This is a genomic window from Sphingomonas sp. Leaf37 (genome assembly GCF_920939475.1).
Lineage (GTDB): Bacteria > Pseudomonadota > Alphaproteobacteria > Sphingomonadales > Sphingomonadaceae > Sphingomonas.
Window position 1 is genome coordinate 115,344 of sequence record NZ_CAKLAX010000002.1, and the last position, 446,103, is coordinate 561,446.

Genomic DNA, 446,103 nt, shown 5'->3' on the forward strand with positions numbered 1-446,103 from the left:
CCACCGCGGTCGCCAGCATCTCGATGTGGCCGATCTCTTCGGTGGCGGTATTGAGCAGCATGTCGCGATATTTCGTCGTCGGCGCGCGATTCCCCCACGCCTGGAAAAAATACTGCATACAAACCCGTATCTCCCCCTCCACGCCGCCGATCGCCTGTTGCAGCATGCGCGCGAATTGCGGATCCGGCTTTTCGACGGTGACGGGGTACTGCAGTCGCTTGTCGTGATAATACATGACGGGCGTCTCCTGTATGATCGTGAGGATCGACGCCGGCAGAGTGCCGACCCCATGCTAACTGTTCCAGGGGACAAAGGGTTTGTTGCGAATGGATAACAAATGCGAGTAATCGTAATAACTTACATCACGAACCTGCCGCAGGATCGGTGACGTGACCATTTCGAAAGGTAAATCGCACCCATCAACGTCCGGCGGTTACGGAGCTTTCATTCACGCAAAGCATTAGCCTTGCGTAACGATGGGAAGACCTTTGCGTGGCGGCTGCGACGAACGATGCGAACCCGACAGGCTGGATGGGGCTTCCGCCTTGGGCGATCCTGTTTCCCGCGGTAGGCATTCCGGCGGTGCTGCTATCGATTTACGGCATGGGGACCGCCGGCACAGGTGTCGCGGCGATCATCCTGATCGGTTCGGTCGTCGCCGCGGTCCATCATGCTGAGGTCGTCGCCCACCGCGTCGGTGAACCGTTCGGTACGCTGGTGCTGGCGGTCGCAGTGACGGTGATCGAGGTGTCGCTGATTGTGTCTTTGATGCTGTCGGGGTCGGATGATGTCGCCGCGCTGGCCCGTGATACGGTATTCGCCGCAATAATGATCATCCTCAACTTCATCATCGGCATCTGCCTGCTGACCGGCGGGCTGAAGCATGGCGAGCAACGTTTCACGTTGCGCGGGATCAGCGCCGCGCTGGCGACGCTTGCGGCGCTGGTGGTGTTGTCACTGATCCTGCCGAATTACACGACCAGCGCCGCGGGGCCGACCTACGCGCCATCGCAGCTGATCTTCGTCGCGATCGTCAGCCTGGTCCTATATGGCACATTCGTGTTGGTGCAGACGGTACGCCACCGCGATTACTTCCTGCCGGCCGGCGATATCGAGCCTGAGGCGCATGCGCCGCCGCCGACCGACCGGACGGCATGGGTCGCGTTCGGCATTCTGTTGGTCGCGCTGGTCGTCGTTGTGATGCTCGCCAAGGGGTTGTCGTCGCAGGTCGAGGATGCGATCTTAGCCGCGGGACTACCGCACGCGATCGTCGGCGTCGTCATTGCCGCGCTGGTACTTGCGCCGGAAAGCCTCGCCGCGGTCAATGCGGCGCGGCGCGACCGGTTGCAAACGAGCCTCAATCTAGCGCTGGGATCTGCGCTGGCGACGATCGGCCTGACGATTCCTGCGGTCGCGATTGTCAGCCTGATGCTCGGCTTGCCACTGGCCCTTGGCATCGGGGCGAAGGGGATGACGTTGCTGGCGCTGTCGTTGTTCGTGACGACCATTTCGCTCGGTACCGGGCGAACGACGGTATTGCAGGGCGTCGTTCACCTCGTGATCTTCGCTGCCTATCTATTCACGACAGTGATTCCCTGAGCGTTCGGCCGGCGCGGCTTTCCAAGCCGATCCGGCGTTCGGCTGCGTCTGACCCAAACGCGTGGTGCGGGTGGGAACATTGCGGCCGTCCGCGCTTCTCTTCGATGCTGGGCCGCCGGACTGCATGCGTCACAAAAAGCCGGGGATGAACCGCTTCACCCGCGTGGCATAGGCGACATAGTGGGCGCCAAACGTTGTATGGAGCAGCCGTTCCTCGCTGCGGATCCGTAGCCACGTTCCCAGAGCGTAGACGGGCAGCGCTATCCCCAGCCGCGCCGGATGCCCCAGCGCCACCGCAATCGCGATCACCACCATGCCGAGCGCGGTGTAAATCGGATGACGGACCCATGCGAACGGCCCGTGTGTAACCAGTCGATGATCCTGCCGCATCCGGGCAACCAGGCTCCAGTCATCGCCCAATGCCACTGTCGACCAGACGAATAGGGCAAGCGCGCCGCCTGTCAGTATCGCGGTGATCGCGGCGGCAATTAGCGCGGGTGCTTCCAGCGGATCGAGCTTAACGCTGGTACCGCTGCCGGTGACGGCGACGAACGCGAGCGCCTGCACCGCAATGCCGATCATCGATGGCAGGTCGCGCCCGGCGTCGCGCCTCGGGTCGCGATCGGAACGTCGTTGCCAGCGCACCGCGACCAGCGCGACCACGAACAGGAGCAACCCGGTCGCCAGCACGGCCAGACCCGGCAGGCCCGCCACGCCAGTCATCGTGGACGCTGTATGCCGGCGAGCCACAGTCCAGCGGTGATCTGCGCCGCTGCATAGAGCCTGCGCCGGCCCGGCCGATCGACGAACGGCGCGACCGCCTTCTCCGCACCCAATGCGTCGTCTTTCCACAGGTCGACATGCCGCCGTGGCTGAACCAGCCCGACCAGACCGTCGCCGACCATGAAGATTGCTGCCATCTCGGCGATCCGTCCGGTCCAATTGGTGCCCGGCGCGCTCATTGTGCGCTGGCTCGTCTGGCGGCCTGTGCGGCCCGCCATGCCTGCGTCTCCTCGACCGCGACGTTGCGACGCAGAATCTTCGCATCCGGATCGACGATGAAATGGGTGCCCGTCGCGACTGTTAGCGTGCCGTGGCCCTTGATCATCGGCAATAGCTCCGTCCGGCCCGCGACCTGCACCTCCACCGGCATGGGGAAGGCACCGCCGCCGGGCACGTTCCACCCGAGGGTCACTGTGTCGCCTATGCGGCTCGCAAGCAGTTCGGGCAGCGCCGCCTGCCGCAGATATACGTCGAAGAACCACCCATAATCCTTGCCGGTTACCTGCCGCACGAAGGCTTCGTATTCGGCACTCGAACCGAACCGCGGAACGAAATTGCCTGGACGCGGATCGGCTCGGCCGTAGACCGCGAGCGTCGTCACCTTCCAGAAGGCGTCGTCGCCGATCAGGTTGCGCAGGGCGTGCAGCATCCACGATCCCTTGACGTAGATGTCTTGCCCGGCGCCGCCCTTCTCCGCTTCATAGACCTCTTCCTCGGTGATGACGCGGCCCTGCACGATTGGTTTAAGGTTCATGATCGTGGCGCGCTGGCTCTGCATCATCGTTGCATAGCGGGCGCGGCCCTCGCGCCATTCGCCATAAGCGGGCTGCATGTAGCTGCCATAGCCCTCGTGCAGCCAGTAATCGTCCCAGTTCGCTGCGGTCAGCTGGTTAGCGAACCATTCGTGGGTGAATTCGTGCTGGAACAGCCAGTCGAACCCCTCGACCGCCTTGGCATATTCGTTGCCGTAGGCGTTGATCGTCTGGTGTTCCATGCCCTTGTGCGGAGTTTGCACCACGCCAACCTTCTCGTCGCCGAAGGGATAGGGGCCGACCTTCGCCTCGAAGAAGTCGAGTGTGGGCGCGAATTCGGCGAACAGCTTCTCCGCTTGCTCCCGTTCGCCAGGTAAATACCAGTAATACATTGGAATGCTGTTGCCGAAGCGGCTTTTGTAGGTACCGCTGATCTCTTCATACGGGCCGACGTTGAGTGCGATGGCATATGTGTTCGGATTGCGCGTGCGCCAGTTCCAGCGCGTGCGGCCGTCCGGCAACGTGTCGATGCCGACCAGCTTGCCGTTCGAGGGAGCCTTCAACCCTTTGGGTACGGTGATGTGCAGATCGACGACGCCGGGCTCGCCGGTCGGGAAGTCGAGGCACGGCCAGAACAGGTCGCAGCCATAGCCCTCTGCAGTGGTGGCGAACCATGTCTTGCCATCGGGCGTCTTCGACCAGACCATGCCGTCGTCCCACGGTGCGCGAACCGCAACGTGCGGAGTGCCGCCATAGGTGATGCGTGCGGTGACCTTACCGCCGGTGGCTATGGTGCGGGGCAGCTGGATGGTGAGTCGCCCTTCGGGGTTGGACCAAGCCGCCGGTTTCAGCGCGACGCCATCGATCGCGATGGCGGCGACGGGTAGGTTCTTGTCAATATCTATCAGCAGGCGGTCGACCGCGCTTTTCGCAGTGAAGCTGAGGGTGGCGACGCCGTTGAGCGTCTCGGTGTCCGGCAGCACCTCGAAGCTGAGATCGGCGCTGTCGAAGCGGAGCGCGAGCTGTTCTGCCGGGCGGATACCACCCGACGTCTTGGTTAGTTCAGTGATCGCGGGTTCGCCCTTCTTTGGAAGGGGCGTCGCGGCGAGTAGGGCGAGGGCCGGTAAAGTCAGGAATAATCGCATAGTCTTCTTCCTAGGTCCCCGTTGCTTTAGCGGGGGAGGGAGGGAGACCACCACGGAGCGGCGGTGGAGGGGACTTTCTTGCAAGCCACGCCATTCGCGGCTTACCTCGCTCGTCACGGCTTTGCCGTGCCACTTCCCCCTTGCAGAGGAGGATTTGGCCTCTTCTCTTTCCCTTGGGCTGTTTTCCACGCCTGGAACGCATCCACTGCGTCATCCTGTTTCAGGATACGCGACATGGGATCGACGACGACATGTGCCCCTTCGGCAACGGTAATCGTCGCCAACCCACTCGTCATCGGCACCTTCTGAACCACGTCGTTGATCGCGACTTCGACTGGCAGCGGGAAGGGCTTGCCGTTGGGGGCGGTCCATTTGAGCGTCAGTTGCGTCGCGTTGCGGTTGACCGTCAGCTTGGGCAGCGCCGTCTGATACAGGTAGACGTCGAAGAACCACTGCCAGTCCTGCCCCGTCACCTGATTGACTATGGCGATGAACTCCGGCGTTGTGCGGAATTGCGGCATGAAATTGCCCGGCGCTGGATCGGGGCGGCCATAGACTTCGCGGCGCAGAATTTCGGCGAACGCCTTGTCGCCCAATGCATTGCGTAGCGTGTGCAACGTCCACGATCCCTTGGTGTAAATATCGCCGCCGCGCCCGGGGGAGCGTTCGTAAACGTCCTCGGCGCTCTGCGGCTTGCCGGTGACCAGCGGCGACTGGTTCTGGATGCCCGTCCGGCTCGCCAGCATCATCGCGGTGTAGCGGCCGTCGCCCTCGCGCCAGCGGCCATACAGCGGCTGCATATAAGCGGTGAAGCCTTCGTGCAGCCAGAAATCGTCCCAGTTGCTGGCCGTGAGCTGGTTGGCGAACCATTCATGGCCGAATTCGTGCTGGAACAGCCAGTCGAAGCCTTCCGGCGCCTTGGCATATTCGTTGCCATAGGCGTTGATCGTCTGGTGCTCCATGCCCTTGTGCGGGGTTTCGACCACGCCGACCTTCTCGTCCGCCCACGGATAGGGGCCGACGACGCTTTCGTAGAAATCGAGCGTCGGCGCGAATTCGGCGAACAGCTTTTCCGCCTTCTCCTTCTCGCCGGGCAGATACCAGTAGAACATCGGAATTTCGTTGCCGAACCTGCTCTTGTAGGTGCCGCTGATCTCCTCGTACGGGCCGACGTTAAGCGCAATGCCATACAAGTTGGGGCGCTTGACCTCCCAATTCCACGTGCTGCGTCCGTCGTCGAAGCGGTCCACCCCAAGCAATTTGCCGTTCGACGGCGCCTTAAGCCCCGCGGGAACGGTGATGTGCAGCGTGATCTTCTCGGGCTCGTAAGTCGGATAGTCGATGCACGGCCAGATCAGGTCGCATCCCTCCATCTGTACCGCCGTTGCGACCCAGGGCTGGCCATCGGGTGTCTTCGACCAGACGAAGCCGCCGTCCCATGGCGCGCGTGGGGCGGTGTGTGGGCGGCCGCCGTAAACTATTTTTACCGAGAGCTTGCTGTCCTTCGCCACCTTTTTCGCCAGCGTGATCGTCATCCGGCCTTCGGGATTGGCGAAGCCCGCGTCGACGCCGTCGACCTGCACCGAGGTCACGGTGTAGTTCCTGTCGAGATCGACGACGATCCTGTTCGTCTTTTCGAGCGCGGTGAAGGCCAGCGTTGCGGTGCCGTTGATCACCTCGCGCACCGGATCGACCTCGATCTGCAGATCCGCGGTGTCGAGCGTCAGCTTCTTTTGCAGCGGATCGAGCGGCCCGCCGGACAGCGACGTCTGCGCCGTGATCGGCGGCTGGCCCTTCTCCGCGGCGATCCCCGCCGTCGATAGCAGCAGCAAGGCAGCGAAGGGCAGGCGAAGCGACATCGTATACTCCCGGTTGGACGTTAACGGTTTCGACTCTCTCATCCCCGATGACAAGTCCTGCCGCGCCTGCCTCGCGACGATTGATGGATGCGGACCGATCCCCATATAGTGCATCAAAGCCGCCCCGTTCGAAGCGGCACCGGAGTATCCATGACCACATTCCCCGTTCTGCCGTTGCGCGATATCGTCGTCTTCCCGCACATGATCGTGCCGTTGTTCGTCGGACGCGACAAATCGGTCGCCGCGCTGGAAGCGGCGATGGGCGCCGACAAGGAGATCTTCCTCGTCGCGCAGCTCGACCCGGCCGAGGACGATCCCGGCCGCGAGGATTTGTACGAGGTCGGCGTCACCGCCACCGTGCTGCAATTGCTGAAGCTGCCCGACGGCACGGTTCGCGTGCTGGTCGAGGGCAAGGCGCGCGGCCGGCTGGGCGAGCTGTCGGAGGCCGACAATTACCTGCAATCCACCGTCGATATGTTCGAGGAGCAGGAGGCCGAGGGTATCGAGGTCGAGGCGCTGATGCGTTCGGCGGTCGAGCAGTTCGAAACCTATGCCAAGCTGAACAAGAAGCTGCCGTCAGAGACGGCGCAGCAACTCGCCGAGATCGAGAAGGCATCGAAACTCGCCGACGCGATCATGGCGAACGTACAGGTCAAGGTCGCCGACAAGCAGGCGCTGCTGGTCGAGCCCGATCCGGTCAAGCGGCTGGAAATGGCGTATGCGCTGATGGAAGGCGAACTCGGCGTCCTGCACGTCGAGAAGAAGATCAAGAGCCGCGTCAAACGCCAGATGGAGAAGACGCAGCGCGAATATTACCTCAACGAACAGCTGAAGGCGATCCAGCGCGAACTCGGCAACAGCGACGACGAGAGCGACGGCGACGAGATCGCCGAGCTGACGCAGAAGATCGCGACGCTCAAGCTGTCGAAGGAAGCCCGCACCAAGGCGACGTCGGAGCTGAAGAAGCTGAAGACGATGGCGCCGATGAGCGCCGAGGCGACGGTGGTGCGCAACTACCTCGACGTGCTGCTCGGCCTGCCATGGGGCAAGAAGTCCAAGATCAAGAAGGACATCGCCGCCGCACAGGCGGTGCTGGACGAGGATCATTACGCGCTTGAGAAGGTGAAGGACCGGATCGTCGAATATCTCGGCGTGCAGGCGCGCACCAACAAGCTGAAGGGGCCGATTCTGTGCCTCGTCGGCCCTCCCGGCGTCGGCAAGACCTCGCTCGGCAAGTCGATCGCCAAGGCGACGGGGCGCGAGTTCATCCGCCAGTCGCTGGGCGGCGTGCGCGACGAGGCCGAGATCCGCGGTCATCGCCGCACCTATATCGGCTCGCTGCCGGGCAAGATCGTGACCAACCTGAAGAAGGCCGGCACGTCCAACCCGCTGTTCCTGCTCGACGAGATCGACAAGCTCGGCCAGGATTTCCGCGGCGATCCGGCATCGGCGCTGCTCGAAGTGCTCGACCCGGAACAGAACGGCAAGTTCAACGATCATTACCTCGAGATCGACATCGACCTCAGCGACGTGATGTTCGTCTGCACCGCGAACACGCTCAACCTGCCGCAGCCGCTGCTCGACCGGATGGAGATCATCCGGTTGGAGGGCTATACCGAGGACGAGAAGGTCGAGATCGCCAAGGGCCATCTGATCGAGAAGCAGATCGAGGCGCACGGGCTGAAGGCGGGCGAGTTCACGCTCACCGACGAGGGCCTGCGTGCGCTGATTCAGATGTACACCCGCGAGGCCGGCGTGCGTACGCTGGAGCGCGAGATCGCGCGGCTGGCGCGCAAGGCATTGCGCCAGATCCTCGAAGGCAAGACGACCAGCGTCACGATCACGCCCGACAACCTCCACGAGTTCGCCGGCGTGCAGAAGTACCGCCACGGCTTGGGCGAAACCGAGCATCAGATCGGTGCGGTCACCGGCCTCGCTTGGACCGAGGTCGGCGGCGAATTGCTGACGATCGAGAGCGTGACGGTGCCGGGCAAGGGCGGGATCAAGACGACCGGCAAGCTCGGCGACGTGATGAAGGAATCGGTGCAGGCCGCCTTCAGCTTCGTGCAGGCGCGCAGCCCCAGTTATGGCATCAAGCCGTCGCTGTTTCACCGTAAGGACATACACATCCATCTGCCCGAGGGTGCGGTGCCCAAGGATGGTCCGTCGGCCGGCATCGGCCTGGTCGTGTCGATCGTCTCGACGCTGACCGGCGTGTCGGTGAAGAAGGACGTGGCGATGACCGGCGAGGTGACGCTGCGTGGCCGCGTGCTGCCGATCGGCGGACTCAAGGAAAAGCTGCTGGCGGCGTTGCGCGGCGGCATCACCACGGTGCTGATCCCGCAGGAGAACGAGAAGGATCTCGCCGACATCCCGCAGAACATCAAGGACGGGCTGACCATCGTACCGGTGAGCCATGTCGACGAGGTGCTGAAGCTCGCGCTGACCGAGCCGCTGGAGGCGATCGACTGGACCGATGCCGACGAACTCGCGGCGCTGCCGCCATCGGGGGTTGCGCCTGTGGGCGGCGAACTGCATCACTGAGGAAGGCCGTTTGGGGCCGCGTGTTAACGATTTGGAACCGCCGTGCCTGCGATGGCGCGGCGGTTGCCATTGACTCCGCCGGTCAGGACAGCCTTACTCGCTGTTATGGCTTGGTAACGATTCTTCCGAAGTATACGAAGGGGGCAGTATTTCCATGAACAAGCAAGAGCTGATCGCGACGGTCGCGGACACCTCGGGTCTCGCCAAGGGCGATGCCATCAAGGCGGTAGAGGCGGTGTTCGACGCTATCTCGGCCAGCCTGAAGAAGGGTGACGAGGTCCGGCTGGTCGGGTTCGGCACCTTTTCGGTGTCCAAGCGCAAGGCATCCACCGGCCGCAACCCGCGCACCGGCGAACCGATGACGATCAAGGCATCGTCGCAGCCGAAGTTCAAGGCCGGCAAGGGCCTGAAGGATTCGGTCAACTAAACCCGACAATCCGGGCTGGACAGGCGAAGCGGTGCCCCGTAAAGGCCCGCTTCCCGACGGCATCTCCAGCAATGGAGCCGAGGATCGGGGGCGCGTAGCTCAGCGGTAGAGCACACCCTTCACACGGGTGGGGTCACAGGTTCAATCCCTGTCGCGCCCACCATGACAGCCCGCCAGGTCGCATGACCGGCGGGCTTTCTGGTTTTTAGAGCGAATGTGCCTTGTTCGTACCCGGGGAAGGCGGCGGCCCGGTTCCACCGACAATGAATCCGCGGCGCGTCACCGATCGCATTCCCACGCGTAAACGGCGCATTGCCCGTTCATGTCCGCTTTCGTCGTTTCGCAGCGGGAACAATCCGTGTTGACCGGAATTAAGCCTTTCACATGCAGTGAAAAGGGAGAGTGACCATGGTGGAATATACGACCGATAGCGCCGGCAACCGCGTCGTCGTCGAGCGTCGCGGCGGCGCGGGCCGTGTGATCGGCATCGTCGCGCTGGTAGCCGCGGTGATCGTGGCACTATTGTTCTTCACCGGTTTCTGGAGCGCGGACGTCAAGAAGGGCGCATTGCCCGACGTCGACATCAGCGCGAAGGGCGGCGCCCTGCCGGACGTCGACCTCGATTCGAAGAAGGTCGTCGTCGGCACCAAGGAAACCACCGTCGAGGTGCCCAAGGTGAAGACGGAGAAGGAGACCGTATCGGTCCCCGTCGTCGGCGTGGCGGACAACGGCGAGAAGTAATCCCCGGATTTCGGGTCGATGGGATAGGGGCGTCCTTCGCGAGAAGGGCGCCCCTTTCTTTATGCCTTGCTCGTTCGGCGCACGCAGACGGCCGGGGCAGCCGGGATTGGCGGCGTGTTTCCGCGAGCCTCCCGGTTCGACGCTTGCCTCCCCCTCCGTCACGGCTTCGCCGCGCCACCTCCCCCTTGCGGGGGAGGAATGGGATGGCACTCGTCTTGTGACGTTTCTTGTTGGTCCTCCGTCGCTTTAGCGGGGAGGGCGCGCGCCGCGGCCGTCGGGGCGGGGGCGTCGGGGCAGGTCGTTTGGTTCGACGCTTGCCTCCCCCTCCGTCACGGCTTCGCCGCGCCGCCTACCCCTTGCGGGGGAGGAATGGGCTGGCGTTCGTCCTTGTGACGTTTCTTGTTGGTCCTCTGTCGCTTTAGCGGGGAGGGGGCGCGCCGCCGCCGTCGGGGCGGGGGCGTCGGGGCAGGTCATTTCGTTCGACGCTTGCCTCCCCCTCCGTCACGGCTTCGCCGTGCCACCTCCCTCTTGCGGGGGAGGAATGGGATGGCGTTCGTCTTGTGACGTTTCTTGTTGGTCCTCCGTCGCTTTAGCGGGGAGGGCGCGCGCCGCCGCCGTCGGGGCGGGGGCGTCGGGGCAGGTCGTTTGGTTCGACGCTTGCCTCCCCCTCCGTCACGGCTTCGCCGTGCCACCTCCCCCTTGCGGGGGAGGAATGGGATGCGTGACCTTCCCTTGTGTTCGTCCCTCGCTTTGGTGGGGGAAGGGGGGGCCGCCGGCGTCGGTGGTGGTGGAGGGGGCGTTTTCGTACGCTGTCCGTTCGATGATTGCTCCCGGTCACGGCGCGGGTCCGTAGGCTGTCACAAAACCGTCCCACCTCCGTAACGATACCGTCTCCAAAACCTCACGCAGGAGTCACGGTACGCTCCTAACCGCCGCTGCAGGGATCGGCAGAGGGGGAGCCTTGGCCGGTCGCGGGCAGCGATGCCTGAATGGCGACAACGAATTACGACCGGGAGCTTTCGATCATGGTGAGCAACACGCGCATCGGCCAATTCCTCATGGCCTCCACGGCCTGCCTCGCGCTGGCCGGTTGCGGCGGCGCAGACAGTGTCGCATCGCCGGGCGCAGGCAGCGTTACGATCGTACAGCCGATCGTAACGCCGACGCCGACCGCACCGACACCGACCCCCAGCGCGATCACTGCGGCGCAGTTCGCCGCCGCGACGACGGTCAATTCGATCACGATCACACCCGACGAACAGCTCGCGATCGTCAATGCCGGCACCAACAACAATGTCAGCGGCATCGGTTCGACGATCAACGGCGTCTATCCGGTCGCGGCCGCATCGCTGACGACGGCAACCGATCCGTCGTCGATCAACAGCTTCTTCACGAGCACCAACTTCGTCGGCGCGCTGAACGGTCCGAGCGACACCAGCTTCCAGGGCTGGACCTGCAATTCGACCTCGGCCGAATTCGGCGGTTCGGGCGCGCGCTGCACCGCGGTGCCGAACGTCGGCGCGCGTGTCGCCGCGTCGGTCTGCCCGACCGGCACGACCGCCAGCGATGTCGTCGGCGGCTTTCAGGGCTGTCTGATCCCGCAGAACATCACCACCAACCTGACGCTGCCGAAGATCGCCGGCGTCTATTATCGCCTGCGCGGCCAGACTGAAGTCGGCACCGACCTCGGCACCACCGGCGCGGCCGGCGTGACGCTGACGATCGAGCCGGGCGTCGTTGTCGCCGCCGATTCGTCGGAGCCGACCAACGACCTGCTGCTGGTCAACCGCGGGTCGAAGATCAACGCGGTGGGCAATCGCGACAATCCGATCGTCTTCACCTCGCAGCAGAACCTCGCCAGCAACGGCGTGTCGGACGCGACGCAGGGCCAGTGGGGCGGGATCATCCTGCTCGGCCGTGCACCGGTCGGCGTCTGCGCTGCGGGCACCGGCCCGAACAACGCAGCGGGCAGCTCGACCACCTGCCAGCAGGCCATCGAGGGCGTCACTGGCCGCTTCTACGGCGGGCCGACGGCGGCGGATTCGAGCGGGCAGATGTCCTACGTCCAGATCCGCTATTCGGGCATCGCGATCAGCGATGGCAACGAATTGCAGGGCCTGACGCTGGGCGGCACCGGTTCGGGCACCGTGCTCGATCACATCCAGAGCCACAATTCGGCGGATGACGGCATCGAGATCTTCGGCGGCAACACCAACATCAAGTACATCGCCGTGACCGGCGCCGACGACGACGGGTTCGACATCGACAACGGCTATCGCGGTTTCATGCAGTTCATGATCGCGGCGCAGCGGACGCTGGGCGCGACGCCGGACAGCTTCTCGACCGAAATCGACTCGAACAATGCCGAGGATCTGCTGCCGCGCACGTTCTCGACCTACGCCAACTTCACCTTCATCCAGACCGCGCTGGCGCCCGCCGCGATCCGCCAGCGTGGCGGTTCGGACATGCGCTTCGTCAACGGTGTGGTGAAGTCGGTGAACACCGTGGCCTGCGTCAACCTGATCGCCGGCGAACAGACCAGCGGCGGCCGCTCGACCGTCCGCCCGGCGGACTCCGCGCTGCAGGACTTCGGCCCGCCGTCGTTCAACTCGGTCTACTTCGCCTGCCAGGGCCGCTGATGACGGGGGGCGACCTGCCCCCTCTCACGGCATCGGGTCCGGGGTGGCGGCGACGCCGCCCCGGATACCTTTATAATAGCTTCTTGATCCGGGATTGACGGTCATGCCGCAGCGGCTCGCTTTCGCCACCCTTCTTCTGATGTCCTCCACCCTCGTGGCGCCAGCCGTCCTTGCGCAGGCCGGTGGCACCGCCGCGCCGGCACCGGCCAGCCCGCCGCCCGCGCAGACCTCGACACCCGCGACGTCCAGCCCCGGCGGTGCGACCGATCCGCAAGCGGCGGCCCCGACCTCGACCGATCAGCAGGCCGAGGCGCCGGTGGAAGTCTCGGCTCCCGGCGCGGAGGGTCTCGAGGACATCGTCGTCGTCGGGCGCAACATTCCCAACGCGGTGCGCTCCACGGCGCAGATCGTCTCCGTCCTGTCGACCGCCGACATCGCGCGCACGGGCGAAGGCGACATCGCCGGCGCACTGACCCGCGTCACCGGCCTGTCGGTGGTCGGCGGCGGCTTCGTCTACGTCCGCGGCCTCGGCGATCGCTATTCGTCGTCGCTGCTCAACGGATCGCCGTTGCCGAGCCCGGAGCCGCTGCGCCGGTCGGTGCCGCTCGACATCTTCCCGACCACGATCGTCGGATCGGCGCTGGTGCAGAAGACGTATTCGGTGAACTACCCCGGCGAGTTCGGCGGCGGCGTCATCAACCTGACGACCAAGGCGATCCCGGACAAGAACTTCGTGTCGATCGGCGGCACCATCTCGGCGGATGACGCGACGACCAGCGAGCTCGGCTACACCTATGCCGGCGGCGATGCCGACTGGATCGGCTTCGACGACGGCACGCGCAAGGTGCCGTCGTTCATCAGGAACGCACCGACCGGCACCGGCATCATCCCCGCCGCGCAGGTCGCGCAGCTGTCCAACGCCTCGACGACGTTGCTCCAGCGCAACAACCAGCTGCCGGCGAACTGGTCGGGCGAGATCAGCGGCGGTTCGGTTTACGATCTCGGTTCGTCGCGGCTCGGCGTGATCGCCTCGGTCAGCGCCAGCAACACCTTCCGCACCCGCTCGGCGATCCAGCAGGACACGGTGTCGGCGGACGGCACGCTGCGCAACGATTACCGGACGCTGCTGACCGACAACCGTATCGTCGCGAACGCGCTGATCGGCGTCGGGCTGGAGTTCGGCGAGAACACGCTGCGCTGGACCAACGTCTATATCCACGACACGCTGAAGCAGGGCCGCGGTTCGGCGGCGACGCTGTACAACAACGCCAGCGGCCTGCGTTTCCAGCAGAACACCAACTGGTTCGAACGCCAGCTGATCGAAAGCCAGCTGGTCGGCGAATTCAAGCTGACCGACGCGCTGAAGGTGGACGTCCGCGGCGCCTACGCCAATTCGAAGCGCAACGCGCCGTACGAGCGGCAGTTCGACTATCTGTGTTCGGCCACGACGTCGAACGGTCTGCCGATCACCAGTGATGGCGGACAGCAGGCGGAAGGCTTCCAGTGCAACGGTGCCTATCAGGTGTCGCAGCGCTTCACGCCCTTCGCCTCGATCGTGTTCAGCGAGTTGAACGAAGACCTGTTCACCGGTCAGGCGGACGCATCGTACAAGATCGACGGCGACCGTCCGATCACGTTGTCCGCCGGCTATTTCTATCAGGGGACCGACCGTTCGTCCTCGCGCCTCCAGTTCAATTACCAGACGTCGGCGGGCGGCGGCACCGCGCCGGGCTATCCGTACAATCTGCTGCGCCCCGATTACTTGCTCAGCCCGGACGTGCTCAACAACGCCTGCCCGTTGCAGGGGACCGGCGCGTGCACGATCCAGTTGCAGTTCAGCACGCCGCTTGGCGCCTATGCCTATGACGCGTCGCTCGACGTGCATGCCGGTTATGCGCAGGCGGAAGCGGAGGCGTTCGATGGCCTGCGCGCGGTGATCGGCCTGCGTTACGAGACCGGCACCGAAAAGGTGACGCCGGTGCAGACCGCGACGACGCGCCTGAAGAACGATTATTGGCTGCCTGCCGCGACGCTGACCTGGAATTTCGCGGCCGATATGCAGCTGCGTGCCAGCGCGGCCAAGACGATCTCGCGTCCGCAGTTCCGCGAGCTGGCGCCGCAGCAGTTCCGCGATCCGGATTCGGATCGCCTGTTCTTCGGCAACCCGCTGTTGCAGGACAGCGAGCTGTATAATCTCGAAGCGCGCTACGAATGGTTCTTCAAGCGCGACCAGCGCTTTACGCTTGCCGGCTTCTACAAGCGGATCGACAATCCGATCGAACAGGTCGGCTTCTACACCGGCGCCGACGACCGCTTGCAGACGGGCTTCACCAACCTGCCGAAGGCGACGCTGTACGGCGGTGAGGTCGAGTTGCAGAAGTATTTCCCGCTGGCCGACGTCCTCGGTGGCGATTTCTTTTCGACCCGCCGCGCGCTGTTCGTCGCGAACTACACCTATACAAAGTCGAGCATCACCGCCGACGGATCATGCGTGCCGAACGTGCTCAACCAGACGCTGGGTGGCTGCCGCACCGGTTTCGGCCCGGCGGCGCTCCAGTTCCGGGATGGCGCGCCGTTGACCGGCCAGTCGGACCATCTGGTCAACGTACAGATCGGGCTGGAGGACACCGCTTCGCTGTCGCAGATCACGATGCTGTTCAACTACGCCAGCGATCGCGTGACCAATCGCGGCCCGTCGAACCTGTCGGGCGTGGGTTTCCAGCCGGACGTCGTCGAGCATCCCGGCATTCGCCTCGACCTCGTCGCGCGTCAGGGCGTCGAATTGATGGGCGGCAAGTTCGAGATCAAGGCCGAGGCGCGCAACCTGACCCGGACGAAGTATCGCGAGAGCCAGACGTTCCCGAATGGCAACGAGGTGTTCATCAACAAGTACAATCTGGGCCGGGTGTTCAGCCTAGGGGTGAGCGCTACGTTCTGATTTCGGCGTATTCCTGCCTTGCGACGCGGGGAGAGGGACTGCGCCCGCAGGGCGTCGGGGAGGGGGTGTTCCGCCATCGGGTTCGTCGTTTACCTCCCCCTCCGTCAGCGCTGGCGCGCTGCCACCTCCCCCTCGCGGGGGAGGAGTTGGGGGGGGGCTCACCCCCATGGCAGCTCTCGATACCATTTTGTGATCACGTACTTGACGCCCGCGCGCACCTTCATCCCCTGATGCAAGGTCGCAGCGTTCAGTGATCCGTCCGCCCGCCGGTTGTTCCACGCCACCAGCTTGCCGGTTTCGGGCTGGACAATCTTGTCCACCGCCTTGAAGCGCGTCGCGCCGCCTGCTTCCGGCGCGTTCAGATAGACCATCACCGTCCACGTGCGATTGCCTGCCGTCGAGCAATAGGTGGCATAGTCCGCCCCGTGCGGCTCGAAGTAATCGGTATGGCCCTTGAACTCCTGACCCACGGCATAGCGTTGCCCCTGCAACGGCTCGCCGTGCGCGGGGTCGAGCCCGGTGAACATCGCCAGCCGGCGCTCCACCGCCTGCACGACGGGATCGCCCGCGAACAGGTCGCCCGTCTCGCTCGTCCGAAATGCCGAATCGCCGTTGGGGTCGGCGATCGTCGAGGGCCTGCGCACGGCATCGATTCGCTCGATCAGCGCCGCGCACAGGTCCGGGCCGATGAAACCGCGCGCGACGAACAGGTCGAGCTTCGGGCTCGGCACCTTCTGGACGCCGGCCTGCGCCATCAGATGTGCGACGATCGGTCCGGCATCGAGGCCGCTGCCGAGGGGAAGGGAGGGATCCATAAGGCCCGTCCTACCGCTGTCCCGATGCCCGAGGGAAGCCGTCGATGTCCGCCCCGATCATCTCACCCCTTTGACGCAAAAGCGTAACATGGCATGCGTAGGCGCAAAGGTGCGGGACGGGACTGACACATGCGCTTGAAACTCGACGCGCGCACGCGGCGTATCCTGCGCCGCCTGCCCGTCGTGAACGTCTATTCGCTGGCCGAGCTGCTCCTGATCGCGGGGCTGGCGACGCAGAGCGCGCGGTTGCTGTGGACGCTGGTCACGCCGGTGTCGCCGCTGGGCGACTGGCGTCCGGCGGAGATCAGCGTACCGGGGCGCCCCTATGACGTGCTGGCGGGGTTCGATCCCTTCTTCCGGCTCGGCGCGCAGGCTCAGGGGCCCGCCACCGTCACCTCGCTCCAGCTCACGCTGTTCGGCATCCGGGTCGACGAAGCCTCGGGCCGCGGTTCGGCGATCGTCGCGGGGGCCGACAATGTCCAGAAGAGCGTCGGCGTCGGCGAGGAAATCCAGCCCGGCGTGCGTCTGAAGGCGGTCGCCTTCGACCATATCACGATCGATCGCGGCGGTACGTCGGAAGACCTGTTCCTGGTACAGTCCGACGCACCCCAGCCGGGGCAAGCGCCGGTGCCGGCGCCCGGCGCACCCCCGGTCGTCGGCCAGCCCGCCGTGCCGCCGATCGCCGCCAACCAGATCCGCAACGAAATCGGCTTCATCCCGCGCATCGACGGCGGTCGCATCTCGGGCCTCGTCGTCCGGCCGCAGGGCACCGGCAACCTGTTTCGTACCGCCGGCCTGCGCGAAGGCGATGTCGTCACCGCGATCGGCGGTCGGCCCGTTACCGGCCCGCAGGACCTCGACCGCGTCACCGCCGATTTCGCGGGTGGCGGCAACATTCCCATAACCGTAGAGCGCGGCACGCAGACGCTGGCGCTCGCCATCACGATCGCAGCCCCGAAATGACCCATAATCCATGAAGACGCTGTTTCCCGCCCTGTTGCTGTCGACCGCCGCTCTGGCGTTGCCGATGGCGGCGATCGCCCAGACGACGCTCAACGTCCGCGATGCCGACATCCGCGCCTTCATCGCCGATGCCGCGCGGGTAACGGGCCGCACCTTCATCATCGATTCGCGCGTGCAGGGGAAGGTGACCGTCGTCACGGACCGGCCGCTCAGCCGGTCGGAATATTTCGAGGCGTTTCTGTCGACGATGCGTGCCAACGGCCTGGTCGCGGTGCCGACCGGCAATGGTGCGTTCCGCATCCAGCCGATCGACAATGCCGCCTCGCAGCCCAGCCGTGTCGGATCGGCGGGGGCGAGCCGCAACAGCTTCGTCACCGAAATCGTGCGTTTGCGCGCGATCGACGCGACGCAGGCGATCGAGACGGTGCGCCCGCTGGTCAGCGCCCAAGGCTCGGTCAGTGCCAATCGCGGATCGAACGCACTCGTCATCGTCGATTTCGCCGACAACATCCGCCGTATCCGCGAGGTGCTGCGCCGCGTCGATGCCGACAACGCCTCGACCCGCGTCGTCGCGCTGAAGAATGCGAGCGCCAAGGAGATCGCGGCTGCGTTGCAGGGCCTTACCACCGGCGCACCGGGCGGGCAGGGCGGTGGCGGCCCCGGCGGTGTCGGCACCACCGTCACCGCAGTCGACAGCAGCAATTCCGTCATCATCCGCGGCGATGCGGCCAGCGTATCCCGCCTCGTCAGCGTCGCGCAGGACCTCGATCAGAAGGCGAAGAACGGCACCGAAATCCGCGTCGTCTTCCTCGAGAATGCCGACGCCGCGCAATTGCTGCCCGTGCTCCAGCAACTCGTCGGGCAACAGCCGGACGCGGTGCAGGACGTCCAGCTGTCGCGCACCCAGACCGGCTTCGGCAGCAGCACCGGCGGCGGAGCGAACAACCAGCAGCAGCGGCAGGCGCCGCAAGCGCCCGTCCAGCAGAGCGGCGGCGGCGGCGCCAGTGGTACGGGCCAGCCGGCGATCACGACGCAGGGCGGGCGCACCGCGGCCGTCGTCACCCGTTTTCAGGGCGCCAACGCGATCGTCATCGCCGCCCCCGCAGACGTTCAGCGGCAACTCTCCGATGTCGTCCGCCAGCTCGATACCCGTCGCGAACAGGTTTTGATCGAGGGAATCGTCGCCGAAGTCTCCGACGCGACGGTCAACCGGCTCGGCGCGCAATTCATCCTCGCCAACCCGTCGGGCGGGGCGTTCGCGGCCTCGACCTTCTCGAACAGCGCGCCGAACATCCTTCAGATCGCCGGCGCGATCGGCGCGCGTGAACTCGGCCGCAACACCACGACGACGATCGCCAACGGCGTCACCACGACGGTGACGACCAACAATGCGTCGGACCAGCTGACCCAGTCGGCGATCAGCTCGATCATCGGGTCCTCGGGCGGGTTCGGCGGCTTCGGTGGCCAGATCGGCGACTTCATCTTCGGCGCGATCATCAATGCGGTGAAAAGCGACACGACGTCGAACCTGCTCCAGGTCCCGCATCTGGTGACGGTCGACAATCAGGAGGCGCATAGCCTGGTCGGACAGGAAATCCCGATCACCACCGGGCAGGCGCTGTCGAACAACTTCGACAACACCTTCCGCACCACCCAGCGCGAGAACGTCGGTATCGAACTGACGGCGCGGCCGCAGGTCAATTCGTCCGGCACGGTGAAGCTCAATCTGCGCCTGGAGGTCAGCTCGATCGCCGGGCCGGTGTCGAGCGACAACAGCGACCTGATCCTCAACAAGCGCGAGATCGAGACGACGCTGACCGTCGACGAGGGCCAGATCGCGGTGATGGGCGGCCTGCTCAGCGACGAGGAGCGTCGCACGATCGAGAAGATTCCGCTGCTCGGCGATATCCCGATCCTCGGCAACTTGTTCAAGTCGAAGGCGAAATCGCGCAACAAGACCAATTTGATGATCTTTATTCGCCCGACGATCCTGCGCAGCGCCGCCGACAGCCGCAAGCTGGCGGAACAGCGTTACGGCTACATCCGCCTGCAACAGGGGCTGCAATCGCCCAACGAAGAGCCGTCGATCGACCAGCTGGTCCGCGATTACATGGGTGCCGCTCCGCCGATTCCGTCGGCACCGATCCCCGGCAACATCGAGGACCCGCGCATTGCCGTGCCGATCCAGACGAACACGACGAAGGTCATTCGCCCGAGGGACCGGTGAGGAACGCTCCTTCGTCATCCCGGTGGACGGCGGGACCCATGGCGGGGATGAACGCAGCGATGGCCCGCGCCACCAGCCACGCGCGTCCGTGGGTCCCGGCTTTCGCCGGGATGACGGTTGTTGGGGAGGGCGGGGCATGATCATCCGCCACGGCTCCGAGACCGACACCGAAACGCTGCTGATCGAAACTCCGGCTGCACCCGTACCGGAACCGTTGCCGATGCTCGCCATACCCTATGCCTTCGCGCGGAAGCACGGCGTCGTGGTCCAGCATACCGACACCGATACGCATCTGACGGTGGCGATGCGTGCCGGCGCCGACCCCAAGGCGTTGCTGGAAATCCGCCGCTACCTCGCCCGTCCGTTCGACATCGCGATCGTCGAGGCGCCGGCATTCGACCGCCTGCTCTCCGATAATTATGCGATGGACGGGCAGGCCAATGCGCTTGCCGCCGTCGGGATGGGCGACGAACTCGACAGCCTGGCCGAAGGGCTGCCGACCGCCGAGGATTTGCTCGATACCGCCGACGACGCGCCAGCGATCCGCCTCATCAACGGCATCATCGCCGACGCAGCGCGCAACGGCGTGTCGGACATCCATATCGAACCGTACGAGACCGGCCTCATCGTCCGCATGCGCATCGACGGCGTCCTGCGCGAAACGCTGCGCATGCCGCCGCATGTCGCGCCGGTGGTGGTGAGCCGCATCAAGGTCATGGCCCGCCTCGACATCGCCGAGCGCCGCGTGCCGCAGGATGGCCGCATGGGCTTGACCCTCGGCGGCAAGCTGCTCGACGTCCGTGTCTCGACGCTGCCCAGCCGGGCGGGCGAGCGGGTCGTGCTGCGTATCCTCGACAAGGACAATGCCGGGATCGACCTCGACGCATTGGGGATGGACGCGGGCATGTACGCGCTGCTGCGGGGCGCGCTCGCCGAGCCCAACGGCATCCTGCTCGTCACCGGTCCGACCGGATCGGGCAAGACGACGTCGCTCTACGGCGCGCTTCGCCTGCTGAACGACGGCAGCCGCAACATCCTGACCGTTGAAGACCCGGTCGAGTACGCCGTCGAGGGCGTCGGCCAGACGCAGGTCAATCCGAAGGTCGGCCTGACCTTTGCAGCCGGTCTCCGGGCGATCCTGCGCCAGGACCCCGACGTCGTCATGGTCGGCGAAATCCGCGACCGCGAGACGGCGGAGATCGCGGTGCAGGCGTCGTTGACCGGTCACCTCGTGCTGTCGACGGTTCACACCAACGATGCGATCGGGGCGATCACCCGCATGCGCGACATGAAGGTCGAGCCGTTCCTGCTCGCCTCGACGTTGCGCGCGGTGATCGCCCAGCGGCTGGTTCGCCGCCTGTGCCAGACCTGCCGCCGCGCGGTGCCCTCGGAGAGTGGCGGCGGGCTGCTCGGCATCGAACCCGGTGTTGAGGTGTATGAGGCGGTGGGGTGCAGCGAGTGCAACCATACCGGCTTCAAGGGGCGGATCGGCGTGTTCGAGGCGGTGCGGGTGGACGACACGATCCGTCGCTTCATCAACGATGGTGCCGACGAGACGGCGATCGCCGCGCATGCTTTCGCGCGGACGCCGAACCTCGCGCAGGCGGCGGAAACGCTGGTGCGTAAAGGGCTGACGACGCCGGAAGAAGCGATCCGCGTGAGCCGCCGCGATGCGACCGATCCGGTGGTGGACGAGGTGCCGGATGTGTAGTCAACCTCACCCTTCGCCGCCTCTCCCGACGGGAGAGGGAAGGGTGAGGGTGACGCGGTTCATCCATGGCTGACTTCGACTATCTCGCCATCGATACCCGCGGGCAGGAGCAGCGCGGGCATGTCGCCGCCGCGACGATCGACGCCGCGCGCGCGAACCTCGACAAGCGCAAGCTCTACGTCGTCCGCCTCGACCCCGGCTCGCCGCCGGCCGCGACCAGCCGTCCGCTGTTCGGCATCAAGCTTGGTCGCGCCAAGATGAGCAACAAGCAGCTCACGCTGTTCACCCGCCAGCTCGCCACGCTCAACCGTGTCTCGCCGCTGGAGGAATCGCTCCGTACCATCACTCGCCAGACCGAACAGGACAGCGTCCGCGCGATCGTCAGCCAGGTCCACGCTGGCGTCGTCGAAGGGCGTCGCCTCGCCGATTCGATGGCGCGCGAGCCGAAGAGCTTCCCACCGCTGTACCGCGCGATGGTTTCGGCGGGCGAGAGCTCGGGCAGCCTGCCGACGATCCTCGACCGCCTCGCCGCGCTGCTTGAGCGGCAGGCGGAAATCCGTGGCAAGCTGATCACCGCGCTCGCCTATCCGACGATCCTCGCGGTCGTAGCATTGGGCGTTGTCACCGCGCTGATGATGTTCGTCGTGCCGCAGGTGGTCGAGCAGTTCGACACCGTCGGACAGGAATTGCCGCTGCTCACCCGCGTCGTGATCGGCTTGTCCGATCTGCTCGTCGGATATTGGTGGGTGATGGTGCTGGTGATCGCGTTGGCCGGGGCAGGGGGCTGGTACGCACTCCGTGACCCCGCCCTCCGCCTGTCGTTCGATACCGCGCTGCTGCGCATGCCGTTGCTCGGGCGGCTGTTCCGCGATCTCCACGCCGCGCGTATGTCGCGCACGCTCAGCACGATGATCGCCAGCCGACTGCCCTTGCTGGAAGGGCTCGCGCTGACTGCCAGCACGATCCACAATCGTCGCCTGCGCGCCGCGTCGGACGAGATCGTCGAGGCGATCCGCGGCGGCGGCAGTCTGTCCGCGGCGATGCGCCGTACCAACGTCTTCCCGCCGCTGCTCACCTATCTGGCGGCGAGCGGAGAGGCGGCGGGCAGGCTCGACGAGATGCTGGAACGCGCCGCGGATTATCTCGAACGCGAATTCGACCGCTTCACCGCGACCGCTTTGTCGCTGCTTGAACCCGCAATCATCGTCGTGATGGGCGGCATCGTCGCCACCATCGTGCTATCGATCCTGCTCCCCATCCTCCAGCTCAACACGCTGGCAGGCCAGTAAGGACCTTCATGCGTAAACAGCCTCAGAAACGCCGGAAGAACGAGGAGGGCTTTACCCTCGTCGAGCTGATGGTCGTCATCGTCATCATCGGCCTGCTCGCCGCGATCGTCACGTTCAACGTGCTGCCCGCCGGCGACAAGGGCAAGATCACCAAGGCGAAGTCGGACATCAGCACCATCGAGGGTGCGCTGGAGATGTACCGCCTCCAGATGAACAGCTATCCGACCACGTCGCAGGGATTGCAGGCGCTCGTCACCGCGCCCGCCGGCGTCAATGCGGCGGAATATCAGCGCGGCGGCTATATCAAGAAGCTGCCGCCCGACCCCTGGGGCCGCGCCTATCTCTACGCCTCGCCCGGTCAGCACGGCGAGGCCGATGTCTGGAGCCTCGGCGCCGACGGCAAGGATGGCGGCGAAGGCGTCAACGCCGATATCACCAGCTGGGAATAGCCATGCGTCCCCGCCGCAACGGATTTACGCTGATCGAGCTGATGGTGGTCGTCACCATCATCGGCCTCGCGGCGGCCGTGGCGGTGTGGAACATGCCGGATCCGCGCGGCCGGGTGGCAGACGAAGCCGCCCGCTTCGCCTTGCGCGCCCGTGCCGCGCACGATGCCGCGATCGTCGAGGCACGCCCGGTCAGCGTCTGGGTGACCGCGGGCGGCTATGGTTTCGATCGTCGCGCCGCGGGACAGTGGACCGCGATGGCCGAGAAGCCGCTGCGCGTGGAGCGATGGACCGAGGGCACGCAGGCCGTCACCGGCGAGGCCAGCGGCCGCCTGCGCATCGTCTTCGACCCCACCGGCCTGGCGGATCGGGAAGCGCAGGTGACGCTGACCCGCAGCGGCGCGCGCGCAGTGATCGACATGGCCGCCGACGGCACGGTCCGGGTGGCGAGCTGATGACAGTGTTCTCCCGTGTTCCTGCGGGTCCAGGAATCCAGACCCGGGCAGGCCGACCCGTGTTGTCCGGGAATCCGGGGTCCCGGGTCCGCAGGAGCACAAGCGGCTTCACCCTCATCGAGATCATGGTCGCGCTCGCGGTGTTCAGCCTCGCCGTACTCGCACTGCTCCGCCTCGAGACGGCTACGATCCGCGGCGCGACGACGCTGGACGATAGTCTGATCGCCGGCCTCGTCGCGAGGAACGTCGCCAACGACGCCATCACCGAGGCGCAGCCTCCCGTCGCCGGCCGCACCGCAGGCAGCGAGGTCAACGGCGGCCGCGCCTGGAACTGGGTGCGCAACGTGCGCGCCACCGGCAACGCCAGCATCGTCCGCATCGACGTGGCGGTGACCAATCCCGCCGGGCAGATCGTCGGCAGGACCGTGGCCATCCGTCCTGCGGACACGCCGCAGTGAGATCGCGTCCGGGAACACGGGCGTCGCGTGCAGCCCGACATGGCGAATGCGGCTTCACCCTCGTCGAGGTCATGATCGCGCTGATGATCTTCGGCATGCTTGCCGCTGCGGGCGTGGCGATCCTGACCTTCAGCGTCCGAGCACAGACCGCCACCGGTAAACGCTTCGACGACATTTCCGCGCTCAATCGCACGACCGCGCTCCTGTCCGGAGATCTCGGGCAAGCGATCGACCGCCCGGCCCGCGACGAGGGCGGCACCGTCCTTCCCGCCTTTACAGGCGAACCCGACGGGCGGATGCGCTTCGTCCGTACCGGCTGGGCGAACGTCGACGCTGCGCCCCGCGCCAGCGCACAAAAGGTCGCCTACGTCATTCAGGATGCCGCGCTGATCCGCATCGCCTATCCGATGATCGACGGCGCCGCACCGCTCGCGCCCGTCACGTTGCTGGAGAAGGTCGTCAGTGTTTCCGCCCGCTACCGCTACAAGGGTGCGTGGAGCGATCGCTGGGACGGCACGCAGGGGGCGGCCCTGCCGCAGGCTGCGGAGGTCGTGCTCCACCGCACCGACGGCAGCGCCTATCGCCTGATGCTGCTGGTCGGCTCGGGTTACAGCCCGGCGCCACCACCCGGTCAGCCCGGCCCGCAGCCCACTGCCACGGCGACGCCCGATGCCGCCTGAGCGCGAACGCGGCGCCGCGCTGCTCACCGTCCTATTGCTGGTGGCGATGATCGCCGTCCTCGCCGGCACGGCGCTCGAGCGCCTGCGCCTCACCACCCGCCTCGCTGGCAATGCGCTGGGCGGCGAGCAGGCCCGCGACTACGCCCGTGCGGCCGAAGCGCTCGCCACCAGCAAGGTGACGGACATGCTCGGCACCAGCCGCGACCGCGTCACGCTGGCCGGCGGCTGGAGCAACCGGCCCTACGGCCTGCCGCTACCGAGCGGCGGCCTTGCCGTGGCGCGCGTTACCGATGGCGGGAATTGCTTCAATCTCAATAGCCTCGTCAGCCGTCAGGCGCCGAATGTCTACACGTCGACGCAAAGCGTCATGCAGCGGTTGCAGTTCGTCCGCCTGATGCGCCTGACCGGTATCCCCGCACAGGTCGCGGAGCGCATCGCCCCCGCGGCTGCCGACTGGATCGACACCGATCAGGACCAGCAGGGCGGCGGCGCGGAGGACCCGACCTATCTCGCAAAGGCGACGCCCTATCGTACGGCCGGGGTGCTGATGTCAGACCCAAGCGAATTGCGCGCCGTCGACGGCGTGACGCCGGAGATCTACGCCATGCTGCGCCCATGGGTCTGTACGCTGCCGATCGCCGAAACGTCGTCGATCAACATCAACACGCTGACACCCGAACAGGCGCCGCTGGTCGCGATGCTGTTCGCCGATACGCTGTCGGTCGAGGCTGCGCGCGGCATGATCCTGCGCCGACCGCCGCAGGGCTATGGCAGCACCAGCGCCTTCCTCAACGCCGCCGGCAACGGTGCGACACCCGAAGGCGGCGCCGGTCTTGCGATCACCTCGAAATGGTTCGCGCTCGGAATCGACGTCACCAACGGTGCCAGCCGATTGCAGGAAAGAGCATTGATCGACGCAAGCCGGCTTCCCGCGCGGCTCGTGGCGCGGCAATGGGGCGACGAATCATGACGACGCTCCTGTTCCTGCCCTCCGCCACCCAAGGCTATCGCTGGCTGCGCACCGGCGATGGTGATGGCGGCGGCGCGATCAACGAAGGCGAAGGGCTGCCCGCGCTCGCCGACGAGGCGATCGTCGCCGTCGCCCCCGCCGACGCGGTGACGCTGCACTGGGCCGATCTGCCGGTACGTTCGCCTGCGCAGGCGCTTGCCGCCGCCCGCCTGCTGGTGGCGGATGCCAGCGCGACGCCGATCGGCGAACTGCACGTGGCGGTCGGGGACGAAGGGAAGGGCGAACGCCCGATCGCCGTGGTCGGTATGGGTGCGATGGCCGGCTGGCTCGCCGAACTTGCCGTGCACGGGATCGATCCGGTCGCCATGATTCCCGCCGCGCTGCTGCTGCCCCGTCCCGACGAAGGCTATATCCGCGGCATGATCGCCGGCGAGGCGCTGGTCCGCAGCCGCTCTACCGGCTTCACCGACGAGGCCCGGCTGACCGACTTCATCATCGGCGATTCTCCCGTCCTGGTGCCCGACCGTGCGGCGCTCGACGAAGCGGTCGCCAGCGCGGCCACGACCCCGCCGCTCGACCTGCGTCAGGGGCCGTTCGCGCGGCGTCGCCGTATCGGCATCGACTGGGCGTTGATCCGCCGGCTCGCCCTGCTCGGCGCCGCAATCCTCGCGGTGACGTTGGCGATCGACCTCGTCCGCATCGCGAAATACAGCTTCGGTGCCGACGCGCTGGAGGCGCGGGCCGAGGCGCTCGGCCGCACCGGTCTGGCACGGGGCGAGACGGTGACCGACGTCGACCGCCAGCTCGACGAGCGTCTGTCGGGGGTCCGCGGTCCCGGCCTAGGCTTCAGCACGACGGTCGCGGCCGTCTATGCTGCGGTGCGATCGACGCCCGGCACCGAACTGACCAGCCTCGATTTCCAGTCGAACGGCGCCTTGCGGATCGGCGTCGGCGCGGCGCGCGAATCGCTGCCGACCGACCTCAAGCGCACGCTGGAGGTGGCGGGCTTCACCGTCACCGCCGGCACGTTCCAGTCCGCCAACGGAAGGGTTACGGGCGAGATGACGGTGGACCGACCATGACCAGCATCCGCATCTGGTTCGCCGGTCGGGCCTTGCGCGAACGCCGCCTGATCCTCGTCATGCTCGCCCTGCTGGCGGTGACGATCGTCTGGGGCGGCCTCATCCTGCCTGTCCGCGACGGCCTGTCGAGCGCGCGTGAGCGCCATGCCGACGCGGTCGTCCGCCTAGGTGCGACGCAGGCGGAGGTCGACCTGATCCGCGCCGCAGGTCGCCGCGTGCCGCTGACCGGCAGCCTTGCCGACACCCTGCGCCTGCGCGCCGAGGCTGCCGGCTTTGCGTTGGCCAGTGTCGAGGACAGCGCCGGCGGCCGTGTCCATGCCACCATCGCGGCCGGCAGGCCCGCCGCGCTCGGCCGCTGGTTCGGCAGCCTCGAAGCCAACGGCATCCTGGTCGAATCGGCGGCCTGGCGCGACAATGCGGATGGCAGCGTCGCCGCCGATTTCGTCGTTCGAGCACGCGCGGCATGAGGCGCATCCGTCTCGCCACCGGACCCGCCGCGCTGTTCGGCGGGCTGATGCTCGCGGCCTTGTTCCTGTTCCTGCCGATGCGGCTGGTGCTCGGCTGGGCCGGACTGGGCGATCAGGGGTTCAGTGCCCGCACCGTGTCGGGCAGCATCTGGGCCGGCCGGCTCAACGAAGCCCGCTTCGGCGACTTGGCCCTCGGCTCGCTCAACGCCAGCGTCTCGCCCTTCGCCCTGCTGATCGGCCGCGCGCGCATCACACTCGACGGCGATCCTGGCCTGTTGCACGGCGCGATCACCGTGAGCCGGCACGGGCAGGGTGTCGATGACATGACCGCGACGCTACCGACCGGGCGTGCCTTCGCGCCGCTGCCGGTGACGGAGCTCGCGCTCGAAAACGTCACCGTTCACTTCAACGATGATACCTGCGAGCAGGCAGAGGGGCGCGTTCGCGCGAGACTGGTCGGCGAGGCGGCGGGCATCGCACTGCCGGCCGAACTCTCCGGAATCGCGCGTTGCGATGGTGGAGCATTGCTGCTGCCGCTCGCCAGCCAAGCCGGCGCCGAAAGCATCGAGTTGCGGATTACCGGCGGCGGCCGTTACACCGCCGCGCTCCGCATCGCGCCCGCCGACCCCGCCGCCGCGCAGCGCCTCGCAGGTGCGGGCTTCGTCGCCGGCGAGGGCGGTTACCGCCTGTCGATCGAGGGACGGTTCTAGCCGAGTGCGGCGGACATGCCCCGACGCGGTCGCCGGTCAGCATCCGCTGCGGCTCTCGCGGAGGGGGATGGGCGTCGCTGCGGACGGACGAGGCCAGTATCGCGCGCATCATCCACCAAAAACGCATTCGCCTGTCTTGACGCACCGCCACCACCCCCGCTAGGGGGCCAGCCTTCGCGGCGACCGTAGTTCAATTGGTTAGAGCGTCGGCTTGTGATGCCGGAAGTTGCGGGTTCAAGTCCCGTCGGTCGCCCCATTATCTCACCCGATGCAGCGCAGACGCCATCGGGGCTAGCCAAAGCGGCAGCGAAATAATATTGCCGTCGCTCGCAAGAATCATCCAAGCGGAGCAGGCCATGACCTCGGTGTGGGATCTTCCCGATTTCGACAGCCATGAAGGCGTCCATACCTTCACCGACCGTGCATCCGGCCTGCGCGCGATCATCGCCGTCCACTCCACCCATCTCGGTCCGGCAGCCGGCGGCGCGCGATTCTGGCATTACGCATCGGGCGATCAGGCGGTCACCGACGCGTTGCGCCTGTCGCGTGGGATGAGCTTCAAGAACGCGATGGCCGGTCTCGCGCTCGGCGGCGGCAAGGGTGTCATCCTGGCCGACGAGCCGGGGGCCGTCATCTCCGACGATCGGCTGAAGGCATTCGGCCGCGCCGTCGAATCGCTCGGCGGCACTTACGTCACCGCCGAAGACGTCGGCATGTCCGAAGCGCGGATGAAGATGATCGCCGGCGAGACGAAATACGTCAGCGGCCTTCCCGTCGAAAGCGGCGCGGCCGGCGGCGATCCCGGGCCCTACACCGCGCACGGCGTCTATCTGGGGGTCAAGGCGGCGGCGAAGCGCGGCCTCGGCACCGGTGATATGAAGGGCGTCCACGTCGCGATCCAGGGCGTCGGCTCGGTCGGCGGCGGGCTTGCCAGACTGCTGGCGAAGGATGGCGCCCGCTTGACCCTCGCCGATGTCGATGCGGACCGCGCGAAGACGCTGGCGGCGGAGCTGGGCGCGGATACCGTCGCCGCGGGCGCGATCCTCGGCGTCGAGGCGGACATCTTCAGCCCCAATGCGCTCGGCGCGATCCTTACCGAAGCGACGATCCCGACGCTGGTGGCGAAGGTCGTCGCCGGCGGTGCCAACAACCAGCTGGCGACACGCGAGGATTACGATCGCCTTCATGCGCGCGGCATCCTCTACGCGCCGGATTACGTCATCAACGCCGGGGGCATCATCAACGTCGGCCTCGAATATCTCGGGCAGGGCGACGAGGCGGAGGTGATGGCGCGCATCGCCAAGATCCCCGCACGCCTCGACGAGGTGTGGGACGAGAGCGAGCGTACCGGCCGCCCCGCTGCGGAAGTGGCCGACACGATCGCTCGTCGACTCATCGGCCGCGGGTAAGGGGCCGCCGTTTCCCCGTCCGGCCGGCCAGGCGGGCGGATAGTATCAGGTGACGGCGCGCGCAAAGCTTCGTATGGCGGAACCAGCCGTGCCGACCCTTCATGCCCTCGCCAACCCTGCGCGTTTCCTCAAGCTCGCCCGTGCCTGTACGCCGGCGTTGCTGGTCGTCGGCTGGGTGATGCTCGCGATCGGTTGCTGGGCCGGGTTGACGCAGACGCCGCCCGACTATCTTCAGGGCGAAAGCGTCCGCATCCTCTACATTCACGTGCCCGCCGCCTGGCTCGGCATGGGCGGATGGAGCGGCATAGCGATCAGCAGCATCGCCTTCCTCGTCTGGCGCCACCCGCTCAGCCAACTCGCCGCGCGCGCCATCGCGCTGCCGGGCGCGATTTTCGCCGCGGTGTGCCTCGTCACCGGGTCGATCTGGGGCCGGCCGACGTGGGGGACGTGGTGGCAGTGGGATGGGCGCCTGACCTCGATGTTGCTGCTGTTCTTCGTCTATTGCGGCTACATGGCGCTGGCCCGCGCCGATGCGGAACGCGGCGGCGACGGACGCATCCCCGCGCTCTACGGCATCGCCGGCACCGTGCTGTTGCCGATCATCCGCTATTCGGTGATCTGGTGGAACACGCTCCATCAGGGCCCCTCGATCGGGCTGACGAAGTCGAGCATCGCCGGCAGCATCCTGTGGCCGCTCGGCTTCACCATGACCGGCTTCACCCTGTTGTTCGCCGCGATCGTCCTGATGCGGATGCGCACTGCGCTCGCGCGTACCAAGGCGGAGGCGCGCATGCGCCGGATGGCGCGCGCATGAACGCGTGGCCGTTCATCACCGCGGCCTATGCAATCGCGATCGGCGCGGCCGTATTGCTGACGCTTGCCAGCTATATCGCGATGAGGCGCGCCGAGAGATGAAGGCGAAGCACCAACGGCTGACGCTGGCGCTACTCGGCGTTGCGGCGGTGGTCGCGGCAGCCCTGCTCGCCATGTCGGCGATGAAGGATCAGGCGGCCTTTTTTTACGCGCCGTCGGACGTTCAGCGGCAAGGGCTCCCTCTCGGCCGGGCGGTGCGGCTCGGCGGTATGGTTCAGGCGGGATCGATCACGCGCGCGCGGGACGGCGTCACGGTTCACTTCGTCGTCGGCGATGGCAGGGCGACCACGCCGGTCACCTTCGCCGGCATAACCCCCGACCTGTTCCGCGAACGCTCCGGCGTCGTTGCGGAAGGGCAGTTCAACCGCGACGGTAGCTTCACCGCAACCAACCTGCTCGCCAAGCACGACGAAAAGTACATGCCGCCCGAACTGGCCGGCAAGATGCACGAAACGAAGACGCTGGAGCGATGACGGCGGAGATCGGCCTCGCCGCCTTGTGGCTCGCCGCGGCGCTGGCGGCGCTGCAACTCGTCATGGCCGCACTCGGCCTCGCCCGCGGGCAGCCCGAGCCGGTCGCCGCCGTCCGCCCGATCGCCATCGTGCAGGGTGCGCTTGCCGCGATCACGATGATCGCCCTGATCGCGCTGTTTCTCGCCAGCGACATGTCGGTCAAACTTGTCGTCGAGAACAGCCATTCGGCCAAGCCGTGGATCTACAAATTCGCCGGCGCGTGGGGAAACCACGAGGGCTCGATGCTGCTCTGGGTCACGATCCTCGGCCTTGCCGGTGGCGCAGTCGCGATCCTCGAACGGCGCCTGCCCGAACGCACGCTGATCGCCACGCTGGGTGCGCAGGCGGGCATCGCGCTGGGTTTTTACGCGTTCCTGCTATTCGCCTCCAATCCCTTCGCCCGCATCAGCCACGCGCCGCCGAACGGCCTCGGCCTCAACCCGCTGCTGCAAGATCCCGGTCTCGCCTTCCACCCGCCGACGCTTTACATAGGCTACGTCGGCATTTCGGTCGCTTTTTCCTTCGCGGTCGGCGCACTCATCACGCGCGACGTCGGCCCGGCGTTCGCCCGGGCGATGCGGCCGTGGGTGCTGGCCTCGTGGGTTTTCCTGACGCTCGGCATTACCGCCGGATCCTACTGGGCCTATTACGAACTTGGCTGGGGCGGCTGGTGGTTCTGGGACCCGGTCGAGAACGCGTCGCTGATGCCGTGGCTCGCGGCGACGGCATTGCTCCATTCGGTAACGGTGCTCGCCACCCGCGATGGGTTGCGCGCCTGGACGGTGATGCTGGCAGTGGTCGCGTTCTCCATGTCGATGATCGGCACCTTCCTCGTCCGTTCCGGCATCCTCACCAGCGTCCACGCCTTTGCCGTCGATCCCGAACGTGGCGCCTTCATCCTAGCGCTGTTGCTCATCTACATCGGTGGAGCGCTCGCGCTGTTCGCCGCACGGATCGGTACGGTGCGCGCCGGTAACACCTTCGAATTCGTTAGCCGGGAAGGGGGTCTGGTGATCAACAACCTGCTGTTGTCCGTCATCCTCGGCATCGTCCTGATCGGCACGCTCTATCCGCTCGTCGCCGCCAGCTTCGGTGTGCAATTGTCGGTTGGACCACCCTTCTTCAACAAGGCCGCCGGCCCGATCGCGCTGGCGCTGGTCGTGGCGATGGCGGTCGGCCCACTGCTGCGGTGGCGACGCGACGATGCAGGCGCCTTGCTGGACCGACTGATCTGGCCGATCGCGGCGACGGGGTTCACCGGCGCGGCGCTCGTCGTCCTCGCTCCCCCCGGCGTATTGCCGCTGCTGGGCATCTCGCTGGCCGCGGGGCTGGCAGTGGCCAGCATCCTGCCGCTGATCGGCCGCAATCTGTTGCGCACGCCGCTGTTTACCTGGGGCATGGTCGTCGCCCACCTCGGTATCGCGGTCAGTCTCGTCGGCATGGCCTGTGACAGCGCCTATACCGCCGAAACGTTGATCGCAGCCCGGGTCGGTCAGCCGGTACGCGTCGGTCCCTATGTCGTGAGGCTTGCCGGCATCAAGCCGGTCGTCGGCGACAATTGGTCCGCGCTCGAAGCCCGCCTGACCGCGACCCGCGACGACGATACGATCGTGCTTCGCCCGCAGTCCCGCTTCTTTACCGATCCCGTGACGGCAACCAGCGAAAGCGCCATCGCGACCGAATGGGACGGCCAGCTGTATACGGTGCTGGGGCAGGCCGACGAACAGGGCCGTTGGCAATTGCGCCTGTGGTGGAAGCCGTTCGTCACGCTGATCTGGCTCGGCGGCGTGCTGATCGCCCTGGGTGGTGCGCTGTCGCTGATCGGTCGCTGGCGCCGCGAACGCCGCGTTGTCGTACAGGAGCGATATGCATGAGGCGCTGGCTGCTCTGGACGCCGCTGGCGCTTTTCGGCCTGTTGTTCGCGGTCGTCGCCGGCGGCCTGATCAAGCCCGCCGACCGCACCGTCCGGTCGGCGATGATCGGCAAGCCGTTGCCCGATTTCGCGCTGCCCCCTATCGCGCCCGGCAAGCCGGGCCTCTCCACTGCCGTGTTCCGGCAGGGCCAGCCGCGCCTGCTCAATATCTTCGCCAGCTGGTGCATTCCCTGCGCTGCGGAATCGCCGCAATTGCTGCGGCTGAAGGCGATGGGCGTACCGGTGGATGCCATCGCCATCCGCGACACCGCCCCCGCATTGCGCGGGTTCCTCAACCGCAACGGTGACCCTTTCGATCGGATCGGGGACGATCGCCAAAGCGCCGTGCAACTCGCGCTCGGCTCGTCGGGCGTTCCCGAGAGTTTCGTGATCGACGGCAAGGGCCGCATCGTCCACCAGCACGTCGGCGACATCAGGGCTAGCGATGTCGCCGCCATCGCCGCTGCCGTGAAGAACGCCCGGTGAGGGCGTGGCTCCTCTCTCTTGTGCTGATCGCGGCACCGGCGCTGGCCGATCCGTCGACGCCGCCGGCCGCGCTCGCCTATACCCAGTTGCGCGATCCGGCGCAGGAGGCGCAGGCGCGCGAACTGATGGCGACATTGCGCTGCATCGTGTGTCAGGGCCAGTCGATAGCCGACAGCGACGCCAGCATGGCCGGCGACATGCGCGCGCTCGTCCGCGGCCGCATCGCTGCGGGAGAGAAGCCCGATGCGATCCGGCGGTGGCTGGTCGAACGCTATGGCGATTACGTCACCTACGATCCGCCGTTCGGTGCCGCGACCTGGCCGCTATGGCTTGCGCCAGTCGCCTTGCTGGCGCTGGGAGCCGTCATCGCGCGTTCCAGCTTTCGTCGCAGGCAGCGCTGATGGGCTGGGTCGCGCTGATCGCAATCGCCGCCGCGAGCGGGATCGCGTTGCTGCTGCTGCGCGTCGACCGATTGTTATGGGCGATGATCGGTGCGGCGTTGATGCTGGGGGCTGCGGGCTATGCGTGGCAGGGATCGCCAAACCTCGCCTCCAGTCCGGCGCGAGCCGCCGTAATCGGGCAGGCCGACGATGCCGCGCTGATCGATCTGCGCGAGCGTATGCTCGGGCGGTTCACCGCAGAGGCCGCCTATCTGACCGCTGCCGACGCAATGGCGCGTGCGGGTGATCGTCGGTCGGCGGTGCGTGCAATCCTGGGCGGGCTCAATCGCTATCCGCACAGCGTAATGCTGTGGACCGCGCTGGGCACGACGATGGCCGCGCATGACGGCAACACGCCATCGCCGCCGGCGATATTCGCTTTTCGGCAGGCGATCCGCGTTGCGCCTCAACATCCGGCACCACATTTCTTCCTAGGGTTGGCCTATGTCAGAGCCAACGACTACGGCCGCGCCCGGGGGGAGTGGGCGAGGGCGTTGGCGCTTTCGCCCGCCGGAGCACCGTACCGCCGGGACATCGCGGTACGGGTCATGCTCATCGATCAACTGCTCGCCGAGCAGCAGCGTACCGGCGGCTGACGGCGCTTCCCCCGGCCTGACGAGGGAAGGCCACCGCTCGTTCTACTTGCCGCGACCGGTCTGTTCCTGCAGCGCGTCGATCCGCTTCGATGCATCGGCCTTGCTCAGCGTGTCGTCGAAGGCCTCGCCAGCCTCCTCGCTCAGGGTCTTGAGGTAGCTGGCCTGCGCACCCGTCATGGCCTCGTCGCCGGTGGTCCAGTCATCCGGGTCCTTCTCCGCATTGGAAGTCGGATGGGTTTTCGGGTTTTCGATTTCGGACATGGTTGAAGCCTCTCTCAGTTCGAGGCTCCAACCATCCTGTTCCACCTTCGTTCCGTTTTAGCCGTTCCATGCCTCGAACGGCAGGTCGAGCGCCTCGGCCACCGCCTGATGCCGGATTTTGCCCTGCGACACGTTCAGTCCGTTGGCGAGATGCGCGTCCGCCTTCATCGCCGCCTCGGCACCCAGATTGGCCAGCTTGAGCGCGAACGGCAGCGTCGCATTGTTGAGCGCGAACGCCGATGTGCGGGCGACCGCGCCGGGCATGTTCGCCACGCAATAATGGATGACGCCATCGACTTCGAACACCGGATCCTCATGCGTCGTCGCGTGGCTAGTCTCGAAACAGCCGCCCTGATCGATTGCGATATCGACCAGCACCGCGCCGCGCTTCATCGTCTTCACCATCTCGCGTGTCACCAGCTTCGGTGCCGCGGCGCCGGGAACCAGCACCGCGCCGATGACGAGGTGCGCGTTCTTTACGGCCGCGGCGATCGCCGCCTTGCTGGCATAAGCCGTCTTGATCTGGCTGGAAAAGAACATATCCAGTTCGGCGAGGCGATCGTTCGAGATATCGTAGATCGTCACGTCGGCACGCATGCCGACCGCCATCTGCGCCGCGTTGACGCCCGATACGCCGCCGCCGAGGATCGCGACCTTCGCCGGTGCGACGCCCGGTACGCCGCCGAGCAGGACGCCGCGCCCACCCTGTTCCTTTTCGAGGTAATGCGCACCGACCTGCACCGACATGCGGCCGGCGACTTCGCTCATCGGCTTCAGCAGCGGCAGGCCACCGCGGGCCGCCGTGACCGTCTCATAAGCGATGCAGGTGGCGCCCGACTTCATCAGTCCCTCCGCCTGCGGCTTGTCGGCGGCGAGATGCAGATAGGTGAACAGCAGGTGCCGCGGTTCCAGCAATGCAATCTCGCTGGCCTGCGGTTCCTTGACCTTTACGATCATGTCGGCGGCGGCGAACACCGCGGCGGGATCGGCCAGGATCGTCGCGCCGGCGTCGATATAATCCTGATCCTCGAAGTCGATGCCGGAGCCGGCCTTGGTCTCGACGACGACCTCGTGGCCGGCGGAGACCAGTTCGGCGACCGACGGGGGGGTCAGGCCGACGCGATATTCGTGGTTCTTGATTTCCTTGGGAACGCCGATGCGCATGGTTATCTCCTCTTCTGCCGACCGCCATACAGAAGGTCGTGCGGGAGAAGGTCGCAATCTCGTCCGGTCAGCGTCACTTCGGCAGGATATCATCGCGTCGTAAACCGATGTAACGCAATCTACATGCTCGACGCCATCGATCGCCGTATCCTGTCCCAGCTGATCGCCAATTCCGATCTAACCAGCGCGGAACTGGGCGACGCGGTCGGACTGTCGCCGAGTGCGGCGCACCGCCGTGTCGGATCGCTGCGGGAGCGCGGCTTTATCGCCGGATATCGCGCGGTGCTCAGCAAGGCGGCACGGGGCAATCCCAGCGTCGTGCTGGTCAATGTGACGCTGCGCGACCAGCGAGAGGAGACGATGGCGACGTTCGAGCGAGAGATCGCGGAAATCCCTGAAATCCGCGACTGCTTCCTCATGAGCGGCGAGGCGGACTATATGCTGCACGTCGAGGTGCGCCGCGACGACACCTTCGAGCGCATCCACCGTGAAACCCTGTCGCGTCTGCCGGGTGTCACGCGTCTCGCGTCGCACTTCGTGATCCGCGAGGTCTTTCGCCGTCCCTGAGCGGCACGGCTTGCGCCGGCCTGCCGTTGCTCCGTCCATTCAGCCCATGCTAAGGCGCATCGTTATGGAACAGGTTGGGAACACTACCGGTCTTCGCATCGTGTCGGATCGGTCTTACCGCTCGTGAGCACGCCTGTACCCGCCGCCGTCCCCAACGCGCGCAGCGACGAGGGTGATCACGGTCATCACGCGGACGGGATGCTCAAGCTTGCAGTCGGCGCGATCGGCATCGTCTTCGGCGACATCGGCACCAGCCCGCTCTACGCCTTTCGCGAAACCTTCGCCGGGCATCATCAGCTGACGCTCGACCCGCTGCACATCATGGGTGTGCTCAGCCTGATGTTCTGGTCGATGATGATCGTGGTGACGATCAAATATGTCGCGATCATCATGCGTGCGGACAACAAGGGAGAGGGCGGCAGCCTCGCGCTGCTGGCGCTGGTCTCCGGTCGAACCAAGAGCAAGCGCTGGTCCGCCGGCATCATCCTGCTCGGCGTGTTTGCGACGTCGTTGTTCTATGGCGATTCGATGATCACTCCGGCGGTGACCGTGCTCGGTGCGGTCGAGGGGCTGGCGATCGCGGCGCCGGCGTTTTCGGGGCTCGTGCTGCCGATCGTCATCGCGATCCTGATCGCCCTGTTCTGGGTGCAGAAGAGCGGCACCGCGCGGATCGGCCTTGTCTTCGGACCGATCATGCTGGTCTATTTCGCGGTGATCGCGGTGCTCGGCCTGATCAGCGTCGCCCAGACGCCGGAGGTGCTCAAGGCCTTTTCGCCGCATTATGCCGCGGAGTTCTTCCTGATCGATCCGCTGCGGGCATTCCTGGCACTCGGATCGGTTGTGCTGGCCGTCACCGGCGCAGAGGCGCTGTATGCCGACATGGGGCATTTCGGTCGCAAACCGATCGGGCTGTCGTGGCTGGTGTTCGTCCTCCCCGCGTTGATGTGCAACTATATGGGGCAGGGTGCCTTGCTGTTCCGCGAGGGGCAGGAGGCGTTGAAAAGCCCGTTCTACATGCTCGCGCCGGATAGCCTGCAGTTGCCGCTGGTGATCCTTGCCACCATGGCGGCGATCATCGCCAGTCAGGCGGTGATATCCGGCGCCTTCTCGGTGACGCAGCAGGCGATCCAGCTCGGCTTCATGCCGCGCTTGCGCATCGAACACACGAGTGCGGCGACTGCCGGTCAGATCTACATCCCGTTGGTCAACTGGATGTTGATGGTGATGGTGATCCTGCTGGTGTTGTTCTTCCGGACCTCGTCGAACCTCACCTCGGCGTACGGGATCGCCGTGACCGGCGCGATGTTCATCGACACCTGCCTGCTCGGCGTCGCGCTCACCCGGCTCTGGAACTGGCCGCTCTATGCCGCCGCGCCGCTTCTTTCGCTCTTCTTCCTCGTCGACGGTGCCTATCTGTCGGCGAACCTTACCAAGGTGCCGGATGGCGGCTGGTTCCCGCTGATGATCGGCCTCATCGTCTTCACCTTCCTGACCACCTGGTCGAAGGGGCGGCAACTGATGATGGACCGGCTGCGGGAGGCCGCCATGCCGATCAAGGTGTTCATCACGTCCGCCGCGAATTCAGCCAGTCGCGTGCCGGGGACGGCGGTGTTCATGACATCGACCGCAGATGGCGTACCGCACGCGCTGCTCCACAACCTGAAGCACAACAAGGTGCTGCACGAGCGCGTCATCCTGTTGACCGTAAAGATCGTCGCGCAGCCGTATTGGCCCGAAGCGGAGCGGGCGACCGATGACGCCATGGGCGAGGGCTTCTACCGCCTCATCCTGCGATACGGCTTCATGGAGGAGGTCGACGTGCCGGCGGCGCTGAAGCGCGTTCACGAATGCGGCGCCGACTTCAAGATGATGGACACCAGCTTCTTCCTGTCGCGGCAGACGCTGCTGCCGTCGGAGCGGCCCGGCATGATGTTGTGGCGCGAAAAGCTGTTCGCCTGGATGCTGCGCAACGCGGAAAGTGCCATGGAATTTTTCCGCCTGCCGACCAATCGCGTCGTCGAGCTTGGTAGCCAGGTCGAGATTTGACGACCGAGAACGGCCCGGCGCCCATCATCGTGACCGCCCTGTTCGGCCGTCGCGATCAGGGCTGGTTCGACGCGCAGCGCGCGGCGCACTTCCCGCCGGAACGCAATGTGCTGTCGGCGCATCTGACGTTATTCCACCACCTGCCGCCCTCCGCCGAGGGCGAGCTGAAGCATCGCCTGTCCGAGCTGACCCGCGGCGTGCGGGCGCCCAGAGCACGCGTCGGCGGGCTGATGTCGCTCGGCCGCGGCGTCGCCTATCGAATTGAGTCGCCCGAGCTGATCGCGATCCGTCGCGATCTCGCCGAGGCGTTCACGGGCATGCTGACCCCGCAGGACGCCGGCGGATGGCGTCCGCACGTCACCATCCAGAACAAGGTGCAGCCGAACATCGCAAAGCTGCTGATGGCTGCGCTGACCCGCGATTTCAAACCATGGGATGCCGAAATCGCCGGTCTTGCGACCTGGTGGTATCGCGGCGGACCATGGGAGGCGCTTTCCCGGCACATGTTCGCTTGACGGACGCCGCATCCCCCACTTATAGGCGCGCCCTCACACGGCGGGGCGGAGTAGCTCAGCTGGTTAGAGCACGGGAATCATAATCCTGGGGTCGGGGGTTCAAGTCCCTCCTCCGCTACCATTTCGGTAGTGCCGCCGTCGTGACCGCCACCTGCGATACGAACGATTTGTAAACCTTCCCTGTGCGACGATCGGGTCTGGTCCCGGTCGAGGCATCGCGATGTCGTATAACTTCCCCAACGAGCGCCGCAGGGTCGAGCGTCGCATCGCACCCTCCGCCGCCTATGCGGGACCGGAGCGGCGGCTGGCGGAACGTCGTGCGACCGAGGTGAAGCTGGTTCGCAAACCCGAACCGATGCATCGCGGCGTATTGTGGTCTGCCGTGCTGATGGTCCTCGTAGTGGCCGACAGCGTCTTTCTGGAGGGCGCATACCGACATATCGTCGTGAGTTGGTTCGGCGATACCGCAGCGGCCGTGCGGAACTGGTCGGAGCACGTCTGGGACTGGGGCCATTAAGCGCGTCGACTTACGTCAAACACCTTCCATGGATCGTTCATAACCAGAAGCGAATCGGTCCGGGCGAGGGCCAGCAGGGTAAGGCCGTGCGCCCGTGCGTGATCGACCGCAAGACTGGTGGGAGCGGATATGCCGACGAGCAACGGTGTGCCCGACACCAGTGCCTTGTCGACCATTTCGAAGCTGATCCGGGACGTCACCAGCGTGAAAGCCGCGGGTGCACCCATATTGCGCGCCTGATCGCCGATCAGCTTGTCCAGCGCATTGTGCCGGCCGACGTCCTCGAACAGCGCGACGATGCCGCCCGCTGTGGAACAGGCGGCGGCGGCGTGGGCGGCGCCGGTGGCGGCGTTGAGGTGCTGATGCGCGCGGAGCGAGCCCAGTGCGGAGAAGACCGCGCCAGCGTCGACCGTAGGGCGAGGCGGGCGTCCGGTGACGGGCCGAATGAGTTGTTCCAGACTGGCGATGCCGCAAAGCCCGCAGGCGGTGTCGCTGGTGCGGTGGCGTACGCGGTCGTGGATGCGGGCACGGCAATTGTCGGCCAGTGCGATCCGGACGATCCAGCCGGCCGGTGATTCGAAGGGATCGATATCGATCACATCGGCCGGTACGTCCGCCAGCCGCTCGGTCAGCATAAAGCCGATGGCGAACGCGGTCAGGTCCGTGGGCGTCATCATCATCACCGCATAGCCCAGCCCATCGACCTCGATCGCGACGGGGGCCTCGATCGCGATGTCGCGCGTTCCCGGGGCGCAGACACCATCGGGACGCAGGATACCGATGGGCTCGTTCCGAAACGACGTCACAGTGTCATCATGTCCGTGGGCGTGTTGACGTTCGCCAGTGGCCCCGACGCAGCGATCGGCAACGCGCCGATGCCGTTCGCCCAACCACGGACCGATCGCCGTGCCGATGTCGCGATGTAGCTCAGCGCCTGCGCGCCCAGTGTGGACGGCCAATGACCGAGAATGGGAGCGTCGGTACAATAGCTGGGCGCTCGACGTAGCAGCGATTCGAGGAGATCGGCGGGGAGCCGGGGCATGTCGCAACCCACGGTCAACACCGTGCCGAAGCCGTGCGTGGCGGCGTGATCGAGCGCGCCGGCGATGCCGCCAAGCGGCCCCAGATCGGGAGACGGCAGATCGGGAATACCGCCCGCCCGGCCGATCACGACGACGGCATCGACGTGGGGGGCGAGCCCTTCGCGGACGTGATCGAGCAGAGGGCGGCCGTCCAGCAGCGCACATGCCTTGTCACTGCCGAACCGGCTCGATCGTCCGCCGGCCAGGATCGCGCCGAGGACGAGGTCGCGGATCAGGCTGCCCTCTCCAGCCGGACCGGCACCGATTTCGCTGCCGGAACATGGCTTTGCTCGGCCTTGTGCTTAACAGATATGAGGATGTTGCATTCCGGATAATAGCCACCGACGCAACCGCGTGGAATGTCGTAGGGGACGACCATCAGCTTTGGCACGCGGCGCTCCGTCGTTTCGTCGGCGTCGCCGACCATGTCGACGAGATCGTGCGGCGCCAGTCCCATTTCCGCCATATCGGCACGGTTCATCAGGACGACGTCGCGCGTGCCCTTTATGCCGCGGAAGCGATCGTGATAGCCGTACACCGTGGTGTTGAACTGGTCGTTGGAGCGCAGGGTCATCAAGCGGAACCGGCCGGGAGCTTCGGCGAAGCCCGTGGCGTTCAATGCGGTGGGTATGTTGAATTCGGCGCGCCCGCTTTCGGTCAGCCATTGGCGATGCGCGGCGGGCACGCCCTTCCAGAAGCCGCCCGGTGTCCACATCCGATCGTTGAAGCGGTCGAACTTGTCGGGATAGGTCGCCTCGATCGCGTCGCGGACCAGATCGTAATTCCCGACCCACGCGTTCCAGTCGACCTTCGGATTGGGGGCGAGCGTCGCCGTTGCGATGCCGGCGACGATCGCCGGTTCGGACAGCAGCGTTTCCGCCGCCGGGGTCGCCCGGCCGCGCGAGCCGTAGATGCGGCTGAAGCTGTCCTCCATCGTCACCGCCTGCGCACCCCCGGCCTGTTCGTCGGTTTCGATCCGGCCGAGGCAGGGGAGCAGGTAACAGTTCCTGCCCGGCAACAGGTGTGTACGATTGAGCTTGGTTGCGATGCTGACCGTCAGGTCGAGCCGCTGCCATGCGGGCTCGATCGCGGCGGTATCGGGCACCGCGCGCGCGAGATTGCCGCCAAGACCGAGGAACGCCTGCGCGCTGCCGTCGATGATGTGCTCGCACGCATCGACCGTGTCCCAGCCCTTCTCGCGCGGCGGTTCGAAATCGTAGAGTTCCTTCAGCCGGTCCAGCGGGGCCAGTTCCGGCTTTTCGGTGATGCCGACCGTGCGCTGGCCCTGCACGTTGCTGTGCCCGCGGACGGGGCCGAAGCCCGCGCCGGGCTTGCCGACGTTGCCGCGCAACAGCATCAGGTTCACCAGCGTGTGGAGATTATCGATGCCGTGGACGTGCTGGGTCAGGCCCATGCCATAGACGCAGATCACCCGTTTCGATCGGGCGTAGACCGCGCCGGCGGCCTCGATATCCTGCCGCGACAGGCCGCTTTCATGTTCGATCGTCGACCAGTCGGTGGCGCGGGCCATGTCGGCGAACGCATCGAAGCCCGTCGTGTGTTCGGCGATGAAGGCGTGATCGAGGATCGCCGGGGCGTTGATCCGTTGGCATTGGTCGTCCGCCTCGATGACATATTTGCAGATGCCGAGGATCGCGGCGATGTCGCCGCCGGCCTTCACCTGGTGATATTGGCTGGCGATCGGCGTCGATTTGCCGGTCGCCATCTCGATCGGGTTCTGCGGATCGGTGAAGCGTTCGAGACCGCGTTCCTTCAGCGGATTGAACACGACGATCTCGACCCCGCGTTTGGCGCAGGAGCGCAGGGGATGGAGGAAGCGCGGGCTGTTGGTGCCGGGATTCTGACCGAAATAGAAGATCGCGTCGCAGACGTCATAGTCGGACAGGTGGATCGTACCGACGGGCGAGCCGATCGCGGATTTCAGCCCGACGGAGGTCGTCTCGTGGCACATGTTGGAGGAATCGGGCAGGTTCTGGCTACCGTACATGCGCGCCATCAGCGCCCACATGTAGCTGGTTTCGAGGCTCGCGCGGCCGGACGCATAGAAGACGACCTTCTTCGGATCGTAGCGCTTCAGATGGGCGCCGATGTCCGCGAATGCCTCCGCCCAGCTGACTGCGACGTATTTGTCGGTAGCGCCATCGTATTTCATCGGATGGGTGAGGCGGCCGGCCTGTTCGAGGTCGAAATCCTTCCAGCCGCGCAATTCGGCGATGGTGTGCCTGGCGAAGAATTCAGGCGTGGTGCGGTAGCTGGTGAGTTCCCATGCCGTCGCCTTGGCCCCGTTCTCGCAGAATTCGGCAACATGGGGGTGCGCGGGCTTACCCCAGGCGCAAGACACGCACATGAAGCCGCCGGGCTTGTTCTGGCGGGTGAGTTCGCGGGCGGTTTCGGGCCCGTTCTTTTCGCGCAGGCCGATCTCCGCGAGGGACTTCATCGAACCCCAGCCACCCGCGGCGCCGGTGTACGGATCGGTGTTGATGGTGTCGTCGCTCAACGGATATCCCCTTCGCTTCGCCGGTGTAACGCGTTGGAACAGGCTTGGATGCACTTCGGCCGCGCGAGTCGTGCGACGCGGAAGTTGCCGAAGTTGACGGTACGTCGCCGTCGCAAACGGCCCCCGCACGCGACCGGAGGGACTGCGGCCATCGGTGCGGACATACGGAGCATGCTTGCATCATACCGGTTCGGCGCCGTGTAGGACAGGCGTTCGCACCGGTGGACCGCCGGTCGCGATGCGGGCGGTTCAAATCTGCCCTGCGATACCCTAGATCAGGGTCCGAATCTTCCCTTCCCGACAGGCACCCGTTCCATGACGACTCATACCACGCGCATGCTCATCCTCGGCTCCGGTCCGGCGGGGCTGTCGGCGGCGATCTATGGCGCGCGTGCGGGCATGGCGCCGATCGTGGTGCAGGGCATCCAGCCGGGCGGACAGCTGACCACGACGACCGACGTCGAGAATTATCCGGGCTTCGCCGACGTGATCCAAGGCCCGTGGCTGATGGAGCAGATGCAGAAGCAGGCGGAGCATGTCGGCACACGGCTGATGTGGGACACGATCGTCGAGGTCGACCTGTCGCGTCGACCGTTCCGCCTGATCGGCGACGGTGGCGACGTGTACGAGGGCGAGGTGCTGGTGATCGCGACCGGCGCGCAGGCCAAGTGGCTGGGGCTGGAGAGCGAAGAGGCGATGAAGGGCAAGGGCGTCAGCGCCTGCGCGACCTGTGACGGATTCTTCTATCGCGGCAAGAAGGTAGCGGTGATCGGCGGCGGCAACACCGCGGTCGAGGAGGCGCTGTACCTGACCAACCACAGCGATGACGTGACGCTGATCCACCGCCGCGACAGCCTGCGTGCCGAGCGGATTTTGCAGGAGCGGTTGCATGCGCATCCCAACGTCACGGTGCTGTGGAACAAGGAAGTGCGCGAATTCGTGGATGGCGGCGGCAATGCCGGGCTGGTGGCGTTGACGCTGGAGGATACCGTCACCGGCGAACATTCGCAGCTGGATGTCGAGGGCGGCTTCGTCGCGATCGGGCATCATCCGGCGACCGAGCTGTTCCGCGGGCATCTGGCGCTGGACGACGACGGCTATATCGCGGTCGAGACGGGATCGACACGCACCAGCGTGGCCGGCGTGTTCGCGTGCGGCGACGTGGCCGACAAGGTGTACCGGCAGGCGGTGACCGCAGCAGGCACCGGATGCATGGCGGCACTGGATGCCGAGCGGTTCCTGGCGGCGGCGGAATTCGAGGAGATGGCCGAGGCGGCGGAATAGGATCTAGCGGGACAGTACGGCGAGGACGGCATCGGACAATGCGTGCCGGTCCGACTCGCGGGCGAAGCTGTGCGATGCCGTGTCGATCCGTTGCGCGGGCATATCACCGGCGGCGGCGGCATAGGCCTGCGCCGTCGCATCTGCGGTGGCGAGAATCACATGCGCCGCATCGTCCCACGCTTCGATGGCGTGAACGACTTCGTCAGCAAGGACCTGCGGACGTTTCGCAGAGATTTTGCGTAAACCACTGACAGCCTTGATGATATTGATCCGGCCGGTGACCAGCTTGCGCCATGCAGCGGGGCTGGTCAGGCGCTGGCGGTAGGTCGCGCGTATCGCGGCGGCGGGGGGCAGGTCGTCGGCATCGTCTACCGTCCAGGGGTTGGCGAGGATCAGGCGGTCGATCCCGGCAGCGCGACCGAAGAGGGCTAGCGTGCTGGCAGCGTCGCAATTCCCGAAGCTGACGAGTGTGTCGACCTGCCAGGCATGGCTGCGGAAGGCGCATGCGGCGGCTATCAAATCCGGACTGGCGCCGAGGAAGCCGGCGTTCTCGCCGGTCGAGTCGCCGATACCGCGACGGTCGTAACGGAATACCGGATAGCCCGCCGCCGCGACTTGCTGCGCCAGCAGCGCCATGCCGCGATGCGCGCCACAGCGGATTTCGTTGCCGCCGGAGACGATCAGCAGGCCGGTCTTGCCGGGCGCGACATCGACCGTGCCGATCAGGGTTTCGCCCTCGCAGGGAAAGGCGATCAGGCTTCGCATGCTGCCACCCAAGCGGCGATATCATCGGCAAGGACTTGCGCCAGAACCGGATCGTTGCCGGGTTCGCTCCTGCGCCAAAGCGGTGCGGCGTGGATCTTGCGGTCTGCCGCGGCGGGGTCGCCGGCGAGGCGGACGACGCGGTGCGGGATGTCCGGCTGGTCGAACACACTGGCGGCGGACAGCGACGACAGCAGGTCGGCCGACAGGCAGTTCCCGGCAATCTCCGCCGTGTCGGCACCGTACATCATGGCGTCGCGATCGCCGATATGGCCCGCGGCGCGCCAGATGCGGTGGAGGTCGCGGAGCAGGCTCTGGCCATCTTGCGGCGCGAAATGCCAGCGGCCGCTGTGCAGGGCACAATAGTCAAGCAGGGCGCCGCTGCGGATGCCAAGCGCATAGGTGCGGCGGCCGTCATCGAGGCAGCGGTCGGTCACCGCCTCCAGCGCCTCCGCCATGCGCAGGATCGTCAGATCGGCGAGCGGCGTCATGCTCTCGCCCTGTCCGGGCACATCGGGCAGCAGGCTGGCGATGCCGCGTTCCGCCAGCGCGCGCAGCAGTGTGACGGTAAAGGTGCGGGTGCGGTTCGCTTCCTCGAACAGCGGCAGCGCGGCGACGAGCACCGGGCCGCTATCGGGGCCGAAGCGGAGCAGCGCCTCGCGGCCGCCGGGCCAGTCGTAGTGATCGATGCGCGGCGCCATGCCGCAGGCTAGACGAGCGCCTTACCGGCGGCAAACTCCGTCAGCGCGCCGAACGTTTCCAGCATGTCGCCGTCGACCTCGTCATCCTCGATCAGGATGCCGAGGCGATCCTCGATCTCGGTCAGGACCCCCGCCACGGCCATCGAATCGAGTTCGGGCAATGCGCCGAATAGCGGCGTCGTCGGCTCGAAGGCGGCAACCCGCTCTGCCGAGAGCCCCAGGACATCGGCCAACACGGCGCGGACGGTCGTTTCGACGGTGTGATAGCCTTCGGGGAGCAATGCGGCGGCCCTGATCGGTTGCGGTTCGGGACCCGTTAGAGGCTGGGGCTGCATTCGGCAACGGGGTGGCGCTATGAGAGGGGATGCTGTCGCCCGATCCCGACCCTTGCCCCATCGATCATGTCTTGCGGGGACGGGGCGACGATCCGGCGCTGATCGAGCGCCACCGGACGTGGAGCTTCGCCGAACTGGAGGGGGCGGTCGCAAGCGTTGCCGGGTGGCTGATGGCATGCGGGCTGGATACCGGCGACCGGGTGGCGTCGTGGTTGCCGAAGACGGCGCTCGCCTGCGTCATGCCGCTGGCGGCGGCGCGGGCAGGGCTGGTACATGTGCCGGTCAATCCGGGGCTGAGACGAGCGCAGGTGGCGCATATTCTTGGCGACAGCGGCGCGCGGGTGCTGGTGACACAGCGCGCACGAGCGGCGACGCTGGAAGACGGCGACGTGCCGGACGAATGCCGCGTGGTCGACGACGATTTGGTGGTCATGAGTGGTACGGGGCCCGGCTCCTCGCGGCACGATCCGCATGCGCTGGCGGCGATCCTGTACACCTCGGGATCGACGGGGCGACCAAAGGGCGTGATGTTGAGCCACGCCAACCTGTGGCTGGGTGCGGTGTCGGTGGCGCATTATCTGCGCATCTCGGCCGACGACCGGGTGCTGGGCGTGCTGCCGCTGTCGTTCGATTACGGGCAGAATCAGCTGCTTTCCACATGGTATGCCGGAGGAGCCGTGGCACCGATCGACTATCTGACGGCCCGCGATGTGGTGAAGGCGGTGGAGCGAGTCGGCGCGACGACGCTCGCGGGCGTGCCGCCCCTCTGGGTCCAATTGCTGGAGGCGGAGTGGCCTGCGGACACGGCGATGCGGCTGCGGCGGCTGACCAATTCCGGGGGTGCGTTGACGGAGCGGCTGGTGCGCGGACTTCGCAAGCGCTTTCCCGAGGCGGAGGTGGTGGCGATGTATGGACTGACCGAGGCATTCCGGTCGACGTGGCTCGACCCGGCGCTGATCGACGCGCATCCCGATGCGATGGGGCGAGCGATCCCCTTTGCCGAGGTGATGGCGGTAAAGACCGACGGGTCGCGAGCGATCGGAGAGCCGGGTGAACTGGTGCATGCCGGTTCGCTGGTGGCGCAGGGCTATTGGCGCGATACGGAGCGTACCGCGCTGCGGTTTCGGCCGGCGCCCGTCTGGGCGAAGAGCGGTGGCATGGCAGTGTGGTCCGGAGACACCGTCATCGAGGGAGCGGACGGCCTGTTCCGATTCGTCGGGCGGGATGACGAGATGATCAAGAGCGCGGGCAACCGGATCAGTCCGGTCGAGGTGGAGGAAGCGGTGCTGGCAGGCGAGGAAGCGCGGGAGGCGGTGGCGATCGGCGTTCCGGATGCGCGGCTGGGGCAGGCGATCATAGTGGTGCTGACCGGCGAGCGCGATCGCGAAGATGCCTTGCGAACCCGGTTGCGGAGTTTGTTGCCGAGCTTCATGCAGCCCGCGCGTTACGAGTGGCGCGATGCCTTGCCGCGGAACGCCAATGGCAAGCTGGATCGCGCGGCGATCCGGGCGGAGGTGGTGGCATGAAGCCGATGGGACCGTTGCCGGCGGAATTCGCCGAACAATCGGGCATGCTGACGATCGCCGGCACCCGTGCGGAGGACTGGGCGACCGCCACCCCGGCCTTCGTTTACGACGTCGGTATCATCGCGGCGCGGGTCGAGCGTTTCCGGGCGGCGTTTCCCGGTATCGATCTACATTATGCGATCAAGGCCAATCCTTTGCCGGCATTGCTGGAGCGGGTGGCGCCAATGGTCGACGGTCTGGACGTCGCCTCTGGGGGCGAACTGGAGACGGCGCTGGCGGTTATGTCAGCGCGTTCGATCAGCTTTGCCGGACCGGGTAAACGCGATGCGGAGTTGATCGGCGCGATCCGCGCGGGGGCCACGCTGAACGTCGAATCGGAGGGAGAAGCGGAGCGGGCGCTGCGGCTCGGCGAGGAACTGGGCGTGACGCCGCGGCTGGCGGTGCGGGTCAATCCCGATGTCGAGCTACGCGGATCAGGCATGAAGATGGGCGGACGGCCGTCGCCGTTCGGCGTCGACGCGGTGCGCGTCGCAGCGCTCGTCCGCCGGATTGTCGATGCTGGCGCGGACTGGCGCGGCTTTCATATCTACGCCGGCAGTCAGGCGCTGGATGCGGGTGCGATCATCGAGACGCAGGCGGCGACGCTGGCGCTTGCCGCACGGCTTGGCGACGAGGCCGGCCTCTTGCCGCCGTTCGTCAATCTGGGCGGAGGGTTCGGCGTCCCGTATTTCTCCGGCGACGTGCCACTCGATGTCGAACGGGTCGGCGTCGCACTGGCAGCGGCGGTGGCGGATTGTGACCTGACGGCGGCGGGCACACGCTATGGAATCGAGCTGGGACGGTGGCTGGTCGCCGAGGCGGGTGTCTATCTGACGCGAATCGTCGATCGCAAGGAGAGCCAGGGCGAAACGTTTCTCGTCACCGACGGCGGCCTGAACCATCAACTGGCGGCGTCGGGCAACTTCGGCACGGTGGTGCGACGGAATTATCCGCTGGCATTGGTGCATGAGATGGGTGGTGCTGCGGCAGAGACGGTATCGGTGGTAGGGCCGCTCTGCACGCCGCTCGACCGGCTGGGGGACCGGATCGGATTGCCGCGTGCCGAAGCCGGGGACCTGATCGCCGTATTTCTGGCTGGCGCCTATGGCGCCTCGGCAAGCCCCACCGCATTTCTGGGGCACCCGCCCGCGACGGAGATCGTGGCGGGCTGATCAGTCGATCGTTAGCTCCGCTGTCAGCGTTTGCGCAGGCAGGTTCGCCGACGTGTCCTGCACGGTCACTGTCGTGCCCCGCGGCAGGTTGCCGAGGTGATAGGTGGTTTCGATACCCGTGGCGCTCTCGCCCGGCCGGCAGGCGCCTGCCGTAACCGCCGGACCGCACAAGGCACGATTGGTGGATTGCGACATCGCCTGCGCGCCATCGATACGTAACACGCGGGCGCGGCCGATGCCCTTCGCTCGCACGATCACCGTGATCGGACCGCGGTGGCGCCGAGTCGTCGCGCGCTGGTCAGGGCCGATCCGTTCGGACTGATCGATCGATGTGACGGCGACGATCTGAAGTTCGGTCAGCGGCGGCGCGGATTGCGCGATAGCGGGCGCGGCGAGCACGAGCGTGGCGAATGGCAGGAAACGGATCATCGCACAGTTGTAACGTATCGTGGTTGCGGGGAAAGCCCGGCCGATCGCGCCTGGCCTTCAAGCGTTCCTAACGCTATCTTCACCTCTCCGGCGGCATAGCGCCCTGGAAGCCCGTATCACGTCAGGACGTGGCGGGCGGCCAGGAGAAGACCCAATGCGTTCCGGTGTTTCCGTCCGTGTCCTGCTTGCCGTCGGCGCCGCCGCGTCGGCGCTGTCCGGCTGTTCGAGCGGCAGCGGCGGCCCGCAATTGCCGCCGGCATCCTATGTCGCGAGCAAGGAGCAGCCGGGCGAGGAATATGTCATCGGCCCGCTCGACCAACTCAACGTCTTCGTCTGGCGCAATCCGGAACTGTCGGCGAAGGTGCAGGTGCGTCCCGATGGCCGCATCACGACCCCGCTGATCAACGACATGCCGGCGGTGGGCAAGACGCCGTCGATGCTGGCCGCCGACATGAAGAAGGCGCTGGGCCAGTATGTCAAGGATCCGATCGTCTCCGTGATCGTCGAGAATTTCTCGGGCACCTACAGCCAGCAGGTCCGGGTGATCGGCGCGACCGACAAGCCTGCCTCGATCCCGTTCCGAGCGAACATGACGTTGCTGGACGCGATGATCGCGGTCGGCGGCCTCAACCAATATGCCGCCGGCAACAAGGCCAAGCTGATTCGTCACGACCGTGACACCGGCGAGCAGCACGAGTACAAGCTGGCGATCGCCGACCTGCTGAAGAAGGGCGATTCGAGTGCCAACGTCGGCCTGCAGCCCGGCGATGTCATCATCATTCCCGAATCGATGTTTTGAGGCGTTAGCGGATGAACGGCCTCTATGACGAAGCGCGGCTGGCGCTGCATGCGATCTGGACGCGGCGCTGGCTGGCGCTGGCGGTGGCGTGGGGTGTGTGCGTCGCCGGCTGGTTCGTCGTGAGCCAGATGCCGAGCCGGTATGAATCGCGTGCCCGCGTCTTCGTGCAGATGCAGTCGATCCTGCCCGCATCAATGGATGCGCCGGCCCAGACGCAGCAGAAGGACGTGGACACGATCCGCCAGACACTGATCAGCGCGGTCAATCTGGAAAAGGTCGTGCGTGGTACCGATCTGGCGCAGACGGTGTCGAGCGACCGCGACATCGCCGATCGGGTCGCCGGGCTCGCCACCGCGATCAAGGTGGAGAGCCAGCAGGACAATCTGTTCCAGATCACCACGACTGCGTCCTCGCCGAAGCTGGCGCGGGCGATCACGCAGAAGCTGATCGACATCTTCGTCGAACAGAACCTGGGTCGTGATCGTAGCCAGACGTCGCAGAGCCTCGAATTCCTCAACAAGCAACTCGAGCAGTTGCAAAAGCAACTGTCGGATGCCGACGCGAAGCGGTCCGATTTCCAGACCCGCTATCTCGGCTCGCTGCCCGGGACGGGCAGCGTCAGCGATCGCATGGGCGCATCACGCAGTCAGATGGCGCAGGTCGACGGCGACCTTGCCGCCGCGCAATCGAGCCTTGCGGCGGTGCAGGGGCAGATGGCGGGCACGCCTGCCACGATCCCGGGCATGGGCGGCGTCGCTGCCGGCCCGGCACGCGCCGCGCTGAACGCGATTCAAGGCCAGCTCGCGGACGCGCGGGCGCGTGGCTATACGGATCAGCATCCCGACGTGATCGCGCTCAAGCGGCAATTGTCCTCGGCGCAGGCTGCGGCACGCGGCGAACCGATGGGCGGGGGGACGGCGGGAACGCCGAATCCGCTGTACCTGTCGCTGCAGTCGATGGTCGCCGACAAGCAGTCTGCAGTGGCGGCGTTGCGGATGCGCAAGGCACAGTTGCAGGGCGATCTCGACCAGCTGAATGCCAAACTGTCGGGTGATCCCGAGGTCGCGGCAGAGCAAGGCCAGATCGATCGCGACTATCAGGTGCTGAAGGATCAATACGACCAGCTGCTGACCCAGCGCCAGCAGATCGCGTTGCGCGGACAGGCGCAGACACAGACCGATAACGTGAAATTTTCCGTTATCGACCCGCCGACGATGCCGCGCGCGCCGACGGCGCCGAACCGCATGCTGCTGCTGACCGGCGTGCTGATCGCCGGACTGGGCGCAGGCGTGGGTGCCGCGTTCGCGCTGGGCCAGTTGCGCGCGACATTCGCGACGGGGCCACGGCTTGAAAAGGCCACCGGCATGCCGGTGATCGGATCGATCGGCGAAGTGGTGACGCGGGTCCAGGCGGATCAGCGTGCCAAGCGCCTGAAGCTGTTCCTGGGCAGTGCCGCGGGGCTGGCGGCGGCCTATGTGCTGCTGGTCGGTGTCGAGGTGCTCCAGCGCGGCATGGCGGCGTGAGCGCGGGTAAGGACGATATGATGCACAAGCCCATCCGTCGCGAATCGCTGCTCGAGCGTGCGGCGCAGACCTATGACTTCGGCTCGCAGCTGAGAGCGCGAGCGCCGCAGCATGCGCCGGTGCCGGTTGCGGCCCCGGTCGCGGCCCCTGTCGCGGACGTGATGGAGATGGATGCGACGTTCCTTGCCATCCCGCCGGAATTGCGGGCGCCGGTGGGACAGGAGCTGCCAGAATCCTTCTACGACACGCCCGAACTGAGCGATATCGCCACGATCGACCGCGGCATGCTGGCCGAGGCGGGCATGATCGTGCCGGGCGCACCCGTTGGGCCGCTGGCCGAGGAATTCCGGCTGATCAAACGCCAACTGCTCATCACGCGGGAACGGGTGGCGCAAACCGGGCAGGTCGACAAGGCACGGACCGCGCTGGTCTGTTCGGCACGACCGGGCGACGGCAAGACGTTCTGCGCGGTCAATCTGGCGCTGTCGATGGCGGCGGAACGGGATACCGAAGTGCTGTTGGTCGATGCCGATTTCGCCAAGCCAGACGTGCTGGCACGATTGGGCATGGCGGAACAGCCGGGGTTGCTCGATGCGCTGGCGGACGGCCGGGTCGATGTCGAGAGCCTGGTGATCCGGACCGATGTCGGTGGACTGTCGATCCTGCCGGCGGGGACGAAGACCGCAACGGATACCGAATTGCTCGCGTCGGCGCGGACCCGCGCCGTGCTGGCGCGGCTGCTCGAGGCCAACCCGCGCCGCATCGTGATCTTCGACTCGCCGCCGGCGCTCGCGGCGTCCCCGGCCGCCGTACTGGCGATGCTGGTGGGGCAGGTGATGCTGGTGGTGCGGGCCGATCGCACGCCGGAAAACGAACTGCGCGAGGCGGTGCAGCGGCTGGATGGCTGTGACGAGATCGCGCTCGTGCTCAATGCCGTATCGTTCGTGCCGGGGGGGCACCGTTACGGCACTTATTATGGCCAGGAGTCAGGCAAGTGATGCGGGTTCTTTACGCGGGCGTCGCGCTGGGGGCGCTGATCGCCGGCACCGGCGCCGAGGCGCAGAGCCGCCGGGTGCAGGTGACGCCGTATATCGAGGTCGGGCAGGTGCTCGACGCCGATCTGAACAGCGGCGATGTGCTGACCTATTCGACGATCGCGGCGGGGATCGACGTAGCAGCCAGCACCGCGCGGGTTACCGGGCAGCTGTCGTATCGCTACGAACGGCGCATCTCGTGGGACGACGACATCGGCGATGACGACATCCACACCGGTCTGGCACGCGTTTCGGCGCAGGTGGCGCGCGGCCTGACGCTGGAAGCAGGCGGCATCGCGACGCGGACACGCTCCGACATCCGCGGCGCCGCACCGGGCGTGCTAGTCGGCAACGTCGACAACATCAGCCAGGTCTATGCGGTGTACGGCGGACCCAGCTACGCCACCAATGCGGGTCCGGTCGCGATCGCGGCAAGCTATCAGGCAGGCTATACCAAGGTCGAAAGCCCCAGCTTCACGGCAGTGCCGGCCGGGCAGCCGCGGCTGGATTATTACGACGATTCGTTCGGGCAGGTCGCAGGGTTGAGTCTGGGCGTGCAGCCGGGCCAGATCCTGCCGATCGGTCTGACCGCCAGCGGCGGATGGGAGCGCGAGGATTCGGGCCAGCTCGACGGACGGTATGAAGGCTGGCGGGCGCGCGGCGACGTGCTGGCGCCGGTGTCCGCCAACGTCGCGCTGACTGCGGGCGTCGGCTATGAACGGATCGAGACGAGCAGCCGGTCTGCGCTGACCGATGCCACCGGCGTGCCGGTGGTCGACCGCGATGGCCGGTTCGTTACCAACGAAGCCTCGCCGCGGCAGATCGCCTATCGCACCGACGGCGTCTATTATGATGCGGGCGTGATCTGGCGGCCAAACCGCCGCACCTCGGCGGAGGCACATGTCGGCAAGCGCTATGGTTCGGTGAGCTATACCGGGCTGCTGACCTATCAGGCATCGGAGCATATCGGCTTTTCGGCGGATGTGTACGACAGCGTGACGACGTTCGGTCGGCAGTTGCGCACCGGGTTGTCGAACTTGCCCACCAGCTTCCTGTCGGCGCGCGATGCGTTCACGCAGCAGTTCAACGGCTGCGTCTTCTCGACCAGCGGCGCGACCCCGGGCGGGTGCCTGAACGACGTGTTCCAGTCGATCTCCACCGCCAGCTATCGCGCCCGCGGTGCGGATGCGGTCATGTCGGTGACACGCGGCCGGTCGATCTATGGCGGCGGCGTCGGCTATGCGAATCGCAAGCTGTTCAACCGTGAGAGCGTGCCCGGTGTGACGCTCTACGGCATCGAGGACGAGAGCTATTATGGCCAGCTGTTCTTCAATCGGACGCTGACGCCCGTGTCGACGATCGATGTCAACGCCTTCGTCAACTATTACGAATCGGGCGTCGCCCAATCGTTCGGCGTCTGGTCATACGGCACGACCGCCAGCTACGGGCACAGCTTCGGTCGGCTCACCACCTCGGCAAGCGCAGGCGTTTACGCGTTCGATACCGCCGATGTGGATACCACGTGGTCGGCGCAGGCTTTGCTCGCCGCGCGCTACTCGTTCTAAGGGCTGACGGATGTACGACGAGCATTTCGGACTGACGGGGCGGCCGTTCCAGCTGACGCCGGACGCGCGTTTCTGGTATGAGACGGCAACGCATCGCAAGGCGATGGCCTATCTGGGCTATGGCCTTGCGCAAGGCGAGGGCTTCGTCGTCGTCACCGGCGACATCGGCGCAGGCAAGACGACGCTGGTCGGGCACCTGACCGGCATGCTCGATCCCGCCGCGCTCAACGTCATCACCATCGTATCGACCGCGATCCCCGCCGACGACCTGCTGCGCATCGTCGCGACCGGGCTGGGTGTCGATCCGATGGGTCTCGCCAAGGCACAATTGCTCACCGCGATCGAACGCGGGCTGCATGCGGTGGCGCGATCAGGCCGGCGCACGCTGCTGATCGTCGACGAGGCGCAGGCGCTGCCCGTCGATGCACTCGAAGAATTGCGGATGCTGTCCAACTTCCAGGCGGGGGGACATGCGCTGTTGCAGATCCTGCTGCTGGGGCAGCCCGAATTTCGCGAGCGGCTGCACGGCTCCGACCGGCTGGAGCAACTGCGCCAGCGCGTAATCGCGATTCACCATCTCGATCCGATGGAGCCGGGCGAGGTCGCCGATTACATCGCGCACCGCCTGTCGGTGGTCGGCTGGCAGGGGCGTCCGGACTTTGCCGACGATGCCTTCTCGGCGATGTATCAAGGGTCGGGCGGCGTGCCCCGCCGGCTCAACCAGCTTGCCGGACGCGTGATGCTGCATGCCGCGATCGAGGGGCTGGAGATGATCGACGCGCGGGTCGTGCGGAACGTGCTTCGCGATCTGCATGCCGACCTGCCGATGCTGGTTGCCGAGACGGGGGCCAGAGCCGAACCCGCACCGCAAGTCGCTCCCGAACCCGAGGACGCTGCACCCGAATCGACGGTGCGACGCTTCGTGCCGCGGACAGTGCAATGGCTCGAACCTGTCGTGGAGCTCGAGCCCGAGCCCGAACCCGAAACCGCCACGGGGGGCATCGTCGTCGATGACGCGGCCGAACCGGTTGCGGAGCCGCTGCCCTCCACCCTGACCGAGGAGCGGATTGCGGCGCTGGAGACGCGCGTCGCCGAACAGGAAGCCGCGCTACGCCGGGTGCTGACGTTGCTGGTCGACTGGGTCGAGGCGGATCGCGGCGAGGTCGAGGCGGCTGCGGCAGCGGTGGTCGCCGGCGCGTCCGAGATCACCGACGACCACATCCCCATCCGCGCTCCCGCCGCGTGGGATCATGCCGCGTAGCGCCGTGCTCAACGGCCTGTCGGTCGATGTCGAGGAATGGTTTCAGGTCGGCGCATTCGAACGCGTGATCGCGAAGCGGGACTGGGACACGATCGCCAGTCGCGTGGAGGCGAACACCGGTGCGGTGCTCGACCTGTTCGCCGAAACGGGGGTGAAGGCGACGTTCTTCACGCTGGGCTGGGTTGCGCAACGGCATCCGCGGCTGATCCGGCGCATCGCCGATGCGGGGCATGAGGTCGCGAGCCACGGCTGGGATCATCAGCGCGTCTTTACGATGGATGCGGGCGCCTTTCGCGCCGATCTGATCCGTGCGCGTGCGGCGCTGGAGGATGCCAGCGGGCAGGCGGTGACCGGCTATCGCGCCCCGAGTTTCTCGATCGACACTCGCAACCTGTGGGCATTCAACGAACTGGCCGAGGCGGGCTATGCCTATTCATCAAGTGTCGCGCCGGTGGTTCACGACCATTACGGCTGGCGCGACGCGCCGCGTTATGCGTTTCGGCCATTGAAGGATTCACCGATGATCGAACTGCCGGTCACGGTGGCGAAGATCGGCGCGAAGCATCTGGCGACGGGTGGCGGATTCTTTCGTCTGCTGCCGTCAGCGCTGACCGACTTCGCCGTGCGACAGGTGAATGGTGAGGGGCATGCGGGTATCTTCTATTTTCACCCGTGGGAGGTAGATCCGGACCAGCCGCGCGTCAAAAACGCGCCTTTGCGATCGAAAGTGCGGCATTATTCCCGTTTGGGCGCGATGGCGGGCAAGTTGCGCGGGCTGATTGCGCGGCACGATTGGGGACGGGTCGATACCGTGGTGGCGCGTGAAGCGGCATCGCTAGCGTGATCCCGCTGCTGGAAACGCCGCTCGGCGTACGCGAGGCCAACCTGTCCGACATCGGCGAGAGCGGTACGATCGACGCGTTCGTGCGCGACACGGCGGGCGCGACGCCATTCCATCTCACCGCGTGGAGCCGTGCGGTCGAGCGTGGCTGTCGGCAGCGCGCACGCTATCTGGTCGCCGAGCGTGCCGATGGCGGTATCGCCGGCGTCCTGCCGCTGACCGAGATGCGATCGCCCCTGTTCGGCAAGGCGCTGGTCTCGACCGGCTTCGGCGTCGACGGCGGTGTGCTGGGGGAGGGCGTCGACGCGCTTGGCTCCGGCGCATGGGAACTGGCGCAGCGGATCGGCTGTCCCGGCGTCGAACTGCGTGGCGGGCCTGCGCCCGGTGGCTGGGACACCGACGACACATCCTATCTCGGCTTCGTCCGCGACCTGTCCGCGACGGAAGAAGGCGAATTGCTGGCGATCCCGCGCAAGCAGCGCGCCGAGGTGCGGCGTTCGCTCGGCCTCGATCTGGAGGTCGTCACCGGCGGCGAGGCGCTGCTGGCGGAGCATTATCGCGTCTACGCCGAATCGGTGCGCAATCTTGGCACGCCGGTGTTTCCCGCCGCGCTGTTTCGCAGCGTCATGGCGGCGATGGAAGCCGACGTGCTGACCGTGCGCCACCAGGGCGGCGCGGTCGCAAGCGTGCTCAGCGTCTATTTCCAGGGAACGGTGTTTCCTTACTGGGGCGGCGGTACGGCAGCGGCGCGGACGTTGCGCGCCAATGACCGCATGTACTTCGCCCTGATGAACCATGCGCGCGGGCGCGGTTGCGCCCGGTTCGATTTCGGGCGGTCGAAAACCGGCACCGGCGCGGCGGCGTTCAAGAAGAACTGGGGCTTTACTCCGACCCCTCGCAGCTATGCCAAGCGTAGCGAAGGCGAGGCACGCGAGGTCAATCCGCTCAATCCGAAATATGCGCTGATGGTACGGACGTGGCAGCGATTGCCGTTGCCGGTCGCCAATATCGTGGGGCCGTGGATTTCGCGCGGGCTGGGGTGATGGAGCTGCTGTTCCTCGCCCATCGCGCGCCATTCCCGCCCGATCGCGGCGACAAGATCCGCAGCTATCACGTGCTGCGCTATCTGGCATCGCGAGCGAAGGTCCATCTGGTAGCGTTCGGCGAGACGGAGGCGGACTTCGACGTGCCGCCCGTACTGGCGGAGCGGCTGGCGAGCGTCGCGATCGTCCGGCGCGACAAGGCGCAGGCGGTGGCTGCGCTGGAAGCGCTGGCGACGCGCAGGCCGGTATCGCTGACGGCGTTCGGATCGAAGGCGATGCGCGATGCGGTGGCGCGGGTGCGCGCCGATGCGGTCTATTGTTTCTCGGGCCAGATGGCGCAGTATCTGCCGACGGACGTCCCTACGGTGATGGATTTCGTCGATGTCGATTCGGCCAAATTCGCCGGCTTTGGCGAGAGCGGATCGCTGCCGATGCGGTGGATGATGCGGCGTGAGGCGAGGATGCTGGGGGCGTTCGAGCGGCAGGTCGCGGGCAACGTCCGGGCCAGCGTGTTCGTGAGCGAGGCGGAGGCCGCGCTGTTTCGCAGCGGTGGTGGTCGGGGGCGGATCGAGGCGGTCGAAAACGGCATCGATGCCGCGGCGTTCGATCCTGCCCGCGCTCTGCCTTCCATGAGGACGGGAGAGGATAAAACGCCGCTGATCGTCTTCACTGGCCAGATGGATTACCGCCCCAACATCGAAGCGGTGACGTGGTTTGCCGCCGACGTCCTGCCGCTGCTACGCACTGGATTTCCGACGCTCCAATTCGCCATCGTCGGTCGTGCGCCGACGGCCGCCGTGCAGGCGCTCGCCGGCGATGGTGTGATCGTGACCGGTGCGGTCGACGACGTGCGGCCATGGCTAGCGGCGGCCGATGTCTGCGTCGCTCCGCTCAAGCTGGCGCGAGGTATCCAGAACAAGGTGCTGGAAGCGATGGCGATGGCGCGGCCGGTGGTCGCGTCGGTAGCTGCGGCCGAGGGGATCGATCATGGCGGCACGTTGCAGGTCGCGGACGACGCGGCCGATCATGCGGCGCAGATCGCCGGATTGCTGAGCGACCCGCATGCCGCCGCTGCGCTCGGCGCCAGCGCACGGGAGCGGGTGCTGGCGCGCTACGACTGGGACGCCCGGCTGGCACCGCTGGACGCGCTGCTGGGGCTGGCCGCATGATCGTCGCGCTGGCATCCGGACGCGACGCCGTGCCGGTCGGTGTATGGCGGCGGCACGGGATTGCGCTGGCGCTCGCCGTGGCTGCGATCCTGCTGCTGTTTCGGGAGGATGTCGCGCATCTCGGGTCGATCTGGTGGACCAGCACGACCTTCGGGCATTGCCTGTTCATCGGACCCGTGATCGGCTGGCTGGTGTGGCAGCGACGGCGCGAACTGGCGGCGTTGACGCCGGCGGCGTGGTGGCCCGGGCTGGCGCTGATCGCCACAGGCGGCGCCGGCTGGCTGATGGGGCAGGCCGGGTCGGTCAGCTTCGCGCGGCAATTCGGCCTGATCGTGATGTTGCAGGGCGCGACCGTGACCCTGCCTGGTCCGCAAGTGGCACGGGGGCTGTTGTTCCCGCTTGGCTATGCAGTGTTTCTCGTTCCGTTCGGCGAGGAGCTGGAGCCGCCGCTGCAGGCCGTCACCGTCAGGATCGTGATGCCGTTGCTGCATCTGGTCGGCGTGCCGGCGGAATCGAACGGCGTGCTGATCCACGCGGGCCGGTATTATTTCGAGGTGGCGGAGGCGTGTTCTGGCGCGAAATTCGTCATCGCGATGCTGGCATTCGGCATGCTCGTCGCCAACGTGTGCTTCGTATCATGGCGTCGTCGGGCATGGTTCATGGTCGCCGCGATCGTCGTACCGGTGCTCGCCAACGGCCTGCGGGCGTTCGGGACGATCTATGCCGCACACCTGACCAGCGTGGAGGCGGCGACGGGGTTCGACCATGTCGTCTATGGCTGGGTGTTCTTCGGACTGGTGATGGCGGCGGTGCTGGGCATCGGCTGGCGCTGGTTCGATCGCGCGCCGGATGCGGCGATGTTCGATCCCGCCGACCTGCCCGTACCGCGACGGGGCCTGTTGGCATTACCGCTCGCGACATTGCTGGCGGTCGGCGTGGCGGGGCTGTGGCCGGCATGGAGCGCCGCCATCGCGCATCGGGCGACGCCGTTGCCGGCGCATATCGACCTGCCGCAGGTCGCGGGGTGGAGCCGCATCGCACTCAGCCGGGCGGCACCGTGGCAGCCGTATTATCCCGGCGCCGATCACAGCCTGTTCGGCCGCTATGCGCGGACCGACGGCGCGGCGGTCGATCTGGCGATCGCGGTGTTCGGCAGCCAGGGCGAAGGCCACAAGATCGGCGCGTTCGGCACCGGCGTGATCCGCGAGGAGGACCGCTGGGTGCGCATCGCGGATACCGGCCCGATCGCAGGCGGATCGACGTTGCGGATGACGGCGCCGGGCCCGGTGGAGCGCGTCGTCGCGACATGGTACGTCGTCGGCGACAGGGTAACGGCGGACGAACGCGTGGTGAAGATCGAAACGATGAAGGCGAAGCTGCTCGGCGGCCCGCAACGCGCGGTGGCGATCCATGTGTCGGCAGAGGTGGTGCCGGGGCGTGATGCACGCGCGGATATCGCGGCGCTGGCGGCGGCACTCGGCCCGATCGGCGTGCTGGGCGACACCGCGGCCGGGCTGCGCTGATGTGCGGCATCGCCGGCATCTTCCATCCGGGTACGCCGAAGCCGGTCGACCCCGCGCGTATCGCGGCGATGATCGGCGCGCAGGCGCATCGCGGTCCTGACGGGGAGGGGATCTGGACTGCACCCGGCGTCGGGCTGGGGCATCGGCGCCTGTCGATCATCGATCTGGAGGGATCGCCGCAGCCGATGCAATCGGGCGCGCTGACGGTGACCTACAATGGCGAGATCTACAATTTCGCCGAGCTGCGCACCGCGTTGGCGCAGAAGGGCGCACGCTTTCAGACGCGGGGCGATACCGAGGTGCTGCTGCACGGCTGGCGCGCGTGGGGGCCGGCGCTGCTCGATCGGCTGAACGGGATGTTCGCCTTTGCGATCCACGATGCCGATGCGGGGACGTTGTTCCTGGCGCGCGACCGGATGGGGGTGAAGCCGCTCCATTACGTCGAACTGTCCGATGGCAGCATCGCCTTCGCCTCCGAGCTGAAGGGGTTGCTTGCGCATCCCTTGCTGCGGCGGGTGCCGGACGTGACCGCAGTCGAGGATTATCTGGCGTTCGGCTACGTCCCCGACGACGCCTGTCTGGTCGCGGGCGTGAAGAAGCTGCCGGCGGGGACGTTCCTGCACGTGCAACGCTGGCAGGGGATGCCGCGGCCGAAGCGCTGGTGGGACGTGAGCTTCGCCGATCGGGCGAGCGGATCGGCCGGCGTGCTGGGCGAGGAGCTGCTCTCGCGGATGCGCGACGGGGTACGCAGCCGGATGGTGGCGGATGTGCCGCTGGGCGCGTTCCTGTCGGGTGGTGTCGACAGTTCAGCGGTCGTCGCGCTGATGGCCGAGGCGAGCAAGGCGGCGGTGAAAACCTGCACGATCGGCTTCGACGAGGCGGGGCATGACGAGCGTGTCCATGCGGCGGCGGTCGCGCAGCGCTTCGCGACGGATCATCATGTGCAGGTCGTACGCTCGGACGATTTCGCGCTGATCGATACGCTGGTCCATCATTTCGACGAACCATTCGCCGATGGCAGTGCGCTCGCGACCTATCAGGTGGCGGCGCTGGCACGGAAAAGCGTTACCGTGGCGCTGTCGGGCGATGGCGCGGACGAGGCACTGGCCGGGTATCGCCGCTACAAGTTCCAGGCGGCGGAAGAGCGGGTGCGCGGGTTTCTGCCGCCGGCCTGGCGGAAGGCGGCGTTCGGGACGCTGGGCCGATATTATCCCAAGGCCGACTGGGCACCGCGACCGTTGCGGGCGAAGGCGACGCTGCTGGCGCTCGGCGCGGATGGCGACGAAGCCTATGCGCGCGCGGTCGGCGTGACCGCGCCCGGGCTGCGCGCGCGGTTGCTGAGCGCGGAGGCGCGGGCGGCGCTGCAGGGGCATCGTGCGGAGGATCGTTATGTCGCTGCGATGCGGGCGGCACCGGCGCGCGATGCGATCGACCGCGCGCAATATGCCGACATCAAGATCTGGCTGCCGGGCGACATCCTGACCAAGGTCGATCGCACCAGCATGGCGGTGGGGCTGGAGGCGCGCGAGCCCTTGCTCGACCATCGGCTGATCGAATTCTGCGCGACCCTGCCGGCGGGCATGCGGCTGCGGCGTGGCGAGGGGAAGTGGCTGATGAAGCGCAGCCTCGAGCCTTATCTGCCGAAGGATATCCTGTACCGGCCGAAGATGGGGTTCGTTACCCCGATCAGTGCGTGGTTCCGCGGGGCGCTGGCGGCGGAGGCAGAGGGGCTGTGCCGATCACGAACGCTGGTGGAGAGCGGCTGGCTCGACATGAAGACCGTCGCCTCGTTGGCGGAAGAGCATCGCAGCGGGCGAGCGGACCACGGGCGGACGTTATGGCAGTTGCTGATGCTGGAGCGGAGCGCCAAGCGGCTGTTCGGGTGACCTCGCCCGCCGCCATTCAGCGTCGTGGTTACCATATCCGCTAACGTCCAATGCCGGACATTCAGGGCTGCGTGTTCGTTCCTTCGTCCGCGGATCTATTGGCGACTTCATCGAAATGCTCGCCGTCTGCGAAGCCGCCGTTCAGATCGTAGAGATACAAGGTCACGGGACAACGCTGCTGATTGGCCCAAGCTATTGCCTCCTGCACGGAAACAGCCTCCAGCGCATTATAGTCCACGGTTAGTGACGGATCGCTTTGCGGGGCTTGGTCAGCGTCATTGCAACTGTTGTCGTGTTCTACCGCTTCAACAACCGCATTGACCTCGCGCCAGCGATAGGGACGGGTGCGCTTGTCTATGACGTTCCACAGCATGGTTGGTTGTACCGCCCTACCGGCTGGCTGCAACGTCCGCGTTCCACCCAATTACACACGCTCACACCGCCGGCGATCGTTGGCCCCGCCATTCGGTGCGGTAACGGGTGAGTGTGATGCGACCGGCGTTCTACCGCAACTTGGCGATCGACAGCCCGTCGGCCTTGGCGCGGTCTTTGGTCGATTCCTCGCTGCGGGTGAGGGCCTTGGCGATCGCCTTCAGCGCCATGCCCTTTTTCGCCAGCGTGTGGAGCTTCTGGATCTCGTCCTGCGTCCACGGTTGGCGGTGGCGTTCGAAGCCTTCTCCCTTGGCCATCAGAACACCGCCATCGAGGCGTGGAGCGTGAGCGCGGCAAGCGCGACGGTTGAGGCCAGGTACAGCATGAAGCGAGGCCCTACCCGGTTCACCGTCGCCTGTACCAGCGAATGTAGCACCCGCAGAGCGACATAGACCCAGGCAATGGCCGCGTTGACGCCATTGCCGGTGCCACTGAGCGCGATCACGGTGCAGATCGCGTAGAACAGCGTCGGCTGTTCCATCAGGTGATTGTGGTTGTGCGCGATCCACTGGATATGGGGCGGCAGTCCGCGGTCGGCGTCGGCGGGCTTGCTGCCGACCAGCTTGCCAAGATCGATGCCGGCTGCCTTCATCGCCGGCAGGCGGGTGGCCATCATCCAGACGAGCATCACCAAGGTCCAGGCGACGAGCGCGACCATGGGCCGCAGGATTTCGCTGTGCATGATCTGGGTTCCCCTCCCGTTTTCCCGTTTTCGGAAGGGTGCATTAGTGATTGAGTGCGTGCAACTCATTCCTCCCCCGCCAGGGGGAGGTGGCAGCGCAGCTGACGGAGGGGGAGGTAAGCCGCATCCCCCGTCATAAAATTCGTCGCTTACCTCCCCCTCCGTCACGGCTTTGCCGCGCCACCTCCCCCTGGCGGGGGGAGGAATGAGGAAGACAAACGGGGCGGAGTGTCCTCCGCCCCGCATCATGCGCTTACTTGTCGAACAGCTTGCTCCAGCGGTGGACCGGGCGGTCCTTCCACAGGCCGCGGTGATAGGCGTCGGATGCCAGCAGCGGCATGACCGAGCCGGCCTCGGCAAAGACCATCTGTTCGATGCCGGTGTTGACCTTGCCCCAGCTTGCCGCCTCTTGCAGCGTCGAGGACGAGCAGGCGCCGTCGCGGACGTCGGCGACGGTGATCTGCACCGCGTATTTGTGGACCTGCACGTCGTCGTGGCCGAGGATTTCGGCGCAGACGACGGTGTCCTGGATGAAGTTCTTCGGCACGCCGCCGCCGATCATCAACAGGCCGGTCACGCCCGCCTCGATCTTGATCTGCGTGAGTTCGCGGAAGTCGGCGACCGCGTCGATCATCAGATACGGACGACCCGCCTTGGCGGCATCGACCTGATGCTTGACGAGGCCGAAGCCGGCCGAGCTGTCGACGAACGCCGGGCAGAAGATCGGCACGTCATGCTCATAGGCGAGCTTGACGAGGCTGTTCTCCTTCTTGCCGTGCTCGACGAGATACTTGCCCATCTCACGGATGAATTCGCGGCTGGAATAGGCGCGCGGCTCGAGCGATTCGGCGATCTCGAAGATCGTGTGGTCGACGTTCTGGAGCGCTTCCTCGTCGATGTAGGTGTCGTAGATGCGGTCGATGTAGAGCGAGCGTAGCGTGTCATCGTCGGGGATTTCCAACGCCTGGAAGTGCTTGTGGCCGAGGCCTTCGAAGAAATCCATATCAACGATGGTAGCGCCGGTCGCGACGATGCCGTCGACCATGTTGTTGCGCACGAGGTCGGCATACAGGTCCATGCAGCCGCCGGCCGAGGTCGATCCGGCGATGACGAGGAAGATCGAGCAATCCTTGTCGGCCAGCATCTGGTTGTAGATGTTGGTCGCGCGGCCGAGGTCGCGGCTGGTGAAGCTCATGTCGGCCATCGCATCGACGATCGGGCGCGCGTCGAAGCTCTTGATGTCGATGTGCTTGACCTGCTTCGACAGCAGTTCGGCCTTGCGATTGTCGTTGATCGGCGCGTTCGCACCGGCAGTCTTGTTCAGGGTATCGGTCATGGTTCGCCTTTGGCTATCCAGAACCCGTCGTCATTCACTTACTTGGGGACGCGGAAACCCAAAGCCTCCCCTCCCGCCGCAGCGGAAGGGGGGAAGATCGTTCGTTAGTCGGCGGGCGTTACAGCTTGACGACGTTGGTCGCGCGCTGGTCCTGCCGGTCGTCCTCGATATAGACCGAGAGCATCGGTTCGTCATCGGCGATGACGTTCTCGCTGATGCCGAAGCCGTTGAACTGCGTGCGCATCGCCGAGCCATAGGCGCCGAGCATACCGATCTCGAAATAATCGCCGGTGTTCGTGTCCGCGGGCAGCGGGAACGGGCCGGCCATATAGTCGAGGTCGTCGCAGGTCGGGCCCCAGAAGGCGAAGTCCATGTCGCGCGCGTCGCTGTCGGGTTCGCGGAGCAGCTGCACCGGATACTTCCAGCCGATATGCGCGGCATCGAACAGCGTGCCATAGGCGCCGTCGTTGATGTACAGCTCGTTACCGCGGCGACGCTCAACGCGCACCACGACCGAGGCATATTCCGCGCACAGCGAGCGGCCCGGCTCGGCCCACAACTCGGCCGAATAGCTGATCGGCAGGCTCTCGAACGCGCGGTGGATCGTCTCGAAGAAACGCTCCAGCGGCGGCGGGGTCATGCCGGGATAGCTCGACGGGAAGCCGCCGCCGACGTCGATGACGTCCACGGTCACCGCCGCCTCGACGATCGCAGCGCGGGCGCGCTCCATCGCGTTGGAATACGCGTCGGGCGACATCGTCTGGCTACCGACGTGGAAGCAGATGCCGAGGGCGTCGGCGACCTGACGGGTCGCCATCAGCAGTTCTTTGGTCTCGCCGGGGCCGACGCCAAACTTCGAGCCGAGGCTGAGCTTGGCATATTCCGACGACACGCGCAGCCGCACGCACAGCGTCAGGTCGGTCGCGCCACGGGTGGCGACGACGATCTTGTCGAGCTCTTCCATGCTGTCGAGCGAGAAGGTCTTCACGTCATGGACGAAATACGCCTCGGCGATCGCCTCTTCCGACTTGACCGGGTGCATGAAGCAGCAGGTGGCATTCGGCAGCGTCGCCTTGACCAGACGCACTTCGGCGATTGATGCGGTATCGTAATGCGTGATGCCGTTGTCCCAGAGGATCTGGAGCAGATCCGGGCTGGGGTTCGCCTTCACCGCGTACATCGAGCGGCCCGGAAACTTCTCGACGAAGAATCGGGCTGCCCGTGCCGCGGCGTGCGGACGAACGAGCGTGACCGGGTCCACCGGGCGCGCCTTGGCGATGTCGATGCCCCCGCGAACAGATGCGGTACGGGCGGTCGAGAGGGGCGCTAACCCCAGCGCGCTATCGTGCTTGGCCAATTCAAGGGACCTCCAATTGCCTTTCGGCATACGGTGACAAAAGCTGCCTTGCGGTTGGAAGTCCCATGGGGCAGCGGAAGCGCGATCTATGGTCGTCCGACCCCCATGTAAAGTGGGTTGGTGCACGAAAGGACAGATAGTGACGATTTTGCGACAGCCGACGCGAGCGGGGGTGCGGGATGCCGCCGAAAAGATCGCCCGCATCCTGCCGCCGACGCCGCTTTATACGCGTGAAATCAAAGGTGTAGACGTCGCGTTCAAGGCCGAATCGTTGCAGCCAATTGGCGCGTTCAAGATTCGCGGCGCGTGGCATCGACTGACCGCATTGGACGAGGATGCGCGACGTCGCGGGGTGGTGGCGTTCTCGTCGGGGAATCATGCGCAGGGGGTCGCCTGGGCGGCGAAACGGCTGGGGATCGCGGCAACGATCGTGATGCCCGCAGATGCGCCGCGCGCAAAGCTGGAGGGGACGCTGGCGCTGGACGCGGAGGTGGTCCGCTACGACCGCGCGACCGAAAGCCGCGAGGCGATCGCCGGGCGGCTGGCGGAGGCGCGGGGCGCGACGTTGGTGCCGAGCTTCGACGACGCGTGGATCATCGAGGGTCAGGGGAGCGCGGGCATCGAAGCGGAAGCGCAGATGGTGGCGCTCGGGCTTGGGCCAGTGGTGCGGGCGGTGGTGCCGTGCGGCGGCGGGGGGCTGTCGGCGGGTATCGCGCTGGGACTCAAGGATGCGGCGATCACCGTGGTCGAGCCCGAAGGCTGGGACGACATGCGCCGTTCGCTGGAGGCATCTTGGATCGAGCCGGTCGGGCCGAACCCACCGCCGACCGCGTGCGATTCATTGCAGACGACGCGGGTGTCGCCGCTGACGTTCGACGTGCTGTCGCGGCGCGACGCGACCGGCGTGGCGGTGAGCGAGGCAGAGATTGCAAAGGCGCAGCGCTGGGCAGCGGAGCATCTGCGGCTGGTGATCGAACCCGGCGGCGCGGTCGGGCTGGCTGCGGTACTGGCGGGGAAAGTGGTGGTGGAGCCGGGGCTGCTGGTGGTGCTGTCGGGGGGGAACGTCGACATCGATGCTTATGCGCGGGCGATCGGCTGAGCGGACGTTACCCTGCCATTATGGCGGGGCTGTTAAAGAATGCTGCTCCCCTCCCTGCAACAGAGGGGCTGATGGTAGGTTGCTGCTTGGCGATATGGACGGGACGCGCTTGGTCTGAACCGTATCGCCCGGCTTCCACCCACCCCTGACCCTCCCTTGCAGGGAGGGGGGGAGGTTGCGTTTGATAGCGGGTGGCTCGACTTACCGGGGCAATCGCGGCACAATCTCCGCATGACTGGCCCCCTTGGATCGATCGCCAATGCCGCACCCGCCATTGCCATGCTGGGTTGCTTCGCCTGTCTGATCGGGGGCGGTGCGCTACTCGCGCGGGGCGGGGACCGAAAGAAGGCGGTGCTGTTGCTGGTGATGGCTGCGGTGCTGCTGGGCAACGTGGTCATCTGGCAGATGTAGCCATTCTTTATTCCTCACCCGCCAGGGGGAGGGGGACCGTTCGGCGTCAGCCGAATGGTGGAGGGGGAGGTAAGCGATGTCCTCTGTTATCGAATACGTCGCTTACCTCCGCCTCCGTCACCGCTTCGCGGTGCCACCTCCCCCTCGCGGGGGAGGAATGGGCGACTGAGGTCAGCGGATCGGCGAATTCGGGTCGAGCCGCATATCCAGATACTTGTCCACCGAACGCATCAATTCCGGCGTCTCGTTCTCGAAGAAGTGGTTCGCCTTCGGGATCGTGTCGTGATGGATGGTGATGTGCTTCTGCGTGCGCAGCTTGTCGACCAGCTTCTGCGTCGCTCCGGGGGTCGCGACCTCGTCAGATTCGCCCTGGATGATGATGCCCGATGACGGGCAGGGGGCGAGGAAGCTGAAGTCGTACATATTCGCCGGCGGCGCCACCGAGATGAAACCGCGGATCTCCGGGCGGCGCATCAGCAGCTGCATGCCGATCCACGCACCGAAGCTGACGCCGGCGATCCAGGTGGTCGACGCCTCAGGGTGGAAGCTCTGCACCCAGTCGAGCGCGCTCGCCGCGTCGGACAACTCGCCGACGCCGTTATCGAACGTTCCCTGGCTCTTGCCGACGCCGCGGAAGTTGAAGCGCAGCGTTGCGAATCCGCGGCGCTGGAACGTCTTGTAGAGCTCCTGCACCAGCCGGTTGTTCATCGTGCCGCCCGCGCTCGGGTGCGGGTGAAGGATCATCGCGACGGGGGCGCGGGGACGGGGAGCCGGGGCGAAACGCCCTTCGAGACGGCCTTCGGGACCGGGGAAAATGACTTCGGGCATGAGTCTCGCCACGTAAGAAGGGGCGCGCTGGTGGAGCGCAGAATGTTGCGCGCTATATAGGGGTGACGCTCCCTTGCGCAATTGGAACGAATCCTGCCGAACCGTATCTATCTGGATCATGCCGCGACAACCCCGATGACCGCCGCGGCGCGCGACGCCATGGCGCGCGGGCTGACGCTGTGGGCGAATCCGTCGTCGCCGCATGCGGAGGGGCGCGCGGCTCGGGCGGCGCTGGAGACGGCGCGCCGGGATATCGCGACGGCCTATGGCTGGCGGGGCGAGACGTTGCTGACCGGCGGGGCGAGCGAGTCGCTGGCCATAGCGCTGGGTCGGACGACGTTGCAGCGGCGGCTCGTCACGGCGGTGGAGCACGATGCGGTGATGCGCGCGGGCGCGGGCGCAGATGTCGTGCCGGTCGGCGCGGACGGCATCGTCGATCTGGATGCACTCGCGGCAATGCTGACGGCTGACCCGGCGCTGGTCTGTGTGCAATGGGCGAACAGCGAGACGGGTGTGCTTCAGCCGATCGCCGGAATAGCCGCGGTGGTGCACGATGCGGGTGGCAAGCTGCTCGTGGATGCAGCGCAGATGCCGGCGTCGGCGGAACTGGCGGAGATCGCCGATCTGGTCGCAGTGTCGGCGCACAAGCGCGGCGGGCCGCCGGGGGTGGGCGCGCTGCTGGTCCGCGATCTGGCGCTGCTGCATCCGAGCGGCGGGCAGGAGCGAGGCTATCGGCCGGGTACGGAGAATCTGCCGGGGGTGCTCGGTTATGCGGCGGCAGTGGCCGAGGCGGAGCCGGATCATTTCGCGCTGCGCGCAAGGCTGGACGATGCGATCGTGCGATCGGGGGGCGAGATCGTCGCGGCGGACAGCCCGCGGCATCCGGCGATCGGATCGTATCGATTGCGGGGAAGCGCGGCAGCGGCGCAGCTGATCCTGCTCGACAGCGCCGGCTTTGCCGTCTCGGCGGGCAGCGCCTGTTCGAGCGGCAGCATGAAGCCGAGCCATGTGCTCGCCGCGATGGGCTGGGACCAGGCCGCCGGGCGTGAAGTGATCCGCGTGAGCTTCGGCTGGACGACGACCGAGGGGGAGGTCGACGCGTTCATCGCCGCATGGCGTCATATGGCCCGAACGACCCGGCGCGCAGCGTGATCTATCTCGATTATCAGGCGACGACGCCACTCGCGCCCGAGGCGTTGGCCGCGATGCTGCCGTGGTTCGAGACGCAGCATGCCAATCCCCATTCGGCGCATCGGCCGGGGCGGGGGGCAAAGGCCGCGGTCGAGGTCGCGCGGGAGCAGGTGGCCGCGCTCATGCCGAAGGGCGGGCGCGTGGTATTCACGAGCGGCGCTACGGAGGCGCTGAACTGGGCGATCAAGGGCATCGGTCGTGCGACCGTCATAGCCGCGGCGACGGAGCATGCGGCGGTGCTGGATACCCTGGCGTCTCGCGAGTTCGGAGAGCGCGGGATCATTGGCGTCGATCGTGACGGCATGGCTGATCCGGCGCTGCTCGATGTGATGTTTACGCCGCGCCGAGAGGCGCAACTCGCTGCCGTGATGCTGGTGAACAACGAAATCGGCGTCATCCAGCCCGTCGCCACGCTGGCACAGGCGGCCCATGAGGCCGGCGCGCTGTTCCTGTGTGACGCGGTGCAGGGGTTCGGACGCGTCGCTATTCCGGCCGACGTCGACCTGATCGCGATGTCGGCTCACAAGATCCACGGACCCAAAGGCATCGGCGCACTGTGGATCCGCGACGGCGTGACGCTCGATCCGCTGCTGCATGGCGGCGATCAGGAGGGCGGACGGTCGGGAACGCTGTCGCCGGCCCTGTGCGCCGGCTTCGGCGTGGCGGCGCGTTTGATGGCGGAACGGGGCGAGGCCGATGCGGCGCATGTCGAACGGCTGTGGGCGCTTGCGGTCGGGCGGCTGCGCGGCTGGACGATCAACGGATCGGTCGAACTCCGCTATCACGGCAACCTCAACGTGCGGCGAGACGGGCTGGATGTGGCGCGGCTGATGTCGGATTGTCGCGACATCGCCTTTTCCGCGGGGTCGGCGTGCGCCAGCGGGTCGGGGCGGTCGAGCCATGTGTTGCGCGCGATCGGGCTGAGCGAGGCGCAGGCGCGCTCCAGCATCCGGCTGGGCTTCGGGCGGTATACCACCGAGGATGAGCTTCGCACCGGGCTGGATGCGATCGTCGCGGCGGCCGATCGGCAGCGGTCGTGATCCGGGTACGCTTCGTCGCCGCAGATGGCAGCGCGAGAGAGGCGGCGGGGGTCGAGGGCGCACGCCTGCTCGATGTCGCGCAGGCGGATGGCCAGCCGCTGGAGGGGACATGCGACGGCGATCTCGCCTGCGCGACATGCCATGTCGTCGTCGCTGCGGAGGATTTCGCGCGACTGCCGCCAGCCATCGAGGAGGAGGAGGATCTGCTCGACCTCGTTCCCTCGGCCACGCGCACGAGCCGGCTGGCGTGCCAGATCAGGCTGACGCCGATGCTGGACGGGCTGACGGTGCAGGTGCCCTCGATCTGACCGGCACGCTGCGGCAGCGAACCTGACATTTCGACAACGGCGAATTCAGGAACCGTGCATGGCGGCGGCGCGATGGTGCGTCATGCCCGGCTGGCCGGGTGCGTGAAAGGAGTATCCATCATGAAGCTGATTGCATTGTTCAGCGCCGCAGCGCTCGCCGCGGGAACGCTCATGACCCCGGCACCCGCCGAGGCGCAGCGGCACGGCTACGAGCGCGGCTACGACCGTGGAGATCATCGCGGTTATGATCGCCGCTGGAACCGGGGGCCGGACCGACGCTGGGATCGTGGCCGGCATCGCGGCTACGACCGCGGGCGGGGCTATGGCTATGGACGTGGCGGCTACGGTCGTGGTCGTACCGTATGTCGGGTTCAGCGTGGCTATTACGGGCCGGTGCGGCGCTGCTTCCGCGTCTATCGTTGATCTGATGGCTTGATCCCGCCGCCCGACCCCGCCATATGCGCCGCGGGAGTCGGGCGGACGTGGTCGTCGCCAACCCGGTCAGGTCCGGAAGGAAGCAGCCGCAACGATTTCGCCGCGGGTCGTCCCGGCTCCCACCGCAAGCCGCTGCTTGCGCGGCCAGCGGCGCCAAGCGCCGTCTGACGTCATGGCTCTGCCATGACGCGCCAAGTACCCCGCACCCCACCAAGCCCTTCGACACCAGCGCCCCCGCATCCTATATGCGTCGCGATGGCCGATTCCTTCGATCTGGGCGAACCGCCGCAACCCGCGGCAGCGACCCCGTACCGCGTGCTTGCGCGTAAATACCGTCCCCAGACCTTTTCCGAGCTGATCGGGCAGGACGCGATGGTCACCACGCTGGGCAATGCGATCAAGCGCGACCGGCTGGCGCATGCGTTCCTGATGACCGGCGTCCGGGGAGTCGGCAAGACGTCGACCGCGCGGTTGATCGCCAAGGCGCTGAACTGCGTCGGACCAGACGGGCAGGGCGGCCCGACGATCGATCCCTGCGGCGTCTGCGAGCCCTGCCGCGCGATCGCCGAGGGGCGGCACATCGACGTGATCGAGATGGACGCCGCGAGCCACACCGGCGTCGACGACGTGCGCGAGATCATCGACGCGGCGCGCTACGCCGCGGTGTCGGCGCGCTACAAGATCTATATCGTGGACGAGGTCCACATGCTGTCCAAGAACGCCTTCAATGCGTTGTTGAAGACGCTGGAGGAGCCGCCTGCCCACGTGAAGTTCCTGTTCGCCACCACCGAGGTGAACAAGGTGCCGATCACGGTGCTGTCGCGCTGCCAGCGGTTCGACCTGCGGCGAATCTCGGCCGAACAGCTTGCCGCCCATTTTGCCTTCGTCTGCCGCGAAGAGCAGGTCGAAGCGGAGCCGGAGGCGTTGATGCTGATCGCGCGTGCGGCGGAAGGATCGGCGCGCGACGGATTGTCGATCCTGGATCAGGGCATAGCACATGCGGGACTCGAAGGCGGAGGCGTGACGGCCGACGCCGTCCGGCAGATGCTGGGCTTGTCCGACCGCGGCGCGGTGCGCGACCTGTTGGGACTGGTGCTGGCGGGTGATGCCGCCCCGGCGCTCGCCAGCTTGCGACGGCAATATGATTACGGGGTCGATCCGCAGTCGGTGCTGCGGTCGATGCTGGAGACGGTGCACGGCATCACGCTCGCCAAGGTCGGCACCGCCGAAGACCCGGCGCAGCCGGCGGAGGAGCGCGCGGCGCGTTCGGAATGGGCGGCAAAACTGTCGTTCCCGGCGCTGCACCGGCTTTGGCAATTGTTCCTGAAAGGGCACGACGAGGTCGCCAGGGCAGCCCTGCCGATCGAGGCGGCCGAGATGGCGTTGCTGCGTGCGATTCACGCCTCGACACTCCCGGATCCCGGTGAACTGGCGAAGCAGATCGCGAGCGGCAAGCTGGGCGCGATGTCCGCGCCGGCGGCTGCGCCCGCTCCCGCGCCGGCGACCCCGGTCGCGGCGGACAAGCCGGGGACGCCCACCGACTTCGCCGCGCTGGTGACGCTGCTGGAAGACAAGGGGTATCATGCGGTCGCGGCGCAATTGAGCAACGGCGCACGCGTCGTCCGCTACGAGGCTCCCGAGCTGATCCTGAGCGGATCGCGGCCGATGTCGGCGGATACGCTGCGCGATGTCGCCGATGCGCTGAAGAAAGCGACCGGCTCGGTATGGAAGATCGCCTTGGAGGATGCGCCCGGTGCGCCTACCTTGCGCGAGCAGGCCAAGGCCGATGAAGAGGCGACGCGTCAGGCGATCCTAGATACGCCGCTGGTGAAGGCGGCGTTCGCGGCTTTCCCGGAAGCGGAATTGGAAGCCTGGCCCGGCAAACGGAGTATCGCATGAAGAATCTCGATGAAATCCTCGCGATGGCGCAGAACGTCCAGAGCGAGTTGCAGAAGGCACAGGACCAGCTCGACACGATCGAGGTCGAGGGCGTGTCCGGCGGCGGCCTCGTCAAGGTGAAGGCGAGCGCCAAGGGCCGCATCATTAACATCGCGATCGACGATTCGCTGATCGAGGTATCGGAAAAGCAGATGCTCGAGGATCTGCTGGCCGCGGCGTTCAACGACGCGCGGACCAAGGCGGATGCGGTGTCGGGCGCCGAGATGTCCAAGATGACCAGCGGATTGCCGCTGCCGCCGGGTTTCAAGCTGCCGTTCTGATATGTGGCGTCCCTCTTCCGCGAGGGTGAGATGGTCGCCGAGCTGACGGAGAGGGGTAGGCGAAGAAGCTCCCCTCGATCATTCGGCTGGCGCCAAATGATCTCTATCCCCCTCGCGGTGGAGGAGCTTGGAATGGTGCCGCCTTATCGCTCCCCCCCGCGAGGGGGAGGCGGCGCGGCGTAGCCGTGACGGAGGGGGAGGTGAGCACTGGGTGCGCGGTCTGGGGAAACCTCGACCCCGACCAAACTCACCTCAAACAGCCGTCCAACCCACCCCGCCGCACCACGCCGACGTAGCGCGCCAGCGTGTTGCCGTGGCGGCGGACGAAGCCGCGGGGGTCGATCGCCGCGCGTTTCTTGGGCAGTGGCAGGACGGCGGCGATGCGACCGGCTTCCGTCGGCGACAATCGCGATGCGTCGTGGTTGAAATACCGGATCGCCGCAGCGTCCGCGCCATACGTGCCGATGCCGGTCTCGGCGATGTTGAGATACACCTCCATGATCCGCCGCTTGCTCCACAGCGTCTCGATCAAGACGGTAAAATAGGCCTCGAACGCCTTGCGGACATAACCACCGCCCTGAAACAGAAAGGCGTTCTTCGCCGTCTGCTGGCTGATCGTGGATCCGCCGCGGATACGGCCGCCCTTTGCATTGCGATAGGCGGCGCCGGCGATCGCGCGAAAGTCGAAGCCATGATGTTCGCAGAATCGTGAATCCTCACCCGCGATCGCGGCGCGCGCCATGTCGGGGTCCATGTCCGACAGCGGCATCCAGCGTTTGGTGACGCTGCGACCGCCGGCGAGATCGCCCGCCATCGTCCATGTGAATGGCACCGGCACGAAGCGGTAGAGGCCGACCCACAACATGCTGATGCCGACGAAGATCAGGCCGGCCTTGAACAGGGTGCGGAGGATGCGGATCATCGCCGGCTTCTAGGGGGCGGCAGCGGTCGGCAGCAAGCCCAGGATCGCTTCGGCGGCGTCGATGCCGGTGCGACAGGCACCGTGCGCAGTGGAGAAGTCGGTCGAGGAGCAGGCTTCGCCGGCAAAGAACAGGCGATCGTCCACCGGTGTGGCGAGCGCTGCGCGTGCGCCTGCATGCCCGATCCGGGCGTGGCTGTAGCTGCCATGGATGAACGGTGTCGTGCGCCAATGGGTAGCCGCCAGCGGGGTCAGGCGATCGCGCCAGCCGCTGCCGAGCAGGCCGATCAGTTCTTCCTTCGCAAAGTCGGTAGCTGCGTTGGCGTCCGGCATCGCTTCGGCACAGGCGCCTCCGAAGAAGCTTTCGATGATCGGCAAGCCGAAAGGGGAGAGGCGGTGACTCGCCGTGCAGGAAGCGTGCGGATTTCCCACGAGGTGAGCGTTCGCCGGCCATGCCGGATCGTCCACCGCGAAGAATACCTTGTCCGCAAGGCCGAGCGGAAGGGCGGCAGCTGCATCCTGTTTGGCGGGGAGCGGCGGGTCGAACGCGATTGCGGCATATGCCGTGGTCGGAATGGCGAGAATGATGCGATCGGCTTCGATCGTGCCGGTGAGGGTCTCGATGCGAAGCGTGTGCCCGGAGTGATCGATGCGGGTCACGGGCGTGTTCAGACGTATCGGGACGCCGACGGCATGGTGGAGGATGAGGGTCCCATAGCCGGCGGGCAACGCCCAGTTGTCGTCCGTCGCGGCATCCTCATACGCGGCCCAGTCGTGCAACGAGACCTGATCGAGCGGCGCGCCATTGGCGTAACCGGAGATGGCTTCGATCATCGGACGCCATGGATCGTCTGCGGCGACGAAAGCGGAGAGTGGCTGGTCGGGGCCATCCAGCGCGGCGAGCGCGGCGTCATGCCAGCGCTGATACGCCGCAGTGGAGGCCCGCTTCTCGTCGGGTGGGAAATGCAGGTCGTTCCACTGGACACCCCAATTGGGGCATGATCGATCGATCACGAAGCCGTCGCGTTCGGCAATGGCGGTCCACGGATTGCGATCGGCGGAGTGCAGCCAGCCACAGCCGAGATCGATGGTCGGCTCCCAGGGCCGAACATCTTTCGTCGCCCCGGACATGTTGTCAGGTCGACCGGTCCCCAAGGGGGCCGCTCGAGCCTCCTGCTCTTCCGCCGACCGTGACGCAGACTCCGGGCCATGCGCGGGTTTGCCGCAAATATTGAACAGGCTCTGGAGCCTGACACTATACGCCCGTCCGCCGAGCCGGTCCCCCGCCTCGACCAGAAGCACATCCTCACCGGCATCCTGCAAACGGCGCGCCGCAGCGATCCCGGCCGCACCGCCGCCGATGACGACGGTGCCGACCATCTTACGCCGCCGCGAGTAGCCGCTTTTCGCCGGCGATACGCATCATCGCCTTTTGCAGCTTCTCGAACGCCCGCACTTCGATCTGGCGGACGCGCTCGCGTGACACGCCATACACCTGGCTCAGCTCCTCGAGCGTCTTTGGATCGTCGGTCAGCCGGCGCTCGGTAAGGATATGCTTCTCGCGATCGTTGAGATCATCCATGGCCGACACCAACATGCCGTGGCGGACATCCGCCTCCTGCGCTTCGGCGACGACGGTGTCCTGCAACGGCGCGTCGTCCTGCAGCCAATCCTGCCACTGGCCCTCGCCATCCTCGCGCATCGAGACGTTGAGCGAGGTGTCGCCGCCCATCGCCATGCGACGGTTCATCGACACGACGTCGCTTTCGGCAACACCCAGATCGGTGGCGATCTTGGTGATATGCTCAGGCTTCAAATCGCCGTCCTCGAACGCGTCGAGCTTCGACTTCATCCGGCGCAGGTTGAAGAACAACTTCTTCTGCGCCGCGGTGGTCCCCATTTTCACGAGGCTCCACGACCGCAGGATATATTCCTGTATCGAGGCGCGGATCCACCACATCGCATAGGTGGCGAGGCGGAAGCCACGATCGGGCTCGAATTTCTTGACGCCCTGCATCAGGCCGATGTTGCCCTCGCTGATCAGCTCGGACGTCGGCAGGCCGTATCCGCGATACCCCATCGCGATCTTCGCCACGAGGCGAAGGTGCGACGTGACGAGCTGCGCCGCCGCATCGGTGTCGCCATGCTCCTGAAAGCGCTTGGCGAGCATGAATTCCTGCTCGGGAGCAAGAATGGGAAATTTCTTGATCTCGGACAGGTAGCGGTTGAGGCTCTGCTCCCCGCCGAGGGCAGGAATCGTCGCGGGGACGTTGCTGCGGGCTGCCATGATCTGATCTCCCTTTCTGCGGAGGCGTATCGTCCCGCACTGCGGCGACGAACGGCTCGAACCTATACGTGAAGCTCGCTGAACAGTTCCTGCATGTCAGCAGGCATATCGCTATCGAACGCCAAAGCGGTGCTTTTCACCGGATGAATGAACCCCAGATGCGCGGCATGCAAGGCCTGCCGACGGAAACCCAGGGTTTCGAGTAGCGCTTTTTGAGCACCCTTTGTTCTACCATAAACCGGGTCGCCCAGCAAGGCATGACCGATCGAGGCCATATGAACACGCACCTGATGGGTCCGCCCCGTCTCCAGCCGGCATTCCACCAATGCCGCATCGCACAGCGTCTGCATCGTGCGGAAATGCGTCACCGCACGTTTGCCGCCCTGCACGATCGCGATCTTCTTGCGATTGGTGGCGGAGCGCGCGAGCGGCGCATCGACCTTGCCTTCGGACGGGCGGGGCAAGCCCCCGACGATCGCGCGATAGCGGCGGTCGATGCTGTGATCGTGGAACTGGCGAGCCAGCCCCTCGTGCGCGCGGTCCGTCTTGGCGGCCACCATCAGCCCCGACGTGTCCTTGTCGATGCGATGGACGATACCGGGGCGCGCGACGCCGCCGATGCCCGACAGGCTGCCGTCGCAATGGTGGAGCAACGCGTTGACGAGCGTACCGTCCAGATTGCCGGCGGCGGGATGTACGACGAGGCCGGCAGGCTTGTCGATGACGATCAGATGTTCGTCCTCATAGGCGACGACCAGCGGGATATCCTGCGCCTCGTTGTGCGGCAAAGTCGGCAGCGGGACGGTGACCGACAGGCGATCGCCGGCCGCGGCGCGCTTGGCGGGATCGCGCACCATCTGGCCGTCGCGCGTCACCGCGCCGCTGGCGATCAGCACCTTCAGTCGTTCGCGCGACAATGTCGGCACCGCATCGGCCAGCGCGCGGTCGAGCCGCCAGCCGTCGGCCGTGGTGGCGATGGTCGCCTCGATGATGGAAACCCCCCGGTCCATGTCCTACGGATGTGGGCATGACGGTGACGATTGCAAGCGACCTGATCGATCGAATCCTGCACGACGCGGCAACCTCGCCGATGGTGGAGATATGCGGGCTGCTGTTCGGGAGCGAGGGGGCAGTCACGGCGGCGCAATCGTGCCGAAACGTCGCCGCCGATCCGTCGCGATGGTTCGAGATCGATCCCGTGGCGCTGATCGCGGCACACCGGCGTGCCCGGGAAGGCGGGCCGCGCTTACTCGGACATTATCATTCGCATCCCGGCGGCGTGCCGATGCCGTCGCCGCGCGATGCCGCGCACGCGGTCGCCGATGGTACTTTATGGCTGATCGCAGGGTCGGGCGAGGTGCGATGCTGGCGTGCGGTGGACGACGGGACGGTCGAGGGGCGGTTCGATCCGGTGACGATGATCCCGGCGCCCTGACCCGGCGCCATAACAAGGGAAACGATCGGGGCAGCCGTGTTCGCTTGCCACCGCGAGTCGCGTCCGCCACAGAAGCGACAGGATTCAGGGGATCAGAATGTCCGTCAGCCCGGTCGATTTCGCCAGTTTGTTGTGCTCGCGGTTATGTCATGACCTGCTGTCGCCGGTCGGCGCGCTCAACAACGGGCTGGAACTGCTCGGTGACGAGAACGATCCCGAGATGCGCGCGCGCGTGTTCCAGCTGCTCAGCGAAAGCGCGCGGGCGTCGGCGAACAAGCTAAAGTTCTTCCGCCTGGCGTTCGGCGCCGCGGGCGGCTTCGGCGAGCAGGTCGACAGCCGCGAGGCGAAGACGGCGATCGAGGGGCTGCTGGTCGACAACAAACGGACGACGTTCAACTGGTGGGTCGAGGCGGAAACCCTGCCGAAAACCGCGCTGAAGGTGATGCTGAACCTGACGCTGATCGCCAGCGAGGCACTGGTGCGCGGCGGCACGCTGGATGTCGGCGGCGAGGAGAATGGCGGGCAGCTGGAAATCGTCGTCAAGATCGAGGGGCCACGCATCATCCTGGACGGCGAACTGCGCAACACGCTGACGCACGGCGAGCAGGAGGGCGGCGTCACGCCAAGGGCGGCGGCGGCGTATCTGGTGCATACGCTGGTCGCGGAGGCTGGCGGTGCGGTGCAGGTGAGCGAGCCGGCGGCGGACGTGATGATCCTCGGAGCGGTGTTCAACGCCGGATAGGATACGTCTCGCGAGGCGAGGGCGGGACGGGAGTAAACGTCCCTTTAACCCCTCATCGGCCATGACCCGCCGGTAATCTCCGGGGGCCCATGGACGACCTGTTACAGGAATTCATTGCCGAGACTCGCGAAACGCTGGAGGCGCTTTCGGGAGAGATCGTGGCGTGGGAAGCCGATCCCACCGATCGTGCCCGGCTGGATGCCATCTTCCGTTTCGTCCATACCGTGAAGGGTAGCTGCGGTTTCCTGGACCTGCCTCGCCTCGCGCGGCTGAGCCACGCTGCGGAGGACGTGCTGGCGGCGGTGCGCGACGGGAAGCGTGTACCCGGCAGGACGCTGGTCGATGCGGTACTCGCGATCGTCGACCGGATCGGCGAGATCGTCGAGGCGATCGACTCGGGCGCGGCGCTGGATGATTCGAGCGAAGATCTGCTGATTGCGGCGCTGGCCGAGGATGCGCAGCCGCTGGCTCCTTCACAACCGGCCAGTCATCCCCGCGCCAACAGCCGGTCGGTACGGCTGAACGTCGACCTGCTCGACCGGATGATGAGCGGCATGTCGGAGATGGTGCTGGCCCGCAACGAGCTGGCACGACGACTGCGGGACGAACAGGTCGATCCGCTGGTCGAGGCGGCGCTGGAGCGGCTGTCGCTGACGGTGGCGGAGATGCGCGACACGGTAACGCGGACGCGCATGCAGAAGATCGACGCGCTGTTTTCCGCGTTGCCGCGCATGGTGCGCGATACGGCGGGCGAACTGGGCAAGCAGGTGGCGCTGAGCATCGACGGATCGGACGTCGAGCTGGACCGCGAGATGATCGAGCTGATGCGCGATCCGCTGGTCCACATCATCCGCAACGCGGTCGACCACGGGATAGAGGCGCCGGCGGATCGCAGGGCGGCCGGCAAGCGCGAGGCGGGCCATCTGCTGGTCTCTGCACGCCAGTCGGGCAACCAGATCCTCGTGGAGATCGCCGACGACGGTCGCGGGATCGACGTCGATCGCCTGGTCGCGAAGGCGCGCGCGCAAAAGCTGTATACCGACGCCGAACTGGCGGCGATGGACGCCGCGGCCAGGCTGGACCTGATCTTCCATGCCGGATTGTCCAGCCGCGATACGGTGACGGCGATATCGGGCCGCGGCGTCGGCATGGACGTGGTCCGGTCGAACATCGAACACATCGGCGGCCGCATCCACCTGACCAATCAGGCGGGCAAGGGGCTGACCATCGTCATCTACGTGCCGCTGACCTTGTCCATCATGTCGACGATCGTCGTCGGCGTCGGCGGGCAGCGGTTCGCCATCGCCCGCCAGTCGGTCGACGAAATCCTGCGCGTTCGTGGCGAGGCGGTGCGGATCGACATCGTCGGCGACGCGGAGGTCGCGACGGTACGCGGTCGGCGCCTGCCGCTGGTGTCGCTGGGTCGATTGCTGGGGATCAACGCTGGCGGCGAGGGGGTCGGCGAACGGACGCTGGCGATCGTCTCGACGCGCGAGGGCGAATATGCGCTCGGTATCGATCATGTGATCGACACCGAGGAACTCGTGGTCAAGCCGGCCGCGCCCGCCGTGATGGCGACCGGCGTCTACGCCGGCCAGACCCTGCCCGATTCCGGATTGCCGATGCTGCTGCTCGATGGATCGGGGATCGCGACGGTCGCGGGCCTGCGCTTCCATCGCAGTGTGGTGGTGGAAGACGAGACGGTCGAGGCGGAGCGGGCGAGCGTGCCGGCCCTGTTGTTCGAGGATCTTGACGGGCAACGCCGGGTGCTGCCGCTGGCGGCGATCGACCGCGTCGAACCGGTGGCGACGGATGCGATCCGTCACACCGCGGGTCAGCTGCGACTTGCGATCGGGGGCAGCCTGGTGCCGCTGTATGCCGCCGCCGCGATCGGCGACCGGCTGGAAGTGCCGGTGCTTCGCCTGACCGATGGACAGACGGAGATCGCCTATGCGATCCACGAACCCATCGAGATCGTGCAACTGCCGGCGGAGATCGCCCCGGCACGCGTATCCGGTCCGATCGCGGGCGTGGTGATCATCGATAACGAACAGGTCGAACTGCTCGACGCACATGCCCTGTTCGCCGGTGAGGCGGGGCAGGCTTCACGCGAGCGCGTGTGCCTGTTGCAGACGGACTCCGGCGGCTGGATGGAGACGTTCCTGCGTCCCATGCTGGAGGCGTCGGGCTATCGCTGTGTGACGCAGATGCCGGCATCTGCGCCCGCCGACATCGCCCTGGTGATGGACGATGCCCGCGTTGCGGACGACATCACGTGCAAGGTCGTCCGGTTGCGCAGCGCCATCACCGGCGATGTGGCCAGCATCTATCGATACGATCGACCCGCGCTGCTCGATGCGCTGGCGCAAGCTACGGGAGGTCGCTGATGGATCTGTTCCTGATCGCGCATTTCGCCGGACGCGGCGTCGCCATCGATACGACGCAGGTCGATTCGGTCGTCGACATCGCAGAGGTCGTTCAGGTGCCGCGTACCGAAACGGCGATTCGCGGGCTCGTCGCCTTGCGCAGCCGGGTGGTGACGGTGATCGACACCGGCACCGCGCTGGGACTGGAGCCTACCCCCGAATCGGCCCGGCGGGCGGTGATCACCCGTGTCGACGGGCACCATTACGCGATCCTGGTCGATTCGCTGGAGGACGTCGCACTGTTCGAACGTCAGCCGCTGTCATCCGGTCTTGCGCTCGATCGTGGCTGGCAGGCTGTCGGCACCGGTCTGATCGAACGCGATGGCGAACCGATGCTGATCGTCGATCTTGCGGCACTGGTGCCGCAGCAGGCGGCCGCCGCTTAACGCGACGCTTACCCTTCGCTGCCATAGTCCGAACGGCGATTATCCGCTGGTAAAAAGGCCATCCCATGAAGACCTGCCTCGTTGTCGATGATTCCAAGGTGATCCGCAAGGTTGCCCGCCATATCCTGGAGACGCTGGACTTCACGGTTTCCGAAGCCTGTGACGGGCGTGAGGCGCTCGACGCCTGTCTGGCATCGGCGCCCGACGTCATCCTGCTCGACTGGAACATGCCGGTGATGAGCGGAATGGATTTCCTGCGAGCGCTCCGCGATTCGAACATCCCGTCGCGGCCCAAGGTGGTGTTCTGCACGACCGAGAACGGCATGGCATACATCCGTGCCGCGATCGAGGCGGGGGCCGACGAATATGTGATGAAGCCTTTCGACCGCGACACGCTGGAATCAAAACTCCAGATCGTCGGCATGGCCTGAGGCGGAGGAGCCGGTCGTGGCGTTCGCCGTGCAACCACTGTTTCCCGATCCGGTCGCATTGCCGGATGTGGGACTCCAGCGCGTCCTGATCGTCGATGATTCGGCGGTTGCGCGTGCGGTGATGGAGCGGCTGATCGCTGCTACCGGTCGGTTCACGGTGGCGGCCAGCGTCAGCACGGCACGGGCAGCATTGGCGTTTCTGGAGCGGGAGCGCGTGGCGTTGGTGCTGCTGGACGTTCAGATGCCCGGTGTCGACGGACTGACTGCGTTGCCCGATCTGATCGTTGCGGGGCAGGGCGCCAAGATCGTGATCGTATCCGGCCAGGCGAGCGAAGGTGCGACAACGACCGTACAGGCGCTGGCACTGGGCGCGGCCGACACGCTGTTCAAACCGGCCAATGGCGAACGGATGACCCGTTTCGGCGAAGCGCTGATCGACAAGCTGGACAACCTCGCCGACGCTCGTCCGGCGCGGCACATCGCAGAGGCTCCGGCCGAATCCGCGTTGCCGCCGCTGCAGCGCACCTTTTCCGGCCGCGACGAATATGACGTCGTGGCGATCGGCGCGTCTACCGGCGGCATCCACGCGCTCAGCCAGTTTCTGCGGGCCTTGCCAGCGGATTTCGTGCTGCCGATCCTGATCACGCAACATCTGCCGGCATCGTTCATGCCGTACTTCGCGGCGCAGCTTGCGGTGCTCAGCGGGCGACCGTGCGATGTCGCGATCGATCGGCTGCGGCTGCGGCCCGGACGTATCGCCGTGGCGCCCGGTGATGCCCACATGCGCTGTGTGGCGCTGGCGGACGGATCGTCGGCGATCCGGCTGGCTACCGATGCGAGCGCCAGCGGCTGCATGCCATCGGTCGATCCGATGTTCGCATCGATGGCGTCGGTGTTCGGCAAGCGCATGCTCGCAGTCGTGCTGAGCGGTATGGGACGCGATGGTGCCGAGGGTGCCCGCCGGGTGCACGAGGCGGGGGGATGCGTCGTGGTGCAGGATCAGGCAAGCTCGGTCGTGTGGGGCATGCCCGGATCGGTGGCGGAGGCGGGATACGCCCATGCCGTGCTGCCCCCCGATGCGATCGGACGGCTTGCCGCGGCGCGGCAGCGGCCATGAACGCTGCATCCTTGCATTCGTCCGTGCAAAGCCAGTCCGTGTCCCAGGTCGCGTTGAACGTCTTCAGCGCGTTGCTGGAAGCGCGCACCGGGCAGCAGATCGCCGCATACCGGTCGTGGCGGATCGATACCGCGCTCAAACCGCTGCTGCGGGATCGTGGGCTCGCGACGCTGGACCAGCTGGTCACGTTATTGCTGGAGGGGCATGATGCCGCCGTGGGCGACCAGATCGTCGACGCTCTGGTGAATCAGGAAACCTCGTTCTTTCGTGATGCGCCGGTATTCGATCTGATCGTGGAGGCGGTCGCCGCCGTCGAAGCGGAGGGGCGTCGGGCACGGATATGGTGTGCGGGCTGTTCGACGGGGCAGGAGCCGTTGTCGCTCGCGATGCTGTTCGCCGAGCGCGCGGAGGGGGGCAAGGCGATGCCGGAGATCGTTGCCACCGATGTGTCGGACGCGGCGACCGCGCGCGCGCGCGCCGGCCGGTACACCCAGTTCGAAATCCAGCGTGGCTTGCCGATCCGCCGCATGATGCGGTGGTTCGACGCCGACGGCAACGACTGGGTCGCCAAGCCCGAACTGGGCAAGCTGATCGCCGTGCGCCGCCACAATCTTGTGGCCGAACGGCCACCGGCGGGGCAGTTCGACGTGATCTTGTGCCGCAACGTCCTGCTGTATCTCTCGGCGCAGATGAAGTCGGACGTATTCGCCCGTTTCGCCGGCGCGATGCGGGGCGGGGGTACGCTGGTGCTGGGCGCGGGGGAGACCGTGATCGGGCAGACGCGGATGTTCGAGCCAAGCCGGCGTCTACGCGGTTTCTACGAACGGGTCCCGGTGCCTGCCGCCGAGCGCGCCGTCGCCTGACGCCTCTTACGCGGCTGCGCCTGCTCGGCTAGGACGGGCGCATGACCTTTCTCGACACGCCCTCGCCGAACTTCGACGAGCGGCTGCTGCCGATCAGCATGATCGTGCTGCACTATACCGGTATGCAGGATGGCCCGTCGGCATTGGCGCGGCTGCGCGATCCGGAGGCCAAGGTCTCGGCGCATTATCTGGTGGAGGAGGACGGCACCGTCTGCCGGCTGGTCGACGAGAGCAAGCGTGCCTGGCACGCCGGACGGTCGCATTGGCGTGAGACGACCGACGTCAATTCCGCCAGCATCGGCATCGAGATCGTCAATCCCGGTCACGAATGGGGCTATCGCCCCTTCACCGATGAACAGATCGACGCGCTGGTGCCGCTGGTCGCCGCGATCAAGAAACGCCACGGTATTACCCGCGGCAACATCGTCGGCCATTCGGATATCGCGCCGACCCGCAAGCGCGATCCGGGCGAGCTGTTCCCCTGGTCGCGGCTCGCCCGATTGCGGCTCGCGCTACCGCGGCCGACGCGTAACCTGATGGACCCGATGTGGACGCAGGGCGGCTTCCTGCTGGCGCTGGAGCGGTTCGGCTATGACGTCGCCGATGCGATGGCGGCGATCGTGGCGTTCCAGCGCCGCTTCCGCCCCGAACTGATCGACGGCGAGATCGATGCCGAATGCCGGATGATCCTGCTCGCGTTGCTGCTTCCCAAGCCGCAAGGCGATGAGTAAGGGGATCGTGTCAGAGGGTCGGGCGGCCGCGGGTGCTTTCGAGCGCGCGAGGAAAGTCCGGGCTCCGCGAAACGACGGTGCCGGGTAACGCCCGGCGGGGGCGACCCCAGGGACAGTGCCACAGAGAGCAGACGGCCGGCCTTCGGGACGGTCACGGTGAAAGGGTGCGGTAAGAGCGCACCGCGCGCCTGGTAACAGGGGCGGCACGGCAAACCCCACCGGGAGCAAAACCGAATAGGGACGGCATATGGGCTTCGTTTCAGCTCGTCGTCCGGGTTGGTTGCTTGAGGCGGCGCGCAAGCGTCGTCCTAGAGGAATGGTCGCCTAATTTCCGCAAGGAAAGGGACAGAACCCGGCTTACAGACCCTCTGGCGTTTCCCCTGCTTACCGGCCAGACTTGCGCGGTTCGCGGGGGATGGATCGACGATGAAGACGGTGATGGCGGCGCTTGCGCTGACGGGTACGCTTGCCGGAATGGCGGGCGCGCAGCAGGCCGGAACGCGAACCGTGCAGCAGGATTTCGAGGCGGCGGCGGCGCTGTCCGCCGGGCCCGATCGGCCTGCCGCGCTGGCGGCGTGGGAAGCGCTGGAAAAGCGTGTCGCCACCAGGCCGCGCAGCCACGCGATCGTCCTCGTCCGGAAGAGCGCGGCGTTGCTGGCGCTGGACCGCAGGGACGAAGCGGTCGCCGCGGCGCGGGCGGGCCTTGCCGGCTTGCCCGCCGCCGAGGCCGCCCTGCGCGAAGACCGGTTCAAGGCGCATCTCAACCTCGCAACGATCTTCCAGTACGCTATCGATTATGCCGGCGCGGTCGTGGCGTTTCAGTCGGCGGAGCAGGAAGCGCAAACGCCCGGGGAGAAATTGGGGGCGTTACGGGGGCTGATCCAGACCGCAACCTTCACCGATCCGGCGGCTGCCGCGGCGGCGGCGGCGCGCGCCGATGCGCTGATCGCGACGGTGAAGGTCGACGCTGCGCTGGCGGCCGACTTCGCCTCCGCCAAGGCGGTGCTGGCGCTCAACCGCGGCGACCTGCCGCGAGCGACTGCGGAGTCGATGACCGCGGTGAAGATGCTCGGGGGTCTGACGAGCAAGACCGATACGCGCGATGTCGCGGCGCGATCGAATGCGGCCATCGCCCTGCTGCTGTCGGGCCGCAAGGAGAGCGCGCGCCGCTACATGGCGATGACCGGCGCGGGACGGGTACCGAGCGGCAGTTTCGACATGGGCGCAGCGATGACCCCGCCGGATTGCGGCGGCGAGGCCGGGTTGAAGCCGGCCGACATGGCGGTCGTGCAGTTTTCCGTCGCCGACGATGGCACGGTGCTGGTCGCCGCGCCGATCTATGCCGCGGGCGGGGGCCGGGTCGCGCTGGCATTCGCACAAGCGGCCAGTCGCTGGTCGTGGTCGGCGGAGCAGGTGAAGGCGATGCCGCCCTTCCTGCGCTACAATGCGCGGGTCGAACTGCGCTGCAACATGGCATTCGAGCGGCCATCCGTCAGCGACGGCCTGATGGCCGATCTGATCGCATGGTCTGCCGCGCGCGGTGCGCCGATCGCCGACGAGCCGGACAATCCCGCCCAGGCACTGCCAGCGCAACGTGCGGCGCTGGCGGCTGCGAAGACGCGGGGCGATCCGGGGGCCTCGCTCCCCGCGCTCGTCGCGTTGATACGATCCCCGGTGGTTTCGGGCGAGGAGACGGCGGCATTGGCCCGGACCGCACTCGCGATCGCGCAGGCAGGCAAAGCGCCCGCCACCGCACAACTGGCGCTCGATCTGGACGCCCGTCTCAGCGGCAGCGCCGATGTGTGGAAGCGCGGGGAATATCGGCGTCTCGTCATGCCGCTGCTGACGCAGGCACCCTATGCGGCCGATCCGCAGGCCCGGGCGGCGATACGACTGCTGCTGGCGGATGCGGAGCGGAGCACGTCGGGCAAGACGGCATCCGCGTTGCTTGACGATGTTGCCGGCGATGCCGCCCTGGCGACGAACGATCCGCTGAAGGTGGGTGCGCTGATCCGGCTGGCGTCGATCGCGCAACAGCGCGGCGACGAGGCGGAAGCCCGGGCCGCGTTTGCCCGGTCGGGGTTGAGCGCCGGTCAATGTGCGCTCATCGACAAACCTCCGCGGATATTGCGTACCGGCGGTACGTTCCCGCAGGAGGCGCTGTCCTGGGGCTTCGAGGGCTGGGCCGAGACGCAATTCGACATCGGCGCGGATGGCAAGGTCGTAAATTCCCGCGCAATCCTGTCCTATCCGCCGTTCATCTTCACGCAGGCGGGGGCGGAGACGGCGAGCACGTCGCTGTTTTCCAGAACGTACCGTCCCGATGGCGGGCTGGCGTGCGGCGCCAGCACGCGGCGGGTGATGTTCAGGATCCCCGACTGACGCGCCGCCGGTTGCGCGCCGCTGCCGAACGCTTATGTGGACGGCGATGGCGCGCATCCCGTCCCGATCGAACGACTGGGGTTTTCCCCGCTGGCGGGGCTACGGCTCCAGCCGCGAGGCGACCACCGTGCGGCTGTGCGACCGCCATGGCTGTGAGGAACCCGGCCGTTGCCCCGCCCCTAAGTCGCCGAACAGTCCCGATCGCTGGTATTTCTGCGAAACGCACGCCGCCGAATACAATCGCGGCTGGAATTATTTCGAGGGCCTGTCGGCGGAAGAGGCCAGTCAGCGCGAAGCGTCCGAAAGCCGGACCGCGTCGGGCTACGCCAACGCAAGCCATTATGCCTGGGGCGGATCGGGCGACGGCAGCCGCTCTCGCGACGAGATGCGCGCGCTGGAGGTGCTGGGGCTGGAGAGCGATGCCGACTTCGACGCGGTGAAGACGGCCTGGCGTCGCATGGCGAAGGAGAACCATCCGGACGTACGCCCCGGCGACGCGGATGCCGCGGTCCGGTTCCAGACGGTGCAGGCGGCCTATGATGTGTTGCGCACTGCAGAGGAACGCCGCGAGTGGCGACCGAGCTGAAGCGCATCCGCAGCGACTGGCAGGGTGCCATTCTGGTCTGCGGAAAATGTTCGAAGAAGATCGACGGCGGCTTCGGCAAGAAGGGACGTACGTCCCTTTCCAGGCTGTTGCGCAAGATCCTGGGGCTGAAGTCGGGACGCAAGGCGTCGCTCGGGGTGGTCGAGACGCGCTGTCTGGGCGTGTGTCCACGCGGCGCCGTGGTTTTGGTCGACAGCCGTCAGCCCGCCGAATGGCTGGTTGTGCCGCGCGGCGCGGATGTGGTCGAACTGGCGGCGCGGCTGCAGCGGGCAAGCCAACCGGTCACCAACGGGTTGTAGGCTCCTCGCGGTGCCACGAGGGCGGACAACGTCGCGTCAGGCGTAGCGCGCCGCAGTCTCGCGGATCAGCGCGATCATGTTCGGTATTCCCTGCGTCCTGTTCGAACTCAGCGCCGTCTTCAGGTCGAACGGGGCCAGCTCACCCTCGATATCCGTTGCCGAGATCGCGCCCGGTTCCCGATCCTGTACGGTCAGCAACACCAGAGCGATGATGCCCTTGGTGATCGCCGCGTTGCTATCCGCGAGGAAGTGCAGGCTGCCGTCGTCCGCGCGGGTCGGATAGACCCAGACCGAAGCCGAGCAGCCGCGGACCAGCGTCGCATCGGTCTTCAGCGCGTCGGGCATCGGTTCCAGTTGCCGTCCCAGATCGATCAACAACCGATAGCGATCGTCGGGTTCGAGAAAGTCGTATTCGTCGCGGACGTCGGCGATGCTGGTCATGGCCGTCGCGGTACAGGCGGGGGCGGGACGGGGCAACCGTCACGCCGCCCGCCAGCCCATCCCGAACGACCTACAGGTCGACACCCGCCGCGATCGCCTCCAGCTTCTTGATGCGTTCCTTCAGGTCGGCGATCTCGATCCGCGAGCCGGCATTGGCGACGTGCGGGACCGGATCCTGTATCTGGTCGAGTTGCTGGTGCTTCAGCGCGAGCCAGCTGCGCCAGCCGGACAGGCCTGCGGTAGTGACCATCGCGACGGCGGCAAGCGACGATAGCGATACGGTCAGGTAGACGTTGGGATCGTACATGGACTGCCTCCTTTCGGCAGGATCAGTTGACGGGCAAACGGTTCGGTGTGGTGCGATCGTCGCGCAGCGCGTCGATTTCCTGCGCCAGATCGACACCGCGATCGGTGACGATGCGTTCGAGGACGCGGACGCGTTCCTCCAGCCGTTCGGTCTGGGCGGCATATTGCGCCGCCTTTTCCGCGACCTTGTTCGCCTCGATCTCCATCCGGCGCTCCTGCAACCGGAACCAGGGGCGCAGGAACACGCCGCCGAAGATCGCAAGCAGCCCGCAGCAGATGCCGAGGATCGGGATCATAATCGGGTTCATCGTCGTGCCTCTCAGTTGGTCTTGTGCCGCAGCTGTTCGATCTCGCGATCCAGCTGGTGGCTGCTGTCGGTAACGATGCGCTCGACGTTGCCGAGGCGATCCTTGATCGAGCCGAGTTCGGCGCGCAGCTGCGCGTTTTCCTGGCTGAGCAGCTTCACCCGCTCCATCGCCTCTTCGTTCTTGCGAGGGTAGACCGCCTGGCCCCAAGCACCGTCCAGCGGATAGCCGTTCTTGACGCGGAGCCAGGTGGTCAGGACCCAGCCGCCGACGCTGCCCAGACCGACCAGAGCCACGACGGGGACGAAAGCTTCGAAGGGAAACATCGCATGCGATCCTTTAACTGACGCGGAGCTGTTCGATCTCGCGATCCAGCCGGTGCGAGCGATCGGTGACGATGCTCTCGATCGTCGCCAGCCGCTCCTGCAACCGGTCGATCTGGCCGACGCGACGGGCGTTTTCGGCATCGAGCAGTTCGATGTCGTGACGCGCCGCCAGATCGGGGGCGGTGATCGCCTGCTTCACCTTGCGGCGGCCGTACCACTGGATCGCCAGCGTGATCAGCGAGCCGAAGATCATCGAGAAGACGTATTCGGGTTCCATCGTGCTGGTCCTTTACCGGTCGCGGAGGGCTTCGATCTCGCGAGCGGTGCGCCCGGCGGGATCGGTGGCGATGCGTTCGAGGACGGCGATCCGCTCCTCCAGATGGCTGACCTGTCCGGTCAGGCGATCGTTCTCGTTGCTCAGCGCCAGCATCTCGCGCTCGCCGTCCGGATCACGCTTGAGCGTTTTCCCCCAGTCGTCGCTCGGCGCGTAGCCGTGGCGGGCACGGATCCAGTTGTTGATGATCCAGCCGACCGTCGAGATCAGGACGAGGGCGATGACGAAAGAGGGTCCATCCCAGTTCATCGTAAGGGTCCTTACCGGTCGCGGAGGGCTTCGATCTCGCGAGCGGTGCGCTCGGCGGGATCGGTGGCGATGCGTTCGAGGACGGCGATGCGTTCCTCCAGACGGCCGACCTGCCCGGTCAGCTTGTCGTTTTCGTTGGTGAGCAGCATGATTTTGCGCTCCGCCGCGATGTCGTCATTGCCGTTCATGCCGCGCCGGCTGCGGCGGCTGCATCCCTTGTTGTCGTCGAGCGGGTAGCCATGCTTGGCTTTGACCCACACGGTGAAGGCGTGGCGAGCGGAGACCGCCCCGACGATGCCGACCGGCACCATCCAACCCATGTCCATCGTCTTTCTCCCTGAAACCCGGCGAGCTCGGCTCAGCGCAGGCTGTCGATTTCCTCGGCCAGCCGGGTGTTGCGGCTGGTATAATGCAGCTCGATGTCGGCGAGCCGGCGATCGATGTCGCGGAACTTGCTGCGCACTTCGGCGGTGGAACGCTTCGGGTTCGATCGCATGCCCTGCCAGAACTTGGCGTCCTCCGGCGTGTCGTACAAACCGTTGGGCTTGGCTTCGGCGACCCAGGCGATGATGAAATAGGCGAGGACGATCCACCATTGCTGCGCGATCACCGTCATGGCGGCGACACCCAGCCGGACCCAGAGCACTTCGACCCCGGTGTAATCGGCGATCCCGGCGCACACGCCCTTCCACTTGCCGTCCTGCGGATCGAGGTAGAATTTGGTACGGGCGGACATCTCAATTCCTCCGGTCGAGCTGATAGGTGGTGGGCTGAGCCGTCAGGCTCGGCTTGAAGTCGGGGTTGTCGGCGGCGACGATCCGCTCGACGGTATTGACGCGTTCCTCGAGGCGGCGGGCGAGATTGAACATCTCGTCGAGCAGCTTCTCGTCCTCGTCGGTGATCTTGGGCGCCTGCTTCCACTTCGTGACGTAGTGGAAGATCAGCCAGGGCAGGCCGATCAGCGCGAGGAAGATCGCCAGAACTCCTTCGAAGTTCATGTCAGCCCTCCCCGCCGGTGCCGCGACCCAGACGCGCCTTCAGCGCGGCCAGTTCGGCGTCGACCTTATCGCCCTGCCGCAACTCGGCGATCTCTTCCTCCAGCGTCTTCGGCACGCCCAGTCCCAGCGCCTCGGCGCGGCCTTCGGCATCGTCGACGCGGCGCTCGAGGATGTCGAAGCGGCTGAACGCCTCGGTCGTCTTCGGGCCCGAATACATCTCGCGCAGGCGATAGCGGTTGTTGGCGCTTTCCAGCCGGTTCTGCACGTTGGACTGCTTCGAACGGGCTTCGGTCAGCTTCTTCTGGAGCTTTGCGATATCCTCTTCCGACGCGCGCAGCGCATCGTCGAGCACGCCGACCTCGATCCGCAGCTGTTCGGCCATGTCGGCCGCCTTCTGCTTCTCGCCCAGCGCCGCTTTGGCCAGGTCCTCGCGGTCCTTGCTCAGCGCCAGTTCGGCCTTTTCCATCCAGTTCGCCTGGAGCTGGTCCAGCTTGTTGATGTGCCGGCGCATTTCCTTCTGATCGGCGATCGTGCGGGCGGCACTGGCGCGGACCTCGACCAGCGTTTCCTCCATCTCGAGGATGATCATCCGGATCATCTTCGCCGGGTCTTCCGCCTTTTCCAGCAGATCGGCGAAGTTGGCTGCGACGATGTCGCGGGTGCGGGAGAAAATGCCCATCGGTGTCGATACTCCTCAAACAATGGCCGGGGCGGGCGAGGGAAATCGGCCGCCCCGGTTTGGGGCTGCTTACGCCGTCAGGCGGGCGGCCTTCACGGTGGCCGTCTGGCTGCCGCCCGTCGCCGGTCCGACTGCTCCGGCGACGCAGGTCGCGCTGAACAGGATGGTGCAGACGAGGGTAGCGAGCTTGCGGCCGATCTCGGAATTGAACATGGAAACCTCCTGAATTCTGAACCCTGAGAACCTTGGGTGACCACCGTGCGGCGGTATGCCAGTAGCATTGCAGGGCGCGTGCCAATTTTGAAATTGGCTAAAAACCGTGGTTTCTGGTGTGTTATTCGCATGAACCACGGATGAACGCTTGCGTAACGTTGGTGTTTTACGCCAGATGTTGGCGATGGAAAGAGCGGCACAGGTCATCGGCCAGTCGGGGGCGTTTCTCGATGCCTTGGAACGGGCCAGTCGCGCGGCGGCGCTCGATCGCCCGGTGCTGGTGATCGGCGAGCGGGGTACAGGCAAGGAGCTGGTCGCTGAGCGCCTCCACCGCCTGTCGCCGCGCTGGGATCAGCCGCTCGTCATCATGAACTGCGCGGCCTTGCCCGAATCGCTGATCGAAGCGGAACTGTTCGGGCACGAGGCGGGTGCCTTCACCGGCGCGACCAAGGCGCGGACGGGCCGGTTCGAGGAGGCGCACGGCGGCACGCTGTTCCTCGACGAACTCGGCACCCTGTCGATGGCGGCGCAGGACCGGCTGCTCCGTGCGGTGGAATATGGCGAGGTGACGCGGATCGGATCGTCGCGGCCGTTGCGCGTCGACGTCCGTATCGTCGCGGCGACCAACGAACATCTGCCCGACAAGGTCGACGCGCATGAATTCCGCGCCGACCTGCTCGATCGTCTGTCATTCGAGGTGGTGACGTTGCCCCCGTTGCGGGCGCGATCGGGCGACATTGCGGTGTTGGCGGATCATTTCGGACGGCGGATGGCATCGGAAATCGGCTGGGATCGCTGGCCGGGTTTCGGCCCTCGGGCGCTGGACCAGTTGCTGACGCATCGTTGGCCGGGCAACGTGCGCGAATTGCGCAATGTCGTCGAGCGGGCGGTCTATCGCTGGGACGGTGACGGTCCGGTCGATGCGATCGAGATCGATCCCTTCGCCTCGCCGTTCCGGCCGACGGGCGGGGCGGGGGGCGGACCGGCCAGACCGAAAGCGGATGCATCGCCCTCGAGCGCCGCGTCCCCGCCGCAACAGCCGGAGGACGACCCCGTCGTCGCGTGCGACACCGGTCCGTCCGACTTCAAATCACGGGTGGCACGGTTCGAACGCGAATTGCTGGCCCGCGCCCTGGCCGAGCATCGCTTCAACCAGCGTTCGACAGCCGAGGCGCTGGGCCTCAGCTACGACCAGTTGCGTCATGCCCTGCGTCGGCATGACCTCATCAATGCCGGTAGCTCATGACGCTTGCGTAACGTGTGGGGAGCGTTAGGCGACGTGTCGCGTTAACGCGGGGACGACATCGTCCCACCTTCATTTAGGAGCCTATTCCATGGCATTCGAACTCCCGCCGCTGCCGTACGCCTATGACGCGCTGGAGCCGGTCATCTCCAAGGAGACGATGACGTTCCACCACGACAAGCATCACGCAGCCTATACCAACAAGCTTAACGAAGGCGTCGCCGCCGATCCCAAGCTGGAAGGCAAGTCGATCGAGGATATCCTCGGCATGATCTCGACGCTGCCGCCGCTGGTCCGCAACAACGGTGGCGGGTTCTGGAACCACGATTTCTTCTGGAAGATCATGGGGCCGAAGGGGTCGACCCAGCCGTCGGGCGCGCTGAAGGATGCGATCGACGCATACGGCGGCCTCGACAAGCTTAAGGACGACTTCAACACCAAGGGCGCGGGTCAGTTCGGCTCGGGCTGGGCATGGGTCATCAAGGATTCGAGCGGCGCGCTGAAGGTCACCTCGACGCCGAACCAGGACAATCCCCTGATGGACGACGCCAAGGAGCCGGGTACGCCGATCCTGGGTAACGACGTGTGGGAGCACGCCTATTACCTGACGTACATGAACGATCGCCCCGGCTATCTGAAGGCGTGGTGGGACGTCGTGAACTGGGACGAAGCCGGCAAGCGTTTCGACGCCGCCTGAAACTGTCGTATTCCTCCCTCGCTTCAGCGGGGGAGGACTATCGTCCGGTCACTCGACCGGCACGTCCGCCGCGACCTCATCCCCCGTGCTCAATCCGTGCCGCAACAGCATGGGAATGTTGGCGAATGCGAACAGCAGGGTCAGCGGGATCGCGCCCCACAGCTTGAACCCGACCCAGAAATCCCAGTTCGTCGTCCGCCACACCGTCTCGTTGAGCGCAGCCATGAACAGGAAGAACAGCGCCCAGTTGCGCGTCAGCTTGCGCCAGCCGTCTGCGGTCAGGCCCGGATACGCGGTGCCGAGCAACCCTTGCAGCAGAGGTCGCCCGGTCAGCAATCCAAACCCCAGCACGGCGGCGAACATGCCATAGACGAAGCTCGGCTTCATCTGAATGAACCTGGGGTCGTGAAAATACACCGTCAGCCCCCCGAACACAACAACGAACCCCCCCGATATCCAAAGCATCGGCGATATGTGGCCGAGCCGCGTCTTGGATACGATCATCGCCGCGACCGTCGCGATGACGAAGGTGGTCGTCGCGACGATCACCTTGGCGATCACCAGCGCGCCCGCGCGGTCCAAGTCTGAAAGGAAGCCGGTGCTCGCCCCGACCAGCCGCATCGCAAGCGTGGCAGGAAACAGGAAATTGACCGCAAAGAACACGAGCAGCGGGCCGTATTCCACGCCCATCCGCAAACCGGGGGAGGGCGCGCGCGACGCCGTCACTTCCGCCCTCCCGCCTCGACGCCCGCGATGATCCGCGCCACCTCGTTCGCATCGAACGGCCGCAGGTCGGTCATGCCTTCGCCGACCCCGATAGCATGGATGGGCAACCCGTATTTCTCCGCCGCCGCGACCAGGACGCCGCCGCGCGCGGTGCCGTCGAGCTTGGTCATCACGAGGCCGGTGACACCCGCCACCTCCTTGAACACCTCGATCTGCGACAGCGCATTCTGGCCGGTAGTCGCATCCAGCACCAGCACCACGTCATGCGGGCTGGCGGGGTTGATCCGCCCGAGCACGCGGCGGATCTTGGCGAGTTCGTCCATCAGTTCGCGCTTGTTCTGCAAGCGGCCGGCGGTGTCGACGATCAGCACGTCGATGCCGGTCTCGGTCGCCTTCTTGACCGCGTCCCACACCACGCCGGCGGCATCGCCGCCCTCCGGCCCGGTGACGATCGGCACGCCGACGCGGTCTGCCCAGGTCCGCAACTGGCCGATCGCCGCGGCGCGGAACGTGTCGCCCGCCGCCAGCATGACGCCATAGTCCTGCTCCATCAGCAGATGCGCCAGCTTGGCGATCGTCGTCGTCTTGCCCGACCCGTTGACGCCGATCACCAGGATCACCTGCGGTCGCGGAAAGGCGTTGACCTCTAGAGGGGTTGCGACGCGTTCCAGAGCCTTCTCGACCTCTTCGGCGACGACCAGCCGGATGCCGAGTTCCTCCATGTTTCGCTCGAACGTTCCCTCGGCCAGTCGGGTACGGATCTTGCCGGCGGTGTCGGGGCCGAGGTCGGACGCGATCAGCGCTTCCTCGATCTCGTCGAGCGTCTCTTCGTCGAGCCGCGCACCACCAAGGCCGGCAAGGTTGCCGACGAGACGGTCGGAGGTCTTCTTGAAGCCGCCGAGCAGCCGTTCGTGCCAGGTGGGGATGGTGCTCATACCGATGTTCCGATGAGATGAGTGTCTGTCGCAGCCGTGACGCGGACCCTGACGATGTCGCCCGGTTCCGCGGGCGAGGGGAGGCGCACCTCCGCGAAAGTGCCGGCATGACCGCGGTCGCCGGGCCGTTCCAGCAGCACATCGTGCAAGCTCCCGACCTGCTTCGCCAGCCACGTCGCCCTACGGGCCGCCGCCGCCTCGCGCAGCCGCTCCGCCCGCGCCCGGATCGTGCCGGCATCGACCTGCGGCATCCGTGCCGCCGGCGTACCCGCCCGCGCCGAATAGGGAAAGATATGCGCGTGGACGATATCCGCATCGGCGATCAGCGCCAGCGTGTCCGCCGCCATCGCATCGTCCTCGGTCGGAAAACCCGCGATCAGGTCTGCGCCGATCGCGATCTCCGGCCGCGCCGCCTGCAACCGCTGCACCGCCTCGACCGCCTGCGCCCGGCTGTGTCGCCGCTTCATCCGCTTCAGGATGATGTCGTTGCCCGCCTGGAACGACAGATGCAGATGCGGCATCACCCGCGCCTCGCCGGTCACGATCTCGAACAGCCGCTCGTCGATCTCGATCGAATCGAGCGACGACAGCCGCAGCCGTCGCAACGCCGGCACATGGCGCAGGATGCGTTCGACCAGCAGCCCCAGCGTCGGCGCGCCCGGCAGGTCATGGCCATAACTGGTCAGGTCGACGCCGGTCAGCACCACCTCGGCATGGCCCGCATCGACCAGCCCCGCGATCCGGTCGACCACCGCGCCCGCCGGCACCGACCGGCTCGGCCCGCGTCCGAACGGGATCGCGCAAAACGTACAGCGATGGTCGCAGCCGTTCTGCACCTCGACGAACGCGCGCGCATGCCCGCCGAAACTCGCGGCCAGATGCGGTGCCGTCTCGCGCAACTGCATGATGTCGCCGACGACGACCGCCTCTGCGCTCGCCCATACGGCAGGGGACAGCTTCTCGCCGTTGCCGATCACCCGGTCGACCTCGGGCATCGCCGCAAAGCCCTGCGGATCGATCTGCGCGGCGCAGCCGGTGACAACCAGCTCCGCCCCCGGCCGATCGCGCCGCGCCCGCCGGATCGCGCTGCGGGTCGCCTTCACCGCGGCATTGGTCACCGCACAGGAATTGACCACGACGGTGTCCCGCCCCGCGATCAGCGTGCGGATCGTTTCGCTCTCGGCGATGTTGAGACGGCAGCCGAGGGAAATCACCTCTGGCGCGGGAGCATGCATGAAGCGCGATCTAATCGACGGAAACCGCCAAGTCCATGACATGGCGGCGGAGGTGCTCGACTTCTGGTTCGCGATGACCACTGAGCAGCATTTCGACAAGGACGATGCGCTCGACCGGACGATCACCGACCGCTTCGCAGACCTTCGCAACGGCATCCTGCGCGGCCGGGCAGAGGGCTGGCGTGATGATCCCGACGCATTGCTGGCGGCGATCATCGTCCTCGACCAGTTTTCCCGCAACATCCATCGCGGCGCGCCCGACGCCTTCGCCGCCGACGGCCTCGCGCTGGAGCTGACGCGGTCCGCAATCGAACGCGGCTGGGACGAACGCTACCCGCCCGACCGCCGCGTCTTCCTCTACATGCCGCTGATGCACGCCGAGGACATGGCGATGCAGGACCTGTCCGTCGCCAAATTCGAAGCCCTAGGCATCCCCGAAAACCTCGCCTTCGCCCGCGACCACCGCGAAGTCATCGCCGACCACGGCCGCTTCCCGAGCCGCAACGCGGCGCTGGGTCGCACGTGCACGGCGGCGGAAGAGGCGTATCTCGCCCGACCGGATGCCGGTTTGGTAAGGCAGGGCCGATAAGGCGTTCGCCCAGAGGTGCAGTGATAAGAAGGCGTATTCGGGCAGAGGCGCAGAGAATAAGTGAGCAATGACCTACCCCCCCCGTCTCCCCGACGAAGGTCCGGACCCATGGACCCCCTACGGTTGCGGTAATCCCTATCCTCGACCCGATCGAGGCCATGGGTCCCGGCGGTCGCCGGGATGACGGCGGATACGCGGCGACGGAGCAACGCACCTTAAGCGCACCCCCTCGGCGACCTCTGCGCCTCTGCGCGCAAACTCTTCATCTTCTCTTCTCTCCGCGTCTCCGCGTGAACAACGCTTCTCCAAACCCGAACCTTGCCTTTCCCCCCGAACCAAGGTAAGCACCGCACACGTTCCACCACGGAATGCGATCGATGGCGCGCCCACGGGTGCACGCTGGCCGGCGAGGTTTCGCCCGCCGGCGTCTTTTGCGTTGCGGGTATGATGAGGGTCTTGAGGCGATGTTCGACAGTCTGAGCGACCGGCTTGGCGGCGTATTCGACCGCCTTCGCGGCCGTGGCGCGCTGACCGAAGCCGACGTGCGGACGGCGATGCGCGAAGTGCGCGTCGCGCTGCTGGAGGCGGACGTGGCGCTGCCGGTGGCACGCAGCTTCGTCGACAAGGTCACCGAACAGGCGGTCGGCCAGAACGTCCTGCGCTCGGTCACGCCGGGGCAACAGGTCGTCAAGATCGTCAACGACGCGCTGGTGGAAATGCTCGGCGCCGACGAATCCGAACTCGAACTGTCGGTCACGCCGCCGGCCGTCGTAATGATGGTCGGCCTGCAAGGCTCGGGCAAGACGACGACGACCGCAAAGATCGCCAGGCGGCTGACCTCGGGTGTCGGCGGCCGCGAGCGCAAGAAGGTGCTGATGGCGTCGCTCGACGTCAATCGCCCCAACGCGCAGGAACAGCTCGCCACGCTGGGGACGCAGATCGACGTCGCGACGCTGCCGATCGTCGCCGGCCAGCAGCCGGTCGAAATCGCCCGCCGCGCGCTCCAGGCCGCGAAGCTCCAGGGCTATGACGTCCTGATGCTCGACACCGCCGGTCGTCTCCACGTCGATCAGGCGCTGATGGACGAGATGAAGGCGGTGGCCGAGATCGCGGTGCCGCAGGAAATCCTGCTCGTCGTCGATGCGCTGACCGGGCAGGACGCGGTCAACGTCGCGCAGAACTTCTCCGATCAGGTGCCGCTGACCGGCGTCGTGCTGACCCGCATGGACGGCGATGCCCGCGGCGGCGCGGCGCTGTCGATGCGTGCGGTCACCGGCAAGCCGATCAAGTTTGCCGGTGTGGGCGAAAAGCTCGACGCGCTCGAAGCCTTCCACCCCAGCCGCGTCGCCGGCCGCATCCTCGGCATGGGCGACGTCGTCAGCCTCGTCGAGCGCGCGGCGGAATCGATCCAGCAGGAAGACGCCGAGCGGATGACCGCGCGGCTCGCCAAGGGTCAGTTCGACATGAACGACCTGCGCAGCCAGCTCGCTCAGATGCGCCGCATGGGCGGCCTTGGCGCGCTCGCCGGCATGATGCCCGGCATGAAGAAGGCGCAAGGCGCGCTCGCCACCGCAGGCGGCGACAAGATGCTGATTCACATGGACGCGATGATCGGTTCAATGACCGTGAAGGAGCGTGCCAAGCCCGAACTCATCAACGCCAAGCGCAAGATCCGCATCGCCAAAGGCTCCGGCACCACGGTGCAGGAGGTCAACAAGGTCCTGAAGATGCATCAGGAAATGTCCACCGCCATGAAGAAGATCAAGAAGATGGGCGGGCTGAAGGGCATGATGGCGATGCTGGGGAAGGGCGGCATGGGCGGTCTCGGCAACGCCCTCGGCGGTGCGGGGCTCGGCGACATGATGGACAAGGCCGGTGGTGGGCTGCCCAAGGGTCTGCCCGGCCTCGGCGGCGGTCAGGACGGCATGCCCAAGCTGCCGCCCGGCTTCGAAAATCTTCTCAAGAAAAAGTAATCATTCAACTCAACTGATTTAGAACGAAGGAATATCACATGGCTCTCAGCATTCGTCTGTCGCGTGGCGGCTCCAAGAAGCGTCCCTATTACCGCATCGTCGTTGCCGATGCGCGCAGCCCCCGCGACGGCAAATTCATCGAGAAGATCGGCAACTACAACCCGCTGCTCGCCAAGGATTCGGAAAGCCGCGTCGTGCTCGATGCCGAGCGTGCGAAGTATTGGCTGTCGAACGGCGCGCAGCCGACCGACCGCGTCGCCCGCTTCCTCGACGTCGCCGGCGTCCGTGAGCGCGCGGCTCGCACCAACCCGAACAAGGGCAAGCCGGGCGAGAAGGCCACCGAGCGCGCCGAAGAGCGGGCCGAGAAGCTGAAGGCGCAGGAAGAGGCCGCTGCGGCCGCCGCCGCCGCTCCGGCTGCCGCTGAGGAGGCTCCGGCCGACGACGCCACCACCGAGACGACCGAGGCGTAAGCATCGGAACCGGCCATGATGCGTTGACCTCCTCGTTCTTAAGGAGTTGACGCATCATGGCCATCGAACCCGATCCCCGCACCGCGCCCGACGATCTCGCGGACGGTGCCACCAGCGACGCCATTAACGAAGGCGTTTCAAACACCGAGCCCGCGGAAGGTGACGACGATGCCCCAACAGGAGGCGACGGATCGCCCGAACAAGCCGGCGGCTGAACCCAGCGTCACGCTGGCCGTGGTGATCGGTGCGCATGGCATCCACGGCCAAGTGCGGCTGAAGGTCTTCGCCGAGGATTTCGGCAGCTACAAGAGCTTCAACCAAGGCGCACTGACGCTGAAGGCGTCGCAGGCCGGCAACAACGGCACGATTGCGCGTTTCGCCGAGATAGCCGACCGCAACGCCGCCGAGGCGATGCGCGGCACCGAACTCACCGTCCCACGGTCGGCGTTGCCACTGCTCGGCGAGGGCGAATATTACCACGCCGATCTGATGGGGTTACCGGTGGTATCTACCACGGCGGAAGAGCTTGGCCGCGTGGTGCTGATCGAGAATTTCGGCGCCGGTGACGTGCTTGAGATCGAGCGGCCGAACGGCAAGCGTTTCATGATCCCGATGAACGCCGACGCGGTGCCCGAATGGAGCGCCGAACGGCTAGTGGTGAACGCCGACTTCGTCGAGTGACGTGAGGTACTCCCAACTTGCCACCCCGAGAAAGCCGGGATCCATGGAGGCACCTGGGGCGTGTAACGCGGATCATCGCCGACCGTGCGTATCCATGTCCATGGGTTCCGGCGTTCGCCGTGATGACGGAAAGGGGCGCACCTTACCGCCGGATCGGCCGCCGCTCGCTCAGCAGGTTCCGGATCGTCGTCGCCGCGACGCCGGCTTCGCCCATCGCGTGGCTGATCTGGTCTAGCCCCTTCACCACATCTCCCGCCGCGAACAGGCCCGGCACGGTGGTCCGCTGGTGATCGTCCACTTCCAGACACCCCTCGTCGCTCGCCCGCGCACCCGCCGCGACCGCCAGATGCGAGCGGATGCGTGATCCCAGCGCCGGGTAGACGCTGTGGAACCGCATCCGCCCGCGCGCCGTATCCAGAGCCAGCAGGTCGCCTTCGATTGCCCAGCCGCCGCATGGTCCCTGCACCCGCACGATGCCGGCCTCGTCCAGCTTGGCGGCGCAGGCGTCATCCAGTAGATGCTCCGCCTCGGGCGAGATGAGTGTCACGTCCCGCGTATAGCCGCGCAGGAACAGCGCCTCGCGCGTCCCGTGATCGCCAGTGCCGACCACCCCTACGCGCTTGTCGGTCACCTCGTATCCGTCGCAGATCGGGCAATAGCGGATCATTCCGCGCTCCAGCGCCGGATCGTGCACCTCGGGAAGGATGTTCGGCCGATGGTTGACCACACCGGTCGCCAGCAGCACCGTCCGCGCCGCATAGCTGCCGGTGTCGGTGACGATGCGGAAATCCTCTCCGTCGCGCTCGATCGCCGTGACCCGCTTTTCCTCACGACGCGCACCATACTTCTCCGCCTGCGCCAGCATCAGTCCCAGCAGCGCCTTGCCGCCGATCCCCTCGGGATAGCCGGCATGATTGTGCGTGCACGGGATCATCGCCGCCCGGCTCAATCCGCTGTCGAACAACCGGATCGACAGGTGGAAACGCGCCAGGTAGATCGCCGCGGTCAGCCCCGCCGGCCCCGCGCCGACGATGATGCAATCGTCCATCAGCCTTGCACCCGATCAAGCATGTATATACATCCCGTGTATACGGAGATACGTCATGGGTAACGAATATCGCGCTAAGGTGTTCAAGTCAGGTAATTCCGTCGCGCTGCGGCTACCGAAAGCGCTTGGCATCGCCGATGGCGCCGAGATGGTCCTGCGCGAGGAGGCGGGAAAGTTCACGTTCGAACCCGCGCCGGTCGAGCGCAAGAGAATCGACCTGACCGGGATCTACGGTTCCTGTCCGGGTTTGAAGCCTCTCTCACGCGATGAGCGGATGATGGAGCCACGGGAACTGGACTGGGAGGGGAAGCTCCTGCGTCGTGACTGAGCCGCGTTACCTGCTCGATTCGAACATCTGTATCTACGTGTTGGAAGGTCTTTCGGACGTCGCCCGGGCGCGTGTCGAGGCGTGCGCCCCCGGTGAGATCGCCGCGTCCTCCATCACGTATGCGGAGGTCTTGCGGGGGGTCGACCCCTCGAATGCGCGAGCTATGGCGGCGACGAAGGCGTTCTTCACAGTGTGCAGGGTGCTGCCATTCGGAGATGCGGCGGCTGAAGTCTATCCGCGTGTTCCGTTCAGGCGCGGGCGCTTCGACCGGCTGATCGGTGCGCACGCCATTGCTCTGGGCCTGATCGTCGTCACCAATAACGAAAGCGACTTCGACGACATCCCCGGCCTGTCCGTCGAGAACTGGACCCGATGACCTTCACTGCCACCATCCTGACGCTCTACCCCGAGATGTTTCCCGGCCCGCTCGGCGCGTCGCTCGCCGGACGTGCGCTGCGGGAGGGCGGCTGGGCGTGCGACCCCGTGCAGATCCGCGACTTCGCCACCGACCGGCACCGCTCGGTCGACGACACGCCTGCGGGTGGCGGCGCCGGCATGGTGCTGCGCGCCGACGTGCTCGCCGCCGCCGTCGACAGCGTCGCCGACGACCGCCCGATCCTCGCGATGACGCCGCGCGGTCGGCCGCTCACCCAGGCCCGAGTCCGCGAGATCGCCGCCGGCCCCGGCGCGATCGTCCTCTGTGGCCGGTTTGAGGGGTTCGACGAGCGCATCTTCGAAGGGCGCGATATCGAGGAGGTGTCGATCGGCGACTACATCCTGTCCGGCGGAGAGATGGGGGCGCTCGTCCTGCTCGATGCTTGCATTCGGTTGCTGCCCGGCGTAATGGGCGCGGCTTCAAGCGGTGTGGACGAGAGCTTCGAAACGGGGCTGCTCGAATATCCGCAATATACCCGACCATATGAATGGGAAGGGCGCACGATCCCCGAAGTGCTGCGATCGGGGGATCATGCGAGGATCGCGGCCTGGCGCAAGTCGATGGCCGAGACCGATACACGGCTACGGAGGCCGGACCTGTGGGAGCGCCATGACGGCGCTCGGGTCAAGCCTCCCTCTGGCGCGCGGCGAACGAAGGACTGAAGTTTATGAACATCATCCAGCAGCTCGAAGCCGAGCAGATCGAAAAGCTGACCGCCAAGCGCGCGATCCCCGAATTCCGTCCCGGCGATACGCTGAAGGTCGGCGTGAAGGTCGTCGAAGGCGAGCGCACCCGCGTCCAGAACTACGAAGGCGTGTGCATCGCGCGTTCGAACAAGGGCATGGGCTCGTCGTTCACCGTTCGCAAGATCAGCTTCGGCGAGGGCGTCGAGCGCGTCTTCCCGCTGTACTCGCCGAACATCGATTCGATCGACGTGGTCCGCAAGGGCGCCGTCCGTCGCGCCAAGCTGTACTATCTGCGTGGTCGCACCGGTAAGTCGGCGCGTATCGCCGAGCGCCGCGACACGCGTCCGGCCAAGGGCACCGTCGCCGCGGAGTAATCCCGGCCGGTCTTCGGATACAAGGAAGGGCGCGGAGGATGACCTCCGCGCCCTTTTTGATGTGGTCGCGGATCAGGTATTGGCAGCGCTGGTCCGGATATTGCCGTTGACACCCGCCGGGAAGAAGCCACCGGACGTGACTGCTGCGCGGTTCTGGTACACCACGTTCAGCACCTGCGGCGCGGTTCGGCCAAGCGCCAAACCATTGGTGTCCGCCGGCACGAAGTTGGCGGTCGTCGCATTGCCGATGTCCTGATCGGTGTCACCAGCGCCATCCAGCGTATCGCGCGTGTCGCTGATTTTGGTGATGTTGCCGTAGATCGCCGATCGCGTCAGCCCCTTCGACCACAATGTGCTGCGGATCGCGGCGTCATGGTAGCATTCAGTGGCGAGAATACCGGCCGATGCTTCCAGAAACGTCTTGTTCGTGATCAGCCGTGCCGAGCCGCGATAGGCTGTGACCCCGACATCGGTCAGCAGATAAGCGCCGACGAGGAAGTTCTCGTCATTGGCATAGGGATCGAACGTCTCGGTTGCGCCGATCACGCCTGCAGCGCGCGCTGCCGCCGTAAACGCACCGGTGGCATCTCCCGCGATGTTGATGGCGGGCTGTGCCACCGCGGCGCTGCCCAGCGACGTGCGGAGGAAACGGATATGCGCGGTTTCGTCAAAAGCGATTTCGCGCGCATAATCTGCGACGACGGGATCGGTGAAGTTCACTTGACGACCGCCGGTAACCGCGCCTTGCGTGCCGGCGCCCGTGGTCAGGTCGGCGCGGACCGGCTGTCCGAACGCCGCCTGGTTGTAATAGGCACCTTCGAGATATTCGAGGCTAAGCGCGAAGTTGAGGATGTCCACATCGACGTTTGCGGACGGGGTGGGGGTAGGGGTTGGCGTAGGGAACGGCGTTGATTGCTCGTCGTCGTCGTCACAGGCGGACAACAACGTCAGGCCGCCTGCCATCGCGGCAGCGCCGCCACACAAGCGGATGAAACGGCGTCGGGCGGCGCGGGCGTGGCCGGCGCTTTCCATCATGTCGAGGATCGTGGTCTGGTCGGTCATAACGGGTCTCTCCCTGGTTCGGTATCGTCAGGCGGCGGTCGTGCGGAGCGTGCCGTTGACGCCGTTGGGGAAGAAGCCGCCCGACGAAGCGGACGTGCCGGCGGTCAGATAGACGATGTTGAGCACCTGCGCGGGCGTCCGGCTGAAGGCGATGCCGTTGGCGTCGGTCGGCGCGATGTTGCTGACTTGGACGTTGACGGTGGTGCCGCCGGTATTAACGTAAGGCACGGTTTGCGTGGCAACGCCCTGGTCGAGATCCGCAGGGCCATCGAGCGTGTCACGGGCGTTGGAGATCGACTCCGAAGCCGTGCGCAGGGTCGATGCACCGATACCCTTGGCGTAAAGCGCGTTGCGGATCAGCCCGGCATGGAACGCCTCCACCGCCAGAATGCCGGCGGCGGCATCTAGGTAGGTGTTGTTGGTGATCAGCGGCGATGCGCCCTTGTAGGCGGTAACGCCGACATCCTCAAAGATGAACGCGCCGAGCAGGAAATTCTCGTCGTTGGCATAGGGATCGAAGGTCGCTCCGGCGCCGATCAGACCGGCAGCGCGGGCGGCATTCGAAAAGGCGGTGTTGGGGCCGACGCCGATGTCGATCGCCGGCTGTGCGACGGCGCTGGTGCCGAGCGCGTTGCGCAGGAAGGCGACATGCGCCACCTCGTCCGCTGCGATCTCCCGTGCATATTGGCGTACGACGGGATCGGTGAAGGTCACCTGACGCCCGCCATTGACGGATCCCTGCGTGCCGCTGCCGGTGAGCAGGTTGGAGGCAAGGCCGGTGCCGTTGGCCGCGTAAGCGTAGAATTGCGCTTCGAGATATTCGAGGTTCAGCGCGAAGTTGAGGATATCCGCATCCGACGGCGCGGTCTGCGCAGCGGCGTCCAGTGGAATGGAAAGCGTCGCACCGATAGCGGCGGCACCGATCGCGGTCTTGAAAAAAGCCCGACGGTCTTCACGGCGCCGGACGCGCGCGTCCATCGTATGGATCAGCTGATCTGACTCCATCATCGTTCGTAACCTCCCTGACATTCGGCAAGGGTCCAACAGGCGTGGCGGCCCTGATCCCTGAGAACGTTACGTTCATCACGATGAAAGGATGCCCGATACAGCAAATAAATGACGTATTTATAGGATGTTACGGGTATGATGCTACGAAGTTGTTGATGTGTGTTCGGGATTGTCAAAGCAGCTGACGCGCATTGCCGCGGCGACGGCAATGTGCTGTCTTCGCCGCGACGAACCGGACCGGAGAAGGCGGCGCATGATATTCAGGGTGATGACGCTTTTCGCCGCGGCCGCGTTGACGGTCGCGCCGGCAGCCGCGGAATCGGCGCGGGACGTCCTGACCCAGGCATCGTTCTCGGCTCGCAGCAAACCGGCGGCGTTGCAAAGCATCGGCGAGGCGGAACGACTGGCGGCTTCGGTGCTGGCCCACGCACCCGGCGATCGGGAGGCGCTGTTGATGCAGGCCACGGCTCGCAGCTATCGCGCCAAGATGAATGGCAGCAGGGCCGATGCGATCGCGGCTCGCAAGATGTTCGAGGCGCTCGCGGCAAAGGCGCCGCTCGATCCCGAGCCGCAGCTGGGCCTTGGCGCCTGGCACATGGGTGCGGTGTTCAAGCTGGGGGGCATGATCGGTCGTGCGGCTCTGGGCGCACAGAAGAGTGTCGGCCTCGCTGCGCTGGACCGCGCTGTGGCGGGTGGGGGCAACCGGGCGATCTACGCCGGCGTGGCGGCGCTGTTGCGGCTGGAACAGGATGCAGGCGATCCGAAGGGGCGCGCGCTTGCCGAATTTGCGAGCCGGGCGGGTGCGCCTACAGCTTTCGATCGCGTGATGCGTCGTGCCGCCGCTGCGATACTGGCCTCGATCCAATCCGGCAATGCGGGCGCGACCCGAACGCTGGCGGCACGCTTGCTGCCCTTCGGGCAGATCGACGACTAAATGGTGGTGATGCTGGATCGGCAGGCGGCAGAACGACTTGCCGTGAAGGTGCTGACACGTCATTTCGATGGACAGTCGATCGATTGCCGTATGAATTGACGTAAAGCTATCGGGATGATGCGGGAGTGACGGACATGCCTGACTGTCGACGGAAAGCCGTTCATGCCGTTGCCATGATGGCCATGGCCTTCATGCCGCTGTTGGCAGAGGCGCAACGCAGGCCCGTGCCCGCGACGATCAAGAAGCGCGTCGTTACGAGTTCCGGCGACGCCGAGATGCTGTTCGCATCGGATGTGGCGAACACGCGGGCGACGCTGGCGGGCCTGTGTGAAAAGATCGGCTGGAGCGTCCGCTGGAAGGGCAGCATGCGCGACACGTTACGCTGCGATGTACCCACCAGCGAAACCACCATCGTCCAGATGGCGGGCGCCAATGCGGGCGACCTGCGTTACCTGATAGCGACCGGTACGGCGGTGCCGGTGCGCAAGGAGGTCGTCTTTCTGCTCGCTGCGAAGCGCGGTGGTACGGTGGTACGGGCACAGGCGGCCCGGTTCTTTCCGGCCGTATCGGGTGTGACGCCGGTGCGAAAAGCGATCGAAGACGAGAATACGTTCAACGGGCTGATCAATATACTGGCGCTGGCAGGCGGTCGGTTCGCACCAGGCACCCGGTTCGAGCGCATCGCATATCTGGGCTTCCGCACCGATCAGGTCAGCGATGCGACCGGAGATGGAACCCGCAAGACAAGAGGCCTCGTCGTCGGCGACGTCGATGCCGGCAGCCCGGCGGCGCTGGCGCAGATGCGTGTCGGCGATGTCATCCACGCCATCAATGGCAAGACCTTCGGCGACTATGAAGGGGCAACGAAGCTGATGGCAAAGCTGCGACCGGGGGACCCGGTGCACCTGACGGTTCAACGTGATGCCGCACCGATCACGGTAGATCTCGTCGCGATGGACGTGCCCGGCATACGGTAGGTTGGCAGAACAAGGCCGGCAGCATCTGCCCGACCTTCATTCTGCCAATGGCGTATCGACTGCGAATAATACGCTGATCGGCAGAAGCCCGGTGGCTCCTGCCGATCGATGCTCACTGGTCGAGGAACGAGCGCATTTTGCGGCTGCGGCTCGGGTGCTTGAGCTTGCGCAGCGCCTTCGCCTCGATCTGACGAATGCGTTCGCGTGTCACGCTGAACTGCTGGCCGACCTCTTCGAGCGTATGATCAGTGTTCATGCCGATGCCGAAGCGCATGCGCAGCACGCGTTCCTCACGCGGCGTCAGCGAGGCGAGGACGCGGGTGACCGTTTCCTTCAGGTTCGCCTGAATCGCCGCATCCACCGGAATGACCGCATTCTTGTCCTCAATGAAGTCGCCGAGATGCGAATCCTCCTCGTCGCCGATCGGCGTTTCGAGGGAGATCGGCTCCTTGGCGATCTTCATCACCTTGCGGACCTTCTCGAGCGGCATCGAGAGGCGCTCCGCCATCTCTTCCGGCGTCGGCTCGCGGCCCTGCTCGTGGAGGAACTGGCGGCTGGTGCGGACCAGCTTGTTGATCGTCTCGATCATATGAACCGGGATGCGGATGGTCCGCGCCTGATCCGCGATCGAGCGGGTGATCGCCTGCCGAATCCACCACGTCGCGTACGTGCTGAACTTGTAGCCACGGCGATATTCGAACTTATCGACCGCCTTCATCAGGCCGATATTGCCCTCCTGGATCAGATCCAGGAACTGAAGGCCGCGGTTCGTGTACTTCTTGGCGATCGAAATCACGAGGCGCAGGTTCGCCTCGACCATCTCCTTCTTGGCGATACGCGCCTCGCGCTCCGCCTTCTGCACCATGTTGACGATGCGGCGGAACTCGGGGAGCGCCATGCCGGTCTGTTGCGAAATCTCGCTGATCTCGCCGCGGATGCGGTCGACCGCCTCGCCCTCGTTGGTGGCGAATGCAACCCACTTCTTGTCGAGCTTGCCGACCGTCTGCAGCCACGTATCGTCCAGCTCGTGGCCGACGTAGCGGTCGAGGAAGTCCTTGCGGCTCACCTTGTGACGCTCGGCGAGGCGCAGCATCTGTCCGCCCAGCGCGGTCAGGCGCCGGTTGTAGGCATACAGCTGATCGACCAGATATTCGATCTTGGCGTTGTGGAACTGGACGCTCTCGACCTCGGCGGTCAGCTCCTCGCGCAGCTTGTGATACTTGCGCTCGTCGCCAGTCGACAGCTCACCACCAGCGGTCATCGCATCGAGACGCACCTGCTGGATCTTGCTGAACTTCTTGTAGAGCGCGGTGATGTTGGCGAACCGCTCCAGCGCCTGAGGCTTGAGCGTTTCCTCCATCTGCGCGAGGCTGAGGGTATTGTCCTCGTCCTCGTCGTCGGACGGACGCGGCGCGCGCGGCTCACCGGATTCGTCGTCCTCGTCGGCCGACGCCTCTTCGGGCTCGGGCTCGTCCTTGAAGCTGGCGCCGGCGGTCTTTTCGCTGATCTCGCCCGATTCGTCGTCCTCGGCACCCTCGACCTGCTCGGGCGAGGGACCCTTGGACAGCATGGCGTCGAGATCGAGGATCTCGCGCAGCTGCATCGTGCCTTCGTTGAGCTGGGTCGACCAGTCGATGATGGCGTTGAAGGTGATCGGCGATTCGCACAGGCCGAGGATCATCGTGTCCCGGCCGGCCTCGATCCGCTTGGCGATCGCGATCTCGCCCTCGCGCGACAGCAGCTCGACGGCTCCCATCTCGCGCAGGTACATGCGGACCGGATCGTCGGTACGATCGACGGTTTCCTTCTTCTTGGTCTCTAGCGCAGGCGCGGCGGTGCCGTCGCCGTCGACCTCGACGACCTCCGGCTCGTCGTCCTCGGCTTGCTCCTTCTCGTCGCCGTCATCGCCCGCTTCGTCGTTCTCGACGATGTTGACGCCCATCTCGTTGAGCGCGGACATGATGTCCTCGAGCTGGTCGGACGACATCTGGTCCTGCGGCAGCGCCTCGTTGAGCTGGTCGTAGGTGATGTACCCACGCTTCTTGGCGCGGGCGACCAGCTTCTTGATATCGGCATCATTGAGGTCGATCAGCGGCGCGTCGGTCACGTCACCACCCTCATCGCCACCGTTACCGTTAACTTTCGCCATCAATTGCCCTCGGATCCCAACGCTCGGGCGTCTTCGTTCGACTGCACCAAATTTGCAAGTCGAAGCTCCAACGCCTGTTTCTCTTTCACCAATGCCACCTGCCGTTCGAACGCCTCGTGGGTGAAGTGCGTCTGCATCGAAGCGGTCGCCTCCATCAGCGCCAGATCGACCTCGGGACGCGCCACCATGATGGCGATCGCTTCGTCTAGGTCGGCTCGGGCGCGGTCCGGATCACCGCCGCTTTGCGTGAACGAATAGGGCATCGTATCGGCTCTCAGCAGTTCGCTCGCGACTGAATCAAAACCGCTTCGTGCCAATATGGTGCGCAGGGCCGCGCTATCAAGCGCCTGATCCTCCAGCGCGACGTCGACCACCGCCTCAAACAGCCGGCCGAGCGGCCCGCCCACCAGCTTGAGGCTGCCGAGCACCTCCATATGCCGGGCGATTTCCACGGGATGGCGGATCAGTCCGGCCAGTACCGCTTTGGCGAGTACGCGGTCGATGCCGAAGGCGTGGAACGCCTTTACGTCCTCGGTCGGCGGCGCGATCGGCTGTTTCCACTGCCCGTCGCTGCCGCGCTTGCCCTGCGGCCGAGGGGCGTTGGGGGTGAAGACGCGGCGCTTCGGCGCGAAATGTTCGTAGAAGCGGTTCTTGAAGTCGTTCTCATATTCGCGCCGGACCGAGGCATCGGCGATCGTCGCGGCGAGCTCTGCCAGGCGCTGCTTCAGGCCGGCGCGCTGTTCGGGTGTATCGAGCGGGCCGGCGGCGACCTCGCTTTGCCAGAGGCGATCAACCAGCGGCTGCGGCTGCTGGAGCAGCGCTTCCATCGCCTGCGCGCCCCCGGCCTTGACCAGATCGTCGGGGTCCTGACCCTGTGGGAGGGTGATGAACGACAGACTTCGACCGTTGCCGAGCAATGGCATCGCGCGCGCCGCCGCCCGCAACGCCGCCTTCTGCCCGGCGCTGTCGCCGTCGAAGCAAAGGATCGGCACGTCGACCATCCGCCACAGCCGCTCCAGCTGCGCTTCGGTCAGTGCGGTGCCGAGCGGCGCGACGGCTTCGTGAATGCCCGCCTGCGACAAAGCGATGACGTCCATATAGCCCTCGACCACCAGCACGCGGGCGGCCTTGCGTGCGGCCGGGGCGGCGCGGTCGAGATTGTAGAGCGTGCGGCCCTTGTCGAAGAGCGGCGTATCGGGGGAGTTAAGATATTTCGGTTCGCCCTCACCAATGACGCGGCCACCGAAGGCGATCGTCCGCCCGCGCGCGTCTCGGATCGGGATCATCAGCCGGCCGCGGAACCGGTCGTACGGGTCCTTCCCCTCGACCTGGATCAGCAGCCCGCATTCGACCAGCGCGGGGTCGCCATAGTCCTTCAGCGCGGTCTTCAGCTTGCCGCGGCTGTCGGGGGAAAAGCCCATGCCGAAGGTGCGCGCGGTGTCGGGGGAGATGCCGCGTTTCGCGAGCACGGCGCGGGCCTCGCTGCCGCCGATGCCGCCCAGTTGTTCGGTGAACCAGGTCGCGGCGTCGGCCATCGCATCGTGCAGGCCCTTGGCACGCTCGGCCTTGGCGGCGGAGGCGCGGTCCTGCGCCGGCATCTCGAGCCCGGCGGCCTGCGCGAGCTCCTTGACCGCATCAATGAACGGCAGGCCGCGCTGGTCCGTCATCCACTTGATCGCGTCACCGTGCGCGGAGCAGCCGAAGCAATGGTAGAAGCCCTTGTCGTCGTTGACGTAGAACGACGGAGTCTTCTCGTTGTGGAACGGGCAACACCCGCGCATCTCGCGCCCGGCCTTTTGCAGCTTGGTCGTCTTGCCGATCAGCGCCGACAGCGAGGTGCGGGCGCGGAGCTCGTCAAGGAACTGCGGAGACAGGCTCATGCGGCTGATTCTACCATGAACGAAGCGGGGCCGCGCGGCAAATCTCGACCTTCGAAGCCGCGGAAGTTGCCAAACTTGCCACTACGTCGGGTTCGGAAACACCTTCCCGGCGGGTGACCTGCCCGGACGGGGTGCGTGAACGATCGACGATGGGAAAGAGCGTAGGCAACAAGCGTACCCACTTTGTTCCGTGTAGGACAGGGGTTCCTCGTAGGACAGGGCTTCCCTTTCCTCAGGAGAGGGACGCCTTCACCAGCCCGCTCGCCTTGCTCATGTCGAGGTTGGCCGCATGCCGCGCCTTCAGCTCCGCCATCACGCGACCCATGTCCTTCATCCCCGATGCGCCGAGTTCCACCTTGATCGCCTCGATCGCGGCGACCGTATCGGCCTCGCTCATCTGCGCCGGCAGGAAGCGTTCGATCACCGCGACCTCCGCCTTCTCGGCATCGGCAAGCTCCTGACGCCCGCCCGTCTCGTACATCGTGATCGATTCGCGGCGCTGCTTGACCATCTTCTGCAACACCTCGACCACCACCGCATCGTCGTCGGCGGGCGCGGTACCGGTGCGCAGTTCGATGTCGCGGTTCTTGATCGCGGCCTGGATCAGACTGATCGCGTTGCGCGCTTCCTTGTCGCCGGCCTTCATGGCGGTGACCTGTGCGGCCTTGATGTCGTCGCGAATCATGGGGAAGCTCTCGAAGATGACGGTGAAGCGGACGACCCTAGCGAAGGAACGGCTGCCCGTGAACCGGTTGACCTGAGGGGGGCAGGGGTCTAGCGGCCACCGCTTAGCGACATAGACGAAACCAACCGGAGTGCCCGCCAAGCCATGGCCGACGCCAAGCCCATTGCCATGCCCGCCAAACCTGAGGGTGCGACCGGCGTTCTGGTCCTCGCGAGCGGCGAGGTGGCCTGGGGCCGCGGCTTCGGCGCGGAAGGCGCGGCGGTCGGCGAGGTGTGCTTCCACACCGCGATGACCGGCTATCAGGAGATCATGACCGACCCGTCGTTCGCGGGGCAGATCATCACCTTCACCTTCCCGCACATCGGCAACGTCGGCGCGAACCCGGACGATATCGAGGCGGATGCGCCGCATGCGCTGGGCATGATCGTGCGCGAGGACGTGACCGCGGCGTCGAATTTCCGCGCGGTCGAGCGGCTGGATGGATGGATGCAGCGCCATGCGCGCATCGGCCTGTCGGGGATCGACACGCGGGCGCTGACGCGGCGCATCCGTAGTGGCGGCGCGCCGAACGGCGTGGTGGCGCATGCGGCGGATGGGGTGTTCGACCTCGACGCGCTGCTGGCGATGGCGCGGGCGTGGCCAGGCCTAGAGGGAATGGACCTCGCCAAGAGCGTGTCGACCGAGACGCATTACGCCTGGGGCGAGACACGCGAGGGCGGCCCGTGGCGGCTGGGCTTCGGCTATGGTGGGGACGAAGGCGGCGAGCGACCGCACGTCGTCGCGATTGATTACGGCAGCAAGCACAACATCTTCCGCAACCTTGTTCAGGCCGGTGCGAAGGTGACGGTGCTGCCCGCAGAGGCGACGTTCGACGAGGTCATGGCGCAGAACCCGGACGGCATCTTCCTGTCCAACGGCCCAGGCGACCCTGCTGCGACGGGCGAATATGCGGTGCCGGTGATCCGGCAATTGCTCGATACGGGAAAGCCGCTGTTCGGCATCTGCCTCGGCCACCAGTTGCTGGGGCTGGCGGTGGGCGCGACCACGACCAAGATGTTCCAGGGCCATCGCGGCGCCAACCACCCGGTCAAGCGGCTGAGCGATGGCGCGGTCGAGATCACCAGTATGAATCACGGCTTTGCGGTCGAGCGGGACAGCCTGCCGGCGAACGTGCGCGAGACGCATGTGTCACTGTTCGACGGGTCGAACGCCGGGCTGGAACTGACGGATCGGCCGGCGTTCAGCGTGCAGTATCACCCTGAAGCGTCGCCAGGGCCGCAGGATAGCCTGTATCTGTTCGAGCGGTTTGTCGGGTCGCTTAGCCGGTCGGCATCATGAGTGCGTTGCTCGCACTTGCTGTGCAGGCTGCGACGCTCCCTCATTCCTCATCACGTCGCCAGATGAGCCAGGCACGCCTGAATGCGATGGCCGATGCGTGCCACGCACCGCGAAAGTGGGTCGAACTGAGAGGCCGGGAAGTCGTGTTCAAGGCTAATCCGGATGCAGAATATAAGAAGATCGAGTGCATGCTCAGGAAGATCAGCGCGGTGGTCGACATGCCGAACATCGGCTTCGTCGGCAACGAACAGATTTCGGAAGACAAGTAATGCCAAAACGCACCGACATCTCCTCCATCCTCGTGATCGGCGCGGGGCCGATTGTTATCGGTCAGGCGTGCGAGTTCGATTATTCGGGCACGCAGGCGATCAAGGCTTTGAAGGAAGAGGGCTATCGCATCGTCCTCGTCAACTCCAATCCCGCCACGATCATGACCGATCCCGAGCTGGCCGACGCGACCTATGTCGAGCCGATCACGCCCGCGATCGTCGCCAAGATCATCGAGAAGGAGCGCCCCGACGCGGTGCTGCCGACGATGGGCGGGCAGACCGCGCTCAACACTGCGCTGGCGCTGTTCCACGACGGCACGCTGGAGAAGTACGGCGTGACGATGATCGGTGCGAATGCCGAGGCGATCGACAAGGCGGAGGATCGACTGAAGTTCAAGGATGCGATGACCAGGATCGGGCTGGAAAGCGCCCGGTCGGCGATCGCGCATACGATCGAGGAGGCGATGGCGGGGCTGGAGATCACCGGCCTGCCCGCGATCATCCGGCCGAGCTTCACGATGGGCGGCTCGGGCGGCGGCATCGTCTACAACCGCTCCGAGTTCGTCGACATGGTCCGCAAGGGCCTCGACGCGTCGCCGACCACCGAGGTGCTGATCGAAGAGTCGCTGCTCGGGTGGAAAGAATACGAGATGGAGGTCGTGCGGGATCGCAAAGATAACTGCATCATCATCTGCTCGATCGAGAACGTCGATCCGATGGGCGTCCACACCGGCGATTCGATTACCGTCGCGCCGGCGCTGACGCTGACCGACAAGGAATATCAGATCATGCGCAATGCATCGATCGCGGTACTCCGGGAAATCGGCGTCGAAACAGGCGGTTCCAACGTCCAGTTCGCGGTCAATCCGAAGGACGGGCGACTGGTCGTCATCGAGATGAACCCGCGCGTGTCGCGTTCGTCGGCGCTGGCGTCAAAGGCGACCGGCTTCCCGATCGCCAAGGTCGCCGCCAAGCTGGCGGTCGGCTATACGCTCGACGAGATCGAGAACGACATCACCGGCGCGACGCCCGCGAGCTTCGAACCGACGATCGATTACGTCGTCACCAAGATCCCGCGCTTCGCGTTCGAAAAGTTCAAGGGCGCGGAATCGGTGCTCGGGACGGCGATGAAGAGCGTCGGCGAAGTCATGGCGATCGGCCGCAATATCCACGAGAGCATGCAGAAGGCGTTGCGCGGGCTGGAGACCGGCCTGTCGGGCTTCAACGCGGTCGAGCGGCTGGTCGGCGCGCCACGTGCGGAGATCGAAGCCGCGCTTGCAGTGGCGACACCCGACCGGCTGCTGGTCGCGGCGCAGGCATTGCGCGAGGGTTTCACCGTCGCCGAAATCCACACCATAGCCAAGTTCGATCCGTGGTTCCTTGAGCGGCTGGCGGAGATCGTCAGCGCCGAGGAAGAGGTCTGCAGGAACGGCCTACCGATCGAGGCGGTCGGGCTGCGGCGGCTGAAGTCGATGGGTTTCAGCGACAAGCGGCTTGCCTATCTGGCGCTGAAATCGGCCAATCTGCGCGGCATGGAACGCGGCATCGCGCGCGGATCGGGGCTGATCCACGAAGCGGTCGTCGCGATGACCGGAGGCGTCACCGAGGAGGAAGTGCGCGCGCTGCGCCACCGTCACGGCGTGCGGCCGGTGTTCAAGCGCATCGACACCTGCGCGGCGGAATTCGACGCCAAGACGCCGTATATGTATTCGACTTATGAGGCGCCCTCGTTCGGCGAACCCGAGGACGAGAGCATGCCGTCCGACCGCCGCAAGGTGGTGATCCTGGGCGGCGGCCCGAACCGGATCGGGCAGGGGATCGAGTTCGATTATTGCTGCTGTCATGCGTGCTTCGCGCTGGCGGACGCAGGGTACGAAACGATCATGATCAACTGCAATCCGGAGACTGTGAGCACCGACTACGACACGTCCGACCGCCTGTATTTCGAGCCGCTAACCGCGGAGGACGTGCTGGAGATCCTGCACGTCGAGCAGTCGCGCGGCGAGCTGGTCGGCGTGATCGTGCAGTTCGGCGGGCAGACGCCGCTCAACCTCGCGCGCGCGCTGGAGAAGGCGGGCATCCCGATCCTGGGAACCTCGCCCGACGCGATCGATCTGGCCGAGGATCGCGAGCGGTTCGCGGCGCTGGTCAACAAGCTGCGGCTGAAGCAGCCGGCGAACGGCCTCGCGCGCAGCCGCGACGAGGCGGTCGCGGCGGCGGAGCGCATCGGGTATCCGGTGCTGATGCGGCCGAGCTACGTGCTCGGCGGGCGGGCGATGGAGATCGTCGATTCGCTTCAGCAGCTCGACGATTACATCCAGACCGCGGTGCAGGTGTCGGGCGATTCGCCGGTGCTGATCGACCAATATCTGCGCGACGCGATCGAGGTCGACGTCGATGCGATCTGTGACGGCGAGGATGTCGTCGTCGCTGGCCTGTTGCAGCATATCGAGGAAGCCGGAGTCCACTCCGGCGACAGCGCCTGTTCGATCCCGCCCTATTCGCTGACGCCAGAGACGATTGCCGAAATCGAGCGCCAGACCGTGGCGCTGGCGCATGCACTATCGGTCAAGGGCCTGATGAACATCCAGTTCGCGGTGAAGGACGGCGAGGTCTATCTCATCGAGGTCAATCCGCGCGCGTCGCGCACCGTGCCGTTCGTCGCCAAGGCGATCGGCGTTCCCATCGCCAAGATCGCGAGCCGCGTGATGGCGGGCGAGATGCTGCGCGACCTGCCGAAGATCGATCGCCACATCGATTATTATGCGGTGAAGGAAGCGGTGTTCCCGTTCAATCGCTTCCCCGGCATCGATCCGGTGCTGTCACCGGAAATGAAGAGTACCGGCGAAGTGATGGGGATCGATCCCGATTTCACTACCGCCTTCGCCAAGTCGCAGTTGGGTGCGGGTACCGTGCTGCCGACAGGGGGCACCGCCTTCGTCAGCGTCAAGGACGGCGACAAACCGCATATCGTGCCGGCGGTGAAGTCGCTGCTGGAGCGCGGGTTCAAGGTGCTGGCGACCGGCGGGACGGCGGACTACCTCGCGCTCGCCGGTCTGGGGGTCGAGAAGGTCAATAAGGTGGCGCAGGGGCGGCCGCATATCCTCGACCGGATCATGGACGGCGAGGTGACCTTGATCTTCAACACGACCGAAGGCTGGCAGAGCCTGAAGGATTCGAAGCCGATCCGTCAGGCGGCGCTGGCGCAGAAGATCCCGTACTTCACCACGGCACCTGCCAGTGTGCAGGCGGCGGCGGCGATCGGAGTGACGCATCTTGAAGTCCGGCCCTTGCAATCCTATTATTCGCAGTCGCACAACTAATCCCGACATAATGGAATGTGTGCGGGCGCGTCGGTGAAAGGCGCGCACGGGTCAGAGTGAATTGGGGACGTAGATATGGCGACCGTCGAAAAGATGCCGATGCTCCAGGAGGGCTATGAGACGCTCACCGCGGACCTGAAGCGTCTGAAAGCGGAGCGTCCCCTGATCGTGGATGCGATCGAGGAAGCGCGCGCGCACGGCGATCTGTCGGAAAACGCCGAATATCATGCTGCGAAGGAGCAGCAGGGCCAGAACGAGGCGACGATCAGCGATATCGAGGACAAATTGTCCCGTGCACAGATCATCGATCCGCTGGAGCTGTCGGGTGACAAGGTGGTGTTCGGGGCTACCGTGACGCTGCTCGACGACGACGACAAGCCGGTGAAGTACCAGATCGTCGGCCAGACCGAGGCGAATGCCAAGACCGGCCGGATTTCGTACAATTCGCCGCTGGGCCGGGCGCTCATTGGGCGCAAGGTCGATGAAGAGGTCGAGGTGTCGGTGCCCGCGGGTGACCGGTATTACGTCGTGTCGAAAATCGAGTTTATTTGATCGCCAAGGGGTGAGGGGGAAGCGCCACCATCGGTCGGCACTTCATCGAGCTTCACCTTCTGTCATCCCGGCGAACGCCGGGACCCACGGCTTCGCACCGCCGCTGATGATGCTTGCCGTGTTGAGTTCACCGCATCCATGGGTCCCTGCGTTCGCCGGGATGACGGGGAGGGGGCGCTAACTTGTGGCTGAACTAGCGCACCTTAACGTCATCCCCGCGAAGGCGGGGTTCCATAGTCGATACTTGGGCGATCTAACTTAGCCGCCGTGATTATGGGTTCCCGCCCTCGCGGGAATAACGCAGTTGCGCGAGGGCAATAAGCACCTCAAGCTGGTGGCGTGAGCAATTCCGGCTCGAGCAGACGGTGCAGGTGAACGACCACGAACTTCATCTCGGCGTCGTCAACGGTACGCTGCGCATTCGCACGCCAAGCCTTTTCGGCGCTGGCATAGTCCGCAAAGATGCCGACGACCTCCAGCTTCGACGGGTCGGCGAATTCGAGGGTGCGGGGATCGGTAACGCGACCGCCAAAGACGAGGTGGAGCTTGCTCATGCGAGTGTCCCGGGTGTGAGGTTCAGGCAGCGGCACTAGCGTGTTGCGCTGCAGTATTGAACCCCCGACGGCAGCGGAACCGGCGCTGATCGCCGATCCCGCCGGGTGGTCAGCCCTTGTTGGCCGCGGTCTTGGCGGCGGCGGAGCCGGCGCTGGTCGCTGCTTTGGCGATGCCCTGGAACAGCGACTTGACCTGATCCTTTGCTGCATCCTTGGACAGGCCGGCGTTCTGCAATTCGCTCGTGCCGGTCTCCCGTGCCGCCTGGAACGCGCTGCGCGCGCGTTCGCCGAGGCTGCGGCCGACGGGGGCGAGCAGTTCCTTTTCCTTTGCCGAACGCGGGATCAGCGCGCCGGCGAGTGCACCGATGGCGAGGCCGCCTGCGACGATGGCGAGCGGGTTGGATTCGATCGCGTCGGCGGCGCGATGCGCCGCGTCGCTCGCGGCATGCTTGGCGTCGTCGATGCGGTCCGGAGTATGCAGATTGGACATCGGGTTCATCCTTGTGGGAGTTGGTCTTGCGGGCCGAGGCCGGGTTCGTGATCGCGATAACCCGGTTTTTGCGGCTTGGGTTTGCGGCGGAACATGCTGGCAATCCGGTGGCGGGCCAGGAACAGGCCCGCCACCGCGGTGGCGCCGGCTACCGCTCCGGGATTGCGCACTGCGGCGTTCAGGCTGGCTTGAGCCGCCGCGCCACCCTTGTCGGTGACGTCTCGGGCCGCCTGCAACGCCAGCGTCCTGGGGTTGAGCTTCACCTGCAGCTTGCCGAGTGTGGCGGACAGGCGCTCGCGCGCCGCGGCGGCCTCCTGCTCGGCGTCGGCGAGGCGGGTCGCGGGATCGGCGGTGCTCATTGCGGCTTCCCCGGTGTCAGACGTCCCTTGCCGATGATCGCCAGTACGCCGGCGATCGCCAGCGTGCCGATCACCACCGCGGCGGTGGCGAGGCCGGGCCCGATCAGCGTCGCGAGGCTGAGGATCAACCCGACCAGCAGCGCGATCAGCGCCGCCAGTGCGAGCACGCCCGCAACGGCGAAGAAGACCGCCGCATTCTTGTACGCGCTCGCCCGCTCGCCGACCCGCGCCTTGACCAGCGCGACCTCGGCGCCGGCCAGCCCACGGGCATCCTCGACGAGCTGGGATACTAGGGTGCCGATGCCCTCGTCCTCCGCCACCTGTTCGATCACCGCCATGGGACCGGTCAGGCCTTGTTGCCGTCGATGCCGGACTGAACGATGCGGGCGACCGCGAAGCCAAGCGCTGCGGCCACACCGACGGCGACGCCCGGGCTCTTGCGAACGAATTCGCGCGCCTCGTCGAGCAGTTCCTCGACGTCCTTGCCCTTGATCTGTTCGGAGAAGCTGGAGACCGCGCCTGCCGCCGAACGGGCATATTCGCCATATTGCGCGCCGAGCTTCTCGTCGACCTGACCGGCAGCGTCGTTGATCATCTGCGACAGCTGATCGAGACCACCCACCGCACGTTCCTTGCCGGTATCGGCCAGGGTGCGGATCTTGTCGGTCGCCTGCGCACCGTATTTGGACGAATAGTCCTTTACAGTCTGCTTCGCCTGTTCGGTCTTGCTGCCGCCCGATGCCGGATCGAAATCGACGCCTGCATCCTTCAGTGGCTCTGCGGGCGTGAATTCCGTGCTGGCGGGGGGTGGCGTGATGTCGCCGTCGTTGATCGGTTTCAGGTCGTTATCGGCCATGACGCGCCCTTTGCTTGTTGTTCGACACCCTCAACCCCGTCGTTGCGAGTGCGGTTCCCTGATCGTTCGGGAGATTGCCGCACCGCGTCCGGCAGGGTAGAGGCCGCCGCGTACCGCCCGAGACGTAGGAGCATCGTTACGTGACCGCAATCATCGACATCCATGGCCGCCAGATCCTCGACAGCCGAGGCAATCCTACCGTGGAAGTCGACGTGTTGCTGGAAGACGGCAGCTTCGGTCGGGCCGCCGTGCCGTCGGGCGCGTCGACCGGCGCGCACGAGGCGGTCGAGAAGCGCGACGGCGACAAGAGCCGCTGGGGCGGCAAGGGCGTCGACAACGCGATCGACGCGGTGAACGGCGAACTGGTCGAGGCGCTGATCGGTCTGGATGCCGAGGATCAGGCGGACCTCGACCGCACGATGATCGAACTGGACGGGACGGGGAACAAGGGTCGGCTGGGCGCCAATGCGATCCTGGGCGTCAGCCTCGCCGCCGCCAAGGCCGCAGCCGAAGCGCGTGGCATGCCGCTGTACAAGTATGTCGGCGGCGTGTCGGCGCATGTGCTGCCGGTGCCGATGATGAACATCATCAACGGCGGCGAACATGCCGACAATCCGATCGATTTCCAGGAATTCATGATCGTCCCCGTGGGCGCCGAGAACATCGTCGAGGCGGTGCGCTGCGGTTCGGAGATCTTCCACACGCTCAAGAAGGCGCTGCACGACAAGGGGCTGGCGACCGGCGTCGGCGACGAGGGCGGTTTCGCGCCGAACATCGCGTCGACCGAGGAAGCGCTCGGCTTCATCATGCAGAGCATCGAGAAGGCGGGCTATACGCCCGGCGGCGACGTCATGCTGGCGCTGGATTGCGCTGCGACCGAATTCTACAAGGACGGCCGCTACGACATTTCGGGTGAGGGCAAGGTGCTGGAAAGCGGCGCGATGGCGGAATATCTCGCCGACCTCACGCGCCGGTATCCAATCTTCTCGATCGAGGACGGCATGAGCGAGGACGATTGGGAGGGCTGGAAGGCGCTGACCGATCTGATCGGCGACAAGGTGCAGCTCGTCGGCGACGACCTGTTCGTCACCAATCCCAAGCGCCTCAAGCGCGGCATCGACGGCGGCTACGCCAACTCGCTGCTGGTGAAGGTCAACCAGATCGGCACGCTGACCGAGACGCTGGAGGCGGTCAACATGGCGCAGCGCAACCGCTATACCGCGGTGATGAGCCACCGCTCGGGCGAAACCGAGGATGCGACGATCGCCGATCTCGCGGTCGCGACCAATTGCGGACAGATCAAGACCGGCAGCCTCGCGCGCAGCGACCGGCTCGCCAAGTACAACCAGCTGATCCGTATCGAGGAAGAGCTCGGCGATGCGGCACGTTATGCCGGGCGCAGCGTTCTCAAGGCTTGATCGCAGGCGTGTTGCGAGCGAGGATGTAGCCTATGGCGCGGACAGTCCGGAAATCGGCGTTTCGAAGGGTGATGCGGCGCGCCGCATTGCCCGCGCTCGGGCTGACGATCATGGCGTTCTTCGGCGCCTATGCGGTGCTGGGGCCGAACGGCATCCTCGCGTACGGCGACTACAAAAAGCAGCTGGCACGGCGAGAGAAGCAATTCACGGTGTTGGACCAGAAGCGGGCGGTGCTGAAGAACCGCGTGGCGCTGCTCGATCCGGATCATGCCAACCCGGATATGGTGGACGAGATGGTGCGCAAGGAATTGAACGTGGCGCATCCCGATGAGGTGATCGTTCCGCTCAGGTGACGGTGGAGGCACCGCCCTCCCGTCTTCTCACGGTCGTCCGTCCGCCGGGTTGGGGGCGCCGTTCATCTCGCCCCCTGTCACCAATGCATGGCGCGGCCTGTCACTCCTTGAAGTGGGGCGGTCCCAGATCCGTATCGCCGCTCTTCGTCGAGCCTTCGCCGCCGGTTATCGGGTAGCCGTCGCCTGCCGCCGCATCGCTGGCGAAGTCCTCGCCGGGATTGCCGCCGCCGGCACTGCTACCGCTGCCGTGTACCGCACCGGTCTTCGGGTCGAACGAGGCGCGCCGGCCGTTTTCCGGGGGCAGGGCAGGGTCGCGCGGCGGGCCTGCGTCGGTCGGCTTCGCGGCGACCGTGCCACTGGGGAACTGGCGACCGAGTTCGGCTTCCCGACCCTTGTTGTAGTCGAGCCCGTAAAAGCCATCCTCGCTGTCGAACGGATTGCCTCGACGATCGCGACCGGGATCGACCTTTGGCGTGTCAGACATGGTAACCTCCTGATGTGACAGGCGGCCAACGCGCGGTGGGTGCCATCGTGTTCCGTCCGGCAGAGCGTTCGTCGATCGAGCGGCCCGGCCCTTTTTCCCGACGTTCGTCGCGGATCTTTGCTACTGACCGGTATGAAAACCATTGACGCCGGCGAACTCGCGTTATATACCAAGCAGTATAGAAGGTGACGGACGAAACCGCGCGTAACCTTCGATCATCCAGACGCATGCCGGTCGGCGGCAGCAAAACGGACGCAACACTTCGCTGCTACCAGGCAGCGGCGGAGCGATGGGATGGTTCGCGGATCGTAACGGGAGTGACGCCATGGCCTTTCTTGCTTTCGCCGAGCCCGGCAACGCCGGCTATGCGCGCGTGACCGCGATGTCGTCTGCTCCGTTTCCCCGATCGATCGTCGTGGATCGGGACGCCCCTGTAATCGTCGCGGAAGAGCGGCCAATGCTGACGGAACTCGAACGGTCGGTCATCGGGATCGCCCGCCATGACGGTCTGGCGACGTTGCGCCAGCCGGGGCGGGTATCGCGTTGGCTTGGGCTGGTGTTCGGCGTGCGGATCAGCCCCCAGCTCGCCGATCCGAAGCTGGAGGCGCTGCGCCGTATCGCGGTGCTAAGCTGGAAGCGAGGATATTCGATCGCATCGGCGGAGGTGAAGGCGTTCCTGGCATCGGGCTATTCGCCGGCATTCTACGAGATGGTCGTCGATACGATCGCATCGGCACGACAGTCGGAGGCGAGGCGCGGTCGTCGCTAGAAGCGGTTCGTCATTTGCTCGATCGCGAACAGCGATTCGATGACATCGGCGGGCATGACCGGCTTTTCGTGATGGACGATCGATCGATACGCCTCATCGACCGTGCATGCATCGTAGCCGGTCGCGAACAGGAACGGTATCGCCCTCGCCAGCAGTAGCTCGGCGACGGGATAGCTCATCGTACCGTGCAGATTGATGTCCAGCACCGCGCCGTCGATCCGGGCGGTCGACCGGATCAGCGACAATGCGTCGGCGACGCTGCCGACCGGCCCGACCACCGTCGCACCGGCATCGCGTAGCGCCAGCGCCAGATCGTCCGCAACGAGATATTCATCTTCGACGATGAGGATGCGGCGGTCGCGCAGGTCGATCGTCATCGTAGCGCCTGCCGGCCAACCGTCGTCAGTCGCAGCAACCCCGCGCCGGCCCGCGATGGCGGCGCCAAGCGGCCCGGCCTGCCCGCATGCGCGTCGCCAGCGACCGACATCCATTGAAGGCAGGTTGCGGAAATCGTGGCCATAATCGCATTGGTATCGCGCGCTTTGGCCAAAGCTGCAATCGGTCCGATGCCAACTTTTATCCGCTGCCTTGCACCGTCTCGACATTCTCGACACGCTCACAAGACCGGCTATTTGTCAGGCAAATTGACGAGGGTCGTTCGGCCGGGTAATCATCATCACCGGACGCGCATGGACGCGAAGGGGAGAGATGGATGAAGACGACCCTGACATGGCTGTTGGGTGCCGGGCTGGCGGCACTGGCGCCGGCCGGACTGTCGGCGCAGGCCGCAGCACCGGCTGCGACGACCACGCCCGACACCGTATCGATCCGCGGCGATCAACCCGGCCCCAAATACGACAAGCGCCTGTTCGGACAGTTCGCCGAGCATCTGGGCACCGGCATCTATGGCGGTATCTGGGTCGGACCGAACAGCAAGATTCCCAACGTCCGGGGCTATCGCACCGATGTCATCGACGCACTGAAGGCGATCCGCGTCCCTGTGGTCCGCTGGCCCGGCGGCTGTTTCGCGGACGAATACCATTGGCGGGAGGGGATCGGCGCGCGAGCGAAGCGCCCGGTCAAGATCAATACGCATTGGGGCGGGGTGACCGAGGACAATGCCGTCGGCACGCATGAGTTCATGGACTATTCCGAGATGCTGGGCGCGGAGGCCTATGTATCCGGCAACGTGGGGTCCGCGCCACCGCGCGAGATGGCGGAGTGGGTCGAGTATATGACCTCGCCGACCGGATCGAGCCTGGCCAGGGAACGCGCGGCCAACGGGCGCAAGCAGCCGTGGAAGTTGCCGATGTTCGGGATCGGCAACGAACTGTGGGGCTGCGGCGGCAACATGCTGCCCGAATATGCGGCGGACGAAACGCGGCGCTATGCGACGTTCGTCAAGACGCCGGACGGTGTGCCGGTGATGAAGGTGGCGAGCGGCGCCAATGCCGAGGATTACAACTGGACCGAAGTGATGATGAAGAAGGCGGGCACCGTCTTCCAAGGCATCGGCGTCCATTATTACACCGTGCCGGGCAGCTGGGCGAAAAAGGGCCCCGCGACCGGTTTCGACGAGGACGCGTGGGCGCGTACGCTCGTCAAGACGATGAAAATGGACGAGCTGATCCAGGGCCATTCCCGGATCATGGACAAATACGATCCCGGGAAGAAGGTCGCGCTGCTCGTCGACGAATGGGGGACGTGGTACGACCAGGAACCGGGATCGCACCCCGGTTTCCTGTATCAGCAGAACAGCCTACGCGATGCCGTGGTGACGAGCCTGAACCTCGACATCTTTGCGAAATATGCGGATCGCGTGCGTGGTGCGAATATCGCACAGATGGTCAACGTATTGCAGGCGATGCTGCTGACCGATGGCAAACGTATGGTGAAGACGCCGACCTATTGGGTGTTCGACATGTACAAGGACTATCAGGACGGTACCGTGTTGCCTGCCGAGGTAAGTTCGCACCTGTACAAGCATGGTGAATGGACGCTGCGTTCGGTCAGCTCCAGCGCGGTACGTGGCATCGACGGCGTGGTCCACGTCGGCCTCACCAACGTCGATCCGAACCAGTCGACGACTGTCACGGTGCAACTGGCCGGGATCGCCGGCGGCGCGGTGACCGGCCGTATCCTGACCGCACCCACGATCGATGCGCATAACACCTTCGATGCGCCCGATGCGGTAAGGCCGGTGGCGTTCACCGGTGCGACGCTTGCGAACGGCACGGTGTCGGTCACGCTGCCGCCCAAATCGGTGGTGATGCTGGACATTCGCTAGCTGGGGGCACCCTTGCGCCTCACCTTCCACCGCCGCAGACAGTGGGGGCGAGGCGCAAGCGTCAGCGCGTGAGCGCAATATCCAATTTGGTCTCGACCATCGCGCGAATGTCGACCCGTGCCCGCAGGCGTGCGGCGAGCAGTGCCGTGCCGCTGATCTTGCGCTGGACGAACAGGGTGTCGGCGGGCGGCAGGTGCCAGGTGGCACGGTCGCGCGCCATCTCCATGCCCTGCTCCCGCACGACGCCGACGAAGGCCCGGTCGCCGAAGTCGAACGGGCCGGGGCGGTTGAGTTCGCCAAGGATGACGTCGATCATCGTATCAATCAGCGGCCCGTGCCGGGCGGCGGCGGCAGCGCCGAGGAAGCCCGCGGCGATCGCCGCAGCACGTACCGCATCGCGGCTGCCGGACAGCCCGGCGGCGAGCAGCGCACGATAATTGGCGACGGTTGCCGCCGGGATCGAACGTGTCGCGCCGAAATCGAGCAGCACGATCCGTCCGGTATCGGCCTGCCACCGATAATTGGCGAAGTTGGGATCCGTCTGCATCAACTCCCAGTCGAGCAACTCGCGCAACACCAGCGCGATCAGGCTGGCCATCACGCGGTCGCGGAGCGGCGGCTCGGCGGTCTCCAGCGCCTCGATCGGGGTGCCGGCGACGAAGTCCATCGCAAGGACGCGCGGGGTGGTGAGATCGGAATGCAGGGCGGGGACGACGAACGCGGGATCGCCGGCGAGCGCGGCGCGGTAGCGGGCCAGCATGTCGCCTTCGCGCACATAATCCGCTTCCTCGTGAAGCTGACGCTTTGCCTCGCCGAGCAGCGGCGCGATGTCGAGCTCCTTCGGCAACAGGCCGGAGACGCGGAGCAGCGTGGCGACATTGTCGACATCGGCGTCGATGCTCTCCTTCACCCCGGGATATTGCACCTTGATCGCCAATTCGCTCCCATCGGGCAGGTTGGCTCGATGCACCTGACCGATCGATGCAGCCGCGATGGGATGCGCCTGGAAATGGGCGAAGCGCCGCCGCCAGTCGCGCCCCCATTCGCGCGCCAGTACGGTATCGAGCTGTTGCGGCGGCATATGATGAGCGTTGTTGCGCAGCCGCGCGAGGATGGTGGCCAACTCTGGCGGCAGCATGTCGCCCGCGTCCATCGAGATCATCTGGCCGAGCTTCATCGCCGCACCGCGGAGATGGGAGAGCTGATCGGCGACGCGGGTCGCGTTGGCCGGCGTCAGCAGCATGTCGCCCAGCCGGGGACGTTCGCCCGCCGCGAGCCGTCGCGCGCCCTCGGCGACGACGCCGCCGCCGACCCCGGCGGCGAGCCGTCCGAACGCGCCGAGCCGCGACAGCCGGCCGCTAGGCACCGCGCGGCCTCTGGAGGGGCTGCTGTCGTCCGTCATTCGGATGTCCTTGAAACGGCCGGGCGAACGGCGCGGCAGTGGGTAAACGCACCGCCGGGCCGTCCGTGTCCGTCAGGGGATCAGCCGATCAGCACGCAACCGGGCGAACAGATCGAAGAACGCATCGTCGGTCGGTCGATAGGACGTGAAGCCTAGCCGCCGGCTCTTCGACATATCCGTCACGACCTCGATGGGGCGGCCGAGATCGGCGTCTGTGTGCCAGGGCGATGCGAGTCGCGACATGTCGGGTTCGACCAGATCGTGACGCCCGGCGATCCGGCGCCAGCGGTCGGCGTCGCCCGCCATCGCGGTTTCGAGCGGCTGGATCGTGCCGTCAAACGGGGCTGGTTCGACGCCGAACCATTCGGCGATGCGACCCCACATCCAGCTCCAGCGGAAAACGTCGCCGTTGACAATGTTGAACGCCTCGTTGCGCGCGGCGGGTGTGGTCACTGCCCACAGCAGGTGCGCGGCCAGCTGTCCGGCATCGGTCATGTCGGTCAGGCCGTTCCATTGCGCTGCCGACCCCGGGAAGCGGAACGGTCGCCCCGTTTCCCGGCACAGGGTGGCATAGACGGCGAGCGTCGTACCCATGTTCATCGCATTGCCGACTGCCTTGCCGATCACCGTGTGCGGGCGATGGACGCTCCACGAAAATCCATCGCGCCGAGCAGCGGCGAACACCTCGTCCTCCTGTGCATAATAGAAGTTCTCCACGTCCAGCCGGCCTTGTTCCTCGCGGAATGGGGTCTGGGGCAGCGTGCCCTTGCCATAAGCCTCGAACGGCCCGAGGTAATGCTTCAGACCGGTGACGAGTGCGACGTGACGCGGCGCACCTCCCGGACGCAGGCCATCGAGCAGGTTGCGGACCATCGTCGCATTGACGCGGATATTCTCCGCCTCGCTGTCCTGTCGCAGCCACGTGGTGATGAAGACCGCATCCGGGCGGATATCGGCCAGCGCCGCCGCGGTGCCGGCGGCGTCGAGTAGGTCGGCCGCGACCGGCGTGACGCCGGGTTGCGCGACGGGGCGACGGGCAAGGCCGTGGACGGTCCATCCTTCGCGGTTCAACAATTCTGCCGTCGCGCTGCCGACGATGCCGCTCGCGCCGACCACCAATGCGGTACCTGCCATAAAGTCGTGTCCTTATCCTGTTCGGTCAACGAGCTAGGCAGTGCGCGGCGCATCTTCTAGACGGCACCGTTTGGGATCATAGGCACCAGAAGGTACCCAGCGATGCAACCGGGTAGCGACGACGACGAATGGCGCGAGGATTGTGCACCGCGGCGCGTGCTGGAGCTGTTCGCGACGAAATGGACGAGCATGATATTGCACACGTTGCATGCCCGGCATGATGGCGCCGCGCGCACCGGCGTGCTGCTGCGCAGTCTGCCCGGCATATCCAAGAAGATGCTAACGCAGACCCTGCGCGAGATGGAGGGCAGCGGGCTGGTGTCGCGCCACGTGCAGGGGACGATCCCGCCAGCGGTGGAATATCGCCTGACCGATCTCGGTCGCCGCTTCGTCACCCCGGTCGAGATGCTGTACGCGTGGGGACGCGAGAATGCCGACGCCCTCGACGCGCTCGGGGTGAGGCCACGGTCCCGTCGAGCTGCCCCGCCGGCATCCTGATCCCTGCATACGTATGCCCTCGGCCGTGCGGTTGACGGCCTCCCGCCTCCCGCCCAGAGCCGCGTCAAACGACGACGGGAGAGACGACGATGCGAGCCAACCTGCTGCTGGCGATGACTGCGCTGGCGACGATGACGGTGCCGGCAGCCGCAACGGCACAGACCGCCGCCGCCGTTACCGTCCGGACCGATGGCGCCGAAGCGCGGCAGGGCGATGCGATCGTTCGCGTGGTCGCGCTGACCGATGCCATCCTCCGCATCCGGATTGGCCGCGACGGTGCGATGCCCGAGGATGCGAGCTGGGCGGTCGACAAGGCGACGCGCGTGCAAAAGGTCGCCGTCACCCCCGCCGCGGATGGATTTACGACCAAGACGATGCGGGTGCGGTTCTTTGCCGACGGGCGGCTGCGTGTCGAGGATCTGGCGGGGAACGTCATCTCGGAAGATGCCACTCCGGCGACGTTCGACGGCACCGCATTCACGCTGAAAAAGACGATGCCGCAGGCCGAACATTATTTCGGCATGGGCGACAAGACCGGCGGGCTGGACCGACGTGGCAAGAGCTTCGTCCACTGGAACACCGATGCGTTCGGCTTCACGAGCGCGGAGGATCCGATCTACAAATCGATCCCGTTCTTCATCGGAGTCGGCGGGGCAGGCGGCAGCTATGGCGTGTTCCTCGACAACACATGGCGGACCTGGTTCGACTTTGGCCACCGCAACGCGAACGAACTGAGCTTCGGCGGGCCTGACGGACCGGTGGACTATTATCTGATCGCCGGACCGACGACGGCGGAGGTTGTGCGCCGCTACACCGACCTGACCGGCAAGGCGCCGCTGACGCCGCAATGGGCGCTGGGGTATCAGCAGTCGCGCTACAGCTACATGACCGCCGACGAATTGCGCGGTGTCGCGGCCAGGCTGCGGCAGGAACGCGTGCCGACCGACGTGCTGTGGCTGGACATCGACTGGCAGGATCGCAACCGGCCGTTCACCGTCGATACCAAGGCGTTTCCCGATATGAAGGGGATGATCGGCGACCTGAAGCAGCAGGGTTTCAAGGTGGTGACGATCACCGATATGCACATCGCCAGGGCGGAAGGGCAGGGCTACGCTCCGTATGACGAGGGCACGAAGCGTGACGAATTCGTCCGCCGCGCCGACCATTCGGTATACGTCGCCCCCGTTTGGCCCGGACCCTCGGTGTTCCCCGATTTCACGCAGGCGAAGACGCGCGACTGGTTCGGCGCCCTGTTCGGCGATCAGGTGAAGATGGGCGTCGCCGGGGCGTGGAACGACATGAACGAACCGGCGATCTTCGAAACGCCGACCAAGACGATGCCCGACGACGTCGTGCACCGCATCGTCAGCGACGATTTCGCCCGCCGCACCGCGACGCATGCCGAAATCCACAACGTCTATGGCATGGAAAACACCCGCGCGACCTTCGAGGGTCTGCGCAAGCTGTCACCGAACGAGCGGCCGTTCGTCATGACTCGCGCCAGCTACGCCGGCGGACAGCGCTATTCGGTGACGTGGACCGGCGACAATCTCGCGACCTGGGATCATCTGAAGCTATCGATCCAGCAGATCATCAATCTCGGCCTGTCCGGCTTTTCCTACGGCGCGGCGGACGTCAGCGGTTTTGCGGGCGGGCCGGGCGAGGACTTGCTGACGCGCTGGTTCCAGATCGGCGCCTTCTATCCCGTCTTCCGCAACCACAGTGCCAAGGGCACACCCCGGGTGGAGCCGTGGGTCGGTTCGCCCGAACATCTCGCGATCCGGCGGCGGTTCGTCGAGGAACGCTATCGCCTGATGCCGTACCTGTATGCGCTGGCGGAGCAGAACGCACGCACCGGCGACCCGATCCTGCGCCCGGTGTTCTACGATTATCCGTCGGCGATGCGCATGTCGTGCGACCAGTCGTGGACCTTCACGCTCGGCCGCTCGCTACTGGTTGCGCCTGCGCCCAACCCCGACCAGCCGCGCGCCTATGACGTCTGCCTGCCGGCGGGCGGCTGGTACGATTACTGGACGGGCCAGCGCGCCGGCGTGCCGCAGCAGCAGACGGGACCGGGGCAGATCCAGTCGGCGACGCAGGCGACCGGGCAGGCGACAGTATCGGGCGACCGGGTGACGGTGACCCCGACGATCGCAACGCTGCCGGTGTTCGTACGCGCAGGGACGATCCTGCCCCGCCAGCCGCTGGTACAGAGCACGGCGCAGGTGCCGGACGGCCCGTTGCAACTCGATGTCTATCTGGGCGAGGATTGCCGCGGCGACCTGTACGCCGACGACGGTCATTCCATGGGCTATACCCGTGGGCAGTTCCTGCGTCAGGCGATCTCATGTCAGGTCGGCGACGCCGGCATGACGCTGCGCTTCGCGGCGCGGCAGGGGCGTTATGCGCCGTGGTGGAAGCAGCTGCGCGTGGTGGTCCACGGCTGGACGGGCGAAGGCGCGGTATCGGCAGCGCGGCGAACGGTTGCGGCGCAACGCGATGCGACCGCCAATACTCTCAGCTTCACCTTGCCCGACCAGCGCACGGCGGCCGATATCACCATCGCCCGCCGCTGATTCGTAGAAGGCCCGTCGCCGACCTGACCGGCGCTCCGTCATCGACAGGTCGCGATGACCGGCTGGCGTTATGATGCACAGCCTGGTCGGCGGCTGATTGTATGCCGGAACGCGTCTGCCCCGGCAGCATCGCGAACCGCTATCCCAGCCGCTCTGCATGCCAGCGCAGATGATCGGCCATGAACGTCGCGATGAAATAATAACTGTGGTCGTAGCCGGGCTGGATGCGCAGCGTCAGGTCGATCCCCGCGGTCCCGCAGGCATCCGCCAGCAGTGACGGCTGCAACTGGCTATCCAGGAACTGGTCTGCATCGCCCTGATCCACCAGCAGCGATGGCACGCTTGCGCCGTCCCGGATCAGCGCGACCGCATCATGCGCCCGCCACGCCGCCTGGTCCTCGCCCAGATAGCCGCCCAGCGCCTTGTGTCCCCACGGCACTTGTGACGGCGCCACGATCGGTGCGAAGGCGGACACCGCGCGAAAGCGATCCGCGAGCGTTAGTCCGATCGTCAGCGCACCGTGTCCGCCCATCGAATGACCCATGATCGACTGACGGTTCATGTCTGCCGGGAAATGTCGGGCGATCAGTGCGGGCAGCTCCTCGGTCACGTACGACCACATACGGAAATGGGACGACCACGGCTCCTGCGTGGCGTCGACGTAGAAGCCCGCACCCTGACCGAAGTCGTAGGCGGCATCGTCTGCCACGCCCTCGCCCCGCGGCGACGTATCGGGTGCGACGAAGATCAGCCCCAGTTCCGCGCAGGTACGGCGATAGTCGCCCTTGTCGGTGACGTTGGCATGAGTGCACGTCAGCCCCGACAGATACCATACCACCGGCAACGTCGCGCCCTCGTCATGCGGCGGTACGTAAACCGAGAACGTCATCGGCGTTCCGGTCGCGGTCGAGGCATGGGTGTAGACGCCTTGCGTGCCGCCATATGCCCTGGCCGTTGAAACGGTCTCGATCGTCATCTGAACACCAATGTCCTGTTGCCGTTGAGGAAGACGCGTCGCTCGCCGACCCATGCGACCGCACGGGCGAGCACCTGCGACTCGATGTCGCGACCGATGCGGATCAGATCGTCGACGCTGGCGCGATGATCGACGCGCTCGACCGCCTGTTCGATGATCGGCCCCTCGTCGAGGTCGCTGGTGACGAAATGCGCGGTAGCGCCGATCAGCTTGACGCCGCGGGCGTGCGCGCGATGATACGGTCGTGCGCCCTTGAAGCCCGGCAGGAAGCTGTGGTGGATGTTGATGCAGCGCCCTTCCAGGGCCGTGACCAGCGTGGGGCTGAGCACCTGCATGTAGCGGGCGAGCACCAGATAATCCGCTCGCGTGTCCGCCATCAGCCGGACGATCGCCGCTTCCTGATCTTGGCGGGTTTCGGTGGTGACCGGCAGGTGATGCCACGGCAGACCATGCCATTGCACAAGCGGTCGCAGCGTGTCGTGGTTCGACAGCACGCCACCGATGTCCACCGGCAGGGTGCCCGTCTGCCATCGGTGGAGCAGGTCGTTGAGGCAATGCGACCCCTTCGACACGGCGATCAGCACACGGGGACGATCCTCCGGCGCGTGCAGGTTCCAGTCGAAGCCGAAGGTGGCGGCGACCGGAACCAGCATCGCGCGTACCACCGCCGGATCGTGGGGGAAGCGCGCGCCGCCGCCGGTGAAGACGACGCGCATGAAGAAGCGCCCCGTCTCCAGATCCGCATATTGCTGGCTATCGAGGATGAAGCCATCGATACCGGCGAGCGCGCTGGACACCGCTGCGACGATGCCCACGCGATCCTGGCAGGTCAGCGTCAGGACCAGCGCGCGCGCCGCATCGGTCATCAGGCGGCGACGCGATGCATCGCGCATACCTTGTTGCCGGCGGGATCGCGGAGGTAGGCGAGATAGAGTGGCCCGAACGGCGAATTACGCACGCCCGGCGCATCCTCGATGGCGGTGCCTCCGGCCGCGACGCCCGCCGCATGCCATGCATCGGCCGCGTCAGGCGAGGAGGCGGCGAAGCCGATCGTACCGCCATTGGCGTGGCAGGCCGGCTCGCCGTTGATCGGCCTGGTCAGGATCAACAGGCCGTCGCCATGCATGTAGGCCGTGCGCCCCATCGGATCGGCGCGACCCGGCCCCGCGCCGAGCGCTCCCAGCGTGGCGTCGTAGAATGCCCTCGACGCATCCATGTCATTCGTGCCGATCATGATATGGCTGAACATACTCTCTCCTGTTTATCGGGGTGGCGCACGGGCAATTGGGCCACCCCGGTTTCGATCTTGCCCTTGCGTGTTCCTTGCCGTGAGGCGAGCCAGCGAACAAGTGCCGGGCATCCGGAGAGCGGGCGGGCGTTCAGTAGATCACGACGCTGCGGATACTTCCACCCGCATGCATCAGGTCGAACCCCTTGTTGATCTCGTCCAGCGTCAGCCGGTGCGTGATCATCGGATCGATCTGGATCATGCCGTCCATATACCAGTCGACGATCTTGGGCGTGTCGGTCCGTCCGCGGGCACCGCCGAACGCGGTGCCGCGCCAGTTGCGCCCCGTCACCAGCTGGAACGGGCGGGTGCTTATTTCCTTGCCGGCCTCGGCGACGCCGATGATGACCGAAGTGCCCCAGCCGCGGTGGCAGCATTCCAGCGCCTGTCGCATCACATCGGTGTTGCCCGTCGCGTCGAATGAATAATCCGCCCCGCCATCGGTCAGCGCAACGATATGCTGGACGATATCGCCGACATCGCGCGGATTGGCGAAGTGCGTCATGCCGAAGCGGCGACCCCACTCCTCGCGGTCCGGGTTGATGTCGACGCCGACGATCATCTTTGCGCCGGCCAGCTTCGCGCCCTGAATGACGTTCAGGCCGATGCCGCCGAGCCCGAACACCACGACGGTATCGCCGACCTGCACCTTGGCGGTATTGACCACCGCGCCGACGCCGGTCGTCACGCCGCAGCCGACGTAGCAGCTGGTATCGAACGGAGCGTCCTTGCGGATGTTGGCCACCGCGATCTCCGGCAGCACGGTGAAGTTCGAGAAGGTCGAACAGCCCATGTAATGGAAGATCGGCTGCCCCTTGTAGCTGAACCGGGTCGTGCCGTCGGGCATCAGCCCCTTGCCCTGCGTCGCGCGGATCGCGGTGCACAGGTTGGTCTTCTGGCTGAGGCACGACTTACACTGGCGGCACTCGGGCGTGTAGAGCGGAATGACGTGATCGCCGATCGCGACGCTGGTGACGCCCGCGCCGATCTCGCGCACGATTCCTGCCCCTTCGTGGCCGAGGACGCTGGGAAACAGCCCCTCGCTATCGAGGCCGTCCAGCGTATAGGCATCGGTGTGGCAGATGCCGGTCGCCATGATTTCGACCAGCACCTCCCCGGCCTTCGGGCCTTCGAGGTCCAGCTCGACGATCTCGAGCGGCTGCTTCGCGGCGAACGCGACGGCGGCGCGGGTCTTCATGATAGGCAGGCTCCGGTCATCTACAGGCGCGTCGCGACTACCGCCTGATCGCTATCGGTAGCAAGCGGTGGCGTTTCGCCAGATCGACAGGTGGCCTCGGTTCGGCGGGGTGGGGCGAGTCACAATCCCTCGCCACCCACCCATTGCGCGTGGGCGAGGCGGCGGGCGAGCGTCCAGTTCTGCTGGCGGATATCCGGCACCGCCACCACCTCCCATAACCCGCCGCGCGTCATCGGGCCGATGCAATACATCCGCTCGTCCACTTGGCCGGACCGGTCGATCACCCGCGATTGGGCATCGACGTCCAGTCCGATCCGCAATGCATCCGGGCGGATCATGCCGTCGGCGAGCAGGCGTTGCAGCAGGGGCTCGTCCGATCGCAGCAGGTCTCCCTGCGGCCCGGTGCAATTGACGATGCGGGCCACCCGTACCGTCTCCACCGCATCCGAGCCACGCGGTCGCCAGCACAGCATCGCACCGTCGCCATCGCTTGCCGCCGACACCAGCTTGCCCGCCGCGAATTGCAGGCGTCCGTCATCGCGCAACCGATCGATACGGGCGGCGATCCTGGGCGCGAGTCGATGCCGGTGGACATCCCAATAGGGTCGCAAATGGCGCAGGAAGCGCCCTCTCATGATGCCGTCCGCCGCGCCCCATATGATCTGCGTCATCGGCCGTAATTCGTCGACCGCCGCCCTCCAGCCGATGTCGGCAGCGCGGGTGCGGACGGAGCGGACCAATGCAGAGGCTTCGCCGGCGGGTTTTTCGCGAAGGCCGGGCCGGCCCGGCGCATCGGCATGCGCGCGTGGCACCAGCCCGCGCCGCGAGATGGCGAGGATCGGCCCGCGGAAACCTGCTGCGTCGAGCATCAGCGCCGCATCGATCGCGGTCAGTCCGGTGCCGACCAGTACGACGCGATCGTTGTCGCCCAGCCCGTCGGCGATGTCGCCCGCCCAGGGATCGGCGCGATAGCAGCCGTTCGGCAACGCGTCGGGATCCAGTCCCGGCGGGGTATGGGGTGGCAGATTGCCGACGGCGAGCACCGCGACGTCGGCGGCGATGCGGCGTCCGTCCCCGGTCGTCGCCACGATACCCGACGCATCCCGCGTCAGATCGGTGACCGTTGCATCGATCAGCGTCAGCCGGTCGCCGTGCGACGCGGCGGCGTCATCCAGCATCTCGCGCAGATAGGTGCCATAGACGCGGCGCGATACGAACGTTCCGGCGTCGCCCATATCCAGGCTTTCGAGCCAGCGGACGAAATGGCCTGGATCGTCCGGGAACGCGCTCATGTTGCCAGCGCGAACGTTCAGCAGATGTTCGTTGTGCGCCGCGCTATAGGCGACGCCGCGCGCCATTTGCGCGGCCCTGCGTTCGATCAGGGTGGCGCGGGGTCCGTCGTGACGCAGCAGGTTGATCGCGAGCAGCGTTCCCGAAAAACCGCCACCGATGATGACGACGTGATCGCCGGCTGCCATGTCAACGCGGTTCGACGCCACATCCGTTCCTTCGCTTCCGGGTCTGCCCGCCGGTAGTGGGTGGACGCGTACGCGGCAATGCCGCAGCGCGGACACGGCACATTCAGCGGGCATATGCGAATGCCGCTCCGTGTTGCTTTTCCCGGATCACCTGCGAACATCACGCACATGACAGACCAGCGTGCGACGATCTTGACCGAGCTGCCCCAGCGTCGGGCGGGGCGCCCGAGCCGTGAAGAGGCACAGGCGATCGAGGTTATGATCCTCGATCGCACGATCGACGCACTGCGCGACGCACGGTACGCCACCCTGTCGATCGACGCGCTGGCGCAGGACATCGGCGTGACCAAACAGACGATCTATCGTCGCTTCCCGAGCAAGGACGCGTTGATCGATGCCGCGATCCAGCACAAGATGGCACAATTGCATGCGTTTGCCTCGGATACTGCCGGGACCGCGCCGGAGCCGGTCGAGGGGTTGCGGGCGTTTGCCCGGCACCTGTTCGCGATGCTGCTGAAGCCGGAGAATATGGGACTGGCCATCTTCATCAATCATGCATCGCTCACCGATGCGGAGTTCGCACGCCGTCAGCGGCATTGGCATGCGATGCTGATGGCACCGATGACCTGTGCTATCGTCCGGGCACAGCAACGCGAGCTGCTCCGATCCGGCGATGCCGAACAGATGGCGCATATGCTGTTCGATCTGCTCAGCGGCCCGGTGAACCGGTTGCGCGCCAGCCTCGATCCGCATTTGGCGCTCGATGGTCTATGCGAGGACCGGGCTTTTGCCGCCCGGTTCGATGCCTTTCTGACCCTGTACGGCATGAAATAAATGCTGCGGTGCATCAAAAATAAAGGAACCAAGCCGTATTGTATCGGTTGACGATGCACGAGCGGGACGGGCGAGACGCCTGATCGGCTTTTGCATGGCCACGCGCATGCGCGTCGTCGCGTTTCCTGTTTTCGATCGATAAGCACCACCATGACGATTGCCGCCTCCTCGTACGACGTCCTTTCGGAACGGGGTTTCGTGTCTGCCATAAACGGGGTGCTGCCGGCTCTTCGCCGCTATGCCCGGCATCTGACGCGCGATCAGGGCGACGGTGACGATCTCGTACAGGAAACGATGACCCGCGCATGGGCGGCCCGCACCCGATTCCAGCCCGGCACCAATTTTCGCGCCTGGCTGTTCCGGATCTTGCGCAACTTGTTTCTCAGCGACCGGCGCCGCAACGTGCGCAATGTGTCGTGGAACCCCGACCTTGACGACGATCGGCTCACGACGCCGGCGGATCAGGAATCCGGCGTTATGCTGGCAGATCTCGATACGGCGCTCGGCAGCATCACGCCCGGTCAGGCCGAAGCGCTGATGCTGGTCGCGCACGAAGGGCTCTCGTACGAAGAGGCGGCCTCGCGGCTGGGTGTGCCGATGGGAACGGTACGCAGCCGCGTGTTCCGCGCCCGGGTCGCGGTGGTCGAATTGCTGACCGGAACCGCGGCGCCTGCTGAAAGCGATTCGGCTACCCCGGCGGCATCCAGCGAACGCTATCTCGCATGGAAACAGGCCGGGACGCGCATGATCGGCTGAACGGGGTCAGTCGTCATCGCGGCGACCCGGAGGCGGCGTGACCAACTCCAGCCGCTGCGGTACGGTGCCCAGCTCGATGCCTGCCTCGTGGATGCGGCGCAGCAGGACGAGCAGCACGTTGCTGCGCGCCTCGCCGGACACGCGCGGTGACGCGACATGCGCCATGCAGTTGAACAGGATGCGGCCGTCGGCGATGCCGTCGATCAGCACCGCCGGTGCTGGCACATCGAGCACCGTCGCCTCATCCGCAAACGTGGACAGAACCAGTTCGCGCACGCGATCGGCGTCGCTGGAGATCGGCACCGAAAACTGGATTTGCACGCGACCCAATGGGTTCGCCAGCGTCTTGTTGAGAACGGACTTGGTGATGAGTTCCGAATTCGGCACGATCAAGGTCGAATGATCGCCGAGTTCGATTTCCGTCGAACGTACGCTGATCTTCTTGACGTCGCCCTCATCGGTGCCGACACGGATCAGGTCACCGATCTTGATCGGTCGCTCCGCCAGCAGGATCAGTCCCGATACGAAATTCTGGGTGATCGCCTGCAAGCCGAAGCCGATGCCGACGGACAGCGCCGACAGCAGCAGCGCGATCCGCTCCATCCCAATTCCGAGCGAGGCGAGCGACCACACGATGGCGAGTGCGATGGCAATGTAACGCGCTACCAGCCGGATCGAGTTGCGGACCGATCCGTCGAGGTCGGTGCTCGGCAGATAGCGGCGATCCAGCCAGCCGGTGAATTGGCGGACGAGAAACAGGCCCAGCGCCAGTACGGCGACGAAGCGGACGATCGTGCCTGGGGATATCGCTATGCCGCCGATCTCGACGCCGCGGGCCAGACCGCCGACGCGGTCGAGGAACGATCCGAAGCCGGCGCCGAACGGGTAGACCATCAAGCCCAGCGCCACGACGATGATCGCAAGTCGCAATACCGCGGACAGCAATACGCCGAATTGATCGATCGCGCTCGCGCCGATGCCGAGGCCGTGGCGTAGCGTCAGCCCGGCGCGGCTGTTGCGCTGGAACAGACTGGTCGCCGAATCGTCGATGACGATCATCAGCAGGAACGTGGAGATCGCCAGCAGCGTCGCCCAGATGACGAATTGCATCACGACGATTGCAAAGCCGACATATCCCGCCAGCAGCGCGAGCGCCGCACCGGTCACCACCAGCCATAGCGTCAGCGTGATCGCGCCCACGCCGGCACTCGTCGCGGCTTCGGCATCGCTCTCGCCGTCGGCGGCCTCGAGTGTTCGCAATCGCCCGACGATCAGCAAGGTACCGCCGATCAACAGCAGGTGCACGACCACTTCGACCACCTGCGTCGCGAGCAGCGCCGCGCCGCTTGCTCCGACCGCGGTGTTGAACGCACCGAGCAGGAACACGACGAACGTCAACGTGGCAAAGGCCCAGGGCACGGGCCGCAATGCCGTCGCAGCTTGATCACTGAGCGGAACCAGCCGCCAGGACGGCTGGCTGGCCATTAGAAAGGCCGCCCCCAACGACGCGATGAAGCCCGCGAAGCCACTGGCGATCACAAGTGTGTCGGCCAGCGTGTTCCATGCCGGCGACAGCAGTGCCGACCAACGCAGTCCCTGCACGAAGAGGAAAGCAGCGATCGTGGGCATCGCCGTGCCGGTCAGCACCCTCCACAGTGCGTTGACCGAGCGCCGTACGCGATGTCCGGGCGCGTCGGCGATCAGGTAGCGCTGACCGGCGCCGCGCAACGCCTGTCGAACGGGGAACAGTAGCACTATTGCTACCAGTACGCCTAGCGGAGCACCCCAGGGAAAGCTGCCGCGCAGGCCGGCATCCGCCTGCCTCCATTCCCGCTGCATAAAGACCGATACCCGGCGCGCATCGCGCGGGATGGCGGCGAACAGTTCGCTCCAGAAGCGCGGAGATAGCGGCGACGGTGCACGGACCGAGATACGCTGGCCGATCTCCGCCGCTTGCGTCTGGTCGATCTCGGCGACGAGCTGCCCCGCTTCCACCGCGATCAACTGGCCGCGCTTGACCTTGGAATCGAGCGAGCTGCGCGCCTGCGCAAGGTCACGCCGTTCCACCCGGATATCCGCCGCTTCGACGACGCCGGCGACCGGGGGCCCCAGCCCGGCGATCCGTGCATCGATCAACGCAAGCTGGGTACGAAGCTGGTCCGCGGCATCCCTGGCGTTGCCCTGCGCTGTCAGCGCACGTTCGCGCAGTGTGGCACGTGCATCCCGATCAATGCGCGAGTCCAGTGCACGATCGACGGCGTTGAGGTCTATTTCCGCCGTCACCAGCGTCCGCGATGCGGTGTCGGTCGGCGAAGGCTGTGCCGTGGCGGGCAGGGCGCAGGCGAGCATCGCCAGAAGCCCGATCCAGAACTGCCGCCACCGTGCCATCGTCGCCCCGTCACCGTCCCGTTCGATCTCGCCGTACGACTAGGGACAAGCGGTCGTGAAAGCGAGGGTGATGCGGGGCGCCGGTCGATTACGTGTTGCGACCGGACTTGTTCGCCGGTCCGGACGGACGCAAGACCGGCAGATGACGACGATCCTCGAATTGCGACGACGGGCCGATCGCGCGCTTGCCGACGGGCGGTTGGAAGACGGCATCCTTGCGTTCCACGATCTGCTCGCTCTTTCGCCCGGCGACCCCGTCTCCTGGTATAATCTGGGCTACCTCCTGCGCTGCGTTCGCCGCTTCGACGACGCGCTCTCGGCTTACGGACAGGCCTTGGGCGCCGGTATCGACCATCCCGAGGAGGTCCATCTCAACCGCGCCGTCATCCTGTCGGAGTTCCGCGAGCGCGACGGCGATGCCGAGACGGAACTACGCCTTGCGCTGGCGATCGCGCCCGGGTTCGTGCCCGCATGGCTGAACCTCGGCAATCTGCTGGAGGATCGCGGAGACGCGGCGGCCGCGCGGCACAGCTATGGGCAGGTGTTGGCGATCGATCCTGCGAACGGTCGGGCGCACGCCAGACTGGCGGCGATCGATCTGTTCGAGGGGCGGGGCGACGCATCGATCCCGCGATTGCAGTCCGTGCTCGCTTCGGCCGCGCCGGCCCTTCCCGATACGGCCGAGATCGGCTTCGCGCTCGGCGCTGCGCATGATGCCGCAGGCCGGTACGACGAGGCGTTCGCGTGCTTTGCCGCAGCGAATCGCGCGGCATCGACGATGGCACCGCCGCAACACCGGTACGATCGCGCTCGGCACGCGGCATATGTCGACCGGCTCGTCGCGACACCGCCCACCCCCGAGCCACGCGGCAACGGATCATCGCCGATCTTTATCTGCGGCATGTTCCGGTCGGGTTCGACCCTGGTCGAACAGATTCTGTCCCGGCACAGCCGCGTCGCCAGCGGCGGCGAACTGGATATCCTGACGTCGATCGCTGCGACGCTGCCGGGCTATCCCGAAGTCTTGGCCGTCATGTCCGATGAGCAGAGTGCGACGTTGCGCGACGCGTATCTTGCGGAGGTACGCGATCTTCATCCCGGTGCTGATTTGCTGACCGACAAGCGCCCCGACAATTTTCTCCACATCGGGCTGATCAAGCGCCTGTTCCCCGGCGCGCGTATCGTTCACACGGTGCGTGACCGTTTCGACACGATGCTGTCGGTATACTTCAACTATTTCGACGATAGCGTGAGCTACGGTCGCGACCTGGAGGATATCGCCCATTGGCTGGACCAATATGGCCGGCTCATGGCGTATTGGCGCGCGACGTATCCGGGGGATATCCATGACATCTCATACGATGCGCTGGTTCGTGATCCCGAGCCGACGATCGCAGCGCTCCTGCAATTCTGCGGCCTCGCGTGGGAAGATGCAGTGCTGATGCCGGAGGCTGCGACCAATATGGTGCGCACGGCCAGCGTATGGCAGGTGCGGCAGCGGCTGCATTCCCGCTCGTCAGGCCGATGGCGGCATTACCGGGAGCCGTTGGAAACGCGGTTCGGACCGCTGGGAGACAATCGCCCAGATCAAGCCTCGTCGACGCCCTGACCCGTTATGCGGAACACCTCTTTCAGCATGGCTTGTTCCTGTGCCGTCAGATGCGGGTTCCATACGTCGAAGATGAGTACGATCCGTGACGCGTCGCTGTCGTTCCAAGCTTCGTGTTCGATCGTATCGTCGAACCCGAAGGCGCGGCCTTCCTGCCAGCGTCGCGTTTCGCCGCCGACCCGAAAGCGGCAATCGTCCGGCACCACCAGCGGCAGGTGTATGATCGTGCGGCTGTTGGTGACCCCGGTATGCGCCGGGATATGCGCGTGTGGTCGCAGGATGGAGAAGAAGGCGGTGGGTGCCTTGCCCGGGCTGTCGTTCTGCGGGATTGCCGCCAGTGCTGCTGCCGTCTGCGGGCATAACGCGCATATCGCATCGTCGCGTACGCCATATTCCCACAGAAAACAGGCACTCCAGTCCAGATTGTTGTCGAGCGCGGACCATTGGTTTGGTGGTACGCCCGCGTCCTGACGGACGTACGGGCGGATACCCGGCACGCCGCGTTCGACGAGTGATAGCGCCTCTGCGCGGATCGCATCCGTCTGGCGTTCGAGCGCACCGAACCACGGAAACAGCCGTGGATCGAAGAACTCGTCGGCTGGCAGGAACGGGACATGGAGGCCGGCGCAGACGTTCGGATAGATGCGTCGGCGGCCCAGCAGGTTGTCGAGACATGCCGTCACGCGCCGAGCGTCGGGACCGGCAGCAGTAATCGCGTCGCCGAGCGTGGCCGACAATGTCTCGCCCAACGCCGATGTTTGCGCAGCGAGATAGGTCCGGCCACGGGTCAGTGCGTCCTCCAGCGCCGGGGACCGATCCGTCATGGGCGCGATCATCTGAACGACATTGGACCAACTCTGCACAGCCCGTATCGTGCGGTGCAGGCGCTGGTGCAGATCGGCCAGCCTGATCTGCGCGGTCAGGTTGAGCCGGTCGATCGCCAGCGCGTGATCGAGGCTCGCCTCTTCCCCGGTATCGTCATTCAACGACCGACACGCAGTGGCGAGATTGATCCACAGGATCGGCTGGTCCGGGTCGCTCGCAGTCGCCGCCTGGAATCGGGCACGGGCGTCTGCGGCGTCGTTCATCGCGAGCGCACACATGCCGCGCGCGTTGAGCAGTTGCGGGTTCGCCGGTTCGATCGCCAACGCAGCGTCGAGGTGCCGTCGTTCCTCCGCAGCGTCACCGCGTCGACGCGCGTCCAGCGCCGCCGTGACGTAGCGTTGCAAGTCGGCCGAGGAGGGGATCGCACCTGAGGACTGTGACATGCCGTTCGATGGTCCTTGAAACCGGTGGGCAGAGCGGTTCGAAAAAAAAGGGGCAGCCCGCAGGCCGCCCCTTTCAAGTCGTCACATCGCGAGCGGCGCCTAGAAGCGCAGCTTACCCGATACGCTGTAGTTGCGACCGACGACGTCATAGGTCGACGGATAGGTGTTGCCGCTGTTGAAAGCGGTGGCACCGGCCGACGAGCCGACGATCGGAGGCTTCTTGTCGCCGATGTTGCGACCCGAGAAGGTGAGCGTCAGGTTCTCGTTGACCTCGAACTGCGCAGACAAGTCGAAGTAATTGTACGCGCCGATACGGTTGAAGTTATAGGCCTTGCCCGCGACCGGGCTGGGTCCGGTGACGGTTCCGTTGAACAGGTTGCGGTTAGCAGCGGTGAAGCCGCGTGCCGCGAAGTCCGTTGCCTGACCCTCGTACTGGACCGCACCGATGTGACGCCACAGCAGCGACAACGTGCCGGGCCCGAAGGACAGGCTGGTACGCTGGTTCCACTGGTATTCCGGCTGGATCGACGCGCAGTTGACGCTGTAATAGCCGATGCAGTCGCGGTTGTAGGCCGTCTCCGACGCACGGAAGTAACGATGCGCGGTCCAGGTGCCCTGGAAGCCGACGTCAAGACCGAAGTCGCCGAAGTCGTGCGCATAGTTGGCGGTCAGGTCGATACCGTCGGTCGCCAGGCGGCCGTTGTTGGTGAGCGGCTGCGGCAGGCCGGCCACCGTGGCGGTCGAACCGCTGAGACGACCGTTCGTGGTGCTACGACGGATCGAGGTGCAGGCCGCCGATGCAGCCTGCGCCGCGGTGATCGAACCCGGCGTCGCGCCGAAGCAGTTGGCGAGGATATCGTTCGGCGTCGCCGACGTGATCGCGTTCTCCACCTTGATGTTGAAGTAATCGAGCCCGACACTCAGCCCCGGCACCAGACCACGCGGCTGGATGAGGACGCCGAGGGTGTAGGTGTTGGCGGTTTCCGGCCGGATGTTGGGATTGCCACCACCCGTCACGTTCACCTGACCGGAAGCCGGCGTCAGGATGAGACCGATCGAGGAAGCCGGCGCGCCCTGATTGCGGCAGGCGAGCGTCAGGTTCGCATTGCCGACCGGTGCCGTACCCGCGCACGGATCGGTGGACAGGTTGTCGAGTGCCGTCACCGAGGGCGTGAACAGTTCCGCGATGTTCGGCGCACGTACCGCACGCTGGTAGTTGCCGCGGAACTTCAGTTCCTTGAACGGCTCCCAGGTCGCGCCGCCCTTGAAGGTGGTGGCGTTGAAGCTCGGGTTGTTCGCCGCCTGAACCTGATACTGCGAATAGCGGACGCCGCCTTCGAGGGTCAGCGAGTAGAAGAACGGCTTGTCGGCGACCAGCGGCGCGATGATTTCGCCGAAGGCTTCCTTCACGTCGTAGCTGCCTGCGAACGGCAGGATCGCACCACCGGCACCACCAAGCTCGCCCGGCGACAGCGCAAAGGCATCCGGAATGCGGCGGTAGGTATACTTGCGATATTCCGCACCCGCGGCGAATGCGATCGGCTCGCTCGCGCTCGGGATCGTCGTGCCGAAGTCGCCGTTCAGGACGGCCTTCGCCTGGGAAAGCGCCGTCTTGATCTGGATCGTGCTCTGGCCGTTCAGGAAGCCGGCCTGAGCGGACGAAATCGAGCCGGCCTGGCCGAACAGGTTGAGCGGAACGCAGTTGTTCGTCGTCACGAGGCAGGTCGTCGTGTTGTTGGCGTTCAGCGCCTGCTGCACGCGCGACCGCAGGACGTAGCCGGACTGGGTCTGGTTGAGGTCGTTTTCGCCATAGCTGCCCGATACGTCCAGCTTCACATGATCGGAGAAGCGGAGCCGCAAGCCGGCCTTATAGTCGAAGACCTGCGTGGTGTATTCGGAGACACGCGGGCCGACTTCAACCGTACGACGGTACACCGCCGGCAGCGGGATCGCGGCGTTGGTGTTGCAGGCCGCGCCGATCGCGATGTTGTTGAGCGTGCAGATCTGGTCGCGCAGGGTCGTCGACAGATATGGGTTGAAGCCCGGGATCGTCAGCGATTCGGCGAAGATGCCCGACGGCGCAATGATCGTCTGGACAGTGTTCTTGGAGAACAGACCGCGCGTGTAGACTTCCAGATTGTCCGAAATCTCATAATTCGCCTGAGCGAACATATTGTAGCGCTTGAACGGCGTCTGGAAGATATTGTACGGGCTGAAGTTGAAAGGCGCATAGGCCGCGACGAGCGCCGTGTTGCCGGGGTTCAGCTGCAGCTGGCCCTGGCCATTGCCGAAATCGACGCCGGTCGGCACCGACGTCGGCGACGCACCGGAAGCGACGCCGTTGGTCGAGCCGATCGTGAAGACCGATTCGTCGCGCTTGCCCTGATACAGCGGGTCGGCTTCCTGATAGCCGATGCTCAGCACTGCGTTACCGCGACCGTCGTCGAAATTGGCACCGATCGTCACGTCGGCGCGCAGATAGTTCGCGTCGCCGCGCTCGCTGATCTGCTGGCTCGCCGAAGCCTCGAAACCGGCAAAATTCTTCTTGGTGATGAAGTTGGCGACACCCGCGACGGCATCGGCGCCGTAGCTGGTCGATGCACCGCCGGTCAGCACGTCGACGCGCTGCAACAATGCGACGGGGATGTTGTTGAGATCGACCGTGCCGCCGGATGCCGCCGGGACGATGCGATCACCGTCGATCAGCACCAGATTGCGCTGCTCGCCGAGATTGCGAAGGTTGATGCTCGCGAAGCCGCCGTTGCCGTTGTTGACGGCGGCACCGATTCCGGGAACGGCGCCGGGCAGTTCGCGGATGACCTGCTCGACGTTGTTGATGTTACGCAGCGTCAGTTCGTTCTCGGACACCACGCTGACGGGGCTCGACGAGACGAGGTTCGGGTTGCTGATCAGCGTGCCCGTAACGACGATGTCCTGGCCTTCGGTGGCCGGCGGGGGCGTATTGGGATCGGTCGACGTCTGCTGCGTCTCCTGCGTCGCGGGAGTGACCTGCGCCAGGGCGGGGGTTGCAGCCATTGCGGCGCCGACGAACAGGCTCGTGTTCAGCAGGCGCGTACGAAAACGTGACGTCATATGGTCAAAAACCCCTGTTGCCGTCCCTGAAGACCGGCGGTTCTGCCGGATGTTAACCACCCGGTTCTGTGACCGGTTAGAGCAGGGCAAGGATGGGGCCGCAATGGCCATGTGTCGCAGTGCAACGATTTGGATCAAGGTAGTTGCTGTGGTGCAACAGTTTGCGCGGGGACCGTCTTGGCAGGGTTGCTTCCATGCCACGCACGGCCGACACTGCTGCTTAGTGAGATCGGGTGAAACGGCATGACGATGTGGATGATCGGGCTGGTTGCGGCCCAGGCGCTGGGCGGCGGAACCCCCAAATTGATCGACGAACTGGCGGGCTGTCGGACGATCCCGTCCGCGGAGGCCAGGCTTGCCTGTTTCGACCGGACCGCGGCGGCGGTGGTCGAGGCACGTCGCGACAAATCGATCGTGGTGCTCGATCGCGGCGAGGTGCAGCAGGCGAAGCGGTCGCTGTTCGGATTTTCGCTGCCGTCGATCAGGCTGTTCGGGGATGGTGAAGGCGACGATCAGCTGAAGCAGCTGGTCGGTACGATGACGTCCTCTTCGCCGTTGCCCGGCGGCCTCGTTCGCTTCGCTCTCGACGGCGGCGGGCTGTGGGAGACGACCGAACAATCGATGCTGTCACCCCGGCGTGGCGACGTGGTGTCGATCAAGGCGGGATCGCTGGGAAGCTATATCGCGACCGCGCCGGGACGGCGGTCGGTACGTGTCAGGCGGCTGCGCTGACCCGACGGGACGCCGTCATGCCGCCGGCGGTGCGTGCTCCAGCGCATCCGCCAGCGCTTCGAGGCGATCGGCGATACGGGCCAGTGCCGGTTCGCTGACGACAGCGCCCTCGGGCGGCCGTTGCTGGATATCGTCGAGTGCGTCCGCCAGCATCAGCGCCACGAACAGCATCGCCCGTTCGCTTGGAACGCCGCCCGCCGCGCGCAATGCCGTGGGCCAGCGATCCTCCAGCATGCGGCCGAGCTGTTGCAGCCGCGCTTCTTCGCCGTCGCGGCAGGCGACCGTGTGCGGACGGCCGCCGAGATCGAGCGTGACGTTGGCCATCAGGATGCCGTGCCGCGCGCGATGACGTCATCAAGCGCACTGACCGCCTCGGCCATTCGTGCCTTCAGCGCGGCATGCCGCCGCGCCAGCGCGTCGCCTGCTTTTGCGCGGGCATCGATAGCGGATTCGATACGGGCGATCGCGGCGTCGATCCGATCGACGGCAGTAGAATTTTCGGCCATGCGCAACGAGGTAAGCGTGCAAACGGTGGGCGGCAAGACGCGTTGCGATGACCCGCAATCCCGCCGACGCGACGAACGCGCGGTTGACAGGACAGGGCGCCCCCTCGCAAAGGCTTGCCCGCCCGGCGCGGCCCCATATCTGTCGCGCACGTACAATCCCACGCGAGGAGAGCCACAATGACGGTGAAGGTTGCGATCAACGGCTTCGGACGCATCGGCCGCCTGGTGGCGCGCGCGATCATCGAGCGCAATTCCAGCGAACTCGAGCTGGTCGCGATCAACGACCTTGCCGACGCCAAGTCGAACGCCTGGCTCTTCAGCCGCGACAGCGTCCACGGCAAATATCCCGGCACCGTCATCGCGGAGGGCAACGATCTCGTCATCGACGGCAAGCGCATCCGCGTCACCGCAGAGCGCGATCCTGCCAACCTGCCGCACAAGGAACTGGGCGTCGATCTGGTGCTGGAATGCACCGGCTTCTTCACCGACAACGTCGCCTGCCAGAAGCACATCGATGCCGGCGCCAAGAAGGTGCTGATCTCGGCACCCGGCAAGGGCGTCGACCTGACCGTCGTCTATGGCGTCAACCACGACAAGCTGACCGCCGATCACACGATCGTGTCGAACGCATCGTGCACGACGAACTGCCTCGCGCCCGTCGCCAAGGTGTTGAACGATGCGATCGGTATCGAACGCGGCCTGATGACCACGGTCCACGCCTATACCAACGATCAGAAGATCCTCGACCAGATCCATCCGGACCTGCGCCGCGCCCGTGCCGCCGCGATGTCGATGATCCCGACCACCACCGGTGCCGCCCGTGCGGTCGGCGAAGTCCTGCCCGAACTGAAGGGCAAGCTGGACGGTTCGGCGATCCGCGTGCCGGTGCCGGACGTCAGCCTGATCGACCTGACCTTCACGCCCAAGCGCGACACGACGCGTGACGAGGTCAACGCCATCCTGAAGGCCGCGGCCGAGAGCGGCCCGCTGAAGGGCGTGCTGGTGTTTTCGGACGAGCCGCTCGTCTCGATCGACCTGATGCATACCCCGCAGTCGTCGACGGTCGACAGCCTGGAGACCGCGGTGCTCGACGGCAAGCTGGTGCGCGTCGTCAGCTGGTACGACAACGAATGGGGCTTTTCGAACCGCATGGTCGATACCGCGACCGTGATGGCGAGCTTCCTCTAAGCATATGGGCGTGCTGGTCGGCATCGCCCGGCACGCCTTTCCCAAGGCGCCGATGGAATTGCTCAAGGCCGTCGACGTAACGCTCGACGGCGGCCTGCAAGGCGACTTCCGCGGCGCGGTGAAGCCGGGCGGGCGCGGCAAGCGGCAGGTCACGATGATGGAGCGCGTCGACTGGGACGCGGCGATGGCCGAGCTGGGCCATACGATTCCGTGGCAGGAGCGGCGCGTGAACCTGCTGCTCGACGGGATCGACATCCCGCAGGTGCCGGGTATTCGCGTGGCGATCGGCAGCGCCGAATTCGAGATTACCGTCGAATGCGATCCGTGCAGCCGTATGGAAACGATCGCCACGGGGTTGAAGGCAGCGCTGACCCCCGATTGGCGCGGCGGGGCCTGTACGCGAGTAAGGGCCGCCGGGCGGATCGCGATCGGCGACACGGTGACGATACTCCCCTGACATTTCAGATACGAAGGAAGACGACGTGACCAAGCCCTTCAAGACGCTAGACGATATGGGTGAGATCAACGGCAAGCGGGTGCTGGTCCGCGAGGATCTGAACGTGCCGATGGCGGACGGGGCGGTCACCGACGACACAAGGCTGCGCGCCACGCTGCCGACCGTCACCGAACTCGCCGATCGCGGCGCGATCGTGCTGATCCTCGCGCATTTCGGTCGACCGAAGGGCGTGCCGAGCGCGGACATGTCGCTGTCGATGCTCGCAAGACCCTATGCCCACGTGCTCGGCCGCGAGGTCCGCTACATCGACTGGGAAGGGGCCGAGGACGCGGTCGCCACGTTGCAGCCCGGCGATATCGCGATCCTCGAGAACACGCGTTTCTTCGGCGGCGAGGAAAAGAACGATCCTGCGGTGGTCGCACGCTTCGCCAAACTGGGCGATCTGTACGTCAACGACGCCTTTTCCGCCGCCCACCGTGCCCATGCCTCGACCGAGGGTCTGGCCAGGGTATTGCCCGCCTTCGCCGGCCGCGCGATGGAGGCCGAACTCGACGCACTGGAGCAGGCGCTCGGCAAGCCGGAGCATCCGGTCGCGGCGGTGGTGGGCGGCGCGAAGGTGTCGACCAAGCTCGACGTGCTCAAGCATCTCGTCACGCGCGTCGACCACCTCATCATCGGCGGGGGCATGGCCAATACCTTTCTTGCCGCGCGCGGGGTGAACGTCGGCAAGTCGCTATGCGAGCACAACCTTACCAACACGGCGGACGAGATCCTGGAGGCGGCCGACAAGGCGAACTGCACCGTCCATCTGCCCTACGACGTGGTGGTGGCGAAGGAATTCCGCGCCAACCCGCCCGTCCGCACCGTCAACGTGCACGAAGTCGCCGAGGACGAGATGATCCTCGATGTCGGTCCTAGCGCCGTCGAGGCATTGGGGGATGTGCTCAAGAACTGCCGCACGCTCGTCTGGAACGGCCCGATGGGTGCGTTCGAAACGCCGCCGTTCGACATCGCGACGGTCAGCCTCGCCCGGACGGCGGCGGCGCTGACACAGGACGGCAGCCTCGTTTCGGTCGCGGGCGGCGGCGATACCGTTGCGGCGCTGAACCAGGCCGGCGTGGCGGATCGCTTCACCTTCGTATCCACGGCGGGCGGTGCGTTCCTCGAATGGATGGAGGGCAAGGACTTGCCGGGCGTCGCCGCACTGATAGGCTGACGCCTTTGTAGCACGGCTTGTAACACAGACAGCCAAACACCCGTGCTTCCACCGGGAAGTGCGGGTGTTTTCGTGTCCGGTTGCCGCTTGCGCACCCCGCCGCCCGTCAGTATGTTAAACGCGTTAAACAGGAGCCTGCATGCTCGGAGTGCGTCTCGACACAGAGTTGGAAGAGCGACTTGCCGCGGTTGCGCGCACGCAGGGCCGCAGTAAGAGCGATATCGCGCGCGAGGCGGTGCGCCGCTATGTCGACCTGCATGACGAGGCATATCGGCGCGAAGCGCGGCGGCAGTCGACGCGCGCCTCCGGACGCGAATCCGCCGACGACAGCGTTTTTTGGCAGGACGCCGCCGCGTGGAAGTGAAGCATGGCGGCATCGTGCTGGTCGACGGCCCCGATGGCGCGCCCCAGAGGCCGTGCGTCGTCGTCCAGTCCGACCTGTTCAACGCCACCCATGCGACGATCACCGTCTGTCCGCTGACCAGCATCATGGGCGGCGAGGCGCTGTTCCGTGTCGCGATGTCGCCACGTGAACACAATGGCCTGACCGCGGAATGCGAGGTGCAGGTCGACCGCGTCACCAGCGTTGCGCGCGACCGGATCGCCGCGGTGATCGGCCACGCCAGCCCCACCCGGATGGAGCAGATCGACCAGGCGCTGCGGCGCTGGCTGATGCTCTGATACCCAGATACGAACCCCAAGGAGCGAACCCCATGACGACCGTCACACCCGCCGTAAAAGCCATCCTCGACAAGTACGAAGCCACCAGCCCCGCGGTAAAGGGCAACCTCGCCCGCATCCTGATGCAGGGCAAGCTTGGCGGCACCGGCAAGCTCGTCATCCTGCCGGTAGACCAAGGCTTCGAGCACGGCCCGGCACGCTCGTTCGCAGTCAATCCCCCCGCCTACGATCCGCACTATCACTATCAGATCGCGGTCGACGCCGGCCTGTCGGCCTATGCCGCGCCGCTCGGTCCGCTCGAAGCGGGGGCGGACACGTTCGCCGGCCAGATCCCGACGATCCTCAAGGTCAACAGCTCGAACAGCTGGGCTACCAGCATCGATCAGGCGGTGACCGCCAGCGTCGGCGACGCCCTGCGCCTAGGCTGCGCGGCGATCGGCTTCACCATCTATCCGGGTTCGGACGGCATTTTCGAACAGATGGAAGAGATTCGCGAACTGTCCGAAGAAGCGAGATCGGTCGGCATCGCCACCGTCATCTGGAGCTATCCGCGTGGCGGCAAGCTGTCGAAGGACGGCGAACTGGCACTCGACGTCGGCGCCTATGCCGCACACATGGCGGCGCTGCTCGGCGCGCACATCATCAAGGTGAAGCTGCCGACCGCGCACATCGAACAGGCCGAAGCCAAGAAGGCCTATGAGGGCACCGACTGGTCGAACCAGGCGGATCGCGTCAAGCACGTCGTCCAGTCGAGCTTCGCCGGCCGTCGCATCGTCGTTTTCTCGGGTGGCGCGGCCAAGGGCAACGATGCGGTCTATCAGGATGCGCGCGACATCCTGGCCGGTGGCGGCAACGGCTCGATCATCGGCCGCAACACCTTCCAGCGCAGCCGCGAGGATGCGCTCGCGATGCTCGAGAAGATCATCGCGATCTACAAGGGTGAAGCGGCCTGATCGATACGACACTGCCCCGGCTTTCGCCGGGGCGGTGTTGGCTGTAGGGGGCAGCAATGACTGAAGACGATCCCCTCGGCCCGCTCGATCCCGCCTTTGCCGAACATTTCCGGCGCAGCGATCGCCGGCCGCCGTGCCAATTGTACCTGATCTCCCCGCTCGACGTGACCGGCGCATTCGCCGACCGGCTGGCGCGGGCGCTCGATGCCGGGCCGGTCGCCGCTTTCCAGTTCCGCATCAAGGACGTGGACCAGCATGCCGCCGCGGCGCTGGCCGAGCCTTTGCAACGGATATGTGCCGACCGGGAGGTCGCGTTCATCGTCAACGACAGTATCGCGCTCGCCAAGCGGCTCGGCGCGGATGGCGTACATCTGGGTCAGGGCGACGGCGATCCGCGCGAGGCGCGCGATAGTCTGGGGCCGGACGTGCAGATCGGCGTGACCTGTCACGACAGCCGTCATCTGGCGATGGAGGCAGGCGAGGGGAGCGCGGATTATGTGGCGTTCGGAGCGTTCTTCCCGACGACGACCAAGACCGTGAAACACCAGCCCGACCCCTCGATCCTGTCGTGGTGGGCATCGATGTTCGAACTGCCCAGCGTCGCGATCGGCGGGATCACGCCGGTCAACGCGCCGCCGCTGGTGGCCGCGGGCGCCGACTTCCTCGCAGTCTGTGGTGCAGTATGGGGCGGCGATGAAGCGGAGGCAGTGAGGGCCTTCGGTGATGTATTGGGCGGATGATCGCGTTCCCACTGCAACCACGATGACGGGCCGGCGCGTGTGACGCGGCTGGGCTGGGCCATTCTGATCGGCATGATGCTGGTCATTGCCGCATTCCTGTCAATGACCAGCTTTGGCACCGCGTCTCGCCAGCCCGTCGGTCCGCGCGCCGAGAGCATTGCGCCGTTACCCGCGGACGATGCCGGTATACTGACCATCCCCGTCGCCGGTGTAACCCGTGCGGCGCTCGTCGATAGCTGGAACGATCCTCGCGGCGGCGGCACGCGCGGCCATCATGGCACCGACATCCTCGCGCCTGGCGGCACGCCCGTCCTCGCGGCGGCCTCGGGCACGGTCGAAAAGCTGTTCCAGTCTAATCTCGGCGGAACCACCGTCTACATCCGGTCTGCCGATCGGCTCTGGATTTATTATTATGCACATCTCGCCGGTTATGCTCCGGGTCTGCGAGAAGGACAGAAGGTCAGCATCGGTCAGCAGATCGCTTTCGTCGGTGACACCGGAGACGCCGGACCCGGCAACTATCACCTGCATTTCGGAATGCAGCGGATGCGCCCGCAGCAACGCTGGTACCAAGGCGAGGATGTGAATCCCTACCCGATGCTTGCCGCCCGCGGGTCCACGCGATAAAGGGCGTCGCATCGAGGTGCGCGTGACCCGCGTGCCGCAATCGCTCTTTCCAGCAGGTTCAGACCATGAAGATCAGCGGCGTGGACATCCGTCCCGGCAACATCATCGAATATGAGGGCGGCATCTGGCGCGCCGTCAAGATCCAGCACACGCAGCCCGGCAAGGGCGGTGCGTACATGCAGGTCGAGCTGAAGAACCTGATCGACGGTCGCAAGAACAACGTCCGCTTCCGCTCCGCCGAAAGCGTCGAACGGGTCCGCCTCGACACCAAGGATTTCCAGTTCCTGTTCCGCGACGGCGAAGCGCTGACGTTCATGGACAAGGACAATTACGAACAGATCACGCTCGATGCCGGCATTCTCGGCGATGCCGCGGCGTTCCTGCAGGACGGCATGGACGTCGTGCTCGAATTGTACGACGAGCGCCCGATCTCGGTCGAACTGCCGAGCACGATCGAGGCGATGATCGTCGAGGCCGATGCAGTCGTGAAGGGTCAGACCGCCTCGTCCAGCTACAAGCCCGCGATCCTCGACAACGGCGTCCGCGTGATGGTGCCGCCGCATATCGGCGCGGGCACGAAGATCGTCGTCGACGTGTACGAACAGACGTACGTCCGCCGCGCGGATTGATCCGTCTATAGCCCCTCCCCCTCGGGGGAGGGGTTGGGGTGGGGCAGTGCGGCGCAGCTGCTGTGTCTCTCCACTCCCGACTTCCCCACCCCAACCCCTCCCCTGAAGGGGAGGGGCTAGAAAGCTGCAAAATGCCCAGCCATTCCGGCCTCTTCACCGTCATCGAACGCGCCGCCCGCAAGGCCGGCACGGCGCTGCGCCGCGACTTCAACGAGGTCCAGCACCTCCAGGTCAGCCGCAAGGGCCCGGCCGACTTCGTGTCGATCGCCGACAAGCGCGCCGAGCAGACGCTGTACGAGGAACTGAGCCGCGCGCGTCCCGACTGGGGCTTCCTGATGGAGGAGGGTGGCGAGGTCGCGGGCGATCCCGACAAACCGCGCTTCATCATCGACCCGCTGGATGGCACGTCCAACTTCCTCCACGGCATCCCGCATTTCGCGATTTCGATCGCGGTCGAGGAGGCGACCCCGGCGGGCAAGCGCGAGATCACGACCGCGCTCGTCTATCAGCCGCTGACCGACGAGAGTTTCTGGGCCGAAAAGGGCCGGGGGGCGTGGCTGACCGACCAGCGTCTGCGCGTGTCGGCCCGCCGGGACATGTCCGAGGCGCTGATCGCCACGGGAATCCCGTTCCTCGGCCACGGCAATTTCGTCGAATGGAGCCGCATTTTCGGTGCGATCGCACCGGAAGTCGCCGGCATCCGCCGTTTCGGCGCGGCATCACTCGATCTGGCATGGGTCGCGGCCGGTCGTTTCGACGGCTATTGGGAATCGGGCCTCAAACCCTGGGATGTTGCTGCGGGCATGCTGCTCGTGAAAGAGGCGGGCGGCTACGTCACCGACTTCCGCGGCAGCGACCGCGCGATGGAGCGGAACGAGTTCCTCGCCGCCAACGACGGCCTGCACGTCAAGCTGCACAAGCTGGTGGCCGGCGCGCTGCGCTGATCGCCGCCAACTGCTTTCCTCACCCTTCCGGCGCTTCGCGCCTCCCTCCCTCTCCCGACGGGAGAGGGAAGAGACGGCGAAGACGGCGATAGGGTGAGGGCAGGGGCGAGCCGTGTCGGTCATTCACTCTTGCTTAATTGCGAGTGATTCTCACACCCTCCCGGCCTTGCCCGTCCCACCCCACGGGCCTAAAGCGACCCCACATCCTTCGCACTTGCGAGAAGCCCATTGGTCGATCTGTCCCAATACCTGCCAATCCTGCTGTTCCTGGGTGTCGCCCTGGCGCTGTCGAGCACCTTCGTGTTCCTGCCCATGGCCGTCGCCAAGCTGACCGGCACGAACAAGCCCAACGAACAGAAGCTGTCGGAATATGAATGCGGCTTTCCCGCGTTCGAGGATCCGCGCAGCCAGTTCGATGTGCGATTTTATCTGATCGCCATCCTGTTCATCATCTTCGATCTCGAAGCCGCGTTCCTATATCCTTGGGCAGTCTCGGTTTTCAGCATCGGCTGGACCGCATGGATCTCCATGATGATCTTCATCGGCGAATTGGCCCTCGGCCTCGTCTATGCCTGGAAGAAGGGAGCTTTGGATTGGGAGTAGAGGCACACTTCGGTCCCATCGGATTGGTCAACAACCCCGAAGGCACGGCGATCGCGCCGGATCAGGGGTTCTTCGACAGCCTGAATGGTGAACTGACCGACAAGGGCTTCCTCGTCACGTCGACCGAGGAGCTGTTCCAATGGGCGCGAACCGGTTCGCTTTGGTGGATGACGTTCGGCCTGGCATGCTGCGCCGTAGAAATGATCCACGTCAACATGCCACGCTACGACCTCGAGCGCTTCGGCGCGGCACCGCGCGCGTCGCCGCGGCAGTCGGACGTGATGATCGTTGCCGGCACGCTCTGCAACAAGATGGCGCCGGCTCTGCGCAAGGTCTACGACCAGATGTCGGAGCCGAAATACGTCATCTCGATGGGCAGCTGCGCCAATGGCGGCGGCTATTATCACTACAGCTATTCGGTCGTGCGCGGTTGCGATCGCGTGGTGCCGGTCGACATCTACGTGCCCGGCTGCCCGCCGACTGCTGAGGCATTGCTGTACGGTATCATGCAGTTGCAGCGGAAGATCCGTCGTCAGGGGAGCGTCGAACGGTGAGGGCGCCCGCTCCCGCCTATGCGGCGAACCTCAACGGCGAAACGATCGAGGCGGTGCGGATCACGCTCGGCACGGCGTTGATTGACGCCGTCGAACAGGTTGGCGAAGTCGCACTCTACGTCGAGCGCGAGGCTATCGTCGACGCGCTGACCAAGCTGCGCGACACGCCGGGGCTGGAATACCAGCAGCTGATGGAGATCGCCGGCGTCGATTACCCGGAGCGCCCGGAGCGGTTCGAAGTCGTCTATTGCCTGCTGTCGCTGACGCGAAACCATCGCCTGCACGTCCACGTTTCGACCGACGACGTGAAGCCGGTGCCGTCGGTGACTGGCATCTGGCCGGTCGCCGGCTGGCTGGAGCGCGAAGTGTACGACATGTACGGCGTGCTGTTCACCGGCAATGCCGACCTGCGCCGCATCTTGACCGACTACGGTTTCCGCGGCCATCCGCAGCGCAAGGACTTCCCACTCTCCGGCTTCGTCGAGATGCGCTATTCGGAAGAGCAGAAGCGTGTCGTTTATCAGCCCGTCAGTCTGGCGCAGGACTTCCGCAACTTCGACTTCCAGTCTCCGTGGGAGGGTGCGCAATACGTCCTGCCGGGCGACGAAAAGGGCATTTTGCCCGAGGCGAAGGGAGCGCCGACGCCGTTGAAGGCTGACGACATCGTCAAGGCCGATGCGACCAGGGCGCCGACCGAAACGCCGAAGGCGGGCAGCGAACCCTACGCGAAGACGACGACCGACAGCACCGCCGACACCGGTGCGGGCAAGGCTGACGCGGGCAACAGGGCGGCTGAGAAGCCCGCCGATGCCGACGTGGTGCCGACCAAGGGTGAAGGACAGAACCAGTGAGCGACTATGTCGACGAACTGATGCACGTCACCGACGCGGGCGATCCGACCACCGGCGACGTCACCATCTCCAATTACACGATCAACTTCGGTCCCCAGCACCCGGCTGCGCACGGCGTGCTCCGGCTGGTGATGGAGCTGGACGGCGAGATCATCGAGCGCATCGATCCGCACGTCGGCCTGCTCCACCGTGGCACCGAAAAGCTGATCGAATACAAGACCTACGCGCAGGCGATCCCCTATTTCGATCGCCTCGATTACTGCTCGCCGATGTGCATGGAGCACACGTTCGTGCTCGCGATCGAGAAGCTGCTGGATATCGAGGTGCCGATCCGCGCCCAGTATCTGCGCGTCTTCTTCGCCGAGCTGACCCGCATCTCGAACCACATGCTCAACCTCGGCAGCCACGTCATGGACGTCGGCGCGATGACGCCGAACTTGTGGTTGTTCGAGATCCGCGAGGATTGCTACAATTTCTTCGAGCGTGCCTCGGGCGCGCGCATGCATCATAATTACATGCGGCCGGGCGGCGTCCATCAGGACGTGCCGCTCAAGCTGCTGACCGACATCGCCGACTGGCTCGACACGCGCCTGCCACGCCTGTTCGAGGACGCGATCAGCCTCGTCGCCGACAATCGTATCTTCAAGCAGCGCAACGTCGATATCGCGACGGTCAGCCGCGAGGACGCGATCGCCTGGGGCTTCTCCGGCCCGATGATCCGCGCCGCCGGCATCCCGTGGGACCTGCGCAAGTCGCAGCCCTATGACGTCTACGACCGTATGGAATTCGACATCCCGGTCGGTACGCGCGGCGACTGCTACGACCGCTTCATGGTGCGCGTCGAAGAGGTCCGCCAGTCGGCGCGGATCATGAAGCAGTGTCTGCGCGACATGCCCGAAGGCCCGATCGCCTCGTCCGACCGCAAGGTCGTGCCGCCCAAGCGCGCCGAGATGAAGCAGTCGATGGAGGCGCTAATCCATCACTTCAAGCTCTATACCGAGGGCTATCACGTCCCCGCGGGCGAAGTGTATGTCGCGACCGAAAGCCCCAAGGGCGAATTCGGCGTGTTCCTCGTCTCCGACGGCTCGAACAAGCCCTACCGCTGCAAGATCCGCCCGACCGCGTTCAGCCATCTGCAGGCGATGGACTTCATGTCCAGAGGCCACATGCTGGCCGACACGACCGCGATCCTCGGCGCGATGGATATCGTTTTTGGTGAATGTGACCGCTGATGGCTGAAGCACCCCGGATCCCCGACGAAGCAGAGACCCGCGCACGCTGGGGCGGCTTCGCCTGGAACGACGACAACCAGCGCAAGGCGAACGAGATCCTCTCGCGCTACCCTGCGGGCCGCGAACAGTCGGCGTCGATCCCGTTCCTCGATCTCGCCCAGCGGCAGGTCGGCGAGGAAACGCATACGCAGGGCTGGCTGCCGGTCCCGGTGATCGAGTTCGTCGCGCGTCAGATCGGTGTACCGTACATGCGCGTGTTCGAGGTCGCGACATTCTACACGATGTTCAACCTCGCACCGGTCGGCCGCTATCACGTGCAGGTCTGCGGCACGACGCCGTGCATGCTGCGTGGGTCCGACGATGTACTCGCCGCCTGCAAGAACCGCGGGCTGGTGAAGGGCGGCACGACGCCCGATGGCATGTTCACGCTGACCGAGGTCGAATGCCTCGGCACCTGCGCCAACGCGCCGATGGTCCAGATCAACGACGACAATTATGAAGACCTCGACTATGACCGCACCGTCGCGGTGCTCGAGGCGCTGGCCAAGGGCGAGCAGCCCGAAACCGGCTCGACGATCGGTCGCCAGACCAGCTGCCCCGAAGGCGGCCCGACGACGCTGACCGCGATGGTCGACGCCAACCACGATTATCGGAGCGAATGGGCCTGATGCTCGCCGACAAGGACCGCATTTTCACCAACGTTTACGGGTTCCAGCCGTGGAGCCTCGAAGCGGCGCTGAAGCGTGGCGACTGGGATAATACCAAGGCGCTGATGGCGCTGGGCCAGGACGCGATCATCGATGTGATCAAGGCGTCGGGACTGCGCGGCCGTGGCGGCGCGGGTTTCCCGACCGGCACCAAATGGTCGTTCATGCCCAAGGAGCCGAAGCCGGACCGGCCGAACTTCCTAGTCATCAACGCCGACGAGTCCGAACCCGGTTCCTGCAAGGACCGTGAGATCATCCGTCACGATCCGCATAAGCTGATCGAGGGCGCGCTGATCGCTGGCTATGCGATGCGCGCGCGTGCCGCCTATATCTATATCCGCGGTGAATATATCCGCGAGGCGGAGACGCTGTTCGCGGCGGTCGCCGAGGCGTACGACCGCGGCCTGATCGGTAAGAACGCCAGCGGTTCGGGTTACGATTTCGACGTTTTCGTCCACCGCGGGGCCGGCGCTTACATCTGCGGCGAAGAAACCGCGATGCTCGAAAGCCTCGAGGGCAAAAAGGGCCAGCCACGCCTCAAGCCGCCGTTCCCGGCGGGTGCAGGCCTTTATGGCTGCCCGACGACGGTAAACAACGTCGAATCGATCGCGGTCGCGCCGACGATCCTGCGGCGTGGTGCTTCGTGGTTCTCCAGCTTCGGCCGCGAGAACAACAAGGGAACCAAGCTCTACCAGATCAGCGGTCACGTGAATAAGCCCTGCGTCGTCGAAGACGAAATGGGTCTGACCTTCCGCGAACTGATCGAGACGCATTGCGGCGGCATCCGCGGCGGCTGGGACAATCTGCTCGCGGTCATCCCGGGCGGGTCGTCGGTGCCGCTGGTGCCGGCCAAAGACATCATTGACGCGCCGATGGACTTCGACGGACTGAAGGCGGTCGGTTCCGGCCTCGGCACCGCGGCGGTGATCGTCATGGACAAGTCGACCGACATCGTCCGCGCGATCAGCCGCATCTCGTATTTCTACAAGCACGAGAGCTGCGGCCAGTGCACGCCGTGCCGCGAAGGCACCGGCTGGATGTGGCGCGTGATGGAGCGGCTGCGCACCGGCGACGCCGACATCGCCGAGATCGACACGTTGCATCAGGTGACCAAGCAGGTCGAAGGCCACACCATCTGCGCCCTCGGCGACGCAGCGGCATGGCCGATCCAGGGTCTCATCAAACATTTCCGCCCCGAATTGGAGCGCCGGATCATCGAACGTAGCGGCGGCGATCTGACGCCGATGCAGGAAGCTGCTGAATAATGCCCAAGCTGAAGGTAGACGGGATCGAGGTCGAGGTGCCGCAGGGCGCGACGGTCCTCCAGGCATGCGAAGCCGCGGGTAAGGAAATCCCGCGCTTTTGCTATCACGAACGGCTGTCGATCGCCGGCAATTGCCGCATGTGCCTCGTCGAGGTGAAGCCGGGGCCGCCGAAGCCGCAAGCGTCGTGCGCGCTGCCTGCCGCGGACAATCAGGAGGTCTTCACCACCAGCCCGATGGTGAAGAACGCGCGCGAAGGCGTGATGGAATTCCTGCTGATCAACCATCCGCTCGATTGCCCGATCTGCGATCAGGGCGGCGAATGCGACTTGCAGGATCAGTCGATGGCCTATGGCAAGGGTCATAGCCGCTACACCGAGAACAAGCGCGCGGTCACCGAGAAGTATATGGGTCCGATCGTCAAGACGATCATGACCCGCTGCATCCAGTGCACGCGCTGTGTCCGCTTCGCCGAGGAAGTCGCCGGGGTCGAGGAAATCGGCGCGATCTATCGCGGTGAGGACATGCAGATTACGTCCTACCTCGAACAGGCCGTGACGAGCGAACTCAGCGGCAATGTCGTCGATCTATGCCCGGTCGGCGCGCTGACGTCGAAGCCCTATGCCTATGAAGCACGGCCGTGGGAGCTCAAGAAGACGCTCACCATCGACGTGCAGGACGCGGTCGGCACCAACATCCGGCTAGACAGCCGCGGCCGTCAGGTGCTGCGCTGCGTTCCCCGCATCAACGAGGACGTCAACGAGGAGTGGGCGACCGACAAGACCCGCCATCACGTCGATGGGCTGGTGCGTCGCCGGCTCGATCGCCCGTACGTGCGCCGCGACGGCAAGCTGGCACCCGTCAGCTGGGATGAGGCATTCGGCGTCATCAAGGCGAAGGTCGATGCCGCCGGTTCGAACGTCGCTGCCGTCGCCGGCGATCTCGTCGATTGCGAGACGATGTATGCCGCCAAGGCGCTGCTCGCGAAGCTCGGCTCGTCGCTGCTCGAAGGGCGGCAGACGGGGATGGATTATGACACGTCCAGCCTTGCCGCGGTGAACTTCAACACGACGATCGCCGGCGTCGAAGAGGCGGATGCGATCCTGCTGGTCGGAACCAATCTGCGCTGGGAAGCGCCGCTCGTGAACACCCGCATTCGCAAGGCGATCAAGAAGGGCGCGAAGGTCCTCGCGATCGGCCCCGAGACCGAGTTGACCTACAAGGTCGAATGGCTCGGGTCGGACCTGTCGATCCTCGGCGATTTGCCCGAAGCGGCGGCCAAGCTGTTCACCGACGCCAAGAAACCGATGGTCATCGTCGGCGGTGGTGCGTTGAAGGGCGGCCACGGCGCCGCGCTGGCCTTCGCCAAGCAGTTCAACTTGGTTCGTGATGGCTGGAACGGCTTCAACGTCGTCCACATGGCCGCGAGCCGCATGGGCGGCCTGATGCTCGGCTATGCGCAAAAGGGCGGCGTCGCCGATTTGCGCGGCGCGGATGTCACCTTCCTGCTCGGCGCCGATGAACTCAACTTTGACAACTTCGGCGGCTTCAAGGTGTACGTCGGCCACCATGGCGATCAGGGCGCACATCATGCCGATGTGATCTTGCCGGGTGCTACCTACGCCGAGAAGTCCGGCACCTGGGTGAACCTGGAAGGGCGCGTTCAGCGTGGCGAACGTGCGGTATTCCCGCCGGGCGACGCGCGCGAGGATTGGGCGATCTTCCGCGCCCTGTCCGACGTGCTCGGCCATACGCTGCCGTTCGACAGCCTCGCCGGCCTGCGCGAGGCGATGGGGACCGAGGTTCCGGCACTGCGCACGCCCGGTCTCGCCACGTTCGAATGGAACCCGCCTGCGCTCGACGCAGCGGGGCAGGGGAGCCTGTCGGGCTATCCGATCAAGGATTTCTATCTGACCAACGCCATCTGCCGCGCATCGCCGACGATGCAGCGCTGCTCGGCCGAACTGGTCCATGGCGAGACGTTCGCGGAGGCCGCGGAGTGACCGACTTCTTCAATTCCACCGTCGGCATGTCGTACGAATGGGCATGGTTCACCGCGACCATCGTCGGCATCCTCGTCATCGCACTGCCGCTGATGTTGGCCGTCGCGATGATCATCTACGCCGATCGCAAGATCTGGGCGGCGATGGCGCTGCGCCGCGGCCCCAACGTCGTCGGGCCGTTCGGTCTGCTCCAGTCGTTCGCCGATGGTCTGAAGGTTTTCCTTCAGGAGACGATCATCCCGTCCGCCGCCAACCGCGGCCTGTTCCTGATGGCGCCGATCATCACCTTCACGGTCGCGCTGATCGTCTGGGCGGTGGTGCCGTTCGCCGAGGGCGCGGTGCTCGCCGACATCAACGTCGGGCTGCTGTATGTGCTCGCGGCGTCGTCGCTCGGCGTCTACGGCATCATCCTGTCGGGCTGGGCGTCGAACTCGAAGTACCCCTTCTATTCCGCGCTGCGCGCCGCGGCGCAGATGGTCAGCTACGAAGTTGCCCTCGGCTTCGTGCTCATCACCGTCGTGCTGTGGGCGGGAACGTTCAACCTGTCCGCGATCGTGATGGCGCAGAAGGCGATCTATCCGTGGCTGCCGGTCAACGGCTTCGGCTTTAACCCGCTGCTGTTCCCGATGAGCATCGTCTTCCTGATCTCCGGCATGGCCGAAACCGGCCGCGCGCCGTTCGACCTGACCGAGGCGGAATCGGAACTCGTCGCCGGGTACCAGACCGAATACAGCTCGATGAGCTTCGCGCTCTTCTGGCTCGGCGAATATGCCAACGTGCTACTGATGTGCGCGCTCAACGCGACGCTCTTCTGGGGCGGGTGGCTGCCGCCCATCGACTGGGCACCGCTTTATTACGTACCGGGCATCATCTGGCTATTCGCGAAGATCCTGTTCTTCTTCTTCGTCTTCAGCTGGGTCAAGGCGACCGTGCCGCGCTATCGCTACGATCAGCTGATGCGGCTGGGCTGGAAGATCTTCCTCCCACTGTCGCTGTTCTGGGTATTCCTGGTGTCGGGCGTGCTGATGCTGATGCGGGTGGGCATCCCCGGATGAGCGCCGTGTCGAACTGGCTGGTCGCCCGTGGGCTTAGGCCGCAGGCATTGCGTGACCGGGCGCTCGCGGGCGTCGGTATCGGGTTGTTGGTCGTGATGATCGACCGAGTAGTAGGATTTGGATCTTGAGCGTCGCACAGATCGTCAAGTCGTTCACCTTGTGGGAATTCGTGAAGGCGCACGCCCTCACGCTGAAGTATTTCTTCAAGCCCAAGGCGACGATCAACTATCCCTACGAGCGTAATCCGATCAGTCCGCGGTTCCGCGGCGAGCACGTGCTGCGTCGTTATCCCAACGGCGAGGAACGCTGCATCGCCTGCAAGCTGTGCGAGGCGGTGTGCCCAGCGCAGGCGATCACGATCGAGGCCGAACCCCGCGACGATGGCAGCCGCCGCACGACGCGCTACGACATCGACATGACAAAGTGCATCTACTGCGGCCTGTGTCAGGAGGCGTGCCCGGTCGATGCGATCGTCGAGGGGCCGAACTACGAATTCTCGACCGAAACGCGCGAAGAGCTGATCTACGACAAGGCGAAGCTGCTCGATAACGGCGACCGCTGGGAAAGCGCAATCGCGGCGAACCTTGCCGCCGATGCGCCCTACCGTTAATGCGCGCCGCACTCGATTCCGGGCTTAGGGGGCCGACCCAATCGTGATCCAGGCAATTGCCTTCTATTTGTTCGCCATCGTGGTGATCGGATCCGGCGCGATGACGATCTCGTCGCGCAATCCGGTGCATTCGGTGATGTGGCTGATCCTCGCGTTCTTCAACGCGGCGGGACTGATGGTGCTCGTCGGTGCCGAGTTCATCGCGATGCTGCTCGTCATCGTCTACGTCGGCGCGGTCGCGGTGCTGTTCCTGTTCGTCGTCATGATGCTCGATATCGAGGTCGCGCAACTGCGCGCCGGCTTTGCGCAATATGCCGCGCTGGGCCTGGCGCTCGCGGTGGCGCTCGCCGCTGAAATCCTGATCGGCATCGGCGCCTGGAGCGCCGGCGGACTCAAGATCAGCCAGCGGATCGCGCCGATCGACAGCGCCGTCCCGAACATCCAGGCGATGGGGACGTTGCTCTACACGCGCTATCTGTTTGTGTTCGAGGCGGCGGGCTTTGTCCTGCTCGTCGCGATGATCGGCGCGATCGTGCTGACGCATCGGCAGCGTGGCGGAGTGCGCGCCCAGTCGCCGTTCCGCCAGATCGGCCGCCGTCCAGAGGATGCGACGCGCAACGTCCAGCCGCCGATCGGCCAGGGGGTCCATCTGTGATCGGTCTTACCCATTACCTCGTCGTCGCGGCGATCCTGTTCACGATGGGCGTGCTCGGCATCTTCCTGAACCGGAAGAATCTGATCGTCATTCTGATGGCGATCGAGCTGATCCTGCTCGCGGTGAACCTCAACCTCGTCGCCTTCTCGGCGTACCTGCATGATCTGGTCGGGCAGATCTTCGCGATGTTCGTGCTGACGGTGGCCGCCGGCGAAGCGGCGATCGGACTCGCGATCCTCGTCATCTACTTCCGTGGCCGCGGCACGATCGCGGTCGACGACGTCAATCGGATGAAGGGCTAAATACCGGTGACCTCCATCCTCTTCATCGTGTTCCTGCCGCTGCTCGCCGCGATCGTCGCGGGGCTCGGCAACAAGGCGATCGGCTTCGTGCCGGCAAAGCTGATCACGACCGGCGCGCTGTTCGCATCGTGCCTGCTGTCGTGGCCGATCTTCCTCGGCTTCCTCGCCGGCACCAACACCGCCACGGTCGTGCCGGTGCTGACCTGGATCGTCAGCGGCGACATGGCGGTCGACTGGTCGCTGCGCGTCGACCAGCTGACCGCGATCATGCTGGTGGTCATCACCAGCGTCTCGGCGCTCGTCCACCTCTATAGCTGGGGCTATATGAGCGAGGACCCGGATCAGCCGCGCTTCTTCGCCTATCTCTCGCTGTTCACCTTCGCGATGCTGATGCTGGTGACCGCGGATACGCTGGTCCAGATGTTCTTCGGTTGGGAAGGCGTCGGCCTCGCCAGCTACCTGCTGATCGGCTTCTGGTTCCGCAAGCCCTCCGCCAATGCCGCCGCGATCAAGGCGTTCGTCGTCAACCGCGTCGGCGATCTGGGTTTCATGCTCGGCATCTTCGGCACGTTCCTAGTGTTCGGCACCGTATCGATCCCCGCGATCCTCGCCGCCGCGCCGGGCATGGCCGGATCGACGATCGGCTTCCTCGGCATGCGGGTCGATACGATGACTGTGCTCTGCCTGCTGCTGTTCGTCGGCGCGATGGGCAAGTCGGCGCAGCTCGGCCTCCACACCTGGTTGCCCGACGCGATGGAAGGCCCGACCCCGGTGTCGGCGCTGATCCACGCGGCGACCATGGTCACCGCGGGCGTGTTCATGGTGTGCCGCCTGTCGCCGATGTTCGAAACCTCGCCGGCCGCATTGCATGTCGTGATGTTCGTCGGCGCCGCGACCTGCCTGTTCGCCGCGACCGTCGGCATGGTGCAGACCGACATCAAGCGCGTCATCGCCTATTCGACCTGTTCGCAGCTCGGCTACATGTTCTTTGCCGCAGGCGTCGGTGCCTATGGCGCGGCGATGTTCCACCTGTTTACGCACGCTTTTTTCAAGGCGCTGCTGTTCCTCGGTGCCGGTTCGGTCATTCACGCGATGCACCACGAGCAGGATATGCGCTATTACGGCGGCCTGCGGAAAAGCATCCCGCTCACCTTCTGGGGCATGATGATGGGGACGCTGGCGATCACCGGCGTCGGCCTGCCCGCGGTGTTCGGCAACCCGCTCGGCATCGGTTTCGCGGGCTTCCATTCGAAGGACGCGATCATCGAGGCGGGCTGGGCCGCGGGCGAGCCCGGCGTGTGGTTCGTCGGCGTGCTCGTCGCGCTGATCACCAGCTTCTATTCGTGGCGCCTGATGTTCCTCACCTTCTGGGGGACACCGCGCTGGGCCGCGTCGGAGCATATCCAGCACGCGCTCCATGACTCGCACGGCCATGATCACGCGCATGACGACCACGCGCATGGCGATACCCATGGTCACGCCGGTCATCACGCCGATGAGGCGCATGCCAATCCGGCCAAGGCCGAGGACAGCGGCGATCATCCGTCGACGCACGGCCCGTCGCAGCAGGACCTGCCCGCCGGCACCGGTGGCTATCATCCGCACGAGAGCCCGTGGCCGATGCTGGTGCCGCTGATCCTCCTGTCGATCGGCGCGATCGCGGCGGGCTTCGTCTTCCACGGCTATTTCATCGAGCCGGAAGCGGGCGAGACGTTCTGGAAGGGCGACATCGCCTTCCGTGAGCATTTGATGCACGCGATGCACGAGGTTCCGACGATCATCAAATTGTCGGCGACGATCGCGATGCTGCTCGGACTGTTCACGGCCTGGTATGCCTATATCAAGTCGCCAAGCTTTCCGGCCGCGGTCGCGGACCAGTTCCGCATTCTGTACCGTTTCCTCGTCCACAAATATTATTTCGACGAACTCTATCACCTCATCTTCGTCCGTCCCGCCTTCGCCATCGGCCGCCTGCTGTGGCACCGCGGTGACGAACAGACGATCGACCGGTTCGGGCCGAACGGCTCGGCCTGGGTGGTGCAGCTCTCCAGCCGTCTCGCGGGCCGGCTTCAGAACGGATATGTCTATACCTATGCCTTCGTCATGCTGATCGGTCTGACCGCCGTCGTCACCTGGGCGATCGCACAGTGAGCGGGTTTCCCATCCTCTCGATCATGCTGCTGATCCCCGCGGTCGCGGCGATCGCCTGCCTGTTCGTTCCCGCCGCCACCGCGCGGATGCTGGCTTTGGCCGCGACGCTGGTCGACTTCGTGCTCGGCATCATGCTCTGGGCGAATTACGACATCGGCGGGGCGCAATGGCAGTTCGTCGAGCAGGGCCCGCGGCTCGGCTTCTTCGGCTGGAACCTCGGCATCGACGGCTTCGCGCTGATGCTCATCATGCTCAGCGTGTTCCTGATGCCGATCTGCATCGGGGCGAGCTGGCGCGCGATCACCAACCGCGTGCCGGAGTACATGGCGGCGTTCCTGCTGACGGAAACGCTGATGATCGGCACCTTCGCGGCGCAGGACCTGTTCCTGTTCTACCTGTTCTTCGAAGCCGGCCTGATCCCGATGTACCTGATCATCGGCATCTGGGGCGGGGCGAACCGCATCTACGCGAGCTACAAGTTCTTCCTGTACACGCTGCTCGGCTCGCTGCTGATGCTCGTCGCGATGCTCTACATGGCGCAGACCGCCGGCACCTCCAGCATCCCGGCGTTGCAGGCGTACGACTTCCCGGCGCATGCCCAGACATGGCTGTGGCTCGCCTTCTTCGCCTCGTTCGCGGTCAAGATGCCGATGTGGCCGGTCCACACGTGGCTGCCCGACGCGCACGTGCAGGCGCCGACCGCGGGTTCGGTCATCCTGGCGGGCGTGCTGCTCAAGCTCGGCGGCTATGGCTTCCTGCGCTTCAGCCTGCCGATGTTTCCGGAAGCGTCCGGCGAGCTGACGTGGCTGATCTTCGGCCTGTCGGCGGTGGCGGTGATCTACACCTCGCTCGTCGCGCTGGTGCAGGCCGACATGAAGAAGCTGATCGCTTATTCGTCGGTCGCGCACATGGCGATCGTGACCATCGGCCTCTTCGCCTTCAACCGGCAGGGGATCGAGGGTGCGATGATCATGATGCTCAGCCACGGGCTGGTATCGGGCGCGCTGTTCCTGTGCGTCGGCGTCATCTACGACCGGCTGCATACGCGTGAGATCAGCCGCTACGGCGGCCTTGCAATCAACATGCCGCGCTACGCGCTGTTCTTCCTGTTCTTCACCATGGCGTCGATCGGCCTGCCGGGGACCAGCGGCTTCGTCGCCGAATTCCTGGCGCTGATGGGTACCTATCAGGTGTCGACCTGGATCGCGTTGCTCTGCACGACCAGCATCATCCTCGGCGCGGCGTACATGCTGTACCTCTATCGCCGCGTCGTCTTCGGCGAGATCAAGTCGGAGGACGTGCGCGAGATGCAGGACCTGTCGCACCGCGAACTCTGGCTGCTCGCGCCGATCGCCGCGGTCGCATTGTGGATGGGCGTCTACCCTGAGAGCTTCCTCAGCCCGATGCGCAAGGATGTCGGCGTGCTGCTCGCCCGCATCGATCGCGCGACGCCCGTCTCCGATTCCCAGCCGACCGCCGGCAAGCCCCTACCTGCGGCGCATGCCGCCGCCCACGGACAAGCGCACTGATGGATTACGCCGCCAATCTCGCCATGACCCTGCCCGAGGTGATCCTCGGACTGGGCGCCATCGTCCTGATGCTGGTGTCCGCCTGGGGCGGCCCGGCCTCGACGCGGGCGGTGTCGTGGACGGCCGTCGTCATCCTGGGCGGCGCGTGCCTCGCGCTGCTCGGACCGGCCAGCTACGGCGGGTCGGCGTTCGACGGCCTGTACCGCGCGGACGCCTTCGCCGCTTTCGCCAAGGTGCTGATCTTCATCGCCGCCGCGGTCGGCATCCTGATGGCGCCGGATTTCTTCCAGCGGACCAGCGGTGACGACCTTCGCCCCGAATATCCTGTCCTGATCCTGCTCTCGGCAGCGGGCATGGGCATGATGGTGTCGGCAAGCGATCTGCTCACGCTCTACGTCGGCCTCGAACTGCAGTCGCTGTCCGCCTACGTCCTCGCCAGCTTCATGCGCCGCGACACGCGTTCGGCCGAAGCGGGTCTCAAATATTTTGTGCTCGGCGCGCTTGCCAGCGGCATCCTGCTGTACGGAATCAGCTTGGTCTACGGCTTCTCCGGCACGACGCTGTTCCCCGGAATCGCTGCGGCTTATGCGGACGGCAATTCGCTCGGCCTGCTGTTCGGCCTCGTCTTCGTCTTCGCCGGCATCGCGTTCAAGATTTCGGCGGTGCCGTTCCACATGTGGACGCCCGACGTGTACGAAGGCGCCCCGACCCCGGTCACCGCCTTCTTCGCCTCCGCTCCCAAGGTCGCGGCGATGGGCCTCGCCGTCCGCGTCGCCGTCGAGGCGATGGGTCCGGCGACCGACCAGTGGCGTCAGATCGTGATCTTCGCCGCGCTCGCGTCGATCGTGCTCGGCGCGGTCGCGGCGATCGGTCAGACCAACATCAAGCGGCTGCTCGCCTATTCGTCGATCAACAACGTCGGCTTCGCGCTGGTCGGCCTCGCGGCGGGCACGCCTGAGGGCGTGTCGGGCGTGCTCGTCTACATGACGATCTACATCGCCATGACGCTGGGGTCGTTCCTGGTCGTGCTCCAGATGCGTGACGACGACGGCCAGCCGGTCGAGACGATCGCCGCGCTGTCGGGCATGTCGCGGACCCGCCCGGGCCTCGCCGCGGCGCTGGCGATCTTCATGTTCAGCCTTGCCGGCATCCCGCCGCTGTTCGGCTTCTACGCGAAGTTCGCGGTGTTCGACGCCGCCGTCCGCGCCGGCCTGTTCCCGCTGGCGGTGATCGGCATCGCCGCCTCGACGATCGGCGCCTATTATTACCTGCGCGTGGTCAAGACGATGTACTTCGACGAACCCGCGCCGGCGTTCGCGAAGGGCAACAGCCCGGTCGAGGGTGGCTTGATCGTCCTTACCGCAGCCTTCGTGTCGCCGCTCGGCTATCTCGCCATCCCGCTGCTCGGCGGCTGGACGATGGCGGCGGCCCGCGCGCTGTTTCCCGCGATTTGACGATCCGGACCGTCGCGGAGACGGGATCGACCAACGCCGACATGCTCGTCCTCGCCCGGCAAGGCGCGGAGGAGGGGCTGTGGCTCCGCGCCGAGCGCCAGACCGCCGGCCGCGGACGGCAGGGCAGGGCATGGACCTCGCCCGCCGGCAACCTCTACGCCTCGACGCTCGTCCGTCTGCGGCCGAGCGATCCGCCTCCGGCCACGCTGGCGCTGGTCGCGGCGGTCGCGTTGCACGAAACGGTCGGTGTCTTCGGTATCGACGCGCAGCTTAAATGGCCCAACGACCTGTTGGTGGCAGGCGCCAAGCTGTCCGGCATCCTGCTAGAACGCAGCGACAACGCGGTAGTCGTCGGGATCGGCGTCAACCTCGCCGATCATCCCGAACTGCCGGACCGGCCGACGACCAGTCTGGCCGCGCAAGGCATATCCATCGCGCCGGAGCTGTTCCTCGACGTCCTCGCCGAAACCTTCACCCGCTGGCTCGCACGTTGGCGCGGGGAGGGCCTTGCGGCGATCCGCACAGCATGGCTCGCCGCCGCGCATCCGATCGGCACCGCACTCTCGGTCCGCTTACCCGATGGCAGCGCCCAAGACGGCCTGTTCGACGGCCTCGACGCAGACGGTGCGCTGATCCTGCGCTTGGCGTCGGGGCAACGGCATGTCATTCACGCCGCAGACGTGTTCCTGCTGTGAGGGATTGACGATGCTGCTCGCCGTGGATGCCGGCAATACCAATGTCGTGTTCGCGCTGGTGGAGGGCCGCACGATCAAGGCGCGCTGGCGCATCGCCACCGATCCGCGCCGCACCGCCGACGAATATGCGGTGTGGCTCAGCCAGCTCCTCGCGCTCGAAGGCTATGATCGCAGCCAGATCGACGCGGTCATCATCGCCATCGTCGTGCCCCGCGCTCTCCACAATCTGCAGGTTCTCAGCGCGAAATACTTCAAGACCGACGCGCTCATCGCCGGCCGCGCGCCGGTCGAGTGGGGCATCACCATCGACGTCGACGAGCCCGCCAGCCTGGGCGCCGACCGCGCCGTCAACACCATCGCTGCCCACGCGCTGCACGACGGCGACCTGATCGTCATCGATTTCGGCACGGCCACCACCTTCGACGTCAGCGACTATAGCGGTGCCTACAAGGGCGGGATCATCGCCCCCGGCATCAACCTGTCGCTCGACGCTCTCGTCAGCGCCGCAGCCAAGCTGCCCCGCATCGCGATCGAGGCGCCCGCCACCGACAGCGTCATCGGCCGCAACACCGTGGATCAGATGGCCATCGGCGTCTATTTCGGCTATATCGCGATGATCGAAGGGCTGGTCGCGCGGATGAAGGCGGAAATCGGCCGCCCGGCCAAGGTGATCGCCACCGGAGGCCTCGCCACGCTTTTCGAGCAGAACACCGACGTCTTCGACGTCATCGAGCCAGACCTGACGATCCAGGGGCTGGCGATCATGTACCAAAACGCCCATATCGGCTGAGACGCGCTCGCGCCATCAATCGGCCTGCGGGCGACAACAAAATTCACGAAAGTCATCAATGACCCCCAAGAACAACGAACTTCTCTTCTGCGCCCTCGGTGGCTCCGGCGAGATCGGCATGAACGTCAATCTCTATGGCCATGCCGGCAAATGGCTGATGGTCGATTGCGGCGTAACCTTCGCCGACGCCGCCTATCCCGGTATCGACATCGTCCTTCCCGACCTGTCGTTCATCGAGGATCGCATCGACGATCTCGTCGGCATCGTGCTGACCCACGGCCATGAAGACCACATCGGCGCGCTGCCGTACCTCGCCGAGGACCTCGGCGTGCCGCTGTACGCGACGCCGTTCACCGCGGGCCTGATCCGCGGCAAGCTGGAAGAGGAGGGCAACGCCAACCGCGTCAAGCTGCGGGTCATCCAGCCGAATATGGAGACCGGCGTCGCCGGCGTCCAGATCGGCCCGTTCGGCGTCAGCTTCGTCGAACTGTCGCACTCGATCCCCGAACCCAATGCGCTGGTCATCGAGACCAAGGCGGGCCGCGTATTCCACACCGGCGACTGGAAGCTCGATCCTACCCCGGTAATCGGCAAGCCGGTCAGCCCCGAACACCTGACGCGGATCGGCGATGCCGGCGTCGATGTGCTCGTCTGCGATTCGACCAACGTCTTCAACAAGGAAGCGTCGGGGTCTGAAGCCTCGGTCCGCCGCGGCCTCGCCGAACAGATCGCCAAGGCCAAGGGCCGCGTGCTCGTCACGTCGTTTGCGTCCAATGCCGCGCGCCTGCACACGCTGGGTGAAGTTGCGCGTGAGACGGGGCGCAAACTGTGCGTCACCGGCCGGTCGCTCGACCGGATCCTGAAGGTCGCGCAGGCGACGGGCTATCTTACCGATTTCCCCGACACGATCGATCCCGACACGGCGATGCGCCTGCCCAAGAACAAGGTGCTGATCGTCGCCACCGGTGGGCAGGGCGAACCGCGCGCGGCGCTGGCGCGCGTCGCCGACGGATCGCACACGATCAGGTTGGAGATGGGCGACACCGTGATCTTCTCGTCGAAGCAGATCCCCGGCAACGAGGTCGCGATCGGCAAAATCCAGAACACGCTGGCGGGCAAGGGCGTGGTGATGATCACAGAACGTCAGGCGCACGTCCACGTCTCGGGTCACCCCGGCCGGCCGGAACTCGCGCAGATGTACAAGTGGATCCGTCCGCAGACGCTGATCCCCGTCCACGGCGAGATGCGCCACATGATGGAGCATGCCCGCTTCGCGCTCACGGAGGGCGTGCCCCAGGCGTTGGTGCAGAGCGACGGCGATGTCGTCCGCCTGATCCCCGGCAAGCCCGAGAAAATCGGCAATGCGACGGTCGGTCGTCTGGTGCTGGACGGCGACGTCATCCTGCCGGCGGACGGGTCGACGATCAACGAACGGCGCAAGCTCGCGATCAACGGCCAGATCTCGGTCGCGGTGGCGATCGGCAAGAATGGCCAACCGCTTGGTCGTCCGCAGATCCGCGTCAACGGCGTGCCTGTTGAAGAGGACCGTGCGGCGTTCATCGAGGATGCCGCCGGAGCCGCTGCCGATGCGTTAAAGGGCCAGAAGCGGGAACTCGACCGGCGCCGCGAAGACGTCCGGCTCGCGGTTCGCAAGGTCGCGACGCGCTGGACCGGCAAGAAGCCGATCGTCGATGTGCTGATCGTCGAGGCATAATCCGCGATGAAGTGGACGTCGATGCTGGCGATCTACGTCCTCTTCTGGGCGTTTTCGGTGTTTCTGGTGCTGCCGTGGGGCGTGCGCACGACGCGTGAGGCCGGGGGTGACCACATCCCCGGTCAGGCGGAAAGCGCCCCGCATGAATTCCGGCTTGGTCGACTGCTCGTCCGCGTGACCATCGTTGCAACGCTGTTGTTCGCGTTGTTTGTCGCCAATTATATCTATGGCTGGGTGACGCCGCAGATGCTCGACCTGTTCAATCGTGACGAGGTCTACAAACAGATGTGACCGGCGACCTGCCGAGAATATTACATGTCATTGCTGCGTCGGCGATTGCGCGGTTTCATCGGGTTATAGGGACCGGAACGGGGCTATCCTGCGTTTACGTTTCTCCCTCGTCGAAAGGCCCGCCATCGTGAACCCGACTTGCCTCCAGACGCTTGAGCTCCTCGCGCGAGCCCTGCGCCTGATGGACCGTGAGGGCATGCATCAGATCGCGGCACGGATCGCAATGGCGATCGACGATCTGGCGGCCGAGCCGGTGTGCGAGGATCGACCGACGATCAATTGAGGCGGACAACACCAGCATCAAGGGCTTGCATGTTCAGCCTAGCACGTCTCACCCGGCGATATTCCGGAATACGTGGTTATGCCGAGAAAGACCGGGAAGCCTGCCGCAGTACTCATGGTTACTCAGAGCTTCCATAACGCGTCAGTTCTTATCGTCTGGGCTATACTCTCTTGGCATCGGCCGGAATCCGCTTGCAGGCGCTTTACGGCTACTGATGTCGGCGACAGCGTGCTTCACTGTAACTGGCCCCGATGGTTGCGAGGAAGAGCAAGAGGTCCGTATGAATAGGGGACAGCCGCTCAACAAACTTGGGTGGCGAGATATCGGAAACCCAATCCGCCGATCCGAATGCAAATCTGCGTAGAAGGGCTTGAATAGCCACCGATTGCGCATCAGCGCAGCCGTTCGATCGCCTGCGCCAGAGCGACGTACAATTTGCCCATGTCGGACGACAGCAAGGTCACGCTGAGCGGCGACCCGTCACGTTGGGCGAGGATGGTGCGCAACATGCTTTCGAAATCGTGGATATAACGATTCACCGCCTCGCGGAACGGCGTATCGTCATCATACAGTCGCGCGATGTCGCGGGCATCGCCGGGTTCGAGCACGCGCACCGCACGGCGGGTGAAGACGCCGCGATCGCCCTTCAGATACGCCGCCCACGCGCTGTCCGACACTTCGGGCGCGAATGCCTTGGTAATGTCGATCGATGCCGAATGGAGTGATTCGATCAGCAGCGATGCGCGACGGGCAAAGGTGTCGCGTTCGGCTTCGTCCCGTTCGCTACGCGCGTCCTCGATTCGCGTTTCGATGATCGCTGTCTGATCGAGGATCTGTTGCACCTGCGCCGACAGCCGGTCCGTCGCGCGCGTGGCGGCATCCACCGCGTGGCCGGTAGCGTCGACGATCGCACGAACCTGCCGTTCGACGGTGTCGCTGGTGGCACGGCGCATCGCCTCGGCGCTGGCCGCTTCCAGCTGGCTTGCAGCGTCCGGGATGACCGTTGCCAGCGTTTCGCGCGCCTTGTCGGCCGCAACGGCGGCCGTGTCCCGGACGCGGAGCAGCGCATCGACCAGACGTGGCGCGGCCTCTTCGGCGAAGCGATGCGTGCGATCGATCGTCTCATCGACCATCATACCCAGTGCGTCGGCCTTTGCGCGGCCGTCGCTCAGGGTCTGGAGCAACGTGCCGGATAATTGATCGACCGTGCGGCGCTGTTCGGCGATCACGCCGGCAATCGCCTCGATCGCGTCGTGCGTGCTTTCGGCCGCCGTCACCAGCGCCAGCAGTTCCGGCTTGGCGGCGCCCACGACCTGCTTGCTTGCGGTGATCTTGACGTCCAGCCGTGTCAGCGCGTCGGGCAGCGTCTCGTCGATCTCGCGCGCGGCCGCATCCAGCGCGATCAGCAGTGATTCGGTCGTACCGATCGTGCGGCTCGCCATCGCATCGCCGGCCTTCAATGCCTCGGTCATTGCGTCCGCGGAACCGCCAAGCGCGCTGATCGATGCGGCAAGCAACTGCGAGCGTTCGTTACCTTGCGTATGGAGGATGTCGAGCCGGCTTTCGACGCGGCCGATCCCGGCATCGAGTCCGGCCAGCAATGTGTCGCTGGCAGCGCGCTGATCCTCCAGCCGCAATGTGACGCGATCGATGACGTCCTCTACAGCGACGATCCGTTCGGCCAGTGCCCCCGCACTGTCGCGGGCGGCGCTGTCGAGTGCGGCCTGATTGGCACGCAGCATCGCCAGCATCGCATCGCCCTGCGTCGCGATACCCTTGCGCGCTTCGTCCACCGCGTCGGCGGTACGACCGAGGAGGGCATCGACCGCCGTCGACATATCGGCTGTTACCGCTTCCAGACGGGCACCGGCGGTTTCGCTGGTCGCCTCCATACGCGTAATGTGTGCAGCGAGCTTCTGCGCAGCGCTGCCCGCCACCATATCGGCATCGCGACCACGTTCGGCCAACGCCGCGAGTTGCGCCTCGAGCGCCGCCGCATGCGCGCTGGCAGACAGTCCGGTCTGCTCGAGCATCTGCTGAACCGCATCGACATCGGCCTTCGCGCGCGGCAGCGACGCGATCAAGACGCCCAGGCTCGCCTGCGCTTCTGTCGCCGCATGGGACAGTGCGTTGGCATGAGCGTCTGCCTGACCGATTTCCAGCGTCAAGCCGCGGCCGACCGCCGTGAGCCGTTCGTTCGCGCCGTCGCCCATCGCCATCAACGTCGTGATCTGTTCGGCCAGTTGCCGACGATTGGCGTCGAGCGATGCCGAGATCGCGGACATCGTCCGTTCGAGGCTCGCCGCCTCTGCCCGCATGCCGTGCGCGGTTTCATGGAACCGGCGAGCCTCGCGCCGGCTGGTCCGCATCGCGAGCAGATAGATTACGCCTACCAGCGTCGGGACGACGGCCAGCGTCGCAAGGAACTGGGCAAGCGCCACCGGCGTCATGAATGCGATTTGATCCCGTGCGAACCACAGCATCCCGACGAGCCATGCCACACAGACGCCAATCGCGACGGCGGGAGCCAGCCAGCCGATCGTGCGGGTTTCTGGTTCGACGGCTTCGGTCCAGACCATCTCGTCCCTGCTTTCGTACTGGTCTTCGCGGGCGTGCCCACCCATCGATTCGTGGCTTGCGTGGCCCCGTGCGTCGCTGATGGCGGCGGCGTCCGCCCGGATGTCGATGATCATGGAACCCCCGTTCGTACCCGCCCAGCCTAACCGTCTTCGCGCACGTCATAAAGCGAAACCGCAACACTTGGTTAAGCACCATCGCGCTACAGCCCCGGCATGGCTTATGATCCGGGTGCGATCGATGCGGCGTTGGCGGCGGCAGTGGGTGACGAACCCGCGCTGATCGCCGAGCTGCGGCTGGCGTTTGTCGAGAGCGCCGGGCGCGCGCTGGCGGCGCTGGAAGCGGCCCGAACGCACGAGGAGTGGCGCGACGCCGCTGCACGTCTGAAGGGACTTGCCGCCAGCTTCGGCGCGATCCGGCTGATGGCACTTGCCGCGGAAGCATCCGATCGGATGGGCGATGCCGCGGTGATGATGAAGCTGAAGCGATCCGTCGCGCGCCTTTGATGTAACCGCCGTCGAACTCGCCCGGCGCGGCCGTGCGGATGCCGTTTCGACCCTAGGCACCGGCACCAACTCCGCTTAACAGCGTGAGAATGCTCGCCGGCCTCCTTTTCGCTATGCACGATGCGGATGATCGACCCGCGATGTTGACTGCGACGCTGCCGTTTGGCGGGGTGACGCTGGTCGAATATCAAGCACGCTTGCTGCTTGCCGCCGGTGCATCGCAGATCGTCATCCTCGTTGCGCGACTGACCCCCGAACTGCTCGGCGCTATTGCCCGGATCGGCAGGCGTGGCATCGCGGTGGATACGGTACGCACGGCGGCGGAAGCGGCGGAAAAGTTGCACCCGCTATCGCGCATCCTGATGCTGGCCGACGGGCTGACCACGACCGAGGCGACGCTGGCGATGCTGGCGCGCGAGGGCGGCGATGCCTTGCTGGTGATGCCCGAGGATCAGGCGGGGCAGGGGTATGAACGGCTTGGTGGCGGAACGGTCTGGGCCGGAGTGGCACGGCTGGAACCGCGACGGGTGAGCGAGCTTGCCGCGATGCCGCGCGATTACGACGTGCAATCGACATTGGTCCGGCTCGCTTCGCAGGCGCGGGCAGTCCATGTGGTGCTGCAGCACGACGCGATGCGCGGGGGCCATGGCGTGGGCCATTCGGGGGCGGCGCTGGACATTCGTAGTCGGGCCGCCATGGCGTCGATGATTTCCGGACGCCGCGGCTGGTTCGAACGCTTCATCATCGCCCCGCTGGCCCGGGCGCTGGTGCCGATGCTGGTCCCGCGTCGCGTGCCCGCCGGAGCGGTGGCCGCAGGGGCCGGTGCCGGCGGTTTGCTGGGGCTGGCGTTGGTGGCTTTCTCGCATCCGGTCGCGGGGCTGCTGCTGTGCGTGCTGGCATCGATGGGGTTCTCGCTTGGTGCGATTCTCGCCGATCTGCGCGACGAACCGGCCGTACGGCGGGGGCTGGATGCCGCCGCCGTTGCGCTCCCGGGGCTGGCGGCGCTAGCCTATGGCTACGATGCGTCGCAGTTCAGCGGCGACGGGGCGCCGTGGGTTTTGGCGATCGGCGTCATCGTGCTGGCGGTGTTCGCCGAACGCGCTGCCGACGGGATCGAACGCCGGACGTGGTGGGGCAGCGCCGCGGGGTATCTGACGCTGGTCTGGCTGGGTGCCGTGCTGGCCGCTCCGGTGGCGGGACTGGGTGTCGCGGCGACCTATGCCGCCGCGACGGCTGCATCAGCGATCGAACGATTGCGGCGGGAGCCTTAGCGCTCCTTTAATGATGGAAGGGTAAGCGTCAGGCCATGTCGGTCGGACCGGAACAGGCAGGGCGTGCATCGCCCGGCACCCGCATCAGCGCTGCTCGCCGGATGGGCGCAGTAGCGGACGTGCGCCTGTCGGGCGCGATCGATGATTTCTTTCTTGCCGACGATGTGCGGCTCGACGAGCGGACCCGGCTGACGCTGGGCCGGTTCCTCGCTGCGGTCGTGCAGGAAATCGAGACCGAGATACGCCGGCACGCTGCCCGGCTGCTATCGGGGCAAGGGGCCGATCGGCTGGCGGAAGGTCTGCTGCGCGGTCATGAAGACGTCGTACGGCGGCTGTCGCGCGCGGGCTTGTTGCGTGATCGGCTGCTGATGGACGAGGTGATCGCGCAGGTGCGATGTGGGCTGATCGGCGATGCGCTGGCACCGGTCGTCATAGCGCCAGAGCAGCCTAGTCTGTTGATACGGCTGGCCGATGTCGACGATGGCGTTGTCGCTGCCGCCGCACGGGCGTTGCTGTCAGCGGAGGCGCGACGGCGAACCGCAGCGGAACAGGGCCGCATACCGTCAGGGGCACTGCCGGCCGAACGCCATCATCAACTGGTCTGGTGGGTTGCGGCGTCGATCCGCGAAGGCCAGGTCGCATCCGTCGGCGAAGACCCGATCGTCGATCGCGCGATCGTCGAGGCGGCACAACGCAGCCTCTCCGCACACGACGAGGGACAGCGGCCGGAGGCGCTCGCCGTCCGCCTAGCCGCCGCGATCGATGCCCGAACGGACGAGATCGCCGAGCTATTGATCGATTCGCTCGGCGATCGTCGTTTGCTGGTGTTCATCGCCGTGCTGGGACGCGCGGTCGATCTGGATTTCGAAGGCGCACGCGCGATCGTACTCGAACCCGAAGGCGATCGGCTTTGGCTGGTATTGCGCGCGGCCGGGCTGGACCGGGCGACGATCGCGACGATCGCGCTTGCACTCGCCGATGCCGATCCCCGCCGCGATATCGAGGCATTCGCCGACGATCTGGACGAGATCGCCGCAATTCCTTTTGCCGCCGCCCGATCGGCGCTGGCGCCGTTGACGCTGCACCACGATCTGCGGCTGGCGATCGATGCATTGGCGCGGGAGGCGACGCGATGAGGCTCGATGGTCTTCCGGACGTGCCGGTCAGTCACGCAACTCTCGATTGCGATGGTCGCCTGATCGCAGCCGACCCGGCGCTGATGGCACTCAACGATCAGGCCGGAGGGGCACTGGGCGATCGACTGGCAGTGCCGCAACTTGCGACGGCCGCACGGCTGGCGTCGCGCTTGGGCATCCTCGTGTCGCGTAGCGTCCGCGTTGCCGATCAGGACGCTGATCTCGATCTATGGGTGCGGGTCCAGCCGGAGGGGAAGGGCGTTCGCATGGCCGTCAGCGGGTGGCGGGAAGTCCGGCCACAGCCGCTTGCCGCCCGCAGCACGATCGTCCTGGACGACGAGGATATGGGATGGGAGACCGACGCCGGGTTGCGGCTGACGTTCGTGTCGATCGATGCTGCGCGACGGTTCGGCGTCGATGCGTTGTCGATGCTGGGCCAACCGGTAACGGCCCTGTTCACACTCGATGCGGCGGGTGACGGTGCGCTCCCGATCCTGGAGGCGGTCGCGCGTCGCAAGCCGATGCGCGAGCAGCGGGCGCGATTGCGCCATGGCGATGTGCGTATGGTGCTGACAGCCGATGTGAAACAGGACGCTGCCGGAGAATTCGCCGGACTGACCGGTGCCGCACGTGCGGCGGAAGCGGAGGCGGAACCCGTGGCCGCCGCACCGGCGGTGTCCGCCAGCTTCACACAGGGGCTGGACAAGGCCTTGCGTAGTCCGCTGGCGAAGATCATCGCTCATGCCGACACGATCCACGCGGAGGCCGAGGGGCCGGTGCAGCGGGATTATGTCGATTATGCATCGGACATCGCCAATGCCGGCCGACATCTGCTGGGGCTGGTCGACGACTTGGTCGATCTGCAGGCGGTGGAACGATCCGATTTCAGCCTGCAGACCGAGCCGATCGACCTTGCCGATGTGGCGCGACGGGCATCCGGATTGCTGTCGGTACGCGCCGGCAATGCCGGGGTGGCTATCGCGCGACCCTTGCCCGATCTTCGCGTACCGGCGGCGGGCGATTTCGGTCGTGCGCTGCAGATCATGGTCAATCTGATCGGCAATGCCGTGCGGTATTCGCCGGAGGGCGGCGTGGTCAGCGTCACCGTGACCCGGAACGGAAGCATGGCCGAGGCGGTGGTGGCCGATCAGGGCAAGGGCATCGCGCCGCAGGATCAGGAGCGGATCTTCGAGAAGTTCGAGCGTGTCGATCCCTCGGAAGTCGGTGGCAACGGTCTGGGTCTCTATATCGCCCGGCGACTGGCGCGCGCGATGGGGGGCAATCTGACGGTGGAAAGCACGCCCGGTGACGGTGCGCGCTTCACGCTGACGCTGCCCGCCTGACCTTTGATATTCCTGCGTCCGCAGGGCCGGCCTGACTTTTGATGCTCCCACGTTCGCAGGAACGCCGTTACCTACCGCCGCATCCGCCGGGCGACGAGGATCAGCAACAATCCCGCGACCGCCAGCCCCGCGCCACGATCGGCCCACGGCCGCTGGTCGAGCATGAAGCTCGACTGCGGCCAATGGACGTAACCCAGCCCCTGGCCGATCCACAGCAATCCCATCAGCGTCATCAGGACGCCGATGGCGATCAGGACCGGCCGGGCGCGGCGCATCAGCGCTGACCGACCGGTACGTAGCTACGCTGAGTCGGGCCGGTGTAGAGCTGGCGGGGACGGCCGATCTTCTGGTCGGGATCGGTGATCATCTCGTTCCACTGCGCGACCCAGCCGACGGTGCGGGCGAGCGCGAACAGCACGGTGAACATCTCGGTCGGGAAACCGATCGCCGACAGGATGACGCCCGAATAGAAATCGACGTTCGGGAACAGCTTCTTCTCGATGAAGTAATCGTCCGACAGCGCCAGTTCTTCCAGCCGCAGTGCGGTGTCGAACAGCGGATCGTTGACCTTCAGCGCATCGAACACCTCGCGCACCGTTTTCTGCATCACGGTCGCGCGCGGATCGTAGTTCTTGTAGACGCGGTGACCGAAGCCCATAAGACGGAACGGATCGTTCTTGTCCTTGGCGCGCGCGATATATTCCGGAATGCGCTCTGGCGTGCCGATCTCGCGCAGCATGTTGAGCGCGGCTTCGTTGGCGCCGCCATGCGCCGGACCCCACAGGCAGGCGATGCCCGCCGCGATGCATGCGAACGGATTGGCGCCGCTCGAACCGGCAAGGCGCACGGTCGAGGTCGAGGCGTTCTGTTCGTGATCGGCGTGGAGGATGAAGATGCGGTCCATCGCCTTTTCGACCGCCGGGTTGACCTCATACGGCTCAGCCGGAACGCCGAACGTCATGCGCAGGAAGTTGCCGGTGTAGGACAGCGAATTGTCCGGATACAGGAACGGCTGTCCGACGCTGTACTTGTAGGCCATTGCCGCGATCGTCGGGATCTTGGCGATCAGGCGATGCGACGCGATCGTGCGCTGCACCGGATCGTGGATGTCGGTCGAGTCGTGGTAGAACGCCGACAGCGCGCCGACGACGCCGCACATGATCGCCATCGGATGTGCGTCGCGACGGAAGCCGCGGAAGAACGCCGCGAGCTGTTCGTGCACCATCGTATGGCGCGTGATCGTGGTGTTGAAGCCGGTCAGTTCGTCCGCCGACGGCAGTTCGCCGTTGAGCAGCAGGTATGCGACTTCCATGAAGCTGGAATTCTCGGCGAGTTCGCCGATCGGGTAGCCGCGGTGCAGCAGGACGCCTTCGTCGCCGTCGATATAGGTCAGCGCCGACTGGCACGATGCGGTCGAGGTGAAGCCGGGATCGTAGGTGAACGAACCGGTCTGCGCGTAGAATTTGCGAATATCCACGACGTCCGGACCAACCGAGCCGGACATGACCGGATACTCGAGGTCCTTACCGTCCAGGGATACTTTGGCGGCTTCGGTCATGTCGTTGTCCTTCCTATCAGACTGTCATCCGGTCCGCGATTCGGCCGAGGCTTTCCTCCTTGCCGAGAAGCGCGAGCACGTCGAAGATTCCGGGCGACGTCTTGCGCCCGGTGAGAGCGGCGCGGAGCGGCTGGGCGACCTGACCGAGCTTGACGCCCTGACCGTCGGCCACCTGCCGTACCGCTGCTTCGATTGCCTCCTGATCCCACTGCTGCACCGCGTCAAGCGCGGCGTGCAGTGCAGCGAGGAGCTGCGGCGCACCGCCACCGAGCAGGTCCAGAGCGGCCTGATCCATGTCGAGCGGGCGAACCGCAAATAGGAACCGGGCGCCGTCGCTCAGTTCGTTGAGATTGGCTGCCCGCGCCTTCAGCACCGGCATCGCCCGGGTCAGCAGATCGACATCCGGATAACCGCCGATGTCGGCCACCAGTCCGGCGAGCCGCGCGTCGTCCGCCTGACGGATGTAGTGCCCGTTGAGGTTTTCCAGCTTCTTGATGTCGAAGCGCGAGGGGCTTTTGCCGACGCCGGCGAGGTCGAACCATTCGGTCGCCTGTTCGCGGCTGATGATCTCGTCGTCGCCATGGCCCCAGCCCAGCCGCAGCAGGTAGTTGTCGAACGCTTCGGGCAGGATGCCGAGCTCGTCGCGATATGCCTCGATCCCGACCGCGCCGTGCCGCTTCGACAGCTTCGCGCCATCGGTGCCGTGGATCAGCGGGATGTGGGCGTAGATCGGCTCGGGCCAGCCATTCGCCCTATAGATCGGCAGCTGGCGGAAAGCGTTGTTGAGGTGATCGTCGCCACGGATGACGTGCGTCACGCCCATGTCGTGATCGTCGACCACCACCGCGAGCATATAGGTCGGTGTGCCGTCGGATCGCAGCAGGATGAGGTCGTCGAGCTCGGCGTTCTGGACCGTGACCGATCCCTGCACGCGATCCTCGATCGTCGTCGCACCGTCCTGCGGAGCCTTGAGTCGCACGACGAAAGGCTGGCCCTCCGGATGATCCGTGCGATCGCGCCATGGCGAGCGGACGCGCAACGGCTGCTTCGCCGCCTGCGCCGCGGCGCGCTGCGCGGCGATCTCTTCCTGTGTCATGTAGCAGCGATATGCGTGACCGCTCCCAACCATCTGGTGCGCGACCTCGGCGTGGCGGTCGGCGCGGGCGAACTGGAAGACCGCATCGCCATCCCAGTCGATGCCCAGCCACGTCAGCCCAGACAGGATCGCGTCGATCGCCGGCTGCGTCGATCGCGCGCGATCGGTATCCTCGATCCGCAGCAGGAACGTGCCGCCGTGATGGCGCGCATAGAGCCAATTGAACAGCGCCGTGCGGGCGCCGCCAAGGTGCAGATATCCCGTCGGCGACGGCGCGAAACGCGTCACGATACCGGTCTTCGGGTGGGCCGCCGCGCCGGCGTCCTGATCAATCATTGCGCTCAACCGCGCCTGCTCCCACAGTTCGTAAGGTCATGGCCAGTTCAGCCGCTGCGGCCCCTAGCACGCGCCCCCAGCGCCTTCAAACGCCGCAAACGCTTCAGGCGTTGCACGATAGTGTCGAAGCGTGGCTCGATGCCGAGCGGGATCAAGTGGTTCTGTGGCTGCCGGTCGCACTGGGTATCGGTATCGCCGGCTGGTTTCTGCTGCCGGATGCGCCGCATTGGCGTATCGCGATCCTTCTGTGCGTTGCCATCGCCCTTGGAGCACTCGCGGCGGCGCGGGGCGGACGGGCGACGCATGCCGTCGCGATCGGAGCGCTGACGGTCGCGGCGGGACTGGGGCTGACGTGGTGGCGTGCGGATCGCGTCGCCGCGCCGGTGCTCGCCAGACCGGCGGTCGTGCAGGTCGCCGGCCAAGTGGAACGGCTGGAACCGCTGGCGGCGCGCGATCTGGTGCGGCTGACGATACGGACCGATGCGGGCATCGGCCTGCCGCCCCGCATCCGCGTCAATCTGGCCCAGGCCGATGTTCCGGCCACACTGGCGCAAGGCGCGCGTGTCGTATTGCGGGCGAGGCTGATGCCTCCGCCCGCTGCGTCGGTGCCCGGCGCCTATGACTTCGCGCGGGTCGCGTGGTTTTCCGGGATCGGTGCGACCGGCCGCGGCTTCGCACCGGTAACGGTGATCGCATCGGGCAAGCCGGCCGGCAATCTGCGGACGTCGCTGACCACGCATATCACGGATCGGCTGGAGGGCAGCCGGGGTGGCATCGCCGCCGCTCTAGCCACCGGCGACGAGGGTGCGATCGCGCAAGCCGATTCCGAGGCGATGCGGCGGGCGGGGCTGGCGCATCTGCTGTCGGTCAGCGGATTGCATATCACGGCCGCAGTTGCCGCGACGATGGCGGTTGTCCTGCGGCTGCTCGCCCTCTCGCCGTGGCTCGCGATCCGGGTACGCCTGCCGCTGGTGGCGGCGGGCGCGGGGGCGGGCGCCGCGATCGGCTATACCTTGCTGACCGGCGCCGAAGTGCCGACGATCCGGTCCTGCGTCGCCGCGCTGCTGGTGCTGGCGGCCCTGGCGATGGGGCGGCAGGCGGTGACATTGCGTCTGGTCGCGACGGGGGCGCTCGCCGTGCTGCTGGCGTGGCCGGAGGCACTGATGGGGGCGAGCTTCCAGTTGTCGTTCGCCGCGATCGTCGCGATCGTCGCGTTGCACGAGCATCCTCGCGTCGGATCGTGGTTCGCCCCACGGGACGACGGTATGGTCCGCCGGATGCTGCGAGCGTTCGGATCGCTGCTGTTGACCGGTGTCGCCGTCGAGGCCGCGCTGATGCCTATCGCGGTCTTCCATTTCCACAAGGCGGGACTGTACGGCGCCGCCGCGAACATCGTCGCCATTCCGCTGACGACGTTCGTCGTGATGCCGCTGGAGGCGATGGCGCTGATCCTCGACGTCTTCGGCCTCGGCGCGCCGGCGTGGTGGCTGACCGATGTGGCGTTGCGACTGCTGCTATGGCTCGCCCATGTGGTCGCAGCGGCACCCGGAGCGGCGGTGGCGGTGCCGTCGATGCCAGCCGCGGCCTTCGGGTGCATGGTGGCGGGCGGACTGTGGCTGGCCCTGTGGCGAACGCGCTGGCGCAGACTGGGGCTGATCCCCTGCGCGATCGGGGCGATCTGGGCCGGTATGGCGTCGCCACCCGATTTGCTGGTGACGAACGATGGCCGGCATATGGCGGTGCGGGTGCGCGGCGGGCTGGCCTTGCTGCGCGATCGGGCGGGGGATTACACTCGCAACATGCTGGCGGAGAATGGCGGCGTCGACGGGGAACCGCTGTTGCTGGCCGATCAGCCTGACGCGGGCTGCACGCGTGACCTCTGCCTCGTCGAGATCGTCACCAAAGGCAGGCGCTGGCGCGTGCTCGCCACCCGCAGCACCTATCCGGTGGCATGGCCGGAACTGGTCGTCGCCTGCCGCCGGGCGGATATCGTGGTCAGCGAACGCCGCTTGCCACGGGGATGCAGACCGCGCTGGCTGAAGCTGGATGCGCCGACGTTGCGGCGTACCGGCGGGGTGGCGGTGGTGTTCGAGGACGACGTGGCCGCGACAGTCCGTCAGCCGGCCGATCGCCACCCGTGGCTAAACCCGCCCGTCATCATGCCGCCACGTAAACCACGCAGCGGGGATGATGGTCGTTTACGACGGGTGAGGCACGTCCAAACACAGCGCGATCTTGTTCCTCCATCGTGATCGCCCGGCGCGCGATCGGTTCAATCGTAGCGGCGCAGGATACCGGAGAGTTTGCCCTGCACCCGCACGTGCGCAGGCGCGTAGCGCTGCGGCTCGTAGGAGCGGTTTGCGGGATCAAGGCGGATCATCGCCCCTTCGCGACGGAAGTATTTCAGTGTCGCTTCCGCATCCTCGATCAGGGCAACGACGATTTCGCCATCGCGTGCGACGTCGGTGCGGCGGATCAGCGCGTAATCCCCGTCGAGGATACCCGCCTCCACCATCGAATCACCCGATACCTCCAGCGCGTAATGCTCACCTGATCCCAGCAACGCGGCAGGAACGGCGAGCATCGAACTGCCTTCGAACGCCTCGATCGGCACGCCGGCGGCGATGCGGCCGTGCAGCGGAATCTCGATCACATCATTGGCCGGCGAGGGAGCGGCACGCACGTTCGCTCCCTTTGAGGCCGTCGGCGTCGGCGTGCCCGCCGGTGCGCTGGCCTTGCGCTCGGTTCGTTCGGGCATCCGCAATACTTCGAGCGCCCGCGCCCGGTTGGGGAGGCGGCGGATGAAATGCCGTTCCTCAAGGGCGCTGATCAGGCGATGGACGCCGGACTTGGACTTGAGGTCGAGCGCGTCCTTCATCTCCTCGAACGAGGGTGAGATACCGGTTTCTTCCAGCCGGTCATTAATGAAGCAAACGAGCTCGTGCTGCTTGCGCGTGAGCATGGGCGGTCCTTCCCCGTCAGAACAGACGCGGAACTTCTAGGGAACACAATTGGCGCCGTCAAGCGATGACGAGGATTTCCGCCGAGTCGCCGGCGCGGGCGGCGGGGGCGTCGATCGGTCGTACGATCAAGCATTGCGACCGCGCCAGCGTCAGAAGCATCGAGCTGTCCTGTATGGTCGAGGCATAAGCACGGCCGTCGCGAATCTCGGCGCGGAGATAATCGGTGCGTCCGCCGTTCGGGGGCAAATCCTCACCCAGGATTATCCGCGTGCCATGAGGCAGGGGATTCCGCGCGCCGGACAGATGTGCGATCAATGGCTTGACGAACAGCAACGCCGTTACGAACGCCGACACCGGATTGCCGGGCAACCCGATGACGACGGTGGACCCGAGGCGGCCCGCCATCATCGGCTTGCCCGGCCGCAGCGCGATACGCCAAAAGTCGATGACGCCGCCCGCTGCCTCGATCGCGGGGCGAACGAGGTCGTGATCGCCGACGGATGCGCCACCGGTGGTCACGAGCACGTCGGTATCCACGGCCGCGAACGCATCCCGCAGCGTGGTGAGATGGTCAGGAAGAATGCCGAGATCGACGATCTGAACCGGCAGGTCTGCGAACATCGCCGACAGCATCGCACGGTTCGATTCGGGCAGGGCGCCGACGTTGTTGCTACCGGGTTCGACCAGTTCGTCGCCGGTTGCACATATCGCGACGCGGACAGGGCGGCGCACCGACAGGCTCGCAACGCCGGCGGTGGCCATCACTGCAATGCGGGCAGGGGTGATGCGATCACCCGCGACGACGATCCGGTCGCCGTCCGAAAAATCCAGACCGCGCCGGCGTGTGTTGCGGCCGCGTGTCAGCGGGCCTTCGCCGGTCAGGCGGATGGTCGCACCATCGGCGTCGACCTCCTCCTGGATTATCACGGTGTCGGCGCCATCCGGCATCGCCGCCCCAGTGAAAATGCGTATCGCCTCGCCCGGCCCGACGGTGCCGGCGGACGGTCGACCTGCCGCGCTTTCGCCAGTCATCGTCCATGGACCGGGGAGATCGGCGAAACGGATCGCATAGCCGTCCATCGCCGACAGGTCGCTCGCGGGTTGGGTGCGACGGGCGTATATATCGCTCGCTGCCCAGTGGCCTGCGGCGCCGGCGAGCGGCACCTCCGCGATCGCGACCGGTTTCGCCATCGCAAACAGATGCGCTTGCGCGTCGGCGATCGGCATCAGCGGCATGACGTCAGGCGTGCCAGTCACCGGACCGCCCGCCCGCTTTTTCCAACAGACGGATCGCCCCGATCGTCATCGCGCGGTCCATCGCCTTCGCCATGTCGTAGATCGTCAACAGCGCGACCGAGACCGCAGTAAGAGCCTCCATTTCGACGCCGGTCTTGCCATCGGTGGCGGTCAGCGCGGTAACGGTGATACCGGTCGCGTCGATCGCCAGATCGACGGTGACGCGGGTGAGGGGGAGGGGGTGGCACAGCGGGATCAGATCCGCGGTCCGCTTGGCGGCCATGATCCCGGCTATCCGGGCCACCGCTAGCACGTCGCCCTTTTTGGCGGCGCCGTCACGGATCGCCTGTAAGGCGTCGGCGGCGATAGCGATGTGACCCGTTGCCACCGCGCGCCGTGCCGTGATCGCCTTGTCGCCGACATCGACCATATGCGCTGCGCCATCCGCATCGATATGCGTCAGGCCGGTCATGCGATCAGCGCCCGCGTCGCGGCCTCGACATCCGGCTGACGCATCAACGCCTCGCCGATCAGGAAGCAGCGAACGCCGTGTTCAGCCATCGCATCGAGGTCGGCGCGCGTTTCCAATCCGCTCTCCGCGATAAAGGTGCAGCCTTTGGGGGCCTTGCCGACCAGTTCGTAGGTACGGGCGAAATCGACGGTGAAGTCGCGAAGGTCGCGGTTGTTGACGCCGATCATACGCGATTTGAGCTTCAGGGCGCGTTCGAGTTCATGCCTGTCGTGAACCTCGACCAGCACGTCCATGCCGCAATCTATCGCCGACGCCTCGATCTCCGCCATCTGGTTGTCGTCGAGCGCTGCGACTATGATCAGGATGGCGTCGGCCCCGATCGAGCGGCTCTCGGTCGCCTGCCAAGGGTCGACCATGAAATCCTTGCGGATCACCGGCAGGTCGCAGGCGGCACGCGCCGCGATCAGGTAATCGTCCGACCCCTGAAACCACTGCTCGTCGGTCAGCACCGACAGGCATGCCGCACCGCCCGCCTGATAGGCCCGCGCATGCCCCGGCGGATCGAAGTCTTCGCGGATTAGCCCCTTCGAAGGGCTGGCCTTCTTGATCTCGGCGATCAGCGCCAGACCGGCCCGGCCGTCCAGCGCGGCACGAAATCCCCGCGGCTTGGTAACGTCCGCGATCCGGGCATCCAGATCGGCGAGGCTGGTCGTCGCCTTGCGTGCCGCGACCTCGGCACGTTTGGTTTCGATGATTCGGGACAGGATGGTCATCGGTAGGCTATCCAGCGGTCGAGCAGCGCACCGGCGCTGCCATCGTCGAGAACATGCGCGGCCATCTGCGCGCCCGCGACCAGCGATGCGCCGCGTCCGGCCACCACCAGCGCGGCTGCGGCGTTGAGCAGCACCGCATCGCGATACGCACCCTGCTCGCCCGCGAGCAGCCGACGCAGCGCGGCGGCGTTATAGGCGGGATCGCCGCCGCGGATGGCGGCGAGCGGATGGCGGGGCAGGCCGGCATCTTCGGGCACGATCCGGCCCGGCAGCGCGGCGGCGCCGACATTCACGGCGAGGCTTGGGCCGGCGGTCGACAGTTCGTCCAGTCCCTCTTCCCCGGAGATGACCGCAGCACGTTCGCTGCCGAGCTGCTCCAGCGCCCCGGCATAAAGGGTGGCGTAGTCGGGACGGGCGATGCCGATCAGCTGGCAAGTGACCCGCGCGGGGTTGGCGAGCGGACCCATCAGGTTAAACACGGTACGCTTGCCGATGCGGCGGCGGATCGGCGTGATCCGGGCCATCGCGGGATGATGGTTCGCAGCGAACAGGAACGCGATGCCCAGTTCGGCAAGACTGCCCTCTGCGGTCGCGCCGGCAATCGCCATGTCGAGGCCGATCGCCTCCAGAGTGTCGGCGGCGCCGGCCTTCGACGAGGCGGCGCGGTTGCCATGCTTGGCAACGGGAATGCCGCACGCCGCCACGACCAGCGCGACCGCAGTCGAGACGTTCAGCGTGTGGTGACCATCTCCGCCGGTACCGCAAACGTCGATGGCGCCTACCGGAGCGGCGATCGGGATCATCCGTTCGCGAAGGGCACGTGCCGCCTCAGCAATCTCGATGCTGGTTTCGCCGCGATCGGACAGGGCAATGAGGAATTCGCCGATTGCGTCCGCCGACGCGCGGGCGTCGAGGATGTCGGCGAAGGCCTGCGCCGCGGTCTCCCGCGCCAGCGGGGTCGATGGATCGGGAAGCAACGTGAAAGCGGTCACGCGTGCGCCTTCACGGGGATGCCGGCGATGCGCAGGAAGTTCGCCAACATTGCATGGCCATGTTCGGTGGCGATGCTTTCGGGGTGGAACTGAACGCCGTGGATGGGCAGCGTCTCGTGCCGGAAGCCCATGACGTTGCCGTCCTCCGCCCGCGCATTGACCACCAGCGGCGCAGGCACGTCGTTGACGATCAGGCTGTGATAGCGGGTCGCGGTGAAGGGCGAGGGCAGGTCCTGAAACAGGCCGGTGCCGTCGTGGATCACGGGCGAGGTCTTGCCGTGCATCAGGCCGCCCCGTTCCACCCGACCGCCGAAATGGTGGCCGATCGCCTGATGGCCGAGGCACACGCCGAGCAGCGGGCGGCCGGCGTCCGCGGCGGCGGCGACGAGGTCGAGGCTGACGCCTGCTTCGGTCGGGGTGCAGGGCCCCGGCGAAATGAGGAACGCCTGCGCCCCCGACGACAGCGCTTGTCCGGCCGAAATGGCGTCGTTGCGCACCACCTCGACCTCGCTACCCAATTCCATCAGGTAGTGGACGAGGTTCCAGGTAAAGCTGTCGTAATTGTCGACGACGAGGATCATCGCGCCGCCATAGCCGATGGCCACCGCCGCGCAACGTCTGTTGCAATCTTGCGAGCCCGCAATCTTGCGGCAATGTGTCGCGTCCTATTGCGGACGGGGCGCTGCAGCGTGGGAGACAATCGTGCCTTCCACACGTTGAGCCCGCGAAGGAGACGCCCGTCATGATCCGCCCGTTGCTTTTCGCCGTCCTGATCGGCCTGCCGTCGATCGCGGGAGCGCAGACCGCGCCAGCGGATGACGCACAGGCGGGCACATCGGCATCCTCGCCGCCACAGCGTGTGCGCAGCGTCACGCTAGGTGCGGGGCAATCCTGTCCGCAGAGCAGCGATACCGAAATCGTCGTCTGTTCGACGCTCGACCAACCGTATCGCATTCCGAAGCAGTTCCGTGACAGCGGTCCAATCCCGGCGCAGAACCAGGCCTGGGGGAATCGCGTGGCGACGGTGGATCAGGTCAGCCGCGTCGCTGGCGGTCTGCCGGATACATGCTCCGCGGTCGGTACCGGCGGTCAGAGCGGATGTGCGCTGGCGACTAACCGCGCGTGGGCGGCGGAGCGGCGTGCCCAGCGGGATGCGGAGAGCCAGGTTCCCTGAAGGGGCCGCGACCCGCGTCATCGTGAGCGGAGGCGGGTGGCTTCAGGCAAATCCAGCTATTGAGCGAAGCTACCCTCCGCAGCCCGGGCGATAGCGTCGCGCGCGGCCGCGAGGATGGCGCCTGCCTTCGCCTCGCATTCGCGCTGTTCGTATTCGGGAATGCTGTCGGCGACGATGCCGGCACCGGCCTGTGCGTGGATCGTCCCGTCCTTCACGATCGCGGTGCGCAGGACGATACAGGAATCCATCGATCCGTCGGGCGAGAAATAGCCGACGCCGCCTGCGTATGCGCCGCGCCGCTCGGGTTCCAGTTGGGCGATGATCTGGCAGGCGCGCACCTTGGGCGCGCCGCTGACGGTGCCGGCGGGGAAGCCGGCAAACAGCGCGTCGATCGCGTCGGCTGCCGGCGAAAGGTCACCGACCACGTTCGAAACGATGTGCATGACGTGGCTGTAGAATTCGATGCCGTAGCTTGCCGTGACGCGGACCGATCCGGGTGCGGCGGCGCGACCGACGTCGTTGCGTCCGAGATCGAGCAGCATAAGATGTTCGGCGCGCTCTTTCGGATCGGCGAGCAGGCTGTCGCGGTTCGCCTCATCCTCCGCGGCGGTCTTGCCCCGCGACCGCGTGCCGGCGATCGGCCGGATCGTGACCTGCCCGTCGCGGACGCGGACGAGGATTTCGGGGCTCGACCCGATCAGCGCGAAGCCAGGCAGGTCGAGATGATAAAGGAACGGAGACGGGTTGATTCGGCGCAGGCTGCGGTAGAGTTCGAGCGGCGGCAGCGTGAACGGTGTGGAAAACCGCTGCGCCAGCACGACCTGGAATACGTCGCCGGCGCGAATGTAATCCTGAGCCCGCGTTACCATCGCCGCGTAGCGCTCGGGCGCCATCGCAGGCGTGTAGACCGATTCGATCGGCTCGGCGCGTACAGGCGTGGGCAGGGGCGTGTTCGCGAGGGCCGCAGCGGTTGCGTCCAGCCGCTCCTCCGCCGCCGCCAGCAGGGTCGCGGGGTCGCGCGACGCATCCGGCCATACCGGCGCGACGAGGTACAAAGCGTCCGCCAGACGATCGAACACGCAAATCACGGTGGGCCGCACGAACAGCATGTCGGGAAGGTCCAGCGGGTCGGCGGCCGGCTGATCGAGCCGCTCGACGAGGCCGATGGTTTCGTAGCCGAAATACCCGACGAGGCAGGCGAGCGCGCGTGGTAGCTCCGCCGGTACGTCGCCACGGCATTCCGCGACCAATGCACGCAACGCCGTCAGCGTCGACTGGCCGGCGGGTTCGAACGCGTCGCGATCGGTTGCCCAGTGGCGATTGATCTCTGCGACGTTTCCGCGCGCGCGAAAGACGAGATCCGGGGCAAGTCCAATCAGGCTGTGGCGACCGCGTGTCGCGCCACCCTCCACCGATTCGAGCAAATAGTCGCCCCGACCGGCCTCGATCAGCTTGAGTGCGGCGGCGACCGGCGTTTCCGTATCGGCGACCTGCCGCCGCCAGACGAACGCGGGTCGTCCTGCGGTCAGCGCCGCCATGTTGGCGCGGTCGCCGTCCACTCTAGTTGCCGTTGCCGGCCAGATCGGCGCGCACCTTCGCGAGCGCTGCCGCATCGGTCTTGACACCCACGGCGATGCGGACGGCGCGAGCGAATTGCTCGGCATATTCGCGGCCGACGATCCGCGCGATGCTGCCACGGGCGCCCGCAACGGCTTCCGGTGTTCCTGCCGCATTGCCGGGTATGATCGTATCAAGCTTGACGATCATCCAGCCGGCATTGTTCGGTGCCTCCAGCAGCTTGGCATTGCCCTTCGCCATGCTGAACATCAGTGCGAGCGCGGGCTGGACGTCGCCTTGAGCCGACGTCAGCTGCGCCCGGGTCGCGCTGGCTGGCTGCACCGGCGGCAGCGTGCGGCCCGACGATGCCAGCGCCTGCGCCAGCGGCGTCCCCTTGTTGACCTTGGCGAGGATATCGGAGGCGAGCCTGCGTGCGGCGGCGCGGGCGCGATCGGCGGTCACGTCGGCGACTACGCGGTCACGCACCTGCGCCAGCGGTCGTGGCGCAGCGCCGACAACGCGGCCGATCGCGACCATCGCGAAGCCACCCTCGGAACCGACCGGCACCAGCTGTGCAGGGTCCCCTTCCGCCATCTGGAAGGCGGCAGCGACGATCGGTGTGATCGCCGGATCGGCAGCGCCGGCGGGAGCATCGGGATTGCCGCCGTCGGCGAGCAGCGCCGGCGTGGTCTGCGCCGCCAGCTTCTGATCGGCGACCGCCTCATCGAAGGTCGCGTTCTTGGCGAGCGCATCGTCAAGCTTGTCGTGCACGTCCGACAATGCTTGTTGCAGCTTTTGCTTCGTCAGTTCGTTCACCAGTTCGGGCCGCGCCTGTTCAAGCGTCTTGCCGGCGACCTGTTCGATTCCTTCGATTCGGGCGACGATCCAGCCGAGCGGACCACGCACCGGGCCGATCACGCCACCCTGCTGCGCAGCGAAGGCGGCATCGGCGATCCCGGCGGTGCTGGCGGCGGCATAGGCCTGCTTGGTCACGCCGCTTTGTACGGCGGGCTCCAGACCGGCGGCGCGGGCCGCATCGGCGATCGACGTTCCGCCCTTCACCTTCGCGGCGAGGGTGTTCGCGCCAGCCTGATCGGCGATCACGACCTGGCTGATCGTCCGCTTTTCAGCAGCGGCGAAGCGCGGCGCTTGCTGGCGATAGGCTGCGGCGACCTCGGCGTCGGTCGGTACGGCGCGCGCCTTGACCTGGTCGGGCGAGACGAGCGCGTAACGGATGATGCGACGTTCCGGCACGGTGTAGCGCGCGATGTTGCGACGGTAGAACGCCTGGAGCTCGACGTCGGTCGGCGCGGCGCCGGTGTCCACCGCCTTGGCGGGAATAAAGGCGACCTGACCACTCCGTTTTTCCAGCAGCAGCGAGGCATAGGGCAGTGCGACCTTCATCGGCACCTGGGTTGCACCCTGTGTCGGCAGCATCAGTTGCTGCGCGATGATATCGCGGGCGATGTCGGTACGAACCTGAGCGTCGGTCAGCTTCTGATCGGCAAGCAGACGCTGATAATTGGCCGGGTCGAACTGGCCGTTGGGTCCGCGCAGGCCCGGAATGCTCGCGATCACGCCGTCGATCGACCGCTTGCTGACGACCATGCCCTGATCGCGACCGAATTCCTCGAGCGCGATGCCGTTGATCGTACGGTCGAGCACCGACTGGAGGCCGCCCTGCGCCAACAGCTGTTCCATCGTCGCGGCCGGTTGTTGCTGGCGTGCGGCCTGCAATTCGGTCTGGACGCGGCTGCGCAATTCGGCCGCGCCGACCTTTCCACCACCGACGGTCGCGACGTTGTCGCCCGACAGCGTCATCGCACCGCCGCCCATGCCCGTGATGTCACCCGCGGCGAAGGCCAGTGCGATCACGCCCAGCACGATAAAGGTGACGACGATGCCGGCCTTGGAATTGATGATCCGGCGAAAGAAGCTGAGCATGGAGAGGCCATCGTCCCTTGAACAATCGGCCTCGCTTTAGGGGGGCTGCGCCTTGCCATCAAGCACGTGGCGCGGCATTGCCTGTTTAACGTGTAAAACAGGAGGCTGGATGACGCGGCGCAAGCTCGTGGCGGGCAATTGGAAGATGAACGGTTCGCGCGCGAGCCTGTCGGAACTCGACGGCATCGCTGCCGCGGCGGCAGCGGCGCCCGGCATCGATGTCGCCATCGCGGTGCCGTTCACACTGATCACACCGGCGGCGGAGCGCGCGCCCACCTTGCAGATCGGCGCGGAGGACGTTCACGAGGCGGACAGTGGCGCGCATACCGGCTGCGTGTCGGCGGCGATGGTGGCCGAGGCCGGCGCACGGTTCGCCATCGTCGGCCATAGCGAACGCCGGGCGGATCAGGGCGAGACGAGCCACGACGCCTGGGCGAAGGCAGCGGCGGCCCGGCGGCAAGGGTTGCATGTGATATCCTGCTGCGGCGAGACCGAGGCGGAACGCGATGCCGATCGGGCCGAACGCGTTGTGCAGGCGCAGATCGAGAAATCGGTGCCGGACAATGCGGACGGCAGCTGGTTCACGCTCGCCTACGAACCACGCTGGGCGATCGGCACCGGGCGTACCCCGACGCTGGAACAGATCGCCGCGATCCACGCCATCGCCCGCGCCAAGCTGCGCATGCTTATCGGCGATGCGGCGGACGGGGTCCGCATCCTCTATGGCGGATCGGTGACCGGCGAGAATGCTGCGACGATCCTCGCTTGTGAAAATGTCGATGGGGCGCTGGTCGGCGGCGCGAGCCTGACCGCGGCGAAGCTGGTGCCGATCATCAAGGCAGCTGCGGGGGTTTAGGGGCTGATTGCCTCGGGCTGGCCAAGCGTCTTCCGTGACCCCGGCCTTGTTCCGGGGTGACGAAGCGCTAGGAGCCGCGCCGGTCAGCGTTGCGAAAGGCGGGGCGGTGCATCATCTGGGGATGATGACGGCTCCCACCCCCTTGCGCGACAGGCTCGGTGCGGCGGCACTGACTGCGGCGATCGTGGTGGCGCTCGGCTACGCACTGGTGCTGGGGCTGGCGTTCAGGGGGGCGCCGGTCGCGATGCAGGAGGCGTTGTCGACGTTCGTCGTCGCGCCCGAACCCCCGCCGCCGGAGCGCGGGATCCCGCCGCCACGCAAGATCAATCGGCCGAGCGGCAAGGCGTCGCCGCCGAACCTGCGGTCGAAGGCGACCGAGGTGACCGCGCCGATTCCCGTGATCCAGATCGCGCCGCCGCCGCCGATCGTGGTCGCACCGCTGCCCAACATCGGTGTGCAGGCGACGTCCGGCGCATCGGATCGCGCGGGGCCGGGCACCGGCGCGGGCGGGATCGGCAACGGCAATGGCGCCGGCGGGGACGGCGATGGCGACGGCAGCGGGCTGGAACGCGTGCCGCGGCTGATCAGCGGGCGAATCAAGGGCTCGGATATCCCCGATGCAATCCTTGACGTCGGGTTTCGCGGCGTCGTCGGCGTGCGCTATCGCGTCGAGACGGACGGGCGCGTGACCGGGTGCAGCGTCGTGCGATCGAGCGGTAACGCGCTGATGGACCAGGCGACCTGCCGCGCCATCGAGAAGCGCTTTCGCTACGATCCCTGGCGCGATGTCGGCGGACGGCCGGTGCGATCGACGGTGCTGCGCGATCAGCAATGGGATATCGATCCGCCAACGATCGACGGGTGAGCGCGGACGGATCGGTGTTCGGGGTCGGCCGGTCGTTCTGTTTTACTTGGTGAACCCAGACGTATTCGAGGGTGAGGCCACACGTGATGCTGGAGCCTCTCGTGATCCCCTCGCGGCACGGTGGACCCCGGAACAAGTCCGTATTTATCCCACCAAGACAAGTGCCTTCCCGAGCGGAGGCCGGGGAAGAGCAGGGGTTACTTGTCTGAAGGGCATAGCCGCCCAACAAGTCCGGGGTGACGATGCCCTGGGGAAGTTCCTGTCCTGCAAGGGAGGCTGCGAGCTTGGATGTCGTGACCGGACGTTAGCGCGAATACCGCTGCTTCAGCATCGCATAGCAGGCGCGCAGGGCGTAGGCGTCGCCGCCTTTCGGGCGACCGGGCTTGGCGCTGGGGCGCCAGGCGAAGACGTCCATATGGGCCCAGGTGACGCCCTTCGGCACGAAGCGGCGGAGGAACAGGGCGGCGGTGATCGCGCCGGCGAACCCGCCATCGGGAGCGTTGACCATGTCGGCGATGTCGGATTTCAGCATCTCGTCATAGCCGTCCCACAGCGGCAGGCGCCACAGCGGGTCGTCCTGCGAAATGCCGGCGGCGAGCAGGTCGGCGGCGAGCGCCTCGTCGTCGGTGAACAGCGGCGGCAGGTCGGGGCCGAGCGCGACGCGGGCGGCGCCGGTGAGCGTGGCGAAATCGAGGATCAGGTCGGGCTCGTCCTCGCCCACCTTGGTGAGGGCGTCGCCGAGGATCAGGCGACCTTCGGCGTCGGTGTTGGTGTTCTCGACGGTCAGGCCCAGCCGCGTGCGCAGCACGTCGCCGGGGCGGAAGGCGTTGCCGGCGATCGCGTTCTCGACCGCGGGGATCAGCAGGTGGAGCCGGATCGGCAGGCGCGCGGCCATCACGAGCCTGGCGAGCGCCAGCGCGTGCGCCGCACCGCCCATGTCCTTCTTCATCAGGCGCATGCCCGACGACGGCTTGATGTCGAGCCCGCCGGTATCGAACACCACGCCCTTGCCGACGATCGCGACGCGGGGGTGGCTAGGGTCGCCCCATTCCAGCTCGATCAGTCGCGGGGCGCGCTCCTTCACCGCAGCCTGTCCGACCGCGTGGATCATCGGATAGCCGGTGGCGAGCGCATCGCCGCGGGTGACCATGAGCGTCGCGCCATGCCGGTGTGCGAGCGTTTCGGCCTGCGCCTCCAGCTCGGCGGGACCGCAGTCGCTGGCGCCCGTGTTGACGAGGTCGCGGACGAGCGCAGTCGCGGCGGCTACGCGCAGCGTTTCCTCGATCCCGGCGGCATCGGTGGTGAGCAGGATGCGAGTGGCGGCGTCTTCGGACTTGCGATAGCGGTCGAAACGGTACTGGCCGAGCAGCCAGCCGAGCGCGGCGGGACCGATGTCTCCCGCGACGCGATAGGTGCCAGCAGGGAGCGCTTCGACGAGCTTCGCGAGCGTCCACGGGCCGGGGGCGTCGGCGATCACCACGGCCTGCACATCCTCGTCGGCGTAGATGGCGTGGGTGCCCGGCTTGCCGGTGAAGCGCTGCGCGGCGAGCGCTGCGCGGACGCGCGGCGGCCGCGCCGACAGCCATGCGTCAAAGGCAGCGGGCGCGATCAGGTCGATCGGACGGGCGGGCTGGCCGCGGTCGGGCTGGAGCAGGGTGTCGGGCATCTCAGTTCGCCGGGCTGACGAGGAATTGTTCGTAGCGTTGCGCGCCGTCGGGCTCGGCGAAGGTGCCGATCGACAGCTTCTGCTTGGGATAGGTGACGGTGTAGCGGCGCTGGACGAAGCCGCCGCGCAGGCGCTTGGCCCCGGCGAGTTCGAAGCCGGTGGGTTCGCCGAGCGCGGACAGGCTGGACCTGTAATCGGCGAGGACCTGAGGCGTGAAATAATAGGAAGCGTTGGCGGTGAGCAGCTTGCGGTCGAGCGTGCCGTTGCGCAGCGAATCGTACATCGCGCGGGCGGCCCTGGTCTTGTCCGCCTCGATCGCGTCCGCTCCTGCGGGCAGGACGACCTTGGCGATGCCGCCGGCGATCGCGACGAAAGCATCTCCGAAATCCGCGTTGGTGAGGACGACGATCGCCGCCTTTTGCTCCGGGAACACGATGTTTTCGGAGAGGAAGCCGACCGCTTCGCCGCTATGCTCAACATAAGGCTGGCCGGCGCGCTTCCCCAGGCTGACGCCGAGGCCGTAATTGGTGGTGCTGCCGTCCGCGAGCAGCACCGGCTTTTCCTGCGCTGCCCAGTCGTCGGCGGGCAACAGGCTGCGGTTGAGCCGCGCGACATCCCATTTGGCAAGATCGGCGGCGCTCATCGACAATTCGCCCGCGGCGAACAGCCAGCCGTCGGCGGGCGGCGGTGCGGCGCGGACCGGGCCGAGGGCGTTGCGGTGGTAGCCGACCGGGAAGCGTCCGCCGATCGCCTTGTCCTGATCGTACGCCGTGATACCGAGCGGTTTGAAGATGCGGCGGTCGAGGAACGCCATCAGCGGTTCGCCGGCGGCTTTCTCGGCGATCATGCCGGCGACCACATAGCCGGTATTGGAATATTGCCACTGCGTGCCGGGCGCGAAATCGAGCGGCTTCTTGCCCCACCGATCGACGATCGCCTCGGGGCTGGTCGGCGTTTCCATCGCTTCGAAGCTGTAATCCTGCGGCCAGTAATCCTGCAGGCCGGCGGTGTGGCTGAGCAACTGGCGGATGGTGATCCGGTCGCCGCCGCTGATGCCGGGCAGGTATTTGGCGACGGTGTCGTCCATTGACAGTCTGCCGTCATCCTCGAGCAGGAGCAGCGCGGCGGCGGTGAACTGCTTGGAGATCGATGCGATCTGATAGGGCGCGTCGGTGCGGGCGGGCGTGGCGTCGGATTGCTTGCCGTACGCCTTCACCAGCACGACCTTGCCGTCGCGAACGATCGCGATCTGGGCCGACGGCGTGCCTGTGGTGGCGAGGCCTTCCGCCACGACCTTGTCGACGGCCTTCATTTCGCCGAGCGTCAGCGATTGCGCGGCGAGGGTAGCGGGGGCGGCGGTGAGCGCCAGTGCGGCGGCAAGCGTTCGAAACAGCATCTCCGCTTGCTGCCACATTCGCGTCGCTACGCAACAGGATATTCCCGTCAGCCGCACCTTCGTGTCGCCGGCCAGCGCCGAGGATCGGCTTTAGCGCTTCGGCCAACGCCAGTCGGGACCGAAGCGCTGGCCGGAAACACGCGTCTCGCCCATGTCCTTGGCGAGAGCGATGCTGCGCGCCTGCTCGCTCGCGCCGAGTGCATCGATCAGGGCGCCGCTGTGCGACACGACGATGATCTGGCACGTGTTCGCGCTGGCGAGCAGCAGTCGGGCCAACGCCGGCAGCAGCGACGGGTGCAGGTTCGCCTCCGGTTCGTTCAGGACCATCAGTTCGGGCGGCCGTGGCGATAGAAGAGCGGCCACCAACAACAGGTAGCGCAACGTGCCGTCCGACAGTTCGCTCGCACCCAGCGGACGGAGCATGCCCGGCTGGCGCATGCCGATCGTCACATGATTGGGACCGCTGGCGGTGAACGCGATCGACGAGCCGGCAAAGGCGTCGTCGACCGCGTTGTCGAGCGCAGCACCATCGCCGATGGCATGGATCGTCGCGATCGCGGCGGTCAGATCGCTGCCGTCGCTCGCCAGCACGGGTGTGTAGGTCGTTACCTGCGGACGGCGGGCCGGCGCGGTCTGATCGGTGCGGAGCGCATCGTAGAAGCGCCAGTTCCGCATCCGCTCCCGCATCAGCAGCAGTTCGAGGCCATCCCTCGGGTCGGCGGCATGGGTCACCATCGTATCGAAGGACGACAGGTCCACGGGACTGCGTCGCCATTCGCCGGTCTCGCTAGTGCGCAGCGTGACCAGGGGGCCGCGTCGCTCGGCAAACAGGTTGGCACGGCCGAGCAGTTCGCCGTTCCACATCGCCTCGACCTTGATCTCGGGATCGTTGGCGAATCCTGAACCGGGGACCGGCAAACCGAGGTCGACCGCGTAGCCGAAGTCAGCGCCCGAAAAGCCCAGCTTGAGCGCGATGGGATCCGATCGACGGGTGCCTTGCACCGGCACGCGACCGCTGCGCATGTCGGCACTGATCTTCTCGGGTCCAGCCCACAACACCGAGGACAGGCCACCCTCTTGAGCGAGCGATGCGATGAGCCGTCCCTGCGCGACGTCCGACAACAGGCGAAGCGATCGGTAGAGGCTCGACTTGCCCGATCCATTCGGACCAGTGACGATGGTGAGTGGCGCCAGATCGACCGTCATATCACGGATCGATCGATAGCCGGCGATGGCGAGGCGGGTCATCATCGCCAAAGCTTGCGCCGATGCTCCTGACCCGTCCAGCAGAGCGAGCTAAGAGCCGTTACCGTCGTGGTTTTACGTCAGAGCGGCACGCCGTACAGGTCGTGTTCGTCCGCGTCCTCGATCGCGACCGGCACGATGTCGCCGACCGCAAGGTGGGCGGCGTCGCGAAGGAAAACCTGGCCGTCGATCTCGGGCGCGTCGGCCTGGCTGCGGCCGGTCGCACCTTCTTCGCCGACTTCGTCGATGATGACAGGCAGCGTGCGGCCGATCTTTGCGGTAAGCTTGGCGGCGCTGATCGCGGCGGTTTTCGCCATGATGCGCTGGTAGCGTTCCTCCTTCACTTCTTCCGGTACGTGGTCGGGCAGGAGGTTCGCTGCCGCACCTTCGACCGGTTCGAAGCGGAACGCACCGACGCGGTCGAGCTGCGCTTCGTCGAGCCAGTCGAGGAGGTATTCGAAGTCCGCCTCGGTCTCGCCGGGGAAGCCGACGACGAAGGTCGAGCGGATCGCGATATCGGGACAGATGTCGCGCCACTGATGGATGCGTTGCAGCACCTTGGCATCGTTGCCGGGGCGCTTCATCCGCTTGAGCACCGACGGCGCGGCGTGCTGGAAGGGGATGTCGAGGTAGGGCAGCACCAGCCCCTCGGCCATCAGCGGGATGACCTGATCGACGTGGGGATAGGGATAGACGTAGTGGAGGCGGACCCAGGGTGCGATCTTGCCGAGTTCGCGGGCGAGATCGGTCATGTGCGGCACGACCTCCTGCCCCTTCCATATCCGCGGTTCCTTGCGGATATCGATGCCGTAGGCCGACGTGTCCTGGCTGATGACGAGCAGTTCGCGGGTGCCGGCGGCGACCAGCTTTTCCGCCTCGCGCAGGATCGCGTCGGGGCGGCGGCTGACGAGATCGCCGCGCAGGCTGGGGATGATGCAGAAGGAGCAGCGGTGGTTGCAGCCCTCCGAAATCTTGAGATAGCTGTAATGGCGCGGCGTCAGCTTCAGGCCGGCATCGGGGATCAGGTCGATGTAGGGCGACAAGTTGGCGGGCGCAGCCTCGTGCACCGCCTCGACGACCTGTTCGTATTGATGCGCGCCGGTGACCGCGAGCACCTGCGGGAAGCGAGCGCGGATGACGTCTGCCTCCTTGCCCATGCAGCCCGTCACGATGACGCGGCCGTTTTCGGCGATCGCCTCGCCGATGGCCTCGAGACTCTCCTCCTTGGCGGAGTCGAGGAAGCCGCAGGTGTTGACCAGCACGACGTCGGCGCCGGCGTAATTGGCCGACATCTGATAGCCGTCGGCGCGCAGCTGGGTAAGGATGCGTTCGCTGTCGACCAGGTTCTTGGGACAGCCGAGCGAAACCATGCCGACGCGCGGCGGGGAGGGAAGACGAGTTGCCATGAGAACGGCTCACATAGTCGTTTTCGCATGGTTTCGCCAGATGGTCCGGCTAGAGCGCGGACAAGGAGTAAGCGTGCATGCTGGCGATTGGTTTGATGTCCGGGACTTCGCTCGACGGGATCGATGCGGCACTGATCGAGACGGATGGCGAGGGGCAAGTGCGTGCCGTCGTGTTCCGGGGGGAGCCCTATTCCGATGCGGCGCGGGCGCAGCTGGCGGCGGCGACCGCGCTGGCGCTGACGTTCGATCGGCCACGGGCGAGCCCTGATCTGGTCGCGGCGGGGGAGTTGATCGACCGGACGCATGCCTTTGCGGTGCACAAGCTGCTGCGCGAGGCCGGGGTCGAAGCGTCGGCTATCGACGTCATCGGCTACCATGGGCAGACCGTTGCGCATCGGCCGGATCGGGGCTGGACGTGGCAGATCGGCGATGGCGCGGTGCTGGCGCGGGCGACCGGTGTGACGGTGGTGAGCGACTTCCGCAGCGCCGACGTGGCGGCGGGCGGACAGGGCGCGCCGTTGCTGCCGGTCTACCATGCGGCGCTGGCGGCGGGGCTGGAATTGCCGGTGGCGGTGCTCAACCTGGGGGGGGTCGCCAACATCACCTTCGTCGGGGCGGACGGGACGCTGGTCGCGTTCGATACCGGGCCGGCGAACGGCTTGATCGATAGCTGGGTCGAGGCGGCGACGGGGGCGCGGTTCGACCAGGGCGGCGCTTTGGCAGCGGCGGGGCGGGTCGACGAGGCGGTGTTGACGGGCATGCTCGACCATCCCTTCTTCGAATTGGCACCGCCCAAGAGCCTCGATCGCAACGATTTCACCATCCAGCCGGCGCGCGGGCTGGCGGCGGCGGATGGGGCTGCGACGTTGACCGCCTTCACCGCGGCGAGCGTCAACGAGGCGATCGATCGGTTGCCGGCGCGGCCGAGGCGGCTGATCGTGGCGGGTGGCGGGCGGCATAATCCGACGATGCTGCGGATGATCGGGGAGCGGACCGGACTGGTGCCGGAGCCGAGCGATGCGCTGGGGTGGAACGGCGATGCGATGGAGGCGGAGGGGTTCGCGTATATGGCGGTGCGGACATTGAAGGGGCTGCCGATCAGCTTTCCGGGGACGACCGGGGTGGGCGAGGCGATCGTCGGTGGGGTGGTAAGTCGGGTTTGATCTCTAAACTCCCGTCATCCCGGCGAACGCCCAGACCGATGGGTGCGAGCGATCAGTGATGTGAGCGCCACCTAGGCCACGCGTCCATGGGTCCCGGCGTTCGCCGGGATGACGGGTGGGAACATGGTTTAGCGCGCGCCGACACTCACCGGAATGGCACACCCGTTGATTTCGCGCACCACGGTATAAATCGGCTTGGCGGGCGGCATGTCTCCGAGCTTGCGGGCGCCGGGGGGCGGCACGTCGCCGACGCGCCGGCTGGCGACGCGCGGGCAGCGTTCGCCCGTCTTGCCGATAACCGGCGTGTTCGTCTTTTTCGGAATGGGATTGGGCCCCGGCGTGGCTAGGGCGGTGGTCGGCAGCAGGATGGCGAACAGGGGCAGGCAGCGCATCGTCTTTCTCCCGTATCCAAGTCTATCGTTTCCGCGTCAGTTCCCGCATCGCGTCGTCGAGGCCGGCGAGGGTCAGCGGGTACATGCGGTCGGTCATCAATTCGCGCAGGATGCGGATCGACTGGCTGTAGCCCCATTGGCCGTCCGGCACCGGGTTGAGCCATACCGCGGCAGGATAGGTGTTGGTCAGCCGCTGCATCCACACCGCGCCCGATTCCTCGTTGTGATGCTCGACCGAGCCGCCGGGATGGGTGATTTCATATGGGCTCATCGACGCATCGCCGACGAACACCAGTTTGTAATCGTGGCCGAACTTGTGAAGCACGTCCCATAGCGGCGTGCGCTCGGCGAAGCGGCGGCTATTGTCCTTCCACACCCCCTCGTACGGGCAATTGTGGAAGTAGAAGAACTCGAGGTTCTTGAATTCGGCGGTCGCGGCGCTGAACAGTTCCTCGCAGAGCTTCACCCACGGGTCCATCGATCCGCCGATGTCGAGGAAGAGGAGTAATTTTACCGCGTTGCGGCGTTCCGGTCGCATGCGCACGTCTAGCCAGCCCTGGCGCGCGGTGCCGTCGATCGTGCCGTCGATGTCGAGTTCGTCCGCCGCGCCTTCGCGCGCGAAGCGGCGCAGGCGGCGGAGCGCGACCTTGATGTTGCGGGTGCCGAGTTCGCGGGTCGAATCGAGATTCCTGAATTCGCGCTGGTCCCACACCTTCAACGCGCGGCCGTGCTTGCCCTCTCCGCCGATGCGGACGCCTTCGGGGTTGTAGCCACCGTTACCGAACGGGCTGGTGCCGCCGGTGCCGATCCATTTGCTGCCGCCCTGATGCCGGGACCGCTGTTCCTCCAGCCGCTGCTTCAGCGTCTCCATGATCTCGTCCCACGAGCCGAGCGACTTGATGCGTTCCATCTCGTCCGGCGTCAGGAATTTCCCGGCGACCGCCTTCAGCCAGTCGGCGGGAATATCCTCCGCCTGCGTGCCGTAGGTAGTGGTGATGCCGCGAAAGACCTTGGCGAAGACCTGATCGAAACGATCGAGCAGCCCCTCGTCCTTCACGTATGTGGCGCGGGCGAGATAATAGAAGGCTTCGGGGGTACGATCGATCACCCCGGCGTCGAGCGCCTCCAGCAGGACGAGATGTTCCTTCAGGCTGGCCGGAATCCCGGCGGTGCGAAGCTCGTCGAGGAAGTTGAGGAACATGCCGGCATCTTACGCGCGCGGTGCGACGTGTCTACCGGTCCGCCGTCGGAACATAGGCGTCGATCAGGGCGCCGACATAGTCGGGGTTGCGACTGGTGAGTTGGGGCGAGGGGCGCCCGCCGTAGATGAATCCCTTGACCGGATAGATGCTGCCGCCGAGCCCGTCGGCATCGCGAAACCAGACCTTTACCTCGCTCCAGTCGTTGTCGTCGGAGACGTCGTAGAGCGTCACGTCCTGTTCGGCATGGCCCCGCTCGCCGTTCTGGCGCGACCAGTTGGCGTGGGTCAGCATCAACACCCGCTTTTCCACGACGCGGCTGACGACCGCGACATGGCCGAGCGGCAGCCGACCTGTCTTGGCGAAGACGATGACGGAGCCGGTCTGGGGCGTGTGGCCGCGGTCGTATTTGCCGTTCGCCTGATCCCACCACGTCCACGCGTCACCATAGATCTGGATGCCGGATGCGGCGCGCGCGAAGGGGACACATTGCCCGACGTAATCGAGCAGACCTGCCGATGCGACAGGACCGGCGGCAAGCAGCATTGCCGCCAATGTTGCAGCGGCCGCGATGCCGCGTCTGGGAAGAAAGCCCCGCATAGCGTGGGTTTAGGGCCGGCAGGATGACTGTCAGGTTGGCGATTGTGGTTAAAAGGACATGAAACCGGCAATTATTTGCCGGTCGTTGCGGGGGCGGAATGAGAGTTCAGGCTGCCGGCATATTCGGTCATCCCGGCGTTCGCCCGGATGACGGATATCGCGAGGACGACGGATATCGCGGGATGACGGATATGTATTCAGAACCGGATCGTGGATCGGGAGCCTCAGCGCCCCTGCCGCTTGGCCATGAAGGCCAGTCGTTCGAACAGCATGATGTCCTGTTCGTTCTTCAGTAGCGCGCCGTGGAGGGGCGGAATCGCCTTGGTGGGATCGCGGTTCTGGAGGACGTCGAGCGGCATGTCTTCGTGCAGGAGCAGCTTCAGCCAGTCGAGCAGCTCGCTGGTGCTGGGTTTCTTCTTGAGGCCGGGAACGTCGCGAACGTCGTAGAAGATGTCCATCGCCTTGCTGACCAGGATCTTCTGGATGCCGGGGAAGTGGACATCGATGATCGCCTGCATCGTGTCGCGGTCTGGAAACTTGATGTAGTGGAAGAAGCAGCGACGCAGGAAGGCGTCGGGCAGCTCCTTTTCATTGTTGCTGGTGATGACGACGATCGGGCGTTCGACCGCGCGGACGGTCTCCTTCGTCTCGTAGACGTGGAACTCCATGCGATCGAGTTCCTGCAACAAGTCGTTGGGGAATTCGATGTCGGCCTTGTCGATCTCGTCGATCAGCAGCACGGGCGGAGTCGGGCGGGTAAAGGCTTCCCACAATTTGCCGCGGCGGATGTAATTGGCGATGTCGTGGACGCGCTCGTCGCCGAGCTGGCCGTCGCGCAGGCGGGCGACGGCGTCATATTCGTACAGGCCCTGCTGCGCCTTGGTCGTCGATTTGACGTTCCATTCGATCAGTTCGGCGCCGGTCGCCTTGGCGATCTCATAGGCCAGCACGGTCTTGCCGGTGCCGGGTTCACCCTTCACCAGCAGGGGGCGGCGGAGCGTGACCGCCGCGTTGACCGCGACCTTCAGGTCGTCGGTGGCGACATAGCTTTGCGTGCCTTCGAAGCGCTTCATGGCCGTTCCCGAAATTGAATGTCGGGTACGTCGTGGCGGATTGCCTCCGCCGGTGCAAGGTCAGCCTTCGCGGGCGCTCGCGCGTGCTTCGAGCAGCGCCCAGATCGCGCGGTGCTGCGCCAGCAACTGCTGCGCGCCGAAGCTGACCGCGCGTTCGGTCGCGGGTGTGCCGCCGAGCATGGCGACGCTGGCGGCGGTTTCCGCCTGGGGCGGGAAGGTCGCGGGAACCGGCTCCACGCCGAAGCGCATCGCGGCACGGTCGAGCAGCAGGCGGATCGTCGTCCAATCCTGCACCAGCGCGGCGACGGCACCCGTCGCGCAGCCGCGGCGTTCGGATTTGGCGAGCATTTCGAGTGCGTGACGGCTGGTGATGAGCGCCGCTTCGGTTTCGGCCTGACCGGGGGTGGAGGGCAGCGGGCCTGCGGCGGCGGCGAGCTGGGCGATATAGGCGCGTTCGCCTACGAATGCCTCGGCAACGGCATCGAGCCAGTCGCAGGCGTCGGGCTGGACGCACGACGTGCGCGCTTCGCCGGCGAGACCGGGATGGTCGCCGTGGACGGCGCACAGCGCATGCACCGCGTCGGACAGGTCGCGGGCAGGGGCGGCCGGCGAGATGAGATAGGCGAGGTGGGGGTGGGTGACGCTGCCGTCGGCCTCGCCCAGCTGGGCCACCATGTCCCATGCGCTAGCGTGCCAGCCCGTCTGTGCCGTGTCCAACATGATACCCCGGAGTTGTTCGAAGCCGCCCGCCCATCCGATGCGACCGGCCTCTTGTCCGCCCGCTACCTATACCGAACCGCGTAAAGACAGGGTGAATACGACGGTAACCCTGTCTCAATGCACCTTTACGTCGCCGGAACGTGGCCTAAGAACGGCGGCACGTTTTTCGGAGAAGGTACATGCGGGGATGGATCGTGGCTTTGGCACTCGCGTCGGCGGGGAGCATGGCGATGAGCGCTGAGGTGATGGCGCAAACGGCGACCGACGCGAGGGCGGGTGATCTGACGCTGGCACGCGTGTTTGGCAGCCCCGATTTGTCGGGATCGCAGCCGCGCGGGGTGCGGCTGTCGCCGGACGGAACGCTGCTGACGTTCCTGCGCCCGCGCGCCGACGAGAAGGAGCGCACCGACCTGTGGGCGCGCGATACGCGGACAGGCGCGGAGCGGATGCTGGTCGACAGCAAGAAGGTCGGCACCGGCGCGGAGCTGACCGAGGCGGAGAAGATGCAGCGCGAACGAGCACGGATCGGCGGGTCGAAGGGCATCGTCGCGTACGACTTCGCGCCCGACGGGCGATCGATCCTGGTGCCGCTGGACGGCGACCTCTACCTCGCAACGCTCGACGGCAAGGTCCGCCGGCTGACTGCGACTCCCGGCGGCGAGCTCAACCCGGTGGTGTCGCCGAAGGGCGGTTACGTCAGCTTCGTGCGCGACCAGAACCTGTTCGCGCAGCCGCTCGCCGGTGGCGAGGCGCGGGCGGTGACGCAGGGCGGCGGCGGCACGGTCCACTTCGGCGAGGCGGAATTCGTCGCGCAGGAGGAAATGGATCGTCGCACCGGCTATTGGTGGTCGCCGGACGAGCGCTTCATCGCGGTCGAGAAGTTCGACGAGGCACCGGTGCATGTCTTCACCCGCGCGTCGATCGGCGCGGCGGGGACCAAGACGTACGAGCAGCGCTATCCCGCCGCAGGGACGCCGAACGTGCTGGTCGAGCTGTACGTGATGCGGCCGGACGGATCGGGGCAGGTGAAGGTCGATCTCGGCGCCAACCCCGACATCTATCTGGCGCGGGTCGACTGGACGCCCGATGGCAAGACTTTGCTGGTGCAGCGCCAGAGCCGCGACCAGAAGACGCTCGACATGCTCCGCGTCGACCCTGAGACGGGCAAGGCGAGCGTGCTGTTCACCGAGAAGGCGGGCGCGAAGAGCTGGCTGAACCTCAGCGACGATTACAAGCCGATGAAGGACGGCAGCCTGATCTGGCGGTCCGAGCGCGATGGTTTCGGTCATCTGTATCGCTGGACGCCGGGCGGCAAGTGGACGCAGCTGACCAAGGGGCCGTGGGTGGTCACGGGGCTGACCGGCGTCGATGAGGGCGCCAAAGGATCGGGTGGGGGACGGCTGTACTTCACCGGCACCAAGGACGACGTGCTGGAGCAGCATCTGTATTCCGTCGATATCGCGCGACCGAACGTCGTGTCGCGGCTGACCGAGCTCGGCTGGACCAACGGCGCGAGCATGGACAAGGCGGCGAGCCGCTTCATCGTATCGCGGTCGAACCCGACCCAGCCGGCGCAGGTCTATATGGCGGACGTCACCGGCAAGCGGATCGCGTGGATCAACGAGAATGCGGTGGTCGCCGGCCACCCCTATTTCCCCTTCCTGCAAAGCCATCAGGCGACCAAGTTCGGCACGATCAAGGCGAAGGACGGCACGACGCTGTACTGGGAAATGATCACGCCGCCGCTCGTCGCAGGCAAGAAGTATCCGGTGTTCTTCGAACATTACGGCGGCCCCGGCACCGGCCAGCAGGTGACGCGTGGCTGGCAGGGGGCGCTGCCGCAGTTCCTGGTCGATCAGGGCTGGGTCTATTTCAAGATCGACAACCGCGGCTCATACAACCGCGGCAAGGCGTTCGAGGACCAGATCTATCACGCGATGGGGACGGTCGAGGTCGAGGACCAGCTGGCGGGGGCGAATTACCTGAAGTCGCTGCCGTTCGTCGACGGCGGCAAGATCGCGACCTATGGCTGGTCGTACGGCGGGTACATGTCGCTGAAGATGCTGGAGAAGACGCCCGGCGTATATGCCGCGGCGGTATCCGGTGCGCCGGTGACCGACTGGCAGCTGTACGATACGCATTATACCGAGCGCTATCTGGGTGATCCGGCGAAGGACCCAAAAAGCTATGCGTCGTCGGAGGCGGTCGAGGATGCGGTGAACATCAAGGACCCGCTGCTGCTGATCCACGGCATGGCGGACGACAACGTCTTCCTCGACAATTCGACCAAGGTCGCCGCGAAGATGCAGGGGGCGGGAACGCCGTTCGAGATGATGTTCTACCCCGGCTATACCCATCGCGTGGCGGGGCCGGGGGTGAGCCAGCACCTGTGGGGGACGATCCTGGAGTTCCTCGATCGCAACGTGAAGAACAAGCCGGCGCAGTGAGCGTGGCGGGGCCGCGGCCCCGCTCGCCAAGCGGGGCTATCCGCGCAACAAACGAGAAGCTGTTGGACGCGCTGACGCAACGCCGTTAGGGGCGCGGGCATTCGAGTGGAGGGTTTCATGGGTTATCGGGTGGTGGTCGCGGGCGCGACGGGCAATGTCGGGCGCGAGATGGTCAACATCCTCGCCGAGCGCGAATTCCCGGCGGACGAGATCGCGGTGCTGGCGTCGAGCCGCAGCCAGGGCGAGACGATCGAATACGGCGACACCGGCAAGATGCTCAAGGTGCAGAACATCGAGCATTTCGACCCCGCCGGCTGGGACATGGCGCTGTTCGCGATCGGCAGCGACGCGACCAAGGTCTATGCGCCCAGGTTCGCCGCGGCGGGCTGCACGGTGATCGACAATTCGTCGCTGTACCGGATGGATCCCGACGTGCCGCTGATCGTGCCGGAGGTGAATGCCGCGGCGATCGACGGCTACAAGGCCAGGAACATCATCGCCAATCCGAATTGCTCGACCGCGCAGATGGTCGTCGCGCTGAAGCCGCTGCATGATTTCGCCAGGATCACGCGCGTCGTCGTATCGACCTACCAGTCGGTATCGGGCGCGGGCAAGGTCGGTATGGACGAGCTGTTCGAGCAGAGCCGCAACATCTTCGTCGGTGATCCCGCCGAGGCCAAGAAATTCACCAAGCAGATTGCGTTCAACGTGATCCCGCACATCGACAGCTTCCTGGACGACGGATCGACCAAGGAAGAGTGGAAGATGGTGGTCGAGACCAAGAAGATCCTCGATCCCAAGATCAAGGTCACCGCGACATGCGTCCGCGTGCCGGTATTCGTCGGCCATTCGGAATCGATCAACGTCGAATTCGCGGACGAGATTTCGGCCGAGGACGCCAAGCGTATCCTGCGCGAGGCGCCCGGCATCATGCTGATCGATAAGCATGAGGATGGCGGCTACATCACGCCGATCGAGGCGGCGGGCGACGACGCGACCTACATCAGCCGCGTTCGCGAGGACCCGACGGTGGAGAACGGCCTGAACCTGTGGTGTGTCAGCGACAATCTCCGCAAGGGCGCGGCGCTGAACGCGGTGCAGATCGCCGAGCTGCTCGGCCGGCGGCATCTGAAGAAGGACGGCTGAGCGCCTGATAGCGGGGTGACGGCATCTGTCCTACGGGACAGGTGCCGATCCGCACACGCTCGCCTGCCGATCAATGGCCGATGTAGCGCCCGGGGCGGTGCCAGGCGATGAGGATCAGGCTGATGGCGGCTGCGCTCAATGCCGACCAGCCGAGCTGCGGGCCGCTGATGACGGGGATGGAGATCGCGAGGATCACGACGTCGATCGCGATCTGGGTACGGCCCGCGTTCCAGCCGCGGGTGTTCTGAAGCCATAATGTGATCACCCCGGTGCCGCCGACCCCGGCCTGATGGCGGGCGAGGACCAGGATGCCGAGGCCGATCACCGTACCGCCGACCAGCGCGGCAAAGGCGGGATGGACGTCGACCACGTTGATCGACAGTCGCGACACCGCGGAGAACAACGCGATGCCGCAGTTGACCAGCAGCGACTTCACCGCGAACTTGGCGCCCATCGCTTTGTGAGCGAAGGCGAAGAACGGGATGTTGATGAGCGTGAACAGCACGCCGGCGGGGATGGGAAGCCGATAGGATAACAGCAGCGCAATGCCGGCGACCCCGCCGGTGACGAGGCCCGCCGCCTTCAGGAACATCAGCCCGATGACGAGCAGGATGCAGCCGATCGCGAGGGCATAGGCGTCTTCGGCGACGCTGTGCGGGCGGCCGAGCGGCAGGGAATCGTCGCGGGGTTGCATCGGACCTCATGCGTGATGGGTCAGGCACTCTCCCCTTTCGTCGCTCTAGCCGGCGACGTTCGCGTCATACAGCAGTCGCACGCGAACGAAAGGCTCGCGTGCGCGGGGCGTCAGATGCGGCGGTGCTTCCCGCCATAGCGATGTCCGACGTAATCGCCGATCCTCGCCATCTCGCGTGCCGCCGCCTGCGTCGCTTCGGCGCAACAGGGAAGCGGGTCGCGTTCCGCCTGTGCGGCGCGCATCGCGACGCGATCGGTCAACTCCTCGATATCCGCGCGGCTGAGGACGTTCTTTTCACGCAACAGGCATAGCAGACTCTGCAGAATCACGAGACTTTCGTCACCGGTATGGGATTGCAGACCATTGTCCATCATCGCTCTCCTTATATATTTGAAGGGAGAGTATGCCCTTTGGGCGGGTGTGAACAGGCCAAAACGGTCTGGGGTCCTTTAGCCCGGATATGCGAAAGGATATGCCGGTATGCGAGTGGCGACGGGTGGATGCCAGTGCGGTACGGTCCGGTATTCCGTACGGCTGATGGATGACGAGGCGTATCTGTGCCATTGCCGGATGTGCCAGCGTGCGACCGGCGGGGTATCGATCGCGTTCACGCTGGTCGAGGTGGCGGCGGTCACATGGACGACGCGGGAGCCGGAACGTTATCGATCGTCGCCGTTCGCACAGCGGGGGTTCTGCGCACGCTGTGGTACGCCGATGACCTACGAATCGGATGGTCACGACATGATGGATCTTACCGTCGGCAGCTTTGACGATCCCTCGGCGTTCCGACCGGTCGCACATAGCGGGGTGGAGAGCTGGCACCCGCAATGGCTGGACACGCGCGGCCTTCCGACCCAACGCACGGATGAGAACGAACGCATCGCCAACAGATGGATCGAGACCCTTGGCCGACTTCCCCACTGACCCGCAGTATTTCGCCAGCTTCGACGGCACCCGCATAGCCTGGCGCGAGCTGGGCGAGGGGCGGCCGGTGGTGTTGATCCACGGCTATTTCTCGACCGCCGAAGTGAACTGGATCAAATACGGCCATGCCGCGAAGGTTGCAGCGCGCGGGTTCCGCGTGATCATGCCCGATCTGCGCGGTCATGGCCTCAGCGACCGGCCGCACGAGCCATCGGCGTATCCGCCCGATGCGCTGATGCGCGACGGCATGGCGTTGATCGCGCATCTGGGGCTGAGCGACTATGATCTGGGCGGCTATTCGCTCGGCGGGCGGACGACGATGCGGATGCTGGTCAACGGCGCGACGCCGCGACGGGCGGTGCTGTCGGGGATGGGGCTGGCCGGTATCCTGCAAACCTCCGGGCGCGGCGACTATTTCCGCAATATCCTGACCAACCTCGGCAGTTTCGAGCGCGGCACCAACGAATGGATGACCGAGGCTTTCCTGAAGACAACCGGCGGCGATCCGGTGGCGTTGCTCAACGTGCTTGAGACGTTCGTCGATACGCCACTGGCGGCGGTGGAGGCGATCCAGGTGCCGGTGGCGGTGATCACCGGGGCGGAGGACGACGACAACGGGTCTGGCGCGGCGCTGGCCGATGCGATCCCGCAAGCGGTGTTCCGCGAGGTGCCGGGCGGACACATGAGTGCGGTGGCGAAGCCGGAGCTGGGACAGGCGATCGCGGACTTCCTGGCGGCTTGACCGACACGGGGTGAGGCGCGCATCGTGGCGGCAACACGATGTTTGTCAGAGGTTTCCATTCCATGCGTCTCGTTTCCACCGCCGCGCTCGCCGTGGCGCTGTTCGCCGCGCCCGTAACCGCGCAGACCGCTTCGCCCGCCGCCAAGCCCACCGTTGCCGAGGCCGATGCCTATGTCGCCGCGGTCGAGAAGGAGGCGGCGGACATGTCGATCCCCGCCAACCAGACCGCCTGGGTCAACGCGACCTATATCACCGATGACACCGACGCACTTGCCGCCAAGTCGGGCGCCGAGCTGACCGAGAAGGCGGTGCAATGGGCGAAGGGCGCCGCGCGTTTCAACGGCCTTGCCGGCGTGTCGGGCGACACCCGCCGCAAGCTCGATATCCTGAAGAACGGCGTAGGCCTGCCCGCACCGACGACGCCGGGCGCGGCGACCGAACTGGCGACGCTGACCACCCGCATGTCGTCGAGCTACGGCAAGGGCAAGGGTACGCTCGACGGCAAGCCGATCAACGGGTCCGACATCGAGGCGGCGATGGGCGAGACGCGCGATCCTGCCAAGTTGCAGGAGATGTGGGTCAGCTGGAACGACAATGTCGGCGCGCCGATGCGCAAGGACTATACGCGAATGACCGCGATCTCGAACGCCGGCGCGAAGGAGCTGGGCTTCGGCGATGTCGGTGCGATGTGGCGGTCGGGCTACGACATGAGCCCGCAGCAGTTCGAGGCACTGACCGACCAGATCTGGAAGGAGGTCGAGCCGCTGTACCTGTCGCTGCACACCTATGTGCGGTGGAAGCTGAACGAAAAATACGGCGATGCAGTGCAGGCGAAGACCGGGCCGATCCGCAGCGACCTGCTCGGCAACATGTGGGCGCAGGAATGGGGCAACATCTACGACATCGTCGCGCCGAAGGGGGCGGGGGACGTTGGCTATGACACCGGCGAGTTGCTGAAGGCCAAGGGCTACGATCCGCTCAAGATGGTGAAGCAGGGCGAGGGCTTTTATTCCTCGCTCGGCTTCGCGCCGTTGCCGGAGACGTTCTGGCAGCGCTCGCAGATCACCAAGCCGGCGGATCGCGAGGTGATCTGTCATGCGTCGGCATGGAACATCGACAATGCGGACGATATCCGCATCAAGATGTGCACCAAGGTGAACGGCGACGATTTCGTCACCATCCACCATGAGCTCGGCCACAATTACTACCAGCGCGCGTACAAGAACCAGCCGTTCCTCTACAAGAACGGCGCGAACGACGGCTTCCACGAGGCGATCGGCGACACTGTCGCGCTGTCGATCACGCCGGATTATCTGGTGAAGATCGGGCTGCTGAACCAGGCGCAGGTGCCGGCTGCGGACAAGGACATCGGACTGCTGCTGCGGCAGGCGATGGACAAGGTCGCGTTCCTGCCGTTCGGCCTGCTGGTCGACAAATGGCGTTGGAACGTCTTCTCGGGCAAGATCGCGACGGGCGACTACCAGAAGGGCTGGGATGCGCTGCGGCTGCAATATCAGGGGATCAAGCCGCCGGTCGCGCGTGACGAGACCAAGTTCGATGCGGGTGCGAAGTATCACATCCCCGCGACGGTGCCGTACACGCGCTACTTTCTGGCGCGGGTGTTGCAGTTCCAGTTCTACAAGGCGGCGTGCGATCAGTCGGGCTGGAAGGGGCCGCTGCATCGCTGCTCGTTCTTCGGTGACAAGGCGGTCGGCGAGAAGCTGAACACGATGCTGGCGATGGGGCAGTCGAAGCCGTGGCCGGATGCGTTGCAGGTGATGACCGGATCGCGGCAGATGTCGGGCAAGGCGCTGGTGGAATATTTCGCGCCGTTGAAGACGTGGCTGGATCAGCAGAACAAGGGCAAGCCGACAGGATGGTGAGGGCTTGAGTTCTCGTGTCTTTTCCCAGGACGGATCGACGTTCGGGCCTGCGGACTGCCTGCACAACCAGGACTGCCCCAAAGCCATCGTCACCCCGGACTTGTTCCGGGGGTCCACCGTGCCGAGAGGGAATAGCAAGAGGCTCCACCGTTTCCCTCGGCCACACGGTGGACCCCGGAACAAGTCCGGGGTGACGGAGACGTTCAAAGCAACCAGCGGAACCTGAATGTCGATCGGCCCTAGGTGGGCGGAACTCGCGATACGTCGGGGTCGAGCGTTGACGCTGACATATCGCCCGGGCTCCACCCACCCCCAACCCCTCCCTTGCAGGGAGGGGAGTAGGGCTACTGCCGCCAAGGACAGTGTTCTCGTGGCCGCATAGCACGAACCAGCCGATCACTCATCTCCCCTCCCTCTCAGGGAGGGGCTGGGGTGGGTGGCGTGCTCGCGATACGTCATGGCCTGGCATTGCCGGTGCCGTATCGGCAGGCCGCAACCCATCCCCTGTGCCCTCTCTTCCACGGAAGGGAGCTATTACCTCAAATCTTGTCAGGAATCGTGTTCTCATCCGCGATGCCGGCCTGGAACGACTTGGAGGCGTCCTTGCCGTCGGGCGTATGCGCTTTCTTACCACCCTCCTTCGGGGTGCTGCTGCGCAGGGTGAGCAGCGCTGCTGCTGCGGCGGCTCCGACTGCGGCGACCCCCGCGCCGACCGCAGCGATACCCCATTTGCTGGTGCCGGTATTCTTGTCCGCCTTTTTTGGGCCGGGCTTCTTCGCACCGGTGCGCGGTGCTGCCCGTTTGGTGGAGCGGGGCTTTACCGCCTTGGCGGCGGAGGCGACGGCCCCCTCGGCCTTGGTGACCGCCGCCCTGGCGCGGCGGGTCGTCTTGGTGGCGGCATCGACAACCGCCGTCTCGACCTTTTCCACCGCCGACGGCTCTGCCTTCGCGCGCGGGGTGCGTGGCTTCGCGGTGCTCGCCTTGGCAGGCGTGCTCCGCGTCGCGCTGGTCTTGCGCGGTGCGCGACGACGGGGCGTAGCGGCGGGCGTATCGGTTTTCGGCGTGTCGGTATCGTCGGCCACGGGCGTAAACTCCCTGATTGGTTCGGGAGCGTAACGCATTAGACCCGGTTGGTTTCCGGTGCCGCCGGATTCCTTAGCGGAACGGCGGTTCGTCGAATGCGCGCAGCTTGCGGCTGTGCAGCTTTTCACCCTCCAGCCGAAGCTGTTCGCAGGTTTCGATGCCGATCCGCATATGTTCGCTGATCGCGCGTTCGTAGAAGCGGTTGGCCTGTCCCGGCAGCTTCAATTCGCCGTGCAGCGGCTTGTCGGACACGCAGAGCAAGGTGCCGTAGGGAACGCGGAACCGATAGCCCTGCGCGGCGATCGTCGCCGATTCCATGTCGATGCCGACCGCCCGGCTGAGCGAGAAGCGCAATGCGGAGGCGGAATAGCGGAGTTCCCAATTGCGGTCGTCGGTGGTGACGATCGTGCCGGTGCGCAGGCGACGCTTCAGCTCCTCACCCGACTGGCCGCTGACGATTTCCGACGCGCGGGCGAGCGCCTGCTGGATTTCGGCGATCGCGGGCACGGGGATTTCGGGCGGTAGCACGTCGTCGAGGACATGGTCGTCGCGGAGATAGGCGTGCGCGAGGACATAGTCGCCGATGCGCTGCGACGGGCGCAGGCCGCCGCAATGGCCGATCATCAGCCACGCCTCCGGCCGCATGACGGCGAGGTGGTCGCAGATCGTCTTTGCGTTCGACGGGCCGACACCGATGTTGACGAGGGTGATACCGGTGCGGTCGTCCGCCATCAGGTGATAGGCGGGCATCTGGTGCCGGCGCCACGCGCTGTCGTTGACCAGCTTGTCGACGTCGCCGGGGTTGTCGATGACGATGTTGCCGGCGCCGGACAGCGCGGTGAAGCGGCTTTCCGGACCGAGCTGCGAGGCGCCCCAGCGTACGAACTCGTCGACATAGCGGTGATAGTTGGTGAACAGCACGAAGCGCTGCGTATGCTCCGACGGCGTACCCATATAATGACGCAGGCGGGCGAGGCTGAAATCGGTGCGCAGGGCGTCGAACAGCGCGAGCGGGCGGGTGCCGCCCTCTGCGATCCACAGGCCATCGGCGATCTCGTCACCGATATGCGCCAGTTCGGTAGCGGGAAAGTGGCGGGCGAGTTCGGTTGCCGACACCGTGTCAAGGCTGAGCGCATGGCCGGGATCGAGCACGTAGGGAAAGGGGATTTCCTGCCGTCCCTCGATCGCCTCGACCTCGACATCGTAATCCTCGATCAGCAGCGTGAGCTGTTCGGTCAGGTAATCGGCGAACAGCGCCGGCTTGGTGACGCTGATCGTGTACTCGCCGGGCGAGACGAGGCGGCCGAACGAGCGCAGCGGTGCGGGCCGGTCGCCGACGCTGTCGTAGCGCAGGCGGATGACGGGATAGGCGAACGAGCCGTCGACGCGGCTTTGCGGCGAAGGCGGCGTGCCATGGGTGAGATAGGCGTTGAGCGCGGCCTGAAGGCGGTCGACCGAGGCACGGTAGAGGCGGTCGAGGTCCGCGACGATCTGGGATGCGGTTGTCATTGCGGATTGTTACGCAATGGCTGTGACGGTGGCAAGACGGGGACATCAGTGTTCCTGCGAACGCAGGAACCCAGAGCCAGACCCGCAAACGGCTGTCGTCTAAACCCTGGGCTCCTGCGTCCGCAGGAGCACTGGTGCCTTACAGCTCGCCGAGCAGGTATTCGGCGCTGCTGACCTTGAATTCACCGGGTTCCTCGACGTGGAGCTGCTTCACGACGCCGTTCTCGACCAGCATCGTGTAGCGCTGGCTGCGCTTGCCCATGCCGAACTTGCTGCCGTCCATCGTCAGGCCGAGCGCTTCGGCGAAGTCGCCGTTGCCGTCCGCCAGCATGGTGATGCCTTCGGCGTCCGCCGACTTGGCCCACGCGCCCATGACGAAGGCGTCGTTGACCGAGGTGCAGGCGATCTCGTCGACGCCCTTCGCCTTCAGCTCCGCATGCTTTTCGACGAAGCCGGGCAGGTGCTTGGCGGAGCAGGTCGGCGTGAACGCGCCGGGGACGGCGAACAGCGCGACGGTGCGGCCGGCGAAGTAATCGGTGCTGCTGACCTGATCGGGGCCATCGGCCGTGACCTTGACGAGGGTGGCGCTGGGCAGGGTGTCGCCGACGGTGATCGTCATCGTTTGGGTTCTCCGAAATGGGGTGCAGGAACGCCGGACGGCGGTGCGCGCCACACGTCGGACGAAGCGCGACTGATTTCAAGCATGGCGCCGGCCACGGACATGCTTATGTTCGCAAGCGATGCAATCTCCTGTCTATCTTTCCGGCCAGTTCCTGCTCGCGATGCCGGGCATGATCGATCCGCGGTTCGATCACGCCGTCATCGCGATGTGCGCGCACGACAAGGAGGGGGCGATCGGTATCGGCATCGGTGCGACGATCGACGGGCTGGGGTTGCACGACCTGCTGGATCAGTTCGACATCCCGCATGGGGTCGCGCCCGATGCGCCGGTGCATTTCGGCGGACCGGTCGAGCCGCGACGGGGCTTCGTGGTCCATTCCGGCGACTGGGGCGGGCAGGACACGATCGATGTCGCCGGGCGCTGGTCGCTGTCGAGCACGGTCGATGTGCTGCGGGCGATCGCGGAGGGGAGCGGGCCGACGCGGTGGCTGGTGGCGCTGGGCTATGCCGGATGGGGTGCCGGGCAGCTGGACGGCGAATTGTCGCGGCCGGGCTGGTTCCATGTCGAGGGCGATACGGCGCTGCTGTTCGACGGCGCCGCCGAGACGCGCTGGGCTGGCGCTTTCGCCAAGGCCGGGATCGATACGCGACTGCTTGCTCCGACGACCGGAACGGCCTGAGCGACATATAAAGATATCTTTATATTTGATTTGGGGCCGGGGCGCCGCTAAGGAGCCCGGCATCCATTATCTTCAGGAGCATGACTCGTGGCTACTGCGCTCGCGGTCGAAAACACCGATTACGTCATCAAGGACATCGCGCTTGCCGACTTCGGTCGTGCCGAGATCCGCATCGCGGAGACCGAGATGCCCGGCCTGATGGCGCTCCGCTCCGAATTCGGCGCGTCGCAGCCGCTGAAGGGCGCGCGCATCACCGGTTCGCTGCACATGACGATCCAGACCGCGGTGCTGATCGAGACGCTGACCGCGCTGGGTGCCGACGTGCGCTGGGCGACCTGCAACATCTTCTCGACGCAGGACCATGCCGCCGCCGCGATCGCCGCGACGGGCGTGCCGGTGTTCGCGGTGAAGGGCGAGAGCCTGGCAGACTATTGGGATTATGTCGGCGACATCTTCACCTGGGATGCCGAGGTCGACGGCCAGACCGCCAACATCATCCTCGACGACGGTGGTGATGCCACCATGTTCGCGCTGTGGGGCGCGAAGCTGGAGGCTGGCCACACGCTCGGCGAGCCGGAGAACGAAGAGGAAGTCGAGTTCCAGCGCGCGCTAAAGGCGTTCATCGCCAAGAAGCCGGGCTATCTGACGGAGACGGTCAAGAACCTGAAGGGCGTGTCGGAAGAGACGACCACGGGCGTCCACCGCCTGTACGAGATCGCGAAGAAGGGCGAGCTGCCGTTCCCGGCGATCAACGTCAACGACAGCGTCACCAAGTCGAAGTTCGACAATCTGTACGGCTGCAAGGAATCCTTGGTCGACGCGATCCGTCGCGCCACCGATGTGATGCTCGCCGGCAAGGTCGCGGTCGTCGCCGGCTTCGGTGACGTCGGCAAGGGTTCGGCCCAGTCGCTCCGCAACGGCGGCGCGCGCGTGATGGTGACCGAGGTCGACCCGATCTGCGCATTGCAGGCGGCGATGGAGGGCTTCGAGGTCGTGACGATGGACGAGGCGGTGACCCGCGCCGACATCTTCGTGACCGCGACCGGCAACGCCGACGTCATCACCGCCGATCACATGAAGGCGATGAAGCCGATGTCGATCGTCTGCAACATCGGCCACTTCGACAGCGAGATTCAGATCGCCGCGATGTCGAACTACAAGTGGACCGAAGTGAAGCCCGGCACCGACCTGGTCGAATTCCCGGACGGCAAGCAGATCATCATCCTCGCCAAGGGCCGCCTGGTGAACCTCGGCTGCGCGACCGGCCATCCGTCGTTCGTGATGTCGGCCTCGTTCACCAACCAGACGCTCGCGCAGATCGAGCTGTGGACCAAGGGCGAGAACTACAAGAACGACGTCTACGTCCTGCCCAAGCACCTCGACGAAAAGGTCGCGGCGCTGCATCTCGAAAAGCTCGGCGTGAAGCTGTCGCAGCTCACCCCGAAGCAGGCGGGTTACATCGGCGTGCCGGTCGAAGGGCCGTTCAAGCCGGACCATTACCGCTACTGATCGGACGCGATCGGTTTTGGTAAGAAGAGGGCGGTGCCGGAAGGTGCCGCCTTTTTTCTGCCCGGTCCTCGCCCGCGAGGGAGAAGTGGCGCGGCGCAGTGTGACGGGGGCTAAGCCAAGTCCTCCGTTATCGAGTGCGTTGCCCGCCTCCCCCTCGCGGGAGAGGACTGACTTCGGGGGAATGGCGTATGGCGTTGCCGGTCCCCCATATTCCGTTCTACAGCTTGCCCCGAGCACGCCGTTTCCCGGCGCGACGAGGGGTAAGCGTTGGTCGAGCTTTCGGTGATGGCGGCGGTCGTATGCGGCGCGGTGCTCGCGCTGCTGGTCGGCGGTGCCGGCTATGCACTGTTCGTCGGCTGGCGACTGCGGACCGAGGCGCTGGAATCGATCGCACACACACGGGAGGCGGAGGCGCTGCGCAGCGTGTCGCCGGCGATGGCGATGCTGGTGCGCGCCGATGGTCGGGTAGAAATGCCACCGCGGCTGGTCGACTGGCTGGGGCTGAGCGTCGCGCCGCGTTTTCTTCAGGATCTGGCGGAAGAGGGCACAGGGCTACCGGAAGCCGAGGCGAAGGCGCTCGCTAACGATGTGCAGGCGGCGCAGCGCGCCGGTCGCGGGTTCGTACGTGCGTTGCACCCGCAAGGCTCCGGTCGGTCGATCACGGTGCGGGGCAGTCGCGCCCCCGGTGCGCTGGGTGCGACCGGCGCGGTCGTCATCTGGACGCTGGACGCGACCGACAGCGAGGCGGAGATCGCGCGGCTGGCCGATGAGGTCACGGAACTGTCGGGCGCATTCGAGGCGCTGACCGGCCTGATCGAGGCCGCGCCCCTGCCGATGTGGTATCGCGCGGCGGACATGCGGCTGGCGATGGTCAATTCTGCCTACGTCCGCGCCGTCGAGGGGCGGGATGCGGCAGACGTGATCGGGCGTGAGCTGGAACTGGTCGAAGGGTCGGGCCGCGGCGGTCCGCGTGCCGGGGCCAAGGCGGCACGGGCGACCGGCGTTCCGCAGCAGGAAATATTGCCGGCGACGATCAACGGCGAACGCCGGTCGTTGCAGGTCCATGACGTGCCGCTGATCAGTGGTGGCGTCGCCGGCTTCGCGGTCGATATCGAGGATCTGGAACAGTCGCGTGCGGGCGCGAAGCGCTTCGCCGAAGCGCAGCGGGCGATGCTGGATCGGCTTTCTGCCGGTGTGGCGCAATTCGGCGCGGATCGCGGGCTGGTATTCTGCAACCAGCCGTTCCGGCGCATGTTCGCGATGCGATCCGAATGGCTGGCCGACCGGCCGGAATTCGAACGCGTGCTGGAACGGATGCGCGAGGCCAATCGCCTGCCCGAAGTCCGTGACTTCCCGGGGTGGAAGGCGGAACGGCGTGAGTGGTTCGTGCCGGGAGACGTCGACGCCGCTGCGGCAATGGAGGAGAATTGGCACCTGCCGGGCGGCACACACCTGCGCGTGGTGGCGCAGCCGTTGCCCGATGGCGGGCTGCTGACGATCTTCGAAGATCGGACGGAACAGGTGCAACTGGCGAGCGCGCGCGACACGCTGCTGCGGGTGCGCACCGCGACGTTCGATAATCTGTTCGAGGCGCTGGCGGTGTTCGCGGCGGACGGCAAGTTGCAGCTGTGGAACAACCGGATGGGCGCGATCTGGGGATTCGAGGAGGAGTTCCTGGCGAGCCACCCGCGTGTCGATACCTTCGCGGAGGCCGCCGCGCCGAAGCTCGCGACGCCCAATCGCGCGGCGCTGATCCCGGAGCTGGTGCGCTCGGCGACGATCGAGCGGCAGCAGCGCGGCGGACGGGTAGCGTTCGCGGACGGGCGTCATTTCGAATTCGCCGCGGTGCCGCTGCCGGACGGCAATGCATTGCTGACGATGCTCGACATTTCCGACAGCCGGCGGGCGGAGCAGGCGTTGCGCGACCGGGCCGACGCGCTGGAGGCGGCGGACCGGGTCAAGACGCAATTCGTCGCCAACATGAGCTACGAATTGCGGACGCCGCTGACATCGATCAGCGGTTTCGCGGAGATGCTGCACGGCGGCTATGCGGGCACGCTGACGCCGGATGCGGCGGGCTATGTCGAGGCGATCCTGCAATCTGTGGAACGGCTGGGTCTGCTGATCGACGACGTGCTCGATCTGACGCAGGGCGGCGACGATGCCGAGATCGAGAAGTCCGACGTCGATCTCGCCGCTGTGGCGCGGGCGGCGGCGGAGACGATCATGCCGGCGGCGAAGCGGCGCAAGCTCGACTTCGCGGTCGAACTGGCGCGATCGACCGGGCGGGTGAGCGGCGATCCCAAGCGGCTGCGTGAGGTGGTGGAACATCTATTGCGGCATGCGGTCGCCTCGACGCCGGAGGGCGGGCGAATCTTGCTGCACAGCGACGGCAGTGCGACGGGCGCGCGGATCGTGGTGTCGGACGACGGCTTTGGCATGGATGCCGAGAGTGTCGGCAAGGCGTTCGACCGGTTCGGCGAGCCGGGGATGCAACCGACCGGCGAGCGGGCGCTGGGGCTGGGGCTGCCGCTGGCGAAGCAGTTCGTCGAGGCGCATGGCGGGCGGATCGACCTGGTATCGGAGCCGGGCGAAGGGACGCTGGTGACGGTCGAGCTGCCGCGGCGGTGAGGCAGATGGCGTTCGTTCCGTTTCCCCCGTCACCCCGGACGTATTCCGGGGGCCACGCTGCGGCGACGGCAGGGTTCGGAGACGGGGACCTTTCCTTTGCGGATGGGTGGACCCCGGAACACGTCCGGGGTGATGGGGGAGTAGTGGTATGAGCATCCACCTTCCCCACGCCGCAGCGACCGAGGCGTTCGGCGCAGCGCTGGCGGCATTGGTGCAGCCGGGGGATGTCATCACCCTCCAGGGCTCGCTCGGCATGGGAAAGACAAGCATCGCGCGGGGGCTGCTAGCCGCGCTCGGGCTGCAAGGCGAGGCACCGAGTCCCAGCTTCGCGATCGTGCAGCCCTATGACCTGCCGGAGGTGCGGATGCCGGTGCTGCATGTCGATCTGTATCGGATCGAGGACCCGGACGAGATGACGGAGCTGGGGCTCGATGAGGCGCTGACCGATACGCTGCTGCTGGTCGAATGGCCGGAGCGGGCGCCGGGATATTGGCCGCACGCGCTGGCGCTCACCCTGACCGCAGCACCGGACGGCGGACGAATCTTGACAGCGGACGTGCCGGCGGGTTGGAGGCGGCGATGGCCGATATGACCCCGCCCGCCGGCGCCCCCGCTTTCCTCGCGCAGCATGGCTGGTCGGGCGCGATCAGCCCCGTCGCGGGCGATGCCTCGTTCCGCCGGTATTTCCGGGTGGCGAGCGAAGGACGGAGCGCGATCCTGATGGATGCGCCGCCGCCGCATGAGGACCCGCGGCCGTTCATCGCGATCGCCGAATGGCTGCGCGGGCGCGGGTTCGCGGCGCCGGCGATCCATGCGAGCGACCTCGATCAGGGGCTGGTGCTGCTGGAGGACTTCGGCGACGTTCGGCTGCGCGAGACGGCGGATGCCGGCGAGGATGCCGCCTTGCCCTTCTACGCCGCGGCGATCGACTTGCTGGTGGAGTTGCGCGCGCATCCGGCGGAGGGGCTGGAGCCGTACGATCGCGCAGTGCTGCATCGTGAGGCGGGGCTGTTCGTCGAATGGTTCTGTCCGGCGGTGGGGTTGGAGGTCGATGCCGAGGGCTATCGCGCGGCGTGGGACGCGGTGTTCGATCATGCGCTGACCGACGAGCCGGTGACGGTGCTGCGCGATTACCATGCCGAGAACCTGATGCTGATCGGTGCCGACAAGTCGCTGGGGCTGCTCGATTTCCAGGACGCATTGGCGGGGCATCCGGCGTATGACTTGGTGTCGCTGTTGCAGGATGCGCGCCGCGACGTCGATCCCAGCGTCGAGGAGGCGATGCTGCAACGCTATCGCGCGGCGACCGGGGCCGGCGACGATTTCATGGCGGCGTATCATGTGCTCGGCGCGCAGCGGAACGCGAAGATCATCGGCATCTTCACGCGGTTGTGGAAGCGTGACGGGAAACCGCGCTATCCGACGCTCTGTCCGCGGGTTTGGGCGTATCTGGAACGCGATCTTTCGCAGCCGGTGCTGGCGCCGGTCGCGCGCTGGTTCGACGACAATGTCCCGCCCGAGCTGCGTGGCGATCCGGCGGCGTTGAGCGCGTGACGCGGCAGAGGACCATCCGTCCCGATCCGGGCGGCGTCGTGCCGGCGACGGCGATGGTGATGGCTGCGGGGCTGGGCAAGCGGATGCGGCCGCTGACGGCGACACGGCCCAAGCCGCTGGTCGAGGTGGCGGGCAAGGCGCTGATCGACCACGTCTTCGACCATCTGCGCGCCGCCGGCGTCAAGCGGGCGGTGGTCAACGTCCATTACCTTGCCGATACGTTGGAGGCGCATGTCACCGGACGCTTCGACGATATCGAGGTGGTGGTCAGCGACGAGCGGGCGCAGTTGATGGAGACCGGCGGTGGGCTGGTGCAGGCGCGCAATCTGCTGGGCGAGGCGCCGGTGCTGGTGGTGAACAGCGACAATCTGTGGGTCGACGGGCCGGTCGATGCGATCAAGCTGCTCGCCTCGCGCTGGGACGATGCGATCATGGATGCGCTGCTGCTGGTGGTGCCCTATGCGCGGGCCAACAACCACAACGGGCAAGGCGATTTCCGGGTCGCCGCAGACGGGCGGATCGTCGGCCGGCGCAAGGAAGGCGCGACCGCGCCGTTCGTCTACACCGGCATCCAGATCCTGCACCCGCGCATCATCCGCGACTGGCCGGAGGGGCCGTTCTCGACGAACCTGTTCTGGAGCCGTGCGATCGAGGCGGGGCGGGCCTATGCGCAGGTGCATCAGGGCCTGTGGTTCGACGTCGGCACGCCCGCGGCGATCCCGAAGACCGAGGCGGTGATCGCCAATGGCTGATAGGCGCAAGCCGCAGCTTTACACGATTCCTTCGCACAAGGCGTTTGCCGACACGCTGGTTGCCGGGCTGATGCGGCGGACGGCGGGCGATGCGATGGCGTTGGCGCGCGGGCTGGTGCTACTGCCCAACAATCGGGCGGCGCGGGCGGTGACGGATGCGTTCGTGCGGGCGAGCGGTGGCGGGTTGCTGTTACCGCGGCTGGTGACGCTGGGCAGCCCCGATCTGGGCGAGGCGGTCGGCGCGGCGCTCGATCCGGTCGACGATCCGAGCCCGCCGCCGCCCGCGGTCGATGCGATGCAGCGGCGGATGATCCTGGCGCGGCTGGTGTTCGAGGAGCGGACGCGCGCCGGGGTGCCGATCGACGCTGCGGAGGCGGTGCGGCTGGCGGGCGAATTGTGCCACACGCTGGACCAGTTGCTGGTCGAGGAGGTGGCGCCCGAGCGCCTGCGCGACATCGACCTCGCGCCCGAATTGACCGAACATTGGCAGCGCGCGCTGTCGACCTTCACGATCGTGCTGGAGCGTTGGCCGGAGGAACTGGCGCGGCTGGGACGGATCGATGCGGCGACGCGGCGACGGATGCTGCTCGACCGAAAGGAGCGGCGTTGGCGCGTGACGCCGCCCGCCGGGTTCGTCTGCGCGGCCGGCATCACCGATCCGGCACCGGCGGTGATGCGGCTGTTGCGCTGCATTGCCGAGGCGCCGGAGGGGATGACGGTGTTCGCCGGCCTGGATCTCGCGATGCCGCAGGAGGAATGGGACGCGCTCGGTCCGCACAAGCCCGATCCGGAGACGGGCCGGGTGCCGCGGTCGATCGAGACGCATCCGCAATTCCACCTGAAGCTGATGCTCGACCGGATGAGCGTCGGGCGTGGCGAGATCGCGAACTGGCCGGGGACGGCGGGGCCGGATGCGGGCGCGGTGCGCGGGCGGGCGATCGCCAATGCGCTGGCTCCGGCGGCGTTCACGGGCAAATGGACCGAGTTGAAGGCGGAGGACCGGCGGCTGACCGGTGTCCGCGCGGCCGAACTCGCGACCCCGGCCGAAGAGGCGCAGACGATCGCACTCGCGCTGCGCGGGGCGCTGGAGGAGGAAGGCCGGACGGCGGCGCTGGTGACGCCGGATCGGGCGCTGGCGCGGCGGGTGGCGGTGCACCTGCGGCGCTGGGGGATCGATGCCAACGATACGGCGGGGCGGCCATTGTCGATCCTGCCGCCGGGGACGCTGCTGTTGGCGCTGGCGGAGGCGGCGGCGCAGCGGTTCGCACCGATGGCGCTGCTGGCGCTGTTGAAGCATCCGCTGGTGCGCAACGATCCGAACGATCGCGCGGTGCGTGGCGCGTGGCTGGACGGGACGCGCGGGGTCGATCGCGGTTTGCGTGGACCGCGGCCGGCGGCGGGGCTGGACGGGATCACCGGGCATCTGCTGGCCGACAAGCGCGATCGGGCGGCGGCGTGGTTTGGTGAGGCGGTGGCGCTGCTGAAGCCGATCGAGCTGGTGTTCAATCAGGGGGCGCAGTCGCTCGGTGGGCTGCTCGCGGTGTTGCGCGAGACGGCGCAGGCCTTGTGCGGCGACGATCTGTGGTCGGGGCCGGCGGGGCGCGCGGCGGCGGAGTTCCTTGACGCCTTGGAGCGGGAGGCCGTCGTCGGGCCGCCGCGGGCGGCGCCGGATGGGCTTGTGCCGTTGTTGCGCGGGCTGCTGGATGAGGTCGCGGTGCGGCCGGGGTCGGGCGTCGGACATCCGCGGATCGCGATCTACGGCTTGCTCGAGGCGCGGTTGCAGACTGCCGACCTGATGGTGCTGGGCGGGCTGAACGAAGGCGTGTGGCCGGGGCGGCCCGCGCCCGACCCATGGCTGGCGCCGCGGATACGCGCGACGCTGGGGCTGCCGGGGTTGGAGCGTGCGGTGGGTGTCGCCGCGCATGAGTTCGGGCAGGCGCTGGGCGCGCCGCAAGCGCTGGTAACGCGGGCGCGGCGGGATGCGTCTTCGCCGGCGCTGGCGTCGCGACTGTGGTTGCGGTTGCAGGCGATGGCGGGGGACCGCTTCGTGCGCGCGCGTGATCTGGAAGGCTGGGCGTTGGCGCTCGACGATCCCAAAGCGCACGAGCCTGCCGATCGCCCCGCGCCTCTGCCGGCGGCGGCGCTGCGGCCGAAAGCGATATCGGTGACCGAGATCGATCGGTTGAAGGCTGATCCCTATGCATTTTACGCACGGAGGGTGCTGAAGCTGATGCCGCTCGATCCGGTCGATGCCGATCCGAGCGCGGCGTGGCGCGGGACGGCGGTGCACGACATCCTGGAGCAATGGTGGAAGCTGGATGCCTGCGCCGCCGATGCCTTGATGAACCGCGCGAATGCCATGCTGGAGGACGAGCGAACGCATCCGATGATGCGCGCGCTGTGGCGGCCGCGGCTGGTCGAGGCGATCGACTGGATCGCGCGGACCGTTGCGACGCAGGATGGCGAGGGGCGCAAGGTCGCGTCTGCCGAGGGGCAGGGCTTTATCGAGGTGGCGGGAGTGAAGCTGTCGGGCCGTTACGATCGGGTCGATCGCCTGCCCGACGGCGGTCTGGCGATCGTCGACTACAAGACCGGCAAGCCGCCGTCGTCTGCCGCGGTGCGGGCGGGGTATAGTCTGCAACTGGGGTTGCTGGGGGCGATCGCGGAGCGCGGCGGGTTTGCCGACGTCGTGGGGCGCGCCGGCGGGTTCGAATATTGGTCGCTCGGCAAGAAGCGGGATCAGTTCGGCTATATCGAGAGCCCGGTGGATGCGGAGGGCAAGCGCGACAAGATCGTGACCGACCAGTTCGTCGGCATCGCGATGGAGCAGTTCAAGAACGCGGCGGCGGCATGGCTGACCGGCGATGCGCCGTTCACCGCCAAGCTGGTGCCGGAATATGCGCCTTATGCCGAATACGACCAGTTGATGCGCAGGGACGAATGGTATGGCCGGGACTGAACTCGCCACGCTGCCCCGGCTCAAGGGTGCGCAGGCCGCGGCGAGCAATCCGCAGGCGCATGTCTGGCTGTCCGCGTCGGCGGGGACGGGCAAGACTCAGGTGCTGGCGGCGCGGGTGTTCCGGTTGCTTCTCCGCGGCGTCGATCCGGGCGCGATCCTGTGCCTGACTTTCACCAAGGCGGGCGCGGCGGAGATGGCGCAGCGGATCAGCAACCGGCTGGCCGCCTGGGTGCGGATGCCGGGGCCGCAGCTCGCCGCCGATCTGGAGGCGCTGGGCGAGCGCGCGACGCTGGAGTTGCAGGCGCGGGCGCGGACGCTGTTCGCGGGCGTGCTGGATGCGCCGGGCGGCGGGCTGCGCATCCAGACGATCCACGGCTTCTGCCAGAGCCTGCTCGCGGCGTTCCCGGTCGAGGCGGGGCTGACCCCCGGCTTCCGACCGCTGGAGGCGCGCGAGGAAGCGGTGCTGGCGCGCGAGACGCTGGCGATGCTGCTGGTCGATGCCGAGCGGGACGGCCGCGAGGCACCGATCGCGGCGATCGGGGCGCTGTCGCTGCGGATGGGCGAGGGGGGGGCGGAGAGCTTCCTGCTCGCCTGTGCGCGGTCGCTGGCGGCGCTGGAGGCGTTGCCGAGCGGGATCGGGCCGTGGCTGCGGCGGGCGCTCGACCTGCCGCAGGGGGATATCGGCGAGGCGCTGGCGTCGGGGTGCGACTGCATCGACGAATCGCTGGTCGAGCGGCTGGCGGCGGCGAACGGCGCCTGGGCGACGGCGACGGGCGTGGGGCATGCCGAGACGCTGAACCGCTGGCTTGCCGCCGCGCCGGAGGATCGTGCGCTGACGCTCGGCGAGCTGGCGGGCGTGGTGCTGACCGGCAAGAACGAGCCGCGCAAGGCGTCGAAGAAGCTGGTTGATCTGGAGCCGGATTATGCCGAGCTGGCGGGGGCGCTGGGCGACCATTGCCTCGACCTGCTGTCGCTGACGCAACGCGCCGCATACGCCGACCTGTTGGCGGATGCGCTGGAGGTGGGGCGCGATTATGCGCGGGCCTATGCGGCGGCGAAGCGACGTGCGGGGGCGGTCGATTTCGACGATCTGATCGGGGTGACGGTGCGGCTGCTGGAGCAGCCGGGTATCGGCGAATGGGTCCGCTACAAGCTGGATCAGGGAACCGAGCACGTCCTGATCGACGAGGCGCAGGACACCAACCTGAACCAATGGCGGATCGTGACGGCGCTGGCGGGCGAGTTCTTCGTCGGTCGGGGCGTGCATGCACCCTCCACTCGGACGCTGTTCACCGTGGGCGATTTCAAGCAGGCGATCTTCGGCTTTCAGGGGACCGATCCGATCAACTTCCGTTGGGCGGAGGGGCATTTCGCCAATCGTGCCGCGGAGGTCGAGGGGAATGAGGACTGGCCCGAGGTGGAGCGCGGGCTGCCGTTCCAGCGGCTGTCGCTGACGCATTCGTTCCGCTCGACGCGGCCGATCCTGGAGTTCGTCGATGCGGCGGTCGCCGCCGCCGGAGAGCCCGGGCTGGGCGCGATCGGCGACGTGCAGGAGCATGCCAGCGAGGTGCCGGGGCCGGGTACGGTCGAGCTGTGGCCTCCGGTGGTCGTCGGCGGGAGCGAGGAAGACGAGGAGGCTTGGATCGACGACGCCGTCCGCGAGCAGGCGGTGCGGATCGCGCGGGCGGTGCGCGAGTGGATCCATGGCGGGCTGATGCTGGAGAGCAAGGGCCGACCGCTGCGGCCCGAGGATGTGATGATTCTGGTCAAGCGGCGCGGCGACCTCGCCTCGCTGATCGTCGCCCGGCTGTATGCCGAGGGTGTGCCGGTGGCGGGGGTCGACCGGTTGCGGCTGAACGCTCCGCTGGCGGTGCAGGATCTGCTCGCGGCGGTGCGATTCGTGTTGCAGCCGGAGGACGATCTGTCGCTGGGGGCGCTGCTGGTCTCGCCGCTGATCGGCTGGACGCAGGACGAGCTGATGTACGCCGCGCCGCGCGAGCATGGCAGTTTGTGGCGGCATCTGACGCTGACGCAGCCGGACGAGCGGCTCGCGCCGCTGCGGGCGATGCTGTCGCGGGCGGACATTGCGACGCCGTATCAGTTTCTGGAGGAGTTGCTGTCGGGGACGCTCGACGGGCGGCGCAAGCTGTTGCGGCGGCTGGGGGCGGAGGCGCGCGATCCGATCGAGGAGTTGCTGAACGCGGCGCTGTCGTTCGAGACGACATCGACGCCGTCGTTGCAGCGGTTCCTCGACTGGTTCGATCGCGGCGATGTCGAGATCGTGCGCGATCCGTCCGCGCCACTGGACGCCGTGCGGGTGATGACGGCGCATGGCGCGAAGGGATTGCAGGCGCCGCTGGTCATCCTGGCCGATGCGACGGTCGATCCGACCGCGGCGCCGCGGACCCTGGTACGCTGGTCGCCGGAGCCGGGCGCGCAGCCGATTCCGATCTTCCGGCCGCGGTCGGCGGAGCGGGGCGGGCCGCTGGACGAGGCGATCGCGACGATCGAGCGGCGCGAACTCGAGGAGCATTGGCGGCTGTTCTACGTCGCGGCGACGCGGGCGGAGGAACGACTGGTGATCGGCGGCGCGCTGGGAGCCCGCGCGAAGGGCGAGCCGCCCGTATCGAGCTGGTACGCGGCGACGGCGCGGGCGCTGGATGCGCTAGGTGTCGAGGGGGAGGGCGTCAGGACCTTCACCGGCAGCGAGGTGCAGGCGCCAGCAAAACCGCGGGCTGCGGCGAAAGCGAATGCGGCAGAACCGGTTACGCTGCCGGACTGGGCGCATCGGCTGGCGCCCGTCGAGAGCCGGCCGTCGCGCCCGCTCGCGCCATCGGCTGTGGGCGAGGACGAGGTGAGCGATCCGCCGCCCGGCCCGGCAATGCGTGCTGCGGCCGAGCGGGGGCGCCTGATCCACGCGCTGTTCGAACGGCTGCCACCCGTGTTGGCGGCCGACCGGGCTGCGAGTGCGGAGCGCTGGCTGGCGACCGCTGGTGGCGTGAGCAAGGGCGCGACCCGGCGCGAGATCGTCAGCAGCGTGCTCGCGATCCTCGACGATTCGGCGTTTGCGGACCTGTTCGGGCCGCACAGCCTTGCCGAGGCGCCGATCGCGGCGACGTTAGCCAACGGGCTGGTGGTGTCCGGCACGGTCGACCGGCTGCTGATCGCCGACGATCACGTGCGGGTGGTCGATTTCAAGACCGGGCGGCGGGTGCCGGAGACGCTGGCGGACGTGCCGACCTATCACCTCGACCAGATGGCGGCCTATGCGGCGGCGCTGGCGACGATCTTTCCCGGGCGGCGGATCGAGGCGGCGTTGCTCTACACGGGCGGGCCGCGACTGTTCGCGCTGGAGCCCGCGCTGCTGGATCGGCACAAGCCGCGCTTTCGGGCGCGGGAGCAAAGCTAGGGCGTCGACGGTTGAGCGGCGGTTCGCGTCACCCTAGATGGGGTGCAAAGGAGATTAACCATGGCTACCAAGGCAATTACCGACGCCAGCTTCGACACCGACGTGCTGAAGGCCGATGGCCCCGTGCTCGTCGATTTCTGGGCGGAGTGGTGCGGTCCCTGCAAGATGATCGGGCCGAGCCTCGAAGAGCTGTCCGAGGAGCTGGGTGAGCAGGTGACGATCGCCAAGCTCAACATCGACGAGAATCCGGATGCGCCCGGGCGTTACGGGGTGCGCGGTATTCCGACGATGATCCTGTTCAAGGCGGGTGCGCCGGCGGCGACGAAGGTCGGTGCTGAGCCGAAGGGGCGGTTGAAGGCCTGGCTCGAGGGCGCGCTGGCGTAAGGATTCGCGTTAGATAGCCCCTCCTCTTCAGCGGAGGGGTTGGGGTGGAGGAGTCATCTAGCTCTCGTCTCGGTGAGACCTCCCCCACCCCAACCCCTCCCCTGAAGGGGAGGGGCTTTTTTGTTTATCGGTCAGGTGAACAGGACTTCTCGCGCCTGTTCCCATAACGCCGGCGAGGCGGCGGCGATCATGCCGCGGCGTTGGTCGCCGACGCGGTAATCCGTCCCGTCCGGACGGCGGACGACGCCGCCGGCTTCGCGCAGGAACAGCGATCCGGGCGCGTGATCCCATGGCAGCGTCTTCTGGAACAGCGCGATGTCGTTGGTCCCCAGCACCAGCCGGGGATATTGCTCCGCGGCACAGCGCGGCATCGGCGCGACGGTGAAGGCCTTTTCGGCGCGCGCGATCAGTGCCGCTCGCTCGTCGTCGGTCAAATGATAGGTCGCGATCACCGACGATGGTCGCTCGGCATCGCTCGGTTGCGCATGGACGCGCCCGTCGTCGATGTACGCACCGCCGCCGCGTACCGCATGGCACAGCCGCCCGGTCACCGGATCGAGTATCCAGCCGGCCTGCGTCTCGCCATCGTCGACCAGCGCGATCATGATGCCGAAGGTGGCGATGCCGCTGGCATAATTGTTGGTGCCGTCGATCGGGTCGATGATCCACACCGCGCCGCGATCGATACCATCGACCAGTGAGGCATCCGCCGCCACCGCCTCCTCGCCGACGACGCGGATTGCAGAATCGAGCGCCGCCAGCCCTTCGGTCAGTGCCGCTTCGCTCAGCCGATCCGCGACCGTGACCATGTCATCCGCCGCTTTCTCCTCCACCTCGTCGGCGGCGAGGTTCCGGAAACGCGGCATGACGATGTCCGCCGCGACCTGCCGCATGAGCGCGACGACGGCGTCGTGGTGATGGTGGCGCATGTCAGCTCCGATAGTCGGCGTTGATCGAGATATAGCCGTGCGTCAGGTCGCAGGTCCAAACCGTCGCAACGCCATCGCCAAGGCCCAGGTCGACGCCGATCTCGACCTCGTGTCCCTTCAAATGGGCGGCGACGGGCGCTTCGTCATAGCCGTCCACCGCGAGTCCATCGCGCGCGACCTGAGTATTGCCGAAACGGATCGACAATGTGTCGCGCTCGGCCGGCTCGCCCGCCTTGCCGACCGCCATGACGACACGCCCCCAATTGGCATCCTCGCCTGCGATGGCCGTCTTCACCAGCGGCGAATTGGCGATCGACATGGCGATGCGGTGTGCGCTGCGATCGCTCTCGGCACCGGTGACGGCAATCTCGATCAGCTTGGTCGCTCCCTCGCCGTCGCGCACGACCAGCAGCGCAAGTTGCGCACAAAGGTCGGCGAGCGCGGCGGCGAAGGCGTCCGCGCCGTCGCTGTCGGGTCCGGTGAGCGGCGCATTGTCGGCCGCGCCGGTCGCGAAGGCGAGCACCGTGTCGCTGGTCGAGGTGTCGCCGTCGACGGTAATGCATGAAAAGGTGTTGCGATTGGCGGCGTTCAGCGCGGCTTGCAGGAAGCCGGGTTCCACCGCGGCGTCGGTGAAGACGAAGCCGAGCATCGTCGCCATATCGGGCGCGATCATGCCCGACCCCTTGATGATGCCGACCAGCGTCACCGTGCGACCATCGACGATCGCAGTCGTCGTCGCGCCCTTGGGATAGGTGTCGGTGGTGCCGATCGTCTCCGCTGCCGCCTGCCAATCGCAGGGCTGCGCCGCAAAGGCGGCGTCGAGCCCCGCCTCCGCCTTGTCGACCGGCAGGGGGACGCCGATCACGCCGGTCGATGAGACGAAGACGTCGGATGGCTGGCAGCCGAGATGCTGTGCGGTGCGGGCGGCGATCGCTTCCACCGCGGTGCGGCCGCGATTGCCGGTGAAGGCGTTGCTGTTGCCTGCGTTGACCACGAGCGCGCGTCCGGTGCCGAGTGTGAGCGCCTTGCGGCACCATTCGACTTCGGGTGAGGGGCAGCGGCTCTGGGTCAGCACGCCGGCGACGGTGGTGCCCTCGGCAAGCGTGATGAAGGTCAGGTCGCAGCGATCCCACGTCTTGTACTGCGCACGGGCGACGTGTGGTACCACGCCGGCGATCATCGGCAGGGCGGGGAAGGGCGTGGCGAGGGGGGAGATGGACGAAGACATGGCCGTGCCATAGGCTGCTTCCAAGACAGGGCAAAGACGCATGATCGATGAACCTCCGCCGGCACCTGTCATCTTGAAGGGTGATGTTCGGCCCGCAAGACCGCCGGGCGCGGGGCTCGTCGGCGACGGCAAGACGCTGATGATCGTGGTACTGGGCGGGATGTCGCTGCTGCTGGTTGCGGCCCTTATCGTCGGCGGAATCGTGGTGTATCGGACGACCGAGGCGCGCGAACGGGAAATGGAGCGCGAGATCGCCCGACGCGAGGCGCATTGGGACCGGTCCGCAAGGCGGGCGGCACAGGGCAGCACCGATCCCGCGGAATGGATCACGGCGGACGATTATCCGGCGGATGCGCTTCGCCGGAACCAGGAAGGGACCGTGACCATCCGCTGGCAGGTGGCGAGCAACGGCCGCGCGACCGACTGCACGATCGCGGCGACGAGCGGGCACGCCAGCCTCGACCGTGCGGCGTGTCGCGCGATCCTGCGCAGCGCACGCTATCCGGCGACGGCTCCGGATGCGCCGCTGCGGACCCTCACGCGGCGGGTCGTATGGCAAATCCCCGACTGATCGCTGATTTCGGGTGTTCGGTCGCGCAGCCCGGAGTGGACGGGACGGCGACCGCATCCTATGGCGAACCCCGTGAACCTGCTGCTCCTCCTGTCCGCGTTGCTGTCCGCCCTGACCGGCGGTCATTCGGCGATGCGCGCACCGGCGGCGGCGCATGCGGTCGCCAGCGCCACGGCGACGGTGCAGGCCCAAGTGCGCGCCGCGCAGGTATCCTGCCGGCCGCCGCACGCGCTGGCCACGCTGGTCGAATTGGCTGCGGGTGTCATATCCCGTGCCAGCGCGGTCGTGTCATTCGCGCCGCTGTATGCGAGCCGCCGGCGCGAATAGCCTGCCGCGACGTTGCACCGGCTGCGGCCGATCCCACATCTTCATGATCCATGTACGCTGCGCGCCCCCGTGTCTCATTGGGCCGTGCGCGCTTCAGAACCAGGAATATCGTTATGTTCGGCGGCTTTGCCAAATCCCTGTTCGGTTCGTCCAACGACCGTTACGTCAAATCCCTGAACCCGATCGTGCAGAAGATCGCCGCGTTCGAACCGACGCTTCAGGCGCTGTCCGACGATCAGCTCGCTGCGCAGACGACCAAATTCCGCGAGCAATTGGCGAACGGCACCAAGCTCGACGACCTGCTGCCCGAAGCGTTCGCGACGGTGCGCGAGGCGGCGGTGCGCGTGCTCGGCATGCGCCATTTCGACGTGCAGATGATCGGCGGCATCGTCCTGCACCGCGGCGAGATCGCGGAGATGCGGACGGGTGAGGGCAAGACGCTGGTCGCGACGCTCGCCACCTATCTCAACGCGCTGCCGGGCGACGGCGTCCACGTCATCACCGTCAACGACTATCTCGCCGCGCGCGACGCGGAGTGGATGGGGCAGGTGTACCGCTTCCTCGGTCTGACCGTGGGCACGATCATCCCCAATCTCACCGACCAGCAGCGCCGCGATGCGTACAACAGCGACATCACCTACGGCACGAACAACGAATTCGGCTTCGATTACCTGCGCGACAACATGAAGTACGAACGCTCGTCCATGACGCAGCGCCCCTTCGCGATGGCGATCGTCGACGAGGTCGATTCGGTGCTGATCGACGAAGCCCGTACCCCGCTGATCATCTCCGGCCCGACCGACGACAAGTCGGAACTGTACATGAGCGTCGATGCGATCGTGAAGCAGCTCAACCCCGACGACTACGAGAAGGATGAAAAGCAGAAGTCGATCATCCTGACCGAAAGCGGCACAGAGCGGATCGAGCGGATGCTGGAAGCGGCGGGCCTGCTGGAGGGTGCGAACCTCTACGATTTCGAGAACACGCAGGTCGTCCACCACGTCAACCAGTCGCTGCGCGCGAACATGATGTTCAAGGCGGATACCGACTATATCGTGAAGGACGACAAGGTCGTCATCATCGACGAATTCACCGGCCGGATGATGGACGGCCGGCGCTGGTCCGACGGCCTGCACCAGGCGGTCGAGGCCAAGGAAGGCGTCAACATCGAGCCCGAGAACCAGACGATGGCCTCGATCACGTTCCAGAACTATTTCCGCATGTACCCCAAGCTGTCGGGGATGACCGGCACCGCGGCGACCGAGGCGGCGGAATTCTACGACATCTACAAGATGAACGTCGTCACCATCCCGACCAACGTCGGCGTGCTGCGCGTCGACGAGGAAGACGAATTCTACAAGGATACCAACGACAAGTTCCGCGCGATCGCGAAGAAGATCCGCGAGCATGCTTCGCTGGGGCAGCCGGTGCTGGTCGGCACGGTGTCGATCGAGAAGTCGGAGTTGCTCAGCGAATTCCTGCAGCAGGAGGGCGTCGAGCATAAGGTGCTGAACGCGCGCTATCACGAGATGGAGGCGCATATCGTCGCACAGGCGGGCCGCAAGTCCGCGGTGACGATCGCCACCAACATGGCCGGCCGCGGCACCGACATCAAACTGGGCGGCAATCTGGAATTCCGTATGCTCGACGAGCATCCCGAATTCGATGAGGGCACGCCGGATTACGAGGCGGTCGCCGCGCGCATTCGGGCCGAGATCGAGGTCGAGAAGCAGGAGGTGCTCGCCGCCGGCGGGCTGTTCGTGCTCGGCACCGAACGCCACGAAAGCCGCCGCATCGACAACCAGTTGCGTGGCCGTTCGGGCCGTCAGGGCGATCCCGGCCTGTCACGCTTCTACCTCAGCCTCGACGACGATCTGCTCCGCATCTTCGGCCCGGACACCCTGTTCGCCAAGATGATGCGCAACAATATCGAGGATGGCGAGGCGATCGGCAGCAAGTGGCTGTCGAAGGCGATCGAGACCGCGCAGAAGAAGGTGGAGGCGCGCAACTACGACGTCCGCAAGCAGGTCGTCGAATACGATGACGTGATGAACGACCAGCGCAAGGTGATCTACGAACAGCGCGCGGACATCATGGATGCCGATGCGGTCGGCGACGTCGTCACCGACATGCGCGCCGAGACGGTCAACGTCATCGTCGGCGGGGCGTGCCCGCCCAATTCCTATCCCGAACAATGGGATATCGCCGGCATGAAGACGGGGCTGGCGGAGATCCTCAATCTCGACGTCCCGATCGACGAATGGCTGAAGGAAGATGCGATCGATCCGGAAGTGGTCGAGGAGCGCGTGCGCGAGGCCGCCGATGCGATGATCGCGGCCAAGGCGACGGAGCTGGAACCCGAAACCTGGACGCAGGTCGAAAAGTCGATCCTGCTCCAGAACCTCGATCACCATTGGAAAGAGCATCTGGCGACGCTCGATGCCCTGCGTCAGGTCGTCCATCTGCGCGCCTATGCGCAGAAGACGCCGATCAACGAATATAAGCAGGAGGCGTTCTCGCTGTTCCAGCGGATGCTCGATGCGATCCGCGAGGATGTGACGAAGACGATCGCCCATGCGCAGTTCCAGCTGCAGGCGCCGCCGGAACTCCCGGAGCTGCCTGATTTCATCACCACGCATTTCGACCCGTTCACGGGCGAAGACAATTCGAACGACGTGGATGCGGGCACGATGGGCCGGATCACGACGCAGATGCCGCCCATGCAGATGATGCAGCCGGAGGCGCCGATGGGCGACAATCCCGAACATTGGGAAGGGCGGGTCAACCGCAATGCGCCGTGCCCGTGCGGTTCCGGACGGAAGTACAAACATTGCCACGGCGCGGTGACCGCGTAACGTCTCACGCCTCCTCCGCCTTGGCGGAGGAGAAGGCTGTCGCTTCGGCGTCTGCAACGGACATGAAAAGGCCGGAACACCACAGGTGATCCGGCCTTTTTCTTCGGGTCCGAGGAAGCGAACGTTACTTCGGCAACACCACGCTTGGTCCGATGCTGTCGACGACGGCGCGTGCGTTGAAGGCACGCAGGTTATCGCTCGGGATCGGTCCCTTGCGCATCACGATCTCGGCGGTCGCTTCGTAACGGTCGATGGTGCGGACGTCGAAATCATTGCCCCACGGACCGAAGCCGCCACCGAGCCAAGGGTCCCAGCTGCGCCACCCGAACCCGCGGCCATAATAGCGCCATGACGGGCCCCAATAGCCACCGAAGCCGCCATAGCCGAAGCCGCCACGGAAACCGGGCGTGCTGTACGTACGAGATTGCAGATCGGTATCGCGGTTCGCCATGACGAAATAGTCATAGCCGTTCTGCAACGTCAGCTCGGCGGCACGGAACAGCAGATACCGTTCGACGGTATCGCGCGACGTGACGCTGTTCCCGGCGAAACTGACGAGAAAACGGTTCGGTTCGACCTGGCGATCGCTGTAGCCGGTGCGGCTGAAGCCCTGCCCGGTGGCAGGGCGATAGGTAGTTTCGGTCGCGCAGCCCGCGACCATCAGGGTGGAAGCGGCGAGTGCCGCCACCACAGCCTTGCGGCCTAGATGCATCATGACTCCAATTCTCCATTCGCTCGCGGATGCGGCGAACTCTGCCGCTTGTAGTCGTGTCTAGTGGAACGAGCGATGAACGACTTGGCTCCGCCGCGCAACGCTTCGCCGCGGCTGGCGGCGCGCGGACAAGGTCATTCGCCGATCGCGTGCAGCGCGATGCTGCGATCGTGCGGGCTGGTGCGATGTTCGAACAGATAGATGCCCTGCCACGTGCCGAGCGCCGGTGCGCCATCGACGATCGGGATCGACAATTGCACCCCGGTCAATGCCGTCCTGAGATGCGCAGGCATATCGTCCGGCCCCTCGTCATCGTGTTCGTACATGTCGCCTTCCGGCGCCAGCCGGCTGAAGTAGGCCTCCATATCGCGCCGAACGGCAGAAGCGGCATTCTCCTGGATCACGAGCGATGCCGACGTGTGGCGACAGAACAGCGTCAATAGCCCCTGGCTAAAGCCTTGGGCAGCAACCCATTGCCGAACGTCTGCGGTCATCTCCACCAGTCCTTGCCGACGGGTGCTCACGCGCAGCATGCCGGTCGCCTGTCTCATCGCCTGTTCCTCCGGTTCGACTCATTCAAGCGATGCCGGCCGAATGCGTTCAAACCAACCCCGCCCATCGAGAGCTGGCCTACAAGGTGGCCGGTTGTGGGTTCGGCGGTCAGGCCTGTGGCCACAGCCTTGCGATATCGGCACCGTTCAGGGTTCGTCGGACGCTCGGCTCCGGGCCTTCCAGTACCAGATACGCCGATGCCTGCGCCGCGGCGTCCATACGCCGCCAGCGATCGAGACATTCGTGCACGGATGCGCGCCACGGCTGGTGAATCGATGCGACGAGTTGCGCACTGGCGGTACGGGACGGCGTGTCCAAGGGAATGATCCTGTCGATCCGGAAATATGTCTCGCGACGACATACCCGAGAATGACCACCGCGCCGTTAACGTCGATTGATCGGAGGGTGGTTCAGCGGGACTGCGGGTCTCCAGTGGCCGTCTTGCTCTTGCCGGTCACGGCCATCAGCACGGGAACAGCCAGCAGGGCGGCGGCCATGGCACCGATCGCGACTTCGAGAACAATCATCGTCAACCTCTCCGAAAGGGAACGTCGGCGTTCCTCGTCTGGGGCGATGATGTCGGTTCGCAAGGCGTATCGCAAGGGCGATATTGCAGCCCGTGCCGCAGAGGCCAGCCTGATTCGACGATATATGGAAAATGGCTCCCTGAGTAGGATTCGAACCTACGGCCGCTCGATTAACAGTCGAGAGCTCTACCGCTGAGCTATCAGGGAACGTCGTCGTGGAGCGCGTCTATACCCGGCAGAAATCGTGATGCAACCCCGTATCGCCGGTTTTTCGCGAACCAGGGCTCAGGCGACGAATTGCTCCATCGTGATCCGGTCGTCGAGGGCATGTTCGGGATCGAACAGCAGGGTAAGCTCGCGCGAGCGGTCGATCGCGACCGACACCTCGGCAACGTCGCGAAATTCGCGCTGGTCCGCGACCGCCGATACCGGCCGTTTGGCGGAATCCAGTACCCGCAGCGAAATGCGCGTCTTGTCGGGCAGGATCGCCCCGCGCCAGCGACGCGGACGGAACGGGCTGATCGGCGTCAGCGCGAGCATGTTCGAACCGAGTGGCAGGATCGGTCCCTGCGCGGACAGGTTGTAGGCGGTCGAACCCGCCGGGGTCGCGACCAGAATACCGTCACACGCCAATTCGGGTAGCACGACGCGATCGTTGACCGTCACCTCCAGCTTGGCGGTCTGACGCGTCTCGCGCAGCAGCGACACCTCGTTGATCGCGGGGGCCTGATGGACCCGCCCGTCGACGCCGGTGACCGTGGCGACCAGCGGCGTGACCTTGAACGGCTTTGCCCGCTCAAGCCGCTCGCCGATCCCATGGCGCCGCCACTCGTTCATCATGAAACCGACCGTGCCGAGGTTCATACCGAACACCGGTACCGCCAACCTGCGACGATCAAGCAGCCCATGCAAAGTCTGCAACATGAAGCCGTCGCCGCCGAGCGCGATGATGACGTCGGCGTCGGCGGGGTCGACCCAGTCGGCGGCGTCCGCCAGCTCGGCCGCCGCGGCCTGTGCGGGGCTGGTGGGCGAGGCGACCAGCGCCCGCCGCTCATAAAGGCTCATCCGCCGGTAACGCTCATATGGCGTGCCACCGCCGGTGCGGCGCCGGCCTCGATTCGAAAATCGTGACGGGCCGGCTTCCGGGACAGCCCTTGGTCGATCGCCTGGTCCAGGCCGTCGATGCCGCCATCGCGCAACGCCCCCTTCAGATCGACCTGATCGTCGTGGCCGAGGCACATGTACAGCTTGCCCTCGGTCGTCAGCCGCACGCGGTTGCAACCATCACAGAAATTCGCGGTCAGGGGGGAGATGAGGCCGAGCCTGGTTTCGCTGTCGCCGACCCGCCAGTAGCGCGCGGGCCCGCCCGTGCGATGGTTGTCACGAAGCAACGGGAAGCGAGCGGAAAGATCGTCGAATACGCGGGTGAGGGGGACGAAGCGATCGGTCCGATCTTCGTCGATCGCGCCCAAGGGCATCGTCTCGATCAGCGACAGATCATGGCCCTGATCGACGCACCATTGCAGCATCGCCGGGATCTCGTCTTCGTTCAGCCCGGCAAGCGCGACCATGTTGATCTTGATCGCGAGCCCCACCGCCTTCGCTGCGGCGATTCCGGCCAGCACCTGTTTCACGTCGCCGTGCCGCGTAATGTAGCGGAAACGGTCAGGGTCGAGGCTGTCGAGGCTGACATTGATCCGACGGATACCCGCATCGACCATCTCAGCGGCGTATTGCGCCAGCCGCGTGGCATTGGTGGTCATCGTCAGTTCGTCGAGACCGGCGCCGACATGGCGCCCGAGCCGGCGGACAAGGTCGCCGACATCGCGGCGGACCAGCGGTTCGCCACCCGACAACCGGATCTTGTTGACGCCACGCGCGATGAAGCGTTCGGCGATGATCGCGATTTCCTCGAGGCTGAGCAGTTTCGCGCGCGGCAGGAACGTCATCTGTTCGGCCATGCAATAGCGGCAGCGCAGATCGCAGCGGTCGGTCACCGAGATGCGCAGGTATCGGATCGTGCGTCCCTGCGGATCGACAAGGGCCATCGGCGCACCGACGCGAAGGCCGTCGACCGGCGATGGATCGTCAAGGGGCAGGGGGCTTGTCATGTCACGGAGCTAGGCCGTCAACCGTCGCGGGACAAGTCGGTTCCATTTGCCCTCGACCGCCGGCTTTCCATTGCCGGTTGACGTTCGCCTGCCTACGCTGGGATCGATGGGGAAAGACGCCGGTCATGCGACGCTGTTCATCGTATCGATCGACGATCGGGACGAACTGACCGCGTTCGTCCGGGATCAGTGCGAGGATCAGGGGTGGTCGGTCGTTGCCGATGGTGGCGGTGAGGGGGTCGCCGGCCGCGCGCTCGCAAGCGGCGCAGGCGTGATGATGGTCGACGCGCGTCGCGACGTGGCCATGGCACTGCCCGACGTGCGAGCGCTGGGTGGTCTGGTCGGGGCCACCGGCGGCGTGCTGCTGGTGCTGACCGCGGAGAACGGCGACCTCGACGAAATCCTCGCTGGCGGCGCGACGCACTTCTATGTGGATCGCGGCGATGCGGACGAATTGCGACACGTCCTGCGCTTCGCGGTCCGGCATGCGATGCGCGATCTGGCCGACCGTCGCGGATCACGCTTCGGCGATCATATCGAGCACGATGGCATCGGGCCATGGATCGCTGGGCGGCTGGGCGAGGGGGCACATGTCGGTGTGCTGATGATCGCCTTGTCGCGGCTCGATATTCTCAATGCCGCGCGCGGGCGTGCCGCTGGCGACACGCTGATCGCCGAGGCGCGGGCGCAGGTGGAGGCCGTGACGCAGAGCCTGTTGGGGCCTGCGGCGATGGTGATTACGCCGGGGGGCGGTGACATCATCGTTGCGGCGGCGGCGTCCCCTGCTGTTCTTGCCCGCCTCGCCGCGGCGCTGGATGCCGCCCTGGCGCGGCCGCTGGCGGTAGGCGTGCGACAGGCGGTGCTCGGCAGCCGCTGGGGTATGGCGGAAAGCGATTCCGGTGACGATGCGGCCCGGCTGTTGCGACGCGCGGGCGAGGCGCTCGTCGCGGCAAAGGCGAGCGATGGTGCGATGATCCGGATCGCCGGACCGGAAGGCGCCGCACCGCTGGACTCGCTTGCCATCGACCTGCATCTGGCGATCGAGCGCGGCGAGATCGACGTGCTGTTCCAGCCGCAAGCACCTATCGACGGGCGTCACGTCACGGGCGTGGAAGCGCTCGCCCGATGGAATCACGGACGGCTCGGCCCGCTGGGCGCGGACGCCCTGTTTGCGGCGGCGGATCGTGCCGATCTGGGCATCGCATTGTCGGATCATATTCAGGGGCTGGTGCTCGGCCGGGTCGCGCGCTGGCCATGCAGCCTCTCCGGTCTGCGCGTGTCGCTCAATCTGACGGCGGGGGATCTGGGTCGGCCGGGCTTCGCCGCATTGTTCCTCGATCGCGTCGCCGCGAGCGGTGTGCCGTTCGAAAGGCTGACGGTGGAGATCACCGAAACCGGCGCGATCCGTAATCTGGAGACGGCCGCAGACGTACTCTCCGCGTTGCGCGCCGCAGGAATGCGGGTCGCGCTCGATGATTTCGGCACCGGGTATTCCAGTCTCGCCTATCTGACGGCACTGCCGCTCGATTACCTGAAGCTCGACAAGGCGCTGGTCCATGGCATCGAAGGCACGGCCCGCCATCGCGGTGTCGTGCGTGCAGTCATGACGCTGGCACGCTCGCTGGAGCTGGCAGTGATTGCCGAAGGAATCGAAACCGAGGCCCAGCGTCGGGCGCTCGCGCAGGAAGGATGCACCTTCTATCAGGGGTATCTGCTGGCCGAGCCGCTGGATGAGGCATCACTGATCCGATTGCTGGAGACCGAAAGATGCTGATACCGCTGATCGTGCTCGCGACGTCCGCGGCGCCGGTTGCCCGGATGCAGGACCCGGACGCCGCCATACAGGCGGTGATGCAGGACAGTGCCGTCGGCTGGAGCACGGGCGACGTGACGCGGTTCCTGGCCATCTATGCCGACGACGCCGTGTTCGTCACGGACAAGGGGCTTGTCCGCGGCAAGGCGGCCATCGCCGCGCGTTATGCCAGGACCTATGGCGCCGATACGAAACAACGCGGACGATTGTCGTTCCGGATGCTTGGAACACGGCGGATCGATGCAACGCACCGGATGCTATGGGCACGATGGACCCTGGCCTATCCCGGTGGCAAGCAGGCTACCGGCATGACCTCATTGCTGTTCGAACGGAAGCCCGATGGCTGGAAGATCGTGTCCGACCACAGCAGCTAGAATTCCTGCGGTCCTCTCCCAGGATTGGGTCAGCCTGCCGCTTTCGCCAGCCCCCTCGATAGTTGTAGCGCGCCGTGGAGCCGCGACTTGGCGTCGGGCCAGGCGCGTTGCAGCACCAGCTTGCTGTCGGGACGAAGCTTGGCGACGCCGTTGAGGCGCTCTACGTACGCCAGCAGGCCCGCGACATTGGGCGGGGTGTCGTCGTGGAATGCGACCAGCACGCCGCGCGGGCCGACGTCCATCTTGGCGATGCATGCCTTCCTAGCGTTGAGCTTGATCATGATGACGCTGATGAGGTTTTCCGTCGCCTCGGGCAGCGGGCCGAAGCGGTCGATCATCTCGGCGGCGAATGCCTCGATCTCGCGATGCTCCTCCAGTTCGTTGAGGCGGCGGTAGAGGCCCATGCGCAGGTCGAGATCGGGGACGTAATCGTCGGGGATCAGGATCGGTGCGTCGACGGTGATCTGTGGGCTGAAGTCGCGCGGACGCGTCGCCATGCCGCCGGCCTTGGCGTCCATGATCGCCTCTTCGAGCATCGCCTGGTAAAGTTCGTAGCCGACCTCCTTGATGTGCCCCGACTGTTCGTCGCCGAGGAGATTGCCAGCGCCGCGGATGTCGAGATCGTGGCTGGCGAGCTGGAACCCGGCACCCAGTGAATCGAGGTCGGACAGCACTTTCAATCGCTTTTCCGCCGTCTCGGTCATCTGCCGTTCGGGCGGGGTGACGAGATAGGCGTAGGCGCGCGTCTTCGACCGGCCGACGCGGCCGCGGAGCTGGTAGAGCTGGGCGAGGCCGAAGCGGTCGGCGCGGTTGACGATGATCGTGTTGGCGGAAGCGATGTCGATGCCGCTTTCGATGATTGTCGTCGACACCAGCACCTCGAACTTCTTGTCGTAGAAGGCGCTCATCCGCTCCTCGACCTCGGTCGGGCTCATCTGGCCGTGCGCGACGACGTAGCGGATCTCCGGCACCTCGTTGCGGAGGTATTCCTCCAAGTCAGGCAGGTCGGCGACGCGCGGCGTGACGATGAAGCTTTGCCCGCCGCGATAATGTTCGCGCAGCAGCGCCTCGCGCAGCACGATCGGGTCCCAGGGGATGATGTAGGTGCGGACCGCGAGGCGATCGACCGGCGGAGTCTGGATCACCGACAGTTCGCGGATGCCGCTCATCGCCATCTGGAGCGTCCGCGGGATCGGCGTCGCGGTGAGCGTCAGCATGTGGACGTCGGCGCGCAACGCCTTCAGCCGTTCCTTGTGGGTGACGCCGAAGCGCTGTTCCTCGTCGACGATGACGAGGCCTAGGCGCTTGAAGTCGATGTTCTTCGCGAGCAGCGCGTGCGTGCCGATGACGACGTCGATGGTGCCGGCGGCGAGGCCTTCCTTGGTCTGCTTGGCCTCGTTGCCGGGCACCAGCCGCGACAGGCGGCCCATGTTCATCGGGAAGCCCTCGAACCGCGCGGAGAAGTTGTTGTAATGCTGGCGGGCGAGCAGCGTCGTCGGACAGACGACTGCGACCTGCTTGCCCGCCATCGACGCGACGAAGGCGGCGCGGAGGGCGATCTCGGTCTTGCCGAAGCCGACGTCGCCGACGATCAGCCGGTCCATCGGCTTGCCCGCGGACAGGTCGCCGAGCACGTCGTCGATCGCGCGGTCCTGATCGTCCGTCTCCGCATAGGGGAAGCGATCGACGAAGCTGGGGTAGCCGCTGGCGTCGGGTTCCAGCACGTCGCCGGGGTGCAAGGCGCGTTCGGCGGCGGTCTTGATGAGTTCGCCCGCGATCTCGCGAATGCGCTCCTTCATCTTCGACTTGCGGCGCTGCCATGCCTCGCCGCCGAGGCGGTCGAGCGACGCGCCCTCTTCGTTCGAGCCGTAGCGGGAGAGGACTTCGAGATTCTCGACCGGCACGAACAATTTGTCGCCGCCGGCATATTCGACCGCGACGCAATCGTGCGGGGACTTGCCGACGGGGATCGAGGTCAGGCCGAGGTATTTGCCGATGCCGTGGTCGCTGTGGACGACAAGGTCGCCCGGCGTCAGTGCGGCGATTTCGGCAAGGAAGGCGTCGGCCGACTTCTTGCGCTTGGCGCGGCGGACAAGCCGGTCGCCGAGCATGTCCTGTTCGGTCAGCACCGCCACGTCGGGCGCGGTAAAGCCGTGGTCGAGCGGCAGCACGACCAGCGCGACGCCGGCGCTCTTCGAGATGTCCGCGACGCCGAGCGCTTCCTGCCAGCTGTCCGCCGCCTTGCCGCCGTTGAGACCGTGGTCCTTGAGCAGATTGCCGAGCCGTTCGCGGGCGCCGATCGAATAGCTGGCGAGCACCGGCTTCTTGCCCTGCTTGCGCAAGGCCTTCAGGTGATCGACGACCGCTTCGTAGATGTTGGTGCCGTTGCCACGTTCGGGGCCGAAGTCGCGGGCGCCATCGACATTGAAGTCGAGGACGGTGGCGCTTTCGGGTTCGTGGAACGGCGTGGTCAGGTGCGCGCGCGCGGCGTCGAGGCCGGCGGTCCATTCCTTCGCGTCGAGGTAGAGCGACTTGGCGGCGAGCGGGCGATAGCTGCCGGGCTGGGCGGCCTCGGCGCGCTGGCGGTTCTCGTAATAATCCGCGATCGATTCCATCCGCGCGTCGATCGCGCCGGGGACGCCGAAGTCGCGGACGATGACGTCGTCGGCGGAGAGGTGGTCGAACAAAGTCGCCAGCTTGTCCTCGAACAGCGGCAGCCAATGCTCCATGCCGGCGAGGCGGCGTCCGTCGCTGATCGCCTGATACAGCGGATCGCCGGTCGCGGTCGCGCCGAACTTGTCGCGGTAGCGGGTGCGGAAGCGCTTGATCGATTCCTCATCGAGCAGCGCTTCGGAGGCGGGGAGGAGGGTGAAGCCTTCGATCCGGCCGGTGGTGCGCTGGTCTTCGGGGCTGAAGGTACGGACGGTCTCGATCTCGTCGCCGAAGAAGTCGAGGCGCAGCGCCTGTTCCTCGCCGCTGGGGTAGAGATCGACGATGCCGCCGCGGACGGCATATTCGCCCTGATCGTGGACAGTTTCGGTGCGGACGTAGCCGTTCGCCTGCAACAGTCGCGCGAGGTCGTCGCGGTCGATGCGTGCGCCGGGTTCGAGCGTCGCGACCAGCTGGCGGATGCGGAAGGGGGTCAGGACCCGCTGTGTCGCGGCGTTGGCGGTGGTGAGGACGAGCCTCGGCGCCTTCGACGCTCGCTGCAACTGCCACAGGGCAGCGATGCGTTCGGCCATGATCCGCAGCGTCGGGCTGGCGCGATCGTAGGGCAGGCAGTCCCAAGCTGGAAAGTTGATGACTTCCAGTTCGGGCGCGAAGAAGGCGGCGGTTGCGGCGATCGCACGCATCGCGGCGTCGTCCGGCGCGATGAAGACGGCGCGACCGCCCTTGCCGGAATGCGCCGCCGCGCGAGCGAGGTCGGCGAGCAGGGCGGGCTGGAAACCGGCGGGGACGCCTGCGAGCGTCAGCTGGGTCTTGGCGCCGAGGATGGTCTTCAGGTCGGGCATCTATGCTCCTCCCCTCCCTGAAAGCGAGGGGTCGGGGGTGGGTTGGGTCCAGGCGATACGGTCGATCGGGGTTTCTCGGGTGATGTAGCGCCAAGCCTACACCCACCCCAACCCCTCCCTTGCAAGGGAGGGCTATCGCTACTTATCTTCCGTCACCGCGTTACCGGGACGTAACTCAGCGAGCGCATCTGCTGCATCATCGGGCCGTTCCATTCGGGCGGGCAGGGCAGCGAGCCGATCGCCCAGCCCATGATGTCGACGTCCTGTTCCTCCAGCAACGCCTCGAACCAGTCGAGTTCTTCCGGCGTCCAGCCGGCGCCATGCGCGTCGAAGAAGCCGCCAATCATCAGATCGGCCTCCTTCGTGCCGCGATGCCAGCTTCGGAACTTCAGGCGTTTCAAACGGATGGCGTGATCCATCAGGCTTCCAATGCAAATAGCCCGATGACCGCTGGCGGCGGTTATCGGGTCGGGTATAGCAGCCATGTAGTCATGCGCCCCGATATCCTCAATCCGCTGTTCGCCGAAGTCACCGCCCTGAAGGGCGTCGGCCCCGCGCTCGCCAAGCCGCTGGACCGGCTCGGACTCGAGCGGGTGGTCGACGTCGCCTTCCACCTGCCGAGCGGATGGATCGACCGGCTGCCGCGGGAGGAACTGGACGTGGCGGATGCGGGGCGGGTGATCGCGATCACGCTGACGCCGCGTGATTATCGGACCAGTAGCGGGCGTGGGCCGACGCGGGTGCAGGCGACCGATGCCAAGGGGAATTACGTCAGCCTCGTCTATTTCGGCGGATCTTCGGGCTGGGTGAAGAAGCTGCTGCCGCTGAACGAGCCGCGGCGGGTGTCGGGTAAGCTCGAAAGCTATGGCGAGATGCTCCAGATCATCCATCCCGATCTGGGCGAGCCGGACGAGGTTTTTCGGGAGCGGGAGGCGATCTACCCGCTGTCGGAGGGATTGACCTCACGCCGGCTGGGCGGGTTCGCAGCACAGGCATTGGACCGCGCGCCTGTCCTGCCCGAATGGATCGAGCCTGGGCTGAAGGCGAAACGCGGCTGGCCGGACTGGCGCGAGGCGTTGCAGCGCATCCACGACGATCCCGCCGACAAGGTGGCACGCGAGCGGCTGGCGTATGACGAGATCTTCGCCAACCAGCTCGCGATGACGCTCGTTCGCGCCGATACGCGCAAGCGGCGGGGCAGGGCGCTGGTCGGCGACGGGAGACTGCGCGATCTGCTGAAACTGCCCTATACGCCGACGGGCGCGCAATCGCGGACGGTGGCGGAGATCGAGGGCGATCTGGCGCAGACCGCGCCGATGCTGCGGCTGCTGCAAGGCGATGTCGGGTCGGGCAAGACGTTGGTCGCGGCGATGGCGTTGCTGATCGCGGTGGAGGCGGGGGCGCAGGGGGCGATGCTCGCGCCGACGGAAATCCTCGCGCGCCAGCATTACGAAACGCTGCGCAAGATGCTGTCCGGCCTGCCGCTGGAGATCGCGGTGCTGACGGGACGCGACAAGGGCAAGGTGCGCGAGGCGACGCTGATGGCACTGGCGGCGGGCGAGATCGACATCCTCGTCGGCACGCATGCGATCTTTCAGGAAGCGGTCGGTTACCGCGACCTCGCGCTGGTCGTGGTCGACGAGCAGCATCGCTTCGGTGTCGCCGAGCGGATGATGTTGCAGGCGAAGGGGAAGGCGCCGCCGCATCTGCTGGCGATGACTGCGACGCCGATCCCCCGCACGCTGACGCTGGCGCAATATGGCGAGATGGACGTCAGCCGGCTGGACGAGATGCCGCCGGGTCGCGAGCCGATCGAGACTCGTGTGGTGTCGGAGGACCGGCTGGACGAGGTGGTCAACGCGATCGGCCGCCACATGGCGGACAGCGGTCAGGCCTATTGGGTCTGCCCGCTGGTCGAGGAGAGCGAGAAGAGCGACCTGGCCGCGGCCGAGATGCGCGCCGAATCGCTGCGGGCGCGCTTTGGCGAGCGGATCGGCGTCGTTCATGGCCGGATGAAGCCCGCCGAAAAGGACGCGGTGATGGAGGCGTTCGCCGGTAACCGGCTGAGCGTGCTGGTCGCGACGACGGTGATCGAGGTCGGCGTCGACGTACCGAACGCGACGCTGATCGTGATCGAGCACGCGGACCGGTTCGGTCTTGCCCAATTGCACCAGTTGCGCGGGCGCGTCGGGCGGGGCGGGGGGCTGTCGCGATGTCTGCTGCTGCGGGGCGCGTCGCTCAGCGAGACGTCGCGGGCGCGGCTGGCGTTGATGCGTGAGACCAACGATGGCTTCCGGATCGCCGAGGAGGATCTGCGGCTGCGTGGCGGCGGCGAATTGCTGGGCACGCGGCAGTCGGGTGAGGTGGCGTTCCGGCTGGCGCTGCCGGATATGCTCGCCGACCTGCTGCAATGTGCGCAGGACGACGCGCGGTTGCTGATCGATCGCGATGGCGGGCTGGAGGGGCCACGCGGGCAGGCGGCGCGTGTCGCCCTCTACCTCTTCGACCGAGATGCCGGCGTGGCGCTGCTGCGATCGGGATGAGCTCGCTCAGGCGCTCATCGCGCCCAGTACCATGTGATAGCGGTTGGCGGCGATCGGCCGTTCCAGTTGACAACCGATCCGCCCGCCCAGCGCCCAGCGAACGGCGACCTGTACCTCCCCCACGACCGGCAGTTGTATACGCAGCCATTCGCCGACGCTGACCGGCGCGTCGCTACGGATCATCAATCCCTGCGGCGACAGATTGACGATCAAGACCGGTACGGACCGTCGGTCCGCCAACATCGCGCGACTGCGGTGATGGACCTCGTCACGCGGCTCGGTGCGATCGTCGATTGGATTCGTCGCTCCAGTGAACACTACGCACTCCTCACGGCCAGGGCGCTGACCGTTTCGGACTTATCGGTACATCGAACCTGTTTACAGAGGCTTACTGCCCCGAAAAGAGCAGGCCGTGGTTCTTCTTTCCCGCTGACACGCGAATCGGCTCGTCAGCGACGCAAATCATCAACGTATCGTCGTCGACGCGCTCCCCGTTCACCTTGGCGCCGCCGCCTGCCACCAGTCGACGGGCTTCCCCTTTCGACTTCGCAAAGCCGAGCTGGAGCAGCGCATCAATGATAACGATCGATCCGGCTTCGACCGTGACGGCAGGCAGCGCGTCGCCGCTGCCACCCTCCTCGAACGTCCGCCGCGCGGTTTCCGCGGCCTGTTCGGCAGCGTCCCGGCCGCGGCACATCGCCGTCGCTTCGTTGGCCAGTACCTTCTTCGCCTCGTTGATCCCTGCACCCTCGCGAGCTTCCAGTTCGACGATCCGGTCCAGCGGCAGGTCGGTGAACAGTCGCAGGAAGCGGCCGACGTCGCGATCGTCGGTGTTCCGCCAGAATTGCCAGTAATCGAAATGCGACAGCTGGTCCTCGTGCAGCCACACCGCGCCGGACATCGTCTTGCCCATCTTGCCGCCGTCCGCCGTCGTGATCAGAGGCGTGGTGACGCCGAACACCTCCGTGCCGTCCATCCGCCGCGACAGTTCAATGCCATTGACGATGTTGCCCCATTGATCGCTGCCGCCCATCTGCAACCGGCAGCCGGCGCGGCGGGAGAGTTCCAGAAAATCATAGGCCTGAAGGATCATGTAGTTGAATTCGAGAAAGCTGAGCGATTGTTCGCGGTCGAGCCGCAGCTTGACGGAATCGAAGCTGAGCATCCGGTTCACGCTGAAATGCTGGCCGACATCGCGCAGGAAGGGGATGTATTCCAGCTGGTCGAGCCACTCGGCATTGTCGAGCATCACCGCATCGGTGGGGCCGTCACCGAACGTTAGGAAGCGTTCGAAGATGCGCTTGATCGAGGCGACGTTCGCCTTGATCCCCTCTTCACCGAGCAGCTTGCGCGCTTCGTCCTTGAAGCTCGGATCACCGATCTTGCCGGTGCCACCGCCCATCAGCACGATCGGCTTATGACCGGTCTGCTGGAGCCGGCGAAGCAGCATGATCTGGACGAGGCTGCCGACATGCAGCGACGGTGCGGTCGGATCGAAGCCGATATAGCCCGGCACGACCTGCTTCGTCGCGAGCGTATCGAGCGCGGACGCATCGGTCATCTGGTGGACGTAGCCGCGCGCGGCGAGCGTGTTGAGCAGATCGGACTGGTAGGTCATGCGCGCCGGTTAGCAAGGCGCGGGCGTTCCCGCTAGCTGCCCCTCTGGTCACGGGGCAATTGCGCCTGGGGATCGACCGGCGTGCGGCCCTTGCGCAGCTCGAAATGCACCTCCGGCCGATCGGCGAAACCGGTGTCGCCCGACAGCGCGATCGTCTGGCCGCGCTTCACGCTCTGGCCGCGCTGGACGAGCAGCTTGCTGGCGTGGCCATAGACGCTGGTCCAGCCGGTGCCATGCTTGACGATCACCAGCCCACCCAGCGCAGCGATCCCGTCGCCGGCATAAGCGACGACACCATCGGCCGTGGCGTGGATCGGGGTCGAGACGGTGACGGCGATCTTGATGCCGTCGTTGCGTTCGCCGCTCTTGCCGGGACCAAAGCGGCGGACGACCTGACCCTCGACGGGCCAGACGAAGCCGCCCTGCAACCGCGGCGGCGCGGCGACGACGGCAGTCGGGGGAAGTACCCGGCGAGGAGTCGCGACGGGCTTTGCCGGTGCCTGCCGCGGCGCTGGTGTCGGCTCGCCCCCGGTGAGGATGTCGTCGATATCGAGGCGGAAGGCGGCGGCACGATCGGCCCGGCTGGGCGGACGTGCCGGATCGCCGGGGATCAGCACCCGCTGGCCGGCACGCAGGACATAGGGTTCTTCGAGTGCGTTCGCGGCGACGATCCGCGACCATTCGACGCCATAGGCGCGGGCGATGGCGATGCCCGTCTCGCCCTGCCGGACCAGATGGTAGCGACCACCGGGGATGGTCAGCGTCTGGCCGAGCCGGATGGTGAATGGCGGTTGAAGGCCATTGGCGCGGGCGATCGCTTCCGATCCCGCGCCCGTACGTTCGGCGACGCGGCGCAGCGAATCGCCCGCCGTGACAGTGTAGCTCTGGTCGGCCACGATCTGGCCATCGGGCCTGACGGGGCGGGCCTCCCACGCGGGTTTGGCGGTGGGCGGCATGGCGACATCGCTACGCATCCCGGATCCGCGGGCGGGAAGATCGTCGTTCCGATCCGAGGGCGGATCATAGCGCTGCGGACCGCCGCGCGTCACGGGCGGGGGAGCGTCCGCTTCTGGGCCGGCGCCGCCGACGCTCGGGATGCAGGCGGATAACGCGGCACCGATGAGCGCCGTACAGCCGATGATCCGCCAGCGTCGCATCCGCCGTCTCCTAACCGCGGGGTTCGAGCCGGGTAAGCCCGCCAAGATACGGTTGCAGCACGGCGGGCACTGCGACCGATCCGTCCTGCTGCTGATAATTCTCCAGCACCGCGACCAGCGTTCGCCCGACGGCCAGCCCTGAACCGTTCAGCGTATGGACGAAGCGGGTCGCCTTCTCGCCCTCAGGCCGATAGCGGGCGTTCATCCGACGGGCCTGGAAATCACCGCAGGTCGAGCAGCTGGAAATCTCCCGATAGGTGTTCTGGCCGGGCAGCCACACCTCCAGATCGTAGGTGCGGCGCGCGGTGAACCCCATGTCGCCCGCACACAGCAGCATCCGGCGATACGGCAACCGGAGCGCATCGAGCATGCCCTCCGCACAGGCTGTCATCCGCTCGTGTTCGGCCTCGGATGCGTCCTCGGGCACGATCGACACCATCTCGACCTTGTCGAACTGATGCTGGCGGATGTAGCCGCGGGTGTCGCGACCGGCCGCCCCGGCCTCGGACCGAAAGCAGGGGGTCAATGCCGCAAAGCGCAGCGGTAGTTCTCCGGGGGGCAGGATCGCCTCGCGCACGATGTTCGTCAGCGACACCTCGGCGGTTGGGATCAGCCAGCGGCCATCGGTGGTGCGGAACAGGTCCTCAGCGAACTTGGGCAACTGGCCGGTGCCGAACACCGCCTCGTCCTTTACCAGCAGCGGCGGCGCGACCTCTTCATAGCCATGATGCTGCGTCAGGGCATCGAGCATGAACTGGCCGAGCGCACGCTGGAGCCGTGCGGCGGGACCACGTACGAGTGTGAATCGCGCGCCGGCGATGGCGACGCCGGTTTCGAAATCCAGCCCGATCGCCGGACCGATGGCGTCATGCTCCTTAACCGGAAAGGCGAAATCGGGGATCGTGCCGCGCTCATGGACGACAATGTTGCCTTCCTCGTCCTCGCCGTCCGGGACATCGGCTGCGGGCAGGTTGGGCAGGGCGGCGAGCAGGTCGTCCAGTGCAGCGGCGGCGGTGCTTTCGTCGGCGACCAGCCGGGGCAAAGCGTCCTTCAAGATGGCGACCTCCGCCATCAACGCCTGCGCTCGCGCCTCGTCCTTCTGCGCCTTGGCCTGGCCGATCTGCTTGGACACGTCGTTGCGGCGCGTCTGCGCCTCTTGCGCCCCGGCGATCGCGGCACGGCGGGCATCGTCAAGCGACAGCAGGGTCGCTGCGTGCGGGGCGACGCCGCGGCGGGCAAGGGCGGCGTCGAATGCGGCGGGATCGTCCCGGATGGCGCGGATGTCGTGCATAGTCTCACGGCTATGGCGGGCTGTCCGCATGCGCGCAAGCCGGCAACCCTCTCGTGCCCCGCCGCGTTGAGACCCGTGATTGCAACGACCAGGAGTAAGCGACGATGCAGATCCCCCATAACGCGTTCGTGCTGGTTGCGGACGGGCGCAAGGCCTTGTTCTTCCGCAACGAGGGCGATGCCGAATACCCCAATCTGCAGGTCGAGCACGCCGAGGAGCATGTGAACCCGGCCGATCGCGACCAGAAGACCGACGCTGCGGGCGGTGCCCGGTCGACGCAGAGTGGCGCCGGTGCGTCGGCAGTGGCGCAGGGTGGATCGAACCATGCAAGCGGCGGCGGCGCGCAGTTCGCGCCGTCACGCGGATCGATGGGCGAGACCGACTACCATCAGCAGGAGGAAGATCGCTTTGCCGCGGATACGGCGGACATGCTCAAGCGACGGGCCCTGGCGAACGAATTCGAATCGTTGATCATCGTCGCCCCGCCGAAGACGCTGGGCGAGTTGCGGAAGCACTATCATAAGGCGGTCAGCGAGCGGTTGACGGCCGAACTGGCCAAGGATCTGACCGGTCATTCCGTGCCTGATATCGAACAGGCGCTCCGTTCCGCCTGATCGTCGCGAAACAAAAAAAAGGGCTGCCGAACGATCGTCCGGCAGCCCCTATATTTGGCTTGGCCGAGGCGTTCAGGCGGCCTGCGGTTTCACCAGTCGCTTGCGGGCGACCAGCGCCGCGGCTGCGGCGCCGAACAACAATACCATCGGCGGCGCAGGAACCGGTGCGGGCGGACCGCCCGACGATCCGGTCGAGCCATTGGATCCCGACGAGCCGTGGTGACCGCTGGAGGTCCAGCCGCCGTTAGACGACCAGCCGCCGCTGGTGCTCCAGCCCTTGGAACTCGAGCCGTAGGACGAACTGCTCGACGAGGTGGAGCTGGAACCGGACGACGAACCGCTGCTGCTCGACGAGGACGACACGTTGCCGCTCGACGAGGACGAACTGGACGACGAGACGTTGCCGCTCGACGACGAGGATACGTTACCGCTCGACGATGAAGTGCTGCTGACGTTGCCCGACGAGGACGTGCTGCTGACGTTGCCGCTCGATGTCGAGGACGTGCTGCTCACGCCGCCGGTCGAGGTCGACGATCCCCCCGTCGAGGTCGATGATCCGCCCGTCGAGGTGGACGAGCCGCCGCTCGACGTTGAAGAGGACGAACCGCCCGACGAAGTCGATGACGATCCGCCGCTGGACGTGGACGAGATGACGATGCTGCCGCTCGATCCCGACGAACCACCGCCGAAGAAGCCGCCCCCGAATCCACCGCCGAAGCCGCCCCCGAAACCGCCGCTGCCGCCGACGACCACCGGCACGCCGCCGCCACCGCCGCTGATGAAGCCTTCGGATGCGGGCAGGGGTACCGGAACGGGTGCGGCCTGGCTCGCCACCGTCACGACTGCGGGTGCGCAGGCGGTGGTCGTGGTCGTCACGATTCGCCGGCGGGTGCCGCCGTGACGGACCGCTGCGACCTGACGGCGGGCGACGACGCGCTTCTTGGCGTGCTTGACGTAGGCCGGACGGTTCGGGCGCTCTGCGACGTGCACAGCGCCACCACCGATCAACGCTCCCCCACATGCGCAAGCGCACAATTTAGCCAAAGCCATCCGTACGGACATAACGTCTCTTTCTCGTTGCTGGCGCGACTGCCCCAGAATCCCGGTCGCAGCAGAGCATTGCCGCTATGCTACCAAGTGCAAAACAAACGATTAAGCGCAAGTTCGTTAATCATGATCTTGGCCCAATGAGTCGCTTTTCTTGGTCCCGGTCGGACGCCATCGCCGTTAACGTGCCAGAGTGGAACAGAAGCTGACTGCCCTGTTTACCATCGCGACCCTCTGAAACCCTGTATCAGGTGATGCGCGAAAGCCGCAATTCGCAATAAACGTTCGTGACTGGGCACGATTCGGCAACTCCAGTCGCTTGTGGTTCTGTTCGCGCACGATTATAGGCGCCTTCACCATTTGGGGGCGGCCCCGAGGTCAACATGGGGCCGGAGGGAGAGTGGTATGGCAACGCAAGTCAGTCGCGTACACGATATGAATTCCAGTCCGTTACCGGCCAATGATGCCGATGATGGATATCGGCCCAGTGCCGACGAACCGTTCATGAGCCTGCGACAGCAGGCGTATTTCCGTGACAAATTGCTGAAGTGGAAGGACGCGATCCTGCAGGACGCGGCCGGTACGCTAAACCAGCTGCAACTCGATTCCCTGCGTGAGTCGGACCTGACCGACCGGGCGTCGAGCGAAACCGACTGGTCTATCGAGTTACGTACCCGCGATCGGCAGCGGAAGCTGGTGTCCAAGATCGAAGCGGCGATCCGGCGCATTGATGAGGGCGAATACGGCTATTGCGAGGTGACCGGTGAACCGATCAGCCTCGGCCGGCTGGAGGCGCGCCCGATCGCCACGATGACGCTGGAGGCGCAGGAACGTCACGAGCGCAACGAAAAGATCTCGCGAGAGGATTGAGCTGCGATAATCCGGGCGGCACGGTTTCCATGCGGCGTGGTTAAGGGTTTGGCTATTCTTCGCCGTTACGCGCAGGATAGGCTATCGGCTCGGCACCCCGTCGCCCGGACTCCGACGGCTCGAACAGCAAGGTACGTTTCGAACATGGACAGCTTCTCCTACGACCCGTCTTCCAAGGCCGATGACGCCGGCGGGTCGCAGCGCAGCCGTTCGCGTGACAGCCTGTTCCTAATGGCGCAGCTTCGTTTCAACGGAGAGACGACGGTGCGCGAGGTGCGGGTCCGTAATCTGTCCGAAGGCGGCCTGATGGTCGATTGTACCAACGTGAAGGATACCGGCACCCCGGTCAGCCTCGATCTGCGCGGTATCGGCGAGGTAGAGGGCAAGGTCGCCTGGTGCACCGAAGGTCGCATCGGTATCGCACTCGATCGACCGATCGACCCGAAGCGTGCGCGCAAGCCGGTGACGGGCAAGCGCTGATACGAAAAGCCCCTCCGCGAAGGGAGGGGCGAAGCGACGGCTAGAGCCCGCTGAGCTCTTCCTTCAGTTTCAGCTTCTTCCGTTTCAGGTCGGCAATGATCGCGGAGTTGGGCATCGGGCGATGAGTTTCGTCTGCGATGCGGCGGTCGAGTGCCGCATGCTTGGTCTCCAGGGCCTGCTGATGCGTCGTCTGCATTTCGGTGTACCTCCTGATGCACGGGTGGTGGGGAACCGAGTAAACCATCGGCAGGCTTAAAAGTCCTCACCCAAATTTGGTGAACGCGATTAGTCGAGTGGATGCGCGCGACGACTTGGTGCGGCGGCTCCGCTCGGCTAGGGAGGCGCCAGTTGCCAGGGGGTTTTGGATGGACGAAGCGCAGATCATCGCCCGGCTCGACCTGCTGCGGATCGAGCATCGCGACCTCGACGCGGCGATCGACGCGCTGGCACTCACCGGCGTGCCTGACCAGTTGCAGATCGCGCGGCTGAAGAAGCGCAAGCTGCGGCTGCGCGACGAGATCGCCAATTGCGAAGATCAACTGATCCCGGACATCATCGCCTGACGCCGAGCGGCCGTAACGGCGCTATTTTGGTACACCTGACGTTCACGTGTCGCTGTGCAGCGACGGCATGCTGTGTCACCAAGGCGACATGACCGGTCGCAGCAATGAATCCCGCATCCATCGTCGACTGATCGACGCCCTCTATACGGAGGCCATGCTGCTTGCGGACGAGGCGCGTTCATATTTCGACGAGGCCGGCCGTGCCGAACGCGAGGCGCTCGACCCGCTGATCCGGGTAGGGTTTTCCTGCGAATCGCTGAAGGTCACGACACGCCTGATGCACGTCATCGCGTGGCTCCTGACCCAGCGCGCAGTCGACGCCGGTGAATTGAAGCCGCGCGATGCGCTGGATGCGGCGCGACGACTGGGCGGCGCGCCGCAATTCGATGCCGATCTGGTCGGCGCACTGCCGCAGCGTGCACGCGCGCTGGTGGAGGCGAGCGCGAACCTCCATCGACGTGTCGGAATGCTCGATGCCGCGCAGGAGACGCAGCCAGATCACAGCCCGGTGCATCAGCTGCACAACCGGTTGGCGCTGGCGTTCTGACCCGTCAGCCGCACCCGGGCGAGTTAGCCCGCCAGCCGCGCCTTCGCCGCAGCATATTCGCTCGATAGACGTGCGACACGGTCCGCGACGCTCTCGACGCGATCGACGACACCGATGCCCTGACCCGATCCCCAGATGTCGCGCCATGCCTTGGCTTTCGATCCGTTGCCGCCGCCGAAATCCATCGTCTTGAGATCGCCCTCGGGCAGATTGTCGGGGTCGAGACCCGATGCGGCGATCGAGCTGCGCAGGTAGTTGCCGTGTACGCCGGTGAACAGGTTGGAATAGACGATGTCCGCTGCCCGGCTGGCGACGATCGACTCCTTGTATTCGGGAGCCGCATTCGCCTCGGCGGTCGCGATGAAGGGTGAGCCGATATAGGCGAAATCGGCGCCCATCGCCTGCGCCGCCAGCACCGCGCCGCCGGTTGCGATCGAGCCGGATAGCGCGAGCGGCCCGTCGAACCATTGGCGGATTTCCTGGATGATGGCGAACGGCGACAGCTTGCCGGCATGGCCACCGGCGCCCGCCGCCACCGCGATCAGGCCGTCGGCGCCCTTCTCCACCGCCTTGCGGGCGAAGCGATCGTCGATGACGTCGTGCAATGTGATCCCGCCCCAGCCATGAACTGCGGTGTTCAGATCCTCGCGCGCGCCCAGCGAGGTGATGACGATCGGCACCTGCCATTTGGCGCAGGTTTCGAGGTCGGCCTCCAGCCGGTCGTTCGATTTGTGGACGATCTGGTTGACCGCGAACGGCGCGGCGGGTGCGTCCGGATGATCGCGGTTGTGCGCGGCCAGTTCCTCGGTGATCCGGTGGAGCCATTCGTCGAGCAGCGCCTGGGGCCGCGCGTTGAGCGCGGGGAACGAGCCGACGATCCCGGCCTTGCATTGCGCGATCACCAGTTCCGGACCGGAGATGATGAACAGCGGCGAACCGATCACGGGCAGGCGCAGGCGGTCAAAGATGGTGGGTGTCATAAGCGTCGGCATCCTCTCGGGATCGGTTGTTTACCGAAACCGATCGGGCTGTCCAGCAAGCCACGGGATGGTTTTGCAGCCACCGGCATCTTGCCGTGGTCAAACAAAGGCGTATGGGCGAAATCATACACCCAATCCGGAGTCGCGTTCCTCATGAAGCTTGCCTTCGCCACCGCTCTTGCGCTCACCGTATCCACCCCGGCACTCGCCGCGGGCAGCCTGCCGACCAACGTCGTTCCCGTTGTCTACGACATCTCGGTGACGCCGGATGCGCAGGCGATGACCTTCACCGGCACCGAGACGGTGCAGATCGACGTCAAGGACGCGACCACCACGATCACGCTCAACGCCGCCGATCTGGCGCTGTCGGCCGCGACCTTTGACGGCAAGCCGGTCCGCTATGCGCTGGACAAGGACAAGCAGCAGCTGACGCTGACGCTCCCGACCGCGGCGAGCGTGGGTCGCCACACCGTCGGCTTCAGCTGGAGCGGCAAGATCGGCCAGTCCGCCGCCGGGCTGTTCGCGATCGATTACACCAATCAGGACGGGTCGAAGGCGCGGATGCTCGCGACCCAGTTTGAGGCTCCCGATGCGCGCCGGTTCGCGCCGATGTGGGACGAGCCGGCGTTCAAGGCGAAGTTCCGGCTGAAGGCGGTCGCGCCCGCCGGCCAGCTCGCGATCTCGAACATGCCCGTCACCAATGTGGCGAAGCAGGCGAACGGGACGCAGCTTTACAGTTTCGCCGAGACGCCGGTGATGTCGAGCTATCTCCTGTACCTCGGCATGGGCGATCTGGAGCGCAAGACCGTGATGGCCGGAAACGTCGAGATCGGCGTCGTCACCCGCCGCGGCGTGTCGGGGCAGGGCGATTACGCGCTGGAACAGGCGAAGCGGATGCTGCCCTATTATAACGATTATTTCGGCCAGCCCTATCCGCTGCCCAAGCTCGACATGATCGCCGGCCCCGGTTCCAGCCAGTTCTTTGGCGCGATGGAGAATTGGGGTGCGATCTTCTACTTCGAGCCCGAATTGCTGTTCGATCCGCAGCGCGCGACCGAGAGCGGGCGTCAGCGTATCTTCACCGTCGTCGCGCATGAAATGGCGCACCAATGGTTCGGCGATCTCGTCACCATGCAATGGTGGGACGACCTTTGGCTGAACGAAGGCTTCGCGTCGTGGATGGAGAACAAGGCGGCGAACGACCTCAATCCGGCGTGGAAGGCGGAAGCTGCGGCGGTATCGAGCGATCGCGAGGCCGCGATGGGCATCGACGCGACGGCCGCGACGCATCCGATCATCCGCAAGATCGAGACCGTCGACCAGATCGGCGAGGCGTTCGACGGCATCACCTATTCGAAGGGGCAGGCCGTGATCGGCATGCTCGAATCGACGCTGGGGCCGGATACGTTCCGCAAAGGCATCCGCAGCTACATGGCGAAGTACAAATACGGTAACACGGTCACCGAAAACCTGTGGGCGGAACTGTCCGCTGCCGCCGGACAACCGGTGGCGGAGATCGCGCATGGCTATACGTTGCAGGGCGGGGTGCCACTGGTGACGCTGTCGAACGCGCGCTGCGCCGGCGGCACCACGACGGCGACGCTGGCGCAGGGGCGGTTCGGGCTGGATGCCACATCGAAGACGCCGCAGACGTGGCAGGTGCCGCTGGTCGTCAGCACGCTGGGTGGCGGCGAGACGCGGACGATCGTCACTGGTCCGGCGACCAATGTGTCGGTCAAGGGCTGCGGCACGCTGCTGCTCAACAAGGGCAAGGGTAGCTATACCCGCGTCATGTACGACCAGCCGACGCATGACGCGCTGGTCCGCGACTATACGAAGCTGCCGCTGGCGGACCGGCTGGGAACGCTGGCCGACGACTACGCTCTGGCAGCCGGTGGTTATCAGGACCTGTCGCGCTTCTTCTCCGCGATGGGGCAGGTCGGCGTCGCGGCCGATCCGCTCGAATGGTCGCTGGTTGCCGGGCGCCTGGGTGGCCTCGGCGGGCTGTACGAGGGAACGCCCCTCGCCGATCCGCTGCGTGCGAAGTCGGTCGCCATCCTCGCGCCGGTGCTCCAGCGCATCGGGTTCGCCGCCACGCCGGGTGAATCCCCGCTGGTCGGCAACCTTCGCGAAAGCCTCGTCGGACGGCTCGGCGCGAATGGCGATCCCGAGGTGATGCGGCAGGCGCGCACCTATGTCGGGCAGCTTGCTGGCAACCCGACCGCGATCCCGCCCGCGATCCGCCAGCCAATCCTGTCCACCTACGCGATCAACGCCACCGCTGCGGACTGGGAGCAGCTGCTGGCGCTGACCAAGGCGGAGACGAACCCGGTCGCCAAGAACCGCTTCGTCTCGCTGCTGGGTGCGGCGAAGGACGATACGCTGGCGACGCGGGCGCTGGAGCTGTTGAAGACGGACACCTTCACCGCCCCGCAAAAGGCGGCGCTGCTGCGTGCGGTGTCGGGCAGCCATCCCGACATGGCGTTCGACTGGGCGGTCGCCAATCGCCCGCTGGTCGAGAGTTTCCTCGAGGAAAGCAGCCGTTCGAGCTTCATCGTGAGCCTGGGCGGTGGATCGAACGATCCCGCCATGCCGGGCAAGATCACTGCGTTCGCCCAGACGCTGCCGGAAACCTCACGCAGCCCGGCTAAGCGGGTCGTGTCGGGTATCGCCGTGCGCAAGGCGGCGGCGGACCGCCTGCGTCCGGCGGTGCAGGCCTGGGTCGCCAAAGGGAAGTGAGGTGGCTCCCCGGTTACGGCCGGGGAGCGGTTTCGCGAGGAGATGCGGGCCGGACCGCGTTCAAGGCCGTCGACTCGGACCGGCGTGCATCTAACCCCGTCCTATTGTCAGCTGATCATGCGATGCGGAACGAATACCGGCGCTGAACCTGTTCAAACCGGGGTGGGGCCGGCAGGATCGTGACCCGCTCAGCCGCCGGCCTGACCCGGAATGCCCGTGACGTCGGCCATGCCGTCGTCGCCCAGCGCGATCAGCCAGGCACTGTTGTCGAGGCAGCGCACCGCCCACACCGGCTTGCCCTGACGATCCGCCTGACGGGTCGCTTCGGCAATGCCCTGGCATGGACGCTTGGCGTCGTCGATCGCGCGATAGAGAACGCCGTTCAGCTGGCGCGGCGGCAGCGCCAGCACCTTGGCGATATAGCCCGTTTCTTTCGGCGCGGCGGCGGTGTTGGCGGCGGGTTGCTCCGCAGGGGGTGATCCGCATCCTGCCAGCATTGCGACCAGACCAAATCCCATCACCGCTTTCATGCGCATCGTATGTATCCCCGCTGATCGTGCCGTTTCAGACATAGGCGGCCGAACGGGTGAACGACAAGCGCGCCGCCTGCGTTCCGGTTGATCTTCGCGCAGAACCGGTGGCACAGGCGAATGCATGAACTGGCAGGTTTCCATCGAGCGGCATGGCATCGAGGCGCAACCCGTAGTGGTGATCGACGGCTTCGCCGATGCGGATCGTTTTCGCGATGACGCAGCTTTCCTGTCGTTTGCACCGATCGGTCCGCACTATCCGGGTATTCGTGCGATCGTGGCACCGGCGATGTTGCGAGACCTGCTCGCGCGGTTGGAGCCGGTCGCGGCCGAGGTGTTCGGGATGGCGGGGCTTGAGGTGGTCGATGCTTTCTATTCCATCGTCACCACGCCGCCTGCCGCACTGACCCCGATCCAGCGGCTGCCGCATTTCGACGAGGTGTCGCCGACGCGTCTCGCGTTGCTCCATTATCTGTCACCCGATGAGGGCAGCGGTACCGCTTTCTACCGGCATCGCAGCACCGGCTACGAATCGATCCGGCCCGATCGGCTGGCGTCCTATCGAACGGCGCTGGAGATGGATTTGCAGCGTCATGGCATACCCGATGCTCGATACATCGCCGGTGACACGCCGGTGTTCGAACAGGTCGCATCGTACGCCGGTCGGTTCAACCGCGCGATTCTGTATCGCTCCAACACGCTGCACTGTGCGCAACTGCCGGAGAAGATGGCGCTCGATCCCGATCCGGAGACGGGACGCCTGACAGTGAATACCTTCCTGAACGGAACGTTTTAGGCAGGCTCTGTTGCAGAAAAAGCACGGTCCCTCGGATGCCCCCTGAATACGTATGTGGTCGACTTCACGTGCTTCCCCACCGGGTTCAATAGCCCGCCAGACAGTCAGCCGATCGTCCGCGATGGTAGCGAACGGGGGCATGGCGCCACGCAGGGGGAGGATTTCTCATGTCCCACATCGATTCCCGTTTTTCGAAGCGCGCGCGGATCGCGCTGCGCTCCAGCTCCGTCGCGATCGGCAGCATCCTGCTGGTAACCGGTGGCGCGGCGTTCGCGCAGGAAGCGCCGAACCCGCAGTCGCCGACCGCCAACCCGCCCGCCGCCGCGACCGTGCAGTCGCCAGCCCCCGCCGCCGAGCCGACGCCGAACCAGGATACCGCTCAGGCGCAGACGGTCGACGATGCCGCCGCCGGCGATGCGGATATCGTCGTGACCGGCATCCGTGCTTCGCTCGCCAACTCGGCCAAGATCAAGCGTAACTCGACGCTGATCGTCGACAGCGTCTCGGCCGAGGATGTCGGCAAGCTGCCCGACGTCTCGATCGCAGATTCGCTCGCCCGTCTGCCGGGTGTCACCGCACAGCGTCTGGAAGGGCGTGACCAGCGCCTGTCGATCCGCGGCCTCGGCCCCGATTTCTCGACCACGCTGCTCAATGGTCGCGAGCAGGTGACCGTCGGCGACAACCGCGGCGTGGAATACGATCAGTACCCGTCGGAATTCTTTCGCAACGTCAACGTCTACAAGTCCGCCGATGCCTCGCTGATTGCTGCGGGCATTTCCGGCACCGTCGACCTGCGCATGTTGCGTCCGCTGGAACAGTCGGGCCGCATTTTCGCGATCAACGCGCGCGGTCAGATGAACGGCATCGACAATCTCAACCCGGATTCATCGCGCTACGGCTATCGCGCCTCGGCGACCTATGTCGACAAGTTCGCCAACGACACGCTTGGCATCGCCATCGGCGTATCCGGCACGCAGACGCCGTCGCAGAACGAACGCTACAACGCCTGGGGCTATAACGGCACCGGCACCGCCACCAGCCCGTACATCCTCAACGGCGCCAAGCCTTACGTCCAGTCGAACGAACTGAAGCGTTACGGCGCGGTCGGCACGATCGAATGGGCGCCCTCGGACAGCTTCCATTCGACGTTCGACGCTCTCTATTCGGATTTCACCGAGGAACAGCGCCTGCGCGGCATCGAATTCCCGCTCGCCGGTCAGCTCGACGATCCGACGAATGCGACCGACAACGGAACGACCGCGTCGAACCTGACGTCGCAGGACGGCTTCGTGACAGGCGCTACGTTCAACAACGTCTTCGCGGTACAGCGCAACGATTATAACAAGCGTTCGGCGAAGAACCTGTCGCTCGGCTGGAACAACGATTTCAAGCTGACCGATACGATCCACTTCAACGTCGACGCCAGCTGGTCGCGCGCCAAGCGCACCGACTTCCTGCTGGAAACCAACACCGGCACCGGCTTTGGCAAGAGTGGCGTCGCCGATACCGTGCGGATCACGCAGAACGGCAACGGCACCTATTCGATCGCGCCGACGCTGGATTACACCAACACCAACATCTTCAAGCTCACCGACCCGCAGGGCTGGGGCAACAACGGCACGCAGCAGGTCGTCCAGTCGGGCTTCCTCAACCAGCCGAGCTTCAAGGACGACCTGAAGTCGCTCCGCGCCAGCCTGAACGGCGAGTTCGAGAATAGCCTGCTCAAGAGCTGGGAAGTCGGCGCGAATTATAGCAAGCGCAAGAAGACCAGCGCCTACACCTCCTACTTCCTCTGCCCGCGCGGCACCGGCACCGGCTGCACCGTCGCGAGCGGCACGCCGCGTACCGGCAACGTGCCGAGCGAGGCGCTGCTCGGCACCAACATTCCGCTCGATTACCTCGGCATTCCGGCGATGCTGACCTACGACCCGCTGTATGTGTACAACAATTCGCTGACGGCGGCATTCGACGGGCGCCCGTCCGCGCTGGTCCGCGACAATCGAGTGATCGAGGACGTCTATACGGGCTACGCCAAGCTCAACATCGACGGCGAGCTGGGCGGCAAGGCGGTCAAGGGCGCGATCGGCGTTCAGGTCGTCCGATCCGAACAGCGCTCCGTCGGCCAGATCGCCAGCCTCGTCGGTACGGTCGTGACGATCGCGCCCGCTGACCAGACGGAGAAGTACACCAACGTGCTGCCGTCGGCGACCTTCTCGGTCGAGCTCATCGACAACGGCTTCGTTAAAATGGGTGCATCGCAAACCATGGTCCGCCCGCGCCTCGATCAGGAGCGGGTGACGCAAGACGTGGCTGTGAACATCGGCAATATCGGCCAGACGCCGATCGGCCAGTTCCCGGTCTTCTCATCCACCGGCGGCAACGTCGCACTACGGCCGTACCAGTCGACCAACATCGATCTGTCGTTCGAAAAGTATTTCGACGCTGGCGGATACGTCGCGCTGTCGGGCTATTTCAAGGACCTGACCGACTTCGTCGATCCCAACAATACGCTGCCGTTCGACTTCAGCGGTCTGCTCGGGGCATTGACGCCAGCGCAGCAGGCGCAGGTGACCGCGTCGGGACAGACGATCGGCACGGTCAGCGCGCCGGCTAATACGGGGCGTGGCGACGTGCTGGGTGTCGAGGCGACGCTGTCGCTGCCGTTCAAGGCGATCACCAGCACGCTCGACGGCTTCGGCGCCTTCGTCAGCGGCAATTACACGCAGTCGACGATCAAATACGCCAATGCGGCGACCGCCATCACCTTGCCCGGCCTGTCGAAATACACCGCCAGCGGCACCGTCTATTTCGAGAAATGGGGCTTCCAGGCGCGCGCCAACTACCGCTACCGCTCGTCGTTCCTGGCGGAGGTCGCCGGTCTTTCCGCAAATCCGACGTACCGGACGGCCAAGGCGGAAGGCATTCTGGATGCGCAGATCGGCTATGAATTCCAGGAAGGGTTCCTTCGGGGCTTCTCGATCCTGGCGCAGGCCAAGAACCTGACCGACCGGCCGTTCATCACCTATCAGAACGCCGATCCGCGGCAGGTAATCGACTACCAGCGCTATGGCCGCGATTATTACGTCGGCGTCACCTACAAGTTCTAACCGAGGTTCCTCCCCCGAACCACCTCAGGGCTGTCGTCGCAGGACGGCAGCCCTTTTTCTTGTTATGAGAGGGTGCCATGTCCGACCGGCCCATCACTACGATCGTCATCGCCGGCGGCGGCACCGCGGGGTGGATGGCTGCCGCGACGTTCGGACGGTTCCTTGAGCAGGGCTACCGTATCCGACTGGTCGAATCGGAGGAGATCGGCACAGTCGGCGTGGGGGAGGCGACGATCCCGCAGATCCGCCTGTTCAATCAAGCGCTCGGCCTCGACGAAGACGCGTTCCTCCGCGCGACCGGCGGCACGTTCAAGCTGGGCATCAGCTTCGACGGCTGGCGGGAACCCGGCCACAGCTACATGCATGCATTCGGCGACGTGGGCCGCGACGTCGGGTTGATCGCGTTCCAGCATTACTGGCTCCGCGCCAGCAAGCTGGGGATCGCAAAGCCGCTCGTGGCCTACGCCCTGAACGAGGTCGCGGGCCGCGCCGGGCGCATGCATCGCGGCGGACCGCTGACCGCGGCGACGATCCCGGCGATGCCCTACGCCTTCCATTTCGACGCAGGTCTCTACGCCGCCTACCTCCGTCGGTTCGCGGTCAACCGTGGCGTCGAGAGAACGGAGGGCAGGATCGCGGAGGTCGAGCGCGACGGCGAAAGCGGCGATGTGGCGGCGCTGGTCCTCGCATCGGGCGAGCGGATCGCGGGCGACCTGTTCCTCGACTGCACCGGCTTCCGCGGCCTGCTGATCGAGGGCGCACTCGAGACGGGGTACGAGGACTGGACCCGCTGGCTACCCTGCGACCGCGCGGTTGCGGTGCCGAGCGCCAATGTCGGCTCACCTTTGCCTTACACCCGTGCCATCGCCCGCGAAGCCGGCTGGCAATGGCGCATCCCGTTGCAGCATCGCACCGGCAACGGCCACGTCTATTGCAGCGCCTTCATCGATCAGGATGCGGCGACGGCGACGTTGCTCGCCAATATCGAGGGCGAGCCGCAGGCGGACCCGCGCCACCTGCGCTTCACCACCGGCCGGCGAAAGCTGGCGTGGAACCGCAACGTCGTCGCGATGGGGCTGGCGAGCGGCTTCCTCGAACCGCTGGAATCGACCAGCATCCACCTGATCCAGTCGGCCATCGCGCGGCTGGTCAAGCTGCTTCCGGCGTTGCCGATCGCGGATGCGGTGCGCGCCGAATACAATCGCCAGACCGATTTCGAGATCGAACGCATCCGCGATTTCCTGATCCTGCATTATTGGGCGAACGGCCGGTCCGAACCCTTCTGGCAGGTGTGCCGATCGATGGCGCTGCCCGATACGCTCCAGGCCAAGATCGCGCTGTGGCAACAGGCCGGCACGATCACGCGCGAGCATGAGGAACTGTTCACCGAGGACGGCTGGCTCCAGGTGCTGGCGGGTCAGGGGGTGGAGGCGCGGGCGCACCACCCGCTGGCCGATCAGATCGGGGCAGAGGATCTGGCGGAGTATTTGGAAACTCTGGAATTATTGTACCGGCGAGAGGCCAATGCGATGCCGATGCACGGCGACTATATTGCGCAGCATTACGCGGCGAAACGCTGAGATCGAGGTCTGCTTGCACCCCACCTCCCGCCGTCATCCCGGCAAACGCCGGGATGACGGATAGAGAGGGCCGGATGGACCGCGCTAGCTCGACCCGCGCACGATCAACCGCGGTTGCAGCAGCGCGGTATCCGTCAGTTCCTCGGCGATCCGCCGCAGCAGCGTGTCGACCAGCACCTCGCCCGCCTTGCGGTAATCCTGCGCCACCGTCGTCAACGGCGGCTGCGTCGTCGCGGCGGCGGGGATGTCGTCGAACCCGACGATCGCCACATCCTCCGGCACGCGCAGGCCCGCCTCCGACAACGCCCGCACCGCGCCGAGCGCGATCAGGTCCGACGCCGCGAACAGCGCGTCGAACGGTAATTCCCGCGCCAGCAGCCGCTTCGTCGCATCATAGCCCGACTGCTCGACCGACAGCGCATCGGCGTGCAGCCCCGGATTCACCGCCAGCCCTGCCTCACGCAACGCCGCACACAACCCGCGATAGCGGTCGCGGAATTCGGGATAATGATCGTCGGCATCGCCGATGAAGCCGACCCGCCTGGCGCCGCGCGCGATCAGATGCTCGCCCGCCATGCGCCCGCCGGCGACGTTGTCGCAGCCGATCGTCACGCCGATATTGTGGCTGTCGACCGAACCCCAGCGCACGAAATGCGTCCCCTGCGCGACCAACGCCTCCAGCCGCGCCTTGTAAAGTTCGTAGTCGCCATAGCCGAGCAGGATGATCCCGTCCGCCTTGCGGCTATCCTCGAAATCCATGTGCCAATTGGCCGACAATTGCTGGAACGAGGTCAGCAGGTCGTACCCCCGCGCCGCGCATGTGCGCAGGATCGACCCTAGCATCGACAGGAAGAACGGGTTGATGAAGCTGCCGTCGTCCAGCGGGTCCTCGAAGAACAGCAGCGCCAGCGTCATGCTCTGCCCGCGGCGCAGCGAGGATGCGTTCTTGTCGACCTTGTAGTTCAGTTGCCGCGCGATCGCCTCGATCCGCATGCGGGTGGCGCCGCTCACGGTGCGGTCGCCGCGGAGCGCACGGCTGACGGTGGGTTGCGAGACGCCCGCGAGGGCGGCGATATCGAACGATGTCGGTTTGTCGCCACTCCCCGGCGCGCCCCGGCCTCTAGTCTTCACGGCCATGCCGTGAGCTTACAGCAGTCGCGGGCATCGCGAAAGCGCCGTTGACGGCGACCTGAATACGTATGCCCTTTGCTTGGCTTGGCGCGTCCGCACCCGCACAACACCGTCACGTATGCAGCCGGCGAAGGATCGGCACGCGCAACACTCGAGGGGATGCATGCTGAAGCTGGCCACCAAGACCGCGACCGCGCTCGCGCTGCTGTTCGCCGCCCCCGCGGCGAGTGCGCAGGCGACCGACTATCGCGCGCGCCTGCCGCAGGACGAGGTCATTTATTTCCTGCTCCCCGACCGGTTCGAGAACGGCGACACCGCCAATGATCGCGGCGGGCTGAAGGGCGGACCGGCGACCACCGGCTTCGATCCGATCGCCAAGGGCTATTACCACGGCGGCGACCTGAAGGGACTGACCAAGCGCCTCGACTATATCCAGTCGCTTGGCGCGACCGCGCTCTGGGTCGGGCCGGTGTTCAAGAACAAGGCGGTGCAGGGCGGACCCGGCCAGCAATCCGCCGGCTATCACGGCTATTGGATCACCGACTTCACGCAGGTCGATCCGCACCTCGGCACCAACGCCGATTTCGACGCGCTGGTGAAGGCCGCGCACGCCCGCGGGATGAAGGTGTACATGGACATCATCATCAACCACACCGCCGACGTGATCCAGTATCGCGAATGCGGCGGCAAGACGGATTGCACCTACCGCAGCCGCGCCGGTTACCCGTACCAGCGCAAGGGCGGCGTCGCGGGCAGGGCGATCAATCCGGGCTTCGTCGGTGACGGCGTGCAGACCGCGGAGAACTTCGCCCGGCTGACCGACCCGGCCTTCGCCTACACGCCCCTCGTCCCCGCGGCGGAGCGGACCGTGAAGGTGCCGGCGTGGCTCAACGACCCAATCTATTACCACAATCGCGGCAACACGACGTTCCTCAACGAAAGCAGCACGATGGGCGATTTCGTCGGGCTGGACGATCTGATGACCGAGCATCCGAAGGTGGTCGAGGGGATGATCCAGATCTACGGCGACTGGATCGACCGCTACGGCATCGACGGCTTCCGCATCGACACCGCGCGGCACGTCAACCCGGAGTTCTGGCAGGCGTTCGTGCCGGCCATGCAGGCGCGCGCGAAAGCCAAGGGTATCCCCAACTTTCACATCTTCGGCGAGGTCGCGTACGAGACGCTGGATGTAGGCAGCCTCGCCAAATACACGCAGGTCGACAAACTGCCCGGCGTTCTCGATTTCGCAACGCGGCAGGCGATCCTGGAAACGGTGACTGCGAAGCAGCAGCCCGACGCGTGGGATAAATTGACGCTCGGCGACAGCCTGTACGCCGGCGGCTACGACACCGCGGTGACGCTGCCGACCTTCGTCAGCAATCACGATGCGGGGCGGCTCGCCACCTATCTCCGCAAGGCATTGCCGCAGGCGAGCGACGACGAGGTGCTGAAGCGTGTGGCGCTCGCGCATGCGATGCTGCTGACGCTGCGCGGGGTGCCGACGATCTATTCGGGCGACGAGCAGGGCTTCGTCGGTGACGGCAATGATCAGGACAGCCGCGAGGACATGTTCGCGAGCAAGGTCGCGGTCTATAACGACAATCGCCTGCTCGGGACCACCGCGACGACGGCGGTCGCGAACTTCGGGCAGGACCATCCGCTGTTCCGCGAGATCGCGATGCTGTCGAAGCTGCGCACCGTGACACCGGCGTTGACACGAGGCTCCACCGTCTTGCGCGCGCGCAGCGATACGCCCGGCCTCACCGCCATCTCCCGCATCGACCCCACGACCGGTGCCGAGGTGCTGCTGGCGTTCAACAGCGCGACCCAGCCGCTGACCCGGCAGGTCGAGGTCGGCACCGCCGCCACCGCCGCCGCCACGCTCGCGGGCAGTGGTTGCGGCCGCGTTGCCGCACCCGGCAGCCTGACCGTCACGCTTCCCCCCCTCGGCTATGCCGTGTGCGCTTTGAAGGCGACCCGATGACCCTGACCGACCGCCCGTGGTGGCACGGCGCGACCATCTACCAGATCTATCCGCGCAGTTTCGCCGATGCGAACGGCGACGGCATCGGCGACCTTGCCGGCATCACCGCGCAACTCGATCACGTCGCCAGCCTGGGGGTCGAGGCGATCTGGCTGTCGCCGTTCTTCCGGTCGCCAATGGCCGATTTCGGCTATGACGTATCCGATTATTGCGACGTAGACCCAATCTTCGGCACGCTCGCCGATTTCGATGCTCTGGTCGCCCGCGCGCATGCGCTCGGGCTGAAGGTGATCGTGGATCAGGTCTGGGCGCACACCAGCGACCGGCACCCGTGGTTCGTCGAGAGCCGCTCCAACCGCGACAATGCACATGCCGACTGGTACGTCTGGCGCGATCCGAAGCCGGACGGCTCACCCCCCAACAACTGGCAGTCGGTGTTCGGCGGCCCGGCGTGGACGTGGGACGCGCGCCGCAACCAATATTACATGCACAATTTCCTGAAGGAGCAGCCGCAGGTCAACGGCCATCACCCTCAGGTGCAGCAGGCGTTCCTCGACGTCGCGCGCTTCTGGCTGGAACGCGGCATCGACGGCTTCCGCATCGATGCGATCAACTTCATGATGTTCGACCCCGACCTGCGCGACAATCCGCCCGCGCCGCTCGACGACGGCATCCCGCGCACCCGCCCGTTCGACTACCAGCTCCACACCTTCAACCAGAGCCATGACGCGATACCCGGCTTCCTCGAACGCGTCCGGGCGTTGTTCGACAGCTACGACGCGCGCTTCACCGTGGCGGAGGTCGGCGGCGCGGACAGCGAGCGCGAGATGAAGCTGTTCACCGCCGAAGGTCGTCGCCTGCACAGCGCCTATGGCTTCGACTTCCTCTACGCCCCCGCACTGACCCCCGCTGCCGTCGCCGATGCGGTGCAGAAATGGCCCGAACAGGACGGCGTCGGCTGGCCGAGCTGGGCGTTCGAGAACCACGACGCCCCGCGCGCGATCAGCCGCTGGGTCGCCGCCGACAAGCGCGACGCCTTCGCCCGCATGAAGATGCTGCTGCTGGCTTCGCTGCGCGGCAATATCTTCCTCTATTACGGCGAGGAGCTCGGCCTGACGCAGGTCGACGTGCCGTTCGAGCATCTGCAAGATCCCGAAGCGATCGCCAACTGGCCGCGCACCCTGTCGCGCGACGGCGCCCGCACGCCGATGCCGTGGAGCGCGGACGCTCCGAACCTCGGCTTCTCCATCGCGACGCCATGGCTGCCGGTCGGCGAGGACCATGCCGCGCTCGCCGTCGACCGGCAGGAACGCGATCCGCATGCGCTGATCCACTGGACCCGCGATGTGCTCGCCCTGCGCAAGCGCCACCCGGCACTGCTGACGGGCGACATCCGCGTGGTCGAGGCGGGCGATGCGATGCTGGCGATCGAACGCCGCAGCGCGGACGGGACGATGCTCTGCGTCTTCAACCTCTCGCCCGAACCGCAACGCTGGTCCCCCGCCGATCCCGACGCCTGGGAGCCGGTCGCCGACAGCGGGACTCAGGGGTGGCATTTCGACGGATATGGCGCATTGATCGCCAAACAGATGGGACGAGGATGATGATGCACTTTCGTTGCGGCGCCGCGATGGCGCTCGTGCTGCTGGCGACCCCCGCCACCGCGCAGACCGACTCCACGGCCGTCGCGCAGGTGCCGGCGACGCAGTTCAAGCCCGTCGCTACCGCCACATCCCCCGACAGGTCGCTGGTTGTCACCATCGCCTTCGACAACGACGGCCGCCCGACCTACGCCGTCACGCGCAAGGGCAAGCCGGTGCTCAACCCCGGCCGCCTCGGCGTCATGTTCACCGACGCACCCAAGATCGAGCGCAATATGGAGCTGATCGGCCAGTCGAAGGACAGCGCCGACAGTAGCTGGACCCAGCCGTTCGGCGAATGGAAGACGATCCGCGACCGCCACAACGAATTGACCCTGCGCTTTCGCGAAAAGGCGGGGATGAAGCGCGAGATGGACGTGACCTTCCGCGTCTTCGACGACGGTATCGGCTTCCGCTACAGCTTCCCCGATCAGCCCAATCTGCATCAGGCGAACATCGCCGACGAACTGACCGAATTCGCCTTCGCGCAATCCGGCACCGCGTGGTGGAAGCCCGCATATCAGTGGAACCGCGAGGAATATCTCTACGAGAAGACGCCGCTGAACGCGGTCGGCACCGCGCAGACGGTGATGACGGTCAAACTCGCCGACGGCACCCATGCGGCGCTGCACGAGGCGGCGCTGGTCGACTATGCCGCAATGAACCTCGCCCGTACCGAGGGGAACACGCTGAAGGCGTCGCTGACCCCCGGCGCCGGCGCGCCCAAGGTGACGCGGATGGCGCCGTTCACGTCGCCGTGGCGGACGGTGATCCTGTCGGACGACGCGCCCGGCCTCTACATGAGCCACCTCGAACTCAACCTCAACGAACCGAACAAGCTCGGCGACGTCAGCTGGATCAAGCCCGCCAAATTCGTCGGCGTGTGGTGGAAGATGATCAAGGGCGACTGGAGCTGGGCGACCGGCCCGATCCACGGCGCGACCAACGTCAACGTGCGCAAATACATCGACTTCGCCGCCGCCAACAAGATCCCCGGCGTGCTGGTCGAGGGCTGGAACGTCGGCTGGGATGGCGACTGGTTCGGCAACGGCAATGCGATGCAGTTCGACACGCCGACGCCCGACTTCGACGCCGACGCGCTCGCCGCCTATGCCAGGTCGAAGGGCGTGTATCTGATCGGCCATCACGAAACCGGCGGATCGGCGAGCCATTACGACGCGCAGCTCGACCGCGCCTTCGCCTGGGCCGCCGCGCATGGCGAACCGGTGGTGAAGACCGGTTACGTGACTGATGCCGGCCAGATCGAGCGCGTCGATGCCGACGGCACCAAGAAGCGGGAATGGCATGAGGGCCAGTGGATGGTGAACCACTACCTTCGCGTCGTGCAGGCCGCGGCGAAGCACAAGGTCGGGATCGACAGCCACGAACCGGTCAAGGACACCGGCCTGCGCCGTACCTATCCCAACTGGCTGGCGCGCGAGGGCGGCCGCGGCATGGAATATAACGCCTGGCCGGGGAAGAACCCGCCAAACCACGAAGCCAACATGTTCTTCACCCAATGGCTCGGCGGGCCGATGGATTTCACGCCGGGGATGCTCAGCCTCGAAGGGCAGGGCGGCAGTCCGCTGATGTCCACCGCGGCGAAGCAGCTGGCGCTATACGTCGTGATCTATTCGCCGGTGCAGATGGCGGCGGACACGCCCGAGAATTACGCCAGGCACATGGACGCGTTCCAGTTCATCCGCGACGTGCCGGTCGACTGGTCCGACACCCGCGTGCTGAACGGCGAGGTCGGCGATTACGTCACCGTCGCCCGCAAGGATCGCGCGAGCGACGATTGGTACGTCGGCAGCATCACCAACGACGCCGCCCGCACATTGTCGCTGCCGCTCGACTTCCTCGATGCCGGGCGCAGCTACACTGCGGAAATCTACCGCGACGGTGCCGGCGCGGACTACCGCACCGACGCCCGCCACGCGATCGCGATCGAAAAGCGCAGCGTGAAGCGCGGCGACACGATGTCGCTCGCGCTGGCCCCCGGCGGCGGCCAGGCGATCCGCTTCGTCGCCAGCGGTGGGAAGCGGCGGCAGTGACGTCACGCACGGTCCTCGTGTTCCTGCAAACGCAGGAACCCAGGGTCACGCGGGCCGCCCGGAACACTGGGTTCCCGTGTTCGCAGGAGCATGCGGAGGGGTGAGCGCCCCTCCATCCTCCATCGCAATATTAGGCGGCGGCACGGCCGGCTGGATGGCCGCATGCCTGCTCGCCAGGGCATGGCCGCGCACCGCCATCACCGTCATTGAATCCCCCGACATCGGCATCGTCGGCGTCGGCGAAGGCAGCACGCCGCAACTGAAGGCGCTGTTCGACACCCTCGGCATCGCCGAAGCCGAATGGATGCCGGCCGCCGACGCCACCTACAAGACCGGCATCGCCTTCCACGGCTGGGCCGACGATACGCCCGCCTACTTCCACCCCTTCGCCGGCCAGATCGACCTCCACACCCAGCCCGCCTTCACCGCCAGCGCGCAGGCACGGCGGCTCGGCGCGGACGTGCCGGCGCATCCCGACCGCTTCTTCCTCAACGCCCGCCTCGCCGCCGCGCAGAAGGCGCCGGTCGCAGCGTCCAATTTCCCGTTCCGCATTGGCTACGGCTACCATTTCGACGCGCACAAGGTCGGTCACGTCCTCCGCGCCCACGCGCTCACCCGCGGCGTCCGGCACCTCGCCCGGCGCGTAACGCACGTCGAAGTCACGGACGGCCACGTGGCGCGCCTCGACCTCGACGGCGGCGACACCGTCACTGCGGACCTGTTCGTCGACGCCAGCGGCTTCCGCTCGGTGATCGCACAGCGCGCGCTGGGGGTCCCGTTCCGCTCCTTCGCCAACACCCTGTTCACCGACCGCGCCGTCGTCATGCCCACCCCCCGCGGCGACCGCCTGCCGGTCCGGACCAAGGCGACCGCCCTGACCGCAGGCTGGGCGTGGGACATCCCGCTCACCAGCCGCACCGGCAACGGCTACGTCTTTTCCTCCCGCCACCTCTCGCCCGACGCCGCCGAAACCGAATTCCGCACCCATCTCGGCCTGCTCGATGCCGATGTCGCCGCGCGCCACCTGACGATGAAGGTCGGCCGCGTCGCCACCACCTGGACCGCCAACTGCCTCGCCATCGGCCTCGCGCAGGGCTTCATCGAACCGCTCGAAGCCACCGCGCTCCACATCGTTCAGGCGACCGTGGAGGGCTTCATCACCGCGCACGACACCGACCGGCGCGACGCCTTCAACACCGCCATCGCCCGCCGCTACGAAGGCATCCGCGACTATATCGTCGCCCACTACCGCCTCAACCGCCGCTCTGGCGACTTCTGGCGCGAGAATGCCGCCAACGACGACCTCTCCGACGATCTGAAGGCGATCATGTCCGCCTGGTTCACCGGCCGCGACATCGCCGCCGTCGTCGAGGGACGCGACCTCGCCGGTTACTATGCGCCGATGTCGTGGGAGGTGCTGTTCGCCGGCTACGGCACCTTCCCGGATGCCGCCCGCCTGCGTCCCGCTGCGCCGGTCGCCGACCTCGCCGGTATCGACGCCTTGCTCGACGGCTGCCTGCTCAACTTTCCCGATCACGGGCCGGCACTCGCCCGGAGGACGCCATGACTGCGATCACCACCCGCCCGCGGCAGAGCTGGGCCGGCCTGTTCAACATCTCGTTCGGCTTTCTCGGCATCCAGATCGGCTTCGCGTTGCAGAATGCGAACATGAGCCGGATCTTCCAGTCGCTCGGCACCAGCCTCGACGATCTGCCCGCGCTATGGGTCGCCGCGCCGCTGACCGGGCTGCTGGTCCAGCCGATCATCGGCCACCTCAGCGACCGCACCTGGCTCGGCCGGCTCGGCCGGCGGCGGCCATATTTCCTCGCCGGTGCGATCCTCGCCGCGATCGCGCTGGTGCTGATGCCGGAAAGCCCCGGCCTGCTGATGGCGGCGCTGCTGCTATGGCTGCTCGACGCCTCGCTCAACGTCTCGATGGAGCCGTTCCGCGCCTTCGTCGGCGACATGCTCGACAAGGATCAGCATGCGGCGGGCTATGCGGTGCAGACCGCCTTCATCGGCACCGGTGCGGTGTTCGGGTCGATCTTCCCGTGGCTGCTGGAGCACCTCGGCGTGTCCAACGTCGCGGCCGCCGGCGGCATCCCCGACACCGTCCGTTTCGCCTTCTGGTTCGGCGGCGCGGCGCTGTTCTGTGCCGTGCTGTGGACGGTGCTCACCACCCGCGAATATTCGCCCGAGCAGATGGCGGGCTTCCACGGCGTCGCCGACGACGACCAGGCGCACACGACGCAGGTGCTCGCCGCGCGCAGCTTCAACGGCAGCCTGATCTGGATCGCCATCGGCGCGGTCGTCATCGCCGTCGTCGCCGCCTTCGGGCTGGAAAAGGAAGTCTACCTCCTCGGCGCGCTACTCGCCGCCTACGGCCTCGCCAGCATCATCGCGATTGGCCGCGCGCGCAGCGGCAAGCCCGCCGATATGCTCGGGCATATCGTCGGCGATTTCGGCGGCATGCCGGTGCTGATGAAGCGGCTCGCGGTGGCGCAATTCTTCAGCTGGTCGGCGTTGTTCATCATGTGGATCAACACCACGCCGATCGTCGCCGGCGCCTTCTACGGCGCACCGGATGCCGAGAGCCCGCTCTATCAGGAGGGCGCCAATTGGGTCGACGTGCTGTTCGCGACCTATAACGGCATCGCCGCCGTCGCCGCGCTCACCCTGCTGCCGCTGCTGTCCCGCCGGATCGGGCAGGCGAAGACCCATATCGTCGGCCTGCTGTGCGGCGCGGCGGGGTTCGCCAGCTTCTTCGTCGTCACCGATCCGCGCTGGCTGCTCGCGAGCGAGATCGGCATCGGCATCGCCTGGGCCTCGATCCTCGCCATGCCCTACGCCATCCTCGCCAGCAGCCTGCCGCAGCGCAAGCTCGGCATCTACATGGGCCTGTTCAACGTCTTCGTCGTCGTGCCGCAACTGCTGGTGGCGACGATCATGGGGTCGATCACCAAGCACCTCTTCCCGACCCAACCGATCTGGACGCTGGCCTTCGCCGCCGGTGCACTGGTGCTGGCTGCACTCGCCATGATGCGGGTTGAGGTGGTCAGCACCAGCCGATGATCGCCCCTACGTGATCGGCGTACCGCAATGCATCGCGCTACCGTCGCAAACGGGTTTCATGTACATTGCCGTATCCTGCCGACGATGACGGCGTTTCGGAGGCTGCCATGATCCCCGCTCTTCTGCTGCTGGCGCTGCAATCGGCGGATCGTTTGCCGCCCGCCAATCCCTTGCCCTATGCCGATCCCGTCGCCGGGGCGGTGATGGCGCCGATCGATGCGATGTTCCGCGGACTGGCCGCACACGACGGTGCCGCCATCCTCGCGCAGGTCCGTCCCGACGGCGGCGCAACCGTCGCGGTGGAAAAGCCGGACGGCACGCGCAGCATCCGCCGCATGAGCTGGACGGAGTTTGCTGCCGGCGTGAAGCCGGGGCCGGATCGACTGGAAGAGAAGCTGACCGATACCGCGATCGAGGTCGATGGCGACATCGCGATGGTGTGGGGCCCGTATACCTTCACGGTGAATGGCAAGCTGCACCATTGCGGCGTCGATCATTTCGATCTGATCCGCGAGAACGGGGCGTGGAAGGTGCTGAACGTCACCTGGTCGCAGCGCACGACCGGCTGCCCGTCGAACTGATCGATTGCCGCGCACCGCATTGCTCAAGCGCGGTAGCCGGGGCTAAGGCCGGGGCATGACGCCGCTATCTCTCTATAACAGCCTGACGCGCAGCGCTGAGCTGTTCGTTCCCGCCGATCCCGCCGATGTTCGCGTCTATTCCTGTGGGCCGACGGTGTATCACTACGCCCATATCGGCAATCTGCGCGCCTATCTGTTCACCGATACGCTCGGTCGGGTGCTGACGTGGAAAGGCTATGGCCTGACCCATATCATCAACATCACCGACGTCGGCCATCTGACCAGCGACGCCGATGCCGGTGACGACAAGATGGAGGCGGCGGCGCGGGCGAGCGGCCGCGACATCTGGGCGGTCGCCGATCATTACACGCAGGCGTTCAAGGCGGATCTGAAGGCGCTGAACATCCGCGATCCCGCGCGCTTTCCGCTGGCGACCGATCATATCGACGCGATGATCGCATTCGGGCAGTCGATCGCGGACAAGCATTGCTACCGCCTGCCGGACGGCCTGTATTTCGATACCTCGACCGTGCCCGACTATGGCCGGCTGGCCGGTCACCGCGACGAGGGGCCGGCAGAGGGGCGGATCGACACGGTGGCGGGCAAGCGCCATGCCGCCGACTTCGCGATCTGGCGGACCAGCGCGCCGGGCGAGAACCGGCAGATGGAATGGGACAGCCCTTGGGGGCGTGGCGCACCGGGCTGGCATCTCGAATGTTCGGTGATGAGCCGGCAATATCTGGGGCCGCATTTCGACATCCATACCGGCGGGATCGATCATCGCGAGATCCACCACCCGAACGAGATCGCGCAGAATCAGGCGATCGGCTGTTCGGCGGACACCGGCGCGACGCTGTGGATGCACAACAACTTCATCGTCGATCGCACCGGCAAGATGTCGAAATCCTCGGGCGAGTTCCTGACCCTGCCGACGTTGATCGAACGCGGTTTTCATCCGCATGCCTATCGCTTGATGTGCTTGCAGGCGCATTATCGCAGCGAGCTGGAGTTTTCGTGGGACAATCTGGCGGCCGCGCAGACGCGGCTGAAGCGGCTGGTGCAGACGGTCGCGGCGCTACGGGCGCGCGGCGAAGGAAAGGGGGCGGCCTCTGCCTCGCCCTATGCCGAGCGACTGGACGCGGCGCTGTCCGACGACCTCAACACGCCGCGGGCACTGCCCGTGCTCGACGAGCTGCTGGCGGACAAGAAGGTGAGCCCTGCGGACCGGCTGGCGGCGCTCGCCGATTTCGACGCGGTGCTCGGCCTCGGCCTGTCGACGCTGTCGCGCGAGGATCTGCGGGTCCGGCCGAAAGGGGCGACGATCGACGAGGGCGGCATCGCGGTACGGCTTGCCGAACGTCGCGAGGCACGTGCGGCGAAGGATTTTCCGCGGTCCGACGCGATCCGCGACGAACTCGCCGCGGCCGGCGTCGAGGTGATGGACGGCGATCCGCTCGGCTGGGACTGGAAGCTGTGATGATGAAGGCCGTTCTGCCGGCGATCGCGCGCGGCTTGCTCGAACCGCAACTGCCAGCCGGGGTCGAGGCGGCATGGTTCACCTCGCCTGCCGAGGCGAACGCGATGATCGCGGATGCCGATATCGCCTGGGTCGATATGCAGCCGACATCGCTGGTGGCGGAGGCGATCCGCGCGTCGGGCGATCGGCTGGCGTGGGTGTCGACGATCTACGCCGGACTGGATGCGTTCCCACTCGACCTGCTGCGAAGCCGTGGTGTCATCCTCACCAACGGAGCCGGGATAAACGCAGTGGCGGTCGCCGAATATGCCGTGCTGGGGATGCTGGCTGCGGCGAAGCGGTTCGACACCGTCGTTCGTGCCGCCGACCGGCAGGAGTGGCTGAAGGATGCGCCGGGCAAGGTCGAACTGGATGGTACGCGTGCACTGGTGATCGGCTACGGCACGATCGGCCGGCTGATCGGCGACCGTCTGGCGGCGTTCGGGGTGGAGGTGACGGGCGTCACCCGATCCGGGCGCGACGGCACGCTGATGCCGGACGCCTGGGCGACCCGGTTGGGCGAATACGACTGGGTGGTGCTCGCGGCTCCCTCGACCGATGCCACCAGGGCGATGATCGGTACGACGGAACTGGCGGCGATGCGGCATGATGCGTGGCTCATCAATATCGCGCGCGGCGATATGGTCGATCAGGACGCTCTCGTGGCGGCTTTGCGGTCGGGAGCAATCGCGGGTGCGTTTCTCGATCCCACCGATCCCGAACCGTTGCCGACAGGGCATCCGCTATGGACTGCCCCTAATTGCATGATTTCGATGCATATGTCGGGGCGCAGCCAGACCAAGATGTTCCAACGCGGGGCAGCGTTGTTTCTCGACAATCTGAAGGCGTTCGTCGCGGGTCAGCCGATGCGGAACGTCGCCGATCTCGACGCAGGATACTAGGCGCCGGCCTGCCTTATTCCAGCGGCCGATCCGCTTCTGCGATCAGCGGCGGTACGAAAGGCTTGGCAGCACCCGCCGGTATCCGCGCGATCTCCGCCTCGATCGCCTTGGCGCGTGCCGAGGACGACGGATGAGTCCGGCTGCGGAACAGGCCGCCATCAACGTCGCCGCCATGCTCGCGCCAGAACCGGACCGCGATCTGCGGGTCGTAGCCGGCATTGCGCAGCAGGTGCATGCCGAGCAGGTCCGCCTGGTCCTCGGTCAGGCGGAACAGCCGGCCGTTCCGCCCCACCTCCGCCAGCAGCCCACGCTGGACCCCTGCGGCATCCAGTCGGCGCGCGTGGTGCAGGATGTTGTGCGATAGCTCGTGCGCCACCACCACGGCGACCTCGTCGTCGGTATAGCGCTCGAAGAACCGCACACCGATCTGCACGATACGGCCGTCGGCCGAGGCGGTCATACCCGGGCCGATCAGCACCTCGAACGCGCTGCGACATCCCGGTGATGCGGCGATGCCGACGCTGCGGGTCCGCCCGTCGCGCAGCAGCTGCACCCTCAGCGGTCGCCCCGCCGGCAGTGCCGCGATCGCTTCCACCGCCGCGTCGCGGCCCGCGCTGTTCGAACCCTTCGCCGGCATCGTCTCGCGCATCGGCATCCCCTCGACAGAGATGATCGAGTCGTTTTGCCGAACGCCCGCTGCGGCGGCGGGCGAGCCCGGTACGACCGCCTCCACCGCAATCGGCGCCTCGAACCCGAAGGTCTTGCGGGCCTGATCCCGCGTGGAGGGATCATATTGGCCGAGGGCATGGATCGCCCATCCCGGCGTCGGCGCCAGATCACGGCACAAGGCCGCATTGGCGGTGGTCAGGCGATACGCGATCCCCGCCATTCGCGCATCGACCTCGCGCAACGCATCGAAGGTCGCGGCACTGTCCTGCGCCAGGGCAGGGCAGGCGCCGAACGCCAGCAGGACGGCGGCAATGTGGCGGAAGGTGATCGTCATGACGATGGCTCTAGTCTAGCGACCCTGAACGCGGAACATCGGACCTGCTCACTTCAGCGCGTTCGGGTCGAGCGTGATATCCGTGCCCTTGGTCGTGCCGCTCGACGGGCCGCTCGCGACCAGATCCCACACCTGTTTGGGGGCTGGCAGCGATCGGAAGGTAGGATAGGCGTGTACGGAACCATCGACGTCGGTCATCGAGACGGCATAGGCTCCGCTCTTGTCGATCTGCCCCATGATCGATGGATGGACGCTGACCGTCCGCCCGTCGTCATACAGCGCGAGCGTATAGCCGCTGCCGGGCGGCACCGCCAGATCCCGTGCCGCGATCATGTCCCGCCGAAGCGGGCATCGCAATGCCCGGCACGTCGCCGTATCACGCCCCCAAGCGTTCCTTCATTGCGCAAGGACCGTTTTGGGCGCATGTCGCGGCGCGTTTACACCCCGAAGGACGACATGATCATGGCCGCGAACTGGGCCCCCGACAGCTGGACCAAGGCCGAGGCCCGTCAGCTTCCCGACTATCCCGACGCCGGCGCGCTGACCCGCGCGACCGATACGCTGGAGACGTTCCCGCCGCTCGTCTTTGCGGGCGAGGCGCGCAACCTGACTGCCGAGCTTGCCAAGGTCGCCGAGGGCAAGGCGTTCCTGTTACAGGGTGGCGACTGCGCCGAATCCTTTGCCGAGCATAGCGCCAACAACATCCGCGATACCTTCCGCGTCATCCTCCAGATGGCGGTGGTGCTGACCTACGCATCGAAGCTGCCGGTGGTGAAGCTCGGCCGGATGGCGGGCCAGTTCGCCAAGCCGCGCTCGACCCCGAACGAGACGATCGATGGCGTCGAACTGCCGAGCTACCGCGGTGACAACGTCAACGACATCGCCTTTACCGCCGAAAGCCGCATTCCCGATCCGCAGCGGATGATCCGCGCCTATTCGCAGTCGGCGGCGACGCTGAACCTGCTGCGGGCCTTTGCGCAGGGCGGCTATGCGAACCTGCATCAGGTTCACCGCTGGACGCACGATTTCATGGGCCGCAGCCCGTGGTCGAAGAAATATGCCGAAACCGCCGATCGGATCGGTGAGGCTCTGGAGTTCATGGCCGCTTGCGGCATCGATCCCGAGACGGTGCCGCAACTGGCGCAGACCCACTTCTACACCAGTCACGAAGCGCTGCTGCTGCCGTTCGAACAGGCGCTGACCCGGCAGGATTCGCTGACCGGCGACTGGTACGACACCAGCGCGCACTTCCTGTGGATCGGTGACCGCACCCGCTTCGAAGGGTCGGCGCACGTCGAATTCCTGCGCGGCATCGGCAATCCGATCGGCGTGAAGTGCGGCCCGAGCCTGGAGCCGGACAACCTGCTGCGGATGCTCGACACGCTCAATCCCGGCCGGGTGCCGGGGCGGATGACGCTCATCACGCGCTACGGCTTCGACAAGATCGAGGCGCATCTGCCGAAACTGGTTCGTGCGGTGACGCGCGAGGGCCATCCGGTGGTGTGGAGCTGCGACCCGATGCACGGCAACACCGTGAAGGCGGTGACCGGCTACAAGACGCGGCCGTTCGACCGTATCCTCGCCGAAGTGCGCGGCTTCTTCGCCGTCCACCGCGCCGAGGGGACGCATGCCGGCGGCATCCATGCCGAGATGACCGGGCAGAACGTCACCGAATGCACCGGCGGCGCGATCGACGTGACCGAACAGAGCCTCGCCGACCGGTACCACACGCATTGCGACCCGCGCCTCAACGCCGGGCAGAGCCTGGAACTGGCGTTCCTGCTCGCCGAGATGCTCAACGCTGAGATGGCGGAGCGCCGCAAGGTCGCGGCCTGAGTGACAAAAGCGGGGGCGTCCGGCAATCATGCTTGACGCCCCCCGGCCCCCGGACTAAACGCGCCCCTCCACCGGACATGGCCCCTTCGTCTAGCGGTTAGGACGACGCCCTCTCACGGCGTAAGCACGAGTTCGATTCTCGTAGGGGTCACCAGGTCTACCGCGCCAGTCCGACGACGGCGCTTCCGACATATCCATCAGTGACGCTGTCGGTCGGTGTCGGAGCTGGCTGCCTTGGCACGCTGGTTCTGTCGCCGATCATCGCGGCGTGGACTGCAATCTTCCTGTTCCAACGGAAGTAGCAGGAGCGCGTGCATTGCTCGCTAGAATGGCGCTACGTCGCGCATCTTGACGGCCAATACGAAGAGCCCTTCATTGTCGTGCATAACCGCTCCGATCGATCGGTGGCGATCAAGGACCTTCGTTTTCTGACGGGCGTGTTTTGGCGGAAGCGGAGCGAAAGCACTGCGCTTGGCTACGACGATCCCGAAAAATATCGATTTCCCGTATCTCGTGGAACCGGGGAAGCTGCGCAACATCATGCTCGATGAACATCAGGCGACGCGGGCGGCCGATGAAACCTCATGGCTCACGCACCTTCTAAGCCGTGCCGGCCGGGCGCGGATCAAGGTCGAGGCTGTCACCACGGCCGGTAAGCGCATCCGCATTTCGGCCGAAGACGCTATCGCGTGGAAGAAGAAGCCGACATGGCTGCAATGACGAATTGCGATGCGCCGACCAACCCAACAGACGCTGATATTCTAGCGGCCGCAACTGACTTCCGCCACGTAATCGACGCCGCCGGGCAAGCTCCGTGGAAGGCCAAAGGCTATACCTATCCGCGCGGCTCGTGCGGCCACGCCGCGGAACTGCTCGCCTAGTATCTGCGCCGGCGCTTCGGCATCGTGCCTGACTACATCAGCCAAACGACCTATGACACGGGGATCGGCGGCTGGACGGGCGGGCACGCATGGCTCGAATGAAAAGGGCTCACGATCGACGTCTCCGGCGATCAATTCGGCTGGCCGCCGGTTATCGTCACGCATGATCCGCCGTTTCATGGCCAGGGGCAGGAAGAGCAACGATTTCCTGCAATAGCCGATCTGTGTTGGTGGGGACGGGAATGCAACTCACTTTGGCACGCAATATCGCCGCATCTGGAGCCCTAGGCGGCTGGAACACATGCGGAATACATAATCGCCGCTTGTATTCCGTAACCCGCCATCCGGCAGTTAGATTATTATAACATTGGAAAATGGTGGACGCACTTGGGCTCGAACCAAGGACCCGCTGATTAAGAGTCAGCTGCTCTACCAACTGAGCTATGCGTCCATGACCGGCCTGTAAGTGGCGCTTTGGAGAGGCGCCGGCCCCGTCGGGAGGCGGCCAATTAGCAGTGGTTTCGGATCGTGCAAACCCTTTTTCGCACTGCGGCGAAATTTTTCATCACCAGCGGACGGTGCGGCGGTTCTGGCGGTCGATCGACATCAGGATGCCGAGGCACAGCAACACCGTCATCTGGGCGGAACTGCCGAAACTGACGAGCGGCAAGGGGATGCCGACGACGGGAGCCAGGCCCATGACCATCGAGAGATTGATCGCGACGTAGAAGAATATCGTCGTCGCCAGCCCTGCGGCCGTCAGGCGCGCGAAACGGCTGGTCGCCTGCTGGCCGACGTTGATGCCCCAGCGAATCACCAGCAGGAACGCCAGGATCAACAGGCAGCCGCCGATCAGGCCCCATTCCTCGGCCATGGTCGCGAAGACGAAGTCGGTGTGACCTTCGGGCAGATAGTCGAGATGGCTCTGCGTGCCGTTGAGGAACCCCTTGCCCCACAGCCCGCCGGAGCCGATCGCGATCTTCGACTGGCTGATATGGTAGCCGGTTCCGAGTGGATCGCTTTCGGGATCGAGGAAGATGAGTACCCGATTGCGCTGATAGTCGTGCAGCAGGAAGTTGAACGCGATCGGTACGGCGATGGCGAGGCTGAGCGCGCCGCCGATGAACAGCCGCAATGGCACGCCGGCGAGGAACATCACCACGACGCCGCCGCCACAGACCATCAGCGCAGTGCCGAGGTCGGGTTGTTTCATGATCAGCAGCGCCGGGATTCCGATCAGCAGCGCCGCTGGCCAGATCGCGCCGAAGCGCCGCGTCTCGTTCGGCGGGAGCATGTCGTAGAAGCGCGCGCAGGCGAGCACGATCGCGGGCTTCATGAATTCGGACGGTTGCAGGCGGATGCCGACATCGAGCCAGCGCTGGCTGCCGCCGCGGACGGCTCCGACGAGCTCGACCAGCACGAGGGCAATGACGATGATGACATAGGCCGGCAACGCCGCCGATCGCCATGTCCTTTCGGGCACGTAGGACAGGCCCAGCGCGGCGGCGAGCAGCACGAAGAAGCGGATGCCCTGCGACAACGCCCACGGCCTCAGCGAGCCGCCAGCGGCCGAATAGAGCACGACCTGCCCGAAACCGCCGATCAGGACGACGAGCAGGATTACCCGCCAGGGAAGCCGGGCGATGGGATCGGGGATGAAGCCGCCGCGGTTCATGGTTCGGTCCGTTCGGTAGAGCCATCCTCGGCGACGCTGTTACCGAAGGGGCTTTCGGGTGCGAGCGCCGCCTGCGTCCGGTTGGCGAGGTCCGTCGCGGCTTCCACCGCGTCCGAATCGCTGGGGACGGTGGCATCCGTCTTCGTCGCGTTGGCGGCGGGTGGTGGCGACTGGGCAGCGCGATAGGCGGCGGCCTGTGCGTTCATCCGTGTCGCGATGTCGCCGCCCCAGCTCGGTTCGACCTCGGCGAGGCTCTTCATCGCGCGATCGCGATCGAACAGCCACGTCATTATGTCGCGGCCGATCATCGGCGTGTCGAGGTTGCGGACGGTGTGGCCGTTGTGTTCGAGCACGACGGCCGCGGCGTAGCGTGGGTTGTCGGCGGGGGCGAAGCAGACGAACAGCGCGTGATCGCGCAGCTTGAAGGGCAATTGGCCGTTCTTGAGCACGCCGGTGCTGCGCCGTTCCGCCATGGTGATGCGTCGGACCTGGGCCGTCCCCGTCTTGGCGGCGAGGCTCACGCCGGGGATCAGCAGGCGGGCGGCGCCGCCGGTACCGCCCTGATTGACGACGCCGTACATCGCGTCGCGGACGATCGCGAGGTGTTCGGACGCCACCGGAAGGGCGGGTGCGTCGAGATGGACGCGGTTGGCAAGCAGGCTCGGCTGCAGCGCGCGACCGGATGCGAGCCGTGCCGCCATCACCGCGAGCTGTAGCGGGTTGGTCAGCACATAACCCTGACCGATCGAGGCGTTGATGCCGTCGGCGACGGTCCAGTTCGTCTTGTACTTACGCCGCTTCCATGCCGAATCGGGCACCGTACCGTAGCGCTGGGTAGCGAGCGGCAGGTCGAACTTCTCGCCCAGCCCGAGCAGGCGCGCGGTGGGAGCGATCTTGTCGTAGCCCAGCCGGCGGACCATCTCGAAAAAATAGATGTCACAACTCTGCTCAATCGCCCCCTTCAAGTCGAGCGGACCGTGGCCGCCGCGCTTATGGCAGTGGAAGACGCCGGTGCCGACCCGCATTGCGCCCGAGCAGAAGATACGATCGTGCGCGCCGACGCCGGCGGAGAGCAACGCGAGGCCGTTCATCGGCTTCACCGTCGATCCGGGCGGATACAGGCCCTGCGTCACCTTGTTCATCAGTGGAACGTGATCGTCCTCCGACAGCATCTGCCATTCGAGGTGGCTGATCCCGTCCGAGAAGCTGTTGGGATCGTAGGCAGGCATCGATACCGAAGCCAGCATTTCGCCTGTTCGGCAGTCGAGCACCACCGCCGAACCGGAGTTTGTGCCGAGACGTCGGGCGGCATATTCCTGGAGCCCGGCGTCGATGGTCAGACGTGCCGTCTTGCCCGGCACATCGGCACGGGTCGGAAGTTCCGCCACGACCTTGCCGCGCGCCGTCACCTCCACACGCTTGGCGCCGGCCGTCCCGCGCAACTGCTTTTCCAGCTGCTTTTCCAGCCCGTCCTTGCCCAGCTTGAAACCAGGCGTGACGAGCAGCGGGTCGCGCGTTTCCTTATATTGTTCGGCGTTGGCGGCACCGACATAGCCGGTCAGATGCGCGACTGCGGCGCCGGCGGGATAGGCACGCGCGAAACCCCGGGTCGGCGCGACGCCAGGCAGTTCCGGCTGGCGCAGGCTGACCGCGGCAAACTTGTCCCAACTGATGTTCTCGGCGACCTGCACCGGCTGAAAACCCGCGGCGCTTTCGATATCGATCTTGATGCGTTCGACCTCTTCGGGCGGCAGCGCGAGGAGGCTCGCGAGCAGTCGGAGCACGCGGTCGCGGCCCTCGTCTCCGCCCTCCAGCCGGTCGGGAATGATGTCGACGCGGAAATCGGTGCGGTTGTTGGCGAGCGGCGCGCCGTGGCGATCTACGATCCAGCCCCGCCGCGGCGGAATCATCGTCAGATTGACACGGTTGCTTTCGGAAAGGAGATTGTACTTCTCGTTCTGCGCGATCGCCAGCCACCCCATCCGCCCGGCGAGCAGCACGCCGATACCCGCTTGCGCGGTGCCGAGCAGCCAGGCGCGCCGCGAAAAGCTGTACTGCTGCATCGCTTCGGTGACGATCCGCGGCGAACGCCTCATTGCGCCGGGCCCCGTTTGCGATCGATCCACGCCACCAGACGGGCCGAGAGGGGAAAGAGCATCACCGCGATCATGATCTGCGCCATTAGCACGGTATCGACGTGCGCGCCGATGGGCAGAGCGATCCAGCGCCCGATCGTGAGGCAGAAGGTGATGCCGCCGCTTGCGATCAGCCAGTCCTGCCAGAAGTCGCGAAAAACCAGTCGCTGCTCGGTGAGGTCGATCGCGATAAAGCAGAGCGACCAGAGCAGCACCGCCGAACCCAACGGCTGACCGCTGACCAGATCGTCGAACAGGCCGAGCGGGGCGGCGGCCCATGGACGGAGTGCGAAACGCGCAAGCAGTCGCCATGTCAGCAGCATGATGAGGCCGAGCGGGGGCATCAACGGCAGGCTGGCGACGACGGGCACTACGGCGGTGAGCGCGGATCCGCCGAGCACGGTCGACCATGGCACGGCGCGGGCCCGTCCCGGCGGCAACGACGGCTCGAACGGCCGATAGTCGATCGTATTCCGGGTCACCGTATCAAGGTGCCGCGGGACGGGGTGCGGGCGGGAGTGGCATCGGCATGAACGGGCGCTCGACCAGCGCAAAATCGAGCGAGTCGGGCGCGGCGAAGGGGATGGCGGTGACGCTGTCTGCACCACCCCGTTCGACCTGCGCGACCGGTACGCCCGGCGCATAGAGCCCACCGGTGCCGGAGGTGACGAACATATCACCCTGCGCGAAGCGAACGTTGGTGGCGTTGACCGAGCGGATGTCGATGCGCCCGTCGCCGCGCCCGGCAGCGATCGCGGGCAGGCCGTCGCGGGTGCGGCGCACTGGCACCAGACTTTCGGGATCGGTCAGCAACAGCACACGCGCGGCGACCGGGCCGGTTTCGAGGACGCGCCCGACGAGGCCGTTGGGACCGCGTACGGGCATACCGGGCCGTACGCCCTGGAAACGGCCTGCGTTGAGCAGGGCGAAGCGACGACCGCTCGATGCGGTCGATCCAACCAGCCGCGCCGTGACCACCGGTTCCGGCGTGCGCTCCCGCACGGCCAGCAAGGCGCGTAACCGGCGATTGTCATAGGCGATCGTACGCGCCCGCGTCAGCAACGCGCGGGCCCGCTTCGCCTCGGCGCGCAGATCGTCGTTCTCACCATGAACGCGGAACCACGTCCCGATCGCCTGCGGCACCGTCATCACCGCGTCCGACACGGCATCGAGGCCCGATGCGACTGGGGTGGTGACGCTGGCGACACCCATCCGCAACGCACTGAACGCTGGCGGATTGAAGGTCGAGACGACGAGCAAAACCGCCCCCACCACCGCCCCCGCCACCGCGAGTACGTAGCCGAGAAACGTCGAATATTGCCGCCGCCGCGAGAAACCCGTGCGACGGTCGCGGGCAGGCGCCATGCGCCGGTCCCCCCGTCTGTTGAGAAGTTACGCCGTGTAGCTCGCCGGGCTCAGCCTGTCTGCAACACGCCCCGGAACATCGGATCTTCCAGCGCACGCCCGGTGCCGAGCGCGACGCAGGTCAGCGGGTCTTCGGCGACGGTCACCGGCAAGCCGGTTTCGTCGCGCAGCACCTCGTCCAGCCCCTCCAGCAGCGCGCCGCCACCGGTCAGGACGATGCCCTGATCGACGATGTCGGCGGCGAGTTCGGGTGCGGTGTTTTCCAGCGCGACGCGGACGCCCTCGACGATCGTCGCGACCGGTTCGGACAACGCCTCCGCGATCTGGCCCTGGTTGATCTGGATCTCCTTGGGCACACCGTTGACGAGGTCGCGGCCCTTGATGAAGATGATCTTGCCGATGCCGTCGGCGGGTGGGCGGGCGATGCCGACCTCCTGCTTGATGCGTTCTGCGGTGGCTTCGCCGATCAGCAGGTTGTGGTTGCGGCGGACGTAGCTGACGATGGCCTCGTCCATCTTGTCACCACCGACTCGCACGCTGGTGGTGTAGGCGAGGCCGCGAAGCGACAGCACCGCAACTTCCGTCGTGCCGCCGCCGATGTCGACGACCATCGAACCGATCGGCTCCGTGACGGGCATGTCGGCGCCGATCGCGGCGGCCATCGGCTCCTCGATCAGGTAGACCTGGCTCGCACCGGCGTTAGAGGCGGCGTCGCGGATCGCGCGGCGTTCGACCTTGGTTGATCCCGAAGGCACGCAGATCACGATTTCCGGCCAGCGGGCGAACTTGCGCGGCCCGTGCACCTTGCGGATGAAGTGCTTGATCATCTCCTCCGCGACGTCGATGTCGGCGATGACGCCATCGCGGAGCGGGCGGATCGCCTCGATCGATCCGGGGGTCTTGCCCATCATCAGCTTGGCGTCGTCACCGACCGCCTTCACCCGCTTGACGCCGTTGATCGTCTCGACCGCCACCACCGACGGTTCGTTGAGCACGATGCCGCGACCGCGGACGTAGACCAGCGTATTCGCTGTGCCGAGATCGATCGCCATGTCGTGGGACATGAATTTGAAGAAGCGGGGGAATGGAAATGCCATCGGGCGCTGGGTTCCGTGTTCGGGACGCAAAAAGCTCCGCATGATCCGCCGCAGACCGTGTCGGCCATGAAGTTCGTCACGTTGTGCGGAAGGCTCGCGGGATGCGTTCGCTTGGTATAGAGCTTGCGGCGTGTCAATACGCCGTCTTCCCGAACATCTCGTCAATCGTATCGCCGCCGGTGAAGTGGTGGAAAGGCCCGCCAGCGCGTTAAAGGAGCTGGTCGAGAACGCGATCGACGCTGGGGCGAATCGGATTGCAGTAACCCTTTCGGAAGGGGGGCTTTCGCGCATCGGGGTTACGGACGATGGCTGCGGCATGACGCCCGCCGACATGGCTTTGGCGCTGGAACGGCATGCAACGTCAAAATTACCCGATGAGGCGATCGATCTGGTGACGACCCTCGGGTTTCGCGGTGAGGCGCTGCCGTCGATCGCCAGCGTCGCGCGGCTGACGATCGAGTCCCGCGTTGTGGGTGCGGAGGGCTGGGCGCGGGTGGTGGATAATGGCGCGGTCGTGCGCGAAGGGCCCGCCGCGCTGCCGCCGGGCACGCGGGTGATCGTCGAGGAATTGTTCGGGCGGGTGCCGGCGCGGCGCAAGTTCCTGCGATCAGCGCGGGCGGAATATGCCGCCTGTCTCGATGTCGTACGCCGGCTCGCGATGGCGCGACCCGACCTTGCCTTCACGTTGGAACATGACGGGCGACGGGCGCTTGGTGTGGCTCAGGCGGACGACCGACCGGCACGGGTCGCGGCGCTGACGGATCGGGCGCTTGCCGACAATGCGGTGCCGGTCGATCTCGAGCGCGACGGGATCGTGCTGGGCGGGGTGGCGAGCATTCCGACCTACAATCGCGGGGTCGCGGATCACCAATATCTGTTCGTCAACGGGCGACCGGTGCGTGACCGGCTGCTGATGGGCGCGATCCGGGGCGCCTATGCGGAGATGCTGCCGCGGGATCGACACGCGGTGGTGGCGCTGTTCCTCGACGTGCCGCCGAGCGAGGTGGATGTGAACGTCCATCCGGCGAAGACCGAAGTGCGCTTTCGCGATCCTGCGATGGTGCGGGGGATGATCGTATCCGGTCTGCGCCGGGCGCTGGATGCGGCCGGACATCGCAGTGTCCAGCGACCGAGCGAGGATGCGCTGGCGATGTGGCGGCCCGAGCTGGCTGCCGTGCCAGTGCCGGGATGGGGGCCAATGGCGGATGCCGGCCCGGGGGCAGCGGGTTATCAGGGCGTGCGCGATCGCCCGACGTTCTTTACGGCGCCGCCGGCGGCGCGCGCCGAACCCGCATGGGCGCCGGCGCCGCAAACCGTAGCGCATCCGCTCGGCGTAGCCCGCGGGCAGGTTGCCCAGACCTATATCGTCGCGGAGGCGGAAGATGGCTTGGTGCTGGTCGACCAGCATGCCGCGCATGAACGACTGGTGCTCGAACGGATGCGCGCGGCGCTCGCCGGGGGACAAATCGCGGCCCAGGCCTTGCTGATTCCGGAGGTCGTCGAGCTGGACGAGCCGGCATGCGACCGGCTGGAGGCGCGTGCGGATGAACTTGCCGAGCTGGGCCTCGACCTCGAACGATTCGGTCCCGCTGCGATGCTGGTTCGGTCGACGCCGGCGCTGCTGGGGCAGGCGGACCCGACCGGCTTGGTCACCGACCTTGCCGACGAACTCGCCGCCTTCGACGAAGCCCTGTCGTTGCGCGAGCGACTGGATGCGGTAGCCGGAACGATGGCGTGCCACGGTTCGGTCCGCGCGGGGCGGGTGCTCGGCGTGGCCGAGATGAATGCACTGCTCCGCGAGATGGAGGTGACGCCGCATTCCGGCCAGTGCAACCACGGTCGTCCCACATGGGTAAAATTGTCGATGACGGATGTGGAAAAGCTTTTCGGCCGAAAATGATCAGCTTGGCCTAGCTCCCGGTGCGTTAGTTGGGCGCGTCTGCAACGGCAAAAAAGCCGCTTGCCGGACCCTTTGATCAGTCCTCCGCAAGCACAGTCGCAGACATCCTTGTCAAAGCCGCTTTCGCGGAGGTGTTGTCATGCCTAAAGTGATGTGCCGGTTTGGGATGCCGGTTCCTGCGGCGTTCATGCAATCGCAACCTTTGCGGTCGGCGTGCATTCAGACTCCGACACCATAATTCTGGGTTGCCGTATCATGAAGCAGATTTTTCCGGTCGTCCTCGCGTTGATCCCACTCGCCGCGGTGGTGGGTGCATGCATCAGCTGCCCCTGATCGACGGACCATTTCGACAAAGAAAAGGCCGCCCGGTGATACACCGGGCGGCCTTTTCGTATGTCGGCGATGGGCCGGCAGAGGGAGATTAGCTCTGTGCCTGCTCCGCATCAGCCCGATCGTCCGACTGCACTTCGGCAGTCGCGCCCGGCTCGGCGTTGGGATCGTAATCCTCGACGAAGCCGGCTTCGTCGCGCTCGAACATCGATGCCATGACATCGACGCCGGTCGCCTGCATCTCGGCCTCTTCGGGCGAGCGTGCGACGTTGACCTTGACGGTCACCGCAACTTCCGGGTGCAACGCGACGCGCACCTCGTACACGCCGATCGACTTGATCGGCTTGTCGAGCACGACCTGGTTCTTGGCGACCTTGTGGCCATCGGCCTCGAGCGCTTCGACCAGATCGCGAACCGCGACCGAACCATAGAGCTGGCCGGTGTTCGATGCCTGACGGATCAGGGTGACCGATGCGTCCTTGAAGCTCTGCGCATCCTTCTCGGCTTCGCCGCGACGGTTGGCATTGTCCGATTCGATGCGGGCGCGATTAGCCTCGAACACCTTGCGGTTGGCTTCGTTGGCGCGCAGCGCCTTCTTGTTCGGCAGCAGGAAGTTACGGGCGAAACCGTCCTTAACCTTCACCACGTCGCCGATGGCGCCGAGCTTCTCGACGCGCTCAAGCAGAATGACGTCCATGTGTCGGACTCCTTACTTAACGACGTAGGGCAGCAGGCCCAGATGACGGGCGCGCTTGATGGCCTGGGCCAGCTCGCGCTGCTTCTTCGCGCTCACCGACGTGATGCGCGACGGCACGATCTTGCCACGCTCGGACACGAAGCCCTGGAGCAGCCGGACGTCCTTATAGTCGATCCGGGGAGCGTCCTTGGCCGAGAACGGGCAGGACTTGCGGCGGCGGAAAAACGGGCGAGCCATTATGCGGCCTCCTCTTCACGGTCACGACGGGGGCCACGATCAGGACGGTCGCCGCGCGGGCCACCATCGCGTCCGCCATCACGGCCACCTTCACGGTCGCCACGACGCTCACGATCACGCTCCTGCTTGCGCATCATCACGGTCGGACCGTCTTCCAGCTCATCGACCTTGACGGTCATGTAGCGGATCACGTCCTCGTTGATCTGGGTCTGGCGCTCCAGCTCGGCGACCACGTTGCCCGGGGCATCGATCTCGAGCATGACGTAATGCGCCTTGCGGTTCTTGGCGATGCGATAGGCGAGGCTGCGAAGGCCCCACGTCTCGGTCTTGACGACCTTGCCGCCATTGTCTTCGATGATCTTGGTGGCGTTTTCCGCCAGCGCGTCCACCTGCGCCTGTGCCAGATCCTGGCGCGCAAGGAACGTGTGCTCGTACAGAGCCATGCCTTGTCCTTCGTTGGCCGATCGCTGACGCCGCCCCATGCGACGCCCCTCCGGCTGTCTTCTCTCGTGCAATACGAACCGGGGCGGAGAGACTGGCTCTCCACCCCGGATGTGGGCCTCATACCGACCTCGCCACTAATAGCAAGGTGACTTGGCGGTTAGCGGAACGAACGCTGGATCACGCGGACCACAGTGCCGTTGTTGCGTACGAGGATCGCATCGTTGCCCGAACGCGCCCAATACTGCCCGCGCCCCGGAGCGGCGAGACGATAGGTGCGATAGTCGCGGACAACCCGGTAGTTGGTGGCGTAACGGCGGTCGAAGTGCTGGCCGGCGCGCCAGTTGCGCGGGCCGTTGTTGCGAATGCCGTTATTGCGGACGGTCGTGCGCTGCGTCACAACGGTGCGACCGTTCGGACGCTCCTTGACGGTCGTGACGGTGCGCTCGCGCTGGACCGGCGCAGCCTCCGCGGCGCTTACGGCCATCGGGCTGGCGACCAGGGTAGCGGCGATGGCGCTCAGGATCAGCTTCTTCATGACAAAACTCCCATTCGATTACAGGCGCCGTTCTGTCCGGCGTCGAAGCAAGAGATAGGAGCGAGATGTCGCATACCTCTTTCAACAACCTCGCAAAACGGTCGCAACGTGTCGCAACTCGGCAAGGTTCGTTCAGGTTGCGTGTCGGCCGGAGCGGGCCTAGTGCCGCGACCCTGCAATCACAGGAGACGCGCGATGCGGGCATTCATCTTTCCGGGGCAGGGGAGCCAAGCGGTCGGCATGGGCAAAGCGTTGCGCGAAGCCAGCCCGGTCGCACGCGAGGTGTTCGGCGAGGTCGACGAGGCGCTGGGCCAGCATCTGTTCCGGCTGATGACCGAGGGGCCGGCGGAGGACCTGCAACTCACCGAGAATGCACAGCCCGCTATCATGGCGAATGCGATCGCAACGCTGCGCGTGCTGGAGCGGGAAGGCGGCGTGCGGCTGGCCGACAAAGCAGATTATGTCGCCGGGCATAGTCTTGGCGAATATAGCGCCCTGTGCGCGGCAGGCACGTTTGATCTGGCGACGACGGCGCGACTGCTGAAGCTGCGGGGACAGGCGATGCAGGCGGCGGTGCCGGTCGGTGAGGGGGCGATGGCGGCGCTGCTCGGCGCGGACCTCGACAAGGCGCAGACGATCGCCGGGGCGGCAGTGGACGCGATTCTCGCTGAAGGCGGCAAGGAACTGGTCTGCACCGTGGCGAACGACAACGATCCGTCGCAGGTGGTGATTTCCGGCCATCGTCTCGCAATCGAGCGCGCGGTGGCGATGGCGAAGGATCTGGGCGCAAAGCGTGCGGTGCTGCTGCCGGTATCCGCGCCGTTCCACTGCCCGCTGATGCAGCCGGCCGCCGATGCGATGGATGCGGCGCTGGCCGATGCGCGCATCGCCGCGCCGCTGGTGCGGGTGTTCGCCAACGTCGATGCGGTGGCGATCGCCGATCCCGGCGCGATCCGGGTTGCTCTGGTGCAGCAGGTGACGGGCATGGTCCGTTGGCGCGAATCGGTGCTCGCGATGGTCGATGCGGGGGTGACGCAGTTCGTCGAATTCGGCGGCAAGGTCCTCTCCCCCATGGTCAAGCGCATCGCCCCCGACGCGGAGGCGATCAGCGTGGTCACGATGGACGACATCGAGGATTTGCTTAAGAAGGTGTGATCGAGAGCCAGCGCATGAAGGTTTGTTCACGCGGAGACGCGGAGACGCGGAGAAGAAGTGAGGGACATCGACCAGATCAGCGTGACGTTCTCGATCTGGCTTTGAGGATGCATCGCGATCTTGGGCCAGGACTGCTCGAAAGCGTTTATGAAACCGTGCTTGCTGGCAAGCTTATCGCGCTTGGTTATTCCGTTGCCCGCCAACGGCCGGTCGAGATCGAGTTCGAGGGTATGCGCTTCGACGTAGCGTTCCGTATCGATCTTCTTGTAGACGAGCGACTGCTCGTAGAGATCAAATCCGTCGAGCGGCTGACGATCATCCATGCCAAACAATTGTTGACCTATCTACGCCTCACCAAGCAGCCCGTCGGGCTGCTCATCAACTTCGGTGGCGCGACGCTCAAGGAGGGAGTGCGACGATCGTCAATGACCATCGCCCCTCCGCGTCTCCGCGTCTCCGCGTGAACAATCTTCTTGGAGACTAAATATGTTCGATCTCACTGGTATGACTGCGCTCGTCACCGGCGCTTCCGGCGGTATCGGGTCCGCTATCGCCAAGGCGCTGGCGGGGCAGGGAGCCAAGCTGGCGGTGTCGGGGTCCAATGCCGACAAGCTGGAGGCGTTTCGCGCCGGGTTGGGGGGCGAGCATGTCGCGGTGCCTTGCGACCTGTCGGATGCCGCCGCGGTGGATGCATTGGTGCCGCAGGCGGTGGCGGCGTTGGGGGGGCGGATCGATATCCTCGTCAACAACGCCGGCGTCACGCGCGATAATCTGGCGATGCGGATGAAGGACGAGGAATGGGATCAGGTGATCCGCGTCAACCTCGAAGCCGCATTCCGGCTGATCCGCGCGGCCGCCAAGCCGATGATGAAGCAGCGCTTCGGCCGCGTCGTGTCGATCACCTCGGTCGTCGGCCAGACCGGCAATCCGGGGCAGGCGAACTACGCCGCGTCGAAGGCGGGCCTCGTAGGCATGTCGAAGGCGCTGGCGCAGGAACTCGCCAGCCGTAATATCACCGTCAATTGCGTCGCGCCCGGGTTCATCCGCTCGGCGATGACCGACGGCCTGCCCGAGGTGCAGAAAACCGCGCTGCTCGGCCGCATCCCGGCGGGTGATCTCGGCACCGGAGAGGACATCGGTGCCGCGGTCGTCTATCTCGCCAGCCGTGAGGCGGGGTATGTCACCGGACAGACCTTGCACGTCAACGGCGGTATGGCCATGATCTAGGCCGGGTTTGGGAATCGGCCGTTCGGCACGACCCTGAACAGACGCTTGCCACCTGAACCTGCCCGTTCTACGGGCGTTCAGGAACAAACAAACACCCCCAAAGCGAAGAGGGAATATACCATGAGCGAGACCGCCGACCGCGTGAAGAAGATCGTCGTCGAGCATCTCGGCGTCGAAGCCGACAAGGTGACCGAGGACGCGAGCTTCATCGACGACCTGGGTGCCGACAGCCTCGACATCGTCGAGCTCGTCATGGCGTTCGAGGAAGAGTTCGGGGTCGAAATCCCCGACGATGCCGCCGAGAAGATCACGACCGTCAAGGACGCGATCACCTATATCGACGAGCACAAGGCCTAAGATCCGCGGCTGCGGCCAAACCCGATGTCATCGGGTCGGATTTGAACGGCTCCCCGTCCCCGGCTAGAGGGCGGGGAGCCGTTTCGCGTTGTAAGGAACGTCGCCCCGTCGCGAATGCGGGGTCTCAGGCGGCATGAGGTTTCCGGTGTCGAGCCGGAGATGACGAAAGAAGGAAGAACAGCATGCGTCGCGTCGTCGTCACCGGTCTTGGCCTCGTCACCCCGCTGGGCGCGGATGTGGAAACCGCCTGGGCCAACATCATCGCCTCGAAGTCGGGCGCGGACACGATCCGGCGTTTCGATGCGACGGACTATCATTCGAATTACGCCTGCGAAGTGAAGCCGGCGGATCACGAATATGGCTTCGACGCGGGCAAGCGCGTCGATCACAAGATCCAGCGCCAGGTCGATCCGTTCATCGTCTATGGCATCGATGCCGCCGGTCAGGCGCTCGAGGATGCGGGCCTGACCGAGATGACCGAGGCCGAGCGCTTCCGCGCCGGCTGTTCGATCGGGTCGGGCATCGGTGGCCTGCCGGGGATCGAGAGCGAATCGCTGGTGCTTGCCGCCAAGGGGCCGAAGCGCGTGTCGCCGCACTTCGTCCATGGTCGGCTGATCAACCTGATCTCGGGTCAGGTCTCTATCAAATACGGGCTGATGGGCCCCAATCACGCGGTCGTCACCGCCTGTTCGACCGGCGCGCATTCGATCGGCGACGCCGCGCGGATGATCGCAATGGACGATGCCGACGTGATGCTCGCGGGCGGCGCAGAGAGCGCGATCTGTCCGATCGGCATCGCCGGCTTCGGGCAGGCGCGCGCGCTGTCCACCAACTTCCGCGACGAACCGTGGCGCGGCAGCCGCCCCTACGACCGCGACCGCGACGGCTTCGTGATGGGCGAGGGTGCGGGCGTGCTGTGCCTGGAGGAATACGAGCGGGCCAAGGCGCGCGGCGCGCATATCTATGCCGAAGTGATCGGTTACGGCCTGTCCGGCGATGCCTATCACGTCACCGCGCCGCATCCGGAGGGCTCGGGCGCGTTCCGGTCGATGGAGATGGCGATGCGCAAGTCCGGCCTGCGGCTGGAGGACATCGACTATATCAACGCGCACGGCACCTCGACCCCGCTCGGCGACGAACTGGAACTGGGCGCGGTGCGCAAGCTGTTCGGAGCGTCGCTCGACGGCGTGTCGATGTCGTCGACCAAGTCGGCGATCGGCCATCTGCTCGGCGGCGCGGGTGCGGTCGAATCGATCTTCTGCATCCTCGCGATGCGCGACGGCATCGTGCCGCCGACGCTCAACCTCGACAATCCGAGTGAGAATTGTGTCGGCGTTGACCTCGTCCCGCATGTCGCCAAGAAGCGGCAGGTGAAGGCGGTGCTCAACAATTCGTTCGGGTTCGGCGGCACCAATGCGTCGCTGGTGATGAAGGCGCTCTGATCGCGTGCGCAAGGTCGGTTGCCTCGGTTTGCTGATCGGCCTTGCGGCGATCGTCGCCGCGTTCCTCGTGGTACAGGGCTGGGGCGGGAGCGGTCCCGCGCCGAAGACCCTGACCGTGCAGGTAGCGGAGGGCAGCAGCCTCGCCGCCGCCGCCCGGGAACTGGAGCAGGCAGGTGCGATAAGGTCCGCCAGCCGGTTCCGGCTGCTGGCGCGAGTGTTCGGGTCGGGCGAGCCGATCAAGGCGGGCGAGTACCGCATTCCCGCACGCACCAGCCCGTCCGATATCCTGAAGATGTTGCAGGGCGGAAAGGTGCTGCAACGGCTGGTGGTGGTGCCGGAGGGCTATCCGTCGGTGCTGGTCCATGATGCGCTGGCCAAGGCCGACGGGCTGACCGGCAGCGTGCCGGTGCCTGCCGAGGGTTCGGTGCTACCCGACAGCTACGCCTTCCAGCGCGGCGATACGCGGGCATCGGTGGTGACCCGGATGCAGACCGCGATGCGGGACTATCTTGCTCAGGCATGGACGAAACGGAAGCCGGGAATTGCGGTGAGCACGCCCGAACAGGCGATCATTCTCGCCTCGATCGTCGAAAAGGAAACCGGCAAGCCGTCCGAACGGCGCACGGTTGCTGCGGTGTACGCCAATCGCCTGAAGCGTGGCATGCCGCTGCAGGCGGACCCAACAGTGATCTATCCGATCACCAAAGGGCGCCCGCTCGGCCGCCGCATCCTGCGGTCGGAGCTGCGAGCCAAGAACGGGTACAACACCTATGCCGAGGCCGGGCTACCGGCGGGACCGATCGCGAATCCCGGACGGGCGTCGATCGACGCCGTGCTCGATCCGGCGCAGTCCAACGCACTGTACTTCGTTGCGGATGGCACCGGCGGGCATGTCTTCGCCGACACGCTCGATCAGCATAATGCAAACGTACGCAAATGGTACGCGATCCGCCGCCAGCGCGGCGAGATGTAGGCGTTTACCCGCTGCCGTCATTGTCAGGAATGTAGGCGACGCGACATCCGCGCTCGCAGCGATCACCTCGCTACGCTGCGATAACGAAGCGCGGGAAGAGCGCCGGCAGAGCCGCCCGGATCAGACCAGGCGGCTCTGCTTCACCGCAGCCTCGATGAAGCTCGCGAACAGGGGATGCGGGTCGAACGGCTTGCTCTTTAGTTCCGGATGGAACTGGACGCCGACGAACCAGGGGTGATCCGGCCGCTCGACGATCTCGGGCAGGGTGCCGTCCGGCGACATGCCGCTGAACACCAGACCGCCCTGTTCCAGCGCATCCTTGTAGTTGGTGTTGACCTCGTAGCGGTGGCGGTGACGTTCGTGGATCGTGGTGCCGCCGTAGATCGACGACACGACGCTGTTGCCATCCAGTGCGGCTTCATAGGCGCCGAGTCGCATCGTGCCGCCCATGTCGCCCTGCTCTTCACGCTTTTCGAGACCATCGCGGCCCATCCATTCGGTGATGAGGCCGACTACGGGTTCCTCGGTGGGCCCAAACTCCGTCGATGACGCGCCCGCGATGCCGGCGAGGTCGCGTGCGCCCTCGACACAGGCCATCTGCATGCCGAAACAAATGCCGAAATAGGGGATCTCGCGCTCGCGGGCGAATTTGACCGACTTGATCTTTCCTTCGGCACCACGCTCGCCGAACGCGCCGGGCACGAGGATCGCGTCGCAGGGTTCGAGCTGGCCGATGATCTCCGAATCGTCGTTTTCGAACAGTTCGGCGTCGATCCAGCGGACGTTGACCTTGACCCGGTTGGCGATGCCGCCGTGGACCAGAGCCTCGTTCAGCGACTTGTAGGCGTCCTGGAGGCCGACATACTTGCCGACCACTCCGACGGTGACCTCCCCCTCGGGATTGGTCAGGCGATCCATGATCTCCGTCCACCGAGACAGGTCCGGTGCGGAGGACGGTGTGATGCCGAAGGCGCGCAGCACCTCCGAATCGAGGCCTTCGCCGTGATATTGCAGCGGTACCGCATAGATGCTCTTGGCATCCAGCGCCGGGATGACGGCGCTTTCCGGCACGTTGCAGAACAAGGCGATCTTGGCGCGGTCCGACGGCGGCAGCGGGTGTTCGCAACGGCAGACCAGCACATCGGGCTGTACGCCCAGCGCCGCGAGCTCGCGCACCGAATGCTGCGTCGGCTTGGTCTTCAATTCCCCCGCTGCCGCAATGTACGGCACCAGCGTCACGTGGATGCTGATGGCATTGCCGCGGCCGACTTCGTTCTTCAACTGGCGGATCGCCTCGATGAACGGCAGCGATTCGATGTCTCCGACGGTGCCGCCGATCTCGCACAGCACGAAGTCGAGGTCGTCGGTTTCCGCCCGCGCGAATGCCTTGATCGCGTCCGTGACGTGCGGGATCACCTGCACCGTAGCGCCGAGGTAGTCGCCGCGCCGCTCGCGCTCGATGATCGTCTTGTAGATCCGGCCGGAGGTGACGTTGTCCGACTGGCGCGATGCGACGCCGGTGAAGCGTTCGTAATGACCGAGGTCGAGGTCGGTCTCCGCGCCGTCGTCGGTGACGTAGACTTCGCCATGCTGGTACGGGCTCATCGTGCCTGGATCGACGTTGAGATAGGGATCGAACTTTCGAATCCGGACGCGATAACCGCGTGCCTGAAGCAAAGCTGCGAGAGAGGCCGCCATGAGGCCCTTGCCGAGCGACGAGACCACGCCGCCGGTTATGAAGATGTACCGCGCCATGGGAGAAATCGCCTAGCGTGTTTGGGGGTCGAACGACAAGAGCGCGCGGGGGGGACCCGCGCGCGATTTACGATGAACGGTGGATCGGCTTAGCGCTGGAGCGGCACCGCGCCGTTGTCGGCAGGCGCGTTCGGCACGGCATCCTGTGCCGGAGCCGGTGCGGCAGCCGCCGGGGGCGTCCGGGCGAGCGACGTATCGATCGTCTGCGTCTGGCGGCTGGCCGCGATGAAGGCGAGCGCGATCGACATGCAGACGAACACCGTGGCGAGGATCGCCGTCATCTTGGTGAGGAAATCGGCCGCACCGCGCGCCGACATCAGTCCCGACGGGCTACCGCCCATGCCGAGGCCACCACCCTCCGACCGCTGCATCAGGATCACCGTCACGAGCGCGGCAGCGATGATGGCATGTAGGACGAGAAGGAAGGTGAACATCTAAGGTCCCGAATATCGGATGAAGGCGCGCACATAGGCGAGGGCCGGCCCGCGATCAACCGCCCGTTCCTGCCGACCGTCACCGGCAGGATGTCCGACTTATTACACATGCCTGTTCATTTAACGGAAACCCGGGACGTGCGGGGGCGTTATGACCGCGAAACAAAGCCCCGAAAACGGCGCAGAAACGGATATTTGATCGTGGGTACAGCCGCGCAGTCCCTTGCCACCTGGATGACGGCCCTGGTCGATTACGTCCGGTCGGGAGAGCCCGATCTGACCAATCGTCAGATGGCGCTGCTCCTTCTCGTCTACCTCAATCCCGGCCCTCATACGGTGCGCGGTCTGGCGCGGGCGCTGAACGTCTCGAAGCCCGTCGTCACGCGCGCCTTGAACAGGCTGGGTGCGCTCGGCTATCTGCGCCGTCAACGTGACGACAGCGACAAGCGCAACATCTTCGTCGCGCGTACTTCCGAAGGGGCAGAGTTTCTTGAAGAGTTCGGGCAATTCCTTGGCGAAGGCGACCCCCGGTCGCTCCAGCCCGCCCTCGCGTAGGGCCTTCGCCCTCACCGGCCCATCGGTCGACCTCGACCCGAAGACGCACGCGGTGCGTGGCGACCTCGCCGATGTTCGCTTGGCTGAACAGGTATTTGCTCCGCATTACGCGGCGCCGCTGAAGGCGCGGGTGCTGACTGGCATCGCGCTGTTCGCCGATCGCAACCTCAGTGAGCCGATTGGCGATCTTGCTCCGGGAGACGTGTTCGAGGTGCTGGAAGTCGCCGGGAAGCATGCCTGGGGGCTTTCCGTACGGGCGGGAATGGTTGGTTATGTCGATCGCACGGCGCTCGACAAGGTTTCGGATTTCGATTCGTGAGTGTCACGGTCTTCATCGACGGTGCGGTCGGTACGACCGGTATAGACATCCGTGATCGACTGGCCGGCAGGACCGACCTGACAGTCGTGACGCTGGATGACGATCGGCGTAAGGACGCTTCGGCGCGCGCCGAAGCGCTAAATGATGCGGATATCGCCATTCTCTGCCTGCCAGACGAGGCCGCGCGCGAGGCCGTTGCTCTGGTACGGGGCGGGATACGGGGCGGGACGACGCGGATCATCGATGCATCCTCCGCGCACCGCGTGGCCGACGGATGGACCTACGGCTTTCCGGAACTGGCGCCAGGACAGGGCGAACGGATCGCCATGTCCCGCTTCGTGTCGAATCCGGGATGCTACCCCACCGCCTTCCTCGCACTGATGGCGCCGCTGGTTCGCGCCGGGCTGGTGCCGACCGACTGGCCGCTGACCTACAATGCCACATCCGGCTATTCGGGCGGGGGCAAGTCGATGATTGCCGAATTCGAACAGGGCGGCACCGACACCGCGTTCCGAATTTACGCCCTCCGCCTGTCCCACAAGCACCTGCCCGAGATGCGCGATCATGCCGGCCTCACGCATCCGCCGATCTTCGCACCCGCCGTCGCGCGGCTGAATCGCGGCATGCTGGGTGAGATACCCCTCCCGTTGAAGCAATTGCCGGGCGCCCCGAGCCTTGCGCAGATCGAGGATACGCTCGCCGCCGCCTATCGGGACAGTACGCTCGTCTCGGTCGCTTCCGGTGATCCGGCTGCCGTGGAGATCGAGGAAAACGCCGGCACCGATCGTATGACCTTGCGCGTCTGCGGCAATGCCGACAGCGGCCATGTCCGCCTGATCGCGACGCTCGACAATCTGGGCAAGGGCGCCGGTGGTGCTGCCGTACAGAATCTCAATATCATGGCCGGGCTCGATCCGCTCGCCGGCCTCATCCTCTAGAAATCCAAGGATCGTCATGCAGCGCAATCCCGTCGGCAAGCTGCTCCTGTTCGGAGCGACCGGTGACCTCGCGCAGCGCATGCTGCTGCCCTCTCTCTATGGCCTGCACGCCGACGGACTGCTGCCGGATGGGCTGACGATCACCGGTTCGGCGCGCAGCGACCTCGACGATGCCGGTTTTCGCGACTTCGCCAAGAAGGCGCTGGACGAGTTCCTGCCGGCCGATCGCAAGGACGAAGGTGCCCTGTCGGGGTTCCTTGATCGCATCTTCTACCAGTCGGTCGATCTGTCGGATCAGTCGACGTATCAGGCGTTGGCCGAAAAGGTCGGCGACGTCTCCGGCGGTCTCGCCATCTATCTGTCGACGGCGCCATCGCTGTTCGAACCGGCGGTGAAGGGGCTGAAAAGCGTCGGCCTTGCCGGGGACACGGTGCGCATCGGCCTGGAAAAGCCGCTTGGCTACGATCTGGGCTCGAGCAAGGAGATCAACGACACCGTTGCCTCCGTCTTCCCGGAAGACCGCATCTTCCGTATCGACCATTACCTCGGCAAGGAAACGGTCCAGAACATTCTGGCGTTACGCTTCGGCAACTCGATGTTCGAGCCGATCTGGAACGCGCAAGGGATCGACAACGTCCAGATCACGATCGCCGAAACCGTCGGTCTCGAGGATCGCGCCGGTTATTACGAGGGCGCCGGCGCGTTGCGCGACATGGTCGCCAACCACATGCTCCAGCTGGTCGCGCTGATCGCCATGGAGCCGCCGGCCTTGTACGACGGCACTGCGATCCGCGACGAAAAAGCCAAAGTTTTCCGATCGATGCGCAAGATCGAAGCCGAGGCCGTGCAACAATGCACCGTGACCGGCCAGTATGAAGAAGGCGCCGTCGGCGGCAAGGTCGTGAAGGGCTATGACGACGAGCTTGGCTATGACAGCAACGTCGAGACGTTCGTCGCGATCAAGGCGCATATCGACAACTGGCGCTGGCAAGGCGTGCCCTTCTACCTGCGCACCGGCAAGCGCATGGCGAAGCGTCGCAGCGAGATCGCGATCCAGTTCAAGCCTGTGCCGCATTCGATGTTCCGCGGTCGCGGCGGTCTGCTCCAGCCCAACACGCTGGTGATCCGCCTGCAGCCCGAGGAATATGTCCAATTGCTGGTGATGACCAAGGAACCCGGGCTCGATCGCGAGGGTGTGCGCCTGCGCGAAGTACCGCTGAACCTGAGCCTGGACGCCGAATTCGCCGGATCCCGGCGCCGCATCGCCTACGAGCGCTTGCTGCTCGACCTGATCGAAGGGGATCAGACGTTATTCGTCCGCCGCGACGAGGTGGAGGCGCAGTGGACCTGGATCGACGCCATCCGCGCCGGATGGGAGGCGAACAAGACCAAGCCCAAGCATTACAGCGCCGGCACCTGGGGGCCGGCTGGCGCGATCGGCCTCACCGAGCGCGACGGGGTGACCTGGCAGGACGATTGAACCTGCGTTTGCAGAACCAAACGACCGCGCAAAACCTTCCCCCATACGTATGCGGGGCCACTTACCTTGCGGGCACACCGGGTCTATCGGGTGCTCGACCATACGCGCAGAACACGAGAGAACACACGGATGAGCGAAATCGAATGGTGGGATTATGACGACGCGGCCGAAATGGCCAATGCCGTCGCGGGTGATATCCAGTTCATCATCGAGGCGGCGATCGATGCGCGCGGCGCGGCGGTGATCGCGCTGTCGGGCGGCAAGACGCCGGTTCCGATCTATGAAAAGCTCGCCAAGGCGAAGCTCGACTGGAAGCGGGTGACGATCGTCCCCACCGACGAGCGTATCGTACCGTTGGGTGATGCGCTGTCCAACGTCACCATGATCGCCAAGGCCTTCATCCCCAAGGGCGCACGCGTCATGCCGATCGTCCCGCAGGCGACCGCCGATTACAAAAGTGCCGGTCGTTCGGCGGACGCGCTGATGCAGGATCTGCACTGGCCGCTCGACCTGTGCCTGCTCGGCGTCGGTGGCGATGGCCACACCGCATCGATCTTCCCCGGCCCCGATTTCGACGAGGCGCTGGCCGGGCCGAAGGAGCGGCGCGCGCTCGGCGTCATGCCCGATCCGCTGCCGTCTGAGGCGCCGGTCGCCCGCGTGACGCTCAGCCGCGAAGGCATCGTCACGGCGCGCGCACTGATGATCGCGGTCACTGGACAGGGCAAACGCGACGTCATCGAACGCGCGATCGATCAGGGGCCGTCCTCGCCCTACCCGATCGGTCGCGTGCTCGCGGACGCCGAGCTGCCCGTCGATATCCACTGGGCGCCCTGAGCCTCCCTCCATCGCACTCCTCCCCGGGACCCGCGCCATGAACTCCGAAGTCTCCGCCGTCACCGACCGGATCATCGAGCGATCGAGGGAGAGCCGCGCCGCCTATCTCGCGCTGATCGAGCGCGAACGGGACAACGGCGCCCGTCGTCCGCAACTCGGCTGCGCCAATCTGGCGCACGCCTATGCGGGCACCGAGGAGGATCGCGACACGCTGCGTGCCGATACCGGCATGAACATAGGCATCGTCACCGCCTATAACGACATGCTGTCGGCGCACGCGGTCTATTATCGCTACCCCGAGTTGATGAAGGTCTGGGCGCGCGAGGTCGGCGCTACGGCGCAGGTCGCTGGCGGCGTACCGGCGATGTGCGACGGCGTGACGCAAGGCTATCCCGGCATGGAGCTGTCGCTGTTCAGCCGAGACACGATCGCGCTGTCGACCGCAATTGCGCTCAGCCATGGCACGTTCGAAGGCGCGGCGCTGCTCGGTATCTGTGACAAGATCGTACCGGGGCTGCTGATGGGGGCGCTGCGCTTCGGCCATCTGCCGATGGTGTTGATCCCCGGCGGCCCGATGCCGTCCGGCCTTGCCAACAAGGCCAAGGCGGCGGTGCGCGAGGCCTATGCTGAAGGGAAGGCGGGCCGCGAGGAGCTGCTGGATGCCGAGATACAGGCGTATCACGGCAAGGGCACCTGTACCTTCTACGGCACTGCCAACACCAACCAGATGATGATGGAGGTGATGGGCCTGCACATGCCCGGCGCCGCCTTCGTGAACCCGGGCACCAAACTGCGTCAGGAACTCACCCGCGCCGCCGTCCACCGGCTGGCGAAGATAGGCTGGCGCGGCGACGATTACCGCCCCCTCGGCCATTGCGTGGATGAAAAGGCGATCGTCAACGCCGCCGTCGGCCTGCTCGCAACCGGTGGATCCACCAATCACCTGCTCCATGTACCAGCCATCGCCCGCGCCGCCGGGATCGTCATCGACTGGGAGGATTTCGACCGCCTCAGCCGCGCCGTCCCGCTGATCGCCCGCGTCTATCCCAACGGATCGGCGGACGTGAACGCGTTCGAGGCGGCGGGCGGCATGCCCTTCGTCGTCAGGGAACTGCTCTCCGCCGGCCTGCTGCACGGCGACATCACCACCGTCACCGGCGACGATCTGTCCGCCTATGCGGAAAAGCCGGTAATCGCCGACGAACAGCTCGCGTGGGAGCCAGTCGGCGACAGCGGCGACACAAGCATCCTCCGCCCGGTCGCCGAAGCCTTCTCCCCCGACGGCGGCATGCGCATCCTCGCCGGCAACATCGGCCGGTCGTGCATCAAGGTATCCGCGGTCGACCGCGAGCGCTGGGTGATCGAGGCGCCGGCGCGCGTCTTCCACGACCAGCTCGACGTGATCGAGGCGTTCAAGCGCGGCGAGCTGGAACAGGACGTCGTCGTCGTCGTCCGCTTCCAGGGTCCCCGCGCCAACGGCATGCCCGAACTGCACAAGCTGACCCCACCGCTGGGCGTGCTGCAGAACCGCGGCTTCAAGGTTGCGCTCGTGACAGATGGCCGCATGTCGGGCGCCAGCGGCAAGGTGCCCTGCGCGATCCATTGTTCGCCGGAAGCGCTGGGCAACGGCGCGATCGGCAAGATTCGTGATGGCGACATCATCCGCGTCGATGCGGTCAACGGTCGGCTCGACGCGCTGGTCGATGCCGCGGAATGGCTTGAGCGTCCATTATGCGACGCACCGGGCGCGGCGACCGGCATGGGCCGCGAGCTGTTCGGCATGTTCCGCGGGCTGGCGGACGAGGCCGAAAAGGGCGCATCGGGCATGCTGGCGGTAGCGGGGCTTTAACGCTCCGTGCTCCTGCGCAGGCAGGAGCCCAGGGCCACCAGCGGTGCGTTCGGAACTCTGGGCTCCTGCCCGCGCAGGAGCACAAGAAGCGGTGATTGGAGAGAGAAGCATGCAACTCGTCAGCGTCGACATCGGCGGCACCCACGCCCGCTTCGCCATTGCGGAAGTCGAGGACGGCCACGTCGTCGCGCTCGGCGAACCCGTGACGCTGAAGACCGCGGAACACGCCAGCCTGCAGACCGCATGGCAGGCGTTCGCCGCCCGTCACGGCACCCCGCTCCCCAAGGCGGCGGCGATCTCCGTCGCCTCGCCGATCACCGGCGACATCATCCGCCTGACCAACAATCCGTGGGTGATCCGCCCCTCGCTGATCCCCGAACGGCTGGGGGCCGATGTCTACACCGTCATCAACGATTTCGGCGCGGTAGGCCACGCCGTGGCGCAGTTGCCAGCCGAGCATTTCGAACATCTCTGTGGTCCGGACAACGCGCTACCGGCGCAGGGCGTTACCACCGTCTGCGGACCCGGCACCGGGCTTGGCGTCGCGCAGGTCTTCAAGACCGACGGCCGTTACCACGTTCTCCCGACCGAAGGAGGGCACGTCGATTACGCGCCACTCGACGGGATCGAGGACGCCTTCGTCAAGCGCCTCCGTCGCACCTACACGCGCGTCTCCGCCGAGCGCATCTGCTCCGGCCCCGGTATCGTCGCGATCTACGAAACGCTCGCCGAGATGGAGGGGCGCGCCGTGCCCAGCCGCGACGACAAGACGATCTGGACCGAGGCGATCGAGGGCACCGATTCGATCGCGCTCGCCGCGCTCGACCGCTTCTGCCTCGCGCTAGGCGCGGTGGCGGGCGACCTCGCGCTGGCGCATGGCGCGAAGGGCGTAGTGATCGCGGGTGGGCTCGGCCTGCGGATCAAGGACAAACTGATCCGCTCCGGCTTCGATCAGCGCTTTCAGGCCAAGGGCCGGTTCCAGACTTTGATGGCGGGCATTCCCGTCAAGCTCATTACCCACCCGCAGCCGGGCCTGTTCGGTGCCGCGGCCGCTTTTGCCCAAGAACACGCTTAGAAAGGCAGCACGCATCGTGACCGATATCGCGACTATCATGCAGACCAGCGCCGTCATCCCGGTGCTGGTGATCGACGACGCCGCCACCGCCCGTCAGCTGGCCGAGGCGCTGGTAGCCGGCGGCCTGAAGGTGCTCGAAGTCACCCTCCGCACAGGTGCGGCGATGGAAGCGATCGCCGAGATGAGGAAGGTCCCCGGCGCGATCGTCGGCGCCGGTACCGTCGTCAACGAGGCGCAGGCGCGCGATGTAATCGATGCGGGCGTCGAATTCATCGTCTCGCCCGGTCTGACCGAACGGCTGGCGCGACCGATCCTCGACGCTGGCGTCGCCTATCTGCCGGGCACCGCGACCGCGGGCGACATCATGCGCGGCCTCGACCTCGGCCTGACCCACTTCAAGTTCTTTCCCGCCGAAACCTCGGGCGGGCTGAAGGCGCTGAAGGCACTCGCCGCTCCATTCTACCAGTGCCGCTTCTGCCCCACCGGCGGGATCACCGAAGCCTCCGCGCCCGACTGGCTGGCATTCAAGCCGGTACTCTGCGTCGGTGGCAGCTGGGTGACGGGCGGCTCGATGACCGACGTCGAAGCGAAGGCCCGCGCCGCGTCCGGCCTGCGAGGATAAACTGTCTCTGCAAGCGCAGCGGATCGGCCCGGGACCTCGCAGGATCCCGGGTCACTTCGCTGCGTTCGAACTGACGGACACGTAAGTGATGGTTCGGCTAAATTCGTGCGGCCGCACCGGTCGCCTCAACCGAGCGTGACGAAGCTGTCCATCACCCGCTTGCGCCCGGCGGCTTCGAAATCGATCTCCAGCTTGTTGCCCTCGATTTCCGCGATCTCACCATAGCCGAACTTCTGGTGAAAGACGCGCAAGCCGACCGACAGGTCGCTTCGGCCTTTGTTGCCGATGCTGACCGCGCTCGACCGGCTTTCGACAAGCCGTGTGGGAGCGGTTGTGAAGTTCGAACCCGCTCCCGCAGCACGCTGCCAGCCCGGGCCACGACCGGTGCCACGGCCGACATCGGCGAACGGGTCCGCCCGCTCGCTCCAGTTGGCGCGCCACAGGCTTTCGCCGCCCGACATCGTCGTTTCCGAATCGGTGTGCTCGGGCGGGAGTTCGCCGACGAAGCGGCTGGGAATGCTCGATGTCCACTGCCCGTATATCCGCCGGTTGGACGCATGCAGGATGACCGCGCGGCGCCGCGCCCGGGTGATCGCGACATAGGCGAGGCGGCGTTCCTCCTCCAGGCTCTTCGTCCCGCCTTCGTCCAGCGATCGTTGCGAGGGGAACAGTCCTTCCTCCCAGCCGACGAGGAAGACCGTGTCGTATTCCAGTCCCTTGGCGGCGTGGATCGTCATGATCGTCACCTGCGGGTCCTGCGCGCCGCCTTCCTTGTCCATGACGAGGCTGACGTGTTCGAGGAACGCGCCCAGCGATTCATATTCCTCCATCGCTCGGACGAGCTCGGACAGATTCTCGAGGCGGCCAGACGCCTCGACCGACTTCTCCGCCTGCCACATCGCGGTGTACCCGCTTTCGTCGAGCAGCTGGCGGGCGAGTTCGGCATGGGGCAGGTCGCGTGCCCGGTCGCGCCACCGGGCGATATCCCCGACCAGATTGCCGAGCGCGCGCCGGGCCTGCGGTGTGAGTTCGTCCGTATCCAGAATGCGCGCCGATGCGATCGTCAGCGGCACGCCCTCGATCCGGGCAAGCTGGTGGATCTTGGCCAGCGCCTTGTCGCCGAGCCCACGCTTGGGAACGTTGACGATGCGTTCGAACGCAAGGTCGTCGGACGGCTGGTTGACGATGCGGAGATAGGCGAGGGCATCGCGGATTTCGGCGCGCTCGTAGAAGCGGAAGCCGCCGACGATGCGATAGGGCATGCCGATCGCGATGAAGCGATCCTCGAACTCGCGCGTCTGGTGCTGCGCGCGAACGAGGATGGCGATGTCGTCCAGCGTCTTGCCATTACGCTGGCAGGCCTCGATCTCCTCGCCGACCCGGCGTGCCTCTTCCGGACCATCCCAGACGCCGAGAACGCGGACCTTTTCACCCGTATCGAGTTCGGTCCACAGCGTCTTGCCGAGTCGTCCGCCGTTGTTGGCGATCACGCCCGAGGCGGCACCCAGAATATGCGGGGTCGACCGGTAATTCTGTTCGAGCTTGATGACGGTTGCGCCCGGAAAATCCTTCTCGAACTTCAGGATGTTCTCGACCTGAGCGCCGCGCCACGAGTAGATCGACTGATCGTCGTCGCCGACGCAGGCGATGTTCTTGCGCTGCTGCGCCAGCAGCCGCAGCCACAGATACTGAACGACGTTGGTGTCCTGATACTCGTCCACCATGATGTATTTGAAGCGTTCCTGATACATACGCAGCACGTCGGGATGCGTCTTCAGGATCGTCAGCATGTGAAGCAGCAGGTCGCCGAAATCGCAGGCGTTCAGCGTTTTCAGCCGAGCCTGATATTGCGCATATAATTCGCCGCCACGCCCGTTGGCATAGCGCTCGCTTTCGCCGGCATCGATGTCGGCGGGCACCAGCCCCTTGTTCTTCCAGTCGTCGATCAGGCCCGCGAGGCTACGCGCGGGAAAGCGTTTTTCATCGAGGTCGGCGGCGACGATCAACTGCTTCAGCAAGCGCAACTGGTCGTCGGTGTCGAGGATGGTGAAGTTGGATTGCAGCCCGACCAGTTCCGCATGCCGGCGCAGCATCTTGGCGCCGATAGCGTGAAAGGTGCCGAGCCACGGCATGCCTTCCACCGCATCGCCGACCAGTCGGCCGACGCGTTCGCGCATTTCGCGTGCGGCCTTGTTGGTGAAGGTGACACTCAGGATCTCGGACGGCCACGCCTTGCGGGTAAAGAGCAGATGCGCCAGTCGTGCGGTCAACGCGGCGGTCTTGCCGGTACCGGCGCCGGCCAGCATCAACACCGGGCCTTCGGTGGTCAGCACGGCCTCGCGCTGCGGCGGGTTCAGGCCCTTGAGATAGGGCGGATCTTGCAGGTGGGTGGCGGTATCGGTCACCGGTGAACAGGTAGGGAACGGCGACGATGCGGGCAACCCCGATCCGTACGCGCGCCGATCGAGATCGCTGGAGAACCCGTGAAAAATCGGGGCAGCCGCTTGAGCGACCGCCCCGTAGTTCAGGGAGAGCCGGTCGACAGGGGAGGCGACCGGCGCGTCGCTACCCACAGGGGGAGAGGAGCAGCGACAACCCCTTTCTAGGCGCGGATTGTTGCGAACGGATTTCAAGAATGTTGCCCGCTCCCATTATTTCGCGGTTAGGGTGCGAATATGAGCCAGATCGTCGCACCGTCCGCGTCCCCGCGCCGCATTCTCACCGCCAGTCTGGTCGGCACTGCCGTCGAATTCTACGACTTCTATATCTACGCGACCGCCGCGGCGCTGGTGTTCGGCATGTTGTTCTTCCCGGCGGAGAGCGGGACCGCGCAGCAGATGCTGAGTTACGCCAGTTTCGGCCTCGCCTTCGTCGCGCGGCCGATCGGGGCGATCGTGTTCGGGCATTTCGGCGATCGGGTGGGGCGCAAGTCGACGCTGGTCGCCAGCCTGATGCTGATGGGCGGATCGACCGTCGCGATCGCATTCCTGCCGACCTATGCCTCGGTCGGATGGGTGGCGCCGATGCTGCTGTGCCTGATGCGGCTGGGGCAGGGGCTGGGCCTTGGCGGCGAATGGGGCGGGGCGGCGTTGCTGGCGGTGGAGAATGCGCCGCCGCATCGCCGCAACACCTGGGGGATGTTCCCGCCGCTGGGGGCGCCTGTCGGCTTCATCATGGCGAACGGGCTGTTCCTGATCCTGGGACTGATCCTGAGCGAGGAGCAGTTTCGCGACTGGGGCTGGCGCCTGCCGTTCCTCGTCAGCGCGGTGCTGGTCGCGCTGGGATTGTGGGTGCGGCTGAAGCTGACCGAGACGCCGGTGTTCATCGAGGCGTCGCAGGCGGAGGCACTGCCCAAGGTGCCGATCGCGACCCTGATCCGTCATCACGGTCGTGCGCTGCTGGCGGGGACGGGCGGTGTGGTCGCCTGCTTCGCGCTCTTCTATCTCGCGACGGCGTTCACGCTCGGCTATGGCACCAGGACGCTGGGCTATGGCCGGCAGGCGATGCTGGGTGTCGAACTGGCTGCGATCCTGTTTCTGGCCGCGGGCGTGATCGTCGCGAGCGTGATCGCGGATCGCACGGGTGCGCAACGGATGCTGGTGATCGGCTTCCTCGGCTGTATCGTCGCCGGCGTCCTGATGGGGCCGATGCTGGGCGCGGGATCGCTGTTCGTGATCTTCCTCTGGCTGGCCTTCGCCCTGTTCGTCATGGGGTTCGCTTATGGGCCGCTCGGTGGCTGGCTACCGAGCCTGTTCCCCGCCGGCGTACGCTACACCGGCGTGTCGATGACATTCAATCTGGGGGGCATCATCGGCGGGGCGCTGGCGCCATTGGCGGCGGAGGCGCTGGCACCGCGCGGACTGAATTGGATCGGCTTGTATCTGGTCGGTGCAGGTCTGCTCAGTCTGGGCGGGCTGGCGCTGTTACGCGGACATACGGATCAGAGCTGACGCAGCAGGGTGAGGCGGGCCTTGCCGTGCACGCGGCTCGCATCGACGGTGAACCCTGCGGGCGAGACCTCCTCCGGCTTGGCGGTCTCGAGGCTCACCCACGTCGCCGGACCGATCCAGCCGAGACGAGCAAGCTTGTCGAGGGCGACCAGTCCTGCGCCCGTGCCATAGGGCGGGTCCATCATGATGAGGTCCAGCGGCGCGCTCGCCGGGCCGAGCGCCATCACCGAACCCGCACGCACATCGGCGCGGGTGCCGAGTTTGGCGAGATTGGCCTTCAGCGCATCCAGTGCCGCGCCATCCTGCTCGACGAACAGGCATGACCCCGCACCACGCGACAGTGCCTCGATCCCGAGCGCGCCCGACCCCGCGAACAGATCGGCGACCGCCAGCCCCTCGAAACTGCCGAGCCTGCTGGTCAGCATCGAAAACAGTGCCTCGCGGGTGCGATCGGCGGTCGGGCGGGTCGCGTCACCCTTGGGCGCGACCAGCGGACGGCCGCGCCATTGTCCGGCGATGACCCTCATGGACGGCGACCCCGCGGAGGACGGCCGCCGGGCGTAGCAGGCCGGGGCGCACCACCCGAGGATGGTCCGTCGCGCCGTGGCGGACGTGCACCGGGCTTCGGCGAACGCGGCCCGCCATTTCCGGTCGGGCTGCTACGCGGCGCGTCGCGGTCCGATGGCGTCCGGTCGCGGCGACCGGACGAGGCGGAGCGATCGTCACGCGTCGGGGACCCGTCGCGGTTCGGCCGACCACCCGGTTTCGCCGGACGTGCCGCCACGCCGCTGGCCTCGGCGTCGCTGCGCCGGGGTGCGCGGCGGCCCTGGCCCTCGACGGCAGGTCGTGCGCGGGAGGGCCGCTCCTGCGCCTCGCGCGCGTTCGGCATCGGTTCACCGCGGTCGCGCGATCGGGCGGCGCGATCCGTCGTCGCAGCCTTGCGGAAGCCCGCGCGAGCGACCTCTCCCGTGCGCTCTGGTTCGCGCCGGGGCTTGAAGGTCTCCGGCTTGCGGGCGGGCGTGACGGGTCGGGGCGCCTGCTCGACGCGGGTGCGCGCCCGGGCGCTGCGATCGACCGTCGGTGCCGAGCGGAAGCCGTCGCGTGGTGCCTCGACCACGGGCTCGTCGGGCGCACCGCCCTTCAGCGTGCGGCGGAAGGCGACGACCTCGTGCTGCTTGACCTCGCCGACCCCGCCGACGGGCAGGTCGCCGAGCACGAACGGGCCGTAGCGGGTGCGGATCAACCGGCTGACCTGCAAGCCCAGATATTCGAGCACCCGCCGCACTTCGCGGTTCTTGCCCTCGGTAATCGTGACCTCGATCCAGACGTTCGCACCGGTACGCCGTTCGATATTGGCATCGATCGAGCCGTAGCGCACGCCCTCGATTTCCACACCCTCGGCCAGTTCCTCCAGCTGTTGCTGGGTCACGTTGCCATAGGCGCGCGCGCGATAGCTGCGTTCGACGCCGGTGGAGGGGAGCTCGAGCTGCCGCTTGAAGCCGCCGTCGGTGGTCAGCAACAACAGCCCTTCGGTGTTGAGATCGAGCCGACCGACCGGCACCAGCCTTGGAAGGTCGCGGGGCAGCCGGTCGTAGATCGTCGGCCGCCCCTTGGGATCGCGTTCCGTCACCAGCAGGCCGGTCGGCTTGTGGTACAGGAACAGCCGCGTCGGCTCGGGCAGGGCGACCGGCTGGCCATCGACGGTGACGCCCTGCAGCGACCGGAGAATGGTCGCGGGCGTGTCCAGCACCTTGCCATCGAGCGCGACGCGCCCCTCCTCGATCATGCGTTCGACCTCGCGGCGGCTGGCAACGCCTGCGCGCGCGAGTAGTTTGGCGATACGGTCGCCGGTGCGAGGGTCTGCGGTCTGGGCCATGATGCGCCCATAACGCGCATTCGTCCCCCAGGCGAAAATATTTGCGCCCGATCACGCCGGCACGCGTTATGTGGCGCAGGCGTAACAATCTGGTGACGCCGGGGAGCGGGCTGATGCTGTTCGGGAAGAAGAAGCGCTCGATCGTCCGGCTCCTCGTCGTCGAGGATGAGCCGCTCATCGCCTTCGATACCGAACATCTGCTGACGGAGGCGAATTACCAGATCGTCGCGACGGTGGATCGCGTGGCCCATGCACGCGACGTGCTGCGTTCGGCGGCCGAGGTCGATCTGGTGCTCGTCGATGTCAATCTTGCCGATGGCTCGGGGCTGGATGTCGCGCGTGTCGCCGGCGAACGGGGGGTGCCGGTTCTGTTCGTGACCGGCAATCTGCCGGCGGAAGCCGCCGCGCTGGCGGCTGGATGCCTCGACAAACCGTATCAGCAGCGTGATCTGATCGGCGCGATTGAGGCGATCGAGGCGACGATCGCGGGGCGCAAGCACAAGCGCCTGCCCGCGGGGTTCCGCCTGTTCGGCGTCCCGACCGTCTGACCGTTTCCGAACCGGCTGGTCGCGGCGAAAATTCCCGCTAGTGTCCGGCCGATGTTGACCGGCAGCAATCTGTATTTCCTGATCGTCGCGGCGCTGGCCGTACTCCTGATCGTCGCGATGCGCCGGTCCCCCGCGATCCGCAGCCGACTGGCGCCGCTGGCTCCCTATGCCGAACGTGGGCCGATCGCGGTGTTCTTCATGGGGATTTCATCGGGGCTCGCGTTCACGATGATCGGTGCCACGCTGACCACCCGCCTGAAGCAGGATGGCCTCGACAAGGCGACGATCACGGCGTTCACGCTCGGGTTCCTCGTCTACAATCTGAAGCCCTTATGGGCATGGATGGTCGACGGCGTACGGCTGCCGGTGATCGGTCGTCTGGGGCAGCGGGTATCGTGGATCCTGTTGTCGGGCGTGCTGGTGATGCTGGCGGTGATCAACCTGGCGCTGGTCGATCCGGCCGCCAACCTGCAGGCGACGGTCGTCGCCGCGATCCTGGTCGGTTTCGCCGGTGCGACCTACGACATCGTCATCGACGCGTACCGCATCGAGACGCTGGAGCCCAACCAGATGGGCATCGGGTCCGGCATGACGCAATATGGCTGGAAGATCGGAGCGGTGCTGGCGGGATCGCTGGCGCTGGTGATCGCGGCGCGATCGAACTGGCACGTCGCCTATCTTGCCTGTGTGCTGTTCGCCTTGCCCGCGATGATCGTCGCCGTGTTGCGTGGCGAACCGCAGCGCCGGCGCGCGCCGGTCCGGCGCCGCGGCATGGCGGAACTGGGCGCCTCGATCGTCGGGCCGTTCACCGAATTCTTCCGCAGGCACGGCGCGTGGATCATCCTCGCCTTCATCCTCGTCCACAAGATCGGCGATACGCTGGGGCAGCAGGCGTTGCGTCTGCTGCTCGACGATCTGGGTTTCAGCAACGACGAGATCGCGCTGTACGACGTGGTGATCGGTTTCTGGGCATTCTGGGTGGGGCTGGCGATCGGCGGTGTGCTGTATGCGCGGCTTGGGCTGAAACATTCGGTCCTGCTCAGCCTCGTGCTGATGATGCTGTCCAACGCCAGCTTCGCGCTGCTCGCCGCGGCGGGGCACAGCAATATCGGGCTGGCGGCGGCGATGGCGTTCGAAAATATGTCGAGCGGCATCGGCGGGGTGACCGTCATCGCCTATTTCTCCGCGCTCTGCGACCTCCGCTTTACCGCCGCGCAATATGCGCTGATCTCTGCGGCGGCGAGCATCGTCGGGCGCGTGCTGACCGCGACGACGACGGGGCGGCTGGTCGACAACTTCGGCTATGTGAACTTCTATTGGGGCACCACCGTCGCCGCCTTGCCCGGCGTGCTGCTATTCTGGTGGATGAGCCGTTCCGGACTGGTCGACCGGTCGATCGGCACCGCAGGGGTCGCTGGCGACGGCGACGTGCGCGCGGACGACCCGCAAGCCTGATCGGTCAGGCGCAGATCGGTCGGCCATCGTCGGCGAAGGCGGTGGCGAGGACGGCTGCGCTCGCCAGCACGCCATCGACGCGCCGCACGCCGAGCAGGTCGCCGAGCAGCAGCCGCGCCGCGTCCGGTGCCGTCTCCACCCGCGACAGGATGGTCAGCATCGTCCGTTCCGCGGCGGTCATCCGCGGGCAGCAACATGGCGCGATAGCGATCGTGTCCGCCGCAGTCCCCGCCAGCTCCGCCATCAGCGCACGCATCAAGACGAGCGGCCGGCGGAAATCCTGGCCGAACGCCGTGAACATCGCATGGCTGGCACGCGCATCATGCAGGCCGTGCGCCCCCATCCGCCGAAGCGCGAACAGCGCGATCCGGGCATTCGGACAAGCCGGCAGCGCATGGGGAAGGGCGGCGATCGTAGTGGTGAGGTCGGTCATGATGGCGACTCCTGTGTTCGCCGCCGACATTCTATCCTCCGCTATTGCAAGTCAATCTCAATAATCACTCAGTCCGGTGCCTCGCCGTTCAAGGCGAGCGCTTCACCGGCAAGGTATAGCGAACCGGCGATCAACACGACGGTGTCGGCATCGGTATTGGCATCGGATACCGCCCGGGCAACGGCTTGCGGCAGGTCGTCCGCCGGTTCGCCGGCGATCCCGAGGCCTGTCGCGATCCGCCGCAGGTGAGCGGGGGGATGGCAGGCGTGATGGGGCACCGGCACGGCGATCATCCGCGATACCGCCGGGGCGAGCAGACGCAGGACGCCGGCCGCATCCTTGTTGGCAAGCATGCCGAGAACGAGCACGACCGGACGCCCATCCGCAATGTGGCGCAACGCGCGCGCCACGGGCTGCGCGGCGGAGGGATTGTGGGCACCGTCGAGCCACAGCTCGCATCCCGGCGGCAGCAGGTCGCGGAGCGGTCCTCGATTCAGCCGCTGCATCCGCGCGGGCCAGCGCGCCCAATCCGCAGCGGCACGCAATGCTGCCTCACCCATCGGCACCGCGTCCTGATGGCGCAGCATGGCGATAGCGAGCGCCAGATTGCGTGACTGATGCGCCCCGACCAGCCGGGGCCGGTGCGTGGTCACGGCGAATTTGGCGTCGCGATAGCGCAACGTGCCCCGGTCCGCCTCGCTCCACCACATCGCATTGCGTGCGATCACCGGCGCGCCCGCCTGTGCGGCGATATCGGCGATGCGGTCTCGACTGGGTGCCGGGTAATTCATCGTGACCAGCGGGACGCCGCGCTTGGCGATCCCGGCCTTCTCGCCGGCGATATCGACGATGCGGTTCCCCAGGAACGCTTCGTGATCCATCCCCAGCGCCGCGATCCCGGTTACCGCCGGCCGGGGCAGGACGTTGGTGGCATCCAGCCGTCCGCCGAGACCGACCTCGACGATCGTCGCTGCGGCGGGCGTCCGCGCGAAGGCGAGGAAGGCTGCGGCCGTCGTGATCTCGAAGAAGCTCGCACCGATCCCATCGCTGTGGTCGAGCACCTCCTCCAGCAGCGCCGCCAGCGAGGGATCGTCGATCAGCCGCCCGGCGATCCGGATACGTTCGTTGAAGCGGACGAGATGCGGACTCGAAAAGACGTGGACGTCGTGACCCGCCGCCTCCAGTGCCGCGCGAAGGAAGGCGCAGGTCGAACCCTTGCCGTTGGTCCCCGCGACGTGGAACACCGGCGGCAGTGCGTGGTGCGGGTCGCCCAGCCGCGCCAGCAGCTGCGTGATCCGTTCTAGTCCAAGCACGTCGGCGCCCGGCGACAGCGACCACAATCGGTCCAGCTGCGCCTGCACGGCGGCGTCGGAGGAGGTGGCGTGGTCTGGCATGTCCTCAGTCCGCTCGGTCTCGGCGCGCAACTGCACCGAACCCTCGTGTCGTCATGTCCGCGCGGCCGGAAATCGCTAGTGGCTGACGTGCCGGTATCATCGCGAACATCGTGGCTATGCGTCCCCGCCTGCGCGAGGACGGCGTCAGGCCGCCTTCGCCGCGGTCAGATAGCCGATCACCGTCGCCAGCCGGTCGCGCAGCTGCTTGCGATGCACCACCATGTCGAGCATGCCGTGATCGAGCAAATATTCCGCGCGCTGGAATCCCTCGGGCAGCTTTTCGCGGATCGTGCTCTCGATAACCCGCTGTCCAGCGAAGCCGATCAGCGCACCCGGCTCGGAAATCTGCACGTCGCCGAGCATCGCATAGCTTGCGGTAACGCCACCGGTCGTCGGATCGGTCAGCACGACGACATAGGGCAGACCGGCATCGTGCAGCATCTGGATCGCCACCGTGCTGCGCGGCATCTGCATCAGGCTGAGGATACCTTCCTGCATGCGTGCGCCGCCCGCAGCGGTGAAGATGACGTACGGCGCCTTGTCCTTGATCGCCGCCTCGACACCGCGAACGAAGGCTTCGCCGACCGCGAGGCCCATCGATCCACCCATGAAGGCGAAGTCCTGCACGCCCATGACGACGCGATGGCCCAGGATCGTACCGCGCGCGTTGATCAGCGCGTCCTGTTCCTGCGCCGATGTGCGTGCTGCCTTCAGACGGTCGGTGTAGCGCTTGGAATCCCGGAACTTGAGCGGATCCTCGGGAACCTTGGGGACCGGCAGTTCCGCGCAGCTGCCCTCATCGAGGATCTGGGCGAAGCGCTGCTTCGGGCCGATCCGTTCGTGGTGGTCGCATTTGGGGCAGACGTACAGATTCTCTTCCAGCTCGCGCGCGAAGATCATCTGACCGCAGCCCTTGCACTTGTGCCAGAGATTCTCGTCCGACGATTCGCGCTTGGCGACGAACGGCAGGGCGTTGCGGACGTTGCTGATCCAGCTCATGAAAGCGCCTTTCGCGTGGAGGCGAGCGCCTCGCTCAAGGATTGTACATAGGTCCGCACGGCGGCTGGTGCATCCGCGCCATGCGTTGCGACCAGCTCGACGATCGCGGAGCCGACGACGACACCGTTGGCGACCTTGCCGATCGCCGCGGCCTGTTCGGGGGTACGGACACCGAAGCCGACCGCGATCGGCAGGTCGGTCGATGCTTTCAGCCGGGCGACGGCCTGGTCGATCGATCCCTGCGCCGCCTGTTGCAAACCGGTGATACCGGCGACCGAGACGTAATAGAGGAAGCCGGAGGCACCATACAGCACCTGCGGCAGGCGCGCCGCATCGGTCGTCGGCGTAGCGAGACGGATCGGATCGATGCCGCGTGCGCGTAGCTCGGGGCCCAGCGCGTCGTCCTCTTCGGGCGGGATGTCGACGCAGATGACGCCGTCGACGCCGGCAGCGGCAGCCGCCTCGGCGAACCAGCCGGGGCCGCGACGCAGCATCGGATTGGCATAGCCCATCAGCACCAGTGGTACGTCGGGATGACGCTCTCGAAAGGCGGTCGCGATCTTCAGGATATCCGCCGTACGGGTCCCGGCGGCAAGGCTGCGGATGTTGGCCGCCTGGATCGCCGGACCGTCGGCCATCGGATCGGTGAAAGGCATGCCGAGTTCGATGACGTCGGCGCCGCCGTCGACCAGCGCGTCGAGGATCGCCCCGGTAGCCTCCGGCGTCGGATCGCCAGCGGTGACGAAGGTCACCAGCGCCGGGCGCCGCTCTGCGAAGGCACGTGCCAGCCGCGCGCTCATATCGCCACGCCCAGCGCTTCGGCGACGGTGAAGATATCCTTGTCGCCGCGACCGCACAGATTGGCGAGGATGATCTGGTCGTCGCGCATCGTCCGCGCGCGTGTCGTCACCGCCGCGATGGCATGCGCCGGTTCCAGCGCGGGAATGATCCCCTCGGTCCGGCACAGCAACTGGAAGGCGTCGAGCGCCTGCGTGTCCGTGGCGTTGGTGTATTCGACGCGGCCGATATCGCGCAGCCATGCGTGTTCCGGCCCGATGCCGGGATAATCGAGCCCGGCGGAGATCGAATGCCCTTCGGCGATCTGGCCGTCCTCGTCCTGCAATAAATAGGTCTTGTTACCATGAAGCACCCCGGGGAAGCCGCCCGCCAGGCTGGCGGCATGTTCGCTGCCTTCAAGGCCATGGCCAGCGGCCTCGACGCCAAGCATCCCCACTTCGGGGTCGTCGAGGAAGGGGTGGAACAGGCCGATCGCGTTCGATCCGCCGCCGATCGCCGCAACCAGCAGGTCGGGCAGGAGACCGGTGCGGGCGAGCATTTGCGCGCGGGCTTCGCGGCCGATGATGCTCTGGAAGTCGCGGACCATTTCCGGATAGGGGTGAGGGCCGGCGGCGGTGCCGATGATGTAGAAGGTGTCGTGGACGTTCGCGACCCAGTCGCGCAGGCCCTCGTTCATCGCATCCGACAGCGTCTGCGCGCCGCTGGTGACCGGGCGTACTTCGGCGCCGAGCAGCTTCATCCGGAACACGTTGGGCTGCTGACGGACGACGTCTTTCGCACCCATGTAGATTACGCAGGGCAGGCCGAAGCGTGCGCAGACCGCGGCGGTAGCGACGCCATGCTGGCCCGCGCCCGTCTCGGCGATGATCCGCGTCTTGCCCATGCGGATTGCGAGCAGGATCTGGCCGATGCAATTGTTGATCTTGTGCGCGCCGGTGTGGTTCAGCTCGTCGCGCTTGAACCAGACCTGAGCACCCATGCCCGCGTCTGCGCCTTCGCGTATAGCAGCGCTCAGACGCTCCGCATGGTAGAGCGGGCTCGGACGGCCGACGTAATGCTCCATCAGGTCGTCAAACTGAGCGGCGAACGCAGGATCGGCCTTGGCGGCGCGATACTCCCGCTCCAGATCGAGGATCAGCGGCATCAGCGTTTCGGCGACGTAGCGGCCGCCGAACGCGCCGAAATGGCCGCGATCGTCCGGCTGGGCCCTGAAGGAATTGGGGGCGGGGGTGGAGGCTGTCATGGCTGCGTCGCTTTAAGGAAGGCGGCGATCTTGTCCACATCCTTGACCCCCGGCGCGCTCTCTACGCCCGAGGATACGTCGACGAGATCGGCACGGGTGCGGGCGATGGCCGCAGCGACGTTCGTCGGGTCGAGGCCGCCCGACAACGCCCAGGGCAGCGGATGACGAAAATCGTCGAGTAGCGACCAGTCGAATCGCAGCCCCATGCCACCGGGCAATCGGGCGTCGTCGGGCGTCTTTGCATCGTAGAGGATACGGTCAGCCGCCCCGACAAAGGATCGTGCGGCATCGAGATCGAGGCGGGTCTTGACCGCGACGGCTGCCCATATGGCGCGGGCGGTGCGCGCACGGATCGCCGCAGCGCGGTCCGGCGATACCTTGTGCAGTTGCAACACGTCGAGCCGGCCGCTGACGAGGGCACGTTCGATGCTTTCGTCGTCCGGATCGACGAACACGCCGACCCGGCCGACATGATCGGGAATGCGGGCCGTCAGTTGCTCGGCTTGGGCGAAACCCAGGTGGCGCGGTGACGGAGGAAAGAACACCAGCCCGATGTGCGTCGCACCATGGCGCAACGCCGCATCGATGGTGGCGGGTGTCGACAGGCCGCAGATTTTGGTTGTGACGGACATGGCAGTCTAATCGACCTTCGAGGCAGGGAATGCGGCAGTTGAGGGAGCTGAGAACTTGAAAGGCAACGTCCGGATGTCGTCATCATGCATTGCCTGTGTGACACCAAATGACGGCCGCGCGATCATGGTGACGAAGAACGAAGCATGATCACAAGGCCGTACAGGAACGCTGGTGTGCAGGACAGAGGCGATGATTCGATACGATGCGGGCTTCTTAAGTCCGTCCCGCGCACCCCGAACGCTCCATATCCCTTCTCCGGAAAGAGTGATCGGTTGCCTGTGGCTGGCGTTACAGCGTTGCGCCGATTGCACGGGCGGCCGCGTCGGGATCGTCGGCCTGGGTGATCGGCCGGCCGATCACCAGGATCGAGGCACCCGCATCCAGCGCGGCGCGAGGGGTGACGACGCGCTTCTGATCCCCGACAGGGCCGTCTGCGGGACGCACGCCGGGCACGACGAAGAACCCCTTGGGCCATGCCGCACGGGCGGCAGCGACTTCCGCACCGGAGCAGACGATGCCGTCGATTCCCGCCTCGCGCGCCAGCTCGGTCAGCCTCAGCACCTGATCGTGGGCCGTGCCGGTGACGCCGGTCGCCGTCAGATCGGCATGGTCGAGGCTGGTCAGCATCGTGACTGCGATGACCTTCGTATGCGGGGATGCCGCGGCCTTGGCATCCTCCAGCATCGCGCGACCGCCGCTGGCGTGAACCGTCAGGATCGCCGGTTCGATCGGGCTGAGCGCCTGAACCGCTTTCGCCACCGTATTCGGAATGTCGTGCAGCTTCAGATCGAGGAAGATCGGCAGGCCCAGTTCCGCCATCTCGCGGACGCCATGCTGACCATGCGCGCAGAAGAATTCCAGCCCCAGCTTCAGCCCGCCGATATGCGCACGCGTGCGTGCCGCGATCGCTTTTGCCCGGGCGATGTCGGGGGTGTCGATGGCAACGTAGATCGGGCTCATGCCAGCCGTTCCTCGACCACGATCGGTGTCTCCACCGTCACGACCGACGGCGCGGCGGGCGCTGCTGCCAGCGCGCGGCTGTCCGCCAGCATTCGCTCACAGGTAGCGAGTCGCTGTCGCAGCCGCCAGCGGACCGTACCAAGGTACAAATAGGTCGGCAGCAAGCCGATCAGGAACGTCACCAACAGCAGCAGCGGCAGATTAACGTCCGCGATCAGGCCGCTCCACAAATTGATCTGGATGATCTTCCAATTGCCATAGGTGAACAGCGCCGCGATGAAGGCGAGGAGGAACCAGAACAGGATTTTTAGGAACTGCATGCGACACTCCTGAGGGAAGGGGAGGGTAGCGGCGGGCAGCGGCGATGACCAGCCTCGGACGCGCGGATCCGGTGTCAGCCCACTTCCCGGCGAAGGCTTGCGATCAGCGAAGGGATTGCGGTCAGTCGCGGCTCCTCTTCGTCGAGGATGGCGTGGAAGGCGGCGCGCTTGATCGCCGCAACCCGGCCCGCCTTCATCCGCACGCTGGCCGGCAACGTCGAAACGCAGATGTCGATCATCCGCTCGGCGCCGTGCAGGCGTCCCCACAGATAATCGTTCTCGCGATAGGCGCGGCTGAAGAATGCGCCGAAGCTGTTGAACTGGATACCCTTCAACGTCGCTTCCGCACCCCCCGACCGGATCGAGGTCGCGTCGTCGGGTGCGATCCGATCGACCTTGATCGGATCGAACTCATCGAGCCCCTCGCCCTGCAACAGCGGCAGCGTGGCAGCATCGAAATACGGGAAGCCGAGATATGTGAGCAGCAACGCCCTTCGCACGCCCTTGTCCAGCGTGGCAAAGGCGTCGGCGAGCCGCTGGTCGGTTTCCGCATCCAGCGAGGAGAGATCGAGCGCCTCGCGGAGCGCATCGAGCAACAGTCCCGCCTCGTTGCTCCGTAAGCGCCGCACCTGCTGCCGCAACTGCGGATGGCTGTCGGCCCGCTGTCGATCGAGATAGGCGGCGAGCGAGGCATAGATCGCCTCACGCATCGGCGTCGTCTCCACGTTATCGGCCTCGATCTCGCCCAGTCGTCGCGCCATCAGTCGCAGCCGGCGGATGCGGAAACCGATGTCGAAGGTCCGCAGGAAGTCGATCGTCGCCGCGCTTTCCTTCCCGGAAAAGGACGGCGCGACCCCACCGAATCCGCGCTCGTCGATCGCGCCCTCGATCGCGGTTCGGATGCGGCGCCAGCGCTGCTGGCCGAGTTCGCCGCCGACCTGATACAACAGCGCCGCGATCGCCTGCACGACGCCGCTCAGCTTCAGATGACCATAAGCGGCATAGCTGTAGCCAGAGCGTGTCGCCGCCGCGGTCTGGGCGCGCCGTCGCCAGCCGATCAGCCGAGCCGGCGTCGGCCGGTCGAGGAACAGGGTATGGCCGAACAGGTGTTCGATCTCCTCCTCGACCGCCGGGCGCAGGGCGGTGACGATCCCCTGCATCCGGTGGATCCGCGCCGATCGTTCGGCGATGGCGTCGAGATTGTCGCGAATCGGTTGCTGTCGCGGCAGGTCGCTGAGCGCGCCGAGAATGGTCTGGAAGAAGCCGGGCTTCTCGCCGCCGGAACCCAGCCGGATCTTGATGCCCGGCGACGGGTCGATGTAAACGAAACGCCGATCAATCTCGCGCCGTGCGGGACGTTCCTTCAGCGCGTCGATTGCCGGCCGGAACGGCGCGTTGGCAAGCACCGATCCATCGATAAGCACCGCATTCTCGACCTGATTTGCCGCGAACTGCCGGGGAAGCGCACGCTTCAGAAAGGCCGTCCGCTCCGGCCACGCGATGCCGCGGTTCGCAAGGACGCCGTCGAGTTCGCCGACGGTGAAGGGGGGAAACGCGCCGGGAAAACTGGAAGTGGCGCGCGCGGCAAAGGCGAGATCGGGTATCGCCCCTATCGTCCCGTTCGTGGCGTGATCCGAGAACGCGAGGACGAGCCGGTGTTCGGTTTCCAGCACTTCGGGCGGCGAGTTGAGACGGAGCCGTTCGGGGTGGCCCGTGAAATCGGTGACGGTGACGAACAGGTCGAGTGGCTGGCCGTCGGGAAGCAGTCGAGGTCCGACCTCGCTGTCCGCCATTGCCGCAAACGCGTCGAGGAGCAGACCGGTGAAAGTGGCGCCGCCGAAGGGTGGTTCGAACCAGCGCGAGCGGACGAAATGCGACAGCTTCGTGCGTACCTCGTCGCGGGTAGCCTCGTCCAAGGCTTCGACCGTGTCGGCACTCCGCCCAGCCGCCACCCATGCGAGCGGCAAGGCCCACATCTTGGAAAAGCGGCTCGCCGGTGCCGCATCCGAATCGATCAGCGCCTCGACGTCCGCCGACGTCAGCCACAGGTCGGTCAGCGGCTCGAGACTTTGTCCGGTGGTGATCGCCTGCGCCAGAAAGATGCCGTTGATTCCGCCCGCGGACGCGCCCGCGACGATATCGGCCAGCACACGCAGCTTCAGGTCGGCGAGCCCCTCGATCTCCTCGATCAGCGCGCGGTACACGCCCTGGCTGCCCTTGGTCGCCGGTTCGCCGGCATGATAAGCACGGCTCGCGCGGACCAGCCGCCACACTTCCTTGGTGATGCCGTGCATATAGACCGCTAGGCTGATGCCGCCGTAACAGACGAGCGCGAGGCGTAGCTCCTTTTCACGCATCAATCGGCGTATCCCGGCGCAGTCATGCCGGCGCCAGCATGGCCCATATCGGCAGATGGTCTGATGTCTTGCGTGCCGCCGGGCTGGCGTGCACGCCGCAGTCTTCTACCGTCAGTTCGCGCGACACCATGATACGATCCAGCCTACCGACCGGACGGCGGGAGTGGAAGCTGGGACCGGTCGTTGCGACGGCATAGTCGCGAGCGAAATCGCGCAGGCACCCGGCGGCAGCGGTCCATTCGTTCAGGTCGCCCATCAGCACCGTCGGTCGGCGGTGGGTCGATGCATCGACGTGGGCCATGATCGCCGCGGCCTGGCGTCGGCGCCACAGTCCCGACAGGTCGAGGTGCATGCCGACGACGCGAACGATGCCGGCGTCGGTCCTGATATCCGCCATCACCGCACCGCGCGGTTCGAGCGAGGGCAGATGGATCGCCTCGCGATCGACCACCTGTGCCGATTTGCGAACGAGGATGACATTGCCGTGCCATCCCATCGACAGTGCGCGCATACCGAACTCCACCGGCTTCCAGTCGCTGTGCTCGTCGAGCAGGTGTAGCGGCAGCACCGATTCGCGCGTGCCGAACCGGCGGTCCGCCTCCTGCAACGCGATCACATCGGCGTCGATCTCGCGCAGCACCTCGAGCACGCGCTCGGGATTGCGGCGGCGATCGAGGCCGATGCCCTTGTGGATATTATAGCTGGCGACCTTCAGGGGACGAGAAACCATTGCGCAAGCGTAACGCCGACAGGCTCAATTGGTGCCGTCACTCAATCGGCAAGCATCGCATGAAGCGCCGGGGTGATATGCTGGGCAGGCAAGCCGTCGATCATCGTGACGATCTGTGCGGCGATGCCGTATCGCGCGGCCAGCCGAGCGCCCTCGTCGGCGCCGGTCACGGTGAGCGCGGTCGCCCAGATATCGGCGTCCAGCGTCGTGTCGGCGATGACGCTGGCGGAAACGACGTGATGCGACGCCGGATAGCCGGTTCGTGGATCGATGGTATGCGCGCCGCGCCGGTAGTCGCCCGATGTCGCTACCGAGAGACCGTGCAGTGCGATCCGCAACGGCTGAACCGAGAGCCCCGGCGGCACTTCCAGATCGACCCACCACGGTTCGCCATCGGGACGTATGCCCCGACCCGCGAATTCACCGCCGATCTCGATCAGGCTGTGGACCACGCCGATGCCTTCCAGCCAGTCGGCGAGGGCATCGACCGCAAACCCCTTGGCGCTGCCGGACAGGTCGAGCGACAGGCCGCCCGGCTGGCGTAGTCGCCGGTCGCCGGCCGTATAGGTCAGCCGTTCCCAGCCGGACGTCGCCAGCGAGCTCAGGATCGCGCCGGCGGAAGGCGGCAGGTCCTGCGCATCGACAGGTGTCGCGCCATATCCCCAAAGATCGACCAGCCTGCCGATGGTCGGATCATACGCACCCCCGGTAATGGCCGCGATCGAAAGACCGCGAGCGACCACCGTCGCAAAATCCGGCGGCAACGTCGTCCATTGCCCCGGCGGTGCCCGATTGAACCGGGACAGCAGCGAGTCGTCCGACCAGTGACTCATCTGGGCAACGATCGATTCCAGCCGGGCCGCGATCCCGGTTCGTATGGGGTCGACGGAGCAGGGCCGTGGAACGACCGCCAGTACGTTCCACCGCGTTCCCATCGTCTCGCCGCCGAACACCGACACCGGCATCGACGGATCGCAGGCGGCCACGGCCGCCGGCGATATGCGTGGAGGAAGCGCGATCCTCACCGGCGTCGTATCACGGCGTCAGCACTTCCAGCGTGGTGACATAGCTCATCCGCCGCTCCGTCGCGCGAGGGGTCGCCGCCTTCGCATCGGTGGCGGTCGCATTGAGCCAGTACATGCCCGCGGTGGGCCAGGTCACCGTCAGCACGCCATCCGCGCCGGTGGTGAGGTCCATCGCGCCTTCGTCGTTGCGGTAGCGCTTACCACCGGGGATCACCGTGACCTTCAGGTTGGGTGCGGGTTTGCCGTCGATCAGGAAGCGGAACTTCGCCGCTTCGCCCGCGACGAGTTCGTCGGGGTGGGTGACGGGTGCGAACTCAAGGCCCTTGCCGCTCGTCTTGAAGACGGTGGTGGTCGGTGCACCGGCGGTCAGGAACACTTCATTGCGCGACGATACTTCAATCAGCTTCACGTCGGTCGCGTTGGCGGGGACGTCGGCGACGGTCAGCGGTGCCGGCTGGCCGGGACGCGGTCCGCCACGGCCGCCGACGCGCTTCTCGACACCGTCGACTTTGAAGCTGCCCATTACCGTCGCCATCTGCGTGCCGACCTTCCACGTACCGGGCTTGTCTAGCTCGACGTCGAACACCGAACGATAGCGACCGGTCGCGCCGTTCTGCAACTTCCCCTCCGACCCGTCGGGCTGCCACACCTTGACGCCGTCGAGGCGCAGCGGCTGATGATCGAAGAAGAACAGGTCGTTCGATACCGCGGCGTCAATCGTGACCCAGCTGTCGGTGCCGGAGAAGACGGTGCCCGACGGCAGCATCCACATGCGGTGCGCGGATAGCATCGCCGGCACGGAGATCAGCGCGGCGGCGGCGAGAAGGCGGATGGCGACTGGCTTCATGATCGCGGGTTCCTTAGCGAGCGGACAGAGTGATGGCGCCGAGTTCGGACTTGCCGGCAGCGCGCGCATTGGCGGTGGGGACAGTCAGCGGCAGCGTCACCAGTTCGCGCCCACCGGTCTCCCGCGCGGCCTCGACGTTGAGTACATAGGCGCCGGGCTTGATATTGTCGGGCAGCTTCACCGCATACTGCCCCGGTGCGCGGGTTGCACCGCTGACGCCGTCGGCGGGAACGGTCATCGATCGTCCACCCTTGCGCCACCATGCGCGCAGGTCGGCGAGATACTTCGTCCCCGCGTCCTTGCCGGTCTTTTTGGTCTCGTACCATAACGCGACGGTGCGGGCGCTGCCGCCGCCGACCGGCTCAAGCCAGATCGCGACATAGGGACGATGATATTCCGCTACGGTCTGGCGCGGGATCGTGACCGTGACGGTCGCTGCGGTCGCGGGCGCGGCGATCACGCCGCCGAGCAGGACGAAGGTCGAAGTGCGCATGTTGGCGTGTGCCCCTGTTAGTGGATGAAGATCAGGATGAGGACGACCGGAATGACGACGCCGGCGGCGACGATCGGCCATGTCGTCGGCCGATGCCGGGCGTGCAGTTGCAACAGTAGAAGCCCGGTCAGTGTGAACAGGATGCAGGCGCCCGCGAAGATATCGAGGAACCAGCTCCACGCGCCGCCGGAATTGCGACCTTTATGCAGATCGTTGAGATAGGCGATCCAGCCGCGGCTGGTAACTTCGGATGTAATCGCGCCGGTCGTCCGGTCGATGCTGACCCACGCATCGCCGCCCGGCCGTGCCAGCGCGACATAGACGTCGGTGTCGGACCATTCGGCGGGTTTGCCTGCGGGATCGAGGCCGACCGCATCTTCCACCGCAGCAGCGACCAACGCGGGCAGCGCCGCATCGGTCGCGGCGGGCGCGCGCAGCGTGCGGAGCAGGGGCGTAGGGAGCGTCCCGGCCTTGTCCGTCACGACGGGGTCGGCGCCGATCGTCGCAGCGTGGTTCAGGGTGATGCCGGTCGCCGCGAACAGCAGCATGCCGACGAGCGAGATCGCCGCGCTCATCCAATGCCACGTGTGCAATTGCCTGAGCCACCAGCCACGCCATTTGCTTTTCGGCTTGCGGGCGGACGGTCTGGCATTCGGACGCTGGACGGTTTCTGACTGGTTCACGCATATCGCCTACCGGGGATCGCGCGCGGTTTCAATATTGATGCGAATGATTATCATCAGCATGAGAGTCGGTGATGCCGAAGCGCCGGATCGTCAATTTGCGGATCGGCGTCGTCTGCGGCATGACGCACGTCCGTTCCGGTTTCGGGTGTTGGATGCACTCGATCCAGTCCATGTGAGGTAGCGGTGCGTACGATTGACAGTGAACCGTTCCTGCAGGGCGGCGGCGAGCTCGCCGAGCGGATCGCGATGCTGGATTGGGGGCGTACGCCGATCGGCCCGATCCTTGGCTGGCCGGCCGCGATGAAGACGACGCTGGCCTTCGTGCTGCGATCGCCGGTGCCGATCGTCACCCTATGGGGCGATCGCGGCGTGATGATCTACAACGACGCCTACCGCAGCTTCGCCGGTGGCCGCCATCCCGTGATCCTCGGCACCAACGTGCTGGAGGGCTGGCACGAGGTCGCCGCATTCAACGCCAACGTCATGCAGCGCGTGTATCGCGAAGGCGGCACCCTGTCGTACAAGGATCAGGAACTGACGCTGATCCGCGACGGAACGCCGCGGCAATTGTGGACGGACCTCGAATATTCGCCCGCCTTCGATGATCGGGGTGAGGCCATCGGCGTGGTGGCGGTGGTGATCGAGACGACGCAGAAGGTGCTCGCAAGCCGCCAGCTGGAGGACGATCGCAACCGGCTGTGGTCCTTGTCGCGCGACCTGTTGCTGGTGTGCACGTTCGACGGCACGATCACGGCGGTCAATCCCAGCGCGACACGCATGCTCGGCTGGGCGGAGGACGAGATGGTCGGATGTTCGCTGTCCGATTTTCTTCATGCCGACGATCTGGCCGCGACAGCGAGCGAGGTGGGCAAGCTGAGCGACGGCATCACGACGCTTGCGTTCGAGAACCGCTATCGAACCAGCAAGGGCGACTACCGTCTTCTCGCGTGGACCGCGGTGCCGGACCACGGCCGTATTCACGCCATCGGCCGCGATATCACCGACGAACGGCGACTGGCGCGCGACCGCGAGCGTATCTGGAACCTCTCGCCGGTGTTCAAGGTGGTGACCGATCGCAGCGGGCAGGTGACCGACGTCAATCCCGCCTGGACCAGCGCGCTGGGCTGGACGCGCGAGGAAACACTGGGTCGGCGGACCACGGAGTTTATGGTCGATGACGAGACCGACTGGAACAGGCGCGTCCGGACGCTGCGGGCAGGTACGCCCCTGCACGATTATCGCACGACCCTGCGCTGCAAGGACGGCGGGCACCGGCTGATCGCCTGGACGACAGTGCCGGAAGGCGAGACCTTCTACGGCTTCGGCCGCGATGTGACTGCCGAAGCGGAGGCGGAGGCCGCGCTGGCCGAGACAGAGGCGGCGCTGCGCCAGTCGCAGAAGATGGAGGCCGTCGGTCAGCTGACCGGCGGCATCGCGCACGACTTCAACAATCTGTTGCAGGGGATCACCGGCAGCCTCGAGATCGTCCAGCGGCGGGTCGCGCAGGGGCGGACGAACGAACTCGAACGGTTCATCGACGGCGCGTCGACCGCGGCGGGGCGGGCCGCTGCGCTGACCCATCGCCTGCTTGCCTTCTCCCGTCGGCAGCCGCTCGATCCCCGGCCGGTGCACGCCAACACGCTGGCGGCGTCGATGGAGGATTTGCTGCGCCGGACCATCGGCGAGCGAATCACGTTGAACATGGTTCTCGCCGGTGGCCTGTGGACGACGCGGTGCGATCCCAACCAGCTCGAAAGCGCGGTGCTCAATCTCGCCATCAACGCCCGCGACGCGATGCCGGACGGCGGCACGCTGACGATCGAGACCTGCAACGCATACCTCGACCGCGCCTATGTCGCCCGTCAGCGTGGCGTGAGAGCGGGTCATTACGTATGCATCTGCGTGACCGACACCGGCACCGGGATGGATGCGGATACGGCCGCCAAGGCCTTCGAGCCGTTTTTCACCACCAAGCCGATCGGGCAGGGTACCGGGCTGGGCCTGTCCATGATCTATGGCTTCGCCCAGCAATCTGAAGGCTATGCCAAGATCTACAGCGAGGTCGGCTTGGGCACGACGTTCAAGCTCTACCTGCCGCGTTATCGTGGTACGGTGGATGACGACGACGCGCTTCCGTCGATCACCGAAGCGCATCATGCCGACGACGGCGAAATCGTGCTCGTCGTCGAGGACGATCCGGTGGTGCGTGGTCTCGTCGTCGAGGAACTTGCCGAACTGGGCTATGGCGCGCTCGAGGCAGCGGATGGCCCGGAAGGGCTGGAGGTGTTGCAAACCCGGCGGCGAATCGATCTGCTGGTCACCGACATCGGCCTGCCGGGCTTGAACGGGCGCCAGATGGTCGACGCGGCACGGGATGCGCGGCCGGACCTCAAGGTGCTGTTCATGACCGGCTATGCCGAAAACGCGGCGCTGGCGTCGGGCTTCCTCGAACCGGGCATGGCGATGATCACCAAGCCGTTTGCGATGGAGGCGCTCGCCGCCCGTATCCGGTCGATGCTGGAGGGGCAGGGATAACTTCCGCCAAAACGTGGTGCCGGTTGCAGGGCTTGGATTGGCATGTAATTTCCCCTGAAAAGCGTGCTATTTTATGTCGATGTCCCGGACGATGCCCCCAGCGATGCCCCCAGCATCGCAGGGCCTAGGCCTGCTCGGCACCCTCGCGCTTGGTCGCAGCCCAGGCGAGGAAGTCGCCTTCCCACCACCCCACACAGCGCGTCGTCAGGGCGACCGGCTTCGGCATCTCGCCTTTCTCCACACGTCGGCGAATGGTCGATTCGCTGAGGCCAGTGGACGCGATCATGTCGTGCAGGCGAAGGAAGCGGCCGCGTGCGCTGGCGACCCCGACCTGCGCGCTATGAGACTTGGTTCGAGGGCGGCGTAGGGCGGCAGTCATGCTCGACCTTCCTTTCGTGCGGCTTCGTGGGCGGCCTGCAGGCTGTCCCATGCATCGCGGCTTCCGCCTCGATCAGGATGGGCTGACAAAGCGAGCTGGCGGTATGCGGACTGGATGACATCGGCCGAGGCGCCGCGACGGACGCCGAGGATCTCCGACCAGTGCGGTGGCGCCGGCAGCGCAACGTGGCCGGCGAATGCCTGGCGCAAATCGGCGACGCCCCAGCGTTCCTGACCGCGCAGCGCGTCGATGTGAGCGGCGATCGCGGCGATATTGTCGGCGACGGTATCCCATCGGTCACAGGCGAGAACGTGCGGCTTCTCGTCGAGGTCGAAATAGAAGGCGACGCCAGGATCGGGAGGATCGCGCCGGCTGACGTTTTGATCGCGCGCGCCGGATGCTGTGAACCGGATGTTGGTCGACAGCACCATGTTGAGCACCCGCCAGTTCTGGCGCGGCTTGGTCATCGCCTCGACCTGCTGCTTTAGGCGCTTCCGCGCCGTCGTCAGCGTCATGCGGCTGCCACCGTCGCGGAACAGCGCCGACGCGTGTTCGCGCGATCGCGGCCGGCCATCCGGCCAGCGAAGAGGGTAGCCGGGCTGGATTTCGGGATCGGTCACGCCTGCCGTCCTCCCGTGGCCGTCGCGATCAGGCGCCGTACGGCAGCGGACAGAAGATGTGGCGATGCGTCAGGTCCAACGCCTTGCCGCTCGTACTGAAAGCGTTCGACGTGATCACACCATCCGAGCACCTCCGCCCAGTTGGCAGGCATCGGGCTTGGCGCCGACGTGGAGACGCCGTCGTTCTCAATACAGACGAACGGGTCATTCTCGCAGCCGCAGGTGCACGCGAAGGTGTCGGCCGAGCCGCCGACGGGAACAAGGAACGCCGGCGGCTCGACCTCGGCAGCGCGCGGTGGGATGTCGCTGCCGATCTCGGGATTGGGAACGTGCTCGATCATGATGCACCTCGTTCGGTAAGCCGCTTCATGCTGGCGCGGAGCGCGGCTTCGGCGCTGGTCAGACCAGTCATTCTGCGGCCGCCCGTGGTTCGAGCTGGTGAGCGAGAAAGGGGCTGTTGAAGCGCAGGGTCGGATGGACCCAGCCGCTGCCCTGACCGCCGCGGGTCAGCGCTGAGAGGACGCCGCTGGTCAAATCGGTCGACTTGAGCTTGCCCCAGGTGACGAAGGTGGCGTTGTCGACGAAGGGCCTGGCGAAGCCGAGGCGCTGTTCCTTCGGGAACAGGTTGAGGAAGTCAGCGGTCGGCGACCATCGCGTCCGGACGTCGGCGTCGCGGCCGGCGCCGCATTCATGCACGATCACGTCGTGGATCGGCATTTCGCCGGCGACAGCGCGATCGAGGGCGATGCCGGCGACGACCGCCGCGGTCAGTGCCTTCAGCTGCGGTTCGGCCGTCCGCCACGCCAAGAACGCGGTGACCGGGTCGGCTTCGGTGAAGAAGTCCTGCCGCTTGATCTCGGCGATGGCGTCCGAGATTGTCCGTGAGGCGACCGTCGCGGCGACGAGGTCGCGTGCGAGGCCGAAGGCGTCGGCCGACATGCCGGATGTCGTGTCGCCGGCGATGCCGCGCATGCCGATGCCGACCGGGCGCGGTTCGACCAGTAGCAGCCGTGCCTGCGCCCAGATCAGATAGTCCTGCGCGACGTCACCGCCTTCGCGGGCGTCATCGATGAAGGCAGCGCGCGCGATCGCCTTGCGGGTGGCGCGGAGCGCGAACATCGCGTCCTGGGTCAGCCCGTCGTCCTGCTGTGCAGCGGCGTCGGCGCGATGTTTGGCGGCGAACGGGCTCTCCCAGGCTGGCGGGGCGGGCGTAACCAGCGGGGGCGGATCGGCGGCGGGCGCGGGCTTCTTCTCGCTGCCGAACTTCGCCTTCCGGCTTTCCCACCAATAGGACACCACGGGTTGACCGCTGGCGTCGATGGCGATGTGGGCGACGACTACGTCGCCGTCCGGCAGATCGAGCCTGCCGTCGACGGATTTCGGATTGAAGATCAGCTGGTGATCCGGACCGAAGTCGCCGCGCGGTTGCTCGGCGATGAAGCGGAGGTTCGGCCGGTCGGTGGAGACGCGGACCTGGTCGCGAATGGTCGCCATCTTGGCGTCGACCAGCTCCTGCAGCTTGCCCTGATCGCGGACGCGGCCGCGCTCCTCGGTAACTTCGGCGAACAGGTCGAGTTCGAAGGTGCCGCCGGCAGCGCGATACGTGTCGAGGCCGACGAAGAGCAGGTCGCGTTGCGATTGCACGTCGCCGATGTCGAGCGCCTTCCGGATCTCGGCCGGGGCCGGCAGCAGCACGGACGCAGCGGTCAGCCGTGCGAACACGAGCTGCTGAAACTTCTGGTCGTCAGTACCGGCGAAGGCGCGCGCCTGCGCATCGGTGATCCGGCCGGCAGCGAGGGCGTCGAAAACCGGCTTCGCCATCTGACCGAGGCGCAGCCACTGCTGTGTCAGCAGCGGGTCCTGGTTGAGGTTCGTCGCGATCTGCTGGACGGTGTGGCCGAGCGCATGGGCTTTGCGGACAGCGGCATAGACCTCGTACTGGCGGTTCTCACGCCGCGGCAGGTTCTCCTTTACCGACAGCTCGATCAGTTCGGCGTCCGAATAGCCGATGTATTCGCGGACCTTCCACTGCGTGTCCGCCGGCGCCGCGCCGCGCTGGATGAGGTTGCGGATCGAGCGGTAGCGGCGGCCGCCGGCGAAGGCGCCCCACTTCGTCTTCGATCTGCGCATCTGGTGGATGCTCATCGGGTACATCAGCCCGTCGGCGAGGATCAGCGCCTCGAGCTGTTCGGTGTCGTTCGCATCCTCTTCGTCGATGCGGCAGTTGAACGGCGACAGACACAGCTGGTCGATCGTCCGGAACGAGTCGATGATCTCAGGCATGGAGGGCCTCCGGCTTGCGGCCGCGAGCTGCACGCGCTCTAACGCGACGTGTCTCGACCGGGCGGCCGACGGGTATGCTCACGCCCGCCGTTACAGCGGCGGACGCGTCGAGATCGGGGAGGGGGGCGCAATCCGGCGCGTCCCCCGAACTGGCGGACGCGGCGATCGCGTCCTCGATGTCGTGCTGGCGATCGTCGGGCGCGGCACGACCGTAGCGAACCGACAGGGCGATATCGCACCATGTCGGATGGCCGGTGCGATCGTGGTGCTGCGCTGCGAGCGCCTGTGCATTCGCGCTCGTCCAACGCGCGCGAACGCCGTGGCAGACGAAGCAGCCGGCGCGCAGGTCGCGGCTGGTCGCTGTCCGACGGGTCAGGACGAGCGGGAGCTTCATCCGCCGCGCCCTGACGATCGTGCCGCGCGCTCGGCAGTGGCGCGTTGCATCCGACGGATGGCCCGGTCCTGCCTGATCCAGCCGATGAGCACGACCAGTGCGACCACCAGCACCGCAAACGCGGCGATGATGAGGGCAATTGAGGCGATCAGGAGCGGCATCAGGCTGCCCTCGTCGCGCTAGAACATTGCGGGCGGGCGGCGGGGGACGCAGAGGAGGTCGACCGACCGGCAGAGGACGGCAAGACCATCGTCGAAACGCACGCTGGCGAAGTCGCGGCGCGCGGTGAGGACGTCAGCCTGTTTTCCCCGGCGCTGGCCGATCCCCTGATAGAGGACGCGGTCGCCGCTCCCGATGCCGTCAGCCACTGCATCACAGGCCCACGGTGGCGCGAAGCGCCTGCCACGCGCCGTGCGCATCCCATGCGAACGCGATGGCGTTCCCGACGATGATGCCGCCGATCGTCAGCTTGGCGAGCGGCAGGGGCGGCGAGCATTCGGTGCAGCTGCAGCCATCGAGGTGCAGCTCGACGGCATAGGGGCGCGCTTCGGTCGGCCGATAGCGCATGACCGGCGTGGTCTGGCTCATTTGGACTTCCTTGTTGGGGTGACCGTCACGCCACGGAGGGCGTCGACGCTGGCGAACAGGATCAGGCAGACGATGCAGAGCATCGCGATCGGCAGGCGCAGATAGCCGTAGGGCAGCAGCGCGACGGCGGCGGTGCAGAGCAGCGCGCCAATCGCCTGGGCGATGCGGAGGGCCTTCATGCGGCATCGTCCAGCCCGGTCGGGATCTCGATGCCGGCAGCGAACATCACGTCGACCAGCGACGGTCGGGCGCCTTCCGCAACTGCCATCCAGTAGGCGAGCACGCGCAAATCGATGCGGATCGTGTCGTGCAGTGCGATGATCGTCGGCAGCGACAGCGGCGTCAGGTCCGCCTCGATCGAGGCCAGCCATTCGACACGACGAAAGGCCGGCACCATCGGAGTACTGGCAAGCAACAGGGCAACGTCCTCCAGCGACAAGCCCAGCGCCTGCCGGCGGAGTTGGACGTATTTGCCGGGACTGATCGTCGGCACCGCGGTGGCGGCGATCGTCAGTGCGGCATCGACGAAGCGGGACAGTACGTTCGACATCTCGGCGGCCTCCGGGCATGCGAAAAGCCGTTCCCGGCGACGATGGTCGACGGGGCGGCAGGGCTGGCGGTGGTGGGTTCGGTGGGGTGCCGGTCAGTCCGGCGGGGGCGGGGGACCGTCGCGTGCGTGTGCCAGTGCCTGGCGTACCGCCGTGATCGACAGGTTGTTCAGGCGGTCCGCGTCTTCGAGTTCGCGCAGGGTCTTCTTCAGCGTGTCCGGATCGCCGCTGCTCATCGCGGCGTCCACCATCGCGGCAATCGCCTCGCCGCCTTCCTTGGCGAACTGGCGGGCGAGCTGCGCGATCACGGCGGCTTCGGCGAATCGGCCGGCGCCGGCGGTTTCCAGCCGGAGGCCGAGTGCCTCGTACAGCGGGAAGCCCTGACCGGTGACCCGGTGGTATTCGAGATCCAGCTGCTCGGCGAGCAGCATCGACAGCGTCTCACGACGGCTCGGCAAGGTGAGGGCGGTCAGATAGCCCTCCGACTTGCCAGTGAGCGCCATGACGCGCTCCATCTTCAGCGTGCCATAGACCAGCCGCAGCCGGTCCTCGATCGTCACGGGTTCGCGCTCGATCGTCATGCGGCGCCTGCGCAGAAGCGCTGCGTCGATCGATGCAGACGTGACGCGACGCCGCTGGCACGAGAAGTACCGGACACATGGTGAAAGGTGCGGGCTGCCGATGATTGCTCCCATACGGCATTTGGCGCGCGCGGTCGGACGCGCAGCGGCACGGGGCGGCCCGCCGCCCGATTCGAGTGGGTGGCGGGCAACCGGGCGGCCCCGGCAGGCACCCCCAGGTGATCGCCCGGCCGGCCCGCCGGCGGCCGCGCGAATGGATCGCCAAGCGCTTGATCGGCGCCGGCCGAACAGGGAGGGAGGCCGGCGCCGATGCTCGCCTTGGGAGCGCGCAGACTACATGCCGTCGGGTTGCGTGATGCCCGCGGGCTCCGACCGGTCTGCGAGCGGTCGAACTGGGAAAGGGTGTCTGCGCCGGAGATCACCGGGCGATCTCCATGTCGCCGGTGCCGGGGCGAGTAGGGATCGGAGCGACCGTAGGCGTCGGACCGTAGACGTCTGGGCGGAGGCGGTGGCGACTAATACCAGTGGCAGCTTCAGTCGCCAAAACGAGTTCTGGCTTGATCGGAAGCCCTTTGTTCAACCACTTCCAAACGGTTGCTTGTGTGGTACCGATCAGACGAGCGAGCGCGGATTGAGACCCTGCGGCCTCAACGGCTTCTGCGACTGCCTTCATCTGATCGGTGGCCGAGCAAGAATCCATACTGCCGAGCTAAACGGAAAGGTTTAGCCGTGCAAGACGGAATCGTACATCGCCATCTACACCGACGCGTTTAGCAATCCTGCTGTGGTGAATCGCGAGCGACTCCGAGATCTGATGGAACAGCGAGGGTTGTCGCAATCCGAGTTGGCACGTCGCGTTGGAGTTGCGCAGGCGACAATCTATAAGCTGATTAGTGGGGCCAGCTACGGTACCAAACACCTTCACGTCATTGCGCGCGAACTCGGAACGACGCCGGCGTATCTGGCGGGCGAGATCGACGATCCCGACGTAGGCGCTCCACCTCCGCCGCCCCCTCGACCCGCAAGGATCATGCTGGAGGTTGTTCTTCCGCCGGAGAATGCGCTGGCGAAAATGTTCGAGGCCCTGCTCCGGATGATGCCGGACGACGCAGACCTAGACGAGAGGGCGCTACTGCTCGCGCGCCGTCTGCCGATCGGGCTTTCGCAACTGCGCGATTTGATCCCGGCGGGGAGCGCTGTCGGGACGTCGGAACCAGCTGCTGCTGAAGTTCCTCCCACTCCTGTGCATGAACCGCAGTCATGACAGCGCAGACGATGTCGCACGGGATGCACCCAGTGCTGCAGCCGGGCGTGGAGCGACGCAAAGGTTGGGGCAAACGGCAGGTCTCCTGGGCGGACGGCTCACGAGATCTAACGACAGCGTAGCTGTCGAAATTCACACGCGCAGAATCAGGGGGCATTTAATGGGGGGCAGTTTGAGTGACGGAGGCCACAACGTCGGCGTTCAAGCCGTAGCCAATCTGATCGGCGCGATTGGTGCCGCCCTCATCACCTCGGGACAATCTACGGCGGCGCGAACTATGCTCGACATGTCCGACGCCATGAACGCGCAGACCATACCTGAGGGTAGCGATCTGGAGACGCTCCAGCGCTCCACCTCGGCTCAGCGCGCCCTAATGGCGCAGATGGGACTGTAGAGTGGCTGCGCCCGTCACCTTAGAGTCGTTCGTCGACGGCGCTCGATCGGCGGTGGCGCGCGCGACCTCATTTGATGCGAAGCACCTGATCGGCAACGCGCTTGCCCAGCTGCATAATGCTCACGCCTATGTCGTGTCGGCACCGGCCGTCGATCGTGCCTACAATGAAGTCAGGGTCCATGTGCACGGATTGAAGGTGGAGCTGTCGAGCCTTCCAATGGGCGCTCCGCAAAACCATCCCCCGGTCGAGCGGGCGAGGCAGTTGGCCCTGCTTTCGATCGAGCATTACGCCGCAGCTCTGGGTGATGCGCAGCCAAATGAAATGGCCAAGGCACTCGGATTGGACTGGTTCTGAGGATGGCTCGATTGAACAGCCCCACTTCGGATGTCGTGGAGTCGATCCGTGCACGCACGCTGCTCGAACTGCTGGACGTGACGGGGAACGATGAGGCTTTGATCGAAGCATTGGCCGAGCTCGGGCTTGCCATATCGCAAGCTGCGTTCGTGCCGCTGCTGGAACGGCTCGAGACAGCCGGCCTGATCGAGACCTCGCGTGTACAGATCGGGCCGGTCGCCGCTCGCGTGGTCGCACTTACCATGGCCGGTGACGATGTTCGACGCGGCCGAACGGAGCGCGACTGGATTGCAGCGCCGACAGTCAGTGCGGCATGAGCAGTTGGTCACTAGGTGAGGGGTGCGAAGGGTGAGTTGCGGCTGACGGACCGGGGGGTCGGTCTGATGACTACGTTTTTAGAGGGGGAATTGCGGAGTGTTTAGAGGAGTATTGTTCGTGGTTGGTGCGAGCCTTACCTTGGTCGCCTGCGCTCAGCCGGGCACCGAGGCCAAACAGACTTATGCCTATACGCTGACGGCGACCGGATCGCCCGAAACCAAGGATCGCAACTCCTATCCCAGCTTGGGCGATGTCACATTCACTCGTGTGCAGAAATACAAGCTTGTTGGGACCACCGACGTCACGCGTCAGCCGCACTTCCTGGTGATCTCGGTTACGAAGAAGGTCGGCAAGAAGATCATCGACCGCGATGTGGTGGCACCCGTGTTCGTTAAAGACGGGACATACGAGATCGAGTGCGCGCATTATTACGACGTGAAGCCTGCCCAGGAGGCCACGGTCGATGATCCGCAATGTACGCTCAAGCTGTTGGGGATACTGAAAGCCGATGCGCCGGCGACGCTCGTGGCGAGTTGACTCTCATGAAGACCAGCCTCAATCCGGCCGAACGGAAGACAGTGTTGCTCGGGCTAGGTTCGGCCTCCTACATCGCGGGTATCATGGACGCCGCTAATAACCTGCTGCCCGAAACCGATCCCAAAACGCTGTTCGTTTATGGTACCGTGCTTTTGACAAGCGCGGTGCTGGGAAGAAAGAGCAAGTGATGCGGCAGTACCATCGTCATCGCAGCTCGGAAAATGACGGCATGCATGGCGGAAACAGGCGCGCGCGTGTCGATACGATCGTCATCGGTGGCGGCGATCGCGTCGAGGCCAGTCGGCAAATCGGTATCGGCATAGCCCTCGCTGGCCTGTTCGTGGCCGCTGCTATACTGGTGTGGCTCGTGAGAGCCTACGATGTGGATTGGCAGACGGCGGCCATGATGGTCTTTTTCGGCTTCGTGGTTATCGGCTTGACCTTCGGGATACTGGAGCCTGACGGGGACTGACCGGCGGGTAGGCCAGGCGTCGACCGGCTCTTGCGCGGACTGGAACAGACGTGGAACATGCGGTGCATGACGACCGTGGACCCTGTCGCCCTGGAAGCGCTTGTCGCGCCCTTGGCTGAGTTGTGCGAGGCGAAGAATTTCGAATTCGAATGGGGCGTGCGCAGATCGGGCTCGACGTGGCGTGCGACGGTTTCGTCCGGCTATCCGGTCGTCGATCGAATTCGGCAGGGGCCTTGCCCACTCTTCGCGGTGGAAGAGCCAACCGCGGAGGCAGCACTGGCACGCGCGGTGTCATGGTCGATGGAGTTCGCGCGAAGCTTCCCGGCGTATAGCCGCCCCTCGGCCCCGCCGTGGATGCGACGTTGAGCGGGTATCAGGCGGGTATCTCGATCAAAACACGATCAAGAAACTGCGGATTTCCGCGGTACTGACGAACACGCGGCGGAGGGTATCTCCGCCGTGAGCATCCACCGGAACCGGTAAATGGTGCTCCGCTAGATCGCGCGAACGAGTTGGCTGTCCTTGCCCATGAAAGGAGCGAGGTACGCAAAGAATGCTTGCTGCGGGGGTAGGTCGGTCATACGAGTGTGGAGCCGGCTCAAACCGCCAAGCTGAACCGGCTCCGTGGTCTACCGCTTGCGCGGCAGATCCGTTTAGCGCTTCTTCGGAGGCTTCGGTGATCCCGGCCGCTTGATCGTCTCCACCACATAGGTGGAGGCGTTCCGGCGTGCGGTCGGAACCGGAGCGAAGCGACCGGTGCTGGCATTGCGACCGATCTTCATTTCACTTCTCCAGCCGATTGATCTCGGACTCGGACGCTCAAGGACCATCCTTGAACCACACCTATGTGCTTCACGGGAGCATGGCTGGCAACCCTCAATCGACGTCGGTGGACTAAATTGTCCCACTTGCATATAAAACTAGTCCACCGTACTAAGGTCCTAGGGGCAGGGTTCGCCCCTTAATGTGGATGGGGCCTAGGTGCGCACGGACGAAAATCAGAATTTAGTAGATAATTTAGTCCACTTGGCGCGGATCGCGCTGGTGGGGGAGAAGCGCGACGTAGAGGCCTACGTACGGCGCCTTACCCGTCTACTATCGAAACAATTCCCAGATGCCTCTTCTCAGCTGCGCGAGCTGGCCGCAGCCGGTGCCACCGCGCGATCTGCAGCTACTGCTGGAAGATCATCTGCCAATCGTCTGGTTCCGGTCGATGCGGAAAGTCGGCTTGATCTACTTCGTGTCGACGCCGTTCCGACAGTACCTTATCCGCCGCTGCTAAATGTAGCGATAGCAAGCCAGATTGAGCAGGTAATTCTGGAGCGGGAAAGGATCCAGGAGCTAGCAGATGCTGATCTTGAGCCGTCTCGCACGCTACTATTCACGGGACCGCCCGGAGTGGGAAAGACGTTGACGGCTCATTGGATAGCGCAACGACTAAATAAGCCACTTTTCACATTGGACCTAGCCAGCGTGATGAGCAGCCTTCTTGGCAAGACCGGCACGAATCTCAAATCGGTGTTGGAGTACGCTAAAAATCAGGACTGCGTGCTGCTGCTCGACGAATTTGATGCTGTCGCGAAGCGGCGCAACGACGACACTGAAGTAGGGGAGCTAAAACGGCTCGTTACCGTCATCCTTCAAGAAATCGATCTCTGGCCTTCTGACAGATTGCTCATCGCTGCAACTAACCACGGCGAACTCCTGGATCCTGCTGTCTGGCGGCGATTTGACGTCGTGGCTGAGTTTGACATCCCGGCGTCGGGCCAGCTTGAGGATCTCATCAGGGTCGAGCTCGGCGATGATGTCGCACCTACTTGGTCGAACGCTCTGGCGAGTTTGTACGAGGGTAAGTCGTTCAGCGACGTGGCTCGGCACGTCAGGAGCTTGCGGCGGCATGCATTGCTTGCAAAGCAATCCATTTCAGAGCGGCTCATTGAGTCAATCCAAAACGAGGTGCGTCACCTTCCAAAAGCCGCCTTGAAGAGGGTAAGTGTTCAATTAGAGTCGGCAGGTTTGTCGCAACGACAAATATCTGACCTAACAGGTCTGTCGCGCGATACGATTCGCCGGGCGAGGCCATTCGAGGAGAAGAATGATGGCTAGTCCTATCAATTACCTGATTGGGCGGGGCGAAACGCTGGTTCAGCCGATCTCGTTAAAATCCGGAGGCGGCGAAAAGGCGCATCCCTATACGTTCGACGAGGCGTTCTCGCGGCTTTCGCCAGAGATGAACATCGTTCAGGCTGCAGTAGAAGATCTGCCGCGACTGGCGTGTCCGAATGACGAAGCTGTAATTTCGTTGACGTTGCACCCTAGTTACCTCGCTAAGTCATACCATCCAACGCGATTGCTTAACGGGCTTGGGCTTCGGCAGGTCGGCAGCAGAGAACGGCGTGTTATGCCGTCGAAGTGGACGCAGAAGGAGGCACCTTCTCAACCGCTGGTGGCACCGGAGCTGTTCGTAGCCGGTAGCCGGAGGCGGCTTGCGTCACTCAGCCGCTTGGTACTCGCAGCCGAACCAGGTGTGCAGGATGATTTTCGGCGCATTGAGCATATCAACGCGATGGGAACAGACCGTATAGGGCGGATAGCCGGCGACGACGCAATGCCTCCGCTGGAAGTCGTATTGCACGCTGATACTTCAGAGGTTTGGGGCGACGACGTACTGCGCGGTTTTTACGAGTGGTGCCGCGAGTTGGGTATCAGCGCTGATTTCTCTCGTCGCCAACAGGTCGGCGGCCTAGCATTTCTTGGGTTTCACGCTTCTCGTGAAGCAGTCGGCGCCATGGCGAGGTTTAGCTTCCTGCGCACGGTGCGAAGGATGGCGCAGCTATCTTTTCGCGACATAGAGATGCGAGCCACATCTACCGCGGCGACCTTCCCGATCGCGTTTTCGAACGACCTTCCAGTCGATACGGAATTACGGGCCGCCGTCTTCGATGGAGGGCTGCCAAGCGATCATCCGTTCCCGGCGTGTGTTGTTTGCAAGGATGCACCCGGAATCGGCAGGCCGACCGCCATGGGCCTAAGGCATGGCGTTCAGGTGACCAGCGCGATGCTATATGGCCCCCTTGCGGCGGGCGACGAACCAACGAGGCCTTACTCGAACATCGATCACTGGCGCGTTCTTGACAGCGACGGCGATGACTTTGAGCTCATGACCACCCTCGACCGCATCATGGATATTCTCGAACAGAATTCCTATGAGGTAGTGAACCTTTCAATTGGGCCAGATGAAGCACTGATTGATGACGATGTTCACGTTTGGACCTCTAGGCTCGATCAATTCGCCGCTTCTGGTAAAACGTTAGTAGTGTCAGCGGCGGGTAACAATGGTGACTTGGATTTAGAGGCTGGACTGTGCAGGATCCAGCCAGCTTCAGATGGAGTGAACGTCCTTGCGGTAGGTGCCGCCTGTCAATCCGGCGTGGGCTGGTCTCGAGCGGAGTACAGCGCTCGAGGTCCGGGTAGAAGTCCAGGGTTGGTCAAGCCCGATATTCTCGCTTTTGGAGGATCAGAGGAAGAGCTATTTTTCGCAGCGGATGGGGCAGGGATTGCACGCGGCGTGACTGGAACCAGCTTTGCCGCACCAGCGGCTGCTCGGCTCGGCTTAGGCCTGCGAGCGCTCTTCGGCACGCAGTTGAGTCCGGTGGCGTTGAAGGCGCTGTTGGTCCATCACGCGGAATGTGGCGAACACGCTCAAATCGATGTAGGTTGGGGCCGCTTACCCAAGCTTCTAGACGATATTGCGACTTGCCGGCCCGGAGAGGCCACTGTGGTGTATCAAGGTATACTTGAGCCTTCCCGATATCGTCGCTTCTTACTACCTGTTCCGACTGACGGCTTTGGGGCTAAGGTAAGTCTTCGCGCAACCTTTGTGACTGCCACCGGTGTCGACCCGGAAGATGCAATTAATTATACGCGCACAGGTGTAGGGATTGCGTTCAGACCTAAGACCGTCGGTCACCCCGGTTATACAAAGATCAAGGGCGAATATAAGGAACGCTCTGTCCACGAGGCCAAGGGTTTCTTTGGCAAATCTGCGTTATTCGAAACAGAACAGGTCCTGCGGGATGATGCGCAGCGATGGGAAGCTGTCCTAAAGGCGGCGCACACATACAATCCGACAACCCTGGACCAGCCTGTTTTTGATATCGAGCATCTGGCGCGGGCCAATGGTCAGGCAGCGCCTCGTAGTGAAGGAGTTCAGTACGCCCTTATCGTCACGGTTAGCGAGCGTGGCTCGAATGATCTCTACAACCGAATTATCCGATCGTACGCGGGGAGATTGCAGGCCATGCGGCCCCAGGTCGACATCCCAATTCGACCGCGCGGCTAGTACCCCAGGGCGGCTGTCGCACGTCGCCGCGTGACCGGGATGTGGGTGCCGGCTGCCGGTCAGTGGGTATCGCTTGCCTATTAACAGGCAGAACACCGTGGGAGCGGCGGAGGGTACCTCCGCCGCGAACTGCGCTGCTGGCGAAGTAATCCGATTCTCCCTATGTTCTCTTCGCGGGTGTCGGGGGCAGAATGGGAATACACGTCGAAGTGCTGGCGGCGCAGCCGAGCCGAAAGCAGCAAGCCTACGAATTCATCAAGCGCTACATCCTGCGCGAAGGGCGAAGCCCGGCGATGAACGAGATAGCCATGGCGCTTGGCGTCAGCGATACTCGGGCGAAGGCTCTGGTCCGAAAGCTCTCGCTGGACCAGATGATCAGCCGCTCTGCCGGCGCACAGCGCGGGATCAGCATTCCTGGCCTTATGGAGCAGCATATTGCTGAACGCCTGCGTGCAGCGGGCGTTCGCATGGACAGCGATTTCGACGCGGTGCCGTTACCACAAGGTCATCTCCCGCTCGTGGCCATCATCGAGCATGTTCCCGACCATAATTAGCCGGGGCTTCACATGACGATCACCACCGAACGGGAGCTTCAGCGCGTCTCCCACCTTGTTCTCGGTCGGCCGCGGCCGGCGCCGGCGCTGCCGCGTAAACCTGCCGGGATGAGCAAGCAGGAGTGGAAGGTCGAGAAACAGCGACTGCGCGATGCGGGCCAGCAGCTGGTCGACGGCGTCGAGGAGCACGTCCAGCTGCAGGAGCGCTGGTCGCACAAGGCCAACGGTACGGCGGAGACGCACGAGCATGCAGCCGTCAGCGCTGGTCGCGAAGGCGCGCTGCTGCGCTTGGTACGCACCGGTGCCATCGATGCGCACCAGCTCGCCGCGGCCGAGAAGATCGCCGAGGCGTTCGCCGCGATCACGGCCGAGGTGACGGTGCGCACCGCCAGATGGGGCGATCGCAACCCGGGCGGCGGCCCGAACGCGGCGGAGGCGGTTCCGATTGCGGCGGTGATCCAGCAGCGCACCTATCAGCGCTGGCGCGAAGCAACTGGCGTGCACGCGCCGATGGTGCTGGCGATCGTCGTCGACGACGTGGCGGTGACGGCCGCAGCCCGGCGGTGGCGACTGTCGAACCGCCGCGCGCGATCGATCCTCGTCACCGCGCTCGACCGATGGCAGCGCTGCTAGGGGTTCCCTTTGGGGAACTTCCCCTAAGGTCACCTGCAAAAGCGGTCACGTAAGCGGCACAAACGACCCCGCCACAGCTGTGCCTGATCGCCGCTCTCCTCCCCAAGGATGCGCCGGTCGCCCAACAGGAGATCTGGCATGCGTCACGATGCTCCTCAACCTGCACAGCGGCCCGCCCAGCCACGCCCGAACCTGGCCGATCAGCTCGAACGCATCACACCGCGGTTCGATGAGCTGACCCAACGGGCGCGGCTGGGCGCAGATCGTATTCCGGCAGCCGAGCTGCATGAACTCGAGGAAATGGCGCAGCACATCGCGCGCGACCTCGTCGCACTATTCCGCGGTGCCGGCGCCCGGCCGGTCAACCCGCCGGCCTGGGTGAGTGCCGACGGCACGCGGGCGGGCTGGTGATGGCGATCCCGCGCGATCAGCTCCAACGCGCTGTCGATGCCGGACACCCGGACGATGCGCTGGTCGGCTTCCCGATCAGTCTGGTGCGCGAGATCCTGCGCAGCCTTCCCGTTGAAACCATCGCGCTGGTGCAGGGCGCACAGCCATTGAAGGAAGCCGCATGACGAAGCTCCGCATCAATGCGCCCGTTGACCAGGCGACCCCGCTGATCGAGCGCTACGCCGCTCTGGGTACCGAACTGGCGCTCGCCGACGTCGCACGCAACGATGCGATCACCGCGGCGAACACCGCGGCCGACCGCATCACGGTGCCGATCGTCGATGAGATGACGGCGATCCGTGAACAGCTGGAGCCTTGGTGGCGCCGCAACGCAGCGACCCTGCTGCCAACAAAGCGCAAGTCGATGGAGCTGGGCGGCTGCGTCATCGGCAGCAAGACAGGATCGACGTCGGTCACCTTCGCGCTGGGTAACGACGAGCTGGCCGCCTCCACCCTGCAGGCGGCGCGCTGGTCCAAGGCGTACGTCCGGGTCAAGCCGAGTGTCGACAAGGCCGCGGTGAAGACGGCGCTCGCCGGCAAGGACGGTGACAAGCTGCGCGCGCTGGGGTTCGGCGTCACCACGCCGATCGAGACGTTCATCCTCGACCGTGCCGATCAATCCGGCACGGTCACCGCCTGACCACCGCTCGCCTCCGCGGGCGGGCTGGGCAGGCCCAGCGGCTACGGCGGCTGAAGCGAACCAACGGCCTCTGCGAGATGTGCCTCGATGAGGGACGGACCCGCGAGGCGACGATCGTCGACCACATCGTGCCACTGGCGCACCACGGCCCCGACACCGACGACAACACCCGCAACCTCTGCGACCCGCATCACCGTCTGGTGACGATCGAGCAGTTCGGCTTCGCCGTGGCGCGGAGCGAGCGCGGGGTGACGCGGGATGGGCGACCGATCGACCGCGAGCACCCGTGGAACGGCACCGGGGCGGGGCCGACCTCGGTGGCAGCGCCGGCGCGGTCGCCGCGGCGGCCGACACCCCCCCGGGGGGTCGAAAGTCAGCCGGCTGACCTGCCGGACACCGCGTAGTGGCTTCATGCGCGGTGCGAACAATTCCAGACCAAAAAGTTCAGGTCGGAAAGGGCGGGCGCGATGACGAAGCCGAGGGCCGACGCCATTGTCGCCGAACCAAAATGGACGGTGCTGCTGCCGGATGCGGCCGAGCGCCGTGTTGCGGCTGCACATTGGAAGCGCATCACGGCGGAGATGCGCGACCGCGAGATCTTGTCGTCGTCGAACGGCCACGCCCTGCAGCGCTTGGTGCTCGCCTACGTCATCTACGATCGTTGCTCGCAAGAGGTCGGTGCCGGCGGCCTGGTCGACGAACCCAACGTCGAGAACCCGAAGGCGATTGCCCGCCTGTCGATCCACTACAAGGCGATGCGCGAGGCGGAGAACACCGCCGAGCGCCTGGAGGGTCTGCTCGGCCTGACGCCTGGTCGCCGCGGCAAGGTCGCCAAGGTCGCGAAGCAGCGCACTCGCACCGCCGGCGCTGACGCGTTCCTTGGCCCGAAGGGGTAGCGCGGCACCGGGCGATCCGACCACCGCCTGGGCGGAGGCGGCGGTCCGCGGCGATTTCGTTGTCGGCGACCTCGTCCGCTACGCAGCCGAACGTCACCTGCGCGACCTCCGGGATCTGCGCGACTATCACTGGCGGCCGGAGCTGGCGCAGCGCGCGATCGACTTCTTCCCTTCGGTGTTTACGATCACCGATGGCCCGGCCGCCGGTAAGCCGTTCCACCTGTTGCCGTACCACGTCTTCATCGTGGGATCGCTGATGGGGTGGGTCACACCCGAAGCTCGCTGGCGTTTCCGATCCGGATACGTCGAGACCGGCAAAGGGCAGGCCAAGTCGCCGATGATGGGCGGCCTCGGCCTCTACGTCATGGGCTGGTGCGGTTTCCCGCGCGCGCCGGTCTATGCGATCGGCGGCGACAAGAACACGGCGAACGTCCTGTTCAAAGATGCGGCCGCCATGTGTCGGGCGCAGGTCCCAGGTTACGAGGACGGCGACACTCTGGAAACCGAGGGCCATGTCGTGCTGCGCGGCGAGGGCGACAACGTCTGGAAGATCGAGCATCCGACGTCGCAGTCGTTCTTTCTTCCCCTCGCCAACGGGCTCAACCAGTCGGGTCCCCGCCCGCGCCTAGTACTCGCTGATGAAATCCACGAATTCCGGTCAGCAGCGCAGCTGGTGACTTGGCGGCGGGCGATCACCAAAGTCGCCGGCTCGGCGATGTTGCTGATGGGATCTAATACGCCGGCAACGTCGCAGCTTGTCGGGACGGAATATTCCGAAACCTATCAGGCGATCGCCAAAGGCCTGAAGAAGGACGAGACCGCCTTCGCGTTCGTGGCGCGGGTCGATAAAAGAGATCGGGACACGGTCCTGACCAACGAGGCGTGTTGGGGAAAGTCGCTGCCGGCTATCGGCATCACCTACCCGGTCGCGAACATCCGCGAAGAGGTGATCACGGCCCTGACGAAGCCGTCGGAGGCCGCCTCGATCAAGCGGCTGTACTTCGGCATCCCGACTGGGGCGGTCGACTTCTGGATCGCAGAGGATCGATGGGCGGCGGTGCAGCAGGTGCTGACGCCGGAAGATCTGAAAGCGCTGCAGGGCTGCCCATGCTGGCTCAGTCTCGACCTGTCGAAGAAGAACGATCTGACGGCGCTGACCGCCACCTGGCGCGATGGCGATGGCGTGCTGTGGCAGAAGACCTGGTACTGGACGGTTGCGGAGCGCCTCGATGAGAGGGCGAGCGCCGATAACGCGCCCTATCCCGAATGGGTCGAGCTTGGCTGGCTGACCGCCACCCCGGGTACCACGATCGACTACACCTTCGTCGCGGCGCAGGTGGCCGAGCTGGACGCCACGTACGACGTCGTCGAGCTGGTGTTCGATCCGGCGAAGATGGCGGATTTCGAGACCGCTTGTGAGCAGAACGGGTTCTCCGTCTGGCGCTACGAGGGACCGAACAAGCCGGCTGGCGACGGTCTGAAGCTGGTCAGCCATGCGCAGGGTCCGCTCGTGAAGTTCGACGATCGGCAATATTGCATGCCGAAGTCGATCGAGCGGTTCGAGGACAGGATCCTCCAGGAAACGATCGTCATCGACGCCTCGCCGATCACCTATTGGTGCGCCGGCAACGCTGAGATCCGCGAAGACGGCCTGAAGAACCGTTGCTTCGACAAGAAGAAGTCACGCGGCCGCATCGACGGCCTAGTCACCTGCGCCATGGGCGCCGGCGCTGCCGACAACACAGAGCTGAAGGGAGACAGGTATGAGGGCTCCTACTTCGTCGATATCGATGCGGCCGACGATGATGGCGACGTCGTCGACGATGACGAGGCCGACGCATGAGCGTTGACGGTTACAAGCTGTCGGCGCGCGCGGCGGAAGCGCAGTCGCGCGGCGCCGCGCCTGTTCAGGCCGCGACCACCGACAGCGTCGGCGTGCTTACCGGTGGCGAACCGATGGCCATCGACTGGTTCGGCGTCGGCCAGCAGGCCGCCGGCGTCGTCGTCACGCCCGAGACTGCGATGCGGTCGACCGCGGTGTGGCGGTGCGTCAACCTGATCGCAGGCGCGCTGATGACGCAGGAGCTGGGCGTCTATCGCATGACAGCCAAAGGCGAGCCGATCCGGGTCTACGGCCACCCGTACGAGCGGTTCCTCATCCACGAGCCGAACGTGGAGATGACCGGCCCGGTGTTCGTCGAGAACATCGCCATCCAGCTGCTGCTGCGAGGCAATGGCTATGGTCTGATCCGCCAGGCGCGGAATGGCGCGATGACGTCGGTCGACTTTTATTTCCCCGGCCGTGTCTATCCATTCCGATCGGCCAACAACTCGATCTGGTATCGCTTCACCAACGAGGACGGATCGACCGAGGATCATCACGCCTCCTACGTTCTACACTTCAAAGGGCCGGGGCTAAGCGCTGACGGCATGCGTGCGCTCTCGCCGATTTCGCATCATGCGCAGTCGGTCGGGATCAGCCTTGCCGCGCGCGACTATGAGGCCGGGCAGTTCGAACGCGGCCTCCTGACCAACGACTTTTTCTCGTTTCCAGAGGGCGTGAGCAAGGAGCAGCGCGCAGACTTCAAGACCTACCTGCGCAAACGAGCGCAGGGTGTCGCCAATGCTCACAACCCGCTTCTCCTCGAGAAGGGCGTGAAATGGGAACAGGTCAGCGTCACCGCCAAGGACGCACAGTTGCTCGAGCTGCTGCAGTACTCGGTCGTCGACGTCTGCCGGATCTATGGCGTTCCGCCCAACATGGCGGGGGAAACGTCCGGCACATCCAACTGGGGCACCGGCGTTGAGCAGCAGCGCATCGGTTTCGACCAGTGGACGATGCTGCCGCACAAGGTGCGCATCGCCGGCGAATGGTCGCGCAAGCTGTTTCCTGTCGTCGGCGCAAAGCTCCCCGAATTCTTCGTCTGGTGGAACGACGACTTCCTCCGGTCCGGCGATAGCAAAGCGATTGCCGCTTATCTGCGCGCAGCACTCGGCGGCAACCAGCTGCCCGGCTGGCTCAGCCAGAACGAGGCGCGCCGTCTCGTCAACCAGCCCCCGATCGAGGGCGGCGACACCGTCTACCAGCCGACTGGCGACGAGCCTGTGCCGCAGCCGGCCGGTGCCGGCGGCGATGCGGAAGATGAGCCGGCCGTGCCCAGCAAGGATCCCAGCGATGCATCGTAAGCTTTTCAACCTCGCGCAGGCGAACACCGGCAAAGGCGCGGGCATCCGTGCCGAGGTCGCCGACGATACCGCGACGATCTATATCTACGACATCATCGATCCCTATTGGGGGGTGTCGGCGGCCGACCTTGCGAAGGCGCTGGCCGGCATCACGGCCGCGAATATCGTGCTGCGGATCAACAGCCCGGGCGGCGACGTCTTCGAAGGTCGCGCGATGATGGCGCAGCTCGTCGGCCATCCTGCGACGATCACTGCCAAGATCGATGGGCTCGCTGCGTCGGCCGCGTCGGTGCTCGCGCTGGCCGCGTCGAGCGTCGAGATCGCCGAGGGCGGCTTCTACATGATCCACAAGGGCTGGACGTGGATGATGGGTAACGCGGATGATCTGCGCGACGCCTCCGCGCTGCTCGACAAAGTCGATGCGGCGATCGTCGCGGCATACCAGGGCAAGTCGGGCAAGTCGGCCGACGAGATCGCCGCCTGGATGAAGGCCGAGACCTGGTTCAGCGCCGAGGAAGCGGTCGCGGCCGGCTTCTGCGACAGCATCCTGCCGACAACCGCGGCCAGCGCCGGTGCCAACGCCCGCGCCTTCAACCTCGCCGTCTACGACCGGGCACCCAAAGCCCTCACCGAACAGCCGCCGGAGATCGACGACGCGCCGCGCGTGCGCTCACTTGCTCGGCTCGGCCTCTACGAACGAACGGCCGCCTAGCAGCCGATCATCCCTGGCGCCGGTCCCCCGGCACCTCAGAGCCCCGCCTTCGCGGGGCTTTTTCTTTGAAGGAAGACCTCATGATCAACATTAAGGCGCTCCGGGACCAGCGTGCCGACAAGGCGAAGGATGCCCGCAACCTGCTCGAGAACAACACGGGCGACAAGTTCACCAAGGAAATCGAGAACCAGGTGGACGGCATCTACGCGGAGATCGATCGCATCGATGCGCAGATCGAGCGCGCCGAGCGCCAGGCGCAGATCGATGGCGACCAGGCAACCACCGACGTCGCCAACGAGAATCGCGATCGCGTCCGTGCCGGCCTGACGCAGGAGCAGCGCGAGCAGCAGGACCGCCACTCGGCGGCGTTCCGCAACTTCATCCTCCACGGCGTCAACGGCATGACCCGCGAGGACATTGAGGTACTGCGCGCCGCGACCGTCCAGAATGCGCAGTCGGGCCAGCAGGCCAACGGCGCTCAGGGTGGCTTTCTCGTGCCGAACGGCTGGGGCGGAGAGCTGCTCGAGGCGCTGGCACAGTTCGGCGGCATGCGCGCAGTCGCCACGGTGATGGCGACCGCCGGCGGCAACCCGATCCCGTGGCCCACCGTGGACGAGACCGCTGTCGAAGGCGAGATCGTTCCCGAGAACACCGCCGCCAGCACCGGCGACTTCACCTTCGGCACCACGCAGATCGGCGCCTACAAGTTCAGCTCGAAGATCGTCGCGATCCCGTTCGAGCTGCTGCAGGATCAGGGTCCGGGCATCGACATCGAAGGCTTCACCCGTCGTGCGCTGGCGACCCGCATCGCCCGCATCACCAACCGCCTGTTCACCACCGGCAGTGGCACTGGGCAGCCGCAGGGCGTGGTCACGGCCGCCGGCATCGGCAAGGCCGGTGCGACCGGGCAGGCGACGTCGGTGCTGCCGGACGACCTGATCGATCTCGAGCACTCGATCGACCCGGCATATCGGGAGATGCCCGGCGTCCGTTGGATGTTCCACGACACCACGCTGCGCCAGCTCAAGAAGATGAAGGACACGCAGGGCCGGCCGCTGTGGCTGCCCGGGTTCGACACCAAGGAGCCCGACACGTTCCTCGGCTATCGCTACCAGATCAACCAGCACATGCCGCAGATGGCGGCATCGGCGAAGTCGATCGTGTTCGGCGATCTGTCGCAGTACCTGATCCGCGACATCATGAACGTCACCCTGTTCCGCTTCGACGACAGCGCGTTCGTGACCAAGGGGCAGATCGGTTTCCTCGCATGGTCGCGCCACGACGGTCGTCTGGTCTCCGCCGGCGCACCGGTGAAGGCCTACCAGCACTCGGCCTCGTAAGAGCGGTGTGCCGGCGGGGCTACGGCCCCGCCACCTTCTTTAAACCGCATGATGGAGGTCCCCATGGATCCCAAGCCTAAACGCCAGCCCGTACCTGCTGGCGGCCAGCCGATCCCCGCCACGATCACCGCAGCTGATGCGACCCCGCCGGTCGAGAAGCCGGCTGCCACAACCGATACGGCCCCGGCCGTCGAACCGCCCGTCGCCGACGCCGGATCCGAGCAGGCCGCGGGAGCCGATATGGTCGACGATGGCGAGTTGGTCGAAGCGCGCGTGCTGGTCGCATTCGGCGATCACGCCGCAAACGACATCTTCACCGCGCCGGCAGCCGAGGTCGAGCGGCAGAAGCTCGCCGGCAACGTCGATCCGCACCCGGATGCGGTGACCTTCGCCAAGAGCCTCGGCGAGGACGCCTGACCATGGCCGAGCCCGTCGCGCTTGACGACATCAAAGCGCACCTGCGCCTGAACGTGAGCGCGACGGACGAGGACACATATCTTGTCTCGCTACTGCTGACCGCGCGGCGCAAGGTCGAGAAGGACACGGGCCACATCATCGCCGGCGACGCGCCGACGATCGTCGGCGATGATCTTGAGATCGCCCGACACGCGATGCGGCTGATCGTCGGTCACTGGTACGCCAATCGCGAAGCGACGGCCCAGGGCAGAGCGCCCGCGGTCGTGCCGATGACGGCCAGCTGGCTGATCGATTCGATCAAGCTGTGGGATGACGGCAGCGAGATCGCGGCATGATCGCGGCCGGTCGCTTGCGCGACCGTGTGGACATCGTGCGTGCGACGAAAGTCGATAACGGTGGCGGCTACGTCACCACCTGGGCGGCGATCGCACCGGCGGTGCCCGCCGAGGTGATCGGGCTCACCGGCACCGAAGCCGTCCGCGAGAAGGTGTTGCGCAGCGTCAGCGTCTACCAGATCACGATGCGCTATCGTGCCGACCTTCAGCCGAAGGATCAGGTGCGTTTCAACGGCGTGGATCTGAACATCCGGTCGTCGGTCGATCCGGACGGCCGCCGGGAGCGGCTGGTGATCATCGCCGACACCGAAAACGCGATCGCGACCGCCTGATGGCAGCGGCCAATGGCATCCGGGGCTTGGCGGAGACATACAGCCTGCTCGACCGGCTGCCGTCCGCGGCGCACGACGAGCTTGCCGTCGAACTAGCCATCGTGGCGCGCGAGCTGTCGGCCGCCCAGCACCAGGATGTCCCGAAGGCGAGCGGCGAACTCGATCGCGCGCTCACCTACCAGCTGTTGCTCGAGCGCCTGCAGATCAAAGTCGGCCTGCTGCGCGGCGCGCGGGCTGGCGGCACCTTCAACGGCCGCCAACGCAAGGCCGTCGCCGGCGGACCGTTCTACGGTAGGATGGTCGAAGGTGGCGTTGCTGCTCAGACGGTCCTCGTTACGCGCCGGATCAAGAAGCGGACGAAGCGGGGGCTGGGCAGGGGTAAGGGCACCCACACGACGTACCACACGCCCAAGCGCCGGCTGCGTCGCAGCTCAAGCCCCAACCGCGGCACCTACGTCGGCGACCCGTACAAGCTCCGCGTGAAGGCCCAGTCGGCTCGACCGTTCGTCGCGCAGCCGCTGCTGGTCGAGGTCGCCGAGAACCACCTGTCCGAATTTTGGGCGAACGCGATCGCCCGCACGGGAGTCGCATGATGGCCGCACCGCTCGATCTGCTGACCGGGACGCAGGACGCGATTATCCAACTGATCCGCGCACGCCTCCCAGCGGAACAGAAGCAGATGGTGCGCCATACGCTCGAGGAAAACTTTCAGCCGCCCTTCCACCTGGTCGGCGATATCGTCACCGAGGAAGCCGGCGGCAAAGACGAGCAGCTCGAGGAACTCGAGGCCGAGATCCACACCGTTTACCGCGGCAGCGATCGTCGCGAGCTGCTGGCCATGCTTCATCAGGTCCGGCTCGCCACCCACGACACCCGCGTTCAGGCTGGCGGCGCGACGTACCGCGTCCAGTGGCGCGGCGCGATCGCCAGCACCGCGGCGCGCGATGGCGTCACCTTCGCCGGCCTTACCACCCTCGACATCCAAGCCGAGCCGGACTGACCGGCGTTACCAGGAGACCTATTATGGCTACCGAACAGGGCCGCGAAACGCGGATCTTCGTTAAGACCGGCGAGAACGCCACGGTGAAGATCGGCGGCGAGACGACCTTCAGCTACAAGCGCAACACGCCGTCGATCGACACCGCCGACAAGGACGGTGGCTCGGGCAGCTTCGGCCAGGCGACGATCAACATCTCGACGTCGGGCAACGTGAAGCTGCCGGACGCCGGCCTGTCTGCGCTCGAGGCGGCATCGAAGGCGACCCCGCCGCACATCGAGATCGAGATCAAGAAGGGCGAGGTGACCCGGTTCGCCGGCATGGTCGCCGTCGGCAACTTCTCGGCCGACTTCCCGCTCGGCACCGCCACCTGGTCGGCCGAGATGGTCAACGCGGCCGTTCCGACGACCGACAACCTCACCGCGACCGCGTAATGGGCGGCGCAACCGGAGGGCAGGCCGCGAAAGCGACTGCCCCACGCCGGCCGCGTTCAACAGCGCCGGCCGCGCCTGTCGGTGTCGTGGCGGACGATGTCTCGGCCGACGATCGGCCGGCCGGCGACCAGCCGACCGCCAACGCCGAGCGCGGCGAGCACGAGCTGACGCTCGCCGGCACCCTGTATCGCCTGCGGCCGAGCCATAGCGCGCTGAAGGCGATCGAGAAGAAGACGGAGCGCGCGACCCTGTCGCTGGTCCGGCTCGGCAACACCGGCGATCTGACGCTCGGGCAGATGGGCATCATCGCGGCCGAGCTGATCCGCGCCGGCGCAGATCGCGACGATCGGTTCACGCGCAACATCAGCGCCGAGCGGATCGAGGAGCTGATCTTCGAAGAGGGCCTGCCGCACGCCACGTCGCGCCTGACGCTCTGCCTCCTCGATGCCGCGACGGGCGGGCGCGATGCGTCGGGGGATGTGAAAGCGGCGGAAGCGACGTAGACCAGCCGGCACGCTTCCGCCGCATGCAGGGAATCGCTCAGGACAGCTTCGGATGGTCGGCCGACCAGTTCTGGTCGGCCACTCCCCATGAATTCTGGTCGATGATCGACGCGCGCCACGAGGCGAACAAGCGACAATAGGAGGCGCGGATGGCAGGACGTCAAACCCGCGAGCTGTACCTTTCGATCACGGGCAACGCCGATGGCGTCAGCGCGGCATCGAAGGCTGGCCGTACCGCCCTCCTGTCGCTGTCGAGCGCCGCGATCGATGTGAAGGCGGAGGTCGAGAAGGCCTTTGCCGATATGGGTGCATCGGCACCGGCGCAGGCCAAGCAGCTCGAGCGCAGCTATACCAAGACGTTTGAGGCGATCCGCGCAAACTCCAAGGCCGTGCTCGATCAGCCTTCGCAGGGCGGCGCGCTGACCGTTCTCAACGCCGGCGCGGCGGAGCAGGCGGCCACCGCGGCCGAGCATCAGGCAGCCGCGCTACGCCAAATGGCCGCGGCCGCTGCCACTGTGGCGCAACGTGCTGGCGAGGCCGGGGCGGAGGAGCGGATCCTCGCCGTCGCATCCGAGGCCAATGCTCAGCAGGCGGAGCGAGAGGCGGTGGCGCTCCGAAACCAGGCGAATGTGCTTGGAATGGTCCGGAACGAGCTGCAGGCGAACGGCATCGTGCAGCGCGTCGTGACGGGCCGCAACGAGCAGCAGCGCCAATCCACCATCATGCTAGGGCAGCAGCTACAGGACTTCTCGGTGCAGGTGGTCTCCGGGCAGAGCGTCGTCACCGCCTTCTCACAGCAGATCGGGCAGGCTGCCTTTGCCGTCCAGGGGATGGGCGGCAAGATGGAAGCCGTCGCTGGCTTCCTGACGTCCGGGTGGGGCATCGCCGCCACTGTTGGAGTCACCGTCCTGCTGCCGCTGATCGCAAAGGTGATCGAGCATGGCGATGCGCTGAAGGAAGAAACCGATCAGCTAAAGTCAAATGCCGAAAAGGCGGCGATCGCCGATCAGGCGAAGGATGCATTCCGCAAGACGGAAGCGGGCGCGATCGACGATGTCCGGCAGCTCACCGAGGAACTGAAGAAGCAGAACGATGCGTTGAAGACCAACGCTGAGCTGACCAACATCCGCGCAAAAGAAGACGTTGAGCAGCTTCGCAAGGATCGTGCGAAGTTAGCGAAGCAACTCAGCGATGCCCGTGGCGCACAGCGCGTTGCCGATGGTGGTAGTTACGGTGGCGTGGCAGGTGGCGGCTCAGTCGTGCAGGGTGAGGCGGCCAAGAGGGTCGCGAAGCTCACGAAGGAACTCGGCGCGGTCGATGCCAAAATCGCTGAGGGGACCAAGGCGCTCGACCGGTCGCGGGCCGAGCTGGCGGACGAGGCCGCAAAGCGGTCGATCGACCCGGTCGCTCAAATCAACCGCCGCTATGACGCCGCGGACGGGCTGATCGAGCAGGCGAAGAAGCGAGCGATTGCGGAAGGCACGGTTGATGCCGTGCTGACCAAGCAGCTGGCGACGCTCCGCGCACAGCAGAAGGCAGAGGTCGAGGCAGCACAAAAGAAGATCTCTGCCGCCAACCGCACGCCGAACAACAATCAGATCGGCCGCGAGGTCACGATCGCCGAAGCATCGGCGATTGCCGCCAGCATCGGCGGCCGCGTCACGAGCGGCCTGCGGTCGACCGAAAAGCAGCAGCAGATCTGGGACGAGAAGATGGCGGGCCGCCATGCAGGCCCGGTCGCCCGCCCCGGCACCAGCGATCATGAGCGCGGCAAGGCCATCGATATCGCCTATGGCCCTGGGATCAGCGAAAGCTCGATCCGGGAGGCGTTCGCCAAACAGGGTGTGAAAATCCGGCAGCTGCTCAATGAGCCGGCGCAGCGCGTCTTCCACGTCGGGTTCGGTGAGAAGGGTAAGTCGCAGGAATCGATCGCGCGATCGGAGGAAGCGGCCGAGCAGAAGCGGGCGCGCGATGCCGAGGCCTATACTCAGCTGCTCGGCGGCGCGCAGGAGGAGCAGCTGCGGCTCGAGCGGAATCGCACCCTCGACATCAGCGCCGCGGCCGACCTCGACGCCGCGGCGGTGACGCTCGAGCGTGAGCGCCTCGATAGTGCCGTGCAGGCCGGCGTCGCACAGAAGCGCTGGACGCAGGGTCAGGCGGATGCGGTGAAGCTGGTCAACGCCGCCAATGCGGCGATGAAAACGGAGGCGGTGCGCAAGGCGCAGGGCATGGCACTGCTCGATCAGCAGCTCGACGCCGATCGCGACGCACTCGGCCGATCGTCGGCGATGTTGCAGCTGCAGGGCGACCTTGCCACGACCAACGCCGGCCGGCGCGCGATCGCGCTGCGCCTCCTCGCCAACGACGAGGCCGAGCAGCGCGCGCGGGCGGTGAAGCTGATCGGTTCGGACAATCCGGCCGATTGGGCCCGCGGCGAATCGATGCTGCAGGATATCGACGCCCAGCATCCGCTGCGCACCGCGCAGGTCGAGCGCCAGAATGCGACGCCGATGGAGCGGTACCGGCAGCAGCTGAAGGAAACCGCCGACGATATGGACACAGCCCTCCAGGGCGTGACCGTCAACGCGTTTCAGGAGCTGGAAAGTGGCCTGCTCGGGCTGATCGACGGGACCGAGAGCGTCGGTTCAGCCTTCAAGAAGATGGCGTCGTCGATCATCGCCGATCTCGCGCGCATCGCGATCCAACGGGCGATCATCTCCGCCATACCGGGTGCCGGCAGCTTCTTCGGGCTGAAGCTCGCGGAAGGCGGCAAGGTCGAGGGCAAGGCGACCGGCGGCCGCATCAGCGGTCCTGGTACCGGCACGTCGGACAGCATCTTTGCCATGATTGACGGCACCAAGCCGTTGATGGTGTCAAACGGCGAGTCGATCGTGACGGCCGAGGCGACGGCACGCTGGTGGCCGATCATCGACGCTATGAACAAGGGCACGCTGCAGGTCCCGGGCCTCGCCACCGGCGGCCTGGTCGAGCCCAGCCGGATCTTCATGCGCAGCCTGCCGGCACCAGACAGCATGCGCGCGCCGGGTAGCGATCATGTGTCGATCCCGATCTCGATCGATGCGCGCGGCGCTGACCCGGCGGGCCTTGCCCGGTTGGAAGCCGCTCTCGACCAGCTGCGCCGCGATCTGCCGGCGCAGGCGGTGCAAGCGATCGTCGATGCCAAGCAGAGGAGGGTGATCGCATGACGCTGACCTTCCCGATGATCATGCCGACGGTCGGCGCGATGGGGCTGACGTTCGAACCCGAGCGGGGCGACTTCCTGTCGCCGGAGGCCGGCGGCAACCTCGGCGCAATGACGGGCGGTTTCCCGCGTTGGCTGATGAAGATCACGCTCAACGCCATGAGCTTCGACCATGCCGACATCTGGCGGGCGTGGCTCGCCGTGCAGCGTGGGCCCCAGCGGCCGTTCTTCGCCTTCGACATCGATCGCCAGCACCCGCGCTATCACCGCGACGGGCGGCCCTATAATCCGACGCCGGCGAGCTGGGCGCAGTCGATCGACGGAAACGACGTCGCGGTGCTGGCGCTGACCGGCCTCCTCGCCGGCCAGATCGTCGCGGTCGGCGATTACATCGGTCTGAGCTGGGGCCCGACCAAGAAGGCGCTCGCGCGGGCGGTCGAGACGTCGCGCGCCGGCGCTGGCGGCGCGTTGACCGTCTCTGTCGAGCCGCCGCTGCCGCCGATCGTCCCGGCCGGGGCGGAGGTGACGCTCCGCCGCGCCGGCTGCATGATGCGGCTCGTCACCGGCGAGACCAAGCTCGGCGAGCAGGGCCTCGGCTATTTCACCAGCGGCAGCACGATTTCCGCCGCGCAGCACTTGGTCGCCTGATGCGCTCGTTCACCGACGAGGCGCTCGATGCGATCGCCGATGGCACCGCCCTCGCAGTTGGTGCGGTCGAGATCATGTGCGATCCGCCGGTGCGCGTGTGGGGCGGCCCCTGGCCGACGACGATCAACGGCAAGGAGTATCTCGGCGTCGGCGATCGCGGTCTGGTGCAGGCCGGCTCCGCGGCGATCGGCGCGGCCGCGCAGAATCTTACGCTTGAATTGTCCGGCGTCGACCCGGCCGCACTCGACGTCCTCGATGCCGCCGAGGTGCGTGCCGCGCCGGTCGTGCTGCGCCGGCTGATCTTCAATGGCTCGGGCACGCGCTGCCTCGACGTTCATGTGTTTCGCCGCGGCCGGCTCGACCAGATCGTCACCGAGGAAACGGTCGGCGGTGCCGCGGTGATCCGCGCGATGGTCGAGGGCGCAGCGCGCGGGCTCGGCCGACGCGGCGGCCGCATGCGCACCGACGCCGACCAGCGGCTGATCAACGCGAACGACGGCGGCATGCGCCACGTCAGCTATGCCGGGCAGAAGATGCTGTATTGGGGCGGCAAGGTGCCGACCGCCGCCAAGTCGGCGCTTGGCGGCTCCTCCTCCGGGTCTTCGGTCAGCGCCGCCTAGCCATGGCTCGCGATATCGATGCCTTCGCCGGTTTCATCGCCGGTCGTAGCGCCATGCCCTTCGCTTGGGGCCGCAAGGCCAACGACTGCGTCGGCTTCATCCTCGCCGGCATCATGGCGCAAACCGGCCAAGATCCGCTGCCCGACGTCACTTGGACGACCGAGCGCGGCGCGGCTCGCGTCATTCGTCAGCTCGGCGGGCTCGAGACGGCGCTCGATCAGCGGCTGCGGCCGATCCTGCCGGCGTTGGCCCAGCGTGGCGACGTCGCCGGCGTGTTCGACCATCGCTTCGGCGTCAGCTTGCTCTTCGTCGAGGGGCTGTCCCTCGTCGGGCCCGGGGGGCGCGGCCTGAAGCGGCTGCCGCGCAGCACGATGACGAAAGCGTGGTCGATCGATGTCTAAGACGGTCAAGCTGATCGCCGGCGTCGCGCTCGTCGTGGCTGGCGCGGTCACCGGCAACCTGCAGCTCGTGCTGGTCGGCGCATCGCTGACCAGCGGCGCGCTCGCCCAGCCGAAGGGATCGCGACGTGAGGCCGCGGCGACGTCGCTGCAGCTCGGCGAGGCGCCGCGGCAGGGCATCCTCGGCCGGGTGATGACAGCCGGGTCTTTGCTCGACGGGTTCAACTACGGCGGCAAATACAACACCGATTGGGAGGTCCTAGCGATCACGCTGGCGGATCACCGCTGCGCCGCGCTTGCCGGCTTCTACAACGGCGACGTCTACGTCCCGTTCGCCGCGAACGGCTTCGTCGCTGGCTACAACAACAAGCTGCGGGTGACCTGGTATGCCGGCACCGCCGACCAGGTGGCCGATCCGACGTTAATTGCGCATGGCGGCTGGTCGGCCGCCGATCGCCTCGCCGGGATCTGCTACGTCGTCGTCGAGTACAAGGCGGACGCCGAGAACGAGAAGAACCCGACGTGGCCCGGCGGTCGGCCGAGCTTCACCTGGGTGGTCGACGGGCTGCTCTGCTACGACCCGCGCAAGGATTCGACCGTCGCCGGCGGTAGCGGGCCCCATCGCTGGGCTGACCCGTCGACCCGCGAGTTTTCGGACAATCTGGCGGTCTGCCGCTACAATTGGGTCCGCGGGATCTACGCCTGCGATCGGATCGATGAGCCGGCGCAGCTGCTGATCGGCCGCGGGCTGAGCGCGATCGAGGCTCCACCCGAGCGCGTGGCCGCAGCGGCCAACCTGTGCGCCGAAGCCGTCGCGCTCGCCACCGGAGGCAGCGAACCGCGCTATCGCGTGTCGGCGCTGGTCGGTGCGGATGAGGAATTCGGATCAGTCGAGGAGAAGTTCGCCGCGGCTTGCGCTGGCGTGCTCATTCAGCCCGAGGGATCGATCGAGGTCGAGCCCGGCCACGCCAAGGCTCCGATCGCCTTCTTCACCGACCTCGACCTGGTCGTCGGCAAGCCCGTCACCTTCTCGGACTTCCGATCGGAGGCCGATCAGCTGTGGTGCAACACCGTCGTGCCGCGCTATAACGAGCCGGCGCAGAAATGGGCCGATCACGCCGCTCCGGTTCGGCGCGTCGTTGCCGATCTGATCGCCGACGGTTCACCGCGCGAGCGCCCGCTACCGCTCGAGTTCGTCAGCTCGGGCACGCAGGCGCAGCGTTGCGGCGAGATCGAGCGGCGGCTCGGCCGGCTGCTGCGTACCGCCACCGTAACGCTGGGGCCGCGTTTTTCCGAGATTGAAGAAGGCGATTGGGTCTGTTGGACATCGGCGCGCCGTACCGGCGGCCGCTCGGTCTGGTTCCGCGTCGAGGGCTACCAAACGGATGCGAGTTGGCAGATGACGCTGACGCTGCGCGAGGTCGCCGCATCGGTGTTCGCCTGGACCGCGGCCGACGAGATCGCGGAGGGCGCAGTGGCGACACAGCAGATGGCCCCCGATCCGGCCGCTTATGTTCCAGGCGAAAGCGATACGGTGCTGCAGCTCGCGATCCGCAGCAGCTTCATCGTCGAGGCAACGGCAGGTATCGGCATCATCGCCGCCAGCGCGGACGGCTCGATCACGATCGCCAACCATACGCGCCGCTACACGGATGGCGATATCGCGGTCGCTGGCGCGACGATCGCCAGCGGGCTGCCCGCAGAGACGTCGGTTTCAATTGCCTACGACGACGTGGACCGCGCCGGCGGAGCCGTGACCTTCGTTGCGTATGAGGATGACGCTGAGGCGTTCGCCAGCGCGGCGCATCCCGCCCGTCACTACGTCGGCTTCGTCACTATCCCGGCGACCGGCACCTCGACGGGCGGCGGTGGCGGCGCAGGAGGCGGTCGTGAGAGCGTCTGCGTCGTCGAAGATACGCTGGTCCTGTTGGCGAACACCGGTCGGACCGATGGCGGCATCACAAAGCGAGCTGCTGACCTGGTCGTTGGCGACATCTTGTGGACGCAGCACGAAGTCACTCGGGTCTGGGGCGCCTATGCGCTCACCGAAGTCAGCTTCCACGAGGCGGATGTGTTTTCGGCCGATCGGCTACCGATCGCCACGGCGGAGCATCAGTTCGACCGCAATGGCTGGTGGCGGAAGGCAAAGACCATCGGCCAGCCGTGCGGATCTGCGCGCGTTGCCAAGATCACCGTCGCAGACGCCCGCACCTACGTCACCGTTCAGCCGGACGGCTCACGCGTGCTGAACCACAACATCAAGATGCAGCAGCCCGACGAGGCTGCACCAGCGTCGATCTGATCCGGAGAAGTCGATGTCCAAAGCTGCGTACTTGCCGATCGTCGCCGATCGGTACGGCGCTTGTGTGCGTCATCTTTTCGTGGAGGGGGTCGACCTCACCGGGATCGGTATGCGTGCACAGGTCCGCCTCGATGGCGATACGCCCGGGGCTCCGTTCGTCGATCTGCTCATGGTGAGCAATGGAAACGCCGAAGGCTTGCGGCTGGTCGAGGTCACGATCGACGGCAACGGGCTGCCGACGAGCCACATCGAGATCGTCATCAACGAGACGACGTTGGAGCGCCTGCCGTATGCCGGCGAGATCGGCGATGCCACCCAGCTGCGCTGGGACATGCAGATCACGATCGCGGGTCGGAAGCGACGCCTCGCGCGGGGCGAATTCGAAATCACGGGTGATGGAATCACCGGGGCCGATGTTGCCCCGGCCAATCGCGTGCCGGGTCGCGGTCGTCCGCGCCTGCCCGTGTCTACGCCATGGAGCGCCGCTCGGCTGACCTTCGGAGAAGAACAAGTGACTGTGAAGATCGTCGACGCAGATCTGGTCGCGCCGCTTGCCAAGCGTGCCGGCGATGCCGCGGACCGCGCGGAAGCGGATCGAGCTAGTGCCGAACTGGCCGCGGCGATGGCTATCGCCGCAAGCCGATACTTTCCGACACGCGCTGCCGGGGAGGCGGCGAGTTCGGCCGGCCAGCTCTTTGCCACCGACGACGGCTCGGGCAGCCTGATCTACTACAAAAAGGTCAGCAGCGGCTCTAACGAGGTCGCGCGAGCGCTCACCCCGGCCGCGCTGGCTGGTCCGGGTGGTGCCGACAAGGTCAGCTATGATGGCCGCTCCGTGCTGGGGAAGCTCAGCGACTTCGTCTCGGTTAAGGACACGCGGTTCAGCGGCGGTGCGAAGGGCGACGGGATCGCAGACGATACCGCAGCGGTTCAAGCGGCAATGGACTTCGTCGGACGTGGCGGCACGCTGCTATTCCCGACCGGCATCTACAAGGTGACGACGCTTGTCGCGATGCGAGCGGAGGCGAATTGGGTCTTCCAGAATGCAAAGCTGCTCGGCGGTGCGACCGAGCCGACCGATTGCCTCCTGCGCTTCGGCGGGCTGCATTGCTGCATCGAGAACATGCAGATCGACCTCAACTTCAACCTCAACTACACCTGTGCGCTGTGGCACTACAATGCGAACGACAGCAGCCAACACAACAGCTTCGTCAACCTTGAAATCCGGTACGCGAAGCGGGGTATCATCTACGGTGAGATGCCCGGTCTGACGAGCACCTACTACGCGCAGTCCGAGAACAACTACGTCAACTACCGCACCCGCGGCGTGCAGAACCCGCTCTACAACAATCACGCCAATGGCTTCGCCTTTCTCGTCACGCCGCATCTCGTCGCCCACGACGAGGAATGGGCGACGAGATCACCCGGCAACTTCGACACGATCGCCAACCGGTCGTTTGAGATCGAGGCCGGCAATCTGATGATCAACGGCGGGGAGATCCAGAACACGATCGATCCGCTCGGCTTCGCGGCCGACATCATGGGTGGCACCGTCTACGTCTCGGACGTCATCACGGAGGTGTCGGTGCCGTTCCGCATCTCTGGCTCTGGCGTGCTCAACATGAGTGGGGGCCGCGTCCTCAACACGCAGTCGGTCACGCCACAGTTCAAGATTGCGGCCACCGCAACCGCCGGCGCGAAGCTGAAGGTGTCGGACGTGCATTTCGAGCGTCCGCTCGGCACCGGCGGCTTCTCCGATCGGCCGCTCGTCGACAACACCGATGCGCCGGCAGTCAACATCGCGATCATCAACTGTCAGATCGACGAATGGGCGCGAAATCGTCCGCTGGTGTCTGCTCGCAACGAGTCGGTCACGATCGAGAGCACGCGTTGGATGCCCGACGGTAGCAATCCCACTGACGTGTTCCGCCTGGACAGCAACGGCAACGACATGCTCGACCTGCGCGAGATCGACCGCACCGGCAACACGACAGAGGGCTATTACCCCGTTGGGTTTTTCGGGGAGATGGCGAGCGGGCAATCGTCCGACGTGCCGACCCCGGCCTTCGCCACGTCGATGTTCACCGCAACAGTCGGCGAGGCCGGGTTCTTCACGGCTGATGGATCGTCCCTCGCCGCGCTGAAACGGACGGCGACGCGCGGCGGTGCCGGCGATCGCTTTCTGGTCGAGGGATGGATCAGGCGGCACGAGGGCGACAACGTCGGGCTGGCATTGATCCAATATGATGGTGCGGGCGCTCGCCTACCGTCCGCGTACCTGATGGTCGCTGACGTCGCTGGCGGGTTCGTAACCAACGTCTGGCGCTATGTGCGGCAGGTTGTCGTCATCCCGCAGGGATCGGCCGCGGTCTTCGTCGGCCCTGGCATGGTGGTGAAGCAGGGTCAGGGGCGGTTCTGCGGATTGCAGATGCGCCGGGCCGATTGGAACAGGAGATAACATGCGCACTTACCTGGACAGCCTTCAGCGCGCGGCAGATCACCAGCGTTCCAGTGACCTCGAGCGAGCGATCGCCAATGCACCAACCGAAGCGATCCGGGATCAACTATCCGCCATCCTGCCCAAGCTTCCGAAGACGCCCACCGAAGCGATGAAGCAGATCCTGATCACGATCCTCGAAGACTCTGTGGCTAGGCGTCCGAATACCTGAACGAACAGGCACCGGTGCTCCTGCAGCGCCGCGGCCGCTGGTCACGACGCACTGGCGTCGTCCTCAAAATCTGGAGCTATCGATGACGCTGGACGACGTTCCCGGCGCGGTAAAGCTGCCTGTCGATCTCGCGTCGGCCGGCATTGCTTTGGGCGCGATCGCCAAACTGCTGCCCGACGTGGCAGCGCTTCTCACCATCATCTGGACGCTGATCCGGATCCTCGAGACCGAAACGGTCCGCGGGATCATGCGCCGACCGCCGCGCGCGATCGCGCCGGCCGCCGACGTGAGCGCTGACCAGGAGAAGCTCGATGGCTGATGCGAAGAAGACGCTTGTAGGCGTTCTCGGCAGCGTCGCTGCGGCGGCCGCTCTGTTCACCTCGATTCCCGCCGAGGAGAGCGGCCGCAAGGTCGCGGTGACGATCGCGCCGACCGGAGAGGCGACGATCCGCCATATCTCGGGACCGCAGTATCTGCGCGCCTACCTCGATGCGGTGAAGGTGGCGACGATCTGCGACGGCCTGACCGCGGGCGTCCGGATGGGGCAGGTGGCGACGCCGGCGCAATGTACCGCCCGCCTCGAGGCCGAACTGGTCGAGATGGCCCGCCACGTCGTGGCCTGCGTGCCGGCACTCTACGGTCGGCCGAACCAGGCGGCCGCCGCGGTGAGCCTCGCCTACAACATTGGCTGGCCGAGCTTCTGCAAGTCTACCGTCGCGCGGCGCTTCAACGCCGGCCAGTGGGCGGCCGGCTGCGACGCCTTCACCATGTGGGTGAAGGCCGGCGGCCGCACGCTCGCCGGTCTGGTCGCTCGCCGCGGCCGGGAGCGCGCCCTCTGCCTCACCGGCATCTGACTTCACCACCGGAGGAAGAAGATGAAGGAACTGCTGAAGATGCTCGCGCGCGAGATCCTGGTGCCGATGGCGATCGCCGCGGCAGCCAAGGTCGCTGCGAAGAAGCTGGCTCCCAAGGCCAAGCCCGCGAGCTGATCGAAGGGACGGGCGTCATGCCCGTCCCGCATTCCTGACAATCCTCCGCCATCTACAAGGAAACCACGATGCGACACCTCGCATTCGCCGCCGCGATCGTGCTCGCCATGGCAGTGCCCGCCGCGGCCAGGTCGCAGACCGCCCCATCGATCGCAGCGCCGGCCGGCTTTGCGCCTATGCAGGCTCCCTGCATCCGGCAGGCCGACGGCAGCTGCGCGGCCGTGAGCGCCGATCAGCCGCTGCCCGTCGGACAACGCGAGGCGTTCCGCCTGGCGAACGCCAACACGCCTTCAGCTGCGGCGACCGTGTTCGGCGGCCAGTACATCCTGTCGCAGGCGTGTAGCGGCTATGGCACCCTCAACCTGCAGGTGCTGGGCCCGGATAGCAGCACCTATCAAACGGTCATCTCGAAGGCGGCGAGCGATACAACGGGCGGTACCAGCCTGGCGCTGGGCAGCTACGCCGTCGTCCGCATCACAATCGCCGGTACCACCGCCTGCAACGCCGTTCTTGCGCGGGTGCCGGCATGAGCCTTCTCGTGCTCATTGCGGCCCAGGCGGTGGTGGCACAGGCGCCGATCGACGCCACCAAGCTCGCCAGCAAGGCGGACGTCGCCGCGATCGCCGCGAATGCCTGCCCGCCGGGCTCGACCATCCCGTCGGCGGAGAGCACCACACCATCGGCCGGGAGCGCCACGACCTGCGTCCGGTCCGACTTTGTGCCGGTCAGGATTACCAGGGCAGGGATGGCGTCGGCGACCGACGCGAACGGCACCTGGTCGATTACCTGGTCGAAGCCGCTGCCGTCGGCGCCGGTCACCCTGCCGCTGCCGATGAACACCGGCAACCAGCCCATCGTCTGCAACGTGTCCTCGTCGACGATGACAGGCGCGGCCGGCCGTTGCTGGCTTGCCCGGCCGCTGCCCGCCGCGCTGCTGACGTTGAGCGCGCTCCTGGCGTTCGATCCGAACGGCGCGCCGGCGGCCGGGATTACCGTCCAGGTGCTCGCGATCCCGATCACGCAATAGCGGGGGAGGCTTCCTCCGCCGCGTCGTCAGGAAACCACCTGACCGGTGCACGTTACGAGGGAGCTAGGCTCGCTTCTGCCTTCCTCGATCAGTCGCCTGGGTATCGAGCGGGTATTTCACCGATCTGTTTTCCGAGGGGAGTGGGTACCGAGCGGGTACAATCGTTCCCACTACGACGCCAATGTCTGCTTCTGGGTGGAAAGCGGACATCATTGATTGCTGCTTGCGGCTCGGCCACCATCGACTCATGAACGACCACGAACGCGGCTTTCTTACCTTCCTTGCCGAGCCGACCAGGCGGCGACTGAAAACCCTACTTGAACTCGGGGACACGCGCCGCCGCGCGGTTCGAGAGCTGTTACACCACTCGGTGCGCCTCGATCCTCGCTGCGCTAAACACCTTGTCGGCAGTGAAGCGTTCTCCGGATCAGTCGAAGCCATGCTGCGCGGGCGAGGTGCGCTTTCCACCTGCTACGTTCTCGCCGCAAACGGTGACCTCGACGGGCGCGAGATGCCGTTAGGCGAGGCTCTGGATGCAATCATCGGCATGGGTAACGGGGCGTTCGTTTCATGCATCCCCGGTCGGCTTGGCTTCTACGAATATGAGAGCACTAAATCGTCCTATCTCCTACAATGCTAATGTCCGAAATTGGGCGTTTCCGGCCATTCGGGTGCGGGTACGAAACGGCTGGATCGCGGGTATCGCGCTTTCGAAAGTGGCAGAAAAGCGCGGCCGCGGCGGAGGACGTCTCCGCCGTTTTCCGAGTCAAAGCACGAACTCGGGCAGAGGAGGTCACCGCCGATCGGAGGCCACTCACCGCCCGAGCATCCGTTGCCGGGACAAGCTGAGCGGCTTCCAATATACCGTTCAGTGAATCTCTTCGCAGTAGCGCAGAACGGTACACGGTCCGGTGCCGTAATCCCCGATCGTTGCCCCAGCTGCGACATGGCAAACCTCCCGAACAACGAAGATACGCACGCCGTCATCGCCGGTCCCGGGCACCGTGATCTCTTCGCCAGGCCGAGGCACCTCATCGAATTCGAAGTCGCCAATCAGCTCGTCGCTATCGCCGGCTAGAACACGCGCGCGCATCATTCTTTCTCCATTTCGAGAATTTCTAAAGCGTCCCTCAACGCCTGCTGATGCCGTCGCAACATCGGAGCCTGTTCCGAAGTAACATCGACGCCGTTGTGCCACGCCTTCAGGGGGCCAGCCTCCCAAGCAGCAATAGATTTATCGAGCTGCTCGATCTGCCGCCGCCACTCGGCCGCGAGATCATCTTTGTACGCCATCCCGATTCTCCCTTTCAGAGGTTCATATGCTGACCAACGCCGCGGTGAAAGCCGCGCGGCCGCGCGCGGTCGCCTACAAGCTGGCCGACCAGGGCGGCCTGCACCTCTACGTCGCGCCGACTGGGCTGCGCTCATTCCGCTGGCGGTTTCGCCGCGATGGCAAGGAGCAGCTGCTGACGATCGGCAGCTTTCCCAACATCAGCCTAGACCAGGCGCGTGTCGCGCGAGACCAGGCACGCGAGCAGCTCGGCCGCGGCGAGGATCCTCGTGAAGCGCGCGCCGGCGACGATCCCAAATTTCGTGCTTTCGAGTATATTGGTCGCCGCTGGCACACCCATATGCGCCAGCGCTGGACGGCGGTGCACGCGGCCGACGTGTTGGCGAGCCTCGAGCGCGATGTGTTCCCCGCGATCGGCGCCATGCCGATCGAGGCGATCACCGTGCCGGTGGTGCTGAACGCACTGCGCCTGATCCAGGAGCGCGGCAGCCTCGAGACCTCGCACCGCGTCCGCCAGCGCGTCTCGGCGGTGTTCTGCTATGCTATGGCCGACGGCCTGGTCGACAAGGATCCCGCGGCGATCGTCGGCAAGGTCCTGGCACCGCCGGCGCCGACGAGGCACCATCCGGCGCTTCTCGAGATCGAGGAGGCTCGCGAGCTACTCGCCGCGGCCGAGCTGGTCGACGTCGCGCCGGCTGTGAAACTCGCGTCTCGGTTCCTGGCGTTGACCGCGGTCCGCCTCGCCGCGGTGCGCGGCGCCCGGTGGGAAGAGATCGAGGACCTCGACGGCTCCGCGCCGCTCTGGCGCGTACCGGCCGGTCGGATGAAGCTCGCGGCAGCGAAGAAGCTCGATCCGAAGAACGACCACCTGGTGCCGCTGGCGCGCCAGGCGGTGGAGCTGCTGCGCGAGATGCGCGATATGCATCGTGCCGATGCGAATATGCATTCTCTCGATGCAAATTTGCACGGCCTCATCTTCACCGGCCGGCCAGGCCGGCAGATCGGTGAGGCGGCGATCGGCGCGCTCTACGATCGCGCGGGGTTCGCCGGCCGCCATGTGCCGCACGGATGGAGAGCATCGTTTTCGACGATCCTCAACGAGCGCCATCCGGACCAGCGGTCGGCGATCGATAAGGCATTGGGCCACGCCGGCAACGGCAAGGCCGAGCAGGAGGAGGGGATCAACCGCAAGGTTGAGGCGGCGTACAATCGAGCCGTACAGATGTCGCCGCGGCGCCGGTTGTTCCAAGCTTGGGCGAACGAACTGGATGGACTGATCGAGGATGTTGCCCAGCAACGTGCCGCCTGACAGCACGGCGGCACTGTTGTGAGGTGACGATGGACATCGACGATCAAATTGCGGGCGCACGGGAACGCCTCGCAGATTTAAAGCTAGAGACCGATGTAATCCGTGCGGCCGTCCAGAGCCAGCGGGAGGTGCTCCGAGTCCACCTCGCCGAGATGGCTGATTTGCGTGACAGCCTCCGGGTTACCCGCGAGGAGTTGGCGCGAACTCGGGCGAGGGGGCGGCAGGTCGAAAGTCGGGCGGGTAAGAGGCCGGACACCGCGTAGTGCCGTCGTGCGCGGTGCGAGATGTTCCAGAGTAAAAAGATCGGGTGCCACATCCGACCTTCCCGACGGCGCGACGAGCGCGCGGTGCCGGTTTGGTCCAGACCTGTCCCAAACTCTGACGTCCCCGGCAGCATCGTGGCGGCGCAAGCCGCCGCGTCCCGACAACCTGGTCTTGGCGGTCGGGTGCGTGTCGCGTGCCGTTTCGGCGTTGGGATGGTCAAAATAGCGCCGGCTCCGCGTTCAGCGGAGACGTTCCTCATCCTCTATAGATCTTGATGCTCCATACTCAGCCAAGATGTCCGTCTGGACCCGAGAGGGCGGCACCGAGGCTGGCGACGGCCCGTCGCTGGTCGGCGACGTCACGGTTTGGAGGGGCAGCAATAGCATGGCGCGGTGCAGCCGGCGGCTTGGCGAGGCCGAAACGCTTGAGCCGGCGATCGCGCAGCTGCACGAAGCGTTGGTACACGCGCTCGGCCATCCGCTTCTTCAGATCGAGGAAGTAGGCATGGCTGGTCTGCACGCGTTGTTTGGCCGCCGGGTCGCATCGGCGAGACTTCATCGTACTGCGGCTCTTCCATGCAATCAGGCCGTGATGCTTGAAGCGCTTCAGCGCGCGGCCGACCGTTTTCTCACAGCAATTCGCCGCCACGGCGATCGCCGCCCAGGAGGGAAACCACTGGCCTGAACCTGCGAAGCAAAGGAAGTCGAAGATGGCTTCATAGACTCGCACGTCGGCCCGGGTGATGCCGAGCGAGTGCTGCTCGAGCGCAGCGGCAATCCTCTCCAGTTCGATCCGTATTGCGGCCGGCCGGCCGATGGGGCGCTGATCGGCGGGCAGGGCGGCAAGCTCGGCTGCCTCGGCGCGGAGGCGCTGCTGGTCGTCCTGCAATTCCTTAAGTGCGCCGCGCGGGAATGCCGCGCGATGTTCGGCCTCCAGCTCCTTCGTGACGGCAACCAGCGACTCGGTCGTCGAGATCCGCTCGGCCGACGAGCTGAAGCGGTTCCGATCCCAAGGCTGAGCGGCGGGCTCCGCCTCATCGATGCAGCCGGCGCGAACGCGTCGATCAGGGCCGCGATCACGAGGGGCGCTGGCCTGAGCGATTCGGCCGGCGAGATGTCCGAAGGAATGGATTGTCGGGGTCGAGGAAAGGGCGGTCACGACCGCACCTCCGTCCCGAGCGCTACGAGTGCCGAGGACCCTCGACTAGTTGTTCGGGTGGCATCAGCCCGACAGTGAGCAGATCGGCCCACTCCTGCGCGATCTCGCGCCGGCGCGGCATGTATGCATAGCGATTGTAGATAGCCTCCACGCTGCCGTCGACGTGCGCCAGCATCAGGTCGATCACTTCGCGATCGCCCTTGCGATCCTCCTCCGCCGCCAGTCGATTCATGACCGTCGAGAACGTGGCGCGCCAGCCGTGTGGTAAATGGACGCCGGCATAGCCTGCGTCGCGATAAGCCTTGCTGATGGTGCTGTCGCTGATCGGCCGTGCCGCGAGGCGGATTGATCGGAAGATCAGCCCCTTCGCGTCGCTGAATGCGATCGCCACCTTCACCACCTCGACCGCTTGCCTCGATAGCGGCACGATGAACTCGTAGGCGGCGTCGTCCCGGCGCTCCTGCGCCAGCTTCATCTTGGCCGCCGGAATTCGCCAGAGCGGTGCCGGGCCGTCCAGATCCTCGAACTCGTGAACCTCGGCCAGCCGTAGCACACCCGACCTGACCGCCGTCAGCGCCAGCAGGCGCGAGGCGACGCGGGTGAGGGGGTACAGCCGTCTTGCCTCGACGGTCTTCAGCATCTGCCGCGCGGCCTCGATCGTCTGCACGGCCGGGTAGTGGCGCTTGCGCACGCGACCGAGTGCCTTGCCCATCTCCGCGGCTGGGTTCTTCGTCGCGATCGCGCTCGCCAGCGCGTAGACGAACACTTCCGAGATCCGCTGGCGCGCGCGATGCGCGACGTCCGCCGAACCTCGCGCTTCGATCGCCCGGAGCAACGTCACGATTTGCGGAGAGGTCACCTGGTTGATTGGCAGCTTGCCGATCGCCGGGAACACGTCGTTCTCCAGTGCCCGCTTCACCCTCTTGGCGTGCTTCGCGTCGAAGAGCTTCGTCTGGCTCGCATGCCAGTCGAGCGCGACCTCCTGGAAGGTCGGCTCGGCGTCCGCCTGCGTCATTGCCGCACGGCCGCTGCGATCGATCGCAGGATCGACGCCCGTCCGCAGCAGCGCTGCGGCTTTCTCCCTCTCGATTCGTGCATCCTTCAGCGACACCGTCGGGTAAAGCCCGAACGTCAGTCGCTTCTCCTTGCCCTCTAACCGGTACTTCCACCGCCACGACTTTGCGCCGGACCGCAGAATCTCCAGGTAGAGCCCGTTGCCGTCGAAGAGCTTGGACTTGCCCCCTTCCAGGGTCGCGGCACGGCACTGCTTGTCGGTCAGCAACCGATGCCCCCAACCGATTCGCGTGATGCCCCCACGATGCCCCCAAAAGCCACGATTTCTGCTGATGGCATATGACGGCTTCTGACGCCAACGAAAAGCCCGGAAAACCTGAGCTTTCCGGGCAAAATGGTGCCTCTTGGCGGCAAATGACGGCAGAGAATGGTGCCGGTTGCAGGAATCGAACCCGCGACCTTCGGTTTACAAAACCGCTGCTCTACCAGCTGAGCTAAACCGGCGTTCGATGGCCCCATGCGACAAGCGGGCCGGCTAGTCCAGAGGGATCAGCCGCGTCGTTCGCGGCGCAACGCTTCCCAATGCGCAAGACGTTCGGCCAGCCGGGCTTCGAACCCACGACCGGATGGTTCGTAGAAGGTCTGCGGCTCCAGTTCGTCGGGCCAGTAATTGGCGCCGGAAAATGCACCCTCGGCATCGTGATCATAGGCGTAATCGGCACCATAGCCGTTCTGCTTCATCAATCGGGTCGGTGCGTTGAGGATATTGGCGGGGGGCATCAGCGACCCCGTCTCCTTCGCGCTGCGCCACGCCTTCTTCTGGGCCATATAGGCCGCGTTCGATTTGGGAGCGGTGGCGAGATAGAGGCAGGCTTGCGCGATCGCGAGTTCGCCTTCCGGGCTGCCGAGGAAGTCGTATGTGTCCTTCGCGGCGATGCACTGGACCAGCGCCTGCGGGTCGGCGAGGCCGATATCCTCGACCGCCGCACGGGTGAGCCGGCGTAGCAGGTAGAGCGGTTCTTCCCCTGCCGTGATCATCCGGGCGAGGTAATAGAGCGCGGCCTGCGGGTCCGAACCGCGGATGCTTTTATGAAGGGCGCTGATCAGGTTGTAATGGCCTTCGCGATCCTTGTCGTAGATCGCGACGCGACGCTGGAGAAAGTTCGACAGGCCAGCGGGATCGAGCGGTTCGGGCAGGTCGACCGAGAACAGGGTCTCTGCCTGATTGAGCAGGAAACGCCCGTCGCCGTCCGCGCTGGCGATGAGTGCATCGCGGGCCGGCGGGGTGAGGGGCAGGGGGCGGTCCTCCAACGCCTCGGCCCGGTCGATCAGCTGCTCGAGCGCCGTGCGACCGAGACGTTCGAGGATCAGAACCTGCGCGCGGCTGAGGAGGGCGGCGTTAAGTTCAAACGACGGGTTTTCGGTCGTGGCGCCGACGAGAGTGACGGTGCCGTCCTCCACATAAGGAAGAAACCCGTCCTGCTGTGCGCGATTAAACCGATGGATTTCATCCACGAACAACAACGTGCGTCTGCCGAGACGGGCATGGTCGCGCGCTTCGGCAAAGGCTTTCTTCAGATCGGCGACGCCGGAAAAGACCGCGGAGATTGCAACGAAGCGAAGGTTGACGGCGGCGGCGAGCAGGCGGGCGATCGTGGTCTTGCCGGTGCCCGGCGGTCCCCACAGGATCATGGAGGATAGGCGACCGGCCGCGACCATCCGTCCGATTGCACCCTCAGGGCCGGTGAGGTGCTCCTGTCCGACGACGTCCGCCAGCACGCGAGGACGCAGCCGGTCGGCGAGGGGGGCGTTGGCGCCGGTAATATCCGGTGCGGGTTCGGGTTCCAGCCCGGTCAGCAGGTCGGCCATGCCGTGTCCGTAGGATGGCTGGGCGAGCGCGTCACCCCCGGAGCAGACTGTAGCTCGTTAGATATATCTTGAAAGATCTTGTACATTTCTTTGGAAGATATATCTTGGATGCATCGGAATAGAGGAACGACGATGTTTAAACATATGCACGGACACGGTGGTCGCGGCTGCGGACCGCGTGGCGGATGGGGCGGCTGGGCCGCTCATGCCGAAGCGCGCTTCGGTGGGTTTCAGGAGGACGGTCGCGGCGGTGGCGGCCGGCGGCGGATGTTCGACGGCAGCGAGTTGCGGCTCGTGCTGTTGAAGATGATCGCGGACGAACCGCGGCACGGGTACGAACTGATCAAGGCGGTCGAGGAACTAACCGGCGGGGCCTATGCGCCCAGCCCCGGTATGGTCTATCCGGCACTGACGATGCTGGCGGAGATGGAACTGATCGCCGAACAGCCATCGGAGACGACGCGCAAACGCTTCGGGGTGACCGATGCGGGCACTGCCCATCTGCTGGAGAATGCGGAGCTGGTAGCGGCTATGATGGCGCGGCTGACGGCGGCTGGCGAACATCGCGCACGCAGCGACCGCGCGCCGATCCGGCGGGCGATGCGCAACCTGCGCACCGTGTTGCAGAACCGGCTGGAGGACGGTGACCTGTCGGACGAGGCTGCGCATGAGGTCGCGGCGCTAATCGACGCGGTGGTCCAGAAGATCGAGAGGTTGAAGTGAGTGTGTCCGTTGCCCGTGTGCCGACCGGGTCGGCCAGTCGTTACCTTCAACAACTCGCCAAGCACTGGAGCCACAAGATGGAGGTCAGCTTCACCGCGGAAGAGGGCCGTATCGCGTTCCCCGGCGGATCGGTGCTGGAAATGAAGGCGGACAGCGATACGCTGGATGTGGTGCTGACCGTACCGGACGGCGACGATGTCGAACGGATGCGGGACGTAGTGTCGAGCCATCTCGATCGGTTCGCGTTTCGCGAGGCGCCGCTGACGTTCGACTGGCGGGAAGGGTAGGAACCTTCACATTGCTACCCCGCAGCGGGAGGTCGGGGACAAACGAAGATTTGGTCGACGCGTCTTCGGTGTGGGTCTTTTACCCGTGCAACTCGAGGTAGGTATCGAGTACCGCCTGGTTTGCCGTCACCCACCGATATCCCGCTGCCCGGTCCACGCCTGCCGAAGCCATCGCCGACTTCAGGGCCGCATCGGCGACGATACGACCGATGGCGTCGGCATAACCGGACACATCGGTCGGCTCGACGAGAAAGCCGGTCACGCCATCCTCGACCAGATCCACCGCGCCGGTCGCGCGCGCAGCGACGACGGGGACGCCGGCCGCCATCGCCTCGGTCGTCACGTTGCCGAAGGTTTCCGTGATCGACGGATTGAAGAACACGTCCATCGAGGCGACCGCGCGGCCGAGATCGTCGCCGGACTGGAAACCGGCGAAGATCGCGCCTGGCGCCTGTTCGGCGAACCAGCCCTGCGCCGGCCCCTTGCCGACCACCAGCACCTTGTGCGGCACGCCCCGTCGGGTGAGTTCCTTCACGACGTCGGCAAAGACGTCGAGGCCCTTTTCCTTCACCAGTCGGCCGAGGAAACCGATCGCGATGTCGTGATCGGCGATGCCGAGGCTGCGACGCCAAGCAAGGCTGCGGCGGGCAGGGGTGAAGCGATCGTGATCGATGCCGCGCGACCAGATGGTGACCGGCGTGGTGACGCCCCATTGTCGTAGCAGCGTGCCCATGCTCGGGCTGGGCGGCATGACGCGATCTACACGGTTGTAGAAGCGCCTCATGATCGCCTTGATCACCGGCTCGACGAACCCGACACGGTAATAGCGGAAATAGGTTTCGAAGCGCGTGTGAAAGGATGCGACAGTCGGGATGTCGTGCTTGCGCGCCCAGCTGACTGCGCCGTGGTTCAGGAAATCGGGTGCGGAGACATGGACGACGTTGGGCGCGAATGCCTCCAGATCGGCGCGGATGGCGGCGGGCAGATAGCGGCCGATGCGATATTCGCCGCGTCCGGCCGGCATCGGGATCGCCGGCACCGAGACCAGATCGCCCGCCGGCGGAAAGGCCGGACGATCGGTGGTCGGCGAATAGACGCGTACGACGACGCCGGAATCGAGCAGATGGCGAACGAGCAGGTTCAGCGCCTGATTGGCGCCGTCACGTGTGTAATTGTAGTTGCCGCTGAACAAAGCGACACGAAGATCGGTAGGTTGCATGCTGGCGCGGCCATAGCGTCGCGAATGCGGCGTGACTATGTCGTCGGTCCCGTCATCGAGGGATCCGAAATCATGACCGACCTCTCCGCATTTCCGATCGTGCAGCGCTGGCCCGCGCAACATCCTGATCGCATCCAGCTCTATTCCATGCCGACACCCAATGGCGTCAAGGTGTCTATCATGCTGGAGGAACTCGGTCTGCCATATGAGGCGCATCGCATCGATTTCGGCCGGGAAGACCAGAAGTCGGCGGCGTTCCTGTCGCTCAATCCCAATGGCAAGATCCCGGCGATGATCGATCCGCAGGGTCCGGGCGATCGGCCATTCGGGCTGTTCGAAAGTGGTGCGATCCTGCTGTATCTGGCGGACAAGACGGGCAGGTTCGTGCCCATCGATCCGGCGGGGCGCTGGCGGGCGATCCAGTGGGTCATGTTCCAGATGGGGGGCGTCGGGCCGATGTTCGGACAGTTGGGCTTCTTCCACAAATTAGCGGGCAAGGATTACGAGGACAAGCGGCCGCGCGACCGATACGCGGCGGAGGCGACGCGGCTGCTGGGGGTGATGGACCGTGCGCTGGAGGGGCGGGACTGGTTCCTGGGCGACGAATATTCGATTGCCGACATATCGATGTTGGGATGGGTGAACGGACTGGTCGGCTTCTACGGCGCCGGCGATCTGGTCGGGTTCGATCGCTACCGGAACGTGCGGGCCTGGCTGGATCTTGGACTTGCACGACCGGCGGTGCAGAGGGGATTGAAGATCCCGTCGTAGTTCCATGCCACCCCCGCTAGCGCGCGGGGCGACCCCGAAATTCTGTTCCCTTCCCGTTCTCATTCCGCTACACCCCTGCGCATGGCGAAACCCCATAAGCGTTACGTATGTCAGGCGTGCGGATCGGTGTCGCATCGCTGGGCAGGGCAGTGCGGCGATTGCGCGGAATGGAACACGCTGGTCGAGGAGGTCGGCGGGACCGTCACGCCGTTTCAGGCAAAGCATGACCTGCGCACCGGTGGACGGACGGTGCAGCTGGTCGGCCTGGATGCCGAGATCGTGCTGCCCGAACGGATGGCAACGGGGATCGCCGAACTCGACCGGGCGCTGGGCGGCGGTTTCGTCGAAGGGTCGGCGACGCTGATCGGCGGCGATCCGGGGATCGGCAAATCGACCTTGTTGCTGCAGGCGGCGGCGAAGCTGGCGATGGCGGGGCGCAGCGTCGCCTATGTCTCGGGCGAAGAGGCAACCGATCAGGTCCGGTTGCGGGCGCGACGGTTGGGCCTCGGCAACGCGCCTGTTCAGCTGGCGGCGGCGACGTCGACGCGCGACATCCTGACGACGCTGTCGATGGGGCCGCCTCCCGCGCTGCTGGTGATCGATTCGATCCAGACGATGCATTCCGATCTGATCGAGGGGGCGCCTGGTACGGTCAGTCAGGTGCGCGCCTCGTCGCAGGAACTGATCCGCTTCGCCAAGGAACGCGGCACCGCGCTGGTGCTGGTCGGGCACGTCACGAAAGATGGATCGATTGCGGGGCCGCGCGTGCTGGAGCATATGGTCGATACGGTGCTGGCGTTCGAGGGCGAGCGCAGCCACCAGTATCGTATCCTGCGTGCGATCAAGAACCGCTTCGGCGGCACCGACGAGATCGGCGTCTTCTCGATGCAGAGCGAGGGGCTGGAGGAGGTATCGAACCCGTCGGCGCTGTTCCTGACGCAGCGCGACGAGGGCGTCACGGGGACGACGGTGTTCCCCGCACTCGAAGGAACGCGGCCGGTGCTGGTCGAGATCCAGGCGCTGGTCGTGCAGCTGGCGAGCGGAGCGACGCCGAGGCGCGCGGTGGTCGGCTGGGACAGTGGGCGGCTGGCGATGATCCTCGCGGTCCTGGAGGCGCGGTGCGGGCTGAGCTTTTCCAGCGCCGAAGTGTATCTGAATATCGCCGGGGGATATCGGGTGCAGGATCCCGCGGCCGATATGGCGGTGGCCGCGGCGCTGGTGTCGGCGTTGTCGGAACGGCCGGTGCCGGTCGATGCGGTGGCGTTCGGCGAGGTCGCCTTGTCGGGCGAGGTGCGCCCGGTGGCGCATGGCGCGCTGCGGCTGAAGGAAGCGGCCAAGCTCGGCTTCGAGCGTGCGCTGGTGCCCGCAGCGGTCGCGAAAGAGGACAGCCCGCTGCGGATGACGGGGTTCCGGACGCTGGGGCAGTTCGTCGATCATATGCTGGGGCGGGGGTGAGTTCTGCCGGGAAGGTGTCGCGTCCGGTGAGGACATGCACGACGCGGGACTAGCGGCGAGGCACTCGCATCCCTATTCCCCTATCCATGGGGCTGACCGCACTCGACATCATCGTACTCATCGCCGTGGGCGGTGCCGCTTTGCTCGGATTGAAGCGGGGCTTCGTCACCGAAGTGCTGTCGCTGTTCGCGTGGATTGCAATCGTTGCGATGCTGAAGCTGTTCCACGTCGCGCTCGCCGCGAAGCTGTCGACGGTCATCGGCACGCCATCCGGCGCGGCGGTGGCGGCGTTCGTGGTGATCGCGGGCGGCACGTATCTGGGCGGCAAGCTGGTCGCCAATGCGATCGGTAAGCGAACGCGGCAGTCGATCCTGGGGCCGGTCGACCGCGCATTGGGCTTCGGCTTCGGCGCATTGAAGGGCCTGATCATCGCCAGCCTCGGATTTCTCGTCGCGGCATTGCTGGTCGACACCGCACGCGGCGGCCCGTCGCAGCGGCCTGAGTGGATGACGGCGTCGCGCACCTATCCGTTGCTCAACGCGACCAGCGCCGGGATCGCCGATTTCGTCGACCGTCGGCGCCGCGGACAACCGGTCTTCGGATCGCGGCAGAGCATGGACCAGTCCGACAATGCGAGCGACCGGCCATGAACGCGCCCCTCTACAACGCCGAGATCCTGCGCCTCGCGGCATCGATCCCGCATCACGCCCGGCTGGAGCATGCCGCTGCCACGGCCGAGAAACGTTCGCCGATCTGCGGCAGCCGGGTGACGGTCGATGTCGGGATCGACGACGGGGGACGTGTCAGCGAAGTTGGCCTGCTGGTCCGCGCCTGCGCTCTGGGTCAGGCATCGGCATCGCTGCTCGCCGCGGACATCCTTGGCAAGACGCCCGAGGAACTGACTGCGGCGCGCGATGCACTGACCGCATGGCTCTCGGGCGAGGGGGACATACCGGACTGGCCGGGGCTTCGCGTGTTCGAACCGGCGTTGACCTATACCGCGCGCCATCCCTCGATCCGGCTGGCATTCGAAGCCGCGGCCGAAGCAGCCATTGCGGCACGTGAGGCGCGTGCGCATGCATGAGGCCGCCGGGGACGTCTCGATGCTGAGGGACGGGATGATCCTGCTCGGTTTCGGGCTGGCGTTCGTGTTGCTGTTCCGCAAGCTGGGCCTTGGTGCGACGCTGGGGTTTCTCGTCGCAGGTGCGGTCGTGGGCCCACATCTGCTGGGCCTCGTCGGCGATGCCGAATCGAAGCTGGGCATCGCCGAACTCGGCATCACGCTGCTGCTGTTCGTGGTCGGGCTGGAACTCAACCCGACACGATTGTGGCGGATGAAGCACGAAATCTTTGGCGTCGGCCTGTTGCAGGTGGTTGCCTGCGGCCTTGCGATCACCGCCGTGGTATGGGGCCTCGCCCGCTTTTCCGCGCCCGCCGCGTTCGCGCTGGGACTGCCGCTGGCGCTGTCGTCGACGGCGCAGGTGTTGCCGATGTTGCAATCTTCGGGAAGGATGCGGACGCCGTTCGGCGAGCGGGCGTTTTCGATCCTGCTGTTTCAGGACCTGTCGATCGTCCCGCTGATCACGATCGTCGCCGCGATGAGCCGGAACCCGGCCGATGCCGACGGACCGCCCGGGTGGTTGCTGGCGGTCTATACCGTACTCGCGGTGGTGGGGCTGATCCTCGCCGGCCGGTTCCTGCTGCGGCCGTTGTTCCGGCTGATCGGCAATCTGGGCGAGCGCGAGATGTTCGTGTTCGCAGCGCTGTTCACCGTCATCGCCAGCGCGGCGGTCATGGAGGCTTTGGGCCTGTCGACCGCGCTCGGCGCGTTCATCGCCGGCGTGATGCTGGCGGACAGCCCGTATCGGCACGAGCTGGAGGCGGACGTAGAGCCGTTCCGCTCGATCCTGCTCGGCCTGTTCTTCCTTGCCGTCGGCATGCTGCTGAACCTGCAGGCAATCGCCGACCGGCCGCTGTTCGTGCTGTCGATGGCACTCGCGCTGATCGCGACCAAGACGGCAGTGATAACGCTGATCGGTATGGTGTTCCGGATGACGTGGCGCAGCGCGCTCGCACTCGGGTTGCTGCTCAGTCAGGGCGGTGAATTCGGGTTCGTCCTGTTCGCGCAGGCACAAGCAGGGCTTCTCGTCGCGCCGGAAGCGGCGAGCCTGTTCGGGGCGATCATCACGCTGTCGATGGCGACGACACCGTTCCTGATGGCCGCGACCAAACGTTTCCGCGAGGAACCGGTGGCGAAGGATCAGGCGCGCGACGGACCGACCGCGGACGGGGCGAACGCGATCATCGTCGGATACGGGCGATTCGGCCAGACGGTCGGGCAGATGCTGCTGGCGCAGGGCATTCCGGTGACGCTGATCGATACCGATATCGAGATGATCGACATCGCCGGCGAATTCGGCGCGAAGGTCTATTACGGCGACGGCACGCGGATGGACCTGTTGCGGCAGGCGGGTGCGGCGGATGCGGAACTGATCCTGTTCTGCATCGACGGCGACCAGATCCAGCCCGACACGCTGGAAGGCGTGCATGAGGCATTCCCAAAGGCTGCCATCTATGTACGCGCCTTCGATCGACGCGCGTTGGTCAAGCTCAAGAAAACCTCCGCCGTCTACGTCGTACGCGAAGTGCTGGAATCGGCGGTAAAGATGGCGCGGGTGGCGATGCGCGATCTCGGGATTGCCGGTGCCGATATCGACCGTGCGGAGGATATGTACCGCTCCCGGGACAAGGAGCGGCTGCGCATCCAGATCGAGGCGGGGGATCTGCGCGCGGCGCGATCGATGGTGGCGGAACAACAGCCGTGGGGGAACGATCCGCGATGATCCTCGGTATTCTCGCCGCGCTGTCGGGCGCAATCGCGGTGGCCGCCGGGGCGTTCGGCGCGCATGGTGCCAGCGGCCCCGCGGTCGAATGGCTGAAAACCGGTGGCCAGTATCAGCTGATCCACGCGGTCGTGGCACTGGTCGCGTTGCGGATGGAGGCGCGCGGACCGGCGTCGCTGTTCGTCATTGGTGGCGCGATTTTCGCAGTCACGTTGTACCTGATGGCCTTGGGTGCGCCGCGCTGGCTGGGTGCCGTGACCCCGATCGGCGGTTTGTTGCTGATCGGCGGATGGCTTTGGCTGGCATGGACGCTACGCGGCTGATCGCCGGGTCGAACAGACTGCTGACGACCGTTCGAACGGCTAGTATCAGAAGCGCAGCCGGAGGCGATCCATCATCGTCATCACGGCAATTGGATCGCGGCCGAGCGCGGTAGCGAGCTGTTCGAGCGTCTCGCCCGATCCGATCCCGCTGCGCAGGGCGGTGATATCGCCCTGCGTCCAGCGGCGATGCACTGCTGATATCGCGGCCGCGTCAGTCATTGCGCACCCACTTTGCCCGCGTGACGGCGCCGGTCACCATCCGATCGGCGAACACGACGCGCATGCGAGCGGCATCCTCGCCGTTCGTGAAGACGACGCGGGTGCCGGCCGGCATGATCGCCTCGATCGCGCTGATGCTCGCGCCATGGCTGGCGGCGGTCGCCTTGACCTCCGCCAGGGGTGCGGTGACGTTCATCGCCCTGGACATGCCATGGTCCCCCTGTTCAACGCGGCTGGGCTGCAACAGCCAGTTCGGCCAGCACGCCTTCCACCCGATTCAGGCCGGCATCGCTGGCGATCGCCAGGTCGAGCGGTCGGCCACCAAGCTGCGGATGATCGGCGTTGAGGAATGCCATGACCCGCTCGCGGTCACCGAAGGTCGACCACGCAAGCGCTGCTACGCGCGCCTGACGTGCTGCGTCTTGTCTGGGCATCATCGGTCGCGACTTGCGGAAGACGCGGCTTGGTTTGTCCTGCGGAACGGACGTTTCGCGATCGGCGGCGATCAACTGACGCGCGCCGCCAGCAGGGCGGAATTACCAGCGGCGGCGCGCAAGCCGGCGATTCTGTCGGCATAAGCTGCGGTCAACCCGCGATGCGCTGCGCGTGCTTCGCGTGAGCTGGCCCCGGTCGATGCGGCCAGCGACACCTGATGACGGTGGAAAAGATAATTGAGATCCATGACGACTCCCCCTGCTGTAAGCGGGAGCACACATGGTCTCTCAGTCGGAGGCGCCTACGATCGGTTGCCTGCGATGCGTGCGATATAGCCGTTGAGGTACGAATTTGTAAGAGCCCGATGATCCGTGCGGTGGCTCTTGCCGGTGCGCCGCGACGCTGCGCGACGCACGTCGGGATTATTTGCGGATCGTCACCATGCCGACGGGATTGTCCTTGGTCGATGCATTGGCGGCGATCGTCTTGACCTTTTCCGCCTTGGGCTTGCGGACTTCCTTGTTCGACTTCTGCTGGCTCTTCGCCATCGTCGCTATCCTTCGGGGCGGGACGCCCCCCTGCGGCCTACACCCCTTCGGCCCAATCCCGGCATGAATAGCGTCAGCGCTTTTTGCGGCACGCGTCGGAGCAATAGATCACGCTGTCCCAATCCTTCGCCCACTTCTTCCGCCACGTGAACGGACGCCCGCATGCCGGGCAGATTTTGGTCGGGAGGTTCTGCTTGGCGACGCCGTTGGGCATCAGCGCGGCTGCGCATCGAGAAAGGCTTCGACGACGTCGAGGTCGACGGTCTTGTCGAGGTAGGTTTTCCCGATCCCGTGGGCCAGCAGGAAGGGGAGCGTGCCGGCCGCCATCTTCTTGTCGTGGCGCATATGCTCCACCAGCGTTGCGCCGGTCGCGGCGATGCCGGCGGCGGCGAGTCCGTCGGGCAGGCCAACGTCGCGCCAGTGCGCCGCGACGCGTTCCGAATCGGCTCGAGGGCAGATGCCTTGCGCGGCGGAAAAGGCGAATGCCAGCGCACATCCTGCGGCGACCCCCTCGCCGTGGATCAACGCCTGCGAAAATCCGGCCACCGCCTCCAGCGCGTGGCCGAAAGTATGGCCGAGGTTGAGCAGGGCGCGCGTGCCGTTCGTCTCGTGCTCGTCGGCGGCGACGATCCGCGCCTTTGCGGCGACCGCGTGGGCGATGGCATGATCGCGTGCGGCAGGATTGCCGGCGATCAGGTCGGTGCCATGGGTCTCGCACCATGCGAAAAAGGCGGGATCGTCGATCAGGCCGTATTTGACGACCTCCGCATAACCGGCGCGGACTTCGCGCACGGGCAGGGTGTCGAGCACCGAAGGATCGATCAGCACCATCGCCGGCTGGTGAAAGGCGCCGATCAAATTCTTGCCGGCGCGCGTATTGATTGCCGTCTTGCCGCCGACCGAACTGTCGACCTGTGCCAGCAGCGTCGTCGGGATCTGTACGAACCGGCACCCGCGCTTGAGGATCGCGCAGGCGAAGCCGACGAGGTCGCCGATGACGCCGCCGCCCAAGGCGATGACGTGATCGCCGCGCTCGACGCCGAGGTCCAGCAGCCTGTCGCACAGGGCGGCGAGCTGATCCCAGCTCTTGGTCTTCTCGCCCGGCTCCAGCACGATCGCTTCGGTCCGGATACCCGCAACGCCGAGCGCGGCACGCAGCGCCTGGCAATGCGGCAGGACGTTGCGGTCGGTGACGATCGCCATCGTCCGTCCGCGCGCGAGCGGTGCCAGGTGATCGGCGGCCCGCGCCAGCAATCCTGCCTCGATCAGGATGGGGTAGCTGCGGTCGCCGAGTGCGACGGTGATCGTCGCACTCATGCGTCCGTACGCCGCAGGCCGATCGCCTTCAGGATCGCATTCACCGTCGTTTCGTGCGGAGATTTGTTGCTGGTTATGTGGATATGCGCCTCGGCGTAGATCGGGTTGCGGACGGTGGCGAGCTCGCTCAGCACCTGCCGTGGATTGCGGCCGCGCAGCAAGGGGCGGGTGTCGCGACGGCCGACGCGTTCGGCGAGCACGTCGGGATGCGCATCGAGCCAGATTGCGGTGGATTCGGCGAGGATCAGCGCGCGGGTATCGTCGTTGATGAACGCGCCGCCACCGGTTGCGATAACCTTTGGCGTGCCATCCATCAGCCGGGCGATGACGCGGCGTTCACCGTCGCGGAAATAGGGCTCGCCGAAGCGCTCGAAGATTTCGGCCACCGTCATTCCCGCCGCTTCCTCGATCGCGTGGTCGGCGTCCACGAACGGCAGGCGCAGACGACTGGCGAGCCGGCGGCCGACGGTCGACTTGCCGACGCCCATCAGGCCGACCAGCACGATCGCGCGCGGGGCTCCCGGGCGGGCGGATCCGATGGTCGGGGGATGAGCGCTTTGCAACATGGCCGGGTGCGCTATACAGCGGGTCAGGACGGGGCAAAAGCTCCGCGCCACGTTTTACGTGATCCCCTCGCGTTCTTGTACATCAAGGTACGGTATGTCCCGCTTTGCCCTTTCCGTCGTCGTTGTCCTCGTACTGGTCGTCGGCGGCCTGTTCCTGCTCGCCGGGCGGGCGTCGGAGCGGCCGCAGACCCATGTCGAGAAAGACGTGACGCTTGCGAACCTCAGCTAAGGCGCGGGTCATCCTCTGCGCGCGGGTCGGCGTCGCGGCGGTGGCGATCGCGACCGCCGGCCTGTCGGCTTACGGTCCCGCAGTGGGCCAGGACCGACCGGAATCGATCCTGCCCCCCGGCTTCGGCGAGCCTGCCACCCAGCCGACGGCACGTGCGACGCCCGGCTCGCCGCGATCGGGCACCGGCGTCGCAGCACCCGGAACGGCGCCCACCGCGACGCCGACGGGGTTCGTTCAGCCGTTGCCGGTGGCGACGCCGACGCCGCTCGCGAGCGCGACGCCCACACCGGCGCCGTCGGTCGATCCGGCGGTACTGGCGCAATATGAGATGCCGGACTTTGCCCGCCGTTCGCTGTCCAGCGTCGGCGCGGCCGGACCGCGAGAGGGCGCTCTCGCAGCAGCAGCATTTGATGGCGCGGATGGACGGTTCGTCGAGGGATTGATGCGTCGCATCGCCGCGCCGGTGCCGTCGCGCTGGCTGTCGATCGTGTTGCGGCGCACGCTGGTGGCGCAGCTTGATACTCCTGTACGCGTCGATGGCGCGGATTTCGCGGCGGAACGCGCATGGCTGCTGCTGCGGATGGGCGAAGCGGTCGGCGCACGCGCGGTGGTGCAGAGCGTCGACAACGGCAACTACACGCCCAAACTCTATCAGGTCGCGATGAACGCCGCGCTGGCGGCGGGGGACCCGGCGGGGCTGTGCCCGATCGCCGATGCGGGACTGGCAGCCACGCAGGAGCGTGGCTGGACGCTGGCGCAGGCGATGTGCGCGGGTCTGGCCGCCGAGCCCGCGCGGGCGAAGGCGCTGATCACGGCTGCGCGACGACGCAAGGTCGCGACGGGGATCGATCTGCAACTGGCGCAGAAGGTTGTGGGCGCAGGGCCGGGCGGCGGACAGGCCGTGACGATCGAATGGGCCGGCGTCGACCGGCTTTCGGCATGGCGATTCGGACTCGCCGCCGCGACCGGGGTGACGATCCCCAACGACATGCTGGCGACGGCCGGTCCGCAGGCGCGCTACTGGTATGCGCTCGCGCCCGGCATTCCGCTCGCGGAGCGGATCGCATCGGCCGAGGCGGCGGCGGCGCAGGGCGTGCTGTCGGCGGCGGCCTTGATCGATCTGTATGGCGCGGTCGACACCGCCAACGACATGCCGGGCGCGGCGAGCGCGCTGGCGAACGATCTGCGCAGCGCCTACACGGCCGGCGACGTCAACACACGACTTGCGGCGATGCGGCAGGTGTGGGGCAGTGGCGACAAGACGCCGCCTTATGCCCGTCTGATCCTGACGTCGCGCGCCGCCGCGCGTATTCCCGCGCGCCTCGGCGTCGAGGATGCGCGATACGTGGTCGCCTCGATGCTGACCGCCGGTCTGGATCGCAGTGCCGCGCGCTGGCGTGCCGCGGTGGAAGAGGGCGGCGACGCGTGGGCGATGATCGCGCTGGCCGATCCGGATGCGGGCGGGCGGCTGAGCTATGGCGAGCTGTCGTCCTATTCGGGCCGCGGCGACGCGGCGTTGAAGCAGCGGTTGTTCTTCGCCGGCCTGGCCGGTCTCGGCCGGCTCGCCCCCGACGATATCGAGCGCGCCGCAGCGGCGCTGGATGTGCGGATCGGTGCGGAGAACAGCTGGACGCGCGCGATCGACCGCGCGGCGGCGGACGGCCAGCAAGGCACGGTGGTGCTGCTCGCCGCGATCGGCATGCAGACGCCGGGGTGGCGCGGTGTACCGCCGGCGATGCTGTACCGGATCGTCGGCGCCTTACGCTCGGTCGGGTTGGAGGGCGAGGCGCGGATGGTCGCTGCCGAGGCACTGGCGCGGGTCTGACACACATGATTGCGGCCGATCGCGCGTTGATCGAGCGGTTCCTCGAGATGTTGACGGCGGAGGCGGGCGCCGCGGCGAACACCGTGGCAGCCTATCGCAGCGACCTGGCGCTGGCATCGGCAGCGATTGAGGGCGGGCTGGCGGCGGCGAGCATCGCGCAACTGCAAACGCTGGCGGAGGGTTGGCAAAGCCTTGCCCGCGCGACCGTGGCCCGCAAGTCGGCGGCATTACGCCGCTTTTACGCCTTTCTGCTCGACGAGGGGCATCGGTCCGACGATCCGGGCAAGGCCCTGCCGCGGCCGGGCACGGCGCGGTCGTTGCCCAAGGTGCTGAGCCATGCGGACGTCGATCGGCTGTTTGCGGTCATCGCCGACCGCTGTGCCACCGCGCGACCGCTGCCCGGTGACCTGCGGCTCTCGGCATTGACCGAATTGCTGTACGGATCGGGCCTCCGGGCGACCGAGCTCGTCAGCCTGCCGCGCAACGCGATCCATCCCGACCGGCCGTTCCTGATCCTGAAGGGGAAGGGCGGGCGCGAGCGGCTGGTGCCGATCTCCGATCGCGCACGCGCGGCCGTGGCGGCGTGGCGCGCGCATGTCGCGGCGGATCGGCCATGGCTGTTTCCGTCGGGCAAGGGGCATCTGACGCGCATCCGATTGTATCAGCTGATCAAGGCGCTGGCGGCGGACGCAGGCATTCCCCCCGATCGGATGAGTCCGCACGTGCTGCGTCACGCCTTCGCCACGCATCTGCTCGAAGGGGGCGCCGACCTGCGCGCGCTCCAGACGATGCTGGGTCATGCGGACATCGCGACGACCGAGATCTACACCCACGTCGATGCCAGCCGGCTGGTCGAGCTGGTCAATACACGGCATCCGCTGGCCGATGCCGGCCGCGTTGACGTAACGCCGCGTCGCCCGTAACCCGCGCGGCATGGCGAGCTTCCTCGAATTCGAAAAACCGATTGCCGAACTGCAGGGCCGGATCGACGAGCTGCGGGCGACCGCGGCCGACGGCACCATCGACATCGCGGCGGACTTGACGCGATTGCAGGCCAAGTCGGACAAGCTGCTGCGCGATACTTTCGCGAAGCTGACCCCGTGGCAGAAGACGCAGGTCGCGCGTCATCCCGAACGTCCGCATTTCAGGGATTACGTCGCCGGACTGTTCGACGAGTTCGTGCCGCTGGCGGGCGACCGCGCCTTTGCCGACGATCAGGCGATCATGGGCGGCTTCGCGAGCTTTCGCGGTCGCAAGGTCATGGTGCTGGGGCACGAAAAGGGATCGGACACCGCATCCCGGCTGCGCCACAATTTCGGCATGGGAAAGCCCGAGGGCTATCGCAAGGCGATCCGCCTCGTGGCGCTTGCCGACCGGTTCGGCCTGCCCGTGGTGACACTCGTCGACACGATGGGCGCCTTCCCGGGTATCGAGGCCGAAGAGCGTGGACAGGCGGAAGCGATCGCGCGGTCGACCGAGGCGTGCCTCGCCGCGGGTGTGCCCGTGGTCGCGGCGATCGTCGGCGAAGGCGGATCGGGCGGCGCGGTGGCGCTGGCCGCCGGCAATCGCGTGCTGATGTTCGAACATGCGATCTATTCGGTGATCAGCCCCGAAGGCTGTGCGTCGATCCTGTGGCGGACCGCCGACAAGGCGGCGGATGCCGCGGAGGCGATGCGCGTGACGGCGCAGGATCTGAAGACGTTCGGGGTGATCGATACGATCGTACCCGAACCTTTGGGCGGTGCGCACCGTGACCCGGCCGAGGCGATCAGGATGCTCGGCGATGCACTGGCGACGGCGCTCGATTCGCTCGGCACCCGCGATCCGCAAACGTTGCGGCAGGAACGTCGAGCCAAATTCCTGGCGATGGGGCGGCTCTGAGCCGCCTCGACCGACGCTGAACAAAAGAGGGCGGCGGAACCTGCGTTCCGCCGCCCTCGTCGTATCCTGGTCGAACGTCGCTCTTACGAAGCGGTCATGTTCGACGAGACGTTGTTGAAGGTCGTCTTGAGCTTGTTGCCCAGACCCTGCATGGCAGCAATAGCGGCCACGGCGATCAGCGCGGCGATCAGGCCGTACTCGATGGCGGTCGCGCCCTTGCTGTTCTTGATGAACTTGCGAATCGTCTGCATTCCGGTCTCCATATCCGATACTTCAGTCACCCGGCTGAACCGGTGAACCGGAGCAGCGAGGAATGATTTACGCGGGCAAGGTTGCCAAACATTTAAGCGAAACGGGTTTTTGTTCCCGCATCGGACCGCGTTCAGCCGGCGGCGACGACCTTGTCGCTCACATTGCGCCACATGTCGGTGTTGGCGTTCGCGACCTGCTTGAGCGCGACGATCATCACGATGACGATCAGCGCGAGGATCAGGCCGTACTCGACGGCCGTAGCCCCCCGCGAATCCCGCAGGGACAGTGACACCCGGCCGGTGAGGCGGCGAAGGAGCGAGCGCGGCTTCATAGCATCCGCCTAGCAAGGAAGGCTTAAGGAATGGCTGACGACGCAAACCGATCGCTGACGAACCGGCATTTGATGCCGGTCGTTGCCGCTGCACTGGTGGATGACAGCGGCCGGGTGCTGTTGCAGCGACGTCCGCCGGGAAAGCAGATGGCCGATCTGTGGGAATTTCCCGGCGGCAAGGTGGAGGCTGGCGAAACGCCGGAAGCCGCGCTGGTCCGCGAACTGGCGGAGGAACTGGGGATTCGCGTCGAACCGGTATCGCTCACGCCGCTCGCCTTTGCCAGCGCCAGCCTTGGCGATCGACACCTGCTCCTGCTGCTCTACGTCATTCGCGACTGGAACGGCGAACCCGTCGCGCTTGAGGCCAGCGCATTGGCATGGCTGCGTCCCGGCGAGATGGACGATGTGGCGATGCCGCCCGCCGATGTCCCGCTGGTCGAGGCGCTGAAGCGGTTGTTGTGACGATGCCACCCCGCCAGCCTTGCAATCGACGGTTGACGCTCGCCACAAAACCGAGCAATTGCGCGCCTCCCGAGCATCGAGGCCCGATGGCGGAGTGGTGACGTAGAGGACTGCAAATCCTCGCACCCGGGTTCGATTCCCGGTCGGGCCTCCAGTGTGTCGAAGCGGTCGACGGGTGCGTCGACATGATGCCCTCCTGCCATCCACTGACGTGATCGGGGCGTTGCGCTGGATGCCGCGCCGGGTTTGACGATTTGTGCCGTCCGTGTTCGTGGACTGAAACAGTGATCGCCAACATTGAACGACACTGTCGCCGTTCTCCACAAGGATCAGGTTTCGGAATTCTCGCCCGTTTGTGGCAAGCGGACGTTTGCGGCACCTTGTGCAGGCTAGGCAGCCCTGATCCTCCATGTCATCGTACGGAGATGATCGGACGTCCTTTCACCGCTGCCGCTCTCATCATCTGTATGTCGGCACCTTCCCATGCGCAGGATGCGGTGCCGGCGTATGACTTCCAGGAACGGACACGCGAACTCGCATTCGACCCGGCCCGGCTCTTCCCTGAACAGTCTCAACCGGCATTGTCGATCCGTTACCTGGGAGACGACTACGGCTTTCCGGTATACGCGCTGGCAGTGCGTAGGGGCTGCGTCGATGCTGACCAGGGCGAGGCTCGTCGAACGTGCGGCGCACGACTGACTGCCCGTATGGTTCGATCGTCCTTCAACGGTCGACCACCACGCCCACGAGTCCGCGGGCAGAGACTATTTGCTTTTATCGCACAATCGAAACCGCAGAATGACGACGCTCTGCTCCGTTCGCTCGACGCGGCCGGTTTGGAATGGCTCGAAGCCGACGTTCGCAGCTGCATACCTGCGATGGCTCATCTCGCGACCGGTCACGATCTCAAATTTTCTCCGGGTATGGATATCACCGGTTCGCCGGCCGAGATCGTCTTACATGCCGATAAGGTCACGTTTGAGGTGTCCGATTATCTGAAAAGGTCGCGCTACGATGGCTGGCTGAAGCCCGGGAGTCCGGCCGCATGGGCGAACGACTTTGCCGCCAGTCTGGAAAGCTGCTGGCGGCCCTCAACGGCGGTTGTGCCGTGGCGGGCGGCCAAGAAGTAGGTGGTACGGGGCTGAACGCGTGCCACTGGTACGAGAGCGGACGCGATATGCTTTGCCATCAGCGCACCTCCCACGGGACACTTACGATAACCACCGCGGTAATGGCCGGGGACAGCGGCTTGCCCTAAGCCTGATGCCGGTAGGTCTCTCGCGCTCAAGTTGAAAGCGGCGGGTCTGCCATCGGACGGACGAGATCCCGCGCGATTCACCACATAATGATAACCCTCGCTCGAAATGCGACGGATTCGATCAATTGGCCGGGCAGCGAGAGCAGCCCTGTACTATATCGGATTACGCGTCTGCGGGGGCCTCGGCTTCCCCATGCCCATCGTCCCTGACTCGCACCCGCGCGGAATCGCGTGGCAGCAGCATGGGACGCATGCGAATGCCGAGGCAGATGACGGTTGGCCAGAACAGCGTGTTCAGGATGTCCGCCGTCGTATCCTCCCAGCGCCACGATCCGAAGTTCAGCCGGTCCATCACCTCGTTGAACGCTTCGGCGAGCACCACCAGCGACCATGGCACGAAGCTGCCGAGCGACCGGCCCGTGATCAGCCGTGCCAGCATCAGCACCGCGAGCCCGGCGTGGATGTGGAGAATGGCGTCGGGAAGGCCGGTGCCGTCGCCGATCCACTCGATGAACTTATGATATGTCGCCGGAATCATGGCGCTTCCATAGGACGCGGTATGATCGCTGACCATCCGGCGCGGATTGCCGATTTCGGCACAGCGTCCGCTTGGCGTGGCGCGGCCCACGCGATACAAGCCGGACTGTCACGAAGTGTATTGCGCAGCTAATACGGTTGTGCGAGAGGGGTCATCATGAACATCAGCCTCGATAATAGCCATCTGGATGCCGCGACGTCGGAAACGATGCGTCATGCCATGGTGTCGAGCCAGTTGCGTACAAACGCCGTCAGCGACCAGCGTATTCTGGTCGCGATGAACACGTTGCCGCGCGAGGCCTATGTGCCCGCCGGGGTGCGCAGCATCGCCTATCGCGACACGGCGTTGCCGGTGGCGGGCGGACGCGCGATCAACCTGCCGATGGTCACCGGGCGCATGCTGACCGAGGCGTATCTGGAAAAGAACGACCGGGTGCTGCTGATCGGCGCCGCCGGCGGGTACACCGCCGCCATTCTGGCGCAGATCGTCGCCGATGTCGTCGCGGTCGAGGAGGATGCGGCACTTGCGGCGCTGGCGCGCGAGGCACTCGCCGGCACCCCGAACGTCACGCTCGTCGAGGCACCGCTCGCTGCCGGGCATGCCGACGGCGGGCCGTATGACGTACTGATCGTCGACGGCGCGATAGAGCATGTTCCCGACGTTCTCGTCGGTCAGGTCAGAACCGGGGGCCGCGTCGTCACCGGTCTGGTCGATGGCGGCGTGATCCGCCTCGCCAGTGGGCGCAAGACCGACGGCGGGTTCGGCCTTTCGCCGTTCATGGACAGCGACTGCATCGTCCTGCCGGGCTTTGCGAAGCCGCAGGGTTTCAGGTTCTAGAATATGCACGACGGGGGGATGATGCGGGGACTGTTGCTGGGGAGCGCGGCGTTGATGGGGCTCGCCGCGCCGGCGGGGGCGGAAACGCTGCGCGAGGCGCTGGCGAAGGCCTATGCGTCGAACCCGACGATCACCGGGCAGCGTGCGGCACAGCGCGCCACGGACGAGAATGTCCCGATCGCCCGTGCCAGCGGTCTGCCGGGCGTCAACGCCTCCGGTTCGGTCATCGACAATTTCCTTATCGCGAACAACAATTTCGCCAATCCGGAACGCACCGCGTCGGGCGCGGTCAACTTTTCGGTTCCGCTGTATCAGGGCGGCGCGGTGAAGAATTCGGTGCGGGCTGCGGAAACGCGCGTCGATGCGGGCCGCGCCACGTTGCGCGGGACGGAGGCGAATACCTTCACCAACGTCGTCGCAGCGTACATGAACGTGATTCGGGATGAGGCGATCACCTCGCTGAACCAGCAGAACGTCCGCGTGCTCGAGGTCAATCTGCGCGCCAGTCGCGACCGGTTTCAGGTCGGCGACCTGACCCGCACCGACGTCGCGCAGTCGGAAGCGCGGCTGGCACTCGCCCGTGCACAGCTGCAACAGGCAGAGGCGCAGCTGATTTCCAGCCGCGAAAGCTATATCCAGGTCGTCGGCACGCCGCCGGTCGCGCTCGAAGAACCGCCGGTGCTGCCCAACCTGCCCAATTCGCCGACCACGGCGGTAAGCGTCGCGCTGGACAGCAACCCCAACCTGATCGCCGCTCGCCGTCAGGCCGATGCGACACGCTTCGACATCAACGTGGCCCGTGCCAATCGGCTACCGCGGGTGTCGGGCGTCGGCGGGCCCAATTACTTCAACTATCTGGGGTCGCTTCCCGCCGGCAGCCCCATCCGCAATTCCGGCACCGCCGCCTCGGCCGGTCTGCAACTGACGCTGCCCCTGTTCCAGGGTGGCCGCCCCGCCGCGCAGGTCCGGCAGGCGCAGGCGCAGCGTAGCCAGGCGCTGGAGAACGTGACGGCGACGGAACGCGCAGTGATATCGCAGGCACGGTCGGCCTATGCGATCTGGCGGTCTTCGCAACAGGTGATCGCCTCGTCCGAAACGGCGGTGAACGCGAACAAGCTGAGCCTCGAAGGCGTCCGCGCCGAGAACAGCGTCGGTACGCGCACGATCCTCGACATCCTCAACGCCGAACAGGAATTGCTCAACAGTCAGGTGACGCTCGTCACCGCGCGCCGGGATGCCTATGTCGCGGGCTTCGCGCTGCTGGCGGCGATGGGCAATGCAGAGGCGCGCGATCTGGGTCTCGAGGGCGGCCCGCTCTACGATCCGGTGGTCAATTACAAGCGCGTCCGAAACCGGATCAACGACTTCGACAGCGACTCCGAACCGGTGCCCGTCGCGGTCACGACCGCGCAGACGCCGCCGCAGACCGCGGCGGTCAACAAGCCGCTCGACCCGCTGCTCGATACGCCGGTTGACAGAAGCCCCGCGTTGACGACAGGTGCTGCTTCGCCGAACCGCCAATAGGGGCGACGAAAAGGGCAGGGACGTCAGGGCAATGGGGGATATGAGCGCCGAGCCGTCGATGGAGGAAATCCTCTCGTCGATCAAACGGATCATCGCGGAAGAAGGCGAAGGGACGCAGGCTCGCGGCCGGCGCCCCCGCGCGACGCCGCAGCCGATCGAGCCGGAGCCCGAAGAGGTGCTGGAACTGAGCGACCCGATCCCGGCGCCGCGTCATGACCCCGAACCTGCGCCTGCGCCTGCGCCGCGGATGCAGCCGGCACCGCAACCCGCTCCCGATCCGCAACCGACGCGCGCGCCGTCCGTTCAGCCTGCGATGACCGAGGAACCGATCCTGTCGCAACGCACCGCCGCCGCAAGCCTTGGTTCGCTGGAAACGCTGAGCAAGCTGCTCGTCAAGCCCGAACCCGAAACCGATGGCACGCTCGAGGGACTGGTCCGCGAGATGCTGCGCCCGATGCTGCGCGACTGGCTCGATGCCAATCTGCCCGAGATGGTGGAAACCCTGGTTGCGCGCGAGATCGCCAAGATTACGTCACAGATGCGCTGAGGCGGGGTAACGGCCGTTATCCTCGCGTGCGCGGGGATGACGGATACCAACGGGTGGGCGTCGACATTGCCCCGCCCGCCCGAGCATGCTTAACCTGCCGCGCATGAAGACCATCCTAGTCGCGAGCCTGCTCGCCACCGCCACACTGGCCACCGCTCCCGCTGCCGCCCGCCAGCTCACCATCGACGATGTCAGCACGCTGAGCCGCATTGGCGCACCAACGGCATCCGCCGATGGCAAGTGGCTGGTCTGGGCGCAGCGCGAGACCGACCTCGCCGCGAACCGTGGCCGCTACGACCTCTGGCGGCTCGACCTGACGCGCAAGGGCGCGAAGCCCGAGCCGCTGCTCGCCGAGGCCGAAGTCAATGAGAACGCGCCGCAGATCGTCGGCACCACCGTCTACTTCCAGTCCGACAAGGGCGGTGACGATGCGATCTGGTCGATCCCGGTCACCGGCGGCGCCCCGAAGAAGCTGACCGGTTTCCAGGGCGGCTTCGGCGGCTTCAAGGTATCCCCCACCGGCGACCGCATCCTCGTCTGGGCCGATCGCAAGCCCAACGCGCCCAGCCTCGCGCCCGCATTGGAAAAGAAGGACCCCAACGCCGGCGAAGGCCGCGTCTACGACAAGCTCTTCGTCCGCCACTGGGATACATGGGTCGACGGCACCCATTCGCAACTGTTCGTCCTGCCGCTGACTGCTGCCGGAGCGCCGGGCGACGGCGTCGCGATCGGTCACGGCATCGACGGCGACGCCCCCTCGCGCCCCTTCGGCGGGGCTGAAGAGGTGTCGTGGAGCGCCGACGGCAAGACGGTGTATTTCGCACTCCGCATCGCCGGCACCACCGAACCGCTGTCGACCAACCTCGACATCTGGTCCGCCCCCGCCGACGGATCGGCCGCACCGGTGAACCTGACCGCCGCCAATCAGGCGACCGACAATCTGCCGACCGTCTCGCCCGATGGTCGCAGCCTCGCATGGTTCGCGATGAAGCGCCCCGGCTTCGAAGCCGATCGTCAGGTCCTGATGCTCCGCGACCTCGCCACCGGACAGGTTCGCGCGCTCACGGAAAGCTGGGACCGGTCGGTCGGCTCGATCGCCTGGTCGCCCGATTCGAAGCGCATCTACGTCACCGCGCAGGACACGCAGGAAAACCCGCTGTTCGCGGTCGATCCCGCCACGGGCAAGGTCACGCGCCTGACGCAGCAGGGCCATGTCTCCGCCGTCGCGCCGACGCCGAAGGGCGTTGTGATCGCAATGAACAGCCTGACCGCCCCCGACGACTTCTACGCCGTCTCAGGGAAGGGCAAACCCGCCCGCCTCACCAGCGTCAACGCCGCGAAACTCGCCGGCATCGACATGCCCACGGTCACTCGCTTCAGCTTCACCGGCGCCAACAATGACACCGTCTGGGGCTACGCAGTGAAACCCGCGGGCAGCACCGGCAAGGTCCCCGTCGCGTTCATGGTCCACGGCGGCCCGCAGGGGTCGAGCGACAACAGCTGGTCCTACCGCTGGAACCCCGCGGTCTTCGCCGGCGCGGGCTACGGCCTCGTCGCGGTCGATTTCCACGGTAGCACCGGCTACGGTCAGGCCTTCACCGATGCTATCAGCAACAATTGGGGCGGTTGGCCGCTCGACGACCTGAAAGCCGGGCTGAGCGCCGCGACGGCGAAGTTCAGCTGGCTCGATGATGATCGCGCCTGCGCGCTCGGCGCGTCCTACGGCGGCTATATGATGAACTGGATCGAAGGCCAGTGGCCCGATCGCTTCAAGTGCATCGTCCAGCATGACGGCGTCTTCGACGCCCGCGCGATGGCGTACGAAACCGAGGAACTGTGGTTCGACGAATGGGAACACGGCGGCAAAACCTATTATCAGGACCCCGCCGCCTACGAAAAGTGGAACCCGGTCAATTACGTCCAGAACTGGAACACGCCGATGCTGGTCATCACCGGCGAGAAGGACTTCCGCATTCCCTACACGCAGGGGCTGGCGGCGTTCACCGCGCTCCAGCGCCGCGGCATTCCCTCGCGCCTGCTGGTCAACCCGAACGAGAACCATTGGGTGCTGAAGCCGAAGAACTCCCGCCAATGGTATCGCGAAGTGCTCGGCTGGATGGACCAGTGGACGGGTAAGTCGGCGCAATAGCTCCTCCGTCACCCCGGACTTGTTCCGGGGTCCACCGTACGGCAACGGGAAACCCTGCGAAGAAGCAATAAAATCCGCCGCAGAGTGGACCCCGGAACATGTCCGGGGTGACGCGGGAGTCGGGATGCCGGGGGTGAACCCCAGGGGGTGACGAATGCCCTGTCCGCCGTCTAAAGCCTTCGCCATGACCGAGCTTCCCAAGACCTTCGACCCCGCCGCCATCGAAGCCCGCTGGTACGACCATTGGGAATCCACCGGCCAGTTCCGCCCCGATCGCCCGAACGCGGAGCCGTGGACGATCGTTAACCCGCCGCCCAACGTCACCGGCTCGCTGCACATCGGTCACGCGCTCGACAATACGTTGCAGGACATCCTCACCCGCCACGCCCGGCTGAAGGGCAAGGACGCGCTCTGGGTGGTAGGCACCGATCACGCCGGCATCGCGACGCAGATGGTGGTCGAGCGGCAGATGGCGCTCAAGCAGCAGAAGCGCACCGATTTCACCCGGGAGGAGTTCGTCGCCAAGGTCTGGGACTGGAAAGCTGAAAGCGGCGGTGAGATCACGCGCCAACTCCGCCGCCTCGGCTGTTCGATGGACTGGGCCAACGAACGCTTCACGATGGACGAGGGCTTTTCGAAGGCCGTCCTCAAGGTGTTCGTCGAGCTGCACCGGCAGGGCCTGCTCTACCGCGACAAGCGGCTGGTGAACTGGGACCCCGGCCTCGGCACCGCGATCAGCGACCTCGAGGTCGAAACGCGCGAGATCAAGGGCCAGTTCTGGCACCTCCGCTACCCGCTCGCCGACGGATCGGGCTTCATCGAGGTCGCGACGACACGGCCCGAGACGATGCTCGCCGACATGGCAGTCGCGGTGAACCCTGACGACGCGCGCTACACCGCGCTGATCGGGCAGCAGGTGCGCCTGCCGATCACCGGCCGGCTGATCCCGATCGTCGCCGACGAGCACGCCGATCCCGAACTGGGGTCGGGCGCGGTAAAGATCACGCCGGGCCATGACTTCAACGACTTCGAGGTCGGCCGCCGCGCCGGGATCGAGGCGCGCGACATGCTCAATATGCTCGACGCCAAGGCCCGCGTCGTCCAGACCAGCGACGGCCTGATCCCCGCCGACCTGCTCGGCCTGACCACCGCCGAAGCCCGCAAGGCCGTGGTCGCGCGGCTCAAGGCGGAAGGCTTCCTGATCCCGCACGTCGACAAGGACGGCGAGGAGCACGATTCCGAACCCCGCACGATCCAGACGCCCTACGGCGATCGCTCCGGCGTAGTGATCGAGCCATGGCTCACCGACCAATGGTACGTCGACGCCGCGACGTTGGCGAAGCCTGCGATCGAGGCGGTGCGCAGCGAGGCGATCAAGATCGTCCCCAGGACGTGGGAAAAGACCTTCTTCAACTGGATGGAGAACATCCAGCCGTGGTGTGTGTCGCGGCAGCTATGGTGGGGCCACCAAATCCCGGCGTGGTTCGCCGACGATGGCCGCATCTTCGTCGCCGAGACTGAAGTCGAAGCGCAGGCCGAAGCAGGCGAGGGCGTCGCACTGACGCGCGACCCCGACGTACTCGACACATGGTTCTCTTCGGCGCTCTGGCCGTTCGCGACGATGGGCTGGCCCGAGAACGGCGACCTGACACTCGGTGGCCGCTACCCGAACGACGTCCTCATCTCCGGCTTCGACATCCTGTTCTTCTGGAACGCCCGCATGATGATGCAGGGCATCCACTTCATGAAGGACGTGCCGTTCCGCACGCTCTACCTCCACGGCCTCGTCCGCGCGGCGGACGGTGCCAAGATGTCGAAATCGAAGGGCAACACCGTCGATCCGCTCGGCCTGATCGACAAATACGGCGCCGACGCGCTGCGCTTCTTCATGGCGGCGATGGAGAGCCAGGGCCGCGACATCAAGATGGATGAGAAGCGGGTCGAGGGCTATCGCAACTTCGCGACCAAGCTGTGGAACGCCAGCCGCTTCGCCCAAGCCAACGGTATCGGCGGATCGACCACGCTGGAGCCGCCCGCGGCATCGCTGGCCGTCAACAAGTGGATCATCGCCGAGACGGTTAAGACCGTGCAGGCGGTCGACCTCGCGCTGGCCGATTACCGTTTCGACGGCGCGGCGAACGCGATCTACCAGTTCGTCTGGAGCCGCTTCTGCGACTGGTACCTCGAACTCATCAAGCCGGTGTCCGTCGGCGAGGAACGCGGCACGATCGATCCGGAGAGCAAGGTGGTCGCCGGCTGGGTGCTCGACCAGATCCTCGTCCTGCTGCACCCGTTCATGCCCTTCATCACCGAAGAGCTGTGGCACGCGATGGCTCCGCGCGATCATGACCTGATCGTCGCGCAATGGCCGATGGCCGACGCCCGCAGCCTCGATCCAGCGGCGGAGCAGGAGATCGACTGGCTGATCCGCCTCGTCGGCGAAATCCGCGCAGCGCGAACGGAGCTCAACGTGCCGCCGGGTGCGCGCCTGCCACTGCACGTACGCGATGCCGACGCACAGACAACCGAGCGGCTCGCCCGCCAATCGGCGGTGCTGGCCCGCCTCGCTCGCGTCGACCGCACCGATGGCGATGCGACCGGCGGCGCCGCACAGGTCGTCGTGGACGAAGCGACCTTCGTACTGCCTCTGGAGGGGGTTATCGACCTCGCCGCCGAACGGACCCGCCTGACCAAGGCGATCGCCGCCGCGGAAAAGGAACGCGCGGGGCTGTCGGGTCGCCTCGGCAACCCCAGCTTCGTCGAACGCGCCAAGCCGGAGGCGGTGGAGAAGGCCAAGGCTGACCATGCCGACAAGGCCGCCGAAGCCGAACGCCTCTCGGCTGCGCTGGCGCGGTTGGGGTAATTCCCGTTCGACATCCCCGCGCAGGCGGGGATCTATATTGGCAAGCGGTGCGGCTCCCTACGCTACGTCAGCCTCTATGGATCCCCGCCTGCGCGGGGACGACCAACGTCGCTGTCCTACAACGCCCAAATCTGCCAGCGTGCCGGCATGGCCCGCTACCCCCTTATCACCACCCGAACCCCCGCCACTCGACGGCAAGCGTTTCTCAACGCGCCGTAGTGGCAACTTCGGCAACTTCCACGCGTCTAGCCGCCTGCTTCGGCGCTCCGAATCACACCAAGCCAGCCCCAACGCGATAGGACCCGCCCGTGCCGAAACCGCAGCGCGACCTTACGACCGGAGCGATCGGCGGCACATTGCTGGCGTTCGCGCTTCCTACATTGGGCTCGAACATCCTCCAGTCGCTCAACGGATCGATCAACGCGATCTGGGTCGGCCGCTTCCTCGGCGAGGGCGCATTGGCGGCGACGTCCAATGCCAACATCATCATGTTCCTGATGTTCGGTGCGGTCTTCGGCTTCGGCATGGCCGCGACGATCCTCGTCGGGCAGAGCTTCGGCCGCCGCGATATCGAGGGCGGGCGGCGTGCATTCGGTGCGGCGATCGGACTGGTGCTGATGGGATCGGTCGTCATCGCAATCATCGGCTGGCTGTTCTCCGCCGAGATCCTGCGGCTGCTCGCGACGCCGGGCGACGCGATGGAATTGGCGCAGGCGTATCTTCAGGTGATCTTCCTTGGTTTGCCGGCGTCGATGCTGCTGGTGCTCATCATGATGGGGCTACGCGGCACCGGCGACTCGCTGACCCCCTTGTGGTTCATGGGACTGAGCGTCGTCCTCGACAGCGGGCTGAACCCGTTGCTGATCGCCGGGATCGGTCCGTTTCCCCGGCTCGGCATTGCGGGTTCGGCATGGGCGACGCTGATCGCCAACCATCTCGCCGTCGCCGGCCTCGTCTTCTACGTCTACGCCAAGGACCTGCCGATCCGGTTGAAGGGGCCGGAACTGGCATGGATCAGGCCTGGCCGTGACCTTGCCGTCACCATCGTCCGCAAGGGGTTACCGATGGCGGCACAGATGCTGGTGATGTCGTCCGCCGGTCTGACGATGGTCGGTCTCGTCAATCGCCAGGGTGTCGATACCGCCGCGGCCTATGCCGTTTCGCAGCAGCTGTGGACCTATATCCAGATGCCAGCGCTGGCGATCGGCGCGGCGGTCAGCGCAATGGCGGCACAGAATATCGGTGCGAACCGCTGGGACCGGGTGGCGAGCATCACCCGCTATGGAGTCCTCTACAACATCGCCTTGACCGGCGTCATGGTCGCCGCGGTCATCCTGTTCGACCGGACGGTGATGACGCTGTTCGTACCGACCGACAGCCCGGCGCTGCCGATCGCGCGTCATATCCAGTTGATCGCCAGCTGGAACTTCGTCGTCTTCGGCGTGACGATGGTGCTGTTCTCCACCGTCCGTGCCAACGGCGCAGTGCTGGCGCCACTGCTGTTCCTGTTCATCTCGATGTATCCGGTCCGCATCGGCTTCGCGCTCGGAACGCGCGACTGGCTCGGCGTCGATGCGCTGTGGTGGAGCTTTCCCGTCGGGTCTGTCGTGAATCTGGTGATGGCCGCGCTATACTATCGTTACGGCAACTGGCGTCGGGGCAACCTCGTCGTCGCCGCCGATCCCGGCGAAGCGCACGAGCATAGCCATACCGTCGCGGAGCCCGGCGGCCGGATGCAGCCCAGCGGCTAGGCGCGGTCAGGCCGGCGCCATGACCTCGATCACCCCCGCCGCGATGCTGGCGGTGACCGGCGTGTGCGCCAGCACCTCGCCGTCGATCGAGATCGGCAGCGATGGCTTGGTGTCGATCCGCAGCGATTTGCCCGAGAAGCTGATCGTATCCTGATGCCGCGAATCATGCTTGAAGAAGCTCGCCGCCCAATTTTTCGCGAGCGTTCTTTTGTAGCGGCCGGTTACCGCCTGCACGACGATCTCGCCCGACGCGATCGACGCCTCGTCCACCAGCCAGGTGCCGCCATGATATGGCCCGTTGGAGATGCGGACCTCGACGACACGCATCGTCTTCACCTCGTTACCATCGTCGACGGTGAGGATGAACGGCTTGAACCGCGCGAACTGCCATGTCGCCCAGCCGAGATAGCCGATCCGGCCCAGCACCTTCTTGAGGCCGTGGGGGACGGTTTCCGCGATCTGCGGGCTGATCCCCATCGCCGCGCAATTGGCGAAATAGTCCTTGTCGATCTTGCCGAGATCGATGCGTTTCGGCTTGCCCGTGCGGAGCACCTCTACCGCGCCTTCGATGTCGAGCGGCAAGCCCAGCGTACGGGCGAAGCTGTTCGCGGTGCCGAGCGGCAGGACACCGAGCACCACGTCCTTGCCGACGAGCAGGTCCACCAGCCCACTGACCGTACCGTCGCCGCCGCCCAGGATCACCAGCTGCGGTTTCCTGGCCAGCGCGGCATGGACGGTCTTCTCCAGATCCTTCGGGTCTTCGACAGCATGGGCGTCGATAGCGAACGGCATGCCTTCCAGCGCGGCACAGGCGCGCTTGAATAATTTCTGCCCCTTCCGCGACTTGGCGTTGACGATCAGAGCGGCGGACGTGAATTGGGTCATGGTGTTCCGATCGGTTACGGTTGCGCAACGCTTGGCAAGCGCGGCGCGATCCCTCAAAGCCGCCCCATCTCGAAATGGATGCGTCATGACCGCTGCCTATCCTGCCCTCCGCCTCCGTCGGACCCGTGCTTCTGCGTGGAGCCGGCGCATGCATGCGGAAACGGTGCTGACCCCCGCCGATCTGATCTGGCCGCTGTTCATCGTCGAGGGGCAGGGCGTCGAGCAACCGATCGCCAGCCTGCCCGGCGTATCGCGCTGGTCGGTCGACGGCATCGTCGCACGGGCGCGGGAAGCACGGGATCTCGGCATTCCTTGCGTCGCCCTGTTCCCGAACACGCCAACGCACCTGAAGACGGAAGAGGGGCGCGAGGCGCTCAACCCCGACAATCTGATGTGCCGGGCAACCCGCGCGATCAAGGATGCGGTGCCCGAGGTCGGCGTGCTCACCGACGTCGCGCTCGATCCCTATACCAGCCACGGCCACGACGGTCTGGTCGACGACGCCGGTTATGTCGTCAACGACGCCACCGCGGATCTGCTGATCCAGCAGGCGATCAATCAGGCCCGCGCCGGCGCCGACATCATCGCACCATCCGACATGATGGATGGCCGCATCGGCATGATCCGCACCGCGCTGGAAGGCGAGGGCGCCCATAACGTCCAGATCATGAGCTATGCCGCGAAATATGCCAGCGGCTTCTACGGCCCGTTCCGCGACGCGGTCGGCAGCCGCGGCCTGCTGAAGGGCGACAAGAAGACGTATCAAATGGATCCGTCGAACGCGGAGGAAGCGCTGCGCGAGGTCGCGCTCGATCTGGCCGAGGGGGCGGACAGCATCATGGTGAAGCCCGGCCTGCCGTACCTCGACATCATCGTCCGGGTGAAACAGCGGTTCGAGGTGCCGGTATTCGCCTATCAGGTGTCGGGCGAATATGCGATGCTCGAAGCCTCCGTCGCGGTCGGCGCGGGCGAACGCGATGCACTGGTGCTGGAAACGCTGATTGCGTTCAAGCGGGCCGGCTGCTCCGGCGTGCTCACCTATCACGCCGCTTATGCCGCGCGGTTGCTGAATGGTTGATCCCGTGGCGAACGATCAGCCGGGCTTCGGTCGTGCCGGTCGCGTCCTGTTCGTCGCGACGATCCTCGCCGGATCGTTTCTGCTGTTCCTCGTCCAGCCGATGGTCGCGCGCATGGCGTTGCCACGACTGGGGGGCGCGCCGGCCGTCTGGAACTCGGCGATGCTCGTCTACCAGACGTTGCTGCTCGGCGGATACGCCTATGCGCATGCGCTGGCGCGGATCAGGCCTTGGATGCAGGCGATGGTGCATCTGGGGGTGCTGGCGATCGGCGCCGCGTGGCTGCCGATCGGATTGTCGCTCGCCGGCAATCCCCATGGCGTCAGCCCGACCCTGTGGGTGCCCTGGCTGCTCGGCGCCTCGATCGGGCCATTGTTCTTCGCGGTTTCGGCACAGGCGCCGCTGGTGCAGCGCTGGTTCAGCATCGCCAGCCGCGGCGGCGACCCTTATGCGTTGTATGCCGCTTCCAACCTCGGCAGCTTCGGTGGTCTGATCGCCTATCCGCTGGTGGTCGAGCCACTGCTCGCATTGCGTCAGCAAAGCCTGTTGTGGAGCGGCGGTTATCTGTTGCTCATGCTGCTGGTCGCCGCCTGCGCGCTGCGCCTGCCGCGTGCGGCGACCGGAGAAACCGCCCGCCCGACCAGCGCACCGGCGACGCGGAGACGCGTGCTGCACTGGATAGCGCTGGCGCTGGTGCCATCGGGCCTGATGCTCGCGACATCGACGTATATCACGACCGACATCGTCGCGATGCCGTTGCTGTGGGTGCTTCCGCTCGGGCTGTACCTGCTCAGCTTCACGATCGCCTTCGCCGCCAACCGCGAGATCGCGGACCTGCTGACCCGGATCGCGCCGATCACGATCCTGCTGTTCGGCGGCGTGATGATCGGCGGCTTCAATGAATTGCCGCTGGTCAATCTCGCCATCGCGCTGTCACTGCTGTTCATGGTGTCGGTCGCGCTGCACACGCAGATGTACCGGCTGCGGCCCGAGCCCGATCGGCTGACCGGTTTCTATCTCGCGATGGCGTTCGGCGGCGCATTGGGCGGCGTCTTCGCGGGGCTGATCGCGCCGGCGGTGTTCGACTGGACATACGAATACCCGATCCTGATCTTCGCCGCGGGACTATTGGTGCCGCAGGTGTTCCTGACCCATGGGATCCGCTCCCTGTGGACGACCCCGGCGAAGCGCCGCATGGCCTATGGCGTGGTTGTCGCGGTGCTGCTGATCCTCGCCGGTCTGACCTTTCGCGGGCCTGCCGCCCTGTTCGGCGAAGGGCATCAGGGGCTGACGTTCATCGTCATCGCTGCCCTGGGAGTCGCATCGGTCGGCGCACGGGCCTCCTACGCGTTGATCCTTGCGGTGACGCTGGTGATCTTCGGCGGCTGGCGCGCGGTCGAGCTGTCGCTGGAGCAGGGCGCGCGCACCCGCAGCTATTTCGGGGTCTATACGATCCGCGACGGGCGCGGCGTGCGCGAGCTGGATCACGGCACGACCGTGCACGGTATCCAGTTTACCGGCAGCCCGGTACTCGAACGCCTGCCGACGACCTATTACGCCCCGCCGTCCGGCATCGGCCTTGCGATGGGTGCGCTCGATCGGCTGTACGGCAAGCAGGCGCGCGTCGGCGTCGTTGGTTTGGGGACCGGAACGCTCGCCTGTTATGCGCAGCCCGGTCAGCGCTGGCGCTTCTACGAGATCGATCCGGCCGTCATCCGCATCGCCCGCGACACGGGGCAGTTCACCTATCTGAAGAACTGCCTGCCCGATCCGGTCATCCGGATCGGCGACGCCCGGCTGAGCCTGGAACGGGAGGCACGCTCCAGCCTCGACCTGCTGGCGCTGGACGCCTTTTCGTCCGATGCGATCCCGATGCATCTGATGACGCGCGAGGCGTTCGCGGTGTATGCCCATGCGCTTCAGCCGAAGGGATTGCTGCTCGTCCACATCTCCAACCGGTTTCTCGATCTCGAACCCGTGGTGGACGCGGTCGCGCGGGATGGAGGCTGGCATGCGGCCAAGCTCTATTACCTGCCGCCGAAACACACCGCGGTCGCTTCCGCGAGCCAGTGGATCGCACTGTCGCGCGACGCTGCGACGCTCGATGCGCTGTCGCGGGGACCGGGCGACTGGCAGCCATTGACGCCGCGTGCCGGTCTGGGCGCGTGGACCGACGATTATTCCTCGATCCTGCCACTGCTGAAGTGGCGGCGTTGAGCCGCTACGGCTCAGGCGGCGGGAAGGGTCGCCTGAAGGCGATCGATCGCTGCGCTTTGGCCCTCGACCTCTTCCGACACGCGCCCGCGTAACTCGGCAAGCGTGGGGTAGACGGGCTCGAGCGCCGCGGCACGGTCGCTTGCGGCGAGATCGACGTCGCTGAGCAACGACGCCGTCTGCGCACGCCAGTCGTCCAGCGCGGCGAGCGCAGTCTGCGCATCGAGCCATGCATCGCTGCCGACCGTCTTGCCCCGGGCGCGAGCCGCGGCGGCGCCGGCCGTTCGGGCATCCGCGGCGAAGCCCTGACGGGTCCGCGCAAGGGTCTGCGCGAACGCCGCGATCCGTGCATCGAGAGCGGGATCGGGTTTCGCTTCGACGACTGCGACTTCCGGTTCGGCAAATCCCAGCTTTTCGACCGCACGGGGCGCGAGCGACGGATAGGTGGTGGTATCCTTCGCACAGGCGGACAGGGACAGTGCGATCAGACCGAGCAGTGGAAGTGCTTTCATGCACCCGGCTGTATGGGAGCCAAGAAAATGACGCAACGCACTTGCGTCCTTCGAACCGTCTGCTATCAGCGCGCCTCCGATGTGCGCCCGTAGCTCAGCTGGATAGAGCATCAGACTACGAATCTGAGGGTCGGACGTTCGAATCGTTCCGGGCGCACCAGGATTTCCCCCCGCTTCAAGCTCCGGCTTGGCGGGGGTTTTGCTGTCCGCCGCAGACGGGCACGCGTTCGTTGCTTGCAACCCTTCAGCCATTGTTTGCAGCTGTGACGGGGTGCCATCCCCGGGTGCCGGCGCTACACGCTACGGCATGATCCGCCGTATCCTCTCGGTCTTCGAACCCTTCATCCTGATGTTGCTGGGCACCGTGCTGCTCGCCAGCCTGCTGCCCGCGCGCGGGCAATGGGCGGTCGTGGCGGGCTATGCCGCCGACATCGGCATCGTCCTGCTGTTCTTCCTGCACGGCGCGAAGCTGTCGCGCGAGGCGATCTGGGAAGGAGCGCGCAACTGGCGGCTGCATCTGGCGGTATTCGCCACCACCTTCGTCGCGTTTCCGCTGCTCGGACTGGCGCTCGGCAACGTTCCGGGGCTGGTCGGTCCGGTCGCTTCCGGCCTGCTGTTCCTCACGCTGCTGCCCTCGACCGTGCAGTCGTCGATTGCCTTCACCGCGATCGCCCGGGGCAATGTCGCTGCTGCGGTTTGCAGCGCGTCCTTCTCGAACCTCATCGGTATCGTCGTCACGCCTGCGCTCGTTGCGCTGCTGATGGGCGGGATCGGCGGGCAGGGGGGCGGGATCTCGCTGTCGGCGGTCGAATCGATCGTGCTGCAATTGCTGGTGCCGTTCGTCGCCGGCCATCTGCTGCGTCCGTGGATCGGCGGCTTCGTCGCACGGCAGAAGGCGTTGCTGACGATCGTCGATCGCGGATCGATCCTGCTCGTCGTCTACACCGCATTCGGGGCCGCGGTGGTCGAGGGGCTGTGGACCCGCGTGTCCGGGATCGATCTCGCCCTCATCGCCGGGTTGTGCATCGTGCTGCTCGCGGCGGTGTTGCTGCTGACGTGGCTTGCCGGACGCGCGCTCGGCTTCAGTCGCGAAGATGCGATCGTGCTGCTGTTCTGCGGTTCCAAGAAGAGCCTGGCGTCGGGCGTACCGATGGCCGGGGTGCTGTTCCCCGCGGCTCAGGTCGGCGCGGTACTGCTGCCGGTGATGCTGTTCCACCAGATCCAGCTGATCGCCTGCGCCGTGATCGCGCGCCGATACGCCGACGCCGCGAGCATCGCCGAGGGTGATGCTATCGCGTAGCGGCGATCGCGGCGAGTACCTGGTCCGCCAGTTCGGGCCGGCATATCAACAGGTCCGGCAGCAGCGGGTTGGCGCAATTGTAGACGAGGGGACTGCCGTCGATCCGCGACGCGTGCAGCCCCGCCGCCAGCGCCACCGCCGCCGGTGCGCAATTGTCCCATTCGTATTGCCCGCCGTCATGCAGGTAGATGTCGGCCCGTCCGTCGACCACTGCCATCGCCTTCACGCCCGCCGATCCCATACCGACCCGTGTCGTCGCCAGCGCCATGCCGACACGCTCGACCATGTCCGTCGCGCGGGTGCGGCTGACGACCATCCGCGGCGGCACCGCACACGCACGTGCGCGCCCCGCGGCATCGGCCGTCGTATAGATGCGCCCCGTCGTCGGCACCGCAACGGCGCCCACCACCGGCCGTCCGCCGATCGCCAGCCCGATATGCACCGCCCAATCGTCCAGCCCCTCGGCATAGTCGCGCGTGCCGTCCAGAGGATCGACGATCCACACGCGCTCTGCCGCACAGCGCGCGGTGTCGTCGATCGATTCTTCCGACAGGATGAAGTCGTCCGGCCGGGCCGCGCGCAGGCGTTCGAGGATCAGGACGTTCGCCTCGTGGTCGCCCGCATCGCCCAGCGCCTTGCCCTGCTCCGTGGCACGCTCGCGGATCGCGAGCAGCAACGCGCCCGCTTCCCCGGCGACGCTGCGAGCCAGTTCGACGTCGCTCCGGTCGATGGTCACAGCTCGAAACTCCACACGCCCAGCACATGCTCGACGATCCGCTCGGCCGCAGCCTCTGCGCTTTCGGCCGCCGTGTCGATGCGGATTTCAGGACGTTCGGGCGCTTCATATGGACTGGAGATGCCGGTGAAATGCGCGATCTCGCCCTTGCGCGCCTTGGCATACAGCCCCTTCACGTCGCGGGCTTCCGCCGCCTCGATCGCGGTATCGACGAATATCTCGACGAATTCGCCCGCCGGCATCAGTCCGCGCACCATCTCTCGTTCGGCGCGAAACGGCGAGATGAAGGCGGTCAGCACGATCAAACCGGCATCGGTCATCAGCTTTGCGACCTCGCCGACACGGCGGATGTTCTCGATCCGGTCGGCATCGCTGAAGCCCAGATCGCGGTTCAGACCATGGCGAACGTTATCCCCGTCCAGCAGGAAACTGTGCCGGCCGAGCGCATGCAGCTTCTTCTCGACCAGATTGGCGATCGTGGACTTGCCCGATCCCGACAGACCGGTGAACCACAGCAGCCGCGGCGATTGACCCTTCTGCCGCGCGTGCGCCTCGCGCGTGACGTCGACCGACTGCCAATGCACATTCTGCGCCCGCCGCAGCGCGTGATGGATCAGGCCCGCAGCAACCGTCGCGTTGGTTTCGCGATCGATCAGGATGAAGCCACCCAGTTCGTGGCTGTCAGCATAGGGCGCGAATACGATCGACGCGTCGGTATAGACCTCCGCCACGCCGATATCGTTCAATTCCAGCGTCTTGGCCGACAGATGCGCCTGCGTGTTGACGTCTACGACATGGCCCGGCGGCTGCACCGTCGCGCCGACCGTTCGGGTGCCGAGCTTCAGCCAATAGCCACGCCCGGGCACGAGAGCGGTGTCGGATAGCCAGACGATCGTGGCCTCGAACTGGTTGGCGACTTCGGGCGGGGCATCGGCCGCGGCGATCACGTCGCCACGCGAACAATCGACCTCATCCGCCAGCACCAGCGTCACCGCCTCACCGGCAACCGCCTCGTCGCGGTCACCGTCGAGCGTCACGATGCGCGCCACGGTCGTCGTCTTGCCCGACGGCACGATCCGTACCGTGTCACCCGCGCGTATCCGGCCGCCTGAGATCGTGCCGGCGAAGCCGCGGAAATCGAGGTCGGGCCGGTTGACCCATTGCACCGGCAGCCGGAACGGCGCGGTCGCAGCGCGGTCGCTGTCGACCGGCACTGTCTCCAGATGCGGCAGCAGCGCAGGCCCGTCGTACCAGGGCATATCGTCCGAAGGTGCGGCGACGTTCGCGCCCGACAGGCCGGACAGCGGGACGGGGGTGAACGCCTCGATCCCGATGCTGCGCGCGAACGCCGCATAATCGGCGACGATGGCGTCGAACACCGTCTGATCGTGGTCGACGAGGTCCATCTTGTTCACCGCCAGCACGATCTGGCGAATGCCGATCAGGTGCGCGAGATACGAATGGCGCCGCGTCTGGGTCAGCACGCCCTTGCGCGCATCGATCAGGATCACCGCGCAATCGGCGGTCGATGCACCGGTGATCATGTTGCGGGTATATTGTTCGTGACCGGGCGTATCGGCGACGATGAACTTGCGTTTGTCGGTTGCGAAGAACCGATAGGCGACATCGATCGTGATGCCCTGCTCGCGTTCGGCGGCAAGCCCGTCGACCAGCAGCGCGAAATCGATGTTCTGCCCCTGCGTTCCCATCCGCCGGCTATCGGCTTCGAGCGCGGCGAGCTGGTCCTCGAATATCGTCTTGGAATCGTACAGCAACCGGCCGATCAGCGTGGATTTGCCGTCATCCACCGATCCACAGGTGATAAAGCGCAACATCGTCTTGTGCGCGTGCGAATCCAGATACGCATCGATATCCTGCGCGATCAGCGCGTCGGGGGTATAGGCACTCATTAAAAATACCCCTCACGCTTCTTCTTCTCCATACTCGCCGCCTGATCGTGGTCGATCGCGCGGCCCTGCCGTTCGCTGGTTGTCGTCAGCAGCATCTCCTGGATCACCTCGGACAGCGTCGCTGCTTCGCTCTCCACCGCGCCGGTCAGCGGATAGCAGCCCAACGTGCGAAAGCGGATCGATCGCTCCACCGGGACCTCGCCCGGATGCAGCCGGAATCGGTCGTCATCCACCATCAGCAGCATGCCGTCGCGCTCCACGGTCGGGCGCGGCGCGGCAAAGTACAGGGGCACGATCTCGATCCCCTCCGCAAGGATATATTGCCAGATATCCAGCTCGGTCCAGTTGGAGATCGGGAACACCCGGATGCTCTCGCCGCGATGGATACGGGCGTTGTACAGGTTCCACAATTCGGGACGTTGTGCCTTGGGGTCCCAGACCTGACTGGCGGAGCGGAAGGAGAAAATGCGCTCCTTAGCGCGGCTCTTTTCCTCGTCGCGCCGCGCACCGCCGAAGGCGACATCATATCCGCCCGCCTTCAACGCCTGCTTCAGCCCCTCCGTCTTCCACAGGTCCGTGTGCCGCCCGCCGTGATCGAAAGGATTGATGCCTGCCGCTACCGCTTCCGGATTTTTGTGGACGATCAAATCCATACCGGCATCCGCCGCCGCCTTGTCGCGCAGGTCGTACATCGCACGGAATTTCCATGTCGTATCGACATGCAGCAACGGGAACGGCGGCCTGGCCGGATAAAAGGCTTTTTTGGCGAGATGCAGCATCACCGCCGAATCCTTGCCGACGGAGTAGAGCATCACCGGGCGTTCCGCCTCGGCGACGACTTCGCGCATGATGTGGATGCTTTCGGCCTCGAGCCGCTGCAAATGGGTAAGCCCGTTCATGATCGTTCAGATAGGGCGGTCGCCGCGGGATGCGACCAACTTATCCTTGGGGGCGACCCTAATCCTGCTGCCGCCGTTCCACCGAATCGATCAGGATACCGCCGACCATGAATACCGCGATCGGGCAGCAGGCGAACAGCAACCAGCCGCCGACGCCCGGATATTGGTTCAGGTAATGCACGCCGCGTTCCACGGCCCCGAGTCCAAGGCCGTAAATGACGAGGAACGCTTCGAACTTCGTCTTGATCGTGAAAAGGCGCTTCATCCGGGTCCACATGGTCCATCCCGAAGCAAGCGGTGGGCCAATGGCGGACTTCCGCCATTCCCGGATCAACGGTCGTGGTTAACTGTCAGGTAACCCGACATGTCGAGTGCCTCCAGCAACTTGGCCTGCGCCGTTTCGATATCGCGGACCAACGCCGGATCGGCCAACGCATGCGGATCGATGGCCTCCGGCCACCACCGCCGCACTATGGCGCCGATCCCGTCCAGCTTCGCCGGGTCGACCATGAAGCGCGGATCGATCGTCGTCTGGTCGGCGACGACACGCAACCTCAGGCACGCAGGTCCGCCGCCGTTCGCCATCGATTGGGTGACGTCGACCGTCTCCACTCGCCGGATCGGGCCGTTGCCGGCGCGATGGCGTTCCAGCCACATCCATACGGCAGGATTCGCCCGCGCCTCTTCCGGGACGATCAGTGTCGGCCCCGCTTCAGTCGTCACCAATTGAGCGTTGAAGAGGTAGGAGGCGATGGCGTCGGCGAGGCTCACCTCGCTTGCCGGCACCTCGGCGATCTCGACCTCGGGCAGCAATCGCCGCAGGTCCGCGAAGAACGCATGCTTGTCGGCAAAGGCGAATTCGTGCGCGAACAGCACGTGTTCGTTGGCGACCGCAACGACGTCGTTGTGGAAGGCACCCGCCGCCACCGCTTCCTCGGACTGCTGGACGAACAACGTGCGCGCAGGATCAAGGCCGTGGGCGCGTGCGATCGCCTCGCTCGATTGCCGATGCTGCCGTGCCGGGAACCGGCCGCCGGCGACGGTGTATACGAACACCTCGACGCCCGCTGCACCGTGCGATGCCGCCAGCCGCATGTGGTTCGCCGCGCCCTCGTCGCCGAACGGGGCCGGTACTGGACCGTGCACCGCAAAGCCATCGTGCGCGAAGGCGATGCGTAACTGCGCCAGCGTCTCGGGCCATTCATGGCTGCGATGTGGCATCGTCACCAGATTGGCGACGGACAAATGGCAGCGTCCGTCCGCCGTGTCGGGGGCAGGGGAGACGGTGGCTGCGTTCGCCGCCCACATCGCCGAGGCCGACATCGCCTGCGCCTGCAACAATGCCGGGGCATCGTTATACGTCGTGCTAAGCTTGCCCAGCCAGGCGTGATCCGGCCGTCGGTGTGGCAGCAGCACGCCCTGTGCGAGCCCAAGCGCCAGATTGGCGCGCATCTTGTCCAGGCCTTGCAACGCCGCCGCACGTGGATGCGACACCCGCCCCGCGTGCGCGGTAGCGGCCAGATTGCCGGCCGACAGTCCCGCATAATTGTGGCTGGGTCCGACAATCCCGTCGAAATTGATCTCGCGCAGCATGATCGTCACCACCGTGGCACGTGAAGCACCACGTCATCCTCTTGCAGGTCGAGGGCCCCGGCACAGTCACGTGACAGCACGATGCCATCGCCCGCCTCCCGCACCATCCCGAACGCGCAACGAAAGTCCCCGAGCCGGCCTACCGCGACCAGCGATTCGACACCACCATCGCCATCGATCGCGACGATCGTCTGCTCGCGTGCCGCCTCGATCGTGCGCACCCGATCGGTTCGCGCGGTCATCGTCGGGCCGCCGTCGAAGATGTCTATATATTGTTCGTAGTGGAAGCCCTCGTTCTCCAGCATCCGCATCGCCGCGCGCCCGCTGGGATGGGGCAGGCCGATCGCCGATCGCGCCGCCTCGGACAGCATGGCGGTGTAGATCGGATGCTTGGGCATCAGGTCGGCTATGAACTGGTGGCCGTTGATGGCGTTGAATTGGTCGGCGTCCTGAAAGTTCATGCCGAAGAAGCGGCCGGCGAGGCCATCCCAGAAGGGTGATCCCCCCGCCTCGTCGATGATGCCGCGCAATTCCGCGAGGATACGATCCGCGAACCGCGCGCGATGAGCCCGGATGAACAGGTACCGGCTGCGCGCCAGCAGCAATCCGAGGCCACCCGCGCGCTCACCCGGATGCAGGAACAGCCCGCCGACTTCACACGCCCCTTCCAGATCCGTGGTCAGTGCGAGCATTTCGGCACGAAACGTCCGCTCCAGCTCCTTGCTGTGCTGGGTCAGCGTGCCGAGACGATAGCTGTAGAAGGGATGCTGCTGTCCCACCTGCGTGAACAGCTGGCAGGTGCCCCGCACTTCACCCGTGACGCTGTTCTCCAGCATCAGCACGAACGCCTCGTCGCCGATCGGTCCATCCGCCCGCGCGAAGGCGGCATCGCTGCGGTCGAGCTTGTTGCGCAACGCCGTGCGATCCGGCGGCAGGTTGGTGAACCCGCCGCCGGTCAATTTGGCCATTTCGTAAAGATGCTGAAGGTCGTCGGGCTTGGCCGCCCTGATGCGAAACGTCATGGCCGCCCCTTGTCGATGATACGGGAGATGGTGATCGCGGACAGCGCCGCGCGTTCGGCGAGGCTGTCGACGATCATGAATTCGTCGGCGGAATGGATCGCACCGCCGCGGACGCCCATCGTATCGACCACGGGTACGCCGGCAGCAGCGATGTTGTTGCCGTCGCACACACCGCCGGTCGCGCGCCAGCCGATCGTCAGGCCCAGATCCGCGCCCGCGCTCGCCACCAGCCCGAACAGTCGCTCGGCGCCGGGATCGAGCGGCTTGGGCGGACGATTGAAGCCGCCATGCACCACGATCGCGACATCATGAGCGGCGCTAATCTCTGCCACTGCCTCGTCGATCGCGGCGCGGGCGCGGGCAATCTCGTCCGCCGCAGCGGGGCGAAAGTTCACGCGCAGGATCGCAAGATCCGGCACCACGTTGTTCGGACCGCCGCCATCGATCCGCGCCGGGTTGACCGCGAGACCGGGTGCGCGCGCTTCGGAAAGGCGCACCGCCAGCGCGGCGGCGGCGACGATCGCGTTGCGCCCCTCTTCGGGATTGCGGCCCGCATGTGCGCTGCGCCCGCGCACGACGATCGAGAAATTGCCGGTGCCCCCCCGCGCGCCCGCCAGCGTGCCGTCGGCCAGCGCCGGCTCGTAGGTGAGCGCAGCGACCTTGCCGATGGTAGCACGCGCCAGCAGTCCCGCTGAGGAGAGCGACCCCGTTTCCTCGTCGGAATTGATGACGACCTCATAGCCGAACCGGGGATCGCCCGACGCCTCGACCGCCTGCAGCGCCGCAAGCATCACCGCCAGTCCGCCCTTCATGTCCGCAGTGCCCGGTCCGTTGATCGTGCCGTCGTCACGAAACTTGAGCGTCTGGAACGGGTGGTCGACCGGGTAGACGGTATCCATGTGCCCGGTGAACAGCATCTGCACCGCCGCATCCGGTCGCACGCGAAGGTGCAGGTGCCGGCCATGATCCAGCTCGCGGACGCTGCCATCGACGCCGACTGCCTGGGCCGGCTCAGCCTCCACCATCGTCAGCGCACCCGGCAATGCGGCAAAGGCATCCGCCAGCAGGTCAGCCATCCGGGCGACGCCGGCAAGATTGCGTGTCCCGCTGTTCACCGCCGCCCAGCTTTCGACCTGATGCAGCATCCCCGCCTGGTCGATTCGATCGACCAGGCCCGCCTCGTTCGTGGATAATCCTCTCATCGGAGGATGCTAGACGAAGAGCGGAGAGGGGGGAACCACTGCGAAGACGACCGTCATCGCCCGCGTTATCAGAAGCTGTACACCAGCGACGCCCGGCTCGTCGTGTCTGTCGATACCGATCCCGCCGGCGGCATGCTTTCGTATTGAACATTGTACGAGAGTGCCGCGGACAGCGGGCCGATCAGCTTGGCATTGACCGATGTCGTGCCGCTCAAGGTCGAGTTGGAGCTTTGCACATAGGCCGCCGCGTTCTGCGTCACCGACAGGCCCGGTAGCAGCCGCCAGTTGAAGGCCAGCGTACCGCGCGCCGCGACGTTGCTCTGTTCGGTTTGGTCGGTGAAGGCGGTCTGCCGGAACGCGGGGCCGAGTTCGACGTCGAGCCGGATCTTCGGCGATTTGATCGCGCTGTAGCCGATACCGGTCGAGGCGGAATAGCGGTTGAAATAGCCGAGGAAACGGTCTGCTTCGTATTGCGCAGCACCATAGACGTAGAGCCGGTCGTCGATCTTGAAGTTCGGTTCGTAGCTTGCAAGGTAATGTTCGCGCGTCGTGATGTTCGCGTTTTCCTGATAATCCGCCTGCGCGTGAAATTTGTGCCGCCATTGCAGCCCTTCGCGCGTCAGGTCGAGCACCGCCGATCCGCCCTTGCTGTCGGTGTTGCCGGTGGTGATGTAGCCGCCCAGTTCGGCGCGACCGCTCCACAGGTCGAACATGCTCGCCTGCCGGATCGTCGTCTGCCGCGCCTGCGCACGGTCGTTGCGCCATTTCTGTGCAATCGCCAGCACCGCATCCGCGCTCGCCGGATCGGCGAGACGCGCGTACTTCACTACGACGGACACGTCGCCATCGTTGCCGCTTTCGATCGCGGCATCCAGCATCGACCGGATCGCTGCGGGTATGGGCACCCTGCTTTCGTCGGGCGCATCGCCGACGGCCGTGTTGGCGAGAAGGAAGGGGGCAAGGATCAGGACAAGCAGGGCACGCACCCGGACGGCTCTACCGTCTGAAGCCGTACGGGAAACCCCAAAACGGCTCAGCCCGTTTCGTCTGCGGCCAGATGAGGCCGGAACGCGGTGAGCACGTCCTCATACAACCGCCGTTTGAACGGTACGATCATGGCCGGCAGGTCGGCCGGATCGCTCCAGCGCCAGGCGCGGAACTCCTGATGCGGGGTGGCGATATCGACATCGCCGTCTTCCCCAAGGAAGCGGAACAGGAACCAGCGCTGTCGCTGCCCGCGCCATTTGCCCTTCCACACCTTGCCGATCATATCCTCCGGCAGGTCATAGAGGAACTCGCCGGGCGCCTCGGCGATCAGCGCGACGTTATCGGCAGTTACACCGGTTTCCTCACTCAGTTCCCGGATCGCGGCGGTCAGCGCATCCTCGCCCGGATCGATCCCGCCCTGCGGCATCTGCCATGCCTCAAGCGTCGAATCCATGCGCTGGCCGACGAAGACCTTGCCGTCCTTGTTGACCAGCATGACGCCGGCGCAGGGGCGATAGGGCAGGCCGCTCATATCCCGGCCGCCTGCGCCATCACACGTGCGCCCTCGGCTTGCACGATGGCGTCCTTCAGCGCCGCCAGATAGCCGGCGACATCGCCGGCGCTCGACGGGATCGCCTTGCGCAGCGTCACGAAGCCATGGACGTTGCCCACCGCCTCCCGGAACACCACCGGCACGCCCGCCTGCACAAGGGCGGCGGCATAGGCACGCCCCTGATCCCGGATCGGATCGAGGCTCGCGGTGATGATGACGGCGGGGGGCAAACCGTTCATCCGTCCGATCAGCGGCGACCCCCGGCTGTTGGCGACATCGGCGGCATAGGCATCGGCGAACCACAACATCGTATCGCGCGTGAGCAGAAAGCCATCGGCGAATTCGTCGAACGAAGGATAGGGTTTCGACGTGTCGGCCGCCGGATAGATCGGCGCCTGGACGATCACCGGCACCGTCGCGGGGCGGTCGCGCAGGTCCATCGCCGCGACGATGGTCAACGTGCCGCCGGCGCTGTCCCCGCACAGCACCAGTCCCGTAACGATTCGATCGAGTTCCGCCGGACTGTCCCCGACCCACCGCGCCGCCGCCTCGCAATCGTCGGGTGCCGCGGGCCAGCGATGCTCGGGCGCCAGTCGGTAATCGACCGACACGACCGGCACGTCGAGCACCCGCGCCATTTCCGCACAGAAGCCTGCATGCGTATCGATATTGCCGATGACGAAGCCACCGCCGTGGAAGAAGACCACCGCCGGTCCCGGCTGGCGGCGCTCGCGTGCGTCGAACAGGCGGGCAGGGATCGCACCCGCCGGGCCGGGAATCGACAGGTCGCGGATGACAGCAAGTTCGCCGACCGGCAGATCGGCGACGTCCTTCATCGCATGATACACCTGCCGCGCCGCTTCCGGCGTCATCTGGTGGGTGCGCGGCCCCGGCATCGCGTTGAGGTAATCGAGAAATCCGCGGACGTCGGGACGGACGTAAGGCTGATCGGTCATGCGGCTTTCTCTCCATTGGCTTGGGCTACGCCGTTCGGGACCCTAATTAGGTGGCGTGATCGCGATCGTCCATCATCCCGCCTATGTCGCGCCCGCGCCGGCGCGCTCTACCTATCGCTGGAACAAGAACGGGCTGATCCGCGACCTGCTGCTCGCCCACGGCGACCGCGTGGCGTGGCATACGCCCGAGCCGATGCCGCTGGCGTGGCTGGAGGCGGTGCACGATCCGGATTACGTCGCCGAGGTGCTGGAAGCGCGCGTTCCCGCGATCAAGACCCGCCGGATCGGCTTTCCGGTGACACCCGAGGTCGCGGCGCGGGCGCAGGCGGTGCCGGGGGGAACGTGGCTGGCGGCGCGGCTGGCGCTGAAACTCGGTTTCGCCGCCAACACTGCAGGCGGCAGTCACCATGCGCTGGCCGATACCGGTGCCGGCTATTGCGTCTTCAACGATCTCGCCGTCGCCGCAGTGCGCCTGATCGAGGAGGGGACCGTCGATCGCCTCGCCGTCGTCGATTGCGACGTCCATCAGGGCGACGGCACCGCCGCATTGCTGGCCGGGCGTCCGGGGATCGCGACCTATTCGATCCATGCCGACAAGAACTTTCCCGTCCGCAAGGCGCGTTCGACCCTCGACGTGCCGCTGGCGGACGGACTGGCTGATGACGCTTATCTCGCGACGCTGGAAGCGACGTTGGTCCCGTTCCTTGCCGAACATCGTCCGCAGCTGATCCTGTATCAGGCGGGCGTCGATCCATTTGCCGGCGACCGGCTCGGACGATTGTCTTTGACGCTGGACGGCCTTGCACGCCGCGAACGCCTGATTGCGCGGATCGCGAACGGCATACCGCTCGCGAGCACCGTCGGTGGTGGCTATGGTGACGACGCGCTGGAGATCGCACAACGCCACGTTGCCGCGATCATCACACTGGGCGATGCGTTCGCGATGGCGTGAAGCCTTCCCCAATCTGCAAAGCTGCGGCATGAGCGCGCCCGACATGCCCGGGGACACAATACAGCAACGCGCGCTCGCGAGGACCTTCGACCGGTTTCTGGACCGGATCGATACCGGGCTGGCATCCGGCGGGATCGAGGCGCGATTGCCCGATGGAACGCATCGGCTGCTCGGCGGGCGCAAGCCCGGCCCGGTGCCGATCGTCACGCTGCACAGATGGCGAGCGCTGGTGCGGCTGGCGACGGGCGGTTCGGTCGGCTGGTATCGCGCCTGGGCGGACGGCGACTGGTCCAGCCCCGATCCGGTGCCCTTGTTCGACCTGTTCATGCGCAATCGGGTCGCGCTCGCCGGTACCGCACGGGCAGGGGGTCTGTCGAAGCTGCTGCTACGCGGCTGGCACGCATTGCGCCGAAACGATCGCGACGGTTCGCGCCGCAACATCGCCGAGCATTATGACCTGGGCAACGATTTCTACCGCGAATGGCTCGACCCGAGCCTCACCTATTCGAGCGGCATCTTCGATCCACGGGACACGCTGGAGATGGCGCAGGAGCGCAAGCTCGCCGCGATCCTCGACCGCACCGGGACCACGCCCGGCGACACCATTCTGGAGATCGGCTGCGGCTGGGGCTCCTTCGCCGCCACGGCAGCTGCCGGCGGGCGCAAGGTGCATGCGCTGACGCTGTCGACCGAGCAGAAAGCGGCGGTCGATGCGCGTCAGCTTCCCGGCGTTACCGTATCGCTGACCGACTATCGGGACGTCGCCGGCCGGTTCGATGCGATCGCCAGCATCGAGATGGTGGAGGCGGTGGGGCAGGCCTATTGGCCCGCGTATTGCGACACAATCGCGCGATTGTTGAAGCCGGGGGGGCGCGCCGCCATTCAGTATATCACCATCGCCGACGACGTGTTTGAACGCTATGCGCAGGGCGTCGATTTCATCCAGCGCTACGTCTTTCCCGGCGGCATGTTGTTGTCGGAGAGCCGGTTCCGGTCGCTGTGCGAGGCGCGCGGTCTGGTGTGGGCCGATCACCACAGCTTCGGGCTGGATTATGCCCAGACACTCCGCCACTGGCGCGAACGGTTCGACAATTCGGACAAGGCGGGGCGATTGCCGGAGCGGCTGGACGCCCGCTTTCGCGATCTCTGGCGATATTACCTGATGTACTGCGAGGGCGGCTTTCGCGGACGCGGCATCGACGTCGCGCAGGTGACGCTGATCAAGGGATGATGCCGCTCTTCCGGAAGGTGGCGATGTCCTGTGTTGCCAGATTCGCCGCCAGCCCGGAAATCACCCCACCCGTTCGCGATGGCCCGCAGCAAAACCCGCGATCGCCAGTGCGACGATCCTGTCCGCCACCGTCTCGGGCGGCTTGACCGACGCCGGGTCCTCGCCCGGATAAGCACGCGCGCGCATCTTGGTCCGCGTCGCGCCCGGATCGACGATCGCGGTACGGATGCCGCTGATCTCGCTGGTTTCGTCCCCATACGCGTCCAGCAGCGTCTCGAACGCCGCCTTCGACGCGCCATAGGCACCCCAATAAGCACGCGGATTGCGGCCGACGCTGGACGTCACGCCGATCACCTTGCCCGCCGCCGCCTTGCGCAGCATCGGGTCGAACGCCTGGATCATCGCGACCTGCGCGCTGACGTTGAGCGTCAGTACCTGCGCCAGTTCCTTGGGGTCGATCGCCGGCACCGCCGCGAGGCTTCCGAGCATGCCTGCGTTCAGCACCATCACGTCGAGCGCCTGCCAGCGCTCGCCTACCGCCGTTGCCAGCCGCGCGATGCTGTCGGTCTGCGTCAGGTCGAGCGGCGCGATCGTCGCCGATCCACCGGCATCGAAGATTAGCTCTTCTATGCTCTCCAGATCCTTCGCGGTCCGGGCGGTGAGCACGACATGCGCACCCGCCGCTCCCAGAGCGACGGCTGTAGCGGCGCCGATGCCGCGGCTCGCGCCGGTCACCAGCGCGAGTTGATTTGCAAGTGGCTTGGTCATGTGTGCGTCAGTTGACCCGTTCGGCGAGCATCGCGAACTGGTCGACCGCGACGCTGTCGTCCTGATCGGTCAGCGATGTCGGATAATCACCGGTAAAGCAGGCATCGCAATATTTCGGCCGGATATCGGCGCGCTTTGCCTCGCCAAGCGCCTTGTACAGGCCGTCGATCGAGACGAACGACAGGCTGTCGGCGTGGATGAAGTCGGTCATGCCGCCGACATCGTGCTTGGCGGCGAGCAGCTTGGCCCGCTCCGGCGTGTCGACGCCGTAGAAGCAGCTGTGCCGCGTCGGCGGGCTGGCGATGCGCATGTGCACCTCCGCCGCGCCGGCATCGCGCATCATCTGCACGATCTTGAGGCTGGTGGTGCCGCGCACGATTGAGTCGTCGACCAGGATGATCCGCTTGCCCTTGATCAGAGCGCGGTTGGCGTTGTGCTTCAGCTTGACGCCCAGATGGCGAACCTTGTCGCCCGGCTGGATGAACGTCCGACCGACGTAATGCGAGCGGATGATGCCGAGTTCGAACGGGATGCCGGATTGCTGCGCGTATCCAATGGCCGCCGGTACGCCCGAATCAGGCACCGGGATCACCAGATCGGCGTCGACCGGCGATTCGATCGCCAGCTGCGCGCCGATCTCCTTGCGGACGGTATAGACCGACTGGTCGCCCGCGATCGAATCGGGGCGGCTGAAATACACCCACTCGAAGATGCAGGGCCGCGGCGCCATCGGCGCGAACGGGCGGATCGAACGCACTTCGCCATTTTGCACGATCACCAGCTCGCCCGGTTCGACCTGCCGTTCGAAGGTCGCGCCGCATACGTCGAGCGCTACGGTCTCGGACGCGAAGATCACCGCGCCGTCCAGCTTGCCCATCACCAGCGGCCGGATGCCGAGCGGATCGCGACACGCGATCATACCCTCCGGCGTCATCACCACGAGGCTGTAGGCACCCTCGATCTGCTTCAGCGCATCGATGAAGCGGTCGAGCAGGGTGCGGTAATTGGATGTCGCGACCAGATGGATGATCGTCTCGGTATCGCTGGTCGACTGGAAGATCGACCCGCGCCGGATCAGCTCGCGGCGCAGCTTCATCGCGTTGGAGATGTTGCCGTTATGCGCGACCGCAAAGCCGCCGCTTGCCAGCTCGGCATAAAGCGGCTGGACGTTGCGCAGCGCCGTCTCGCCGGTCGTGGAATAGCGGACGTGGCCCACCGCGCACTCGCCGGGGAGCGACCGGATGACGTCGTCGCGATCGAAATTCCCCGCGACATGACCCATCGCGCGATGCGTGTGGAAGTGATGGCCGTCGAAGCTGCTGATGCCCGCAGCCTCCTGACCGCGGTGCTGGAGCGCGTGCAGGCCAAGCGCGACCAGCGCGGCGGCGCTGTCGCTACCGGATACGCCGAACACGCCGCACTCCTCGCGCAGCTTGTCATCATCGAAAGGGTGGGTCGTCAGCATGGTGGCGGGGGCTCACGTCGTGGCGGTGGCCATATAGGAACCCAAATCGCGTTTGTCGCCTGCCTGTAACGCGGAAAATCGAACCGATCCGCAAGTGCTGCGTTCTGGGCGCGGATGAGGAGACCGTCGCATGGCGAAGGATCACGGTGCGCAGATCAAGGACGACACGCTCTACGAAGAGCTGCGCAAGCAGGGCAATTCCAAGGAGAAAGCGGCGCGCATCGCCAATGCGAGGGCTAACGGCTCACTCGACCCCCGCGGTGACAGGCTGGAGGAGCGGACCAAGAAAGACCTGATGAAAGAAGCGCGCGAGATTGGCATCGAAGGCAGGTCCAGGATGAACAAGGCCGCGCTGGCAAAGGCGATCCGCGGGCATCGATAGCGTGTGGTCACCCCCGCCCGCGTCCGGGGGTGACGATCCCTATCTCGCCGACGGCGTCGCCACGGGAGCGGGGGTGGCGTCGCCCTTGCGTCGCACCCCGCCGAGCACTTCGACATCCTTCGCTACGGGTTTCGGTACGGGCATTGCGGTCAGCAGCACCTGCTGCTTCATGCACTCGCGCCGCTCCACCCGCTTCGTCTGCGCGCAATTCCACAGCATCTTGTCGATGCCGGCGTCGCGATCACGATAGTAACTGAACGTCATCGTCGCCACCTGTTCCGGCGCAAGCGGCAGGCTGGTCGGTGTCGCCGCCGCATCCGCCCATGCGGAATATTTGCACACGGCTCGCGCACCACAGGCACGGAGGGCGAGAGCGGGATACGTACCGGGGGCCGCACCGGCCGGCAGGGTGACGAGCAGGCTGTCCCCGTCGGCTCCGCCGGTCACCGGAACGCCTTCCGTTAGCGCCGGTTCGCCATCCACCAGCCCGAGCGCCGCCGACGCCTCGAACAGCGCCGCATCGGCATCCGCCAGCGCTACCGCGGTCTTGTGCGCGTCAGACAGGGGCGCGAGCTGCGCAATGACGGGTTCGGCCGAACTGACCGCGCGATTGAAGGCAGGCGGCGTGCCCCACCAGCCGGTCCAGCGGAAGAACAGATGACTGTGTACGGCGACGACCTTGTCGAGGCTGGCCTGCCAATACGGCACCACCCAGTCGGTATGGTAATGGGTCGCGTAGCCGACCGGTTTGTATACCGATCCGTCCAGCGCCAGCGTCGCGACATCGCGTGCCCGGCGCCATGCCTCGGCGGTCGGCGCCCACCGGGTCAGCGCATGGTCGCAGCTGAAGCTGAACTGACATCCGGTGCTCCGTTCCTGCCCTTCGAAGATCACGCCGCAGACGGTCTTCGGAAACGCCGGATGCCGCAGGCGGTTGAGCACGACCTGCGCCACCGCGCGCTCACCTTCGGCATCGTCGCCGGCCTCGTACAGGACCCCTGCCGCCATGCAGTCGAGCGCTCGCGCGCGATCTTCCTCGCTGCCGACGAAGCGAAACGGTCGCGCGGCAGGGTTCGGCAAGGCTGAAAAGGGGACGCCGGCGTTGAACGCCTTGGCATCCTCCGGCGACAGATCGACGAACTCGACCGGCTCCACCGGTGGCAGTTCGGCCGGGGGCACGACGCGCCGCTGCAACACGACGCGCGTGTGCGCCGGCTGCGGAATGACGGGCGGGTGGGTTACGACCAGCGCGGGAACAGCGACCGCGATCAGAGCGGTCGCCGACAGCACCGCGCGCAGCCACGTCGGGCTGCGCGCATCGGACATCATGCTCACTGTTCGGGCAGGAAGTCCGGAACCGACAGATAACGTTCGCCGGTGTCGTAGTTGAAGCCGAGAACGCGCACGTCATCGGGCAGGTCGGGCAGCTTCTGCAGGATCGCCGCCAGTGTCGCGCCTGACGAAATACCGACGAGGATGCCCTCTTCCGACGCCGATCGGCGCGCCATGTCCTTGGCGACCGCGGCGTCGACTTCGATCACACCGTCGAGCGCCTGCGTATGCAGGTTACGGGGTATGAATCCGGCACCGATACCCTGGATCGGGTGCGGACCGGGCTGGCCGCCGGCGATGACGGGCGAGGCGGCAGGTTCGACCGCGAACACCTTGAGGCTCGGCCAACTCTTCTTCAGCGTCTCGGCCACGCCGGTGATGTGGCCGCCGGTGCCGACGCCGGTGATGATCACGTCGATCGGCGAATCGCGGAAATCGTTCAGGATCTCCTGCGCGGTGGTGCGGACGTGGACGTCGATGTTCGCGCCATTCTCGAACTGTTGCGGCATCCAGGCGCCCGGCGTCTGATTGACCAGTTCGATCGCGCGCTCGATCGCGCCCTTCATGCCCTTCTCGCGCGGCGTCAGATCGAACGTCGCGCCATAGGCCAGCATCAGGCGGCGGCGTTCCAGCGACATCGACTCGGGCATGACGAGAACCAGCCTGTAGCCCTTCACCGCCGCGACCATCGCCAGGCCGACGCCGGTGTTGCCGCTGGTCGGCTCGATGATCGTGCCGCCGGGCTTGAGGTCGCCGTTCGCCTCCGCCGCCTCGACCATCGCCAGCGCGATGCGGTCCTTGATCGACCCGCCGGGGTTCGACCGTTCGGATTTGATCCACACTTCCGAATCGGGGAACAGCTTGGACACGCGGATGTGCGGCGTGTTGCCGATCGTCTCCAGGATGGTGTTGGCCTTCATGGCTTGGCTTCTCCGTGTTGGGGTTCGACCTGTAACATATCCGGCGGATCGAAGGTCCGTGCGCGCTTGAGTTCCGGAAACAGCCGCGCCCACAGCAGCGTGACCACGATTGCCGCCACACCGCCGAACGCGACCGCACCGACCGGCCCGAGCAGCGAGGCGAGCAGGCCGCTTTCGGCCTCGCCGAGTTCGTTGGATGCAGAGATGGTCAGCTGCGAAACCGCACTCACCCGCCCGCGCATCTCATCTGGCGTGTGCAACTGGATCAGCGACTGGCGGACGTACACCGATACCATGTCCGCCCCGCCCGCGACGATCAGCGCCGCGACGCTGAGCGGGAACGACGTCGACACGCCGAAGGTCAGGATGGCGAGCGCGAACACGATCACCGCGATCAGCATCTTGACGCCGACGTTGGAATTCATCGGTCGGAACGAGAACCAGACCGCCGTCACCGCCGCGCCGATCCCCATGCCCGCGGCGAGCAGACCCAGCCCCTGCGCTCCGACATGCAGGATGTCGCGGGCATAGATCGGCAGCAGCGCGGTCGCGCCCGCCAGCAGCACGACGAACAGGTCGAGCGTGATCGCCGCCAGCACCAGCCGGTTGTTACGGACATAGTTGAAGCCGTCGAGGATGCGCGCGAGCGGCCGCCGGTCCTTCTGCGCGGGCGGCTGCGGCACCGGGCCGATCGTGAACATCGTCACCAGCGCGACGAGGAACAAGGCCGTGATCGTGCCGTAGGCAACATCCGGATGGATCGCATAGAGCAGCCCGCCGACGCTCGGCCCGGCGATCGATCCCACCTGCCACGCGATCGAGGATATTGCGATCGCCGTCGGCAGGCTCTCGCGCGGCACCAGATTGGGGGCGAGCGCCGAATAGGCGGGGCCGGTGAAGGCGCGCGCGACGCCGATCAGCACCGCAGCGCCGAACAGGAAGGGCAGGGTGAGGTCACCCAGATACGTCAGCAGCCCCAGGATCGCCGCCACGATGGTGAGCAACGCCGTCGTTGCCCGCACGATCCAGCGACGGTCGACGCTGTCGGCGACGAGGCCGGTGATCGGCGTGAGCAGGAACAGCGGCACGAACTGCGCCGCACCGATCATCCCGAGCATGAAGGCGGCTTGCCGCACGTCCATCGTCTCGCGCGCCAGACCATAGACCTGCCAGCCGATGACGATGGCGAGCGCGGTCTGCGCGATCGTGCCGGACAGCCGTGATGCCCAATAGGCGCGGAAGTTCGGAATGCGGAACGGATGGGTGGCCATGTCGCGCGCAGCTTTGGCGCGGCCCGAGGGGAAGGGCAACACAGTTGGTCTTTCACCCCACCGTCGAAATCCTCCCGTGTAAGCGATGCGCCGATGCCGGACGCATCGCTCGCCGATCACCCCTCCCCCGCGAGGGGGAGGTGGCAGCACGAAGTGCCGACGGAAGGGGGGGTATGCGACGAACCCGCGCAAGAAGCGGAAGGTCGGAAACGCTACGTCACAGCCAGATTGACCCAGGGAATTGATGTTATCCCGAAACCCGGCCTATAGGCTCCCACACATCCCCAGGACCGTTGAGGTATTACGTGGCCAAATCGCCTGCTCCTCCCGCCGTACCGCTCACCAATCGCGAGCGCCCTGCCGATCCCAAGCCGTTCGAGGCGAACAAGGAGCAGTTGCTCGACTTCTACAAGCACATGCTGCTGATCCGCCGGTTCGAGGAAAAGGCGGGCCAGTTGTACGGCCTCGGCTTCATCGGCGGCTTCTGCCACCTGTATATCGGTCAGGAAGCGGTCGCGGTCGGCCTCCAGTCGGCGCTCGACGGCGACAAGGATTCGGTCATCACCGGATACCGCGACCACGGCCACATGCTCGCCTATGGCATCGATCCCAAGGTGATCATGGCCGAACTGACCGGCCGTGCCGCCGGCATCAGCCGCGGCAAGGGCGGGTCGATGCACATGTTCTCGACCGAACATAAGTTCTACGGCGGCCACGGCATCGTCGGCGCGCAGGTGTCGCTCGGCACCGGCCTCGCCTTCGGTCACAAGTACAGCAACGACGGCGGCGTCTGCCTCGCATACTTCGGCGACGGCGCGGCGAACCAGGGCCAGGTCTACGAGAGCTTTAACATGGCGGAGCTTTGGAAGCTCCCGATCATCTTCGTGATCGAGAACAACCAATACGCCATGGGCACGAGCGTGAACCGCGCATCGGCCGAGGACCAGCTGTATCGCCGCGGCGAAAGCTTCCGCATCCCCGGCATCCAGGTCGACGGCATGGACGTGCTGGCGTGCCGCGGTGCCGCCGAGGAGGCGCTCGCCTGGGTCCGCGCGGGCAAGGGGCCGGTCATCCTCGAGATGAAGACCTATCGCTACCGCGGCCATTCGATGTCCGACCCCGCCAAATATCGCAGCCGCGAGGAAGTGCAGGGCGTCCGCGACAAGTCCGACCCGATCGAGCACGTCAAGAAGCTGCTCGAAGCGCAGGGCGTCACCGAGGCCGACCTCAAGTCCATCGAACAGGAAATCCGCAAGACCGTGAACGAAGCCGCCGATTTCGCCGAAAGCACGCCCGAGCCAAACGAGGCTGAACTGTATACTGACGTGCTGGTGGAGAGCTACTGAGATGGCGATCGAGATCAAGATGCCCGCGCTCTCCCCGACGATGGAAGAGGGCACGCTTGCCAAGTGGCTGGTGAAGGAAGGCGACACCGTCAAGTCCGGCGACATCATGGCGGAAATCGAAACCGACAAGGCGACGATGGAATTCGAAGCCGTCGATGAAGGCACGATCGGCAAGATCGTCATCGCCGAGGGGACCGACAACGTGAAGGTCGGCGACGTCATCGCTATCCTGCTCGAAGAGGGCGAGAGCGCCGACGCGGCGTCGTCCGCTCCGGCTGCGACCAAGGACGACAGCCCCAAGGGCGACGCCAAGGCCGACGAGAACAAGCCCGCCGACAAGGTCGAAGACTCTGCGCACCCGGCGCAGGAAAAGGTCGAGACCGGCGCGCGCCAGCTGTTCGACGCCGCCAAGAACGACGGTGTGCAGGACCCGGCGATCCCCGAGGGCACCGAGATGGTGAAGACCACCGTCCGCGAAGCCCTGCGCGACGCGATGGCCGAGGAAATGCGCAAGGACGACCGCGTCTTCGTGATGGGCGAGGAAGTCGCGCAATATCAGGGCGCGTACAAGGTCACGCAGGGGCTGCTCGACGAGTTCGGCGATCGCCGCGTCATCGATACGCCGATCACCGAATACGGCTTTGCCGGCGTCGGCACCGGCGCGGCGATGGGCGGTCTGAAGCCGATCATTGAATTCATGACGTTCAACTTCGCCATGCAGGCGATTGACCACATCATCAATTCGGCGGCCAAGACCAACTACATGTCCGGCGGCCAGATGCGCTGCCCCATCGTGTTCCGCGGCCCGAACGGTGCGGCGAGCCGCGTCGGCGCGCAGCACAGCCAGAACTATGCGCCTTGGTATGCCAGCGTCCCGGGCCTGATCGTCATCGCGCCGTATGACGCGGCGGATGCCAAGGGCCTGCTGAAGGCGGCGATCCGTTCGGAAGACCCCGTCGTCTTCCTCGAAAACGAGCTGATGTACGGCCGTTCGTTCGAGGTGCCCAAGCTCGACGATTACGTCCTGCCGATCGGCAAGGCGCGGATCATGCGTCCGGGCAAGGACGTTACGCTGGTCAGCTATTCGATCGGCGTCGGCCTCGCGCTGGAAGCCGCCGAGACGCTGGCGGGCGAGGGTGTCGATGCGGAAGTCATCGACCTGCGCACGCTGCGTCCGCTTGACAAGCAGACCGTGCTCAAGAGCCTCGCCAAGACCAACCGCCTCGTCGTGGTCGAGGAAGGCTGGCCGACCTGTTCGATCGCATCGGAAATCACCGCGATCGTGATGGAAGAGGGCTTTGACGACCTCGACGCCCCTGTGTTGCGCGTGACCAACGAGAACGTACCGCTGCCTTACGCGGCGAACCTCGAGAAGAAGGCGCTGATCGACGCCAAGAAGATCGTCGCGACGGTCAAGAAGATCCTCTGACCCACCGGCCCGGTCGCTCCGCTATCGTGGGGCGGCCGGTTTCGTCTAGCGACGGGCCGCGGATGTACCATTCCACCGGTAACGGTGTGCGTCCGGCGTCGGCGATCAGCGAATGATCGTCGCCTGCTTGCTGGCCTGCGAAAAAAGCCTCTGCATCGCGGTATGAATCGACGGCCCGTCCGAGGCCTCGAAAAAATAGCCCGGAGACGCACAACGCTGCAACGCCGGTGCGATCTGCGGCGCGATTGGCTGGATCAGCTTGATATATTCGTCTCGCAGATTGGGATCGCTCGGGTTCAGCGGATTGGCCTTCGTCGGCAGGTAAGTAGTGTACACGATTCCAACGGTGATCCCCTTGGATTTGTACGCATCACATAGGGATGCATCGATCGGCGCGGTACAATGGCCATAGACACACTGCCACCATTCCGTATCCGTGACCCCGTCGGTCACCATGAAGAAGAACTTGCGCGCCCGCAGTTGGGACGTGCCGTCGTCAAATGCGGCGCTGGTCGCCTTGATGTAAGGCAGAATCGCGTTGGTCGCGACCGGCAGATCGGTATCGCCATAGCCGATTGCGCCGTCGTTGTCGCTCAGGGCAAGCGTTTTGACCTTGTTCTTCACATCGGTAAGATTGGTAGTCAGCCTGTAATATTCGTCCATGCCGATCGCCCAGCGGCCCTGGTTCTTGCCGATGCGATACAGGGCGAACTGATAGTTGTTATCGCCGCTCTGCCCGGCCTTTGCGGTGTCAATCATGTCCATGGTCGCATCGCGCAGCACATCAATGCGAAGCTTGATGTTGTTATTCTTGGCAACCTGTTCGTTGGAGATGCTGTCCAGCTTGCCGTCGTGCCACGAGCGCACGTGACAGCCGAACTGGCAGCTACGTCCGTTGACTTCACCCGTACGTTGCCAGAGCAGTCTGGCGTCGGCATCGGTCGCCGCCAGTCCCATCGACTGCGAGGTATCGAGTGCGAGATGGATATCAATGAAGGGCGCCTTCACGGTCTTGGCGGTCGCACCACCTTTCACGGTCAGGGTCGGCATGCCGAGTATGCCTGCAAAGCTGTTGTCGGACGTCCCTCGGAAGTCGATCGTCGCAACGCGCGACATCGGGATGACCCCGACGTCCAGTCCTGTGAGGCCGATCGTGGGGCAGACGAGCGTCGCCTCGGGCAGCGATGCGTAGGTATCGGTTATGGTGATCCTGACCTGCGCCAGAACCTGCGGGTTGAGCTGCAGGCCGGGCAGGCCGGTCGTCTGCGACACGAAGGTGCGCCGGGCGACGTCGCATGCCGTCAGGATCGGCTTCTGCATCATCGGCTGCGTCACCGCGGCCAGCGTGGCCGCGTCGGCGACGCTGGCGACCTTGGTCTCCAGCCGCATCGCCTGACTGTAATCGATCCCCATGCCGGTGGCGAAGGTCAGGGGAATCAGGGCAAATGCTGTGATCATCATGACGTTCGCCCGTCGCTCGCGCCATATGCGTGGAACGATACCAGTACGGGCGATCAGGCGACGCAGCGGATCAGCAGTCATTGCAGGGCACCGAATCTGAGTTGCGGGGACTCATGAACAGCGAGTCGGTCAGCGTCTTGCGCCCGACGATGCTGAAGCGGACGCCGGGATCGTAGGCGTAGTTGATCTCGCTCATCAGCAGATATGTGCCGTTGGTGCGCAACGTCCCCGGCAGCGTCACTACACTGCCGACGGCACGTGCCGCCGCGCCGTTGCGGCCCCGGCTCCATACGACGTTGGTCAAACCGGTATTGCTGGTGAACACCTCGGTCAGCCTGACCTGCGCGGATGCCTGACGATAGGGCGCCATGACCTGCGTCGAAGCGGCGAGCATCGCGTCGACATCGGCGGCGCTGACCTGTTTCGATCGAGTCCCGAGGTCGGCGATGGTTCGGTTGGCCAACCCGACCTTTCGTTTGCACGCGATCCCATCCGATAGCTGATACCCCCCCAGGAACAGCAGCAGCAGGACGGGGAAGACGAACGCGAACTCCGTCAGTGCGACACCTCGACTGTCGTCGGCGAGCCTAGGGCAAACACCGGCGGGGATGGCCGGGGCAATCACGAATATTGCTCCGTCTTGCTTACTGCCGTTGCGATCAGCAGCCGGCGCCCTCCGGACAACGTGCTGATGTCGTACCCCAACGTCACTGACGGCAATTGCCAGACGTAATACAGCTGTAGCGTGACGATCTCGCCCGGCGCCCCCATATTATAGGCCGTCGTGATCGATGGCGTGCCTGCGGCATTCGTCGTAACGGCCGGGGCGGCGATGCTTGCACTCGCGAAATCGACCGATCGGTCGACCGATACGAACAGGTTGGAACAGCGCATGTACCGCGGCAGCGTGGCGCAGACCTTCGCCTTGAATTGGTTCCGATCGAGCGCAGACCCTTGCGATGACCCGGTCAGCAACGAACGACCGGCGGTGACCGCAACCGTCTCTAGGCTTTGCTGTGCGAAATAGCTCAGGCTGGTCGCGAGAATTGCGAACAGGATCGCGAAGAACGGCAGTATCACGATGCCGAACTCGACGATGGTCGCTCCGGATCGATCGCGAACCAGCCGGCGGCGCGGCGCAATTCGGGGCCGGCGAGCGGCAGGCAGGTGAGTCAGGTCGGTCATGTTTCGACCAACGTTGTAATCTGGATCAGTATAGCATCGGTTAACGTCCATTCTCGACAGTGTTCGTGTACTGTTTGTAAAATGGTTATATCGTACCGATCCGGTATTGCTTCAGGTTGATCCGAGATGAGCGGCGTCGCACAGCCGCCGGGCCGTATCGTTCATGCCGGTGGAATTGGTCAGCGCCTGTCCGGCCCGATCGCGTACTGGAAACGTCTGGACCGCGCGCAATTCCCGATTGCCCATGAACATGCCCGCCACCAGCGGACTGTAGGTATAGCGAACCTCGGCCACGATCATCGCCCCGGCAGTGATGGGGATCGTGCCCGTCGTATCGGTCGCCGGGGTGCGGGTGCCGATGCCGAATTTTAGGGCGGCATTGGTCGCACCGGTGCCTTCGGTACCATAGGCCGATACCGCGTTCTTGGCGCCAAAGCAGCGCTGCCATGTGATCTTGTAGCCGGCATTGCTGTTGCCGCTGGCGATGCCGTTCGATTCGATGTCCGATATGATCACGCGTCCGCGTTCGCCGAACTTGATGCCGGTGCCGGAGAAACGCAGCCCGACCATCACCTCGTTGACGTCGGTCTCATCCATCGAGATGCGGACACGGGCCGCGTTGTCGGCGGCGAGCATCGCCATCTGGTTGATCCGCAGCGTCACCAGGGCGAGGTTTGCGGCTTCCGTCCCGGCAAGGCCAACGGTGGCGAGCAGGGGTAGGGCATAGGCGAACTCGATCATTGCGAGGCCCGTGCGCTCCCGCAGGAGCCGGCTCGCCATGGCGGCAACGAGGGTGGAAGCCAGCGATCTCACGAGCATCGGACTACCACCTGTTGCGCGCCATAGGGCTGGTTGCGGATCAGCGTCTTCGCAGTCGCGCTGGTTTCGCCGCTCCAGCCGACATATCGCCAGATCGGGAAGAGCCTCGGCACGTTGACCGACACTGTGTAGAAGACGATGTCGTCCGCCGTACCCAGATTGTCGCCACCGCCGCCGGTGGAATCGTAGCGGCCGTTACCGTTGCGATCCTCGTAGCAATCGGTCGCATTGTAGACCCCGACCGGTGCGGTATCCCCGGTGATTCGCTCACCTCCGCCGACCGCGGAAAAGTTAAAATAGCTTTGCGGTGTCACCGTAACGGCAGCAGGATCGGAGCGCGACGTGTTCGGAAGAACGCCGCGGACCTCGGTATTAATCAGCGCGACAATCTGATCGCGCGTACGGTTGCCGACTGTCGCCTTGCGCGCCGCCTTTTCCAGCGCGCCGGTCACGGTGGCCCGTACATAGCCCTGATAGCCGAGATCGAGCGACCCCATTACCAGTACCAGGAACGGCACCGCAACAAAGGCGAATTCGGGCAGCGCAGCACCGCGCCGCGATCCCCGCAGTCGGCCGAACAGCGCGCACACGATCCGAACGCCCATCATTGGGAGAGACGCAATCCGCCGATCGTCTGCGCGATCTGCTGGAACCGGGTGCGCAATTGCGCGGAATTGGACGACAACGACCAGTGTGCGGAGTCGCTGGCGCAATCCTGTAATTCTTGCGGCATGGTGCTGATGCCGAAGCCGACGACCCAGATGGTGAAGCCCTTGCCCTTCATCGCGTTGCAGATGATGCTTGTGCGCCTTTTGTGGATGTCGTTCAGGCTATCGTCGCTCGTCCCGGCCGGTGCGATGCGACCCTGCAGATTGTTGATGCCCCACGGATCGTTGGCACCGCCGCGGGTATCGAGCGCACCGTCGGTCATGAACACGATGTGCCGCGAGATCTGAAACCCGCCGGGCCCGGTGCTGTCCGCATTCGTGGCCGAGAAAATCCCGCTCTGCGACAGGAATCGCGCGCCCCAGATCAGGCCGATGTCATGATAAGTGCCGCCTACGGCGCTGAGCGAATCGACGTAGGTGTTGAAGGTCGGCGACGATTTGGTGCCGGCGACGTAGTCGGCCTGATACGGTGTCAGCGCCGATGCTTCACGCGGACAGGCAGCAAAGCCGTTGTCGATCCATTCGGCGTTGCGGCCCAGCCAATAGCCGTAATTGTCGAATTGCACGCCGGGCAGATACGGCTTCCAGCGCGTCTGCGTATCGTTCGGGATCAGGTCGATATTCAGGTCGTTCGCGCCGGACGGCACGCTCAGCGCCGACGACGCGGTGATCGTGTTGTCTGTACTGGCTTCCTCGATACAGCCGCTCCAGGTGGTGGTTTCGGGGGTGGTGGTGGAGTAGTAATAGCCGTTGTTGAGATTGGGTGTCGTATCAGGGGCATAGCCGGTCCAGTAAGTGGGATTGGGCGCGCTGGCGTTGCGGATGCCGTTCTGGACGATCTGGGCGACGTCGATGGCGCGCGGGACGTAGCGCCAGGACACGAACTTTTCGCGCTCGGTCCAGGTGGTCGGGGTCGTCGTCGCCGACTGTATCGTCCGGGTATAGGTGCCGTCGCGATGACGGATCTGACAGATCCCCTTCGCGCTGGTGCCCGATCCGGATGTGCGCAGCCACTGCATGTCGTTGTCGGCGACCCTGTGCTGTTCGACCGTCTGGTAGGTGCGGTTGCGGACCGTGTCCGGATAGGCCGGCGGGTTCTCGTCCGTCCGCAGGGACGTGTTCGTCGACGTCACGATGTCGCTGTCCGCCGGCACCTTCGCGCTGCATTGCGCGCTCGTCAGGTCGAAGAGCAGTGAATCTGTGACATAGGCGCCGTACACCGTAGCGGTGACGGAGGCCGACGTCTGGTTCTGGGTCGATTCCGTGCCATAGTTCGGGACGCGTTCGGTCAACGTCTGGGCGATGCGCGACCGGTAGGTCCACTCCTCCGACCCGTTGCCGCCGACGATGTACCCCGGGTTCAACCCGTAGACGATCTTGCCGACGTTGACGTTGCTGGAATAGGGCACGAAGCCATAGCGGATGCGCCCCGGCCCGCTCGCCGTTCCCGGCCCGAGCGCGGCATAGAAGTCCTTCACCGCCTGTTTGAGGCCCGATATCTTGCTCTGGATGTCGCCGAACGGAATCTGGTCCATCGACCCGGTAACGTCGAGCACGAACATGACGTCGGTGTTCGGGATGACCAACGTCGATTCGCACGACACGTTAAGCGTGACGGTGCTGTATCCGAACATCTTCATGATGGTCATCGGCACGGCGAGCGAGGCTGTGCCGACGACGGTGCCGACGGCGCCGCGCGCGTAGCTGGCCGTGGGCGTCCCGGCGGAATAGGTGTTGTTGGGGAAGTTGAACCGGAAATAGTTCAACGCCGTGGCACGCTCCGACGCGGACAGCGTGTTGACGTCGGCCATCGTCCGGCGTCCCGCCAGAGCGCCTGCGTCGCAGGCCTGCTGCAACCGGGTCTGGGTCATGTAGAGCCGGCTGAGATCGATCGCGCCGCCCAGCATCGCCATCATCGGCACCAGCGCGGCGGCCGACATCGCCAGAATGTTGCCTCGCCGGTCACGGCCCAGCCGACGCAGCACGACAGGTATGACCGATCCTGACATATTCGCGTCGTAACCCATTCTATCCCTTAACGATTCGCGCGCTTCGTCCGTGATCTCCCATGCGCGCCGGCTTGCCCACGCAGTCTCAAGAAATGTGCCTAACGTGGCAGTAAGCTTTGCCGGCGGCACCGCCGGACCACCTTGCGCCGCGCCGTCGTTCTTGGCAGCGGGTCGGAATGAGGGATGCCCGACCCACAGATCGCCAGCTCGCGATCGACCATGCGCCCGTCGATGTCCGGGCGGCGTTCGCGGCGCTGCTCGCGCTCGACGAACGGTTCGGCCAGATCGTGCGCGCGACGCGTGAACCGATGGTCGGCCAGATGCGACTGACGTGGTGGTATGAGGCGCTCGTCCGTCTGGACACGGCGCCCGCACCAGCCGAACCATTGCTTCGCGAACTGCAGGACCACGTCCTGCAGCACGGGATCGCCGGTGCGGAGCTGGCGGAACTGGTCGAGGGATGGGAGGCGTTGCTGGACCCCGTCGACGCGGAGGTGATCGATCGTCATGCGAATCTGCGCGGAGGGCGGCTGTTCGCGCTGGCGGGTCGCCTGATGCCGGGGGACGCGACGGCGCTGCACGAGGCCGGACGAGGCTGGGCGGCAGCCGATCTCGCCACGCATCTGACCCTGCCGGATGGCGTCGTCCATGCCGACGCACGTGCTACCGAAGCACTGAACCAAGCATTCTCAAAGTCTTGGCCAAGATCATCACGGGCGATCGGCACCCTTGCCCTGTTGCAACATCTTCGATTACGCGGGCTGACCGCGGTTCGTGGTTACGTCGCATTGACCCGGTTCTGGCTGGTCGGTCGCTGAACACTTGCCCGTGGCGGATTGATCGCTAGCCTGCACTTCGATGGAGGGCAGGGCGATGTGGCGATATTTGGCAGGCGGTGGTGCCGTATTGGCGGCGGGCGGTGCAGCGGTGATGATGATGACCAGTGGCGGTACGCCGTCGACCGCCATCCTGCCGCCCCGTCCGGATCAGGCCGTCCCGGCCAACACGCCGATAGCGGACGAGCGCGTGCCCGAGGCGTCGCCGGCCACGCGCGAGCAGAAGCGGTTCAACCGTTACGACAAGGATCGCGACACATCCGTCACGCGCGATGAATATCTCGCCGCGCGACGCAAGGCCTATGCGAAGCTGGATGTAGACGGCGACGGTCGGCTGAGCTTCGACGAATGGGCGGTCAAGGCAACCACGAAGTTCGCCGCCGCGGACCGCGACCGGTCCGGGGCGATGAATGCCGCCGAATTCGCGACCACCGCGGTCAAGCGGAAGCCAGCGTCTCGCCCGAAATGTCCTCCGCTACCGGCGGAAGAGGGGTGATCCAGTCGGCGAATGCGGCACGGGCGCGATCGGTATACATGCGCTTGCGGTCCGCCTTTTTCGTGCGCCCCTCGATCGGCGGCATCAGCCCGAAGTTGACGTTCATCGGCTGATACGTCTCCGCCACCGCTGCGCCGGTAATGTGGTGCAGCAGCGCGCCGAGCGCCGTCATGACCGGCGGCGGCGTCAGGGTTTCACCCGACAGCTCCGCAGCGGCGAAGCGGCCGGCCATCAGCCCGATCGCGGCGCTTTCGATATAGCCTTCGCAGCCGGTGATCTGGCCGGCGAACCGGATGTTCGGCTTGTTCTTCAGCCGCAGCGTAGGATCGAGTAGCTCGGGCGAGCGAATGAAGGTGTTGCGATGCAGTCCGCCGAGCCGGGCGAATTCCGCATTCTGCAAACCCGGTATCGTCCGGAATAGGCGAACCTGCTCCGCATGCTTCAGCTTGGTCTGGAAGCCGACGATGTTCCACAGGGTTCCTTGCGCATTGTCCTGGCGCAACTGCACGACCGCATAGGGCCAGCGGCCGGTGCGCGGATCGTCGAGGCCGACGGGCTTCATCGGGCCGTAGCGCAACGTATCGACGCCGCGTTCCGCCATGACCTCGATCGGCATGCAGCCTTCGAAATAGGGCGTGTCCTTTTCCCATTCCTTGAACTCGGTCTTCTCGCCACCGACCAGTCCCGCGTGGAAGGCGAGGTATTCGTCCTTGTTCATCGGGCAGTTGATGTAATCGTGGCCATCACCCTTGTTCCAGCGCGACTGGAACCACGCCGTGTCCATGTCGATGCTGTCACGATGCACGATCGGCGCGATCGCATCGAAGAAGGCGAGCGCATCGCTGCCGGTCGCGGCACCGATCGCGCCGGCCAGTCCCGATGCGGTCAGGGGGCCGGTCGCGACGATCGCGGGGCCGTCGGGCAGCGCGTCGATCCGCTCGCGCACGATCGTGATGTTCGGATGCGCTTCCAGCGCCGCGGTGACGCCCGCGGCGAAGCCGTCGCGATCGACCGCCAGCGCCGATCCCGCCGGCACCTTGTGCAGGTCGCCCTGCGTCATGATCAGCGATCCCAGTCGCCGCATTTCCTGATGCAACAGCCCGACCGCATTGCTTTCGGCATCGTCGGAGCGGAAGCTGTTCGAGCACACCAGTTCGGCCAGGCTGTCGGTATGATGCGCCGGTGTGCCTTCGCCGCTACCGCGCATTTCGGACAGGCGGACATGGAAACCGGCCTCGGCCAGCTGCCATGCGGCCTCCGACCCGGCGAGGCCGCCGCCGATGATGTGGATATTGTGCGTGGTCATAACGGATCGCCGTGTCGAGAAAAGGGAGAGGGGACTGCCGCCGCTATAACCGGGTAGCGGTATCGAACATACCCGCAGCGTTCATACCGGCAGCGTCGGCCCGGCAGCGTCGGCCCGGCGCCCGAACAAAATTCGACCCACCCAAATCAACCATCGCGAAATTAGTACCGTATTGTTTACCATTCCCACTTTAAGCCTCTTCGGAACAAGGGGTTATGAGAATGGTCAGGGGATTGGGCGGAGGTGTGGCCCGTATGCGTCGCGTCTGGCGCGATCGGCGGGGATCGGCGATCTCGATGATGGTGGCGGGGTTGATCCCCGGCATCGCCGCGCTGGGATCGGCGATCGATGCCGGCCGGGTCTATGTCGTCAAGTCGCAGTTGCAGGCAGGGGTCGATGCCGCGGCGCTGGCCGGCGCGCGCGCGTACGAACTGGACAACCCGACACCGGCGGGGCGGAATGCGCAGGCGCTCGCCTATTTCCGGGGCAATTTCCCCAACGGCTATATGGGCACGGCGAACCTGACCGTCACGCCCACGTTCGCGACGATCGCCGGGCGCAACAACACGACCGTCCGCGCGACCGCGACGGTGCCGATGTCGTTCATGCGCGCGTTCGGCTTTCAGCAGCAGACCGTCGCCGCGGTCGCGCGCGCCGAGATCCAGCCGCACCCGCTGGAGGTGATGATGGTGCTCGACAACACCGGATCGCTGAAGGCGAACCTGCCGAAGGATGTGAACAACGTCGTCAAGACGCGGATCACCGCGTTGAAGGACGCATCGAAAAGCTTCCTCGACGTGCTGTATCAGGGCGGCAACACCCGTGCCGATCTGGCGATGGGCTTCGTGATGTACGACATCACCGTCAACGTCGGCAAACTGCTGCCCAACTGGCAATCGCCGACCGTGGTGCGCCAGCAGTTCGGCTTCAACGACGTGTACATGACGGCCTATGGCGGCAGCTGGCCGAACAATCACCTCGCGTGGAAAGGCTGCGTCTTCAACGACGACAGCGTGAAGGACCTCAACAGTACGTTGACCTTCAAGGAAGACGGCGCGTGGGACATCGATCGCAGCTTGCCGGGGGAGGGCGCGCATCCGCCCGTCAGCCCGTATTTCATTCCGCCGATGTACGTGCCGGAAATGGAAGCCGGATCGGTGACTGCCGCAGATCGGGCAGCGGATAACGGAAAATACTACAAGGTCGCGAACATCGAACCCAACAACAACCTGTACCGGCTGGATGAGAATTATGCCGACTACATGCTGAACCTCGATGTTTATGCGAACAACTTCGCCAACAATCCCTACCGTCGCTGGATGTACATGATGTACATCGGGTTGAACGATGGTGCCGCCAGTGCCGGAAACGACGTCATCACGCGTATGGATGGCAGCTATTACGATCCCGCGGCCTCTCCATGGGATTTCAACACCCGCACGGGCACGCCGTTCAAGGTGAATTATTCCCGCATTCCGCGGTTCAATTCCGACTGGAAGGTCGCGACTGAATATACCGTCAATCCGCTTGGCGGCAGCACCAGCGACGGCAACAAGAACAAGACCGAATGGCCGTCGCCGAACTGGCAATGCCCGGAAGAGGCGGTGCCGGTGGGCTATGGCCGCGACAAGAGTTTCTACACCGGGATCATCGATAACAAGAATGCCGCCATCTATCCGGCGAACGGCACGCTGCATCACGCCGGCCTGTTGTGGGGGTATCGCCTGCTGGTCCGGGACGATGTGTTCCGCCGGACCAATCCAACGCGGGAGGCGCCGAAGCGGGCGCTGGTCTTCATGACCGATGGTGAAACCGCGCTGGGCGCCACCCAGAACGGGTATAACGACCGGACCTGGACGTTCTACGGCAATTATGCGGACAAGCCGATTTCCGCATCGATGGGAAATTTAACCAGCCAGTCGGAGCGCCGATTCTCCAAGACCTGCGCGTCGCTGCAGGCCGAACGCAATCCGCCGACGGTCTATATCGTCGCGCTGACGACGACGGACGCGAATACGCTGAGCATGTTCGAACGCTGTGCACCGGGCCACGTCTATCGCACGTCGGACGCGGCGACGCTGACCGCGGCCTTCAACGATATCGCGGCGGAGCTCGTCGACCTCCATCTGGTACAGTGAGGATGAACCGCCTGATCCGCGACGCCCGCGGCGTCACCATCGTCGAATTCGCGATCATCCTGCCGGCGATGCTGACGCTGATCTGCGGCACGGTCGAGATGGGGCACATGATCCTCGCCCGACAGGTGCTGGAGGGCGCCGTGGTCGATGCCGCCCGCAAGGCGACGGCGAGCATGGAGACGGGCGAGGCGGATCGACGCGCCATCATGATCGCCAGCATCACCAGTTCGATGGCGTCGTTCCCCAGGGCGCCGGGGCAGGCGATCGACATCCAGACGCGGGTCTATGCCGACTTCAGTTCCGCCTATCCGGAAACCTACACCGATACGAACGGCAACAACCGCTTCGATGCGGGCGAACCCTATGTCGATCGCAACCGCAACGGACAATGGGACAATGCGACCGCCAAGACGGGGACGCTGGGCGGTCCCGGCGACGTCGTCAGCTATACCGCGCGCTATCCCAAGCGGCTGCTGTTCGGTTTCGTCGGCCGCTTCGTCGGGCGAGCCAACGGTGTCCTGCCACTGTCCGCCACGACCGTCGTCCGCAACGAAGCCGTGGTGCGCAGTTGATCGCGGCGCTTTGGCATCGGCTGCGCCGCGATCGCCGCGGCGTGTCCATCCTGGAATTCGGGCTGATGCTGCCCCTGTTTCTGGGGTTTGCGCTGACGGGCATCGAATTCGCCAATTACGTCATGGCGAACAACCGCGTGCAGCGGCTGGCGGCGATGAGTGCCGATCTGGTCGCACAAAGCGGTACGGGGCAGATCGGTGTCGCCGAAGGGCAGATCTACGACCTGTTCAGCGCGCTGGATCTCACGGCGCGTCCGTTCGATCTGCGCCGGTTCGGCCGGGTGGTGATCACCGGGGTGCAGGGGACGGACAACGACAACGACGGGACGGTCGAGAACCGCATTCTGTGGCAGCGGTTCGACGGCGATTTCGTCACGCCGCCGTTGCTCGGTTGCGCGATGACGACTGCGGTCGCGACGCTGCCGCAGAACCGGCAGCTGATCCGGGACGAGATCCTGTTCCACGTGCAGGTCAGCTACCGCTATCAGCCGATCTTCAGCTCCCTGCCGTTCCGCTGGCTGACGCTGCCGACCAGCTTCACCCGCGGCGCGATGTTCCGGGCGCGCAACAAGGATTTCACCACGCCCACCCCCGACAGCCGCTTTCCGGCCAAGCGGAACTGCAACACCGCAAGCGGCCTATGACCGGGGCGCGTCAGGCACTACATCGGTTTGCATGACGCGCATCTACACCATCGGTTACGAGGCGAGCACGATGGCGGACTTCATCGCGGCGCTCTCTGCGGCCGGTGTCCGGCGCGTCGTCGACGTGCGGGCGCTGCCATTGTCGCGCCGCCCGGGGTTCTCCAAGACGTCGCTTGCCGCCAGCCTTGCGGAAGCGGGAATCGATTACGCCCATTTGAAGGCGCTCGGTACGCCCAAGCGCGGCCGCGACGCCGCGAAGAAGGGCGATGTCGCCACGCTGCACGCGGTGTACGACGATCAGCTCGCGTTACCCGAAGCGCAGGCCGCCGCCGCGATCATGCTCGATCTGGCCGCCGAGCGCCCGAGCGCGCTGCTGTGCTATGAACGCGAACCGGCGCATTGCCACCGCACCCTGCTGCTCGACGCGGTGGGTGAGGGCGTGGAGATCGTGCATCTCTACACCTGAGGGGGGGATTGCACCGCGTCGCTCAGCCGGCGCACCCGGCGGATGCGCGGCTCGCGGTCGATCTCCGCTTCCGCCCGGATCGACCGGCGTAATTCGTCGCGCTTCTCGTGGATCGACGCGATCACCGGCCCCATCGCCACCCCGAGGTCGACCAGCACAGCTTCGGACAATTGCAGGGAGCTTTCCAGCGTCTCAGGAACGGCATCCGTGACGCCGGCGCGATACAGCTCGGCCGCGTGACGCGGATCGCGTGCGCGGGCGATGATCGGCAACTCGGGCGCCAGCGCGCGCATCCGGCGGGCCAGCCGCACCGTCAGCACGGGATCGTCCATCGTCAGGATCAGCGCGCGGGCACGCGCGAGGTCGAGCCGATCGACCAGCTCCGCCCGGGCGATGTCGCCGAACAGCACCGGATAACCATCGCGCCGCGCGATCGCCACGGTGTCGATATCCGCCTCCACCGCGATATAGCGCTGGCCGTGCACCGCGAGCAGGTCCGCGACCATCTGGCCGACGCGTCCGAAGCCGATCACCACCGCGCCTGGTCCTTCGCCGGTATCGTCGATCGGCAGGTCGTCGCCCACCGCCCCGCGTTCGATCCCGCGTGACAAGAGATTGCCCGCCTTTGCCAGCAGCGGCGTGATCGTCAGCCCGATCGCGGTCACCGTCTGCCAGAAAGCGGCGGTGGATGGCAGGATCAGCTGCGCCTGCGCCGCGGTCGCCAGCACGATCAGCGTCGTTTCGGACGGGCTGCCCATCAGCAGCCCCGTCTCCGCCGCGGTGCCGCGCGCCGTCTGCGCGACGCGCAACAGCAGGAAGGTGACGACGGCCTTCACGCCCACCACCGCGACGACCGCGATCAGCAGCGACGACCAGTTCGCCAGCACCTCCGCCAGATTGACGCTCATGCCGACGGTGATCAGGAACACGCCCAGCGCCAGCCCCTTGAACGGCGCGGTCATCACCTCGACCTCGGTATGATATTCGGTTTCCGCGATCAGCAGTCCGGCGAGCAGCGCGCCGACGATCGGCGACAAGCCCGCCGCGGTCGTCGCCACGCTGGCGACGATGACGACCAGCAGCGACGCGGCGAGGAACAGCTCCGGGCTCTTCGTCCGCGCCGCCTGTGCGAACAGGCGCGGCAGCACCAGCCGCCCGCCGAGATACATGACGACCACGGTCGCCCCGCCGCGCAGTGCGACGCCGGCAATCCCGACCCAGCCTTCGTCACTGGCGGTTGGCGCCATCGCACCGAGCGCGAAGATGATCGGCACCAGCGCCAGATCCTCGAACAGCAGCATCGCGAACGCGCCCCGCCCGACCGGGCTGGTCGTGCCCACCAGCGGCAGCACCAGCGCGGTCGAGGACAGCGCGAGCGCAAGGCCAAGCCCCGCCGATCCGGCCCATTCCTGTCCCAGCATATGGACCGCGATCGCGATGAGCGCCGCCGATCCGATCAGCTCGGCAGGCCCTGTGCCGAATACCTGCGCGCGCATCGACCACAATCGCTTGAACGACAGTTCCAGCCCGATCGAGAACAGCAGCAGGATGATGCCGAATTCGGCGAACGGCTCGATCGAATGCGGGTTGGATATCGTCAGGTAATAAAGCCACGGCGCCCGATCGGTCAGCTGCCCCAGCCCGAACGGCCCGACCAGCATGCCCACCAGGATGAACCCGATGACCGGGCTGACCCGGAATCGCGCAAAGGCAGGGATCACCAGCCCCGCCGCGCCCAGAATTACCAGCGCATCGCTGAAGCCCGCATTTTCCAGTCCGATCGCCATGCACGGACCTTAGAGGGGTCGGGAACCAAAAGTCAGCCCTTGATCCGCACGGACCGGGAAACCGGAGCCTGGCCCATGCCACGCCGCGATCAGCCGGCATCCTCCATCATCCCGGACGTGTTCCGGGCGATGGAGCATGTCCGGTCGGGAGACGATGTAGCCGTGAGGTGGCCGGCCCGCCCGCCCGTCGCCCTCAGGCCGCCAGACGGTAATCCTTGAACTGTTCCCGCAGCGCCGTCTTCAGCAGCTTGCCCGTTGCCGTGTGCGGCAGCGCGTCGACGAACACCACCGCATCGGGCAGCCACCATTTCGCGACCACGCCCGACAGGTGAGCGACGATGGCGTGTTCGGTCACGTCGCTGTCGGGCTTGCGCACCACGATCAGCAACGGCCGCTCGTCCCACTTCGGATGAGCGATGCCGATCGCTGCCGCCTCCGCTACGCCCGGGCAGCCTATTGCCGCATTCTCCAGATCGACCGAGCTGATCCATTCGCCGCCCGACTTGATGACGTCCTTCGACCGGTCGGTGATCTGCATCGTACCGTCAGGATGGATGACCGCGACGTCGCCGGTGTCGAACCAGGCGTCCGCATCGATCGCATCGGCATCCGCCCCGAAATAGCGCTTCACCACCCACGGCCCGCGGATGTGCAGCCGCCCGGCGGACGTACCGTCACGCGGCAAATGGACGTTCTCGTCGTCGATCACCGTCAGTTCGACGCCGAACGGAATCTGCCCTTGCTTGGTCAGGAAATCGAGCTTGCGATCTTTTGGCCAGTCCGCCCAGCCGACCGGCGGTGCGCCCGCGGTCGCCACAGGCGACGTTTCGGTCATGCCCCACAGGTGTTTGACCTCGACCCCCATGTCCATCAGCCGCTCGATCATCGCGCGCGGCGCCGCCGATCCGCCGATCGTCGCCATCCTGAGATGCGGCAGCGTGTCGCCCGAGGCATCCAGATGGGCGAAGGTCGCCAGCCACACCGTCGGGACGCCGGACGATATCGTCACCTTCTCGCGGTTCATCAGCTCGCACAGGGTCTTCGCATCGTTGATCGCGGAGAACACCAGTTTCGCGCCCGCCAGCGGCGCCGCGAACGGCGTGCCCCAGGCCGCGGCATGGAACATCGGCACCACGGGCAGCAACACCGCGGCCGACGACAGCGACAGCACCGCAGGCGACACTACCAGCATCGCGTGCAGCAGGGTCGAACGATGTTCGTACAATACCCCCTTGGGATTGCCGGTGGTGCCGCTGGTGTAGCAGAGCATGCACGGCTCGCGCTCGCCGCCGGTGGCCCAGACATAATCGCCATCTTCGGCCTCGATCAGCGCGCGGAGCGTGCCGGGACCGTCGCCGTCCATCACGACATAATGTTCGATCGTCGTCCACCGGTCGCGCAACCGGTCGACGATCGGCTGGAACGCGCGATCGTAGAGCAGCACGCGATCGCCGGCGTGATTGGCGATATAGGCCAGCTGATCGTCGAACAGCCGCGGGTTGATCGTGTGGATCACGCCGCCCATGCCGATCGTGCCATACCACGCGGCCAGATGATGCCCGTGGTTCATCGCCATCGTCGCAACGCGATCGCCACGGGTCAGTCCCAGCCGTTCCAGCGCCTGCGCCAGTCGCCGCGCATCATGCGCAATCCCGTGCCAGTCGCTGCGCGTCTCGCTACCATCGGCCCAGCGCGTCACGACCTCCCGGTCACCATATTCGCGCGCGGCATGATCGATCAGCGTCGATACCCGAAGTTCGAAATCCTGCATTCCGCCGAGCATTCGTCATCCTCTCGATCATCCGGCGCTGCGTTCGCGCCTTTCGAACGAGCATAATACCCGTCCGCATCGGCGCAATCCCCAACAGGGCGCCGGGCGTCGACGCTCAGGATGTGACGGTCAGCGTACCGGCATGGAACGAGGTACTGCCGAAGTTCGCCGTCAGGACGCATTTGTCCCATGGTCCCTCGATTCGAATGCCGAGGCTATGGAACAAAGTCTTGAATGCCTTCAGCATTCCAGCATCGTGCGTCTGGCGGTTGATGATGCGCATACAGCTCACAAGCGCGGTTCCGACCAGATCCGGCGCCAAGTCGTACAGCGCCTTAAGCCATGACGGGTCGGCTGAACCCACCATCCGGGAGCAGGTGCCGGCGATCGATTTGAACGATTCGGCCGACGTCTTGCTATCGTCCTCCGCGGTGACGAGAAATCCGTTGAGGTCCTCGAGGAACAGCGTGGTCATT

455 protein-coding genes, 9 tRNA genes, 2 other RNA genes and 1 pseudogene (2 of these 467 running past the window's edge) are annotated in these 446,103 nt (G+C 66.0%); 268 read left to right on the forward strand and 199 right to left on the reverse strand.

All coding sequences use genetic code 11. The annotated features are described in order from the left end of the window. Nucleotides 1-235, reverse strand: partial view of a manganese catalase family protein gene (locus LRA87_RS05780; RefSeq protein ID WP_230630006.1) — the 5' end (the start) only. The gene continues 626 nt to the left of window position 1, outside the view; 235 of the gene's 861 nt are visible here — the first part of the coding sequence; the start codon lies at nt 233-235; its stop codon lies beyond the left edge, outside the window. Between the two features lie 296 nt (nt 236-531). Here LRA87_RS05780 and LRA87_RS05785 point away from each other — a divergent pair, with 296 nt between their 5' ends. Then, nucleotides 532-1,599, forward strand: coding sequence for a calcium:proton antiporter (locus LRA87_RS05785; RefSeq protein ID WP_230630008.1), 1,068 nt, complete (start codon nt 532-534; stop codon nt 1,597-1,599). 129 nt (nt 1,600-1,728) lie between these two features. On the opposite strand, the gene LRA87_RS05790 is transcribed toward LRA87_RS05785, so the two are convergent. From LRA87_RS05790 to LRA87_RS05805, 4 genes are all read right to left on the reverse strand, one after another. Next, complete coding sequence (locus LRA87_RS05790; protein ID WP_230630010.1) at nt 1,729-2,322, reverse strand: methyltransferase family protein; 594 nt, start codon at nt 2,320-2,322, stop codon at nt 1,729-1,731. Then, nucleotides 2,319-2,600 (reverse strand): hypothetical protein, encoded by a 282-nt coding sequence (locus LRA87_RS05795; RefSeq protein ID WP_230630012.1) that lies wholly within the window; start codon nt 2,598-2,600, stop codon nt 2,319-2,321. The genes LRA87_RS05790 and LRA87_RS05795 overlap by 4 nt, the downstream gene beginning before the upstream one ends. Next, nucleotides 2,558-4,279: a M1 family metallopeptidase gene (locus tag LRA87_RS05800; protein WP_230630014.1), complete on the reverse strand. Its 1,722-nt coding sequence runs from the start codon at nt 4,277-4,279 to the stop codon at nt 2,558-2,560. Before LRA87_RS05800 ends, LRA87_RS05795 begins: the two co-directional genes overlap by 43 nt. A 113-nt stretch (nt 4,280-4,392) precedes the next feature. Then, nucleotides 4,393-6,138 carry a M1 family metallopeptidase gene (locus tag LRA87_RS05805; RefSeq protein ID WP_230630016.1) on the reverse strand — a complete coding sequence of 582 codons (1,746 nt, stop codon included), beginning with the start codon at nt 6,136-6,138 and terminating at the stop codon, nt 4,393-4,395. A 150-nt stretch (nt 6,139-6,288) separates the two neighbouring features. On the opposite strand from LRA87_RS05805, the gene lon reads away from it, so the two are divergent. The 6 genes from lon (at nt 6,289) to LRA87_RS05835 (ending at nt 15,427) form a co-directional block, all read left to right on the forward strand. Continuing rightward, nucleotides 6,289-8,682, forward strand: a complete 2,394-nt coding sequence (lon, locus tag LRA87_RS05810) for an endopeptidase La (RefSeq protein WP_230630018.1) — start codon at nt 6,289-6,291, stop codon at nt 8,680-8,682. 154 nt (nt 8,683-8,836) lie between these two features. Then, a complete protein-coding gene (locus LRA87_RS05815) occupies nt 8,837-9,109 on the forward strand; it encodes an HU family DNA-binding protein (RefSeq protein ID WP_163958216.1) in 273 nt (90 codons plus the stop codon). A gap of 88 nt (nt 9,110-9,197) precedes the next feature. Next, a tRNA-Val gene (locus tag LRA87_RS05820) sits at nt 9,198-9,272 on the forward strand. A 245-nt stretch (nt 9,273-9,517) separates the two neighbouring features. After that, a complete protein-coding gene (locus LRA87_RS05825; protein ID WP_230630020.1) occupies nt 9,518-9,850 on the forward strand; it encodes a hypothetical protein in 333 nt (110 codons plus the stop codon). Nucleotides 9,851-10,875: 1,025 nt separating this feature from the next. Next, on the forward strand, nt 10,876-12,489 hold the full coding sequence (locus tag LRA87_RS05830; protein WP_230630022.1) for a hypothetical protein: 1,614 nt from the start codon (nt 10,876-10,878) through the stop codon (nt 12,487-12,489). Between the two features lie 103 nt (nt 12,490-12,592). Further along, the gene (locus LRA87_RS05835) at nt 12,593-15,427 is read left to right on the forward strand and encodes a TonB-dependent receptor domain-containing protein (RefSeq protein ID WP_230630024.1); all 2,835 of its coding nucleotides are present in this window, start codon (nt 12,593-12,595) and stop codon (nt 15,425-15,427) included. A 158-nt stretch (nt 15,428-15,585) separates the two neighbouring features. Here the strand turns inward: LRA87_RS05835 and LRA87_RS05840 are convergent, their stop codons facing one another. After that, entirely contained in the window at nt 15,586-16,242 is a 657-nt protein-coding gene (locus LRA87_RS05840) for a prolyl hydroxylase family protein (RefSeq protein ID WP_230630026.1), read from the reverse strand. A gap of 129 nt (nt 16,243-16,371) precedes the next feature. Between LRA87_RS05840 and LRA87_RS05845 the strand changes: the two genes are divergently transcribed. The 20 genes from LRA87_RS05845 to LRA87_RS05940 all read left to right on the forward strand — a co-directional run bounded on the left by LRA87_RS05845 (nt 16,372) and on the right by LRA87_RS05940 (nt 33,928). Next, entirely contained in the window at nt 16,372-17,205 is an 834-nt protein-coding gene (locus tag LRA87_RS05845) for a type II secretion system protein N (RefSeq protein WP_230630028.1), read from the forward strand. 10 nt (nt 17,206-17,215) lie between these two features. Next, nucleotides 17,216-19,432, forward strand: coding sequence for a type II secretion system secretin GspD (gspD, locus tag LRA87_RS05850; RefSeq protein ID WP_230630030.1), 2,217 nt, complete (start codon nt 17,216-17,218; stop codon nt 19,430-19,432). A 136-nt stretch (nt 19,433-19,568) separates the two neighbouring features. Further along, nucleotides 19,569-21,143, forward strand: a complete 1,575-nt coding sequence (locus LRA87_RS05855) for a GspE/PulE family protein (protein WP_268934826.1) — start codon at nt 19,569-19,571, stop codon at nt 21,141-21,143. A gap of 65 nt (nt 21,144-21,208) precedes the next feature. Next, complete coding sequence (gene gspF / locus LRA87_RS05860) at nt 21,209-22,432, forward strand: type II secretion system inner membrane protein GspF (protein WP_230630032.1); 1,224 nt, start codon at nt 21,209-21,211, stop codon at nt 22,430-22,432. Between the two features lie 8 nt (nt 22,433-22,440). Beyond that, entirely contained in the window at nt 22,441-22,881 is a 441-nt protein-coding gene (gene gspG, locus LRA87_RS05865; RefSeq protein ID WP_230630034.1) for a type II secretion system major pseudopilin GspG, read from the forward strand. Between the two features lie 2 nt (nt 22,882-22,883). After that, nucleotides 22,884-23,333, forward strand: coding sequence for a GspH/FimT family pseudopilin (locus LRA87_RS05870; RefSeq protein WP_230630036.1), 450 nt, complete (start codon nt 22,884-22,886; stop codon nt 23,331-23,333). 59 nt (nt 23,334-23,392) lie between these two features. Then, on the forward strand, nt 23,393-23,791 hold the full coding sequence (gene gspI / locus LRA87_RS05875) for a type II secretion system minor pseudopilin GspI (RefSeq protein ID WP_443024841.1): 399 nt from the start codon (nt 23,393-23,395) through the stop codon (nt 23,789-23,791). Continuing rightward, nucleotides 23,788-24,471 (forward strand): type II secretion system minor pseudopilin GspJ, encoded by a 684-nt coding sequence (gene gspJ, locus LRA87_RS05880; RefSeq protein ID WP_268934828.1) that lies wholly within the window; start codon nt 23,788-23,790, stop codon nt 24,469-24,471. Before gspI ends, gspJ begins: the two co-directional genes overlap by 4 nt. Beyond that, nucleotides 24,461-25,441 (forward strand): type II secretion system minor pseudopilin GspK, encoded by a 981-nt coding sequence (gene gspK, locus LRA87_RS05885; protein WP_230630042.1) that lies wholly within the window; start codon nt 24,461-24,463, stop codon nt 25,439-25,441. The genes gspJ and gspK overlap by 11 nt, the downstream gene beginning before the upstream one ends. Continuing rightward, on the forward strand, nt 25,438-26,523 hold the full coding sequence (gene gspL, locus LRA87_RS05890) for a type II secretion system protein GspL (protein WP_230630044.1): 1,086 nt from the start codon (nt 25,438-25,440) through the stop codon (nt 26,521-26,523). Before gspK ends, gspL begins: the two co-directional genes overlap by 4 nt. After that, nucleotides 26,520-26,990, forward strand: a complete 471-nt coding sequence (gene gspM / locus LRA87_RS05895) for a type II secretion system protein GspM (RefSeq protein ID WP_230630046.1) — start codon at nt 26,520-26,522, stop codon at nt 26,988-26,990. The genes gspL and gspM overlap by 4 nt, the downstream gene beginning before the upstream one ends. After that, nucleotides 26,987-27,700 (forward strand): type II secretion system protein N, encoded by a 714-nt coding sequence (gspN, locus tag LRA87_RS05900; protein WP_230630048.1) that lies wholly within the window; start codon nt 26,987-26,989, stop codon nt 27,698-27,700. The genes gspM and gspN overlap by 4 nt, the downstream gene beginning before the upstream one ends. Before the next feature lie 179 nt (nt 27,701-27,879). Continuing rightward, nucleotides 27,880-27,956, forward strand: a tRNA-His gene (locus LRA87_RS05905). A gap of 100 nt (nt 27,957-28,056) precedes the next feature. Further along, nucleotides 28,057-29,109, forward strand: a complete 1,053-nt coding sequence (locus LRA87_RS05910) for a Glu/Leu/Phe/Val dehydrogenase family protein (protein WP_230630050.1) — start codon at nt 28,057-28,059, stop codon at nt 29,107-29,109. A gap of 88 nt (nt 29,110-29,197) precedes the next feature. After that, nucleotides 29,198-29,923, forward strand: coding sequence for a heme ABC transporter permease CcmC (gene ccmC / locus LRA87_RS05915; RefSeq protein WP_230630052.1), 726 nt, complete (start codon nt 29,198-29,200; stop codon nt 29,921-29,923). Nucleotides 29,924-30,020: 97 nt separating this feature from the next. Continuing rightward, nucleotides 30,021-30,455 carry a cytochrome c maturation protein CcmE gene (gene ccmE, locus LRA87_RS05920; RefSeq protein WP_230630054.1) on the forward strand — a complete coding sequence of 145 codons (435 nt, stop codon included), beginning with the start codon at nt 30,021-30,023 and terminating at the stop codon, nt 30,453-30,455. Then, complete coding sequence (locus LRA87_RS05925; RefSeq protein WP_230630056.1) at nt 30,452-32,368, forward strand: heme lyase CcmF/NrfE family subunit; 1,917 nt, start codon at nt 30,452-30,454, stop codon at nt 32,366-32,368. Before ccmE ends, LRA87_RS05925 begins: the two co-directional genes overlap by 4 nt. Beyond that, nucleotides 32,365-32,892: a redoxin family protein gene (locus LRA87_RS05930; RefSeq protein WP_230630058.1), complete on the forward strand. Its 528-nt coding sequence runs from the start codon at nt 32,365-32,367 to the stop codon at nt 32,890-32,892. Before LRA87_RS05925 ends, LRA87_RS05930 begins: the two co-directional genes overlap by 4 nt. Beyond that, nucleotides 32,889-33,293, forward strand: a complete 405-nt coding sequence (locus LRA87_RS05935; RefSeq protein ID WP_230630060.1) for a cytochrome c-type biogenesis protein — start codon at nt 32,889-32,891, stop codon at nt 33,291-33,293. The genes LRA87_RS05930 and LRA87_RS05935 overlap by 4 nt, the downstream gene beginning before the upstream one ends. Continuing rightward, nucleotides 33,293-33,928 (forward strand): tetratricopeptide repeat protein, encoded by a 636-nt coding sequence (locus LRA87_RS05940; protein WP_230630062.1) that lies wholly within the window; start codon nt 33,293-33,295, stop codon nt 33,926-33,928. The genes LRA87_RS05935 and LRA87_RS05940 overlap by 1 nt, the downstream gene beginning before the upstream one ends. Before the next feature lie 42 nt (nt 33,929-33,970). On the opposite strand, the gene LRA87_RS05945 is transcribed toward LRA87_RS05940, so the two are convergent. After that, nucleotides 33,971-34,189, reverse strand: coding sequence for a DUF3072 domain-containing protein (locus LRA87_RS05945; protein WP_230630064.1), 219 nt, complete (start codon nt 34,187-34,189; stop codon nt 33,971-33,973). A 57-nt stretch (nt 34,190-34,246) separates the two neighbouring features. Next, nucleotides 34,247-35,353, reverse strand: a complete 1,107-nt coding sequence (gene ald / locus LRA87_RS05950) for an alanine dehydrogenase (RefSeq protein ID WP_230630066.1) — start codon at nt 35,351-35,353, stop codon at nt 34,247-34,249. 123 nt (nt 35,354-35,476) lie between these two features. Between ald and LRA87_RS05955 the strand changes: the two genes are divergently transcribed. The 5 genes from LRA87_RS05955 to LRA87_RS05975 all read left to right on the forward strand — a co-directional run bounded on the left by LRA87_RS05955 (nt 35,477) and on the right by LRA87_RS05975 (nt 38,998). Then, complete coding sequence (locus tag LRA87_RS05955; protein WP_230630068.1) at nt 35,477-35,920, forward strand: Lrp/AsnC family transcriptional regulator; 444 nt, start codon at nt 35,477-35,479, stop codon at nt 35,918-35,920. A gap of 123 nt (nt 35,921-36,043) precedes the next feature. After that, complete coding sequence (locus tag LRA87_RS05960) at nt 36,044-37,966, forward strand: potassium transporter Kup (RefSeq protein WP_230630070.1); 1,923 nt, start codon at nt 36,044-36,046, stop codon at nt 37,964-37,966. Continuing rightward, nucleotides 37,963-38,481, forward strand: a complete 519-nt coding sequence (locus LRA87_RS05965; protein WP_230630072.1) for a 2'-5' RNA ligase family protein — start codon at nt 37,963-37,965, stop codon at nt 38,479-38,481. The genes LRA87_RS05960 and LRA87_RS05965 overlap by 4 nt, the downstream gene beginning before the upstream one ends. A 44-nt stretch (nt 38,482-38,525) precedes the next feature. Continuing rightward, nucleotides 38,526-38,602 (forward strand) — tRNA-Met (locus LRA87_RS05970). Between the two features lie 99 nt (nt 38,603-38,701). Continuing rightward, the gene (locus tag LRA87_RS05975; RefSeq protein WP_230630074.1) at nt 38,702-38,998 is read left to right on the forward strand and encodes a hypothetical protein; all 297 of its coding nucleotides are present in this window, start codon (nt 38,702-38,704) and stop codon (nt 38,996-38,998) included. On the opposite strand, the gene fdhD is transcribed toward LRA87_RS05975, so the two are convergent. Genes fdhD through LRA87_RS05990 form a run of 3 tightly spaced genes read right to left on the reverse strand, consistent with a single transcriptional unit; the run spans nt 38,995 to nt 42,598 of the window. Then, complete coding sequence (fdhD, locus tag LRA87_RS05980) at nt 38,995-39,804, reverse strand: formate dehydrogenase accessory sulfurtransferase FdhD (protein ID WP_230630076.1); 810 nt, start codon at nt 39,802-39,804, stop codon at nt 38,995-38,997. The genes LRA87_RS05975 and fdhD overlap by 4 nt on opposite strands. Further along, on the reverse strand, nt 39,801-40,346 hold the full coding sequence (mobA, locus tag LRA87_RS05985) for a molybdenum cofactor guanylyltransferase (protein WP_329958588.1): 546 nt from the start codon (nt 40,344-40,346) through the stop codon (nt 39,801-39,803). Before mobA ends, fdhD begins: the two co-directional genes overlap by 4 nt. Further along, nucleotides 40,313-42,598, reverse strand: coding sequence for an FdhF/YdeP family oxidoreductase (locus tag LRA87_RS05990; RefSeq protein WP_268934832.1), 2,286 nt, complete (start codon nt 42,596-42,598; stop codon nt 40,313-40,315). Before LRA87_RS05990 ends, mobA begins: the two co-directional genes overlap by 34 nt. A 315-nt stretch (nt 42,599-42,913) precedes the next feature. Here LRA87_RS05990 and trxB point away from each other — a divergent pair, with 315 nt between their 5' ends. Continuing rightward, nucleotides 42,914-43,882, forward strand: a complete 969-nt coding sequence (gene trxB / locus LRA87_RS05995) for a thioredoxin-disulfide reductase (RefSeq protein WP_230630077.1) — start codon at nt 42,914-42,916, stop codon at nt 43,880-43,882. 3 nt (nt 43,883-43,885) lie between these two features. Here the strand turns inward: trxB and LRA87_RS06000 are convergent, their stop codons facing one another. Genes LRA87_RS06000 through LRA87_RS06010 form a run of 3 tightly spaced genes read right to left on the reverse strand, consistent with a single transcriptional unit; the run spans nt 43,886 to nt 45,626 of the window. Continuing rightward, complete coding sequence (locus LRA87_RS06000) at nt 43,886-44,647, reverse strand: hydrolase 1, exosortase A system-associated (RefSeq protein ID WP_230630079.1); 762 nt, start codon at nt 44,645-44,647, stop codon at nt 43,886-43,888. After that, nucleotides 44,635-45,345 (reverse strand): hypothetical protein, encoded by a 711-nt coding sequence (locus LRA87_RS06005; protein WP_230630081.1) that lies wholly within the window; start codon nt 45,343-45,345, stop codon nt 44,635-44,637. Before LRA87_RS06005 ends, LRA87_RS06000 begins: the two co-directional genes overlap by 13 nt. Nucleotides 45,346-45,353: 8 nt before the next feature. Further along, on the reverse strand, nt 45,354-45,626 hold the full coding sequence (locus LRA87_RS06010; RefSeq protein ID WP_230631161.1) for an acyl carrier protein: 273 nt from the start codon (nt 45,624-45,626) through the stop codon (nt 45,354-45,356). Between the two features lie 83 nt (nt 45,627-45,709). Between LRA87_RS06010 and LRA87_RS06015 the strand changes: the two genes are divergently transcribed. Both LRA87_RS06015 and LRA87_RS06020 read left to right on the forward strand, forming a co-directional pair. Next, nucleotides 45,710-47,206 (forward strand): AMP-binding protein, encoded by a 1,497-nt coding sequence (locus LRA87_RS06015; protein WP_230630083.1) that lies wholly within the window; start codon nt 45,710-45,712, stop codon nt 47,204-47,206. Beyond that, entirely contained in the window at nt 47,203-48,417 is a 1,215-nt protein-coding gene (locus LRA87_RS06020; protein ID WP_230630085.1) for a pyridoxal-dependent decarboxylase, exosortase A system-associated, read from the forward strand. Before LRA87_RS06015 ends, LRA87_RS06020 begins: the two co-directional genes overlap by 4 nt. Here the strand turns inward: LRA87_RS06020 and LRA87_RS06025 are convergent, their stop codons facing one another. Next, nucleotides 48,418-48,846, reverse strand: coding sequence for a DUF4879 domain-containing protein (locus LRA87_RS06025; protein WP_230630087.1), 429 nt, complete (start codon nt 48,844-48,846; stop codon nt 48,418-48,420). Between the two features lie 154 nt (nt 48,847-49,000). Here LRA87_RS06025 and LRA87_RS06030 point away from each other — a divergent pair, with 154 nt between their 5' ends. Genes LRA87_RS06030 through LRA87_RS06075 form a run of 10 tightly spaced genes read left to right on the forward strand, consistent with a single transcriptional unit; the run spans nt 49,001 to nt 61,490 of the window. Then, nucleotides 49,001-49,645: an XrtA/PEP-CTERM system exopolysaccharide export protein gene (locus tag LRA87_RS06030; protein WP_230630089.1), complete on the forward strand. Its 645-nt coding sequence runs from the start codon at nt 49,001-49,003 to the stop codon at nt 49,643-49,645. Nucleotides 49,646-49,656: 11 nt separating this feature from the next. Beyond that, on the forward strand, nt 49,657-51,168 hold the full coding sequence (locus LRA87_RS06035; RefSeq protein WP_230630091.1) for an XrtA system polysaccharide chain length determinant: 1,512 nt from the start codon (nt 49,657-49,659) through the stop codon (nt 51,166-51,168). Nucleotides 51,169-51,185: 17 nt separating this feature from the next. Continuing rightward, nucleotides 51,186-52,166: an AAA family ATPase gene (locus LRA87_RS06040; RefSeq protein ID WP_230630093.1), complete on the forward strand. Its 981-nt coding sequence runs from the start codon at nt 51,186-51,188 to the stop codon at nt 52,164-52,166. Then, the gene (locus LRA87_RS06045; protein WP_230630095.1) at nt 52,166-53,767 is read left to right on the forward strand and encodes a hypothetical protein; all 1,602 of its coding nucleotides are present in this window, start codon (nt 52,166-52,168) and stop codon (nt 53,765-53,767) included. Before LRA87_RS06040 ends, LRA87_RS06045 begins: the two co-directional genes overlap by 1 nt. A gap of 10 nt (nt 53,768-53,777) precedes the next feature. Beyond that, nucleotides 53,778-55,028 carry an ExeA family protein gene (locus tag LRA87_RS06050; RefSeq protein ID WP_230630096.1) on the forward strand — a complete coding sequence of 417 codons (1,251 nt, stop codon included), beginning with the start codon at nt 53,778-53,780 and terminating at the stop codon, nt 55,026-55,028. Further along, nucleotides 55,018-55,872 (forward strand): XrtA system polysaccharide deacetylase, encoded by an 855-nt coding sequence (locus LRA87_RS06055; RefSeq protein WP_230630098.1) that lies wholly within the window; start codon nt 55,018-55,020, stop codon nt 55,870-55,872. Before LRA87_RS06050 ends, LRA87_RS06055 begins: the two co-directional genes overlap by 11 nt. Next, the gene (locus tag LRA87_RS06060; protein WP_230630100.1) at nt 55,869-56,912 is read left to right on the forward strand and encodes a FemAB family XrtA/PEP-CTERM system-associated protein; all 1,044 of its coding nucleotides are present in this window, start codon (nt 55,869-55,871) and stop codon (nt 56,910-56,912) included. Before LRA87_RS06055 ends, LRA87_RS06060 begins: the two co-directional genes overlap by 4 nt. Continuing rightward, a complete protein-coding gene (locus LRA87_RS06065) occupies nt 56,912-58,081 on the forward strand; it encodes a TIGR03087 family PEP-CTERM/XrtA system glycosyltransferase (protein ID WP_230631162.1) in 1,170 nt (389 codons plus the stop codon). The genes LRA87_RS06060 and LRA87_RS06065 overlap by 1 nt, the downstream gene beginning before the upstream one ends. Continuing rightward, entirely contained in the window at nt 58,078-59,604 is a 1,527-nt protein-coding gene (gene xrtA, locus LRA87_RS06070; protein ID WP_230630102.1) for an exosortase A, read from the forward strand. The genes LRA87_RS06065 and xrtA overlap by 4 nt, the downstream gene beginning before the upstream one ends. Further along, complete coding sequence (locus LRA87_RS06075; RefSeq protein ID WP_230630104.1) at nt 59,604-61,490, forward strand: XrtA/PEP-CTERM system amidotransferase; 1,887 nt, start codon at nt 59,604-59,606, stop codon at nt 61,488-61,490. The genes xrtA and LRA87_RS06075 overlap by 1 nt, the downstream gene beginning before the upstream one ends. A 61-nt stretch (nt 61,491-61,551) precedes the next feature. On the opposite strand, the gene LRA87_RS06080 is transcribed toward LRA87_RS06075, so the two are convergent. The 5 genes from LRA87_RS06080 to LRA87_RS06100 all read right to left on the reverse strand — a co-directional run bounded on the left by LRA87_RS06080 (nt 61,552) and on the right by LRA87_RS06100 (nt 65,297). Continuing rightward, entirely contained in the window at nt 61,552-61,863 is a 312-nt protein-coding gene (locus LRA87_RS06080) for a hypothetical protein (RefSeq protein ID WP_230630106.1), read from the reverse strand. 130 nt (nt 61,864-61,993) lie between these two features. After that, entirely contained in the window at nt 61,994-62,179 is a 186-nt protein-coding gene (locus LRA87_RS06085; RefSeq protein ID WP_230630108.1) for a hypothetical protein, read from the reverse strand. Further along, nucleotides 62,179-62,604: an MAPEG family protein gene (locus tag LRA87_RS06090; RefSeq protein ID WP_230630110.1), complete on the reverse strand. Its 426-nt coding sequence runs from the start codon at nt 62,602-62,604 to the stop codon at nt 62,179-62,181. Before LRA87_RS06090 ends, LRA87_RS06085 begins: the two co-directional genes overlap by 1 nt. Before the next feature lie 253 nt (nt 62,605-62,857). Then, a complete protein-coding gene (locus LRA87_RS06095; RefSeq protein WP_230630112.1) occupies nt 62,858-63,940 on the reverse strand; it encodes a 1,9-bis(guanidino)-5-aza-nonane synthase in 1,083 nt (360 codons plus the stop codon). Nucleotides 63,941-64,058: 118 nt separating this feature from the next. Next, a complete protein-coding gene (locus tag LRA87_RS06100) occupies nt 64,059-65,297 on the reverse strand; it encodes a type III PLP-dependent enzyme (protein ID WP_230630114.1) in 1,239 nt (412 codons plus the stop codon). A 139-nt stretch (nt 65,298-65,436) separates the two neighbouring features. Here LRA87_RS06100 and LRA87_RS06105 point away from each other — a divergent pair, with 139 nt between their 5' ends. Together LRA87_RS06105 and LRA87_RS06110 are read left to right on the forward strand one after the other, a co-directional pair. After that, nucleotides 65,437-66,396: a threonine ammonia-lyase gene (locus tag LRA87_RS06105; protein ID WP_230630116.1), complete on the forward strand. Its 960-nt coding sequence runs from the start codon at nt 65,437-65,439 to the stop codon at nt 66,394-66,396. 231 nt (nt 66,397-66,627) lie between these two features. Beyond that, nucleotides 66,628-66,807, forward strand: coding sequence for a hypothetical protein (locus tag LRA87_RS06110; protein ID WP_230630118.1), 180 nt, complete (start codon nt 66,628-66,630; stop codon nt 66,805-66,807). 171 nt (nt 66,808-66,978) lie between these two features. Here LRA87_RS06110 and LRA87_RS06115 read toward each other — a convergent pair whose 3' ends face one another. Further along, nucleotides 66,979-67,635 (reverse strand): alpha/beta hydrolase, encoded by a 657-nt coding sequence (locus LRA87_RS06115; RefSeq protein WP_230630120.1) that lies wholly within the window; start codon nt 67,633-67,635, stop codon nt 66,979-66,981. A gap of 135 nt (nt 67,636-67,770) precedes the next feature. Between LRA87_RS06115 and LRA87_RS06120 the strand changes: the two genes are divergently transcribed. From LRA87_RS06120 to LRA87_RS06150, 7 genes are all read left to right on the forward strand, one after another. Next, complete coding sequence (locus LRA87_RS06120; protein WP_230631163.1) at nt 67,771-68,787, forward strand: aminotransferase class V-fold PLP-dependent enzyme; 1,017 nt, start codon at nt 67,771-67,773, stop codon at nt 68,785-68,787. Beyond that, entirely contained in the window at nt 68,784-69,866 is a 1,083-nt protein-coding gene (locus LRA87_RS06125; protein ID WP_230631164.1) for a cysteine desulfurase family protein, read from the forward strand. The genes LRA87_RS06120 and LRA87_RS06125 overlap by 4 nt, the downstream gene beginning before the upstream one ends. Next, nucleotides 69,863-70,174, forward strand: a complete 312-nt coding sequence (locus LRA87_RS06130) for a 2Fe-2S iron-sulfur cluster-binding protein (RefSeq protein ID WP_230630122.1) — start codon at nt 69,863-69,865, stop codon at nt 70,172-70,174. The genes LRA87_RS06125 and LRA87_RS06130 overlap by 4 nt, the downstream gene beginning before the upstream one ends. Before the next feature lie 120 nt (nt 70,175-70,294). Then, nucleotides 70,295-70,597 (forward strand): hypothetical protein, encoded by a 303-nt coding sequence (locus LRA87_RS06135; protein WP_230630124.1) that lies wholly within the window; start codon nt 70,295-70,297, stop codon nt 70,595-70,597. 43 nt (nt 70,598-70,640) lie between these two features. Then, nucleotides 70,641-70,734: signal recognition particle sRNA small type (gene ffs / locus LRA87_RS06140), an RNA gene on the forward strand. Between the two features lie 130 nt (nt 70,735-70,864). After that, the gene (locus LRA87_RS06145) at nt 70,865-72,508 is read left to right on the forward strand and encodes a DNA polymerase III subunit gamma/tau (protein ID WP_230630126.1); all 1,644 of its coding nucleotides are present in this window, start codon (nt 70,865-70,867) and stop codon (nt 72,506-72,508) included. Then, on the forward strand, nt 72,505-72,828 hold the full coding sequence (locus LRA87_RS06150; protein ID WP_230630128.1) for a YbaB/EbfC family nucleoid-associated protein: 324 nt from the start codon (nt 72,505-72,507) through the stop codon (nt 72,826-72,828). Before LRA87_RS06145 ends, LRA87_RS06150 begins: the two co-directional genes overlap by 4 nt. A 247-nt stretch (nt 72,829-73,075) precedes the next feature. On the opposite strand, the gene mtgA is transcribed toward LRA87_RS06150, so the two are convergent. From mtgA to LRA87_RS06170, 4 genes are all read right to left on the reverse strand, one after another. Next, nucleotides 73,076-73,750, reverse strand: a complete 675-nt coding sequence (mtgA, locus tag LRA87_RS06155; RefSeq protein ID WP_230630130.1) for a monofunctional biosynthetic peptidoglycan transglycosylase — start codon at nt 73,748-73,750, stop codon at nt 73,076-73,078. Between the two features lie 9 nt (nt 73,751-73,759). Next, nucleotides 73,760-75,127 (reverse strand): flavin monoamine oxidase family protein, encoded by a 1,368-nt coding sequence (locus LRA87_RS06160; RefSeq protein ID WP_230630132.1) that lies wholly within the window; start codon nt 75,125-75,127, stop codon nt 73,760-73,762. Nucleotide 75,128: 1 nt separating this feature from the next. Beyond that, nucleotides 75,129-76,034: an RNA polymerase sigma factor RpoH gene (gene rpoH, locus LRA87_RS06165; protein ID WP_230630134.1), complete on the reverse strand. Its 906-nt coding sequence runs from the start codon at nt 76,032-76,034 to the stop codon at nt 75,129-75,131. Nucleotides 76,035-76,096: 62 nt separating this feature from the next. Further along, nucleotides 76,097-77,044, reverse strand: coding sequence for an RluA family pseudouridine synthase (locus LRA87_RS06170; RefSeq protein WP_230630137.1), 948 nt, complete (start codon nt 77,042-77,044; stop codon nt 76,097-76,099). A gap of 17 nt (nt 77,045-77,061) precedes the next feature. On the opposite strand from LRA87_RS06170, the gene LRA87_RS06175 reads away from it, so the two are divergent. From LRA87_RS06175 to LRA87_RS06230, 12 genes are all read left to right on the forward strand, one after another. After that, nucleotides 77,062-77,469: a M67 family metallopeptidase gene (locus LRA87_RS06175; protein WP_230630139.1), complete on the forward strand. Its 408-nt coding sequence runs from the start codon at nt 77,062-77,064 to the stop codon at nt 77,467-77,469. Nucleotides 77,470-77,566: 97 nt separating this feature from the next. Further along, nucleotides 77,567-78,211, forward strand: coding sequence for a histidine phosphotransferase family protein (locus LRA87_RS06180; protein WP_230630141.1), 645 nt, complete (start codon nt 77,567-77,569; stop codon nt 78,209-78,211). An 89-nt stretch (nt 78,212-78,300) separates the two neighbouring features. Next, nucleotides 78,301-80,598 carry a chemotaxis protein CheA gene (locus LRA87_RS06185; protein ID WP_230630142.1) on the forward strand — a complete coding sequence of 766 codons (2,298 nt, stop codon included), beginning with the start codon at nt 78,301-78,303 and terminating at the stop codon, nt 80,596-80,598. Next, nucleotides 80,598-81,023, forward strand: coding sequence for a chemotaxis protein CheW (locus tag LRA87_RS06190; RefSeq protein WP_230630143.1), 426 nt, complete (start codon nt 80,598-80,600; stop codon nt 81,021-81,023). The genes LRA87_RS06185 and LRA87_RS06190 overlap by 1 nt, the downstream gene beginning before the upstream one ends. A 65-nt stretch (nt 81,024-81,088) precedes the next feature. Continuing rightward, a complete protein-coding gene (locus tag LRA87_RS06195) occupies nt 81,089-81,454 on the forward strand; it encodes a response regulator (protein ID WP_230630144.1) in 366 nt (121 codons plus the stop codon). A 37-nt stretch (nt 81,455-81,491) separates the two neighbouring features. Next, a complete protein-coding gene (gene cheB / locus LRA87_RS06200) occupies nt 81,492-82,571 on the forward strand; it encodes a chemotaxis-specific protein-glutamate methyltransferase CheB (RefSeq protein WP_443024856.1) in 1,080 nt (359 codons plus the stop codon). Next, on the forward strand, nt 82,568-83,434 hold the full coding sequence (locus tag LRA87_RS06205) for a CheR family methyltransferase (protein WP_443024843.1): 867 nt from the start codon (nt 82,568-82,570) through the stop codon (nt 83,432-83,434). The genes cheB and LRA87_RS06205 overlap by 4 nt, the downstream gene beginning before the upstream one ends. Before the next feature lie 41 nt (nt 83,435-83,475). After that, nucleotides 83,476-84,165: an N-acetylmuramoyl-L-alanine amidase gene (locus LRA87_RS06210; RefSeq protein WP_230630146.1), complete on the forward strand. Its 690-nt coding sequence runs from the start codon at nt 83,476-83,478 to the stop codon at nt 84,163-84,165. A gap of 10 nt (nt 84,166-84,175) precedes the next feature. Then, an RNA gene (gene rnpB / locus LRA87_RS06215) (RNase P RNA component class A) lies at nt 84,176-84,541 on the forward strand. 50 nt (nt 84,542-84,591) lie between these two features. Beyond that, entirely contained in the window at nt 84,592-86,547 is a 1,956-nt protein-coding gene (locus tag LRA87_RS06220) for a hypothetical protein (protein ID WP_230630148.1), read from the forward strand. A 46-nt stretch (nt 86,548-86,593) separates the two neighbouring features. Next, nucleotides 86,594-87,133, forward strand: coding sequence for a J domain-containing protein (locus LRA87_RS06225; RefSeq protein ID WP_230630150.1), 540 nt, complete (start codon nt 86,594-86,596; stop codon nt 87,131-87,133). Further along, nucleotides 87,118-87,450 (forward strand): (2Fe-2S) ferredoxin domain-containing protein, encoded by a 333-nt coding sequence (locus LRA87_RS06230; RefSeq protein WP_230630152.1) that lies wholly within the window; start codon nt 87,118-87,120, stop codon nt 87,448-87,450. The genes LRA87_RS06225 and LRA87_RS06230 overlap by 16 nt, the downstream gene beginning before the upstream one ends. 36 nt (nt 87,451-87,486) lie before the next feature. Here the strand turns inward: LRA87_RS06230 and LRA87_RS06235 are convergent, their stop codons facing one another. The 11 genes from LRA87_RS06235 to LRA87_RS06285 all read right to left on the reverse strand — a co-directional run bounded on the left by LRA87_RS06235 (nt 87,487) and on the right by LRA87_RS06285 (nt 91,301). After that, nucleotides 87,487-87,891: a SufE family protein gene (locus tag LRA87_RS06235; RefSeq protein ID WP_230630154.1), complete on the reverse strand. Its 405-nt coding sequence runs from the start codon at nt 87,889-87,891 to the stop codon at nt 87,487-87,489. Nucleotides 87,892-87,961: 70 nt separating this feature from the next. Continuing rightward, on the reverse strand, nt 87,962-88,198 hold the full coding sequence (locus LRA87_RS06240; RefSeq protein WP_230630156.1) for a hypothetical protein: 237 nt from the start codon (nt 88,196-88,198) through the stop codon (nt 87,962-87,964). Between the two features lie 22 nt (nt 88,199-88,220). Then, entirely contained in the window at nt 88,221-88,505 is a 285-nt protein-coding gene (locus tag LRA87_RS06245) for a hypothetical protein (RefSeq protein WP_230630158.1), read from the reverse strand. Nucleotides 88,506-88,516: 11 nt separating this feature from the next. Continuing rightward, nucleotides 88,517-88,828 carry a hypothetical protein gene (locus LRA87_RS06250; protein WP_230630160.1) on the reverse strand — a complete coding sequence of 104 codons (312 nt, stop codon included), beginning with the start codon at nt 88,826-88,828 and terminating at the stop codon, nt 88,517-88,519. A 13-nt stretch (nt 88,829-88,841) separates the two neighbouring features. Then, nucleotides 88,842-89,105, reverse strand: coding sequence for a hypothetical protein (locus tag LRA87_RS06255; protein WP_230630162.1), 264 nt, complete (start codon nt 89,103-89,105; stop codon nt 88,842-88,844). Between the two features lie 12 nt (nt 89,106-89,117). Beyond that, complete coding sequence (locus LRA87_RS06260; protein ID WP_230630164.1) at nt 89,118-89,411, reverse strand: hypothetical protein; 294 nt, start codon at nt 89,409-89,411, stop codon at nt 89,118-89,120. A gap of 11 nt (nt 89,412-89,422) precedes the next feature. Then, nucleotides 89,423-89,731, reverse strand: a complete 309-nt coding sequence (locus LRA87_RS06265) for a hypothetical protein (RefSeq protein ID WP_443024857.1) — start codon at nt 89,729-89,731, stop codon at nt 89,423-89,425. Nucleotides 89,732-89,769: 38 nt separating this feature from the next. After that, nucleotides 89,770-90,147 (reverse strand): envelope stress response membrane protein PspC, encoded by a 378-nt coding sequence (pspC, locus tag LRA87_RS06270; protein WP_230630168.1) that lies wholly within the window; start codon nt 90,145-90,147, stop codon nt 89,770-89,772. A gap of 1 nt (nt 90,148) precedes the next feature. Then, a complete protein-coding gene (gene pspB, locus LRA87_RS06275; RefSeq protein WP_230630170.1) occupies nt 90,149-90,409 on the reverse strand; it encodes an envelope stress response membrane protein PspB in 261 nt (86 codons plus the stop codon). Nucleotide 90,410: 1 nt separating this feature from the next. Next, the gene (gene pspA, locus LRA87_RS06280) at nt 90,411-91,088 is read right to left on the reverse strand and encodes a phage shock protein PspA (RefSeq protein WP_230630172.1); all 678 of its coding nucleotides are present in this window, start codon (nt 91,086-91,088) and stop codon (nt 90,411-90,413) included. 69 nt (nt 91,089-91,157) lie between these two features. Continuing rightward, the gene (locus tag LRA87_RS06285) at nt 91,158-91,301 is read right to left on the reverse strand and encodes a hypothetical protein (RefSeq protein WP_230630174.1); all 144 of its coding nucleotides are present in this window, start codon (nt 91,299-91,301) and stop codon (nt 91,158-91,160) included. A 184-nt stretch (nt 91,302-91,485) separates the two neighbouring features. Here LRA87_RS06285 and pspF point away from each other — a divergent pair, with 184 nt between their 5' ends. Further along, complete coding sequence (gene pspF, locus LRA87_RS06290; RefSeq protein ID WP_230630176.1) at nt 91,486-92,547, forward strand: phage shock protein operon transcriptional activator; 1,062 nt, start codon at nt 91,486-91,488, stop codon at nt 92,545-92,547. 88 nt (nt 92,548-92,635) lie between these two features. Continuing rightward, the gene (locus LRA87_RS06295) at nt 92,636-93,241 is read left to right on the forward strand and encodes a superoxide dismutase (RefSeq protein WP_230630178.1); all 606 of its coding nucleotides are present in this window, start codon (nt 92,636-92,638) and stop codon (nt 93,239-93,241) included. A gap of 48 nt (nt 93,242-93,289) precedes the next feature. On the opposite strand, the gene LRA87_RS06300 is transcribed toward LRA87_RS06295, so the two are convergent. From LRA87_RS06300 to mtaB, 3 genes are read right to left on the reverse strand one after another with little or no spacing between them, the layout of a single operon-like run. Next, nucleotides 93,290-93,931 (reverse strand): inner membrane-spanning protein YciB, encoded by a 642-nt coding sequence (locus tag LRA87_RS06300; RefSeq protein WP_230631167.1) that lies wholly within the window; start codon nt 93,929-93,931, stop codon nt 93,290-93,292. 32 nt (nt 93,932-93,963) lie between these two features. Beyond that, nucleotides 93,964-94,902, reverse strand: coding sequence for a signal recognition particle-docking protein FtsY (gene ftsY, locus LRA87_RS06305; RefSeq protein WP_230630180.1), 939 nt, complete (start codon nt 94,900-94,902; stop codon nt 93,964-93,966). Further along, nucleotides 94,899-96,137 carry a tRNA (N(6)-L-threonylcarbamoyladenosine(37)-C(2))-methylthiotransferase MtaB gene (mtaB, locus tag LRA87_RS06310; protein ID WP_230630181.1) on the reverse strand — a complete coding sequence of 413 codons (1,239 nt, stop codon included), beginning with the start codon at nt 96,135-96,137 and terminating at the stop codon, nt 94,899-94,901. The genes ftsY and mtaB overlap by 4 nt, the downstream gene beginning before the upstream one ends. Here mtaB and LRA87_RS06315 point away from each other — a divergent pair. From LRA87_RS06315 to rimM, 5 genes are all read left to right on the forward strand, one after another. Next, nucleotides 96,136-96,726, forward strand: a complete 591-nt coding sequence (locus LRA87_RS06315; RefSeq protein ID WP_230630183.1) for a DUF924 family protein — start codon at nt 96,136-96,138, stop codon at nt 96,724-96,726. The two genes, mtaB and LRA87_RS06315, sit on opposite strands and share 2 nt — an antisense overlap. A 464-nt stretch (nt 96,727-97,190) precedes the next feature. Then, entirely contained in the window at nt 97,191-98,699 is a 1,509-nt protein-coding gene (gene ffh / locus LRA87_RS06320; RefSeq protein WP_230630185.1) for a signal recognition particle protein, read from the forward strand. Between the two features lie 38 nt (nt 98,700-98,737). Continuing rightward, complete coding sequence (rpsP, locus tag LRA87_RS06325; RefSeq protein WP_230630187.1) at nt 98,738-99,169, forward strand: 30S ribosomal protein S16; 432 nt, start codon at nt 98,738-98,740, stop codon at nt 99,167-99,169. Nucleotides 99,170-99,225: 56 nt separating this feature from the next. Continuing rightward, a complete protein-coding gene (locus tag LRA87_RS06330; RefSeq protein ID WP_230630189.1) occupies nt 99,226-99,384 on the forward strand; it encodes a hypothetical protein in 159 nt (52 codons plus the stop codon). After that, nucleotides 99,338-99,850: a ribosome maturation factor RimM gene (rimM, locus tag LRA87_RS06335; RefSeq protein ID WP_230630191.1), complete on the forward strand. Its 513-nt coding sequence runs from the start codon at nt 99,338-99,340 to the stop codon at nt 99,848-99,850. The genes LRA87_RS06330 and rimM overlap by 47 nt, the downstream gene beginning before the upstream one ends. A gap of 142 nt (nt 99,851-99,992) precedes the next feature. On the opposite strand, the gene LRA87_RS06340 is transcribed toward rimM, so the two are convergent. Beyond that, nucleotides 99,993-100,898, reverse strand: coding sequence for an NAD(P)/FAD-dependent oxidoreductase (locus tag LRA87_RS06340; protein WP_230630193.1), 906 nt, complete (start codon nt 100,896-100,898; stop codon nt 99,993-99,995). 55 nt (nt 100,899-100,953) lie between these two features. Here LRA87_RS06340 and LRA87_RS06345 point away from each other — a divergent pair, with 55 nt between their 5' ends. Genes LRA87_RS06345 through rplS form a run of 4 tightly spaced genes read left to right on the forward strand, consistent with a single transcriptional unit; the run spans nt 100,954 to nt 102,722 of the window. Then, complete coding sequence (locus LRA87_RS06345) at nt 100,954-101,226, forward strand: AbrB/MazE/SpoVT family DNA-binding domain-containing protein (RefSeq protein WP_230630194.1); 273 nt, start codon at nt 100,954-100,956, stop codon at nt 101,224-101,226. After that, nucleotides 101,219-101,602, forward strand: a complete 384-nt coding sequence (locus LRA87_RS18355) for a type II toxin-antitoxin system VapC family toxin (protein WP_268934834.1) — start codon at nt 101,219-101,221, stop codon at nt 101,600-101,602. The genes LRA87_RS06345 and LRA87_RS18355 overlap by 8 nt, the downstream gene beginning before the upstream one ends. Continuing rightward, complete coding sequence (trmD, locus tag LRA87_RS06360) at nt 101,599-102,324, forward strand: tRNA (guanosine(37)-N1)-methyltransferase TrmD (protein ID WP_230630196.1); 726 nt, start codon at nt 101,599-101,601, stop codon at nt 102,322-102,324. The genes LRA87_RS18355 and trmD overlap by 4 nt, the downstream gene beginning before the upstream one ends. A gap of 5 nt (nt 102,325-102,329) precedes the next feature. Further along, nucleotides 102,330-102,722: a 50S ribosomal protein L19 gene (gene rplS, locus LRA87_RS06365; RefSeq protein WP_230630198.1), complete on the forward strand. Its 393-nt coding sequence runs from the start codon at nt 102,330-102,332 to the stop codon at nt 102,720-102,722. 72 nt (nt 102,723-102,794) lie between these two features. Here rplS and LRA87_RS06370 read toward each other — a convergent pair whose 3' ends face one another. Next, nucleotides 102,795-103,784: a ferritin-like domain-containing protein gene (locus LRA87_RS06370; RefSeq protein WP_230630200.1), complete on the reverse strand. Its 990-nt coding sequence runs from the start codon at nt 103,782-103,784 to the stop codon at nt 102,795-102,797. Between the two features lie 27 nt (nt 103,785-103,811). Next, the gene (locus tag LRA87_RS06375; RefSeq protein WP_230630202.1) at nt 103,812-104,792 is read right to left on the reverse strand and encodes a ferritin-like domain-containing protein; all 981 of its coding nucleotides are present in this window, start codon (nt 104,790-104,792) and stop codon (nt 103,812-103,814) included. Between the two features lie 268 nt (nt 104,793-105,060). On the opposite strand from LRA87_RS06375, the gene LRA87_RS06380 reads away from it, so the two are divergent. Both LRA87_RS06380 and LRA87_RS06385 read left to right on the forward strand, forming a co-directional pair. Then, nucleotides 105,061-105,726, forward strand: coding sequence for a hypothetical protein (locus tag LRA87_RS06380; protein ID WP_230630205.1), 666 nt, complete (start codon nt 105,061-105,063; stop codon nt 105,724-105,726). Nucleotides 105,727-105,899: 173 nt separating this feature from the next. After that, complete coding sequence (locus tag LRA87_RS06385) at nt 105,900-106,703, forward strand: PDZ domain-containing protein (RefSeq protein WP_230630206.1); 804 nt, start codon at nt 105,900-105,902, stop codon at nt 106,701-106,703. 112 nt (nt 106,704-106,815) lie between these two features. On the opposite strand, the gene rpoD is transcribed toward LRA87_RS06385, so the two are convergent. The 3 genes from rpoD to LRA87_RS06400 form a co-directional block, all read right to left on the reverse strand. Next, nucleotides 106,816-108,852, reverse strand: coding sequence for an RNA polymerase sigma factor RpoD (gene rpoD, locus LRA87_RS06390; RefSeq protein WP_230630207.1), 2,037 nt, complete (start codon nt 108,850-108,852; stop codon nt 106,816-106,818). After that, complete coding sequence (dnaG, locus tag LRA87_RS06395; protein WP_230630209.1) at nt 108,852-110,732, reverse strand: DNA primase; 1,881 nt, start codon at nt 110,730-110,732, stop codon at nt 108,852-108,854. Before dnaG ends, rpoD begins: the two co-directional genes overlap by 1 nt. A 232-nt stretch (nt 110,733-110,964) precedes the next feature. Then, a complete protein-coding gene (locus tag LRA87_RS06400) occupies nt 110,965-111,417 on the reverse strand; it encodes a GatB/YqeY domain-containing protein (RefSeq protein WP_230630211.1) in 453 nt (150 codons plus the stop codon). Nucleotides 111,418-111,561: 144 nt separating this feature from the next. On the opposite strand from LRA87_RS06400, the gene carA reads away from it, so the two are divergent. The 4 genes from carA (at nt 111,562) to greA (ending at nt 116,899) form a co-directional block, all read left to right on the forward strand. Then, nucleotides 111,562-112,755: a glutamine-hydrolyzing carbamoyl-phosphate synthase small subunit gene (gene carA, locus LRA87_RS06405; protein ID WP_230630213.1), complete on the forward strand. Its 1,194-nt coding sequence runs from the start codon at nt 111,562-111,564 to the stop codon at nt 112,753-112,755. Continuing rightward, nucleotides 112,752-113,024 carry a hypothetical protein gene (locus tag LRA87_RS06410; protein WP_230630215.1) on the forward strand — a complete coding sequence of 91 codons (273 nt, stop codon included), beginning with the start codon at nt 112,752-112,754 and terminating at the stop codon, nt 113,022-113,024. Before carA ends, LRA87_RS06410 begins: the two co-directional genes overlap by 4 nt. Continuing rightward, on the forward strand, nt 113,024-116,347 hold the full coding sequence (gene carB / locus LRA87_RS06415) for a carbamoyl-phosphate synthase large subunit (RefSeq protein WP_230630216.1): 3,324 nt from the start codon (nt 113,024-113,026) through the stop codon (nt 116,345-116,347). The genes LRA87_RS06410 and carB overlap by 1 nt, the downstream gene beginning before the upstream one ends. Before the next feature lie 75 nt (nt 116,348-116,422). Beyond that, a complete protein-coding gene (gene greA / locus LRA87_RS06420; protein ID WP_230630218.1) occupies nt 116,423-116,899 on the forward strand; it encodes a transcription elongation factor GreA in 477 nt (158 codons plus the stop codon). 326 nt (nt 116,900-117,225) lie between these two features. On the opposite strand, the gene LRA87_RS06425 is transcribed toward greA, so the two are convergent. The 5 genes from LRA87_RS06425 to LRA87_RS06445 form a co-directional block, all read right to left on the reverse strand. Then, nucleotides 117,226-117,453 (reverse strand): DUF4170 domain-containing protein, encoded by a 228-nt coding sequence (locus LRA87_RS06425; RefSeq protein ID WP_230630220.1) that lies wholly within the window; start codon nt 117,451-117,453, stop codon nt 117,226-117,228. A gap of 109 nt (nt 117,454-117,562) precedes the next feature. Further along, the gene (locus tag LRA87_RS06430; RefSeq protein ID WP_230630222.1) at nt 117,563-117,943 is read right to left on the reverse strand and encodes a hypothetical protein; all 381 of its coding nucleotides are present in this window, start codon (nt 117,941-117,943) and stop codon (nt 117,563-117,565) included. A 5-nt stretch (nt 117,944-117,948) separates the two neighbouring features. Continuing rightward, nucleotides 117,949-118,302, reverse strand: coding sequence for a DUF3618 domain-containing protein (locus LRA87_RS06435; RefSeq protein ID WP_230630224.1), 354 nt, complete (start codon nt 118,300-118,302; stop codon nt 117,949-117,951). Then, the gene (locus LRA87_RS06440) at nt 118,299-118,640 is read right to left on the reverse strand and encodes a phage holin family protein (RefSeq protein WP_230630226.1); all 342 of its coding nucleotides are present in this window, start codon (nt 118,638-118,640) and stop codon (nt 118,299-118,301) included. The genes LRA87_RS06435 and LRA87_RS06440 overlap by 4 nt, the downstream gene beginning before the upstream one ends. An 8-nt stretch (nt 118,641-118,648) precedes the next feature. Then, complete coding sequence (locus tag LRA87_RS06445) at nt 118,649-119,158, reverse strand: hypothetical protein (RefSeq protein ID WP_230630228.1); 510 nt, start codon at nt 119,156-119,158, stop codon at nt 118,649-118,651. Between the two features lie 140 nt (nt 119,159-119,298). Here LRA87_RS06445 and eno point away from each other — a divergent pair, with 140 nt between their 5' ends. Next, nucleotides 119,299-120,576: a phosphopyruvate hydratase gene (gene eno, locus LRA87_RS06450; protein ID WP_230630229.1), complete on the forward strand. Its 1,278-nt coding sequence runs from the start codon at nt 119,299-119,301 to the stop codon at nt 120,574-120,576. Nucleotides 120,577-120,647: 71 nt separating this feature from the next. Beyond that, nucleotides 120,648-120,929 carry an FtsB family cell division protein gene (locus LRA87_RS06455; RefSeq protein ID WP_230630231.1) on the forward strand — a complete coding sequence of 94 codons (282 nt, stop codon included), beginning with the start codon at nt 120,648-120,650 and terminating at the stop codon, nt 120,927-120,929. Between the two features lie 100 nt (nt 120,930-121,029). On the opposite strand, the gene LRA87_RS06460 is transcribed toward LRA87_RS06455, so the two are convergent. Continuing rightward, a complete protein-coding gene (locus LRA87_RS06460; RefSeq protein WP_230630233.1) occupies nt 121,030-121,413 on the reverse strand; it encodes a hypothetical protein in 384 nt (127 codons plus the stop codon). Between the two features lie 325 nt (nt 121,414-121,738). On the opposite strand from LRA87_RS06460, the gene LRA87_RS06465 reads away from it, so the two are divergent. Beyond that, nucleotides 121,739-122,182: a hypothetical protein gene (locus LRA87_RS06465; protein ID WP_230630235.1), complete on the forward strand. Its 444-nt coding sequence runs from the start codon at nt 121,739-121,741 to the stop codon at nt 122,180-122,182. Here the strand turns inward: LRA87_RS06465 and LRA87_RS06470 are convergent. After that, nucleotides 122,179-122,559 (reverse strand): response regulator, encoded by a 381-nt coding sequence (locus LRA87_RS06470; RefSeq protein ID WP_230630237.1) that lies wholly within the window; start codon nt 122,557-122,559, stop codon nt 122,179-122,181. The genes LRA87_RS06465 and LRA87_RS06470 overlap by 4 nt on opposite strands. A 335-nt stretch (nt 122,560-122,894) precedes the next feature. On the opposite strand from LRA87_RS06470, the gene LRA87_RS06475 reads away from it, so the two are divergent. Beyond that, complete coding sequence (locus LRA87_RS06475; RefSeq protein ID WP_230630239.1) at nt 122,895-124,469, forward strand: alpha-N-arabinofuranosidase; 1,575 nt, start codon at nt 122,895-122,897, stop codon at nt 124,467-124,469. A gap of 61 nt (nt 124,470-124,530) precedes the next feature. On the opposite strand, the gene LRA87_RS06480 is transcribed toward LRA87_RS06475, so the two are convergent. Both LRA87_RS06480 and LRA87_RS06485 read right to left on the reverse strand, forming a co-directional pair. Continuing rightward, the gene (locus LRA87_RS06480) at nt 124,531-125,871 is read right to left on the reverse strand and encodes an ABC1 kinase family protein (protein ID WP_230630241.1); all 1,341 of its coding nucleotides are present in this window, start codon (nt 125,869-125,871) and stop codon (nt 124,531-124,533) included. A 72-nt stretch (nt 125,872-125,943) separates the two neighbouring features. Beyond that, a complete protein-coding gene (locus LRA87_RS06485; protein ID WP_230630243.1) occupies nt 125,944-127,005 on the reverse strand; it encodes an SDR family oxidoreductase in 1,062 nt (353 codons plus the stop codon). A 102-nt stretch (nt 127,006-127,107) separates the two neighbouring features. Here LRA87_RS06485 and LRA87_RS06490 point away from each other — a divergent pair, with 102 nt between their 5' ends. Both LRA87_RS06490 and LRA87_RS06495 read left to right on the forward strand, forming a co-directional pair. Further along, nucleotides 127,108-127,503 (forward strand): winged helix-turn-helix transcriptional regulator, encoded by a 396-nt coding sequence (locus tag LRA87_RS06490; RefSeq protein WP_230630245.1) that lies wholly within the window; start codon nt 127,108-127,110, stop codon nt 127,501-127,503. An 89-nt stretch (nt 127,504-127,592) separates the two neighbouring features. After that, nucleotides 127,593-130,079 (forward strand): glycoside hydrolase family 31 protein, encoded by a 2,487-nt coding sequence (locus tag LRA87_RS06495; protein WP_230630247.1) that lies wholly within the window; start codon nt 127,593-127,595, stop codon nt 130,077-130,079. 139 nt (nt 130,080-130,218) lie between these two features. On the opposite strand, the gene fghA is transcribed toward LRA87_RS06495, so the two are convergent. The 5 genes from fghA to LRA87_RS06520 all read right to left on the reverse strand — a co-directional run bounded on the left by fghA (nt 130,219) and on the right by LRA87_RS06520 (nt 135,019). Continuing rightward, nucleotides 130,219-131,055: an S-formylglutathione hydrolase gene (gene fghA / locus LRA87_RS06500; protein WP_230630249.1), complete on the reverse strand. Its 837-nt coding sequence runs from the start codon at nt 131,053-131,055 to the stop codon at nt 130,219-130,221. After that, nucleotides 131,052-131,948 (reverse strand): formyltetrahydrofolate deformylase, encoded by an 897-nt coding sequence (gene purU, locus LRA87_RS06505; RefSeq protein WP_230630251.1) that lies wholly within the window; start codon nt 131,946-131,948, stop codon nt 131,052-131,054. Before purU ends, fghA begins: the two co-directional genes overlap by 4 nt. Then, nucleotides 131,921-132,304, reverse strand: a complete 384-nt coding sequence (locus tag LRA87_RS06510; protein WP_230630253.1) for a VOC family protein — start codon at nt 132,302-132,304, stop codon at nt 131,921-131,923. Before LRA87_RS06510 ends, purU begins: the two co-directional genes overlap by 28 nt. Nucleotides 132,305-132,434: 130 nt before the next feature. Beyond that, complete coding sequence (locus LRA87_RS06515) at nt 132,435-133,541, reverse strand: S-(hydroxymethyl)glutathione dehydrogenase/class III alcohol dehydrogenase (protein ID WP_230630255.1); 1,107 nt, start codon at nt 133,539-133,541, stop codon at nt 132,435-132,437. A 119-nt stretch (nt 133,542-133,660) separates the two neighbouring features. Then, nucleotides 133,661-135,019, reverse strand: a complete 1,359-nt coding sequence (locus LRA87_RS06520; RefSeq protein WP_230630257.1) for an FAD/NAD(P)-binding protein — start codon at nt 135,017-135,019, stop codon at nt 133,661-133,663. A 168-nt stretch (nt 135,020-135,187) separates the two neighbouring features. Between LRA87_RS06520 and LRA87_RS06525 the strand changes: the two genes are divergently transcribed. Both LRA87_RS06525 and LRA87_RS06530 read left to right on the forward strand, forming a co-directional pair. Continuing rightward, complete coding sequence (locus LRA87_RS06525; protein WP_230630259.1) at nt 135,188-135,853, forward strand: TetR/AcrR family transcriptional regulator; 666 nt, start codon at nt 135,188-135,190, stop codon at nt 135,851-135,853. Nucleotides 135,854-136,003: 150 nt separating this feature from the next. After that, on the forward strand, nt 136,004-136,609 hold the full coding sequence (locus LRA87_RS06530) for a sigma-70 family RNA polymerase sigma factor (protein ID WP_230630261.1): 606 nt from the start codon (nt 136,004-136,006) through the stop codon (nt 136,607-136,609). Between the two features lie 6 nt (nt 136,610-136,615). On the opposite strand, the gene LRA87_RS06535 is transcribed toward LRA87_RS06530, so the two are convergent. Next, entirely contained in the window at nt 136,616-138,997 is a 2,382-nt protein-coding gene (locus LRA87_RS06535; protein WP_230630263.1) for a DUF3772 domain-containing protein, read from the reverse strand. A gap of 142 nt (nt 138,998-139,139) precedes the next feature. Between LRA87_RS06535 and LRA87_RS06540 the strand changes: the two genes are divergently transcribed. Further along, nucleotides 139,140-140,606 carry a tetratricopeptide repeat-containing sulfotransferase family protein gene (locus LRA87_RS06540; RefSeq protein WP_230630265.1) on the forward strand — a complete coding sequence of 489 codons (1,467 nt, stop codon included), beginning with the start codon at nt 139,140-139,142 and terminating at the stop codon, nt 140,604-140,606. On the opposite strand, the gene LRA87_RS06545 is transcribed toward LRA87_RS06540, so the two are convergent. Both LRA87_RS06545 and LRA87_RS06550 read right to left on the reverse strand, forming a co-directional pair. Beyond that, on the reverse strand, nt 140,585-141,874 hold the full coding sequence (locus LRA87_RS06545; protein ID WP_230630267.1) for an aspartyl/asparaginyl beta-hydroxylase domain-containing protein: 1,290 nt from the start codon (nt 141,872-141,874) through the stop codon (nt 140,585-140,587). The genes LRA87_RS06540 and LRA87_RS06545 overlap by 22 nt on opposite strands. A gap of 99 nt (nt 141,875-141,973) precedes the next feature. Further along, a complete protein-coding gene (locus LRA87_RS06550; protein WP_230630269.1) occupies nt 141,974-144,967 on the reverse strand; it encodes a TonB-dependent receptor domain-containing protein in 2,994 nt (997 codons plus the stop codon). Nucleotides 144,968-145,210: 243 nt separating this feature from the next. Between LRA87_RS06550 and LRA87_RS06555 the strand changes: the two genes are divergently transcribed. Next, nucleotides 145,211-145,699, forward strand: a complete 489-nt coding sequence (locus LRA87_RS06555) for a hypothetical protein (RefSeq protein ID WP_230630271.1) — start codon at nt 145,211-145,213, stop codon at nt 145,697-145,699. Nucleotides 145,700-145,714: 15 nt separating this feature from the next. Here the strand turns inward: LRA87_RS06555 and LRA87_RS06560 are convergent, their stop codons facing one another. After that, the gene (locus LRA87_RS06560; protein WP_230630273.1) at nt 145,715-146,023 is read right to left on the reverse strand and encodes a cell division protein ZapA; all 309 of its coding nucleotides are present in this window, start codon (nt 146,021-146,023) and stop codon (nt 145,715-145,717) included. Further along, nucleotides 146,023-146,205, reverse strand: coding sequence for a hypothetical protein (locus LRA87_RS06565; RefSeq protein ID WP_230630275.1), 183 nt, complete (start codon nt 146,203-146,205; stop codon nt 146,023-146,025). Before LRA87_RS06565 ends, LRA87_RS06560 begins: the two co-directional genes overlap by 1 nt. 177 nt (nt 146,206-146,382) lie before the next feature. Here LRA87_RS06565 and gap point away from each other — a divergent pair, with 177 nt between their 5' ends. From gap to LRA87_RS06705, 28 genes are all read left to right on the forward strand, one after another. Further along, on the forward strand, nt 146,383-147,393 hold the full coding sequence (gene gap / locus LRA87_RS06570; protein ID WP_230630277.1) for a type I glyceraldehyde-3-phosphate dehydrogenase: 1,011 nt from the start codon (nt 146,383-146,385) through the stop codon (nt 147,391-147,393). A 4-nt stretch (nt 147,394-147,397) separates the two neighbouring features. Then, nucleotides 147,398-147,850: an MOSC domain-containing protein gene (locus LRA87_RS06575; protein ID WP_230630279.1), complete on the forward strand. Its 453-nt coding sequence runs from the start codon at nt 147,398-147,400 to the stop codon at nt 147,848-147,850. Between the two features lie 25 nt (nt 147,851-147,875). Continuing rightward, nucleotides 147,876-149,066 carry a phosphoglycerate kinase gene (locus LRA87_RS06580; protein WP_230630281.1) on the forward strand — a complete coding sequence of 397 codons (1,191 nt, stop codon included), beginning with the start codon at nt 147,876-147,878 and terminating at the stop codon, nt 149,064-149,066. A gap of 139 nt (nt 149,067-149,205) precedes the next feature. Next, nucleotides 149,206-149,430, forward strand: a complete 225-nt coding sequence (locus LRA87_RS06585; RefSeq protein ID WP_230630283.1) for a ribbon-helix-helix protein, CopG family — start codon at nt 149,206-149,208, stop codon at nt 149,428-149,430. After that, entirely contained in the window at nt 149,421-149,747 is a 327-nt protein-coding gene (locus LRA87_RS06590; RefSeq protein WP_230630285.1) for a type II toxin-antitoxin system PemK/MazF family toxin, read from the forward strand. The genes LRA87_RS06585 and LRA87_RS06590 overlap by 10 nt, the downstream gene beginning before the upstream one ends. A 32-nt stretch (nt 149,748-149,779) precedes the next feature. Then, entirely contained in the window at nt 149,780-150,700 is a 921-nt protein-coding gene (locus LRA87_RS06595) for a class I fructose-bisphosphate aldolase (RefSeq protein WP_230630287.1), read from the forward strand. 56 nt (nt 150,701-150,756) lie between these two features. Beyond that, nucleotides 150,757-151,440: a thiamine phosphate synthase gene (thiE, locus tag LRA87_RS06600; RefSeq protein WP_230630289.1), complete on the forward strand. Its 684-nt coding sequence runs from the start codon at nt 150,757-150,759 to the stop codon at nt 151,438-151,440. Between the two features lie 72 nt (nt 151,441-151,512). Further along, the gene (locus LRA87_RS06605) at nt 151,513-152,067 is read left to right on the forward strand and encodes a M23 family metallopeptidase (RefSeq protein WP_230630291.1); all 555 of its coding nucleotides are present in this window, start codon (nt 151,513-151,515) and stop codon (nt 152,065-152,067) included. A 65-nt stretch (nt 152,068-152,132) separates the two neighbouring features. Then, entirely contained in the window at nt 152,133-152,696 is a 564-nt protein-coding gene (gene efp, locus LRA87_RS06610; RefSeq protein ID WP_230630292.1) for an elongation factor P, read from the forward strand. Nucleotides 152,697-152,827: 131 nt separating this feature from the next. Beyond that, nucleotides 152,828-153,640: an inositol monophosphatase family protein gene (locus tag LRA87_RS06615; protein WP_230630294.1), complete on the forward strand. Its 813-nt coding sequence runs from the start codon at nt 152,828-152,830 to the stop codon at nt 153,638-153,640. A 228-nt stretch (nt 153,641-153,868) separates the two neighbouring features. After that, entirely contained in the window at nt 153,869-154,243 is a 375-nt protein-coding gene (locus LRA87_RS06620) for an NADH-quinone oxidoreductase subunit A (protein ID WP_230630296.1), read from the forward strand. Beyond that, on the forward strand, nt 154,234-154,797 hold the full coding sequence (locus LRA87_RS06625) for a NuoB/complex I 20 kDa subunit family protein (RefSeq protein ID WP_443024844.1): 564 nt from the start codon (nt 154,234-154,236) through the stop codon (nt 154,795-154,797). Before LRA87_RS06620 ends, LRA87_RS06625 begins: the two co-directional genes overlap by 10 nt. After that, complete coding sequence (locus LRA87_RS06630) at nt 154,794-155,648, forward strand: NADH-quinone oxidoreductase subunit C (protein ID WP_230630298.1); 855 nt, start codon at nt 154,794-154,796, stop codon at nt 155,646-155,648. Before LRA87_RS06625 ends, LRA87_RS06630 begins: the two co-directional genes overlap by 4 nt. Before the next feature lie 20 nt (nt 155,649-155,668). After that, the gene (locus tag LRA87_RS06635; RefSeq protein ID WP_443024858.1) at nt 155,669-156,880 is read left to right on the forward strand and encodes an NADH-quinone oxidoreductase subunit D; all 1,212 of its coding nucleotides are present in this window, start codon (nt 155,669-155,671) and stop codon (nt 156,878-156,880) included. Further along, on the forward strand, nt 156,880-157,548 hold the full coding sequence (locus tag LRA87_RS06640) for a complex I 24 kDa subunit family protein (RefSeq protein WP_230630302.1): 669 nt from the start codon (nt 156,880-156,882) through the stop codon (nt 157,546-157,548). The genes LRA87_RS06635 and LRA87_RS06640 overlap by 1 nt, the downstream gene beginning before the upstream one ends. After that, nucleotides 157,548-158,852, forward strand: a complete 1,305-nt coding sequence (gene nuoF / locus LRA87_RS06645) for an NADH-quinone oxidoreductase subunit NuoF (protein ID WP_230631169.1) — start codon at nt 157,548-157,550, stop codon at nt 158,850-158,852. Before LRA87_RS06640 ends, nuoF begins: the two co-directional genes overlap by 1 nt. Continuing rightward, nucleotides 158,852-160,852 (forward strand): NADH-quinone oxidoreductase subunit NuoG, encoded by a 2,001-nt coding sequence (gene nuoG / locus LRA87_RS06650; protein ID WP_230630305.1) that lies wholly within the window; start codon nt 158,852-158,854, stop codon nt 160,850-160,852. Before nuoF ends, nuoG begins: the two co-directional genes overlap by 1 nt. 26 nt (nt 160,853-160,878) lie before the next feature. Further along, entirely contained in the window at nt 160,879-161,907 is a 1,029-nt protein-coding gene (gene nuoH, locus LRA87_RS06655; protein ID WP_230631170.1) for an NADH-quinone oxidoreductase subunit NuoH, read from the forward strand. Between the two features lie 124 nt (nt 161,908-162,031). Continuing rightward, nucleotides 162,032-162,517, forward strand: a complete 486-nt coding sequence (gene nuoI, locus LRA87_RS06660) for an NADH-quinone oxidoreductase subunit NuoI (RefSeq protein WP_230630308.1) — start codon at nt 162,032-162,034, stop codon at nt 162,515-162,517. A 43-nt stretch (nt 162,518-162,560) separates the two neighbouring features. Beyond that, the gene (locus LRA87_RS06665) at nt 162,561-163,172 is read left to right on the forward strand and encodes an NADH-quinone oxidoreductase subunit J (protein ID WP_230630311.1); all 612 of its coding nucleotides are present in this window, start codon (nt 162,561-162,563) and stop codon (nt 163,170-163,172) included. Next, on the forward strand, nt 163,169-163,474 hold the full coding sequence (gene nuoK, locus LRA87_RS06670; protein WP_163959071.1) for an NADH-quinone oxidoreductase subunit NuoK: 306 nt from the start codon (nt 163,169-163,171) through the stop codon (nt 163,472-163,474). The genes LRA87_RS06665 and nuoK overlap by 4 nt, the downstream gene beginning before the upstream one ends. A gap of 6 nt (nt 163,475-163,480) precedes the next feature. Continuing rightward, nucleotides 163,481-165,625, forward strand: a complete 2,145-nt coding sequence (gene nuoL, locus LRA87_RS06675; RefSeq protein ID WP_230630314.1) for an NADH-quinone oxidoreductase subunit L — start codon at nt 163,481-163,483, stop codon at nt 165,623-165,625. Beyond that, nucleotides 165,622-167,154 (forward strand): NADH-quinone oxidoreductase subunit M, encoded by a 1,533-nt coding sequence (locus LRA87_RS06680; protein ID WP_230630317.1) that lies wholly within the window; start codon nt 165,622-165,624, stop codon nt 167,152-167,154. Before nuoL ends, LRA87_RS06680 begins: the two co-directional genes overlap by 4 nt. Next, complete coding sequence (gene nuoN, locus LRA87_RS06685; protein WP_230630320.1) at nt 167,154-168,608, forward strand: NADH-quinone oxidoreductase subunit NuoN; 1,455 nt, start codon at nt 167,154-167,156, stop codon at nt 168,606-168,608. The genes LRA87_RS06680 and nuoN overlap by 1 nt, the downstream gene beginning before the upstream one ends. Nucleotides 168,609-168,649: 41 nt before the next feature. Next, nucleotides 168,650-169,303, forward strand: coding sequence for a biotin--[acetyl-CoA-carboxylase] ligase (locus tag LRA87_RS06690; protein ID WP_230631171.1), 654 nt, complete (start codon nt 168,650-168,652; stop codon nt 169,301-169,303). 10 nt (nt 169,304-169,313) lie between these two features. Beyond that, complete coding sequence (locus tag LRA87_RS06695) at nt 169,314-170,093, forward strand: type III pantothenate kinase (RefSeq protein WP_230630323.1); 780 nt, start codon at nt 169,314-169,316, stop codon at nt 170,091-170,093. A gap of 58 nt (nt 170,094-170,151) precedes the next feature. Further along, nucleotides 170,152-171,807, forward strand: coding sequence for a ribonuclease J (locus LRA87_RS06700; RefSeq protein WP_230630326.1), 1,656 nt, complete (start codon nt 170,152-170,154; stop codon nt 171,805-171,807). 6 nt (nt 171,808-171,813) lie between these two features. Then, nucleotides 171,814-172,098, forward strand: a complete 285-nt coding sequence (locus LRA87_RS06705; protein WP_230630329.1) for a DUF1467 family protein — start codon at nt 171,814-171,816, stop codon at nt 172,096-172,098. A gap of 94 nt (nt 172,099-172,192) precedes the next feature. Here LRA87_RS06705 and LRA87_RS06710 read toward each other — a convergent pair whose 3' ends face one another. Both LRA87_RS06710 and LRA87_RS06715 read right to left on the reverse strand, forming a co-directional pair. After that, nucleotides 172,193-172,399, reverse strand: coding sequence for a hypothetical protein (locus tag LRA87_RS06710; protein WP_230630332.1), 207 nt, complete (start codon nt 172,397-172,399; stop codon nt 172,193-172,195). A 374-nt stretch (nt 172,400-172,773) separates the two neighbouring features. After that, nucleotides 172,774-175,074 (reverse strand): hypothetical protein, encoded by a 2,301-nt coding sequence (locus tag LRA87_RS06715; protein WP_230630335.1) that lies wholly within the window; start codon nt 175,072-175,074, stop codon nt 172,774-172,776. Between the two features lie 99 nt (nt 175,075-175,173). Here LRA87_RS06715 and LRA87_RS06720 point away from each other — a divergent pair, with 99 nt between their 5' ends. The 4 genes from LRA87_RS06720 to LRA87_RS06735 all read left to right on the forward strand — a co-directional run bounded on the left by LRA87_RS06720 (nt 175,174) and on the right by LRA87_RS06735 (nt 179,214). Beyond that, nucleotides 175,174-175,464, forward strand: a complete 291-nt coding sequence (locus LRA87_RS06720; protein WP_230630337.1) for an Hpt domain-containing protein — start codon at nt 175,174-175,176, stop codon at nt 175,462-175,464. Nucleotides 175,465-175,604: 140 nt separating this feature from the next. Further along, on the forward strand, nt 175,605-176,735 hold the full coding sequence (locus tag LRA87_RS06725; RefSeq protein WP_230630340.1) for a hypothetical protein: 1,131 nt from the start codon (nt 175,605-175,607) through the stop codon (nt 176,733-176,735). Nucleotides 176,736-176,770: 35 nt separating this feature from the next. After that, a complete protein-coding gene (locus LRA87_RS06730) occupies nt 176,771-177,871 on the forward strand; it encodes a DUF2336 domain-containing protein (RefSeq protein WP_230630343.1) in 1,101 nt (366 codons plus the stop codon). Then, entirely contained in the window at nt 177,868-179,214 is a 1,347-nt protein-coding gene (locus LRA87_RS06735) for a PAS domain-containing sensor histidine kinase (protein WP_230630346.1), read from the forward strand. Before LRA87_RS06730 ends, LRA87_RS06735 begins: the two co-directional genes overlap by 4 nt. 71 nt (nt 179,215-179,285) lie before the next feature. On the opposite strand, the gene LRA87_RS06740 is transcribed toward LRA87_RS06735, so the two are convergent. From LRA87_RS06740 to gltX, 3 genes are read right to left on the reverse strand one after another with little or no spacing between them, the layout of a single operon-like run. After that, nucleotides 179,286-179,489 (reverse strand): hypothetical protein, encoded by a 204-nt coding sequence (locus tag LRA87_RS06740; protein WP_230630350.1) that lies wholly within the window; start codon nt 179,487-179,489, stop codon nt 179,286-179,288. Continuing rightward, nucleotides 179,489-180,772: a citrate synthase gene (locus LRA87_RS06745; RefSeq protein ID WP_230630354.1), complete on the reverse strand. Its 1,284-nt coding sequence runs from the start codon at nt 180,770-180,772 to the stop codon at nt 179,489-179,491. The genes LRA87_RS06740 and LRA87_RS06745 overlap by 1 nt, the downstream gene beginning before the upstream one ends. A gap of 16 nt (nt 180,773-180,788) precedes the next feature. Beyond that, nucleotides 180,789-182,204, reverse strand: coding sequence for a glutamate--tRNA ligase (gene gltX / locus LRA87_RS06750; RefSeq protein WP_230631172.1), 1,416 nt, complete (start codon nt 182,202-182,204; stop codon nt 180,789-180,791). 38 nt (nt 182,205-182,242) lie between these two features. Between gltX and LRA87_RS06755 the strand changes: the two genes are divergently transcribed. Beyond that, complete coding sequence (locus tag LRA87_RS06755) at nt 182,243-184,456, forward strand: ComEC/Rec2 family competence protein (RefSeq protein ID WP_443024845.1); 2,214 nt, start codon at nt 182,243-182,245, stop codon at nt 184,454-184,456. Between the two features lie 20 nt (nt 184,457-184,476). Here LRA87_RS06755 and lexA read toward each other — a convergent pair whose 3' ends face one another. The 6 genes from lexA to LRA87_RS06785 are packed head-to-tail and all read right to left on the reverse strand — an operon-like array spanning nt 184,477 to nt 189,221. Next, nucleotides 184,477-185,166, reverse strand: coding sequence for a transcriptional repressor LexA (gene lexA, locus LRA87_RS06760; protein ID WP_230630357.1), 690 nt, complete (start codon nt 185,164-185,166; stop codon nt 184,477-184,479). Nucleotides 185,167-185,224: 58 nt separating this feature from the next. After that, on the reverse strand, nt 185,225-186,403 hold the full coding sequence (locus LRA87_RS06765) for a molybdopterin molybdotransferase MoeA (RefSeq protein WP_230631174.1): 1,179 nt from the start codon (nt 186,401-186,403) through the stop codon (nt 185,225-185,227). A gap of 4 nt (nt 186,404-186,407) precedes the next feature. Continuing rightward, nucleotides 186,408-186,875 carry a cyclic pyranopterin monophosphate synthase MoaC gene (moaC, locus tag LRA87_RS06770; RefSeq protein WP_230630361.1) on the reverse strand — a complete coding sequence of 156 codons (468 nt, stop codon included), beginning with the start codon at nt 186,873-186,875 and terminating at the stop codon, nt 186,408-186,410. Next, on the reverse strand, nt 186,872-187,648 hold the full coding sequence (gene trpC / locus LRA87_RS06775) for an indole-3-glycerol phosphate synthase TrpC (RefSeq protein WP_230630365.1): 777 nt from the start codon (nt 187,646-187,648) through the stop codon (nt 186,872-186,874). The genes moaC and trpC overlap by 4 nt, the downstream gene beginning before the upstream one ends. Next, the gene (gene trpD / locus LRA87_RS06780) at nt 187,645-188,640 is read right to left on the reverse strand and encodes an anthranilate phosphoribosyltransferase (protein ID WP_230630368.1); all 996 of its coding nucleotides are present in this window, start codon (nt 188,638-188,640) and stop codon (nt 187,645-187,647) included. The genes trpC and trpD overlap by 4 nt, the downstream gene beginning before the upstream one ends. Continuing rightward, nucleotides 188,637-189,221: an anthranilate synthase component II gene (locus LRA87_RS06785; RefSeq protein ID WP_230630370.1), complete on the reverse strand. Its 585-nt coding sequence runs from the start codon at nt 189,219-189,221 to the stop codon at nt 188,637-188,639. Before LRA87_RS06785 ends, trpD begins: the two co-directional genes overlap by 4 nt. A gap of 161 nt (nt 189,222-189,382) precedes the next feature. On the opposite strand from LRA87_RS06785, the gene LRA87_RS06790 reads away from it, so the two are divergent. Then, the gene (locus LRA87_RS06790; protein WP_230630372.1) at nt 189,383-189,814 is read left to right on the forward strand and encodes a hypothetical protein; all 432 of its coding nucleotides are present in this window, start codon (nt 189,383-189,385) and stop codon (nt 189,812-189,814) included. A 56-nt stretch (nt 189,815-189,870) separates the two neighbouring features. Here the strand turns inward: LRA87_RS06790 and trpE are convergent, their stop codons facing one another. Together trpE and LRA87_RS06800 are read right to left on the reverse strand one after the other, a co-directional pair. Continuing rightward, nucleotides 189,871-191,352 (reverse strand): anthranilate synthase component I, encoded by a 1,482-nt coding sequence (trpE, locus tag LRA87_RS06795; protein ID WP_230631175.1) that lies wholly within the window; start codon nt 191,350-191,352, stop codon nt 189,871-189,873. Between the two features lie 22 nt (nt 191,353-191,374). Then, complete coding sequence (locus LRA87_RS06800) at nt 191,375-193,315, reverse strand: peptidylprolyl isomerase (RefSeq protein WP_230630374.1); 1,941 nt, start codon at nt 193,313-193,315, stop codon at nt 191,375-191,377. A gap of 109 nt (nt 193,316-193,424) precedes the next feature. Here LRA87_RS06800 and tpiA point away from each other — a divergent pair, with 109 nt between their 5' ends. Beyond that, nucleotides 193,425-194,171 (forward strand): triose-phosphate isomerase, encoded by a 747-nt coding sequence (gene tpiA, locus LRA87_RS06805; RefSeq protein ID WP_230630377.1) that lies wholly within the window; start codon nt 193,425-193,427, stop codon nt 194,169-194,171. A gap of 121 nt (nt 194,172-194,292) precedes the next feature. After that, nucleotides 194,293-195,036: an energy transducer TonB gene (locus tag LRA87_RS06810; protein WP_230630379.1), complete on the forward strand. Its 744-nt coding sequence runs from the start codon at nt 194,293-194,295 to the stop codon at nt 195,034-195,036. 304 nt (nt 195,037-195,340) lie between these two features. Here LRA87_RS06810 and LRA87_RS06815 read toward each other — a convergent pair whose 3' ends face one another. From LRA87_RS06815 to rimO, 4 genes are all read right to left on the reverse strand, one after another. Then, nucleotides 195,341-196,702: a leucyl aminopeptidase family protein gene (locus tag LRA87_RS06815; RefSeq protein WP_230630382.1), complete on the reverse strand. Its 1,362-nt coding sequence runs from the start codon at nt 196,700-196,702 to the stop codon at nt 195,341-195,343. Between the two features lies 1 nt (nt 196,703). Then, on the reverse strand, nt 196,704-198,116 hold the full coding sequence (locus LRA87_RS06820; protein ID WP_443024847.1) for a serine hydrolase domain-containing protein: 1,413 nt from the start codon (nt 198,114-198,116) through the stop codon (nt 196,704-196,706). A gap of 72 nt (nt 198,117-198,188) precedes the next feature. Beyond that, nucleotides 198,189-199,349: an AAA family ATPase gene (locus LRA87_RS06825; RefSeq protein ID WP_230631176.1), complete on the reverse strand. Its 1,161-nt coding sequence runs from the start codon at nt 199,347-199,349 to the stop codon at nt 198,189-198,191. 74 nt (nt 199,350-199,423) lie between these two features. Next, nucleotides 199,424-200,749 carry a 30S ribosomal protein S12 methylthiotransferase RimO gene (rimO, locus tag LRA87_RS06830; protein WP_230630387.1) on the reverse strand — a complete coding sequence of 442 codons (1,326 nt, stop codon included), beginning with the start codon at nt 200,747-200,749 and terminating at the stop codon, nt 199,424-199,426. A gap of 77 nt (nt 200,750-200,826) precedes the next feature. On the opposite strand from rimO, the gene LRA87_RS06835 reads away from it, so the two are divergent. After that, entirely contained in the window at nt 200,827-201,912 is a 1,086-nt protein-coding gene (locus LRA87_RS06835) for an anhydro-N-acetylmuramic acid kinase (RefSeq protein WP_230630390.1), read from the forward strand. Nucleotides 201,913-202,040: 128 nt separating this feature from the next. Here LRA87_RS06835 and LRA87_RS06840 read toward each other — a convergent pair whose 3' ends face one another. The 5 genes from LRA87_RS06840 to LRA87_RS06860 all read right to left on the reverse strand — a co-directional run bounded on the left by LRA87_RS06840 (nt 202,041) and on the right by LRA87_RS06860 (nt 205,851). Then, a complete protein-coding gene (locus tag LRA87_RS06840; RefSeq protein ID WP_230630392.1) occupies nt 202,041-202,304 on the reverse strand; it encodes a hypothetical protein in 264 nt (87 codons plus the stop codon). Nucleotides 202,305-202,326: 22 nt separating this feature from the next. Further along, entirely contained in the window at nt 202,327-203,505 is a 1,179-nt protein-coding gene (locus LRA87_RS06845; RefSeq protein ID WP_230630395.1) for a vWA domain-containing protein, read from the reverse strand. 31 nt (nt 203,506-203,536) lie between these two features. Beyond that, entirely contained in the window at nt 203,537-204,103 is a 567-nt protein-coding gene (locus LRA87_RS06850; RefSeq protein WP_230630397.1) for a CHAP domain-containing protein, read from the reverse strand. Nucleotides 204,104-204,327: 224 nt separating this feature from the next. Beyond that, nucleotides 204,328-205,176 (reverse strand): AAA family ATPase, encoded by an 849-nt coding sequence (locus LRA87_RS06855; RefSeq protein ID WP_230630400.1) that lies wholly within the window; start codon nt 205,174-205,176, stop codon nt 204,328-204,330. A 60-nt stretch (nt 205,177-205,236) separates the two neighbouring features. After that, a complete protein-coding gene (locus tag LRA87_RS06860) occupies nt 205,237-205,851 on the reverse strand; it encodes a DUF6975 family protein (RefSeq protein ID WP_230630403.1) in 615 nt (204 codons plus the stop codon). A 224-nt stretch (nt 205,852-206,075) separates the two neighbouring features. Here LRA87_RS06860 and LRA87_RS06865 point away from each other — a divergent pair, with 224 nt between their 5' ends. Both LRA87_RS06865 and LRA87_RS06870 read left to right on the forward strand, forming a co-directional pair. Continuing rightward, nucleotides 206,076-208,343 carry a S9 family peptidase gene (locus tag LRA87_RS06865; RefSeq protein WP_443024848.1) on the forward strand — a complete coding sequence of 756 codons (2,268 nt, stop codon included), beginning with the start codon at nt 206,076-206,078 and terminating at the stop codon, nt 208,341-208,343. A gap of 117 nt (nt 208,344-208,460) precedes the next feature. Beyond that, nucleotides 208,461-209,489, forward strand: a complete 1,029-nt coding sequence (locus tag LRA87_RS06870) for an aspartate-semialdehyde dehydrogenase (RefSeq protein WP_230630405.1) — start codon at nt 208,461-208,463, stop codon at nt 209,487-209,489. Nucleotides 209,490-209,559: 70 nt separating this feature from the next. Here the strand turns inward: LRA87_RS06870 and LRA87_RS06875 are convergent, their stop codons facing one another. Beyond that, nucleotides 209,560-210,183 (reverse strand): YitT family protein, encoded by a 624-nt coding sequence (locus LRA87_RS06875; RefSeq protein ID WP_230630407.1) that lies wholly within the window; start codon nt 210,181-210,183, stop codon nt 209,560-209,562. A gap of 110 nt (nt 210,184-210,293) precedes the next feature. Then, entirely contained in the window at nt 210,294-210,554 is a 261-nt protein-coding gene (locus LRA87_RS06880) for a hypothetical protein (protein ID WP_443024859.1), read from the reverse strand. 109 nt (nt 210,555-210,663) lie between these two features. On the opposite strand from LRA87_RS06880, the gene LRA87_RS06885 reads away from it, so the two are divergent. The 3 genes from LRA87_RS06885 to LRA87_RS06895 all read left to right on the forward strand — a co-directional run bounded on the left by LRA87_RS06885 (nt 210,664) and on the right by LRA87_RS06895 (nt 213,732). After that, on the forward strand, nt 210,664-211,107 hold the full coding sequence (locus tag LRA87_RS06885; RefSeq protein WP_230630413.1) for a GFA family protein: 444 nt from the start codon (nt 210,664-210,666) through the stop codon (nt 211,105-211,107). Continuing rightward, on the forward strand, nt 211,088-211,849 hold the full coding sequence (locus LRA87_RS06890) for an alpha/beta fold hydrolase (protein WP_230630416.1): 762 nt from the start codon (nt 211,088-211,090) through the stop codon (nt 211,847-211,849). The genes LRA87_RS06885 and LRA87_RS06890 overlap by 20 nt, the downstream gene beginning before the upstream one ends. 62 nt (nt 211,850-211,911) lie before the next feature. Further along, the gene (locus LRA87_RS06895) at nt 211,912-213,732 is read left to right on the forward strand and encodes a M2 family metallopeptidase (protein WP_230630417.1); all 1,821 of its coding nucleotides are present in this window, start codon (nt 211,912-211,914) and stop codon (nt 213,730-213,732) included. A gap of 539 nt (nt 213,733-214,271) precedes the next feature. Here LRA87_RS06895 and LRA87_RS06900 read toward each other — a convergent pair. From LRA87_RS06900 to LRA87_RS06910, 3 genes are all read right to left on the reverse strand, one after another. Next, nucleotides 214,272-214,814 (reverse strand): hypothetical protein, encoded by a 543-nt coding sequence (locus tag LRA87_RS06900; RefSeq protein ID WP_230630420.1) that lies wholly within the window; start codon nt 214,812-214,814, stop codon nt 214,272-214,274. A 73-nt stretch (nt 214,815-214,887) separates the two neighbouring features. Continuing rightward, entirely contained in the window at nt 214,888-216,324 is a 1,437-nt protein-coding gene (locus LRA87_RS06905; protein WP_230630425.1) for an AMP nucleosidase, read from the reverse strand. Nucleotides 216,325-216,463: 139 nt separating this feature from the next. Then, nucleotides 216,464-216,943 carry a peroxiredoxin gene (locus LRA87_RS06910; RefSeq protein WP_230630430.1) on the reverse strand — a complete coding sequence of 160 codons (480 nt, stop codon included), beginning with the start codon at nt 216,941-216,943 and terminating at the stop codon, nt 216,464-216,466. Between the two features lie 121 nt (nt 216,944-217,064). Here LRA87_RS06910 and LRA87_RS06915 point away from each other — a divergent pair, with 121 nt between their 5' ends. From LRA87_RS06915 to trxA, 9 genes are all read left to right on the forward strand, one after another. Then, a complete protein-coding gene (locus LRA87_RS06915) occupies nt 217,065-217,625 on the forward strand; it encodes a YqgE/AlgH family protein (RefSeq protein ID WP_230630431.1) in 561 nt (186 codons plus the stop codon). 87 nt (nt 217,626-217,712) lie between these two features. Continuing rightward, on the forward strand, nt 217,713-219,134 hold the full coding sequence (gene ahcY / locus LRA87_RS06920) for an adenosylhomocysteinase (RefSeq protein WP_230630433.1): 1,422 nt from the start codon (nt 217,713-217,715) through the stop codon (nt 219,132-219,134). Nucleotides 219,135-219,401: 267 nt separating this feature from the next. Further along, on the forward strand, nt 219,402-221,765 hold the full coding sequence (locus LRA87_RS06925; protein ID WP_230630435.1) for a PAS domain-containing sensor histidine kinase: 2,364 nt from the start codon (nt 219,402-219,404) through the stop codon (nt 221,763-221,765). A 148-nt stretch (nt 221,766-221,913) separates the two neighbouring features. Further along, nucleotides 221,914-222,357 carry a tRNA (adenosine(37)-N6)-threonylcarbamoyltransferase complex ATPase subunit type 1 TsaE gene (tsaE, locus tag LRA87_RS06930; RefSeq protein WP_230630438.1) on the forward strand — a complete coding sequence of 148 codons (444 nt, stop codon included), beginning with the start codon at nt 221,914-221,916 and terminating at the stop codon, nt 222,355-222,357. After that, the gene (locus LRA87_RS06935; protein ID WP_230631178.1) at nt 222,354-223,319 is read left to right on the forward strand and encodes an aminoglycoside phosphotransferase family protein; all 966 of its coding nucleotides are present in this window, start codon (nt 222,354-222,356) and stop codon (nt 223,317-223,319) included. Before tsaE ends, LRA87_RS06935 begins: the two co-directional genes overlap by 4 nt. After that, a complete protein-coding gene (locus tag LRA87_RS06940; protein ID WP_230630440.1) occupies nt 223,316-224,071 on the forward strand; it encodes a nucleotidyltransferase family protein in 756 nt (251 codons plus the stop codon). Before LRA87_RS06935 ends, LRA87_RS06940 begins: the two co-directional genes overlap by 4 nt. Beyond that, nucleotides 224,064-227,030, forward strand: coding sequence for a double-strand break repair protein AddB (gene addB, locus LRA87_RS06945; RefSeq protein WP_230630443.1), 2,967 nt, complete (start codon nt 224,064-224,066; stop codon nt 227,028-227,030). Before LRA87_RS06940 ends, addB begins: the two co-directional genes overlap by 8 nt. Continuing rightward, nucleotides 227,017-230,439 (forward strand): double-strand break repair helicase AddA, encoded by a 3,423-nt coding sequence (addA, locus tag LRA87_RS06950; protein WP_230630445.1) that lies wholly within the window; start codon nt 227,017-227,019, stop codon nt 230,437-230,439. The genes addB and addA overlap by 14 nt, the downstream gene beginning before the upstream one ends. Nucleotides 230,440-230,499: 60 nt before the next feature. Continuing rightward, nucleotides 230,500-230,823: a thioredoxin TrxA gene (gene trxA, locus LRA87_RS06955; RefSeq protein WP_230630448.1), complete on the forward strand. Its 324-nt coding sequence runs from the start codon at nt 230,500-230,502 to the stop codon at nt 230,821-230,823. Between the two features lie 131 nt (nt 230,824-230,954). Here the strand turns inward: trxA and LRA87_RS06960 are convergent, their stop codons facing one another. Beyond that, nucleotides 230,955-231,752, reverse strand: coding sequence for an inositol monophosphatase family protein (locus LRA87_RS06960; RefSeq protein WP_230630450.1), 798 nt, complete (start codon nt 231,750-231,752; stop codon nt 230,955-230,957). A gap of 1 nt (nt 231,753) precedes the next feature. Next, the gene (gene argJ / locus LRA87_RS06965) at nt 231,754-232,980 is read right to left on the reverse strand and encodes a bifunctional glutamate N-acetyltransferase/amino-acid acetyltransferase ArgJ (protein WP_230630454.1); all 1,227 of its coding nucleotides are present in this window, start codon (nt 232,978-232,980) and stop codon (nt 231,754-231,756) included. Nucleotides 232,981-233,020: 40 nt separating this feature from the next. Here argJ and LRA87_RS06970 point away from each other — a divergent pair, with 40 nt between their 5' ends. From LRA87_RS06970 to secA, 3 genes are all read left to right on the forward strand, one after another. Next, a complete protein-coding gene (locus LRA87_RS06970; protein WP_230630457.1) occupies nt 233,021-233,551 on the forward strand; it encodes an energy transducer TonB in 531 nt (176 codons plus the stop codon). Nucleotides 233,552-233,623: 72 nt separating this feature from the next. Beyond that, a complete protein-coding gene (locus LRA87_RS06975; RefSeq protein WP_230630459.1) occupies nt 233,624-233,878 on the forward strand; it encodes a hypothetical protein in 255 nt (84 codons plus the stop codon). A 113-nt stretch (nt 233,879-233,991) separates the two neighbouring features. Continuing rightward, nucleotides 233,992-236,733: a preprotein translocase subunit SecA gene (gene secA / locus LRA87_RS06980; RefSeq protein ID WP_230630462.1), complete on the forward strand. Its 2,742-nt coding sequence runs from the start codon at nt 233,992-233,994 to the stop codon at nt 236,731-236,733. Nucleotides 236,734-236,857: 124 nt separating this feature from the next. On the opposite strand, the gene LRA87_RS06985 is transcribed toward secA, so the two are convergent. From LRA87_RS06985 to moaA, 7 genes are all read right to left on the reverse strand, one after another. Further along, entirely contained in the window at nt 236,858-237,448 is a 591-nt protein-coding gene (locus LRA87_RS06985) for a CC0125/CC1285 family lipoprotein (protein WP_230630465.1), read from the reverse strand. 131 nt (nt 237,449-237,579) lie between these two features. Beyond that, nucleotides 237,580-237,996 (reverse strand): secondary thiamine-phosphate synthase enzyme YjbQ, encoded by a 417-nt coding sequence (locus tag LRA87_RS06990; RefSeq protein WP_230630468.1) that lies wholly within the window; start codon nt 237,994-237,996, stop codon nt 237,580-237,582. Between the two features lie 109 nt (nt 237,997-238,105). Then, entirely contained in the window at nt 238,106-238,315 is a 210-nt protein-coding gene (locus LRA87_RS06995) for a hypothetical protein (RefSeq protein ID WP_230630469.1), read from the reverse strand. 92 nt (nt 238,316-238,407) lie between these two features. Continuing rightward, complete coding sequence (locus tag LRA87_RS07000; RefSeq protein ID WP_230630472.1) at nt 238,408-238,587, reverse strand: hypothetical protein; 180 nt, start codon at nt 238,585-238,587, stop codon at nt 238,408-238,410. A 69-nt stretch (nt 238,588-238,656) separates the two neighbouring features. After that, nucleotides 238,657-238,731 (reverse strand) — tRNA-Asn (locus LRA87_RS07005). Between the two features lie 78 nt (nt 238,732-238,809). Beyond that, on the reverse strand, nt 238,810-239,589 hold the full coding sequence (locus tag LRA87_RS07010; RefSeq protein WP_230630475.1) for an NAD kinase: 780 nt from the start codon (nt 239,587-239,589) through the stop codon (nt 238,810-238,812). Next, complete coding sequence (gene moaA, locus LRA87_RS07015) at nt 239,586-240,572, reverse strand: GTP 3',8-cyclase MoaA (RefSeq protein ID WP_443024860.1); 987 nt, start codon at nt 240,570-240,572, stop codon at nt 239,586-239,588. Before moaA ends, LRA87_RS07010 begins: the two co-directional genes overlap by 4 nt. Nucleotides 240,573-240,741: 169 nt before the next feature. Between moaA and LRA87_RS07020 the strand changes: the two genes are divergently transcribed. Together LRA87_RS07020 and LRA87_RS07025 are read left to right on the forward strand one after the other, a co-directional pair. Continuing rightward, the gene (locus tag LRA87_RS07020) at nt 240,742-242,409 is read left to right on the forward strand and encodes a GGDEF domain-containing phosphodiesterase (protein ID WP_230630481.1); all 1,668 of its coding nucleotides are present in this window, start codon (nt 240,742-240,744) and stop codon (nt 242,407-242,409) included. After that, the gene (locus LRA87_RS07025; RefSeq protein WP_230630484.1) at nt 242,403-242,822 is read left to right on the forward strand and encodes a YybH family protein; all 420 of its coding nucleotides are present in this window, start codon (nt 242,403-242,405) and stop codon (nt 242,820-242,822) included. The genes LRA87_RS07020 and LRA87_RS07025 overlap by 7 nt, the downstream gene beginning before the upstream one ends. 29 nt (nt 242,823-242,851) lie before the next feature. Here LRA87_RS07025 and mfd read toward each other — a convergent pair whose 3' ends face one another. Then, nucleotides 242,852-246,334, reverse strand: a complete 3,483-nt coding sequence (gene mfd, locus LRA87_RS07030; protein ID WP_230630487.1) for a transcription-repair coupling factor — start codon at nt 246,332-246,334, stop codon at nt 242,852-242,854. A 152-nt stretch (nt 246,335-246,486) separates the two neighbouring features. Further along, nucleotides 246,487-246,753, reverse strand: coding sequence for an FAD assembly factor SdhE (locus LRA87_RS07035; protein WP_230630490.1), 267 nt, complete (start codon nt 246,751-246,753; stop codon nt 246,487-246,489). 72 nt (nt 246,754-246,825) lie between these two features. Here LRA87_RS07035 and recG point away from each other — a divergent pair, with 72 nt between their 5' ends. After that, complete coding sequence (recG, locus tag LRA87_RS07040) at nt 246,826-248,877, forward strand: ATP-dependent DNA helicase RecG (RefSeq protein ID WP_230630493.1); 2,052 nt, start codon at nt 246,826-246,828, stop codon at nt 248,875-248,877. Nucleotides 248,878-248,883: 6 nt separating this feature from the next. Here recG and LRA87_RS07045 read toward each other — a convergent pair whose 3' ends face one another. The 4 genes from LRA87_RS07045 to serS form a co-directional block, all read right to left on the reverse strand. Beyond that, nucleotides 248,884-249,195 carry a PilZ domain-containing protein gene (locus tag LRA87_RS07045; protein ID WP_230630498.1) on the reverse strand — a complete coding sequence of 104 codons (312 nt, stop codon included), beginning with the start codon at nt 249,193-249,195 and terminating at the stop codon, nt 248,884-248,886. A 70-nt stretch (nt 249,196-249,265) separates the two neighbouring features. Continuing rightward, complete coding sequence (gene tyrS, locus LRA87_RS07050; RefSeq protein ID WP_230630500.1) at nt 249,266-250,495, reverse strand: tyrosine--tRNA ligase; 1,230 nt, start codon at nt 250,493-250,495, stop codon at nt 249,266-249,268. A 32-nt stretch (nt 250,496-250,527) separates the two neighbouring features. Continuing rightward, on the reverse strand, nt 250,528-251,652 hold the full coding sequence (locus LRA87_RS07055; RefSeq protein ID WP_230630501.1) for a M23 family metallopeptidase: 1,125 nt from the start codon (nt 251,650-251,652) through the stop codon (nt 250,528-250,530). Between the two features lie 10 nt (nt 251,653-251,662). After that, the gene (gene serS, locus LRA87_RS07060) at nt 251,663-252,943 is read right to left on the reverse strand and encodes a serine--tRNA ligase (RefSeq protein ID WP_230630503.1); all 1,281 of its coding nucleotides are present in this window, start codon (nt 252,941-252,943) and stop codon (nt 251,663-251,665) included. A gap of 104 nt (nt 252,944-253,047) precedes the next feature. Here serS and LRA87_RS07065 point away from each other — a divergent pair, with 104 nt between their 5' ends. The 5 genes from LRA87_RS07065 (at nt 253,048) to LRA87_RS07080 (ending at nt 255,954) form a co-directional block, all read left to right on the forward strand. Next, nucleotides 253,048-253,557: a host attachment family protein gene (locus LRA87_RS07065; RefSeq protein WP_230630505.1), complete on the forward strand. Its 510-nt coding sequence runs from the start codon at nt 253,048-253,050 to the stop codon at nt 253,555-253,557. Nucleotides 253,558-253,657: 100 nt separating this feature from the next. Continuing rightward, nucleotides 253,658-253,780: a hypothetical protein gene (locus tag LRA87_RS18360; protein ID WP_268934837.1), complete on the forward strand. Its 123-nt coding sequence runs from the start codon at nt 253,658-253,660 to the stop codon at nt 253,778-253,780. 90 nt (nt 253,781-253,870) lie between these two features. After that, nucleotides 253,871-254,458: a hypothetical protein gene (locus LRA87_RS07070; protein ID WP_230630507.1), complete on the forward strand. Its 588-nt coding sequence runs from the start codon at nt 253,871-253,873 to the stop codon at nt 254,456-254,458. A gap of 551 nt (nt 254,459-255,009) precedes the next feature. Beyond that, nucleotides 255,010-255,474 carry an RNA polymerase-binding protein DksA gene (gene dksA, locus LRA87_RS07075; protein ID WP_230630509.1) on the forward strand — a complete coding sequence of 155 codons (465 nt, stop codon included), beginning with the start codon at nt 255,010-255,012 and terminating at the stop codon, nt 255,472-255,474. A 144-nt stretch (nt 255,475-255,618) separates the two neighbouring features. Further along, nucleotides 255,619-255,954, forward strand: coding sequence for a PilZ domain-containing protein (locus LRA87_RS07080; RefSeq protein ID WP_230630511.1), 336 nt, complete (start codon nt 255,619-255,621; stop codon nt 255,952-255,954). A 40-nt stretch (nt 255,955-255,994) separates the two neighbouring features. Here LRA87_RS07080 and LRA87_RS07085 read toward each other — a convergent pair whose 3' ends face one another. After that, nucleotides 255,995-256,150, reverse strand: a complete 156-nt coding sequence (locus LRA87_RS07085) for a DUF465 domain-containing protein (RefSeq protein ID WP_230630513.1) — start codon at nt 256,148-256,150, stop codon at nt 255,995-255,997. Between the two features lie 169 nt (nt 256,151-256,319). On the opposite strand from LRA87_RS07085, the gene LRA87_RS07090 reads away from it, so the two are divergent. Both LRA87_RS07090 and LRA87_RS07095 read left to right on the forward strand, forming a co-directional pair. Next, entirely contained in the window at nt 256,320-256,517 is a 198-nt protein-coding gene (locus tag LRA87_RS07090) for a YdcH family protein (protein WP_230630514.1), read from the forward strand. Between the two features lie 88 nt (nt 256,518-256,605). After that, a complete protein-coding gene (locus LRA87_RS07095) occupies nt 256,606-257,064 on the forward strand; it encodes a DUF1465 family protein (RefSeq protein WP_230630516.1) in 459 nt (152 codons plus the stop codon). Nucleotides 257,065-257,087: 23 nt separating this feature from the next. On the opposite strand, the gene LRA87_RS07100 is transcribed toward LRA87_RS07095, so the two are convergent. Further along, entirely contained in the window at nt 257,088-258,044 is a 957-nt protein-coding gene (locus LRA87_RS07100) for an NAD(P)H-dependent flavin oxidoreductase (RefSeq protein WP_230630518.1), read from the reverse strand. Nucleotides 258,045-258,197: 153 nt separating this feature from the next. Here LRA87_RS07100 and LRA87_RS07105 point away from each other — a divergent pair, with 153 nt between their 5' ends. Continuing rightward, a complete protein-coding gene (locus tag LRA87_RS07105) occupies nt 258,198-260,783 on the forward strand; it encodes a M1 family metallopeptidase (protein WP_230630520.1) in 2,586 nt (861 codons plus the stop codon). A 188-nt stretch (nt 260,784-260,971) separates the two neighbouring features. Here LRA87_RS07105 and LRA87_RS07110 read toward each other — a convergent pair whose 3' ends face one another. Then, on the reverse strand, nt 260,972-261,319 hold the full coding sequence (locus tag LRA87_RS07110) for a hypothetical protein (RefSeq protein ID WP_230630522.1): 348 nt from the start codon (nt 261,317-261,319) through the stop codon (nt 260,972-260,974). A gap of 118 nt (nt 261,320-261,437) precedes the next feature. Here LRA87_RS07110 and LRA87_RS07115 point away from each other — a divergent pair, with 118 nt between their 5' ends. The 3 genes from LRA87_RS07115 to LRA87_RS07125 all read left to right on the forward strand — a co-directional run bounded on the left by LRA87_RS07115 (nt 261,438) and on the right by LRA87_RS07125 (nt 266,796). Further along, complete coding sequence (locus LRA87_RS07115) at nt 261,438-262,109, forward strand: DUF6445 family protein (protein WP_230630524.1); 672 nt, start codon at nt 261,438-261,440, stop codon at nt 262,107-262,109. Nucleotides 262,110-262,276: 167 nt separating this feature from the next. Next, a complete protein-coding gene (locus tag LRA87_RS07120) occupies nt 262,277-265,216 on the forward strand; it encodes a TonB-dependent receptor (RefSeq protein WP_230630526.1) in 2,940 nt (979 codons plus the stop codon). A 77-nt stretch (nt 265,217-265,293) separates the two neighbouring features. Continuing rightward, nucleotides 265,294-266,796 (forward strand): tryptophan halogenase family protein, encoded by a 1,503-nt coding sequence (locus LRA87_RS07125; RefSeq protein WP_230630528.1) that lies wholly within the window; start codon nt 265,294-265,296, stop codon nt 266,794-266,796. Between the two features lie 84 nt (nt 266,797-266,880). Here the strand turns inward: LRA87_RS07125 and LRA87_RS07130 are convergent, their stop codons facing one another. Next, complete coding sequence (locus tag LRA87_RS07130; protein ID WP_230630529.1) at nt 266,881-267,933, reverse strand: LacI family DNA-binding transcriptional regulator; 1,053 nt, start codon at nt 267,931-267,933, stop codon at nt 266,881-266,883. A 157-nt stretch (nt 267,934-268,090) separates the two neighbouring features. Between LRA87_RS07130 and LRA87_RS07135 the strand changes: the two genes are divergently transcribed. The 8 genes from LRA87_RS07135 (at nt 268,091) to LRA87_RS07170 (ending at nt 279,679) form a co-directional block, all read left to right on the forward strand. Next, nucleotides 268,091-269,914: an alpha-amylase family glycosyl hydrolase gene (locus tag LRA87_RS07135; protein ID WP_230630531.1), complete on the forward strand. Its 1,824-nt coding sequence runs from the start codon at nt 268,091-268,093 to the stop codon at nt 269,912-269,914. Continuing rightward, nucleotides 269,911-271,518 carry an alpha-amylase family glycosyl hydrolase gene (locus LRA87_RS07140; protein WP_230630533.1) on the forward strand — a complete coding sequence of 536 codons (1,608 nt, stop codon included), beginning with the start codon at nt 269,911-269,913 and terminating at the stop codon, nt 271,516-271,518. Before LRA87_RS07135 ends, LRA87_RS07140 begins: the two co-directional genes overlap by 4 nt. After that, the gene (locus tag LRA87_RS07145) at nt 271,515-273,608 is read left to right on the forward strand and encodes a glycoside hydrolase family 97 protein (RefSeq protein WP_230630535.1); all 2,094 of its coding nucleotides are present in this window, start codon (nt 271,515-271,517) and stop codon (nt 273,606-273,608) included. The genes LRA87_RS07140 and LRA87_RS07145 overlap by 4 nt, the downstream gene beginning before the upstream one ends. Before the next feature lie 100 nt (nt 273,609-273,708). Then, entirely contained in the window at nt 273,709-275,175 is a 1,467-nt protein-coding gene (locus tag LRA87_RS07150; RefSeq protein WP_268934838.1) for a tryptophan halogenase family protein, read from the forward strand. Then, complete coding sequence (locus LRA87_RS07155) at nt 275,172-276,680, forward strand: MFS transporter (protein WP_230630539.1); 1,509 nt, start codon at nt 275,172-275,174, stop codon at nt 276,678-276,680. The genes LRA87_RS07150 and LRA87_RS07155 overlap by 4 nt, the downstream gene beginning before the upstream one ends. Nucleotides 276,681-276,787: 107 nt before the next feature. Continuing rightward, nucleotides 276,788-277,261, forward strand: a complete 474-nt coding sequence (locus LRA87_RS07160) for a nuclear transport factor 2 family protein (protein WP_230630541.1) — start codon at nt 276,788-276,790, stop codon at nt 277,259-277,261. A gap of 55 nt (nt 277,262-277,316) precedes the next feature. Further along, nucleotides 277,317-278,738 carry a cysteine--tRNA ligase gene (gene cysS, locus LRA87_RS07165; protein ID WP_230630543.1) on the forward strand — a complete coding sequence of 474 codons (1,422 nt, stop codon included), beginning with the start codon at nt 277,317-277,319 and terminating at the stop codon, nt 278,736-278,738. 2 nt (nt 278,739-278,740) lie between these two features. Continuing rightward, nucleotides 278,741-279,679: a D-2-hydroxyacid dehydrogenase gene (locus LRA87_RS07170; RefSeq protein WP_230631179.1), complete on the forward strand. Its 939-nt coding sequence runs from the start codon at nt 278,741-278,743 to the stop codon at nt 279,677-279,679. A 13-nt stretch (nt 279,680-279,692) separates the two neighbouring features. Here LRA87_RS07170 and LRA87_RS07175 read toward each other — a convergent pair whose 3' ends face one another. Next, entirely contained in the window at nt 279,693-280,682 is a 990-nt protein-coding gene (locus LRA87_RS07175) for a M48 family metallopeptidase (RefSeq protein ID WP_230630544.1), read from the reverse strand. A 48-nt stretch (nt 280,683-280,730) separates the two neighbouring features. After that, nucleotides 280,731-281,015 carry a hypothetical protein gene (locus tag LRA87_RS07180; protein WP_230630546.1) on the reverse strand — a complete coding sequence of 95 codons (285 nt, stop codon included), beginning with the start codon at nt 281,013-281,015 and terminating at the stop codon, nt 280,731-280,733. Nucleotides 281,016-281,144: 129 nt separating this feature from the next. Here LRA87_RS07180 and LRA87_RS07185 point away from each other — a divergent pair, with 129 nt between their 5' ends. From LRA87_RS07185 to LRA87_RS07200, 4 genes are all read left to right on the forward strand, one after another. Beyond that, on the forward strand, nt 281,145-282,518 hold the full coding sequence (locus LRA87_RS07185; RefSeq protein ID WP_230631180.1) for a class II 3-deoxy-7-phosphoheptulonate synthase: 1,374 nt from the start codon (nt 281,145-281,147) through the stop codon (nt 282,516-282,518). 79 nt (nt 282,519-282,597) lie between these two features. Beyond that, nucleotides 282,598-282,672, forward strand: a tRNA-Glu gene (locus LRA87_RS07190). A 317-nt stretch (nt 282,673-282,989) separates the two neighbouring features. Next, on the forward strand, nt 282,990-283,238 hold the full coding sequence (locus tag LRA87_RS07195; protein ID WP_230630548.1) for a hypothetical protein: 249 nt from the start codon (nt 282,990-282,992) through the stop codon (nt 283,236-283,238). Beyond that, the gene (locus tag LRA87_RS07200) at nt 283,226-283,399 is read left to right on the forward strand and encodes a hypothetical protein (RefSeq protein ID WP_230630550.1); all 174 of its coding nucleotides are present in this window, start codon (nt 283,226-283,228) and stop codon (nt 283,397-283,399) included. The genes LRA87_RS07195 and LRA87_RS07200 overlap by 13 nt, the downstream gene beginning before the upstream one ends. A gap of 375 nt (nt 283,400-283,774) precedes the next feature. Here LRA87_RS07200 and LRA87_RS07205 read toward each other — a convergent pair. The 6 genes from LRA87_RS07205 to LRA87_RS07230 form a co-directional block, all read right to left on the reverse strand. Beyond that, a tRNA-Lys gene (locus LRA87_RS07205) sits at nt 283,775-283,850 on the reverse strand. 114 nt (nt 283,851-283,964) lie between these two features. After that, the gene (gene rodA, locus LRA87_RS07210; protein WP_230630552.1) at nt 283,965-285,074 is read right to left on the reverse strand and encodes a rod shape-determining protein RodA; all 1,110 of its coding nucleotides are present in this window, start codon (nt 285,072-285,074) and stop codon (nt 283,965-283,967) included. After that, entirely contained in the window at nt 285,071-287,170 is a 2,100-nt protein-coding gene (gene mrdA, locus LRA87_RS07215) for a penicillin-binding protein 2 (RefSeq protein ID WP_230630554.1), read from the reverse strand. Before mrdA ends, rodA begins: the two co-directional genes overlap by 4 nt. Further along, nucleotides 287,167-287,691, reverse strand: coding sequence for a rod shape-determining protein MreD (mreD, locus tag LRA87_RS07220; protein WP_230630556.1), 525 nt, complete (start codon nt 287,689-287,691; stop codon nt 287,167-287,169). Before mreD ends, mrdA begins: the two co-directional genes overlap by 4 nt. Before the next feature lie 4 nt (nt 287,692-287,695). Continuing rightward, the gene (gene mreC / locus LRA87_RS07225) at nt 287,696-288,574 is read right to left on the reverse strand and encodes a rod shape-determining protein MreC (protein WP_230630558.1); all 879 of its coding nucleotides are present in this window, start codon (nt 288,572-288,574) and stop codon (nt 287,696-287,698) included. 50 nt (nt 288,575-288,624) lie between these two features. Continuing rightward, nucleotides 288,625-289,671, reverse strand: a complete 1,047-nt coding sequence (locus LRA87_RS07230; RefSeq protein WP_277998318.1) for a rod shape-determining protein — start codon at nt 289,669-289,671, stop codon at nt 288,625-288,627. Between the two features lie 130 nt (nt 289,672-289,801). Here LRA87_RS07230 and mutL point away from each other — a divergent pair, with 130 nt between their 5' ends. Then, the gene (mutL, locus tag LRA87_RS07235; protein ID WP_230630559.1) at nt 289,802-291,571 is read left to right on the forward strand and encodes a DNA mismatch repair endonuclease MutL; all 1,770 of its coding nucleotides are present in this window, start codon (nt 289,802-289,804) and stop codon (nt 291,569-291,571) included. A 421-nt stretch (nt 291,572-291,992) separates the two neighbouring features. Here mutL and rplI read toward each other — a convergent pair whose 3' ends face one another. The 4 genes from rplI to LRA87_RS07255 all read right to left on the reverse strand — a co-directional run bounded on the left by rplI (nt 291,993) and on the right by LRA87_RS07255 (nt 293,814). Further along, a complete protein-coding gene (rplI, locus tag LRA87_RS07240; protein ID WP_230630561.1) occupies nt 291,993-292,598 on the reverse strand; it encodes a 50S ribosomal protein L9 in 606 nt (201 codons plus the stop codon). A gap of 12 nt (nt 292,599-292,610) precedes the next feature. Next, nucleotides 292,611-292,835, reverse strand: coding sequence for a 30S ribosomal protein S18 (rpsR, locus tag LRA87_RS07245; protein ID WP_007403456.1), 225 nt, complete (start codon nt 292,833-292,835; stop codon nt 292,611-292,613). Continuing rightward, on the reverse strand, nt 292,835-293,278 hold the full coding sequence (rpsF, locus tag LRA87_RS07250) for a 30S ribosomal protein S6 (protein ID WP_230630563.1): 444 nt from the start codon (nt 293,276-293,278) through the stop codon (nt 292,835-292,837). The genes rpsR and rpsF overlap by 1 nt, the downstream gene beginning before the upstream one ends. Before the next feature lie 158 nt (nt 293,279-293,436). Further along, nucleotides 293,437-293,814, reverse strand: a complete 378-nt coding sequence (locus LRA87_RS07255; protein ID WP_230630565.1) for an RcnB family protein — start codon at nt 293,812-293,814, stop codon at nt 293,437-293,439. A gap of 195 nt (nt 293,815-294,009) precedes the next feature. Between LRA87_RS07255 and fabD the strand changes: the two genes are divergently transcribed. From fabD to mltG, 6 genes and pseudogenes are all read left to right on the forward strand, one after another. Beyond that, nucleotides 294,010-294,969, forward strand: a complete 960-nt coding sequence (gene fabD, locus LRA87_RS07260) for an ACP S-malonyltransferase (RefSeq protein ID WP_230630566.1) — start codon at nt 294,010-294,012, stop codon at nt 294,967-294,969. Nucleotides 294,970-295,026: 57 nt separating this feature from the next. Beyond that, nucleotides 295,027-295,453: pseudogene (locus LRA87_RS07265) on the forward strand (GxxExxY protein). 2 nt (nt 295,454-295,455) lie between these two features. After that, nucleotides 295,456-296,196 carry a 3-oxoacyl-[acyl-carrier-protein] reductase gene (gene fabG, locus LRA87_RS07270; protein ID WP_230630568.1) on the forward strand — a complete coding sequence of 247 codons (741 nt, stop codon included), beginning with the start codon at nt 295,456-295,458 and terminating at the stop codon, nt 296,194-296,196. Between the two features lie 120 nt (nt 296,197-296,316). Continuing rightward, on the forward strand, nt 296,317-296,553 hold the full coding sequence (locus LRA87_RS07275; RefSeq protein WP_017979028.1) for an acyl carrier protein: 237 nt from the start codon (nt 296,317-296,319) through the stop codon (nt 296,551-296,553). 182 nt (nt 296,554-296,735) lie between these two features. Continuing rightward, nucleotides 296,736-297,995, forward strand: a complete 1,260-nt coding sequence (fabF, locus tag LRA87_RS07280; RefSeq protein WP_230630570.1) for a beta-ketoacyl-ACP synthase II — start codon at nt 296,736-296,738, stop codon at nt 297,993-297,995. Nucleotides 297,996-297,999: 4 nt separating this feature from the next. Next, entirely contained in the window at nt 298,000-298,968 is a 969-nt protein-coding gene (gene mltG / locus LRA87_RS07285; protein WP_230630572.1) for an endolytic transglycosylase MltG, read from the forward strand. 120 nt (nt 298,969-299,088) lie between these two features. Here the strand turns inward: mltG and LRA87_RS07290 are convergent, their stop codons facing one another. Together LRA87_RS07290 and secG are read right to left on the reverse strand one after the other, a co-directional pair. Then, nucleotides 299,089-300,723 carry a CTP synthase gene (locus tag LRA87_RS07290; RefSeq protein ID WP_230630574.1) on the reverse strand — a complete coding sequence of 545 codons (1,635 nt, stop codon included), beginning with the start codon at nt 300,721-300,723 and terminating at the stop codon, nt 299,089-299,091. A gap of 89 nt (nt 300,724-300,812) precedes the next feature. Beyond that, on the reverse strand, nt 300,813-301,157 hold the full coding sequence (gene secG, locus LRA87_RS07295) for a preprotein translocase subunit SecG (RefSeq protein ID WP_230630576.1): 345 nt from the start codon (nt 301,155-301,157) through the stop codon (nt 300,813-300,815). A 234-nt stretch (nt 301,158-301,391) separates the two neighbouring features. Here secG and LRA87_RS07300 point away from each other — a divergent pair, with 234 nt between their 5' ends. The 8 genes from LRA87_RS07300 to eda all read left to right on the forward strand — a co-directional run bounded on the left by LRA87_RS07300 (nt 301,392) and on the right by eda (nt 308,829). Continuing rightward, entirely contained in the window at nt 301,392-301,712 is a 321-nt protein-coding gene (locus LRA87_RS07300; RefSeq protein ID WP_230631182.1) for a MarR family transcriptional regulator, read from the forward strand. Between the two features lie 52 nt (nt 301,713-301,764). Continuing rightward, nucleotides 301,765-302,031 (forward strand): SH3 domain-containing protein, encoded by a 267-nt coding sequence (locus LRA87_RS07305; protein WP_230630578.1) that lies wholly within the window; start codon nt 301,765-301,767, stop codon nt 302,029-302,031. Continuing rightward, complete coding sequence (gene argC, locus LRA87_RS07310; protein WP_230630580.1) at nt 302,028-302,969, forward strand: N-acetyl-gamma-glutamyl-phosphate reductase; 942 nt, start codon at nt 302,028-302,030, stop codon at nt 302,967-302,969. The genes LRA87_RS07305 and argC overlap by 4 nt, the downstream gene beginning before the upstream one ends. A gap of 16 nt (nt 302,970-302,985) precedes the next feature. Beyond that, a complete protein-coding gene (zwf, locus tag LRA87_RS07315; protein WP_230630582.1) occupies nt 302,986-304,449 on the forward strand; it encodes a glucose-6-phosphate dehydrogenase in 1,464 nt (487 codons plus the stop codon). A gap of 129 nt (nt 304,450-304,578) precedes the next feature. Next, nucleotides 304,579-305,283, forward strand: coding sequence for a 6-phosphogluconolactonase (gene pgl / locus LRA87_RS07320; protein ID WP_230630584.1), 705 nt, complete (start codon nt 304,579-304,581; stop codon nt 305,281-305,283). 37 nt (nt 305,284-305,320) lie between these two features. After that, on the forward strand, nt 305,321-307,132 hold the full coding sequence (edd, locus tag LRA87_RS07325) for a phosphogluconate dehydratase (protein ID WP_230630586.1): 1,812 nt from the start codon (nt 305,321-305,323) through the stop codon (nt 307,130-307,132). A gap of 109 nt (nt 307,133-307,241) precedes the next feature. Next, entirely contained in the window at nt 307,242-308,207 is a 966-nt protein-coding gene (gene glk, locus LRA87_RS07330; protein ID WP_230630588.1) for a glucokinase, read from the forward strand. Between the two features lie 37 nt (nt 308,208-308,244). Continuing rightward, on the forward strand, nt 308,245-308,829 hold the full coding sequence (gene eda / locus LRA87_RS07335; protein WP_230630590.1) for a bifunctional 4-hydroxy-2-oxoglutarate aldolase/2-dehydro-3-deoxy-phosphogluconate aldolase: 585 nt from the start codon (nt 308,245-308,247) through the stop codon (nt 308,827-308,829). 125 nt (nt 308,830-308,954) lie between these two features. On the opposite strand, the gene LRA87_RS07340 is transcribed toward eda, so the two are convergent. Beyond that, the gene (locus LRA87_RS07340; protein WP_230630592.1) at nt 308,955-311,234 is read right to left on the reverse strand and encodes an ATP-dependent helicase; all 2,280 of its coding nucleotides are present in this window, start codon (nt 311,232-311,234) and stop codon (nt 308,955-308,957) included. Nucleotides 311,235-311,504: 270 nt separating this feature from the next. Here LRA87_RS07340 and LRA87_RS07345 point away from each other — a divergent pair, with 270 nt between their 5' ends. Further along, complete coding sequence (locus LRA87_RS07345; RefSeq protein ID WP_230630594.1) at nt 311,505-312,779, forward strand: MFS transporter; 1,275 nt, start codon at nt 311,505-311,507, stop codon at nt 312,777-312,779. Here the strand turns inward: LRA87_RS07345 and rsmD are convergent. Next, complete coding sequence (gene rsmD, locus LRA87_RS07350; RefSeq protein WP_230630596.1) at nt 312,770-313,306, reverse strand: 16S rRNA (guanine(966)-N(2))-methyltransferase RsmD; 537 nt, start codon at nt 313,304-313,306, stop codon at nt 312,770-312,772. The two genes, LRA87_RS07345 and rsmD, sit on opposite strands and share 10 nt — an antisense overlap. Beyond that, nucleotides 313,303-314,655: a pseudouridine synthase gene (locus LRA87_RS07355; protein ID WP_230630597.1), complete on the reverse strand. Its 1,353-nt coding sequence runs from the start codon at nt 314,653-314,655 to the stop codon at nt 313,303-313,305. The genes rsmD and LRA87_RS07355 overlap by 4 nt, the downstream gene beginning before the upstream one ends. Nucleotides 314,656-314,768: 113 nt before the next feature. Here LRA87_RS07355 and LRA87_RS07360 point away from each other — a divergent pair, with 113 nt between their 5' ends. Both LRA87_RS07360 and LRA87_RS07365 read left to right on the forward strand, forming a co-directional pair. After that, complete coding sequence (locus tag LRA87_RS07360) at nt 314,769-315,203, forward strand: response regulator (RefSeq protein ID WP_230631183.1); 435 nt, start codon at nt 314,769-314,771, stop codon at nt 315,201-315,203. A 51-nt stretch (nt 315,204-315,254) separates the two neighbouring features. Further along, nucleotides 315,255-316,658 carry an AmpG family muropeptide MFS transporter gene (locus LRA87_RS07365; RefSeq protein WP_443024850.1) on the forward strand — a complete coding sequence of 468 codons (1,404 nt, stop codon included), beginning with the start codon at nt 315,255-315,257 and terminating at the stop codon, nt 316,656-316,658. Nucleotides 316,659-316,662: 4 nt separating this feature from the next. Here LRA87_RS07365 and LRA87_RS07370 read toward each other — a convergent pair whose 3' ends face one another. The 14 genes from LRA87_RS07370 to LRA87_RS07435 all read right to left on the reverse strand — a co-directional run bounded on the left by LRA87_RS07370 (nt 316,663) and on the right by LRA87_RS07435 (nt 329,573). Then, the gene (locus LRA87_RS07370) at nt 316,663-317,091 is read right to left on the reverse strand and encodes a DUF6628 family protein (protein WP_230630599.1); all 429 of its coding nucleotides are present in this window, start codon (nt 317,089-317,091) and stop codon (nt 316,663-316,665) included. 68 nt (nt 317,092-317,159) lie between these two features. Continuing rightward, the gene (locus tag LRA87_RS07375) at nt 317,160-318,485 is read right to left on the reverse strand and encodes a bifunctional folylpolyglutamate synthase/dihydrofolate synthase (RefSeq protein WP_230630601.1); all 1,326 of its coding nucleotides are present in this window, start codon (nt 318,483-318,485) and stop codon (nt 317,160-317,162) included. 144 nt (nt 318,486-318,629) lie between these two features. Further along, complete coding sequence (gene accD / locus LRA87_RS07380) at nt 318,630-319,484, reverse strand: acetyl-CoA carboxylase, carboxyltransferase subunit beta (protein ID WP_230630603.1); 855 nt, start codon at nt 319,482-319,484, stop codon at nt 318,630-318,632. Beyond that, nucleotides 319,481-320,284: a tryptophan synthase subunit alpha gene (trpA, locus tag LRA87_RS07385; protein WP_230630605.1), complete on the reverse strand. Its 804-nt coding sequence runs from the start codon at nt 320,282-320,284 to the stop codon at nt 319,481-319,483. The genes accD and trpA overlap by 4 nt, the downstream gene beginning before the upstream one ends. After that, complete coding sequence (gene trpB / locus LRA87_RS07390; protein WP_230630607.1) at nt 320,281-321,525, reverse strand: tryptophan synthase subunit beta; 1,245 nt, start codon at nt 321,523-321,525, stop codon at nt 320,281-320,283. The genes trpA and trpB overlap by 4 nt, the downstream gene beginning before the upstream one ends. Further along, nucleotides 321,522-322,157: a phosphoribosylanthranilate isomerase gene (locus LRA87_RS07395; protein ID WP_230630609.1), complete on the reverse strand. Its 636-nt coding sequence runs from the start codon at nt 322,155-322,157 to the stop codon at nt 321,522-321,524. Before LRA87_RS07395 ends, trpB begins: the two co-directional genes overlap by 4 nt. 289 nt (nt 322,158-322,446) lie before the next feature. Continuing rightward, nucleotides 322,447-323,118 (reverse strand): orotidine-5'-phosphate decarboxylase, encoded by a 672-nt coding sequence (gene pyrF, locus LRA87_RS07400; RefSeq protein WP_230630611.1) that lies wholly within the window; start codon nt 323,116-323,118, stop codon nt 322,447-322,449. Beyond that, a complete protein-coding gene (locus tag LRA87_RS07405; protein WP_230630613.1) occupies nt 323,115-323,438 on the reverse strand; it encodes a lipopolysaccharide assembly protein LapA domain-containing protein in 324 nt (107 codons plus the stop codon). Before LRA87_RS07405 ends, pyrF begins: the two co-directional genes overlap by 4 nt. A gap of 74 nt (nt 323,439-323,512) precedes the next feature. After that, nucleotides 323,513-325,795: a patatin-like protein gene (locus tag LRA87_RS07410; protein WP_230630615.1), complete on the reverse strand. Its 2,283-nt coding sequence runs from the start codon at nt 325,793-325,795 to the stop codon at nt 323,513-323,515. Nucleotides 325,796-325,817: 22 nt separating this feature from the next. After that, the gene (locus LRA87_RS07415; protein WP_230630617.1) at nt 325,818-326,525 is read right to left on the reverse strand and encodes an endonuclease/exonuclease/phosphatase family protein; all 708 of its coding nucleotides are present in this window, start codon (nt 326,523-326,525) and stop codon (nt 325,818-325,820) included. A gap of 41 nt (nt 326,526-326,566) precedes the next feature. Beyond that, nucleotides 326,567-327,511, reverse strand: coding sequence for an FAD:protein FMN transferase (locus tag LRA87_RS07420; protein WP_230630619.1), 945 nt, complete (start codon nt 327,509-327,511; stop codon nt 326,567-326,569). Between the two features lie 49 nt (nt 327,512-327,560). Beyond that, complete coding sequence (locus LRA87_RS07425; RefSeq protein WP_230630621.1) at nt 327,561-328,397, reverse strand: DUF4198 domain-containing protein; 837 nt, start codon at nt 328,395-328,397, stop codon at nt 327,561-327,563. 13 nt (nt 328,398-328,410) lie between these two features. After that, a complete protein-coding gene (locus tag LRA87_RS07430) occupies nt 328,411-328,890 on the reverse strand; it encodes a DUF2271 domain-containing protein (RefSeq protein WP_230630623.1) in 480 nt (159 codons plus the stop codon). Nucleotides 328,891-328,907: 17 nt separating this feature from the next. Beyond that, nucleotides 328,908-329,573, reverse strand: coding sequence for a PepSY-associated TM helix domain-containing protein (locus LRA87_RS07435; RefSeq protein ID WP_230630625.1), 666 nt, complete (start codon nt 329,571-329,573; stop codon nt 328,908-328,910). 249 nt (nt 329,574-329,822) lie between these two features. Here LRA87_RS07435 and LRA87_RS07440 point away from each other — a divergent pair, with 249 nt between their 5' ends. After that, complete coding sequence (locus LRA87_RS07440) at nt 329,823-332,111, forward strand: PAS domain S-box protein (protein WP_230631185.1); 2,289 nt, start codon at nt 329,823-329,825, stop codon at nt 332,109-332,111. 124 nt (nt 332,112-332,235) lie between these two features. On the opposite strand, the gene LRA87_RS07445 is transcribed toward LRA87_RS07440, so the two are convergent. The 12 genes from LRA87_RS07445 to LRA87_RS07500 all read right to left on the reverse strand — a co-directional run bounded on the left by LRA87_RS07445 (nt 332,236) and on the right by LRA87_RS07500 (nt 338,204). Then, complete coding sequence (locus tag LRA87_RS07445) at nt 332,236-332,490, reverse strand: helix-turn-helix transcriptional regulator (protein ID WP_230630627.1); 255 nt, start codon at nt 332,488-332,490, stop codon at nt 332,236-332,238. Next, nucleotides 332,487-333,110: a J domain-containing protein gene (locus LRA87_RS07450; RefSeq protein WP_230630629.1), complete on the reverse strand. Its 624-nt coding sequence runs from the start codon at nt 333,108-333,110 to the stop codon at nt 332,487-332,489. The genes LRA87_RS07445 and LRA87_RS07450 overlap by 4 nt, the downstream gene beginning before the upstream one ends. Beyond that, nucleotides 333,107-333,451: a hypothetical protein gene (locus tag LRA87_RS07455; protein WP_230630631.1), complete on the reverse strand. Its 345-nt coding sequence runs from the start codon at nt 333,449-333,451 to the stop codon at nt 333,107-333,109. The genes LRA87_RS07450 and LRA87_RS07455 overlap by 4 nt, the downstream gene beginning before the upstream one ends. Before the next feature lie 67 nt (nt 333,452-333,518). Continuing rightward, entirely contained in the window at nt 333,519-335,393 is a 1,875-nt protein-coding gene (locus LRA87_RS07460) for a ParB/RepB/Spo0J family partition protein (RefSeq protein ID WP_230630633.1), read from the reverse strand. Continuing rightward, nucleotides 335,386-335,787: a hypothetical protein gene (locus LRA87_RS07465; protein ID WP_230630635.1), complete on the reverse strand. Its 402-nt coding sequence runs from the start codon at nt 335,785-335,787 to the stop codon at nt 335,386-335,388. Before LRA87_RS07465 ends, LRA87_RS07460 begins: the two co-directional genes overlap by 8 nt. Continuing rightward, nucleotides 335,784-335,948, reverse strand: coding sequence for a hypothetical protein (locus LRA87_RS07470; RefSeq protein ID WP_230630637.1), 165 nt, complete (start codon nt 335,946-335,948; stop codon nt 335,784-335,786). The genes LRA87_RS07465 and LRA87_RS07470 overlap by 4 nt, the downstream gene beginning before the upstream one ends. A gap of 18 nt (nt 335,949-335,966) precedes the next feature. Next, complete coding sequence (locus LRA87_RS07475; protein ID WP_230630638.1) at nt 335,967-336,155, reverse strand: hypothetical protein; 189 nt, start codon at nt 336,153-336,155, stop codon at nt 335,967-335,969. Between the two features lie 4 nt (nt 336,156-336,159). Further along, on the reverse strand, nt 336,160-336,375 hold the full coding sequence (locus LRA87_RS07480; protein ID WP_230630640.1) for a hypothetical protein: 216 nt from the start codon (nt 336,373-336,375) through the stop codon (nt 336,160-336,162). After that, nucleotides 336,372-336,554 (reverse strand): hypothetical protein, encoded by a 183-nt coding sequence (locus tag LRA87_RS07485; RefSeq protein WP_230630642.1) that lies wholly within the window; start codon nt 336,552-336,554, stop codon nt 336,372-336,374. Before LRA87_RS07485 ends, LRA87_RS07480 begins: the two co-directional genes overlap by 4 nt. Continuing rightward, on the reverse strand, nt 336,551-336,925 hold the full coding sequence (locus tag LRA87_RS07490; RefSeq protein ID WP_230630644.1) for a hypothetical protein: 375 nt from the start codon (nt 336,923-336,925) through the stop codon (nt 336,551-336,553). The genes LRA87_RS07485 and LRA87_RS07490 overlap by 4 nt, the downstream gene beginning before the upstream one ends. Before the next feature lie 93 nt (nt 336,926-337,018). Next, nucleotides 337,019-337,504: a hypothetical protein gene (locus LRA87_RS07495; RefSeq protein WP_230630646.1), complete on the reverse strand. Its 486-nt coding sequence runs from the start codon at nt 337,502-337,504 to the stop codon at nt 337,019-337,021. Nucleotides 337,505-337,922: 418 nt separating this feature from the next. Further along, nucleotides 337,923-338,204 (reverse strand): transcriptional regulator, encoded by a 282-nt coding sequence (locus LRA87_RS07500; RefSeq protein ID WP_329958585.1) that lies wholly within the window; start codon nt 338,202-338,204, stop codon nt 337,923-337,925. Between the two features lie 87 nt (nt 338,205-338,291). Here LRA87_RS07500 and LRA87_RS18495 point away from each other — a divergent pair, with 87 nt between their 5' ends. From LRA87_RS18495 to LRA87_RS07530, 7 genes are all read left to right on the forward strand, one after another. Then, on the forward strand, nt 338,292-338,768 hold the full coding sequence (locus LRA87_RS18495; protein ID WP_443024861.1) for a helix-turn-helix domain-containing protein: 477 nt from the start codon (nt 338,292-338,294) through the stop codon (nt 338,766-338,768). 160 nt (nt 338,769-338,928) lie between these two features. Continuing rightward, the gene (locus LRA87_RS07505; protein ID WP_230630650.1) at nt 338,929-339,162 is read left to right on the forward strand and encodes a hypothetical protein; all 234 of its coding nucleotides are present in this window, start codon (nt 338,929-338,931) and stop codon (nt 339,160-339,162) included. A gap of 1 nt (nt 339,163) precedes the next feature. Beyond that, nucleotides 339,164-339,517: a hypothetical protein gene (locus LRA87_RS07510; protein ID WP_230630652.1), complete on the forward strand. Its 354-nt coding sequence runs from the start codon at nt 339,164-339,166 to the stop codon at nt 339,515-339,517. A gap of 11 nt (nt 339,518-339,528) precedes the next feature. Continuing rightward, nucleotides 339,529-339,834 carry a hypothetical protein gene (locus LRA87_RS07515; protein WP_230630653.1) on the forward strand — a complete coding sequence of 102 codons (306 nt, stop codon included), beginning with the start codon at nt 339,529-339,531 and terminating at the stop codon, nt 339,832-339,834. A gap of 118 nt (nt 339,835-339,952) precedes the next feature. Next, nucleotides 339,953-340,372, forward strand: coding sequence for a hypothetical protein (locus LRA87_RS07520; protein ID WP_230630655.1), 420 nt, complete (start codon nt 339,953-339,955; stop codon nt 340,370-340,372). A 5-nt stretch (nt 340,373-340,377) separates the two neighbouring features. Further along, nucleotides 340,378-340,560, forward strand: coding sequence for a hypothetical protein (locus LRA87_RS07525; RefSeq protein ID WP_230630657.1), 183 nt, complete (start codon nt 340,378-340,380; stop codon nt 340,558-340,560). Further along, nucleotides 340,560-340,844 carry a hypothetical protein gene (locus tag LRA87_RS07530; protein WP_230630659.1) on the forward strand — a complete coding sequence of 95 codons (285 nt, stop codon included), beginning with the start codon at nt 340,560-340,562 and terminating at the stop codon, nt 340,842-340,844. Before LRA87_RS07525 ends, LRA87_RS07530 begins: the two co-directional genes overlap by 1 nt. 653 nt (nt 340,845-341,497) lie before the next feature. Here the strand turns inward: LRA87_RS07530 and LRA87_RS18365 are convergent. After that, complete coding sequence (locus LRA87_RS18365; RefSeq protein WP_268934840.1) at nt 341,498-341,626, reverse strand: hypothetical protein; 129 nt, start codon at nt 341,624-341,626, stop codon at nt 341,498-341,500. Nucleotides 341,627-341,825: 199 nt separating this feature from the next. On the opposite strand from LRA87_RS18365, the gene LRA87_RS07535 reads away from it, so the two are divergent. From LRA87_RS07535 to LRA87_RS07690, 32 genes are all read left to right on the forward strand, one after another. Then, nucleotides 341,826-342,950, forward strand: coding sequence for an AAA family ATPase (locus tag LRA87_RS07535; RefSeq protein WP_230630661.1), 1,125 nt, complete (start codon nt 341,826-341,828; stop codon nt 342,948-342,950). Beyond that, the gene (locus LRA87_RS07540) at nt 342,940-345,186 is read left to right on the forward strand and encodes a S8 family peptidase (RefSeq protein WP_230630663.1); all 2,247 of its coding nucleotides are present in this window, start codon (nt 342,940-342,942) and stop codon (nt 345,184-345,186) included. Before LRA87_RS07535 ends, LRA87_RS07540 begins: the two co-directional genes overlap by 11 nt. Nucleotides 345,187-345,377: 191 nt before the next feature. Continuing rightward, nucleotides 345,378-345,740, forward strand: coding sequence for a hypothetical protein (locus LRA87_RS07545; protein WP_230630665.1), 363 nt, complete (start codon nt 345,378-345,380; stop codon nt 345,738-345,740). Nucleotides 345,741-345,752: 12 nt separating this feature from the next. Next, a complete protein-coding gene (locus tag LRA87_RS07550; RefSeq protein WP_230630667.1) occupies nt 345,753-346,373 on the forward strand; it encodes a hypothetical protein in 621 nt (206 codons plus the stop codon). Between the two features lie 138 nt (nt 346,374-346,511). Beyond that, nucleotides 346,512-346,784 (forward strand): hypothetical protein, encoded by a 273-nt coding sequence (locus tag LRA87_RS07555; protein ID WP_230630669.1) that lies wholly within the window; start codon nt 346,512-346,514, stop codon nt 346,782-346,784. Next, nucleotides 346,784-346,948, forward strand: coding sequence for a hypothetical protein (locus LRA87_RS07560; protein ID WP_230630671.1), 165 nt, complete (start codon nt 346,784-346,786; stop codon nt 346,946-346,948). The genes LRA87_RS07555 and LRA87_RS07560 overlap by 1 nt, the downstream gene beginning before the upstream one ends. After that, entirely contained in the window at nt 346,945-347,463 is a 519-nt protein-coding gene (locus LRA87_RS07565) for a host-nuclease inhibitor Gam family protein (protein ID WP_230630673.1), read from the forward strand. Before LRA87_RS07560 ends, LRA87_RS07565 begins: the two co-directional genes overlap by 4 nt. A 77-nt stretch (nt 347,464-347,540) precedes the next feature. After that, a complete protein-coding gene (locus LRA87_RS07570; protein WP_230630675.1) occupies nt 347,541-347,867 on the forward strand; it encodes an HNH endonuclease signature motif containing protein in 327 nt (108 codons plus the stop codon). Between the two features lie 63 nt (nt 347,868-347,930). After that, nucleotides 347,931-348,359, forward strand: coding sequence for a P27 family phage terminase small subunit (locus LRA87_RS07575; protein ID WP_230630677.1), 429 nt, complete (start codon nt 347,931-347,933; stop codon nt 348,357-348,359). Next, complete coding sequence (locus LRA87_RS07580; protein ID WP_230630679.1) at nt 348,343-350,202, forward strand: terminase large subunit; 1,860 nt, start codon at nt 348,343-348,345, stop codon at nt 350,200-350,202. The genes LRA87_RS07575 and LRA87_RS07580 overlap by 17 nt, the downstream gene beginning before the upstream one ends. Beyond that, on the forward strand, nt 350,199-351,545 hold the full coding sequence (locus LRA87_RS07585; RefSeq protein WP_230630681.1) for a phage portal protein: 1,347 nt from the start codon (nt 350,199-350,201) through the stop codon (nt 351,543-351,545). Before LRA87_RS07580 ends, LRA87_RS07585 begins: the two co-directional genes overlap by 4 nt. Then, nucleotides 351,535-352,257 (forward strand): head maturation protease, ClpP-related, encoded by a 723-nt coding sequence (locus LRA87_RS07590; RefSeq protein ID WP_230630683.1) that lies wholly within the window; start codon nt 351,535-351,537, stop codon nt 352,255-352,257. Before LRA87_RS07585 ends, LRA87_RS07590 begins: the two co-directional genes overlap by 11 nt. Nucleotides 352,258-352,337: 80 nt before the next feature. Next, the gene (locus tag LRA87_RS07595) at nt 352,338-353,597 is read left to right on the forward strand and encodes a phage major capsid protein (protein ID WP_230630685.1); all 1,260 of its coding nucleotides are present in this window, start codon (nt 352,338-352,340) and stop codon (nt 353,595-353,597) included. Nucleotides 353,598-353,660: 63 nt separating this feature from the next. Further along, nucleotides 353,661-354,014: a hypothetical protein gene (locus LRA87_RS07600; RefSeq protein WP_230630687.1), complete on the forward strand. Its 354-nt coding sequence runs from the start codon at nt 353,661-353,663 to the stop codon at nt 354,012-354,014. A gap of 2 nt (nt 354,015-354,016) precedes the next feature. Next, entirely contained in the window at nt 354,017-354,349 is a 333-nt protein-coding gene (locus tag LRA87_RS07605) for a head-tail connector protein (RefSeq protein WP_230630689.1), read from the forward strand. Next, entirely contained in the window at nt 354,346-354,681 is a 336-nt protein-coding gene (locus tag LRA87_RS07610; protein ID WP_230630691.1) for a phage head closure protein, read from the forward strand. The genes LRA87_RS07605 and LRA87_RS07610 overlap by 4 nt, the downstream gene beginning before the upstream one ends. Next, nucleotides 354,681-355,274, forward strand: coding sequence for a hypothetical protein (locus LRA87_RS07615; protein ID WP_230630693.1), 594 nt, complete (start codon nt 354,681-354,683; stop codon nt 355,272-355,274). Before LRA87_RS07610 ends, LRA87_RS07615 begins: the two co-directional genes overlap by 1 nt. Next, nucleotides 355,271-355,681 (forward strand): hypothetical protein, encoded by a 411-nt coding sequence (locus LRA87_RS07620; RefSeq protein ID WP_230630695.1) that lies wholly within the window; start codon nt 355,271-355,273, stop codon nt 355,679-355,681. The genes LRA87_RS07615 and LRA87_RS07620 overlap by 4 nt, the downstream gene beginning before the upstream one ends. A 23-nt stretch (nt 355,682-355,704) precedes the next feature. After that, nucleotides 355,705-356,112, forward strand: a complete 408-nt coding sequence (locus LRA87_RS07625) for a hypothetical protein (protein WP_230630697.1) — start codon at nt 355,705-355,707, stop codon at nt 356,110-356,112. A gap of 86 nt (nt 356,113-356,198) precedes the next feature. Next, a complete protein-coding gene (locus LRA87_RS07630) occupies nt 356,199-356,615 on the forward strand; it encodes a gene transfer agent family protein (protein WP_230630699.1) in 417 nt (138 codons plus the stop codon). Nucleotides 356,616-356,764: 149 nt separating this feature from the next. After that, nucleotides 356,765-359,821, forward strand: a complete 3,057-nt coding sequence (locus LRA87_RS07635) for a M15 family metallopeptidase (RefSeq protein ID WP_230630701.1) — start codon at nt 356,765-356,767, stop codon at nt 359,819-359,821. Next, nucleotides 359,818-360,465: a hypothetical protein gene (locus LRA87_RS07640; protein WP_230630703.1), complete on the forward strand. Its 648-nt coding sequence runs from the start codon at nt 359,818-359,820 to the stop codon at nt 360,463-360,465. Before LRA87_RS07635 ends, LRA87_RS07640 begins: the two co-directional genes overlap by 4 nt. Beyond that, entirely contained in the window at nt 360,465-361,085 is a 621-nt protein-coding gene (locus tag LRA87_RS07645; RefSeq protein WP_230630705.1) for a hypothetical protein, read from the forward strand. The genes LRA87_RS07640 and LRA87_RS07645 overlap by 1 nt, the downstream gene beginning before the upstream one ends. 2 nt (nt 361,086-361,087) lie before the next feature. Next, entirely contained in the window at nt 361,088-361,486 is a 399-nt protein-coding gene (locus tag LRA87_RS07650) for a DUF6950 family protein (RefSeq protein ID WP_230630707.1), read from the forward strand. After that, entirely contained in the window at nt 361,479-363,785 is a 2,307-nt protein-coding gene (locus tag LRA87_RS07655; protein WP_230630709.1) for a phage tail protein, read from the forward strand. The genes LRA87_RS07650 and LRA87_RS07655 overlap by 8 nt, the downstream gene beginning before the upstream one ends. 13 nt (nt 363,786-363,798) lie before the next feature. Further along, entirely contained in the window at nt 363,799-366,243 is a 2,445-nt protein-coding gene (locus LRA87_RS07660; RefSeq protein ID WP_230630711.1) for a glycoside hydrolase family 55 protein, read from the forward strand. A gap of 1 nt (nt 366,244) precedes the next feature. Beyond that, a complete protein-coding gene (locus tag LRA87_RS07665; protein WP_230630713.1) occupies nt 366,245-366,454 on the forward strand; it encodes a hypothetical protein in 210 nt (69 codons plus the stop codon). Nucleotides 366,455-366,536: 82 nt separating this feature from the next. Then, complete coding sequence (locus LRA87_RS07670) at nt 366,537-366,773, forward strand: hypothetical protein (protein ID WP_230630715.1); 237 nt, start codon at nt 366,537-366,539, stop codon at nt 366,771-366,773. After that, nucleotides 366,766-367,308 (forward strand): lysozyme, encoded by a 543-nt coding sequence (locus LRA87_RS07675; protein ID WP_230630717.1) that lies wholly within the window; start codon nt 366,766-366,768, stop codon nt 367,306-367,308. The genes LRA87_RS07670 and LRA87_RS07675 overlap by 8 nt, the downstream gene beginning before the upstream one ends. Nucleotides 367,309-367,511: 203 nt before the next feature. Continuing rightward, complete coding sequence (locus LRA87_RS07680; RefSeq protein ID WP_230630719.1) at nt 367,512-367,973, forward strand: hypothetical protein; 462 nt, start codon at nt 367,512-367,514, stop codon at nt 367,971-367,973. After that, complete coding sequence (locus LRA87_RS07685; protein ID WP_230630721.1) at nt 367,970-368,470, forward strand: hypothetical protein; 501 nt, start codon at nt 367,970-367,972, stop codon at nt 368,468-368,470. The genes LRA87_RS07680 and LRA87_RS07685 overlap by 4 nt, the downstream gene beginning before the upstream one ends. A 247-nt stretch (nt 368,471-368,717) precedes the next feature. Next, on the forward strand, nt 368,718-369,110 hold the full coding sequence (locus LRA87_RS07690) for a hypothetical protein (RefSeq protein WP_230630723.1): 393 nt from the start codon (nt 368,718-368,720) through the stop codon (nt 369,108-369,110). Between the two features lie 228 nt (nt 369,111-369,338). Here the strand turns inward: LRA87_RS07690 and LRA87_RS07695 are convergent, their stop codons facing one another. Both LRA87_RS07695 and LRA87_RS07700 read right to left on the reverse strand, forming a co-directional pair. Beyond that, nucleotides 369,339-369,566 carry a hypothetical protein gene (locus LRA87_RS07695; protein WP_230630725.1) on the reverse strand — a complete coding sequence of 76 codons (228 nt, stop codon included), beginning with the start codon at nt 369,564-369,566 and terminating at the stop codon, nt 369,339-369,341. Next, nucleotides 369,563-369,763, reverse strand: a complete 201-nt coding sequence (locus LRA87_RS07700; protein WP_230630727.1) for a hypothetical protein — start codon at nt 369,761-369,763, stop codon at nt 369,563-369,565. The genes LRA87_RS07695 and LRA87_RS07700 overlap by 4 nt, the downstream gene beginning before the upstream one ends. Nucleotides 369,764-369,789: 26 nt before the next feature. Between LRA87_RS07700 and LRA87_RS07705 the strand changes: the two genes are divergently transcribed. Further along, entirely contained in the window at nt 369,790-371,070 is a 1,281-nt protein-coding gene (locus LRA87_RS07705; RefSeq protein ID WP_230630729.1) for a tyrosine-type recombinase/integrase, read from the forward strand. A 549-nt stretch (nt 371,071-371,619) separates the two neighbouring features. Here the strand turns inward: LRA87_RS07705 and LRA87_RS07710 are convergent. The 4 genes from LRA87_RS07710 to LRA87_RS07725 form a co-directional block, all read right to left on the reverse strand. Further along, nucleotides 371,620-372,492: a hypothetical protein gene (locus LRA87_RS07710; RefSeq protein ID WP_230630731.1), complete on the reverse strand. Its 873-nt coding sequence runs from the start codon at nt 372,490-372,492 to the stop codon at nt 371,620-371,622. Between the two features lie 22 nt (nt 372,493-372,514). Continuing rightward, nucleotides 372,515-373,774 carry a tyrosine-type recombinase/integrase gene (locus tag LRA87_RS07715; RefSeq protein WP_230630733.1) on the reverse strand — a complete coding sequence of 420 codons (1,260 nt, stop codon included), beginning with the start codon at nt 373,772-373,774 and terminating at the stop codon, nt 372,515-372,517. Between the two features lie 160 nt (nt 373,775-373,934). After that, nucleotides 373,935-374,010 (reverse strand) — tRNA-Thr (locus LRA87_RS07720). A 45-nt stretch (nt 374,011-374,055) separates the two neighbouring features. Further along, nucleotides 374,056-375,375, reverse strand: coding sequence for a replication-associated recombination protein A (locus LRA87_RS07725; protein WP_230630735.1), 1,320 nt, complete (start codon nt 375,373-375,375; stop codon nt 374,056-374,058). 132 nt (nt 375,376-375,507) lie between these two features. On the opposite strand from LRA87_RS07725, the gene LRA87_RS07730 reads away from it, so the two are divergent. Continuing rightward, nucleotides 375,508-376,098, forward strand: coding sequence for a PadR family transcriptional regulator (locus LRA87_RS07730; protein WP_230630737.1), 591 nt, complete (start codon nt 375,508-375,510; stop codon nt 376,096-376,098). Continuing rightward, on the forward strand, nt 376,095-376,385 hold the full coding sequence (locus LRA87_RS07735) for a DUF2218 domain-containing protein (protein WP_230630739.1): 291 nt from the start codon (nt 376,095-376,097) through the stop codon (nt 376,383-376,385). The genes LRA87_RS07730 and LRA87_RS07735 overlap by 4 nt, the downstream gene beginning before the upstream one ends. A gap of 79 nt (nt 376,386-376,464) precedes the next feature. Here the strand turns inward: LRA87_RS07735 and LRA87_RS07740 are convergent, their stop codons facing one another. After that, on the reverse strand, nt 376,465-377,604 hold the full coding sequence (locus LRA87_RS07740) for a glycosyltransferase family 4 protein (protein WP_230630741.1): 1,140 nt from the start codon (nt 377,602-377,604) through the stop codon (nt 376,465-376,467). A 72-nt stretch (nt 377,605-377,676) separates the two neighbouring features. Between LRA87_RS07740 and LRA87_RS07745 the strand changes: the two genes are divergently transcribed. The 6 genes from LRA87_RS07745 to LRA87_RS07770 all read left to right on the forward strand — a co-directional run bounded on the left by LRA87_RS07745 (nt 377,677) and on the right by LRA87_RS07770 (nt 382,996). Continuing rightward, entirely contained in the window at nt 377,677-378,375 is a 699-nt protein-coding gene (locus LRA87_RS07745) for a glutathione S-transferase N-terminal domain-containing protein (RefSeq protein ID WP_230630743.1), read from the forward strand. Nucleotides 378,376-378,456: 81 nt separating this feature from the next. Further along, entirely contained in the window at nt 378,457-379,830 is a 1,374-nt protein-coding gene (gene radA / locus LRA87_RS07750) for a DNA repair protein RadA (protein WP_230630745.1), read from the forward strand. 86 nt (nt 379,831-379,916) lie between these two features. Then, nucleotides 379,917-380,480 carry a CvpA family protein gene (locus LRA87_RS07755; RefSeq protein ID WP_230630747.1) on the forward strand — a complete coding sequence of 188 codons (564 nt, stop codon included), beginning with the start codon at nt 379,917-379,919 and terminating at the stop codon, nt 380,478-380,480. Next, complete coding sequence (locus tag LRA87_RS07760) at nt 380,477-380,914, forward strand: iron-sulfur cluster assembly scaffold protein (RefSeq protein WP_230630749.1); 438 nt, start codon at nt 380,477-380,479, stop codon at nt 380,912-380,914. The genes LRA87_RS07755 and LRA87_RS07760 overlap by 4 nt, the downstream gene beginning before the upstream one ends. Beyond that, the gene (locus tag LRA87_RS07765; RefSeq protein ID WP_230630751.1) at nt 380,907-382,673 is read left to right on the forward strand and encodes a cation:proton antiporter domain-containing protein; all 1,767 of its coding nucleotides are present in this window, start codon (nt 380,907-380,909) and stop codon (nt 382,671-382,673) included. Before LRA87_RS07760 ends, LRA87_RS07765 begins: the two co-directional genes overlap by 8 nt. Next, on the forward strand, nt 382,670-382,996 hold the full coding sequence (locus LRA87_RS07770; protein ID WP_230630753.1) for a DUF423 domain-containing protein: 327 nt from the start codon (nt 382,670-382,672) through the stop codon (nt 382,994-382,996). The genes LRA87_RS07765 and LRA87_RS07770 overlap by 4 nt, the downstream gene beginning before the upstream one ends. A gap of 45 nt (nt 382,997-383,041) precedes the next feature. On the opposite strand, the gene LRA87_RS07775 is transcribed toward LRA87_RS07770, so the two are convergent. From LRA87_RS07775 to LRA87_RS07805, 8 genes are all read right to left on the reverse strand, one after another. Further along, nucleotides 383,042-383,215, reverse strand: coding sequence for a hypothetical protein (locus tag LRA87_RS07775; protein WP_230630755.1), 174 nt, complete (start codon nt 383,213-383,215; stop codon nt 383,042-383,044). Continuing rightward, the gene (locus LRA87_RS07780; RefSeq protein ID WP_230630757.1) at nt 383,208-383,423 is read right to left on the reverse strand and encodes a hypothetical protein; all 216 of its coding nucleotides are present in this window, start codon (nt 383,421-383,423) and stop codon (nt 383,208-383,210) included. Before LRA87_RS07780 ends, LRA87_RS07775 begins: the two co-directional genes overlap by 8 nt. Nucleotides 383,424-383,439: 16 nt before the next feature. Next, nucleotides 383,440-383,724: an antitoxin Xre/MbcA/ParS toxin-binding domain-containing protein gene (locus LRA87_RS07785; RefSeq protein ID WP_230630759.1), complete on the reverse strand. Its 285-nt coding sequence runs from the start codon at nt 383,722-383,724 to the stop codon at nt 383,440-383,442. Beyond that, nucleotides 383,721-383,897, reverse strand: a complete 177-nt coding sequence (locus LRA87_RS07790) for a hypothetical protein (RefSeq protein WP_230630761.1) — start codon at nt 383,895-383,897, stop codon at nt 383,721-383,723. The genes LRA87_RS07785 and LRA87_RS07790 overlap by 4 nt, the downstream gene beginning before the upstream one ends. A gap of 175 nt (nt 383,898-384,072) precedes the next feature. Next, nucleotides 384,073-384,198 carry a hypothetical protein gene (locus tag LRA87_RS18370; RefSeq protein WP_268934841.1) on the reverse strand — a complete coding sequence of 42 codons (126 nt, stop codon included), beginning with the start codon at nt 384,196-384,198 and terminating at the stop codon, nt 384,073-384,075. Nucleotides 384,199-384,271: 73 nt separating this feature from the next. Further along, a complete protein-coding gene (locus LRA87_RS07795) occupies nt 384,272-384,412 on the reverse strand; it encodes a DUF2256 domain-containing protein (protein ID WP_230630763.1) in 141 nt (46 codons plus the stop codon). After that, on the reverse strand, nt 384,412-385,515 hold the full coding sequence (aroB, locus tag LRA87_RS07800; RefSeq protein WP_230630765.1) for a 3-dehydroquinate synthase: 1,104 nt from the start codon (nt 385,513-385,515) through the stop codon (nt 384,412-384,414). The genes LRA87_RS07795 and aroB overlap by 1 nt, the downstream gene beginning before the upstream one ends. Further along, entirely contained in the window at nt 385,512-386,081 is a 570-nt protein-coding gene (locus LRA87_RS07805) for a shikimate kinase (protein ID WP_268934842.1), read from the reverse strand. The genes aroB and LRA87_RS07805 overlap by 4 nt, the downstream gene beginning before the upstream one ends. A 94-nt stretch (nt 386,082-386,175) precedes the next feature. Here LRA87_RS07805 and LRA87_RS18375 point away from each other — a divergent pair, with 94 nt between their 5' ends. The 4 genes from LRA87_RS18375 to LRA87_RS07820 are packed head-to-tail and all read left to right on the forward strand — an operon-like array spanning nt 386,176 to nt 390,016. Continuing rightward, on the forward strand, nt 386,176-386,310 hold the full coding sequence (locus tag LRA87_RS18375; RefSeq protein ID WP_268934843.1) for a hypothetical protein: 135 nt from the start codon (nt 386,176-386,178) through the stop codon (nt 386,308-386,310). Continuing rightward, a complete protein-coding gene (locus LRA87_RS07810; RefSeq protein ID WP_230630767.1) occupies nt 386,294-388,135 on the forward strand; it encodes a hypothetical protein in 1,842 nt (613 codons plus the stop codon). The genes LRA87_RS18375 and LRA87_RS07810 overlap by 17 nt, the downstream gene beginning before the upstream one ends. Before the next feature lie 5 nt (nt 388,136-388,140). Beyond that, nucleotides 388,141-389,058 (forward strand): tyrosine recombinase, encoded by a 918-nt coding sequence (locus LRA87_RS07815; protein WP_230630769.1) that lies wholly within the window; start codon nt 388,141-388,143, stop codon nt 389,056-389,058. A 10-nt stretch (nt 389,059-389,068) separates the two neighbouring features. After that, on the forward strand, nt 389,069-390,016 hold the full coding sequence (locus tag LRA87_RS07820) for an acetyl-CoA carboxylase carboxyltransferase subunit alpha (RefSeq protein ID WP_230630771.1): 948 nt from the start codon (nt 389,069-389,071) through the stop codon (nt 390,014-390,016). An 83-nt stretch (nt 390,017-390,099) separates the two neighbouring features. On the opposite strand, the gene LRA87_RS07825 is transcribed toward LRA87_RS07820, so the two are convergent. Then, the gene (locus LRA87_RS07825; RefSeq protein ID WP_230630774.1) at nt 390,100-390,267 is read right to left on the reverse strand and encodes a Flp family type IVb pilin; all 168 of its coding nucleotides are present in this window, start codon (nt 390,265-390,267) and stop codon (nt 390,100-390,102) included. 131 nt (nt 390,268-390,398) lie between these two features. Beyond that, nucleotides 390,399-390,599 carry a Flp family type IVb pilin gene (locus LRA87_RS07830; protein WP_230630775.1) on the reverse strand — a complete coding sequence of 67 codons (201 nt, stop codon included), beginning with the start codon at nt 390,597-390,599 and terminating at the stop codon, nt 390,399-390,401. Between the two features lie 30 nt (nt 390,600-390,629). On the opposite strand from LRA87_RS07830, the gene mutT reads away from it, so the two are divergent. From mutT to LRA87_RS07845, 3 genes are all read left to right on the forward strand, one after another. Then, nucleotides 390,630-391,061 carry an 8-oxo-dGTP diphosphatase MutT gene (mutT, locus tag LRA87_RS07835; RefSeq protein ID WP_230630777.1) on the forward strand — a complete coding sequence of 144 codons (432 nt, stop codon included), beginning with the start codon at nt 390,630-390,632 and terminating at the stop codon, nt 391,059-391,061. Between the two features lie 80 nt (nt 391,062-391,141). Continuing rightward, a tRNA-Cys gene (locus tag LRA87_RS07840) sits at nt 391,142-391,215 on the forward strand. A 271-nt stretch (nt 391,216-391,486) separates the two neighbouring features. Next, on the forward strand, nt 391,487-392,191 hold the full coding sequence (locus LRA87_RS07845) for a hypothetical protein (protein ID WP_230630779.1): 705 nt from the start codon (nt 391,487-391,489) through the stop codon (nt 392,189-392,191). Nucleotides 392,192-392,482: 291 nt separating this feature from the next. Here LRA87_RS07845 and LRA87_RS07850 read toward each other — a convergent pair whose 3' ends face one another. After that, complete coding sequence (locus LRA87_RS07850) at nt 392,483-392,857, reverse strand: hypothetical protein (RefSeq protein WP_230630781.1); 375 nt, start codon at nt 392,855-392,857, stop codon at nt 392,483-392,485. A 156-nt stretch (nt 392,858-393,013) separates the two neighbouring features. Between LRA87_RS07850 and LRA87_RS07855 the strand changes: the two genes are divergently transcribed. From LRA87_RS07855 to LRA87_RS07880, 6 genes are all read left to right on the forward strand, one after another. Continuing rightward, nucleotides 393,014-393,694 carry a protein-L-isoaspartate O-methyltransferase family protein gene (locus tag LRA87_RS07855; protein WP_230630783.1) on the forward strand — a complete coding sequence of 227 codons (681 nt, stop codon included), beginning with the start codon at nt 393,014-393,016 and terminating at the stop codon, nt 393,692-393,694. Between the two features lie 3 nt (nt 393,695-393,697). Next, nucleotides 393,698-395,218 (forward strand): TolC family outer membrane protein, encoded by a 1,521-nt coding sequence (locus LRA87_RS07860; RefSeq protein WP_443024851.1) that lies wholly within the window; start codon nt 393,698-393,700, stop codon nt 395,216-395,218. A gap of 31 nt (nt 395,219-395,249) precedes the next feature. Continuing rightward, nucleotides 395,250-395,765, forward strand: coding sequence for a DUF2497 domain-containing protein (locus LRA87_RS07865; RefSeq protein WP_230630785.1), 516 nt, complete (start codon nt 395,250-395,252; stop codon nt 395,763-395,765). A 103-nt stretch (nt 395,766-395,868) separates the two neighbouring features. Next, complete coding sequence (locus tag LRA87_RS07870) at nt 395,869-397,914, forward strand: S9 family peptidase (protein ID WP_230630787.1); 2,046 nt, start codon at nt 395,869-395,871, stop codon at nt 397,912-397,914. Nucleotides 397,915-398,098: 184 nt separating this feature from the next. Next, the gene (locus LRA87_RS07875) at nt 398,099-400,777 is read left to right on the forward strand and encodes a valine--tRNA ligase (protein ID WP_230630790.1); all 2,679 of its coding nucleotides are present in this window, start codon (nt 398,099-398,101) and stop codon (nt 400,775-400,777) included. A gap of 308 nt (nt 400,778-401,085) precedes the next feature. Beyond that, complete coding sequence (locus tag LRA87_RS07880; RefSeq protein ID WP_230630792.1) at nt 401,086-402,528, forward strand: MATE family efflux transporter; 1,443 nt, start codon at nt 401,086-401,088, stop codon at nt 402,526-402,528. Between the two features lie 6 nt (nt 402,529-402,534). Here LRA87_RS07880 and LRA87_RS07885 read toward each other — a convergent pair whose 3' ends face one another. Continuing rightward, complete coding sequence (locus tag LRA87_RS07885; RefSeq protein WP_230630794.1) at nt 402,535-403,413, reverse strand: diacylglycerol/lipid kinase family protein; 879 nt, start codon at nt 403,411-403,413, stop codon at nt 402,535-402,537. Nucleotides 403,414-403,498: 85 nt separating this feature from the next. On the opposite strand from LRA87_RS07885, the gene hemB reads away from it, so the two are divergent. Both hemB and LRA87_RS07895 read left to right on the forward strand, forming a co-directional pair. Beyond that, nucleotides 403,499-404,491 (forward strand): porphobilinogen synthase, encoded by a 993-nt coding sequence (gene hemB, locus LRA87_RS07890; RefSeq protein WP_230630795.1) that lies wholly within the window; start codon nt 403,499-403,501, stop codon nt 404,489-404,491. Further along, entirely contained in the window at nt 404,484-406,706 is a 2,223-nt protein-coding gene (locus LRA87_RS07895; protein ID WP_230630797.1) for a fused MFS/spermidine synthase, read from the forward strand. Before hemB ends, LRA87_RS07895 begins: the two co-directional genes overlap by 8 nt. Before the next feature lie 11 nt (nt 406,707-406,717). Here LRA87_RS07895 and LRA87_RS07900 read toward each other — a convergent pair whose 3' ends face one another. After that, nucleotides 406,718-407,215: a hypothetical protein gene (locus LRA87_RS07900; RefSeq protein ID WP_230630799.1), complete on the reverse strand. Its 498-nt coding sequence runs from the start codon at nt 407,213-407,215 to the stop codon at nt 406,718-406,720. A gap of 83 nt (nt 407,216-407,298) precedes the next feature. Here LRA87_RS07900 and LRA87_RS07905 point away from each other — a divergent pair. Next, a tRNA-Arg gene (locus LRA87_RS07905) sits at nt 407,299-407,375 on the forward strand. A gap of 147 nt (nt 407,376-407,522) precedes the next feature. Next, complete coding sequence (locus LRA87_RS07910; RefSeq protein WP_230630801.1) at nt 407,523-408,515, forward strand: bile acid:sodium symporter family protein; 993 nt, start codon at nt 407,523-407,525, stop codon at nt 408,513-408,515. Here the strand turns inward: LRA87_RS07910 and LRA87_RS07915 are convergent. The 10 genes from LRA87_RS07915 to LRA87_RS07960 all read right to left on the reverse strand — a co-directional run bounded on the left by LRA87_RS07915 (nt 408,505) and on the right by LRA87_RS07960 (nt 418,373). Then, complete coding sequence (locus tag LRA87_RS07915; RefSeq protein ID WP_230630803.1) at nt 408,505-409,251, reverse strand: 3'(2'),5'-bisphosphate nucleotidase CysQ; 747 nt, start codon at nt 409,249-409,251, stop codon at nt 408,505-408,507. The genes LRA87_RS07910 and LRA87_RS07915 overlap by 11 nt on opposite strands. Next, nucleotides 409,248-411,161 (reverse strand): sulfate adenylyltransferase subunit CysN, encoded by a 1,914-nt coding sequence (gene cysN, locus LRA87_RS07920; protein WP_230630805.1) that lies wholly within the window; start codon nt 411,159-411,161, stop codon nt 409,248-409,250. The genes LRA87_RS07915 and cysN overlap by 4 nt, the downstream gene beginning before the upstream one ends. Next, entirely contained in the window at nt 411,161-412,060 is a 900-nt protein-coding gene (gene cysD, locus LRA87_RS07925) for a sulfate adenylyltransferase subunit CysD (protein ID WP_230630807.1), read from the reverse strand. The genes cysN and cysD overlap by 1 nt, the downstream gene beginning before the upstream one ends. Before the next feature lie 58 nt (nt 412,061-412,118). Beyond that, nucleotides 412,119-412,337 (reverse strand): hypothetical protein, encoded by a 219-nt coding sequence (locus tag LRA87_RS07930; RefSeq protein ID WP_230630809.1) that lies wholly within the window; start codon nt 412,335-412,337, stop codon nt 412,119-412,121. 53 nt (nt 412,338-412,390) lie between these two features. After that, nucleotides 412,391-413,653, reverse strand: a complete 1,263-nt coding sequence (locus LRA87_RS07935) for an N-succinylarginine dihydrolase (protein ID WP_443024862.1) — start codon at nt 413,651-413,653, stop codon at nt 412,391-412,393. A 5-nt stretch (nt 413,654-413,658) separates the two neighbouring features. Then, a complete protein-coding gene (locus tag LRA87_RS07940; protein WP_230630811.1) occupies nt 413,659-414,675 on the reverse strand; it encodes an arginine N-succinyltransferase in 1,017 nt (338 codons plus the stop codon). Next, nucleotides 414,672-415,877, reverse strand: a complete 1,206-nt coding sequence (locus LRA87_RS07945; protein ID WP_230630813.1) for a hydrolase — start codon at nt 415,875-415,877, stop codon at nt 414,672-414,674. The genes LRA87_RS07940 and LRA87_RS07945 overlap by 4 nt, the downstream gene beginning before the upstream one ends. A gap of 68 nt (nt 415,878-415,945) precedes the next feature. Continuing rightward, entirely contained in the window at nt 415,946-416,863 is a 918-nt protein-coding gene (locus LRA87_RS07950; protein ID WP_230630815.1) for a DUF481 domain-containing protein, read from the reverse strand. 47 nt (nt 416,864-416,910) lie between these two features. Then, a complete protein-coding gene (locus LRA87_RS07955) occupies nt 416,911-417,396 on the reverse strand; it encodes an RNA pyrophosphohydrolase (protein WP_230630816.1) in 486 nt (161 codons plus the stop codon). Then, complete coding sequence (locus tag LRA87_RS07960) at nt 417,393-418,373, reverse strand: alpha/beta hydrolase (protein WP_230630817.1); 981 nt, start codon at nt 418,371-418,373, stop codon at nt 417,393-417,395. The genes LRA87_RS07955 and LRA87_RS07960 overlap by 4 nt, the downstream gene beginning before the upstream one ends. Before the next feature lie 55 nt (nt 418,374-418,428). On the opposite strand from LRA87_RS07960, the gene LRA87_RS07965 reads away from it, so the two are divergent. Beyond that, nucleotides 418,429-419,325 carry a histone deacetylase family protein gene (locus LRA87_RS07965; RefSeq protein WP_230630818.1) on the forward strand — a complete coding sequence of 299 codons (897 nt, stop codon included), beginning with the start codon at nt 418,429-418,431 and terminating at the stop codon, nt 419,323-419,325. Between the two features lie 28 nt (nt 419,326-419,353). Next, nucleotides 419,354-420,556: a class I SAM-dependent methyltransferase gene (locus LRA87_RS07970; protein ID WP_443024863.1), complete on the forward strand. Its 1,203-nt coding sequence runs from the start codon at nt 419,354-419,356 to the stop codon at nt 420,554-420,556. A gap of 60 nt (nt 420,557-420,616) precedes the next feature. On the opposite strand, the gene LRA87_RS07975 is transcribed toward LRA87_RS07970, so the two are convergent. Further along, nucleotides 420,617-421,324, reverse strand: a complete 708-nt coding sequence (locus tag LRA87_RS07975; RefSeq protein ID WP_230630819.1) for an SDR family NAD(P)-dependent oxidoreductase — start codon at nt 421,322-421,324, stop codon at nt 420,617-420,619. A gap of 7 nt (nt 421,325-421,331) precedes the next feature. Then, a complete protein-coding gene (gene purF, locus LRA87_RS07980; RefSeq protein WP_230630821.1) occupies nt 421,332-422,789 on the reverse strand; it encodes an amidophosphoribosyltransferase in 1,458 nt (485 codons plus the stop codon). Nucleotides 422,790-422,919: 130 nt separating this feature from the next. Between purF and LRA87_RS07985 the strand changes: the two genes are divergently transcribed. Further along, the gene (locus LRA87_RS07985; RefSeq protein WP_230630823.1) at nt 422,920-423,171 is read left to right on the forward strand and encodes a DUF7218 family protein; all 252 of its coding nucleotides are present in this window, start codon (nt 422,920-422,922) and stop codon (nt 423,169-423,171) included. A gap of 39 nt (nt 423,172-423,210) precedes the next feature. Here the strand turns inward: LRA87_RS07985 and LRA87_RS07990 are convergent, their stop codons facing one another. The 3 genes from LRA87_RS07990 to LRA87_RS08000 are packed head-to-tail and all read right to left on the reverse strand — an operon-like array spanning nt 423,211 to nt 426,694. Beyond that, the gene (locus LRA87_RS07990; protein ID WP_443024864.1) at nt 423,211-424,497 is read right to left on the reverse strand and encodes a cell wall hydrolase; all 1,287 of its coding nucleotides are present in this window, start codon (nt 424,495-424,497) and stop codon (nt 423,211-423,213) included. A gap of 5 nt (nt 424,498-424,502) precedes the next feature. Continuing rightward, nucleotides 424,503-425,423, reverse strand: coding sequence for a cysteine synthase A (cysK, locus tag LRA87_RS07995; RefSeq protein ID WP_230630825.1), 921 nt, complete (start codon nt 425,421-425,423; stop codon nt 424,503-424,505). Beyond that, a complete protein-coding gene (locus LRA87_RS08000) occupies nt 425,420-426,694 on the reverse strand; it encodes an MFS transporter (protein WP_230630827.1) in 1,275 nt (424 codons plus the stop codon). Before LRA87_RS08000 ends, cysK begins: the two co-directional genes overlap by 4 nt. A 305-nt stretch (nt 426,695-426,999) precedes the next feature. On the opposite strand from LRA87_RS08000, the gene pdhA reads away from it, so the two are divergent. Together pdhA and LRA87_RS08010 are read left to right on the forward strand one after the other, a co-directional pair. Beyond that, nucleotides 427,000-428,040, forward strand: coding sequence for a pyruvate dehydrogenase (acetyl-transferring) E1 component subunit alpha (pdhA, locus tag LRA87_RS08005; RefSeq protein WP_230630829.1), 1,041 nt, complete (start codon nt 427,000-427,002; stop codon nt 428,038-428,040). Between the two features lies 1 nt (nt 428,041). Then, nucleotides 428,042-429,469 (forward strand): pyruvate dehydrogenase complex E1 component subunit beta, encoded by a 1,428-nt coding sequence (locus LRA87_RS08010; protein WP_230630831.1) that lies wholly within the window; start codon nt 428,042-428,044, stop codon nt 429,467-429,469. Between the two features lie 105 nt (nt 429,470-429,574). Here the strand turns inward: LRA87_RS08010 and LRA87_RS08015 are convergent, their stop codons facing one another. From LRA87_RS08015 to LRA87_RS08040, 6 genes are all read right to left on the reverse strand, one after another. Beyond that, complete coding sequence (locus tag LRA87_RS08015; RefSeq protein ID WP_230630833.1) at nt 429,575-430,930, reverse strand: Tad domain-containing protein; 1,356 nt, start codon at nt 430,928-430,930, stop codon at nt 429,575-429,577. Between the two features lie 70 nt (nt 430,931-431,000). After that, nucleotides 431,001-431,555 (reverse strand): pilus assembly protein, encoded by a 555-nt coding sequence (locus LRA87_RS08020; RefSeq protein WP_230630835.1) that lies wholly within the window; start codon nt 431,553-431,555, stop codon nt 431,001-431,003. Further along, nucleotides 431,552-432,115: a TadE/TadG family type IV pilus assembly protein gene (locus tag LRA87_RS08025; RefSeq protein ID WP_230630837.1), complete on the reverse strand. Its 564-nt coding sequence runs from the start codon at nt 432,113-432,115 to the stop codon at nt 431,552-431,554. Before LRA87_RS08025 ends, LRA87_RS08020 begins: the two co-directional genes overlap by 4 nt. Nucleotides 432,116-432,226: 111 nt before the next feature. After that, nucleotides 432,227-432,895: a TadE/TadG family type IV pilus assembly protein gene (locus LRA87_RS08030; RefSeq protein WP_230630839.1), complete on the reverse strand. Its 669-nt coding sequence runs from the start codon at nt 432,893-432,895 to the stop codon at nt 432,227-432,229. A 29-nt stretch (nt 432,896-432,924) separates the two neighbouring features. Then, nucleotides 432,925-433,542, reverse strand: a complete 618-nt coding sequence (locus tag LRA87_RS08035) for a TadE/TadG family type IV pilus assembly protein (protein ID WP_230630841.1) — start codon at nt 433,540-433,542, stop codon at nt 432,925-432,927. After that, nucleotides 433,539-435,629, reverse strand: coding sequence for a TadE/TadG family type IV pilus assembly protein (locus tag LRA87_RS08040; protein WP_230630843.1), 2,091 nt, complete (start codon nt 435,627-435,629; stop codon nt 433,539-433,541). Before LRA87_RS08040 ends, LRA87_RS08035 begins: the two co-directional genes overlap by 4 nt. A 158-nt stretch (nt 435,630-435,787) precedes the next feature. Between LRA87_RS08040 and LRA87_RS08045 the strand changes: the two genes are divergently transcribed. Then, nucleotides 435,788-436,429 carry a squalene/phytoene synthase family protein gene (locus LRA87_RS08045; RefSeq protein WP_230630845.1) on the forward strand — a complete coding sequence of 214 codons (642 nt, stop codon included), beginning with the start codon at nt 435,788-435,790 and terminating at the stop codon, nt 436,427-436,429. Between the two features lie 55 nt (nt 436,430-436,484). Continuing rightward, nucleotides 436,485-436,943 carry an EF-hand domain-containing protein gene (locus LRA87_RS08050; RefSeq protein ID WP_230630847.1) on the forward strand — a complete coding sequence of 153 codons (459 nt, stop codon included), beginning with the start codon at nt 436,485-436,487 and terminating at the stop codon, nt 436,941-436,943. On the opposite strand, the gene trmFO is transcribed toward LRA87_RS08050, so the two are convergent. Further along, complete coding sequence (gene trmFO / locus LRA87_RS08055; protein ID WP_230630849.1) at nt 436,885-438,249, reverse strand: methylenetetrahydrofolate--tRNA-(uracil(54)-C(5))-methyltransferase (FADH(2)-oxidizing) TrmFO; 1,365 nt, start codon at nt 438,247-438,249, stop codon at nt 436,885-436,887. The two genes, LRA87_RS08050 and trmFO, sit on opposite strands and share 59 nt — an antisense overlap. 254 nt (nt 438,250-438,503) lie before the next feature. Between trmFO and LRA87_RS08060 the strand changes: the two genes are divergently transcribed. Genes LRA87_RS08060 through LRA87_RS08075 form a run of 4 tightly spaced genes read left to right on the forward strand, consistent with a single transcriptional unit; the run spans nt 438,504 to nt 442,069 of the window. After that, nucleotides 438,504-440,387 (forward strand): pilus assembly protein TadG-related protein, encoded by a 1,884-nt coding sequence (locus LRA87_RS08060; protein WP_230630851.1) that lies wholly within the window; start codon nt 438,504-438,506, stop codon nt 440,385-440,387. 2 nt (nt 440,388-440,389) lie between these two features. Next, the gene (locus tag LRA87_RS08065) at nt 440,390-440,959 is read left to right on the forward strand and encodes a TadE/TadG family type IV pilus assembly protein (RefSeq protein ID WP_230630853.1); all 570 of its coding nucleotides are present in this window, start codon (nt 440,390-440,392) and stop codon (nt 440,957-440,959) included. A 41-nt stretch (nt 440,960-441,000) separates the two neighbouring features. Next, nucleotides 441,001-441,603, forward strand: a complete 603-nt coding sequence (locus LRA87_RS08070; protein ID WP_230630855.1) for a TadE/TadG family type IV pilus assembly protein — start codon at nt 441,001-441,003, stop codon at nt 441,601-441,603. 31 nt (nt 441,604-441,634) lie between these two features. Continuing rightward, the gene (locus LRA87_RS08075) at nt 441,635-442,069 is read left to right on the forward strand and encodes a DUF488 domain-containing protein (RefSeq protein WP_230630857.1); all 435 of its coding nucleotides are present in this window, start codon (nt 441,635-441,637) and stop codon (nt 442,067-442,069) included. Here LRA87_RS08075 and LRA87_RS08080 read toward each other — a convergent pair. The 3 genes from LRA87_RS08080 to LRA87_RS08090 all read right to left on the reverse strand — a co-directional run. Beyond that, nucleotides 442,060-443,856: a cation:proton antiporter domain-containing protein gene (locus tag LRA87_RS08080; RefSeq protein WP_230630858.1), complete on the reverse strand. Its 1,797-nt coding sequence runs from the start codon at nt 443,854-443,856 to the stop codon at nt 442,060-442,062. The two genes, LRA87_RS08075 and LRA87_RS08080, sit on opposite strands and share 10 nt — an antisense overlap. Before the next feature lie 193 nt (nt 443,857-444,049). Further along, nucleotides 444,050-445,639 (reverse strand): long-chain fatty acid--CoA ligase, encoded by a 1,590-nt coding sequence (locus LRA87_RS08085; RefSeq protein ID WP_230630859.1) that lies wholly within the window; start codon nt 445,637-445,639, stop codon nt 444,050-444,052. A 103-nt stretch (nt 445,640-445,742) separates the two neighbouring features. Next, nucleotides 445,743-446,103: the 3' portion of a hypothetical protein gene (locus tag LRA87_RS08090; protein WP_230630860.1), read on the reverse strand. It continues 125 nt past the right edge of the window; only the last 361 of its 486 coding nucleotides appear in the window; its start codon lies beyond the right edge, outside the window; it ends in the stop codon at nt 445,743-445,745.

What these genes read in the sequence shown, in the direction of transcription:
- LRA87_RS06075 (WP_230630104.1), top strand. Translation starts at nt 59,604, where the DNA reads ATGTGCGGCATCGCCGGCATCTTCCATCCGGGTACGCCGAAGCCGGTC.
- LRA87_RS06585 (WP_230630283.1), top strand. Translation starts at nt 149,206, where the DNA reads ATGCTCGGAGTGCGTCTCGACACAGAGTTGGAAGAGCGACTTGCCGCG.
- LRA87_RS06190 (WP_230630143.1), top strand. Translation starts at nt 80,598, where the DNA reads ATGGATCTGTTCCTGATCGCGCATTTCGCCGGACGCGGCGTCGCCATC.
- LRA87_RS06240 (WP_230630156.1), bottom strand. Translation starts at nt 88,198, where the DNA reads ATGTACGATCCCAACGTCTACCTGACCGTATCGCTATCGTCGCTTGCC.
- LRA87_RS06705 (WP_230630329.1), top strand. Translation starts at nt 171,814, where the DNA reads ATGAAGTGGACGTCGATGCTGGCGATCTACGTCCTCTTCTGGGCGTTT.
- LRA87_RS06045 (WP_230630095.1), top strand. Translation starts at nt 52,166, where the DNA reads ATGCGGGTTCTTTACGCGGGCGTCGCGCTGGGGGCGCTGATCGCCGGC.
- addB (WP_230630443.1), top strand. Translation starts at nt 224,064, where the DNA reads ATGGCTGATAGGCGCAAGCCGCAGCTTTACACGATTCCTTCGCACAAG.
- LRA87_RS06435 (WP_230630224.1), bottom strand. Translation starts at nt 118,302, where the DNA reads ATGAGCACCGCCGATCCCGCGACCCGCCTCGCCGACGCCGAGCAGGAG.
- LRA87_RS06710 (WP_230630332.1), bottom strand. Translation starts at nt 172,399, where the DNA reads ATGCTGGTGTTGTCCGCCTCAATTGATCGTCGGTCGATCCTCGCACAC.
- LRA87_RS06960 (WP_230630450.1), bottom strand. Translation starts at nt 231,752, where the DNA reads ATGCGCCACCATCACCACGACGCCGTCGTCGCGCTCATGCGGCAGGTC.
- LRA87_RS07975 (WP_230630819.1), bottom strand. Translation starts at nt 421,324, where the DNA reads ATGACCAAGCCACTTGCAAATCAACTCGCGCTGGTGACCGGCGCGAGC.
- LRA87_RS07655 (WP_230630709.1), top strand. Translation starts at nt 361,479, where the DNA reads ATGTCTAAGACGGTCAAGCTGATCGCCGGCGTCGCGCTCGTCGTGGCT.
- rpsP (WP_230630187.1), top strand. Translation starts at nt 98,738, where the DNA reads ATGGCTCTCAGCATTCGTCTGTCGCGTGGCGGCTCCAAGAAGCGTCCC.
- LRA87_RS07375 (WP_230630601.1), bottom strand. Translation starts at nt 318,485, where the DNA reads ATGCCAGACCACGCCACCTCCTCCGACGCCGCCGTGCAGGCGCAGCTG.
- LRA87_RS06065 (WP_230631162.1), top strand. Translation starts at nt 56,912, where the DNA reads ATGGAGCTGCTGTTCCTCGCCCATCGCGCGCCATTCCCGCCCGATCGC.
- LRA87_RS07170 (WP_230631179.1), top strand. Translation starts at nt 278,741, where the DNA reads ATGAAGGCCGTTCTGCCGGCGATCGCGCGCGGCTTGCTCGAACCGCAA.
- LRA87_RS07675 (WP_230630717.1), top strand. Translation starts at nt 366,766, where the DNA reads ATGGCTGATGCGAAGAAGACGCTTGTAGGCGTTCTCGGCAGCGTCGCT.
- LRA87_RS06465 (WP_230630235.1), top strand. Translation starts at nt 121,739, where the DNA reads ATGGCCTTTCTTGCTTTCGCCGAGCCCGGCAACGCCGGCTATGCGCGC.
- LRA87_RS07625 (WP_230630697.1), top strand. Translation starts at nt 355,705, where the DNA reads ATGGCTACCGAACAGGGCCGCGAAACGCGGATCTTCGTTAAGACCGGC.
- LRA87_RS07490 (WP_230630644.1), bottom strand. Translation starts at nt 336,925, where the DNA reads ATGTCGAACGTACTGTCCCGCTTCGTCGATGCCGCACTGACGATCGCC.
- cysK (WP_230630825.1), bottom strand. Translation starts at nt 425,423, where the DNA reads ATGAAGGCCAACACCATCCTGGAGACGATCGGCAACACGCCGCACATC.
- LRA87_RS07830 (WP_230630775.1), bottom strand. Translation starts at nt 390,599, where the DNA reads ATGAAGCCGCGCTCGCTCCTTCGCCGCCTCACCGGCCGGGTGTCACTG.
- LRA87_RS06180 (WP_230630141.1), top strand. Translation starts at nt 77,567, where the DNA reads ATGTCCGTCAGCCCGGTCGATTTCGCCAGTTTGTTGTGCTCGCGGTTA.
- LRA87_RS07725 (WP_230630735.1), bottom strand. Translation starts at nt 375,375, where the DNA reads ATGGCCGACCTGCTGACCGGGCTGGAACCCGAACCCGCACCGGATATT.
- LRA87_RS06850 (WP_230630397.1), bottom strand. Translation starts at nt 204,103, where the DNA reads ATGCGGGGCTTTCTTCCCAGACGCGGCATCGCGGCCGCTGCAACATTG.
- LRA87_RS06425 (WP_230630220.1), bottom strand. Translation starts at nt 117,453, where the DNA reads ATGAGCAAGCTCCACCTCGTCTTTGGCGGTCGCGTTACCGATCCCCGC.
- LRA87_RS06455 (WP_230630231.1), top strand. Translation starts at nt 120,648, where the DNA reads ATGCGGCGCGCCGCATTGCCCGCGCTCGGGCTGACGATCATGGCGTTC.
- LRA87_RS07685 (WP_230630721.1), top strand. Translation starts at nt 367,970, where the DNA reads ATGAGCCTTCTCGTGCTCATTGCGGCCCAGGCGGTGGTGGCACAGGCG.
- trmFO (WP_230630849.1), bottom strand. Translation starts at nt 438,249, where the DNA reads ATGACCACGCACAATATCCACATCATCGGCGGCGGCCTCGCCGGGTCG.
- LRA87_RS06370 (WP_230630200.1), bottom strand. Translation starts at nt 103,784, where the DNA reads ATGACCGACCAGACCACGATCCTCGACATGATGGAAAGCGCCGGCCAC.
- LRA87_RS18370 (WP_268934841.1), bottom strand. Translation starts at nt 384,198, where the DNA reads ATGGCGAAGAGCCAGCAGAAGTCGAACAAGGAAGTCCGCAAGCCCAAG.
- LRA87_RS07025 (WP_230630484.1), top strand. Translation starts at nt 242,403, where the DNA reads ATGCTGATACCGCTGATCGTGCTCGCGACGTCCGCGGCGCCGGTTGCC.
- LRA87_RS06875 (WP_230630407.1), bottom strand. Translation starts at nt 210,183, where the DNA reads ATGCAACCCCGCGACGATTCCCTGCCGCTCGGCCGCCCGCACAGCGTC.
- LRA87_RS07095 (WP_230630516.1), top strand. Translation starts at nt 256,606, where the DNA reads ATGACCGGTCGCAGCAATGAATCCCGCATCCATCGTCGACTGATCGAC.
- pgl (WP_230630584.1), top strand. Translation starts at nt 304,579, where the DNA reads ATGAGCGAAATCGAATGGTGGGATTATGACGACGCGGCCGAAATGGCC.
- fabD (WP_230630566.1), top strand. Translation starts at nt 294,010, where the DNA reads ATGCGGGCATTCATCTTTCCGGGGCAGGGGAGCCAAGCGGTCGGCATG.
- LRA87_RS06040 (WP_230630093.1), top strand. Translation starts at nt 51,186, where the DNA reads ATGATGCACAAGCCCATCCGTCGCGAATCGCTGCTCGAGCGTGCGGCG.
- LRA87_RS06825 (WP_230631176.1), bottom strand. Translation starts at nt 199,349, where the DNA reads ATGATGACCCGCCTCGCCATCGCCGGCTATCGATCGATCCGTGATATG.
- nuoN (WP_230630320.1), top strand. Translation starts at nt 167,154, where the DNA reads ATGGATTACGCCGCCAATCTCGCCATGACCCTGCCCGAGGTGATCCTC.
- LRA87_RS05795 (WP_230630012.1), bottom strand. Translation starts at nt 2,600, where the DNA reads ATGGCGGGCCGCACAGGCCGCCAGACGAGCCAGCGCACAATGAGCGCG.
- LRA87_RS06735 (WP_230630346.1), top strand. Translation starts at nt 177,868, where the DNA reads ATGAGGCTCGATGGTCTTCCGGACGTGCCGGTCAGTCACGCAACTCTC.
- aroB (WP_230630765.1), bottom strand. Translation starts at nt 385,515, where the DNA reads ATGAGTGCGACGATCACCGTCGCACTCGGCGACCGCAGCTACCCCATC.
- LRA87_RS06110 (WP_230630118.1), top strand. Translation starts at nt 66,628, where the DNA reads ATGACTGGCCCCCTTGGATCGATCGCCAATGCCGCACCCGCCATTGCC.
- LRA87_RS05930 (WP_230630058.1), top strand. Translation starts at nt 32,365, where the DNA reads ATGAGGCGCTGGCTGCTCTGGACGCCGCTGGCGCTTTTCGGCCTGTTG.
- gspF (WP_230630032.1), top strand. Translation starts at nt 21,209, where the DNA reads ATGGCTGACTTCGACTATCTCGCCATCGATACCCGCGGGCAGGAGCAG.
- LRA87_RS05815 (WP_163958216.1), top strand. Translation starts at nt 8,837, where the DNA reads ATGAACAAGCAAGAGCTGATCGCGACGGTCGCGGACACCTCGGGTCTC.
- LRA87_RS07445 (WP_230630627.1), bottom strand. Translation starts at nt 332,490, where the DNA reads ATGACTGCCGCCCTACGCCGCCCTCGAACCAAGTCTCATAGCGCGCAG.
- LRA87_RS07035 (WP_230630490.1), bottom strand. Translation starts at nt 246,753, where the DNA reads ATGGATCACGCCATCCGTTTGAAACGCCTGAAGTTCCGAAGCTGGCAT.
- LRA87_RS07360 (WP_230631183.1), top strand. Translation starts at nt 314,769, where the DNA reads ATGCTGTTCGGGAAGAAGAAGCGCTCGATCGTCCGGCTCCTCGTCGTC.
- LRA87_RS06820 (WP_443024847.1), bottom strand. Translation starts at nt 198,116, where the DNA reads ATGTGGCAGCAAGCGGAGATGCTGTTTCGAACGCTTGCCGCCGCACTG.
- LRA87_RS06250 (WP_230630160.1), bottom strand. Translation starts at nt 88,828, where the DNA reads ATGTTTCCCTTCGAAGCTTTCGTCCCCGTCGTGGCTCTGGTCGGTCTG.
- LRA87_RS06815 (WP_230630382.1), bottom strand. Translation starts at nt 196,702, where the DNA reads ATGCCCGACACCCTGCTCCAGCCCGACCGCGGCCAGCCCGCCCGTCCG.
- LRA87_RS07860 (WP_443024851.1), top strand. Translation starts at nt 393,698, where the DNA reads ATGCACGACGGGGGGATGATGCGGGGACTGTTGCTGGGGAGCGCGGCG.
- rplS (WP_230630198.1), top strand. Translation starts at nt 102,330, where the DNA reads ATGAACATCATCCAGCAGCTCGAAGCCGAGCAGATCGAAAAGCTGACC.
- LRA87_RS07275 (WP_017979028.1), top strand. Translation starts at nt 296,317, where the DNA reads ATGAGCGAGACCGCCGACCGCGTGAAGAAGATCGTCGTCGAGCATCTC.
- gspK (WP_230630042.1), top strand. Translation starts at nt 24,461, where the DNA reads ATGCCGCCTGAGCGCGAACGCGGCGCCGCGCTGCTCACCGTCCTATTG.
- moaC (WP_230630361.1), bottom strand. Translation starts at nt 186,875, where the DNA reads ATGACCGGCCTGACGCATATCGATGCGGATGGCGCAGCGCATATGGTC.
- LRA87_RS07895 (WP_230630797.1), top strand. Translation starts at nt 404,484, where the DNA reads ATGGTTGATCCCGTGGCGAACGATCAGCCGGGCTTCGGTCGTGCCGGT.
- recG (WP_230630493.1), top strand. Translation starts at nt 246,826, where the DNA reads ATGCGCCCCGATATCCTCAATCCGCTGTTCGCCGAAGTCACCGCCCTG.
- LRA87_RS06800 (WP_230630374.1), bottom strand. Translation starts at nt 193,315, where the DNA reads ATGCTCAGCTTCTTTCGCCGGATCATCAATTCCAAGGCCGGCATCGTC.
- LRA87_RS07695 (WP_230630725.1), bottom strand. Translation starts at nt 369,566, where the DNA reads ATGATGCGCGCGCGTGTTCTAGCCGGCGATAGCGACGAGCTGATTGGC.
- LRA87_RS08085 (WP_230630859.1), bottom strand. Translation starts at nt 445,639, where the DNA reads ATGCTCGGCGGAATGCAGGATTTCGAACTTCGGGTATCGACGCTGATC.
- LRA87_RS06225 (WP_230630150.1), top strand. Translation starts at nt 86,594, where the DNA reads ATGGCGCGCATCCCGTCCCGATCGAACGACTGGGGTTTTCCCCGCTGG.
- trpA (WP_230630605.1), bottom strand. Translation starts at nt 320,284, where the DNA reads ATGAGCGCGCGGCTGGCACGTGCCTTCGCAGAGCGGCGCCCGGCGCTG.
- LRA87_RS07455 (WP_230630631.1), bottom strand. Translation starts at nt 333,451, where the DNA reads ATGATCGAGCACGTTCCCAATCCCGAGATCGGCAGCGACATCCCACCG.
- LRA87_RS06150 (WP_230630128.1), top strand. Translation starts at nt 72,505, where the DNA reads ATGAAGAATCTCGATGAAATCCTCGCGATGGCGCAGAACGTCCAGAGC.
- secG (WP_230630576.1), bottom strand. Translation starts at nt 301,157, where the DNA reads ATGTTCACCTTCCTTCTCGTCCTACATGCCATCATCGCTGCCGCGCTC.
- LRA87_RS08075 (WP_230630857.1), top strand. Translation starts at nt 441,635, where the DNA reads ATGACGCGCATCTACACCATCGGTTACGAGGCGAGCACGATGGCGGAC.
- LRA87_RS07935 (WP_443024862.1), bottom strand. Translation starts at nt 413,653, where the DNA reads ATGCTGCGCGAGATCAATTTCGACGGGATTGTCGGACCCAGCCACAAT.
- LRA87_RS06470 (WP_230630237.1), bottom strand. Translation starts at nt 122,559, where the DNA reads ATGACGATCGACCTGCGCGACCGCCGCATCCTCATCGTCGAAGATGAA.
- gspD (WP_230630030.1), top strand. Translation starts at nt 17,216, where the DNA reads ATGAAGACGCTGTTTCCCGCCCTGTTGCTGTCGACCGCCGCTCTGGCG.
- LRA87_RS07645 (WP_230630705.1), top strand. Translation starts at nt 360,465, where the DNA reads ATGCGCTCGTTCACCGACGAGGCGCTCGATGCGATCGCCGATGGCACC.
- LRA87_RS08030 (WP_230630839.1), bottom strand. Translation starts at nt 432,895, where the DNA reads ATGGCGAGCCGGCTCCTGCGGGAGCGCACGGGCCTCGCAATGATCGAG.
- LRA87_RS07125 (WP_230630528.1), top strand. Translation starts at nt 265,294, where the DNA reads ATGTCCGACCGGCCCATCACTACGATCGTCATCGCCGGCGGCGGCACC.
- LRA87_RS07760 (WP_230630749.1), top strand. Translation starts at nt 380,477, where the DNA reads ATGAACGCGCCCCTCTACAACGCCGAGATCCTGCGCCTCGCGGCATCG.
- edd (WP_230630586.1), top strand. Translation starts at nt 305,321, where the DNA reads ATGAACTCCGAAGTCTCCGCCGTCACCGACCGGATCATCGAGCGATCG.
- LRA87_RS07825 (WP_230630774.1), bottom strand. Translation starts at nt 390,267, where the DNA reads ATGCAGACGATTCGCAAGTTCATCAAGAACAGCAAGGGCGCGACCGCC.
- rimM (WP_230630191.1), top strand. Translation starts at nt 99,338, where the DNA reads ATGCCCCAACAGGAGGCGACGGATCGCCCGAACAAGCCGGCGGCTGAA.
- LRA87_RS07425 (WP_230630621.1), bottom strand. Translation starts at nt 328,397, where the DNA reads ATGAAGCCAGTCGCCATCCGCCTTCTCGCCGCCGCCGCGCTGATCTCC.
- LRA87_RS05925 (WP_230630056.1), top strand. Translation starts at nt 30,452, where the DNA reads ATGACGGCGGAGATCGGCCTCGCCGCCTTGTGGCTCGCCGCGGCGCTG.
- nuoF (WP_230631169.1), top strand. Translation starts at nt 157,548, where the DNA reads ATGCTCGCCGACAAGGACCGCATTTTCACCAACGTTTACGGGTTCCAG.
- rpoD (WP_230630207.1), bottom strand. Translation starts at nt 108,852, where the DNA reads ATGGCGAAAGTTAACGGTAACGGTGGCGATGAGGGTGGTGACGTGACC.
- LRA87_RS06245 (WP_230630158.1), bottom strand. Translation starts at nt 88,505, where the DNA reads ATGAACCCGATTATGATCCCGATCCTCGGCATCTGCTGCGGGCTGCTT.
- radA (WP_230630745.1), top strand. Translation starts at nt 378,457, where the DNA reads ATGGCGAAACCCCATAAGCGTTACGTATGTCAGGCGTGCGGATCGGTG.
- LRA87_RS07875 (WP_230630790.1), top strand. Translation starts at nt 398,099, where the DNA reads ATGACCGAGCTTCCCAAGACCTTCGACCCCGCCGCCATCGAAGCCCGC.
- LRA87_RS07055 (WP_230630501.1), bottom strand. Translation starts at nt 251,652, where the DNA reads ATGCGACGCTGGCGGATCATCGGCTGTACGGCGCTCATCGGTGCCGCG.
- LRA87_RS06745 (WP_230630354.1), bottom strand. Translation starts at nt 180,772, where the DNA reads ATGACCGAAGCCGCCAAAGTATCCCTGGACGGTAAGGACCTCGAGTAT.
- LRA87_RS07765 (WP_230630751.1), top strand. Translation starts at nt 380,907, where the DNA reads ATGCATGAGGCCGCCGGGGACGTCTCGATGCTGAGGGACGGGATGATC.
- LRA87_RS06690 (WP_230631171.1), top strand. Translation starts at nt 168,650, where the DNA reads ATGCTCGTCCTCGCCCGGCAAGGCGCGGAGGAGGGGCTGTGGCTCCGC.
- LRA87_RS06330 (WP_230630189.1), top strand. Translation starts at nt 99,226, where the DNA reads ATGGCCATCGAACCCGATCCCCGCACCGCGCCCGACGATCTCGCGGAC.
- LRA87_RS06990 (WP_230630468.1), bottom strand. Translation starts at nt 237,996, where the DNA reads ATGAGACAGGCGACCGGCATGCTGCGCGTGAGCACCCGTCGGCAAGGA.
- rpsF (WP_230630563.1), bottom strand. Translation starts at nt 293,278, where the DNA reads ATGGCTCTGTACGAGCACACGTTCCTTGCGCGCCAGGATCTGGCACAG.
- ftsY (WP_230630180.1), bottom strand. Translation starts at nt 94,902, where the DNA reads ATGAGCACCATCCCCACCTGGCACGAACGGCTGCTCGGCGGCTTCAAG.
- LRA87_RS06380 (WP_230630205.1), top strand. Translation starts at nt 105,061, where the DNA reads ATGACGCTTTTCGCCGCGGCCGCGTTGACGGTCGCGCCGGCAGCCGCG.
- LRA87_RS06515 (WP_230630255.1), bottom strand. Translation starts at nt 133,541, where the DNA reads ATGAAGACCCGCGCCGCCGTCGCGTTCGCCGCGAAGCAGCCGCTCGAG.
- LRA87_RS07130 (WP_230630529.1), bottom strand. Translation starts at nt 267,933, where the DNA reads ATGGCCGTGAAGACTAGAGGCCGGGGCGCGCCGGGGAGTGGCGACAAA.
- LRA87_RS06170 (WP_230630137.1), bottom strand. Translation starts at nt 77,044, where the DNA reads ATGGACCGGGGGGTTTCCATCATCGAGGCGACCATCGCCACCACGGCC.
- LRA87_RS07200 (WP_230630550.1), top strand. Translation starts at nt 283,226, where the DNA reads ATGGCTGCAATGACGAATTGCGATGCGCCGACCAACCCAACAGACGCT.
- LRA87_RS07290 (WP_230630574.1), bottom strand. Translation starts at nt 300,723, where the DNA reads ATGGCGCGGTACATCTTCATAACCGGCGGCGTGGTCTCGTCGCTCGGC.
- LRA87_RS07145 (WP_230630535.1), top strand. Translation starts at nt 271,515, where the DNA reads ATGATGATGCACTTTCGTTGCGGCGCCGCGATGGCGCTCGTGCTGCTG.
- LRA87_RS07410 (WP_230630615.1), bottom strand. Translation starts at nt 325,795, where the DNA reads ATGCGTGAAAAGGAGCTACGCCTCGCGCTCGTCTGTTACGGCGGCATC.
- LRA87_RS07745 (WP_230630743.1), top strand. Translation starts at nt 377,677, where the DNA reads ATGACCGACCTCTCCGCATTTCCGATCGTGCAGCGCTGGCCCGCGCAA.
- LRA87_RS06720 (WP_230630337.1), top strand. Translation starts at nt 175,174, where the DNA reads ATGGCTTATGATCCGGGTGCGATCGATGCGGCGTTGGCGGCGGCAGTG.
- LRA87_RS07345 (WP_230630594.1), top strand. Translation starts at nt 311,505, where the DNA reads ATGAGCCAGATCGTCGCACCGTCCGCGTCCCCGCGCCGCATTCTCACC.
- secA (WP_230630462.1), top strand. Translation starts at nt 233,992, where the DNA reads ATGTTCGGCGGCTTTGCCAAATCCCTGTTCGGTTCGTCCAACGACCGT.
- LRA87_RS05910 (WP_230630050.1), top strand. Translation starts at nt 28,057, where the DNA reads ATGACCTCGGTGTGGGATCTTCCCGATTTCGACAGCCATGAAGGCGTC.
- tsaE (WP_230630438.1), top strand. Translation starts at nt 221,914, where the DNA reads ATGAGCATCCACCTTCCCCACGCCGCAGCGACCGAGGCGTTCGGCGCA.
- LRA87_RS06810 (WP_230630379.1), top strand. Translation starts at nt 194,293, where the DNA reads ATGATGACGGCTCCCACCCCCTTGCGCGACAGGCTCGGTGCGGCGGCA.
- LRA87_RS06865 (WP_443024848.1), top strand. Translation starts at nt 206,076, where the DNA reads ATGCGGGGATGGATCGTGGCTTTGGCACTCGCGTCGGCGGGGAGCATG.
- LRA87_RS07815 (WP_230630769.1), top strand. Translation starts at nt 388,141, where the DNA reads ATGATTGCGGCCGATCGCGCGTTGATCGAGCGGTTCCTCGAGATGTTG.
- ffh (WP_230630185.1), top strand. Translation starts at nt 97,191, where the DNA reads ATGTTCGACAGTCTGAGCGACCGGCTTGGCGGCGTATTCGACCGCCTT.
- LRA87_RS07430 (WP_230630623.1), bottom strand. Translation starts at nt 328,890, where the DNA reads ATGCGCACTTCGACCTTCGTCCTGCTCGGCGGCGTGATCGCCGCGCCC.
- LRA87_RS07610 (WP_230630691.1), top strand. Translation starts at nt 354,346, where the DNA reads ATGATCGCGGCCGGTCGCTTGCGCGACCGTGTGGACATCGTGCGTGCG.
- LRA87_RS06265 (WP_443024857.1), bottom strand. Translation starts at nt 89,731, where the DNA reads ATGGGTTGGATGGTGCCGGTCGGCATCGTCGGGGCGGTCTCCGCTCGC.
- LRA87_RS07775 (WP_230630755.1), bottom strand. Translation starts at nt 383,215, where the DNA reads ATGACTGACGCGGCCGCGATATCAGCAGTGCATCGCCGCTGGACGCAG.
- LRA87_RS06430 (WP_230630222.1), bottom strand. Translation starts at nt 117,943, where the DNA reads ATGTCCAATCTGCATACTCCGGACCGCATCGACGACGCCAAGCATGCC.
- LRA87_RS07105 (WP_230630520.1), top strand. Translation starts at nt 258,198, where the DNA reads ATGAAGCTTGCCTTCGCCACCGCTCTTGCGCTCACCGTATCCACCCCG.
- nuoH (WP_230631170.1), top strand. Translation starts at nt 160,879, where the DNA reads ATGTCGTACGAATGGGCATGGTTCACCGCGACCATCGTCGGCATCCTC.
- pspB (WP_230630170.1), bottom strand. Translation starts at nt 90,409, where the DNA reads ATGAACTTCGAAGGAGTTCTGGCGATCTTCCTCGCGCTGATCGGCCTG.
- LRA87_RS07110 (WP_230630522.1), bottom strand. Translation starts at nt 261,319, where the DNA reads ATGCGCATGAAAGCGGTGATGGGATTTGGTCTGGTCGCAATGCTGGCA.
- LRA87_RS07700 (WP_230630727.1), bottom strand. Translation starts at nt 369,763, where the DNA reads ATGGCGTACAAAGATGATCTCGCGGCCGAGTGGCGGCGGCAGATCGAG.
- LRA87_RS07615 (WP_230630693.1), top strand. Translation starts at nt 354,681, where the DNA reads ATGGCAGCGGCCAATGGCATCCGGGGCTTGGCGGAGACATACAGCCTG.
- pyrF (WP_230630611.1), bottom strand. Translation starts at nt 323,118, where the DNA reads ATGAGCCCGATCTACGTTGCCATCGACACCCCCGACATCGCCCGGGCA.
- LRA87_RS05870 (WP_230630036.1), top strand. Translation starts at nt 22,884, where the DNA reads ATGCGTCCCCGCCGCAACGGATTTACGCTGATCGAGCTGATGGTGGTC.
- LRA87_RS06695 (WP_230630323.1), top strand. Translation starts at nt 169,314, where the DNA reads ATGCTGCTCGCCGTGGATGCCGGCAATACCAATGTCGTGTTCGCGCTG.
- LRA87_RS07160 (WP_230630541.1), top strand. Translation starts at nt 276,788, where the DNA reads ATGATCCCCGCTCTTCTGCTGCTGGCGCTGCAATCGGCGGATCGTTTG.
- LRA87_RS05790 (WP_230630010.1), bottom strand. Translation starts at nt 2,322, where the DNA reads ATGACTGGCGTGGCGGGCCTGCCGGGTCTGGCCGTGCTGGCGACCGGG.
- LRA87_RS06120 (WP_230631163.1), top strand. Translation starts at nt 67,771, where the DNA reads ATGACCGCCGCGGCGCGCGACGCCATGGCGCGCGGGCTGACGCTGTGG.
- LRA87_RS07690 (WP_230630723.1), top strand. Translation starts at nt 368,718, where the DNA reads ATGAACGACCACGAACGCGGCTTTCTTACCTTCCTTGCCGAGCCGACC.
- LRA87_RS06015 (WP_230630083.1), top strand. Translation starts at nt 45,710, where the DNA reads ATGCTGTCGCCCGATCCCGACCCTTGCCCCATCGATCATGTCTTGCGG.
- fghA (WP_230630249.1), bottom strand. Translation starts at nt 131,055, where the DNA reads ATGACGATCGAGACCGTTTCAACGGCCAGGGCATATGGCGGCACGCAA.
- LRA87_RS08040 (WP_230630843.1), bottom strand. Translation starts at nt 435,629, where the DNA reads ATGGGTTACGACGCGAATATGTCAGGATCGGTCATACCTGTCGTGCTG.
- LRA87_RS06400 (WP_230630211.1), bottom strand. Translation starts at nt 111,417, where the DNA reads ATGATTCGCGACGACATCAAGGCCGCACAGGTCACCGCCATGAAGGCC.
- mtgA (WP_230630130.1), bottom strand. Translation starts at nt 73,750, where the DNA reads ATGATCCGCATCCTCCGCACCCTGTTCAAGGCCGGCCTGATCTTCGTC.
- LRA87_RS06885 (WP_230630413.1), top strand. Translation starts at nt 210,664, where the DNA reads ATGCGAGTGGCGACGGGTGGATGCCAGTGCGGTACGGTCCGGTATTCC.
- trmD (WP_230630196.1), top strand. Translation starts at nt 101,599, where the DNA reads ATGACCTTCACTGCCACCATCCTGACGCTCTACCCCGAGATGTTTCCC.
- lon (WP_230630018.1), top strand. Translation starts at nt 6,289, where the DNA reads ATGACCACATTCCCCGTTCTGCCGTTGCGCGATATCGTCGTCTTCCCG.
- LRA87_RS07480 (WP_230630640.1), bottom strand. Translation starts at nt 336,375, where the DNA reads ATGAGCCAGACCACGCCGGTCATGCGCTATCGGCCGACCGAAGCGCGC.
- LRA87_RS06550 (WP_230630269.1), bottom strand. Translation starts at nt 144,967, where the DNA reads ATGACGTCACGTTTTCGTACGCGCCTGCTGAACACGAGCCTGTTCGTC.
- LRA87_RS06025 (WP_230630087.1), bottom strand. Translation starts at nt 48,846, where the DNA reads ATGATCCGTTTCCTGCCATTCGCCACGCTCGTGCTCGCCGCGCCCGCT.
- LRA87_RS06880 (WP_443024859.1), bottom strand. Translation starts at nt 210,554, where the DNA reads ATGGACAATGGTCTGCAATCCCATACCGGTGACGAAAGTCTCGTGATT.
- LRA87_RS06385 (WP_230630206.1), top strand. Translation starts at nt 105,900, where the DNA reads ATGATGGCCATGGCCTTCATGCCGCTGTTGGCAGAGGCGCAACGCAGG.
- LRA87_RS07940 (WP_230630811.1), bottom strand. Translation starts at nt 414,675, where the DNA reads ATGACGTTTCGCATCAGGGCGGCCAAGCCCGACGACCTTCAGCATCTT.
- LRA87_RS07730 (WP_230630737.1), top strand. Translation starts at nt 375,508, where the DNA reads ATGTTTAAACATATGCACGGACACGGTGGTCGCGGCTGCGGACCGCGT.
- LRA87_RS06055 (WP_230630098.1), top strand. Translation starts at nt 55,018, where the DNA reads ATGCCGCGTAGCGCCGTGCTCAACGGCCTGTCGGTCGATGTCGAGGAA.
- cysD (WP_230630807.1), bottom strand. Translation starts at nt 412,060, where the DNA reads ATGAACGGGCTTACCCATTTGCAGCGGCTCGAGGCCGAAAGCATCCAC.
- LRA87_RS06095 (WP_230630112.1), bottom strand. Translation starts at nt 63,940, where the DNA reads ATGACCGATACCCTGAACAAGACTGCCGGTGCGAACGCGCCGATCAAC.
- LRA87_RS06970 (WP_230630457.1), top strand. Translation starts at nt 233,021, where the DNA reads ATGATCGATGAACCTCCGCCGGCACCTGTCATCTTGAAGGGTGATGTT.
- LRA87_RS07575 (WP_230630677.1), top strand. Translation starts at nt 347,931, where the DNA reads ATGACGAAGCCGAGGGCCGACGCCATTGTCGCCGAACCAAAATGGACG.
- zwf (WP_230630582.1), top strand. Translation starts at nt 302,986, where the DNA reads ATGCAGCGCAATCCCGTCGGCAAGCTGCTCCTGTTCGGAGCGACCGGT.
- LRA87_RS06535 (WP_230630263.1), bottom strand. Translation starts at nt 138,997, where the DNA reads ATGGCACGGTGGCGGCAGTTCTGGATCGGGCTTCTGGCGATGCTCGCC.
- LRA87_RS06315 (WP_230630183.1), top strand. Translation starts at nt 96,136, where the DNA reads ATGAAGCGCGATCTAATCGACGGAAACCGCCAAGTCCATGACATGGCG.
- ald (WP_230630066.1), bottom strand. Translation starts at nt 35,353, where the DNA reads ATGCGCATCGGCGTTCCCAAGGAAATCAAGAACCACGAATATCGCGTC.
- LRA87_RS07945 (WP_230630813.1), bottom strand. Translation starts at nt 415,877, where the DNA reads ATGAGAGGATTATCCACGAACGAGGCGGGCCTGGTCGATCGAATCGAC.
- LRA87_RS06295 (WP_230630178.1), top strand. Translation starts at nt 92,636, where the DNA reads ATGGCATTCGAACTCCCGCCGCTGCCGTACGCCTATGACGCGCTGGAG.
- LRA87_RS06440 (WP_230630226.1), bottom strand. Translation starts at nt 118,640, where the DNA reads ATGGCGGTGATCGAACAGGTGGCGGAGGACGAGGGCATCGGCACCCTA.
- LRA87_RS07955 (WP_230630816.1), bottom strand. Translation starts at nt 417,396, where the DNA reads ATGAGCGGCCTGCCCTATCGCCCCTGCGCCGGCGTCATGCTGGTCAAC.
- LRA87_RS07780 (WP_230630757.1), bottom strand. Translation starts at nt 383,423, where the DNA reads ATGTCCAGGGCGATGAACGTCACCGCACCCCTGGCGGAGGTCAAGGCG.
- trpE (WP_230631175.1), bottom strand. Translation starts at nt 191,352, where the DNA reads ATGGCGGCGCTGACCGCAGGACGACCCGCGTTCGTCTGGCGGCGGCAG.
- LRA87_RS06530 (WP_230630261.1), top strand. Translation starts at nt 136,004, where the DNA reads ATGACGATTGCCGCCTCCTCGTACGACGTCCTTTCGGAACGGGGTTTC.
- serS (WP_230630503.1), bottom strand. Translation starts at nt 252,943, where the DNA reads ATGCACGACATCCGCGCCATCCGGGACGATCCCGCCGCATTCGACGCC.
- LRA87_RS05945 (WP_230630064.1), bottom strand. Translation starts at nt 34,189, where the DNA reads ATGTCCGAAATCGAAAACCCGAAAACCCATCCGACTTCCAATGCGGAG.
- LRA87_RS18375 (WP_268934843.1), top strand. Translation starts at nt 386,176, where the DNA reads ATGTCCCGCTTTGCCCTTTCCGTCGTCGTTGTCCTCGTACTGGTCGTC.
- rpoH (WP_230630134.1), bottom strand. Translation starts at nt 76,034, where the DNA reads ATGGCAGCCCGCAGCAACGTCCCCGCGACGATTCCTGCCCTCGGCGGG.
- carB (WP_230630216.1), top strand. Translation starts at nt 113,024, where the DNA reads ATGCCAAAACGCACCGACATCTCCTCCATCCTCGTGATCGGCGCGGGG.
- ccmE (WP_230630054.1), top strand. Translation starts at nt 30,021, where the DNA reads ATGAAGGCGAAGCACCAACGGCTGACGCTGGCGCTACTCGGCGTTGCG.
- LRA87_RS07640 (WP_230630703.1), top strand. Translation starts at nt 359,818, where the DNA reads ATGACGCTGACCTTCCCGATGATCATGCCGACGGTCGGCGCGATGGGG.
- LRA87_RS06020 (WP_230630085.1), top strand. Translation starts at nt 47,203, where the DNA reads ATGAAGCCGATGGGACCGTTGCCGGCGGAATTCGCCGAACAATCGGGC.
- LRA87_RS07415 (WP_230630617.1), bottom strand. Translation starts at nt 326,525, where the DNA reads ATGGTTTCTCGTCCCCTGAAGGTCGCCAGCTATAATATCCACAAGGGC.
- LRA87_RS06605 (WP_230630291.1), top strand. Translation starts at nt 151,513, where the DNA reads ATGATGCTGGTCATTGCCGCATTCCTGTCAATGACCAGCTTTGGCACC.
- LRA87_RS07440 (WP_230631185.1), top strand. Translation starts at nt 329,823, where the DNA reads ATGCTGGATTGGGGGCGTACGCCGATCGGCCCGATCCTTGGCTGGCCG.
- LRA87_RS06765 (WP_230631174.1), bottom strand. Translation starts at nt 186,403, where the DNA reads ATGCCGCTGATGCCGATCGCCGACGCGCAAGCGCATCTGTTTGCGATG.
- LRA87_RS06790 (WP_230630372.1), top strand. Translation starts at nt 189,383, where the DNA reads ATGATCCGCCCGTTGCTTTTCGCCGTCCTGATCGGCCTGCCGTCGATC.
- LRA87_RS07135 (WP_230630531.1), top strand. Translation starts at nt 268,091, where the DNA reads ATGCTGAAGCTGGCCACCAAGACCGCGACCGCGCTCGCGCTGCTGTTC.
- LRA87_RS07395 (WP_230630609.1), bottom strand. Translation starts at nt 322,157, where the DNA reads ATGTCCGTCACAACCAAAATCTGCGGCCTGTCGACACCCGCCACCATC.
- LRA87_RS06090 (WP_230630110.1), bottom strand. Translation starts at nt 62,604, where the DNA reads ATGCACAGCGAAATCCTGCGGCCCATGGTCGCGCTCGTCGCCTGGACC.
- xrtA (WP_230630102.1), top strand. Translation starts at nt 58,078, where the DNA reads ATGATCGTCGCGCTGGCATCCGGACGCGACGCCGTGCCGGTCGGTGTA.
- LRA87_RS07885 (WP_230630794.1), bottom strand. Translation starts at nt 403,413, where the DNA reads ATGACCCAATTCACGTCCGCCGCTCTGATCGTCAACGCCAAGTCGCGG.
- LRA87_RS07010 (WP_230630475.1), bottom strand. Translation starts at nt 239,589, where the DNA reads ATGAGCCTTTATGAGCGGCGGGCGCTGGTCGCCTCGCCCACCAGCCCC.
- LRA87_RS06340 (WP_230630193.1), bottom strand. Translation starts at nt 100,898, where the DNA reads ATGGACGATTGCATCATCGTCGGCGCGGGGCCGGCGGGGCTGACCGCG.
- LRA87_RS07900 (WP_230630799.1), bottom strand. Translation starts at nt 407,215, where the DNA reads ATGAAAGCACTTCCACTGCTCGGTCTGATCGCACTGTCCCTGTCCGCC.
- LRA87_RS06085 (WP_230630108.1), bottom strand. Translation starts at nt 62,179, where the DNA reads ATGGCCAAGGGAGAAGGCTTCGAACGCCACCGCCAACCGTGGACGCAG.
- LRA87_RS07790 (WP_230630761.1), bottom strand. Translation starts at nt 383,897, where the DNA reads ATGGATCTCAATTATCTTTTCCACCGTCATCAGGTGTCGCTGGCCGCA.
- LRA87_RS05840 (WP_230630026.1), bottom strand. Translation starts at nt 16,242, where the DNA reads ATGGATCCCTCCCTTCCCCTCGGCAGCGGCCTCGATGCCGGACCGATC.
- LRA87_RS06285 (WP_230630174.1), bottom strand. Translation starts at nt 91,301, where the DNA reads ATGTTCAATTCCGAGATCGGCCGCAAGCTCGCTACCCTCGTCTGCACC.
- LRA87_RS08010 (WP_230630831.1), top strand. Translation starts at nt 428,042, where the DNA reads ATGGCGATCGAGATCAAGATGCCCGCGCTCTCCCCGACGATGGAAGAG.
- LRA87_RS06255 (WP_230630162.1), bottom strand. Translation starts at nt 89,105, where the DNA reads ATGGAACCCGAATACGTCTTCTCGATGATCTTCGGCTCGCTGATCACG.
- LRA87_RS07605 (WP_230630689.1), top strand. Translation starts at nt 354,017, where the DNA reads ATGGCCGAGCCCGTCGCGCTTGACGACATCAAAGCGCACCTGCGCCTG.
- LRA87_RS06495 (WP_230630247.1), top strand. Translation starts at nt 127,593, where the DNA reads ATGCGAGCCAACCTGCTGCTGGCGATGACTGCGCTGGCGACGATGACG.
- mtaB (WP_230630181.1), bottom strand. Translation starts at nt 96,137, where the DNA reads ATGCATGCTCCCGCGCCAGAGGTGATTTCCCTCGGCTGCCGTCTCAAC.
- LRA87_RS07660 (WP_230630711.1), top strand. Translation starts at nt 363,799, where the DNA reads ATGTCCAAAGCTGCGTACTTGCCGATCGTCGCCGATCGGTACGGCGCT.
- carA (WP_230630213.1), top strand. Translation starts at nt 111,562, where the DNA reads ATGGCCGACGCCAAGCCCATTGCCATGCCCGCCAAACCTGAGGGTGCG.
- LRA87_RS06715 (WP_230630335.1), bottom strand. Translation starts at nt 175,074, where the DNA reads ATGATCATCGACATCCGGGCGGACGCCGCCGCCATCAGCGACGCACGG.
- LRA87_RS06870 (WP_230630405.1), top strand. Translation starts at nt 208,461, where the DNA reads ATGGGTTATCGGGTGGTGGTCGCGGGCGCGACGGGCAATGTCGGGCGC.
- LRA87_RS07595 (WP_230630685.1), top strand. Translation starts at nt 352,338, where the DNA reads ATGATCAACATTAAGGCGCTCCGGGACCAGCGTGCCGACAAGGCGAAG.
- LRA87_RS06540 (WP_230630265.1), top strand. Translation starts at nt 139,140, where the DNA reads ATGACGACGATCCTCGAATTGCGACGACGGGCCGATCGCGCGCTTGCC.
- LRA87_RS08045 (WP_230630845.1), top strand. Translation starts at nt 435,788, where the DNA reads ATGAGGGATGCCCGACCCACAGATCGCCAGCTCGCGATCGACCATGCG.
- LRA87_RS06375 (WP_230630202.1), bottom strand. Translation starts at nt 104,792, where the DNA reads ATGATGGAGTCAGATCAGCTGATCCATACGATGGACGCGCGCGTCCGG.
- rimO (WP_230630387.1), bottom strand. Translation starts at nt 200,749, where the DNA reads ATGGCAACTCGTCTTCCCTCCCCGCCGCGCGTCGGCATGGTTTCGCTC.
- gspL (WP_230630044.1), top strand. Translation starts at nt 25,438, where the DNA reads ATGACGACGCTCCTGTTCCTGCCCTCCGCCACCCAAGGCTATCGCTGG.
- LRA87_RS06160 (WP_230630132.1), bottom strand. Translation starts at nt 75,127, where the DNA reads ATGGTCGGCACCGTCGTCATCGGCGGCGGTGCGGCCGGGATCGCTGCG.
- LRA87_RS07180 (WP_230630546.1), bottom strand. Translation starts at nt 281,015, where the DNA reads ATGATCGCGGCACGGGATCTGGCGGTGCCGCCCGGCAGCGGCTATACG.
- LRA87_RS07930 (WP_230630809.1), bottom strand. Translation starts at nt 412,337, where the DNA reads ATGTGGACCCGGATGAAGCGCCTTTTCACGATCAAGACGAAGTTCGAA.
- LRA87_RS06005 (WP_230630081.1), bottom strand. Translation starts at nt 45,345, where the DNA reads ATGGCGCCGCGCATCGATCACTACGACTGGCCCGGCGGCCGCGAGGCG.
- LRA87_RS06460 (WP_230630233.1), bottom strand. Translation starts at nt 121,413, where the DNA reads ATGTCTGACACGCCAAAGGTCGATCCCGGTCGCGATCGTCGAGGCAAT.
- mfd (WP_230630487.1), bottom strand. Translation starts at nt 246,334, where the DNA reads ATGCCCGACCTGAAGACCATCCTCGGCGCCAAGACCCAGCTGACGCTC.
- LRA87_RS08015 (WP_230630833.1), bottom strand. Translation starts at nt 430,930, where the DNA reads ATGATGATCACAGCATTTGCCCTGATTCCCCTGACCTTCGCCACCGGC.
- LRA87_RS06835 (WP_230630390.1), top strand. Translation starts at nt 200,827, where the DNA reads ATGCTGGCGATTGGTTTGATGTCCGGGACTTCGCTCGACGGGATCGAT.
- LRA87_RS06410 (WP_230630215.1), top strand. Translation starts at nt 112,752, where the DNA reads ATGAGTGCGTTGCTCGCACTTGCTGTGCAGGCTGCGACGCTCCCTCAT.
- LRA87_RS07525 (WP_230630657.1), top strand. Translation starts at nt 340,378, where the DNA reads ATGAAGACCAGCCTCAATCCGGCCGAACGGAAGACAGTGTTGCTCGGG.
- gspN (WP_230630048.1), top strand. Translation starts at nt 26,987, where the DNA reads ATGAGGCGCATCCGTCTCGCCACCGGACCCGCCGCGCTGTTCGGCGGG.
- LRA87_RS07635 (WP_230630701.1), top strand. Translation starts at nt 356,765, where the DNA reads ATGGCAGGACGTCAAACCCGCGAGCTGTACCTTTCGATCACGGGCAAC.
- LRA87_RS06030 (WP_230630089.1), top strand. Translation starts at nt 49,001, where the DNA reads ATGCGTTCCGGTGTTTCCGTCCGTGTCCTGCTTGCCGTCGGCGCCGCC.
- LRA87_RS05955 (WP_230630068.1), top strand. Translation starts at nt 35,477, where the DNA reads ATGCTCGACGCCATCGATCGCCGTATCCTGTCCCAGCTGATCGCCAAT.
- LRA87_RS07740 (WP_230630741.1), bottom strand. Translation starts at nt 377,604, where the DNA reads ATGCAACCTACCGATCTTCGTGTCGCTTTGTTCAGCGGCAACTACAAT.
- LRA87_RS07090 (WP_230630514.1), top strand. Translation starts at nt 256,320, where the DNA reads ATGGACGAAGCGCAGATCATCGCCCGGCTCGACCTGCTGCGGATCGAG.
- mutT (WP_230630777.1), top strand. Translation starts at nt 390,630, where the DNA reads ATGGCTGACGACGCAAACCGATCGCTGACGAACCGGCATTTGATGCCG.
- LRA87_RS06485 (WP_230630243.1), bottom strand. Translation starts at nt 127,005, where the DNA reads ATGGCAGGTACCGCATTGGTGGTCGGCGCGAGCGGCATCGTCGGCAGC.
- LRA87_RS06525 (WP_230630259.1), top strand. Translation starts at nt 135,188, where the DNA reads ATGACAGACCAGCGTGCGACGATCTTGACCGAGCTGCCCCAGCGTCGG.
- argJ (WP_230630454.1), bottom strand. Translation starts at nt 232,980, where the DNA reads ATGTCTTCGTCCATCTCCCCCCTCGCCACGCCCTTCCCCGCCCTGCCG.
- LRA87_RS07255 (WP_230630565.1), bottom strand. Translation starts at nt 293,814, where the DNA reads ATGAAGAAGCTGATCCTGAGCGCCATCGCCGCTACCCTGGTCGCCAGC.
- LRA87_RS07545 (WP_230630665.1), top strand. Translation starts at nt 345,378, where the DNA reads ATGGGAATACACGTCGAAGTGCTGGCGGCGCAGCCGAGCCGAAAGCAG.
- LRA87_RS06915 (WP_230630431.1), top strand. Translation starts at nt 217,065, where the DNA reads ATGCAATCTCCTGTCTATCTTTCCGGCCAGTTCCTGCTCGCGATGCCG.
- glk (WP_230630588.1), top strand. Translation starts at nt 307,242, where the DNA reads ATGCAACTCGTCAGCGTCGACATCGGCGGCACCCACGCCCGCTTCGCC.
- greA (WP_230630218.1), top strand. Translation starts at nt 116,423, where the DNA reads ATGGCGACCGTCGAAAAGATGCCGATGCTCCAGGAGGGCTATGAGACG.
- LRA87_RS07680 (WP_230630719.1), top strand. Translation starts at nt 367,512, where the DNA reads ATGCGACACCTCGCATTCGCCGCCGCGATCGTGCTCGCCATGGCAGTG.
- LRA87_RS05855 (WP_268934826.1), top strand. Translation starts at nt 19,569, where the DNA reads ATGATCATCCGCCACGGCTCCGAGACCGACACCGAAACGCTGCTGATC.
- LRA87_RS06700 (WP_230630326.1), top strand. Translation starts at nt 170,152, where the DNA reads ATGACCCCCAAGAACAACGAACTTCTCTTCTGCGCCCTCGGTGGCTCC.
- LRA87_RS07770 (WP_230630753.1), top strand. Translation starts at nt 382,670, where the DNA reads ATGATCCTCGGTATTCTCGCCGCGCTGTCGGGCGCAATCGCGGTGGCC.
- cysN (WP_230630805.1), bottom strand. Translation starts at nt 411,161, where the DNA reads ATGAGTGCCTATACCCCCGACGCGCTGATCGCGCAGGATATCGATGCG.
- LRA87_RS06115 (WP_230630120.1), bottom strand. Translation starts at nt 67,635, where the DNA reads ATGCCCGAAGTCATTTTCCCCGGTCCCGAAGGCCGTCTCGAAGGGCGT.
- LRA87_RS06840 (WP_230630392.1), bottom strand. Translation starts at nt 202,304, where the DNA reads ATGCGCTGCCTGCCCCTGTTCGCCATCCTGCTGCCGACCACCGCCCTA.
- LRA87_RS05975 (WP_230630074.1), top strand. Translation starts at nt 38,702, where the DNA reads ATGTCGTATAACTTCCCCAACGAGCGCCGCAGGGTCGAGCGTCGCATC.
- LRA87_RS06635 (WP_443024858.1), top strand. Translation starts at nt 155,669, where the DNA reads ATGCACGTCACCGACGCGGGCGATCCGACCACCGGCGACGTCACCATC.
- LRA87_RS07365 (WP_443024850.1), top strand. Translation starts at nt 315,255, where the DNA reads ATGTTGACCGGCAGCAATCTGTATTTCCTGATCGTCGCGGCGCTGGCC.
- LRA87_RS06935 (WP_230631178.1), top strand. Translation starts at nt 222,354, where the DNA reads ATGACCCCGCCCGCCGGCGCCCCCGCTTTCCTCGCGCAGCATGGCTGG.
- LRA87_RS07990 (WP_443024864.1), bottom strand. Translation starts at nt 424,497, where the DNA reads ATGTCCGATGCGCGCAGCCCGACGTGGCTGCGCGCGGTGCTGTCGGCG.
- gap (WP_230630277.1), top strand. Translation starts at nt 146,383, where the DNA reads ATGACGGTGAAGGTTGCGATCAACGGCTTCGGACGCATCGGCCGCCTG.
- accD (WP_230630603.1), bottom strand. Translation starts at nt 319,484, where the DNA reads ATGAGCTGGATCAGCAACGTCCGCAACGCCCTGCCGTTCGTCGCCAAG.
- LRA87_RS07555 (WP_230630669.1), top strand. Translation starts at nt 346,512, where the DNA reads ATGCGTCACGATGCTCCTCAACCTGCACAGCGGCCCGCCCAGCCACGC.
- trpC (WP_230630365.1), bottom strand. Translation starts at nt 187,648, where the DNA reads ATGACCATCCTGTCCCGAATCATCGAAACCAAACGTGCCGAGGTCGCG.
- LRA87_RS07985 (WP_230630823.1), top strand. Translation starts at nt 422,920, where the DNA reads ATGGCGAAGGATCACGGTGCGCAGATCAAGGACGACACGCTCTACGAA.
- LRA87_RS06260 (WP_230630164.1), bottom strand. Translation starts at nt 89,411, where the DNA reads ATGAACTGGGATGGACCCTCTTTCGTCATCGCCCTCGTCCTGATCTCG.
- LRA87_RS06235 (WP_230630154.1), bottom strand. Translation starts at nt 87,891, where the DNA reads ATGACCAGCATCGCCGACGTCCGCGACGAATACGACTTTCTCGAACCC.
- LRA87_RS07230 (WP_277998318.1), bottom strand. Translation starts at nt 289,671, where the DNA reads ATGGCATTTCCATTCCCCCGCTTCTTCAAATTCATGTCCCACGACATG.
- LRA87_RS05845 (WP_230630028.1), top strand. Translation starts at nt 16,372, where the DNA reads ATGCGCTTGAAACTCGACGCGCGCACGCGGCGTATCCTGCGCCGCCTG.
- LRA87_RS06855 (WP_230630400.1), bottom strand. Translation starts at nt 205,176, where the DNA reads ATGAAGCGCTTCGAAGGCACGCAAAGCTATGTCGCCACCGACGACCTG.
- LRA87_RS07495 (WP_230630646.1), bottom strand. Translation starts at nt 337,504, where the DNA reads ATGACGATCGAGCGCGAACCCGTGACGATCGAGGACCGGCTGCGGCTG.
- LRA87_RS06595 (WP_230630287.1), top strand. Translation starts at nt 149,780, where the DNA reads ATGACGACCGTCACACCCGCCGTAAAAGCCATCCTCGACAAGTACGAA.
- LRA87_RS07065 (WP_230630505.1), top strand. Translation starts at nt 253,048, where the DNA reads ATGCAGATCCCCCATAACGCGTTCGTGCTGGTTGCGGACGGGCGCAAG.
- LRA87_RS07865 (WP_230630785.1), top strand. Translation starts at nt 395,250, where the DNA reads ATGGGGGATATGAGCGCCGAGCCGTCGATGGAGGAAATCCTCTCGTCG.
- lexA (WP_230630357.1), bottom strand. Translation starts at nt 185,166, where the DNA reads ATGCTCACGCGCAAGCAGCACGAGCTCGTTTGCTTCATTAATGACCGG.
- LRA87_RS06050 (WP_230630096.1), top strand. Translation starts at nt 53,778, where the DNA reads ATGTACGACGAGCATTTCGGACTGACGGGGCGGCCGTTCCAGCTGACG.
- LRA87_RS07620 (WP_230630695.1), top strand. Translation starts at nt 355,271, where the DNA reads ATGATGGCCGCACCGCTCGATCTGCTGACCGGGACGCAGGACGCGATT.
- LRA87_RS06575 (WP_230630279.1), top strand. Translation starts at nt 147,398, where the DNA reads ATGGGCGTGCTGGTCGGCATCGCCCGGCACGCCTTTCCCAAGGCGCCG.
- LRA87_RS07115 (WP_230630524.1), top strand. Translation starts at nt 261,438, where the DNA reads ATGAACTGGCAGGTTTCCATCGAGCGGCATGGCATCGAGGCGCAACCC.
- LRA87_RS08000 (WP_230630827.1), bottom strand. Translation starts at nt 426,694, where the DNA reads ATGGCCACCCATCCGTTCCGCATTCCGAACTTCCGCGCCTATTGGGCA.
- LRA87_RS06560 (WP_230630273.1), bottom strand. Translation starts at nt 146,023, where the DNA reads ATGGCCAACGTCACGCTCGATCTCGGCGGCCGTCCGCACACGGTCGCC.
- eda (WP_230630590.1), top strand. Translation starts at nt 308,245, where the DNA reads ATGCAGACCAGCGCCGTCATCCCGGTGCTGGTGATCGACGACGCCGCC.
- LRA87_RS08080 (WP_230630858.1), bottom strand. Translation starts at nt 443,856, where the DNA reads ATGGCGATCGGACTGGAAAATGCGGGCTTCAGCGATGCGCTGGTAATT.
- gltX (WP_230631172.1), bottom strand. Translation starts at nt 182,204, where the DNA reads ATGATTGATCAGGACGCCGGCGCGGCGGCCCACCCGAAGACCGGTATC.
- LRA87_RS06640 (WP_230630302.1), top strand. Translation starts at nt 156,880, where the DNA reads ATGGCTGAAGCACCCCGGATCCCCGACGAAGCAGAGACCCGCGCACGC.
- LRA87_RS07565 (WP_230630673.1), top strand. Translation starts at nt 346,945, where the DNA reads ATGACGAAGCTCCGCATCAATGCGCCCGTTGACCAGGCGACCCCGCTG.
- LRA87_RS06035 (WP_230630091.1), top strand. Translation starts at nt 49,657, where the DNA reads ATGAACGGCCTCTATGACGAAGCGCGGCTGGCGCTGCATGCGATCTGG.
- LRA87_RS07590 (WP_230630683.1), top strand. Translation starts at nt 351,535, where the DNA reads ATGCATCGTAAGCTTTTCAACCTCGCGCAGGCGAACACCGGCAAAGGC.
- LRA87_RS06545 (WP_230630267.1), bottom strand. Translation starts at nt 141,874, where the DNA reads ATGTCACAGTCCTCAGGTGCGATCCCCTCCTCGGCCGACTTGCAACGC.
- LRA87_RS07910 (WP_230630801.1), top strand. Translation starts at nt 407,523, where the DNA reads ATGATCCGCCGTATCCTCTCGGTCTTCGAACCCTTCATCCTGATGTTG.
- pspF (WP_230630176.1), top strand. Translation starts at nt 91,486, where the DNA reads ATGGAAAGAGCGGCACAGGTCATCGGCCAGTCGGGGGCGTTTCTCGAT.
- LRA87_RS07370 (WP_230630599.1), bottom strand. Translation starts at nt 317,091, where the DNA reads ATGACCGACCTCACCACTACGATCGCCGCCCTTCCCCATGCGCTGCCG.
- rodA (WP_230630552.1), bottom strand. Translation starts at nt 285,074, where the DNA reads ATGAACCGCGGCGGCTTCATCCCCGATCCCATCGCCCGGCTTCCCTGG.
- LRA87_RS07100 (WP_230630518.1), bottom strand. Translation starts at nt 258,044, where the DNA reads ATGACACCCACCATCTTTGACCGCCTGCGCCTGCCCGTGATCGGTTCG.
- rplI (WP_230630561.1), bottom strand. Translation starts at nt 292,598, where the DNA reads ATGGACGTCATTCTGCTTGAGCGCGTCGAGAAGCTCGGCGCCATCGGC.
- LRA87_RS06205 (WP_443024843.1), top strand. Translation starts at nt 82,568, where the DNA reads ATGAACGCTGCATCCTTGCATTCGTCCGTGCAAAGCCAGTCCGTGTCC.
- LRA87_RS07970 (WP_443024863.1), top strand. Translation starts at nt 419,354, where the DNA reads ATGAGCGCGCCCGACATGCCCGGGGACACAATACAGCAACGCGCGCTC.
- mrdA (WP_230630554.1), bottom strand. Translation starts at nt 287,170, where the DNA reads ATGAGGCGTTCGCCGCGGATCGTCACCGAAGCGATGCAGCAGTACAGC.
- LRA87_RS07585 (WP_230630681.1), top strand. Translation starts at nt 350,199, where the DNA reads ATGAGCGTTGACGGTTACAAGCTGTCGGCGCGCGCGGCGGAAGCGCAG.
- LRA87_RS08050 (WP_230630847.1), top strand. Translation starts at nt 436,485, where the DNA reads ATGTGGCGATATTTGGCAGGCGGTGGTGCCGTATTGGCGGCGGGCGGT.
- LRA87_RS07085 (WP_230630513.1), bottom strand. Translation starts at nt 256,150, where the DNA reads ATGCAGACGACGCATCAGCAGGCCCTGGAGACCAAGCATGCGGCACTC.
- efp (WP_230630292.1), top strand. Translation starts at nt 152,133, where the DNA reads ATGAAGATCAGCGGCGTGGACATCCGTCCCGGCAACATCATCGAATAT.
- LRA87_RS08025 (WP_230630837.1), bottom strand. Translation starts at nt 432,115, where the DNA reads ATGACCGACCTGACTCACCTGCCTGCCGCTCGCCGGCCCCGAATTGCG.
- LRA87_RS07505 (WP_230630650.1), top strand. Translation starts at nt 338,929, where the DNA reads ATGGGGGGCAGTTTGAGTGACGGAGGCCACAACGTCGGCGTTCAAGCC.
- LRA87_RS07670 (WP_230630715.1), top strand. Translation starts at nt 366,537, where the DNA reads ATGACGCTGGACGACGTTCCCGGCGCGGTAAAGCTGCCTGTCGATCTC.
- LRA87_RS07665 (WP_230630713.1), top strand. Translation starts at nt 366,245, where the DNA reads ATGCGCACTTACCTGGACAGCCTTCAGCGCGCGGCAGATCACCAGCGT.
- LRA87_RS06490 (WP_230630245.1), top strand. Translation starts at nt 127,108, where the DNA reads ATGCAACCGGGTAGCGACGACGACGAATGGCGCGAGGATTGTGCACCG.
- LRA87_RS07485 (WP_230630642.1), bottom strand. Translation starts at nt 336,554, where the DNA reads ATGAAGGCCCTCCGCATCGCCCAGGCGATTGGCGCGCTGCTCTGCACC.
- LRA87_RS06080 (WP_230630106.1), bottom strand. Translation starts at nt 61,863, where the DNA reads ATGCTGTGGAACGTCATAGACAAGCGCACCCGTCCCTATCGCTGGCGC.
- nuoG (WP_230630305.1), top strand. Translation starts at nt 158,852, where the DNA reads ATGCCCAAGCTGAAGGTAGACGGGATCGAGGTCGAGGTGCCGCAGGGC.
- LRA87_RS06785 (WP_230630370.1), bottom strand. Translation starts at nt 189,221, where the DNA reads ATGATCCTCGTCGTCGACAATTACGACAGCTTTACCTGGAACCTCGTC.
- fabG (WP_230630568.1), top strand. Translation starts at nt 295,456, where the DNA reads ATGTTCGATCTCACTGGTATGACTGCGCTCGTCACCGGCGCTTCCGGC.
- cysS (WP_230630543.1), top strand. Translation starts at nt 277,317, where the DNA reads ATGACGCCGCTATCTCTCTATAACAGCCTGACGCGCAGCGCTGAGCTG.
- LRA87_RS06725 (WP_230630340.1), top strand. Translation starts at nt 175,605, where the DNA reads ATGTTGACTGCGACGCTGCCGTTTGGCGGGGTGACGCTGGTCGAATAT.
- fabF (WP_230630570.1), top strand. Translation starts at nt 296,736, where the DNA reads ATGCGTCGCGTCGTCGTCACCGGTCTTGGCCTCGTCACCCCGCTGGGC.
- LRA87_RS07870 (WP_230630787.1), top strand. Translation starts at nt 395,869, where the DNA reads ATGAAGACCATCCTAGTCGCGAGCCTGCTCGCCACCGCCACACTGGCC.
- LRA87_RS07300 (WP_230631182.1), top strand. Translation starts at nt 301,392, where the DNA reads ATGACGGCCCTGGTCGATTACGTCCGGTCGGGAGAGCCCGATCTGACC.
- LRA87_RS06520 (WP_230630257.1), bottom strand. Translation starts at nt 135,019, where the DNA reads ATGGCAGCCGGCGATCACGTCGTCATCATCGGTGGCGGTTTTTCGGGA.
- gspM (WP_230630046.1), top strand. Translation starts at nt 26,520, where the DNA reads ATGACCAGCATCCGCATCTGGTTCGCCGGTCGGGCCTTGCGCGAACGC.
- thiE (WP_230630289.1), top strand. Translation starts at nt 150,757, where the DNA reads ATGACTGAAGACGATCCCCTCGGCCCGCTCGATCCCGCCTTTGCCGAA.
- LRA87_RS07705 (WP_230630729.1), top strand. Translation starts at nt 369,790, where the DNA reads ATGCTGACCAACGCCGCGGTGAAAGCCGCGCGGCCGCGCGCGGTCGCC.
- LRA87_RS07540 (WP_230630663.1), top strand. Translation starts at nt 342,940, where the DNA reads ATGATGGCTAGTCCTATCAATTACCTGATTGGGCGGGGCGAAACGCTG.
- LRA87_RS07820 (WP_230630771.1), top strand. Translation starts at nt 389,069, where the DNA reads ATGGCGAGCTTCCTCGAATTCGAAAAACCGATTGCCGAACTGCAGGGC.
- LRA87_RS05830 (WP_230630022.1), top strand. Translation starts at nt 10,876, where the DNA reads ATGGTGAGCAACACGCGCATCGGCCAATTCCTCATGGCCTCCACGGCC.
- LRA87_RS07020 (WP_230630481.1), top strand. Translation starts at nt 240,742, where the DNA reads ATGGGGAAAGACGCCGGTCATGCGACGCTGTTCATCGTATCGATCGAC.
- LRA87_RS05800 (WP_230630014.1), bottom strand. Translation starts at nt 4,279, where the DNA reads ATGCGATTATTCCTGACTTTACCGGCCCTCGCCCTACTCGCCGCGACG.
- LRA87_RS07120 (WP_230630526.1), top strand. Translation starts at nt 262,277, where the DNA reads ATGTCCCACATCGATTCCCGTTTTTCGAAGCGCGCGCGGATCGCGCTG.
- LRA87_RS08065 (WP_230630853.1), top strand. Translation starts at nt 440,390, where the DNA reads ATGAACCGCCTGATCCGCGACGCCCGCGGCGTCACCATCGTCGAATTC.
- rpsR (WP_007403456.1), bottom strand. Translation starts at nt 292,835, where the DNA reads ATGGCTCGCCCGTTTTTCCGCCGCCGCAAGTCCTGCCCGTTCTCGGCC.
- trxB (WP_230630077.1), top strand. Translation starts at nt 42,914, where the DNA reads ATGACGACTCATACCACGCGCATGCTCATCCTCGGCTCCGGTCCGGCG.
- LRA87_RS06895 (WP_230630417.1), top strand. Translation starts at nt 211,912, where the DNA reads ATGCGTCTCGTTTCCACCGCCGCGCTCGCCGTGGCGCTGTTCGCCGCG.
- LRA87_RS06300 (WP_230631167.1), bottom strand. Translation starts at nt 93,931, where the DNA reads ATGGGCGTGGAATACGGCCCGCTGCTCGTGTTCTTTGCGGTCAATTTC.
- LRA87_RS07155 (WP_230630539.1), top strand. Translation starts at nt 275,172, where the DNA reads ATGACTGCGATCACCACCCGCCCGCGGCAGAGCTGGGCCGGCCTGTTC.
- LRA87_RS07795 (WP_230630763.1), bottom strand. Translation starts at nt 384,412, where the DNA reads ATGCCCAACGGCGTCGCCAAGCAGAACCTCCCGACCAAAATCTGCCCG.
- LRA87_RS18365 (WP_268934840.1), bottom strand. Translation starts at nt 341,626, where the DNA reads ATGAAGATCGGTCGCAATGCCAGCACCGGTCGCTTCGCTCCGGTTCCG.
- addA (WP_230630445.1), top strand. Translation starts at nt 227,017, where the DNA reads ATGGCCGGGACTGAACTCGCCACGCTGCCCCGGCTCAAGGGTGCGCAG.
- LRA87_RS07570 (WP_230630675.1), top strand. Translation starts at nt 347,541, where the DNA reads ATGTGCCTCGATGAGGGACGGACCCGCGAGGCGACGATCGTCGACCAC.
- LRA87_RS07650 (WP_230630707.1), top strand. Translation starts at nt 361,088, where the DNA reads ATGGCTCGCGATATCGATGCCTTCGCCGGTTTCATCGCCGGTCGTAGC.
- LRA87_RS06175 (WP_230630139.1), top strand. Translation starts at nt 77,062, where the DNA reads ATGACGGTGACGATTGCAAGCGACCTGATCGATCGAATCCTGCACGAC.
- LRA87_RS07355 (WP_230630597.1), bottom strand. Translation starts at nt 314,655, where the DNA reads ATGGCCCAGACCGCAGACCCTCGCACCGGCGACCGTATCGCCAAACTA.
- LRA87_RS06220 (WP_230630148.1), top strand. Translation starts at nt 84,592, where the DNA reads ATGAAGACGGTGATGGCGGCGCTTGCGCTGACGGGTACGCTTGCCGGA.
- LRA87_RS06480 (WP_230630241.1), bottom strand. Translation starts at nt 125,871, where the DNA reads ATGACGGACGACAGCAGCCCCTCCAGAGGCCGCGCGGTGCCTAGCGGC.
- LRA87_RS07470 (WP_230630637.1), bottom strand. Translation starts at nt 335,948, where the DNA reads ATGCCGCTCCTGATCGCCTCAATTGCCCTCATCATCGCCGCGTTTGCG.
- trpB (WP_230630607.1), bottom strand. Translation starts at nt 321,525, where the DNA reads ATGACAGCCTCCACCCCCGCCCCCAATTCCTTCAGGGCCCAGCCGGAC.
- pspA (WP_230630172.1), bottom strand. Translation starts at nt 91,088, where the DNA reads ATGGGCATTTTCTCCCGCACCCGCGACATCGTCGCAGCCAACTTCGCC.
- LRA87_RS05835 (WP_230630024.1), top strand. Translation starts at nt 12,593, where the DNA reads ATGCCGCAGCGGCTCGCTTTCGCCACCCTTCTTCTGATGTCCTCCACC.
- LRA87_RS06615 (WP_230630294.1), top strand. Translation starts at nt 152,828, where the DNA reads ATGCCCAGCCATTCCGGCCTCTTCACCGTCATCGAACGCGCCGCCCGC.
- LRA87_RS06445 (WP_230630228.1), bottom strand. Translation starts at nt 119,158, where the DNA reads ATGGCCGATAACGACCTGAAACCGATCAACGACGGCGACATCACGCCA.
- purU (WP_230630251.1), bottom strand. Translation starts at nt 131,948, where the DNA reads ATGCGCGATGCATCGCGTCGCCGCCTGATGACCGATGCGGCGCGCGCG.
- LRA87_RS06000 (WP_230630079.1), bottom strand. Translation starts at nt 44,647, where the DNA reads ATGCGAAGCCTGATCGCCTTTCCCTGCGAGGGCGAAACCCTGATCGGC.
- LRA87_RS05940 (WP_230630062.1), top strand. Translation starts at nt 33,293, where the DNA reads ATGGGCTGGGTCGCGCTGATCGCAATCGCCGCCGCGAGCGGGATCGCG.
- LRA87_RS05805 (WP_230630016.1), bottom strand. Translation starts at nt 6,138, where the DNA reads ATGTCGCTTCGCCTGCCCTTCGCTGCCTTGCTGCTGCTATCGACGGCG.
- LRA87_RS06860 (WP_230630403.1), bottom strand. Translation starts at nt 205,851, where the DNA reads ATGGTGGCCCAGCTGGGCGAGGCCGACGGCAGCGTCACCCACCCCCAC.
- LRA87_RS06740 (WP_230630350.1), bottom strand. Translation starts at nt 179,489, where the DNA reads ATGCGCCGCGCCCGGCCGGTCCTGATCGCCATCGGCGTCCTGATGACG.
- LRA87_RS07755 (WP_230630747.1), top strand. Translation starts at nt 379,917, where the DNA reads ATGGGGCTGACCGCACTCGACATCATCGTACTCATCGCCGTGGGCGGT.
- tpiA (WP_230630377.1), top strand. Translation starts at nt 193,425, where the DNA reads ATGACGCGGCGCAAGCTCGTGGCGGGCAATTGGAAGATGAACGGTTCG.
- LRA87_RS08035 (WP_230630841.1), bottom strand. Translation starts at nt 433,542, where the DNA reads ATGATGGGCGTTCGGATCGTGTGCGCGCTGTTCGGCCGACTGCGGGGA.
- LRA87_RS07855 (WP_230630783.1), top strand. Translation starts at nt 393,014, where the DNA reads ATGAACATCAGCCTCGATAATAGCCATCTGGATGCCGCGACGTCGGAA.
- LRA87_RS06135 (WP_230630124.1), top strand. Translation starts at nt 70,295, where the DNA reads ATGAAGCTGATTGCATTGTTCAGCGCCGCAGCGCTCGCCGCGGGAACG.
- LRA87_RS05825 (WP_230630020.1), top strand. Translation starts at nt 9,518, where the DNA reads ATGGTGGAATATACGACCGATAGCGCCGGCAACCGCGTCGTCGTCGAG.
- LRA87_RS07175 (WP_230630544.1), bottom strand. Translation starts at nt 280,682, where the DNA reads ATGACGATCACCTTCCGCCACATTGCCGCCGTCCTGCTGGCGTTCGGC.
- trxA (WP_230630448.1), top strand. Translation starts at nt 230,500, where the DNA reads ATGGCTACCAAGGCAATTACCGACGCCAGCTTCGACACCGACGTGCTG.
- LRA87_RS06985 (WP_230630465.1), bottom strand. Translation starts at nt 237,448, where the DNA reads ATGATGCATCTAGGCCGCAAGGCTGTGGTGGCGGCACTCGCCGCTTCC.
- LRA87_RS06185 (WP_230630142.1), top strand. Translation starts at nt 78,301, where the DNA reads ATGGACGACCTGTTACAGGAATTCATTGCCGAGACTCGCGAAACGCTG.
- mreC (WP_230630558.1), bottom strand. Translation starts at nt 288,574, where the DNA reads ATGGCGCCTGCCCGCGACCGTCGCACGGGTTTCTCGCGGCGGCGGCAA.
- LRA87_RS07550 (WP_230630667.1), top strand. Translation starts at nt 345,753, where the DNA reads ATGACGATCACCACCGAACGGGAGCTTCAGCGCGTCTCCCACCTTGTT.
- LRA87_RS06555 (WP_230630271.1), top strand. Translation starts at nt 145,211, where the DNA reads ATGACGATGTGGATGATCGGGCTGGTTGCGGCCCAGGCGCTGGGCGGC.
- LRA87_RS06845 (WP_230630395.1), bottom strand. Translation starts at nt 203,505, where the DNA reads ATGTTCCTCAACTTCCTCGACGAGCTTCGCACCGCCGGGATTCCGGCC.
- LRA87_RS08060 (WP_230630851.1), top strand. Translation starts at nt 438,504, where the DNA reads ATGCGTCGCGTCTGGCGCGATCGGCGGGGATCGGCGATCTCGATGATG.
- LRA87_RS05785 (WP_230630008.1), top strand. Translation starts at nt 532, where the DNA reads ATGGGGCTTCCGCCTTGGGCGATCCTGTTTCCCGCGGTAGGCATTCCG.
- LRA87_RS06910 (WP_230630430.1), bottom strand. Translation starts at nt 216,943, where the DNA reads ATGACGATCACCGTCGGCGACACCCTGCCCAGCGCCACCCTCGTCAAG.
- LRA87_RS06475 (WP_230630239.1), top strand. Translation starts at nt 122,895, where the DNA reads ATGAAGACGACCCTGACATGGCTGTTGGGTGCCGGGCTGGCGGCACTG.
- LRA87_RS06210 (WP_230630146.1), top strand. Translation starts at nt 83,476, where the DNA reads ATGACCTTTCTCGACACGCCCTCGCCGAACTTCGACGAGCGGCTGCTG.
- LRA87_RS06345 (WP_230630194.1), top strand. Translation starts at nt 100,954, where the DNA reads ATGGGTAACGAATATCGCGCTAAGGTGTTCAAGTCAGGTAATTCCGTC.
- LRA87_RS07530 (WP_230630659.1), top strand. Translation starts at nt 340,560, where the DNA reads ATGCGGCAGTACCATCGTCATCGCAGCTCGGAAAATGACGGCATGCAT.
- LRA87_RS07465 (WP_230630635.1), bottom strand. Translation starts at nt 335,787, where the DNA reads ATGAAGCTCCCGCTCGTCCTGACCCGTCGGACAGCGACCAGCCGCGAC.
- LRA87_RS06905 (WP_230630425.1), bottom strand. Translation starts at nt 216,324, where the DNA reads ATGACAACCGCATCCCAGATCGTCGCGGACCTCGACCGCCTCTACCGT.
- rsmD (WP_230630596.1), bottom strand. Translation starts at nt 313,306, where the DNA reads ATGAGGGTCATCGCCGGACAATGGCGCGGCCGTCCGCTGGTCGCGCCC.
- LRA87_RS06565 (WP_230630275.1), bottom strand. Translation starts at nt 146,205, where the DNA reads ATGGCCGAAAATTCTACTGCCGTCGATCGGATCGACGCCGCGATCGCC.
- purF (WP_230630821.1), bottom strand. Translation starts at nt 422,789, where the DNA reads ATGCTGACGACCCACCCTTTCGATGATGACAAGCTGCGCGAGGAGTGC.
- LRA87_RS06195 (WP_230630144.1), top strand. Translation starts at nt 81,089, where the DNA reads ATGAAGACCTGCCTCGTTGTCGATGATTCCAAGGTGATCCGCAAGGTT.
- dksA (WP_230630509.1), top strand. Translation starts at nt 255,010, where the DNA reads ATGGCAACGCAAGTCAGTCGCGTACACGATATGAATTCCAGTCCGTTA.
- LRA87_RS07850 (WP_230630781.1), bottom strand. Translation starts at nt 392,857, where the DNA reads ATGATTCCGGCGACATATCATAAGTTCATCGAGTGGATCGGCGACGGC.
- tyrS (WP_230630500.1), bottom strand. Translation starts at nt 250,495, where the DNA reads ATGACCTACCAGTCCGATCTGCTCAACACGCTCGCCGCGCGCGGCTAC.
- LRA87_RS06730 (WP_230630343.1), top strand. Translation starts at nt 176,771, where the DNA reads ATGTCGGTCGGACCGGAACAGGCAGGGCGTGCATCGCCCGGCACCCGC.
- LRA87_RS06510 (WP_230630253.1), bottom strand. Translation starts at nt 132,304, where the DNA reads ATGTTCAGCCATATCATGATCGGCACGAATGACATGGATGCGTCGAGG.
- LRA87_RS07185 (WP_230631180.1), top strand. Translation starts at nt 281,145, where the DNA reads ATGGCCGCGAACTGGGCCCCCGACAGCTGGACCAAGGCCGAGGCCCGT.
- gspG (WP_230630034.1), top strand. Translation starts at nt 22,441, where the DNA reads ATGCGTAAACAGCCTCAGAAACGCCGGAAGAACGAGGAGGGCTTTACC.
- LRA87_RS07080 (WP_230630511.1), top strand. Translation starts at nt 255,619, where the DNA reads ATGGACAGCTTCTCCTACGACCCGTCTTCCAAGGCCGATGACGCCGGC.
- LRA87_RS06145 (WP_230630126.1), top strand. Translation starts at nt 70,865, where the DNA reads ATGGCCGATTCCTTCGATCTGGGCGAACCGCCGCAACCCGCGGCAGCG.
- LRA87_RS07845 (WP_230630779.1), top strand. Translation starts at nt 391,487, where the DNA reads ATGATCGGACGTCCTTTCACCGCTGCCGCTCTCATCATCTGTATGTCG.
- LRA87_RS07140 (WP_230630533.1), top strand. Translation starts at nt 269,911, where the DNA reads ATGACCCTGACCGACCGCCCGTGGTGGCACGGCGCGACCATCTACCAG.
- LRA87_RS07560 (WP_230630671.1), top strand. Translation starts at nt 346,784, where the DNA reads ATGGCGATCCCGCGCGATCAGCTCCAACGCGCTGTCGATGCCGGACAC.
- LRA87_RS07805 (WP_268934842.1), bottom strand. Translation starts at nt 386,081, where the DNA reads ATGTTGCAAAGCGCTCATCCCCCGACCATCGGATCCGCCCGCCCGGGA.
- pspC (WP_230630168.1), bottom strand. Translation starts at nt 90,147, where the DNA reads ATGTCCGCCCGTACCAAATTCTACCTCGATCCGCAGGACGGCAAGTGG.
- moaA (WP_443024860.1), bottom strand. Translation starts at nt 240,572, where the DNA reads ATGGCCCTTGTCGATCCGCAGGGACGCACGATCCGATACCTGCGCATC.
- LRA87_RS07600 (WP_230630687.1), top strand. Translation starts at nt 353,661, where the DNA reads ATGGATCCCAAGCCTAAACGCCAGCCCGTACCTGCTGGCGGCCAGCCG.
- LRA87_RS07405 (WP_230630613.1), bottom strand. Translation starts at nt 323,438, where the DNA reads ATGCAGTTCCTAAAAATCCTGTTCTGGTTCCTCCTCGCCTTCATCGCG.
- LRA87_RS07460 (WP_230630633.1), bottom strand. Translation starts at nt 335,393, where the DNA reads ATGCCTGAGATCATCGACTCGTTCCGGACGATCGACCAGCTGTGTCTG.
- hemB (WP_230630795.1), top strand. Translation starts at nt 403,499, where the DNA reads ATGACCGCTGCCTATCCTGCCCTCCGCCTCCGTCGGACCCGTGCTTCT.
- LRA87_RS07500 (WP_329958585.1), bottom strand. Translation starts at nt 338,204, where the DNA reads ATGGATTCTTGCTCGGCCACCGATCAGATGAAGGCAGTCGCAGAAGCC.
- dnaG (WP_230630209.1), bottom strand. Translation starts at nt 110,732, where the DNA reads ATGAGCCTGTCTCCGCAGTTCCTTGACGAGCTCCGCGCCCGCACCTCG.
- LRA87_RS07960 (WP_230630817.1), bottom strand. Translation starts at nt 418,373, where the DNA reads ATGACCGATCAGCCTTACGTCCGTCCCGACGTCCGCGGATTTCTCGAT.
- LRA87_RS06755 (WP_443024845.1), top strand. Translation starts at nt 182,243, where the DNA reads ATGGCCAGTTCAGCCGCTGCGGCCCCTAGCACGCGCCCCCAGCGCCTT.